Raw genomic sequence first — 461,373 nt, forward strand, 5'->3', positions numbered from 1 at the left:
GCGCATGCCGCGCCTCTGCGATTCCTGCCACGTGGCCACGCGTCACCCCACGCAAGCGCAGCCCCTGGGTTCGATCAAGAATTTCAACCGCGGCTGCACTAACTGCCATTCCGCCATCCACGGGTCGAATCACCCGTCGGGCGACAAGTTCCTACGCTAGGAAGGGAGAGCGCGAAAATGAGAAAATTCACGCCGTTTGCAGTGTTGGCAGCCTGGGCGCTCCTGTTGTTCCCGGCGGGCGTCCTCGGCCAGGAGCAGACCACCGAACATGGGAGCGTCGATTTCGGGGTCCGGTACTCCTGGGGTGACGTCTATGGCCGGCCGGATCTCGCCCTCGATCCATGCCCGGCCTGCAGCCCGAGCGACCCTCTCTATTCCGGCCAGGGGCACGGTAGCCCGTTCGAACCGGCCTTGAAATCCTCGAAATATGGCGAGTACCGCGATTTGCGGGACGGTCTCTATATCCGCCGCTTCGACGTCAAGTTCGAAAACGTGCGGGGCACGAAGAATTACGTGGCCCTGCAATCGCAAAAGTCGTTTTACCGGGACCAGAGTTACCTGGCGACCTTCGGGCGGTACGGCAAGTTCAAGATCCAGTTCCGTTACGATGAGATCCCGCATACCTACAGCAACACCACGCGCACCCTGTTCACCGAAACCGCGCCGGGTGTGTGGAGCTTCCCAACGCTGATCCGGCAAACGCTGCAGGCCACCACCAGCGGCAATCTCCCCTCGGTGATCAACACCCAGGTGGTGCCGCAGTTCAACTTCATCACGCCGTCCATTATCCGCAAGGCGGGAACCGCGCTGCTTTCCTACAATCTGAATGCGAACTGGGACCTGAATATCCTCTTCCGGCGGGAAAGCGAAAAGGGCACGCGGCCCATCGGGCTGATCATGAACTCCAGCCCCAGCGCCAGCGCCACCGGGGGTTATGGCGTCGAGCTCCCGGAACCCATCAACTACTTCTTCAACACGCTGCGCATGGGCACCGAATACGGCAAGCGAAGCTGGGCCGTGCAGGCCGCCTACATGGGGTCTTTCTTCCAAAACAACACCAGCACACTGACATGGGACAATCCGTTCCGGCTCACCGGCGAGAGTGCGGGCAATCCGCTCACCGGGCGCATGGACTTGTACCCCGATAACCATGCGAATTACCTGATGTTTGCCGGGGGGACCGATCTGGGCAAATACCTGCATCTGACGGGCAGCCTGAGTCCCGGCTGGCTGCGGCAGAACGACTTTTTCCTGCCGTACAGCACCAACACGGCGCTAACATGCGGCGACGCACCACAGCCCTGCACCTCGCTCGCTGCTCTGCCCGTGCCGAGTCTCGAGGGGAGCAAGCAGACCCTGGCCATGAATTACACCCTGACAACCACGGCCTGGAAGAACTTCGAGTTGAAGGCGGCCTACCGGCACTACGATTACAACAACAACACTCCGGTGCATGCCTTCACGCCCGCGCAGGGAGATGCCACGCAGACGGCGCGGGACCCAATCACGAACTTTCCCTTAACCGAAACGGAAAACACTCCGTTCGGCTACAACCGGAAGAACCTGGACGTGAGCGGCAACTGGTTCTTCACCAAGCTGAGTTCCTTCAAGATCGGTTACGAGACGGAATGGCTGGACCGCGTGCACCGCGACGTGGGACATACCCTGGAGAACACGTTCGTCACGGCCCTGGACCTGAGCCCCAACAAGGACCTGCTCTTCCGGCTTTCCTACCGGCACGCCAATCGCAAACCGGATTTTTACCTGGATGACGTGTCCGAAGAAATCTCGGGAGGCATTCCGGTGGACAGTCCCTACGCCCGGCGGTTCGACGAAGCAGCCAGAATGCGGAACAGCGCCGATGGCCTGCTGCAGTACAGTCCGCTGGACAAGCTGACGCTGTCGGCCTTTGGGGGCACGCTGCAGGACGATTACAACCGGTCCGGCGGCGTCAACAGCGCCACGCCACTGAACTTCCTCACGGGCGCGGCGGCCACCACCAGTCCTTATTACCTCTACGGAGTGCTGAAGGACATCTCCTACAACTATGGCTTCAATGCGGATTACGCCATAACGCCGGACGTGACCCTGTTTGCCGAGTACTCGCGCGAGAGTTACCACAAGCGGATGATTACCCGCTATCGCGCTCCGGAACAAGGCGCAACGGGGGCCTCGAACGGCTGCGGCCCGGACACCGCGCTGACGGCCAACCGCGGCGCGTGCGACACCGCCAACAACGACTGGGAAAGCACATCCCGCGAACGAGTGGACATCTGGTCCGCGGGTGTTGACACCTATGTGGGCAAGAAGGCCTATATCACCGCCTACTACTCCCTGTCGGCGGCGCGAGGCAATGTCTTCTCGAGCTTTCTAGGCGACCCCATCAACCATCCCAACCTGCCGCTCGCCAATGATCCGGACCGGTTTATGCTGGTGGGCACGAACTCCGCCACGCCCTACCCGGAGACGGTCAACCGCAACCACGAAGTTGTGGTTATCTTAAAGTACAAGCTGACGAAAAACTTGCTGCCGAAAATCGAGTACCGCTACCAGCAATGGGATAACAAGGACTACCAGACTTCGCCCATGACGCAATACATGGGCTGCGTGAGCGCGGCGGGCCCGCCCCCAGGAAGCGTGGTTGGCTGTACCACTCCGCTTCTCACCAGCGCCACGTCGGCAACCCCGGTGGGCGTCGTCAGCCCCTTCTATCCCGGCTTCGTGGTGGGCGATAACTCGTCAGCGCGGTTCCTGTTCCTGGGTGTGGATCAACCCTCGTACCGGGCCCATTACCTGACCGCCACGCTGGAGTATCATTTCTAGGAGTCTTGCAATCCTGGGGACGGGTGGAATAGCCTGTCCCCAGCTTTATCCTTCAGGAGGAAAACAGAATGAACTCAGCACGGAGCAGGAGAGTGGCGGTCGGGGCGATAAGCCTGGTTATGCTTGCGTTGCCGATCACTTCCATCGCCGCCGACGAAGGCGCTGATCTGTTCAAGGGCAAGTGCGCGATGTGCCATGGCCAGGACGCCAGCGGCAAGACGGCCATGGGCGAGAAGATGAAGATCCGCGACCTGCGCTCGGCGGAGGTACAGAAGCAGACGGACGCCGAACTGGAAGGCATCATCAGCAAGGGCAAGGAAAAGATGCCGGCGTACGGCAGCAAACTGAGCAAGGAGCAGATCAGCAGGCTGGTAGGCTTCCTCCGCGAAGCGGGCAAGAAAAAGTAAATCTCTGGCAGCCATTCGCCAGCAAAGAGCAGAGCCATAATGGAGACTCGGGAACCGCTTCAGGTTCAACCAGCACGCCGCCGTGTCGTGGAAATCTTACTGGGCGGCGGGCTGATGGCTTCGATCGTATCGTTTCTCTATCCCGTGCTGCGCTACCTGGTGCCGCCGCCCGTGCCGGATCTGGGCGGGGACGAGGTGGTGGCCGGCAAAGTGGGTGATCTGAAGGCCAACAGTTCGAAGATCTTCCGCTTCGGGAACCGTCCAGCGCTGCTGCTGCTAACCGCGGAGGGCGAGTACCGCGCGCTCTCCGCTACCTGCACGCACCTGAGCTGCACGGTGCAGTACCGCAGCGACCTGCACGAAATCTGGTGCGCCTGCCACAACGGCATGTACGACCTGAACGGGCGGAACATCTCGGGGCCGCCGCCGCGGCCGCTGGAGACCTATCAAGTGCACGTACGCGGCGATGAAGTGGTGGTCAGCCGCAAGCGGGGGGCCTGAGGTGAAGCTGCTGAAGCACGTGCACAGCTGGCTGGACGAGCGCTTCGACTGGGCGGAACTGACCGCGCCGCTGCGGAAGAAGTCGGTGCCGGTGCACGGGCTTTCCTACTGGTATTTCCTGGGCGGGATCACGCTGTTTCTATTCGGGGTGCAGATCTGCACGGGAATCCTGCTGCTGCTGTACTACCGGCCGAGCGCCAACGAAGCGTTCGAAAGCGTGCAGTACATCATGACCCGGGTGCAGTTCGGCTGGCTGGTGCGCTCGATCCATTCCTGGGCGGCGAATCTGATGATCTTCACGGCGTTCGCGCACATGTTCAGCGTGCTGTTCCTGCGCGCCTACCGCAAGCCGCGGGAGCTGACCTGGGTCACGGGGATGATCCTGCTGTTCCTGGCCATGGGCTTCGGGTTCAGCGGCTACCTGCTGCCGTGGAACACGCTGGCGTTTTTCGCGACGAAAGTGGGCACGGACATCGCCGGGCAGCTGCCGGTGGTGGGCAAGTGGGTGATGATCTTCCTGCGCGGCGGGGAAGAGGTGACCGGGGCGACGCTGACGCGTTTCTTCGGCTTCCACGTGGCGGTGCTGCCGGGAATCACCACGGTGCTGGTGCTGGTGCACGTGCTGCTGGTGCAGAAGTTCGGGATCAGCGTGCCGCCAGGGGTGGAAGCGCGCTGGAAGGCCGCGCCGGAGCAGGCGCGGGAGATGAAATTTTTCCCCAGCTTTTTCCTGCGCGAGCTGATGGCCTGGTATATCGCGCTGGCCGTGCTGGGGGCGCTGGCGGCGTGGGCCCCGTGGGGATTGGGCACGAAGGCGGATCCCTTCGCGCCGGCGCCCGTGGGCATCAAGCCGGAGTGGTATTTCCTGTTCATGTTCCAGTCGTTGAAGCTGATTCCGGCGAAGGTGTGGCTGGTGGACGGGGAGTTGCTGGGGATTCTGGTGTTTGGCGCCGCCGGGATGCTCTGGGTGCTGCTGCCGTTCTTCGACGGATGCAAGAACGGGCGCGGGCGGCGGATGATTATGGGAGCAGGCGTGTTTGCGCTGGGGTTCATCGTGGCGATGACCATTTATGGCTATGTGGCGAAATAAGCGGCTGTACCAGGTGCTATGGCTGTTGCTGGGGACGGGATGGCTCGCGGGGGCGGCCTCCGCGCAGACGACGAACACCTGCGCGGACTGCCACGGGGCGCTGGATCCGCCGCTGCAGGTGACCGCGGAACAGTTCGCCGCGGACATCCATGCGCAGAAGGGGCTGACGTGCGCGAGCTGCCACGGCGGCGATCCCAGCAAGGCGGACATGGACGCCATGAGCAAGGCGGCGGGGTTCCGCGGCAAGGTGGAGCGGAAACAGATTCCGGAGCTGTGCGGGCGCTGCCACTCCGATGGCGCGTACATGCGCCAGTACAACCCCTCGCTGCGCACCGACCAGTTGAGCCAGTACAAGACCAGCGTGCACGGCAAGCGGCTGGCGATGGGCGACACCAAGGTGGCGGTGTGCACCGATTGCCACGGCGTGCACGGGCTGCGTCCGGCCAGCGACACGCGCTCCAAGGTGCACCCGCTGAATGTGGCGGAGACGTGCGCGCGCTGCCACGCCGACGCCGCGTACATGAAGAGCTACGCGATTCCCACCGACCAGTTCGCGAAGTACAAGGGCAGCGTGCACTACGAGGCGATGACCGTGCGCGGGGACCTGAGCGCGCCGACGTGCACGACGTGCCATGGCAATCATGGCGCCGCGCCGCCGGGGGTGGGCACGGTGCAGAACGTCTGCTCGAACTGCCACGTTTTCCAGTCGCAACTGTACGAAAAAAGCTCGCACCGAGCGGCCTTTCAGAAAGCCGGGCTGCCGGGGTGCGTGGTGTGTCACGGCAAGCACGACATCAGCCAGCCCTCGGACGCGAAGCTTGGCGGGGGCCCGGAAGCCGTGTGCATGCAGTGCCACAAAGCCGGGGATGTCTGCGATCAGGCGCGGGTAGAAATCCTGGGCAGCCTGACGCGTCTGGACGGAGCCATCAAGAACGCCGACCAGGTTCTCGCGGACGCTGAAGCTTCGGGCATGGAGGTCAGCCAGGCCCGGCTGGAACAGGATCAGGCCCGGGATGCGCTGACCAAGGCGCGGGTTTCGATCCATCGTTTCCGGGTGGAGCCGGTGGAGCAGGATGTGCAAGCGGGGCTGAAAATCGCGGCCAAGAACCTGCAAGCGGGGAAGGACGCGCTGCGCGAGCGCGGCTACCGGCGCATGGGGCTGGGCTTCGCGCTGTTGAGCATCCTCGTGGTGCTCGTGGGGCTGCGCCTGTACATCGGGAAGATCGAACAGAAGGCGCGCTAAGTCCGCGGAGAATGCGCCGCGGCAAGCGCGGGAGTTCCGGGAGGCGTGCAGGTGCGCCACCCCAGGAAGTGCGAAGGGAGAAGATCATGACAATTCGAGGGAACTGGTACGTGAAGGCAGTGGTGGTGATGACGGCGCTGGCGGTGATCTTTCTGCTGAGCGCGCCGGTCCAGGCGCAGGGCGCCGGGGAGAAGGTGTATAAAGCGAAGTGCGCCATGTGCCACGGAGCCGACGGGGCCGGAGCCACGGCGGCGGGCAAGGCCATGAAGGTGACCAGCCTGTGTTCGGACGAAGCCAAGAAAGCCAGCGACGCCGAATGGACGGAACTCATCGTCAAGGGCAAGAACAAGATGCCCGCGTACGACAAGAAGCTTAGCGAGGCCGAAATCAAGGACGTCATCGCCTACATGCGGGGCCTCTGCAAGAAGTAAGGCGGGCCCGGCGGCCCGGGCAAGAAACCCTGCGGTATCCGGCAGTCCCCGGCGGAAGCAGCGCCGGGGACTGCACTCTGCCTGCGTGAAACGGCAAGGGCGAAAAGGCAGCAGCTACCCTCCATGAGACTGCGCGAGAGCATCCGGGACTGGATTCGGCTGGTCTACTTCCTGGGGCAAAATTTTATATCCCTGCTGGGCGTGGTGCTGACCACGAGCAGCGCGCTCACGCTGCTGGCCTTCTGGTTCTACGAAGTCCTGTTGACCGGTCCAGTCCATCCGTACATTGGCATCCTGCTCTTTCTGATCCTGCCGGGCGTTTTTGTGTTCGGGCTGGCGTTGATTCCGGCGGGGATCTGGGTGCGGCAGCGCGGGCTGCGCGGGCGGGAAGCGCTGCCGCTGCGCTACCCGGCGGTGGACTTCAGCGTGCCGTCGGCGCGCCGGGCCTTCTGGCTGGTGAGCGTGGCCACGATGCTGAACCTGCTGATCGTGGGCACGGCGTCGTACCGTGGCGTGGAGTACATGGACACGACGCAATTCTGCGGGCAGACCTGCCACACGGTGATGATGCCGGAATTCACGGCCTATCAGAATTCGCCGCACTCCAGCGTCTCCTGCGTGGAATGCCACATCGGACCCGGGGCGGGCTGGTTCGTGCGCTCGAAGCTCTCCGGAGTGCGCCAGGTCTTTGCGGTGACGCTGCACACGTACTCGCGGCCGATTCCGGCGCCGGTGAAGTTCCTGCGGCCGGCACGGGAGACCTGCGAGCAATGCCACTGGCCGCAGCGGTTTACCGGCGACAAATTCCTGGTGAAGACCAAGTACAAGGACGACGAGAAGAACACGGCGCTGACGACGGTGCTGGTGATGAAGATCGGCGGGCGCACCTGGCAGGGCTCGGTGGGGATCCACGGGCGGCACCTGGACGCCGGGTCGCGCATCCGTTACGTCTCCATCGACGCGCAGCGCCAGGTGATTCCGGTGGTGTATTACACGGACGACGCGGGGAAGACCGTGGAGTACGTCTCCAGCGACGTGAAGGTTACGCCGGAACAACTGGCGCAGGGCGAACACCGCACGATGGACTGCGTGGACTGCCACAACCGGCCGACGCATGCGTTCGAGATGCCCGACGGGGCGGTGGATAAGCGCATGGCGGAAGGGCTGATCAGTCCCGAACTGCCGTACATCAAGAAGAAGGCGGTGGAGCTGCTGAAGGCGGAGTATCCGGACCGCGACGCGGCGCGGCAGCGCATCGTCAGCGAGATCAGCGAGTACTACCGGGCGAACTACCCGCAGATCTACCAGGCGCGGCGCACGATCGTGCAGCAGTCCGCGGAGCAAGTGGCGGCGATCTATGAGCGGAATATTTTTCCGACTATGCGCCTGACCTGGGGCACGCACCCGAACAATCTGGGGCATAACGATTTTCCCGGGTGCTTCCGGTGTCACGACGGCAGCCACACCAGCGCCGACGGGAAAACGATCAACAACGATTGTTCGGCGTGCCACAACCTGCTGGCGGTGGAAGAAGAGAACCCGAAGGTGCTGACCGACCTGGGGATGAAGTAGTCGGCGCGGAAAGTCCAATCGTGCTGGAAACGAAGGCGCAGCGGATTCTGCGGTGGGCGGGCGGGGTCGCCCTCGTCCTCGCCGGATTGTTGTTTTACCCGCCTTTCCCGGCGCGCGCCGCAGACTCCGCGCCGGGCGGGGAATGCCTGACCTGCCACGGCGATAAAGGCGCGACCACGAAACGGGCCGGCAAGACGGTCTCGTTGTACGTGGACGCCAGGATGTTTTCCGCCTCGGTGCACGGCAGCCTGGGGTGCACCGGCTGCCACGCCGACCTGGAAGGCAAGGACCTGCCGCACGGTGTGCCGCTGGCGCGGGTGAACTGCGGCACCTGCCATGCCACCGAGCAGGAGCAGCATGCGCGCTCGCTGCACGGCAAAGCAGTAGCCCGCGGCGACCCGCTGGCGCCGCGCTGCAAAGACTGTCACGGCAACCATGACATTCTTCCAGTGAAAGACCGGCAGTCGGCGGTGGCGCCGCTGAAGGTGCCGTTTGTGTGCGGACGGTGCCACCGCGAAGGTACGCCGGTGCAGCGCAACCGTCCTATCCCGCAGCAGAACATCCTGGAAAACTATTCCGAAAGCATTCACGGGGAAGGCCTGCTCAAGAAGGGACTGGTGGTCGCGCCCAACTGCGCCACCTGCCACACGGCGCACTTGATTCTGCCGCACACGGATCCCGACTCTTCCATCGCCCGGCGAAACATTGCGGCGACCTGCACGCGGTGCCACGCGCAGATCGAGGAGGTGCACCGCAAGACGATCAAGGGAGAGCTGTGGGAGAAGGAAGCGCACGTCCTGCCGGCCTGCGTGGACTGCCACCAGCCGCACAAGATCCGGAAAGTTTTCTACCTGCAGGGCATGGCCGACGCCGACTGTCTGCGCTGCCACGCGAACGAGCGGCTGAAACGCGCGCGGGACGGGTTGTCGCTCTACGTGAGCGTCACGGAGCTGGCGGGCTCGCGGCACGCGACGGTGGCTTGCAGCCAGTGCCACTCGGAGGTGAACGCCTCGCGCGTGCGGCCCTGCGAGACGATCACGCACAAGGTGGACTGCACCGCCTGCCACGACGAAATCGGCAAGCAGTACCAGAGGAGCACCCACGGGCAGCTTCTCGCCAAGAATGATTCCAATGCGCCGACTTGCAAGGAGTGTCACGGGACGCACGGCGTGCTGGGCAAGATTAATCCGCAGTCGCCGACGTTCGCGACCAACATTCCGCGGCTCTGCGGGCAGTGCCACCGCGAGGGGCAGAAGGCCGCCGAGCGCTACACCGGACGCCAGCACGAGATCCTCGAACACTACACGGAGAGCATTCACGGCAAGGGGCTGCTGAAGAGCGGCTTGACGGTGACCGCGACCTGCACCAGCTGCCACACGGCGCATCATGTCCTGCCGCGCTCCGACCCCGAATCGAGCGTCAACGCCGCCAATGTGCCGACCACCTGCGGGCGCTGCCACCACGGCATCGAGGAGGAATTCGAGAAAAGCATTCATGCCCGGGGACCGGGGAAGCCGGGCAAGGATCTGCCGGTCTGCAGCGACTGCCACACCGCGCACTCCATCCGCCGCGCGGATGAGGATGCCTTCAAGCTGGACATCATGGCCAAGTGCGGGCGCTGCCATGAGGCCATTGCCAAGACCTACTTCGACACCTATCACGGAAAAGTGTCGCGGCTCGGCTATACCAAGACGGCGAAGTGCTACGACTGCCACGGCGCGCACGACGTCCTCGCGGTGACCGACCCGCGCTCGCGGCTGAGCCGCGCCAACGTGGTGGCCACCTGCCAGAAGTGCCACCCCGGCGCCACCCGCCGCTTCGCCGGATATCTGACGCACGCCACGCACCACGATCCCCGCAAGTATCCCTTCCTCTTTTTCGCGTTCTGGGGAATGACGGCGCTGCTGGTGGGCACGTTCGTGGTCAGCGGCCTGCATACGCTGCTCTGGCTGCCGCGCGCATTCCAGATGCGCCGCGAATTGCGCGCCGCGCAAGCGGCCAAGGCGCGGTTGGCGGGAGCGGAGGGTGCGGCACCGGCGGGGGGCGAGGCACAAGAGCGGCAGTTCGTGCGCTTCACCCGGCTGCACCGGATCATGCACACGGGCATGATCGTAAGCTTCATGAGCCTGGCGCTGACCGGTCTGACGCTGAAGTTTTCCTACACCGGCTGGGCGGTGGTGCTGTCGCGGCTGCTGGGCGGGTTCCAGACCGCGGGGTACATCCACCGGGCCGCGGCCGTGGTGATGTTCGGGATTTTCGTCACACACTTGGCGGACCTGCTGCGCTTGAAGAGGCGGGAGTACGGCTCGTGGCGCGCGCTGCTGCTGGGACCGAACACCATGCTGCCCACGCGGCGGGATCTCGCCGAATTCGCGGGGACGCTGAAGTGGTTCGTGGGGCTGGGGCCGCGGCCCGCCTACGGCCGCTGGACCTACTGGGAGAAATTCGATTACTTCGCGGTGTTCTGGGGGATCGCCATCATCGGCTTGACGGGCCTCAGCCTGTGGTTCCCGGTGCTCTTCACGCGGCTGCTGCCGGGCTCGTTCATCAACGTCGCCACCATCATTCACAGCGACGAGGCCCTGCTGGCTACGGGCTTCATCTTCACCGTGCACTTCTTCAACACGCACCTGCGGCCGGAGAAGTTCCCCATGGACATCACCATCTTCACGGGGCGCATGCCGCTCGAGGAGTTGCGGCGGGACAAGCCGCGGGACTACGAGGCCCTGGTGGCCAGCGGCAAGCTCGAGGAAAAAATGGACGTGGCGTATCCGCCGATCGTCATTCAGACGATCCGCGCGTTCGCGTGGATGGCGCTGGCGACGGGCTTCAGCATCGTGCTGTGGATCGTTTACGCGATGCTGTTCGCGTACCGCTAGGGGAGGCGGCGATGGGCGGCGGAGGAAGGTGCTGAGATGCGCGCAATGCGAATAGCGGCGCTGGTCGTGAGCGTGCTGATCCTGGCGGCGGGCACGGCGGCCGGGGAAAAAGAGGACCAGGCCTGCCTGGAGTGCCACGGCCAGGCGGGAATGAAGACCGAGGGCGGAAGAAACATTTCCGTCGATCCGGCCAAGCACCGGGCCAGCATGCACGGCATCCTGGCGTGCCGGGACTGCCACACGACGCTGCGCGAGTATCCGCATCCAGCGAAGGTCCCGCGGGTGAAATGCGCGACGTGCCACGCCGAGGAAAGCTCCGACGTGCCCAAAAGCATACACGGCCTGCTGGGCGGGCAGGCCTGCCGATCCTGCCATGGCGATGTGCACGAACTGGCGGCGGGGGCCCAGGTGGCGCCGGGGAAGTGCGCGGAATGTCATCGGCAAGAAGTCCGCGAGCTGCAGGAAAGCGCGCACGGGCGGGCGGCGAAGTCCGGCGATCCGGACGCGCCGGGATGCGCGAGCTGCCACGGAGCGGTCCACCGGATACTGGCTTTCAGCGAAGCGGGCGCGCCAGTGGCGAAGAAGAATCTGCCGGACACCTGCGCCAAGTGCCACAGCAACAAGGAGTTTCTCTCACGGCACCAGATTCCCTTAGCGCATCCCGTGGAAGCCTACCGGCATAGCGTGCACGCGCGCGCGGTGCAGGCCGGGAAGAACGCGGCAAGCTGCTCGGATTGCCACGGCAGCCACGGCATCGCGGCGGGGCGCGAGGCGCGCGCGCCGATCAACCACTGGAACGTGGTGGCTACCTGCGGACGGTGCCACAGCGCCATCGCGAAGAGCTATCTGGCGAGTGTCCACGGGCAGGCCATGCAGGCGGGGGTGCGCGACGCTCCGGTGTGCACGGATTGCCACGGCGAGCACAACATTCTTTCTCCGCTGGATGCGGGGTCGCTGGTGAACGCGGCGCGGGTGTCGATGGATACGTGCGCGCGGTGCCACAGCGACGAGCGCCTGGCCGAGCGCTACAACCTGGCGAGGGACCGCGTGCCGTCGTATGCCGACAGCTTCCACGGGCTGGCCATGCGCCAGGGCTCGCAGACGGTGGCCAACTGCTCGTCGTGCCACGGCGTGCACGATATCTTCCGCTCGAGCGATCCGCGCTCCACGGTGAATCCCGCGAACCTGGCGAAAACTTGCGGCCACTGCCACGCGGGCGCGGGGGAAAAATTCGCGATCGGGCCGGTGCACGTGCAGACGGGAAGCGGGCCGGCACATCCGGTGGTGCAGTGGATCCGTTGGATCTACTGGGTGCTGATCCCGCTGACGCTGGGATTCATGGTGGCGCACAACGGAGTGGACCTGCTGTCGAAACTGGTGCGGCGGCGCCCGCGGCACGAGGGCCCGCAGCAGGCGCTGCGCATGAATTTCTACTTTCGCGTGGCGCACTGGGGAGTGATGCTCAGCTTCCCGACGCTGGTGCTCACGGGGTTCGCACTCAAGTATCCCGGAAAATGGTGGGCGCAGCCGCTGCTGCTGTGGGAGAGCCACGTGGCCTTTCGCGGCACGCTGCACCGGCTGGCGGCGGTGGTGCTGGTGGCGGCGACGCTGTACCACTGCGTGCACCTGGCGGTGAACCGGCGCGACCGCGCCTTCCTGAAGGCCATGCTGCCGCGCTTCCGGGACTTCACCGATCTCGTGGACGTCTTCCGCTACAACCGGGGCCTGACCACGGAAGAGCCGAAATTCACGAAATTCAATTACGCGGAGAAGATGGAATACTGGGCGTTTCTGTGGGGTACGGCGGTGATGACGTTCTCGGGCCTTGTGCTGTGGTTTAACAACTTCACGCTGCGCTATTTCCCGAAGTGGGTGCTGGATGCGGCCACGGCGGTGCACTTCTACGAGGCGCTGCTGGCCACGTTCTCGATTCTGCTGTGGCACTTCTACATGGTCATCTTCGACCCGGTGGTCTATCCCATGGACCTCGCGTGGCTGCACGGCAAGGTTCCCGCGGAGCATTACCGCCACACGCGGCCGGGCTACTACCGCGCGCTGATGGCCGCGGGGCTGGTGCGCAACCCTTCTGGTCCGGCGGAACCCGCAGCGGCTGCGGAGACGGAGCCGGAGGAAGTGAAGAACCCGCCGGAACAGGGATAGGCCGAAGTTTTCGTTTCCGGACATCATGCCCAAGGCGGATGTGCTAGTGTCTGCGGCTGGGAGAGCATCGCCACATGGCCATTCGAACGATCATTGAACCCTTTCGCATCAAGAGCATCGAGGCGATCCACGGCACGACGCGGGAAGAGCGGCGGCGGCTGATCGAAGCGGCGGGTTACAACCTGTTTTTAGTGGCGGCGGACGCGATCCTGATCGATCTGCTGACGGATTCGGGAACGTCGGCGATGTCCACGGAGCAGTGGGCGGCGATGATGCGCGGCGACGAAAGCTATGCAGGCTCTTCGAGCTTCGGGCGCTTCCGCGAATCGGTGCAGGGGATCTTCGGCTTCCGGCATGTGATCCCGACGCACCAGGGGCGCGCGGCGGAACGGATTTTGTTCACGGTGATGTGCAAGAAGGGCGACGTGGTGCCCAATAACACGCATTTCGACACCACGCGGGCGAACTGCGAATACGCCGGAGCGGAGGCGCTGGACCTGCCGATCCCGGAAGCGAAGGAGCCGGCGCGGGTGCTGCCCTTCAAGGGCAACATGGATACGGCCAAGCTCACGGAAACCATCGCGCGCGTGGGCGCGAAGCGCATTCCGCTGGTGATGCTCACGGTGACCAACAATTCCGGCGGCGGGCAACCCGTCTCGATGGCCAACATCCGCGCGGTGAAGGAGATCTGCGCGTGGCACGGCATTCCGCTGTATATCGACGCCTGCCGCTTCGCGGAAAACGCCTACTTCATCAAGCTGCGCGAGCCAGGCTACGCGGAGAAAACGCCGCGGGCGATCGCCCAGGAGATGTTTTCCCTTGCCGACGGCTGCACCATGTCCGCGAAAAAGGACGGCCTGGCGAATATCGGCGGTTTCCTGTGCACCAACGATGACCTCCTGGCGCAGCAGGAGAAAGACCTGCTCATCCTCACGGAAGGCTTTCCCACCTACGGCGGGCTGGCCGGGCGGGACCTGGAAGCGATTGCCGTGGGTTTGAACGAGGCGCTGGAAGAGGTGTACCTGAAATACCGCATCGCGTCCACGGCCTTTCTTGGCAACCACATCGCCAGCGAGGGCGTGCCCATTATGCAGCCGCCGGGCGGCCATGCGATTTACCTGGATGCGCGGGCGTTTCTGCCGCACATTCCGCTGGAGCAGTTTCCGGGCGTGGCCCTGGCGGTGGAGCTGTATCTGGAAGGCGGGATCCGTTCCGTGGAGATCGGGCGGCTGATGTTTGGCGAGCACGCCACGATGGATCTGGTGCGCCTGGCGATTCCGCGGCGCGTGTACACACAGAGCCACATCGAGTACGTGGTGGAAGTGATCCTGGACGTGTGGCGGCGGCGCGGGGAGATCCGCGGCTATGAGGTGACGCAGCAGGCGCCGTTTCTGCGGCACTTCACGGCGCGACTGCGGCCGCTGGCGGGATGACGGACGCGGATAAAACTTTGGGGAAGCTGCGGCAAGGCCGGCCGTTCTGGCCTTCCCCGTGCATTAGAAGAAACTGAGGTGAGTGCTCGTCGCCACCCCCCTGGGATGGGTTGCAGCCTCCCGGACGTCTCGCCGACACTTCCGAGCGGACGCAACCTACTGATGGACAAAGGCTTATCTGAAATTGGGAAAGCCCATTGTCCGGGCGCGGCACTCACCCCAGAAGTGCGGGCAGGGCGAATCGGCGCAAAGGGTGAGTGTTCTCGCCCAATCGGCACAGTTAAGGAGATTTGCACATGAATCCGCTCGAGAAGCACCAAGGGCAGCGCGGACCGCGCTTGAGTGTGCAGGAGTTGCAGGCGGCGGCTGCGGAAATGCGCGCCATGAACCTGGTGAGCATCTATGCCGCGGGATCGGGTCATCCGGGCGGCACGCTCTCGGTGATGGACCTTGCCGCGGCATTATACCTGCGCGTGCTGAATCACGATCCCGGCGATCCCAACTGGGCGGAGCGTGACCGCGTCTTCTGGTCCGCGGGACACAAGGCGCCGGCGCTGTACGTGGCGCTGGGGCGGGCGGGCTATTTCCCGCTGGACGATGTGGTGCTGCTGCGGCAGCTGGGCTCGGGATTCGAAGGCCATCCCAACTGGCTGAAGGTGCCGGGCGTGGAGATTTCCAGCGGGTCGCTGGGGCAGGGGCTGGGCGCGGCGGTGGGCGATGCGCTGGCGGGAAAGCTGCGCGGCAGCGGCTACCGCGTGTATGCGCTAATGGGCGACGGCGAGCAGCAGGAGGGGAGCATCTGGGAAGCGGCCATGGCCGCGGCGCATCACCGACTGGACAATCTCTGCGCCATCGTGGACCGGAACCGGCTGCAAATCGACGGCTGGGTGAAGGATGTGATGAACGTGGAGCCGCTGGCGGAAAAGTATGCGGCGTTCGGCTGGAACGTGATGGAGATCGACGGGCACGACATGGAGGGAATTCTGCGGGCGTTTGAGTCGGCGCGGGCGGTCGAGGGGCGTCCGACGGTGATTCTCGCGAACACGGTGAAGGGCAAAGGCGTCTCGTTCATGGAGAATGAGGCGGGCTGGCACGGCGTGGCGCCGAACAAGGAGCAGTTCGAACGGGCGCTGCCCGAGCTGCTCGCGCCGGAGTTTCCGCGCGCGCGGGTGGAGGCGCTGCTGGCGCGCGCGGCGGAAAATGCGCGCCGCGTGGCGCAGGAGGCCAAGGACAGCGTGCCCAAGTTCAGCCGGGACTACTGGTGGAACGCGGGCCAAGCGATGAAAGCGGAGATGGACCCGACGCGCATGGGATTCGGGCGCGGGCTGGAGCGCGCCGGGGAAGATCCGCGGGTGGTGACGCTGCACGCGGACATCTCCGGATCGATCCGCATCACGGATTTCGAGGCCAAGCATCCGGAGCGCAAGAACCGCGTCTTCAGCGTGGGCATCGCGGAACAGAACATGATGAGCGTGGCCGCGGGGCTGGCGCGGGAAGGGCTGATCCCGGTGACCGGAACCTACGGCGTATTCGCCTCCGGGCGCGCCTGGGATCAGATCCGCACGACCATCTGCTATTCGAATCTGAACGTGAAGATCGCCGGGGCGCACGGCGGGATCTCCGTGGGGCCGGACGGGGCCACGCACCAGTCGCTGGAAGAGATTTCGCTGATGAGCATCCTGCCGAACATGCACGTGGCGGTGCCATGCGATTCCGTGGAGACGGAAAAGGCCACGCGGCATTGCCTGCTAGAAGTGGCGGGGCCGTGCTACCTGCGTTTTGCGCGCGAGGCCACGCCGGTGGTGAGCACGGCGGAAACGCCGTACCGCTTCGGCGTCGCCAACGTCATCCGCTACCGCGGGGCGCAGCCGCGCTTTCTGGACGCCTTCGAAACCATTGCGGGGCCGGAGTACAAGAACGAAGGGGAGGACGCTACGATCGTGGCCTGCGGGCCGATGGTGGCGGAAGCGATGCGCGCCGCCTGGCTGCTGAAGGAAGAGTATGGGATGGAGACGCGGGTGGTGAACGTGCACACGGTGAAGCCGCTGGACGTGGCCACGCTGGCGCGCGCCGCGGAGGAGACGCAGGTGGTGGTGACGGCGGAAGAGCACCAGACGGGCGGCTTCGGGAACCTCGTGGCCGGCGCCATGCTGCGGCACCGCGCGGATTTCCGGCTGCCGCTGCAGCTGGCCATGGTGGGCGTCGCGGACCGTTTCGGGGTATCCGGAAAGCCCTGGGAGCTGGTGCAGAGCTTCGGCCTGACCGGCGAACATCTCGCGCGGCGCGTGACCGAGCTGCTGGAACAGATGCAGGAATCGCTGGACGCCGCGGAGCGCGAGGAAGCAACGTTTCAGTGCGCGCGCTGCGGCGCAGCCATTACCGTGAGCGAGCTGGCGAGTGAATTTCTGCAGCCGGCGGGGGAAGACTGCGCGGACTGCCAGCGGCGCGCGCCGGAGCTGTGCATCCAGTGCCACGTGCAGTGGGCGCGCATCAACGAGAACTACACCTGCTTCTGCCGGGAGTGCCGGGAGAGCACGGTGCTCTGCTGAGGGCGAGGATCATTCGCTGCGTTCCGATTCCTCCATTTCTGTGACCGCGAAGCGGTCAACATAGGCTCGGGCTTCCAGGGCGCGGCGAAAACCGGCTGCGTCCCGGCCGGCGATGCGCGTGAGCACTTCTGCGCCGCCGATGTCCTGCTCCTCCTGAAAAAGCGATTGGAACACTCCGTGGCCGTACGCGGGCGGCTTCCTCCAGCGGAGCCTCCGCCAGAAAACAGAAGGGTCAGACGTAGTCGGAAGAGACGCGAATGGTTAGACTCAGGACGGCTCTCCTTGCGCCGGGAAACGTGCGCTGCAGAGAGAGAGTACAGCGGTTCCGGGGAGTGCAGCATGAGCGCGACGCAAGTGACCATCGATGCCGGATTGAAAACGAAATGCCCGCGGGCGGCGCTGGGGTGCGTGACGGCGCAGGTGACAGCGGGGGAAGCGCCCGCGGCGCTGGCGGAAGAGTTGCAGGCGATCGAGGAGAAGATCGCGAAGCTGCCGGAGCCGCGCGCGGTGCTGGAGGCGGCGCAGATTGCGGCCACGCGCGCGGGGTATAAGGCATTGGGGAAAGATCCGGCGCGGTATCGCGGGTCGGCGGAGGCGCTGCTGCGGCGGGTGATTGCGGGCAAGGGATTGCCGCGGATCAACGCCGTGGTGGACGTGATCAATCTGGTGTCGGTGGAGAGCCGCTACTCGGTCGGATTGTACGATTTGGCGCACATCGCGGGCGAGGTAGTATTTCGCGCGGGCCGCGCCGGGGAGACCTACAAAGGCATCGGCAAGTACGACCTGAACCTGGAGGGGTTGCCGGTGTTCGCCGACGCGCAGGGGCCGCACGGCAGCCCGACGAGCGATTCGGAGCGCACCATGGTTACGGCGGAAACGAAGCAGGTCCTCGCGGTGATCGTTTCCTTTGGCGGGACGGAAGGATTGGACCGCTGGGCGCAGCGAATGACCGAACTGCTGGAAAAGTACGCCGGCGGACGCGAATGTAAGACGCAAATCATCGCTTGAGCAGCCTCCGCTGGAACCCTATGGATGACCGCAGTGGCTGGATGCCGCAGAATCGTTCCAGCGCTTGAAATTGTGGGATAATGCCCGGAGCGAGGCAGTATATGGCCGACCAGGAAGTCATCTTTACTGTGGAAGAAGCCCCTGAAGGCGGCTACACGGCGCGTGCTCTGGGCCATGCGATCTTCACGCAGGCGGAAACGCTGGAAGCATTGCGCACGATGGTGCGCGATGCCGTGGCCTGCCACTTCGACGAGGGAAAGAAGCCGCACGTCATCCGGCTGCACATGGTCAAGGATGAGGTGATTCCGGCTTGAAGCTTCCGCGCGACCTTTCGGGTCAGGAACTCGCGCACCTCTTGCAGAAGTTCGGCTATGAAGTGAGCCGGCAGACCGGAAGCCACCTGCGCCTTACGTCCAACCGCAAAGGTCACCAGCACCACGTCACCGTCCCCGCACATCATCAATTGAAGCTCGGCACGTTGAGTACAATTCTTTCCGAAGTGGCCATCTACCTGGAAAGCACAAAAGAACAAGTCGCGAAAGAGCTCTTTGGCGGCTAGGGCCTAGCCGGTTTCTTGCCGTCGAGGAGGCCGCGGGCGGCGAGGAGCTCGGCGTTGAGCAGGGCGGCACCGGCGGCACCGCGCACGAGGTTGTGCGAGAGCACGGTGAATTTCACGTCGAGCAAGGGGCACGGGCGGACGCGGCCGACGACAGCGGCCATGCCGTTGCCGGCGCCGGAGTCGCGGCGGGGCTGCGGGCGGTCGGGTTCGTCGAGGACGACGATGGGGCGGCGCACGGCACTGGGGAGTGACGCCAGCTCGGCGTCGACTTCGAACGAGCGCAACACGTCGCGCACCTCCTCCACGGAAGCCTTCTTCTTCAGCTGGACCGAGACGCTTTCCATGTGGCCGTCGAGGACCGGGACGCGGTTGCAGTGCGCGCTGAGGCACATGGCGGAATCCACGAAGCGCGCGCCGTTCCACGCACCGAGCAGCTTCTGCGGCTCGGTCTCCATCTTTTCTTCTTCGCCGCTGATGAACGGGACCACATTGCCGAGAATGTCCATCGAGGGCACGCCGGGATAGCCGGCGCCGGAAATGGCTTGCATGGTCACCACGAAAACCTGCTGGAGGCCGAAAGCGGCGGCCAGCGGTTTGAGCGCGAGAACGAGGCCGGCGGTCGAGCAGTTGGGATTGGTGACGAGCAAGCCGCGCTCGAAGCCGCGGTTTTTCTTCTGCACCGGGATGCAGGCGAGATGCGCGGCGTTCACTTCGGGAATGAGCAGCGGAACGTCCGGCTCCATGCGGTAATTCTTGGAATTGCTGACGACGGGATAGCCCGCGCGGGCGAAGGCTGCCTCGATGGGCCCGGCGACGGAGGAATCGAGGCCGGAGAAGACGAAGTCGCAAGCGAGCGGTGGCGCGGCGTCCTTCACAACGAGATCGCGGGCGGCTTCCGGGATCGCCTCGGTAAGATGCCAGCGCACGGCGTCCGCGTAGCGCTTCCCCGAGGAGCGCTCCGAGGCGGCGACTTCCGCCAGCTCGAACCAGGGATGCTGCGCGAGCAGGTGGACGAGGCGCTGGCCGACGATGCCCGTGGCGCCGAGAACTCCGGCGCGCCAGCGGCGCTGTCCCGCGGCCAAGGGTGCGCGGTTCATGCCGCACCTCCGGCCTGCGCCGGGTCATTTGCAACGGAAGGCCCGATGCGCGTGCCGCGGAGTTGCGGATTGAAGGTATTGCGTACCCAGACGGTCATTTCGGTCTCCTCGGCAAGTGGCAGAACGTGCGGATGAAGGACTTTGGCGCCGCTGGCGGCGAGAGCGTGCGCTTCGTCGTAGCTCATCTCGTGCAGCAGCTTCGCTTCGGCGGACTCATGGGGATTGGCGGTGAAGATGCCGTCCACGTCGGTCCAGATGACGAGCTCGCCGGCGTCCAGGGTGTGGGCGATGAGCGCGCCGGAAAAATCGGAGCTGTTGCGGCCGAGCGTGGTGATGCGCCCGTCGGGCGTGGCACCGAGGAAGCCGGTGACCACGGGCACGATGCCGTCTTCGAGCAGCGGAAGAAGGATGGCGCGGCCGCGCTCGCGGGTCTCCTGCAAATGGGGTTTGGCGTCGCGGAAGGTGTCACAGGTCAGCACGAAATCGGAAGAGGCCACGGGCACCGCGGCGATGCCGGCCTTTTCCAGAGCGGCAGCGAAGAGCCGCGCGCTGAAGCGCTCGCCGAAAGAGGCCAGGCGATCGAAGAACTCGGCGCTGGCGGCCAGAGGGCCGCGGAGCGGCACTTCATGAAGCAGGTCGCGGCCGAGCAGGTGGAGCTCGCGGCGGACGCGTGCGTGGCCGGCCTCCGGGAGCTGGAGATCGCGCAGGACGTCGAGATGCAGCTGGAGCACGGCCTCAGCTTCCCGGCGCGCCGCGGCGAAGCTTCCGTCGGCCAGCAATTGCGCGACGGCCAGCAGGCGGTCGGTGACGCCCTTCATCGCAGAGACGACCACGGCGACGCGGGTGGTTCGGGCCGCGTCGCGGACCAGGCCTGCGGCATGGCGGATACGTCCGGCGCCGGCCACCGAGCTACCGCCGAATTTGAAGGCGACCAGCGCGCCGTTCGGGTGTGCGGCGCCCCGCACTGGCACCTCGTCCCGATCCGCCGGGGCGAAGCTGCGGCCGGCAACGAACAGTTCCTCTGCGTTCTCGAGACTCATGACTGCCGCTCCTCTATCTCTGTGACCGCGAAGCGGTCAACGATGGGGTCTGCCGCGGGAGCGATTCTGGAGGGGGCAAAAACGAAAAACCCGCCGCCAGATTCGCTTCTGGCGGCGGGTTCGAAACTTTTGGCTAAGTTGCTAGCTGTTTCTCCACGCGCCCGAAGCGAGAATAGTCGACGTAGTCGTGGTCGACGTAGTCGACATCGACTTCGTGGAGGTAATTCGCTTCGTGAACGTGGTCATCATGCCGGGGAAAAGCGTAGCACGGGCCGCGCTCTGCGGGCAATGGCCAAAAAATGCCAACGGCGGCGGCGCGGCGTGCTGGTTACCCCCCAGGCGGAGCCGCCCGCGCCGGGGGGAGGAACCTGTTCCTGGCGTTCCGCTGCCCCTGTCCTTCCGGACAGTTTCCTTGGAAACACGTAAAAGGCGGAAAAAGCTGGGCTGGCGGCGGCAGCCCGGTATGCTGTGACAAAGAGTAAAGATATCCTCGCTTCGGCCGGTGACGCTGCACCTGCGAGAGTCGCGTGGTCCGAACGCGGAAGCGAAATAGTTGACCGCTCTACGGTCACAGAGAAGAAGGTTGCCGATGAAAGCCCACTTTCAAGCGCGAAGTCTGTTGGTGAAAGCTTCTTTCTTGTTCGCGCTCAGCTTGGCCGGAACCGCTGTTTACGGACAGCAAGCTCGAAAAGCGATCGTCAAGTTCACGCCGGAGTACCCCGAGCTGGCGCGCAGAATGCAGTTGTCCGGCGCGGTGAAAGTGGAAGTGACAATCGCGCCGAACGGCCAGGTCAAAAGCACGAAGGTGATTGGCGGGCATCCGTTGCTGGTGGCCGCGGTGACTTCCGCGGTGCAAAGGTGGAAGTTTTCGCCCGGCAATGCGGAAACCTCGCAAACACTGGAATTCGATTTCCATCCTTGAGGCTGTCCAGGGACCGCGCGCGGAGAAACCGTGCCGCGGCGACCCGGCCTGGCTCTAAAATTCATTCTCTCTTGAGACAGAAGCGCCGTGTGCGTAGCGCGCTGCGGGAGAGCTGCGTCGCGGGAAAGCTCCTGCAGGGCTAAGAAAGCCCTTCCTTCTTCCGATACTCCCGGTAGCACTCCGGACAAAACCCGTGGCTTACCTGGACATTGGAGTGCCGCGCCACGTAATCATCGAGCCGGCCCCAGGTGCCCTTGCCGTGCTCTACGCCGCTATCGTCACGGATTTTGCCGCAGACGCAGCAGACCGGCAGGACTTGCTCGAGCATGTGGAGACGCTCCCGTTCGGTCAGGTCGCGTATTACCACGAGGCCGGCGGGCGCCCCCGCATAAAGGATGCGCTCGGCGGTGACCTCCACGGGAAAGACGGTTCCCTCGCGGCGCCTGGCGCGGGTCTCATGCCACCGGGGTGCTTCTCCACCCCGCTCGCGCTCCTGGGAATATCCGAGGACCTTGTCCCGCTCTTCCTCGGCCACAAAAGCAGAGATCGCGGCTCCGATTTCCTCCTCGGGACTCCCGTAGCCATGCAAATGTGCGTCGGCAGGATTGGCAAAAACGACTTTGCCCGCTTGCACGATGCGCACCGCCACCGGCAGCGCTTCCAGAATCTGCCGCAGCTTCCGCTCACTCTCCCGCGATGCCTCCTCCGCCCGCCGGCGCTCGGTAATGTCGCGGATGACGACGACGAAATGAGGCTGCGTGCTGGCTGTCGTAATGGCGTCCACCGACAACTCGATGAGAAACAGCTCGCCGTTCTTGCGCTTCCCGGGAAACTCCTGTGGGCCTCCCCCGATCACAGGATTCCGGCCTCCGGTTCGCTGGCGTTCCATGTTTTCTCGGAACTCTTTGGCTACGTCGCCGGGCATCAAGGATTCCATATCGGCCCCGAGCAGGGAGCCCGGTGCGTACCCGAACATCTGCTCGACCGCGGGGTTGGCGAAGCGGATCTTGCGCTTGAAGCCGAAAATAAGGATGCCGTCGCGCACCATCCGGGCAATCGAATCAAAGCGCAGTTCGGCGGCAGAGGCCGCCTGCTCGGTAGCCATCACGGTGACGGGGCGAAGGATAACCACGTATAAGACAGGCAAGACAAAAATGGAAAGCAGGGCGCAATCGAGGAGGGCTGCTGCGACACCAATCGGAAGCCCCAGCAAAAAGCGGAGCAGGATCATCACCGCGAACTCGGCAACAAAGACCACCAGCAAGCTGCGCCAGAGGAGAGTGATGGCCAAGTAGACGGCCGCGCGCCGCGCGTTCCCTTCGTTCATCACTGAAAACCGCAAAGGCATCTTCATTGGGCATCTTCCCGCGCAGCAGAGCCCGGTAACCTGCTGGGCCGCTTGCTACAGGAAAATATAACCCAGGGCCGGGATTGCGGCCTTCCGGTTGTCCTGCATGTACTCCGTGACAGTTGCCATTTGGATGGGTCCTGCAACCGGAGGCGAGCGGGAAAGTGCTGGTCACAATGAAGGGGCGTCGAAGAGCAGGCAGGAGCAGGTCAGGCCGGATTCGGCCTTCTGCAGTTCAGCGATGTCCAGCGGGATGACGCGGAACCCCCGAGCCTCGATGCGCGCCTGGGTTTTGGGGAAGGAGGCGGGAAAAATCACTGTTTCGCCGAGGACCAGAGCGTTGGCGGCGTGGGGTTCCTCCGGCGAGACGTCGATCCACTGGTAGCCGGCCAGGGGCGCGGGATCGAACCAGGCGCGATTGGCGAGCAGGGTATTGCGGCCGAGGCAGGTGACCGCGGACTTCAGGTGCAGGCAGCCGGTCACCGGCACGGCGGTGACTTCGTAGCCGTGCGGGGCGAGGATGGCGGCGAGTTGGCGGAGGCCTTCGGTGCTGGTGCGCGTGGAAAGGCCGGCATAGAGTTTGCGGCCGATGCGCAGGATGTCGCCGCCTTCCATGATGCCGGGCAGCCGGACATATTCGAGCTTGCGGAACTTCGCGAGGGCCAGCGCCAGGCTGGCGGCTTCGCGGCGGCGCGACTCCGTGCCCAGGGGCAGGATCACCGCCAGCTCGTCGAGCACGATGGCCGGGTCTTCGACGAACATGGAGTCCGGAAGATCGGGCAGGGCGGGCAGGGAGACGACCCGCGCGCCGAGTTTCTCGAGAAGCTGCTCGTAGGCGCGGTGCTGCGCGCGGGCTTTTTCGAGGTCAATGGGCTGGCGCGAGATGAAGGAGAGCTCGCAGCGGGTGAGCGCGGGGCTGACGGCCCGGGTGATGGCGGTAAGCATGGTTCTGGGTCTCCCAGGGAAGCGGAACAGCCGTACTTTACCAGATTTGCCGGAGGCAATTGCCGAAACGCGGGGGAGGAAACGCAATTGTCGCGCGCGGCAAATGGAGCTAGACTCTGCTTTTTGCAAGTGCGGCCTGGTCCGCACAGAGAGGTTATCGAATGCCGATAAGCCGTGTAGTACCCAAGCTGCTTGCTGTTTCGTGTGCCGTGCTGGGGCTGGCGCCGGCGCCGCCGGCGCGCGCGCAGCAGGAGGCGAATGCCGCGGTGGACGCGGTGTTTGCCGATGTAGCCAAGCCAGGCTCGCCGGGCTGCGCACTGGGCGTCTACCGCGAAGGAAAGATGATTTATGCGCGCGGCTACGGCCTGGCCGACCTCGAGCAGAGCGTGCCCATCACTCCGCAGTCCGTCTTCGACATCGGCTCCACTTCCAAGCAATTCACCGTGACCAGCGTCCTGCTCCTCGAAAAGCAGGGCAAGCTCTCCGTGAACGACGACGTTCGCAAATACATTCCGGAGCTGCCGGAGTATGGCGGGAAAATCACCATCCTGCACCTGATGAATCACACCAGCGGGCTGCGCGATTATCTGACGCTGTTCGAGCTTGCCGGAATCAATACCGACAGCGTGACCACCGACGAGGACGCTCTGGCCATCATCGCGCGGCAGAAGGCGCTGAACTTCGCGCCGGGGAGCGACTGGCTCTACAGCAACACGGGATTTTTCCTGCTTTCGGTGATCGTGAAGCGCGTGAGCGGCCAGCCGCTGGCGGAATTCGCCGCGGAGAATATCTTCACGCCGCTGGGGATGACCCACACGCAGTTCCGCGACGACCACACCTCGCTGATCGCAAAGCGCGCGCTGGCCTACGATCCCACTGGGAAAGGCGGGTACAAGCTCGACGTTTCCTACTTCGAGCAGACCGGCGACGGCGCCGTGCATACCTCGGTCGAGGACCTGCTGCGCTGGGACGAGAATTTCTACTCGGCGCAGATCGGCGGGAAAGCGTATCTCGCGGAGATTCAGGAGCGCGGCAAGCTGGCCAGCGGCAAGGCGCTGGAGTACGCCAAAGGGCTGTTCGTCGGCGACTACCGCGCGCTGCACACCGTGAGCCACGGCGGTTCCTGGGGCGGCTATCGGGCCGAACTGCTGCGCTTTCCGGAGCAGCATTTTTCCGTGGCCTGCCTGTGCAACGTGGGCAACGCCAATCCGGAAAAGCGCGCCCGGCAGGTGGCCGAGGTTTATCTCGGCGGGCTGATGAAGGCGAAAGAGGAAAAGAGGGAAGCCGAGGACTTGGAAAAACAGAAGCCGGAGATCGCGCTGGCTGCGGAGCAGTTGCGGGCCTACACGGGCGATTACTGGAGCGAAGAACTGGGCGTGACCTACCGGCTGGCGCTTGCCGGAGAAAAAATGAAGCTGGCGGCGGTGCTGGACCGCACCGGGCTTCCGCGCACCGGCCATGCTTTGCCGATCGCCTGGCGTGCGACGGCCGCCGATGAATTCGCCGCCAGCGGCGCGCCGCTCATACTGCATTTCCGGCGCGGCGCGAACGGGGCGGTGAGCGGATTTACGCTGGATGCCGGACGTACACGGGATATGATCTTCCTTCGCCGTGAGAGCGCGGCAGAGCGGGAGGCAAAATGACGAAACAAGGCGGAAACGATCCGATGCGGCGGGTGGCGGCGCTGGCCGTGGTGTTGCTGGGCGCGGCGGCGCTGTGGTGGGCGGGCAGCGGCGGGAATTCCTCATCGGCGCAGAGAGACGTGGACGCAGCGGTCGCGGCGGCGCGGCAGCAGGCCGCGGCCAGCGATCCGCGGCTGGCGAAGGCTGCGCGCTTCGAGCAGGACGGCTGGATCTACGTGCATCTGGAGGGCGAACCGGGCGCGGTCGGCTTCCAGCACGGCTACCTGCTGGCGCCGGAGATCGAGGACGCTTTCGCCGCGGTGCAGGCGGGGATGACGCACTCAAGCGAGCGCGACTGGGCCTTCTTCCGCAAGGCGGCGCACGAAATGCTGTGGCCGAAGATCGACGCGGAATACCAGCAGGAGCTCACGGGAATCGTGGAAGGGCTGCGCGCGCGCACCGGCTCGAAGCTGGACGTGGACGACCTTGTGGCTTTCAACGCCTTTGAGGAGCTGCCGGACTACTACGTGCCGTGGCTGAACAAGCGGGAGAAGGCGGCGTCCGCGCCGGCGCTGAAAAGCCCCGGGAACTGCAGCGCGTTCATCGCCACGGGAAGGTGGACCAAGGACCACCAGATCGTCATGGCGCACAACAACTGGACGAGCTACCTGAACGGCGAGCGCTGGCGGATCATTTTCGACATCGCGCCGGCCCGCGGCCACCACCTCCTGATGGACGGCTTTCCGGGAGTGATCGCCAGCGACGACGACTTCGGAATCAACAGCGCCGGACTGCTGGTCACGGAGACGACGATCACGCAGTTCGAGGGCTGGGATCCGGCGGGGAAGGCGGAATTCGTGCGCGCGCGCAAGGCGCTGCAGTACGCCGGGTCGATCGACGAATACGTGAAAATCATGCTGGACGGGAATAACGGGGGCTACGCCAACGACTGGCTGGTAGGGGACCGCAAGACCGGGGAGATCGCGCAATTCGAGCTGGGGCTGAAGGCGTTTCACCTGTGGCGCACGAAGGATGGCGTCTTCGCCGGTTCGAACTGGGCGCGCGACCCCAAGGTGCTCGCTCTGGACGCGCCGCAATTCGATCCCAACAACCCGGAGACTTCGCCCAACGCGCGCCGCGTGCGCTGGGACGAACTGCTGCGCAAGAATTGGGGCAGAATCGACGTGGCCCTGGCGCAGCAGATGCTCGGCGACCACGCCGACAGCTATGAGAAGAAGGAAGAGGCAAACGAGCGCACGCTATGCGGGCACGTGGACGCGTCGCCGCGCGGAATAGCGCTCTGGACGTGGGGGCCGAACTACCCGGGCGGGGCGGTGCAGGGCAAGGCCACCGACGCGGCCATGGCGGCGAAAATGCAGTTCACCGCGCGCGTGGGCCATCCCTGCGGGGAGGATTTTCTGGCCGCGCCGTTTCTCGCGGCGCACCCCGAATACAACTGGCAGGCGCCATATCTGCGGGACATGAAGGCCGGCCCGTGGACCGAATTCCACTCCGGGCAGGCCGCGGCGAAGTAGCCCGGAGCCGTCTTTCGTCTACGGGAAAAAAGCCGCGGGGCTGGCGCCCCGCGCTGCAGGCAATCCTCCGGAAAAAAGTCCTACTGGCTTGCGCCGGCGCGGACGATGGAAATCTCCACGCTCGAGGGGTACTGCTGGGAGCGGAAGATGCGCTGCGTGGCCTTGTGGTAGTCGGCTTCCCTGGCTTCGAAGATGTTGGGCACGAATTTCTGCGGGTTGCGGTCGATGAGCGGGAACCACGTGCTCTGCACCTGCACCTGAATGCGGTGGCCCTTCTTGAAAACGTGGTTGGCGGTGTGCAGGTCGATGGTGAAGGGCGTGACCTCGCCGGGCGTGACGGGCTCAGGCTTTTCGAAAGAGTTGCGGAAGCGCCCGCGGAAGACCTCGTCGGCGATCATCAGCTCGAAGCCGGCGAGCTTCCAGTCCTGCGGATATTTTTCCGGGTAGACGTCGATGAGTTTGACGATCCAATCGGCGTCGCTGCCGGTGGTGGAGGCGAAGAGCTTGGCGGTGACCTGCCCGGCGAGCGCAACGTCTTCCGGCAGCTCCTCAGTGGTCCAGCTCAGGACGTCGGGGCGCTGATCCACGAAGCGCTGGTCCTCGAGCAGCCAGGTGAACCAGCCGCCAGGGTAGTCGGCGGGATAGGTCATCTCGATGGGACGGTGGCGGTAGGGCACGGGATGCGCCGGGTCGGAGAGGTAGCTGTCGGCGGCCTGCGGGTTCGCGCTCCGTGGCGGATCGAACGAGAGTTTTCCCATGCTGCGGAAATAGAGCTTCTTCGTCTGGGCCTGCTTGGGCGGCCAGGAGTCGAACTTCGTCCACTCGTCGCTTCCCGTCTGGAAGAGGATGGCCTCCTGCAGAGGCAGCTGGCCTTTATTCTTCAGCCAGTAGGCGAACCAGGGCGCCTCGATCTTCCGCCGGAAATAGAGCGCGGTGTCGCTGCCGAAGGGAATCGCGCCGAGCGAGCTGCCCGCGCCGTGCGCCCAGCCGCCGTGATTCCAGGGGCCCACGGCGAGATAGTTGAGGTGGTCGGGGTCATCCTTTTCCAGCAGCTCGTAGATCTTCATGGGGCCGTAGAAATCTTCCTGGTCCCACCAGCCGGCGACATTGAGGTTGGGTACCGTCGGGCGCTTCAGGATGTAGGGCATGGCCTGCTTTTTCCAGAAGACGTCGTAGTTGGGATGGGCGACGAAATCGTTCCAGGTGGGCAGCGTGCCGTGCAGGTAGTTCTTGTTGGCGTTGGAGAGCGCGCCGAGCCGCAGGTACCACTCATAGGTGTCGAAGCGGTCGAAGGGGAAAATGTAGTTCTCCTTCGAGGTTTCCATCATGGTGGCGTATTCGAAGCCGTAGCTCAGGCGGAAGGCGCCGTGATGGTGAAAATCGTCGCCGAGGAACATGTCCGCGGGCGAGGCCTGCTCGGAGACGGCTTTGAGCGCGGGATGCGGTGAGAGCATGCCCATGACCGTGAGCCAGCCGCCGTAGGAGATGCCCAGGAGGCCGACGCGGCCGTTGTTGCGCGGGACGTTCTTCACCAGCCAGTCGATGGTGTCGTAGGTGTCCGTGCCCTCATCAATGGCCTTGGCGTCCCGGGGATCGCGCACCGGCCGGTTCATGACGAATTTGCCTTCGGAGCCGAAACGGCCGCGGATGTCCTGGAAGACGAAGATGTAGCCGTCGGGGATCATCTCGGCGTAACGGCCGCGCTTGCGGCTGTAGCCCTTGGCGTCGTCGGCGAGGCCGTAGGGGGTGCGCTCCAGGACGATAGGCAGGGGCTCGGCGGCGTTTTTCGGGCTGTAAATCTCGGTGTGCAGCTTCACGCCGTCGCGCGCGGGGATCAGGACCTCGGTCTTGTCGAAGAGCAGCGCATAGTCGGGCGGCGGGGCCTGCGGGGTCTGGGCCGCCAGCGGGACGACGAGCAGTGCAGCCAGCACCGGCAGAAAGAGGTTGGTCAGGGAAATACGCAGGAAGCGCATGGTTCACTCCAGTACCGCGGCATGGCGCAGGTTTCCGGCAGACCCGGGAGCATACCACAGGAGGAAGCGCGCCGGTGGCCGTAGAGGCGCAGGTCTGTTATAATGATAAGTGTTCGCCTGCAGTAAATCGACAAACAGACGGGAGTTCCTTTCGGGCTGCTCGTTGTTGAAGCAGCCTTTTTTGTTTGGAAACTGAAGATCAAGACATGAACCAGAACATTCGCAATATCGCCATTATCGCGCACGTAGACCACGGCAAAACCACGCTGGTGGACGCCATGCTCAGGCAGAGCGGGATTTTCCGCTCCAACGAGGCGGTCGTCGAGCGCGTGATGGATTCGAACGACTTGGAGCGCGAGCGCGGGATCACGATTCTCGCCAAGAACACGGCGCTGTTCTTCCACGACACGAAAATCAATATCGTAGACACCCCCGGCCACAGCGACTTCGGCGGGGAAGTGGAGCGCGCGCTGCGCATGGTGGACGGCGTGGTATTGCTGGTGGATGCCAGCGAAGGCCCGCTGCCGCAGACCCGCTACGTCCTGCAGAAGGCCCTGGCGGCCAAGCTGCCCCCGGTCATCGTGCTGAACAAGATTGACCGCCCTGACGCGCGGCCCAAAGAAGTACTGGACGAGATCTACGATCTGTTCATCGACCTCGATGCCACCGAAGACCAGCTGGACTTCCCCGTGGTGTACACGAACGCGCGTGCGGGCGTGGCGCACCGCACCCCGGGCGACGATTCCAAGGACCTGCTGCCGCTGTTCGAAACCATCGTGGCCAAGATTGCGCCGCCTCCGGGCGATCCCGCAGGCCAGCTGCAGATCCAGGTGATGAACCTCGACTACAGCGACTTTCTCGGGCGCATCGCCATCGGCCGGGTCTTCAACGGCACGCTGAAGCGCGGCGAAGAAGTGGGTATCAGCAAGCTGGATGGAAAACTCACGCCGACGCGCATCACCAAGCTGTACACCTTCCGGGGGTTGGAGCGCGACGAAGCAGAAAGCGTTGTCGCGGGCGATCTCGTGGCCATTGCCGGCGTCGAGGGCATTCAGATCGGCGAGGGCATCACGGATCTCGCCGCTCCCGCGCCGTTCGAACCGTTGTTGATCGATGAGCCGACGCTGGCCATGATCTTTACGGTGAACAGCAGCCCGCTCTCCGGCAAGGACGGCAGCTACCTCACCTCGCGCGACCTGCGCGATCGCTTGCAGAAAGAGCTGCTGACCAACGTCTCCATCCGCGTGGAAGACACGGACACGCCGGAATCGTTCCGCGTGCTGGGGCGCGGCGAACTGCAGCTGGCCATCCTGATCGAAACCATGCGCCGCGAAGGCTTCGAGCTGATGGTGGGCAAGCCGGAAATCGTGGTGCGCAATGAAGGCGGCAAGAAGCTGGAGCCGCTGGAGCGGCTGGTGATCGACGTGCCGGAGAGCTTCATCGGCATCATTCTCGAGACGCTGGGCAGCCGGCGCGGCGAGATGGTCAAGATGAGCAATCACGGCTCGGGGCGCGTGCGCATGGACTTCAAGATTCCTTCGCGCGGGCTGATCGGGCTGCGCAGCCAGCTGCTTACCGACACGCGGGGCACCGCGCTGATTCATTCCATCTTCGACGGCTGGACGGACTACGCCGGGGAGATGGCGTTGCGGCCCACGGGCGCGCTGGTGGCCGACCGTTCCGGCCCGTCCACGGCGTTTGCGCTGTGGAACATCCAGGAGCGCGGGGAGCTGTTCATCGGCGCGGCGATCGAAGTGTATGAAGGCATGATCGTGGGAGAAAATTCGCGCGAACAGGACATGGACGTCAACGTCACCAAGGAAAAAAAGCAGACGAACATGCGTTCCTCGAGCGCGGACGAAGCCATCCGGCTGATTCCGCACCGCGAGCTGAGCCTGGAACAGGCCATCGAGTTCATCGCCGACGACGAGTTCGTCGAGGTCACCCCGAAATCGATCCGCCTGCGCAAGAAGGTTCTGCAGGCCAACAAGCGCCCGCGCCGCTGGCAGGAAATCCGCGCCAGCAACGTGGCCAAGTAAGCGAGTCCGGGGGGACAGACACTTGTCCTGGCCTGCCCCTTCCGGGACATGGTTCACTGGCTCGCCAGCGCAGGTCAGCCTGTAGGCAGACGAGATGTGGAATCTCCCACAACCCTCCCCCAAGCGTTTGAGTGAGATGGCGCAGGAGACGGAAGCCAGCGGCCCGCAGTCAATTCGAAGTACTTTATAATCTGTAAGTTACATGTTCATTCCCGATGCTGACTTGGTATTTCGCATGCATCTCCCAACGAGGGGGGGCCGAGTCAGGAGTGTCGTATGGAGAAAGCCATGAGCCATGCTCTGGACTATACCGTAGTGACCAACAAATCTTTTGCCGATGCGGTACGCGCGGTCGAGCAGAAAGCCGTGGAAAACGGTTTTCGCGTGCTGCACGTGCATGACTTCGCCGCCATGCTCGGCGAAAAAGGCTTTGCGCGCGAGCCGCTGACCATCGTGGAGATCTGCAACGCGCGTTACGCCAGCGAGGTGTTGAAGAAAGATGTGCGCACCGCGCTGCTGCTTCCCTGTCCGGTGGCCGTGTTCGTGGAAAACGGCAAAACCTGCATCAGCACCATGCTTCCCAGCACCATGGCCGATTTCTTCCCCGAGAAGGGCATTGCGGAAGTGGCTTTCGCGGTGGAAGAAACCGTGCGTAAGATCGTGGACGAAGCGAAAGCCGAGCCCCACGAGCTTGTCTCCCGCGCCCAGCCAGCGCCCTGAGAGGGAACCGCCCGGCCAATTGCCGGGAAAACCCGGGCGCCGCGCTAGAATCGGGCTGCGGAAATCCTGAGAGGAAAGAACTCGCTGTACGGCTTCAGCTCCTGAAGTCTCCAAGTTTGGCGCATTGTTACTTCGAGCAGGTATAGAGGTAACCGTCGCGGACCTGGTGTAGAGTCTTAGGTTCCATGCGGCATCACGCTCCACCTCAGTCGCCCGGTTCGCCCCGCTTCCGCGGGATTGGCACCTATTCCCGCTTGCCGCAGCTGGCCGCGGAGGAGCGCGCGGATTTCGGCATCATCGGCGTGCCCTTCGATCTGGGCGCCAGCTTCCGCAACGGCCAGCGCTTCGGCCCGGTGGCGGTGCGCGAAGCCTCGCGCCTGGTGCGCCTGGCGCATCCCTATCACTGGATCGACATCTACGAATTCCTGAGCGGCGGCGACTACGGTGATGCGCCGGTCTATCCCGCCGATCTGGCGCAGAGCATCGCCGCCATCGAGGAGTACGTGCGGCCGGTCGTGGCGGGCGGCACGGTGCCCATCGCGATCGGCGGAGACCACACCGTCTCCCTGCCGCTGCTGCGCGCAGTGGCCGCGGCTCACGACGAGCTGGCCCTGGTGCATTTCGACGCGCACACCGACACCGATGACGAGCTCTTCGGCTCCAAGGTTTGCCACGGCACGCCCTTCCGCCGCGCCCTCGAGGAAGGCCTGATCGATCCGAAGCATTCCATCCAGGTGGGCATTCGCGGCTCTACGGTGACCGCCGGGGAGATCGACGATTCGCGCGCCCTGGGCTTTGAGGTGATCGAAGCGCCGGAAATGTTTGCGCTAGGCCCGGCTGGCGTGGTCGAGCGCATTCTGGCGCGCGTGGGCAGCCGCAAGGCCTACCTCACCTTCGACGTGGATTTTCTGGACCCCGCCTATGCGCCGGGAACGGGCACACCGGAAGTGGGCGGTCCGGCGTCGCACGAAGCGCTGGCCATGCTGCGCGGCCTGGGGGCCATTCCCTTCGTGGGCTTCGACGTGGTGGAGGTCCTGCCCGCCGCCGACCATGGGCAGATCACCGCGCTCCTTGCCGCCAACGTGATCTTCGAGTTCATCTCGCTCCTGGCGGTGCGCCGCCGCGCCGCCGGGCGCACCACCTGACGGCGAAATTGCCCACGCAGATTGCTCCAGAGCATGTACTTTCCGGCGCGCTTTCACGCGGCTCGCTGTGTTTTCTCACGCAGCGATGCCCGTAGCTAGTACCTGTACTCGCAGAATAGCCCTTACCGTTTCAGTAACTTACACAGCCGGCGCCGGAAAGTATCTTTGGCTGCTCGCCTGCATTATTAAAATAGCTCGCTTGCATTTTTGTGATTATTTTCGGTGCCAGACGCCCGGAAGAAGGAGCGGCCATGCCGGTCAAGGAAGCCTACTTGGAGCGCGTCGTCGGCGAAGTGGAGAAGCTGGCGGCCAAGGTCGCGCACCTGAAGAGCCGGCTGGCGCAGGAAGGCGGGGGTCTGCAACTCCGCTACTACTGGGAGTTGGAGTATCTGCGCAAGCGTTTTGCGGAGTTCAAGCAGCGCGTGGAAGAATTGGAAGAAGCCGATGAGTCGCGGTCCCAGGAACTCTTCGAATCCGCAGAGATAACCTGGAGAGACCTGGAACGCACCATCGAAGGGCTATTGCGCGGGCTTCCCTGACGCGGCGGCGCGTGCGGCGCCTGGCAGAGCCGGGAAGGAGGATGCCATGAAAAAGACAGGAAAGAGCGGTCTGGGGCATCTGCAGAAAATGAAGAAGCAGGAGCGCCAAGTTCTGGCGTCAAAGATTCACATGGAGACGCAGGGCCGTCCGCGTACCGCAAAGCGGCCTCACCGCCGTATGGCGTGACAGAAAACAGAGCGACTCCGAAAGCGGGACCTGCCGGTGCGGGTCCCGCTTCTGCTTTTTGGGACTGCCTGTTTCCGCCGCCGCTCCCCCGCCTCGCAAAAAGTCCGCGCGGACACAGACAGGCCGCGGCGAATGCACTAGAATCACTGTGCCGCCGCGGCGGACGCAACACCGCCGGCCGGCAACTCCCTCGCGAGGCGCACCGTCATGTTCAAAGAAGAGATGCTGAAGGGCAGGGCAGTCTTTCTCACCGGAGGCGGCACGGGCCTCGGAAAGTCCATGGCGCTGCGGCTGGCCGGATTGGGGGCGCGGCTGTTCGTGGTGGGGCGGCGCGAAGAGCCGCTGCGCGAAACCTGCGAAGAGATCCGCCGCGCGGGGGGCGTGGCGAGCTACGCCATCTGCGACGTGCGCGATTACTCCGCGGTGGAAGCCGCCGCCGGCGCCGCGGAGGAGCAGTTCGGCCGCATCGACACGCTCGTCAACGGCGCTGCGGGCAACTTCATCGCCCGCACGGAGAAGCTCACGCCGAACGCCTTCAACGCCGTGGTGGGCATCGTGCTCCACGGCACCTTTCACTGCACGCAGGTCTTCGGCAAGCGCTGGATCGCCGCCAAGCAGCCCGGCAACGTTCTGAATATCGTCACCACCTATGCCGCGGCCAATTGCGGCTCGGGCTTCATCGTGCCGTCGGCGTGCGCCAAGGCCGGGGTGCTGGCGATGACCACTTCGCTGGCGGTGGAATGGGCGAAATACCGCATCCGGGTGAACGCCATCGCCCCGGGACCCTTCCCGACCGAGGGGGCCTGGTCGCGGCTGATGCCCTCGAAACAGTTCGAAGAACACGCCATCGAAAAGCATCCCATGAAGCGCTTCGGGCGCCACGAGGAGCTGGCCAATCTGGCGGCCTTCCTCCTGAGCGACATGGCCGAATACATCAACGGGGAATGCGTGGTGATCGACGGCGCACAGTGGCTGCGCGGCGCCGGGGAATTCAACGACCTGCTCGTGCTCCCCGAAGCCGCCTGGGAAGCCATGGAAGCGGCGCGCGCGAAAAAGTAGGCTGGCCGCGCCTCACAGGTCCACGAAAACCTGGGCGCGCCAGCCTTCCGCGGTCTGCTCCACGAAGAGCTGGTGAAACGTCACGGCTTTGATGTGCGTGTTCATCTCGTGCCGAGCCCGGTCGAAAGGCTCGCCGTAGGCCGTGCCATGCACGCGGGCCGGCTCGAGCGCGGTCACATCGGCGCGGCGAAAGACCAGGCGCTCGGCCTCCGCCACGGCCAGCAGCTCCGCCAGCCAGGCGTACAGCAGCGTCTCGTTGTCGCTGCCCGTGGTTTCGATCTCCCGCGATTCCCGCTCCTCCACCGTGGCCAATTCGCAAGTCAGAGAAAAAAGCGCCAGCGCCGCATTCTCGAACAGCTCCTCGCGCGTCTTCCCGTAGGCGCGGAATCCGATGTCCGCGGGGTGCTCGAGAATCTCGAACGGTGTTTTCACCATACTTCGATTCTAGTCCCTGAAGGGCGCGAGAGATGCGAGTTTTGAGACGCGTGCAGCCACTTCGGTATCAATTACGTTGACTACGCAATCTGTCGATTGAGGTGATATTTTCCACGTCCAACGCGGACAAATAACTCCGTTGTCTGTTTGTTGCCGACGGCATGCTTCCCGAGAAATGTGTGATACGTTCCTTCTGCCCACCCTGGGCAAGCTCGCTTTACCATTGCGGCGTCGAACGGCTGTGCGAGCTTTCCGGAACGAACTGCGGCGTAAATATCGGACCCGAACTTTTTCATAATATCACCCCAACGTGTTTTCTTACGCCATGCTTTCCAGTACGATCCAACGCATCATTTGCAGGGGTAAGCCTCCTGAAGCGCCAGCAAGACCAACAATGCCGCATGGTCACGTAGGTTCTTCGGGTTCTCGCGTAGATACTTCACCACAATTCGAACCACCTGCGGCGTCGGCATGAAACCTTCCTTTGGAAAGCAAATCAACGGCGACGAAAAATGGAGTCGGGCTTTCTCCGCAGCTTCCGTCTCGGCGTATCCATCAACGACGCCGAGAATGTAGCCAGTGCAGTGGGAGGCGTCCACGAATTCCAAGTCGGTTAGCGTTGTGTCCCCGTCGATGGCGCGCATAGCTTGTTTGCAGTCGTGAAGCAATTCATTCCCCGTGGGCATGTCTTGGTCCACTGTGGGTTTCTGGGCGGCTTTCGTTGACCCTAAATTCGCGGATAGAAACAACTGGACGAACAGCACCATCCCAACTATTGCACTTTGTACGTGTCGCATTTAACGCTCCCGTGCTCGCGGTCGTCAGTGATGGTGGACGAACCGATGCCATCGCTCTCGCAACTTCCAATACCAGCTTACTCTCTGAGGGTCGATTGCTAGTTCAAAAAGCAAGTTGGCGTGCTTTCTATCAAAGGTACACTCAGGACCAAAGGACCGTTTTATTAGCGCGTCCAATTCTTTTTTCTCATTGTCATTTTTAACCGTTTTCATTCTTTCAGTGACGGCATCTTTTATACGGGAAAGTGATTCTATTGCCTCTAAGGATTCTAGATTCGTGCGCTTGCCGTCCGGTGAAAGACTATCGGCGTGCATTATCCTAAGTACATTATCAATGTCTTCTGCTGGAATTCTTTCAATGCCCTCGTTCGGCATCCAACGGACTTCCAAGTGCTCCCGCGTGTGATTCAATACAAAGCCGTTCTTCTTAAAACCTAACGTGCAAACGTCGCCGCGCTTCCAAGGGTGCTTGCGTGGGTCAAGCGGTGGCTGCGATATTGTCATCGGACTCCGATCAGTCTACCGTTATGGCACGTAAACACAATTACAAAAAGTCGGGCCATTTGCCATGATAGAATCCGCCCACCGGGGGAAACGAATGACGAAACCAAACAAGCCCACGATCTCCATGATCTTACTTTATCTGGCGATTTTGTTTGGCGGCGTCCTTCTCGTAGCTTGGGTGCTGTCGGAGATTTTAAGTCTGCCCCCCAAGGCCACATACCAACTCACGAAGGCATCTCTCGACGCTGCGGCGGCGGTCGCGGTTCTAGGTTTTGCGTTTGCCCGCCAAAGGCTCAATACGAAGGTAACGTTGATCGCCACAGGATTGCTTTCGCTGGGTCTGACTCTTTGGGTCCTTTCGATTGGGCATCAATCGCCCACAGGTGCGTCCACAATCTCGACCGTCGATCAAGATGCTTACGTCGTGAGCACAGAACGCTTTGACGAAAATGGGAAACCTGTGTGGACGCTCGCTCACGGAAAACAACTTTATACCATCAACTATGACAACACTTGCACTCAGCAAACCGCCGCCGCTGATTGTGACCACGCCCTCGACGTCGGACAATCATTTGGAGGATCGAATGTGTCCTTCCACGGCGACGGCCATGTAATTTCCCTCGTGGAATCCAAGGCCGACAAAGACTTAACGCACTTCTATCAGGTAATGCGAGTTGATGCGGTTCCCTAACATTTGCCAAAAGGAGACGACAACCAACATGCCCAAAGTTTATTTGCATGCCACTGACATCAATAAATTTGAGTGGGTTGACAAGCCGGAAAATGCCACTGCGGATGCTAAGGAATCCATGGAGGTGACTTTGAAGCAATTCAAGGGTGCCGAATTGGAGCGTGCTCCTAAAAAGACCCTACAACACGAATCGGGTTGGATTATCAGCAAGGAGGCGTAAAGAAAAAGATCCGAGGAGAACGGCCTGCCCGAATTTATCGATTAGATACTTCTGGTACTTAAATCCTATTCGGGTAAACCAACCCCACCGCGGGTGGCACATCCTTTGCGAGCGGAAGCGAGAGGGTGGCCCATCTTTTCGCGGTTTTTGCGAAAAGGTGGGGATTTTGACTTTTTGTGCCACAAGGACAACTCTCCTCACATACTTTTCCACAACCCATACCAATACCGCTAATAATTCCTTTGAAAGTAAGTTATTTATAGGCTATCATTCCCCGTGAATCGCGATCTTCACACTCGCCGCCAAGCCCACCATCGCCCTTCTGCCCCGTCTCCCTGCTCCGCCCCGCATAGCCAAATCGCGCTCTTTTCGCTCTTTTGCGTCCAGCACGTTTCTGTAAGTCTTGTGTTTGCCACTCTTACGCACTTCCAAAAACAGGAGCGCGCCGCAACTCTCCTGCAATCAATCCAATACGCACTCTTTGCAAAAACACCGGGGGTGGGCAGGGAGTCCTCCCCATTTCGTCACTCCCCACTCGCCACGATCTCCTTTATATTCTGCAGTTACAAAAATTCCACCTGCAACCCTTGCGGAATCAGCAGTTCCAAAACACACGACTTCATCCCCTTTGGAATCTGCAGTTCCAAGAAAACAGGGGGGTGGGGGTCATTCTGTTTACTTGCCCCGATCATCCCAGTCACGAGTCGCAACTCACGAATCACGAGTCACTTTCCCGGACTCGCCTTGACCCTGCCCGGTCCCGCCGATAAGCTAGTTGTTTCTCGCGCGGCTTGCCGGAGTTCGGCGGGCCGTTCCCAGGCGGACATGACCATGGATCAGATTCGCGTTACCTTGCCGGACGGAAAAGTGCACGAGGTGGCGAAGGGCACGACTGCGGGGGAGATTGCCCGCAAGATCGGGCCGCGCCTGGCGGAAGCCGCGCTGGTCGCGCGGGTGACGCCGGCCACAGCGCCCGCGACGGGCGCCGCGAAAGCTCTGGCCGCGACCGGCACGGACGAGCCGGAGGCCGGCGACCTGGTGGACCTGCGGCGCCCGCTCGAGCAGGACGTCCGCCTGCAGATCCTCACGGAAAAAGATCCCGACGCGCTCTACGTTTTCCGCCACTCCGCGGCGCACCTGCTGGCCGCCGCGGTGATGGATCTCTATCCCGGCGTGAAGCTGGGCATCGGCCCGCCGGTGGAGAACGGCTTCTTCTACGAATTCCTGCGCGAGGAGCCGTTCACCCCGGACGACCTCGTCAAGATCGAAAAGAAAATGCACGAGCTGGCGGAGCAGGACATCCCCAACGAGCGCAAGCTGCTGCCCAAGGCCGAAGCGCTCGAGCTGTATAAGAAGACCAACCAGACCTTCAAGTGCCAGCTGGTCGAGGAAAAGGCCGAAGAGCCGATGGTCTCCTTCTACACCACGGGGAAATTCATCGACTTCTGCCGCGGACCGCACATTCCTTCCACCAAGCGCATCACGGCCTTCAAGCTGATGAGCGTGGCCGGAGCCTACTGGAAGGGCCAGGAAGGCAACGCGCAGTTGCAGCGCATCTACGGCGCGTGCTTTTTCACGCAGAAGGACCTCGACGATTACCTGCACCGCCTGGAAGAGGCCAAGCGCCGCGACCACCGCAAGCTGGGCCCGGAGCTGGACTTCTTCAGCATCCAGGAGGAGGCCGGGCCGGGGCTGATCTTCTGGCACCCCAAGGGCGGCCTGGTGCGCAAGATCATCGAGGACTGGCTGCGCGAGGAGCTGCTGAAGCGCGGCTACGACCTGGTGTTCACGCCGCACATCATGCGCCTGGATCTGTGGAAGACCAGCGGGCACACCAATTTTTACAAAGAGAACATGTTCGGCGCGGTGGAGGTCGAAAAGGCCGAATACCAGCTCAAGCCCATGAACTGCCCGGGCCACATCCTCATTTACAAGACCAAGCTGAAGAGCTATCGCGACCTGCCGGTGCGCCTGGCTGAGCTCGGCACGGTCTACCGCTACGAACGCAGCGGCGTGCTGCACGGCCTGCTGCGCGTGCGCGGCTTTACGCAGGACGATGCGCACATCTTCTGCACGCCCTCGCAGATCGAGGGGGAAGTCGAAGCCTGCGTGGACTTCGCCTTCGCGGTGATGAAAAATTTCGGCTTCGACAAATTCGAGGTCGAGCTCTCCGACTGGGACGCCACACACCCGGAAAACTACGCCGGCAAGCCCGAGGACTGGCACCGCGCTACCGCCGCGCTCGCCGGCACCCTGAAGCGCATGAACATTCCCTTCAAGCGTATGGAGGGCGAAGCCGCGTTCTACGGGCCGAAGATCGACGTCAAGCTGATCGACGCCATCGGGCGGCCCTGGCAGCTCACCACCGTGCAGTTCGATTTCAACCTCCCGGCGCGCTTCGGCCTGGAATACGTCGGCGAAGACGGCGCGCGGCACCAGCCCCTGATGGTGCACCGCGCCCTGCTCGGCTCGGTCGAACGCTTCTTCGGCATCCTCATCGAGCACTACGCCGGGGCGTTTCCGGTGTGGCTCGCGCCGGTGCAGGTGGAAGTCTGCCCGGTGAGCGAAAAGGTCAACGACTACGCCAGGCACGTGACGGAAACCCTGAAGCACCATGGCCTGCGCGTGCATCTCGACGACCGCAACGACAAGCTCCCGGCAAAGATCCGCGACGCGCAGATGCAGAAGATTCCCTACATGCTGGTGGTGGGCGCGAAGGAAGCGGAAGCCGGCACGGTCTCCGTGCGCCACCGCAGCAAGGGCGACCTCGGCCCGCGCCCGCTCGCCGAATTCGTCGCGGCCCTGCAGAAGGAAGCGGAAACCCGCGCCGCGCAATAGTCATGGCGCTTGATTTAACAGGTTCCTTATTGTTATAAGTGCCATCCTGAGGCGAACCGGCGAGGTTCGCAGAAGGATGACAGATTTGGGACTGCACGCCATTTAGGAGGCCGCACATGCCGAAATTTCTGATTGAGCGGGAAATCCCCGGCGCGGGAAAACTCAGCGCGGCGGAGCTGCATGGCGTCGCCCAGAAGTCCTGCAGCGTGATCCGCACTTTGCCGGGCGTGCAGTGGGTCGAGAGCTACGTCACCGACGACAAGGTTTATTGCGTGTACATCGCGCCGAACGAGCAGGCCATCCGCGACCACGCCCAGCAAGGCGGCTTCCCGGCCAACCGCATCTCCGTCATCCGCCGCATGATCGACCCCACGACCTCGGAGGGCTAGCCGGCACCAATAGCGCCGGCTTGTCTACGGCGCGGGAAGCTGCAAGAGCGCTCTCCGCAGAAGCCAGGCGCAGAACAACAGACCCGCGAACTCGAAGGACACTCCCGCGGCGAGCGTGCTGCGTGCGACTCCGGTCTTGGCCAGAAACACAAACCAGCGGTCGAAGCCCAGGCCCATGGGTGCCGGCTTGGGAGAGCGAATGTAGAACAGCAGCCGGCGGCTCATGCTGGGAATCGGCGAATAGCCGGGGCGGTAGGTCCAGTGCTCGTCGAAATACCGGCCGGTGGCCTGGTCCTCCAGAAAGCTGGTGGAAATCCCAATGACCTGGATCAGAAACCCGGCGAGGAACAGGACGATCGCCAGCTTGCGGAGCCGCGGCGCGAAATCGGCCAGCGCCGGACCGAGCCCCAGGCAGAGCAGCACAATTCCCGGAACCTGATAGCGCGGGCCGTAGCTGTAGCTTCCCTCCACGTGCGAAAAGTGCGCGTAGAAGAAGAGGTACGCCAGGGGGAGGAGGGTGGCGATGGTGGCCAGGCCGCGGTCGCGCTTGGCCAGACGGAAAATGCCCGGAATGGCGAGCAGCAGCGGCGGCGCGAACAGCAGCATGGATTTTCCGGGCGAGAAGAGAAAGATGTACAGCCCCTTTAGAATAGGCGTATCGAATGTATTGAGGACCTTGCCATTTTCGGCCACCGCGGGATAGCCGAAATCCTGCCAATGGCCGAAGAGCATGTGGTTGCGCACCAGGCAGGCGACGCCAAACAGGCCGATGACGGTGGCCAGGACGAAGGCGGGCCGCAGGCCGTTCTTTTTTTCGCGCACGAGGACGGCCAGCAGAAAAATCGCCGCCGCGAACACATGTACGGGCCGCACCCACAGGCTGATCCCTAGAAACAGCCCGGCCAGCGCCGCGTTCTTCGCGGAGATGCCCGCGGATTCCCCGCTGGCAAACAGGAACAAGGCGGCCGCCAGGAGCAACGCCGCGGCCAGCGGTTCCGAGTAGAACCAGGCGGAATAGGAGAACACCGGCGTGGCCAGCGCAAACAGCGTGGCGGCGGCCAGCGCGGTGCGCAGCGCAATCCCCAAGCGGCAGAAAATCAGGAAGAGCAGGGCCGCGGCGAGCGCCGAAAAGGCCGCGTTGCTGGCCGTGAGCACGGCCGTCATGACGAATTCTCTGGACCACGGCGGAACCCCGGGAAGGACGCTGAGCAGCGCCGATCCCAGCGCGTACCACGGAACGATGGCGGCGGCTTGGCCCGGGCCGTAGGGCGTCTGCGGCTGTCCGCTGCGATCCAGCTTGCCGAAGAAAAGGCCCGCGGAAACCGCCTGCGGGACCGCCGTACTGGCGTGCTGGGCGAGACTTTGCACCTGAAAGTTCACCGACACTTCATCCATGGTGCGCACGCGGCCGGTCGAGGTCAGCAGAAACAGGAAATGCAGCGTCAGAAAGAACAGGAGGGCGATGCGGTTGGCTGGATGGGTGTCCGTACGCTGCATGCGGTGATTTAATCATGCCGCCGCCGGCGGGTGGCGTGCCGCTCCCCGCCCGTGTATCGTTTCAGGCATGCCCGCAGCGGGTCCTCCGGAAGCTCCGGGACCCTGCCCGGGCAGGCGCTTGCCGGCAAACCGTCTGCGCATGCTATACTTTCCACTCTGCCCCTGGACGCTGGTGCCGTCTGTGCGGGCGGGAATGCGGTGCAATCGGGGCCAGCCCAGGCAAGTCGAGGCGGGTCATGCGCCTATCATTGATAAGGGGGATTTATCGCTGAACGTGGTTTTCGGATGGCCGATCGGGTCCGCGTAAACGAGCGGATTCGGGCGCGAGAGGTTCGGGTGATTGATGAAGAGGGCGCGCAGCTCGGCGTGATGCAGCCGTTTGAAGCCGTGCGCATGGCGCGCGAACGGGGGCTCGACCTGGTGGAAATTTCACCGTCCGCCGATCCGCCGGTATGCAAGATCACCGATTACGGCAAGTACCTCTACCAGCTGAGCAAGAAGGCGCACGAGCAGCGGAAAAGCAGCCGCGGCTCCCAGCTGAAGGAAGTGAAGTTTCGGCCGGCTACCGCGGAACATGACTATCAGGTTCGCAAGAACCAGATCATCCGGTTCCTCGGGGAAGGCCACAAAGTGCGCGCGATGATCTTCCATCGCGGGCGCGAAATGGCGCACCAGGAAGTAGGCCGCGCGAAGATGCAGCGGCTGCTCGGCGAAATCGGCGAGCACGCACTGATCGAAACGCCGCCGCGCATGGAAGGCAACGTCCTGGTGGCGTTGCTGGCGCCGAAAAAGGGCGCCACCAAAGCCGCGGCCGCAGAGAGCTGAGAGCGAAAGGATTCAGGGGCATGGCGAAGAAGAAGGCCAAGAAGCTGAAACTCAAGACGCACCGCGGCGCGGCCAAGCGCTTCAAGGTCACCGCAACGGGCAAGATTCTGCGCATGCATTCGGGCAAGCGCCACCTGCTGGGCACCAAGGCCCCGGGCCGCATGCGCAAGCTGAAGAAGCTGGCCCAGGTGAGCCCGGCCGACGCTAGAAACGTGAAGCTGCTGCTTCCGTACGCCTAGATTTTTTGTCATTCAAAACGTCCCGGCATAGCGGGCGTTCGGAATGACACGCTGTAAGAAGTTGTAGCGCAGGGTGAAAGCCCGGCGCTGTCGCTCAGCTCAATCGCCGAGCGGCTTCGTTCTGTGTAATTGCAGAGCGATTTTGTTCTGCATAATCGCTGAGCGATTATCGTGCCAGGCAGCGCTTCACGGGTGCCTGCCGGCCGAAACGGCCCGCCACGTTGCGGGCTTTGCCGTACACATCGGAGACAAACCCGTTGCGATGCGCCTTTTTTTGCGCCTTCGCGCCCTGTTTGTCTCCCCACTTAAGGAGAAAACCCAATGGCTCGCGTAAAACGCGGCACCAAGCGCCGTGCGCGCCGCAAGAAGTACCTCAAGCGCACAAAAGGCTTCTTCCTCACCAAGAGCAAGCTCTACCAGTCGGCGCAGGAAGCGGCCAACCGCGCGGATCGTTATGCTTTCCGCGACCGCCGCGCCAAGAAGCGCCAGTACCGCCGCCTGTGGATCCAGCGCATCGGAGCCGCCGCACGCCTGAACGGCCTGACCTACGGGCAGCTGATTCACGGCTTGAAGGTGGCGGCCGTCGATCTCGACCGCAAGGTCCTGGCCGATCTCGCGGTGCTCGACGCTGCGGCGTTCGCGCAGCTCGCGGCCAAGGCCAAGGCCGCCGCGCCCCCGGTCAAGAAGAACGCGAAGAAAGCGTAGTTCGGGGTTTCGCCGTATCGCCGGCTTGCAGCCGGCACGCTCGACCGCAGGGGCACGATCGTCCGCGCCCCTGCAGACGATTGGACTTCGATGAGCTCTGTCGAAAGCAAGACCGCGAAGACCCTGGCCGCACTGGACGCCGCGCAGCCGCAACCCGTGGTGGCGCTCTTCGCCGAGGTGCGCGCGCGCTTCGACGCCGAGGCCGCCGCCGCGCACGACGAGGTCTCCTGGAAACTTTTCCGCGACGCCTGGCTCGGGCGCAAATCCGGCGTCCTCACGCAGATCACCGACAACTGGCTGAAGCCCGCCTCGCCGGAGCTGAAGCGCGCCGTCGGCGCCGCGCTCAACGAGCTGCGCGCGCACGTCGAGGCGCAGATCGAGGCCCGCCGCGTGGCGCTGGAAGGCGCCGCCGACGAAACCACCCTGGCCCGCGAGCGCGTGGACCTCTCGCTCCCCGGCGTGGTCCGTCCCGTCGGCTCGCGCCACATCATCCGCCAGGTCTTCGAGGAGATCGAGCGCATCTTCCTGCAGATCGGCTTCTCCGTCGCCGAGGGGCCGGAGATTGAATCGCCCTACTACAATTTCGAAGCGCTCAACATCCCCGAGTTCCATCCCGTGCGCGACGATATGGATACCTTCTACCTGGAGCTGCCGAAAGGCGCTCCCGGGCAGCTCCTCCTGCGCACGCACACTTCCCCCGTGCAGATCCGCACCATGGAGAAGCAGACTCCGCCCGTGCGCGTGATCGTCCCCGGCAAGGTCTATCGCCGCGACAATCCCGACGCCACGCACTCCTTCATGTTCCACCAGGTCGAAGGCCTGGCCGTGGATACGGACATCACCTTCTGCGATTTCACCGGCACGATCGAATATTTCGTGCACGAATTTTTCGGACCCGGCGTGAAGACCCGCTTCCGCCCCAGCTATTTTCCGTTCACCGAACCGTCGGTCGAATTCGACGCCTCGTGTATTTTCTGCGCCGGGCGCGGCACGGCCGCGGGCGGCGGCGCCTGCTCGAAGTGCAAGGGCGCGGGCTGGATCGAGCTTTTCGGCGCGGGCATGGTGGACCCCGCGGTCTATGGCTTCGTCAACTACGACGCGGCCAAAGTCAGCGGCTTCGCCTTCGGCATCGGCATTGACCGCCTGGCCATGCTGAAGTACGGCATCGACGACATTCAGGTGTTTTTCCAGAACGATGTGCGCTTCCTGCGCCAGTTTCCGTGAAGCGCATGTAGCGCCGGCCGGAATTTATCCCGACGGAGCCGGGAGGCCCGCTATCTTCGAGGGTTTATCCGCGGGCAGGGCGTAAGAGGCAGCAAGGATTTCGAGAATGAAGGTCGTATACAACTGGCTGAAGGAGTTCGTGGACCTGACGGCGCCGGCCGAGGACGCCGCCTCGCGCCTGGCGCTTTCCGGCACGAACATCGGCGGCATCGAGCAGGGCGCGCAGGGCGCGGTCATCGAAGCCGAGCTCACCACCAACCGCCCTGATTGCCTCGGGCACTACGGTCTGGCCCGCGAACTCAGCGCCATCTACAGGCTGCCGCTGAAGCCGGTCGCCCCCAAGCCCGCGGAAAGCGCAGCGAAAGCCGTCGGCGCGGTGCGCGTCGAGATTCAGTCGCCGGAGCTCTGCGGCCGCTTCACCGCGCGCGTCATTCGCGGCGTGAAGATCCAGCCCTCGCCGGCCTGGCTGCGCGAGCGCCTGGAAGCCGCGGGCGTGGCCTCCATCAACAACGTCGTGGACGCCACCAACTACGTCATGCTCGAGCTGGGCCACGCGCTGCACGCCTTCGACTACGACCTCGTCCGCGATCACCGCATCGTCGTGCGCCAGGCCAAACCCGGCGAAAAGATGAAGACGCTCGACGGCCTCGAGCGCCAATTGACTCCCGGCATCTGCATGGTCTGCGACGGCGACGGCACGCGCGCCGTGGGCATCGGCGGGATCATGGGCGGTACCGAGACGGAAATCTCCTTCTCCACGAAAAACGTCCTCCTCGAATGCGCCTGGTTCGAGCCCGTCGCCATCCGCCGCGCCACGCGCTTTCTCCGCCTGTACACCGAGGCCTCGACGCGCTTCGGCCGCGGCGCCGATCCCGAACTGGCCGAGCTGGCTTCGCGCCGCTGCGCCGAGCTGATCCTGCAGCTGGCCGGCGGCGAACTGCTCGCCGGCGTGGTGGACGCCTATCCCGGCAAGCGCGCGCCGAAGAAGATCGCCCTGCACCGCAGCGAATTCCTGCGCATCATGGGCGTCGACGTTCCGGACAAGGAGATCGAGGCGATCCTCGCCGCGCTGGGTTTCGCGCCCGTGCGCGTGGATGCCCAGCGCGGAGCCGCGGGCTCCTTGCTCGCCGCGTGGGAGTGCGCGCAGCCCTCCTGGCGCGCCGAAGTGGAGCGCGAGATCGACCTGATCGAGGAAGTCGCGCGCATCTACGGCCTGGACAAGTTTCCTCCGCGCTTTCCCGTGGCCCGCAAGGCCGCGGCGCGCCTGCCGCACGCCGCTGCCGAAGAGCGCCTGCGCGAGCGCCTGATGGGCCTCGGCTACCGCGAGATCGTGACCATTCCGCACGTCGCCGAAGAGCGCAACGAGCTCTTCCGTCCCGCCGAGGCTACACCCGCGCGGCTTGCCAATCCGCTCTCCGAAGAGGCGGGCGTGTTGCGCTCCACCGCGGCGGTGACCATGGCCGCGGCGTTGGAGTGGAATCTCAACCACGGCCAGCGCAGCGCGCGCCTGTTCGAAATCGGCCGCCACTATCGCTTGCAAGGACAGCAGTCGGTCGAGACCCGCGTCCTAGCCCTCGGCGCGACCGGCGAAGCCCGCGAAAAAGGCATCTACGACGCGGCGCGGGCCTTTTCCTTCGCGGATTTGAAGGGCGACCTGGATGCCGCCGGGGCCTTCGCCGGCGGATTCCGCTGGCAACCTGAGGGTGGCGCATGGTTGCATCCGGCGCGCTGTGGCCGCGTGTTTCTCGGGGCCCAGGAGCTGGGCGTCGCCGGCCAGCTGGCGCGCCGCGTGGCCGAACGCCTGAAGCTGCGCCAGGACGTCTTCCTCGCCGAGCTGCTCCTCGATCCGCTCTATGTAGCGATGCGCGCGGCTGGCGACGCCCGGCGCTTTGTGCCCCTGCCGCGCTTTCCCGCTGTCGAGCGCGATTTCTCGCTCCTCCTCGCCGACGGCACATCCTTTGCCGCCGTGGCCCGCGTCATCCAGTCGCTGGGCATCGCGGAAGCCAGCTCGATCGAAGCGGCGGACCTCTTCCGCGGCAAGAACGTGCCCGCCGGAAAATATTCGCTGCTCGTGCGCGTGCTCTTCCAGAGCCCTACGAGCACGCTCACCGAAGCGCAGATCACCGATTTCTCCGGAAAGATCGTCGCCACGCTGGAGAAACAGCTCGGGGCGCAGCTCCGCGCCGGCTGAACCCCTGCGCCGCGGACTGCGGCCCCAGCACAGTGGAAGCGAGGAACACCATGCCGGACACCGGAACACAGAAGCAAAATCCCCTGCAGTACATCACCGACCAGTTGAATGAGCTGCGCGCCCGGGGCGTCGCGCCGAAGCTGCGCGTCCTCGAAGGCGAGCAGAAGACCCTGTGCACCTTCGACGGCAGGGAAGTGATCAACCTGGCCTCGAACAACTATCTCGGCCTGACCACGCACAAGGCCCTGCGCAAGGCCGCGCTCGAAGCCGTCCGCAAATACGGCGCGGGCGCCGGCGCCGTGCGCACCATCGCCGGCACCATGAAGCTGCACATGGACCTCGAAGAGCAGATCGCGCGCTTCAAGAATGTCGAAGCCTGCGTCGTCTTCCAGTCCGGCTTCACCGCCAACGCCGGCACCGTCTCCGCCGTCCTCGGCAAGGAAGATCTGATCGTCTCCGACGAGCTGAACCATGCTTCGATCATCGACGGCGCCCGCCTCTCGAAAGCCACCATCAAGGTCTTCCAGCACAAGGACGTCAAGGACTGCGAGCGCATCCTCCAGGAAACCGCCGCCTGGCCCGGCCACAAGCTCATCATTACCGACGGCGTCTTCTCCATGGACGGCGACATCGCGCCGCTGCCGCAGCTCTGCGACCTCGCCGAAAAGTACAACTGCATCATGATGGTAGACGACGCGCACGCCTCCGGCGTGCTCGGCCGCGGCGGCCGCGGCAGCATCGACCATTTCAATTGCCACGGCCGCGTGCACATCCAGGTGGGCACGCTCAGCAAGGCCGTCGGCGCCATGGGCGGCTACGTCTGCGGCTCGCGCGACCTCATCGACTTCCTCTATCTCCGCGCGCGCCCCTTTCTCTTCTCCACTTCGCATCCGCCGGCCACCGCCGCCGCGTGCCAGGCCGCCTTCACCCTGCTCGATTCGCCCGAAGGCGAGAGGCTGGTGAAGAAGCTGTGGGCCAACACGAAATTCTTCAAGCGCGAGCTGAAGCGCCGCGGCTTTAAATTCGCGGCCAGCGAGACACCCATCATCCCCATCCATGTCGGCGACGCCGCCAAGGCCTTCGAATTTTCCCGCCAGCTCTTCGAAGCCGGCGTCTTCGCTCCGGCCGTGGGCTTTCCCACGGTCGCCGAAGGCAAGGCCCGCCTGCGCGCGATCGTCAGTGCCGCGCACAAACGCGAACATCTTCTCCGCGCCGCCGACATCCTCGCCGAAGTCGCCAAGCCCCTCGGCATCATTTAGAGGACCCTTGGTTTCAGGAATAGGGAATCCATAATTCCCTGTAATTCCTGCTTGGTGGCAGGTTATTTTTAGCCGCTGGTGCGCCTCATTGCGGCCTCAAAAAATTATTAAGTGGTTGAAAACAAGTAAGTTGTAGAATGGAACGCTTCATGCGAACCTTCGCTCCCGGCAACACATATTCTCCAAAAGGCCGAGTTCACGTCATCGGACTGATGGATATTCGAGGAGGTTCACCAGCCATGAAACATGCAGGTCTTGCATTTCTGCTCGGGATTTTTTTTGCCGTGAGCGCCAACGCTCAGTCCGCCGGTGCGCAGGCCGGTGCGCAAGCCAGTGGTCAAGCGTCGGTCCAGGAGGGCAAGAAAGATGTGCAGGCTTCCGGCAGCGCCTCAGCGGCTTCCTCCGCCTCGGCGCATGCCGGCAGGCAAAGCGCCTCACTCGCCAGCGGTACAACGATGAACGCCACGCTCGTCAGCTCTGTGGATTCGAAGAAGGCCAAGGCCGGCAATACCGTCGCAGCCCGGACCACCGAAGCCGTGAAGTCCGACGGGAAAGTGGTTCTGCCGAAGGGCACGAAGCTGGTCGGCCACGTCACGCAGGCCTCCTCCCGGGCAAAGGGCGATTCCGAGTCCGCGCTGGCGATTCAATTCGACAAGGCCGTGCTGAAGAACGGCGAGGAAGTCGCACTGAACGTGTTGATTCAGGCGATCGCCGCGCCACAGCAGATGGCCGCTTCCACAGCGGATGAGGCTGGCTTCGCGGCGGAGGGTGGCGCCAGCGCCGGTAGTTATAGCGGCGGCCGCGGAGGCTTGCTCGGAGGCGCGGGTGGCACGGTCAACACCGCAGTGAACACCGCAGCCAGCACGGCGGGGCAGGTGGCTGGTGCGACCGACGCAACGCTCAACTCGACGGTGAATTCCACCGCGAACGTTGCCGGTGCGTCCCACGGAGCCGTCGGAGGACTGAACGCAGCAGGCCATCTCGCATCGAACAGCAAGGGCGTTTTCGGCTTGAACGGGCTGAACCTGAACACGGCGGCGTCGAACAGCACGCAAGGCTCGGTCATTACGTCGGCCGGCAAGAACGTGCACCTCGACACCGGCACGCGCCTGTTGCTTGTTTCACAAGCCCAGGCCAGCGCTCCACCGAAGCAGTAGCTCAACCACCAACCATTCGTTGTGCAGGGGGCGCGCTCCAACGCCCCCTCTTTTCTTTTGCTTAGCAAAATGCTCGACCGCCCTTTGCTATACTCGCCCGCATGCCCGCTACGCCCAAAAAACTCTTCCTCGTGGACGCCATGGCGCACATCTACCGCGCCTTCTTCGCCCCCATGGACCGCCTGCGCACCGCTTCCGGCATGCCCACCAAAGTGCCCTTTCTTTTCGGCAACATCGTGCGCCGCTTGCTCAAGGACTATCAGCCGGACTACATCGGCATCGTCTTCGACACCAAGGCTCCGACCTTTCGCGACAAGCTGTTCGAAAAATACAAAGCCAAGCGCCCGCCCATGCCCGACGATCTCGCCGTGCAGCTCCCCTACGTGCGCCGCCTGTGCGAAGCCCTGCGCCTGCCCATCCTGGAATTCGACGGTTACGAGGCCGACGACGTGATCGGCGTGCTGGCCCGGCAAGCCGCGAAGAAACACCTCGAGGTCCTGCTGATTACCAACGACAAGGACATGCTGCAGCTCGTCGGCAACAGCATCCGTGTCCTGCGCACCGGCCCGGGCGGCGCCAAGGGCGACGTCGTCGTGGACCAAGCCGGGGTCGAGGAGATCCTCGGCGTCCCGCCGGAGAAGGTCATCGAGGTAATGGCGCTGATGGGCGACACCATCGACAACATTCCCGGAGCCAAGGGCATCGGCGAAAAGGGCGCCACGGAGCTGATCCGCAAATACGGCAGCGTGGAGAGTGCCCTGGAACACGCCGGCGAAGTTTCCAACAAGCGCTACCGTGAAGCCCTGCAGCAGCAGCGCGAACAGGTCCTGCTCTCGAAGCAGCTGGCCACCATCTCTACCGACGTGCCGCTGGAGCTCGATCTGCACCTTCTCGAGCGGCGCGAGCCGGACCTCGCCGCGCTGCGCGAGCTCTACCGCGAGCTGGGCTTCACCTCGCTCCTCAAGGAGCTTGGCGCCGCCGCTACCGCTGCGCCCGCCGCCGGAGAAGCGCCGGCGGACTACGCACAACTTGCCTCCGCCGCCGGCTTCCGCGCCTATCTCGCGCAACTTTCCGCCGCCAGGCCTCTCGCCGTCTGGCTGAATCTCGAAACGGGCGGTCGCGAAAGCGAAGGCTTCGGCACGCGCATCGTCTCCATCGAAGTCTCACCCGGCGTGGGCGAAGGCCGCGCCGTCTGGCTCGACGAAAAAGGGGAAGCCCTGGCGGCGCTCGCTCCGTTTCTCGCCGATGCGCAGCGTCCGAAGATCGTCCACGATCCTAAGCTCTTCCAGCTGCTGGCCGGCCCGGTGGCCGGCATCCGCCACGCCACGCAGCTCTATTCCTATCTGCTGCGCCCCACCACCGCCAATCACAACTTCGCCGACGTCGTCCTCCGCCACCTCAACGCCATGCTCACCAACGCGCCCGGCGAGCGCGCCGAGCTCCTGCACCGCCTGGCTCCGGTGTTGCGCGCGCAGGTCGAAGAGCAGCAGCTCGCCGCGGTCTACGAAACCATCGATCTGCCTCTCGCGCCGGTTCTCGCGGCCATGGAGCGCGCCGGCGTGCGCGTCGATCCCGCGGCGCTCGACGCCATGTCCCAGGCCATGGAGAAGGAAGTACGCCGCCTGGAGAAAGAGATCTGGGCGCTGGCCGGCGCGGAGTTCAACGTCAACTCCCCCGCGCAGCTCGCGGAAATTCTTTTCGACAAGCTCAAGCTGCAGCCGCCCGCGCGCCGCGGCAAGGCCAAAGCCCGCTCCACCGCCGCGGACATCCTCGAAGAGCTGCGCGCGCAGCACGAGTTGCCCGGCAAGATCATCGAGTACCGCGAAATCAGCAAGCTCAAATCCACCTACGTGGACGCGCTGCCCAAGCTCATTCACCCCGAAACCGGCCGCCTGCACACCAGCTTCAGCCAGACCGGCACGGCCACCGGCCGCCTCAGCTCCTCCGACCCCAACTTGCAGAATATTCCCGTGCGCAGCGAGCTCGGCCGGCAGATCCGCGCGGCCTTTGCCGCGGAAAAAGGGAAACTGCTGCTCTCCGCCGACTATTCGCAGATCGAGCTGCGCATCATGGCCCATTTCTCGGACGACCCCGTGCTGATCGAGGCCTTCCGCAACGGCGAGGACATCCATTCGCGTACCGCGCAGGAGGTCTTCGGCGTGGGCCCGCTGGCGCAGACCGCCGAGCACCGCCGCGCCGCCAAGGCCATCAACTTCGGCATCATCTACGGTCTTTCGGCCTTCGGCCTGGCGCAACAGCTGGGCATCGAGCAGAAGGAGGCCGCGCAGTTCATCCACGCCTATTTCCAGCGCTATCGCGGCGTGAAGCAGTACCTCGACCGCATCCTCGAGGAGACCCGCAAGACCACCCTGGTGAGGACGCTGTTCGGGCGCATCCGCCCCATCCCGGAGATCGCCTCGCCGCAGATGCAATTGCGCAACTTCGCCGAGCGCACCGCGCTCAACTCTCCGCTGCAGGGCACCGCCGCCGACCTCATCAAGCTGGCCATGATCGCCATCCACCGGCGCCTCGCCGCGGAAAAGCTGGAGGCGCGCATGATCCTCCAGGTGCACGATGAACTGCTCTTTGAAGCGCCGCACGGCGAGCTCGACCGCCTGCGCGCCCTCGTCCGCGCGGAGATGCAGAACGTTTACGCCCTGAAAGTGCCGCTGCTCGTGGACGTGAAGTCCGGTCCCAACTGGCGCGATATGCAATAGCCGCGGCGCAGCGGCCCGGCCGCCGCCGCGGCCCTTTCCGGAATTTCTTTCTTTTCTTCCCCGGCGGCGCTTCCCGGACGTAGAATGCCCAGCAGGGGGCGTGACCTCGCGTCCGGGTCACCTGCCCGGGGAGGCAATGATGCGTCACATCTTCACCGTTTTCGCGGCCCTGGCACTGGCGGGGTTTGCGGGCTCGCGCATTCCACAGGAAAAACCGCAGGAGGCACCCGCAGCGGATTCGAAGATTCCTCCGGAGTATGCCAGCAAGACCAATCCTGTGAAGCCGACTCCCGCCGGCCTGGAAGAGGCGCGCCGCGTTTTCGGTTACGACTGCGAGATGTGTCATGGCAAGGACGGCAGCGGCAAAGGCGACCTTGCTGGGGAGATGAAGCTGGACATGCACGACTGGCGCAATCCCGCCACCCTCGAGAAGTATTCCGACGGCGATCTCTTCTACATCATCACCAAGGGCAAGGGCAAAATGGTGCCCGAGGGCGATCGCGTCAAGGAAGAGGTGCGCTGGCAGATGGTCAACTTCGTTCGCTCGCTCGCCAAGAAGGGCGGAGCGGAAGCCGCCAAACCGAAGGAGGAAACACCCCAGCCGTCTGCGGAAGCCGCCAAGCCGCCCGCCGCCCTGCGCTAGCTTGAGGCTGAAGACGGTCTGATACTTGCCATCCTGTCCCGGCTATTTCCGAGTGCTGCCGCAACCGCCGCGTTTGTGCTAGGCTTTCCTCTGATTATTCCATCATTACGGAGGTTCCCATGGCCCATGCGCCGCAATTTCTGAAGCTCGTCAATGATGCCAAGACGCGCATCAAGGAAACCAACGTCGCCGACGTCAAGCGCCGCATGGACGCTGGCGAAAAGTTCCACCTCGTGGATGTCCGCGAGGAGAGCGAATGGACCCAGGGGTATCTCCCCGGCGCCGTGTACCTGGGCCGGGGAGTCATCGAGCGCGACATCGAGCTGAAGATCCCCGACACCAGCGCCAAGCTAATCCTCTATTGCGGCGGCGGTTTCCGCTCCGCCCTGGTCGCCGACAATCTCCAGAAAATGGGTTACCACAACATCGAATCCATGGACGGCGGGTGGAAAGGCTGGATCGCCGCCGGTCTGCCCACGGCAAAAGGCTGATCGAGAGGGCAGCCGCGCCGCCAGCGACCGCGTGCGATCTGTTGAGCGCTGCCGAAGTCCAGCAGATACTCGGCACACCCGGTCAGGTGCAGGACGCGAAGCCAGATTCGTGTCTCTGGTTCGCGCCCGTGAGACGAACGCTGTCGGTCCGCATCGACCAGGCGATCATCTCTGATCCCAAAAAGCAGTTGGCCATGCTTCGTTCGCCAGCTCAGAGGATGAGTCCGAAGCATACCTTTCAGGACGAGCCGACCGTAGGACCCCTCTCCTTCTCGGAGACGACCACGATCAGCGAGTGGCTGATCAAATTCGTGAAGGGCAAAAAAGTCGTCGTCATCAAAGTGGACGGCGCGCCCGGCGAGCTCGGCGCGGCCCGGGGGGCGGCCAAGCTGCTCTACGCGAAGATGTGAGCCAACATAGCTGGAAGCGCCTTTGTTTTTTCCCGCCAGGCGCCCCACCGGCCGGACTTGCGGGTGACGGCCAAGCGGATCAGCCGGATTCCCGACGCCGCACGTTTTGTAAAACCCGGGAAATACCAACTGGCTATTTTCAGCGTTTCCCTCTCCCGTGTTTCCCGGGAGCAGACGACGTTTCGAGAGGCACTTGCTCCTCTGCAAGCAGGTGACTACTTGTCTCCGCACGCGTTGATGTCGGGATCCCGAATGGCGAAATCTTTCTTGAACAGCATAACTTCTTTATCTGCAGATTTGCGGCCCAGGATGTAGGCGTCTATATTGGCTTTGTATTCGAGCGTCATGCGGGAGAGCTTGCAGGGAATCATCGAAGCAGCGCCCGCGGCGGTAATCGTCAGGATGGCGACGTTCTGAACACTGGCGGACGCTTCTGTCTTAAACGTGGTCTCCATCTTCTTCTTGGCCCATTTGCCGGCAGCTGTGTTCGAAAGAAAGCCAGAGATGGTATCCGCCAGCGAGGAAGGAAGAGCGCTGGTGAGCAGGTCCACAGTGGATTCCGTGCCAAGGCTGAGTGTGATTTTGGGCGCGGCCATTCCCAATAAGATGGCGTGGGGAGCGATGGAAACACTCAGAGAGTCACCAATGCTTCCGTCGCCGGAGATTGTGCCACTGGCAGAAGCTGCCCCGCTCTTGACCTGCACGCCCTCGTCGCCGTTATAAGAAACTTTGAAGGAACCCTTCATGGTTTCCTTTTTGCCGCCGAATCCGGGCTTCAGAATGAGGTTGGCATTGATGCTGAGGACAAATGGAATACCGGCGACGGGAAATGGAATCTTGGCAATGGTGGGCAGCTTGATATTCGGCTTGTCCATTCCCGCCGTGCTGCCCTCGCCGCGCACCGCCGCGTAATCAATATTCAGCTCGCCGTTCATGCCGGAGTCGGTGTAGTTGAAATTGTCCGTTGAGCCATCCTGAATCTGCATGCTGGCGGAGCTGATGAAATCCTTGAGGAAGCCTTTGGCGGAGAAACTGACGCCGAGACTGTCAATCTCCTTGGCCACAGAAAAGCCCATATCCAGGCGGTTGGGGGAAGGTGTTGCCTGGATGGTGTACTTCCAGTCATCCACCTTGCCGGAAAAATGAATGGCCGTGCCGCTGGCGTAGACCACGCCTTCCGCGCTGAGTCGTGTGGACATGGCAGAGAGACGCCCTGGAGAACCGGCAGCAGGCGCCGAGCTGGACGCATAGAGCGAACTGAACTTTATGGGAACGCTCCACTGAATCGTGCCCTTCTGGATGAGATCGGTAAGGCCGGCGCGCTCCGTGTTGACTACGAAATGATTTTCGTACGTGGTCGTGGCCAAGACCTTGCGCACTGAAAGATTTTCCAGAAAAAGTACCTGGCCGGGCGATAGCGAGGCGATCTTGGCTTCGGGATTATCAAAAACAAAGACTGTGCCATCGGAACTGATACTCTTCAGGCTGCCCTTCCAGGAAGACTCGTCGATGCGGACCGTCTCCGGCGTGTAGGAAACGTCGAAAACCGTTCCCGGAAGATCGCGAAGATCCCGGAAAGGTTTTGTAGCCGCGGCGGAAGAAGAACTCCCCCCGGCTGGGGCGGACGGCGCCTCTTTTTTGGAACAGGCCGAAAGTGACAGAAGAGCAAGAGCGCACAGCGAGACGAACTGCAATCGCATGGGTTTCATCGAGAGCTTCTCCGTGCGGAAACACGCGTGGGAGCCAAGATGCGCACGAAGATAGCAAGCGAGATGGGGGGTGTCAATGAGGGCGGCACGGCGGACGCCGCTACGAGATCCCGCCAACTTTTTCATGACTGGATACGCTCCCGGACAGATTCGGCTTCAGAATGAATCTTGGAGGACGGCAATGAAGTTTCGGAGGGCGAAAAGGCTGGCTCGCCGCCGGCCTGCCAACGGCAAGAGGCTAATCTAAAAGGCACTCTCCAAGAGAAGGGAAGAAGCGGGCCACTGGTCGCAGGCCCTGTGGGCGGGAAATTGGCTGGGGCGGAAGGATTCGAACCTTCACCATCCTCATTAACAGTGAGGTGTCCTACCGGTTGGACCACGCCCCAGCAGCCACTGAAGAAACTTCTTCGAAAACTGCATCGCGAAGAATCCCCCTAATATATCACGACTTGCCCCCTTCAAACGAGCGTTTGCTGCGCGCATCATTGCGCCCGCGCCGTTGTCTGGCGCATTCCGCGCGCTGTTTTTCCGCGCTTTTCCGGGAACGAAACAGATACTTTGCCTCCGGGGTTGCAATCTGGAAAGTTTTATCGGAAACTATCCGGTCTGTGGTCGCCGGGTTTTTGCGCTTCCCGGTCGCATGGGGTGGAGTTACGTATCACGCCCGCTGTTGGTGTGCTCCCCGCGCAAGCGCAACGCAAACATGGCACAGATTTTTCATCGCAGCTCGAACTTTATCGCCCGCGCCACTCTGGTCTTCGCATTGTCTGCGGGCGGCCTGGCCCTGGTGGTCATCGGCGCGATCGCGCGCTCTCCCTATAAGACCAACCAGAACGTGGCGCGCGAGCAGCCCGTGCAGTTCAGCCACAAGCACCACGTCGGCGACGATGGCATTGACTGCCGCTACTGCCACACCTCGGTGGAATCTTCCGCGGTAGCCGGCCTGCCCCCGACCAAGACGTGCATGAACTGCCATTCGGTGCTCTTCAGCAACTCCGGCTATCTCGAGCCGGTGCGCGAGAGCTTCCGCACGGACCAGTCCATTGCCTGGGTCAAGGTGCACCGCCTGCCCGACTTTGTCTATTTCAATCACAGCATTCATATCCGCAAGGGCGTCGGCTGCGCTTCCTGCCACGGCCCGGTCAACCAGATGCCTCTGATGTGGCAGGCTTCGCCGCTGCTGATGAGCTGGTGCCTCGATTGCCACCGCAATCCCGAGCTGAACCTGCGGCCCAAGAGCGAAATCTTCAACATGGATTGGAAAGCGCCTGCGAATCAGGCCGAACTCGGCAAGCAGCTGGCGGCGGAATACAAACTGCGCACGACGGCCGAGCTGATTAGCTGCTCGACCTGTCATCGCTGAGAAAAACGCCCGGAGAGAACGCAAAAGACACGGTATGCACGCGGACGATCACAAAAACGAGCACACAGCCGGGCAGGCGCCGCAGCACGAGCACGACGCCCACGGCCAGCACGCGGAAGAACTCACCCCGCGGGAGTACTCCCTGGATCTCGCGGCCATCCGCGAGCGCCTCGGGAAGACCACCGGCAAGGAATACTGGCGCAGCCTCGAAGAGCTGTCCGACAACCCGCACTTCACGGAGCTGCTGCACCGCGAATTCCCGCGCCAGGCCTCCGAGTGGGATGACTCCGTGGACCGCCGCGATTTCCTCAAGCTCATGGCCGCCTCACTGGCCCTTGCCGGCCTTTCCGGCTGCGGCCGCGCCCCGGAAGAAACCATCGTTCCCTACGTCAAGCAGCCCGCCGGCTTGATCCTCGGCAAGCCCCGGTTTTACGCCACCGCCATGCCCCTCGGCGCGGAGGCCATCGGCCTGCTGGTGGAAAGCCACGAAGGCCGTCCGACCAAGATCGAAGGCAATCCCGATCATCCGGCCAGCCTCGGCGCCACCGACGCATTCGCCCAGGCTTCCGTCCTCGGGCTCTACGATCCCGACCGCTCGCAGGTGCTCACCTATCTCGGGGAAATTCGCGCCTGGGGTGGCTTCCTCGAAGAGGTGGCTGTCACCGCGGCGGGGCTCAAGACCACCGGCGGCGCGGGGCTGCGCATTCTCACCGGCAGCGTCATCTCCCCGACGCTCGGCGCGCAGTTGCGCGCCTTGCTCGCGCAGTTTCCCCAGGCCAGTTGGCACCAGTGGGAGCCTGCCGGCTCCGACGGCGCGCGTGAGGGCGGCAAGCTCGCTTTCGGCCGCTACGTAAATACCGTCCTTCGTCCCGAAAAGGCCGACGTCATCCTCGCTCTGGACTCCGATTTCCTGGGCAGTGGCGCGGGCCACATCCGCTACTCCAAGGAATTTTCCCGCCGCCGCAAGGTGGCCGGCCCGCAGGCGGAGATGAACCGCCTCTACGTGCTCGAGCCTACGCCTTCGGTCACTGGCGCTTCCGCTGATCACCGCATTCCCATGCGCGCCTCTGACATCGCGCTGTTTGCCCGCGCGCTGGCGGCCAAGCTGGGCTTGGGCGGCGCGGTTACGCTGCCTGCGGGCAGCGAGCGCCTGCTCGACGTCGTGGCCGCCGATCTGCAAAAGCATCGCGGCGCGAGCCTAGTCGTCGCCGGCGACTATCAGCCCGCCGAAGTCCATGCCCTGGCCCACGCCATCAATCAGGCGCTTGGCAATACGGGCGCGACGCTTTATTACACCGATCCGGTCGAAGCCCAGCCCGCCAACCAGCTCGAATCGCTGCGTTCTCTCTGCGCCGATCTGGACGCCGGGCGCGTCGATACGCTGCTCATCCTCGGCGGCAATCCCGTGTATGACGCCCCGCACGATTTCGATTTCACGGCCAAGCTCAGGAAAGCCCGCCTGGCTGTGCACCTGAGCGCCTACTTCGACGAGACTTCCGATTATTGCCACTGGCATATTCCCGAGGCCCATTACCTCGAATCCTGGAGCGATGTCCGCGCTTTTGACGGCACCGCCAGCATCGTCCAGCCGCTGATCGCCCCGCTCTATCAGGGCAAGACCGCGCACGACGTCGTCGGCGCCTTCAGCGACAAGCCCGGCCTTTCCAGCTACGAGCGCGTGCGCGCCACCTGGCTCCCCGGCAACACCGAAAAAGACTGGCGCAAGTGGCTGCATGACGGCGTCATCGCCGGGTCGGCGCTGCCCGCCCTCGCGCTCACTTCCAAGTGGAGCGCGGCCAGCCTGCCTGCTGCCACGCCGGCGCCCGCCGATGCCCTCGAATTCCTCTTCCGGCCCGATGCCGGCGTCTACGACGGCCGCTTCGCCAACAACGGCTGGCTGCAGGAGTTGCCCCGCCCGGTGACCAAACTCACCTGGGACAACGCCGCCCTGCTCAGCCCGGCCACCGCCGAAAAGTTCGGCGTCAGCCATCATGCCTCCTTCACCGGCGGCGAGCACGGCCAGATCCGCTCCGACGTCCTGGACATTATGCTCTCCGGCAGCAAAGTCACCGCCGCGGCGTGGACCTTGCCCGGACAGGCCGACGGCGTCGTCACCCTGCCGCTGGGCTACGGCCGCAAGAAGGCCGGCAGCACCGGCAACAACAAGGGATTCAATGCCTATGTCGTCCGCGCCTCTTCCGCGCTGTGGATGGCCACGGGCGGCAGCCTGCGCAAGACCGGCCACGACTACCCGCTGGCCTGCACCCAGTATCACCACAACATGGAAGGCCGCGAACTGGTGCGCTCGGCTTCGCTCGAGGAGTTCAAGCGCAACCCCGCCTTCGCCCACGAAGGGGCCGAAGAGCCGCCCAAGAGCCTCTCGCTCTACAAGGAATTCGCCTACCCCGGCTACGCCTGGGGCATGGCCATCGACCTGGCCTCCTGCAATGGCTGCAACGCCTGCGTCGTCGCTTGCGTCTCGGAGAACAACATCCCCGTGGTGGGCAAGGAACAGGTCATGCGCGGCCGCGAGATGCACTGGATCCGCATCGATCGCTACTACGAGGGCTCGCTGGAGGCCCCGGAGACTTTCTTCCAGCCGGTTCCCTGCCAGCAGTGCGAAAACGCGCCCTGCGAGCAGGTCTGCCCGGTGGGCGCCACAGTGCACAGCGCGGAAGGCCTGAACGACATGGTCTACAACCGCTGCATTGGCACGCGCTACTGCTCCAACAACTGCCCCTACAAGGTGCGCCGCTTCAATTTCCTGCGCTACCAGGATTGGGATACGCCCTCGCTCAAGTTGCTGCGCAATCCGGAAGTGACCGTGCGCAGCCGCGGCGTCATGGAAAAGTGCACCTACTGCGTGCAGCGCATCAACAACGTGCGCATCGATGCCGAAAAGCAGAACCGCCCGATCCGCGACGGCGAAATCGTCACCGCCTGCGAGGCCGCCTGCCCCGCCGAAGCCATCATCTTCGGCAACGCCAACGATCCCACGAGCCGCGTCGCGCAGCTCAAGGCGCAACAGCGCAACTACGCCATTTTGGCCGAACTGAATGCCCGGCCGCGCACCACGTATCTCGCGGCGGTGCGCAATCCGAACCCCGAGCTCGAGAAGGCCGGCAGTGGCTCTCGGAAAATGGACAAGCGATGAGCAGCACGCCCAAGAATCCTTCTTCGCCGCGCCGGCTCGCGCCGGTGCTCGAGCCCGGGCATACCTACGCCTCGGTCACCGACAAGATCAGCGCCATCGTTCTGACCCGGCCCGCGGGCCTCGGCTGGTTTCTCGGTTTCTCTCTGTCCTTCGGCCTGGTCATGATTCTCGGCATGGCCCTGGCCTACCTCATCGCCAAGGGCGTTGGGATCTGGGGCATCAACATCCCCATCGGCTGGGGCTTCGCCATCGTCAATTTCGTCTGGTGGATCGGTATCGGCCACGCCGGCACGCTGATCTCCGCCATTCTCCTGCTCCTCAATCAGAAGTGGCGCACCTCCATCAATCGTTTCGCGGAGGCCATGACCCTGTTTGCCGTGGCTTGCGCGGGGATCTTCCCGCTGATCCACACCGGCCGCCCCTGGTACGCCTTCTGGATGTTCCCCTATCCCAGCACCATGGGCATCTGGCCGCAGTTCCGCAGCCCGCTCATCTGGGACGTTTTCGCCGTCTCCACCTACGGCACGGTCTCTCTGCTCTTCTGGTTCGTCGGCCTGCTGCCGGACCTGGCCACCCTGCGCGACCGCGCCAAATCGCGCGCCGGCCAGATGATTTACGGCATGCTGGCCATGGGCTGGCGCGGCTCGGCCCGCCATTGGCACCGATACCAGAGCGCCTATCTGCTCCTCGCGGGACTGGCGACCCCGCTGGTGGTCTCCGTGCACACGGTGGTGAGCTTCGATTTCGCGGTGGCCATCGTTCCCGGATGGCACACCACCATCTTTCCTCCGTACTTCGTCGCCGGCGCCATCTACTCCGGTTTTGCGATGGTGCTGACCATCGCCATCCCCCTGCGCAAGTTCTACGGCTTGGAAGATTTCATCACCATGCGCCATCTCGAGAACATGGCCAAGGTCATGCTCGCCACCGGCCTGATCGTGGCCTACGGCTACGTGATGGAATTCTTCATGGGCTTTTACGGGGGCAACAAGTACGACACCTTCCTGGCGTGGAACCGCATGCACGGGCCGTACGCCCCGTTTTACTGGTCGCTGATTTTGTGCAACATCGTCATCCCGCAGCTGCTGTGGTTCCACCGCATCCGCACCAACGTCGTCGTGCTCTTCCTGCTTTCGCTGGTGGTCAACGTGGGCATGTGGCTGGAGCGCTTCGTCATTGTGGTCATCAGCCTGCACCGCGATTTCATGCCCTCCGCCTGGGGCCGCTACTCCCCCACGTTCTGGGATTGGGCCACCTACGTCGGCACGATCGGCCTGTTCGTGATGCTGCTCTTCCTGTTCGTGCGCGCGCTGCCGGTCATCTCCATCGCCGAGATGCGCGAACTGGTCGCGCACTCCTCGGAGGAAAAGCCATGAGCGAGCAGCGCTCCAACCTCCATGGCGTGATGGCGGAGTTTGCCACGACGGAACAGCTCCTGGCCGCCGCCGCAAAATCCCGGGAAGCGGGCTACACCTGCCTCGACGCCTATGCGCCCTTTCCCGTGGAAGGCCTGGCCGACGCTCTGGGCCTAGGCCGCCCCCTCGTGCCCCTGCTCACTCTGCTGGGCGGGTTGTTGGGTGGCTGCGCCGGCTTCGGCCTGCAGTACTGGGTTTCCGTCATCAACTACCCCGTTAATGTCGGCGGCCGCCCCCTCAACAGCTGGCCCGCCTTCATTCCCGTGACCTTCGAATTGACGATTCTCGGCGCTTCGCTCTTTGCCGTCTTCGGCATGCTGGCCCTGAACAAGCTGCCCGAGCCGTATCACGCCGTGTTCAACGTCCCGCGTTTTGCTCTGGCCTCGCACGACCGCTTCTTCCTGTGCATCGAGGCCGGCGACCCCCAGTTCGACCGGGTGCGCACGGCGCAGTTCCTGGAGAGTCTCAAGGCCTATGCCGTCAGCGAGGTGTTGGATGAGTAGCGCGGCGCGTTTTTCTTCGCTTCCGCGCCTGGCGGGCACTCTGTGCGCCGCTGCGTGTTTGCTCGTGCTCGGCGGTTGCCAGCAGGACATGGCCCACCAGCCGAAGTACCGGCCTCTGGCTCCTTCGACTTTCTTCGAGGACGGCCGCTCGGAGCGGCCCCCGGTGGAAAACACCGTGGATCGCGGGGCGCTGGCCGATGACGACCTCAACATCCCCAAAGATTCCAACGCCTTCCCGCTGCCCGTCACCCAGCAGTTGCTCGAGCGCGGCCAGGAACGCTACAAAATTTTCTGCAGCCCCTGCCACGGTCTGCAAGGCGACGGCAACGGCATGGTTGCCATCCGCGGCATGAAGCATCCGCCCAGCTATCACCAGGACCGGCTGCGCCAGGCTCCCGTGGGGTATTTCTACGACGTGATCACGCACGGCTTCGGTGCCATGTACGACTATTCCGCGCAGATTCCTCCGCGCGACCGCTGGGCCATCATCGCCTATGTCCGCGCGCTGCAGTTGAGCCGCAACGCGCCGGCCGCCGATCTTCCCGCCGCCCTGCGTCAGAAACTCAGCGCTGGCAGCGCTCCGGCGGCGGCCGCGCACGCAGGAGGCGCTGAGAAATGACGGAGCAGAACTACATGGCGCCCCAAAGCGTCTCCCGCCTTGGGCAGCGCGCCTTGACCGTCGGCCTGCTGGGCTTCGCCGGCTGCGCGGCGGGCCTGTTCATGAATCCTGAGCAGTTCTTCCGCTCTTATTTGGTCGGCTATCTGCTCACGCTAGGCGTGGCTCTCGGCTGTCTCGGCCTGCTCATGGTGCAGCACATGACCGGCGGCAATTGGGGCATCCTCATCCGCCGCCCCCTCGAAGCCGCCACGCGCACCATCCCGCTGTTGGCCCTCCTCTTCGTGCCCATCTACTTCGGCATGCACCGGCTTTACGTCTGGACCGGCCCCATGAAGGAGCCGCTCTCCGATTTCCAGAAGGGCTATCTCACCATTCCGGGATTCCTCAGCCGCGCCGTGTTCTATTTCGGCATCTGGATACTGCTGAGCCTGCTCCTGAATCGCTGGTCTTTGGAGCAGGATACGAACACCGAAGACCGCGCTCTCCGCCGCAGGCTGCAGCTGCTCAGCGGTCCGGGCATCCTTCTCTACGTCTTCACCGTGACCTTTGCCGCGGTGGACTGGGTGATGTCCCTCTCCCCGCACTGGGTCTCCACCATTTACGGCTTTCTCTTTGTGGCCGGCCAGGCCATCTCGGCCATGGCCTTGATGATCATCGTGATCGTCATGCTCTCGCGCTCCGAACCCATGGCCCACGTCCTGCAGCCGCGTCACCTGCACGATCTCGGCAAGCTGCTCTTCGCCTTTATCATGCTCTGGGCCTATTTCTCTTTCTCGCAGCTCCTGATCATCTGGTCCGGCAACTTGCCCGAAGAGATCGTCTTCTACAGCGCCCGCCTGCACGGAGGCTGGGGCGTCGTGGCCGTGCTCCTGCTCCTGTTCCATTTTGCGCTGCCTTTCTCCCTGCTCCTCTCCCGCGACCTCAAGCGCAGCGCCAGGTTCCTGCCCATGATCGCCGCGGCCATCATCTTTATGCGCGCCGTGGACCTGTTCTGGCTGGCCGGGCCGGAGTTTTTCCCGCAGGGCTTTCATCTCAGCTGGCTCGATTTCGCCGCGCCCCTCGGCATTGGTGGTATCTGGCTGGCCGCATTTGCGGCACAATTGAAGCAGCGGCCGCTTCTGCCCCTGGGCGATCCCAAACTGGCGGAGGCCATCGAACACGATGAGCACTGATCTGCATAACACGGGACACGGCGCCGGCCAGGAACCCTCGCACGACGATGTGGCCTTTGAGCCCCGCGACGTCAAGGTTTCCATCGTCATGAAGTTCCTGCTCTACATGGGAATTGCCATCGGCGTGGTCTACCTCATCTGTCTCGGCGTCTACCGCACCATGACCGAGCAGCGCGCCGTATCCGATACGCCGCCCCCTGCCGTGCGCATGGGGCAGCCCGCGCCGATGCCTCCCGAGCCGCGCCTGCAGGGCGTGCCCGGCCACGAGACGGATGCCCAGCAGGACCTCCGCGACGAGCGGGCCGCGGACAACCGGGAACTCGCGGAAACGCGCTGGGTGGATGAAAAGGCCGGCATTGCGCAGATTCCCGTGGAAGACGCGATGAAGATCATCGCCGAGAAAGGTTTGCCGGGCGTTGCTGCTGCGCCGCCTGCACAGAAGAAAAAGTAAGCCGATGAAATTGCTCCGCACCATTGCCGGAATCGTCGCGCTCCTCGCGCTGGCTCTCGCCGCGCAGGCGCAACAGGCCGTGCCCGACGGCGTCACCCTGCCCGGGTTGCCCGCGGCGCTGCGCGGCGTCGGCTTCGATCCGCAGCTCGACGCCCCGATCCCCGCCGATATCCCTTTCCGCGACGAAACCGGACGCACGGTGCGCTTCGGCGACTATTACGGCCAGAGGCCCGTGGTTGTCGCGTTTGTCTATTACGCCTGTCCCATGCTCTGCAACGAAGTCGAGCAGAGCCTCGTGGGCGTCCTCAAGACCCTCTCGTTCAATCCCGGCCGTGAATACGAAGTGGTCTTCGTCAGCTTTGACGCGCGCGAAACCCCGGAGATGGCTGCGGAGAAAAAGAAAGATGCGATGTCCCGCTTCGGCCGCCCGGAAACCGCCGCCGGATGGCATTTCCTGACCGGCTCGCAGGCCTCGATCGACACGCTGACCCACGCCGCCAATTTCCGCTACCGCTTCGACGAAAAGAGCCAGCTCTTCGCGCACACCAGCGGCATCCTCCTGCTCACTCCCGCGGGCCGTATCTCCCGCTATTTCCTCGGCGTCAACTATCCGCCGCGCGACGTCCGCCTCGGCCTCGTGGATGCCTCCTCCGGCAAGATCGGCACGCCCACCGACCATGTGCTGCTGTTCTGTTTCCAGTACGATCCGTCGACCACGCGCTACAGCGCCAGTATTCTGAAAATCATCCGCGCCGGCGGCCTGCTCACCATTTTCGCTATTCTCCTGGGTGTCGTTTTCTTCCGCTGGCGCGAATACCGCGCCGCGCGCCTCGCCAAGCGCGGGGCAGGTCCGAATTTGCAAGGAGCACACTAGAACCGTGCCGTCGCAACTTCCATTGTTTCCGGAACAGGCGTCCAACTTCGCCGGCAGCATTGACGCCTTGATGTTCTACATCCTGGTGACCTCGGTCTTCTTCGCCGTCACGGTCACCCTGGTCGTTCTCTACTTTGCCGTGAAATTCCGGCGCACGAGCGAGAAGCAGATCGGCACACCCATCCATGGTTCCGTGACCCTGGAGATCGCCTGGACCATCATTCCCTTGATCCTCGCCATGGTCATGTTCGCCTGGGGCGCGACCATCTATGTCAACTATCGCCAGGCTCCGCCGGACACCCTGAATATCTACGTCATCGCCAAGCAGTGGATGTGGAAGCTCCAGCAGCCCGACGGCCGCCGCGAAATCAACGAACTGCACATTCCCGTGAACCGCAACGTCAAGCTCATCATGGCCAGCGAGGACGTGATCCACGATTTCTTCGTCCCCGCTTTCCGCGTCAAGATGGACGTGGTCCCGGGCCGCTACACCACCCTGTGGTTCCGCGCCACCAAGCCCGGCCGCTACCACTTCTTCTGCTCCCAGTATTGCGGCACCAACCACGCCGTCATGGGCGGCTGGGTTACCGTTATGGAGCCCGCCGAGTACGCCGCCTGGCTGAGTGGCGAGCACGCGGACATCAATCCCCCCGCCGCCGGCGAAAAACTTTTCGCGCAGTTCGCCTGCAGCTCCTGCCACCTGCTGACCGGCAAGGGGCGCGGGCCGTCTCTCAACGGGGTCTACGGCTCCAAGGTCCTCCTCGCCGACGGCTCCACGGTGATCGCCGACGAAGTCTACATCCGCGAATCCATTCTCAATCCCAAGGCGAAAATCGTGGCCGGCTACCAGCCGCTGATGCCCACGTTTCAGGGCCAGGTCAGCGAGGATCAGATTCTCAGTCTGACCGCCTACATCCAGTCTCTGCAGGTGCAATCGGCTCCGGCAGTTCCTGCCGCGGCGGCGCCGGACACGGGGAAGAGATAGTCTTATGAACGCAACAGCAACAAATCCGGCGGTTTTTCCGGAAAAGCATTATGCGAACGCGGAGTACGGCATCCGCTCGTGGCTGCTCACCACGGACCACAAGCGCATCGCCCTGCTCTATCTCGTCTCCGTCACTGTGTTCTTCTTCATCGGCGGCATCTTTGCCGCCTTGATCCGCATTCACCTGCTCACCCCGGCGGGATATCTGGTCACCCCGGAGACCTACAACAAGCTCTTCACCATGCACGGCGTCGCCATGATCTTCTTCTTCCTGATTCCGGCGATTCCCGCGGTCCTCGGCAATTTCCTGATTCCCCTGATGATCGGCGCGAAGGATCTGGCCTTTCCGAAGATCAATTTGCTCAGCTGGTACCTGTACATGATCGGCGGAGGGATGGTGCTCTACTCCTTCCTCAGTGGCGGCCTGGATACCGGCTGGACCTTCTACACCCCGCTCAGCAGCGTCTATTCCAATTCCGCCGTGGCCCCCGCGGTCCTCGGCATTTTCATCAACGGCTTCTCCTCGATCCTTACCGGGCTGAACTTCCTGGTAACCGTCCATACCATGCGCGCCCCGGGCCTGACCTGGTTCCGCCTGCCCATGTTCGTCTGGGCCCACTACGCCACCAGCATCATCATGATCCTGGGCACGCCCGTGGTGGCCACCACCCTGGCCCTCGCCGGCATGGAGCGCCTCTTTCATCTGGGCTTCTTCAATCCCGCGCTCGGCGGCGATCCCGTTCTCTTCCAGCATCTTTTCTGGTTCTACTCGCACCCCGCCGTATACATCATGATTCTCCCGGCCATGGGCGTGATCAGCGAGATCATCACCACCTTCGCGCGCAAGCCGCTGTTCGGATACAAGGTCATGGCCGCGGCTACCCTGGCCATCGCTGTCATCGGGTTCCTGGTCTGGTCCCATCACATGTTCGTCGCCGGGCAATCCACTTTCGCCGCCCTGGCTTTCTCCCTCCTGACCATGCTGGTGGCCGTTCCCTCGGCGGTCAAAACCTTCAACTGGACCGCCACGATGTACAAGGGTTCGATCTCCTACGATGCGCCGATGCTCTATGCCTTCGGCTTTATCGGTCTCTTTCTCATCGGCGGCCTCACCGGCCTGTTCCTCGGCACCCTGGGCACGGACATCCACATTCACGACACCATGTTCGTCGTCGCCCACTTCCACTACATCATGGTCGGCGGCGCGGTCTTTGGTTACATGGGCGGCCTGCACCTCTGGTGGCCCAAGATCAGCGGGCGCATGTATCCCGAGTTCGTGGCGCGCGTCTCCGCCATTGTCCTCTTTGTCGGCTTCAACATGACCTTCTTCCCGCAGTTCGTCATGGGCTACGTCGGCATGCCTCGCCGCTACCACACCTATCCGCCGGAGTTCCAGGTGCTCAACGTGCTCTCCACCGCCGGCGCTTCCATTTTGGCCATCGGCTACATCGTTCCGATTTTCTATTTCCTCTGGTCCTTGCGCCATGGCGCTGTCGCCGGGCGCAACCCCTGGCCCAGCACCGGCCTCGAATGGCTGACGGATTCGCCGCCGCCCACGGAAAATTTTGCGCAAACGCCGGTGGTCACCTGGGAGGCGTACGATTTCGACAACCGCCCGGACCTCGGCCTGGCGAAGGCCTCGGCCAGCGGCCACAAGTAGTTTGCAGCGCCGGGCTTCCGCCTGGCGTGGTTCTGGTTTGTAGCGGCGGGCTTTAGCCCGCCGCTGTGCCGCCCGCAACGGCGCCACATCTTGTATTCAGAAGGGGAGTGCGGAGTGCATCGCACCGGAGAACTGTACGGACACTTCAAGACGCCCGAGCAGCAGCGCGAAGCTGCTTCGCTGGGCATGTGGATCTTCCTCATCACCGAAATCATGTTCTTCGGTGGCATCTTCCTGACCTACACCATCAACCGCTCCCTGTATCCTGTGGTCTTCGGCGAAGCCAGCCGCGAGCTCAACGTGCGCATGGGCGGCATGAACACCGCCGTGCTCATCGCCAGCAGCTTCACCATGGCCATGGCCGTATGGGCCTCGCAGACCGGCAAGAAGAAGCAGCTCACCCTTTTCCTGATGCTTACGCTCATTCTTGGCGGCGTCTTCCTGGGCGTGAAGTACTTCGAATACGCCGAAAAATTTCACCACCATCTCATCCCCGGCAGGAACTTCCAGTTTCCCGGTGACGTCGGCAACCGCGCCCATGCCCAGCTCTTCTTCTCCCTCTATTTCGGCATGACCGGCCTGCACGCCCTGCACATGATTGTCGGCGCGGGCCTGCTCCTCTGGCTGGTCATGGGATCGCTGCGCGGCCGCTTTACGCCGCAATACAATACCCCGGTGGAATTAGTCGGGCTCTACTGGCATTTCGTCGATATTGTCTGGATCTTTCTGTTCCCGTTGCTCTATCTGATCGATCGTCACTGAAGGCAGGGAGAAGAGGCGTGTCTGAGCACATTGTATCCCGCGGAATCTATGCCGGCATCGGCGCTACGCTGCTGATTTTCACCGGCATCACCTATTACGCCGCCACCGTGGACCTCGGCCCGTTCAACGTTGTTGTCGCCCTCACCATTGCCACCTTCAAGGCCTCTCTCGTCGTCCTCTACTTTATGCACGCGCGCTATAGCCCGCGCCGCACCCAGCTGGTTATCGTCGCCGGCTTCTTCTGGCTGGCCCTGCTCCTGGGCATGACCCTCAGCGATTACCTCACTCGCGCCTGGCAGCACATTTAACCCGTTTTTTCACGCCACGGAAACCCCTGGGGGCGCAGCACTGCCGTGCCCGTCTTTGGTTTTGCTTATTCTGAGAACTCGCGGGAAAGAGGAGCAGGGGCAGTGCAGCGCGAAGCGTTCTTCCGGCGCACCAGAGGTCATGAAAAATGGGGGAGTTTCGAACCGGCCCAGCCCTCAATCCCCTAAAAGGGATCTCGGCTCGCCTCCCCCACAATCACTGGTTGCACGTCAAAAGCCACTGGTAATACCTTTACTGTCAATTAGTTACAGATTAGAAGCCGCGTAAAAACGCGCCACCCCCACGAAAATTTACCCGCTGCCTTTTTCTGGCAGTTATTCCCGCCTTTTCCGCCGCCTTTGCCCTTTCTCGGACTTCCTCCCGCCCCTTGCCGCGTCAGACGCGCTGGGCCGCGGCTTGACCGCGCTCCCCGCGCTTGCTACCGTGAAGAGTTATTCTGGCCGCAGTCTATCCACTGTGCGCCGGAGCTCCTGTGGAGGGGCACACGAGTTCTATGGGCTTGACCAAACTGGTTGTGCGCGGCGCGCGTCAGCACAACCTCAAGAACATCAGCCTCGAAATCCCGCGCAACTCCCTGACGGTCATTACCGGCCTCTCCGGTTCCGGGAAATCCTCGCTGGCCTTTGACACCATCTACGCCGAAGGCCAGCGCCGCTACGTCGAATCCCTCTCTGCCTACGCCCGCCAGTTCCTCGACCAAATGGAGCGCCCCGACGTGGACGTGATCGAGGGTCTCTCTCCGGCCATCGCCATCGAGCAGAAAACCACCTCCCGCTCTCCGCGCTCCACCGTTGGCACCGTCACCGAGATTTACGATTACTTGCGCGTCGTCTACAATTCCATCGGCGTCCCCCATTGTCCCGCCTGCGGCCACCCCATCGCCCGCCAGACCAGCGAGCAGATCGTCCAGGCCATCCTCAGCGGCGACCTCTGCCAGCCCGACGACCGCATCATGATCCTCGCGCCCGTCGTGCGCGGGCGCAAAGGCGCTTACCGCAAGGAGCTGGAAAAACTGGCGCAAGACGGCTACGTGCGCGTGCGCATCGACGGCGAGCTCTATCCCCTCGATGTTCCGCCCAGCCTCGACAAGCGCAAGAACCATACCATCGAAGTCGTCGTGGACCGCCTGCTCATCAAGCCGGGCATTGCCGCGCGCCTCGAGCAATCCATCGCCACGGCCCTCAAGCTCGCCCAGGGCCTGGTCACCGTGGCCATCGTCGCCGGCAAGGAGCACGTCTTCTCCGAAAAGCTGGCCTGCCCCGATTGCGGCATCTCCGTCCCCCAGCCCGAGCCGCGCTTCTTCAGCTTCAATTCACCCTACGGCGCCTGCCCTGCCTGCAACGGTCTCGGCGCGAAGTTCGATTTCGATCCCGCCAAAGTCATCACCGATTGGACGCGCCCGCTCTTCGACGGCGGCCTCGGCCCCGGCGCAGGTTCCGCCATCCTCAAGCGCACCCTCGAGCTCGCCGCCTACGCCCACGGCTTCCATCTCGATACACCCTTCGACAAACTTTCCGCGCGCATCCAGAACCTGCTGCTCTACGGCTACCCGCCCGCCAGGGGCTCCTCCGGCTCCGCAGCCGGCGTCGAGCCGCCGCCGCGCTCCGCAAAGAACGCCAAGACCGAAAAGGGTTTCCGCTTTCAGGGCATCCTTCCGTTCCTCGAGCGCAATTTCGAAGAGTCCGGCTCGGATGCTTACCGCGAGTGGATGACGCACTACATGACCTCCAAGGTGTGCGCCGTCTGCCAGGGCCGCCGCCTGCGCCCGGAGAGCCTGGCCGTGAAACTCGCCGGCTGGTCTATCGCCGATTTCACCGCTTTCTCGCTCGCCGCCGCGCGCCCCGCCGTGGATGCCATCCTCGCGCAGCTCACTCCACGCCAGCGCGAGATCGCCGCGCGCCCCCTCGGCGAAATCGCCGAGCGCATCGACTTTCTTCTCGACGTCGGCCTCGGCTATCTCAGCCTCGACCGCTCCGCTGCCACCCTCTCCGGCGGCGAAGCCCAGCGCATCCGCCTGGCTACGCAGATCGGCTCGCGCCTCCGCGGCGTTCTTTACGTCCTCGACGAGCCCTCCATCGGCCTGCACGCCCGCGACAACGATCGCCTCCTCCATTCTCTCGCCCAGCTCCGCGACCTCGGCAACACCGTTCTCGTCGTCGAGCACGACGAGGAGACCATCCGCCGCGCCGATTTCGTCGTCGACCTTGGCCCCGGCGCAGGCAACGCCGGCGGCTATCTCGTGGCTCAGGGCCAGCCCGCGCAGATCGCCGCCGTCCCGGAATCGCTCACCGGGCGCTATCTTTCCGGCGCGGCGCGCATTCCTGTCCCGCAGAAGCGCCGCAGCCCCAACGGCAAGTCCCTCCAGATCCTCGGCGCCGCCGCCAACAACCTCAAGCATCTCGACGTCACCATTCCCCTGGGCCTCTTCACCGTGGTTACCGGCGTCTCCGGCTCCGGAAAATCCACGCTGGTCAACGACATTCTCTACCGCGCCCTGGCCCAGAAACTCTACCGTTCCCAGGACCCGCCCGGCGCGCACCGCATGATCCTCGGCATCGAGCACCTCGACAAAGTCATCGAGATCGACCAGGCGCCCATCGGCCGCACCCCGCGCTCCAATCCCGCCACTTACACCGGCGTCTTCGCGCCCATCCGCGAGCTTTTCTCCATGCTCCCGGAATCGCGCGAGCGCGGTTACCGCCCCGGCCGCTTCAGCTTCAACGTCAAGGGCGGCCGCTGCGAAGCCTGCCAGGGCGACGGCCTGCGCCGCATCGAGATGAATTTCCTTCCCGACGTCTATGTGCTGTGCGAAGTCTGCCGCGGCCGCCGCTACAATTCCGAGACCCTCGCCGTCCGCTTCAAGAACCACTCCATCTCGGACATCCTCAATCTGCCCATCAACGAAGCCTTGCCGCTCCTTGAAAACATCCCGCAGATCCGCCAGAAGCTCGAAACCCTCGTGGAAGTCGGCCTCGGCTACGTCCAGCTCGGCCAGTCCTCCACCACGCTCTCCGGCGGCGAAGCCCAGCGCATCAAGCTGGCCCGCGAGCTTGCCCGCCGCCAGACCGGCCGCACCCTCTACATCCTCGACGAGCCCACCACCGGCCTGCACTTCGACGACGTGCGCAAGCTCCTCGCCGTCTTGCAGCGCCTCGTGGACCTCGGCAATACCGTCCTCATCATCGAGCACCACCTCGACGTCATCAAACAGGCCGACTGGCTCCTCGACCTCGGCCCCGAAGGCGGCGAAGCCGGCGGCCGCATCGTCGCCCAGGGCACTCCCGAACAGGTTGCCCGCGTCAAAAAATCCCACACCGGCCAGGCCCTCACCCGCTTCCTCGGCCTCGCCCCCGCCTCCAACGGCAACGGCCACCAGGTCATCGGCAAATGACCGCTTTTGCGAAATTGTATTTGGCGGCACCGAACCCCCAACGCTGTCATTCCGAGCGGAGGGCGGATGCCTCTGATCGGCCCGGAGTCGAGGAATCCCTCTTTTCTCTTGATCTGCCGGCGGCTTTCAGATTTTCATCTTCTCCTTGCCTGCTTCCGCTATTCCCCTTACAGTGAACTCTTCCATGAGCCTCTACTCCATTTCGCCGCTCGCCCTCGACGCCATCGCCACCTATCCGCTGGCCTCGCGCAAGAGCAAGGTCAGCGTCCGTGACTTCGCCCGCCCCGTCTCCGGCTCCGCCTCGCTCAAGAATTTTCTCGATTCGCTCCCCAACCTCCTTGCCGCCGGCGATCTCCGCGGCCTCCTTGCCGCCATGCACCGCGCGCGCCAGAAGCGCAAGACCATCCTCTGGGGCCTCGGCGGCCACGTCATCAAGGCCGGCCTCGGCCCCGTTCTCATCGACCTCATCGGCCGCGGCTTCGTCTCCGGCATCGCCATGAACGGCGCTGCCCTCATCCACGATTTCGAAATCGCCCTCGTCGGCAACACTTCCGAAGACGTGGACGCCGCCCTCGGCGCAGGCAAATTCGGCATGGCCGCGGAAACCGGCCAGTACATCAACGACATCGCCCGGGACGCCGCGCGCAGCGGCATCGGCTACGGCGAAGCCGCCGGCAAGCTCCTCACTGGTCGCCGCCTGCGCCCGCGCTACGCCGGCTCGAGCGTTCTCGCCGCCGCCTGCCGCGCCCGCATCCCTGTCACCATCCATCTCGCCATCGGCACGGACATCCCGCACATGCATCCTGCCGCCGACGGCGCCGCCCTCGGCGCCGCCACGCACCACGATTTCCGCCTCTTCTGCGCGCTGGTGAAGCGCATGCACCCCGGCGGCGTCTATCTCAACTGGGGCTCCGCCGTGCTCCTCCCCGAAGTCTTCCTGAAGGCCGTCTCCGTCGTGCGCAATCTGGGCGTGCCCCTCCGCCCCATCACCACCGCCAATTTCGACTTTATCCAGCACTACCGCCCGTTGCAGAATGTCGTGAAGCGCCCGACCGCGCCGGAACGTGGCCGCCGCGGCCTGGAATCCCGCGGCTACGCCGTCACCGGCCACCACGAATTGCTTCTGCCGCTCGTGGCCGCGGCGCTCGCAGCCGGCTGGCCGGCAGGACGTTGACCGCTTGCGGTCACACTTAGCGAAGACCGCTTGCGGTCACACTTAACTATGACCCCTTTCGAAAACGATCCTCTGAATCCGGACATTTCTTCCGGCGGTGCTCCGGCCGCCCCCGGCGGCGCGCCTCCGGCCCCGCCGTTCTCTTCGCTTCCCGAAGATCTGCGCATCTCCTGGTCCTGGTCGCATTTCGCCGTTTTTCTGCTCTTCAGCGTCGGCAACTTTGTGATCACGCAAGTTGCGCTCATGACCTATCTCACCTCTTACCGCCACATGACCATCAAGGAGATTCAGAGCGTGCCCCCGTTTCTGGCTCCCTATCTCGTGGCCTTGCAGGTGGTCTTCTTCGCTCTCGAGCTGCTCTTCCTCTACGTCACGCTCGCTGTCCTTCCGGACGTGCCTTTCTGGCGCTCCGTGGGCTGGCGCCGGCTGCCGCCAGGCCCCTCGCGCGGCCGCGGCTGGCTCTACTTTTTCTCCGGCTGCGGCCTGGCGATCTGTGTGGCGGTGGCCAGCCTGGGCATCCACCCCAAGGAAAAATTGCCCATCCAGGAGCTTTTCAAGGACCGCACCAGCACCGCGCTGCTGATGCTGATGGCCGTCCTCGTCGCCCCGCTGATCGAAGAGACCGTCTTTCGCGGCTATCTCTACCCCCTGTTTGCGCGCAGCTTTGGCGTGCCCGCGGGCATCGGCATCACCGGCGTCCTCTTCGGCATCCTGCACGGCGCGCAACTGGGCTGGACGCGCGAGCTGGTGGTCATCATGAGCCTGGTGGGAATGGTCTTCACCTACGGACGCGCGCGGACCCGTACCGTCCTCGGCAGTTACCTGCTGCACCTCGGCTACAACTCCATGATCAGCGTCACCATGCTGATCGCCACCCGCGGTTTGCAGCACTTTCCCCCGGCCACCTGACGGTTTCCTCATCTGCGCCGCCTCCGCTACAATGTTGGTGTGGGCCCGCGGGGGCCCGGTCTTTTCAGCTCCGGCCTTCCGGGCGCAGCGCGCGCATTCGGATTCCGGCCTTGTCGGAAAGATTCTGACCCGCTCGGATCGCAGATTCCGGCCCGGCCGGAAAGAAATTTCTCTTGGAATTGTCCGTAGGCTGCACAGATCGCGAGGAAACTGCACGCATGTACGTTGCACAGCCCATTGCCTGGACCGACCGCGGTGTGGTCATGCTCGATCAGCGCCGCCTTCCCGCGGAGGAGATCAGCTACACCTACACCGACTACCGCGAAGTCGCCAAAGCCATTCGCGAGATGGTCATTCGCGGCGCACCGGCCATCGGCGTGGCCGCGGCCATGGGCGTGGCCCTCGGCGTCCTCCACTCCCGCGCGGCCTCGCTCGAAGCTCTGCGCGCGGAGTTCTCCGGAATCTGTGACACCCTCGCCCAGACCCGCCCCACCGCCGTGGACCTCTTCTGGGCCCTCGAGCGCATGAAGCGCCGCTTCGCCGAGCTTGCCGCTGGGACCTCGGACCTCGCCAAAATCCGCCAGGCCCTCGTCGAGGAAGCCAAGCAGGTGCATCTCGAGAAGAAAGCTACCGATGAAGCCATCGGCCGCTTCGGCGCGGAATTCATGCCTGCCTCAGGCCAGGTCATGACCCAGTGCAACGCCGGCGCTCTGGCCACCGCCGGCATCGGCACGGCTCTCGGCGTCATCCGCGTCGCCTTTCAGCAGGGGAAGAAGCTGCACGTGCTGGTGCCGGAGACCCGCCCGTATCTGCAGGGAGCGCGCCTCACCGCCTGGGAGCTGCATCGCGGCGGCATCCCGCTCACGCTCATCACCGACAACATGGTCGGCCACTTCCTGAAGTCCGGCAAAGTCGGCGCGATCGTTACCGGCGCGGACCGCATCGCCGCCAACGGCGACACCGCCAATAAGATCGGCACCTACCAGATCGCCGTCCTGGCCAGGGAAAACAACGTGCCCTTCTATATCGCCGCGCCCGTCTCCACCCTCGATCTCTCCATCCCCGACGGCAGCCACATCCCCATCGAAGAGCGCTCGGCCGCCGAAGTCACGCACATCCAGGGCGTGCGCATCGCCCCCGACGTCCACGCCGCGCACCCCGCCTTCGACGTCACTCCCGCACGCTACATCGCCGCCATCTTCACCGAGCGCGGCGTCGCCCGCGCCCCGTACAGCGATTCCCTCCGCGCCCTCGCCGCCTCCTAGCCGCTGACCTTTCAGAGAGTGCGGCGCAGAGCGAAGCACGGGTAGCCATTCGCGGTCTGGGTTTAGTTTCCGTTAGTCAGACTATGCATTCGCTGGTGACGCTTGACATCATGCCTGCCCTTGGGTAGTCTCCGCGAAGGTCCCAGCGTTCTTCATCCCTCCGGCATTCTACGTCCCTTCCAAATCCAGGAGGTTTGCGCCCATGAACAAACTCAGTCGTTTTCTATTGGGATTGGCTCTCGCGGTTACGTGTGTTTGCATGACCGCGGCGCAGGAGATGTCGCAGGGCAGCATGTCCCTGCCGAACGTGTTGCAGATCACGCGTGAATTTACCAAACCAGGGAAGGCGGGCATGGTCCACGATAAGGCCGAGAGCGCCTTTGTCCAAGCCATGGCCCGTGCCAAGTGGCCGACGCGCTACTTGGGCATGACGTCGCTCTCGGGCAAGCAGCGCGCCTTATTCCTGACCATGTATGCTTCCTTCGAAGCCTGGGAAAAAGACACCGCGGCAATCGCGAAGAACACCGCCCTTTCTGCGGCACTGGATCGCGCCAGCATGGCCGATGGCGAGCTGCTCGATTCGATGGACCAGGGCGTTTTCGTTTTCAGCGACGAAATGAGCCTCCGGCCGAAGGCCGACCTCGCGCCTATGCGCTACTTGGAAATCTCGGCGTTCCATGTTCGCCCGGGCCACGGCAGGGAATGGCGCGAGCTGGTCAAGATGGTTAAAGCTGCCTATGAGAAGGCCCTGCCCGAAGCACATTGGGGCACCTTCGAGCAAGTATACGGCGGGGATGGCGGCACGTATCTCGTTCTCACCGCGCGCAAAACCCTGGCGGAAGTCGACCGCGCCCACCAGGACGACAAACAATTCGCAGCGGCCATGGGCGAAGACGGCATGAAGAAGCTCGACGAACTCTTCGGTGCCTCCGTCGAATCGTCCCAGCATCAATTGTTCGCATTCAATCCGCGCATGAGCTATGTCGCCGACGAATGGATCAAAGCCGACCCGGATTTCTGGAAGCCGAAGGCGGCTGCTCCTGCTGCAAAGTCCGCTGCGGAGGATAAGAAAGCCAAGCCATAGCTTTCAGCCCCGCGCTTTGTCAGCGGCAGTTCGGGAGCGGCTCCGATTTTCGGAGCCGCTCCCTTCACTCTTGCGCCCGCGCCGCCGGCATCGCCGCCATTGCCGCTGGCGCCATCCTCCTCGCCCGCTCCCTGTAACGCGGTCTCCGCCTGCCGGTCTGGGTTGCAGTCTCCGCTCTTTTTCTCTGCGCCCTCTGCGTCTCCGCGTTGTCTTTTTCTTTGATCTCTTTCCCCGCGCAGAGCCGGCGGTTCTTGCCGGCGGCAGTCGGGAAATCGTGGCGGAGCGCGACGCTTGCTCAAGCCATTTGAAGGAGCTCACTCCGGCCGGATAGCCATCACGATCCGCTGCCGCCGCCGGAACATCGCGAAAAAATCCAGCAGCTGCTTCCACGGAACATACTTCCGGTTTAGCAGCCGCATCCCCCGCGCCGCTTCCTCGCCGGTGAGAATCTCCGCCCGCGCCGTGACCCACTCTCCCAGCAATCCTCCGCGCATGTCGCACGGCGCTATCCGCACGCGCTCATTGTTCCGGATGCGCTTCACCTTGCCGGACTCCCCGATCGTGTAGACATACAGCTTCTGCGGCCCTGCGCCTTGCGCCGCATCCTCGGCCGCCGCAAACCACACCGGCGTCCGCACCGCCCTGCCGTCCTTCCGATACGTCTCCAGATTCAGATATTTCTTTCCGGCAAACTCCGCGAATTCAGACGTCGTGTTCATGAAGCTTCCGATGCGGATGCCGGTGGCAGGTTCCAGCGCCACGCCGCATAGCCCAGCAGCAGCCCGGTCAAGCTGCCGGGTACCAGGATCTGCACATAATGGGCGTTCTGCAGCAGGGCGATCACCAGCGCCAGCAGAAAACCTATGCACGCGCCGAACAGCACCGCGGAACGCAGCGAACCCGCCTTCCGCGCAAACACCCAAATCACCACTCCGCCCAGCACATCCTTGAACACGGAGCCTGCGATGATCTGGCCCAGCTGCGGGCGCACCTCCGGTGTGAACCAGGCCGTCGCCCCGTCCAGCACCCCCAGCGCCGCCGCCAGCACCGCCACGTAGAGAAAGGTTTTCATTGCGCACCCCCATCCTTGCACCGCGAGTCTAGGCAAGACGCCGCTCCCCCGCAAGCCGCCTTCATTCATGCCGCAGCGCCTCCACCGGATCCAGCCGTGCCGCCTTCCACGCCGGGTACATCCCGAAGCCGATTCCGATCACCGCGCACAGTGTCAGCGCCGTCAGGATCCAGAATACCGAGAGCGTCGCCGGAAACGACAGCACAACGCGCAGGGAAAGCCCCAGCCCCGATCCCGCCAGCACTCCGATCACCCCGCCCACCGCGCACAGCACCACCGACTCCAGCAGAAACTGCAGCAGAATGTTGCTGCGCTTCGCCCCGACCGCCTTGCGCACCCCGATCTCCCGCGTCCGCTCCGTCACGCTCACCAGCATGATGTTCATCACCCCGATCCCTCCGACCAGCAGCGCCACAAACGCCACCGCGAACGTCAGGATGAAGATCAGCCCGCTGATCTTGTTCCACAGCTCCAGAAAATAGTCCGACGTGAACAGCGCGAAATCGTCCGGCTTGTCGCTCGCCAGCCGCCGCTTCCGCCGCAGCAGCTCGCGGATCTCTTCCACCGCCTCGCCCACCTTTTCGGGATCGCGGGCCTTCGCGAAGATCACGTAGTCCTTCTGGTTCGGATAGAGCTTGCGCAGCGTCGTGTCCGGCATCATGGCGATGTTGTCTTCCGGGTTCGTGCCCCCGGAGATCCCCTGCTTGCGCTTCTGCGCCGTCCCGATCACCGTGAACAGTTGCCCGTCCAGCGTGACCTCCTTCCCGATGGGGTCCTCCTGCGGGTCGGGAAAAAGGATGCGCGTCGTATCGTAGCCCAGCTCCACAACCGGCGAACGGTGCTCCATGTCCGTATCCGTCAGCCACCGCCCGCGCTCCAGCTTGATCTCGAAAATCTTGGCCAGCCCCGGCGCATTCCCCTGCAGAATCACGTTCTTCGCCCGGTACCCGCCCCGCCGCACGCTCGCGCTTCCGCTTCCGAACTGCGGCAGGAAAATCCGCAGCGACGGCGACGCCGCCGACACGTGCGGCAGCAGCGCGATCTCCTCCGCCCATTCCGGTTGCAGCTCCTTCCGCGTGAACCATTCGCTCGGCGGCCGCGACAGCGTCGCCCACGGAAAGCGGTAGCAGATGATGGTGTCCGAGCCCAGCTCGCGGATGCCCCCCAGCACGTTTTCGTTCAGGCCGTTGATGACCGTGCTCACGGTGATGACCGTGCTGATCCCGATCACGATGCCCAGCACGGTCAGCGCCGAGCGCAGCGGATTGCGCCGCAGCGAATCCATGGCCAGCAGGAACGTCTCGCGCAGCTCCACCCGCCGCGCCGCGCCCGCCAGCCCGCGCACCCGCCCCGCGGCCGTTCCGCCCAGTGTCCGGCTCATCGTTGCCATCGCTCTTCCGCCCTACTCCGAACGCAGCGCCACCACCGGGTCCAGCCGCGCCGCCTTGGATGCCGGATACGTCCCGAAGAACAGCCCCACGCTCAGCGCCACCAGCAGTCCGCCCGCCACCGACCATAACTGCACCGCGCTCGGCAGCGGCGAGACCCACGACAGCAGCTTCGCCACCAGCACTCCCAGCGCCACTCCCAGCGCCCCGCCAACCAGCGCGATTGTCGACGACTCGATCAGAAACTGCAGCAGAATGTCTCCCCGCCGCGCCCCCACCGATTTCCGCAGCCCGATCTCCCGGGTCCGTTCCGTCACGCTCACCAGCATGATGTTCATGATCACGATCCCGCCCACCACCAGGGAAATCGAGGCGATGGCGATGGTCACGAAGAAAAACGTCGAGCTGATGCTCTTCCACAGCTCCAGAAACGAATCGCTCGTCTCCAGGCTGAAATCGTCCTTCGCCCCGTACGCCAGGTGCCGCCGCCCGCGCATGATCTGCCGCACTTCATCCACCGTCGCCTGAATGCGCGCCGCCGATACCGTCCGCGCCGTCACCCGCAGCGAATCCCGCGGCGATCCGAACTCCTTCCGGTACGTGTTCAGCGGCAGGATGATCCAGTTGTCCTGCGAACTCCCCAGCGTCGACCCCAGCTTCGTCCCCACCCCGATGACCTGGCAGGGCAGATTGTTCCAGCGGATCTCCCTCCCCAGCGGATCCACCCCCGGCAGTAGATTTTCCACCACGTCCCAGCCAATTACGCACACCGGCGCCGCGCTGCGCATATCGGACTCGTTGATGTGCCGCCCCGCCGCCAGCTCCACGTCGTAAAGCTGCGCCATCTGCGGCGTCCATGCCCGCAAATTCGTGTCCTTCACCGAGTTCAGCCCGGACTTCGTCTCCACTCGCCCGCCCAGCGATGCTCCCACTTCCGTGCAGCTCCGGCATAGCTCGCGCACCGCCTCGTAGTCCTCGTACCGGATCGCCTTGCGCTTCTGAAATTCCAGATAGTCGTCCACGTTAGTGACGATGGAGGGCTGCTTGGCCAGCCCGAAGACGTCCGCGCCCAGCCGGAACACCTTCTCCGTCACGTAGCGGTTGGCTCCATTGATCAGGCTCACCACCGCGATCACCGACGTCACCCCGATCACCACTCCCAGCAGCGTCAGCACGCTGCGCAGTTTGTGCGTCCACAAACTGGATGTGGCAATCCCCACCGCCTCCGAAAAATTCATTGTCGATCGTCGCGCCATGGTTTTCCGCCTCATCCTAGCATACGCTCCGCGAGCCCCCGGAATTTCGCCGCCCTGCCTCGGCTGTCGGCCCGCGCGGCCGCGCAATTCTGCGGGGTGGCCGGGCCACGGGCCGCCTGTTTTTTTCTGACTGCCGCGGCGGACTTCAGCCGGCTAGTTGTCTTCTGGGAATTGAAAGAGGAAAAGAACTACTTCGCGTGCCGAATCCGTTCGGCTAGCGCCCGCGCCCGCTGCCGCGCCACCTCGACGAACCGCGCGTCTCCCGCAATCTGCTCCAGCAACCCCAGCGCGCGCTCCGGCTCGGGCAGAAGATTGCGGTTCAAATCCGATTCAAACTGCAGCAGCGCGTCGTTGACCCCCAGCCGGTCGTATTTAATCCGCCGCGTCAGGGTTGTCAGGTGCTCCTGCTGCCGCGCCAGCCCCTCGAAGATCTGCATCATCTCGTTGGCCGCCGCGTTCAGCGTGTAGTTGAACTTCGCCTCGTGCGCTTCCGTCCCGCGCTCCCAGCGCAGCGTCTTCTCGCCCAGGTTGGCGATCTTGCGGTGCACATCCAGGTCCAGGCCCTGAAAATGCTTCAATTCCGCGGCCCGCGCGAAGAGCCTCGCCCGCAGCGCCGCGCCCACTTCGAACGGCGTTGCGCCCGGCTCCTCGTCCAGTTGCCGGATCTCGAAGCTCGCGGCGTCGCTCTCCTGGCGCACCGTAATCTCGATGAACTCCGGCGAGCTGGATTGGAACACCCGCCGGTAAATCAGCTTCGCTCCGGGTGGCGCTGCCGCGCCGTGTACCAGGAGGGGCGCGCAGAGCAGCGCCGCGAGGCAGCAGAGAAATACGGAGCGTCGGATCCGGGGTCTCATTGTCAGGAGAAGGTGCGCGCGGCGCGCGCGAGAAGTTTTTCCGTCGCCGGCGTTGCGGGCATGCCGAATCGCCGCCGCTTCTGCTCGGCCTGCAAATGGCAGAGCGCCACCGCCAGCGCGTCCGCCGCATCCGCAGGCTGCGGCGTCTCGGCGAGCGCCAGCAGCGCGCGTACCATCACCTGCATTTGCTCCTTGGACGCGTTGCCGTGTCCCGCCACGGAAGCCTTGATTTCCCGCGGCGAATAACTGTGTACCGCCAGCCCGTGCTGCTCCGCCGCCAGCAGCACCACCCCGCGCACTTCCGCCAGCCGCAGCGCCGTCTTCATGTTCAGGGCCGTAAACACCGATTCCACCGCCAGCACCTGCGGCCGGTACTCCGCAATCAGCCGCCCCAGCAGCGCATGCACTTCCGCAAGCGCCGCTCCCCCCGATTCGTGCTGCCGCTTCTTGGCCACGCGCAGCGCCCCGTAATGCAGCATCCGGCAGCGCCGCCCGTCGCCTTCCACGATGCCGTAGCCCGTGGGTCCCGCCGCCGCAGGGTCCAGCCCCAGCACGCGGATCACGCTCTCGTTCGCGGAAGCTTTCACGGAGGATAGTTTACGTCTTCGGGGAAACGCGAAACCACCTTTTCTTCGCGCTGGTTACACCGTGGTTTCCTTCGTCAGGACAACCTGGGGATTTGTTGCGCCGCTTGAGATTGGTCCCGGCAGAGTCCCGAGCCCGGCGTCTTTCTGGCAGTTGTTTGGCCGGCCTTCCGCTTTGCGCGGGAGGTCGGCGGAGCTTCTTTGACCGCTCTGGTTAGAAGTGCGGGATGATCATCCGGCGCTGACGGCGGCCTGGATCTCCGATTCGTCGATGTCGAAGTTGGCGTAGACGTGCTGCACATCGTCGTGCTCTTCCAAGGCTTCCACCAGCCGGAGCATCTGCTGGGCTTGGGGCCCGGTGAGCTTGACGAAGTTCTGCGGCACCATCCCGATCTCCGCTGAGTCTGGCGTGATGCCTTCCTTGGTCAGGGCGTCCTTCACGGCATCCAGCGCTTCCGGCGGGGTGGTGATGTACCAGGTCGAGCCGTCGTCCTTCAGGTCGTCGGCGCCCGCGTCCAGCACGATCCCCAGCACCTTGTCCTCGCTGGCCGCTTCCTTGGGCACCACGATCTCTCCCTTGCGGTGGAACATCCAGCCCACGGCCCCGGCTTCCGCCATGTTCCCGCCGTTCTTGCTGATCAGGTGGCGCATCTCCCCGACAATGCGGTTGCGGTTCGTCGTCACGACCTGGATCAGCATGCCCACGCCGCCCGGCCCGTAGCCTTCGAACGTCACTTCCTCGTACTGCTCGCCTTCCAGCTGCCCCGTGCCGCGCAGGATCGCGCGCTCGATGTTGTCGCTCGGCATGTTTTCGTTCTTGGCCGAAGCGATGGCCGTGCGCAAGCGCGGGTTGGTATTCGGATCGCCGCCGCCGCTCCGCGCCGCAATTGTGATTTCGCGGATGTACCGCGTGAACACACGCCCGCGCTTCGCGTCGGTGGCCGCCTTCTTATGTTTAATGGTGGCCCATTTTGAATGCCCGGACATAACATATCCTCTTTGTTGGGAGACGTTTCAGGCGGCCTTGCGCCCGAACGCTCGAATTGGTCGGGGCGCTCGGCCCGTGCGACCCCGCCGAACGGGGTCACGGCGCTTGTCTACGAATCGGCTCGCAAACCCCAGCGCAAACCAACCTAGTCTAGCACAGCGAAGAATGCAGAGAAACCGGGTATACTCCCTTCTTCAGCCATGACCGCGACCCTCTCGCCGCCATCCGGCACGCCCTCGCACACCGCTCCCGCGCCTCGCCGCTACCGTGTTCTAACCATTGCCTCCCATGCCGTCCAGTACGCCGCGCCGGTCGTCCGCGAAATGGCCCGCCACCCCCAACTGGACCTGCAGATGGCCTATTGCAGCTTGCAGGGAGCGCAAGCCGGCGTGGACCCCGAGTTTGGCGTCGCTGTGCAATGGGATGTGCCCCTGCTCGAAGGCTACCCCTGGGTGCTGGTTCCCAACCGCTCCTGGCGCCCGGGCCTCGGCCGCTTTTTCGGTCTTTTCAACCCCGGCTTGTGGCGTCTGCTGCGCCGCGGCTCGTTCGATGCCGTGATTCTCTGGACCGGCTATGCCTGTGCCAGCTTTTGGATCGCCCTCCTGGCGGCGAAACTCCACGGCGTCGCGGTTTTGTTCGGCACCGACGCCACGACCATCGAGCCCCGCAACGGCCGTCCCTGGAAGCGCGCCCTCAAAAAAATTGTTTGGCCGCGCCTGTTCCGCCTCGCCGATCAAGTGATTGTCCCCTCTTCTGGCGCGCGCGATCTCATGCATTCTCTCGGCATCCCGGAGGATCGCGTTACGCTTACGCCCTACTCCGTGGACAACGACTGGTGGATGCAGCAATCCGCGAAGGTCGACCGCCAGGCCGTCCGCGCCGTCTGGGGCGCCACGCCAGCCAATCCCGTCGTCCTCTTCTGCGCCAAGCTCCAGCCCTGGAAACGCCCTTCCGATCTTTTGCGCGCTTTTGCCCGGGCCGCGCTCGCCGATGCCTTCCTCGTCTTCGCCGGAGAAGGGCCGCTGCGCGCGCAGCTCGAGGCCGAAACCGCCGCCCTCGGCCTTCGCGACCGCGTCCGCTTCCTCGGCTTCGTCAACCAGTCGCAGCTCCCCGCCATCTACACCGCCGCCGATATCATGGTTCTCCCGTCCGAGTACGATGCGTTCGCTGTGGTCGTCAATGAAGCTATGTGCTGCGGCTGCCCGGTCATCGCCAGCGACTGCGTCGGCGCCGCCCGCGATCTGGTCTTCCCGGTCTGCCCCGAATTCGTCTATCCCTGCGGCAACTCGGATGCTCTCGCGCATCTGCTGAAAACTGCCTTGGCCGATCGCCCCAGTCTCCAGCGTTTCAGCCAGGCAGCGCTCGCCCGCATGCGCGCCTGGTCGCCCGCACAGAACATCGCCGCTACCGTCGAAGCTGTCCAGCGTGCCGTCGCTCGCTCCCGCCGCTTTCCGCGCCAGCAGCTTTCCCATTCTGCCGCCACGCAGGAGACTCCTGACGCTCCGCAGAAACCCTCCTAATGAAGTTGCTGATCTATTCCCATTTTTTTGCCCCCAGCATCGGCGGCGTGGAGACCATCGTGCTCTCCCTCGCTCGCGGCCTTGCGGAGCGCCGCACATCTTCGGGCGAGTTGGAATTTGACGTGACACTCGTGACCCAGACCCCGGCGGGGACTTACGACGACTGCGCGCTCCCTTTTCGCGTCGTGCGCCGCCCCGGCTTTCTACAACTCTGGCGTCTGCTCCGTGCCGCCGACGTCGTGCACCTCGCTGGCCCCGCCCTCCCTCCGCTTTTTCTCGGCCTCCTCGCGCGCAAGCCCGTGATCCTCGAACATCACGGCTTTCAAGCCATCTGCCCCAACGGCCAGCTTCTCTACGAACCCACGCAGGCTCCTTGCCCCGGACACTTCATGGCCGGACGCCACGCCCAATGCCTCCGCTGCAATTCCGCCCAGGGCCCGCTGGCCAGCTTCAAGCTCTGGCTGCTCACCTTCCTCCGCCGCTTTCTCAGCAAGCGCGCCGCCGCCAATATCACCCCGGTGCAGTGGCTCGTGGATCTCCTGCAGTTGCCGAGCGCGCAGGCCATTCCCCATGGCCTGAATACCTCCCGGATTTTCCCGGAGCGCCAGCCCTCGCCCGGCCCGCCCGTCATCGCCTTCCAGGGACGCTTGGTCACCACCAAAGGCATCCGTGTCCTCTTCGAAGCCGCGCGCCTCCTGCAAGAGCAATCCGTTTCCTTCGTTCTGTACGTCATCGGCGACGGCCCGGAGCGCCGATCGCTCGAATCCCTCGCCGGCGAATGGCAGCTCGCCCCGCGCGTCCGCTTTTTCGGCTCGCTGCCGTCCGCGGAGCTGGACGCTGTCCTGGCGCAGGCCACGGTCGTCGTGGTTCCCTCCCTCGGCGGAGAAGTTTTCGGCCTGGTGCTCGCAGAGAACATGTTGCGCGGTCTGCCGGTAGTCGCTTCCGATCTCGGCGCTTTCGTGGAAGTTCTCGGCGGTGCCGGTGTCACCTTCCGCACCGCCGATGCCGCGGACCTCGCCCGCCGGCTCGCCCTTTTGCTCCACGACGCCTCCGCTGCCGCGAATATCGGCGCACGCGCCCGAGAAAGGGTGCTCGCTTTCTTGGATAGCAACCGTATGATAGAAACGCACGCGCGGGTTTATCGCACTCTATCCCCCGCCGGGACTCGGTGATGCTGCATACAACGACAAATTCCGGCTTGCATGAGTTCGTCTTCGAAAACGTCATCCGGCGCTACGCCCGTTCCGGGGCCCGCGCCGCGGATCTCGGCGCCGGCCCCGGGGCCATGGCCGCGCGCCTCCACTCCCTCGATTTGGATGTCCTCGCCGTCGATCGCGACGCCAGCGGTTTCGCTGCGGAACTCCCGTATCTCTCCCTCGATTTCAACCAGCCGGATTTCGCTGCGCAGCTTGGTCCGGGCTCTTTCGCACTAGTCACCGCCATAGAAGTCATCGAGCACGTGGAAAGCCCCATCGGCTTTCTCCGCAATATCGCCCGCTTGTTGACTCCTGACGGTGTCGCCGTTCTGACCACTCCCAATGTGGATTCCCTCCCGGCGCGCCTTAAATTCCTATTACGCGGGAAAATCCGTACCATGGATGAGCACGGAGAGCCGACCCACATCTCCCCGGTTTTCTGGGATCTCCTCCAGCGCCAGTTCCTGCCGCTGGCCGGTCTGCAGCTCCGCGAACATCTCGTTTTCCCCCCCAACGGCTTCCAGCTCACCCGCAAGCCCCTCGCCTGGCTCCTGCGCATCGCCGCCGCACTTTTTCCCGGCGAAACTCTCCTCGGCGACAATCAGATTCTGGTCCTCGGGCGCCGTCCATGAGTTTTGCTGGTCACGCCGTTCGCGGGGGGCTGCGCTCCGGCCAACTTCTGGTCTCCTTTATTGTTCTCTGCGGGCTGTTGCTGGGCTACTTTTCGGTCACCTCGATTCTCGACGGCAAGTCCAATCAGCTGCTATTCGTGTTGCTGGGCTTTGCCGGCTTGCTCGTGGTCCTGGCCACAGTCAGAAGCTGGAGAAACGGTCTCTACCTCTTCCTGGGTTGGCTGCTGATTGAAGATTTGGTCCGCAAATATCTCGGCAACAACATGGCCGTCTACTTCGGCAAGGATATCCTGGTCGCCCTGGTCTATCTGTCGTTTCTGGCGGCCGTGCGCCGCAAGGAAGTCCAGGTTTTCCGTTTTCCCTTCTTTCGTCCGCTCTCTATTTTTATCTGGTTCGGCGTCCTTCAGGTGTTCAATTTCGCATCGGGAAGCGTGGTCTTCGGTCTGCTGGGTCTGAAGCTGTACTTCTATTATGTGCCCCTGCTCTTTATCGGCTATGCGCTCTTCGAATCGGAAGCCGATCTCCGCCGCTTTTTTTCCTTCAGTGCCCTGCTGGTCCTGGCCATTGGCGGCCTGGGCATTGCCCAATCCATTCTCGGGCCCACCTTCTTGAACCCGGCGATCCTTGGCGAAGACATCCGCGGAGTGAGCACTCTCTACCGTATAGCTCCGCTCTCAGGAGCTCTCGCTTACCGCCCCAATTCGGTCTTTGTCAGCTCTGGTCGCTTTGCCAACTACATGATCCTCTCCGCGATGGTCGGATTCGGATACGCGGCCTATCTTTTGCTGCGTCATCGTAAGGGACGCACACTGGCCTTTGCCGCCCTTACCATGGCCACCGCCGCTGCCATCATGACCACCTCGCGCGGCGCTTTTCTCTGGACCCTGGGCAGCCTCTTTCTGGGAGCCGTGGCCTTCGTATGGGGCGCACCGTGGCGTCAGGGGGAGGTGATCCGTACCCTCCGCGCCCTCCAGAGAACCGTGCTCTTCGCGGGCCTTGCGCTGGTCGGCATCCTGCTCAGTTATCCGGAGGCTTTGCTCTCCCGCCTTGCGATCTATTCCGAGACTCTTTCGCCATCTAGCTCGGCCAGCGAGTTGACGCACCGCGCATGGGATTACCCGCTGCGCAATTTTCTGATGGCCTTTGATTATCCGCGCTGGCCCTATGGCTACGGCATCGGCACCGCCTCCCTCGGCCTGCAATACATCAGTCGCATCCTGCATATCCCGGCCATGGGTATCGGCGTCGAGAGCGGTTATGGCGGTCTCGTTGTCGAGCTGGGTGTTGTCGGCCTGATCCTCTGGCTTGTCTGGACCGCCGCGCTCGTCTTCTCTGCCTGGGGCGTGGTGCGCAAACTCCGCGGCTCCCCTTGGTTTCCCCTGGCCTTTATGATCTTCTGGTATTCGTTCCTGCTCTTGTTTCCCATCACCTTTACCAGCTTTGCGGCCTACCAGGATTTTGTCTTGAATGCCTATCTCTGGCTCCTCGTCGGCATCCTCTTCCGCCTGCCGCAGATGGCCCGCTCCGCGCAGATGCAAACCGCGGTGCCGCCTGCAAACTTTTCACAGGTCCGCTGACTTGCGCCTCGCCGTCGCCACTCCGTTCCTCGACCGCCGCCACGGCACCGAGCGCGCTCTCGCCGAACTTCTCGAGCGCCTGGTCCGCGATTATCGCTGCACCGTCTATCTCTATGCCCAGCGCGTCACGGATTGCTCCCCCGCGCTTCTCGGCCCCCTTTCCGGCGATGCCCCTCGCGTCGTCTGGCGCCGCGTCCCCTCCCTCCCCGGACCGCACCTCCTGCGATTCGCCGCCTGGTTCGTCCTCAACACCTTGCTGCGCAAGTGGGACGCCCTTGTCCGCGGCCTCCGCTTCGATCTCGTTTTTTCCCCCGGCATCAACTGTCCCGACGCCCAGGTCGTCCTCGTCCACGCCGTTTTTCACCGCCTCGCCGCCCTGCAGCATTCCCAGCCCCTGCTCCGCGCGCTCCCCTTGTCCGCCTGGCCCGCCATCCTCCACCGCGGCCTTTACTACCGGTTCATCCGCTTTCTGGAGCGGCGTATCTACGCCAATCCTGCGGTCACGCTTGCCGCTGTCTCCCGTCGCACCGCCCGGCAGCTCGAAGAGTTCTTTACCCGCCGCGAAGTTCCCGTTGTCTGGAATGGCGTCGATACCGCCGTCTTCCACCCCGCGGCGCGCCACTCGCGCCGCCTTTCCGCCCGCCAACGCTGGAACTTCCGCGAGGACGAAACCGTCTTCCTGCTCATTGGCAACGACTGGAAAAACAAAGGCCTCCCCACGCTGCTCCAGGCCGCCGCCCTCTGCAGCGATCTCCCCCTGCGCCTTCTCATTGTCGGCGAAGAAGACCCCGCACGCTTTGCCGCTGCCCTCGCCAGTTGTAACCTCCAGCAACGCGTCTCCTTCTCCTCTCCCGTCGCCGACGTCGTGGATCTCTATGCCGCCGCCGACGCCTACGCCGGCCCTTCCCTCGAGGACTCCTTCAACCTTCCTGCCCTGGAAGCCATGGCCTGCGGCCTTCCCATCATCCTCAGCACGTCTGCCGGATTGAGCGACGCCCTTCACGACGGCGTGGATGCCCTGCTGCTCCAGAATGCCCAGGACCCCGCCGAACTCGCCGCTTTGCTTCGTAAACTCCTCCAGAATCCCGCGCTCCGCGAACGTTTGGGAACGCAAGCAGCCGCCACCGCCCACGGACTTTCCTGGGAAGAGCATGCCCGCCGCATCCACGCACTCCTGGAAACGCGCCTCGCGGCTTCGCGCACGCTCTCTTGACGCTGCTTCTCTAGTGTGTAGAGTAGTGCTGCACCGGACGGATTTTTTGCAGGCTAGAGTAATAGATAGGCAAAGGAACGGAATGACCGAGAAGCTTGATCGCGCGGTGGCCATCCAGCGGCAGTACTACAAGGAAACGGCGGCTCGCTACGATGACATGCATGCCCATGAGGGGGACGATGCCATTGCCAGCAGCAAGCTCCTGCACTCCCTGGTGCGCATGGTTGATGCCCGCACTCTTCTGGATGTCGGCGCCGGCACGGGTCGTGGAATTCGCCACCTGCTGGACGCTATGCCCCATCTTTCCGTTCTCGGCGTTGAGCCGGTGGCCGCTCTTATCGCGCAGGCGGTCGCGAAAAACGGCATTCCCCCGGGAATGATCCTGCAAGGAGTCGGCGAGGCCCTGCCTTTTGCGGATGCCAGTTGCGACGTGGTCTGCTCCTTCGGCATTCTGCATCACATTCAGAGGCCCGATGCCGTCATTCGCGAGATGTTGCGCGTAGCCAAGAAAATGGTGCTCATCGCCGACAGCAACCGCTTCGGCCAGGGGAGTTACGCCACCCGCCTGCTGAAGCTGGCTCTTTACAAAGCCAAGCTCTGGCCCTTTGTGAACTTTCTCAAGACTCGTGGGCGGGGCTATCAGGTGACTCCCGGAGATGGCCTCGCCTATTCCTACAGCGTTTATGATTCCTTCGACTGCATTGCGGAATGGGCCGACCAGTTGATCCTTGTCCCTGCGCCAGGCAGCAAGGCCGGCAGCTGGCTACATCCTCTGCTCACTTCTCCCGGCGTGATCGTTTGCGCCCTGAAGGAAATTCCCTAGTTCACCTTTGCCGCAGCCCGCGCGGCATCTCCGCCCGCAGTCTTGTGCTCCTTCTCTTCCACCGCTTTGCGCGTGGCCTCCAGCGTGAAGGTCAGCGATTCACGCGGGATGCTGGTGATAAACGGGCCGATCAGCCAGCCCAGCGCAACCGGGATGTCCCGGGTGAGCGAAGCCGCCTCGCTCTGCACGTACACGCCGCCGTCGCGCTCCTCCATTCGCCACCACGTCTCCATCCTCCACAGGAAGCCGTCATCGTCGCCCGCGGGTCTCTCCCTCTCATTGCTCTGCCCCGCGTTCTCCACCTGCGCAATGCGGATCGCCGAGCTCCGGCTGTGCGCCCGTACTGCCGAATCCCGGTAATACTGCACATCGTGCTCCGTGTTCAGCACCACGGTGATTACCTGGTGCCGCCGGAAGCGCAGAAATACCCGGAAATGATCGCCGTCCCGCGTCTCCAGCCGCGACCGTTCCACGTCCGGCGAGTAGTAATTCGCGTGGTGATCATAATCCTGCAGCACCTCGAGCACTCCGTCCAGCGTCGCTCCCGGAATGAACACCAGCCCCACCCAGTGATGGATCATCCCTCCGGGGCAGGCAATTTTCCGCCCCGCATCCCACGTCTCCAGCCGCTGCATCTCCACCCCGCCCCGCCGCAACTCCGCGTAAGCTGCCGCGCGTTCCGCCTCCGCCAGGCCGTCCACCCATAGCCACGGCGCGCCCCTGTGCTGCTCCTCCTCGTTCCGCGCCTCCGTCAACTGCACGTAGCGCTTGAACGCCGCGGCTGTCTCGGTACGCGGCCGCTGCGCCTGCGCCACCGCGGCTCCCCCGGCCGCTCCGCAAAGCAGTAGCGCCAGCCAGGCGTAGCCCCACAGGCTTCCCCTGCCGCGTACGGGCAGCAGATGGTGTCCAGGCGTGTCAATCACTCCCAAAGCTTGCTCCCTAAACCCCGCAGGATCATACGCAAGCAGTCCCTTGCCCTTGGCATGCCCCTTCTATGGATGCACGCCCAGGACCATTGGTTTTCAGGGTGTTCTTTCCGCTGCGCAGGCCCACGGAAGGCGCTGTCCTTCCGGCGCTCATTGCGTGGAGCCGTTTCCGGCCTGGGGACGGGAAATAACCGGGTTGGGTAGCTGCACACGGCCCCTCGCGGAGCCGTTGTCCCCGCGCGGCCCCCAACCCGTTCGTGAAAGCTTAAGGGCAGCCCCTCTAGGGCTCAATGGACCAACCGAGCCAGTTTCCACGGTACGCAGGTATTAGTACGTTCTCCTGGACCGTCCGCAGAGATCCCCTAAATCTAAAGTATGTGCTGCGTTTTCAGCTTGTTATGGAATACCACGAGGGGTGCGGATCTAGCCCGTTGTTCCTGGACTTTAGCCATGCCCCAGACTTTAGCGCCTTGCCAGTCAAGATTCACAGGGCAGCGCGATGAAACAGAAAAGGCCAGCCCGCGCTCCTACTGCAACGCATCGATGCTCATTGTCAGCGATGCGGGAGTCTGTTTCGTCTCTTCGTTGACCATATCGGGTGCGGTATCAATCATGAAGCGGTTATCCAGGGCCTGTAGCGTTACATGGACTCTGCCATTCACTCCGATGACATACCATGTTTCGTCGTGAGTCTTTTCGGCGCCTTTGGACCCTTCCTTAAACTGCAGGCCGGCATCGCACGCCTGCAGTTCCGCTTTGATCCGCTCATACTCTGGCTTGATCTCGGCCATCGTCTTCGCGCGCCCCATGTGACAGGCGTACAACGCCCGCGTCATCCTGCCCTTAACCTCTCCATGCGGCCAGACGTTGCAGGTGGCTTGGGCATCCGGCGTGAGCTTGCCCTCATAGTTTCCGAAAAGTTCATCCGCCTTCTCCGTGCGGATCGCTGCGAAATCATCCGTCTGGGCAGCCAGTACCTTCTCGATGAACTCGCAGAGCGCCGGCTTGGCCGTTCTTTCTTTCGCCGCAGCCACATTCTTCGGTTTATCCGGCTCCGCCTTCTGCTGCGCCAGAACTGCTGCGCCCGCCGCCAGAATCATGATCATGAGTGGCCACTTCCGCATCATCGTCTCCTTGATTCTGTATTTGGCGAACGCTACTGCAGGAACTGGATCTGCAGGGCCAGCGACACGGGCGCCTGCTTGGTTTTGGCGTCCACCTTTTCCGGGTCGGTCTTCAGCATGTAACCGTCGTCGCGCGCCTCCACCGTGAGCTGGTAGAGCGCATCCTTTCCCGAAAAGAACCAGATGTCGGCGTGTTCTCCCTCGCTGTCATTTATATTTTCATCGAACCTCAGGTTGGAGTAGCACGCTCGCAGCTCGGTCTTCAGCCGCTCATACTCCGGCTTGATCTCCTCCATCGTCTTCGCCCGGCGCAATTCGCAGAGATAAAACGCCTGTTTGTTGCCGGCCGACTTGGGAGGGTAGACCCTGCACGTGGATTGCGCATCCGGCCGCAGCGTGCCCGCCACGGCCCCCGGGGCTTCCGCCGGCTTGGCCGAGCGGAGCGCTGCGTAATCCTTCGCTTGTGCCGCCCGCACCTTCTCGATGAACTTGCAGAGCGGCAAGTTGGCCGTCATCTCCTGCGCCGCCGCCGTTTTGGGCTTTTCCTTTTCCGGGAGCGTGTCGGTCACTTCCAGGTGCACCATCACGCCCGGCTCGCCGGAGGGTTTTCCGTTGAGCATGTCAGCCAGATTTCCCCAGTCATACAGGTTGAGTTTCACGGTGAAGCCGGCCTGTTCGGCGCTCAATGTCCAGCTTTCTTCCCGCTTCGATTCGTCTCCTTTTCTCTTCTCCTCGAATTTCCAGTTCGGAAATCCGGCGCGCAATTCCGCGGCTGCTTTTTCGTACACCGGCTTGGCGTCCTGGAGCGTTCGCGACGGACCCAGTTGGCAGGAGTAGAGCGGAGGGTTTTCCATTTTATCGCCGCGCCGCGTGTGCAGCGTGCATTTGGAATCGGCGTCCGGCGCCAGCGTGCCTTTAAACATGTTGTGATTATCTTTGCCGAGGGTTGTATCTTCTTCGCCCTTGAGCCCGGCGAACTCGCCCGGCGCGGCGGCGATCACCTTTTTCACGAACGTGATTAACGGCGCGTCCGCCGCCTGCGCCGCTTTGCCTGCGTTCTGCGACGCGCTCGCTCCCGCGTATAAGACTGTGCAAGCACCAGCGACGATCAGGGAAATGGGCAGAGCCGCGTTGCGCAGGCCAATGTTCATGTTCTTGTCCTCGTGCTTTCTCTTGGGGTTTTAGAAGGTCCAGGTCAATTCTTGTATTTCTTGTTCTTCAGCGGGGCGCGGGAATAGACGAGCTGCAGCGTGATGCTCTTCGTTTCGCCGGCCTGCAGCGTTACGTTTTTTACCCACTCCGAAAAGATGCCCTTGGACGACGCCCGCAGGTCATAGTTCTCCGCCTCCAGGTGCGCGATCGAAAAGCGCCCCCGGGCATCGGCGTGTACCGCATGGGGCATCGCCCCGAACGACGACTGGTAGGTAATGCTGGCGTGCGGCACCGGCTTATCGTCCGGCCCGATCACCACCCCGCGCAGGGTCGAGTGGCCCTTGTGCTGCGGCGCGGCATACACCGGCGCTTCGAAGACGAACCCGCTGAACGCCGCAAACGATCCGCTGGCGCACAGCAGGATGATGGCATGCATGGCGATTCGGCTGAGAGTACGCGGCATAGTGGTTGGCTCCGTTCGCTTGGCCTGCACCCATCTTAAGCGGGGAGCGCTGCCGTGCGCGCAATCCCGCTCGCGCATGTGCCGCGCTGCCAACCTGACTCTTCGTACAGGTGCCGAACGTCAGCAGTTTGAATCCGCTGAAGCGCAGTGCGCATGTCATCGGGTGGCGGCGGCAGGCTGCAACTTTTCTTCCTGTGGCTGGGAGTGTTCGGGCAGAGAGAGCGACAGGAGCCAGGCAAAGACGGGGAGAACGGCCAGGAGCAGAAACATCGCGGGAAGCCCGTAGTGGTCGGCCAGGCGGCCGAGAAGCGGGGCGAAGAGTCCGCCGACGGTGATGGCCAGGCCAAAGGTGACCCCGGAAGCGGTGCCCAGGCGCGTGGGCAGATATTCGTGGCTGAGGACGACCATCACGCTGAACGGCGCGAACAGCACCAGGCCCACGGGAATCAGCAGCAGGCTGGCCAGCGGGGTGTGCTGCGCCAGCAGCAGCAGGCCCAGGAGCGGGCCGAGCAGCCCGTAGGTCCAGAGCAGCAGGCGGCGGTGGCCGATGATGTCCGCGGCCCAGCCGCCCGCCAGGGTGCCCACGGCGCCGGCGCCCATGAACAGGGCAAGCGCCAGGCCGCCGGCGGCCTTGGTGGAGCCGAGAACGCGGATCCAATAGAGCGGGACAAAGGTGTTCAAGCCAAAAAAAATGACCGAGCGGAACATCACCGCTCCGGTCAGGCGCAGGAACGGCGGCCACTGGTCCTTGCCGGTGATGGGGTGCGCCGCGATGCGCACCGCGTGGGATTTCGACAGCGCGGCGAAGTCCGCCATGCCGGTTAGCAGCGCAATCCCCCCGAACAGGGGCGCCAGGAGAAGCCATCCCGAACCGTGCAGGCCGAACGCCACGGCCAGCGCGGTGACGGCCAGCGGCCCGACGGCGAATCCCACGTTGCCGCCCACGGTGAAAAGGCTCATGGCCGCGTTGCGGCTGGCTCCGGCGGCGAAGCTCGTCAGCCGCGCGGCCTCCGGATGGAAGATGGCGCTGCCTATGCCCGCGAGGACCAGCGCGAGGAACAGCGCGGGGTAGTGCGTCAAAAAGCCCGATCCGGCAACGCACACGCCCGCCAGGAGCAGCCCGAAGGGCATGAGCCACGGCGCGGAGCGCCGGTCGGCGAGATGCCCGAACGCCGGCTGCAGCACGGACGAGCTGATATTGGCGGCAAAGATCAAGCCGCCCGCCGCGGCGTAGGAGATGTGCAGCTCGCTGACGAAGAAGGGCAGCAGCGCCGGGATGGAACCCTGGCAGAAGTCGATCCACAGATGGCCCGAGGCCAGCAGCGCAACCAGGCGGCGCTGCATCACGAGTTTCTCCGCGCGGCGCGGTGGCGCGGCGCTATGGAAACCATGGAGAGATGGGGCTTCATGTTTCCGGGTACACCCTGAATCCAGGAATCTCTTGCCGCCGCAAACGGCGGCAGAAGAAAAACTGTACAGGAAAAGAGAAGCCGAAGGAAGGAGAGACAGGACGGTGCCGCAACCTCTACCGCAGATCGCCGGGGGAGAGGCCGGCTTTGCGGGCGGCTTCTTCGAGGGTGTCGAGCTGGGCTTGGAGCTGGGTCCTTTTGGCGGCGAGCTGGCGGAGCTGTTCTTCGGAGGAGGTGGAATTTGGGAGGCGGTTGCGCGGGAGGCCAGGGGAAGGCGAAGAGCGAAATTAGGATTTCGAAATTCGAAAAATGAAATTCGAAAAACAAAAGACGAAATTCGAAAAGCGAAAAACGAAATTCGGAAGAAAGAAGAAAGAAGAAAGAAGAAAGAAGGAAAAAGAAAGAAGAAAGAAGGAAAGAGGAAGAAGGAAGAAGTGAGGAAGAAAATGTCAGGGGGTGGGCTTGGGCGCGGCCCCGACTGGTGGCCGGGGAGTGGCGGGTGAGGCGGGGGCGAGTTCGGCGCGGAAGAGGGGGAGGGCTTCGCTGGGGGGGCCGATGCGGCGGTAGCGGGTGGCGAAGGTGCGCTCGTGGATGGCTACGCTGGAGAAAAATTTGCGGCCGTCGAAATCGTACTCGGTGAAGGAGGCCAGCCAGACGCCGGGAGCGACTTCGAAGCGCTCCTGCAGGAAGTGGCTGCCCTTGTAGACCTTGGCGAGGAAGAGGCCGATGGAGATGTCGGAGATGACTTCGCCTTCGACGCGCACTAGCTGGGCGGAAGCCTCGTCAATCCAGAGAGTGCCGCGCACCTTGGCGAACATGGCGGTGGCGCGGGAGACCGGTTTGTAGGCGGGGTTGGGTTCGAGGTGGAATTTGGCGAGGAGGCGGCCGGCGCCGGGTTCGCGGGCGACGAAGGTGAAGAGAAAAGCGGAGCGCGTGGCTTCGATCACGGCGTTGCGGTCTTTCTTCCTGCGGGCGAATTTTTCGAAGGCGTCGCGCTGCGGGCGGCCGGAGCGCGTGGCCCACTCCAGGACCTTGAGGAGGTTTTCGAGGCTGGCGCGGTAGGCGGCGGGATCGGCGGGCTGGCCGTCGGAGCCGAGGGCGATGCGGTAGTTGCCGGTGCCGGAAGGAACGATGCGGAAGACGCGCACTTCGGAGGGCTGGGCGTCGCCGGGGTGGCGGCGGATCTCCAGGCGCTCGATGCGCTCGTAGAGATCCAGCGCGGCGTCATCCTGTTTCAGGTTGGCGACGGCGCGGTCGAGGAGCGCGTTCTGCTCGGCTGCGCTGGGAGCGGCGGCGGGCGCGGGTTCCTGCGCGGGGGCAAAGCCCGCGAGGGTCAGGACGAGCGCTGCAGCCAGGGTTGACCGCTTCGCGGTCACCCGTACTGCTGACCGCTTTGCGGCCACCCCTACAAATGAAGTGCATGCGCGCATAAGTTCACGGAAAAAAGTTCTGCCAGCGTGCTGGGGATTGGATTCCGCGACCGGCGTGGCTGTTGCATGGCCGGGAACGGGAGAGGGCGCGGAGCAGACCCTCTCCCGTCTGGCGGAGCATCCGGCCGGAAAGAAAAACTTACGGCTTGGGCTGCTCGTCGTGCTGGTGCTGCTCTTTTTCTTTCTCTTTCTTCTGCTGATCGGCGGTCCACGGCGGCACCACGCCGTTCATGCGCGCGTAGGCGATGGACTGGCCGAGATGCTCGCCAAGATGCGCGGCGATGTGGAAGAGAACGCCGCGCTGGGTGGTCTTCTGTCCGAAGAAACTGGCGGGCTTGTCGAGGTCGGCGTCGCTCAATGCGGTGACGGATTTTTGCATGAAGGCGAAGGAGTCCTTGAGCGCCTCGACCGTCTTGGCCTTGTCGTGGCCCCCGGCCATGATGGCCTTGGGGTCCACGCCGGCCGGAGGCTGGACGCCGAGCATGCGCAGGAACATGTAGTTGCCTGCCGCGACATGGGCGAAAACTTCGCCTACGGAACGCACGCCCTCGCCGGGACGCCAGGCGTACTTTTCGGCCGGCATGGCCTCGGCCAGGCGGGTGAAGCGCCCTTCGAAATAGGCCACCTGCCCGAGAAATTCGCCGCGGGCCCCAGTGACAGGAGCGGCTGCGGCCGGGGCAGCGGGCTTCTCCTGGGCCCGGGCGGGTGTCACCAGGCCTGGGGTGAGTAGCGCAACTGCTAGACAATACATGAACATACGTCGCATTTGGATCTCCTTGCCTGATTTTTGCCGGGGCCTGACGGAGGCCCGGCAGTGGTCGAAGAGTCTTGGACTGCCAAGGCAGGGGCAAGGTTACACCCAGAAAGGTTGAAAGAAAAGGGACGTTGCAAACGTCTAAGATAAAAGGAACAGGAACGACCGGGGTTTCGTCTTACCATAAAGGTTGGCCGCTTCGCGGTCACAGAGATAAAGGGTGGAGGTCCGTCTGGGTATTGCTCCCATGGAAGGATTGAGCGGGGCACCGCGGGTGGCGGCGCGCGGGAGGAGTTCTGTGCGGACCGCGGGCAGACTGCGCCGCGCCGCGATAACCATGCTGGAGACACTGCTGCAGGCGCTGGATACGCTGCGCGCGCACAAACTCCGCAGCCTGCTGACGCTGCTGGGAGTGATCCTGGCGGTGACCACGCTGGTAACGGTGATGAGCGTGGTCGCGGGGCTGAACTTCTATGTGGCCGACCGCGTGGCCAACCTGGGCGCGAACGTCTATGTGGTGGACCGCTTTGGGATCATCACCAGCTTGGAAGCCTGGACGAAGGCGCAGAAGCGCCCGCTGATCACCATGGACGAGTATGAGCGGCTGAAGGAGGCGATGCGCACGGCCGGCCAGATCGCCGCGACGGAACGGAGCATCAGCGACGTGCGCTCGGGCAACGAGCTGCTGGAAAGCACCGAGGTAGTGGGAGTATCGCCGAACTACGCGGAAATCCGCAGCCTGAATCTGGCCGCGGGGCGCTTTCTGACCGCAGCGGATGAGCTGCACCGCGCGCCGGTCTGTTTTATCGGCGCGGACGTAGTCAAGAAATTTTTTCCGAATGTGGACCCCATCGGGAAGACCATCCGCGCGGGCACGCACAGCTACCAGGTGGTCGGAGTGGCGGAGGCCATCGGGAGCGCGTTCGGGCAGTCGCAGGACAATTTCATGCTGATCCCGCTGGGCACCTACTACAAGGAATGGCACCGCCAGAGCGAGTCCCTGCTGCTGTTCATCCAGGCGCGGAACACGGAGATGATCGCGGCGTCGGAGGACGAAGCGCGCATGCTGCTGCGCGCGCGGCGGCACGTGCCGTGGGACGCCCCGGACAATTTCGGCATCGTGGGCTCGGACTCCATCATGGGATTGTGGAAGGAGCTGACAGGCAACCTGTTTGCGGTGGCGGTGTCGCTGACGTCGGTGTTTCTGGTGGTGGGCGGGATCGTGATCATGAACATCATGCTGGCCAGCGTGACCGAGCGCACCCGGGAGATCGGGATCCGGCGCTCGCTGGGGGCGCGGCGAAAGCACATCCTGGCGCAGTTCGTCACCGAGTCGGCGGTGCTTGCGGCCACCGGCGGGCTGATCGGGATCGCCCTGGCCTACGCGCTGGTGGCCATTGCGCGCGCGGTGACGCCCATCCCGGTGCGCACGCCGCTGAGCGCGGTGCTGCTTTCGCTGGCGGTTTCCACCGGCGTGGGACTTTTCTTCGGCATCTATCCGGCGATGCGCGCGGCCAGGCTGGACCCCATCGAAGCGCTGCGCGCCGAGAATTAGAGAGCAACCATGGCCCAAGCCTACAGCGAAAATCTGAAGCAGGCGCTGGACACCCTGCGCGAGCACAAAATGCGCAGTGCGCTCACGGTTTTCGGCGTGGTGCTGGGCGTGAGCGTGATCATGCTGGTGGCGGCGCTGATCCAGGGGCTGGACGAGCAGATTCAGGAGAACATCAAGCAGTACGGCGCGAACACCGCGTTCATTGCGCGCTTCGACATGGGGCCGAACAACGACCGGCGGCCCAAGGAAGAGCGCGAGCGCAAACCGCTGACGTTGGAGGATGGCCGGGCGATCCTGGAAGGCGCGCCGGCGGTGAAAAACGTGACCGTGTGGATCTCCTGGTGGGAACAGCCGCACACCATCCGCACCAAGGCCGGGGAGGTCACGGGCGTCGACTACCGCGGGGTGCAGGCCAATTTCGGGCAGGTGTATGCCAACGCGGCCACCCTGGAAGGGCGCTTCGTCAGCGAAGGCGACGATCTGCACCGCGAGAAAGTGGTGATGCTCGGGGAGAATGTGGCCCCGGTGCTGTTTCCGGAGGGCGCGCCCATCGGGAAGGACGTGTTCATCGACGGCTCGGCCTTCCAGGTGATCGGCGTGGTGGAAAAGCCCAAGGGCGGCTTCGCCCTGGGCGACGAAGACCGCCGCGTGCTCATTCCCTACAACACTTTCCGCAAAATCTATCCCGGGGCGTACGAAAATTTCATCCGCATCCAGGCGGAGAAGAACCTGCTGGACCAGGCCGTGGACCAGACGCGCGAAGTGCTGCGGCGGCGGCGCAACGTGGCCTACGACCAGAAGGACAGTTTCTCCATTCAGACGGCGCAGCAGCAGGTGCAGGAGTTCCACAACATCGTGGCCATGGTGGCGATCGCCATGGTGGTGCTGAGCTCGATCGGGCTGCTGATCGGCGGCGTGGGGGTGATGAACATTATGCTGGTGAGCGTGACCGAGCGCACGCGGGAGATCGGGGTGCGCAAGGCCATCGGCGCGCGCCGCGGCGACATCACCTGGCAGTTTCTGCTGGAGGCGATGACCCTCACCGGGGCCGGCGGAGTCCTGGCCCTGCTCTTCGTCTACAGCCTGGTGCTGCTGATCCGCGTGGCGACGAGCTGGCCCGCCAGCGTGCCCCTGTGGGCGGTGGCCGCCGGGCTGATCGTCAGCGTCTCGGTCGGCCTGATCTTCGGCGTGTGGCCGGCCAGGAAGGCCGCCAAGCTCGATCCCGTCGAAGCCCTGCGCTACGAGTAGCCGCGCGGGTTACTGTTTGCGAAACCTATTCGAAGTTATCCTTTGTCCGAATGCGCGCAGGAGCCATCATGGCAGTGCGTGTGGCTGGCCTGCATGATGGACAAACAGAAGACAAAACCGCTCCACACCGAAGGACCCGCTGCAAGCGCCGAACAGATTCGGCAGGGGATTCGGTACATCGAACGCCGCCAGCGGTCGCTGTGGTCCTCGGCTATACTGATTACCCTGCTGCTGGCCGTTGGTTTTGCTTCCTTTGCGTTTCCCGGGCTGCTGACCTCCGGCGACGACTTCTATTCCTTCTACCTCAACCAGACGCTCCGGAGCCTCATCGGCATGGTCCTGATTTTCAATGTCTACACGATCTACCAGCAGGTGCAGATCCACCGGCTGCACCGGCAGATCACCGGGCAGATTGATCAGCTGGCCCGCGTGGAATCGCGCACCGAAGAAGTCTACAAATTGGCCGCTCGCGATTCCCTGACGGGCCTCTACAACCGCGGATTTGGCGAACAGCGGCTGGCGGAGGAAATTTCCCGGTCGCAACGGCACGCCCGCCCGCTCAGCGTGATTCTTTTCGACCTGAACGACTTGAAGCAGACCAACGACCAGTTCGGCCACGCCGCCGGCGATGAAATGCTCAAATACTTTGCCTGGCGGCTCAGCCGCGCCATCCGCCATTCGGACCTGGCGGTGCGCCATGGGGGCGATGAGTTTCTGGCGATTCTGCCGGAATGCCGGCTGGAGGAAGTGCAGCACGTCCTGGACCGGCTGAAGGATTTGAGTGTGGACCGCGGCGATCAGAAGCTCGAATTCACGTACTCGGGCGGCTGGACCACCTACATGGAGGGCGAATCGCGCGAGGAGTTGCTGCAGCGCGCGGATGAAGCGCTCTATGCCAACAAACGCTCTCTGAAAGCGGTCCCCCTCCTGACCCCGCAGGACTAGAGCGCTCCCCCGCCGGCTGCCTTCTCCTTCCGTTCCCTTTGTATGTGTGACCGCGAAGCGGTCAACCGACTGCACGCTATTCCCTGCTCAGCAGCTTTCCGTCCTCCGCGTGCGCCACCCTCGTCACGGCCTTCCAGGGCCATGCAATGCCGGTTGGAAATGAGATAGAGTGACGCGGGTATCGCGAACGCCTGGAAGGGTCCGGTGACGACGATGAGAAGAGCGCCGAGAAGAGCCCGAGGGCCAGTGTGAGTCCCCTCGCGGCGTTTGGCTTGTTTGCGGTTACGGCGATGTTGGTGTGCTACGCGCTCGAGAAGCGCAGCCCGTGGTTCATCCTGGGATTCGCTGCCGCCTGTGCCCTGGGGTCGGCCTACGGATTTCTTCAGGGAGCCTGGCCGTTCGGGCTTGTTGAAGCGGTCTGGGCGGTAGTGGCCGCGCGCCGCTGGTGGCTGGCCGCACGGGCGCAGTGATACCTCTTCCGCGGCGGCAACAATCAGTGGAAAGGATAGGAGATAGGGCCGTCTTGAACGGCCCTGTCTCCTTGAGGTGTGACCGCGAAGCGGTCAACTATCCCAACAATCAGTTCAAGGACGCCGGGATAGCGGCGGCGCGGGCGGCGGAACTGGCGTCGGGATAGGCGGCGGCATCCGGCCAGGTCACTTCCAGAGCGTTATCGTGCAGGAGGAAGAAGCGCGAGTGGCGGCGGATCTGGATGGCCAGCTTGTTTTCCGTATCCCCGCGGATTTCCGCCAGGCCTTCTTTTTCGGTCTGCAGGCTCCGGTCGGAGCGATAGATGGCCACGCGGAACTGGTGCGGGCCGAGCGGCACCTTGCGCTCCACGCGCAGCGGGACATCCGGGCCGTCGGCCGAGAGCGTCGTGGTGAAGAGCAGTTCGCGGTCGGCAAAGACGGCCAGGGTGACGCCCGCGACGTGGGCTTGTATCTCGATCTGCAGCGGCGCGCGGTGCGTCTCCGTGATCATCGCTGCGGGAAAGGCCGGGCCCGGCGCCGGGGCGGGTAGCTGGGGCTGCGTCTCGCTGGCGGCCACGGTTTGCAACGCAGCAGGCCGCGGGCGGGCCGCCGCGTTGCTGTGCCGGGGCGCCTTCTTGACCGCGATCTCCGCGGGAACCATGAGCTCCGCCGATGCCGGCACTTCCGCCAGGGGCTCTTCCTTGGCATAGCCAAGAAGGTCCGCCGGGGCCATGGGCAGGTACACGACGGCCGCCGGGGCGGGCGGAATGCGCAGGTGCGCGCGCACCTGCGGCGCGGCCGGAAAATAGCCGGCGGCGATAAGCGCCAGCGCGCCCGCGGCCCAGACGGCGCCGCGCAGGAGGGGCTGCGCGGTCCACAGCCGCCGCCAGGGGGAAGCGGGTTGCGGGACGCTGCGCGCGAAGGGGTAGAGGTCGCGGGCCAGCTCTTCGCCCGTGGCGTAGCGCTTGTCGGGGTCTTTGGCCAGGCAGCGCTGAATTACCCGGTCAAATGCCGGCGGAATTTGCGGGTTGAGGCGGGAAGGCGGCAGCGGCGTGGCGTTAAGGATTTGGGCGCAGACCGCGCCGAGCGAGGTGCCGTCGAAGGGGCGCTGGCCGGTGACCAGTTGGTAGAGCAGGATGCCCAGGGAGAAGAGATCGGAGCGGCCATCCTGCGCCTTGCCTTCGATCTGCTCGGGCGAGAGATAGGCGGGCGTGCCCAGGACCTTGCCGGAGCAGGACATCTGGGTGACGAAGCGGGCGATGCCAAAATCGCCCAGTTTGACGCGGCCTTCTTCGGTGACCAGGATGTTCGCGGGCTTCACGTCGCCGTGGATGATGCCGGCCTGGTGCGCGCGGGAGAGCGCCTTGGCCAGATCGGCGCACCAGATGCAGGCCTTCTGCAGGGAAACCCGGTCGCTGGCCAGGACCGGCTCAAGCGTCTTGCCCTCCACGTATTCCATCACCAGATAGGGGTTGCCCTGCTCTTCGATGCCCACGTCGAAGAGCCCGATAATGGAGGGATGGTTGAGCTGGCCGATGATGCGCGCTTCGTGAAGAAATTTTTCAGGGGAACCGATCTCGGTGAGTTCGCTGAGCAGGATCTTCAGGGCCACGATGCGGCCAATGCGCGTGTCGCGCGCCTTGACGACGCGGCCGGCGGCGCCGCTGCCGATGGTTTCCAGGACCTCGTAACGCCCATTTTCCATATGTGGAAGACCAACCTCTGCCCCTTTCAGCATGGCCGGCAGAGCCGGGAAAGGGAATGCCCCGGAAGTCCCAAAAACACGGAACTTTGGTACCAGCGCCGAAATAGAACGAATCTGCCCTGCGCGGCTCTTTTGGCGGGTGGCGTTTAATAGGAACGGGAGCGGCGCGGTTCGGTCCCAGCAGCGGGCGGTGTGGCCGGGGCGGTCGCGGGCTGGGCCGGCGGCTTGCGGCGCGCCAGGGGAAAGAGCTCCGCGGCCAGGGCTTCGCCAGTGGGATAGCGCTCGTTGGGATTCTTAGCCAGACAGCGCAGGATTACTTTGTCGAGCGCCTCCGGGACCGCCGAATTCACCGCGGAGGGCAGCGGCGGGGGCGTGGACAGAATGTGCCCACAGATGGCCTGCAGGGTATCGCCCTGGAAAGGCGTCTGGCCGGTCACGATCTCGTAGAGGATGACGCCCAGGGAGAAAAAATCGGACCGCGCATCCTGAGGCCGGGCCACGATCTGTTCCGGGCACCAGTAGGCGGGCTTGCCGAGCAGGGGGTTTTCCACCGCTTCGCGGCTGGCCAGCCGGGCCATGCCGAAGTCAGTGACCTTGACGCTGCCCCCTTGGGCGATAAGGATGTTCGAGGGCTTGAGGTCGCCGTGGATGATGCCTTTGCGGTGCGCCACGCCCAGTGCGGTGGCGGCTTGCCCGATCCAGGCGCACGCCTTGGCGGGGGGGATGCTGCCGTTGCTGAGCAGGCGGTCCAGCGGGTGCCCGTCAATGAATTCGAAGACCAGATAGGGCGTGGAAGTGGCTTCGTCGATGCCCACGTCGTGCAGGGCGACGATCCCGGGGTGCGAGAGCTGGCCGGCGACCCGCGCTTCGTCCAGGAACTGCTGGCGCGTATTGGGGCGGGCGAACTCGGGCGCCAGAAGCTTGACGGCCACCAGGCGGTCGATCATGGGATCGTGGGCGCGCGCGACTCGTCCGGAAGCGCCTGCGCCGAGGATGTCGAGAATTTCGTAGCGGCCGACGCGCATGCAGCAAATTCCTTCCCGCAGACAGCGGTCGGCTCGATTATAAAGTTTCCGGCGCGGGGGATGGCGGCAATGTGCGGGGAAGTGCGCACTTGGGCACTACGGCGGAGCGTGCCGCGGAGCGGCGCGGGAGAAAAAGGACCACTACAGATAGACGTGGTACGAAAAAGACACCCACATTTAGCGTTTTCCTCTTGACAACTTTTCCTCCTCCCTCGATACTGCACTCCCAGATTCGGGGGAACGTGGAAGCGCCGGACGGATCGAGTCGGGGGTGTCTTACGGTCCGCGAAGAGGCCACGAAGCCAGCCCGGATTCAAGCAAAAAACTGAGCGAAAAGTGCTGCTTCCCGCCGCGCGCGCGAAGCGAGCGATGCCGTGAGGCCCAGCCTCGGGAAGGCGGGCCGCGGCAGGGCATTCTTTTTTGACTCTTTTTTCGCTGCAGCGCTTCCCGAACCGCTGCAGCGAGCCGTGCCGGCGAATGCCCGGCGTGGTGCTCCTGCTTGCTGCGGGAGGAGTAAACTATAGGGGTTCCCCCGCGAAAGGGTGGGAGCCTGGTACGCGGAGGATAGAGATGGCCACGACGAAACAGGCATTGGAAAAGAAAGCGTTGGAGATGGGCATGACTCCGCGAAGCAATTCAACAAGCAATTCAACAACAGGAACAGGAAAAGGATTGGAGTTTCCGCGGTACTTCACGGACGGCAAGATCGCGCCGTTCGACGCCGTGGAATGGGAGCTGCGCACCGCGCAGATCAGCAACGAAAAGGGCGTGACGATTTTCCGCCAGGAAAATGTCGAGGTGCCCAAGTCCTGGTCGCAGACCGCCACCAACATCGTCGCCAGCAAGTATTTCCACGGCAAGCCCGGCAGCAGCGACCGCGAAGGCTCAGTGCGGCAGCTGATTGGCCGCGTGGTGAGCAGCATCGTGCGCTGGGGCGAAGAGGGCGGCTATTTTGCGTCGGCCGAAGCGCGCGAGATCTACCGCGACGAACTGACGCACCTGCTCGTGGAGCAGAAGATGGCCTTCAACTCCCCGGTGTGGTTCAACGTGGGCGTGCAGGCCAAGCCGCAGTGCTCCGCGTGCTTCATCAACTCCGTGCAGGACAGCATGGATTCGATCATGAACCTAGCCAAGACCGAGGGCATGCTCTTCAAGTGGGGCTCGGGCACGGGCACCAACTTCTCCACCCTGCGCGGCAGCAAGGAACCCCTTTCCGGCGGGGGCATCGCCTCCGGCCCGGTCAGCTTCATGAAGGGCTTTGACGCCTTCGCCGGCGTGATCAAGAGCGGCGGCAAGACGCGCCGCGCCGCGAAGATGGTCATCCTGAACATCGACCACCCGGACATCGTGGACTTCATCGAGTGCAAAATGCGGGAAGAGCACAAGGCCCAGGTGCTGATCGAGCAGGGCTACGACGCCGCGATCGACGGCGCCGCCTACAGCTCGGTCTTTTTCCAGAACGCCAACCACTCGGTGCGCGTCACCGACGAATTCATGCGCGCGGTGGAAGAAGGCCGCGACTGGTGGACCAAGAACGTGGCCGACGGCCAGCCCGTGGAGAAGTACCCGGCGCGCGAGTTGCTGCACAAGATTGCCGAATCCACCTGGCAGTGCGGCGATCCCGGCATGCAGTACGACACCACCATCAACCGCTGGCACACTTCCAAGAACACGGCGCGCATCAACGCCTCCAACCCCTGCTCGGAATACATGTTCCTGGATGACACGGCCTGCAACCTGGCTTCGCTCAACCTCATGAAGTTCATGGGGCCGAACGGGCAGTTCAACGTGGACGCTTTCCAGCACGCGGTGGACGTGACCATTACGGCGCAGGAAATCCTGGTGGACAATGCCAGCTATCCCACGCCGAAGATCGCGCAGAACTCGCACGATTTCCGCCCCCTGGGCCTGGGCTACGCCAACCTCGGCGCCCTGCTGATGTCCCTGGCGCTGCCCTACGACTCCGACAAGGGCCGGGAGATGGCCGCCGCGGTGACCGCGCTGATGTGCGGGGAAGCCTACGCGCAATCCTCGCGCATCGCCGAGCGCCTGGGGCCCTTCGAAGGCTACGCGGTGAACCGTGAGCCGATGCTCGAGGTCATCCGCATGCACCGCGAAGCGCTGCGGGCCATCCGTCCCGAGGACGTGCAGCCGCAACTGATGCTGGCCGCGCAGAACAGCTGGGACACCGCGCTGGCCCACGGCGAGAAATACGGCTACCGCAATTCCCAGGTCACCGTGCTGGCGCCCACGGGCACCATCGGCTTCATGATGGATTGCGACACCACGGGCATCGAGCCGGACCTGGCGCTGGTGAAGCACAAGAAACTGGTGGGCGGCGGGGTGATCAAGATCGTGAACAACACCGTGCCCCAGGCCCTGATGAATCTGGGCTACACGCCGGAGCAGATGAGCGAGATCGTCTCGCACATCGACAAGGAAGGGAAGATCGAAGGCGCGCCCTACCTCAAGGCCGAGCACCTGCCGGTCTTTGATTGCTCGTTGGCCCCGGCGGGCGGCGGGCGCTCCATCGCCTGGACCGGGCACGTGAAAATGATGGCCGCCACGCAGCCGTTCCTCTCCGGGGCCATCAGCAAGACCATCAACATGCCCGCGGAGTCCACCGTCGAGGACATCATGCAGGCCTACGTCGAGGCCTGGAAGCTGGGGCTGAAGTCCGTGGCCATCTACCGCGACAAGAGCAAGGGCTCGCAGCCGCTTTCCGCGGCCGGCAAGAAGGAAGAGAAGATGGCCGCCGTGGCGGCGGTCGAGCCGGAGCAGCACGAACTGTTTGCGCGGGCGCAGCGGGAAAAGCTGCCCACGGAGCGTGCCTCGATCACCCATAAATTTTCGGTGGGCGGCCACGAGGGCTACGTCACCGTCGGCATGTACGAGGACGGGCGGCCGGGCGAAGTGTTCATCAAGATGTCCAAGGAAGGCTCGACGCTTTCCGGAGTGATGGACGGCCTGGCCCTGACACTTTCCATCGGGCTGCAGTACGGCGTGCCCCTGAAGGTGCTGGTGGACAAGCTGCTGAACACGCGCTTTGAGCCCTCGGGCATCACCGCCAACGCCAACATCCGCTTCGCGACCTCGGTGCTGGACTACCTGGCGCGCTGGCTGGGCGGGCGCTTCATCTCCGCGGACTACCTGAAGCTGAACGGCGCGGCGCACGCGGAAGGTTCCGCGGCCGCGGCGCCCATGGGGTTCAAGCCGGTGCTGCCGGCGATGCCCGGAGCCTCGCGCGGGAGCGATGCGGTTTCCGGCGCGCCGCGCAACGTGCACGAAGGCGCGCCGACCTGCTCGGAGTGCGGCATGCTCATGGTGCCGAACGGGGCCTGTTACAAGTGCGAAAACTGCGGGAGCACCTCCGGGTGCAGCTGAGGAGGGAATGGATTGAAGACCGCTGCTGCTCGATCCGCTTTGGTTCTGAAACAGCCGCCTAGCGCCGCCAAGGCGCATGGCTTCCTCCATATCGCCCGGCACGGCGCCGGAGTGTACGCAACCTATATCCTCACCTATCACCGCTTGGACTGCGCCGGCGCGGCGCCCAAACCGGTGCTGGCGCAGGGCGCGGAAGCGCTGATCGACCGGCTGGAACGCTTGGGTGTGGACTTCCGGCACCTTGAAGTGCGCGGCGCGCTGGAGGACATCCTGCGCCTGGGCTCGGCGAATATTCCGGACTTGTGGCTCAGCGACGAGGATTTGCTCGCCAGGGGTCTGGTCGAAAGCTAGCCTTTTGCATTCTGCAAAAACGAAAACTCCGGAGCGCGCGCTCCGGAGTTTTCGTTTTACACCGGCCCAATGCAAAGTTCCGCAAACTGGCAATTCCGGGTGGCGCCACGGCACGGGCCGTGCACAGACGTGCCCGCGCGGGGCTTAGCGCGGTCGCAGCGGCGGGCGCGAGATCGTGAGCGGGCGCGGGCGCAGGCGCAATTGCGGGGCCAGCGGCGGCGGCACGGTGCGCAGGGCTTCGCCGCAGTTGCAGCAGCGATCGTTGCCGAAGGGCGCGTTGCGGCTGGCGTCGGCGCGCAGCCAGTGCCCGCGCGCTTCGCACTGCGGGTTGATGCACTGAACGGTCCAGCCCGGCAGATACTGCATGGCATTTCCCCCTGAAGACCGGCGCGCGGGTCCCGCATGAACCGCAGGGGCGGGCCGCCGCGAAGTCGGGCGCATTCTGCCGCGCCGCGCCTGTGGTGTCAAGCAAGAAACACACAACATCTAGTGGTGGGGTTGCAGCGGCGGGCTCGTGTCCCCCGTCCCGTGAAGCGCCGCCCCCGCTGAGACCGCGGGACTCCCTATGGCAGCACCTCCTTTCGAGCGCAGCGCGTTCTTCGCGCTCCGGATGGGTTTGCGGAGCGATCGAAGATTCCGACCCGGTCGGAAGAAATCTCTCTTCGATTGCGGAGAGTGCCCGCGACTCTGTCCCGAGAGAAAGCATCGGGACTCCGCCGGCGAGGACCGCAAGGTTCTCTGTGGTGCCTGGCGGCAGATAGAGTAAGGTAGGGGACGCAAGCAGGTGCCGCGCGGGTGCTAACGCCGCGCGCTGGAGGATTTCATGGCCAATCCGACGCACACCGGTTTTGATTTTGGCTCGGGCATGCCGGAGTTTCCTGGTCTGGGCGCGCTGCGTTCGCGGCTGTTGCGCCTGGCCGTGGTTGTCGTGGCCCTGATTCTGTTCTTCTCGGCGGTCACCTCGATTCCCACCGGCAACGTGGGCGTGCTCACGCTCTTCGGCCGGGTCACCGGCGAGGTGCTCCCGGAAGGCATCCACATGGTCAACCCGCTGAAATCGGTGCAGAAACTTTCCATCCAGACGCAATCCATCAAGGAGAGCGCCAGCGTGCCCTCCAGCGAAGGGCTGATCCTGGCGCTGGATACTTCGCTGCTCTTCCGCCTGGACCGCAGCATGGCCGCGGAGGTCTACCAGACGGTGGGCGATGACTATGCCGCGAAAATCGTGGAGCCGACCCTGCGCGCGTCCATCCGCGCTTCGACCTCGGCGCACTCCGCCAACGCCCTCTACACCAGCGCGCGCGAACTGGTGCAGAAGCAGATCCAGGAGGAGCTGACGGCGCAGCTCGCCAAGCGCGGGGTCATCGTGGAAAACGTGCTGCTGCGCGACGTGCAGCTCCCAGCCTTGCTCAAAGGCTCCATCGAAGCCAAGCAGCAGGCCGAGCAGGACGCCCTGCGCATGAGCTTCATCCTGCAGAAGGAAAAGCAGGAAGCCGAGCGCAAGCGCATCGAAGCCCAGGGCATCGCCGATTTCCAGAAAATCGTGGCCCAGGGCATCAGCCCGCAGCTGCTGGAGTGGAAGGGCATCGAGGCCACGGAAAAACTGGCGAACAGCCAGAACGCCAAGATCGTAATCATCGGCAACACCAAGAACGGCCTGCCCCTGGTCCTCGAGCCGCGCTGAGCCGCACCGCGCGGGCGGGCGATCTTTCCACGGTGGGATAGCGGGCGGACGGGCGATTAACGCGGCGCGGGCGCGGGCTCTGGTTCAGCGCGGGGACGGGGAGGATTTCTTGGCGCGGTCGATCAGTTCCTGCAGCGCGGCGATCTTGGTCTTGAGTTTTTCGATGTCCTGCTTCTTGTCGCCCAGCTGGTTCTCCCCGGCATCCAGCCGGGCTTTGCCGTCGGAATCGTGCGCGAAGTCCGTCTGCGAATAAAACTGTTCCTTCTGCAGGGCCAGGTCGCGCTGCTGGATCTCGGCGTCTTTCTGGGCCGTGGCCAGCTGCGCTTTCATCTCCTTGAGCTCGGCTTCCTGCTCGGCGAGTTTTTTCGCGGCGGCCGCGGCGGCTTCCGCCTCGGAGGCGGCTTCTTCCGCCGTCTTGGCGGCTGCTGGCTGCGCGGGGGCCGCGGCCTGTTCGGTCGCGGGTTTGGCGGGCGCCGGCTCGCCGCCGGTGATGGGGCCTTCGTGCCGCGCCAGATCGTCATCGGTGAGTTCCTTCACCGGTTTCTGCGATTTCTTCCTGGCTTCGCGTTCTGCGCGGGCCTTGCGGGCGATCTCGGCGACGGATTGCGGGGCCTCGCTCTGCGATTGGGCGCTGGCCACGAGGGCCGCGGCGGGCGAGAGCACGACGGCTAGCGCTGCGAGAAGCGCAAGCGGCGAGGAAAAACGGCGCGGGAATTGGAATTGCATGGGCAGAGTCTCCTCCCGAATGAAACTTCAGCATACCCCGGGGTCCGGCGGCAGGCAATTGCCTTGCGTGGCGCCGCTGTGAATCAGGCAAGGACCGCGCCCCGGGCACGAGGGGAAGCGTTAGGCAGTAGAATGGGCGGGATGCGCTTGGCGGAATGGCTCCGGAAGGGACTGCTCGCCGTGGGCCTGACACTGGCGGCTGCGGCGGGTGTTCGCGCGCAGGGCCGCGTTCCGGCGCTGCCGGCGGGACCTGCGCCGGTTCTGGCGCCCGCCGCTCCGGCGGCCGAAGCCCCCGTGCACCGTTTCGCGGACCGGGAGAACGCCTGGCTGTTTGCGGGTGTGGGAGCGGCGCGCACCCTGGACTATTTCTCCACGCGGAACATGCGCCGGCGCGGCCGCCACGAGATTCTGCTCACCGACAAGGTGGTGGACAACCACGCGGCCTTCGCCGCGATCGAAGCTGCCGCAACCGCGGTTACCATCGGCGCGGCCTATCTCTTTCACCGCCATGGGCATCATCGTCTGGAGCGCTGGACGTCGCGGATTCACATTGGCCTCGCCACCGGCGGGGCCATCCGCAACTACGCGCTGCAATCGGCGCACCCGGCGCCGCTTCCGCCGAAGCCGTAAACCGGCCGCGGCGTTCTGCGGACCAAGCGCGGCGAAACCCGCGTGCTGGCGAGTGCGTCTGAATCAGTGAGGAGCATTGCGGGACGCGTGGCCGCGGAGCATACTCGCGCGGGTGCAGACAGAGGCGAACTGACCGGGAGGCGCGGAGTTTGCGAAAGGAGTTCATGCGCGGAGTTCTTCGATTCCGCCTTCTTTTGTTGCTGCTCTGTGCTGCCGGGCTGACGGCTCTTCCCGCCGCGGCCCAGGCGCGCGCTCCGGAGGCGGCCCCGCGCCCCGCTGCGGCCCAGCAGGCTCCGGGCGCCGCGCCGGCCGCGGAGAAGCCGGCGGCGAAGCCCGAGGAGAACAGACAATCCGGGCAATACACGCTCTCGCACGAGCGCTATGAGAAGGCGGTGGCCTATTCGCGCGCGCGCTACACCCTCTATTTCGTTTCCTTTGCCTGGGGCCTGCTGATCCTGGTGGTGCTGTTGCGGCTGGGGCTGGCCGCAAAATTCCGCGATCTCGCCGAGGCGGCCAGCGATAAACGCTTCCTGCAGGCGCTGGTTTTCGTGCCGCTGCTCCTGGGTACGATCGGGACCCTGGAGCTGCCCACGGAAGTCTACGGCCAGGTGCTTTCGCTGCGCTACGCGCAGTCGGTCCAGGGCTGGGGCTCGTGGCTGTGGGACTGGACCAAGGGCGAATTCGTCGAAATGATTCTGGGCACGCTGCTGGCGCTTATCCTCTTCGCGGTCATCCGCAGCAGCCCGCGCCGCTGCTGGTTCTACTTCTGGGCCGCCGCGCTGCCCATCGCCCTGGCGACGCTCTTCCTCAGCCCGTGGGTGATCGACCCGCTGTTCAACAAGTTCGAGCCGCTGGACGCCACGCATCCGGAGCTGGTCACGGCCATCGAGAAGGTGGTGCAGCGCGCCGGGCTGCAGATTCCGCGGGAGCGCATGTTCTTGATGCAAGCCAGCCTGAAGGAGAACAGCATCAACGCCTATGTCACCGGGTTTGGCGCCTCCAAGCGCGTTGTGGTGTGGGACACCACCATCCAGAAAGCGACCACCGAGGAGACGCTTTTCATTTTCGGCCACGAGATGGGCCACTACGTCCTGAACCACATCCGCAACGCCTTCCTGTTTATCGGAGTGGTGCTGCTGGGCGCCTTCTATCTGGCTTTTCGCGGGCTGCACGCGGCGCTGGACCGCTGGGGCCGCCTCTGGAAAGTGCACGGCGTGGAGGACTGGGCCGCGCTGCCGGTCATGCTGCTGCTGCTCTCGGTCATCCTGTTTCTGCTCTCTCCGGTGTTCAGCGGCTTCAGCCGCATGCAGGAGCACGAGGCCGATGTCTACGGCCTGGAAGTGATTCACGGCCTGGTGCCGGACTCGGCGGAGGTGGCCGCGCATGCCTTCCAGGTCCTCGGCGAAGTGGATCTCTCGGACCCCAACCCCCCGGCGTTCATCACCTTCTGGCTCTATAGCCACCCGCCGCTGGCCGACCGCCTGGTTTTCGCGCACACCTACGATCCGTGGTCCAAGGGCCAGGCCCCGCGCTATGTGAAGTGACGCCGCGCGGAATCACACCCCGCGCCGCGGGCCCTGGCGCCGCGCAAACGCCGCCACTTTGCTGCGATTGCCGCAAGCGGTCATCGAACACCAGCGCCGGCGCCCGGTCCGCGAAGTGTCGTAGAAGAAAAGCACGCACCCCGCGCTGGCGCATTTGCGCAGCGGCGCGGCCGGACCCTCGGCCAGAATCTCCGCGGCGGAACGCGCAATCGCCGTCAGCAGCCACTCCGGCCGCTCCTCGCGCGCGATGAAGCGCAGCCTCCATTCGTGAAGCTCGGAAACCAGTTCGTCGTGGCCTTCGGTTACGCGCAGCAGTTCGTTCAAGGGCTCGATGACCGCGCGCTCCAGGCGCTGCCCGTGCTCCAGGGCCTGGAAACCCTGGCGCAGGCTGCTGCGCAGCGCCAGGGCCTTATATAGCAGCGCATCCACGGCCTGCGGATCGGCCAGTTCCATGTGCAGCAGCTCCGCGGTGCGGCGCGGCGAGATGATGCCCACCTGTTCGAGAAAGGCGACCAGCCCGGGCCAGTCGCCCAGAGCGCCCTGGGGTCCGTGCGCGGAATGGACGGTGTTGGCAAAATCCACGGCCACGCGCCCGCCAACCAGCAAAAAGCGGCCCGGTGGGAGGCTGGAGACCGCAGAGTCGCGGGTTTGCCTAGGCACAGGCGGGTCCCGAAGCGCGCGGGCATGTTTTTCGCATAACCACTAAATACCACTGGAACGGTTATAGGGCAAGCGGAGATCTTCCCCGGCCTCTGCAGGATTTCGTGGCGGAATCTGCCTGCGCAGGGCTAGAATCCTCCTCCGCGTGCCGTTTAACAAGGAGGCGATTTCATGGCCGAACTGCCCACTCTGCCGGCTGCTCCGCTCGGTCCGGAGGCCGCGCCCGCGCCGCCCTTTTGGCAGCGCCTGATGCGCGGCAATTTTTGGCTGGCCGCGGTGGTGCGGGTGATCCTGTACGGCGTGTTATTTGCCGGGATCGCCAGCGGCCTCAGCGCGCTCGCGCATTTTTTTCTCGGTCGGGGACACGCGCTGGGTGCACCGCGCGGTTTGTTTGTAGGCGAGTGCATTGGCGTAGCGGCGGCGCTGGGCGCGGCGCTGCTGATGGCCCTCCTGGAGAAACGCCGGCCCGGCGTCTACGGCCTTCCTCTGCAGGGGGCCTTTGGGAAATTGTTCTGGCAAGGCGCGCTGGCGGGCTTGGCGGAGATCAGCGTGCTCATGGCGCTGATCTCCGCGTGTGGCGGCTACTCCTTTGGCGGGCTCGCGGTGCATGGCCTGGAGCTGGCGCGCTGGGCCGGCTTTTGGGCGCTGCTCTTTGTCCTCGTCGGGTTGTTCGAAGAATTTCTCTTTCGCGGCTACGCGCAGTACACCCTGGGCGCGGGGATCGGTTTCTGGCCGGCGGCGCTGGTTCTTTCGGTGCTGTTTGGCGCCGGGCATCTGCGGAATCCCGGCGAAGGCTGGGTGGGGGCGCTGAGCATCGTGGAGGTGGGCATCGTCTTGTGCCTGACGCTGCGGCGCACCGGAAATCTGTGGTTCGCCGTGGGGCTGCACGCCAGCTTCGATTTCGGCGAGACCTTTCTCTATTCCGTGCCCAATAGCGGTGTCGTCGCCGCGGGGCATCTTTCCAATGCGGCGCTGCATGGCCCCGCCTGGGTCACCGGCGGTACGGTGGGGCCGGAGGGCAGCCTTTTCAGTTTTCTGACCATGGGAATCATGTTCTACGCGATCCACCTGCTCTATCCGGCGCAAGAAGAAGTAACGCATCCCCACTGACAGTTTGTTCTAAGGGCAGGATTTGCTTGGCGGCTCGCTCTCAGTGCACGAGCTCCGAAGCGAAGACCAGGCGCACGCCCTGCGCTTCGAGCTGCGGCAGGAGCTCCCCGAGGGCCTGCAGCGTGGCCGGGTGCGGGTGCCCGATGGCGATCGCCTCGCCTTTGCTCCGCGCCGTGCGAATGGCCAGTTCCAGCTGCGCGCGCACCGCGGAGACCTCCGCGACGTCGTCGAGAAACGGCACGTTGCGAAACGCCGCGGGCAGCCCGGAGCGCTGCGCCGTCTCGTAAGCCACGGTGGCGGCGGTGGTGCGGCTGTCGATGAAGAAGAGGTGGCGCTCGCGCAACACCGGCATCAGTTCGTCCATCAGCGCCGGATCGGCGGTGGCTTGCGAGCCCTGATGGTTGTTCACCCCCGCCACGTTGGGCACGGAGTCCAGCATGCGCGCCACGAGCGCCGCGACTTCGCCGGACGGCAGCCCGGGGCGGAGTTCGGCGGGCTCGGGTCTTTCTTCGCCGAGCGACTGCATGGGCAGGTGCAGCATCACCTGATAGCCGCGGCTGTGCGCCTCTTCGGCGATCTCCGCGGAGTGCGGATGATCGGGCAGGACCGAGAGCGTGAGCGGGTAGGGCAGGGCGAAGATGGCGTCCGCGGCGGCGCGGTCCTGGCCCAGGTCGTCGAGAATGATGGCCAGGCGGGCGTCGCCCAGCGCGGATTTCGGCGCCGCCGCGGAATTTGCCCGCGCGGCGATGGGCCAGATCACGTGGATGGTGTGCGTGAGCGCGCCGCCGCGGCGGTAGTCGAAACGCAGCAGCCCGCCGCTTTCCGCGCGCGGCTCCTGCGTCAGGCCGTGGCGCGTGGCCACCGCGCCGAGCGCCTGCAGCACGCGGGCCAGCGCCGCGCGCCGCGCCGCCTCTGAACCATCCGCGCGCAGCGTGATGTAGAGATGGTCGGGCGTATCGGGGCGGCTCTCGGCGGCGCGCAGGTTGCTGCGGATGTCCGTGCCGCGGGGCGCCGCGGAAGCCGCCGCGGACGCCAGTTCGCGGGTGATGGCGTGAATGCGGGACGCGCGCAGGCGTTCCTCCGGCTTCCGGCAGCCGGCCAAGCAGGCGAGAAAGAGAAGCGCCAGGGCAAAAAAAAGCGGCGCGCCGGAGAACAGGCGCGCCGCGGAAAAAACATCAGGTGCTGCGGAAAGTGGAGGCGCGGTGCGGCGGCCCACAGACGGCTAGGCGGCCTTCTTCGCCGGGGCTTTCAGGAGTTCCAGCGCTTTGCGCAGGATGGGATCTTCAGGAGAGAGCGGACGCGGCTCGGCCGGCGCTTCTTTCGCGGCCGGGGCGGCCGTTTCGTCGTCGCCGAGATCGCCGTCGCCGGCATCCGCGGCGGCGCGCACCACCTCCGTGGGCAGCACGCCTTCCTCGAGAATGGGCTTGCCGTCGCGGTTGGCGTAGTTGGCCACCGTCAGGATGATCGCCGAGCCGTCCTCGAGCGGAATCAGCTTCTGCTCGGAGGCCAGGCCGAAAGTGCGCTCGCCCACGACATCGCCGCGATGATTCGCCGCGATCGCCGATGCGAACACTTCCGCCGCGCCCGCCGTGGTCGTGGAAATCAGCACGGAGACAGGATGCTTCCAGACCACTTTCGCGGGGTCCGCGGCAAAGGTCTGCCGGGAAACGGTCTGGCCTTGCAGCGTGGCCAGCGTGCCGGAGGGCACAAAGAGTTGCGCCAGGGCGATGGCTTCGGAAACCTCGCCGCGCCCGCAGTCGCGCACGTCCAGAATGACCTTGTGCAGGCCCTGCTTCTCCGCCTGCAGCAGGCGTTCGCGCACCTCGGCCGCGCGCCCCGCGTCTAGCGCGGGCAGGCGCAGCACCAGCGTATCCGGCTCGATCCTGGCGGTGACGATTTTCTGCGGCGCGAGCTTCTCGCGGACAATCTCCACGTCCTGCGGGTCGGTGCTCCCGCGGCGGATCACGGAAAGCTTCACGCCCGTGCCCGGCGCGCCGGAGAGCAGGTTGAGCGCCTGGCCCACGGACATGTCCCGGGTGGTGAAGCCGCCGATGGATTCAAAGATGTCCGCACTGTGAATGCCGGCCTTTTGCGCCGCGCTGTCCGGCAGAACCGAAACCACGATGATGTAGCCGTAGCGTTTGCTGAGCGTCAGCCCGCTCTCGCCCACCGCGGAGTTCTGCAGCTTCTGCTTGTACTCGGTATATTCGCGCGGCGTCAGGTAGCCGGACTGCGCGTCCAGGGATTCCAGCAGGCCGTGCAGCGAGCCCGCCGTTACCAGGTGCATGTTCGGAGTATCCACGTAATCCTGCTGGATCTTCTGCAGCACTTCGCTGTAGACGGTGAGCGAGCGGTAGGTCTTCTCGTCGTCGCTCTTGCCGAGCACGTGGCCCAGCCCGGCATAGCCGAAGACCAGGATGGACAGGCACAGCAGCGTAAGTTTCGTGAAACGATTCATGCGATGTCCGTGGACTGCGTCAAAAACGTTGACCGCTGCGCGGTCACAGAAAATAATACTGGACCGCTTTGCGGTCTCACAAAATAAAGTATACCACCTTCACTTGCTTTCGACGCGCGCCCGGTACCCGGGAGAGCCGGAATGGGCCCCGCGCCGCCAGCGCTACAGGAATTCCTGTCGCCTGCGCAGCAGATAAATCCACAGAAGACCGAGCAGCGGAACCCAATGGCGCCTGGAGGAAAGTTGACCGCTTCGCGGTCACAAAAATAGTTGACCGCTTTGCCTCACAGAAGAAGAGGTCAATCAGGTGAGCCTAAGACACAGGGAATCGAGAAAACGTTGCATTTTTACAACACCTGATGGACAATCTCTCCTCGTCCGTCTGTAAGTACAAGAAAACACAGTGGAAATTGTATTCCAAACTGGACCCATAAGTGCTTTATTATCAGGTACCAATGTCCTTTCAGACCACTATCCAGCGGCCCGTGGAGATCTCCGGCATCGGACTACACACCGGCGTTCCGGGTCATGTACGGCTGGTGCCGGCTCCCGCGGATACCGGGATTCTCTTCCGCCGCAGCGACCTGGACAATTTCCCGATCGAAGCCCAGGGGCACAACGTGGCCCGCGTGAGCTACGCGACGAGCCTCATGAAGCAGGGCGTGCTGCTTTCCACCACGGAACACCTGCTGGCCGCTCTCTATTCCAGCGGCATCGACAACATCTATGTGGACATTGACGCTATCGAGGTGCCCATCCTGGACGGCTCGTCCGAACCGTTCATGGAGATGCTCGACAAGGCGGGCACCAGGCAGTTGCGGCGCAAGCGCCGCTACCTCAAGGTGCTCAAGCCGGTGGAGCTGGAAGAGCCGGATCCGCAGGTCGCCGGGCAGGTGCGGCGCATGGGCATCTATCCGGCCCAGGAATTTCGCCTGCGCTGCTACGTGGATTTCGCGCACCCCCTCGTGGGCCAGCAGGAAGTGGAACTGGTCGTGGGCCGGGAAGCTTTCCGGCAGTGGCTGTCGCGGGCCCGCACCTTCTGTTTCGAACGGGACATCGAGCCGCTCAGGGCCATGGGCCTGATCCGCGGAGGTTCCCTGGACAACGCCATCGTGTTGACCGACGATGGGGTGATGAACGGTCCGCTGCGCTTCGCCGATGAGTTCGGCCGCCACAAGGCGCTGGACCTGATCGGCGACCTGGCCCTCATGGGCCTGCCCCTGCTGGGCCGCGTGGTGGCCTACCGCGCCGGCCATGCCATGCATACCCAGCTGGTCAGCCGTCTCCTCGCCGATCCCTCCGCCTGGGCTATCACCACGGAAGCCCCGGCCGCAGCCCCGGCGCGCAGCGGTTTGTCCGCCCTGGCGCCCGCCGCAGCCACGGATTAGCTTCCCGCACCCCGGCCCGCGCAACGCATTGCCAAACCCCTCCCGGGTCACGCAGAATGCGATGTAGTCAGGGAAGTTGACCGCTTCGCGGTCACGGAAATAGTTGACCGCCTCGCGGTCGCAGGGACAAAGGACAACCATGGCCGCTTCCGATCTGGTCGTCGTCATTCTCGCTGCGGGCAAAGGCACGCGGCTGAAATCCAGCCTGGCGAAAGTGCTGCACCGCGCGGGCGGGCGCCCGCTCGTGGAGCACGTGGTGCGCGCCTGCCAGCCGCTCGGCGCAAAGAAAATCTGCGCCGTGGTGGGCCACCAGGCCGGGGAGGTCACTGCGGCGGTCGCCCCGCTGCGGGTGGAGACGGCGTTGCAGCAGCCGCAGCGCGGCACGGGCCACGCCATGCAGGTCGTGCGCCGCGCGCTGGGCCACGCCAAAATCGCTCTGGTGCTGCCGGGGGATGCCCCGTTGGTGCGCACTGAGACGCTGCGCGCCATGATCGCCGCGCACCGCGCCGGCCATGCCGCCGCCACCGTCCTCACCGCCGTGCTCGAGGATCCCTCCGGCTACGGGCGCATCGTCCGCCGCTCGGGGACAACGGTGGCCGCCATCGTCGAGGAATCCAAGCTCACGGAAGAGCAGCGCGCGATCAACGAAATCAATTCCAGCATCTACTGCTTCACCCTGGAGAAGCTGTGGCCGGCGCTGGCCCAGGTCAAGCCGGACAACAAGCACCACGAGCTGTACCTGACCGACGCCATCGCGCTTCTCAGCGCCAAGGGCGAAACAGTCCTCGCGCAGGTGGCCGCCGACGCCCAGGAAGTCCTCGGCTGCAATACCCGCGCAGACCTCGCCGAAGTCGATCGCATCTTCCGCGCCCGCAAGCGCGCCGCCCTGATGGACGCCGGCGTCACCATCCAGTTGCCGGAGACCGTGCTCATCGATCCCGACGTGACCGCCGGCGAGGATACGGTCATCGAGCCCTGCGTGCAACTCCTGGGCCAGACCCGGATCGGCGCGCGCTGCACCATCCGCACCGGCAGCGTGCTGCACGACGCCGCGCTCGGCGAAAACGTGACCGTCGAAGCCCACTGCATGGTCTCCGAGAGCCGCCTGGACACCGGCGCGGTGATCGGGCCGTTCGCGCGGCTGCGCGGCGATACGCACCTCAAGCCCGGCGTGCGCATTGGCAACTTCGTGGAGCTGAAGAAGACTGTGGTCGGCGAAGGCGCCAAGGCCATGCACCTGACCTACCTGGGCGACGCGCACATCGGCGCGAGGACCAACATCGGCGCCGGCACCATCACCTGCAACTACGACGGTTTCCACAAGCACCCCACGACCATCGGCAGCCGCGTCTTCATCGGCAGCAACACCGCGCTGGTGGCCCCGGTGCGCGTGGGCGACGCCGCCTATGTGGCCGCCGGCTCCACCATCACCGAAAACGTCCCGGCCGAAGCCCTGGGCATCGCCCGCGGCCGCCAGGTCAACAAGCCCGGCTGGGCCGCCCAGAAGCGCCGCGAACTCGCCGCCGCGGAGAAACCCATCAAGAAGCCCCCGCGCAAACCCGTCCGCCCCCGCAAGAAGGCCAGGCCCCGCAGGAAATGAGTCGAACACGTGCCCGGGAGCGTCGTGTGTTAAGATAGAGCTTCCCAGAACGCTTCAGGGAGCCACCAGCGCATGAAATTTGGAGTCGTCGTCTTTCCCGGGTCCAATTGCGACCACGACGCGTTTTACGCCATCAGCAACGTCCTGCAGCAGCCTGTCGAATTCATCTGGCACCAATCCGAAAATCTGGCCCATTGCGACGCCGTCATTCTCCCCGGTGGCTTCTCCTACGGCGACTACCTGCGCACCGGCGCCATCGCCCGCTTCTCCCCGGTGATGAAGTCGGTCGAAAAATTCGCCAAAAGCGGCGGCCTGGTCCTGGGCATCTGCAACGGCTTCCAGATCCTGTGCGAAGCGGGCCTCCTGCCCGGCGCCATGCTGCGCAACGCCGGCCTGCGCTTCATCTGCCGCCCCGTGCACGTCCGCGTGGAGCAGACCGACACCCCCTTCACCTGCGCCGCGCAGAAGCGCCAGATCCTGAAAATTCCCATCGCCCATTCCGACGGCAACTACACCTGCGACGCCGCCACGCTCGCCGAACTCGAAACCAACCGCCAGGTGATCTTCCGCTACACGACGCCGGACGGAAAAAACGATGCTGCCGGCAATCCCAACGGCTCGCTGAACAACATCGCCGGCATCTGCAACCGCGAACGCAACGTCGTGGGCCTGATGCCGCACCCCGAGCGCGCCGTTGAATCGGCGCTCGATTCCGCGGACGGCCTGGTGGTCTTCCGCTCCCTGGCCGAAGCGCTGGTCGGCACGGCCAAAGCGTAAGGGAACGTGGCCCGTGTTTCATGACCCGGTAATTTTCGAGTTTTGCAGGAGCACGATGTATCGTGCCCCTGCGGTTTCTAGTCTTGGCAGGCGTTGAGGCGCAATGGCGACGGCGAGCACAGAGATTAAGGTCACACCGGAAATCGCGGCCGAGCACGGCCTGACGCCGCAGGAGTACGCCCGCGTGCAGCAGATCCTCGGGCGCGACCCGAATATCACCGAGCTGGGCATTTTCAGCGTGATGTGGAGCGAGCACTGCTCCTACAAATCGAGCAAGGTGCACCTCAAGCGCCTGCCCACGCGCGGCAAGCTGGTGGTCCAGGGCCCCGGCGAAAACGCCGGCGTGGTGGACATCGGCGACGGCCTGGTCGCCGCCTTCAAGATCGAATCGCACAACCATCCCAGCTTCGTCGAGCCCTTCCAGGGCGCGGCCACCGGCGTGGGCGGCATCCTGCGCGACATCTTCACCATGGGCGCGCGCCCCATCGCCGTCCTGGATTCCCTGCGCTTCGGCCCGCTCACCGCCGGCCACGGCATCAGCGAAGAGGACGCCGCGCGCAACCGCCGCATCCTCGACGGCGTGATCCGCGGCATCGGCCACTACGGTAATTGCTTCGGCGTCCCCACCGTCGGCGGCGAAGTGGGCTTCGAGCCCTGCTACACGGCGAACCCGCTGGTCAACGCCCTGGCTCTGGGCATCGCCAAAAAAGATGAAATTTTCCTCGCCAAGGCCCGCGGCACCGGCAATCCCGTCATCTACGTCGGCGCCAAGACCGGCCGCGACGGCATTCACGGCGCATCCCTGCTGGCCTCTGCCGAATTCACCGAAGAATCGCAGCAGAAGCGCCCCAACGTGCAGGTCGGCGACCCCTTCGTGGAAAAGCTGCTCCTCGAAGCCTGCCTCGAAGCCATGCACACCGGCGCCATCGTCGCCATTCAGGATATGGGCGCCGCCGGGCTGACCTGCTCGACCTGCGAGATGGCCTCGCGCGGCGAAACCGGCATCGAGATCGACCTGGCGCGCGTCCCGCAGCGCGAAACACGCATGACCCCCTACGAAATCATGCTCAGCGAATCGCAGGAGCGCATGCTCCTCGTCGCCGAAAAGGGCCGCGAGGACGAAGTCCTCGGCGTTTTTGCCAAGTGGGGCCTGGACGCGGTGGTGGTCGGCGAAGTCACCGCAGGCGGCCTGCTCCGCGTCCGGGACCACGGCAAACTGGTGGTGGAAATCCCCGCGCACCCCCTCGCCGAAGAGGGCCCCGTCTACCAGCGCCCGCTCGCCGCGCCCGCTGCGCGTCAGGAAACCCCGGCAGACTGGTTCCGCTTTGCTTCCGAAGGCGCGGATCTCACGCCCTATTTTGCGCAGCTCCTGGCCTCGCCGGCCATTGCCTCCAAGCGCTGGATCACCGAGCAGTACGACACCTCCGTGCGCACCAACACCCTCGCCGGCCCCGGCGCCAGCGATGCCGCGGTGGTCCGCGTGAAGGGCACCCGGCGCGCCCTGGCTCTCTCCACCGACGGCAACGGCCGCTGGTGCCAGCTCCATCCGCGCCTCGGCGCCATGCACGCCGTGGCCGAAGCCGCCCGCAACGTCGCCGCCAGCGGCGCGCGGCCTATCGCCGCCACCAATTGCTTGAATTTCGGCAGCCCGGAAAAGCCCGAAGTGATGTGGCAGTTCAGCGAAACCATCGACGGTCTCGGCGCAGCCTGCACCGCTCTTGGTACCCCCATCACCGGCGGCAACGTCAGCTTCTACAACGAGACCCTCGGCAAATCCATCGACCCCACGCCCACCATCGGCGTCCTCGGCGTCCTCGATGACGCCGCGCACGTCCTGAAGATCGCCTTCCGCGACGCGGGCGACGTCATCGTCTTGCTCGACGGCGCAGGGGAGCGGCTCGCCCTGTCCGCCGACGCTGCGCAGCGCGAATTTTCCTCCAGCGAGTATGCGAAGACGATTGCCGGAATCGTCTCCGGCGAACCGCCGGCCATTGACCTCGCCGCGGAGAAGCGCTTGCAGGAGTGCCTGGTGGCGCTGGCCGCGGCCGGCGCGCTGCGCTCCGCGCATGACATCAGCGACGGCGGCATCGCCGTGACCCTCGCCGAATCCTGCTTCGCCGCGGACGGCCTTTCCGCGGACGTGCAGCTGCCCGCCGGCGAGCCCGCCGAAGCGGCCCTCTTCGGCGAACGCGGGGCCCGCGCGGTCGTCTCGGTGGCCGCGACTTCTCTTGCCGCGCTTCTCGAGAGTGCGAGACAATATAAAGTAGAGGCGCGCGCGATTGGCCGGGTCACCCCCGGCGGCGATTTCCGCATTGCGCTCAAGAAAGACGAAGTCGTCCGCGCATCTCTGGAAACGCTGCGCGACGCCTGGGCCCATGCACTGGTGCGCGCTCTGAAGATTCGTTGACCGCTTTGCGGTCACACATAGCAATGACCAACTGGCACGACATTCCCGACGATCATTTCCACGACGAATGCGGCGTGTTCGGCGTCTTCGGCCACCCCGAAGCGTCCAAGGTCGCCTACCTGGGCATCTACGCCCTGCAGCATCGCGGCCAGGAGTCCGCGGGGATCATCACCAGCGACGGTGGCGAGCTGCACGCGCACAAGGCCATGGGCCAGGTCGCGGAGATTTTCCAGCCCGGCGTGCTCGCCAAGCTTCCCGGCAGCTCGGCCATCGGCCACACCCGCTATTCCACCGCCGGCGACAAGGCCCTGATGAACGCCCAGCCCTTCGTCATCGACTGCAACAAGGGCAAGATCGCCGTGGCGCACAACGGCAACCTGACCAACGCCGGCGACTGGCGCCGCAAGCTCGAGCATCGCGGCTCCATCTTCCAGACCAACAGCGACACCGAAGTGATCGTGCACCTGGTGGCCAAATCCGCCTCCCGCAATCTTTCCAGCGCCCTGGGCGACGCCCTCAACCAGGTCGAAGGCGCCTATTCCCTGGTGGTGCTGACCGCGGAAGAGCTCTTCGCCGCGCGCGATCCCCGTGGTTTCCGCCCCTTGGTGCTGGGCCGGCTGGCCGCGCCCGGCGGTGGCGAAGCCTGGCTCATCGCCTCGGAAACCTGCGCGTTCGATCTGCTCAACGCCGAATACGTGCGCGAGATCGAACCCGGCGAGATGGTGCGCATCTCGCGTTCCGGCGTCGAATCCATTCACTTTGCTCCGGAAAAGCCGCGCCAGCAGTGCATCTTCGAGCATGTCTATTTCTCCCGCCCCGACAGCTTGATCTTCGGCCGCTCCGTGAATGATTCCCGCGAAATGCTCGGCCGCCTGCTGGCCCGCGAGCATCCCGTGGCCGCGGACGTGATCGTGCCGGTTCCCGATTCCGGCGTGCCCGCGGCGGTGGGCTTCGCCATGGAGTCCCAGGTGCCCTTCCGCATGGGCCTGATCCGCAACCATTACGTCGGGCGCACTTTCATCGAGCCCTCCCAGGCCATCCGCGACTTCGGCGTGAAGCTCAAGCTGAACCCGGTGCGCGAACTGATGGCCGGCAAGCGCGTCGTCCTCGTGGACGATTCCATCGTGCGCGGCACCACCAGCAAGAAAATCGTGCGCATGGTGCGCGAAGCGGGCGCCCGCGAGGTGCACGTGCGCATCAGCTGTCCGCCCACGATTTCCCCCTGCTACTACGGCGTGGACACCCCCACGCGCGAGGAGCTCATCGCTTCCTCGCACACTCCCGCGGAGATCTGCAAATACCTGGGTGCGGATTCCCTGGGCTACATTTCGCTGGGCGCGCTGAAGCAGGCGGTGCACGACACTGATGCGACGTTCTGCACCTCGTGTTACACCGGAGTTTATCCCACCGACCTCGTACAACTCGAAGTGCGGGAAAACTCGTCCAATGGTAAGGCGGGCGAAAGCCTCCAGGAAAAGACGTCCGTAACGGTGCCCCGTGAAAGCTGAAGCAAAAAACAAAAATTCCGAAGCCTCGCTGTCGATGAGCAAGCGCGTCCAGAGCGAGGTCATCGCCTGGCTGTGGGTTGCCGCCATCTTCCTGCTCATCAACGGCACGGTCGGCCAGGCCCGCGTCATCCCCTCGGGCTCCATGGAGCGCACCCTGCTCGTCGGCGATCACCTGATCATGAGCCGCCTGGGCTACGACGCCGGCGTGCCCTTCACCCACTGGCACGTGCCCCTGTGGCGCAATCCCTACCGCCAGGAAATCGTGATCTTCAAGCCGCCTTTCGCCCCGGACACCCCCGACTACGTCAAGCGCGTCATCGGCCTGCCCGGCGACACTCTGGAGATTCACGGCGGCGCGGTGTGGATCAACGGCAAGAAGCTCAACGAGCCCTATCTCGACGGTCCCATGGATCCCCAGGAGCATTTCGGGCCGCTCACGGTGCCGCCGGACAACTACTTCGTCATGGGCGACAACCGCCAAAACTCCTACGACAGCCGTTACTGGGGCTTCGTGCCGCGCCATGCGATCATCGGGGCGCCGGTGCTGATTTACATGTCCCTGAATGCGCCCCCTTCGGCCTGGGAGCCGGGGCAGTTTCGCGAGCGGATCTTTGCCTACGCCAACGCCGTGATTCATCCGGGCCTGGTGCGCTGGAAGCGCCTGTTCCATACGTTTTAAGCGGCGGAAGCTGCGCCTGTGTTTCGCGGGTGGTGGCCGGCGGCTCTTCCGCGGCCGGTCCTGCGTGGTGACTCGTGACGCCTGACTGCGGGAAGAGATCTCCCGGAACATTCGTCCCGCTGTCGGAAGAAGCCGCACCCAGTTCCAGATCGGAATCGAGACTTGCCGACACCATGAAATACGCAGACGCCGGAGTGGACATCAAGGTCGCGGACGACGCCAAGCAGCGCATCCGCCACCTCGCCAGCCGCACCTTCACCCCCGCAGTGCTCGGCGGGATTGGCGGTTTTGGCGCGCTCTTTGCCCTGGACAAGAAGAAGTGGAAAGAGCCGGTGCTGGTCTCCAGCGCCGACGGGGTGGGCACCAAGCTCAAAGTCGCCATGGCCATGAAGGTGCACTCCACCGTCGGCGGCGATCTCGTCAACCACTGCGTGAACGACATTCTGGTGCAGGGCGCCGAGCCGCTCTTCTTTCTCGACTACCTGGCCATGGGCAAGCTCGATCCCCAGGTGATCGAGCAGCTTGTCGACGGCATGAGCCGCGCCTGCCGCAAGGCTGGCTGCGCCCTGATCGGCGGCGAGACCGCTGAGATGCCCGGCTTCTACCCCCCGGGCGAGTACGACCTCGCGGGTTTCATCGTCGGCGCCGTGGAACGCAAAAAGCTCCTCAACGGAAAGCACGTGCAGCCGGGCGACGTGCTCCTCGCGCTGCCTTCGGCGGGGCTGCACACCAACGGCTATTCCCTGGCGCGCAAGCTGGTTTTCGAAACGGCGGGCCTCAAGCCCGGCACCTACGTCCCCGAAGTGGGCAACAAGATCGGCGCGGAGCTGCTCAAGCCGCACCTCTGCTATGCCCCGGCGCTGCGCACCATCCTCGCGCGCGGCTGGGTTTCCGCTCTCGCGCACATCACCGGCGGCGGCATTCCAGGCAATCTCCCCCGCGTCCTGCCCGCGGGCGTGCGCGCGCAGATCGATCTGAGCTCCTGGCCCGTCCCGGCGATCTTCCGCTACCTCGCCAAGGTTGGGAAAATCGAGCGCGACGAACTGCTGCAGTCCTTCAACATGGGCGTGGGCATGATCCTGGTCGTGCCGCCGGCGCATAGCAAGCAGGCCGAGGCCGACCTCAAACGCCGCCGCGAAAAGTTCTTCCGCATCGGTCGCATCGAACGCGCCGACGCCACCCGCACTCGCGTCGTCTACTCCGGCTCCCTCAACCTTTAATAGGTTGTGCAAAAACTCAATTAAGAATTAAAGGTGTCATCCAGTCTCTGACGAATTTGGCCCTCTCAAGCCACACGTGTCATCCTGAGGCCCCGATGTTTTTATCGGGGCCCGAAGGATCTCAACTGTAAGTGTTTGCAATACGTGAAACTGAGATTCTTCGCCCATCCTCATCGGATGGGCTCAGAACGGCAGATTCTACTTTTTCCGCAGACTGCCAGCAGGGCGGGAACGCCTGTCCCGCCGCCTACCGCGCCACGTCCTTCAGAATGTCTACAATCACGTTGGTATTCCGGTTGACGATCATGATGTGCGCCCCGAGCACGACGCGCCGATAGCCGGCTGGCAGCCGCGGCAACTGCCGCTCCAGTTCCTCCGGGCAGGGCTGCACGCGCTTCTGCAGGCCCGGCGGCAGCGTGCCGTCGCGCTCCAGATGTTTTTCGAGGCCCGGGGGAAGATTGCCGCCGCGCTTGGCCAGGCCTGGCGGGAGATTCGAGTTGCGATGCGTGTAGTAGCGGGAGATCAGTTCCCGGTCGTGCGCGCCGAAAACGATCCGCACGCGCGTCTTTCCTCCGCGCCCGCCCTGGTCGTCTTCATCATCCCGGTCTTTCTTGTGCTTCTGGTGGCCCTTTCCCTGGCCCTGGCTGTTGCCCTGGGAGTAGCACGGGTTGAGGACCAGAGCCAGGGCGGCCAATCCGAAGAAGCAGTACCGCAAAAAACGTGCAGGCATTTTCGTCTCCTTGAGGGCTTGGGGGCTGCTAGAAAGTGTACTTCGCTGCTGTCTGAATTCCTATGCCCTGGTTTTTCGCGGGTGTCGCTTGGAGAACGTGCGGACCGACCGCCTCTCGTCCGCCGATTCTCCGCTGCTCTTCGGGCTGCTGTTCGTCGGACGCGGAGCAGCCTGCGCTTTGCGCTTCCGGCTCCAATACCACCACCAACACTGCTCCGCGGGAAGCCGCGGGTTGCGCGCCTGCGCCACCGCCGCGCAAAAGACATCCAGGCAGCAGATGTCCACACGCTGGCCCGTTGCCCGGCACAGTTTTTCGTACAGGCGTTGCGGATTCTGCCGCGCGAGCTGCGCCACGCTGCGGATGCCGAGCCGTTCGAAATCACGCAGCATCGCCGGGCCGATGGAGAGGAGGCTGGCCAGTTTCCGGGTCCCCGGCATTCTTCGCTTTACTTTCGCTATAGCCATGTCCACAATCTACGCCAAGCGAGTGGCCGAGACAAGGGGGGAGAGCGCCATGCACACACGAACAAGACTTCTGGCGGCGCTGCTGGCGACAGGGTTTCTGTTGGCGGGCGCGCTGCTTTCCGGGAAAAGTCAGGTCCAGCCGGAAGGAGGCAAGGCGATGGATATACCCATGGTCAAAAGAATAACGCCGGTGCTGTTCGCCGCGGAGATCGAGCCCTGCGTGAAGTTCTGGGTGGAGCGCATGGGCTTCGAGAAAACCGTGGAAGTGCCCGAGGGCGACAGGCTGGGCTTCGCCATCGTGCAGCAGGGCGGCGTCGAGCTGATGTACCAGAGCTACGCCAGCGCGGAGAAGGACCTCCATGCCGCCGCCCTGGGCATCCGCAAGGGCCCCACTTTTCTTTATGTCGAGGTCGAAAATCTCGACGCCGTCCTGGCCGCGATGAAGGGTGTGGCCATCGCGCAGCCGCTGCGCACCACCTTCTACGGCGCCAAGGAGTTCGGCGTGCAGGATCCCGCCGGCCACAGCGTGATGTTTGCGCAGATGGTCGCGCCGCCGCAGCACTGAGCCGCGGCGGGCCGCTCCCGTGGCGCCACGCCCCGTTTTGCGCCGCCGCGCGGATATGCTAACGTTTTGCGCTTATGAAGAAGCGCATCGGCGTCCTGCTCAGCGGCCGCGGCTCGAATTTCGAGGCGTTGGCGGATGCCGCTGCGGCGGGGCGCATCCCCAACGCGGAGATCGCCCTGGTCCTCAGCAATCGCGAGGACGCCCCGGGAATCGCCCGCGCCCGCACCCGCGGCATCGCCGCGCAGGTGATCCCCTCGAAGGGCCTGCAGCGCGAGGCCTACGACCGCCTGGCGGTGGCGGCGTTGCGCGAAAAGCAGGTGGACCTGATCTGTCTGGCAGGCTTCATGCGCCTGCTTTCGCCCTATTTCATCCAGGCCTTCCCGAATCGTATCCTGAATATCCATCCCTCGCTGCTGCCGGCGTTTCCCGGCCTCGAAGCGCAGCGCCAGGCCCTGGACTACGGGGTGAAATTTGCCGGCTGCACCGTGCATTTTGTGGACGAGAGTCTCGACGCCGGCCCCATCGTCCTGCAGGCGGTCGTCCCCGTGCAGGACAACGACACCGAGGAGACGCTTTCCGCGCGCATCCTCGCCGAAGAGCATAGAATTTACTCCCAGGCGGTGCGCATCGTTCTCGAGGGCCGCTACACGGTCGCCGGCCGCCGCGTGCTTCGCACGCAATAAGAGAGAAACATCTGCGAGCGCCGGATAAGAATGAAGAGATGACACAGACGAAATTCAAACCCGTGGACGAACAGCTCGCCTGGCTGCGCAAGGGCGCGGCGGAGATCATTCCCGACGATGGCCTGCGCGCCAAGCTCGAGAAGTCCGCGAAGACCGGCAAGCCCCTGCGCGTCAAGCTCGGCGTGGACCCCACCGCCCCGGATATTCACCTCGGCCACACCGTCGTCATCCGCAAGCTCAAACACTTTCAGGAGATGGGCCACACGGCCATCTTCCTCATTGGCGATTTCACGGCCATGGTCGGCGACCCCACCGGGCAATCCGAGACGCGCCCCCCGCTCACCCGCGAGCAGGTCGACGCCAACGCCAGGACCTACCTCGATCAGGTCTACAAGATCCTCGGCCGCGAAAACACCGAGGTCCGCTACAACAGCGAGTGGCTCGGCAAGCTCAGCTCCTACGAAGTCGTCAATCTCTGCGCCCATTACCGCCTGGCGCGCATGCTGGAGCGCGAGGATTTCCGCTCGCGCCTCGCCGGCAATCTGCCCATCGCCGTCCATGAACTGCTCTATCCGCTCTTCCAGGCCTACGATTCCGTCGTCCTGCGGGCCGATGTCGAGCTGGGCGCCACCGAGCAGAAATTCAATCTCCTCATGGGCCGCGACATCCAGCGCGAATACGGCCAGGAATCGCAAGTGGCCCTGACCATGCCCATCCTCGTCGGCCTCGACGGCCAGCGCAAAATGTCCAAGAGCCTCGGCAACTACGTGGGCATCACCGAAGCCCCCGGCGAAATGTTCGGCAAGATGATGTCCATCCCCGACGCTCTGATGTGGCCGTACTACGAACTGCTCACCGACCGCCGCCCCGGGGAGATTGCCGCGCTCCAGCAGCAGCTCGCCGCCGGCGCGCTGCACCCCATGGACGTGAAGATGCAGCTCGCCCAGGAGGTCATCACCGGCTTCCACGGCGCCGATGCCGCGCGCAAAGCCGCCGAGGAATTTCAGCGCGTCTTCCGCGACCGCCAGGCCCCGGAAGAGGCCCCCGAGCGCAAGCTGCCCCGCGGTGCGGCGAAGAAACTCTCCGTCCTGCTGGTGGAGTTGGAATTGGCGGCGTCCAAGAGCGAAGCCGAGCGCCTCATCAAGCAGGGCGGCGTGGAACTGAATGGCGCGCGCGTGGACGATGTGCGCAAGGAAGTGGATCTGGCTCAGCCCGGCGCATTCCTCCTGCGCGCCGGCAAGAAGAAGTTCCTGCGCCTCGTCGTCGAATAAGCCGGCACACCCGCACAAATAAAAAAACCGGCCTCCCTCGGCTGGCCCGGGATTCCTTCCGGGGCAGCGGGGAGGCCGGCAGAGTCTTTTGCGCCCGCTCCGGCTAGAAGTGGAAGACCACGCCGGAGACGATCTGGAAGTTGGACTGCGTTTCGCCGAAATAGCGCGTGCCCACCCAGTCGCCCTGGAAGCGGAAAGAGATGCGCGGGCTGTAGCGGTAGTCGTAGCCGCCCCCGGCCAGAAAGCCGATGGCGTTGCGGCCGCCCATGGAGGTCTGCGGCTGCAGATGCGAGCCGCCGACGATCGCGTGCACCCACGGCTGCCAGTGGTCGCTGCGGTAAGTGAAGCGCGGCCCCCCGCCATACAGCGCAAATTTGACGTGTTCATTGGCGAATATCGTCGAAGCACTCCCCGCCGCGGTGACCGCGCCTTCCAGGCCGAACCATCGGTTGACCGCATAGGTCACGGAGGTGTGGATGCCGTTCAGAGACACCCCGCTGATGGGCGTGGAGCTGAAATGCACATAGACGTAGGAGAAGCCCAGCTGCCAGCGGTAATCATCGTCGCTTCCGTAGGTCACGCGGCGCGGCGGCGCCGGCGCGGCAAACGCCGCGAACGACGAAGCCTCGGCCAGCGGCGCAGAAAAGGAAGTCGCAACCGGCGCCGCGGGCCAGGCATCCGTGGCGGTGGCCGGTAGTGCCGTTTCCGGGGACGTCGCGCTGAGCCGCGCCAGATCGTTCACGGCGGAACTGTGCGCGACGTTTTCCTGCGCCAAGCAGGATGTGGCGCAGGCCAACAAAGCCGCAGCAAAGAGGCGCTTCTTCATGTTGAGTTCCTCACCTGAAGGCGTGAATCGTCCTCGCCGGGAACGCTTGCTCCTCGCAGAGCGCGTTCGCGGCAAGCTGGGCGGCCCCACGCCAGCAATTGCCAACGGCATCTACGGTAGCGAACCGCCCGGAGCCTTGTCCATGCTCTTTCCCGCGGCCTAAGCCGAAGAGTAACTCGGACGCTTCCCAGCGGAAAAAACGATGGCCGGGCGCCACTTGGGCCCGGCCGCGGGTACGCTTCATTCCGCTGCAGACGCCGCGCTTTAGGGCCCGAGGAGGGTGTTGTGCACGCCGCTGCCCAGGGACATCGCCGTGCCCACCGATTGCGGCAGCCACCACATCCGCCGCAGCCAGGGACGCCGGCTGGTCATCATGCGGTGGCCGAGATAATCCATCAGCGCGGGGCTGGCCTGCACGGCCACGTAGAGCACATTGGAATGTGCAAACGGGCGCAGCAGCGGATTGGCCTCCTGGGCATAATTATGCGAGAGCGCGCGCCGCGTCGACCACGCGTCGAAGGCCGCCGCACTGTGCCCGGCAATCGCCAGCGAGTACCACACGCGGTGCCGCACTGGCGATTCCAGCCGCCGCGGGGGTGCAGCGGCCGCCGGCTCCGCGATGGCGCTGCCGGGGAGCGCTTCGATTCCCGCCGCGGATCCGTTCAGAGCGGGTGCATCTCCCACTGTGTGCAGGAGCGGGAGCGGCGTGAGCTGACCGGGGAGATAGGAAATCTCCGTTGGCTGCAGCGCCTCTTGTTTTTCAGGGGGATTCGCCGAGGGTGCGGAGTGATCCGGCGCAACACTGGGCGCCGCGGGAGCCACTGTCGTCGCCACCGCTTGCTCCGGTGCGTCGGGCGGGGCGCTCTGCGGCAGCGGCGAAAGCAAGAGAAGAAGTGCAAAGAGCATGTCCTGGCCTCAATTCTGCGAATAGTTGATGCCGGGTCCTCAGCCAAGTCCTGGGCCACATCCTGACTGCCCCAGGGGAAGCATACTGTCCTTGGGTGCAGGGTGTCACTGGCCCATTGGTCCTGGCCGGGTAGTACTCCTTTTCGGGGCTTTGGCGCTCCCTTCTAAGAGATTGCCGGGGGCGCAGTCCCCGCGATCAGCCTGGTGCCCGTGGTCCGCGGGAAAGCCCTGTTCTGGCGGGACCCCGCGGCAAACCGCTGCGGCTGCCGGGGAGCGCGGCGCTCCGCCGGCGAGTGACTCTGCTATAATCCCGCGCGATGCCGGCCCGCGACTCCACTTCGTCCTCCAAGCCCGGCGCGGGGCAGGCGCCGCGCTTCATTGTCATTGAAGGGCCGCTGCGCGTCGGCAAATCGACGCTGGCGCGGATCCTCGCCGAACGCCTCCATGCGCGGCGCATCTACGACTGCGAGGACAATCCCTTCCTCGCCGATTTCTACCGCGAAACCCCCGGCGCCGCCTTTCACACCCAGATGTATTTCCTGATGGAGCGCCAGCGCCGCCTGCGCGATGCCCTGGCCGTCCAGGCTCCCGGCCCGCTGCTCGCCGATTTCCTGATGGAGAAGGACCGCATCTTCGCCAACCTCAACCTCGACGATGAGGAGCTGAAGCTTTACGAGCGCTATTACGAAGCGCTCACCCGCGATCTCCCCGCGCCGGACCTGCTCATCTATCTGCAGGCCAAGCCGGAGGTGCTGCGCGCGCGCATCGCCAAGAAAGGCGCGCGCGAAGAGACGCGCATCGCCGACGAGTACATCGAAGAGGTCGCCCGCGCCTACGAGCATTTCTTTTTCCGCTACTCGGCCTCCGACTTGCTGGTCATCAACACCTCGGAGATCGATTTCGTCGAGCGCAACGAAGACCTGCGGCAGCTCCTGCGCCGCCTGCAGGACCCGGTCAAGGGCACCCAGTATTTCCTCCCGCTGGGCCCGTCGGGTTAAGCGCCGGCCATTTCGATTCGAAGCCAGTTGGCCGCTTCGCGGTCACACAAAACGTTGGCCGCTTCGCGGTCACAGGAGAACTCGGCTACGCGGCCCGGCTAGATTTACGGAGCGATCGCAGATTCCGGCCCGGCCGGAAAGAATCTCTCTTCGACTCGCGCAAAGGAGAATACCCATGGACAACTGGACACGCAGGCGCTTCTTTCTCACTTCCCTGGCGGGCAGCGTCGTCGCCGGAACCGGAAAGCTCTTCGGGCGCGCCTTGCCGGGCGGCGAAGCGCTGCCCGCAAACGGCGCGGGCGCGGCGCGCGCCGCCGCAGCCGCCGCCCCGGGCAAGCGCCCGGTGATGATCTCCAGCCTCAACGGACTGAAACAACTGCAGCGCGGCATGGATATCCTGCAGAAGGGCGGCGACACCCTCGATGCCGTCCTCGCCACGGTCACCGCCGTCGAGGACGATCCCGAGGACACCTCCGTCGGCCTCGGCGGCCTGCCCAACGAAGACGGCGAAGTCGAGCTCGACGCCAGCGTCATGCACGGGCCCACGCGCCGCGCCGGCGCGGTCGCCTCCGTGCGCCGCATCAAAAACGTCGCGCGCCTCGCCCGCACGGTCATGGAGCGCACCAATCACCTCATGCTCGTGGGCTCCGGCGCCACGCGCTTCGCCGTGGACGAAGGCTTCGAGGAGATGAACCTCCTCACCGAAAAAGCGCGCCTCGCCTGGCTGGCCTGGAAGGCCAAGACCGCGGAAAACTGGCGCCCCGGCCTGGACAGCCCGGAGTGGAAGGAGTTGACCGCTTCGCGGTCACCCATATCGTCTACCGCTTCGCGGTCACACCTGCAGACGATGGCCGCGCTCTTCGACACCCCGGAGAAGCGGGCCTGGCTGCCCTGGGCCGAACAAGTGGTCGCCCATCCGCCGACCGGCACCATCAACTGCCTCGCCGTGAACGAGAAGGGCGAACTCTCCGGCACCACCACCACCTCCGGCCTGGCCTGGAAGATCGCCGGGCGCGTCGGCGATTCCCCCATCATCGGCGCCGGCCTCTACGTGGATGGCGACGTCGGCGGCGCCGGCTCCACCGGCAAGGGCGAGGAGAACATCAAGGTCGCCGGCGGCCACACCGTCGTCGAGATGATGCGCAAGGGCCTCTCCCCCACCGACGCCTGCCTCGAAGCCCTGCACCGCGTCGCCCGCAACTACAACAATGACAAGAAGCGCCTGCGCCACTTCCACCTCTTCTTCTACGCCCTCAACAAGGACGGCGTGCACGGCAGCGCCTCCCTCTGGAACAATCACTACGACAAATCCCCCGCGGCCTATGCCGTCCACGACGGCACGTCCGCCCACACCGCCCTCTGCGCCCCGCTCTTCGATGAATCGGTGATCGAAGACTGAGGTAAGACCGCTGGCAAAATGAAACGGATCGTTCTCATCACCGACGGCGCGTGCATCGGCAATCCCGGCCCGGGCGGCTGGGCCTGTCTCCTCCGTTACAAAGACCGCGTCCGGGAGTTGAGCGGCGCCGCAGCGGCCACCACCAACAACCGCATGGAGCTCCAGGCCGTCATCGAGGGCCTGAAAGCGTTGCACGAATCCTGCGCCGTGGTCATCCGCACCGATTCCCGGTATGTGCGGGACGGCATGACCAGGTGGATTCACAACTGGAAACGCAACGGCTGGGTCCGCAAAGAAAACGGCAAGCCCGGAACGGAACCCATCAAGAATCGCGAACTATGGGAAGAGCTCGACCGCTTGCACCAACGGCATGAAATCCGCTGGCAATGGGTCAAAGGCCACGCCGCCGACCCCGACAACAACCGCTGCGACGCCCTCGCCAACCAAGCCGCCCGCCGCAACCCCTGAAGTTATGTAGGCGCCGGGCTTTGGCCCGGCCAGTCGGAATCCCGCCCAATCGGGACTGTAGCCACCCGGCCCCGATGTTATGTAGATGCCGGGCTTTAGCCCGGCCCGTCCACCCTCCGGTTCATCATCACCTTCACTATAATCGATCCGCTATCCCTCCGAATTTCTCCGTGATAGCCTTCGCCCGTGCCCTTCTATCTCAAACGTCTGCGCCTTCCCCGGGAAGACTATCGTGGCCGCCGCATCTGCTTCGTCACGATATGCTGCGAAAAACGGCGCCCCGTCTTCGCCGATCTTTCCCTGGGCCGCTGCACGCTCTCGTATTTGGCCGAATCCGCCGCCCGGCGCTCTTTTTCGCTCCATTCCTTTTGCCTCATGCCGGACCATCTTCATTTCCTCGCGGAAGGCATGGACGATGCCTGCGACCTCGTGAAATTCATCCACGTATTCAAACAACGCACCGCATTTGCCTGCCGCCGCTCAAACTCCCAGCAACTCTGGCAAACGAGATTCTACGACCATATCTTGCGCAGAGCGGAGGCCATCGAGGATGTGGCCTGCTACATCCGGATGAACCCGGTTCGCCAGGGGCTTTGCACAGACCCGCATCTCTATCCTTTGTCCGGCTCCCAAACAATAGATTGGATGAAGCGCAGCCTTGCCAGTACCGAGTGGCTGCCTCCCTGGAAAAGAAAACCGCCGGGCTAAAGCCCGGCCTCTACATCCGCCGCCCCTATTTGCCCTCTTACTGCGCGGCCAGCCCCGCTGAATTGGTTTCGGATTATGTGGGCTGGATTATGTAGGCGCCGGGCTTTAGCCCGGCCCGGATTCCGGTTCCCCCCGGCGGGTGGTGCCCTTTGTTATGTATTCGCCGGGCGGTATTCATCCCGAGAGATGTTATGTAGGCGCCGGGCTTTAGCCCGGCCTCTTCGCTCCAGATCCTGTACCGCCCCCGCCGCCCTTCCGCCCACCGCCCCCCGCACCACCCCTCACGATCATTCTCTTGACACTCGTACCCCTTCGATCAACGATCCCGATCGCCCGCGCACTTCCCCGTAGCCCGCGGAGAAGACGCCCAAACCACCCCATGACGCCGCCCAAACTCAGCGCGAAGCCCCACGGTTCCCACCCCTCCGTCTCCAACCCTCTGCCTCCTCCCGTCTTCCACGACCCCCGCCACAACATCAAAATCTACCAGGGCGATTGCCTCGACATCCTGGAAAAAATTCCCGAAAACTCCGTGGACCTCGTCTTCGCCGACCCCCCGTACTTCCTTTCCAACGGCGGCATCACCTGCCACGCCGGCCGCATGGTCAGCGTCAACAAAGGCGAATGGGACAAATCCAAAGGCCCCGGCGCCAATCACGAATTCAACCGCTCCTGGCTCGCCGCCTGCCAGCGCGTCCTCAAACCCAACGGCTCCATCTGGGTCAGCGGCACCGCCCACGTCATTCATTCCGTCGGCTTCGCCATGCAGCAGCTCGGTTTCAAGCTCCTCAACGACATTTCCTGGGTCAAACCCAATCCCCCGCCCAATCTCTCCTGCCGCTACTTTACCCACGCCACCGAAACCATCATCTGGGCCGCCAAGGACAAAAAGTCCCGCCACACCTTCAATTACAAGCTCATGAAGGAAACCAACGGCGGCAAGCAGATGAAGTCCGTCTGGACCATCCCTCCTCCCGAGCCCTGGGAGAAGAAGTTCGGCAAGCACCCCACGCAGAAACCAGTGGCCCTGCTCGAACGCATCCTCCTCGCCTCCTCCCACGAAGGCGACCTGGTCCTCGATCCCTTCCTCGGCGGTGGCACCACCTTGCTCACCGCCTTCCGCCTCCGCCGCCACGCCTTCGGCTGCGAACTCTCTCTCGAATCCGTCAGCCTCTCCCTCCGCCGCATCAGTTCCGAATTGGTACAGGTCGATCTTTCTATTTCCTGCCTTCAGTTTTCCCTTGATCCGTTTCCCGATCCTATGGATCGATCCAATAGCGCCGACGTCTCGCCGGCTCGTTTGTCATCCCGAGCGCAGCGAGGGATCTGCTTTTCGCTCGGGTGTAGTGGCCGATCTTCAGATCGGCAAGCGAGCGCCAGCGAGCTCTCTTACATGCCGCCTCAGTTCCAACTCGTCCAGCAGGAGCGCCGCTTCTACTTCATCGGCCGCTCGAAGCGCGAGGTCATCTTCACCGTCCTCGCCGAATCTCTCGACGACGCCTGGCAAAAATTCCGCGCCTCCGGCCGCTCCGACTCCGACGCCCTCTTCATCATCAAAACCGAAACCGAAATCTATCTGGCCTAATCGGCAGTGGTGTTATGTAGCCGCCGGGCTTTAGCCCGGCCTCTTCGCTCTTGTTCTTGCGTAGCGCCGTCCCTTTAGGGCGGCATCTTTCTTCTCGGACGCTACCCGTGATCTAATCCCTGCGTGGACCTGCGTATTCCCACTGCTGGCCTCGACCGCTACAAGAGCGCCTCCCAACGCGCCCGCGTAGGAACGGAAGCATGGGGTGAACTAAATCTTTTCTGTGTGAACTGTACTTCGGATAGTCTGGACCGCACTCGCACGAACACACCCGCCGTCGATTTTACCTGCCCAAAATGCGCCGAGCGTTTCCAACTCAAAAGCCAGAAAAGAAGGTTGGGCAACACTCTCACCGACGGCGCTTACGAGAAAATGCAGGAGGCAATTGAGACCGACAAGACCCCTAACATATTAGCCCTCCACTATGAGCCGGAACGGTGGAGCGTGAGCAACCTCCTTTTGGTTCCACGCTTTAGCTATACGCTTTCTGTAATCAAAAAGCGGAATCCGCTAAGTCCTACTGCTGAGCGGCATGACTGGGTAGGATGTTCGATAATGCTCGGAGATATCCCCGCTGAGGCCAAAATTCCACTCATAACAAATGGCAGCGTCCACCCCGCAACCCAAGTGAGGAGGCAATACAACAAACTACGCGATCTAGGCAAAATGAGCGTTGAAGCAAGGGGATGGACCCTGGACGTTCTCCGAGTCGTGCATTCCTTGGGTAAACGGGATTTTTTCCTGCATGATGTGTATGACTTCGAACACGATCTTTTTCGTCTGCACCCCGCAAACCGACACATTCAGCAGAAGATTCGACAACAACTACAAGAGCTAAGAGACATGGGCATTCTTCAATTCCTTGGCCGCGGCCGCTACCGCCTCCTCTAATTAATTATTCGAATGCCGTTACACAGGCCTCACGCCGTCCATCTCTGCCAGCCGCATATTGGACGTGCCATAAACGACTTTACGAGGCCAGTCGTGGTATAGAATCGTTAAGCAATGGCGAATCCTAAGAAATCAAGAATCCTCGATGAACTCCGCCAGCGCTTTGGAGACGTTCGCAAACTCAAGGGTAGTGAATCGCTGTTCGTCATCGGAGACGAAGCGGCACGTGTCTACTTCCGGTATTCCAAGGTGCATGCAGGAGGCCGCACTTTCTTCGGACTGCGCGAAGTAGACTTGCGTCAACTCGAAGGACATAACTCGTTTCTGTGCTTCCTCCTCAACGACGGTTCACCACCGGTCTTCGTTCCGTATCTGGATTTCGAAGAAGTCTTTGCTAATGCCCAGCCAGCAAAGGACGGACAGTATAAGGTTCAGCTTACTAATCAAGCGAATGCTCTGGAGCTCTACGTGGCCCGGCAAGGAAGATTCAACGTCGAGGCGTATGTCGGATTCGAAACACTTGAGCGCAGCCTGGAGGCCGAAAAACTCCGTGAGGCGAGTTCTCTCTCACATTCCCAGGTTCAAACGCTCCTTGCCGGAATTGGCCATGCAAAAGGGTATGAAGTATTCGTGCCTGAATCCGACATCGGAAAACTTGACTGGTCTCTGACCAAGGACTTTCCACTCCGTCGCCACCTGCCGGAAGGATTTGATCAAGTGCGTGGAATTCTCCGCGAAATTGATGTCGTGTGGGTTGCGAATGGTAGGAACAAGATTGAGGGCCTGTACGAGGTTGAGCACTCAACGCCTGTCTACTCCGGATTGCTGCGATTCAATGACATCTTGTTGACGGACCCAAGGGTTTCACGGTTTTCAATCGTGTCGAACGACGTCAGAAGGGACCTTTTCTCGCGGCAACTTTTCCGGCCAACTTTCAAGAAAAGTGGCCTTGCAGAACTGTGCAGCTTTCTTGAATACGCTAACGTCTTCGCTTGGCACCGGCGCCTCTTGAAAGGAGATTCACATGATGCGGCGAACCCATAACCTGAGACTATACACTGTGGTTGAAGTCTGGCGCGGCATCGCCGCGGGCGCAAAGAACTTCACTCGATTACGGGATGCGGAGAAGTACATGCGGCGTCTTCGTCAAGGGCGTAATTTGGTGGATGACGACGTGCAGCTTTTCCGGAGCTCAGTCCGAGTCTCAGCGTGAATCATGCCCTGCATCGCGGACGCAGCCCTCTGCGCGAAGGATCAGAGTTGCACCGACGATGTTATCGCATTCCCTGAACCCATAGTCCGCCAGCAACTGCAGCTCTTGCGGGACATGGGCTTCCTCGAATTCCTCGGCGGCGGCGACTACCGCCTGAAGTAACCCTGTCCCCGGACACGCCTTTCGTCCCCCAACCCGTCATCCAGTCCGGCTTCCAGCAAACTCCTTTCCCTACTGCTCTCACGCCCTCCGATTCCGAAAAAACGAAGAACCCCTCCTTTATTTTCCTGCGAAGCGCGCCGCGATTGCTTCCCCACCGCGTCCGTGGCGATCTGCGCTTGACACGCGAGGGTGGCCGGCCTATGGTCTTGCCAAAAATAGACTGGCAATCGTCAATTCCGAATCCTTTTTGACCGGCCCACAGGCCCAGTCTTACCACCCACGGGGTGCAAGCGCGTTCGCTGGCCAGGAGGTTCGCCATGAAGAGAATCTGGGCATTGTTCTATGGTGTGCTGTGCTATCTGGTTTTCTTGGCCAGTTTTTTGTGCGCGATCTGGTTTGTCTGGACGCTCGACGCGCCGCACCCGGCCGCGCCGTGGCCGCAAAACTTCCTGATTAACACTGGCCTGCTCGCGCTGTTTGCCGTTCAGCACAGCGTCATGGCCCGCCAATGGTTCAAGCGCATCTGGACGCGGCTTGTTCCGCCGCCGGTGGAACGCAGTACCTACGTCCTGATCGCGAGTCTCCTGCTGCTCTTGCTGGTTCGTACTTGGCAAGCCATGCCCGCGCTGGTCTGGAGCGTGCAGAGCCCTGCCGGCCGGCTCCTTCTTCACGGCCTCTTCGCGGCCGGCTGGCTGATTGTCCTGGTTTCTACCTTTTTGATTGATCACTTTGACCTCTTTGGACTGAAACAAGTGTGGACTTACTGGCGCGGACAAGCCTATCCGCCTCCGGCATTTCGGACCCCCAGCTTCTACAAGTGGGTTCGCCATCCCATCTACCTGGGTTTCATCATCGCCTTCTGGAGCGCGCCGCAAATGACCTTTGGACATCTCTACTTCGCGGCGATGTGCACGGCGTACATCGTGGTGGCCATCCAATTCGAGGAACGCGACTTGATTACCTTCCACGGCGAGGCCTACCGCGTTTACCGGAGCGGCGTGTCCATGCTGACCCCCTGGCCCAAGGGAAAGAAGTGAAAGCGTAGAATTCGCCAGCCTGTCCTCAGCGGTGGCGGATAGCCGGGTGCCGCAAACGCTAGCCCCTCAGACGAATTTGGGTGCCGCATCCTTGCGGTTTTTGCAGGGGTGCGGGTTTTGATTTTGCGTTTCGGTTGCTCGAAGTTCACTCCCGAATGCACTCCCGTAGCGGGTGTCACTCTGAACGGCTGCTTCGGATTTGTTCTTTCCGGTCCATCCCTTTTCGAATACTACTACTAAATAATATTGACGTTCAGTACCGCGTGAATTATACTTCCTGCAGTTTCCGGCGCGGAGGAGACGGAGCCACACTCCTTGTCCGCGCAACCTCCGCCCCATCCATTCTTCCACCCCGCCCGTCCCTCCTCAGAGAACGGCTTCCAGCGAACTCCTTTGTTTTCTGCTCTTACGCCCTCCTGCCTCCCTTGCACGAATCATCGTCTCCACCTATGCGCCGCGGGCCACGAGTCACCAGTCACGAGTCACGAGTCACCAGCTCCTTTTCCTGCCTTCACACCTTCCTTTTTCAAACTTTCAACCTTCAACTTTCAACTTTCGACCTCTTCTCTTCATCCCCCTTTCTTTTCTTCATCTTACACACTCTTTTCTCCCACGAACGAACAACAACTCCCGCGCAATCAATCACTTCCGCACTCTTTTGCCTACAACGGGGGGGTGGGTAGGGGGTGCTCCCCAAAAATTTCCACTCGATTCCCAAACCCGCTGTTATCAGCGATTTTCGCACCCCCTGCTTTCCTGCCTGATCGTTCTCATTTCGTTCCTGCTGTCGTATCCTGCTTGGGCGATGGACCAGGCCAAAATACTGATCATCGGCGGCGGGGTGGTGGGCTGCGCGATTGCCCGCGAATTGTCGCGGCGCTGGGACGACGTCTATCTGGTGGAGGCGCTGCCCAAGCCCGGTATGGCCACCAGCACCCGCAACAGCGGCGTCATCCACTCCGGGCTCTACTACCCCAAGGATTCGCTGAAGGCCCGGCACTGCCTGGCGGGCAACCGCCTGACGTACGAATTCTGCGCCGCGCATGGCGTGCCGCACCGCCGCACCGGCAAGCTCATCGTGGCGGCGAATGCCCACGAGGCGGAGGAGCTGGCGCCGCTGCAGCGGCGTGGCGAGGCCAACGGCGTTGCGGGCTTGCGCCTGCTGGACGCGGCGGGGATCCGCGCGCGCGAGCCGCACGTTGCCGGCGTGGCCGCGCTGGAGGTGCCTTCCACGGGGATCCTCTCGGCGGAGGAGCTGGTGAAGGCCTACGCGCGGGTGGCGGCGGAGCAGGGCGCCAGCATCGTGACCCGCGCGCGGGTGACGGCGCTCGAGCCGCGCGGGGCGGCCATCCGCGCGGAGCTGCGCATCGGCGACGAGGAGTCGAGCCAGCGCGAGACAATCGAGGCGCGCTGCGTGGTCAACGCCGCGGGGCTGTACTCCGACGAAGTGGCGGCGCTGCTCGGCAATCGCTCCTGGAAAATCTATCCGGTGCGCGGCGAGTATTGCGAGATGCGCGGCGCGCAGGCTGGGCTGATCAACGCGCTGGTCTATCCGCTGCCCCACGCCGATATGCTGACGCTTGGCGCGCACTTCACCAAGACACTGTGGGGCACCGTGCTGGTGGGGCCGACGGCGCGCTACATCGCGGACAAGAACGACTATGAGCATGACCGCCTCAAGCCCGCGGACTTTGCCGCCAGCGCCAGGGTTCTGCTGCCGGAGATCGGGGAGAGCGACCTGCACCTGGCCTATTCGGGAATCCGGCCGAAGCTGGTGCCGCCGGGCGAGAAGGGCCCGGCGGATTTCGTGATCGCCCGCGACCCCGGCGTGCCGCAGGCCATTCAGTTGGTGGGGATCGAGTCGCCGGGGCTGACCTCCGCGCCGTCCATCGCCGGGCATGTGGCCGCGCTCGTCGCGGAAGTGCTGGCCTGAGGCCCGCGTTGACAGCCTTGCAAAGGCTTCGCTAGACTGAGCCCGTCAGTGCAGCGAGCCTTTCTGCTTCTGCGGTTCCCCGGTAGCTCAACGGTAGAGCATTCGGCTGTTAACCGAAGGGTTGCAAGTTCGAATCTTGCCCGGGGAGCCATTCTCTTCATCACAAATGAATTGAAGGATTTCCGAGCCGCATTTAGAAGATTTGAGTTGAGGAAAGAAGTTGTGTGGCCTTGCGCGAGACCAGTTCGAAGCCGCGGTCGTGCGTTTCCTTGGCGAGAGCCTGCAGCTGAACGCGGGCGATGCGAGGATTGTAGCGGAGTTCCAGTTCTCCGAGCGCGAGGCGAGCGGCGCACTCCAGGGTGTAATTTCCCTGCTTTCGTGCAGCGGCAATCACGGTTTGCAGATGCGTTCTGGCCACTGCGAAAGCTTTGCTGTGAACCTTTGCTGCGGAATCTGTGGCGACTATCAGACGGGCATCCTGAATCGAGAGGCTCATCTGCAGCGTCCAATCGGAGACGGAGTGACTCAGCTGTTCCGCGCGGAACAGACTCTTGCGCGCGTCATCCAGTTTTCCTTCCCTCTGGAGCGCGCGGCTGAGAAGCAGGAACGCGTTGCTCGCGCCGCCGGAATCTTTCTGTTGTTCAAAACCGGCAGATAGATTTCGCAGAGATTTCTCCGCTTCGGCAGTATGTTCTTCTTCCAGGGCAACCAGCGCCAAATTCATTTTCACGCCCGGGAGCAAATCCTGAGCATCCGCTTTGGTATAGATTTCCAGCGCTTCCTGGTATTTCTCCCGAGCTTCAGAGAGATTGCCTTGCGATTTCAAAATATCGCCCAGCACGCCGATGGCGGAGCCGTTTTGCCGCGCGATCATCTGGGCAGCGCAGGCCTTTAAAGCTGGTTCGATGTGACTGCGTGCAGTTTGCAAATCCCCCATCGTCACCGAGAGAGAGGCGATGTTGTAATGGGCATAGCAGCCGCGGGAGGGAGAAATGGACTCATCGATCCGCAGCGCCTCATCGTACGTCTTATAGGCCGCGCGAAGATCGCCAAGGAATACAAGAACGCCGGCAAGGTTGGCAGCGGTTGCGGAGATGCCGCTCTTGTTGCCGGATTTCTCGTATTTCTTGCGCGAATCTCGAAAACTTTGTGCGGCTTCTTCCAGGCGGCTCATATTTTCATAGGTATTGCCCATGCCGTTCAAAACGCCAGCGATTAATTCACTGCCGCCCAGCTCCCGCGCGAGCTGCAATGCTTGTTTCAATGTCTGGAGAGAAAGCTGGTAGTGGCCCTCATCGGATTGCCGGGCAGCTTGGAGCATGAGCGTTTTTGTAACGCCCGCGCGATCTCCAAGAGTTTCAAAGACGGAGCGTGCTTCATCGCAAGTAGCCATGGCCTCGGCGGGCCGCCCGACGAACAATAGATTGGTGCACTCGGAAACTCTTGCCCTGGCATAGAGCAGTTTTTGCCCACGCGCAGCGGCCTTTCGGGCAGTGCTCTCGAGGAGCGCATACTGCCGCGGGCGGTCATAGGTGGAAACAGCCCATTGTTCGTTGAAGTCTATGCGCGGATCATCGGAGAGGGGGAAAGGCAATCTGCGAAGCGAGTTCAGCGTAGCGATTGCGTCCTGCAGATGGCCAGCTTGAATTTGAGCGGCCGATAGAGAGAGGCCGCACTCCAGACAATCAGGGTAATAAGCATAGAGTGCGCCGTAGTCCGAAGCCGCCTGGTCCATCTGGCCAAGGGTTTCGTAATAGTGGCCTTCGGTCAGTAATTTTTGTGTCGGCGAGAGATTGGCCGACAGATCGAGGGCTTTCCGTGCTTCCTCCTTTGCTCTCTGCCCATAGCCAAGTTGCTGCCAGGCATCCGAGAGCATGGAGTGAGCGAGGGGAAACTTGGGATCTGCCTTGACCGCCTGATCCAGGAGTTCGGCGGCCCCGAACGCGTCGAATTGGCGCAAGCGATCGAGACCCAGGGCATAGAAGCGAGCGGCTTCGCGGTTAGCCGGAAGTGTGGCGAACACGCTTGGTTCGTCCGTTTGCGGAAGATTGGGAACTCCGAGACGGTCACGCATCTTTCCGCCGATGCGGGAGACGAGTTGGAAAAGATCTTGATCGCTGCCGATTTCGGCGACTTCCGTCAGGATTTCACCCGTCTTTGCATCCTGGAGGCGCACGTCCAGCCGCAACTGGCGAGATCCACGGCCGCCTATGCTGGTATAGGCGCCAAGCACCAAGAAATCACTGTTGAGAGACGTGCCGATGCGCGAAGTCGTGAGCTGGCCGAGCGTATCCGCCGGCGACCAGGGAGCAGACAACCGCAAATGGGAGACGTCTTCACCCGGCACGAGACGCAGTTTTCCGCCCGCGGCAAGCTCGGTGTTCATCATTTCGGAAAGAGCCGTGGAGAGCCAGGCGTCCTCCGGCTTGCCGGAGACATTGTAAAAGCCGAGGACGGCGATAGCCCGTCGTGTGAGGACCGGCCTGATCGCTGCTTCGGTGGTACTACCCACAGATCGCCGGCGGCCATGCCGGCGATACGCAGCGATTCCCGCGAGAGCGAGAAGAGATATTCCAAGAAGGATAGCGATCCGCTGGCCGGATTGCCTGATTGCCAGCCGCGGAGCTGGGCCGTGAATTGGAGAATGCCTTACTCCGTTTGCGGGAAGGGAAACGAAATCCAAGTTCTGGCGGGAGGAAGCTGCCTGGGGCGCCTCCCGAGTTACGGGGGCAATGAAACGGTAGCCGCGCTTGGGAATGGTCTCAATGAATTGAGGCTTCTCCGAGGCATCGTTCAGGGCGACCCGCAATTTCTTCATTGCGGCGTTCAATCCGCCATCAAAATCGACGAAGGTGCCGTCCGGCCAGAGAGTCTGACGGATCGTTTCTCGTGTCACCACCTGGCCGGGATGCTCCAGGAGCAGGGCCAGGATTCGGAAAGGCTGTTCTTGAAGCTTGACCCGGATTTCGTTGCGGTGCAGCAGACCATTTTGCAGGTCGGCCTTAAAGGTACCGAACCGCACCGCCGAAGAGGAGAGTACGGGGCCCTGCATCGCCAATTGCTACCTCTGGAGATGACTAGCGCGGGAGTATATCACGAGAACTCAAGCGTGACTCGATCGGTCACGTGTTCCGAACTGCTTGAAATGGCGGCAATTAGCAGGTCAGAAAAGAGTCAGTTTTTGGCCCTTTGACGATTCCTTCTCACGGCGTTAATTACCGTCCTGAGGCGAGGACCCTTTGGATGCCTCAACACCAATGATTTGGCAGACGGCGTGTGATTCGATGAGATGGCGTTTTTTCCGGCGGCGGGAACGTTCGATCGAGGTCTTGCAGGATTCCCTGTCCACCGTGAAATCGGCGGCGCACTTTTGCTCCACTCCCTGGTCGATAGTGCGGGAGATTCTGGAGCTAGCGGAAGTGCGTCCCGAGGATGTCCTCTACGACCTGGGCTCCGGCGACGGACGCATCCCGATTCTGGCGGCCCAGGAATTTGGCTGCCGAGCCGTTGGGATTGAGAATGATCGCGATTTGTTCCTTTATTCCGCGAAGCGGGTCGTCGAACTGAATCTGCAAGATCGCGTTTCCTTCATCTACGGAAACTTCTTCGAGGCCGACCTGAGCTCGGCGAGCGTCGTCGTTCTGTACCTGCTGAGTGCCGTCAACGGACACCTGCGGGCGCGCCTCGCCAGCCAGCTGCGCGCCGGCAGCCGCGTGGTCGCGGTCGATTTCGATGTGCCGGGCTGGCGCGCGGAGCGCACGCTCTCCGTGGTGTCGGATGGAAACGTCGAATACACGCTCTATCTCTACCGGCGTTCCTCCTCCGGAGCGCTGTGGAAGGACGCGCCCGCGGACAGCGCTGCGCTCCCCGCTGGCAATGCAAACATCAGCATTTCGAAAGACGCACCGGGGAAAAAACCAAAAGGAAAAGAAAATGCATAAAGCGCTATGGATCGCCGTGATGGCACTGCTACTGGCGCCGCTCGCATTCGCACAGATACAAACTACCGCGCCCCCGCCGCTGAAGGGTGTGCAGCCGCAACCCCACGCATCGAGTGACTCCAGGCTCCGAGCGCCGGCCATGAAGATCAAGCTGGGCCTGCGGAAAACCAGTCCAAGGATCCTCAATCCGCGTGCCGCGCTGCATGATGCAGCCGTCACCGCTGTGCTGCAGAGGCAAAAGCAGGCGGCGGACATGGAGGCCGCCCAGATGAAAATCGGAATTCGCCCGGCGGGCCCGGCCGGATTGCCAGCGGTCCAATCCCAGCCAAAATTGCGGCCTCCATTGCAGCCCCAGCCACGGCCGATGCCGGCGCCCGGCGCCAATAGCCCCAACAAAGCAAAAGCCCCGGCCCCCGCAAACATCCAAAAAGCCCCGGCAACGGGAAGCCTCGCACCCGGGAAAGTTTCTGACGCTCCGGGAAATAATCCTTCTTTGTACGCGCAAGCGCATCAAATCGATACCACTGCATTAACCTGCGCCCATGACCCGACCATGAGGATTCTCAAGGTAAGCGGGGACGCCGCTCCAGCCACGTTTACTCCGATCGAAAAATATAACCTGTACACCATCTCCGGGTGCTCGTTTGGGGGATCCAACGCGAACAACAAGGTGTACATCTTTGGCAAGGGCAGCTTTCAAGGAAACTTCTTGATTCGATTTTGGAGCGAGAACTCCATCACGATCGCTTTGGATCCGGCTTTAAGCGGAGTTCCGGATCAGGACAATCTGACTCTGGTTGTTCAGCGTGCAGATGGCACGCAAACCAATAAGAATGGCTTCAAATTCTACGCCGCGAGGGGCGACCTTCAGGGGAATCCCGTTCCGGTAGCTGCAATTGCTTCCTCACAGTTCAGCGCGAAGATGCCTGTTGACCTGCAGACATTGATCCTGCCGAACACCTATACGTCCCCTTCGCCGGATTCCACTCCGGCAGACCCAACGACCGAAATAGAGCGGTTGTTTAATACCCCGCCATGGGGGCCGACGACGGATACTTTCCAATTTAGAAATCTGGCCGCAGGCTTCCTCCCCGCGAGCGCGAATTTAGTTTACTGGTACATCGTGCCCCCCGATTGCCCCCAGCTCCTGGAAGCGCCGAAGGTTCCGGTGCGCAAGGTGGGCGATCCCACCCTAGAGGTTCAGGGGAACTGGGATGTGGCGTGGGACGCCGGCAACCTCGTGATCCACACAACTGTGGAAGGATGCCGGCAACGCTATGCGGGTCCAGGGGGCAGCGATGCATCGTACTGGACGTCCTTTTCCCGGTACGCAGTCGAGGTGTGGGTACTTGGCCCGCGCTGCGTGAATCCCTGGACGGGACTTGCAGATCCCCAGTGCGTCAGTGACACCAAGAAACAACTGGGCCAGCTATAGGCGGCTGAAGTCTTAAGCGAAAGGAACAATGACGATGAACTTTCCAGCGAAAATGATTTGCGCGACGCTGTGCGGCGCCGTTCTGCTGGCGCCGCCGGCCCTCTCTCAGATACAAAATACAGCACCGCCGCCCCTGAAAGGGGTGCAGCCGCAAAATGGCCCGACGCGCCAAGGGCAGCCGCAAACCCCCGCTTCGAGCGACCCCAGGCTCCGGGCGTCTGGGATGAGGATCAAGCCGGGCCCGCCAAAGAGCAGCGCGAAGATCAGCAATCCTCATGCGGCCATACGCGACGCGGCGATCATTGCCGTGCTGCAAAGGCAAAAGCAGGCGGCGGACATCGAGGCGGCCCAGATGAAAATCGGGATTCGTCCAGCAGGCCAGGCGGGGCTCCCGGCGGTCCAATCACAACCGATGTCGAGCCCCGGCGCTAATAGCCCCAACAAAGCAAAGCCACCTAACCCGAACATCCAGATTTCTCCGGCGACGGGAAGCATCGGGCCTGGAAGAGTTTCCGGGGCTCCGGGGAATAGTTCCTCTCTGTACACGCAAGCGCAGCAAATCGATACGACGGTTCTAAGCTGCGGCCATGACCCGACCGTGAGGATTCTTAAGGTGAGCGGGGACGCCGCTCCGGCGACGTTTACCCCGGACGTGAAATACAACTTCTACACCGTTACGGGATGTTCCTTCGGCAATTTTGGCCCCAATGCCCAGGTCTATGTCTACAAAGGAGGCACTTTTCACCAGAAATTTCAGATTCAGGAATGGCACGAGAATTGGATCAAGCTCAATCTCGACCCGGCCCTGAGCGGTGTCCTGGATCAGGACAACCTGACCCTGGTCGTTCAGCGCGCCGATGGCATGCAAGCCAGCAAGAGCGGATTCAAATTCTATGCCGCGCGCGAAACGAAGCTGCTGCGCCAAATCCCCCAGCAATATTTCTCGCTCGACAAGTTCCGCCCCGACTATGCGGCCACATCGAATTGGCAGGCTACCTACACCTCTCCCTCGTCGGCCTCGGCAGAGCCTTTCTTTGCTGGTCTGACCGCCGAGGTGAGGTGGCTGTTTGGGGGGCAATCCGAACTGTCCAGCAGCAAGTTTGATCCGTATGTCCTGCGATCGGGGGATGACTTTTACGATTTCGGCCATCTGCAGCCGGGCTTCACGCCCGACTCCGCGTGGATGGAGTGGTCGGATATCGGCTGCGATCCGGGCAATCTGGTCACCGCAACCGGCGGAAAATTTGCGATCGAATGGACGAATGACAACCGGCTGCATGTTTTTTGGACGGGAGAAATTTGCAAAGCCCATCAGGGAGGTTTTGGCGTTCAAAGCGATGATTTTCAAGAGCCGCCAGGGTCGATGTACGGAGTGAACGTCTGGGTGACGGGCCCGCGGGGAGTGGATCCCTGGACAGGAAATCAGGCCCGTCCGTGAGCGTAACGTCCGACTAGCGGCAGCCCACCCTGGAAAGTCAAGGCAGCCAGCGGGCAAGAGCAATGAAATGTGGACGACGCAGACGAGGAGGTGCAGCGTGACAGGAATTAGAAAGACGAAATTGCCGGCGCTTTTGATCCTGGTGCTCGGCGCGGCGCTTTGTCCAGTGATGATCGGCCAGGGATCTCCCAAGCCGCTGAGCAACGCCGATGTGATCAAGATGGTGAAGAACGGCCTGCCGGAATCGGTGATCATCTCCTCCATTCGATCCAGCGCGTCACGATTTGATTTGTCGCCCAACGGACTGATCAGCTTGCACAAGGCAGGCGTCAGCCAAAAGACCATGGATGCGATGATGGCGGCTGGTGAAAGCAAAGCTCCCGCTGAGGCTGCGGCCCCTCCTTCCGGCGCCGCAGCAACAGCCCGCGCACAAGCGCCTCCGCCGCCCCAGACGAAGTCGAAGATCCCCGTGGCGGCTATATTGCAAAATGGGGCCTGGCAGAAATTGACCGTGGAGAAGGCGCAATTGGCGCAAACCAAGACCAAGCCAACCTCCATGGCCAAGCTGGCTGCGGACAGCGCGCTGCTGCAAGGCTTTCAGGCCACGATGAACTCCGCCACGGCGGAAGCGGCCAGCCATATTGGTTCGAGAACCGCGGGTTCCGCGCTGGGACAGGCGGGGGGCGTCTTTTCCGGCGTACTGGCTCAGCGCAAGCCAAAAATAACCTACGTCTGGGCGATCGCCAATCCTGCCTCTTCCAACGTCTTGCAGGAGGACACACCGGAATTCGCGGTGAGCTTCGCGGGCTTGCCGGGCGTAAATGCGGAGGACTTCGAGCCCGCCATCGTCAAACTCACTCCCGCGCAGAATGCGTTCCGGCTTGTCGGCGCAACGCAAGGGAAAGAGGATGCAACCTCCAGTTTCTCCGCTGACTGGGAGATCTATTCCGGATTTCTCGAGGAGCGGGTCAAGATTCAATCCCAGAAAATCGGAGACGGCCAATATCAGATCTCTCCCGCCTCGCCACTGGCACCCGGGGAATACGGGGTGGTGGTACGCCCGACATCGAAATCCAAGAAATTCTCCGGCGGAGATGTGGCGCGGTACCAAGGAGACGGAATGATGTTTGGCTCGGTGTGGTCGTTCCAAGTTTCAGCGGGAGAAAATGCACAATAGGAATTTGGAAAGCAGCGTCACAGGTAATTTCAACAGGCCACGCGGGCTGCGGTTTGAGCCGCGAGAACCAGGGCCAGGCCGGCTAGCTTGATGGTTCGGAGCGAGGGACATGGACACAACGTGTTCAAAATGTGGAGCGCCTTTCGGAAAGGAGCGGAGATCTTGCCCGCTGTACGGCACGCAACGCAGCAGCGCCGCGCCCGGCGCTCGCGCGCCACGGCTTGGATCGAATTCCGGCAGCGCTCAGACGAAACTCGTCGTGGTGATCGCTTTCCTCCTCTGCCTGGCATTGCTAGGAATGGGGAGCCGTATGTACAGGTCATACCGGGCCAAGAAGAAGTCCGAAGGATCCGAAAAGAGCTGGAAGAGCCAGGGAGCTGCGAGCACAGCGCCAGCGCCACAGAAGGGCGCTCCGGCCAATCCCCCCGCAGCCCTTCCGCCCGTCAGCACAAACGCGCCCTCGAAATTCGTTCCGGTCTCGGGGCCAGAAACGGAACGGACGGAAGGAGGGCCGGAGGCCGATCTGGTGGTGCGCACGGGCGACATCAACAATCTCGGATTTGGCTGGCCGCAGGGATTCGATCCATTTTCCGGCGAGTCCACACCGCCGCATCCTTTTCCTTGGACGCCGCCGCCGGGATCGCCCGACGGAACCGACCGCCTGATGATCGGTTCGGCCGTGACGCAAATGGATTACGGCGTCAAGCCGCACGACGGCTACAGCACTATCCTCAGGCCGGCGACCCCGGCGCCCAACGCGCCTCCCTCCCAGGCGCGGCAGGATTCCATGCCCAGGCCGATCACGCTCGACGTGGGGGCTCTGCCCGCGAAGATTGACGCGGTCCTGTTCCAGATTTTCGTGGATGATTTTCAGGCGCCTGTCTGGCATTCGCATTTTCAGGTGACGCTGAACGGCACGCGGATCCCTTCGTTTGAGGAGGCCATCAACGCGCTCGATCAGACGGGGCCCATCGGCAAGCTGGTGAGCCTCCGGCTGCTGCCCGAATACTGGCCCCTCTTGCAATCGGGCACGGTCAAGCTGCTGATCGACGATCCGACCACGCACATCCCGGATGGGTATGCGATCGATTTCGTGCGCATTCTGGTGAACCCGCACAAATTCAAGTACGAAGTCTCGCTGGCGGCCTCTGTTGTGGACGCTGACAAACACTCCCCGATCGCGGGGGCTACCGTGACCGCGGCGCTCGTTTCTACAGCGACCGACCGGCATGGGAAAGGTGCTCTAAAGGAACTGCCCGCAGGCCTGGTGGTTGCGAGCGCAAGCGCTCCAGGCTACGATGCGGACTCCGTGACGGTTGACCTCGTGGCCGGACAGACCGGCAAGGCCGAATTTCAATTGCACCGGCATGAGGAAGGCACGGCTGCGCTGGAGCGCGCCATTGCGCAGACCGGCTCGGCCACTATTTATGGGATACATTTCGACACGGGCTCGGCAAAGCTGAGGCCCGACAGCGCGCCCGCGCTGGCCTCCATCCTCGGACTGATCAATGGCCGCCCCGGATCGCGCTGGATCATCGCGGGACACACCGATAATCAGGGCGGCAGCGACGACAACCGGAAGCTTTCCGAGGCCCGGGCAGGTTCGGTTGTCGCATGGCTGGGCGCGCATGGAGTGGAGGCAAACCGGCTAGCGCCGAAGGGTTTTGGAGCGAGCCGGCCGGTCGCCGACAATGCGAGCGCCAACGGGAGGGCGCTCAATCGGCGCGTGGAAATGGCGCCGGCAAATTAGCAGCGATGGAGACTTTCCGCGGCGATGCAGCAAAAGAACGAGGCGGCGGAGCGACCTTCGGCTTGGTCTGTTTTCTTCCGAGCCGAGCTGAAGCAGAGACGCGGTAAAACGAATCGGCGTGCAATAAATCGGCAATTTCAAGGAGGAATGGATGCGAAAGCTAGTCGTTCTGGGCGTGTTTTTCTCGTGGGTTCTTGTGGCCATGGCGGGTGATAAGGTCCAACCGCTCAACATCAAGACGGGCCTCTGGCAAGTAACCATGACCACCGCGGTCAGCGGGCGTCCCCCGATACCCGCGGATGTCCTGGCCCGGATGAGTCCGGAACAGAGAGCCAGGTACGAGGCGGCGATGAATAAGATGGCCTCTGGAGCGCCAAAGACCAGGACCCGCAATAACTGCGTGACAAAGGAACAATTGAACAAGGACCCGTTCAGTGACGAAAAGAAATCGTGCACCCGGACCGTGCTGAAGTCGACCGGAAGCAAGATGGAGATACGAGAAGTGTGCGAGGGTGACGGCGTAAAAAGTGACATCACCATACAGATTGAGGCCCTCAATTCCGAGAACATCAAAGGGTCGAGCCACGTCACTGCAGCGGGCGGCGATAAGTCCATGAACGTCAGCACAAACTTCACCGGGAAGTGGATCGGCGCGGTGTGCACCGACAAGAAGTGAGAACCAAGCCTGGACGGTAGAGCGGTTGGCTCTCTTGCCGCTCACTCCCGCGGGCTTCGGTGTCCCATGTGATGGGACATCCCCTGACACGCTAGAAGGCCGGGCAGGCAATCACCGCGGCGAACTCGTCCGGCAGTGAACTGTTTTGGAAGGAAGCAATTCCAGCCTTGGGCTGCGGGAGAATGCAAGGATGTTGCGAAGGCAGAGTAACCAAGAAATAGCATTCTTGGTTTAAAAGGGCGATTCGTTTGGGAAGCTTCCGGCTTTCGAGAAAGCCGCACGCCGCACGTTTTCCTGGCGACAAAAATTTCCGCAGCGTGGCGCGAGATTACATCATGCGGTGGTGGCCCCAGACGACGGTCCAGACCAGGGCCAGCACTTCATCCCTGATGTTGGTGTTGCTGATGACGTCCTTGCTCTGGGTGGTGTTGCCCTGGAAGGAGAGGGTGCTGAATTTCAGGTCGCCCGGCATGGTCCAGGAGATGCGCCCGCCGTACTGCGTGGTGGTCAGGTTGTTGGTGAGGATGCCGGTGAGCAGCTCGGTGCGCGTCTGGTTGTAGGAAATGACGGGCTGCACCTGCAGGTGCGTTTTCTGCCAGAGGAAGACCGGCTGCAAGTAACCGCTGAGCGTGCGCGTACCGCCGATGGTGCTCTTTTCCGCGGAGATCCAGTTGACGCTGAAGTTGGTGTTGAGCTGGAAGAAGCTGGCGGCGTTCAGGCTGGCGCCCATGAGCACGGAAGAGGTGATGGTATCGGCGCCGGTCATCAGGTTGTTGCGGAACCAGTCGCGCGCCCCGCCCAGGCTCAGCGTCCAGCGGCCCACCTGGCGGGCCACGGTCAAGTTGCTGCCCAGGTCGCGTTGATCCGCTTCCAGCGCCGCCTGCTGGTCCGGCGGCAGGAGCAGCACCGCCGCGGGAACATTTCCGGTCGTCGTCAGGGTTTCGTGCGCGGCCAGGGTCAGCGTGGTTTTCGGCCCCAAGGCGCGTGACCAGCTCTCCATCAGGCCGTTCATGCGGATGGCCGGAGAGGACGCGGAGCCCACGTTGCTTTCCAGAAAGGAGTAGCTCAGGGAGAAGGTGCCCGCGGCGGTAGGCAGCGCCGCCGTGGAGGTGATGCCGCGGCGCCCCGGATTGCTCATGGCGCTCAGCATGGGATTGGCCGGCGAGGAGAAATTCTCGCCGACGTCGAAATATCCGAAGTTGAGCATGGCCCGGCCGAGCGAGCCGGCGATGCCGGAGCGCCAAGCGCGTCCGAAAGTGTGCTGCGGGGAGCCCGCGAGGTCCAGGGTGTTGTAGCCCCAGGCGTATTCCGAATTCCACAGCCAGCTCTGCGAGAGGTGCACCTGCAGGAGCGCGCCGTAGAGATCGCCGCCGCCGGCGGTCAGCGCCGAACTCATGGAGGACTCTCCGCTTTCCTGGCTGCCCAGCCACATCAGGCGCAGTTCCACGCGCTGCTTAGGCAGGGGCAGATCCCAGCTGGCGCCGAGAATCTGCTGGTGGAAGGCCAGGCCGGAGCCTCCGCCCGGGGCGAGGTCATTGGTGTTGGCGTAGAAGCCGAACGTGCCTCCCGGTGTCTTCAGCTGCGTTTCCACGCCCTGGCGGGGCACCGCGGTGGTGATGAACTGCGAGTTGAGATACAGGGCCGGTGCGACGATGCCGAAGCGCAGGTTGAATCCCCAGTTGCCGCGCTGCAGCCCGGTTTGCATCACGTAGTCACCCACGCGCCCGAGGCTGGTGCGCATCGCATCCGGAGCGAGCGTGCTGTTGAGCAGGCCGCTGCCGTTCATCTGCACGGTCCAGCCGTTTTCCCGGAAGATCAGCTGCTGGCCGAAGGTCAGGGCATTCATGTCCGCGGCGGAGCCGGAGACCCAGTTGGTGTTGGCGCTGAGCTGCGATTGCATCTCCATGGTGGGACCCTGCTGCGCTTCGCCCTGCTGTGCAGCGGTGGCCGCGGCTTTGATTTCGGCGGGGGTCTGCGCGGGAGGCGCTTCGGCGTCGGTGCCGGACTGCACGGGCGTACCCCCGGTGGAAGTGCCCATGTTTTCGGCGGCGACCTGGGCGCCGGCTTTCACCGTGAATTTCCAGCTGGCGGTGTCCGGGCCGAGGGTGACATTCACCTTGTGCTCGCCGTCGCTGAGGGGGATGGCCGGGGTGTAGGAAACCGTGGCTTCGGAGACCTGGGCCATGGAGGTCACGTCCGTGTCGTCCACCATCAGCGCCAGGTCAAAGGCATTCACTGCGGTTTTGAACTCGATCTTCAGCAGGCCTTTCGGATCGCTCAGAGTGCTGTCCGCGGCCGGCGTGCGGTTGACGATCTGCGGGCCGAGGTCGGCGGGCAGCGGCTCCGCGGGCCGCGAAAAATCGCGCTCCGGGCCGCCCGTCCGGTAGGCGGCCAGCACGAAACCCGGAACCCCCGGCTGCTCCGCGCGGCTGGAGCGCGAAGCGGGCGGCGCGGGCGGTTCGAACATGTGCGTGGGTCCGGTCAGAATCGTGCGGCCCTCCGGGGTGACCGCATCCACGCGCCAGTAATAGGTTTTCGCGGGATCCCACTTGCCGGACAGCGCGCGCAGGTCCACGCGGGGATCGGCGGTAAGGTAGCGGCGCAGCGGTTTGCTGCCCTGGGGGTCGCTGCTGATGGTGATGCGGTAGACGTAATGGCCCTGCAAGCCTTCCCATTCGAGAAGGGGATTGCCGGCCGAGGTCAGGCGCGGACGTTCCGCGGTGGCCGCCAGGGCGTTTTCCGGGAAGCGCCGCAGCAGGCGCATGGGCACCGGCTTGCGCGTCTCGCCGGACATCTCCACGGTGCGCACCGACCAGTAGAGGTCGCCCTGCGGCAGATGCTCCCAGACGTTCTGGGGTACGACCCATTCGTTATCGGTGGCGTCGTGCCATTCCGTGATCGTCGAGAGATAGGGCCGCGCGGAAAAGCCGACCTGGTACTTGGCCGCGCCCGGCACGGGCGTCCAGCGCAGCCGCGGCAGCAGATTCATCTTTATCCCCGCGCCGTAGGGCGGAGAGAGCAGGCGCTGCAGCTGCCAGGTGCCGGGATTGACGACCACGGTGACGGGCCTGGAGAGCAGCTGGTTGGGCTGCAGGATGCGCAGCTCGACGGTGTGCGAGCCGAGGAACGAAGTCGGGAAGGGATGCCGGCTGCGGATGGTCACGCTCTGCCCGCCGGCGAAGACCGCCGCGAACTGTTCGGTGATGTTGCCGTCCCACAGCCAGGCGCCGACCACGCTGCCGCTGCCCGTGCCGGCGAGGGTGGCTTCGCCGAAGAGGTCGTCGCCCTGCATGACCAGCGTGCCGTTGCGGGGGTGCAGGATCGAAAGAGTGGTGATGGAAAGCGGCGCGCCCAGGGAGTTGCCGGCAACCACCTGCAGGGGCTGGGTCGTTCCAACGTTAAAACCCGGGGTGGCTATCGTCGAGGTGCCGTCGAGGTTGCGCACGTCCACGGCGCGCAGGCCCAGCAGGGCCCCCGGGCTCACGCTGACGACGGCGACGATGATGTTGCTGTTGAGCACGCTGACGCTGTCGATGGAGATGTCGCCCGCCTGCGTGGCGGCGTTGGACTGCAGCAGGCTGGGGAGTGGCGGCGAGATGACCACCGTGGCCCCGGCACGGAAGTTGCTGCCGATCAGGGTAAGACGCAGCCCCGCGGCGCCCTGTGCCGATATGCCCGGCGCCACACTGGTCAGCGCGGGCGGCGGGAGAGCGGTGACGAGCAGATTGACGGTATTGGAAACGGGACCGGCCGGGAGAAAGACGGTGATGGCCAGCGCCCCGGGCGTGGCGATATCGGAAGCCAGAATCGTGGTTTGGAGCTGGTTTGCGGAAAGGAAGACCGTGGCGCGGCTGACGCCGTTGACCTGCACGAGGGCATTCGCCGCGAAATTGGCGCCGTTGACCGTCAAGGTGAAGGCTGGCCCGCCGGCCGCTACGCTGGGCGGATTGAGCGAGGTGATGGTCTGCGCAGAAAGCTGCGGCGCCGCCAGAAACAAGACGAACAGAGCGAGCCCGATGGGAAGCGAAGGGATGCGGAGTGGTCTGCGCGTCATGAAGAAAGCCTCGTTTCTATGTAACGGGGCCAGCAGCCCCGTAAATTCACAGCCTGCCTCATCCGGCAGGCACCCATCTGTTAACGGTGGAGTGAGGAAAAACCTCCAGAATTATCCTTGCCGGTCGTCCGGTTGCCAATGGGATTTTCCGGAGCCGGCTCTGACTGTGCAACAGCGTTCTCTCCGCGCGAGCAGGGCCGTGCTGCGCCGGTCCCCGCGGTGGCTGCGGGCATCCGGGGCAGGTTGACCAGTGCAACTTGCAGTGTTAAGGTCTTTCGCATTCACCAGACAACTCTACTCACTGGAGGACCACCACGTATGGAACGCGAGGATAAGTGCGTCACGAGTTGGATTGCCGCCGGCGCCAGTTTCGTGTTGCTGCTGAGCGTTTCTTCGGGGTGGGCGGGCCCTGTTCCCCAAGTGCTGAAGGGGTCGAAGCCGAACTCGGCCACAGCGAGCGGGCAACAGATGAAACTGACGCCGCAGCAACTCCGCGAGTACATTGCCAAGAAAGCCGCGGCGGGACAGGCCAGGACCAGCCCGAAGATGACGAACCCGCGCGGCGGGAGCAAGGCTATGAATTCCAGCCTCATTGCCGTGCTTCGCAATCAGAAGCAGGTCGCTGACACCGAACGAAGTGCGATTCTGGCGTCCCCGCGCGGGGCACGAATGGCCCCCAAAGTGGCTGGCGTCAAAGGTCCTGGGCTCTCTCCCACGCATACGATGAGTAATCCGGTTCCCACAGATCCGGCAACGGGAGCGCCGCCGGCAGGAACGCCTGGGGCTACCCCGCCATCCAATCCCGGCACGACCCCGCCCGCAGGAACGCCGCGCGGGGCCCCGACTTCCGTCGGTTCGAGGAGCGCGGCAACGGCTGTAATGCGGATGCCAACGAGTACGGCGGTTCCGCCATCACCCCCCCAGCCGGCCCCGCCCGCTTCCGCCGGACTGGGAGTTGCCACCATGGCCGTTTGCCAGCACCCGAGCATCGGCACGGTGAACGGGCACACGACGGGGGCGGTATTTACGCCCGACCCGCAGTACAACCTGTACACGATCAAAGGCTGCCTGTTCGGCGACACGCAGGGCCAGGCGCATCTGTATGGGGCCTTTGCCGCGGGACAGGTAGGGCTGCAAATCGAATTCTGGAGCGATACGCAGATCGTCGCTAAGGTGGATTCGCAGGTCAGCGGGGAACTGGATCAGGACAATGTGACTTTGGTCCTGGCGCCTTCCGGTGCGCCGCAAGTGCAGAAGTCCGGTTTCAAGTTCTATGCGCTGCGCGAATCCACGCTGCTGACGAGAATTCCCATGAGCACCGTGGCTCTCGCGCAAGTGACCGATACCGGCGGCCACCCGGTCAATTTCGGCCCCCAAGACAACAGCAAGTACCTCTCGCCCACAAGCGGCAGTCAGCAGTTTGCCGGCATGTCCGCGGAAGTCAGCCGTGCCGCTACCTATGTCTTTAACGGCGGGCAGGACCTCTTCGACTTCAGCAAAATGAAGCCGGGATTCACCACCGACAACATGCAGCTGAAGTATTCGGTGTTGCCGAACACGTGTGGGGACAACTACCAGATTCAGGGCACCTGGAACGCGGAATGGGTCGGAGACAACATTCGCGTGAGCTGGCAGATGCAGCATTGCCATGAGGCTTCGTCCGCGGTTTTTGGCGTTGGTTCTGTGGACTACAGCCTTTCGGACTATGGTCTGAGCGTGTGGGTGACCGGCCCCCGGGGAGTGAATCCCTGGCCGAGCAATCTGCAATAGGTCAGGCCGTTTCCGGGATGAGTTGCGGGCGGCAATCCCGCCGGAAGTCTCCTCCGAAACGGAGAGAGGCGGCAACGGGTGACCGTTGCCGCCTCGTTGTTTTTGGATGCGAGTGCCGGGGGGACTGCGCCCTAGCGGATGAGCCGCGACAGCGTCAGGAACTTGATCTTTTGCTGGGCCTCGCTGCTGGCCATCGGCGAATAGTAGTAGGAGAAATTGGCTTCCAGGCGCGCCTGTTTGCCCGGGGGCACCAGGAAGAGGAAGGTCTCCGTGCGCGTCTCCTTGGGAGCGAGGCGCGTGTCCTTCAGGACCCTGGCGGCTTTGAGAAAGGCCACGTGCTCGCGCTGCACGACGGCGCCTCTGGCATCGGCGATGGTCCGCGTGTAGATGCGTTGATCGTGCTGGGGCGGCCCGTCGCCGAAGGGCTCCAGGCGCACGTCCAGGATGAGCTGGCGCAGGGGAGAGCCGGTAGGCACGAAGTGCCCGGCGCCGGCGTTGGTCACTTTCACGGTGACCTGGATGCGGTTGCCCTGGCGCTCCGCGGAGAGCTGCGCGCGAATGGCCTTGTTGAGCTGGTCCACGCTGTGGCTGCCGGGCATCTGGTGCAGGTTGATCCCCTCACTCGTGGCGCGCTGCACGCGCGGATCGACCACGTCTCCCCGCACGTTGTACATGTGGCAGTTCTGACACTCGATTTTTTCCCTGGCGTAGGGGCTCTCATTCCATTCCGAATAGGTGGTCAGCACGGGAAAGCCCTGGGCATTCTTGTATTCATGGCAGGAAACGCAGGCCAGCGAGGAAGTATGCACTTCGGAAAAGGCCGTGCCGTGCGCGGGCGAGACCGCATCCTTCTCCGGGCCGCTCTTCACGTTCGAAAACTCCACGCGGGCTTTGGGATTGGCGGCGGAGAGCGTGACCTCGCGGAGGGAGTGGCAGTAGTCGCAGGTGATTCCTTCCCAGCTCACTTTGCGGATCAGCGCAAAGTCATCCACCATCCCGGCCACCGGGGAATGGCAGCGCAGGCAAACCTTGCGCGCCTCGCTCCCGAACTCGCTGTCGGCCATCTTCAGCGCGTCCTGAAACAGGCGGCTCTCCATGGCCGCGGCATGCGCGGACTGCTTCCAGCCGTCGTAAATGGCGCGGTGGCAATCGCCGCAATACTCCGCGCTGTGCGGGGAAGACGTTTGCTGGGCGAGCGCTCCGGCGGGAACGAGGAGCAGGAGAAGAAGAACGGCTGTGCGCATGGGCCACCTCTCGCGGAAACGAACTACTCCCGAGCGGAATCAGAGAAGGGCGGCATCGCCGCACAGCACCACGGCCATGCCCAGCTGCAGGAGATTTTACCTCAAGCGGAGCGGGCGGGCTCAACTCTTTTCCGCCCCGTGTGCCAGGCGCGCCTAATTGGTATTCGCCGACTGCAGTCCCTTGCGGCGCATGGCCCGCCAGACCAGGTCCCCGCGGAGGTACTGCCACAGGCCCTGCAGCCGCCAGAGCATGTGCAGCTGGCGGTAGGGGAAATGTTCCAGGAAGCAGTAGCTCACCAGGCGCACCATGTCCTGCCAGTCGTTGTAGCGCTTGTAGGTGATCTCTTCCTGCAGCACGGCGCCGATGGAGATGGCCGTGGCAAAGGCGTAGCCGAAAAGCAGGAACTGGAAAAAGAAATGACGGCTGAGCGCCCCGAAGCAGGCGGCCAGGATGATGGTGCTGATGCCGGCCAGCTCGATCACCGGCGCGAAGAGCTCGAACAGCCAGAGATAGGGAAGGGCGAGCGCTCCGATGCGCCCGTAACGCGGGCGAAAGAGCATGTCGCGGTTGGGCCACAGGACGTCCAGCAGGCCCTTCTGCCAGCGCGCCCGCTGGCGCCCCAGCGAGCGCAGGTCCGAAGGCACTTCCGTCCAGCACACCGGGTCGGGCACGAACTGGATGCGGTAGCCGGCCTTCTGCTCGAGCAGGTAGCGATGCAGCCGCGTTACCAGGTCGAAATCCTCGCCGATGGCCCGCGCCCGGTAGCCGCCCACGGCGCGCACCAGGTCCGTGCGGAAGACCCCGAAGGCTCCGGAGATAATCATCAGCATGTTCCCGTTGGCCCATCCTTCTCTTCCGATCAGGAAGGCGCGCAGGTATTCGATGACCTGGATCACCTCGATGGCTTTTTTCGGCAGGCGCACGCGGAGGATGTTGCCGCTGCGGATCTCCGAGCCGTTCAGCACGCGCACGATGCCGCCGACGGAGACCACGCGCTTGGGGTCCGTGAGAATGGGCACCATGATGCGCAGCAGGGCGTCGCGTTCCAGCACCGAATCGGCGTCCACCACGCAGACGTAGGGCGAGCTAGCCGCGTTCAACCCGGCGTTGACCGCATCGGCCTTGTTTCCGGCCGGCTCCTTGTCCACCACCAGCAGCCGGGGTTGCGTGCCGCTGCGGTAGAGCCCGCGCACCCGCGCGCACTGTACATGCGGCACGTAGACCACGTTGACCGGCCGCAGCTGGAATTCCTCCTGCAGCTCCTGCAGCGTGCGGTCCTGCGAGCCGTCATTGACGGCGATGACTTCCAGCTCCGGATAATCCAGGCTCAGCAGGTTGTGCACGGCGATGCGGATCGATTTTTCCTCGTTATGCGCGGGCACCAAAACGGTGATGGGGGGCACCAGGGGCGTTTCCTTGAGCCAGGAGAGGCGCAGGCTTTCCAAGCGGCGCTGGTGCGCGACGCTGGTCTTCAGGGCCACGATCAACAGCAGCAGGTAGGTCAGGTTGCACGCCAGGTAGTAGTAGAAAAAGCCGTGGTTGGCGAGGTCCAGAAAGCGGATCACGGCTGCAGTCCCGTTCCCGGCGGCGGCGTTTTGCGCAGGGGCTCGGCGGGCAGCTTCCCGCCGCGGAGAAAATCGAACAAGCGCTTGCGCAGCGGTTCGCTGACGTGCGGCGACGCGGCCAGTTCGGCTTCGAGCCTGGCGCGCAAGCCGGCGTTTTCCAGGGCCGTGCAGTAGGCGTGCAAGCCGTACTGATCTTCGGACGCGGCAACCTGCGCGAAGACGGGCACCATCTCGATTTCCGGGTTGACCAGCCCTTCCGCGGCCCGCAAACGCACCAGCCGGTTGGGGTCGCTCAGCCCGCGCAACAGCAACGGGACGGCGCCCGGATGGCCGAGCTTGGCGAGACTTACAAAAGCGCGCAGGCGCACAAACCAGACCGGGTCCTGCGCCAGCGCCCCCAGAACCTCCAGCGCCAGGGCCGGCGGCGCGTGCGCCAGGGCCCGCGCCGTGGCCGCGCGCAGTTCGCTCAGTTCATCCTTGGCGAACTCCAGGAGTTCCGTGCCCAGGGCCGGCGTGGCCACTTCGCCGAGGACCCGCCCAAGGACCTCGCGCACCGTGCCCTGCGCCCGCCGCAGGTGGGGCAGCAGCACTTGGGGATTTTCCGCGCAGCACTGCACCAGCGCGTCCTGCAGGGGCAGCGGTGGCACGGTCAGTCCCCCCTCGGCCACCCAGCGCAGAATCTCCTGGGCGGCTTCCGGAGAAGCGGTGCGGCTCAGGCCGCGCAGCGCCGCCAGGCGGGTTTCCAGGTGCCGGTCGCGCAGGCCATCCGCCAGGGTGAGAATCCCTTCGGGAGCGCGCGTGCGCCCCAGCGCCACCAGAGCGCGGCGGCGGCGCCAGCCGTGCAGCTGCTGGGCGTCAAAAATCAGGCGGTCGATCAGCCCGCTGCTGCGCAAGAATTTCAGCAGCTGCGCCGATTCCGCGGACTCCGCCGCTTCGAAGGCGTCCAGGGCGATGCCCTGGATGATGCGGCGGTCGAAGGGCTTGTTGCGCCACGTGGCGTAGGGGATCGTGCCGGAGACGATCGCGGCCCATTGCTGGCGGATTTCGAAGACCCGCGCATCGCGCCGCGCGAAAAACCGCCGGCGATAGCCGCGGCGCAGGAGAATGAAACCCAACAGCAGCCCGTCGAGGATGATGGCCGCGAGGATGGCCTCCAGCACGAATGCCGCCGGCCCCAGCCTTTGGAAGGATTCAAAAGCGGATGCCATATTCAAATCCAAAACTCGTTTGCTGACGGTCCTGCGTGCGCCGCTGATAGGCCGCGAAGCCGGAAAGATACTGGCGGGCGGTGAACTGGAAGCGCAGCCCTCCGCCGTAGGTCTGCGAGGAAAAACTTCCGATCTGGTCCACCTTCGCGAAATTTTCCGTGCCCACGGCAAAAAAGAGATTTCCCGCGAGCCGCCGGTCGCCTCGCGTGCGCAGCGGAAAGCCCAGTTTGGCCACGCCGGAGGGGCGCCATTCCACGCCGGTGCCCGAGAAATGGCTGCGCGCCGCGGTGATCCCCAGGGTCCAGGTCCACTCGCGCGGCAGATAGAGAATCGCCGCACTGTTGAGCGTCAGGATGCGCGCGGTGGTGAACCAGTACCAGTGCTGCCCATAGGTGACTTCGATGCCGCGCAGCACTCCGTGCTTTCCCAGATTCCAGCCGCGGTCATAGTCGAAGAACGCTTCGCGTTTCGGAATGATGCCGTTGTCGTGGGCCGCGGCGCCGCCCAGCGTCAGCGCGCCCCAGTGGGCCCGGCTGGCGGTCGCGCTGGCCACGAATTTTCCGGCGTTCACGCCCGCGCGCTGGAAGAAATTGCCTCCCACATTGGTGCTCCAGTTCGGCGTCCAGCGCGAGGTCAGGCTCGTGCCTTCATCGTGCAGGGCACCGGCATAGCTGAGCAGGTCGGTGTTCATGCCCACATGCAGTTCGTGCCGGGGCTCGCTGCGCACGGAGAGCAGCCCAGCATGAGCCTCTCCGTTCCCGGGTTCGAGCTCCAGCGCCTTCCGAAATTCGCGTTTTGCGGAGCGGGGGTTTCCGGCTGCGCGCCAGGCGCGCCCGCGCGCCGCATGCAAATCCGCGCGTTGGGGATCCAGCGCTACCGCGCGGTCGAAAGCGTGCAGCGCCTCCTGCGCGCGTCCCTGCCGCAGCAGCACGCTCCCCAGTCCGAGCCAGTTGTCCGGATCGTGGGAGTTGACGGCGAGAATCTCGCGGTACTCGCGCTCGGCTTCCGGCAGCCGCCCGGCCCCGGCCAGTACGCGCGCGTGCCAGGCTCGCACATCCATGTCCTGGGGCGCGCGGGCCATCACCTGCTCCACGATGCGCAGCGCCGCTGTCCAATCCTGCGCCGCGGCGGCGCGGCGCACCTCCGCCTGCCAGTCCGGCGCCTGCTGCTGTCCGCGGGCGAACCCCGGGCAGAGCCACGCAGCGGCCAGCAGACAGAGCAGCGCACGGCGCAGCGTCGCGGCCGGCTTCCGTGCAAGGAAAAGTTTGCGAGGTTTCCTACGGAACGGATGGTGCGTCATACCGCCCAATTTCCTTGCAATACAGACGCCAATCGCGGCATCTACATGGCCGGGTATCAGGCACTAACGAGCTGTCGAATCTGCAGATTAGCAGAGTCTTAAAAAAGCGGAAGAGGTCTCTGCACGGCAATTGTTTTTTTGGGATGACTTCCGTGCCGAATTGGCACTCATCTGGTTTTATTGAACCAGCCATGCCCGCGCGGCAACTGAAGTCATCGCGCGGTTCATTCCCGTGCTTCAGGCGAAGCGCAGCGTGCCGAACGATTCCGGCACATGAAAGTTGGGCTGCGGCGTGCCGGTTGGTCGCCAGGCAGAGTAGAAGCGCGGTTCCCGCGGCCCCTCGACGCGGTAGAAATTGGCGCGCCACGTGCCCTGGGGATCGAAGCGCGCGGTGAGCGCCGCCATGGGGATGGCCAGCTCCGCGGTCCACAGGTGGCACGCGTCGTCGCGCTGCACGCGCCGCGCCAGGCCGCTGTGCAGATCGCGTTTGCGCTCCGCGGCCGGATCCAGATTGATGTCCAGATCGATCCACAAGCCGTTGGGGCTGACCTCGAACTCCCGGTAGCGCAGCGGCGCGGCGGGGTCGGGCTGGAGAAAAGCTTCGACGACGTCACGATCCCAGAGCAGGTCGCGGCGGCCACCGGGCTGGGCGTCGGAGAAGACGGTGATCTCCCGGTAGCGCGCGCGAAACTGCAGGTACAGGGTTTGGCGTGACCACAACAGCCGCACCTGCGTCTCCCGCGCGGGGTCCGCGTTCTTCCCCTGCCAGTCCGCGCAGAAGCTCACCGGGGCGGCGCTCTGCCACTCCGCGGCGGCGGGGAAGGCGCCGTGGTGCGGAATGTTTTGCAGAGCTGTGGCGACTGCCATGTCCGTCGTCATGCTTTAAGCCGCTCCGGTCCTCGGTTGCGGTGCTGGGGGGAGAATACAACAGGGGAGCGCCGCGCGGCCGGTTTCCTGCCTCCACCCCCGCCGACCGATTGCACACCGCCGCGGGCCGGCGGGCCGCGGCGGCTTGCGGGGCTGTGTTAGCATCGGGGGAGAGAGCGCAGGCCATGAATCCCGTCTATCTTGTCAGTGCGGTGCGCACGCCCATCGGAAAGTTTGGCGGCGCGCTGGCCGATGTTCCCGCTGCGGACCTCGGCGTACTCACGGTGCGCGCCGCTCTGGAGCGCGCCTTCGGGGAATTGCCGGCGGAGCGCATGCCCATCGAAAAGCCGGACTGGAGCACGATTCCCCGCTTCTCCCGGGACGCCGCCGCGGCCACGCGCACCACGCGCTACCGCGTGGATGAAGTCATCGTCGGCAACGCCCGCCCCGCCGGCGTGGGGCCGAACCTCGCCCGGCAGATCGCCTGGCGTGCCGGGCTGGGCGACGACGTGCCGGCCTTTACCGTGAACATGGCCTGCGCCTCGGGCCTGCGCGCCATCCTGCTCGGCTGGCAGCAGATTCTGCTCGGCGAGGCGGAAATCGTGGTGGCCGCCGGGGCGGAATCGATGAGCCGCGTGCCGTATCTGGCGGAGGCGCGCTGGGGCTTCAAGCTCGGGCACCAGCCGCTGGTGGACTCCATGTACCGCGACGGCCTCTTCTGCCAGATTTCGAAAATGATCATGGGCGAAACCGCCGAAGTCCTGACGCGCCACTACCAGATCAGCCGCGAGGAGCAGGATGCCTACGCTCTGGAAAGCCAGCAGCGCGCCGCGCGGGCCATGGCCGAGGGGCGCTTCGGCGCCGAGCTCATTCCCGTGGTGCGCAGCGACGCCAAGGGGCGAGAGACGCGCTGCGAACAGGACGAGCACGTGCGGCCGGACACTTCCCCGGAAAGCCTGCGCAAGCTGGCGCCGGTCTTCGCCAAGGACGGCAGCATCACCGCCGGGAACGCCAGCGGGATCACCGACGGCGCCGCCGCGGTGGTGCTGGTGAGCGAAGCGAAGCTGCGCGAGCTGAAGCTTGTTCCGCTGGCGCGCATCGTGGACGCCACGGTAGCCGCGGTGGATCCGCGCATTATGGGCGTGGGCCCGGTGCCCGCGGTCGAGAAGCTCGTGCAGCGCACCGGCTGGAAGCTCGCGGACTACGACGCCGTGGAGTTGAACGAAGCATTCGCCGCCCAGGTGCTGGCCTGCGACCGCGAGCTGCACTTCGACCGCGCGCGGATGAATCCCAACGGCGGGGCCATCGCTCTCGGCCATCCCATCGGCTGCACCGGCGTGCGCATCGTCACCACGCTGGTGCACGAACTGCGCGGCACCGCCGCGCGCAAACCCGGCCGCCGCGGGCTGGCCACGCTGTGCGTTTCCGGCGGCTTGGGCGCGGCCCTGGCGCTGGAAACCTGTTAGCGCAAGAGGAGAGGAATTTCATGGTGGAACCGGTCAATCCCGAAGAGTTCGTCACCCGCGCCGAGCGGCGGCGTCCCGAAGAGTTCCAGTTCGTGAAGCTGAGCGCGGCAAACGGCGTGGCCCGCCTGACCCTGGACCGCCCCGAACACAATCTCCTCAACGAGGCCATGCTGCGGGAGATCGCCGACGGCCTCGACTGGGTCGGGCAGCAGCCGGAGCTCAAGCTCATCGTCCTGGATTCCGCGCGCAAGGTCTTCTGCGGGGGCATCGATCTCGGCGAATACACCTCGCAGCGCGTCTATCAGATGATTGACGCCTTCCACACCGCGTTTACCGCCATGTTTGAAGTCGGCAAGCCCGTGCTCTGCGTGGTCAATGGCCCGGCCATCGGCGGCGGCGCGGAACTGGCGGCCTTCGGCGATCTGGTGATAGCCACGCCCAAGGCCCGCTTTGCCCAGCCGGAGATCAGCATCGGCATCTTTCCTCCGCTGGCCTCCACGATTCTCCCGTTCCTGGTGGGGCCCAAGGTCGCGCTGGAGATCGTGCTGACCGGCGAGCCGATTACCGGGGAGCGCGCCCTGGAGCTGGGCCTGGTCAACCGCCTGGTGCCCGAAGAGAAGCTGGAGCAAACGGTGAAGGAGCTGGCGGCGAAAATCTCCGCGCACTCCGGCCCCGTGCTGGCCATGGCCAAGCGCGCCATCCTCGGCGGCATGGGCCTTTCCCTGCAGGAGGGTCTGAAGCAGTCCAAGAATATCTTCCTGAACGAGCTCTACCGCCTGGAGGACTCCCAGGAAGGCGTGCGCGCGCTGGTGGAAAAGCGCAAGCCGCAGTGGAAGAACCGCTGAGGTCCGGCCGCGAAATATTTTCGCGCGGCGGGCTGCGTTGACACGGCCCCGCGCGCGGCTTACACTACGCTTCTAATTTGCAGGCCCGGGAAGCGGGGAAGGCCGTGCGATTCGGCCGCGGTCCCGCCACTGTGATCGGCCGGAAACGGCCGTAAGCCAGGCTACCCTCCCCAGCCCCATCGCCAGCCTACTTCGCGAGAAAGTGCGCGGCGCTGATTCCCCCACGGCATCTCGTGGGGATTTTTTTTCTCCGGAAGGCTGGGCTCCGGATTTTGCATCGAGTCAGGGAGACGATTTGTCCGTTCGTAACGCAAAGCGCATGGCGCGCGCGGGCTCTCCGGCGTTGCTGGCCCTGCTGTTTCTGGCGGCGGCGCCGGCGCTGGCGCAGAACTCCGGCCTGCCCCCTGCCGCTCCGGCCTTCCACGAAGTGACCGATGAAGCGGGGCGCCACGTGCGCGTGCCGCAGGTGGTGCAGCGCATCGTCTCCCTGGCGCCCAGCCTGACGGAAACCGTATATGCCCTCGGCGCGCAGGACCGCCTCGTGGGGGACACCGATTTCTGCGACTATCCCGCCGCGGCGCAGAACAAGCCCAAGGTCGGCGGCGCCATCAATCCCAGCATCGAGCAGATCGTCGCCCTGCGCCCGGACCTGGTGCTGGTCACCAAGGGCCTGAATCGCTTCGACACCGTGCTGGCCCTGGAGCGCATGAATATCCCCGCCTATGCCACCGATCCGCACACCGTGACCGACGTGCTGGCTTCGACCGCGCGCCTCGCCGAAGTCCTGGGTATTCCCGAGGCGGGCCGTGCGCTTACCGAAGATCTGCAGCACCGCCTGGCGGATCTCCAGGCGCGCCTCGCCGGGCGCGCCCCGCGCCGCGTCCTCTTTGTCGTGTGGGCCGAGCCGCTCATCTCCATCGGCCAGAATACATTTATCGCCGACGCCCTGCGCCACGCCGGCGCCGTTTCCGTCGTGGAAGCCGCGCAGGACTGGCCGCAGGTCAATCTCGAGGAAGCCGTGCGCTGGCGTCCGGAGTTTCTGGTCTTCGCGGCGTCGCATTCCGAGAGCGTGGCGCGGAATTTCCAGGCGCTGGCGGAGCGGCCAGGCTGGCGGGACCTGGAAGCGGTGCGCCAGCGCCACATCGCGGTCATCAGCGATGCCGTCAACCGTCCCGCGCCGCGGCTGATCTCCGCGATCGAGGACCTTGCCCGGCAGATTCATCCGGAAGCCTTTTCCGAAAAGGGCAGGACGGAGAACGCCGCGCCGGCGGAAAAACCTTCTCCGCGCCGGGCCGCCTTGCCGCCGCCGGCCGCGCGGCAAGCCGCCGCCATTTCTCTGCGGGGAGGTTGCACATGCGGCCGCTGACCCTGCGACGCCTGCTCGCGCGCTGCGCCATTCTCGCGGCCGTGCTCTTTCTGGTGGTGATCGTGGCGCTGAAGCTCGGCGCCGTGCCCGTCTCGCTCTACGGCCTGGGCATGGACCTCATTCGCGTGGCCCTCGGCAAGAGCAGCGAGCTCTCCAGCGAGTACCGCCTCATCGTCTTCGATATCCGCATGCCCCGCATCATCCTGGGGATTTTCGTGGGCGCGTGCCTCTCCGTGGCGGGCACCAGCTTCCAGGCCCTGCTGCGCAATCCTCTGGCCGATCCCTACGTTCTCGGCGTATCCAGCGGCGCCGCGCTCGGCGCCATCCTCGCGCTGATCGCCACGCCCCATCTGAACCTGCCGCCCGCCGTGGCCGCGTTGTTCACCCCGCTCGGCGCGTTTCTCGGCGCGCTGGCCACCATCGCCGCCGTCTATTTCCTCGGGCGCCGCGAGGGCCAGCTCGACAGCGGCACGCTGCTGCTCGCCGGGATCATCTCCGCTTCCTTTCTTTCCGCGGTGATCATGTTCCTGATGACCACGCTGACCGGGCGCGACCTGCGCGGCATGGCCTTCTGGCTGATGGGCGATCTTTCCACGCCGCTGCTGGCGAGCCTGCGCTGGTGCGTGGGGCTGGGCTTTTTCGCGGCCTCCGGAGCCATCTATACCGTCGCCGGGGACCTCAACCTGCTGCTCTCCGGGGAGCAGGAGGCGATGTACCTCGGCGTGGACATCCGCCGCGTGCGCCTGATCGTGTACATCGCCGCCTCGGTGCTCACCGGGCTGGCCGTTTCCGTCAGCGGCGCGATCGGCTACGTGGGCCTGCTGGTGCCCCACGCCATGCGCCTGCTGTTCGGTTCGGACCATCGCGTACTCCTGCCCACCGCCGCGCTGGGCGGGGCCATCGCCGTGGTTCTCGCGGACACCTTGGCGCGCACCGTGGTGGCTCCCACGGAGCTGCCCGTCGGGGCCATGACCGCGATGGCCGGCGCGCCGCTCTTCATCTATCTCCTGCGGCGGAGGCTGGCATGAACGCGGTCTCGTCTACGGTGGCGCGCATGCCCGGCGACACGGCGCGCAACGCCACGGAAATTCGCCTCAGCGTCGAGCAGGCCAGCTACGCCTATTTGCCCAATGCTTCGCAGGCGCCCCTCTTCACCCTGGAAGCCACCAGCTTCCAGGCGCGTCCCGGCGAAGTGGTGGCCATTCTGGGGCCCAACGCCAGCGGCAAATCCACGCTGCTGAAGCTGGTCTCCGGCGCGCTGGCCCCGCTTTCCGGCCGCGTGCTGCTCAACGGCGTGGCCGTGCACAGCCTCGAGCCGCGCACCCGCGCCCGGCTCATCGCCGTGGTGCAGCAGGAAAGCACCCTGCTCTTTCCCGCACGCGTCTGGGAGTATGTCCTGCAGGGCCGCCACGCCCATGGCCGCGGGCTGCGATTTGAAAGCGAGGAGGATCTGGCTATCGCCCGCGGCGCGCTGGCCCAGGTCGGCGCGGAACATCTCAGCGACCGCTGGATGGACCAGATCTCGGGCGGGGAGAAGCAGCGCGTGATCCTGGCGCGCGCGCTGGCGCAGCAGCCGGTGCTGCTGCTGCTGGATGAGCCCACGCTGCACCTGGATATCGGCGCGCAAGTGGACCTGCTCGACGCCCTGCGCCGTCTGGCGGCGCTACACGGCTACACCGTGGTGGTGGTCACCCACGAGCTGAATTTGGCCGGGGAGTACGCCGACCAGATCGTGCTGCTGCAGCGCGGCCGAACGCTGCGCGTCGGCCCGCCGGCGAACGTGCTGCAGCGCGAGCTGCTCGAACAGGTTTTCCAGACGCCGCTGAGCGTGGAGCTGGGCCCTTCCGGCCGGCCGCGCGTCAGCGTGCTCTCGGGAAGGTAGGAAAAGTTTTTTCGCAGCCGCCGCGCGCATGCGCCGCGGCTTTTTCGGCCACCCCAACCGGGCGCGTGGTTTTCGCCCAGCCAGATCCACCGTGGACCTCGCGCAAGGGAAGACGGGCAACCGCTGTGCGGTTGCACTCGCAAGAGAAGCCGTCGCCGCCGCGCGACTGTAAGGCGGATTCGAGTTTGCGTTGGTCACTGCGGCATCTCCCGCTCGGAGCGGGATGCCGTGGGAAGGCCGCGCGTTCCCGGGCCAATCGGGAAAGCAGTGCCGCCAAGCCAGGAAACCTGCGAGGTCCGCAGCCCGCGCCTCCCTTACCGGAAGCGCCGGCCAGCCTTCACCTCCCGCGCGAGAGGGAGCGGAGGAGACAAAAATGAAGAAAACGTATTTCCATTTGGTCCTGCTGGTTTCCCTGTTGGTGGTTCCGCAGATTCTTCCGGCGTCCAATCCGGCTCAGCTTTCCGGAGTGTTGACCGATCCCAGCGGCGCGGGCATTGCCGGCGTGCGCATCACCGCCGTCAGCGAGGGCGCTTCCCGTTCCGATACTTTTTCCGCGACATCCGCCGCGGCGGGAGAGTTTTCCCTGCGGCTGCCGCCGGGCCGCTATCGCGTGCGTTTTGAGAAGGAGCCATTCACGCCCCGCGAACAGATGCTGGAACTGGCCGCGGGAGAGAGCCGCACCCTCGCTCTGCGTTTCGAACTCGCGCGGCTCTCCTCGCAGGTCCTGGTTACCGCGCAGGCCGAGCCCGTGGAGGCTGCGGCTTCCCCGGCTCCCGCGGATTTCTTCACGCGCCAGGAGATTGCGCAGCGCGGCAGCGTCGCGCTCACCGATCTCCTGCAGTTTCTCCCGGCCCTGAGCATCGGCCGCTCCGGAGCGGAGGGCGGACAAACGTCGGTCTTCACCGGCGGCGGCAATTCCAGCTACACCAAGGTGCTCGTGGACGGCACACCGGTAAACGAGCCCGGCAACGCCGTGGATTTTTCCAACTTCACGCTGGACAACGTGGACAAGGTGGAAGTGGTGCGGGGCGCGGAGAGCGCGCTTTATGGCACGGACGCCGTCGCCGGCGTGATCCAGGTGTTCACGCACCGGGGCACGACGCGTGTTCCGGAGGTGGCCCTGTTCGGCGAAGGCGGCGGCTTGGCCACCGGCCGCGGCGGCGCGCAGCTCAGCGGGCTCCTGGGCAAATTCGATTACTCCACGGCGGCTGCCTATTTTCAGACGGACGGCCAGGGTGTAAACGATGCATTCCGCAACCGCACACTCTCCGGCAACTTCGGCTGGAGCTTCCGCGAAACCAACCAGCTGCGTCTCACCCTGCGCAACAACACCAGCGACGCCGGCATTCCGGGGCAGACGCTCCTCGAGCCGCCCAACCTGGATCAGCACAGCGCCCTGCATTTCTTCAGCGCCGGCTTGCACTGGAATCTCTCCAGCGGCAGGCACTGGCGCCACGAACTCCGCGCCGCCGAATCCTACAACCGCGAATTCATCGACAACCCGGGGCAGGATTTCTACAACCCCGGCGATCCCTACTGCCCGCAGGCTTCGCCCACGGCGGTGGTCTCCGCGTTCTGCGACTACACCTTCACCGCGCGCAATCAGTACAACCGCGCGGGTTTCGCCGCACAGTCCAGTTACACGCTGCCGAAGCTCGGCGTGACCGCCGGTTATCAATACGAGGTCGAGAACGCCTTTCTCAGCGCGCTCTCCGGGGCCCACGTCCGCCGCAACAATCAGGGCGGCTTCCTCGATGCGCGCTGGACGCCGCTTTCCCGCCTGACGCTCTCCGCCGGGCTGCGCGCTGAGGCCAACGCCAATTTCGGCACTCGGGTCGTGCCGCGCGCCGGCGTTTCGCTCGCCCTGCGCTACGGCCAGGGCTTCTTCGGCGACACCCGCGTGCGCTTCTTCTACGGCCAGGGGGTCAAGGAGCCGCGTCTCGACCAGTCCTTCGGCAGCGATCCCTGTTATCCGGGCAACGCCGCGCTGCGTCCCGAACGCAGCCGCACGTGGAGCGCGGGCCTCGAGCAGAAGCTGGCTTCCGACCGCTTGAAGGTCTCCGCGGAATATTTCCAGAATCGCTTCTACGACATCGTCAGCTTCACCTTCTGCTACCCGGGCGGACCGTGTCCCGTGGCGCCCCCCAACGGTTGCGGCTTCGGCTTCGGCACGTTTTTCAACACCGACCTGGCGCGGGCCCGCGGCACCAACATCGCCGTGGAAGCCAAGCCCTTCTCCTGGCTCAGCATCGCCGGAAACTACTCCTACGACGACAGCCTGGTGCTGGCTTCGCCCAACGCCTACGACCCCGCGCAGCTTCCCGGAAACCGTCTGATCCGCCGGCCGCCGCACTCCGGCTCGCTGATCCTGAACGCCGCCTTCCGCCGCATGAACTGGAATTTCGCCGGCTATTTCAGCGGCGCGCGCACGGATAGCGACTTCCTCGGCCTGGGGCTGACGCGCAATCCGGGTTACGCGCGCTTCGATCTGGCCAGCAGCTACGATCTCGGACGCGGCCTCAAGCTCACGGGCCGGGTCGCCAATCTGTTCGGGAAGCAGTATCAGGACGCGCTCGGCTACCCGGCGCTCGGCCGCGACTTCCGCCTGGGCATGAACTACCGCTTCGGCGGCAGGGAGTGACGCACGCGGTGACGGGATTGCCCGAGCCCGTCCTGTTCTGCTGGAGCGGCGGCAAGGACAGCGCCATGGCGCTGCACGCCCTCCAGCAGGACGCCGCCGTGCGCGTGGCGGGGCTGTTGACTACCGTGACCGAAGGCTACGAACGCATCAGCATGCACGGCGTGCGGCGGGAGCTGCTCGCGCGGCAGGCGGCTGCGCTCGGGTTGCCACTGCACGAAGTGCGCATCCCGCCGCAGTGCGCCAATCCCGTGTACGAAGCGCGCATGCAGGAGGCCCTGCACGGGTACTACGAGCAGGGCGTGCGGCGCGTCGCGTTCGGCGACATTTTTCTCGAGGAACTGCGCGCCTACCGCCAGCGCAACCTCGCGCGCATGGAGATGCAGGCGGTTTTCCCCCTCTGGAAGCGTGATACGCGCCGCCTGGCGCGCGAATTTCTGGAACAGGGCTTCCGCGCCGTGGCCGTGTGCGTGGACGGCAAGGTATTGGACCGCAGCTTCGCCGGCCGCGCGCTCGACGCCGCTTTTTTCCGCGATCTGCCGCCGCGCGTGGATCCCTGCGGCGAAAACGGGGAGTTCCACACCTTTGTGTTCGCTGGACCCAATTTCCGCGCGCCTCTCGGCTTCCACACGGGCCAGGTCGTCGAGCGGGAGTCGTTCTATTTCTGTGATCTGCTGCCGGAAGAAAAAGGAGAGAGACAATGAACAGCGAAGAAACAAGAGGCACCAGCACCGTACTCCGCCTGGCCGTCGTGCTCGGGATGATCGCCCTCGCGGCGGTTCTGCGCGTCCTGCCGCATCCCTGGAACCTGGCTCCGGTCGGCGCGATGGCGCTCTTCGGCGGGGCCATGCTGCGGGACCGGCGCGCCGCGTTTTTTTTGCCGCTTGCGGCGCTTTTTGCCGGCGATCTGTTCCTTGGTTTTCACAAGCTGATGCCGGTGGTGTATGCGAGCTTTCTCGTGAGCGTGGCCATCGGCTTCCGGCTGCGCGAACGGCGCACGGCGGCGCGCGTCGCCGGCGCAGTGTTCCTCGGCGCGTCGCAGTTCTTTGTGGTCACCAATTTTGCCGTGTGGGCGGCGGGCGGCCTCTATCCCCGGTCCGGCGCGGGCCTGGCCGCTTGCTACATCGCCGCGATTCCGTTCTTCTGGAACACCCTGGCCGGCGACCTGCTCTATTCCGCGCTGCTCTTTGGGGGTTTCGCGCTGGCCGAGCGCCTGCTGCCGGCCTTGCGGCCGTCGCCCGTGCGGAGCGCCGCCTGACCGCGGGGAAGCCTGGGATGTGCGCCGCCTGATGCTATAATCAGCGCTCGGTCATGGCGAAAACGGCTTCCGAATCGGCACCCCTTGCGCCGGAGATTCTGGCGAAATACGAGCCCGTCATCGGGCTGGAAGTACACGTCCAGCTGCTCACGCGCACCAAGATCTTCTGCGGCTGCTCGACGCGCTTTGGCGCTCCGCCCAACACCAACGTCTGCCCCGTCTGCCTCGGCCTGCCCGGCACGCTCCCGGTGATGAACAAGCGGGCCCTGGAGATGGCCGTGCGCGCCTCGCTCGCGCTGCACTGCACCGTGCACGAGCATTCGCGCTTCGCCCGCAAAAACTATTTCTATCCCGACCTGCCCAAGGGCTACCAGATCTCCATGTACGAGATGCCCCTGGCCACCGGCGGCTGGCTGGAGATCGAACACGAGGGCGTGCGCAAACGCATCGGCATCACGCGCCTTCACCTGGAAGATGACGCCGCCAAGGCACTGCACGAAGGCTTCGGCGCTGCCGACAAGACCTACGTGGACTACAACCGCGGCGGCACGCCGCTCGCCGAAATCGTTTCCGAGCCGGACATCCGCACGCCGGCCGAGGCCTACGCCTATCTCGTCACTCTCAAGCAGCTCATGCTCTACACCGATACCAGCGACTGCAACATGGAGGAGGGTTCGCTGCGCTGCGACGCCAACGTCAGCGTGCGCCGGCGCGGCGCCGAGCGGTTCGGCACCAAGGTCGAAGTGAAAAATCTGAACTCCTTCCGCTACCTGCAGAAGGCCCTGGAGCACGAGATCGAGCGGCACATCGCGGTGATCGAAGGCGGCGGAACGATCGTGCAGGAGACCCGCCTGTGGAACCAGGCCGAGGGCCGCACCATCTCCATGCGCTCCAAGGAAAAGGCCCACGACTACCGCTACTTCCCGGAGCCCGACCTGCTCCCCCTGCACGTCAGCGCGGAGTGGCGCGAAGCCATCCACGCGGCCATGCCCGAGCTGCCGGACGCCAAGCGCGCGCGCTTCATCGCGCAGTACGGCGTGACGCCCTACGACGCCGGCGTGCTCACGGAAACCCGCGCCCGCGCCGCCTATTTCGAAGAGGCCGCGTGCGCCGGGGCCCCCGGCAAGAGCGCCGCCAACTGGATGCAGACCGAGCTGCTGCGGCGCCTCAACGATTCCGGCAAGGAGATCGAAGCCAGCCCGCTCGCGCCCGCCGCCCTGGCCGAGCTCATCCAGCTCATCGAATCCGGGCAGATCACCGCCGCGGTGGGCAAGAAGGTGTTCGGAACGATGTTCGAATCGGGCCGCTCCGCGAAAGAGATCGTCGCCAGCGAGGGCCTGGCGCAGACCATCGACACCGGGGCTATCGAACAGGCCGCCCGCGAAGTGATCGAGAAAAACCCCGAGAACGTGGCGAAATACAAAGCCGGCAACGAGGGCGTCTTCAAGTTTTTCGTGGGCCAGGTGATGCGCGCCACGCGCGGCCAGGCCAATCCCCAGCTCATCAACGACATTCTGAAGCGCCTGCTCTCCTGAGCCCGCGCAACGAGGAGCCCATGGCCAAGAAAACGCTCAAGGAAGGCGACCCGGCCCCGGACATCCGGCTGAAAACCGACTCCGGCAACGAGGTCGCGCTTTCCGGCTACCGCGGCAAGCGTGTGGTCCTCTTCTTTTATCCCAAAGCCAACACTCCCGGTTGAATCATCGAAGCGTCCGAGTTTCGCGACGCCAAGAAAGAGTTCGACAAGCTGGGCGTGGTCCTCCTGGGAGCCAGCGGAGATTCGGTGAAGGCCCAGGCCAGCTTCAAGGCCAAGCAAAAGCTCAATTTCGACCTGCTGAGCGATCCGGAGTTCGCGGCCATCGAAGCCTTCGGCGCGCGCCGCATGAAGAAGTTTCTCGGCAAGTCCTTCCTGGGGATCGTCCGCAGCACCGTGCTCATCGGCCCCGACGGCACCATCGAAAAGATCTGGGACAGCGTCAGCGCCAAAGGCCACGCCGCCGAAGTCCTCGCCGAGATCAAAAAGAGGTAAGGCGCCTCCCGGCGAAACGAAAAAGGGCGGCGCGCTTGGCGCGCGCCGCCCTTTTTTCTTGCTGCAATCCGTGAATCTTCAGTTGATGCTGACGGCCGATTCGGTCTGGAACTCCAGCCGCGTTTCCACCGGGAATTCCACTTCCTTCTTGCCCGTGGCTGCCGCTCCGGCCGTGCCCGCTGCCGCGCCCGCGAGTGCGCCGATGGCCGCGCCCTTGCCGCCGCCGGCCAGTGCGCCGATGATCGCGCCCGCGCCCGCGCCGCCGCCGACCGCGACGGTATCCCGCTTGCCCTTACCGCCCATGGTCTTTCCGGCCGCAGTGGTGACGATCGAGTGGGTCTTGCCGTGCACCGTCACGCTGCTCAGCCGCAAATAGAGCTTGGCTGGCGTGGAAAGCCGCCCGGAACGCTGCACGCTGGTGACCTTGAGCTTCGCAGAGGAGCCCCGCGGGATGACCACGTGCCCTCCTGCCGAAACGTCGTGAGTCACCGAGCCATCCACCAGGTCTCCGGGGCGCGCGGTCTTGGAACTTATGGCCTGTTCCAGCGTCACGGTGATCGTCGTGCCGGAGGGCAGATTGCTGGCGGCAAAGGCCAGCGCCGGCACAATCAAGCTGAGGGCCAGCAGTATCGCTATGTTTCGAAACTTTCTCATCATGGATCTCCTTGCGGGGGAAATTGGGCTGGTATCTAAGTCTAGCAGAAAGCGGCAAAAGGCAAGAATCTGCTGCCAAGGGTTGCGCCTAAAGATCAAACCGCAGTTCTCCGCGGTCCCCGGCGGCCGGCTCGATGCGCATATTGTCCAGCAGCCGCGTCCCTCCGAGAAACACTGCGAGCAGCGCGTAGCAGGCGCGCCCAACGCGGGTGACCGGCTCGAACGTCTCCGCGTCCACGATCTCCGCGTACTCCGTGGCGGCCAGCGGCTCGGCGTCCAGCACCCGGCGCATGATCGCCTGCAACTGCAGCGCGTCGTGCGTCCCCGCGGCCATCCCCTGCCGCGCCGCCTCCAGCGCGCGGTGCAGCACCGCCGCCGCGCGGCGCTCTTCCGGCTTCAGATAGGCGTTGCGCGAGGACATCGCCAGCCCGTCCGCCTCGCGCACGATCGGGCAGAGCACGATTTGCGTGTCCAGATTCAGGTCGCGCACCATCTGCTGGATCAGCCGCGCCTGCTGCGCGTCCTTCCGCCCGAAATAGGCGAAGTGCGGCTGCACGATCTCCAGCAGCTTCAGCACCACGGTGGTCACCCCGCGGAAATGGCCCGGCCGCGAGCGCCCCTCCAGCCGTTCGCTCAGCCCCTCGACGCTGACCCAGGTGCGGAAACCCGCCGGATACATCTCCGCGGATTCCGGCGCGAAGACGCAGTCCGCGCCGAGGACCGCAAGCTTTTCCGTGTCGCTTTCGAGAGTGCGCGGATATCTGGCGAGATCTTCCTGGGGGCCGAATTGCGTGGGATTGACGAAGATGGAGACGACCACCGGGGCGCATTCCTGCTGCGCGCGCCGCACCAGCGAGAGATGCCCCGCGTGCAGCGCGCCCATCGTCGGCACCAGGCCCACGATGCGCCCTTCGCCGCGCGCTTGCCGCGACGCTTCTTTCATCCACGCGATGGTGCGGATGGTTTCCACGGGGGGAGGAGCGCGGCTAGGGAATCAGGCGCCGGCGGCCGCGGCGCGCTCGCGGTAGAAGCGGATCAGGTCCAGCGCGGCGCCCTTCGCGTCCAGTTGCCGGAGAAAGGCGGTCACCTGGCCGCGGTGGTAGCTGCCGTGATTGACCAGGTGCTGCAAAGCCTGCCAGAGCGGGAGAGGCTGGCGATCTCCCTTGAGGTTCGGAAATTCATGGACGCGCGCCAGGTCCGCGGGCGTCAAACCGGCGACGAACTGCAGGAGGTTCGCTTCCACCGCCGACCAGCGGGCGCGCAGATCGGCGAGGGCCGGGAACTGGGCGGCGGGAGGCAGTGTCGCAGGAACGCGCCCGTGGAAACGCTCATACCAGATCGACTCCGCGCCCAGGATGTGCGCCAGCGTGTCGCGCACGGAAGGGAAGCTGGAGTGCAGGTCGCGCGTGAACTGTTCCGGCGTCAGCGCCGCGCAGGCGTCGAGAAGACGATGATTGGCCCAGGAGTTGTATTCATAGAGCAAGCGCATCTCTTCGGGCGTCATGCGTTTTCTCCTTGGGGATTGGGGGCTGGGCGCCGCGCTCAGCTCACCACGCGGATCTTCTTGCGCTCGCTGGCCGCTTTCGGCATGTGGTAGGACTCCGCGTCCGACGGGAAGGCGCCGCCGCGCACGTCCTCGCAGTATTCGCGCACCGCGCCGGAGATGATCTCCCCGACATTGGCGTAGCGCCGCGCGAATTTCGGCGACGCGCCGAAGGTCAGCCCGATCAGGTCGTTCAGCACCAGGATCTGCCCGTCGCAGTCCGGGCCCGCGCCGATCCCGACCGTCGGGATGCGCAGGTCGGCGGTGATCTGTGCGGCGAGTTCCCGCGGCATGCCTTCGAGCACGATGGCGAAGGCCCCGGCGGCTTCCACGGCCCGCGCATCGCGCAGCACCTGCTCGGCCCCGTCCGGCGTTTTGCCCTGTACCCGGAAGCCGCCCATGGCGTGCAGCGACTGCGGCGTCAGCCCCACGTGGCCCATCACCGGAACTTCCGCTTCCACCAGCCGGGCGATCAGCTCCATGCGCCGCTCCCCGCCCTCGATCTTTACCGCTTCCGCGCCGGCTTCCTTCACGAAGCGCATGGCATTGCGCAACGCTTCGGGAAGCTCCGCGTGGTAGGTGCCGTAGGGCATATCGGCCACGATCAGCGCGCGGCGCGTCCCGCGGCGCACGGCCCGCGTGTGGTGCAGCATCTCCTCCAGCGTCACCGGCAGCGTGCTTTCGTAGCCCAGTACGGTCATGGCCAGCGAATCGCCCACCAGCAGCACGTCCACGCCGGCTTCATCGAGCAGGCGCGCCGTGGGATAGTCGTACGCCGTCAAGCAGGTGATCTTGGCGCTGTTGGAAAGGGAATCGGGAGAAACGTGCTTGCGGTTGAGAATTTCGGGAACGGTTACTTTGCCGTTGCCCGCATGCGGACCGACACTCATAAAGGCCTCCGGTGCCATTCCCATACTTCGGGATACAGCCCTGTACCTATCTTCCCAAAACATAACAAACCCCGGCCCGGATTGCCAGCGGAATTCCCGGCGGTACCCCGGGGATTACCCCGGGTGCGGGGCCTGCGCCCGGCCCTTCCACTCGCCGCCCTGCCCGAACCAGTAGCGCGTCGCGGAATCCAGCGTCGCCGCAAGATAGAACAGCGCAATCAGCGGCAGCAGCGGCGCCCACAGCAGCGATTGCCGGTAGAAGCGCAGCGCAGGTGCGAAGCCCGCGGCCATCAGCAGCCACGCACCCAGCCCCAGCCACCGCGCCGGAGCGTGCGCCCCCAGCGCCAGCACCACCGGCGCGACATACGTCACCAGCAGGCCCGCGACGGCCCCGCCCAGCTGCAGCGCGGAGTAGCGCAGTTGCGTGAAGGCCGTGCGCGCGATCATCTGTTCGATTTCGGCGAAGCGGCCGTAGACCCGCACGCTCACGCTCACCCGGCTCAGCCCCATCCAGATCCGCCCGCCGCTCTTCTTCACCGCGCGGGCCAGCGCGCAGTCGTCAATCACTTCCCCGCGGATGGCCTGGAAACCGCCGATGCGCTCGAGCGCTTCGCGGCGCAACAGGATGCAGCCGCCCGCCGCGCCCGCGGTGCGCGCGCGCGGATCGGCGATCCAGCGCGGAGGGTAAAGCTGCAGAAAGAAAAAGAGAAAGGCGGGGATCAGCGCGCGCTCGGGAAACGTCCAGGTCTGCAGGAAAACCATGAGCGAGGCCAGGTCCAGGGCGTCGCGCTCCGCGCGGCAGACCATGCGCCGCAGCGTCTCCGGCGCAGGGGCGACGTCCGCATCCGTGAACCAGTAGAAGCCCGGTGCTGGCTCTGCGCCGCCGGCCACGCCCTGCGCCATGGCCCACACCTTGCCCGCCCAGCCGCCGGGCAGCGCCGCCGCCGCATGCACCCGCACGCGCGCCGCGCCGCCGCACTCTCGCGCGGCCTGCCGGGCAACCTCCGCCGTGCCGTCCTCGCTGTGGTCGTCCACCAGCACGATCGAGAGCCGCCCGGGATAGTCCTGCTGCAGGAGCGCGCGGATCGTCTGCGCTACGTTCTCCGCTTCATTCCGCGCCGGAACAATGGCCACGACCGCGGGCCATTCGCGCGGAGCCTCCGCCGCATCGCCATCCGCAACGAACCTCCGCACGCGCCAGTATCCGCCGCGCCCTGCCAGCAAATACACCCAGATCCCCAGAGAAAGAGTCGCGAGGATGAGCGTGAGCGGCGGCACGGTTTCCAGGAGCTGTAGAAAAAAACAACCACGGTCGTTCTTCAGCCCCGGCCTGTCCAGGGCTGAAGAATCTCAACGTAGAGTATGGCAGACCCCGGCGGTTGAAATCCTTTCCGCCAGGACCGGAATCTTTCCGACAAGGCCGGAATGCAAGATCGAGCGCCCGCGTTCAGCGACCGCAGAATGACCGCCGCGCAAAAATGTCTCCGCTTTCCCGGCCTGTCAGGCCAGGTCCTCGGCCCGGATGGGCAGCCGCCGGATGGGCTTGCCGGTCGCCGCAAAGATCGCGTTGCAGACCGCCGGTGCGATGGGCGGCGTGCCGGGTTCGCCCACGCCGCCGGGCGCTTCGTTGCTCGGGACGATGTGCACTTCGATCTGCGGCATTTCGTTAAGCCGCAGCACCTCGTAGTCGTGGAAATTGCTCTGCTCCACGCGGCCCCCGGCGATGGTGATGGCGCCCTTCAGGGCGGCAGAGAGGCCGAAGACGATGGCGCTTTCCATCTGCGAAGCAATGATGGCCGGATTGATGAAGCGGCCGCAATTCACCGCGCATACCACGCGATGCACGCGCACTTCCCTGGCGCTGCGATGCACATCGACTTCCGCCACCTGCGCGACGCAGCTCCCGAACGATTCCAGAACCGCGATTCCTCGCGTGCGGCCTGCGGGCAGCGCCGCGCCCCAGCCGGCCTTTTCAGCGGCCAGCTCCAGCACGCCGAGGTGGCGCGGCGCTTTTGCCAGCAGCTTGCGCCGGAATTCGAAAGGGTCCTTGCCGCCGGCCCTGGCCAGTTCATCGATGAAGCATTCCGTGAAAAATCCATTGAACGAATTTCCCACCGAGCGCCAGAAGCCCACGGGCACCCCGGCGTCGGTCAGCACGTAATCGGTGTAGAAATTGGGGATGGCGTACTGGATGTCCGCGGCTCCTTCGACCGCCAGCGGGTCGAGCCCGTTCCGCACCGCAGCCGGGTTGAAGCGCAGCATGACCGCGGGGCCCACGATGCGCTGCTTCCATGCCAGCGGCCAGCCTTCGGCGTCGAGTCCCGCCGCAAGCCTGGTGTAGGCCGCGGGGCGGTAGAAGTCATGCCGCATGTCGTCTTCGCGTGTCCAGGTAACCTGTACGGGCGCGCCGGCGGCCTTCGAAAGCTCGACGGCGTCGGCTACGAAATCCACTTCCCCGCGCCGGCCGAACCCCCCGCCGAGAAAAGTCGTGTGAACGCGCACCTGTTCCGGCTTCAGTCCCGTGATGGCCACCCCGGCCCGCTGCGTGCCGGTCTGCAACTGCGTGGGCGCATAGATGTCGCAACCGTCACGGCGCACGTCGGCGGCGCAGTTCATCGGTTCCATGGTGGCATGGGCGAGGTACGGCACTTCGAATACAGCCTCGATCTTTTTTGCCGCGCCCGCGAGTCCGGCTTCGGCGTCTCCATCATTGCGCGCCACCGCTCCCGGCTGCTCCGCGCGCTCGGCGTAAAGCTTGCTGATTGCCTGGCTTGAAATTGCGGCCTTGGGTCCTTCGTCCCAGACGATCTCCAGCGCCCGGCGGCCCTCCAGGGCCGACCAGGTATTGTCCGCGATGACGGCTACGCCGCTGGAAATCTGCACGACCTGGGTCACGCCGCGCACGGCCTTGGCCCTTGTCGCGTCGAAACTTTTCACCTTGCCGTCGAAGACCGGACAGCGCTCCACGGCCGCATGCAGCATCCGGGGCAGGCGCACGTCCATGCCGAACCCGGCGCGGCCGGTCACTTTCGAAAACGTGTCCAGGCGCTTTAACGGCTTGCCGATGAAGCGGTAGCTCCGGGGGTCTTTCAGCGCGGGCTTTTCCGGCACGGGGAGCTTCGCAGCTTCTTCCGCCAATGCGCCGTAACCGATGCGGCGCTTGCTTGCGTGATGCACCACGCCGCCGTTCTCCGCGCTGCAGGCGGAGGCAGCCACGCCCCAGCGCTTGGCCGCGGCGGCGATTAGCATTTCGCGCGCCGCCGCCCCCGCTTTAGCCAGCGGGGCCCAGGATCCGCGGACGCTGGTGCTTCCGCCGGTGCCCTGGACGCCGAAAAGTGGATTGATATATTCCGGCGCGGCGGGCGCAAATTCGGTCCGGACCTCGTTCCAGTCGAGATCCATTTCCTCCGCGAGCACCATGGCCAATGAGGTCATGACGCCCTGGCCCATCTCCGATTTGTCGATCAGTATGGTCGCCGTGCCGTCCGGTGCGATGCGCACCCAGGCATTGACGGCCACGGGTTTGCCGGAAAGCTCCGCGGCGAGCGCTTCGTGCTTGCCGGGCAGGTAAAGTTCCAGCACCAGGCCCGCGCCGACCGCCGTTGTCGTCTGCAAGAACTCGCGGCGGGGCATTTTCCCTGTCTTGGTTTCCCCTCGAGACATCGCTTCCTCCTCGACGATGGGTATCGGGTTGGCTCAGGCCAGCTCCTGCACGCGGATGGGCAGCCGCCGCACGCGCTTGCCCGTCGCCGCGTACAGCGCGTTGCACAGCGCCGGCGCGATCACCGGCACGGCCGGCTCGCCGATCCCCGTCGGCTTCTCGCTGCTGGCCACGATGTGCACCTCGACCGGCGGCGCTTCCTGGATGCGCAGCATCTCGTAATCGTGGAAATTGCTCTGCGCCACCCGCCCGCGCTCGATGGTGATGGCGTCCTTCAGCGCCGCGGTTAGCCCGTAGATCACCGCGCTCTCCACCTGCGCCCGCACGCCCAGCGGATTCACCGCCCGGCCCACGTCCACCGCCGCCACCACCCGCAGCACCCGCACCGCGCCCTTCTGCACCCGGGCTTCGATCACCGCCGCCGCGTAGGAATTGAACGAAAAATACCCGGCAATCCCCCGGCCCGTCCCCTTGGCCGGTGCCTTGCCCCATCCGGCCTTTTCCGCGGCCAGTTTCAGCACGCCCTTCAACCGCGCCGTGTCCAGCGGGTCGCCGGTCGGGGAGGTGAAGTCCGGAATCTTACGGTCGCCGCCTATCAGCCGCAACCGGAACTCCAGCGGGTCCACCTTGGCCGCCGCGGCCAGCTCATCCACGAAGCTCTCTACCACGAAGCCGCAACCCGAATTTTCCACCGAACGCCACCACGCCCGCGGCACGGCCGATTTTCCCAGCGTGTATTCCACGCGGTAACCCGCCGCACGGTAGGGCAGGAACGCCGCCATCGCGAATTCGCTCGCTTCCGGCTTTTCCGCGCCGTCTTTCTCCCACACCACCGCGATCGACGTCGAAGTCTGAAAATGCTTCCACGCCGCGAGGCCTCCTTGGCCGTCCAGCGCCCCGGCCATGCGGTGCAGGGATGCCGGGCGGTAGAAGCAGTGCTGCAAGTCGTCTTCGCGCGTCCACAACACCATCACCGGCTGGCCCACGGCCTTGGACACCTGCGCCGCTTCGGCCGCGAAATCCGCCTGGTAGCGCCGCCCGAAGCCGCCGCCCAGCAGCGTAGTGTGCACCGTGACCGTCTCCGGCTTCAGTCCGGTGACCTGCGCGATGATGTCGCGCGCCCACTGCGGCGCCTGCGAGGGCACCCAGGCTTCCGCGCCGTCGGGGCGCACGTGCACCGTGCAGTTCATCGGCTCCATGCAGGCGTGCGCCGCGAACGGCACTTCGTAGTCCGCCTGCACCGCGCGGCTTCCCGCGGCCGCCAGCGCGGCCTCCGCGTCGCCGTCGTTGCGCACGATCTTTCCGGGCTTTGCCGCGTTCTCCAGGAACTGCTGGCGCAGCGCTGCGCTCGATTCTCCCGCCGCCGCGCCTTCGTCCCAGGAAATCTCCAGCGCCTGGCGCCCCTGGATCGCCGCCCAGGAGGAATCCGCCACCACGGCCACGCCGCCCGCCGTGAACGCGCCCTGGCCGATGGCGTCTATCGCCACGACTTCGCGCACCCCGGCGACGCCCTTGGCCTTCGCCGCGTCGAACTTCGCCACCTTCCCGCCGAAGACCGGGCAGCGCGCGACCACGGCGTAGAGCATTCCCGGCACCCGCACATCCAGCCCGAATCGCGCCGTGCCGCCGCTCTTCGTGCGTGCATCCACGCGGTGCGTGTCGTGGCCGACGATGGTGAACTCGGCCGAATTCTTCAGCGGCACCGTCTTGAAATCCGGGATCGGCAGCATGGCCGCCTCTTCCACCAGCTGGCCGTAGCGGAAAATTTTTTTGCGCGCCCCGTGAATCACCGCACCGTTTTCGGCCTTGCAGGTGTCGCGGTTGACACTCCAGCGCTGCGCCGCCGCCGTCACCAGCATCTCCCGCGCCGCGGCTCCCGCCTGGCGCAGCGGCAGCCAGGACTCCGGCACGCTGCTGCTGCCTCCCGTGCCGTGTTCGTAGATCGCGGGGTCCGTGGGCGCCTGCTCCACACTCACGCTCTTCCAGTTCACGCACAGCTCTTCCGCCAGGATCATCGGCAGCGCCGTCATCACCCCCTGGCCCATCTCCGATTTGGCCAGGATCAGCGTGACCCGGTTGTCCGCCGCGATGCGCACCCAGGCGTTGAAGGGGTTGGGGATTTTCTTTTCCTGCTGCTGCGCTTCGTCGGCAAAGGCGCGGAAAGGCAGGTGGAAGCCGACGACCAAGGCCGCGCCTCCCGTGGCCGTGGTCTTGAGAAACGTACGGCGATTCATAAGAGTTGACCGCTTTGCGGTCCCAGAAGGAGTCGATGTGGTCATGGCGAGAGACCTCCTGAGGAAAGGGCAATGAAGAATTCCGGTGGTTCAGCCCGGCAGCCCGGGTTCGGCGCGCCGCCTGTGGCAGCAGCGCCGGGGGCCCGCCAGGCAGAGGAGCGGCCCTCCCGGGACACCCGCCACGGGCAGACCTCCCGCGGGAACGCTTAGCGCGCCGCGGCTTTTTCCTGGGCCGCGCCGCCGTGCAGCTCCGCCGCGCGGTGAATGGCTTTGCGGATGCGCTGGTAGGTGCCGCAGCGGCAGATGTTGCCCTGCATGGCGTCGTCGATATCCGCATCCGACGGATTGGGTTTCTTGGCCAGCAGCGCCGCCGCGGACATGATCTGCCCGGACTGGCAGTAGCCGCACTGCGGCACGTCGATTTCCACCCACGCCCGCTGCACCGGATGGCTGGCGTCCGCGGCCAGTCCCTCGATGGTCGTCACGTGCTTGCCGGCCACACTGGAGACGGCGGTGATGCAGGAGCGCGTGGCCTCCCCGTTCACGTGCACGGTGCAGGCGCCGCACAGCGCCATGCCGCAGCCGAACTTCGTGCCCGTGAGGTTCAGCGTGTCGCGCAGCACCCAGAGCAACGGCATCTCCGGGCTGACGTCCACCCTCTGCGCTTTTCCGTTCAATGTGAATGTGATGGCCATGGGGACCTCCTCCGTGAGCCCGCCTATCCTACCGCAACTCTCCCAGGGTTGAAAATCAAGGATTCTCCGCGCGCGGGGCCGTTCAGGCGGGCGCCATGTCGCGGGGGGGTTCCGGCTCGACGCCGCGCCAGCCCACCGGCCGCCCGCTCACCGCTTCCTTCACGGAGCGGAACAGCACCACGTACATCAGTTGCCGGTAGTAGAAGCGCTGCAGCAGCACGGGCACCAGCAGCGTCCAATCCTCGCCGCGCTCCAGGGCGAACGCCACCACGCAGGTGAATACGTCAATCAGCAGGAAGCCCAGGAAAAACAGCACCGACTTTTCCACGTCCGCTGCGGTCCAGATCTGCGGCAGCCGCAGCACGTGCAGCTGCGCCATCGCCCACAGCCCCACCGACCCCAGGAACATCAGGTCGATGACCGGGGAGATCAGCGGCAGCACCAGCTGGAAGACGAAAATGTTGGGCAGCGCGATCGACCCCAGGGTTCCGTACTTCGGCCGGAACAGCGTGTCGCGGTGCTTCCAGAATGCTTGCAGCGTCCCGAACGTCCAGCGGAAGCGCTGCCCCACCAGCGCCGATGCCGTCTCCGGAGCGTCGGTCCAGGCGATGGCCTCTTCTTCATATCCGATCCGCCAGCCCAGCCGCCGGATGGCGATGGTCAGGTCGGCGTCCTCGGCCACGGTGTCCGCGGTGATGCCGCCAGCCGCCTCGATCGCCTCTTTGCGCCACGCCCCCAGCGCTCCCGGCACCACCGTGATGCAGTTCAGCAAATCGAAGGCGCGCTTCTCCATGTTCTGGCTGGTGATGTACTCCAGCGCCTGCCAGCGCGTCAGCCAGCGCGTGCGGTTGCCCACCTTCACGTTCCCGGCCATGGCCCCCACCCGCGCATCCGAAAAATGCCGCAGCAGCTTGGGCACCGCGTCCGGCTCCACTTCCGTATCCGCGTCGATGGTGACCACGATCTCCGTGGCCGCCTCGTCCATGGCGCGGTGCAGCGCCGCCGATTTTCCGCGGTTCACCTGGTGGAGGATGCGCACCCGCGGGTTTTTCCCGAAGTGTTCTTCCAGGAGTTCGCCCGTGCGGTCCTTCGAGCCGTCGTTCACCACGATCACCCGCAGATCCGGCACGCGCGAGGCCAGCGCCGCCGTCACCGTCTCCACGATCACGTCCTCTTCGTTATGCGCGGGGATCAGCACGGTCACCGACGGCAGCGGCTCCGCGAGCGCCGCGCGGTCCGGCCGCATCTTCTCCACCAGCGCCAGAAATCCGATAATCAGGGCGCGCCCGCTCACCAGCACAATCCCCGCCACGAACAGGGTGCTCATCCCCAGGCGCAGCCAGTGATACAGCCCGAAGACGAATCCATCGGCGCGGGCGTCCATCTCCTCGCGCGGACTCAGCGGCAGCATCACCTCCGCGCGCGTCTTTCCCAGCAGCTCCGAGACCGAGACCATCTGGTAGCCCCGGGCCCGCAGCCCGTCGATGATCTGCGGCAGCGCCAGCACCGTCTGGCTGCGGTCCCCTCCGCCGTCGTGCAGCAGGATGATGTTTCCCTTCGTCGCCTGCTGCAGGACCCCCGCGACGATCTCCTCCGCCGGAATCTGCCGTCCCTCCGGCTGCCGCCAGTCCTGGGGGTCGATCCGCGAGCCCACCAGCAGATACCCCATCTCCTGCGGGATGGGCAGCTGCTCCACCTCCTCCGCGTATTCCGGCTGGTGGTCGATTCCATACGGCGGGCGGAAAAGCATGGACTTCACACCCAGCCGGCTCTCCAGCAGCCGCTGCGTCAGGTTCAGCTCGATGTGCAGTTGCGCGCGCGAAATCTCGTCGAAGTGCGGATGCGTGTAGGTATGATTGCCGATCTCGTGCCCTTCCGCGTATTCCTGCTGCAGCAGTTGCGGGGCGCGGCTGGCCTCGTCTCCGATCACGAAGAACGTCGCCGGCGCTTTCTTCTCCTTCAGGATCTTCAGAATTTCGGGCGTCCAGCGCGTGTCCGGGCCGTCGTCGAAAGAGATCGCTATCTTCCCCCGTGCCGCTCCGAGTTGCTCGATGTTGTAGGAGAGCGGGTAGGCCGTGTACGTTTCCGTGGTGATCAGGTCCGTTGCCGGGTCGTAGCTGAAGGTCCGCCGCCCTTCCTTCGGCGTGTCCGCGATCCGCCAGATGTCGCCGTCGCCCTGCAGGATCAGGTCCGGCCCCGGCTGCACCGTCTCCAGTTTGGCGCGCGCCGCGTCGTCCGGCCGCGTGGCATCCCAGAGGGCCCACAGCGAAGTATCCACCGAGCCCAGCCGCCACAGCGCCGTCCCCTGCGTCCCCGCGCGCTCGCTCGTCCGCAGTTGGTTGTAGCCGGTCACCGCGTCCAGCATCCACACCTGGTGCACGTGGTCGTGCTCGTCGGAGTAGGAGTAGTGCGGGTTCAGCGATTCCGCGTCGAATTCCACCTGCGATTCCGATTCGTAGGCCCGCAACAGCGCTTCCTGCACGCTCAGGCTTTCCGCCGGCTCATGCGCTTTGGCGGGCGCCTCCGACCAGTCGTAGGCGTAGTTCGCGATGCCCATCACGATCTTCGCGGGCGGCACCACCCGCGCCACCTGCCGCAGGTTCTCCACGAACCAGTCCTGCGCCGCCACCGGCCCCGGCGGCGACGTGAGCCAGTGCTGGTCGTAATTCATCAGGATGATGGCGTCGCACTGCGCCCCGAAGTACGCGTAGTCATAATCCGCATCCCGCGCGGGCAGCGCCACCATCAGCTTCAATCCCACCGCGTGCAGCGCCGGCCCCAGCTCCCCCACGAACTGCCGGAAGTGGTGCTGGCTCGCCTGCGGCACTTCCTCGAAATCCACCACGATCCCGGCCTGCCGCGCGCGCACCGCGTATTCCGCCAGATCCCGCGTCAACCGCTGCCGCGAGGCCGGATTCCCCAGCAGCGCCGCCAGCTCTTTCACCCGCCAGTTCTTCCCGTCGTAGTTGTTCACCAGCCCCATGATCGGCATCTCGACGTTCGCCGAGCGCATCCACTGGTGCAGCTTGTCTCCGCGCAGCAGCCCCAGCGCCTCTTCCGGCGACGCCGCAAAGACCTGGTTGCGTTCGTAATCCACCACCGTCAGCCCGCCGTCCGGCGTCACGGCGTGCAGTTGCTCGGGGATGAGCAGGTCGAGGTCCTTGTAGTGATGCTTCAGCGCCGCCAGGCTCGTGGGGTCCCAGCTCACGAAAAACGCCGCGCGCAAGGGATCGTATTTCTCCGGCACCTTGCCGATGCTCGCCACCCGCCGCTTCCGCCTTTCCCGCACCGCCGTGGTCTTGGCGCTCTTCTTCGCCGGCACCGCGTGGTACACCGGTCTCCCACCCGGCTGCAGCACCGCCGGCAGATACACCGGAATCACGATGGTAATGAAAAAATAGACCAGCAGCACGGTCGCCACGCCCGCGCAAATCTCCAGCACCCGGCTGGTCCGCCGCCAGCGCACTCGCTCGGCGTCATAGAAGATGGGTTTCCGCAGCTTCATCTATTCTTTCAAGCTAGCCGCCCGCGCCGAGCCTGTCAATCTTTCCCCACCTGCGCGATTCCTGCGCGCGCCCGCCATGAGGTACCATGCGCAAGCACCTCATGAAACGCCTTCTCGCCAATCCGTGGCTGGCCCTGGCCGCAGGACTCCTCCTGCGCCTGTTCTTCGTTTTCCGCTTTCCCTCGGATTCCGGCGACACCGTGCTCTACGAGGAGATTGCCGCCAACTGGCTGAAACACGGCGCCTACGCCATGCGGATCGGCGGTCAGGTTATCCCCGTAGATCTGCGCATGCCCGGCTACCCCGGCTTCCTGGCCGCCATTTACGCCCTCTCCGGCCACACCGGCGCGGCCGCCCGCCTCTGGGTCTTCCTCGCCCAGGTTTTTGTCGATCTGCTTTCGTGCCTGCTCATCGCGGCCCTTGCGGCGCTTCTCGCTCTCCTGATGCCCTTCCGGGCGCACAGCCGCCGCATTTTTGTGGCGGCCCTCTGGCTGTCCGTGTTGTGTCCCTTTATCGCCAACTACACGGCGGTGCCGCTCACCGAAGTTTTTGCGGCGTTTCTGACGGCGGCAACCCTTCTCGCGCTGCTCGCGCAAATCGGGCCTGCCTGCGGCGGGCAGATTTCCCTCTTCCAGTCGGAATGGGCGGCCAGAAACGCCGAATCGATCTTCGCCGTTCTCGCCGGCTTCCTCACGGGTCTCGGGACGCTCTTCCGCCCCGAGGCGCCCCTGCTGCTCGCGGAGTCGTGGATCGTTCTGGCTTTCGTCTTGTGGCGCCGCCGCCGCTGGGCCTTCTGGGTGCAGCTCGTGGTGCTCTCGGCCCTCGGATGCTTCCTGCCGCTGGCGCCCTGGGCCGCGCGCAACGCCGTTACGCTACACGAAGCGCAATTCCTCACGCCGCGCTATTCCCAGCTTCCCGGCGAAATCGTGCCCCGCGGCTTCATCGCCTGGGAGCGGACCTGGCTCTGGCGTTTCCGCGACGTCTATCTCGTCTCCTGGAAGCTGGAGGAAGAGCCCATCCGCATGGCGGAGATTCCCCGCGCGGCCTTCGACACCCCGGAGGAAAAGTCGCGCATCGCTGCCGCGCTCGCCATCTACAACCGCACCGTGAACTTTACCGAGGAAGAAGACGCCGTCTTTGCCGTCGTCGCCCGCGAGCGCACCGCCCGCCATCCGCTGCGCACCTTTGTGCGCATCCCGCTCGCTCGCGCCGCGGCCATCTGGTTTACCCCGCGCATCGAGCTCCTGCCCTATTCCGGGAAAATCTTTCCGCTGCGCGAAGCCATTGCCGAGGACTGGATCGATTTTTCCGTCACGGCCGGCTTCTTTCTTCTCAATTGTTTCTACGTCGGACTGGCCGCGTGGGGCGCTCTGCGCCTCTGGCGCGGCAACGCTGCCGCGCGCCCGGCCGTGGCCCTGCTCGCCGGCTACGTCCTCCTGCGTACGGCTTTCCTCACCACCATCGAAACGCCCGAGCCGCGTTACGTCGTCGTCTGCTTTCCGATTCTGCTGGCCCTCGGCGCCCAGCTCTTCGCCCGCCGCCAGGACTCCCCGGCTTTGTAGCGCCGGACGGAATTTATTCCGGCGCAGACGGGAGACGGGCCTCTTGGTTTTGCGACGGCACCGGCGCAAGCCGGTGCTACGGGCGTTCCTCGGCCGGCTCGGGATGAATCGTCACCCGGTAAATTTGCGGAAAGCGCTCCTTCACGCGATCCTCGAGCGCCGCCGTCACGTCGTGCACCTGCGTAATCGGCAGCTCGCTGCGCATCGTGCAGTGACACGACACCAAAATGTGGTGCTCCACCTGCCGCACCCGCACCTCGTGGCAATTCAACAGCCCCTCGAACCCCTTCGGCAGCAGATTCAGAAACTCCTCCACCTCCCGCGAGAGCTGCTTCATCTCTCCCGCGCTGCTGTCGCTCGTCGGAATGCTCTTCCCCAGCGGCTCGATGTGGATGTTCACTTCCGTGCGCGCGGCGCGCAGCGCGCGGATGCCGTCTTCCAGTTCCGTGGCCTGGCGGTGCGCCTCCCCCAGGCTGAGTTGTTCGTCCACTTCCAGGTGCAGCTCCACGAACAATTTTCCGTCCAGCTGCTGCGCCGTCAGGTCGTGGATGGCCAGCCCCTGGCGCTGCGCCAGCGCGCGGATCGCTTCGAAGAGGTGCTCACCCTCGGGAGCCCGCGGCTCCACGTGTACCATCACGTCCGCCGGCACGATCTCCCCGATGCGCGCCTCGATCGCGTCCGTCAGCGCGTGCACCTGCTCCAGGTTGGTGCTCCGCGGCACGCTCACCGTTACATCCACGAAGTGCCGGTTGCCCGCGCGCCGCACGCGCACCCGCTCCGTATCCAGGATCCCGTCCATCTGCGCCACGGCCTGCGCGATACGCCGCTGCAGCCCCACCGGCGCCGTGTCCAGCAGCGCGTCCAGCGTGCGCCGCCCCAGCTGCGAACCCACCCAGATCACCACCCCGGCCACCGCCAGCGCCGCCAGCGCGTCCGCGTACACCAGCGAAGGAATGTTCCAGGCTTCCCCGGCCCACACCAGCGCGATCCCCGTGATCACCACCAGCGTGCTCCACACGTCGGTCGAGAAATGCAGCGCGTCCGCTTCCAGCGCCTCGCTCTGGAATTTCCGCGCCGCCTGCCCCAGCGCCCGCGCCCGCGTCAGGTCCACCAGCAGCGCCACGAAGAGCACCACGAGGGCCGTCACGCTGGGCTGGATGTGCACGCTGCGGAAGAAAAGCCGAACGAACGCCTGGTAGATGATGTACAGCGCGGTGACCAGGAGCAGACCGGTTTCCACGAAGGCCGAAAAATTCTCGAACTTCCCGTGCCCATAGGGATGGTTCTCGTCCGCCGGCGCGTCCGACATGCGCACCGACAGATACGTGATCACCGCCGCCACCAGGTCCAGCCCCGAATGCAGCGCTTCCGAGAGCACGCCGAGGCTTCCCGTGCGCAGCGTCAGAAACGTCTTCAGTCCCAGCAGCACCGCCGCCGAGCCCACGCTCAGCAGTGCCGCGCTCCGTTTCTCCCGCATGTCTTCCAGCAGCCGCGTAACCATGATGGTCCGCCTAGACTACCTCAACTCGGGGGTATTTCGCCCCGGCAAGCTCCTCCGCAAAGCCCTGCTCAGCGTCCTCGGTTCCGGCCGGTCCTAGCCTTGCGCGGCACGTGACGCTGGAGTATCGTCGGCGGGTCCCTCCAGGAGGTTTTCGTGAAATCTTCCCGGCTTCTTTCCTTTTTCTTGATCGCCGTCTGCGTTTCTTCCGTGCGGGCGCAGTCCGCGCCGGGCGCGGCGGACGCCGCCGCGGTGTGGCAAGCGCTTTCCGCACCGGCCATGGACCCCGCGAAATTCGCCCGCGTGGAAAATATCGATCTTGTCCGCGACCGCATTCACATCAAACTCCTGAACGGCACAATCCAGTTTACCCAGCCGGTGAACGGTGTCGTCTTTGGCGCCGTTTTCCACGGGGAGGGCCGCCTGTTGGCGGACCCGCCCAACGGTGTGGAGGCCTATGAGCTGAGCCTGTTCACCAAGCAGGACAAGCTGGACATGGCCTTCAGCGAGGCCACCTTCAGCTTCACCGACGACCTCCTCGAGGGAGTTGCCCGCGAGGTAAAGTGGCTTTCGGGCGGTACGAGCGACGATCTCTACGCCAGCCGCCAGAAGGAACGCGAAGACCTCGGCGCCGCCTACCTCCCGCGCCTCTTCAAGAGCGTGCTTTCCCCTGACCGCAAGCGCACCGCATATTTCCTCGCCGATCTGAAAACCAAAGACAAGGGCTGGGTCGAAGTCCACGACGACGCCATGCAGCCGGAGGAGATCCGCGTCGGGCACTGGGGCGAAATCGACAGGATTAAGGTGCCGGACGTGTGGATGCAGTTCCCTGCCGCAGGCCGCAATCCGCGCCACGCCTATGACGATCCGGCCGCACGCATGGATTATCTGATTCCGTCCTACAAAATTGACGCGAGTGTCGAGGAGAACGCGGATCTCAATGCCACCGCGCACGTCACGATTCAGCCGCGCTATTCCGGCGAGCGCGTCCTTCTCTTCTCCCTCGATTCGAACCTGCGTCTCAGCGCGGTCAAGGATTCGCAAGGCCGCAACCTGGACTTTTTTCAGCCGCAGGAGAAAAAGAACCGCTTCCAGTCCTACGGCGATTACGTCGCCGTCGTATTGAAGGATGCGGCGCAGGCCGCGCAGAAGGAGACTCTCGAATTCCAGTACGGTGGCAAGCGCGTGGTCTACCGCGTCGGCGACAAGAGCTACCTCTGCAAGAGCTATGGCTGGTACCCGGTCGTGTATACCGGCGAACTGGGTGCGGAGGTATTTGCTTTCCGGTCGGATTTCGAACTGAATTTTCGCAGTCCTAAGAAATTCGGTCTTATTGCAACGGGAAATAAGGTCCGCGAGGCCACCGAAGGAAACATCCGCGTGACCACCTGGAAGAGCGAAATTCCGCTGGCCGTGGCGGGCTTCGCCTTCGGCGACTACAAGCTCTACACCGAGAAAGCCGGCGACGTGGATGTGCAGGTCTTCGCCAATCAAGGCCGGGATGATCTGATGACAGCCATCCACAATGCCGACGACAATCCCCTCAAGGACCTGGCGGTTGGACCGGGCGCATCACACATGGGCGAGGACATCATGGGCCAGCTGTCTCCGGCGGACCTCGCCAAGACCGTCGGCGGGGAAACCGCCAACACGCTGCGCGTGTTTCAGAATTACTTCGGGCCCTATCCCTACAAGCAGCTGGCGGTCACCAATATCATTGGCAGCTACGGGCAAGGCTGGCCCGGCCTTCTGTATCTCGGCTGGTTTACCTTCCTCGATTCCACGCAGCGTTATCATCTCGGGGCTACGGGCAGGCAGCAGGTGCAGCTGACGGATTTTTTCCGCGCCCACGAAAGCTCGCACCAGTGGTGGGGCCACCGCGTCGGCTGGAAAAGCTATCATGACCAATGGCTCTCCGAGGGCTTCGCGGAGTTTTCGGGCATGCTCTACGTGCAATTCCGCCGCAGCCCTAAAGAGTTTCTCTTCCAGTTGCATCATGACCGGGACTTGCTGGAATCCGGGGACCTGCATAGTCGCAGGATAGAATCCCTCGGCCCCGTCTGGATGGGCCGGCGCATCATCTCTTCGGAAACGAACAATTCGTCCTATCAGAACCTCATTTATTCGAAGGGCGCCTACGTCCTGCAGATGTTGCGCATGCAACTCTTTGACCCCGGCAATCGCGACCCGGATCACCTCTTCAAGGAGATGATGCAGGACTACTGCCGCACCTATGACAACAAAGCCGCCTCCACCGAGGACTTCAAGGCCATCGTCGAAAAGCACATGACTCCCGACATGAACCTCGATGGAAATCACAAGATGGACTGGTTTTTCAACCAGTACGTCTATGGGGTAGGGATCCCGCAGTACACCCTGCATTACTCGCTGACGCCCATGCCTGACGGCAAGATGGAGCTCAAGGGCAAGCTGACTCGCAGCGGCGTGCCCGACAATTGGAAAGATGCCGTGCCGCTCTACGCCCACGTAGGAGACAAGATGTTCCGCATCGGCTTCATCGGCGCGACGCAGCCCGATACGCCGTTCGACACCATCCTGCCCGTCAAAGTGGACAAGTTCACCCTGAACGATATGGAAGATATGCTCGCCGACGTGAAGTAATGACGCTCCGCCCCGCGGCCTCCGGGAACTACGGCGCCGCGGTCAGCGGCGGCGCCGGGAGCAGCGGCAGACGTTTCGGCTCGCCGCGCGCTCCGCGCACATCCAGTTCGTCGAAGAGCAGCGACGGCGCCACCACCGAGGCCGGCAGCCCGCCCTGCGCCGAGCCGAAAGCTCCCAGCGCCGTCCCCGCAAATCCCGCGATCTGGCTCTGCATGTAGTTATAGACGAACGCATCGTTGCCGATTCCCGCGACGTTGCGCAGCGCCCGCGTGTTTATCCCGATCAGCCGCGCCCCGCGCACCAGCTCTTCGCGCCCGTCCGCCGGGTATACCCGGTAGATGACCAACGGCAAACGGTCGCCCGTCCCCGCGCCGCCCCCAAAGCTCGCCAGCAGCTCGGAAAAATCGTCCTGCCGCTGCAGGCTCAGCGCCGGATTGTCCATCTGCCGCACCACCAGGCAGTAGGGCAGCTTCTCCTCGCGGCACTTGTCCAGGAATTGCTTGCGCAGCTCCGCGGGCGAAACGCTTTCGCTCGAGGTGAACAGCAGATTGCTCATCGTCGGCCGCGGATCGTTCAGAAACGCCGAGCGTCCGTGCCCGTTCGAGCCGTTAAAGTCCGGGCCCGGCCGCCGCGACATCAGCAGGTTCTTGAGCGTGCCCTTTTCCACCAGCGTCACTTTCTGCGCCCGCACTCCCTCTTCGTCCACCGCGTAGCCGCCCAGCAGCGGCTTTCCCTGATACTCCGTCGCGCCCGGATCATCCACCAGCGTTACGCTGGCCGGCAGCACCCGCGCTCCGAGCCGCCCCATCCAGTCGCTCCGTCCGCCCAGCCCGCTGAGCATCTGCTCCACCACCGGCTGAAACGACAGCGGCGGCCGCGACCCGTTCAGCGCCGGCCCCAGCACCTGTGCCACAAGCGCCGCCGCTGCCCGTGCTTCGAACAGCACCGGCCCGGTGTAGTCCTGCGCCGGCGGCGCCGTGCGCATCGCCATCAACTCCGCCGCCGCGACGTTCAGACCCTGGCGCACCGCCTCCACGGCCGGCAGCTCTGCCGGCCGCAGCGCGTACGCCGCATAATAATGATGCAGCGCCATGCCGTCTTCGCCCAGCGTGTCGAAGCCTGCTTCGATCGCCGCCAGGCTGCGGCTGCTGCGGATTTCCGTGCCCTCGCTCGTCAGCAGGTATTCCGTGGCGTACACCAGGTAGTAGGTCACCCGCGAGTTATAGAGCTGCGGATACGCGCGTAGCGCCGCCGAAGTCTCCCGCGCCTCCTGCTCCCAGTTGCGCGCGCTCCAGTCCGGCTCCAGTCGCGGCCCGATCGAGACCAGGACATCCTCGCGCGATAAATCGTCGATCTCCGGCGGCCGCGCCAGGCTGCTCAGATACGCTCGCTTGCGCGAATAGGTTTCCACCGCTTCCTTGAAGGCCTGGTCCGTGGCGATCCACAGGTCCTGGCGCAGGGAATCGTAGTCCCGGTCGATGCCCACCGCCCCGGTGGGGCCGATAAAGCCGCGGAACCCGTCGTCGCTGATGTAATTGGAGCTGTCCAGCTTGTAGGTGCCGATGCGCGCGTCCACATCCATGAAGCGGTTGCGCGTCGTGGTGCTGGACACCAGGGCCCCGAACTCCGCCACCACCTGCTTCACGTCCAGATCCAGCAGCCGGTACTGTAGAAAATACGGCCGCACGGGCTGCTCCGTCCCCGGAATGCGCAGCTCCAGCCGGGTCTTGGCACGCGCCATTTCGTCGCGCATGGCCCGCAGCGTCTGGTCGTTATCCTTGCTCTGCGCGCGCAGCGGCGTGCCGTTCAGCAGCGCAACTCCCGCCAGCAGCAGAACGGCACAACGCATCGCGCGGCTCATCGCCCACCTCCCGTTTTCACCGCGTCGTGCGCTGGCGGCGGCAGGATCGGCGGCTTGTCCGTCGCGCTCTCCTTCTTCTGCACTTCCAGCTCGGAGATCAGAATCGCCGGCGAGGCGGCCGACACCGGCACCGATCCCGATTCCGCTCCGCAATATCCATTGAACACTTCCGGGGTGTCCCCGGTGGCTACGATCTTCGTCAGCGACACCAGCGGCGTCCCCACGATGTCCACCCCGCGCACCAGTTCATCCGGCCGCCCGTCCGTGTACACCTTGTAGACCACCAGCGGCAGCACCTGAAACGCCTGCGGCTGTCCCCGCCCGGTGAACGTGAACCCGCCTTCGATGTCGTCGATCAGCAGCCCGAACGATTTGCCCTGTTCCCTGGCCAGCGCGATCAGCTTCGCGCGCAACTGCGCGTTGGTCATGGTCTTGCTGCTCTGCACGATCAGGTTGCCCTGCCGCGACACCGGCGCATAGCCCACCTGCCGCCGCCCGTGTCCGTTCGAGTGCGGAAATCCCAGCAGCGGCGAGCGCGACATCTCGAAGCCCCGCAGGATGCCGTGCTCCACCAGCGTCACGCGCTGCGCCGGCACGCCCTCGTCGTCGAACTGGTAGTAGCCCAGCAGGTCCGTCTTCCCCAGCCGCCGCAGGGTCGGATCGTCCGTGATGCTCAGAAAATCCGGGAAAATCGCCTCGCCCACCTTGCGCGCAAACGTCTGCCCCTCGCTGATGTCCTTCTGCCTGTGGCCTTCGGCGCGGTGCCCGAACACTTCGTGGAAGAAAACCGCCGCGGCGCGCCCCGTGAGCATCGCCGGACCCGCCGTGGGTTCGATCAGGGGCGCCGCCACCAGGCCCTCCAGCTCCTTGCGCAGCGTGGCCTCCGCCGCATACACGGCCTTGTCGTCCGGAGCCTCCCCTGGGTTCACCCAGTCGAAGTTGTAGTAGCGGTTGATGTCCATTCCATCCGGCGCTTTGCCCTGGATGAACAGCTCCAGGCGGTAGCGCGTCTGCCCGAACTGCAGCTGCGTCCCTTCGCTGGTTACCTGGTACTGCGTCTGCGCCAGCGCCGTGAACGTCACGATGGAGTTGATGATCGCCGGTGACGCGCGAAGCGCTTGCGTGTACGCTCGCACTTTCTGTTCCCACGGCTTGCGGTCCAGCGTGAACGACGCCACCGGCCCGATCGCCGTGTGTGGCTCTTCCCTTGAAAAATCCGGCGCCTGCCCTTCCGCTGTCTCGACCTTTACTTCCTTGCCGGTCTTGATCTTCATCAGCGCTTCCGCCGCCGCGCGGTACTGCCGGTCGGTCTCCAGCCAGATCGTCCGCCGCAGCACCTCGGCGTCGTCATCCAGCGGCACGGGCCCGCCGGGGCCTGCTGTCGGCGATTGCCGCTCGCCCACCTTGCGCGTGTTGTCCAGCGCGTAGCTGCCCGCGCGCACCGCCACTTCCAGCCAGCGGCTCTTGCCCTCGCTGCTGGAGAGCAACGCGCCGTTCGAACCCGACACCTCGGCCCGCTGCGACTCCGTCACCGTGTAGCCGATGTAATAGGCCGGAGGATCGAGCTTTCCCAGGACCCCCAGCGAGCGGTCGAGTTCCGTCTGCATCGCATCCAGCAGCGGCGAACGCGCGGCGGCCTTGACTGGCCCGGCGCCGTCCCGCGGCGCCGCCTGCGCCGCCGGCACGTTCACCGGCCCGCTCACGGCCAGCAAACCTAGACTGAGAAGCAGAGACAGCCGGAAGATGGGCATCAGCGTGTTCAAAGGGATCCTCGTTTTCGCGGACCGCAGAGCGGCCGGTGTTTCCGTTGCCCGCCAGGCGGGCTACTCACGATCTTAGACGCAACCGCCAAAAATTCAGTGTACGCCAGTGCCACGGCGCCGCACAAATTCCCGTTTTTCCGTGCGCTTTCTTCGATGGCAGGGGCGGGCTTCCCGTTGCTTGCCCGTTGCTTGGATGGCGGCGCGCCTCTTCCGGCGCGGCGCCCTCATTTTTCGCAGTGCAGAACGGCCACGGTCATGTCGTCATGTTGCGGCTGCCCGTGGGTGAACTCTCCGACGCCGCGGAAGATGCGCTCCAGAAGCTCCGCCGGGGGCGCGCTTCGGTGCTGCGCGCAGAGTTGTGCCAGCCGCTCAATTCCGTACGATTCGTCTTTCTGGTTCATGGCATCGCTGATTCCGTCGGTGAAGAAGACCACCGAATCGCCCGCTTCCAGCTCCAGCGTCGTAACCTCATAGCCCGCTTCCATCAGCAGCCCCGGCGGAATCCCCGGCAGCAGCAATTCCCGGCAGCCGCGCGCCGTCAGGTGCAGCGGTCCGGGCACTCCCCCGTTCGAGATGTGCAGACGCCGCGTCGGCGGATCATAGAGGGCGTACTGCGTGGCCGCGTAGCGCGAAGGAATCCCGCGCATCGTCAGCCGCTTGTTGAGCAGCTCCAGAACCGTCGTCGGGCACGCTCCCGTCTTCTGCACCCCGCGCAGCGTTCCCACCGCCAGCGCCGCATACAGCGCCGCGGGCAAACCCTTTCCCGAGACGTCGCCGAGATACAGTCCCAGGGTCGCGTCCGAAAGCGCGAAATAGTCCAGGAAATCGCCCCCCACCTCGGTCATGGGCACGACCTTGTGGGCCATTATGACGCTGCCGATGGCCAGCCTCTCGGGCGGAAACATCCCTTGCTGGATGATCCGTGCTTCCTCCAGTTCCTGTTCGTGCCGCCTGTCCATCATGGGCAAATCGGCAGCCGGAAGTATCAGTTCCATAAATGCTTCCAAGAAAAATGGGCGCCGGGAGGGGGGCTCGTACGCTGGCGCCAGTGTAGCAGAAGCCCGGCCCGCCGCTGCAAAACCTTCCCCCCGTGTGCACTAGTACACGCCCCCTGCCCGTGCTTCTTGCGGCGCGGCCAGGGCCGCGGGAGAATTTCCGCATGCGCGGTTTTATCGGCATTCTCGTCGTCGCGGCCGTCAGCGGCCTCGTCTACTATTTCTACATCAAGAACATGCCCTCGGCCGCCCCGGGCACCGTTCCCACCCAGGCCATCTCCATCACCGGCGTGCAGAATGACCTCCTGCAGATCGCCAAGGCTGAACGCAGCTACATTCTCGAGCATGACTCCTGCAGCACCCTGGAGCAGCTCACCTCTTCCGGCTCGCTGGTGATGGCCAAGTACGAGCGCGATGGTTACTCCTACTCGATCGACTGCGCCGGCGCGAACTTTACCGTAAACGCCCAGCATGCCCCCGCCCCCGAGGGCTCCCCCATCCGCTACCCCGCTTTCGTCGCCGACCAGAACATGGAAGTCCGCGAAGCGCAGTAACTCCCCCGGATATCGTGCCGCGGAACTTTCTCCCCCGCGCTTCCGTACCTTCTTCTGACAGCGGTTCTCGCAGCGTCGAAATCCAAGCGCCACCGCCGCTTTCGAGTTGACCGCTTCGCGGTCACAGAAACAAAAGAAGGAGCACACCATGAACGGAGATTTCATCGGCCTCGTTGCCGTGATCATGATTTTCGGGATTCCCCTGGCCGCGCTGTACACCTACTACCGGGTGCGCAAACTGCGCACCGAGGAGAAGCTCGCCGCCATCGCCCGCGGCGTTCCCGTGCCCATGGAGCCGGAACTCTCGCAGGCGGCCCGCTCGCGCCGCGCCGGCATTGTCCTGGTGGCCGGCGCACTCGGCTACATCGCCACGTTTGCGCTCATCGCCCGTTCCGAGCCGGAGGCCCTCGTCGCCGCCAGCTTCGGGGCCATCCCCCTGGCCATCGGCCTCGGCTACTTCCTGGATGCCACGCTCGTCCGCCGCGACGCCCGCTCCTGACAACTCTTGTGGAGGGGCGGGCTGTGTTCCGGCGCAAAGCGAAGGATCAGCCTGCCCCCGGCCCCTTCAACGGAGGCGCGCGCCAGGAACCGGGAGCACGGGTTTCCGTCGGTGCTCCCGCGCGCGGCCTTCCTACGGCGTGCGTTTTTGGTCCGCCACCAGTACGCCCGCTTCGGCGTAGTTCGCCGCCGGGACGTCGTGAAACGCCACGTGAATGTTCTCCCGCTTGGCCTTCCCATCCTCGATCAGCACCTGCGTCACCCGCTCGGCAATCTTCCGCTTCTGCTCCGGCGTGCGCCCCTCCACCCACGTAATCTGAACGTGCGGCATCGCTTCCTCCTCCTTGAACAGCCGCTGCATTCTATCCGCTGCGCGGGTTCCTGGAAAGATGCCCCGGGGCGTGTGCTAAACTTTCACCCCATGCACCCCGCCCTTCCGCGTCTCGTCGAGCTTCAGCGCGTGGACCAGCGCATCGCAGCGCTGCGCGCCGAAATCGACGCCTTTCCTAAGCGTATTCGCGACGCCGACGCCAAACTCTCCGGCGCGCAGAAGGAAGTTGCCGCCGCCAAAGAGGCGCTCACCGCCAGCCTCAAGGAGCGCAAGACGTTCGAGTGGGACGTGGAGCAGTGGAAGGAGCGCGCCCGGAAATACCGCGACCAGAGCGGCCAGGTCAAGACCAACGAAGCCTACAAAGCCCTGCAGCACGAAATCGCCAATGCCGAAGACCAAGTTGCCAAGGCCGAAGACCGCGTCCTCGAGCACCTCATGTCCGCCGAAGCCCTGGAGCGCCGCGCCAAAGACGCCGAGTCCGCGCTGAAGGACGCTCAGCAGGTGATCGCCGCCGAGCGCAAGCAGATTGAAGCGGAGCGGGCCGCGCGCCAGAAGGAACTCGAAGCCTCTCGCGCCGAACATGAAGCCGCACTGGCTCCGGTCCCCGAAGAGCTGCGCGAAAAATACCTGCACGTCGCCAAGCGCCACCATGGCGTGGCCCTCGCCGAAGCCCGCGACAGCCAGTGCCGCGGCTGCGGCATGCGCGTCCTCCCGCACATCTATCAGGAGCTGTCCCGCGCCGGCGACGAAACCATCTTTACCTGCGAAACCTGCGGCCGCATCCTCTACGTCGTCGAGCCTCCTCCCGCACCACCCTCTTCCGCTCCGGCGGCTTCCGCCGGCGACGCTAAGTCATGAGCAAACGGCCCGCTCCACCCTCCGGCGCACGGCTCTTTGACGAGCCCGCCGCACCCGATCCGCCGCGCTCCGGCTCCTACACCTGCAACATCGACGGCGCAGCCCGCGGCAATCCCGGCCCCGCCTCCTACGGCGTGGTTGTGCGCGATTCTTCCGGCGCCATCGTCGCCCGTCTCAAGAAATATATCGGCCGCTTCACCAACAACGTCGCCGAATACTACGCCCTGATCGCCGCCCTCGATTACGCTCAGGCCCACAGCGTGCGCAGCGTGCGCATCCAGAGCGATTCCGAGCTGCTCGTGAAACAGATGCGCGGCCTGTACAAGGTGAAAAGCCCCGATCTGCGCCCGCTCTTCGAGCGCGCCAAGAAGATGTCGCAGTCCTTCGCCTCCTTCGTTATCGAGCACGTCTACCGCGAGCAGAACCGCGAAGCCGACGACCTCGCCAACGAAGCCCTCGACGCCACCGCCCCCGGCGCCGCGCAAACGCCACACGGCGCCGCGCCCGCAAAGGTGCACGCCGCCGCCAAGGCCGCAGCGCGCGCCGGCAAGCTGGAATCCGGGCGCTTGCGCGCGCGCTACTGCCGGGGCGCGCTGGTCCTCGCCGAGCCCCTGAATATTCCCGAAGACAGCGAAGTCGAAATCCAGGTTCGCTTGGTGGATTGACCGTTTGCCGAAAACTGCGTCCGCGGCCGCGATTTATTTCAGGGCGTAGGAGCGGTAGAGGGTGTCGCGCTGGGCGGGGATGAAGCCGGCGTCGGAGATGACGCGGCGGAGCTCGCTTTCGTTGGTGCGGTTCTTCACGCCGGCGGCGAAGACCACGTTTTCTTCGATCAAAATGCTGCCCACGTCGTCGGCGCCGAACTGCAGGCCCACCTGGCAGACCTTGATTCCCGGCGTGAGCCAGCTGGACTGGATGTGGCCGATGTTGTCGAGATACAGGCGGCTGACGGCCAGCGTCTTCAGGTAATCCACGGCGGTGGTTTCCTGCACTTTTTTGCCGAGGGCGGTGTTGTCCGCGGCGAACATCCAGGGAATGAAGGCGGTGAACCCGCCGGTGTCTTCCTGGATGCGGCGCAGGCGCTCGAGGTGATTGACGCGGTGGCGCAGCTCTTCGCCGCAGCCGAACATCATGGTGGCGGTGGTGCGCAGGCCCAGGGCGTGCGCCGTGCGGTGCACCTGTTCCCACTCGTCGCTGGTGCACTTCAGCCGGGCGATCTTGCCGCGGATCTCGTCGTCGAGAATTTCCGCGCCGCCGCCGGGGATGGAGTCCAGCCCGGCGTCCATCAGGCGCTGGATGGTGTCGCGCACGCTCAGCTCGCTCACTTCCGCGATGCACAGAATTTCCGGCGCGGAAAAGCAGTGCAGGTGCACTTGCGGAAAGCGCTGCTTGAGCGAGCGCAGCAGGTTTTCGTAGTAGCCGATCTGCAGGTCGGGGTGCAGCCCGCCTTGCAGGAGAATGCCCGTGCCGCCCAGCTCCAGCATCTCTTCGATCTTCTTGTAGATGGCCTCGAAGGAGAGGATGTAGCCGTCCTTGGCGCCCAGCGGGCGGTAGAAGGCGCAGAAGGAACAGTACTCGGTGCAGAAATTGGTGTAATTGATGTTGCGGTCGATCTGGTAGGTGACGATCCGCGGATCGTTCTTCTTCAGGCGCAGCTGGTGCGCGGCCATCCCGAGGCCCACCAGGTCATCGGAGGCCAGCATCTCGAGCGCTTGTTCTTTGGTCAGTCCCACGGCCATTCCTTTTTTACTTGCGCATCCATTCTAGCGAATGCCGGGCCTAAACTCGAATCCGCGCCCTAGCACGGCGTGCCCGCTGTAAGCGCGGCCAGGACTCACCGGGCGGGCGGGAGGTATCGCGCCTCTACGGCTTTGCCGATGCGCGTGCTCGCGTCACTGCCGCCCAGGCGACGGGCTTGGCGCGCGGGATGAGCCCCAACTCGGCGGCGCAGTCGAAGTACAGGACCAGGCCGCGGCGGTTTTCTTCGCCCAAGGTGAAATCGATGTTTTCGCGCAAATAGCGGTCCAGCTCATCAGCGGGCAGGTGCAACGCACGCGCCGCTTCAGCGGCGATCTCCGCGATGCGCGCCACGCCGTAGTCGCACGAAGCCCGAAAATCGGCGACGACTTCCGGGGTCACGGCCGCGCGGCGCCCCGCCCAGAACGCCAGCACCGTGGGAAGGCCGGTCATGCGCCGCCACTGCTGCACGATGTCGTAGACGAAGAGCGCGCCGCCTTCCGCGAGGCCCGCGGCCTCCGCGCGGCAGCGCATGCTGCCGTCGGGCTGAGGCTCCGCCGTTCCCGCAATGCGCAGCGCCAGGCGCAGCGCCGGGTCGCCGATGAGCAGCGCCGCGTCCGCGTCGCGCAGCATCGCGGCGGCATCCGGCGCCGCCTCGGTGAATTCCGGGGCGATCTTCCAGAGCTTCGCGGAGAGAATCTTCACCAGGGCCTGCGTGCTGCGCGAGCTGCGGTCCAATGCGATGCGCCGGGCCTGGGCGATGGGCTTCCTGGCGATCACCAGCAGGCTGCGCACCTCCTGCTGCGCGGCGATGGCCAGGTCCGGCAGGACCACCAGATCGTCGATGCGCTGGTATTCGATGGCCGGGAGGATGGCGATATCGGCGGCGCCGGTGCGCAGGGCTTCGGCGCACTGCGACGGCACGGTGAAGGACAAGTCGTACTTGCCCTGGAGCGGGCCGTGCGTGAAGCCGCGAACCAGCGGCGCGGTGTTCAGGTATTGCACGATGGAGATGCGGAGTTTAGCCATGTTACCGGTTCTCTCGCGGAAGCCAAAGTATAACAGAGAGAATTTTATACGCGCTTCTTCTGGTATAAAGAATCCGCAGCGTTCCGGAGGCCTTAGCCATGCCGAAGTTTCTCCCGTTTGTTCTGTTTGCCGCCGTTCTGTGCGCGCCGCTGGGTGCGCAACTGCGTCCCGAAGCGGCAACCGCGCCCGCCGAAGAGAAGACGATCGCCGAAAAGACCGCGGGGGCGCAGAAGCTCCCGGGCTACTTCAATCTCTACTGGGACGCCAAGCAGGGGAAGCTGTGGCTGGAAATCGACAAGCTGGGCGCGGAGTTTCTCTACCAGAGCGGGCTGTCCGCCGGCGTCGGCTCGAACGACATCGGGCTGGACCGCGGGCAGCTCGGCGCGACGCGCGTGGTGCGCTTCGAGCGCAGCGGGCCGAAGATTCTGCTGGTGCAGTCCAACTATGACTACCGCGCGGGGAGCAGCGATCCCGACGAGCGGCGCGCCGTGCGCGACTCGTTCGCCGAATCCGCGCTGTGGGGCTTTACCGTGGCCGCCGAAGAGGATGGCCGGATTTTCGTGGACGCCACCGATTTTTTCCTGCGCGACGCCCACGGCGTTCCCGCGGCGCTGCGGCGCACCAAGCAGGGCGCCTATCATCTGGACGCGGCGCGCTCCGCGCTGTACCTCCCGCGAACCAGGAATTTTCCGCTGAACACGGAAGTGGAGGCCACGCTCACGTTCGCCGGCGACGACCCCGGCGAGTGGGTGCGCCAAGTGACGCCCGCTCCGGAATCCATCACCGTGCGCGAGCACCACTCCTTCGTGCAGCTTCCCCCGCCGGGCTACCGGCCGCGGGCCTTCGATCCGCGCTCCAGTTTTATCGGGATGCAGTACCTGGACTACGCCACGCCGGTCAGCGAATCCGTCGTCAAACACTTCATCATCCGGCACCGCCTGGAGAAAAAGGATCCGCGGGCCGCGGTGAGCGAGCCCGTGCAGCCCATCGTCTATTATCTGGACCGCGGCGCGCCCGAGCCCATTCGCTCGGCGCTGCTCGAGGGCGCACGCTGGTGGAACCAGGCGTTTGCAGCCGCGGGCTACAAGGACGCGTTTCGCGTGGAACTGCTGCCGGAAGGCGCCGACCCCATGGACCTGCGTTACAACGTGATTCAGTGGGTGCACCGGGCGACGCGCGGGTGGTCCTACGGCGCTTCGGTGATCGATCCGCGCACGGGGGAGATCCTCAAGGGGCACGTCACGCTGGGCTCGCTGCGCGTGCGCCAGGACTACCTGATCGCGGAAGCGCTGCTCGCGCCGTATGAAAAAGGCCAGGGCATCTCGCCGAAGATGCAGGAGATGGCGCTGGCGCGGCTGCGGCAGCTCGCGGCGCACGAAGTGGGGCACACGCTGGGGCTGATGCACAACTACTCGTCGAGCACGGTGAACCGCTCCTCGGTGATGGATTATCCGCCGCCGCTGGCCAAACTCGCCGCGGACGGCAGCATCGATCTTTCGCAGGCTTACGCCACAGGCATCGGCGAATGGGACAAAGTGTCCATCGCGTACGGCTATCAGGATTTCGCGCCGGGCACGGACGAGCACGCGGCGCTGGGGAAGATTCTGAACGACGCATTTGCACGCGGCCTGCGCTACCTCACCGACCAGGACGCGCGCCCGGCGGGATCTTCCAGCTCGCTCGCACATCTCTGGGATACGGGCGCGAACGCGGTGGACGAGCTGAACCGGCTGATGCAGGTGCGCGCGGCGGCGCTGCGGCGTTTTGGCGAGAACAACATCCGCGAAGGCGCGCCGCTGGCGTCGCAAGAAGAGGCCCTGGTGCCGCTGTACATGCTGCACCGCTACCAGGTGGAGGCGGCGAGCAAGCTGGTGGGCGGGATGGATTACACGTTTGCGCTGCGCGGCGACGGGCAAACGCCCACGCAGATCGTTGCGCCGGCGGAACAGAGACGGGCGCTGGCGGCGGTGCTGGCCACGCTCCAGCCCGCGGCGCTGGCCTTGCCGGAATCGCTGCTGAAGAGCATTCCGCCGCGCGTGCCGGAGTCGGACCGCGGGCGCGAACTCTTCAAGATTCACACCAGCCCGGCGTTCGACGCCCTGGCCCCTGCGGAAGCCGAGGCCAAGCAGACGCTGCAGTTTCTGTTCAATCCGGAGCGGGCGGCGCGGCTGGTGGAGTTCCACGCGCGCGACGCGGGGAATCCCGGGCTCGAGGAGGTTCTCGACGCGGTGCTGGCCGCGACGTGGAAGGCGCCGCGCGGCACGGGTTATCCCGGGGAAATCGGGCGCGTGGTGGACCAGGTCGCGCTGTACGACTTGATGGCGCTGGCCGCCAACGAACGCGCTTCCGGCCAGGTTCGCGCCGTGGCCGCGCTCAAGCTCGAGGAGCTGAAGAGCTGGCTCACGGCCGCGCAGGCGGGCACGAAAGACGAAGCCGAGCGGGCGCATCTTTTCTTCGCGGCGGCGCAGATCGCGGAATTCCAGAAGAATCCCAAGGCCATCCCCGTGGCTGCGCCGGCGGAGCCGCCGGACGGTCCGCCCATCGGGGGCATGGACGAGGAGATCGATCCGTAGGCTGCGCGGAGAGGTGACTCGTGACTGGTGACTCGTGACTCGTGGAAGAATTGAAAACCGGCAGTTGACAGCTAACAGTTGAAAGTTGAGAGCAAGCGGTTCGGAGAGGTCCCTCGGCTCCCGCTGGTCGCTCGGGACAGACATCTCCGGCCGGGCCGGAGTCCAAACACCGGACCTCATCGGATGTGTGGTTAACCGTAAGACCCCCCACCCCCGGGTATTTTTGTAAGTGCGGATTCCAAAGGACTTTAAGTCGTGCAATTCGTATGTGCGGATTCTAAACGGTTTATAGGCGGTTTTTTTGCAAGTGTGGATTACAAAGGAGTTGCTGGAAATTGCGGCTGGGGCCGGGGAGGGAAAGAAATGGGGCGGCAGGTTTCGAACGAGGAATTGGCGCAACACGAAAAAGGATAGCAGAAGAGTAACTTTAATTCAATAGATTACAAAATAGTATTCGAATGAGTTGTGGAAAAGTATTGGAAAAGACCCGCCTTTGTGTGGCCGCGACGTGAGATGGCGCGAGTGGGAGGCGGGAATGGACGCGTGGCAGGTTCGCGGATAAGATTTGGGCATGATTCAGGAAGATCAAGCGGCGGCACCCATCAGCGAACAAGAAGCTGTGCGGCTGGCCCGGGAAATTTACGGGCTGGAGGTGTCGGCGCGGGCGCTGCCGGGGGAGTACGACCACAATTTTCATCTGACGACATTGGAAACCGTGGCCGCAAAGCGGCCAACGGACGGGCGCGGGTTGGTGCTGAAGGTAATGCACCCGGCGCGGGAGCGGGCGCTGATCGATCTGCAGTGCGGGGCGCTGCAGCATCTGGCGCGGCGGGCGCCGCAACTGGCGCTGCCGCGGGTGGTGGCGGCGCGCAACGGGGAGGCCTACCAGAGCCTTACCGTTGCCGATGGCACGCAGCGGCTGGTGTGGATGCTGACGTACGTGCCGGGGACGGTGCTGGCGGAAGCGCGGCCGCACGCGCCGGAACTGCTGGAAAGCCTGGGGCGGCTGCTGGGGGAGATGACGGCGGGCCTCGCGGATTTTGCGCATGCGGCGGCGCAGCGGGAGTGGAAGTGGGACTTGGCGCGGGCGGGATGGATCCGCGGGTATCTGCAGCACATTGCGGATCCGGGGCGGCGGGCGCTGGTCGAGCGGTTTCTCTCCCTGTACGAAAGCGAAGTGGTGCCGGCGCTGGGGCGGCTGCGGCGCAGCGTGATCTACGGGGACGCCAACGACTACAACGTGCTGGTGGGCGAGGCCTGGCCGCAGCCGCGGCAGGCCGTCAGCGTGATCGACTATGGCGACATGCACCACAGCGTGACCGTGGCGGAGCTGGCGGTGGCCGTGGCCTACGCCATCCTGGGGAAGAAGGAGCCGCTGCGGGCGGCGGCAGCGGTGATTGCGGGGTATCACCGGGCGTTTCCGCTGCGCGAGGAGGAAGTGGCGCTGCTGTATGCGCTGGCGGGGGCGCGGCTGGCGGTGAGCGTGGTGAATTCGGCGCATCGCAAGACGCTGAAGCCGGATGATCCGTACGTGACGATCAGCGAGGCGCCGGCCTGGGAGGCGCTGGAGAGTCTGGCGGAGATTCATCCGCGGTTTGCGCACTACATGTTCCGCGCGGCCTGCGGGATGGCGCCGGTGCCGCAGAGCGGTGCGGTGCGGCGGTGGCTCGCGGAGAACGCGGGGACCGCGGCTGCGCTGCTGGATACCGATGTGCGCCGGACGCCGCTGCGCGTGTTTGATCTCAGCGTGGGCAGCACGCTGCTGGGCGCGGACCCGCGCGCGGCGGAGACTGCGGCGCTCACGGAAACGATTTTCCAGGAGATGAAGAAGGCCGGCGCCGCGGTGGGCGTGGGGCGGTACGACGAGGCGCGGCTGCTGTACACGTCGTCCATTTTCGGGGCCGGCGACAATCCCACCGACGAGCGGCGCACGATTCACCTGGGCCTGGACCTTTTCGTGGAGCCGGGAACGCCGATTTATGCGCCGCTCGAGGGCGTGGTGCACACGGTGGCCAACAACACGGCGCTGCTGGACTACGGGCCGCTGGTGATTCTGCGGCATGGGACGAGCGACGGCGTGCCGTTCTTCACGCTCTACGGGCACCTCACCGAGGACACGCTGAGCGGGCTGCATGCCGGGCAGCACGTGGCCCGGGGGCAGCGCATTGGCCGCGTGGGCACGGCGGCGGAAAACGGGGGCTGGGCGCCGCACGTGCATTTCCAGGTGATCGTGGACCTGCTGGACCGCGGCGCGGATTTTCCCGGCGTGGCCTATGCCGCGGAGCGCGCGGTGTGGCGCGATCTTTCGCCCGATCCGAATCTGCTGCTGGGGATTCCCGCGGAGCGGTTTCCCGCACCGGCGCCGGACCCGGAGGCGACGCTGGCGGCGCGGCGGACGCTGCTGGGACCGAGCCTGAGCATCTCGTACCGGAAGCCGCTGAAGATCGTGCGCGGGTGGATGCAGTATCTCTACGACGACACGGGGCGGGCGTACCTGGACGTGTACAACAACGTGCCGCTGGTGGGGCACAGCCATCCGCGGGTGGTGCGCGCGGCGCAGAAGCAGCTGGCGCTGCTCAACACCAACACGCGGTATCTGCATGACAATGTGGTGCGCTACGCGGAGCGGCTGACGCGGCGGATGCCCGCGCCGCTGCGCGTCTGCTACTTCCTGAACTCGGGCAGCGAGGCCAACGAGCTGGCGCTGCGGCTGGCGCGCACGCACACGGGGCGGGAGGACGTGATCGTCCTCGAACACGCCTATCACGGGCACACCAATACGCTGATCGATGTGAGCCCATACAAGTTCGAGGGGCCCGGGGGGCGCGGGCGCAAGCCGTGGGTGCACGTGGCGCCGCTGGCCGATGACTACCGCGGGGCGTACCGGCGCGAGGATAAGGAAGCCGGGGCGAAGTACGCGCGGCACGTGGCGGAGATTCTCGAGCGCGTGCGTGGGGAGGGGCGCGGCGTGGCCGCGTATCTTGCGGAGACGCTGCCGAGCGTGGGCGGGCAGATTGTGTTCCCGCCGGGGTATCTGGCGGAGGCCTACCGGCACGTGCGCGCGGCGGGCGCGGTGTGCATCGCCGACGAAGTGCAGGTGGGCTTCGGGCGGCTGGGCACGCACTTCTGGGGCTTTGAGACGCAGGGCGTGGTGCCGGACATCGTGGTGCTGGGAAAGCCGATCGGGAACGCGTTCCCGCTGGCGGCGGTGGTGACGACGGCGGAGATTGCGGCGTCGTTTGCGAACGGGATGGAGTTTTTCAGCACCTTCGGAGGGAATCCGGTGGCGTGCGCGGCGGGGCTGGCGGTGCTGGATGTGCTGGAGGAGGGACACCTGCAGGAACAGGCGCTGCGCGTGGGCCAGCATTTCATCGCCGGGCTGAAAGCGCTGGCGGGGCGGCACGCGCTGATCGGCGACGTGCGCGGCTCGGGGCTGTTTCTCGGGGTGGACCTGGTGCGCGACCGCACAACGCGCGCGGCGGCGACGGAAGAAGCCGGCTACGTGGTGAACCGCCTGCGCGACTGCGGCATCCTGGCGGGGACGGACGGGCCGCAGCACAACGTGCTGAAGCTGCGGCCGCCGCTGGTGTTTACCGAGGGCGACGCGGATTTCTTTGTGGACACGCTGGACGCGATTCTTGCCGAGGACGCAGTGCAGCCGCGCCACTGAGCGTTCCAGCCGAAACTCGAAATGCGAAATTCGAAACTCGGCCCTTTTCGGCAAGCTGAGCTGCGCTGGCGAATTTCGATTTGCAAACCGCGGATTTCCTTTTTTCAGCATTGACAGGCGCCTTTCACTTCGCACTACTTGACAAGGCGGTTACCCTGCACGTAGGCTCGGCACGCGATGGAGCCTGCTGCTTCCCTCTCCTGGCTCGCGCTGACGCTCACCCATGGGCTGGCGGCGCGTCTTGCGGCGCGCCTGCTGCGCCAGTTCGAATCCCCCGAAGGCGTCTTCCGCGCTTCGCTCACCGAGCTGGAAGGGTGCAACCTGCCCGCGCCGGTGGCCCAGGCGATCTTCAAGAAAGAAGCGTTGGCGCGCGCGGAAAAGGAGCTGGCGGGAGTACAGAAGCTGGGCTGCCGGCTGCTGAACTGGACGGAGCCGGAATATCCGCGGACGCTGCTGGAAATCTACGATCCGCCGGTGCTGCTCTACGTGCGCGGGGATGCGCAGATCCTGAACTGCGCGGCGATCGGGATCGTGGGCACGCGGCGGCCGACGCTATACGGCACGCAGATGGCCGAGCGCATCGGGCGGGACCTGGCGGTGCGCGGACTGGTGATCGTCAGCGGGATGGCGCGGGGGATTGACGCGCTGGCGCACCGCGGGGCGCTGGCTGCGCCGGGCGGGCGGGCGATCGGGGTTCTGGGCACGGGCATCGATGTCTGCTACCCCAAGGAGAACAAGAAGCTGTACGAGAAGGTGCTGGAGCACGGGGCGCTGATCAGCGAATTTGCGCTGGGGACGCATCCGGCGCCGGAGAATTTTCCGATGCGCAACCGCATCGTGGCCGGGATGCCGCTGGGGATCGTGGTGGTGGAAGGGGCGCAGTATTCGGGTTCGTTGATTACCTCGCGGCTGGCCATGGAGTACGGCCGGGAGGTGTTCGGAGTGCCGGGGAACGTGACCCAGCCGGTGAGTTTCGCGCCGAACCAGCTGATCAAGCAGGGGGCCAAGCTGGTGACCGGCGCGGAGGACGTGATCGAGGAGCTGCCCACGCCGGTGCGCGCGGCGCTGGTGCAGGCGATGCAACCGGAAGCGGGGCAGGGGAATCTATTGGTTGCGGAGGGGCTGAGCGCGTCCGAGCGCAAGCTCTACGAGCTGCTGAGTTCCGATGAGCCGCTGCCGATTGACGACCTCGTGGAGCGCTCCGGCTTGAACTCTTCGGAAGTTCTCGCTACGCTTTTTGATCTGGAGATGAAAGGCATCGTCCGGCAGCTCCCCGGCAAGCAGTTCAGCAAGGTCCTTCTCTGACGGTTATCGGGTCTTGTGCCGGGCGCCGGACCAGGCCGCCGTCATACACCGACAGGCAGCGCAAGGTAGCGGAAAAGACACAGCGTTCGCCGCCGAACCTTCCTGAATCACGTTCCGGGGTTACAAACATAAACATGGCACGTTCGCTCGTAATCGTCGAATCGCCCGCAAAGGCGAAGACCATCAACAAATATCTGGGACGGGAGTACACCGTCAAAGCGTCGTATGGGCACGTCATGGACCTGCCGAAGAAGACGCTGGGCATTTTGCTGCCCGGGCAAGAGGCCAAGAAGAAGAAAAAGAAGGCCAAGGCCGGAGCCAAGACGAAGGCCGGCAAGGGGAAAGAAGAGAAGCCGGCGCCGCCGCCGGTGGTGGTGACGGACGAAAACATATTCGAGCCGACGCTGGAAGTGATTCCCGGGAAGATCAAGGTGATCGCGGAGCTGAAGAAAGCCGCCGAGGACGCTCCGAACATCTATCTAGCGACGGACCCTGACCGCGAAGGGGAGGCGATCTCCGCGCATCTGCTGGAGACGCTGGCAGCGCGCAAGTCCGACCGCAAGAAGTTCCGGCGGGTGATGTTCAACGAAATTACGCCGAAGGCGATCAAGGCGGCGTTCGAGAAGGCCGGGGAGATCAACACCAGTCTGGTGGATGCGCAGCAGGCGCGGCGGGTGCTGGACCGGCTGGTGGGCTACAAGATTTCGCCGCTGCTGTGGGACAAAGTACGCCGGGGGTTGTCCGCGGGGCGGGTGCAGACTGTGGCGCTGCGGCTGATCGTGGAACGCGAGCAGGAGATTCGCGCGTTCGTGCCCCAGGAATACTGGACGATCCACGCGCTGCTGGATGGCGGGCAGCCGCCGCTATTCGAGGCGCGGCTCACCAAACAGAACGGCAAGGATATCGAGGTTACCAACCAGGCCGAGGCGGAGAAGATCGTCGCGGCGGTGGAAAAGGCGAAGTGGCAGGTCGCCGCGGTCACGCAAAAGGAAAAGAAGCGCAACCCGGTGCCGCCGTTCACGACGTCGAAGCTGCAGCAGGCGGCGTACAACCGGCTGCGCTACACGGCCAAGCGCACCATGGGCATCGCGCAGCGCCTGTACGAAGGCGTGGAGCTGGGGCAGGAAGGCGCCGTGGCGCTGATCACTTACATGCGCACGGATTCGGTGCGGGTTTCGAACGACGCCCTGGAGCAGGTGCGCGAGCTGATTCCGCAGCGCTTCGGGGCGAACTATCTGCCGGAAAAGCCGAATTTCTACAAGTCCAAGAAGGACGCCCAGGAAGCGCACGAAGCGGTGCGCCCGACGGACGTGACGCGCACGCCGGAGGATGTGCGGCCGTTCCTGGAGGACGACACCTTCAAGCTGTACCAGCTGATCTGGCAGCGCTTTGTGGCCTCGCAGATGCTGCCGGCAGTCTTCGACCAGACCACCATTGACATTTCCGCGGGGGAGTACACCTTCCGGGCCAGCGGTTCGGTGCAGAAGTTCGACGGCTTCCTGCGGGTCTACCAGATGCCGGAATCGGCCACGGACCGCGAGGAAGACGAGAAAGACGAAGAGGGAGCGGGCAAGGCGCTGCCGCGGGTGGAAGAGGGGCAGACCCTGCGCCTGGACAAGATCCGCCCGGACCAGCATTTCACGGAGCCGCCGCCGCGCTACACGGAAGCGACGCTGGTGAAGGATCTGGAAGAGAAGGGCATCGGGCGGCCGTCCACGTATGCGTCGATCATCTCGACAATCGTGGAGCGCGAGTACGTGCTGAAGGATCAGGGGCGGTTCACGCCGACGATGCTGGGGGAGCGCGTGAGCGGGCTGCTGGTGAAGAGCTTCGAGGATATTTTCGACGTGTCGTTCACGGCGCGGCTGGAAGAGGAGCTCGACGAGATCGAAGAGGGCACGCTGCCGTGGCGCAAGTCCGTGCAGGATTTCTGGGATAGATTCGAGCTGGACCTGGACAAGGCCGGCGGGGAGATGCAGTCGTACAAGGCAGGCATTCCCACGGGGCAAAAGTGCCCGAAGTGCGACCAGGGCGAGCTGCTGGAGCGCATCAGCCGGCTGGGCTTCTTCCTGGGCTGTTCGCGCTATCCCGAGTGTGACTTCATCCAGGACCTTTCTCCCGAAATCGGGGGCGAGGAAGTGGAAAGCGAGAACACCGTCGAATATTGCGAGACCTGCGGCAAGGAGATGGCCATCAAGCGCGGGCAGTGGGGGCCGTTCCTGGCCTGCACGGGGTATCCGGATTGCCGGACGACGCGGCGGCTGGTGGCGGGGACGCGCAAGGCGCGCCAGCCGGACGAGCCGCTGGATGAGAAGTGCTCGTTGTGCGGCACTGGCCTGGTGAAGAAGCACGGGCGGTTCGGGGAATTCATCGGCTGTTCGGCGTATCCGAAGTGCAAGTACACGCGGCCGATCACGCTGGGGATCAAGTGCCCGAAGTGCGCGGAAGGGGAATTCGTGCGGCGGGGCAGCGCGGGGAAAGGCGGGCGAGGACGGCCGCGGGTCTTCTACGGCTGCTCGCGGTATCCGGAGTGCGACTTCACGACGCCGCACATGCCGGTGGCCGAGCCCTGCCCGAAGTGCGGCGCGGCGTTCATCGTGGAAAAACGCACCAAGGCCGGCAACTTCCGCTCCTGCATCAAGGAAGGCTGCGACTGGGAGATCGTGCTCGGGGAAGGCCAGCCGCAGCCGGAAACGCCCGAGCCCGTGGCCGCCAAACCTTAAGTAGCGAACGGCTCTGCCGTTATCCGATGGGGCCAGGAGGCCTGGTAGCGCCGGCGGGGCACGGGCGGGGCCTAGGCCCGTGCGAAATGGACCGCCCGCTCTTCCTGCGCCAGGGGCCCTGCGCCATGTGGAACCTCCCCTGCCAATCCGCATACCAGCTGATGCAACTGTGCCTATAATGCAGGGATAAGAGTGAAAGGGCCCTGCCGGGAATGAAACAAGCTGCCAAGAAATATCTGGAGTATCTGCAGTCGGTGCGGAACTCGTCGCCGCACACGATCCTGAATTACGGCAAAGACCTGGCACAGTTCTTGGCCTATCTTTCGCCGCCGGGCGCGCAGCTGCCCGCGCTCCCGGCCATCACCCACCATGTCGTCCGTGAATATGTCGCGCACCTGCACGAGCAGGAGCTGCAGAAGAGCTCGATCGCACGGAAGCTGGCGGCGCTGCGGTCGTTCTTCAAATACTGCGTGCGCGAAGCGCTGCTGAAGGAAAATCCCGCGCGGCTGGTGGCCACGCCGAAGCTGCCTAAGCGCATCCCTTCCGTCCTTTCCGCCGAGGAGATGAACCTGTTTCTGAATCAGCTCGCCGGGATGGGCCCCACGGCCGCTGCTGCAGCGGGTGCGGGAAGGCGCCTGGTGCGTACGGGGCCGGCCACGCCGCGCGCGGAACGCCGCGCCCGGGAAGACGCCACGCTGCTGCTGCGGCGGGACCGCGCGCTGCTGGAGCTGCTCTACGCCGCGGGGCTGCGCGTCAGCGAGCTCACGGGGCTGAACCTGGCGGACATCGAGCGCAAGGAACGCATGCTGCGGGTGTGCGGCAAGGGCGATAAGGAGCGCATCGTGCCTTACGGCACAAAGGCCCAGGAAGCTCTGGAGGCTTACTGGCCGGTGCGCGAGCAGCTCCTGCAGCAGGCGCAGGGGACGCGGCTGCCGCACGCCGAAGCGGTGTTTCTGAATTACGCAGGGCAGCGGCTGACGCAGCGGTCGGTGGGGCGCATCGTGAAGAAATACGTGCGGCTGGCGAACGTGAACTGGGATTTGCACCCGCACTCGATGCGGCACGCGTTTGCGACGCACCTGCTGGCCGACGGGGCGGACTTGCGCGTCATTCAAGAGCTGCTGGGGCACCAGTCGCTCTCCACCACGCAGAAATACACGCACGCCTCGATCCGCCAGTTGATGGATATCTACGACAAAGCGCACCCGCACGCGTGAGGTGCCGGGCGTGGCGTGGTTCCCGTGCGCTCCGCTTCCAGCTTCTTGGCACTTGCAGTACCATTTATTTCTGTGACCGCGAAGCGGTCAACAGGCCCCTACCCACGCATAGATAGGATCGAACTTTGCTTACTCTCTTTTCCCGGATGTCGCTCTGCGCGGTCTGTGTTCTCGGTGGTTTTCTCCTCGTGCCGCGCGGGGCGGCGCAGGACAACTACGAGATCCAGGTGTACGGTTACGACCAGGTGCCGCCGCACCACACCATGGTGGAGCTGCACAGCAACTTCACGATCAACGGATCGAAGAGCAGCGACAACGGACTGCTGCCCACGCACCACGCGCTGCACGAAACGCTGGAGATCACCCACGGCTTCAGCGAGTGGTTCGAGACCGGCTTCTACATCTTCACCTCCTCGCGGAGCGGCAACGGCATCGATTTTGTGGGCACGCACATCCGGCCGCGGGTGCGCGCGCCGGAAATATGGCACTGGCCCGTGGGCGTGAGCCTGTCGAACGAGATCGGCTACCAGCGGCGGACGTTCTCGACCGACACCTGGACGTGGGAGATGCGCCCGGTGGTGGATAAGCAGCTGGGAAAGTGGTATCTGGCATTCAATCCGGCGCTGGAGCGCGCCATCCACGGGGAAAACACCGGGCGCGGCTTCGCTTTTTCTCCGAATTTCAAGGTGGGCTACGACTTCACGAAAAAAATCTCCGGCGGGATCGAATATTACGGGGCCCTGGGGCCGATCACCGGCTTCGATCCGCTGCGCGAGCAGCAGCACCAGATCTTTCCAGTGGTGGACCTGAACGTTTCGCCCAAGTGGGAGATCAATTTCGGGCTGGGCGCCGGACTCACTTCCTCCACCGACCACTTCCTGGCCAAAATGATCCTCGGCTACCGCTTCGATTTCTGATCCCCCCGCGCTCCGGCGGCCAATATGGCCGCGCCGCACGTCCTGCGCAGCGCGAAAACGCGTTGTCTCTTTGCCGCAGATTGCGCAACCTTGTGGCAAATGATTTTCCGCCTCGCCCTGGCGCACGCCCCGGAGCACGTCGAGTCGGCCCGCGGACTCTTCCGCGAATACGCCGCGTCACTGGGACTGGACCTCTCCTTTCAGTATTTCGAGAGCGAGCTGCGCGACCTGCCGGGGGAGTACGCGCCGCCGCGTGGCCGGCTGTTCCTCGCTTTTGAAGCAGAGCGGGAAGCCGGGTGTGGCGCGCTGCGCCCGCTGGACGAAGAGATCTGCGAAATGAAGCGCCTGTATGTGCGGCGCGAATTCCGGGGGCGGGGGCTGGGGCGGCAACTGGCCGAGACGCTCATTCAAGAGGCGCGGGAGATTGGTTACCGCGCCATGCGCCTGGATACCTTGCCGGTGATGCCCCAGGCGCAGGAACTCTACCGCATGCTGGGCTTCGTGGAGATCGCGGCGTACCGCTACAACCCGGTGCCGGACTCGCGATTCCTGGAACTTGACCTGACCGTCTAGCAGCCATCTCCTAAATACGTCAGGAGGATGAAGGTTTCTAGAGACAGCCCTGGAGGAAATCGGCCAGGACGGCGTTGAACTCGCGGAAGGCGGCGTCTTCGCTGTGCGGGCAGTGGCGGCCGTTTTCGATGAAGTGCAGCGCGCTTTGCGGAAGGACTTGCTGCACGCGCTCCATTTCGCCCGGCTCGGTGCGCGGATCGAGGCGCCCGTGGAGGAACAGCGCGGGCACCTGCAAATCGCCCAGCTGCCCGTCATAAAAATCCTCCTCCGGCCCGCTTGCTCCCTCTCCGATGCGTTTCCACACCCGGCTATGGCGCCGGACCACTTCCTGCCAGCGGGGATCTCCGTGTTCTCCCGCCAGAATGCGGTGGGTTTCCTCCCCCAGATCCCCGGGCTGCTCCGCAAAGCGCGCAAAAAATGGCCGCGAGGAGGGTTTGGCCCGCCAATAGTGGAACGCCTCGAGAATCAAACACCGGCAGCGCTCCGGCGCCGCCAGCCCGATCATGGCCGCAATCACTGCTCCGTCGCTGTGGCCCCAGATGATGCATTTGGCGATGCCCAGGGCATCGAGGAACGCCAGGGTTTCCGCGGCGGCGCGGTGGTGGAAATCGAGCGGCATCTCCCCGGTTACATGCGTGGATTGGCCGTAGCTGGAACGGTCCGGCATCAGGAAGCGGTAGCGGCCGCCGAACTCTTGGATCTGGCGGTCGAGGGGATAGTAGCCATAGCCCCAGCCGCCGTGGAGATAGAGGAGGGGAATGCCCTGTCCGGCTTCGCGATAGTGGATGTGCACGGGGCTCAGGCCCGGGGCGTGCGGCGACGCGTGCAGTTTCAAAAAGGGCATAAAGTGGGTCGCGGAAGGGCCGCGCCGCGCAGATGGCCGCACGCTGGCCCGAAGCTCGTTGCCGCTGCCAGGTACGATACGACAGGCGGAGGGCTCTCTCCAAGCGCGGCGCGACGGGGAGGTGCTGCGTTTTGTGCGGGTTCGGGGGATTTGCGCGCGCCGCTGCGGCCAGCGTCCCGGGAGACCGCTGCGCGGGGCGCCCAGCCCGAACTTCCCGCGTTTGTTCACGTTGACGATACCCGCATTGGTCCGTATAATTAACGTTTGTCTCTAGAACTTGGAGGGCAGATGTACGCCGTTATTCAGAGTGGGGGAAAGCAGTATCGCGTGACGCCGGGCGAGACCGTGCGCATCGAGAAGCTCACCGGCAAAGTGGGTTCGAAAATCACGTTTGATAAGGTGCTGGCCGTGCACACCGACGACAAGAAGGTCGTCGCCGGCGCGGAGACCGCCAAGGCCTCGGTGAGCGGAAAGATCGTGGGCCTGGTGAAAGGTCCCAAGCTGACCGTACTCAAGTTCAAGAAGACCAACCAGTACAAGATTCAGCGCGGTCACCGGCAGCATTACACGGCCGTCGAGGTTGGCGAAATCAAGCTGTAGGGCCGGCAGGCCCGGAGCGACGCGCAGGGGCTGCGCGCAGGTTTTCCAAGAAAAGGAACAGGTCATGGCACACAAAAAAGGCGGCGGTTCGTCCGTAAACGGCCGCGATTCACATGGACAAAGGCTGGGCGTGAAGCGCTTCGGCGGGCAGTTGGTCAATGCGGGGACGATTCTGATTCGCCAGCGCGGCACCAAGCACAAGCCCGGCTTGAACGTGGGCAAGGGCAAGGACGACACGCTCTTCGCGCTGGTCACCGGCATCGTGCGCTTCGAAGATAAGGGCCGCGGCGGGCGGTTTATCAGCGTGCTCCCGGCCGCACCGGCGCCGTCCGCTCCCGTCGCGAGCTAACCGCAGGTTCAGGTTTGTGCAGGGGCGGACGGAAGTCCGCTTGCTTCGCTTCCGCGGTCCGGCCCTCCGGACCGTTTTTTTTGTCTACGCGGGATTGGGATTTTGCCCTCCATGCTGAGGCGAACCGATGAGCTTCGCCTCAGAATCGCAACCGGTCCGCCATCGTCCAAATTCAGCGGGGGCATAGACTCGCGAGTTGAGGTCCTTCGACCTCGACCCGGCCGGGTTTCCCGACGACCGGCGCCGTGCGCGTGTGGCATTCCACGCAGCCCTGGCGTATTCTTTGCGTGTTGAAAGGAATTTTCCGTGTTTGTTGACGAAGCAAAAATCTACATCAAAGCCGGCGACGGCGGAGACGGCTGCGTGGCCTTCCGCCGCGAAAAATACGTGCCCCGCGGCGGCCCCTCGGGGGGCGACGGCGGGCACGGCGGCAGCATTTACCTGGAAGCCGACCCCAACGACAACACCCTGCTGCGTTACCGCTACAACCGCGAATTCAAGGCCGAGCGCGGGCGCCACGGCGAAGGTTCCAACTGCAGCGGGCCCTCCGGCGCGGACATGATTCTCAAGGTGCCCGTGGGCACGCTGATTTTCGACGAGCAGACCGGGGAGACGCTGGCGGATCTGGCGGCGCCGGGACAGCGCTTCTTAGTGGCCCAGGGCGGGCGGGGCGGGCGCGGCAACCAGCATTTCGCGAAGCCCTGGCATCAGGCGCCGCGCGAAGCGGAAGACGGCGGGAAAGGCGAAGAGCGCCACCTGCGCCTGGAATTGAAGCTGCTCGCGGACGTCGGCCTGGTGGGATTTCCGAACGCGGGCAAGTCCACGCTGATCTCGGTGATCTCCGCGGCGCGGCCGAAGATCGCCAGCTATCCGTTTACGACACTGCAGCCCAACCTCGGCGTGGTGAACGCCGACGGGGGAGGCGGCAAGGAGCTGGGACGCACATTTGTGGTCGCCGACCTGCCCGGACTGATCGAAGGAGCGCACCTGGGCGCGGGGCTGGGAATCCGCTTCCTGCGCCACGTGGAGCGCACGCGGCTGCTGGTGCACCTGATCGACACCAGCGAGGCCACGGATCAGGACCCCGTGCAGGCGTTCGAAATCATCTGCGGGGAGCTGCGGGCCTTCAGCGAATCGCTGATGGCCAAGCCCATGATCGTGGTGGCCACCAAGCGCGACGCCACCACCGACACCACGCGCCTGGAGCAACTGCGCGACTTTTGCCGCGCGCGCGGCCTGGAATTTCACGCCATTTCCGCGGCCGCCGGGGAAGGGGTGCGCGAACTGGTGCGTGGCATTGCCGACGCCCTGGACAAAATTCCGCGCACCTTCGGGGAAACGCCGCTGGACTTGCCGGGCGACGAGGTCGAAAATAGCCCCGTGCGCGACGCGCTCCCAGATCCGGTCAAAGAGAGTTGATGACACCCTGCACATGTGTGACCGCAGAGCGGTCAACTTCACGTATGACCGCAAAGCGGTCAGCCCGGGAGGCGCGTTGACCACTCCGCAGGCGCAGCGCACTGCCGCTCGACAGCATCCCCGGCGCATCGCCATTTTCGGCGGCTCCTTCGATCCGGTGCACAACGGCCATCTGGCCATCGCGCGAGCGGCCGACCGGCGCTTCACCTTCGACGAACTGCATTTCGTTCCCGCCAGCCGGCCGCCGCACAAGATGAAGGAACACCTGGCGCCGTTTCCCCACCGTTTCGCGATGATCGCGCTGGCCTGCGCCGAGCACCCGCACTTCGTGCCCTCGCTGGCCGAAGCCGGCGACGATTTCAGCGCGCACCAGTTGTACTATTCCGTGGACACCGTGCGCCATTTCAAGCAGCTCTATCACACCCCGGGCGACCGGCTCTTTTTCATTCTGGGCGCCGACGCTTTTCTGGATATCCCCACCTGGCACGAATACGAAACGCTGCTGGGCCTTTGCGATTTCATCGTCGCCAACCGCCCGGGCATCCGCATGGACGCGCTGCGCCTGGTCATTCCCCCGGAGTTGCACGGCCGGCCGGCGGCGCGCTCCGCGGACCCGCCTGCGCCGGAGCAGGAGCAGGAAGCGCCGGTCGTGGCGCGATTGCGCCGCACCAGCGTCTATCTCCTGGACAATGTGTCCAGCGAAGTCTCCGCGACGGACGTGCGCCGGCGCTGCCACCGGCGGCAGTCCATTCATGGACTTGTTTCCGCGCGCGTCGAGGAATACATTCTCAAGCAGGGCCTGTACCGGTGAAACTCGAATCTTTGCCCCAGAGCGTGCGCCTCGCGGTGGAGGCGGCGCAGAACAAGAAAGCCGCGGGCATTGTCGTGCTCGATCTGCGAGGTCTGGGCGCATTCACGGAATTCTTCGTCATCTGCACGGCCTTCAGCACGCCGCAGGTGCAGGCGGTCTGCCAAGAGGTCGAGGAGCAGCTCCACAAAATAGGCCGCTCGCCCGCACACCGAGAAGGGCGCACCTCCTCGGAGTGGGCCCTGCTCGACTTTGGGCGCTTCGTGGTGCACGTTTTTGGCGAGCAGGCCCGCCGCTTTTATGACCTGGAGCGGCTGTGGCGCTCCGCTCCGCGCCTGGAAATTCCCGGTGAGCCGCCGCCGCATCCCGCGCCCGGCTCCGCCTCCGAGGAGCTCCACCCATGACGCTCCTCCGCGCGTTCCGCGGGGGCCTGTAGCATGGCCCTCAGCGAGCGCCTGACCTGGATCGCCGAAGACCCTGCCTCGCAGCGCCTGCTGGAGGTGGCCAAGAAGGTCGCCGAGGCCTCGGCCACGCTGCTGATCAGCGGGGAAAGCGGCACGGGCAAGGATCACTTCGCGCGCTACGTGCACGAACTCGGCCCGCGGCGCGATGCGCCGTTTCTGAAAATCGACTGCGCCAGCCTGCCGCCGCACCTGGTGGAGAGCGAGCTCTTCGGGCACGAGCGCGGGGCCTTCACCGGGGCCGTCGAGCGCAAGCTGGGGCGCCTGGAGATGGCCGGCGCCGGCACCATCGTCCTCGACGAAGTGGCCGCGCTGGATGCCTCGGCCCAGGCCAAGCTCCTGCGGGTCCTGCAGGAACGCAGCTTTGAGCGCCTGGGCGGCACGGAGACGCTGCACATCGCGGCGCGCCTCATCGCCCTGACCAACACCGATCTGCCCGCGGCCGTGGCCGCCGGGCGCTTCCGGGAGGACCTCTATTTCCGGCTCAACGTGCTGAGCATTGTTGTGCCGCCGCTGCGCCAGCGCCCCGCGGACATTCTCCCGCTGGCCGAGCATCTCCTGGCCACGCTGCGCGTGGTCCACGGGCGCCCCGGCGCCACGCTCAGCGAAGCCGCGCGCCGCCTGCTCACCGCCTATGCCTGGCCCGGCAACATCCGCGAACTGCGCAACGTTCTGGAGCGCGCCCTGGTTTTTTCCGACGGCGGCCCCCTGGAACCCGGGAATTTTCCGGAAGCCCTGCGCGCCGCCGCCGGCTCGGCGGCCACTTTGAGCGGGCTGCGCTCGTTGGAGCAGATCGAGCAGGAAGCCATTGCGGCCACGCTGGAGGCCACGCACTACGGCATCTCGCGCGCCGCGGAGATTCTGGGGATCAGCCGGAAGACGCTGCTGGAGAAGCGAAAGAAGTATGGGTTGAAGTAGTTTTTCGCGGTTGTGATTCGAGGAAAGCCACAGCCGACAGTTCACAGTTGAAAGTTAAAAGTTGAAAGCGAAGACAGGACTCCTGGAACGGCCAGGTTACTTTCCACTGTCGACTGTGACCTCCATTCTCCAGCGGTCACGAGTCCCCTGACTGCGCTAAAGTACATCTCATGCGCATCCGCCTGCTTATGCTTGGCAAGACCCGCCGGCCGGAGCTGCGCGCGCTGCTCGAGGACTACACCAAGCGCATCAGCCGGCACGCGTCCATCGAGGCCGTGGAGCTGCGCGACTCCGCCGCGGCGCTGAAGAAGCTCGACGCGGACCGCGCCGCCACCATCGTCTTACTGGACGCCGAGGGAAAGCAGCCCGCCTCGGAAGCCTTTGCCAAATGGATCGGGGAGCTGCGCGACCGCGGCACCCGCGAGCTGGTCTTCCTCTGCGGCGGAGCTGAAGGTTTTCCCGAAGAGCTGCGCCGCCGCGCCCAGCACAAGCTCTCACTCAGCGCCATGACCTTCTCCCACGAGCTGGCCCGGGTCATGCTGGCCGAGCAGCTTTATCGGGCCTTTGCCATCCTCTCCGGGGGTCCGTACCCCAAGTAGGGGCATCCGCAGCGCATCTCCAGGCAGGGGCACGATGCGGCGGGTGCCTACGGTCGAAGCCGGTAGCACAGGCTTCAGCCTGTGCGCCCGGATCGGTGGGCACAGACTGAAGTCTGTGCTACTGCGCTTGACGTTTCGCGCGGGTGCCGCCAAACTCTTATCTTTTCAGCGCCTCCAGGGTTCGCGGAGAGGGAACGCATGCCGGAACAGAAGGGACTGCTGATCGTTTACACCGGGCCGGGGAAGGGCAAGACGACCTGCGCGCTGGGCGCGGCCTTCCGCGCCGTGGGGCAGGGGCTGCGAGTGCTCATGGTGCAGTTCATCAAGGGGTCCTGGCACTACGGGGAGCTGGACGCGGCCAAGATGCTGGGCGACGACAAATTCGAGATCCGGCCCATGGGCCGGGGGTTCATCAAGGTGGGCGGGGCGGAGACCGATCCGGAGGACATCCGGCTGGCGCGGGAGTGCTGGCAGACCGGGCGGGAGGCCATCTACAGCGGGAAATACGACCTGGTGATCCTGGACGAAATCAACTACGTGATCGGCTATAAGATGCTGGAAGCAGAGGAGATCGTGGCGGAGTTGCAAGGGCGGCCGGAGCGCATCCACGTGATCTGCACGGGGCGGAACGCCCATCCCAGGCTGGTGGAGGCGGCCGACCTGGTGACCGAAATGCGCGAGGTGAAACACCCCTACACCAAGGGTATACTGGCGCAGCGGGGAATCGACTATTAGCCGGGGTGCGAGACGGCTGTCGAGGCGGACTTTAGGCCAGCCATCGTCTTCCGGCGGCTTTTAACTGTGAACTATTAACTGTCAACTTTTCTTATGCCCTGGTTCAAACGCGAAAAAAAGTCGATCGATCAGGCCACGCCGCCCGAGGAGCGCCGGGTGCGCACCGAGGGCTTGTGGGTGAAGTGCGAGTCCTGCCGCGGCATCGTCTTCCGCAAGGACCTCGAGGAAAACCTGCACGTCTGCCCGAAGTGCCAGTTCCACTTCAAGATGGGGGCCACGAAGCGCCTGGAGATGCTCCTCGACAGCCGCTGGATCGAACACGACGCCGGAATGACCTCCACCGACCCGCTCAAGTTCGTGGACACCAAGCCGTACGCCGCGCGGCTCAAGGACGCCCGCAAGAAGCTGGGAATGAACGACGCCATTATCACCGCGGAGGGCAAGCTCAACGGGCGGCCGGTGGTGTGCTGCGCCATGGAATTCGCGTTTATCGGGGGTTCGATGGGCGCGGTGGTGGGCGAGAAGGCCACGCGGGCCATTGAACTGGCCATCGAGACGCGCCAGCCGCTCATCATCGTTTCCTGCTCCGGCGGGGCGCGCATGATGGAAGGCACGATCAGCCTGATGCAGCTGGCCAAGGTTTCCGCGGCGCTGGCGCGGCTGGACGAGGCTCGCCTGCCGTATATTTCGATTCTCACCGACCCCACCACCGGAGGCGTCACCGCGAGCTTCGCCATGCTCGGGGACCTGAACATCGGTGAACCCGGCGCGCTCATCGGGTTTGCCGGGCCACGGGTGATCGAGCAGACCATCCGCCAGAAGCTTCCCGAGGGCTTCCAGCGCTCGGAGTTCCTCCTCGAACATGGCTTCCTTGATGCCGTGGTGCACCGCAAAGAGCTGAAGAGCTACGTCAGCACCGCCCTCGAACTGTTGATGGATTAGCCGGAACTCCGTATGAACTACGCCGACGCCGTCCGCTATCTCCTTTCTTTGGGACGGGAGCTGGCCGCGCCGACGCAGGCCGCGGCGGCGAAATTCGACCTGGAGAACATCACCCGCCTCGCCGAGCGCCTGGGGCGCCCCGATCGCGCCTATCCCAGCGCGCACATCGCGGGGACCAACGGCAAGGGTTCGACCGCCGCGTTCCTCGAAGCGATCCTGCGCCGCGCCGGCCTGCGCACCGGACTGTACACCTCGCCGCACCTGGAAAAGATCAACGAGCGCATTCGCCTCTCCGGGGAAGAGCTCTGCGACGAGGCCTTTGCCGCGGCCTTCACGCGCCTCTATCCGCTCATCGAGGAGCTGCTGGCCTCCGGGAGGCTGCGCGCCCACCCCACCTATTTCGAATGCCTCACGGCCATGGCCTTGGAAGTCTTCGCCAGGGAGCACGTGGAGTTCGCAGTCTTCGAAACCGGCCTGGGCGGCCGGCTGGATGCCACCAACATCCTCACGCCGGCGGTGGCGCTCGTCACGCGCATCGATTTCGACCACGAAAACTATCTGGGGCACTCGCTCGCGGAGATCGCCGCGGAAAAAGCGGGCATCCTGAAGGCCGGCGTGCCCGTGGTGGTGGCGCCGCAGCCACCCGAGGCCCGCGCCGTGATCCTGCGCCGCGCCGGGGAGCTGGGCTGTCCGGTAGTGGAGACCGCAGAGGCGTTTCACGTGGAACGGGAATGGCTGGAAAACGGGCGCGCGCGGGCGCTGGTGACGGAGACGGCCTCCGGGGGGAAATTCGAAATGGCGCCGCGCCTGCCCGGACGTTTCCAGTTGCAGAACGCGCTGAGCGCCGTGGCCGCCGCGCGGCTGCTGCAGGCGCGCGGGTTGCGCATTCCGGACGAGGCTCTTGCCGGGGGCATCGCCGCCGCGCAATGGCCCGGGAGGCTGGAGCAACTGCAGTCGCGCCCCGATGTTTACCTGGATGGCGCGCACAATCCGGGCGCGGCGCGCGAGCTGGCCGCCTTCTGGGAGGAGAATTTCGCGGGGCGGCGCATCTGGCTGGTCTACGGGGCGCTGCGCGATAAGGCCGTGGACGAGATTGCCGGGTTGCTCTTTCCCCGCGCCGCGCATGTCCTGCTCACCGAACCGCGCACGGCGCGGGCCCTCTCCGCGCGGCGCCTGGCGGAACTCACCGCGCACCACGCGGCGGAGGTGCAGGTTGTGCCGGATGCCGAGGCGGCGTTGGAGCGCGCGCTGGCCGGCGCCGCGCCGGAGGATGCCGTTTTCCTCACCGGGTCGCTGTATCTCGTCGGGCAGATCCGGCAGTTCTGGAAGAATCGAGCGGATGTCGCGGTGCGCTGAGGGAGTGCGTGCGTTGCGCGGTTGTCTCCGGCAGGGGAGCGATACTTGTCCTGAGCGCAGTCGCAGGATAGCGTGCCCCGGGAGGAAGAGCGCGGGTGCGGAAGCAATCAGAAGGAAAGCGTGAGGAAACCAATGGCTGAAAGCAACAAGCCCCTCGTCGGCATTATCATGGGCTCGCAGTCGGACTGGGAGACGCTCGAGCACACCGTCAAAACTCTTGCCGAATTCGGCGTACCGCACGAGGTCCGTGTCATTTCCGCGCACCGCGCGCCCGACCTGCTCTTCGAATACGCCTCCTCGGCGGAATCGCGGGGCCTCGAACTGATCATCGCGGGGGCCGGCGGTGCCGCGCATCTGCCTGGCATGACTGCGTCCAAGACGGTTCTACCCGTGCTCGGCGTGCCCGTGGAATCCAAGACCCTCAAGGGGCTCGATTCGCTACTGTCCATCGCCCAGATGCCCGCAGGCATCCCTGTCGGCACGCTGTCTATCGGCAAGGCCGGAGCTATCAACGCCGCACTGCTCGCCGCCGCCATTCTCGGCGCAAAGTATCCGGAGATCCGCGAGGCGCTGCGCGCGTTCCGGGCGGCGCAGACGCAGCGCATCCTGGACCATCCCCATCCGGCCGCCGCCGGGCCAGCGCCCAAGACGCCGGGCAGGACACGGCCAGCGGCGAAGGCCGTGGCGCGGCCGCATGCGAAGAGGAAGCCCGCGTGACGATTGGCATCCTCGGCGGCGGACAGCTTGGCTACATGCTCGCTCTCGCGGGTTACCCCCTGGGCCTGCATTTCCGTTTTCTCGATCCCTCGCCGGAAGCCCCGGTGGGGCGCATCGCGCCGCGCGTCACCGCAGACTATACGGACCACCGGGCGCTGGAAAAATTCGCCCACGGCCTGACGCTGGTCACCTACGAATTTGAAAACGTGCCGGTGGAATCGGTGCGCTTCCTTGCCGAACGCGTCCCGGTCTATCCCCCGTCCGCGGCGCTGGAGACCGCGCAGGACCGGCGCAGCGAAAAACAGCTCTTTCAGAAGCTGGAGATTCCCACGGTGGAGTTCGCCGAAGTGAATTCACCCGCGGGGCTCGACGCGGCCGTGGAGCAGATCGGCCTGCCCGCGGTGCTGAAGACCTGCCGCATGGGCTACGACGGGAAAGGGCAGTGGATCTTGCGCGGGCTCGAGGATGTGGCCGGGGCCAAGGCGGAAATTCCCGGCGAGCCGCTGCTGCTGGAAAAGTTCACGCCCTTCACCCGCGAGGTTTCGCTTCTCGCCGTGCGCTCCACGAAGGGCGAGACGGCCTTCTACCCGCTGGTAGAGAATCACCATCGCGGGGGCATCCTGCGGCTTTCGCTGGCGCCCGCGCCGCGCCTGACGGCCGCTCTGCAGCGCGCCGCCGAGGACTATGCGCGGCGCATCCTGGAAGCTCTCGGCTATGCCGGAGTGCTGGCCATCGAGTTTTTCGAATGCGAGGGCCGCCTGCTGGCCAACGAAATGGCTCCGCGCGTGCACAATTCCGGGCACTGGACGATCGAAGGCGCGGCGGCAAGCCAGTTCGAAAATCATGTGCGCGCAATCCTGGGGCTGCCGCTGGGCTCGACCGCCGCGCCGGGCGTTTCGGCCATGCTCAATCTGATCGGCGAGGTGCCGGAGCCCGCCGAGGTCCTCGCCGTGCCCGACGCGCACCTGCATCTCTACGGCAAGACGCCGCGGCCCGGGCGCAAATTGGGGCACGTCACGCTGCGCGCGGCCTCCGCGCCGGAGCTGGCGGCGCGGCTCGCCGCTTTGCCGGCGTTTTTCCACCGGCCGGAGTTCTGCTTGGAGGCCATGCCCCGGCACTCGGCTCCGCGCAGTGCCAGAAGTAATTGATAACAGGTGTTTTAGTATGCGCCTGAAGCATTGGCGCAGGAGGGCAGGGGGCCGGCCTCCGACCGGGTCGGAACGGGTTGCGCTGGTGTCACTAGGCCGCGGTTGCCGCTCTTCCGGCTGGGTGTTAGGATTTGACCTTCCATGTCCCCTGCCGTGACGCAAGAGAACAATAACTTGTGCGACCGCGAAGCGGTCAACCATTTCCGTGACCGCGAAGCGGTCAACACCAACCGGCCGGGCCCTGATTCCTCCCGGCCGCGTGTCGGCGTCCCCTGGCGCACCAGCCAGGAGGAAGCCGCCGGCAATCATCCTAAGATCGCGAATTATCTTCGTGCGGTGCAAGAAGCGGGCGGCGTCCCCGTGCTGCTTTCGCTGCAGGATCCGCAGAAGCTGCAGCGGGAGTTGCCGGGGCTCGATGCGTTCGTGCTTCCCGGCAGTCCCAGCGACGTGGAACCGGCGCGGTACGGGGCGGCGAACCGGGGCCACTCCGCGGAGCCCGACGCCCAGCGCGAAGCCACCGACACGGCCATCCTGCAGCACGCGTTTGCGGCGAAGAAGCCGGTGCTGGCCATCTGTTATGGCTGCCAGCTTCTGAACGTTTATCTCGGAGGCACGCTGATTCAGGACATTTCCAGCGAGCTGGCCACGAGCACGGCGCACCGCAAGACGGACGTTGTTTTGAGCGACCGCAAAGCGGATGTTGTTTTGGGCGACCGCAAAGCGGTCGACGTGCCGCCGCCGGAGGACGACCCGCGCCACGCGGCGGCGTTCGAAGCGGGCAGCCGCCTGGCGGCGCTAGCCGGCGGGGAGCGCGCAGAGATCAACAGTTCGCACCACCAGGCGATCGCCGCGCCGGGGAAGAATCTGCGGGTCACCGCGCGCGCTCCCGACGGGATCATCGAAGGCGTGGAGTGGACGGGCGACAGCAACTGGGTGGTCGGCGTGCAATGGCACCCCGAGCGCATGGCCGGCGATCCGCTGGCCGAGCGGCTGTTTCGTGATTTCGTCGCGGCCGCCGTGAAACGGCCGTGTAGCGCCGGGCATTAGGCCGGCATCTTTGGCGGCAGGCCCGCAGGACGCGGCGCGAGTTTCGTTTTTCGAATTTCGTATTTCGCTCATTCATTTTCGGGGGACGCATGATTTCACTGGCAGGCAAGGCAGCTCTTATCACCGGCGGGTCACGCGGCATCGGCGCCGCCGCCGTCAAGCTCTTCGCGCAGGCGGGCGCGGACGTTCTCTTCAACTATCACCGCAACAAGGAGGCGGCGCTCCAGGTGGAGACCGAGGCGCGCAAGCACGGCACGCGCGTGGAAGCGTTCAAGGCCGACTGCGGCAAGATGCTGGACAATAAAAAGCTGGTGGAGCAGTGCCTGGCGCGGCTGGGGCGCCTGGACATCGTGGTGGCTAACGCCGGCGTCTGGAATCTCGAGGACCTGCCCATCGAGAAGATGACCGAGGCGCAGTGGGACGAGATGATGCGTGTCAACCTCAAGAGCGTGTATTCCATCATCCACTACGCCGTGCCGCACATGATCAAGCAGAAAGGCGGGCGCATCATCCCCATCAGCTCGACGGCCGGGCAGCGCGGGGAGGCGTTCCACACGCATTATGGGGCCTCCAAGGGCGGCATCATCAGCTTCACCAAGGGCCTGTCCACCGAGCTGGCCCGCCACAACATCCTGGTCAATTGCGTGGCCCCGGGCTGGGTGGCCACGGACATGTCCAATCCCGTCCTGGAGACCAAGGCCGGCGCCAAGATGGCGGCCAGCGTTATCCCCCTGGGCCGCCCCGCCACCGCCGAGGAGATTGCCGGACCGATTCTCTTTCTGGCCTCCGACCTGGCCAACTTCATGACCGGAGAGATCATCAATGTAAATGGAGGATCTGTCTTGTGCGGCTGAGAACTCTGGCTCTGGCGGTGTTGATCCCGGCCCTGTGCGGCGCGGCGGCGCCGCGCGCCGCGGCGCAAAATCCGGATATGCTCATGCCGGAGGTGTCCACGGCGAAAGCCAAGCAGCTGCTGCAGCAGATGATCCAGGCGCTGGGCGGGCCGGCCTATCTGCGGGTGCGCGAAAGCGTCTGCGACGGGCGCCTGGCGCAGTTTGGCCACAACGGCGACCTCACCGGCTACCAAAACTTCCGGGACTTCTGGCGCTACCCGGACAAGAACCGCACCGAATACACCAAGAAAGGAAATTTCGTAGAGCTCTTTGCCGGCGATGCCGGGTGGACACTGGACAAGGGCGGCGTCTCCGAAGAGCCCGCCGGGGCCGTCACCGACTTCCAGGAGCAGACCAAGAAGGATATGGACAATCTGCTACGCCTGCGCCTGAACGAAGAAGGCATGAGTTTTCGTTACGGCGGCAGTGATGTGGTGGACCTGAAGCAGGTGGACTGGGTGGAGATCGTGGACCGGGAGCGGCGCACCTTCCGCATCGCCGTGGACCGCGAGTCGCACCTGCCTGTCCGCTGCGTGGTGGTCACGCGCAACGACATGACCCGCGAGCGCACCGAGGAGATAACTTACTATTCCAACTTCCAGACCCTGGACGGCGTGGAAACGCCCATGCAGATAGCGCGCGAGCGCGACGGCCGCCGCTCCTTCCAGGTCTTCTACCTGGAGTGCCACTACAATACCGGCATCCCCGACGAGCTCTTCACCCGCGCCTCGCTGGAAAAGCGCTACTCCGAAACCGCCAGCAAAAAAGACAAAAAGAAGCACGAAACCGAAAAACAGTAACGCGGCCTCCCGCTCCGGCCCGGCCCGGCGCGCGCGCCAGGCATTTTCGCCGCCAGGGCCTGCCGCAATGCCTCCGCCCGCCGAGGGCCTTACGGATTTTGGTTTGCGCGCTCCGGCGGCTGTATAATGGCGGAATGGCAAGAGACGCGAAGAGTGCACCGATGCACGGCACCACAGTGCTGTGTGTGCGCAAGGATGGCAAGGTCGTGCTGGTGGCCGACGGTCAGGTGACCATGGGCGACCACGTGATGAAGCACACGGCGCGCAAGACGCGGCGGCTGTTCAACGACAAAGTGGTAGCCGGCTTCGCCGGATCGACGGCCGACGCCATCTCGCTCTTCGAGCGCTTCGAAGGCAAGCTGCAGGAATATTCCGGGAATCTGCCGAAGGCCGCCGTGGAGCTGGCCAAGGAATGGCGCAAGGACCGCGCGCTGCGCCACCTGGAGGCGCTGCTCATCGTCGCGGACGCCAAGGGCACGTTCCTGCTGTCCGGCAACGGCGACGTGATCGAGCCCGACGACGGGATCTGCGCCATCGGCTCCGGCGGCAGCTACGCGCTGGCCGCGGCGCGGGCCCTTTTCCAGCACACCAAACTGGGGGCGAAGGAGATCGCGCAGGAGGCCATGCGCATCGCCAGCGAGATTTGCATTTTCACCAACGAGAAGTTCACCATCGAAGAGCTGTAAGGGCGGCCGAATTCCGAAGATCGAAGTTCGGAATTCGAAATTCGTGACGAGACCGCATCGAGGACGGACGAATTTCGAGTTTCGTATTTCGAGTTTCCGATCGCGAACTGCGAATTTAGAGAGAAGCGTGTCCAACAGATGCCTAGCAAGTCCGACAAAGATCTGATCCTCCTCCCCGGCGGGAGCGGCGCGCCGCAGAACGCCGACGGGGAAGTCCTGCCCGCGCTGGACGACCTGACGCCGCGGGAGATCGTCGCCGAGCTCGACAAGTACATTGTCGGGCAGGCCGCCGCCAAGCGCGCCATCGCCGTGGCCCTGCGCAACCGCGTGCGCCGGCAGAAGCTGCCGCCCGAAGTGGCCGAGGACATTCTCCCCAAGAACATTCTGATGATCGGCCCCACGGGCGTGGGCAAGACGGAGATCGCGCGGCGCCTGGCGCGGCTGGCGGGATGCCCGTTCGTCAAGGTGGAAGCCTCCAAGTACACCGAAGTGGGCTACGTCGGGCGCGATGTGGAATCCATGGTGCGCGACCTGGTGGAGACCTCGATCGACATGGTGCGCGAGGAAAAGCTCGACGAAGTGGCCGAGCGCTCCGAACAAGCCGCGGAAGAGCGCGTCCTGGATCTCCTGCTGCCGCCCATGCCGCCTGCAGCGGCGGCCGGCGCAGGAACGCGGGAGGCCGCCGAAGCCGAAAGCGAGCAGCGCGAGCAGTCCCAACGCACCCGGGAGAAGCTGCGCGCGCAGCTGCGCGAAGGCAAGCTGGACCAGCGCATGGTGGAAGTGGAAGTCCGCGAGCGCGGCATGCCCGCGTTTGAAATCGTCTCCAACCAGGGCGTCGAGGAGATGGACGTCAACCTCAAGGATATGCTCTCCGGCATCTTCGGCCAGCAGAAGAAGAAGCGCAAGATGAGCGTGGCCGACGCCTTCGAATACCTGATCCAGGAAGAAGAGAACAAGCTGCTGGACATGGAGCAGGTGACGCGCACGGCGGTGGAACGCGCCGAGCAGATGGGCATCATCTTCATCGACGAGATCGACAAGATCGCCGGGCGGGAATCGGGCCACGGCCCGGACGTTTCCCGGGAGGGGGTGCAACGGGATATCCTGCCAATCATCGAGGGCACCACGGTCAACACGCGCTACGGCATGATCCGCACCGACCACATCCTGTTTGTGGCCGCGGGCGCCTTCCACGTCACCAAACCCTCCGACCTGATTCCCGAGCTGCAGGGGCGCCTGCCCATCCGCGTGGAGCTGCAGTCGCTGGGCGAGGAAGATTTCATCCGCATCCTTACGGAGCCGAAGAACGCGCTGGTCAAGCAGTACATTGCGCTGCTGGAGACCGAGGGGCTCAAGCTCAGCTTCACCGATGACGCCATCGCCGCCCTGGCCCGCTTTGCCGCCAGCGTCAACGAGCAGATGGAAAATATCGGGGCCCGCCGCCTGCACACCATTCTGGAAAAGGTGCTGGACGAGATCTCCTTCGAGGCGCCCGACCTCAAGAAAAAGTCCGTCAAGATTGACGCGGCCTACGTCAGCAAACAGCTCGCCGACGTCGTCAAGAACCAGGATTTGAGCCGCTACATTCTGTAAAGGCCGAAATTCGAAACGCGAAATTCGAAACACGGAGAGCGCTACCCGGTGAGCATCCGCGAGACGCAGCCCAACGCCGCCGCCCGTCCGAATTTCGATTTACGAATTTCGCTTTTCCTTCTTTTCCTGCTGGCCGGCTGCGGGGCGCCGGGCGAACCGCAGCCGCCCGCGCCGCCCATTCCCGCGGCGATCAGCGATCTCGCCGCGCAGCAATCCGGCGACGGCGTGACCCTCACCTTTACTCCTCCGCGCGAGGCCGTTGACGGGGAACGGCTGGCCGAGCCTCCGGCGCTGGAGATCTTTCGCGGCACCGCCGATGCCAAGCCCTTCCGCCTGGTCTACACCATTCCCGGCGCGCTCGTGGAAACCTATGTGGTGCAGGAGCGCGTGCAGTTTTTCGATCCCCTCACGCCCGAGGATCTGCGCGCACAGCCCGGCGCGGCGTTCGCCTATCGCGTGCGCGCGCGAGCGTCGAAAAAGAAGGCCTCCGCCGATTCCAACACGGTCACCGTGCGCCTCTTTCCCGTTCCCGAGCGCATCGCGCGCCTCGACGCCCGCGTGACGGAAGCGGCCATCGAGCTTTCCTGGCCTGCGCCCGAACGCACCTCCGGCGGCCAGCCGTTGCCTTCGGTTTCCGGCTACCGGGTCTACCGCGGGGAGTTGGATCCGTCTGCGGGCGAGGCCGCGGCGCAGGACCTCGCACAAGCCAAATGGAAATCGCCGCTGGCGCTGCTGGCGCCCGCGCCGGGCAATACTTTCCGGGATGCGCAGTTCGTCTTCGGCGCGACGTATGTGTATGTGGTGCGCAGCGTGGTGCTCGCGGACGGGAACAGCCTGGAATCCCCGGACTCCGTCCCCGCGGTCGTCACACCCAAGGACACTTTTCCACCGGCGGCGCCGCAGGGTCTGGTGGCCATTTTCATCCCCGGAGGCGCGGCACTGGGGCCGCAAGTGGACCTTTCCTGGTCGCTGAATCTTGAAACCGACCTGGCGGGCTACCGCGTCTATCGAAGTGACACTGCGGAAGGCCGAGGCCGGCTTATGACCCCCAGTCTGTTGCCTGCCCCGGCTTTCCGTGATATGTCCGTAGAGGCGGGTCATCGTTACTGGTACACGGTGACTGCGGTGGACCGCGCCGGGAACGAAAGCCTTTCCGACTCTCCGGTTTCCGTTGACGTGCCGCAATCTTCACCGTAGCTCCGGCTATCTGCGGGGCTCGAATTTCAAACCGGGGGTCAGGCGTACGCTGCATGTCTTCACGTGAAGATCCTTCGGGCCTCCCCGCGCTCCACAAGGAGTGGAAGGTTGCGCTGCTCGTTGGGGTGCGCGCCGGCATAGGGCTTTCTGTGGTGCTGGCCGTCTGGCTTGTGCTGGCCAACCGCATTCCGTTTCTCGAGCGCTTTGCCTGGGAGCGCAATCTCGCCGCGGCCGCGGCCCTGGCGCTGCTCGCGCTGCTTCCCCTGCTGCGCTTTTTCCCTGTGCCCAGGCGCATGCTGATCTGCAGCCTGATGGCCTGGGCGATCTTCAGCCTCGCCTATCGCGGCTTTTGCCTTATCTATCCGGCGCTCACCGCGCGCATCGGGGCCTTCCACCTGTTCATGCTGGGCGGCGTGGTGTATACGATCGTCTCCACGCTCACCTGGATCGGCACGTTCATCTGGAGCGTCCGCGATCATCACGCTTCGCAAACCCGGCACCACCTGAGCTGACACCCGATGAAATTCTGCCGCTTCCTGCCATTGCAAGATGCCAAGCCACAGCCTTCCGCCGGCCTCTATGGCCTGATCGAGGGCGAGGAGATCCGCGAGATCAGCGGGGCGCCATGGGGGCCGTGGTCGCGCGGCGCGCGCAGCTGGCGGCTCGGCGCGGTGCGCCTGCTGGTGCCCGTGGAACCAAGCAAGCTGGTTTGCGTCGGACGCAACTATGCCGCGCACATCGCCGAACTGGGCCACGAAACGCCCAAGGAGCCGCTCATTTTTTTTAAGCCGCCCTCGGCCGTCGTCGGCCCCGACGATGCCGTCGTGCTCACGCGCTTTTCGAAGCAGGTGGAGCACGAAGGAGAGCTGGCCGTAGTCATGGCCCGGCGCTGCGCGCAGCTGCAGGACGACGAAGACGTGCGCCCCTGCATCCTCGGCTACACCTGCCTGAACGACGTCACCGCGCGCGACATCCAGAAGGCCGAGACGCTCTTCGACCGCGCCAAGGGCTTTGACACCTTTTGCCCCATCGGCCCGCACATCGAGACCGAGCTCGATCCCGAGGACGTTCTCGTGGAAACCCGGGTCAACGGGACGCTGCGCCAGTCCGGCCGCACCTCGCTCATGCTCTATCCCGTGTTTTATCTGGTGCGCTGGATCTCGCGCATGATGACGCTCTATCCCGGCGACGTCATCGCCACCGGCACGCCGGCCGGAGTCGGCCCGCTGCGCCCCGGCGATGTCGTGGAGGTCTCCATCGAGGGCGTTGGCACCTTGCGCAACCCGGTGCAAGCTCCGCGCGCGTGAGTTCCCGCTGCCCCTGCGCTTCCGGTAGAATAACGCCCAGGGGTGGCCTCTGCGCTCCGGTGCACCCGCCCCCTGAAGAATCGTCGAGGAACCTTTGCAAGACGTGCTCGACAACTGGAAGATGTTGCTGGCTGCCGCCGGCCTGTGCGTCACCGGGATCGCCGCGGTATCCTACGCTTTCTTGCGGCCCCAGACCAATCCCGGCGAAACCGAGCGCAAGCGCCGCCTGCTCCTCAATCAGATCGGGCGCATCGCCGAAGGACACGTGGTGGAGCTGGTCGAGCAGGATGGCGAGCCCGCGACCCCCGGCGGAGGAATGTTCCGAGGCAAGGACCGCACGCCAGCCGCGCCGGCAGGCCGCAAGCTGATCTGGTATAGCTACGCCATCTCCGGCGTCACGTATCAGACGGCCCAGGACGTCACCGGGCTCGACAGCCAGGTGAGTTTCGAGCGTCTCGTGGCCGGGCAGCCTGCCAGCATCAAATACGATCCCGCCAACCCCACGGATTCCATCATTGCCGCCGATGACTGGTCGGGTTTGCGCTGAGCCTGGAGACGCCTACGCGGAGCATTTGCCTTTCTGATTCTTGCCCGGCTGCGCTATGCTTTTTGCCGGGCGCACCTTGCCGGCCGGCCCAGTCGGTATGAAGACGCTTCTTGCAGCCGTGCTGACCACGATCCTCATCTGTGCGATGACGCTCGGAGCCATGTTCGTGCTGATTCGCGCGACCCTGTACCTCACCTCGCTCGAATCCCCGCTATGGCGCAGCCTGGCCTTCGCCGCGGAGCTGCTGCTTGGCGTGGTGCTGCTGCTCGGCACCGTGTGGCTGGCCACGCATCTCGCGGTGCGCATTTTCGCCCCCCCATTTGACCACTTGGCGGCCACACATACCGTTGACGGCGTCGAGGTCGCGCCTAAAGTTGACCGCTTCGCGGTCACACATACCGTTGACGGCGTCGAGGTCGCGCCTAAAGTTGACCGCTTCGCGGTCACACATGCAAAAGATACGCCGGACGCGGGGCCGACGCGCTGACCGCCCGGAGTTCGCGGGAAAGGACCCACAGAATGACCGTTAAAGGAAAGCAGCACGACCGCCTCGAAGAGCTGCGGCGGCGCTCCGCTGAGGCGGAAGCCGGCGGGGGGCCCGAGCGGCGGGAGCGCGAGCACAAGGCCGGCAAGCTCACGGCGCGGGAGCGCATCCACCTGCTGCTGGACGAAGGCACGTTCGAAGAGCTGGACAAGTTCATGCGTCACCGCTGCACCGATTTCGGCATGGACGAGCAGCGCCCCGCCGGTGACGGTTTTGTCACCGGTTTCGGGCGCATCGGCGGGCGCCTGGCCTACGTTTTTGCCCAGGATTTCACGGTTTTCGGCGGGTCGCTCTCGGAAAGCAACGCCCTGAAGATCTGCAAGGTCATGGACCTGGCCATGCGCAACGGCGCACCGGTCATCGGACTGAACGATTCCGGCGGCGCGCGCATCCAGGAAGGGGTGATGTCGCTGGCCGGCTATGCCGATATTTTTCTGCGCAACACGCTGGCCAGCGGGGTCATCCCACAGATCAGCGCGATCATGGGGCCCTGCGCCGGCGGCGCGGTCTATTCCCCGGCGATCACCGATTTCATCTTCATGACCCGCGAAACTTCCTACATGTTCGTCACCGGACCAGACGTCATCAAAACCGTCACCCACGAGGATGTGAGCAAGCAGGAACTTGGCGGGGCCATGACACACAACGCCACCAGCGGCGTCGCCCATTTTGTCACCGGCGATGACGCCGACTGTTGCGCCATGATCCGCGAGCTCTTCAGCTTCCTGCCGCTCAACAACATGGAGGATCCGCCGCGCCAGGCCCCGAGCGACGCCCCGGACCGCCGCGAGGAAGCGCTCAACTCCATCATTCCCGACGATCCGCAGAAACCATACGACATCAAGGACGTGATCCACGCCATCGTGGACGACGGCTACTTCTTCGAGGTGCACGAGCACTTCGCCAAGAACATCGTCGTGGGTTTGGCCCGGCTCGACGGCCGGCCCGTGGGCCTGGTCGCCAACCAGCCGGCGTTTCTCGCGGGGGTCCTGGACATCAACGCCTCGGTGAAGGGTGCGCGCTTCGTGCGCTTCTGCGACGCCTTCAATATTCCGCTGATTACGTTCGAGGACGTGCCCGGCTTCCTCCCCGGCACGCAGCAGGAATTCGGCGGGATCATCCGCCACGGCGCCAAACTGCTCTTCGCCTATGCCGAGGCCACCGTCCCGAAGATCACGGTGATCACCCGCAAGGCCTACGGCGGCGCCTACTGCGTCATGGCCAGCAAGCACATCCGCACCGACGCCAATTTCGCCTGGCCCACTGCGGAGATCGCGGTGATGGGCCCGGAGGGCGCGGTGAACATCGTCTACCGGCGCGAGTTGGACAAGACCCCAGGAGCGGAGCGCGAAACCCTGCGCCAGGAAAAGATCGAAGAGTTCCGCGAGCGCTTTGCCAACCCGTTCGTGGCCGCCGAGCGCGGCTACATCGACGCCGTGATCGAGCCCGCGGAAACGCGAGCGCGGCTGATCACCTCGCTGCGCGCCCTGGAAAACAAGAAGGACACCAATCCCAGGAAGAAGCACGGCAACATCCCGCTGTAGCGCGAGTGCGTCCAGCGCAGTGTGGCTTGCGGCGCCTGAGTTTCCGCCGGCTGGCGCGGAGTACTCTTCGGCGCTATCCCCCGTTATTTCTCCGGCTCAAGGGATGCCCGCGGCGTGTTAAAATCAGTAGTCTTGCCGGGCCATGTTTCGAAAAATTCTCATCGCCAACCGGGGGGAGATCGCGGTGCGCATCCTGCGCGCCTGCCGCGAGCTGGGCATACGATCCGTGGCGGTATTCAGCGACGCGGACCGCGCGTCGCTGCACGTGCGGCTTGCCGATGAGGCCTATCCCATCGGCCCCGCGCCTTCCCGGGAGAGCTATCTGTGCATCGACAAGCTGATGGACGTGGCGCGCCGCGCCGGCTGTGACGCCCTGCATCCCGGCTACGGTTTCCTCGCGGAAAATGCCGCGCTGGCCCGCGCTTGCGCCGGTGCCGGCGTCACCTTCATCGGCCCGTCCCCCGAGACCATGGAGTCGTTGGGCTCGAAGACCGAGGGCCGCCAACTGGCCCGGCGCTGCGACGTGCCCACGGTTCCTGGCGCGGTGGACCCGATCGAGAAGCCCGAAGACGGGCAACTCCTGGCGCAGAGCATGGGCTACCCCGTGCTGCTCAAGGCCGTGGCCGGAGGCGGCGGGAAGGGCATGCGCCTGGTTTCGAACGACGCGGAGTTCGCCGCGGGCTGGCGCGACGCCAGCTCCGAAGCGCTCAATGCCTTCGGTGACGGGCGCCTATATCTCGAGAAATACCTGGTGCAGCCGCGGCACATCGAGATACAGATCCTGGCCGATGCGCATGGCCGCGTGGTCTCGCTGGGCGAGCGCGAATGCTCGGTGCAGCGCCGCCATCAGAAGGTCGTCGAGGAAGCCCCTTCGCCGATCATGACCCCGGAGCTGCGCCGCAAGATGGGCGAAGCCGCGGTGCGTCTGGCGCGCGCCGGCGGCTACGTCAACGCCGGCACCGTGGAATTCCTCGTGGATGCCGGGCACAACTTCTACTTCCTGGAGGTCAATACCCGCCTGCAGGTCGAGCATCCCGTCACCGAGCAGGTCACCGGCCTGGATCTGGTGAAGCTGCAGATCGCCATTGCCGCCGGGCACCGCCTGCCCTTTGCCTGGGAATCGATCACTCCGCGCGGCCACGCCATGGAAGTGCGGCTCTATGCCGAGGACCCCGACAACAATTTTTTTCCCTCGCCGGGAAAGATTCTTTCACGCCGCATGCCCACCGGCCCGGGCATCCGCCTCGACGACGGCGTCTACCCGGGCTGGACGGTGCCCACCGACTACGACCCGCTGCTGGGCAAGCTCATCGCCTGGGGCAACAGCCGCGAGGAGACCATCGCCCGGCTGCGCCGGGCCCTGGAGGAATTCGCCGTTACCGGCATCAAGACCAACGCCGGCCTCTTCCGGCGCATCCTCAGCGAGCCCGCTTTTCTGCGCGGGGAGATGCACACCCGCTGGCTCGACGAGCTTCTGCAGATACGAGTGGCGGCGAGCGACGACGACCCCGGCGCGGTCCAAGCAGCGCTCATCGCCGCGGCCCTCTGGCAGTTCGCCCAGGAGGGGGCCCACGCGAATTCCAACGCGGCCGCATCGCCGGACGACTCCTCCGCGCGCTGGAAGCTCGAAGGCCGCCGCCAGCTGCTGGACCGCATGCCATGAACTGCGCCACGCTCATCCTCTGTGGTTCGCACACCCCCCGGCGCGTTTGCGCCGAGCGGAAAGTGTGCGCCCGCCGCAAGGTCTGTGCCCGCTGGCGAGTGTGCGCCGCTTCCCCGGACGGTGTGCTGGTCCTTCCGAGTGGAGGTCCGGCGCAGCCGTTCCGGCCGGAAGAGATCTCCCTTCTTACGCTGCCCGCCGGGGAATCCCAGCGCGTACCGGAGCCCGGCGCATGAAATACGAAGTGCACATGGAAGGGAAGACGCGCGTGGTGGAGCTGGAACACCACGGCGCGGCCTGGCGCATCTCCCTCGACGGCCAGAGTGTCGCCGCCGACGCCATCGAGATCTCCCCCGGCGTCTACTCCATCCTGCTCGACAACCGCTCCCATGAGGTCCGCGTCATGACCGCGCCGGACGGCTCGCTCAAGGTGCAGAGCGGTTTGTACGAATTTGCCGCCAAGGTCGTGGACCCGCGCTCCTGGCGCGGCCGCCGCCACGGGGTCCTGGAGGCCGAAGGCCGCCAGCAGATCCTGGCCCCCATGCCCGGCAAGGTCGTGCGCCTTCTGGTCAAGGCAGGGGACAAGGTCGAAGCGGGGCAGGGGCTGCTGGTGGTGGAAGCCATGAAGATGCAGAATGAAATCCGCTCGCCGAAGAGCGGCGTAGTGGAGCGCCTCCAGGCCAAAGAAGGCCAGCCCGTCAACGCCGGCGAAGTTCTTGCCTGGGTCGAATAGCGGCGCGCGCACGCCAGTCCGCAGGCAGGAGTCCTCCAGCGCTCGGCACTCTCCGCTTCATTCTGGATTGTTTAGGGAATCTGCTTGACCGGCATGTTGGACTTCGCCGCGTCCGGGAGCTTGCCCGCCGCTTCGATGACCTGCTGGGCCAGGTAATTGGACACGTGCGCTTCATCACGCGCGATGGCCAGGTAGGCGGCGCGCAACAGCTGTTCCTTGCGATTGCGCAGGGTGTCGCGGATGGTCTGCTGCACATTCGGATCGGTGAGCCCGCGCTGCCCGGGAGCCTCGCGCGCCACCAGCTTCAAGATGTAGTAGGCGTCCTTGGCCGCGATCACCGGGCTGACCTGCCCCGGCTTCATCGACACCACGGCCTTCTTCAGCGCCGGGTCGGAGCGACTCAGGGAGGATTCTGGCACGTAGCCGAGGTCGCCGCCGGTCGTCGCGGAGGCCGGATCCTCGGAATAGTCCATGGCCAGCTGCGTGAAATCGCCGCTGGCATTCAGGCGGTCGAGAATCATCTGGATCTTGCGGCGCGCTTCGGTCTCGTTGGTGGCGTCGTCGTTCTTGCGGTTGCGCACCTGCTGCTCTTTGCGCGGGGTCACCACGATCTGCGCGATGCGGTACTGCGGCTCGGCCACATTGAACTGCATCTTGTTGGCGTTGTAGAAGTCCGTGACATCCTGGTCGGTGATGGTGATCTTGGCCACCACTTCGCGGTTCAGCAGTTTCTGGATGGAGAGCTGGCGGCGCAGATCGCGCTTCAGATCCTCCACGCCGACGCCGCGCTCCTTCAACTGCCGCTGGAATTCATCTTCCGTGTACGGGCTCTTCAACTCGGTGAACTTGTCTTCCACCTCGCCGTCGCTGGCTTCCAGGTTCAGCTTCTTGGCCCGCTCGAGCAGGATCTCGTTGTTGATCAGCTCGTCCAGCACGTTCAGCTTCAGCGACAGGGCCTCTTCCTGGGAGGGCTCCTGGCCTTCCGGGTTCACCCGCGTCCGGTAATACTTGTCCACTTCCTCGCGCTTGATCTCCTTGCCGTTTACCGAGGCCCACACGTCGGGCGCATGCTGCGCCTGTTTGCCGCAGCCGGCTACGGCCACGAGGAGCACGGCGGCCAGCGGGGCCATGGCCGCGGCTTGCGCGGCCTGTTTCCACACGGGAATTCGGCGGGGAGTAGTCAAGGCGGGGCTCAGGCGGCTTTCGTGACGCGGCCGGCGCGGATGCAGGCCGTGCACACCCTGAGATGCTTGCGCACCCCGCCCACCAGCACATGCATGCGCCGCAGGTTGGGATTCCAGCGCCGCCGCCGGGTGTTGTTGGCGTGGCTGATTATGTTGCCGAAGGACGGCCCTTTGTCGCACAATTCACACTTCATTGCCATAACTCACCAGTTCTTCCTGTTCAGGATTTCACAAGATTGACCAGGGTCCTACGCATGCCTGTCCCCGGCTGTAAAGGCCTGAGTTTACCAAACTTTTCCCCGATTTTATAGGGGTAGACCTTGTTCCGTCCTCTCTTGCGGCCTGCCACACCCGCTCCCGGTATTGGCCGCGGAGCACCGACTGCAGCCGGCACCGTTCCGGATGCCGTCTGGCGCGGCCCTATTGCTCAAGCTTCTTGGCGATGGGCTTCCGCACCCGGCGCAGCGAGGCGATGCCCGCGTCGCCCTCCGGCAGGAAGTAGCCGACCATGATGCCCATGGCGCCGTCGGGAATCTCCTGGCCCGTGGGGTTGTCGTAAGTGGCGGTGACTTCCAGCTTGTCGCCTCTGTGCAGGGCGTAGCCGCCGGTCTCGTAGAAGGTCACGATGGGCGTGGAGAGCAGGTGGCCCTGTTCGTCCACCTTGGCGTCCAGTTTGGCGATCTCCTTCCCGGTTGCGGCATCGCGCAGGAGCAGTTGCCGGCCGTAGTCATGCAGATGCCCGCCCACGCCGAGCAGCGCGCCGCTGTAGCGCACGGTGATCACGCCGGTCTTGGTGCTCTGGCCCTCGAGCAGGGTGTAGCCGGAACCGCCGCATTCCTGCACGTCGATCCACGCGGGATAGACGTTGCGCACGGGCGCGGGCTTCTCGCCCGCAGCGGGCAAGGGCAAAAACTGAATGGCCACTTCCAGCCACACGCTGGGATAGTCCTTCGCCGTGGGGTTGTAAACCATCGTTTCGATGCGGATCTGGTCGCCCTTCTGCACGCGGTAGCCGTAGCCGGGAATGGCCGGCCAGACGTTCATCTCGCTGCCCGCGCCGTAGATGTGCTCCTCTTTGTTCTTGCAGAGAAAGTCGGAGCGGTTCACGTTCCAGAACGCGGTGTGGTGCAGCAGCGTTCCGGGCACCGCCGCGCCCGCGGCGTCCACGAGGCGCGGGGTGTAGCCCAGGAGCCAGCCGTCGAAGGGCACCGTCCAGGTCTGGTCGGGGGGCTGTGCGGCCTGGTGATGGCCGGTGTGCGCGGGAAGGTTCATCGGACCCTCGCGCAGGGTGATGACGTGCGCGGTCTGGTCGATCTTCTCCTCGAGCTTCACGTTCTTCTGCAGCTCGTGCGACATCCCCTGATGCATGAAGCCCTCGTGCGCGTCCCCTTCTGGAGAATGTTCCGCCGCATGTTCGTGGTGCATCTTGGCGCAGTGTTCCTGGCACTCCTGCATGTCCTTCATGCCCGCCATGTCGCACTGCATCCCGCCCATCATGTGCGTGCCCTGCTCCGCGCCGTGCGCGTGACGCATCTTGGCGCAGTGTTCCTTGCAGTCCCCCTCGTGCTTCACGCCGCACGGCATCGTGCCCATATCATGCTCCGCCGGTTTCTCCTGCGCCAGAAGAGGGCCGCGCGTCCCGGCGAAGAGTACGGCAAGCAACAGCAGCATTTTGCGCATGGCCAACCCCATTCCGTGGCTCTTCCCGAGCCACCTGCCCATCATAGCGCCCTCTATTTAGACGTGGCAGGGACAAGGTGCGGTTGTTTTGGCAGGCCACTCGGATCGGATATTTTCGGCCGCCCAGGCCTGGAACGGGATGGCTTGACCCTGCTCCACTTTCGACTGACAATTAAATAGTCCGCAGTCCACTCGTGGGCGTGTAGCTCAGCTGGGAGAGCACCTGCTTTGCAAGCAGGGGGTCAGGGGTTCGAGCCCCCTCACGTCCACCAACTTGCTGCCCACAATTCAATCTTCTGAAGTTTCTCCACTCCTTCGACCGTTCGGAGTGGACGTCCTATCCGCGCCACGCCTCGTGCGCGAGGTTGCACACCGGAATCAGACTGGCCGAAGTGCTCAGGCTGGCTCGAGCTTCCCGAGTGCCGCCAGTATTTTTTCAGGGGTGATGGGCAATTCGCGCACCCGCACGCCGATGGCGTTATAGACGGCATTGGCGATGGCCGGGGCGGGCACAATCAGACACGGCTCCGCAAGAGACTTGGCGCCGAAAGGCCCCGTAGGCTCATCCGACTCGACCCACAGGCACTTGATCTCCGGGGGCATTTCCAGGGCGGTGGGCATCTTATAGTTGAGGAAATCGGAGGCCAGGCACGCACCGCTGGAGCGGTCGAAGACCAGATTCTCCATTAGCGCGTAGCCTATGCCCTGCTGCAATCCTCCCTCCACCTGCCCTTCCGCTCCCGAGGGGTTGATGACCTTTCCGATGTCGTGGGCGTAGGCAACGCGAAGAACTTTGACCTCTCCTGTCTCGGTATCCACTTCGACTTCGACGAACTCCACGGCGGAGGGGGAGGGATTGGAGGTGGGAGCCAGACAGGCGATGCCCATAATGGTTCCCTTCTCTTCGAGCGGGGTGCGTTGCATGCCGTCGGGCACCATGTTGACGCAGGGAGATTCGGCGCGCTTCACGACGTCGGCAAGCGACATTCCGTTTGCCGGCGCACCTTTCACCTGCACCCGCCCGTCGACGATCTCCAGATTTTCGGGGGTGGTGTTCAGCAAACCGCTGGCCACCTGGAAAACCCGCACCTTGGCCGACGCGGCTGCGGCCTTCACCGCATTACCCGCCGAATAGGTGACCCGGCTGGCGTGGCTGGGGGCATCGAAGGGGACGGTATCGGTATCCGCATAGGTGACCCGGATGTCCTTGACCGCTACACCGAGCTCTTCGGCGGCGATCTGGCTGAGGACCGTGTTCTGCCCGCAACCCATATCCACCGTAGCGATGGACACGTTCACCGTGCCGTCCGTGTTCAGCTTGAGGACGGCGCCGGAATGCTCATAGATGTCCGGGAAGCCTACGCAGCCGCTGACCCACAGCGGTTGGCAAGCGAATCCGATGCCGCGTTTTTTCGTGCCGTTGCCGGCGCCGGCCGGGAGCCGTTTGGACCAGCCGATCTGCTCCGCACCCTTCTTCAGGCAGTCGGCAAGGCGATAGGTGGAAAGGGTGAAGTTGGGGTCGAAGGGGTGCTGCTCGCCTTCGCTGTGGGCATTCTTCAGCCGAAACTCGATGGGATCGAGCTTCAGCTTGTCGCAGATCTCATCGATCTGCGATTCGACGGCAAACGCGGCCTGCGGCGCGCCGTAGCCGCGGAACCCCCCGCCGATGATGTTGTTGGTGTAAACGGTCATGCCTTCCCATTTCTGATTCGGACAGCGGTAGGGGAGGAGAAAACCGAAGAAGCCATGGACCATGAGAACGACGGCGCCATGCGTGGCATGCGCACCGGTGTCCAGAATGCTCTTGGCGGAGCGGGCGATGAAGGTGCCGTCCTTCTTGACCCCGGTCTTCATGTGCACTTCGAAGGGATTCCGGGCAGTGGTGATGAAGTCCTCATAACGCGAATGCTCGATGCGCACCGGCCGGCCGGTCTTCAGGCTCAGCAGCGCGGCCACCGGTTCCAGGAAACCCATGTCCAGCTTGCCGCCGAAACCACCGCCGATATATTCCGGCTTCACCGCGCGCACCTTGCTGATGGGAATGCCCAGGGCGAAAGCCAGCTTTTCCCGCAGGCCGAAGATGTGCTGGGTGGAAGACCAGATGGTGAGATTGCCGCTGGTGTCGCTGTCCACGACGCAGACCCGGGGCTCCATATAGCAGGTGTGCACCCGCTGCGTGCGGTAGGTGTTCTCGAAAACGTAGTCGGCCTCGTCGAAACCTTTCTGCAGATCGCCGAAGCTGAACGACGGATTCATGACGACGTTGCTCGGCGCGTGCTCATAGATCTGCGGGGCGCCCGGTTTCATGGCCTCGGCCGGATCGAAGACGGCGGGGAGGGGCTCATAATCCACGCGGATCAGCTCGAGCGCTTCCTCGGCAATCTCGGGCCGTGTGGCGGCCACCGCGGCCACCGGCTCACCGGCAAAGCGGACGGTGCTGGCCAGGATCAGCATGTCCCGGACCATGCTCGCGGCATTGCTCGGCGAAAAATAGACGGGGTGATACTTGATCTGCGGCACGTCCGCAGCCGTGAGGACAGCCTTCACGCCCGGAAGCTTCTCCGCGCGCGAAGTGTCGATATGGAGGACGCGGGCGTGCGGATGCGGACTGCGCAGGAGCTTGGCGTGGAGCATGCCCGGCAGCCGGAGATTGACGGTATAGCCCTTGCCCCCGGTGACCTTATCGTAGGCATCCGTCCTGAGAACGCTGTGGCCGACAATCTTCAATCTGGACATGATCCGTCCCCCTAAAAGAATCCCTCAACGGCCGGATGCGGCCATGCGAATCGCATCCACCGTCTTGTGATAGCCGGTGCAACGGCACAGGTTGCCGGAGATGGCCTGGCGGATCTCCGGATCGCTCGGTGCACGCGCACTCGAGAGAAACTCTTTGGCGGCCATAATCATGCCGCTGGTGCAATAGCCGCACTGGACGGCCCCCGCCTGAATAAAGGCTTCCTGGAGCGGATCAAGCTTGCCGGCCTTTGCCAGTCCTTCGATGGTGATGATCTTCTTGTCCTGCGCGGCCATGGCGAACACCATGCAGGAATAGACAGCGCGGCCGTCCAGCAGGACCGTGCAGCAGCCGCAGCCTCCGGAATCGCACCCCTTCTTGGGGCTGAACAGACCGAGCTCTTCCCGCAAAACGTCGAGCAGCGTGGAAGAGGCCTCCACTGCGAGTTCGTGACGTTCCCCGTTCACTTCAAGAATCATCGGATGTTTCATGGTTCGCTCCCCGTCTGCACGCCTTGTTCTTTCCGCGCCGGAAAATCATTGCCGCACCACCGGCAAATTTATTGCCCGTCCGCCGCGCACCGGCCTCAGGCGATCGTCAGGCCCAAGCGTTCCGCAGCCCGCAAAAGTGTCCTGCGCAGATAAACCTTGGCCACCGCCCGCCGGTATTGTCCCGAGGCCCGGTGGTCGGAAACCGGATGAATGTCCGAGGAAACCTTCTGCGCCGCGCTCTCGAACAGGGCCCGCGAGGGGCGCTGCCCGTTCAGCACGGCTTCGCAGGACACCGCGCGCACCGGCACCTTGCCCACGCCGCCGCCCATCACGACGCGGGCATCCCGGCACAGGCCGGACTGGTCCAGCGTGAGGCGCACTCCGGCATTGAGCAGAGCGAGATCGTTCGAATTGGTCTCCAGCTTGAGGAAGGCGCTGGCCGAACGCGCAGCAGGCTTGGGCAAGAGCACGTCGGTGAGGATCTCGCCCTTCTCCAGGGAGTGCTCGAAGTAGTCCACAAAAAACTTTTCCAGGCCGATCTCCCGGGGACCGCGCGGCCCCAGGGACTTCACGGAACCATCGAGAGCCATCAGGGCCACCGGCAGGTCGAACAAGGAGTAGGCGCTGGCCACGCACCCGCCGACCGTGGCCAGATTGCGGATTTGCGCCGGCGGATACTGCAGAGCATCCCGGAGCGCGCCGAACTCCGGCATCTTCTTGACCTGGTCGGTCTCCGCCAATTCCCGGAAAGTGGTCATCGCCCCGAGAGCGATGCCGCCGTTCTCCGCTCGCACATACGAAAGTCCGGCTTTTTGCAGATCCACAAGAAACTCGACCCCGGAGCCCAGCCCGCGGGCGAAGAGGCCATGCAGGAAGGTTCCGCCCGCCAGGAGCACCGCACGGTCGCCATGTCTGGCGAGAAGCTCCACGACATCGCGCGCGCTTTGTGGCCTGCAGAATTCCTTGACTCCCGAGATGCCCATCCTGCCCTCCTCGCGTAGAACACGGCCCAGCCATGCAGCCGGCAGTCCTTCTATCCGGAAGCGGCAGCAGGCATCCGGCCTGCCGCCGCCCCGGCCATCCTCCGCTTTACTTCCTAGAAGCTGAACCGCAGGGCGAACTGGAGTTGGCGCATGTCGCCAACGCTGCGCGGCAGGCCGAAGCCTGGCTGCGCGCCCTGCACGCCATCGCCGTAGTGCTGCGGTATCGGCCCGATGAAATCCGCATTCGCGTAGATGTTGTCCACATCCAGCACATTGACGCGGTTCAGCAGGTTGAATATCTCGCAGCTGAACGTCATCTTCACGGAGTGCTGCGAGACCTCGAAGGGGAAAGCGCGCTGCATCCGGATGTCAAAATCCCGGAACGCGTCGCCCCTGTAGGTATTCCGTCCCAGCAGTCCGACCCGGTCGGAAAAGGGGAAGCCGTCTCCGTTGGAGTCGAATCCGACCAGGACAGACTGATAGCGAGCGCTCTGCACCGTCGCCGTCAGCGCCAGGCTCCAATCTTTCACCGCGGCGTTGTGGAAGGGCGAATCGCCCAGCGCGGTAAGGATGAAGCGATGGGGAACGTGGTTGTCCGAAATCCCGTGCTCCAGGTCTCTCCGCAGGTAATTCTGCGGGCCGGTGGCGAACTGGATCGTGGTCTGGTTGTCGATGGACTTCGACCAGGTGTAATTGGCATTTATGCTGTAGTGGTTCTTGAAACGCTTATTGAACGTCAGGAATCCGGCGTGATACATGGATTTCGCATCCGGGGAATCCAGAAAGGCAAACCCGAAGTTGGGGTCGGCCAGCGTGAGCGCCTGCTTGCCATCGGGCAAGGTACCGTTTGGCGCGGCGTTGGCGTTGCCGAAATAATGGATCCGCAGCGCATGCACGTAGGAGTAGCCAATCGACATCTGCATGTCCGCTCCGAGGCTGCGTTCCACCTGCAGGCTGGCATTTTCCGAATAGGGATTCGGGAAGTGCTTGGTCGTAAATCCGTGCGAGAACCCGATTAACTCGTCCGGCGCAGGATAGGACCCCGTGCTGGTGAAATTCGCGAACGCCGTCGCCGCCGGTATCCCGCCGGGGCCGGGGAACGCCACGCCCACCGGGCCGAACTCGGCCAGGCCGACGAGGCTCTGCGCGGGATTCACGAAGGGCCCCACCAGCGGATTGTGCAGGTAGCCGGTGATCGGTCCGAACGCCGTGGTCGTGCCTGTCAGCTCGCTCCAGTTGAAAGGGCCAAAATAGATGCCAAAGCCCCCGCGCACCACGGTTTTGTCGTTGAAGGCATAGGAGAAACCAACGCGCGGCTGCACGTCGCGCCAATCCTGGTCATACCAGTTGCGATCGTGGAACGGCCGGGTCTCGAAGTCGTAGCGCAGCCCGTAGGTCAGCGTGAGATGCGTGATGGGTTGCCATTTGTCCTGCAGGTAAAAGCCGGCAATCTGCCGTGTAAAGTTCGCCGAGGACGCCTTATCGAACGCGTCCAGCATCGACTGCGGCAGCAGGCTGGCCTGCCAATCCGTGCCCCGCGGCAGCAGTTGCTGTCCCCACAGCGACCTCGGCATGCCGAAGTAGAACACCACCGCGGTCGGCTCGGTGAACGGTGGCAGTCCGAAGTAGCTTTCCGGGGAGAAGACCGACACCGCCGGCGTGAACATCGGCGATTTCGTGGAGTCCCAGATCTCGTGGAATTCCCCGCCGAATTTCACCGTGTGCTTGGAATACGTCCGGGTCATGTTCTGGCCAAACTGCAGCCGCGTCTCGCGATAGAAAGTAAAGCTTCCCACCGGGCCGCCGGATTGCACCAGATTGGGGATGGCCATGAATGGTTCGCGGCCGGCGCCCACCGGATCCAGATGGAAAGTACGGCGAGCGAACTGAAACACAGTATCCCCCGTGAGATTGGGGGAGAAGGTATGAATCAGGTTTGCCGCCAGCGACTGATCCCGGATCGGATTGTCCCGAAAGGTGCTGGGCAAACCCAGCCCCGGAGGCGCGCCGGGACTGTTGGGATTGCGTTCGTCGGAGAACAGATAACGCACCGCCAGCAAAGTACTGCCGGTGAACTGATGGTCCAGCTTGCCGATCAGCTTGTCGTAGTCGTTCACCATCAGGATGGACCCCAAATTCTCCTGCGACAATCCAAAGAACTGCTTGGTGGCGTTGATCCCCCCGATTGCCGATTGAATGAACGAAGAATAGCGCGGCGACTGCGCTCGTCGCTGCCCCTCGTAACCGGTGAAGAAGAAGGTCTTGTCCTTGACGATGGGTCCGCCCAGGGTGCCGCCGAACTGATTGAGGCGCAAAGTGTCCATGCCTGGCACCGAGAGCGGATTGCCGGCATCCAGGGCGTTATTGCGGAAATATTCGTAAACTGTACCGTGCATCACGTTGCTGCCCGAGCGCGTGACCGTGTTCACGATGCCGCCCAGTGTACGGCCCACTTCGGAATCGTAGCTGCTCGTCACCACGCGGAACTCCTGCACCCATTCCTGCGCCGGGGAACTCCGCTGCAGGCCGGAAAGACTGGTCGTGTAGTCCACTCCGTCGAGGGAGATGAACACCGAGTGGGATTCCCGCACGCCGGCAAAGCTCAGCTTGGGCGTTTGCTCGGTGAACGGCGCCTGGCTTCCGACGGAAGTGCTGTTTCCCAGGGTTACCTCGGGGGTCAGCATCACGAAGTCGATGAAGTTGCGGCCCTTGATCGGCAGGTCCACGATCTGGCGCTCGCTGATCACTTCGCTAACCTGCGACTTCGTCGGCTGGATGCCTTCCTCTTCTGTGGCCGTGACGGTCACCGCGGCGGCGGCGGCTTCGACCGCCAGTGTTATCGTCAAGGAAGCGCTCTGCCCCACTTGCATATGCAGCGTCTTCGCCGCCGGCTTGAACCCTCGAAACTCGACGTGCAATTCGTACTCACCCGGCGGAATGTTCGTAATCCGCCCGACCCCGTTCTCATCGCTCTCCGTCTGGCGTTGCAGTCCCGTGCTTGTGCTGGTCAGAATGATCGAGGCTTTCGAGATCGCACCGCCACTCGCATCCTGGACGGACACCGACAGATCCGCGAGAGTTTGGGACTGAACTGCGGGTGCATACAGCGACAAGCACAAAAGCAAAAGACAGGCACCCCAGGTCACATAGCCGGGAAATAGCCAACGATTCATATGCGTCTCCACGTTTCGATTTTTTTGGTGCAGTAATTCTGTGTCAAGCCCCCCAGGTGTTTTCCTTGGCCCACTTGCATTGAGAAACGGCGAAATAGATAAAACAGGATCGGTCAGCCGGCCTTGCCCTGGCTATAAGCGGGCGCGGTTTGCGGAGCAAACAGCCCGGACTTCAGCATCAGCATCATCATCGAAAAGTCGCCGGCCAGTTCGCAGGCGGCGATCAGCAGGACCAGCCAGGAGGTCTGCACGCTGTCGTGCAGCAGCGAAAGAAGCAAGGTCGCCACGATTCCCACCAGCACAACGAGTCCCAAGAACAAACCCGCATAGCGTCCCCGGAGCCACTGCCGCAGCGTTTCGCGCGCCGCCGGAAGCGACCGGTTCATCCGCAACAAATAAATGCCCAGGAGGAAGAAGTTCGCGACGAGCAGGCCATGTTCGAGCGTCGGGAGAATCTCCGGAGGAACCTCTCCCCGAATCTCGTGAATGGTCAGGGACATCGTGATGCCTCCAAGGGTGGCGTACATGAACAACAAAAGCGGCAGAAGCAGCGTCCGCCAAAACGCCACTCCGGCGGAAGATCTCATGAGGAAGCCGTCGTAGCACGCAATGAACAACGCGGAAGCAGCGGCGAGTGCGTAGGTCAAGTTGGCGGCCCATTCCGGGAAGTGAAGCAAGGGCGAGTGCGCACGGAGCAAAACGCTCAAGAAACCGGTCACCGCAAAGACGCCCGTGGCCCAGATTCCGCGGGCAATCCAGGAGCGGTCCGGCCTAGCGGCGGCGCGCAGAAACCGCTCCGGCCGCCCCAGAAAGGCGAGATGCGCGCTGTTCTTGCCGACGACGACGATTAGGACACCCGCCAGCATTCCCACAACGTGCCCCGTCAGCAGCGAGACCAGAAATAATCCCCCGCCCACACCGCCGAGGAAAAAGGCGGTTCCGATCAGCCAGTTCCAGAACGTCTGGCGGTGGTATCCAAAGGCGAACCGGTGTGGCGCAATCAACAACTCTCGTGTCGTCATATCGTTTCTCCGCTTCAATCCCCGGATCGGCACGCTATTCGTCGAGGTAGTACACGTTGGGCTTTGTTTCGTACTCCGGCAGCAAGATCCAGCTTTTTCTTTCCCGGACGAGGCGCTGCAATTTCCCGTTTTCCTCATCCCAGTCTCCGAAAATGCGGGCATCGGTGGGACAGGTCACCACGCAGGCCGGTTCCAGGCCCTCATCCACGCGGTGCGCGCAAAGCGTGCATTTGATGTTGGTGCCCTCATCGAAGTCCGCAAACTTGAGAACTTCGAACGGGCTGATGCCGTCGCTGCTGTACCCGTGTTTCAGCAGTCCGCGCTCCACAAAGTGGCGGTTCATGTACGGGCAGGCCACGTTGCAGGCGCGGCAGCCGATACACTTCTTGTGGTCCACCATGACAATGCCGTCGGGGCGGATGTAGGTGGCGCCGGTGGGGCAGGCCTCGGCGCACGGCGCATCCGAGCAATGGTTGCAGAGCACGGGCAGGAAGGTGCGCTTCGTCCGGGGATAGACGCCGACCTCCTGGGTGACCACGCGGGCGTAGTGAATGCCCTCAGGCGTCCCGTTTTCTTGTTTGCAAGCCAGCGTGCAGGCATTGCAGCCGATGCAACGCTTCAGATCAATCACCATGCCCAATCGGGCCATTGCAGCACCTCACAGAGTGATACCCGTTAACCGCCTGCCAGGCTGCGGATGATCGCCAGGGTCACGATCTCCTCGCCGCCGTGCAGTTGCTTATCCAGTTGATCGGCTTTCAGGCTCAGTCCATCCACCACGATGGCAAAGTCGGTTCGCAGTTTGCCGTCACACACCAGGCTGTCGTAAAGGCTGCCGCCGTCCCGCGTTGGCAACTGGCGCAGCAGGTCGGCGATCGTGGTGCCCTCAAACTCCAGCGTTTGCCGGCTGAATCCCAGCATCTTGCGGGTCGTTCCCAGCGCGGCGATATTGGCAATCGGCATAATGGCCCCTTACGCTCCCAGGCGTTCCACGCGCACGCGCGCCGTGGATTCCAGCCCGCCGGTTGCGCTGTCGGTATAGCGCATGGATCCGGTCAGCAAGCGGTTAAAGTGGCTTCCCTTTGCCCGGACCCGTTTATTGTTGACGACCTGCCGGGTGATGGTATTGCTGACCCCCAAGACCTGGGGATGGATGCCTTCCACGACTTGCGCTGCCCCTTCGATGCTTCCCGCCGGGGAAGTCAACCGCACCCGGTCACCCGTCTGGATGCCCAGTTTGTTGGCGGTGGCGGAATTGATCAGGATCCCGCCGTGAATGGAATCTTTGTCGCTGACTTCCGAAAGCCAGGGCATGACCATGGTGTCCGCGAAGGTATGCAGGCTTTCCTTAAAGGTGATGGCGTAGTACTCGTACCCCGCCTTTCCGTCCTCGATCACCTGCGAGTTCTTCCAGAACGGCAGCGCCTGGTAATTATCGAGCGGCCAGTCTTTCATGCCCACCTCGGAGAGCTTGACCCGCATCTGATCTCCGGTGCGCTTGATGAACTCGAAATAGAAGGGGATGCGCAAGCTGCCGAAGGGCAGGTAGGTTTCCTCCGGGGTGCGGTAGCGCACCGCGTGGCCGTGCACCTTGAACCACTCCAGCCCCTTGTCGTCCCCATAGATGCTGCGCGCGTAGCGGTCCCAAAACTCGTCCACCGTGTGCCGTTTGTCCGGATCCAGCAGATATTTCGGCTTGGCCGCGAAACCGCAAACCATATTCAGGAAATCATTCCAGTCGTCCCGAAAACCCATGCGCTCGGCCAGTTCGGTGAGCATTTCGTAGGCGTCTCGGGTGTCGCCGAGAGGCTCGACCACGGGCTGCCGGAGCGCGTGGCCCGTGACGGCAGGCGGCTCGAGACAATTGAGCAGCGTGGATTCCAGGAAGGTGCGGTCCGGCAGGAAGACGTCGGCCCACTGCGTGGATTCCGTCTCTTGAATATCAATCGCCACGACGAACTTCATGCGCTGGAAGATCTCTTCGATTTTGTCGGTTTCCGGCATGTTCCACCACGGATTGGAGTGGTAGAGCAGCATGACCTCCGGCCGGTAATTCAAGCCGAAGCGCTCCGGATGCAGCAGCGTTTCCGCGTTGAGCTGCCCGGCGTCGAAACCGATGGGGAACCACTCCATCAAGTGCGTGGAATCCGGCGGGTACTTGAATTCCGGCGCAGGATGCAGTTGGTGCGGTTCGGGCTTGAGCATGCCGTCTTCGCCGGGGCTCACGAAGAAGCCGCGGTGATCGAGAGGCACGCCCAGATGGCCCCCCGGCACGTCGATGTTTCCCACCAACATGTTGAAGAGCTTGTACGTCACATTGTCAAAGAGGCCGTTGGCATGGGATTGCGAGCCGCGATAGTAATTGAGCGCGGCGGGCCGATACGGATAGGTCTTGCCCTGGATTTCGACGGTGGCGCCGATCTGCGCCGCGTCCACGAACTCCCGGGCAATCCGGCGGATGGTCGCGGCCGGGACGGTGGTGATCTCGGCCATCTTCTCGGGTGTGTTCTCGAACAGGATGTCCTTCCACATCTGGAAGCCAGTGCGCACGCTCATTCCCTCATGGGAAAAAGTTCCCTCCAGCGCCATGGATTCGCCGGGGACGCCATCCCAGGGACGCGGGGCGTTGACGCGCAGATCCCAGACCTGGGCTTTGCCCTCGCTATCGCGCAGGAAATAGCCGTCGGCCTTCACCAGGTACGGGGCATTCGTGCGGTCGCGCAAAAAGTCGCGGTCATAGCGGTGCAGCTCGTGGACCAGCACATGCGCCATGCCCAGGACGAAGGCACGATCCGTGCCAGGAAGCGCCGGAATCCATTCGTCGGCCTTCGCAGAAGCGACCGAGCAGCGGGGATCGAGCGAAATGACCCGCATCCCGCGCATGCGCGCATCGGCCATGCGCTTGGCGCTTCCGGAAAGATGCAGGTGGGAGGAGAATCCGTCGCCGGAGCCGATCTGAATCCAGTAGTTGCAATGTTCGTAATCGTTGATGGCGGCGAAGGAACCGTCCACGCTCCCGTTCACCGGATGATAGGAGCCGCCGCAGTAGTTCCCCAGGGAGGTAAAGAAGTTGGGCGAGCCAAACACCGCAGGCCAGCCCCAGAAAAGAATTCGCTGGAAATCGCCGATGGCACAGAGCAGCTTCCGCGGATCCTCCTTCCGGATCTTGCCGAATTCCCGTGCGACGATCTCATAGGCCTCGTCCCAGCTGATCTGCACCCAGCCCGGTTTCTCGTGCAGACCTTTCTTGGGGTTCGTGCGCTTCATCGGATAGAGCACGCGGGTGGGATCGTAGAGGCGGGCCAGGCCGGCGTTGCCCTTGGGACACAGCTTGCCGAGATTGTCGGGATTCGTCGGGTCGCCTTCGATTTTGACCGCCACGCCGTCCACCACCTGCACCTTGATGCCGCAGCCATGCAGGCACATGCCGCACGTGCTGAAGATCCAGCGGCCCGTGCTCGGGGGAATCGGAGTGCTATGCATCGTCGCCATGGTCATTCTCCTCGTTCCGTTCGACGAAACGTCTGTGCAGCGCCGGCCGAATTTCCCAAGCTGCCAGCGCTGTCCTCATGCCGGCGCATCCGCACCAGATCGGCTGCGGTCAGCTTTTCGAAGTACTCCAGCAGATGCCCGCGAACTACGGCCCAGGATTCATGAAGTTCGCAGGGATGGGTGCTGGAGCACGGCCGGTCTTCCAGCAGACATTCCTGGAAGGGTTCGCCACCCACCGCGCGGACGACGGTGAGCAAGGAAATCTGTCCCGCGGGGACGGCGAGTTCGTACCCCCCGCGGAGGCCTTTGCGCGAGCGCAGCACATGGTTATGGCACAAAGAAAGAAGGACTTTGCTCAAAAAGGCGGAAGGGATAGACTCGCCTTGGGCGATCTCCTTCTTCCCGGTAAGTTTCCCGATGGGCTGCGCAGCCAGGTAGGTAACCGCGCGCAGAGCGTAGCTGCATGGCCGGGAGAGGAGTGAAGTAAGCATAACTAGAGGACCTTTTAATCCATTACGCGGATTCTCTACACTTTGTCGGCCCAGTCAATCGGCAGTTTGACTCAGTGACCGGGACGAATGTCACGGAGCCGCTCATGTTGGAGAGTGAACTCTTCTCGCTTCTGGAAGGCACCGCCGATGCGGCGTTCACGGTGGACGAGCAGGGCATGATTCGCTCGTGGAATCGCGCGGCGGAGAAACTCTTCGGCTATCCCTCTTCCACGGTTCTCCAAAAGCCTTGCGCCAGTCTGGTCCAGGGCTATGGTTCACAAGGAAACATCGTCTGCAAGGAAGACTGCAACGTGCTGCAATGCGCGGCTGCTGGCCGGGAGACGGAGAACTACGATCTGCAAGTCATCGGCCGGGGCGGACGCCGGCTCTGGGTGAACATTTCCATCATTCTCTTTCGGGATACCCGCTCCGGGCGCCGCTTGCACATCCACTTGGCCCGCGATATCACATCGCGTAAGAGGAAAGATGAACTAGCGCTGAAAGTCCTGGACGCCGCGAAGGAATTAACCGCGCTGCCGGAAAATCCTGGTGCGCTGGCCCCGGTTTCCCCTCTGACCGTGCAGGAGAAACGCGTGCTGAGCTTGTTCTCCGAGGGAAAGAGTCCGCAACAGGTGGCTCGCACGCTGAGAATTACGGACCGCACGCTGCGCAATCACCTGCATCACGCCAACCAGAAGCTGGGGACACGGAACCGTTTGGAAGCCGTGATCCACGCGGCAAAGCGCGGGTTGATCTAACTGCGCGTCTAACCGGGTGGAACCGGCAGACCGCTGGGCAGTGCCATGGACCATTTGCCCTGCTCGTGTGCTGGCCCGCAAGTTCTCGAGAGTACTTTGCGATTGCTTCAGGGGCTAAGCCCCTTTGTTTTCAGCCGTTCCTGCCGGGGCTGTCGCCTTAACCCACACCCTGGAATTGCGCCGAACTTTTGGGACGCAACACTAGGATCCTACGCGGGGACTCTTCTCACCGAAAGCCAGATGGCGCCAAAGATCACGGTAGTCGTAATCCGTGCGCACAGCGAGATTGAGGCGGTTGTAGGAGGCGAAATCGCTGACGAGGTGGACGAGTTGCACGATGCCCTTGTCGGTCAGGCCGATGCGGCGGAGGCCGGCGATGTCCTCTTCGGTGATGTTCGCGGGCGTGGCGTTCACTTTCAGAGCGAAAGTGACGATGCACTTCTGCCGCGGATCGGAGAGCGCGTTTTCCATCTCCATGACGAACCTCTTGACCTGATCTTCCCCGGTATTCAGACCGTAGTTCAGGATCGTGCAGAACGCCGCGGTGCAGTAGGGACATCCGTTGGCCTTGGAAACGGCAATCCCCACGTACTGGATTTCATCCAGCGTCAGTTCGCCCAGCTGCCAGAGTACCTTGGTGGCTCCCAACTTGGCCTTGAAGAACTCCGGGAAGTTCATCTCGACATAGAAGTGATTCGGGACCGCCCCTTCCATTTGCGTGACCCAGTCAAAAATCTCGCGGACAACGGGATCATCGACCATTTCGGGCTTTACGATCTTTACGAAAGCCATGGTGTACCTCCCGCGGCGTCCAGGTGATCTTGAAATTGCCTCCGTGGGACGGGCTAATTGCCCGCCTGCAGGCGCTTGATCAGCTTTTCGGCCTCCGCCGCGTCAAACCACCAGGGGTTGTAGGCGGGCGGGTTGTTGAAGCCGTTGGAAATGAGGCTGGCCAGCTTGGGAATCTGCGAAGCCGCACCCATCAACTGCAGCACCTGGGGCGGCGGAGGGGTTAGCAGCGAGTTCGTCCACTTGGCCACCCACTGCGCATAGCTGTAGAAGGTCTCGAAGGTCTGCTGCATCCAGCCGGCATCGAACGGTTTGCCGCCGCGTTCCAGAATGCAGTCCATATAGACTTTTGCGCACTTGCACGCCGTGTTCGCGCCCTGCCCGGTGATCGGATCGTTGAGCACCACGACGTCGCCCATGCCCAGGATGGTTTTCCCGGAGGGCAGTTTGCAGACCGGCTTGCGGATGGTGGGCGCGAATCTGCCCGCGACAATGCCGTTATCGTCGGTAAGTTCGATCTCCTGGCAGCGCTCCGCTTCCCAAGGCAGAAACTTAGCCAGGATCTCCTTGCTGCGTTGGAGATGCTGCTGCGGCGTCTTTACATCCTGCCAGCAATCCATGGGGCCACCGGGGACTCCCTCGAAGACCATGATCTCGCACGGCCCGTTGACGGTCAGCGCCGGGAAGACGAAATATTCGCCGACGCCGGGGATGAGGCTGAAGGCCACGGCGGTGAAAGGCTTGCGGGGCACCATCTTCTTGACATAGGTCAGCGCCAGGGCACGCATGGGCTGATCGAAGGTGGAGCGTGCGGCGTCGCGTGTGAAGAGTTGGTTGATCTCCCCTTTGCCGGCGGCCACAATCACGAGCTCGTGGCTCTTGGCATACTCCTCGAGGTCCTGAGCGCTGGCTTCCTTGTAGATGACCTGACCGCCGCGCTTGGCAAACTCTTCGAGCCAGCCGGCAAACTTGACGCGTTGGTCGATGGACTGGCCGAAATGGTCCAGCTTCGCCTCCCAGAACAAGGCGCGGCCGCCGTCCGGCCCGGGAATGGAAAAGCCGATCCCCTCGGTCTTCGGGCACTCCTTTTCCCAAAAGTTGATGCCCAGATCCCGTTCGATCTGCAGAGAACTGTCAAACATGAACTGGCTGGAGCTGACGCGGCCGGCGCGGAGCTGCTGGGAAGTGCGGCTGGAGACGACGGTGATGGCATAACCCTTCTGCTGGAGACCCAGAGCCAACTGCAAGCCCGACTGTCCCGCGCCGACGATGGCGATCTTCCTCATGGAATGCTCCTTTTTTCTTAGCGGCCGCTTTCCGCCGATTCCGCGCGCTTCCCCTGCATTTCCTTGTTGCTGCCCAGCGGGCGCACCGCCCGTTCTTTGCAGCGGGGCCATATGATAGTATCTGCGCCGGAAAAAACAAACTCTGGAATAGGCCGGAGAATTCACAGGGGGAGGCCGTCATGGAAGGTCTGAAAGGGAAGGTCGCCATCGTCACGGGCGGCGGAACGATGATTGGCGCCCACGTGGTCCGGGCCTTTCATCGGGAAGGAACGAAAGTGGTTGTGGCGGATATTGACGCGGCGGGCGGCCAGGCCATTGCCGGCGAACTCTCTGAAGGTGTGCGCTTCATCCGGACGGATCTGGGCGACGACAAGCAGATCGCCGCTTGTGTCGAGCAGACCGTCGCGGCGTTCGGCGGTATCGATTTCCTGGTCAACGTGGCCTGCGTCTACGTGGATGGCGGCCTGAGCGCCTCGCGGCAGGATTGGCTGGACAGCTACAACATCAACGTCGTCGGCGGGGTGATGATGCTGAAGGCCGTGCGCCCGCACATGGTCCAGCGGGGCGGCGGCGCGGTGGTGAACTTCGGCAGCATCAGCGCGAAGGTGGCGCAGCATGGCCGCTGGCTCTACCCGGTCAGCAAAGCGGCGACGCTGCAGTTGACGCGCAACGAGGCCATGGATCTGGCCGGGGACAAGATCCGCGTCAACTCCGTCTCTCCTGGCTGGACCTGGTCGAAGGTCATTGCCGAGCTGAGCAAGAACAATCGCGCGAAGGCCGACAGCGTGGGCGCTCCCTTTCATCTGCTGGGGCGCATCGGTAACCCGGAAGAGGTAGCGCAGGCCGTTGTTTTCCTCTGTTCCAGCCATGCCTCGTTCATCACCGGGACGGATCTTGCCGTGGACGGCGGCTACACCGCCATGGGCCCGGAACGCGCCGAAGAGGCGATTCCCAAGCTGGCGGAATAGAGAAGATATGAAGAGCACTTCAGCCGAGGACTTTGACCCGAAGGATTACCGCCGCACGCTCGGGCAGTTCGCCACGGGCGTCACCGTGGTCACCACCCGGGGCCAGGACGGCCGCTTCATCGGCCTGACCGTCAATTCCTTTACTTCCGTTTCGCTCCAGCCGCCGCTGGTCCTCTGGTGTCTCGTCCGGCAATCGCCGAGCCTGGCAGCCTTTCAAGGGGCCAGCCACTTCGCGATCAATATTCTGGCGGCCGGGCAGCACGGCTTGTCCCGGCAGTTTGCTTCGCAGGTTCCCGACCGGTTTGCAGGGGTTGAGCTGGAGGAGGGGAAGGCCGGTGTGCCGCGCTTGAAGGGCGTCGCGGCCCAGTTGGTTTGCCGGAACGCGGGGCAATTCGACGGCGGCGATCACATCATTTTTCTGGGGCAGGTGGAGGAATACCTCCGGTCCGAGGAAAAACCTCTGCTGTTCCACTCCGGGCGCTATCGCAGCGTGACGCCGCATCCCGATTTCCCGGAATGAGGCGCGCCATTCCGCTGTCCGGGAAGCGGCCAGCCGCCACGGCTGCCGCTTTCTGGCCCCCGCAAGAATTCAGCAATGCTCGAACGCGGCTACGATCTCCGGGCCCGCCCGCTCAGTCGGCCGGAACCTCTTCGGTTTTCGGCTGGGCTTTTGTCTTGGTTGGGCGCCGGTAGATTCCCCTCTCCACCATCTCTGCCAGCACGCGGTGCCGTATGGCGTCGTGATCCGCATGCCCGCCGGGATGCTTCTTCAGGCCGAGGTTTTTCGGGTACAAGGGTTTTTCGTAGATGCAGCGGAACTGTTCGGTGCGCAGATCGCGGAGCCAGTTCCCCCACAGCGAGCGCGTGCGGTATTGCCGCAGCGCCTCGATATCGATGATCGCTCCGGCGTAGGAAGGCCCCGCGCCGTACTCGTGCTGCGAAAGCACCCGGCCCTGATAGTCCACGATCATGGATTTGCCGCCGAAAGTATCCAGTGCGTCTTTCGAATCCTGCATGAGGTAGTAGTTGGCGGGGTTCGGCGCCACCACGTAGCAGGTATTGTCCAGGGCGCGGGCGCGGTTCTGCACCTCCCAGAGGCCGTTGGCGACATAGGGTTCGGGATACGCGGGCCGGTAAAGGACTTCGGCGCCGTTCATGGCCATGCCGCGGGCCGTTTCCGGGAAGGATCCGTCCATGCAGATCACGCAGCCGATCCGCCCGATCTCCGTATCGGCCACGGGAAAGAAGGAATCGAGGCCGTCGCCGTAGAGTTCGACCCACTTGTCCCACACGTCGTGGGGCACGGTCGAGTGCTCGCGGGCGAAGACCTGGAGCTTGTGGTATTTATAAATCACCTCGCCGGTCGGCGCGATGATGAAAGCGCCGTTGAAGAACTTCCTGGGAAACTCGGGATGCTTGATCTTGGCCTGGGCGATGATGAAAGCGTTGTGCTGCTTGGCTTTGCGCCCCAGCATCTCCGTCTCTGGGCCGGGGATGTCCAGGGCCATCTCCTCCACGTATTTTTCGTGATCCCAGTCGAAGACCTCGTCGGTGAAACCCTGCAGGCAGCCTTCCGGAATACAGATCAGGCGCACGGGCAGGTCAATGGAACTGAGCCAGATGGAAGCGTCGATCAGGTCCGAAATATGCCGGATGTTGACCTCGACTTCCGAGCGCTTGGTGCAGCCACGCATGGTGGGCTGGAGCGCAAGAGCCATATATTGCTCGATCATGACAATCCTCCTTGGCGGGTCTACAGCATGTGCTGAAACCGGGACGTCGGTGAGTGCGCCTTCCGAGGCGCGCCGGGATGCGCCGGATGAAGAGTATTCAACACCCGAACGCATGCCCCGTCAAGAAGTTGACCGCTTGGCGGTCACAGTAATAATGACGGGCCGCCTGAGGCACACTGCGCGGGCCCTGGGACGCTCCGTTCCGGAGGTTGTCCACGCCAGAACCTTTACGAGCCGGAAGCTTCGGCCACTTCAAATGGGTAGTGCCGGTGCGTGCGCTGCACGGAGATCCACTTCAGAGTGGTGAACTCCTCCAGCGCCCAGCGGCCATTGAGCCGTCCGATGCCCGAAGCTTTTTCGCCTCCAAAGGCAATGGTGGGTTCGTCGCTGATGGTGCCGTCGTTGACGTGGATCATGCCGGAGTCGATCTCTTTGGCCAGCTCCGCGCCGTGCTCCAGGTTGCGCGTATGAATGGCCCCGCTCAACCCGTACGGGCTGTTGTTGGCCACGGCGATGGCTTCTTCTTCGGTATCGAAGGGCATGACGCACACGGCCGGGCCGAATAGCTCATTCTGCGCGACGTACATCTCGGGCTTCACATCGGCAAAGATCGTCGGGGACACCAGGTTGCCTTCCGCTTTGCCGCGCAGTACCGGCTTGGCGCCTTCGTCCACGCCCTTCTGGATCTGCCGGGCGAGGGTATCGGCCTGGGCCTTGTTCATCAGCGGGCCAATATCGGTCTGCGGATCTCGCGGATCGCCCACTTTGAGCCCGGAAACCCGCTGCACATATTTCTCCAGGAATTGCTTGTACAGGCTGCGATGCACCAGGATGCGGTTGGCGGACATGCAGATCTGCCCCTGGTGCGTGAAGCGGCTAAAGACCGCGGCATTGAGGGCATAGTCCAGATCGGCATCCGCAAGAATGATGAAGGCGCTGTTGCCGCCCAGCTCCAGAATCGCTTTCTTCAGGCAGCGGCCGGCGGATTCTCCGATGCGCCGGCCGACGCCTTCCGAGCCGGTGAAGGAGATGACGCGGGGAATGGGGTGCTCGACGAAGTTGTTTCCGATTTCCGCGATGTCTGCGATGACCACGTTCAACAGGCCCTTGGGGATGCCCGCCGCTTCGAAGATCCGGGCAACGAGCGTGCCGCCGGTGATGGCCGTATCATCGTGCGGCTTGAGAACCACGCCATTGCCCGCGCCCAGCGCCGGGGCCACCGAACGCATGCTCAGGAAGAAGGGGAAGTTGAACGGGCTGATAACCCCCACGACCCCGACCGGGATGCGGTAGAGCCTGTTTTCCTTGCCTTCGACTGTGGAGGGCAGGATCTCGCCGGTCATGCGCAGGGGGAAGGTGGCGGATTCCTTGATGATGTTTTTCACCAGGCCGATTTCAAAAAAGGCCTTGAGGCGCGTGCCGCCGAGTTCCTCGATAATCATGTCGGTGATGTCGCCTTCGTTCTGCTCCACGAAGGTGATCGCCTTCTCGAGGATGGCGCGTTTCTCGAAGGGATTGACCGCCGCCCAGACCTTCTGTGCCGCCGCTGCCGCGCGATAGGCCGCATCGAGATCCGCCAGGCTCGCCAGCTTGAACTCGGTAATGGGCTTCCCGTTGTAGGGATTCCTGTCCGTCAGCGTCTTCTGGCTCGCGCCGTCGCGCCATACTCCGCCGATGTACTGCTTATTGAGTGCCGCAAACTGGTTCATGGCCGTCCTCCGGACTTTCGAAAGGTATCGCGAAACTATACAGAATCCGCTTTGAACTTCCAGTAGTTTTCCGCCCCCCGCCGCGCAGGTCCGGGAGGAAAGACTATTGTTGACGCAACACGTGCCGAGTGCTAGTCTCCGTCAAATTTCAACTTCCGGATGGGGGGGAACGTGCGACGCATATCCTTGGGATTGCTTGGGGTTACGATTCTCTTGCTGTTGGTTTCCGCCAATAGCGTGTCTGCGCAGCAGTTCGCGACTTTGAATGTGACGGTGAACGACCAGTCGGGCGGGGCCGTCCCCAACGCCAACTTGACACTGAAGAACACCGCCACGGGTGTCGAACGCACCGCGGTCACGGGGGAGGGCGGACTTGCCGTCATCCCCAGCGTCCCGGCAGGGAGCTATGCCCTGACGGCGACGCATGCCGGGTTTGCGGCGCACACGGTCACAGTTCAGCTTGCCGTCGGTCAGATCGCCTCGGTGACCATCTCCCTGGGAGTTTCCGCGAAGGCGGAGACCGTCGAGGTGACGGAGACCGCGCAGGCCGTGGACCCCGAGAAGGCGGAAGTCAGCCAGGTGATTGACACGCCGAAGATCAAGGACCTGCCGATTTCCGGGCGCGACTTCATCGACTTCGTTCTGCTCACGCCTTCGGTGAGTATCGGGCGCAGCACGGCCGTGGGGGCGCAATCGCCGTTTACGGAGACGGTGCTGAAGCTGAGTTTCGCGGGAGTGCGTGAGAGCCACACGTCCTTTTATTCCTTGGACGGGATCGACTACAACACCAGCATTTCCGGCGTGCAGCGCATCAGCCCCTCGCAGGACTGGGTGCAGGAATTCCGCGTCGTGGACAGCCCTTTCACCGGGGACAACGGCCGCAACCTGGGTTCCGTGGTCAATACGGTCACCAAGTCGGGCACCAATGACGTGCACGGCACGCTCTACGAGTTTTTCCGCAACAACAAGATGGATGCCAAGAACCTGCTCTCCGCCCCGGGTTTCGACACGCTGCGCTTCAACCAGTTCGGCGGCACGGTGGGCGGGCCGATTCGGAAGGACAAGCTGTTCCTCTTCGGCGGCTACGAAGGGCAGCGCCGGGCGGATTCACCCATCTATTCCTCCTTGATCCTGGGCTGCACCGACAACCCAGGATGCTTCGGCCCCGGCAGTCTGAGCATCAACCAGGTGAAACAACTTCTCGGATTGCAGCCCGAGGTGCTGAACTCCTTTCTGAGCATCGATGACTACGACAAGATGATCTTGAAAAGCAACGCCATCGTGAGCAGCAAGACGTTTCTCAACCTGACCTACCTGTTCAACGATTCGCGCAAGCAGAATGTGCGCGGCGCGGCGCCGGGCGAAGGCATGCCTTCTTCCTATCGGGACAACCCCGTGCGCGACCAGACCGCCTACGGCAGCCTGGTCCACCTGTTTTCTCAGGCGCTCACCTCCGAGACGCTTTTCCAGTACGGACGCCGGAAGTTCGACCTGATCCCCAAGGGGGCCGGTCTGGAACCCGCCATTGCCGTTCCGGACATGCTGTCCTCGGGCGGCTTCGTCGGCAGCGTCCGGGCGTATACGGAACAGCGCATTCAGGCGGCCGAGAACCTGACCTATGTGCGCGGGAACCATACCTTCAAGTTTGGCGGCGACATCGAGCCGGTCTGGATCGATACCCAGGTCACCTTGTTCAGCCCGGGGGTGGGCATCTTTTCTCCAGGTTGCTTCTTTGGTGGCCCCTCCGGGTGCGCCGGCGCTCCGCAAGGCGTATTTTCCCCGGGCACGGCGCTGGCTTTCCTCTTCCTCGAGCCTCGCGAACTCTTCGGCCAGCAGATCCCGCAGCGGACACTGCCTTTCTCCACGGGCCTGTACGCCGGCCCTTCGCAGCAGGCCTTCGATGACGCGACCTCTCTAAACTTCGAACACACCCTGTGGTCGATGTATGCCCAGGACCTTTGGAAGGCGCGGCCCAACCTCACCGTTACCCTCGGCCTGCATTACGACGTGGATACCTTTCCGTCCGCGGCGGACGTGAAAATCCAGGGCAAGTTCCATCCCACCAACTATGGCAATATCCAGCCGCGCGCGAGCCTGGCGTATTCCTTCCACAACGGTAAGGGCGTGGTGCGTGCCGGCGCGGGCCTGTTCAACTCGCCGTTTGTCTTCAGTGACGTTTTGGTGAGCTGGATCGGCGCCTCGGAATTCACCTACATGAACCAGCCGCTGTTGTCGGAGTTCAGTGATCCCACCAACCAGTTGATTGGCTTTGGGGCCTCCGGTGCAGTGGGTGCTCCCGGGCCGGTGTTTGGCGGCATCGGGTTCAGCAATTTTACCCACTTCGGCATTTATCCGGATCCGACAGAGAGTCCGGTGTTGCAGTTCCCCTTGGGGTACGCCAAACGCGAATTCAAGAATCCCATCGCCACGCAGGCCAGCCTGGAAATTGAACACCAGGTTGGCAAGGACTTCGTCGTCTCGTTGGGATACCAGTGGATGCACGCCACGCGCCTGCCGGTCTACTACAGCATCAACGGGACGCCGGTAACCAATGGTGCGGGGGTGGAGCAGTGCAATCCGGCTATCACCAGCGGCTGCTCGCCGTACTTTACGCCCACCGATCCCAACTTCGGGTTTGCGCTGTACGTCAAACCCGGAGGATTCTCGATTTACAATGCGGGCACCGTCAGCGTGCGCAAATCCTTCTCGCACCACTATGACTTCCTGGCCAATTACACCTACTCGAAGTCCATTGATATCTCGACAACCGTCAACCTGCCCAACGTGCCGGTAAATTTCGTCCATCCGAGCCTGGACCGGGCCGTCGGGGACAACAACATCCCGCACCGGCTCACCCTGGCGCTGCTTGGGGAGACCCCGGACACCTGGAATGTCGTGCTGCGCCATTTCAAGGCCTCGGTGCTCACCAACCTGCAGAGCGCGCGGCGCTATAGCATCGTTGCCGGCTTCGATACCAACGGCGACCTTTTCCCCTTCCCCGACCGCGTGGGGGTTATCGGCCGGAATACGTATAAAGGGGACCCCAGCCACACGGTGGATCTGCGCATCCAGCGCGTGATTCCCGTCAACGAACGCGTCAATGTGGAGCTCAGCGCGGAGATCTTCAACCTGCTCAACCGTGCCAACGTGCTGGAAATCGACCACGCCTATGGGCTGCCGGATTTCGTGACCGCGGTTCCCCAGCAGTACAAGGACGGCATTGCTCCCCCGCTGTCTTCGGGTGGCAATCCCTCGTTCGGGTCGCCGAAATTTGCCGGCCCGGCGCGGCAAGTCCAATTGTCGCTGCGCTTGAATTTCTAGCGGCTTCCGGAACACTGCAGCAGAACCCGCGCAAGGCCGGCGCATCCGTTTCCGCTGCGCCGGCCGCGCGCGAATCAGCAGGAAAATCCATGATCAAGCCCTATACCGCCGTCGGTCTTGTGCCCACCATCCGCGGGATCCGCTCCCGCAAGGACATCAAGATCAATCTGGACCATCTGAAGCATCTGGTGAAGGCCGCCAACTGGCTCTCCGCCATGGATCTGCCGGTGCGGCTGATGGCCATCCCCGAGGGCGCTTTGCAAGCCTTCAATGACGAAGTGCTCGACATGGACCATGTGCAGTACGCGCGGAAATGCGCCATCGATATTCCGGGCGAGGAGACGGAAGAAATCGGCAAGATCGCTCGCGAATGGGACTGTTTCATCATGGCCCAGGCCAAGGCGCGCCACCCGGACTGGAAAGACCGTTTCTTCAATGTGGGCTTCATTCTCAATCCCAAGGGAGAAGTGATTCTGAAGCATTACAAGGTGTCCCCGCTGTATCCGGTGGAGCATTCCGTCTGCCCGCATGACATTTACGATTGGTGGATCGAGAAGTACGGACGCAACCTGGACGCCTTCTGGCCGGTCGTGGACACCGAGATTGGCCGGATGGGCATCATGATGGCCAACGAAGGATCGTATCCCGAAAATGCGCGGGCCCTGGCGATGAATGGCGCGGAAATCGTTTACCGGGCCTCCTACCCGCATCCCGGCAGCGGCAACGACTTCTTCGAGATCCAGAGCGCGGCCCGCGCGCTGGACAATAATATGTACATTATGGCGCCCAATCTGGGGACCTATTTCCTTTTCCCCGAGGACACCACGCCCATTGATACTTTTGGCGGACGCTCTTATATCTTCAATTACAAGGGCCAGAAGGTCGGCAAGCTCGAGTACAGCGGCGGATCGAGTTACGTCGCCGGCGTGATCGATGTGGAAGCCCTGCGCGACCACCGCGCCCGCGCGCAATGGGACAACTGGATGAAGGACATCCGCTCCGAGCTCTATCAGATCGTCTATGAAAAGCCCATCTATCCCAAGAACCTCTATTTGAACCGCGTCCCGATGAAACACGCTGAATACCGGGAGAAAGTCATCAAACGCCAGATCGCTCTGATGCACGAACGCGGCATCTGGAAGAAGCCGGAACGCTGAGCCTGTTTTCTTGCCGCCAGCCATTGGAGGTTGCCGATGCCCCACCAAGACCGTGCATCCCGGAAAAAATTTTTCACGGTGGACCCCCGGCGTTGCGCCCTACTCGTCATCGACATGCAGAACGCCTTTGTGGCCGAGGGCGAGCCGTTCGAAACGCCGCCGGCGCGCGCGATGGTTCCGCGCCTCGAGCGTCTGATCCGGTTTTGCCGCGAACGCGAGATGCCCATCGTCTGGACCCAGTCGGATCACCGGCCGCCCTATGGCGGCCTGATGCTGCAGAAGTTTCCCGTCATCGGCGAGCAGCGCGTCCTGTGGCAGGGCGAGCCGAGCTTTGAGATGTATCCCCACATGCTCCAGCCGCAGGAAGCGGTCTCCGAGTACCGGCTGGTCAAGCATAAGTTCGACGCTTTTTTCGAAACCGGCCTGGACGCCATTCTGCGCTATCACCACACGGATACCGTAATCATCACCGGAACCGCCACCAACGTCTGCTGCGAATCCACGGCCCGTGCTGCGTTCATGCGTGACTACTATGTGGCATTTCCCAGCGATGCCAATGCGTCATTCGATCCGGCCATGCACGAGGCCACACTGAAGAACATCGACTTATTCTTTGGCAGAGTGATGACCACTGAGGAGCTTCTGGCGGAAATGGAAGCGGCGATTGCGGAGACCTCCACGGCGGCGCAGCGCCGCACTCGGAAGCCGCGGCCCTGAGCCCTGCAGGGGCCCTGGGAGCGTCCGCCCGGCCGCATGCGCGAGATGTGAAAAACTGTTGGCTGATCTCGTAGCCCGGGCGAGCCCCCTCACGTCTACCAATTTTCCCCGCGCAACGGACCGTCCTCCGATTCCGGCCGCAGCGGGCCGGCGGCGCCCCGGCGCACCCGAAAGCGGCGGAAAATTGATAGAATGGATGTGGCTGTAGTCCCCCGCGTTAGAACCAGAAGGAGTTCCGTTCATGTCTACGTCTACGACCACCAAAGCGGCGCGGCCCGTCTGGAAACCTACGACCCGGGTGGGTGTAGGCGGACAGCCGTTCAAGTATCCGCTGGAGCGCGCGTTTGTGGAGCCGGACTGGCGGCGTTTTCCGGGCTGGAAGGACGTGACGCGGGAGCAGTGGGAGACGGCCTTGTGGCAACGGCAGCACACGGTCAAGAACCTCAAAGAACTGAAGGAAGTGATGGGCGCCCTGCTCCCCGAGGACCTCGCGGCCAATGTCGAGCGGGACATGCGCGAGCGCGCCACTATGTCCATGCTCATTCCGCCGCAGATGATCAACACCATGAATGAGCGGGACCTGTGGAACGATCCGGTGCGCCACTACATGCTCCCGGCGTTCGACGACCGCCATCCGGAGTGGCCCAGCCATCCGCACGCCAGCCGCGACAGCCTGCATGAATCCGACATGTGGGCGGTGGAGGGGCTGACGCACCGCTACCCGACCAAGGTGCTGGCGGAGATGGTTTCCACCTGCCCGCAGTACTGCGGGCACTGCACGCGCATGGACCTGGTGGGCAACGATGTGCCGCAGGTGACCAAGCTGCGCTTCCAGATTCCGCAGAAAGAGCGCTTCGAACAGATGCTCGATTATCTGCGGCGCACGCCACAGGTTCGCGACGTGGTGGTTTCCGGCGGGGACATCGGCAACCTGCCCATCCAGCAGCTCGAGCCGTTCGTCAGCGCCTTGCTGGACATCGAAAACATCCGCGACATCCGCTTCGCCTCCAAGGGGCTGATCGGCATCCCGCAGCATTTCCTGCAGGACGAGGTGCTGCACGGCTACGAGCGTCTGGCCAGGAAGGCGCGGGAGCGCGGCGTCAGCCTGGCGTTTCACACCCACGCCAACCATGCCGCGCAGGTCACGCCCCTGGTGGCGCGGGCTTCGCGCAAGCTGCTGGAGCTGGGCTTCCGCGACGTGCGCAACCAGGGCGTGCTGCTGCGCGGCGTCAACGCTTCCTCCCGGGAACTGCTCGAGTTGTGCTTCACGCTTCTCGATCATGCCTCGATCATTCCCTACTACTTCTACATGTGTGACATGATCCCCAACGCCGAGCACTGGCGCGTGGCGGTCTACGAAGCGCAGCAGTTGCAGCACGACATCATGGGCTATCTGCCGGGCTTCGCCACCCCGCGCATCGTCTGCGACGTGCCCTTTGTGGGCAAGCGCTGGGTGCACCAGGTGCGCCAGTACGACCGCGACAAGGGCGTTACCTACTGGACCAAGAACTACAAGACCGGCATCGAGGCCCAGGATCCCGAAGCGCTGACCCGCCAGTACGAATACTACGATCCCATCTACACACTGCCCGAGGCCGGACAGGAATGGTGGCGCCTGCAGCACGAGCATACGGCCAGCTGATCGCCGCCAAGGATTACGACCGCCCGGAAGGCCCCCGCGCGCGCCTTCTGCCCCGCGCGGCGCGCAGTTGCTTCAAAAGAAACACCCTGTAGACAGCTGTGTGGAATGTGCCGCAGGCGTGATAGCGTTTAGTTTATGCAACCCTTTTCTACACAAGTTGCCGAGCGCAGCAATCAGCGCCGCAGCCAGCGCGTGCTGCTGAGCCTCCCCGTGGAGGTCACCGCGCAGCAGGGGGTGGAGAAGAAACCCGTCTCGGAAAAGACCCGCACGATGGTGGTGAATGCGCACGGCGCGCTGGTGCAACTAAATCTGAAAGTGGAAATTGGGCAGCAGCTTACCGTGAAAAATCTGAAGACCAGCGAAGAGGCCCATTGCCGCGTGGTCTTCGTGAATCATGCGCAGCTGAGCAATGTGGAGGTGGGCCTCGAGTTCCTCAAGCCGGCGCCTCTTTTCTGGCGCATTGCCTTTCCCCCGGCGGATTGGACGCCGCGCAGCCCCGACGCCAAGGGCTCCGCATCCAAAGGCGGGGCAGCCCCAGCGCACCAGCGCCCCGTCGCGGCTCCCAGTGCGAAACCCGCGCCAGCTGCCGCTCCGGGTGCAAAACCAGCGACAACGCCGGCGCCGGCTTCCCCTGCCAAACCAAATCCGGCGCCAGTCCCAAAGCCCGCTTCGCCCCTGATCTCAACTCCGAACCCTGGGCTGAAAAAGTAAAGCCAATTACGCCGAGCACTCGCCGCGGAGTGGGGCATAATTCGCATCCCGGACGGAAAATTGCGCCAGGTGCCCCAGGCGAAGAGATCTCCCGCTTCGTTTATGCAACTAAACTCCGTATATAGAATAGGTTAAGTTGCATCTTTCGCTCCTGCTGGTGGCAATCAGAATGCCATAACTATCGCAGAGGCGATTTCCATGGCCCGGGCACCCTTGTTGGAGCCCCCAGTCTTGGGGGTGCGTGTTAGAACTGTTGCTCCGGCAGTCCTTCTTCCTGTACCGATACCGAGACCCGTGCAAGCCACGCGTCCGCGCGTCGAGGCTAATTTCTCGAAATCACTCATCGAGATGAACCGCGTGCCGGCAGGCTCGCGCGCCCTGCAACTCGCCGTTTCCATCGTGGTGCATGTGCTGGTCATCGGCGTGCCCCTGCTGCTTTCGCTGTGGTACACGGACACGCTCAATCTGCGCGCGTACACGGCGACGCTGCTGGTCGGCCCGCCACCTCCACCACCTCCGCCGCCGGCCGCCGCCGCAGTCGTCCGCACGGCGCCGCGCCGCGTCTTCACCAGCGAAGGCAAACTCCTGGCGCCCAGGTTTATTCCCAAACAGGTAGCGGTGCTCAAGGAAGCGCCGCTCCCGGATGTTTCCGGGCTGGAGGGCATCTCGGGCGGCGTTCCCGGCGGCGTGCCGGGCGGGCAGATGGGCGGAGTGCTCGGGGGAGTACTCGGCGGCATCTTGAGCAGCAAGGCGGTTGCGCCGCCGCTCGCGGCAAAGGCCAAGGCTCCGGTGCGCATTGGAGGCCGGGTGCGGCCGCCGCGCGCGCTGCTGAAGGCCGCACCCGACTATCCTGCTCTGGCCCAGAGCGCGCGTATCCAGGGCGACGTGGTGATCGACGCGACGATCGATTCGCAGGGGAATGTGATAGACGCGAGGGTTGTCAGCGGCCACCCGTTGCTCTACGACGCGGCGCTGAATGCCGTGCGCACGTGGAAATACGAGCCGACGTACCTGAATGACGAGCCCGTGCCCATTCAGATGAATGTAATCGTATCGTTCCGGATGCACTGACGCCGGCACAAAGCTCCTCACACCCCCATGTGAGGGAGACCCCGCCTCCGCAAAGCCCTTCGAGGGGACATTGGGCCAGCGGAGACGGGGTCTCTGTTTATTTCCGCTGGGAATCAGGCCAAAGCTTCCGTCAGCGCTTCGCACAGCGCGTCCTGCATTTCCGGGCGGAGCTTTTTTCCCTGTGCGGTGAGGTAGAAGACGTCGATGGCCTTCTGGCCCTCGGTGTCGATGAGCGCGACTTCGATGTTGCACGCGAGACGCGCCAGGGCGGAGCCGATGGCGTAGAGCAGGCCAGGGCGGTCCTGGGTGATCAGCTCGAGCAGGGTGCTCTGTTCCGAGGAGGCGTCGTCGAAGCGGATGGTGGTGCTCACGGCCACCTTCGGCGGGCGGGCGCGGCCCATGCCTAGGCGGCTTTTCAGCAGCGGCTCGAGTGCGGTCTTGCCGCTGAGGATGTCCGCCAAGCTGCGCCGGAATCGTTCTTTCTCGCCCGGGTTCAGCTCCAGGGTGCGGTGCAGATCCTCGAAGTGGAAGGTGTCCAGGGCGATCCCCGCGGCGTTGGCAAAGGCGTCGGCCTTCACGATGTTCATTCCCCAGCCCGCGAGGGCGCCGGCGATGTTCGCGAACAGCCCCGGACGGTCGGGCGTCAGCACGGTAAGCGAGAAGGCGTGCGGCACGGCTTTCAGTTCCGCCTGCACGGGCTCTTCGGAGAGGCGCCGGTAGAGCTCGAAATGCGCGGCCACTTCCGCCGGAGAGTGCACGGCGAGATAGCGCCGGGGGAAGCCTTCAAGGAACCACTCGAGGTCCTCGATCTTGGCTCCGGCAATGCGCCGCGCTTCGTCGAGGAACGGCGTCTCGTGCGCGATGTGCAGACGGTCGCGGTCCACGCTGCGGCTGAGGTGATTGGCGGTGGCCGCGAAGAGCTGCCAGAGCATTTCGGCTTTCCACGGCGTGAGCGCTTCGGGATTCACCGCCTGGATGTCGGCATAGGTGAGCAGGCAGAGCCGGGTGAGGCGCTCCGGGGTCTCCACCGTGCGGGCGAAGGCGGCCACGGTGCCGGGATCGAAAATATCGCGGCGCAGCAGCGTGGCGGACATGTCCAGGTGGTGCTCGATCAGGAAGTGGACCTCGTCCTTTTCCTGGGCGTCGAGGCCCAGGCGCGCCGCCGCGCTCTGCAGCGCTTCGAGGCTTCCAGCCACGTGGTTTTCCGTGGGCATGCCCTTGCCGATGTCGTGCAGAAGCATGGCGAAAATGAGCAGGTCGCGGCGCTCGAGCGATTTCCAGAGATCGCAGAAATGCCGGGCGCGCTCGTCCTGCGGCTCGGCCAAGTCCTGCAGGTGTTCGATGGTGCGCAGGGAGTGCTCGTCCACGGTGTAGCGGTGATAGAAGTCGCGGACCACCAGCGCGTCGATGGCCCGGAACTCGGGGAGCATGTCCGCGAGCAGGCCGATACGGTGCATGGGCCGCAGGGCTGCGGCGGGATGCGGCGTGTCGAGGATTTCGCGCCAGGGCGGCCGGAACCCGGCAGCGTCTTGCTGCGCCGCGGCGGTGCGCCGCCACAGCTCGCCGAGAATGCGCTCGGCTCCGAGCGTGGGTGGGCAGCCGCTGCGCGCCGCTGCGCTCAGAAAGGCGAAAACATCGCTGCGGCTGCGCAGGGCGCCCGGAGCGGCCAGTTCCAGGCGGCCGTCTTCGACGAAGAAAGGGCCACGCTCGCCGCGGGCCAGAAAAGGGAAGCGCCGCCCCCAGAAGGAGCGCCGCTTCGGCGCCTGCTCGATCTTCGGCAGCAACTCGCGGTTGAGCGTGCGCGCGTGCTGGAAATAGAGGCGCATCCATTCCGCGGGATCGCGCGGTACGCCGTCGGCGGCGCCCAGAGCGCGGCGCGCGGCAGTCTCCTGCAGCTCGTAGGTAAGGCCGTTGTCGTTGCGGCCGTTGGCGTAGTGGAGAAAGCAGCGCACGGCGCTGAGGAATTCCAGGGCCTGGGCGGGCGGCGGTTCGAGTGGTGCGGGCGGGCGGGGCTCCGCGCCGGCTTTTTTCGCCAGGGCATCGAGCCAGGCGGCGGCGTGGTGGTCGCGCAGGCCCCCGGGTGCGTCCTTTACGTTGGGCTCGAGATGAAAGATAGTGTCGCCGTAGCGCGCGTGGCGCTCGCGGGTCAGGCGCACGATCTCTGTCGTGAGAAAGCCGCGGGCCCGGCGCTCGGCTTCGCGCAGGATGCGCGTATCCAGGCAGTCGTAGAGTTCGCGGTCCCCGGCGAGGAAGCGGCGGTCGAGAAGCGCCAGGTGGAATTCGGCGTTGTCCTCCTCGAGACGCTTGCACTCCTCGACGGTGCGGCCGGCGGAGCTGACGCGGAAGCCGAGGTCCCAGAGCGTGCGCGAGAGCTCGCCCACCAGCGGCTTGAACTCCTTTTCGGCCGGCGCGTCTTCGAAAAGAAACAGCACGTCGAGATCGGAGTAGGGAAAGAGCATGCGGCGGCCGTAGCCGCCGAGAGCCAGCAAGGAAAAACGCCGTGGGGTGGCGGGGCGCAGCGCGTTCCAGACGCGCAGCAGCGTCTCGTCGGCGAAATCGCAGAGGGCGCACAGGGTGCGCGTGCCGGAGCCTTGCGCCTCGAAGGCCTGGCGAATGACTGCGCGGCGCTCTTCGCAGGCGCCGGTCAGCGAGGTAACCAGGGTCTGCGCCGCAGTTGGGGGAAGATGCGTGCTGCGCTCCATCATCGTTGGGCCGTGCGAGGGCCAGCGCGCCGTCCCGCGAAAAACTTACAGCGCGCTATCGCCGCGTTCCTCATTCCGGATGCGGATGGCGTCTTCGGTGCCCGACAAGAATATCTTACCGTCGCCGATCTTGCCTGTCTTGGCGGTTTTGAGAATGGTCTCCACGGCCTGCTCCACGAGCGCGTCCGGCAGGACCATCTCCAGCTTGATCTTGGGCACCAGGTCCACGGTATATTCGCGGCCGCGGTAGACCTCGGTGTGGCCCTTCTGCCGGCCGTGGCCGCGCACTTCGATCACCGTCATGCCTTCCACGCCGATTTCGCGCAGCGCGTCCTTCACCGATTCAAACCGCGACGGCTGAATAATCGCTTCGATCTTCTTCATGCAATCCCCCTCGATTTGTTCTTCCCTGCGTTTTCCCGGGCTGGCACAACCGCGGCGCGCGTGCAGCGGCCGCGCACGGGCGTATCATGCACGCGCTTGCGCTCCGGGCCAACTCCATAATTTTCATCTCTCCGATTGAAATTTGTAAGCCTGCCGTGAATTTTTCATTTCTCCGATTGAAAATTTCTGTTGGCGTTTTGAAATCACGGTCTGTACAGTCCGCCCTCAAGCGAGATTCTCGAGCGTTGCTCGCCATGTCTAGTCGAAGGAGATCCAGAGTGCGAATGTCCCGAGCGTGTCTGTTCTTATGTCTTTTCGGTTTGACGCTGGCCTCGTCAGCCAGGGGCCAGGCGGCTGCCGCCCCGGTGGACCAGGCTTCCCCCGCCAGTGCTCCGGCAAGTCCGGCCCCGGCAGCAAGCCCGGCTCCGCAGGCAACTCCTTCGGCGCAGGAGCCGGCTTCCGCTCCGGCTTCGTCGCCCGCCTGGTCGGCCGGGCCCATCGACTTCAGCGGCCTGATTGACGGCTATTACAGCTTCAACTTCAACCATCCCGCTTCGCAATTCAATCAACTCTACAACTTCGACGTGCGCGCCAACCAGTTCAGCCTGAACATGGCCAAACTGTCCCTCTCCCACACCGCCGACCCCGTGGGCTTTCAGGTGGATTTCGGCTTTGGGCGGGCCTTTGACATGATCTCCACCAATGAGAAGGCCCCGGAGATCTTCCGCTATATCGAGCAGGCCTATTTGAGCTGGAAGCCGGCGAAGGCCAAGGGCTTCCAGGTGGATTTCGGGAAATTCGTGACCAGCGACGGCGCCGAGGTTATCGAAACCAACAGCAACTGGAACTACTCGCGCTCGCTGCTCTTCGCCTGGGCCATTCCCTACTACCACTTCGGCCTGCGCACCTCTTTTCCCGTGGGCAAGCACTTCACCGGCGGGGTGATGGTGGTCAACGGCTGGAACAACGTCGAGGACAACAACACGGGCAAGACCCTGATGTTCACCGGAACGTACACTGCGAAAAAATTCACGTGGATCAACAATTTCCACACCGGACCGGAAAAGCCCAACACCAATAAGGGCTGGCGCAATCTCTACGACACCACGCTCTTGCTTACGCCCACGCCCAAGTGGAACGCCTACCTCAATTTCGACTACGGCTCGGACAAGAACATCGGCCCGGGATCGCAAGTGTGGTACGGAGCCGCGGTCGCGGTGCACTACCAGGCTACCGGCAAAGTGTCCTTCACCCCGCGCGTCGAGTGGTTCAACGACCGCGACGGCTTTGCCACTGGTACCGGCATCCAGCAGCAACTCAAGGAGGTCACCTTCACCGGCGAATACAAGCTGCCGGAAGGTTTGCTGGCCCGCCTCGAATACCGCCATGACTGGTCCAATCAGCCCTTCTTCCAGCGCGGCGCTTCGGTGAGTGAGCTGGGCGGAGCGACGTATATGGGGCCGGTCGGGACTTCCAAGAGCCAGGACACGCTGACGCTGGGCGTGGTCGCGTTCTTCGGGCCCAAGCGCTAGCTCGGGCGCAGGGGGAAACGATGTCGTACGAGATTTGGAAAAAATTCGCAAGTAAAAGAGGAGGAACTCCATGGGAGCAAATCCCACGCAGGCCGTAGCAGTCACGGCCTTCTTGCTGGCCTTCACGGCGCTGTCCGCCGCCATCTTCAAGGGGAGCGTCGTGCTCTACCTGACGACGGCGGTGCTCTTGGCGATCTCCATCAGTGCCTTTCGTAAATGCAAACCGCTGGAACACGCGGAGAATTGAGGACATCGAACATGATTCTCGTCGGAATTCTCGTGACGCTTCTCGGCTTTGTCATCGCTGTGCTCAGCCTGACCATGCACTCCGTGGGAGTTCAGCTGGCGGTTATTCTATTCGGGCTGGCCGTCAGCCTGTTCGGCATCATGGGCGTGCTCAACCGGGTCTATCTCAAAAATGCCATTTGGAAGAAGGGGTGAGGAGAGGATGAAAACGACAACAAAGAAACTGCTCCTGGTCACCATCGTGGCGCTGTGTCTCGGGCCGTTGGGTTTTGCCCAGGCACCGCCCGCTGCCCCGGCAGCCGCGGCACCGGCGGCCGCGGCGGCGCCGGTTCCCAAGCCGATTACCGACGCCGACCTCGCGAACGCGCCCGTGCCTTCCGCGGACGCCCGCGCCAAAGGCGATCCGGACGGCTCGCTCACCGGCACGGCCAGCGATGTCACCGTCACCGACGCCAAGAAGGGCATTAGCATTGGCGATCTCGCGAATCAGGCCGGGCAGAACAAAATCGCCATCAATTTCATGTGGACGCTGGTCACCGGTTTCCTGGTCATGTTCATGCAAGCCGGCTTTGCCATCGTCGAGACCGGCCTGTGTCGCGCCAAGAACGCCAACCACACCATGATGATGAACTTTATGGTGTACGGCGTCGGGATGTTCGCCTACTGGCTCATCGGCTTCGCCATCCAGATGGGCGGCGTGGGCGCGGTCGCCAACCTCGGTGGTACCCCTCCCTTGAACGCGGAATACGCCATCAATCTTTTCGGCAAGCCCTTCGGCTTGTTCGGGCAGCATGGCCTGTTCCTGATGCACAAGGGCACGTATGACGTTTCCGTGATGGTGCTCTTCCTCTTCCAGATGGTGTTCATGGATACCGCACTGACCATCGTCACCGGCTCCGCCGCGGAACGCTGGAAATACGCGGCCTTCATCATCTCTTCCTTCCTCATGGGGGCGTTCACCTATCCCCTCTTTGCCAACTGGGCCTGGGGCGGCGGCTGGCTCGCCACTCTCGGCGCCAATTTCAATCTCGGCAAGGGCTACTGCGACTTCGCCGGCTCGGGTGTGGTCCACGCGGTCGGCGGCATCACCGCCCTGGCTCTCTCGATGCTCATCGGCCCGCGCATCGGCAAGTACGACCGCACGGGCAAGCCGAACGCCATTCTCGGTCACGACATCGTTCTGGTCCTGACCGGCTGCTTCATCCTGGCCTTCGGCTGGTTCGGCTTCAATCCAGGCTCCACGCTCGGCGCTTCCGGCAACGGCTCGCTGCGCATCGGCTCGGTCGCGGTGAATACCATGCTCGCGGGCATGGCCGGAGGCTTCGGCGCCATGTTCTACATGTGGACGCGCTATGGCAAGCCCGACGCTTCGATGAGCGGCAACGGTCTGCTCGCCGGACTCGTGGCCATCACTGCTCCCTCGGGCTTCGTCAATCCGGTGGGCTCGGTGATCATTGGCCTCGTCGCCGGTGTCCTCGTCTGTCTTTCCGTCGAGTTCGTGGACCGCGTGCTGAAAGTGGACGATCCCGTCGGCGCCATCTCCGTGCACGGCACCAACGGCCTCTGGGGCGTGATCTCCGTCGGCCTCTTCGCCGACGGCAAGAGCAACTACGGCGGCTCCTGGAACGGCGTGAGCGGTTCCGTCACCGGCCTGTTCTACGGCGACAACGGCGGCCAGCTCGTGGCGCAGTTGATCGGCGTCGTCACTCTGCTTGGCTTCATCTTCACGCTCAGCTTCGTCCTCAACCTCCTCGTGGATTGGATCGTCGGTCAGCGCGTGGCTGCCAAAGCCGAGCTCGAAGGCCTGGATCTCCCGGAAATGGGCGCTCTCGGCTATCCCGAGTTCGAGTTGAAGTCCTGATCGTAAGGAGCGTATTCGCATGTCCACCACGACCACAGCACTGCAACCCAGGCCGGGAGCACTCGCTCCCGGCCTGGACTCCTCTCGCCTCCCAGCCATTCCCTGGCGCGACCCGCATTCGGTTTCGCCCGAGAAGCTGGCGGAACTCATCGCGTCGCTCGAAGAGGCCTGCGCGCTCCAGCCCGCTAACGCGGATCTGCGCACCTGTCTCGGCATGGCTCACGCGATGAACTACGATGCCTACCGCTCGATGGACGCTCTGGAAGCCGCGCGCACCCTCGAGCCGCAGAACTTCTTCGCCCAGTTCAAGTACGCGGAACTCTTCTACCGCCTGCGCGCCCTCGAAAAAGCGGAAGCGGAAACTCTCCACGCCCTCCATCTCGCCGCCACCGGCTGGGAGCTCGCCCAGGCGCGCCACCAGCTCTCCGAAATTCGCCGCCTCCGCCGCGAAGGCACGCAGCGGCCCGCTTGGACCAAGTCGCTGAAAGTCCCCGCACTCGGCCTCGGTTTGGTTATGATGGTGGTCACGGTGCTCTTTATGGTGTTCCGATGAAAGCAAAATGGAACTTGTTCTTCGGGGCCTCCCTGCTGGCAGCCTATATGCTGATCTCGCATGGCATCCCCATCGTGCCGGTGTTTGCGGGATGCGGTTTGGCCGCGCTCATAACCTGGCGCAAGCTCGCCCGGCATTCCGCCCCGGGCCGGTAACCGCCGGACATGCACGATCCGCTGCCGCTTCCGCTCGCGATGCTCATCGTCTTCGGCTCGGCCAAGCTTCTGGCCGAGCTGTTCGAGCGTTTTGGCCAGCCCGGCATAGTCGGCGAAATTCTCGCTGGCGCGCTCATCGGTCCGAGCGTCCTCGGCTGGATCACGCCCAACGAAACCCTGAAAGCCCTCTCCGACCTCGGCGTCATGTTTCTCCTCTTCGGCGTGGGCCTCGAAGTCAAAGCCTCCGAACTCCTGAAGGTCGGCGGCAAAGCCACGCTCGTCGCCATTATCGGCGTCATCGTCCCGTTTTTTGCGGGCTGGGGGATTCTTCTCGCCTGGGGCGCGCCGCAGGTCGAAGCCATCTTCGTGGGCGCGGCCATGGTGGCCACCAGCGTCGGCATCACCGCTTCGGTTCTCTCCGCCCGCGGCCTCCTTCACGAGGTCGCCAGCAAGATCATTCTGGCCGCCGCGGTCATTGACGACGTTCTCGGGCTGATCGTGTTGGCCGTCGTGAGCGGCATCGCGCGCGGGCGCGTCAACGTCTGGGAGATCGCCCTGACCGCCGGCCTGGCCACGGGTTTCACGGTGCTCATGGCCGTATGGGGCACCACGGCGCTGAACCGCCTGCTGCCGCACTTCGAATCGCGCGCGCGCGCCGACGAAGCAAAGTTTCACATCGCGCTGGTATTTCTCTTCGCCATGGCCCTGCTGGCCCAGTACACGGGTGTCGCGGCCATTGTCGGCGCATTCCTGGCGGGGCTCGCCCTTTCGGACGGCGCCGACGCGCGCGTGCGCACCCTCACGCGCGGCGTCAGCGAGCTGCTGGTGCCGTTCTTCCTGGTGGGCATCGGCCTGAACTTGAATTTACAGGTCTTTCGCTCGAAGTCCATCGTGGCCCTGGCGCTGGTGATTCTGGCGGCCGCCATCGTGACCAAGCTGGTTGGCTGCGGCATCGGCGCACTCTCGCTCGGCTGGGAGAATGCCCTGAAAGTGGGCCTGGGCATGGTACCGCGCGGGGAGGTGGGCATGGTCGTGGCCCAGATCGGACTCGGGTTGTCCGTGATCAGCTCGGAAGTGTACGGCGTGGTCGTGTTCATGGCCGTGGCCACCACGCTGATCACGCCGCCGCTCTTGAAGGTCGCTTTCCGCGCGCCGCAGCCTCTTCGTGCTTCCTAGAGCGCGCTTTCGCCGCGCTCGTCGTTGCGGATGCGGATGGCTTCCTCGACCCGCGAGAGGAAGATCTTGCCGTCGCCGATTTTCCCGGTCTTGGCCGTTTTCAGAATGGTGTCCACCGCCGTCTGCACCAGCTTGTCCGGCAGGACCATCTCCAGCTTGATCTTGGGCAGCAAATCCACGGTGTACTCGCGGCCGCGATAGACCTCGGTGTGGCCCTTCTGCCGGCCGTGGCCGCGCACTTCGATCACCGTCATGCCTTCCACACCGATCTCGCGCAGCGCGTCCTTCACCGATTCAAACCGCGACGGCTGAATAATCGCTTCGAGTTTCATCATAATTGGCTCGCTCCCGCGATGGCTCGTTCGCTCCGGGCTTCTTACGTTTCCAGGTTATACGCCTCTTCGCCGTGCTGCGTGATGTCCAGGCCTGCGATCTCGTGCTCTTCGCTGACGCGCACGCCGATGAGCACGTCCACAATCTTCAGCAGTACCAGCGTCCCCACGGCCGCCAGGCCCCAGGCGATCAGAACCCCTATGAACTGGTGCCCCACCTGGCGGAAATTGCCTTCGATCCAGCCGACCGCCAGCGCGTTGCCCTGCGCGTCGTGAAAGATGGGATTGATGGCGCGCGAGGCGAATACGCCGGTGAGCAGCGCGCCGATGGTCCCGCCGGCTCCGTGCACGCCGAAGGCGTCCAGCGAGTCATCATAGCCGAAGAGCGTCTTCACGCGCGTCACCATCAGGTAGCAGAAGACGCCGGCCAGCAGCCCGATGAGCAGCGCCGGCATGGGCCCCACAAATCCCGCCGCTGGCGTGATGGCCACCAGGCCGGCGACCGCTCCGGAGATCGCGCCCAGCGCGCTGGCTTTCCCGTTCTTCAGCCATTCCGCCACCATCCAGCCGATGGCCGCCGCAGCGGAGGCGAAGTGCGTGGCCACGAAGGCGCTGGTGGCCAGGCTGCCCGAGGCCAGGGCGCTCCCGGCGTTGAAGCCGAACCAGCCCACCCACAGCAGGCACGCACCGATGAAGCTGAGCACCAGGCTGTGCGGCGGCATGGGCTGGCGCGGATACCCCGTGCGCTTGCCGAGATACAGCGCGCAGACCAGCGCCGATACTCCGGAGCTGATGTGCACCACGGTGCCGCCGGCGAAATCCAGCGTGGGGAAGCGTCCGCCGAAGGCGGCGTTGAGCATGCCGCCCTTGCCCCACACCATGTGCGCCAGCGGCGCGTAGACCACCAGGAACCACAGCGTCATGAACAGCACCGTGGCGCTGAACTTCATCCGTTCGGCGATGGCCCCGGTGATCAGCGCGGGGGTGATGATGGCGAACATGAGCTGGTAGATCATGAAGGTGAGGTGCGGGATGGTGGCCGCGTAATCGGCGTTGGGCGCGGCGCCCACGCCGCGCAGGAAGGCGTGCTGGAAATTGCCCAGGAAGCTGCCGCTCCCGCCGAAGCACAGGCTGTAGCCCACCAGCGCCCACAGCACGGTGATGAGGGCCATGAGCGCGAAGCTCTGCATCATCAGCGCCAGAACGTTCTTCTGGCGCACCAGGCCGCCGTAGAAAAGCGCCAGGCCGGGGCCGGTCATCATCAGCACCAGCGCCGCGCTGACCAGCATCCAGGCGTTGTCGGCGGAGGATTGCGCGGCGGTGACGCGCTGGTCGAGCCTGGCGAGCTGATCGTTCACGGCCGGCGCGGAAGCGGGCGGTGTTTGCGCGGCCAGCGCGCCGGCAAAAAGAACGGCAGCGAGCAGGACGATTCCGATGAGGAGTGCCCGCGAGAAACCGCCTTCCTGGCTGTGCATGCGCTCCTCCTGGGCGGCGTCTGGCCGAGGATTATAGGCAATGCGCCGCGTTCCTGCCCATAATATTTTGTACGTCCGGGATTTCACTTACTTTATGGGCGCTTTCGCGCCAGCCAGGCGCGCTTGCAGGCGCGGACGAAGTGATCGGCGTCGCGCGTCGGGCGGGGAATACGATAGCCGTCGCAGACGGCCAGGGTGAGCCGGATGGCGGTGGCCAGGCTGACGCGGTGGCCCTGCGAAACGTAGATGGGGCGCACGGCCTTGCGCGTGCGCAGGACCGCCCCGAGGATTTCTTCCTCCCCGTCGGCTTCGGCGAGCAGTGGCGTCCAACTTCCGGCTTTCTGCGCCGGCGGGGTCTCCCGCCCGGTCAGCCGCGACTTCGCGCAGCCGATCGTGGGGCGGTCGAGGAGCAGGCCGAGATGGCAGGCCAGGCCGAAGCGGCGCGGGTGCGCGTAACCCTGCCCGTCGCAGAAGACCACGTCCGGGGCGTGCTGCAGTTTGCGGAAGGCGGCCAGCAGGGCCGGGCATTCGCGGAAACTGAGCAGCCCGGGCACGTAGGGAAAGCGCAGCGGCACGGCCGCGGAGACGCGCTCGATTTCCACCATCTCCGGGAAGCGGTAGACGATGACCCCGGCGAGGGCGCGGTTGGCGGCGCGGGCCGCGCCTTGCCGCGAGCGTTTCAGCAGCGCCTGCGGGCCGCTGAGAATGAAGGCGGCGTCGGCGCCCGCTACGTATTCTATTTTTGGCAGGCGGTCGCGCCCCTCCCACTGCCGGCGCAATTCGGTCTGCAGTTCTGCCGCCTGGCGCGGGGTCACGTTCCACGGATGCAAGTTTCGGATGCGCATACTTTGGCCGGGCCGTGCGGTCATCGTATAATGCACGCGGGGCATCTCCAACAGCCTTTTATCCGGCTCCCCAGATCTTTTGCGAAAGGATTGCGCGCGCACATGGAAATCTCCGTCCGGGAAGCAAACGGGATTCACATGGTCGGCGTCACCGGGCGCCTGACTATCGGGACCAGCAGCGAGCGGCTGAATGAAGCGCTGCGCAAGCTCGCGGAGAACGGCGCCAGGAAGATCGTCCTCAATCTCGACGGTGTCGCGCAGATGGACACCACGGGGATCGCCGCCCTGGTGCGCAATTCCCTGGCGCTGGCCCGCGCCGGCGGCGAGTTGCGCCTGGTCTGCGGCGCAGGCCGCGTCCGCGACGCCCTCACCATCACCCGCCTCGTCGAAGCCATCCCCACCTTCCAGACCGAAGCCGCCGCCCTGGCCAACTTTTCGTAAAATTTCCTGAGGTGGAGATTCTCTACTGCGAAGAGGTGTGTTTACCCGCCCTTTTTCAGTTCCGCGAGCACCAGCTTGGCCACTTCCTTGAGCGTTTCGAAGACCCCCACGCCGGTGACGGCCACGCCTTCGATGACCGGCTCGCCCTTCTTCTGCAACTGCCTGGTCAATTCCTCGACGGGCAGGACATTCGGCAAGTCGCGCTTATTGAGCTGTAGCACGTACGGAATGGTCACGAAGTTGAGGTTGTGTTCCTTCAGGTGCTCCAGCAGGTTTTCAAAGGTCTCGAAATTGGCGTCCAGTCGCTCTTCCTGGGAGTCGGCCACGAACACCACCCCGTCCGCGCCCTTGAGGATCAGCTTGCGGCTGGCCTCGTAGAAGACCTGTCCGGGCACCGTATAAAGATGGAAGCGCGTCTTGAAGCCGCGCACCGTGCCTAAATCGAGGGGGAGAAAGTCGAAAAAAAGGGTGCGATCGGTCTCCGTGGCCAGGGAAACCATTTTCCCGCGAGAGTTCTGCCCCGTGTGGTCGTAAACCCACTGCAGGTTGGCGGTCTTTCCGCCCAGACCTGGACCGTAATACACGAGTTTGCAGTTAATTTCGCGAGCAGGAAAGTTGATAAACGGCACTTGTCTTCAGCCCAACCAGGACACAAAATTTATAGCATACGCCGAGCGGGCAGGCTAGTACTCCCCCGCCTGTCACGCCAGTGTGTCACAGACAGTGTCAGGCAGAATGCTCCATTCCGGGACGATATTTTCCGGGAATGTCGCGGAGATGCCACCCGGGGGACCATTCCGGGCTGGGCGCCAGGGTCCCAGGGAGCACCGAAAGGCCAAAAGCGCTGCGTTGACGCTTTTTGGCGTGTCTGTTAGCATGCGCGCATGGCAAAAGCGCGAAAGCCCGCTTCGGGCACAGCAAGCCGGGAAAAGAGCGCTGCGCGCGGCGCAACAAAACCTCAGAAGAAAAAGGCTTTAGCACCTCCGCCTCCGCCTTCCCGCGGCGGTGTCGAGATGGTCGACCCGCGCGTGCAGGCGCAGCTGAAAACCTACGAAGACGCTTCGCTCCTCGTGCATCAGCAGAAGTTTGCCAAGGCCAAGCTGGAGTTCGAGAAAGTGCTTGCCGGCCCGAGCAAGGAGCTGGTGGACCGCGCGCGCATGCATCTGCGCATCGTGGAACAACGCATGAAGCCCAGCAGCGAACAGGGCCCGCGCACCGCGGAAGAGCACTACCAGCGCGGCGTCACGCTGATGAATGTGGCGCGCTGGGACGAAGCCCGTGAGCACCTGCAGAAGGCCAAGAAACTGGCCCCCAAAACCGACTACATCTTTTATGCCCTGGCCGCGCTCGATTGCCTGACCGGCGAAGCGGAATCGGCGATGGACAACCTCAAGACCGCCATTCATCTCCGCCCGGAGAACCGCTACCATGCGCGCAACGACGAAGACTTTGCCTTCCTCCAGGAAGATCCGCGCTTTACCGAGCTGCTCTACCCGGAGAAAGACGGCACGGCGGGCTAGTCTGCGGCGGGACCTTCCTTGACAAAGCAACGGAGACCGGCGAAGAACGCGCCGCGCGGAGCACGCATTGTCGCGCTGGGCGGCGGCACCGGGCTTTCCACGCTGCTGCGCGGCCTGAAGGAATATCTGGCGCCTGGCGCCGGCAAGCCGGGGCCGGGAAGCGCGAACCGCGAATATCCCATCGCGGACCTCGCGGCCATCGTCACCGTCACCGATGACGGCGGCAGCTCCGGGCGCCTGCGCCGCGAATACCGCATCCTGCCCCCCGGCGACATCCGCAACTGCATGGTGGCGCTCTCCGACGACGAGGCGCTGCTCGGCCGGCTTTTCCAGTACCGCTTTCACGCCGGGCGCGGCCTGCGCGGGCACAGTTTCGGCAACCTTTTTCTGACCGCGCTGACGCACGTCACCGGCGATTTCACCGAAGCCGTGCGCGTGAGCAGCAAGGTGTTGGCGATCCGCGGGCGCATCTTCCCCTCGACGCTGGCCAACGTCACCCTGGAGGCCACGCTCGAAAACGGCCGTCGCGAGCAGGGCGAAACGCGCATCTCCGCGAGCCACGCGCGCATCCGGCGCATCGCGCTGGTGCCGCGCCGCGTCCGTCCGCTCCCGGAAGCGCTGGAGGCCATCGCTGCCGCCGACCTGATTCTTCTCGGTCCCGGCTCGCTGTACACCAGCATCCTGCCCAATCTTCTGATTCCGGAGCTGGCATTGGCCATCGCCAAGTCCCACGCTCCGCGCGTGTACATCGCCAATCTCATGACCCAGCCCGGGGAAACCACCGGCTACACCCTTGCCGATCATCTGCGCGCCATCCAGCAGCATTCCCCGCGCCGCGTGGTGGACTGGGTAGTGGCCAATCGCCGCCCGGTTTCGCCCGACGTGGCCCGGCGCTACCGCGCCGAGGGCGCCGAACCCGTGGCGGTAGACCTCCGCGAATTGCAGAAGCTGGGCCTGCGCGTGATTCTCGACGACCTGCTCGAAGAGCACGGCGTCATCCGCCACGACGCCCGGCGGCTGGCGCGCCTGCTGCTCGGCGAATTCGTCCTGCGCCCCCGCGGCCGCGCCTAACGGCCGCGGGTGTTTGCGTCGGAAGGAAAAGGGGGAACTCCCATGGCCTGGAGCAAGCGATTCGGCATCCTCATCCTGGCATTGGCCGTGGCGCTGCCGGCGGCCGCCGAGCGCGTGCCCATTACTTTGCTGCAGATCAACGACGTCTATGAAATCTCCCCGGTGCAGGGCGGCCGGGAAGGCGGGATCGCGCGGCTGGCCACGCTGCGCCGGGAGCTGCAGCGCGAGAACCCGGGCACGTTTCTGCTGCTGGCCGGAGACGCCTTCAGCCCTTCGGCGCTGGGCACGGCGGAGGTGGACGGCGCGCGCATCGACGGCGCGCAGATGGTGGCGGCGCTGAACGCCGCCGGGCTGGACTATGCGACCTTCGGCAATCATGAGTTCGATATTCCCGAGGCGCACTTCCTGGCGCGCATCAGGGAATCGCACGCGGTCTGGTTTTCCGGCAACTGCCGCGACCGCGAGGGCCAGCCCTTTGCGGGCGTGCCGGAATCGGTGATCTTCACGGTGCGCGGCGCGCAGGGCGCCGAGGTGCGCATCGGGCTCATCGGCGTGACGATCGATTCGACGAAGGCCGCCTGGGTGCGCTATCTCGATCCCCGCGAGACCGCGCGCCAGCAGGCCCAAGCGCTGCGGCCAAAGGTGGACATTCTGATCGCGGTGACCCATCTCGCTCTGCCGGACGACCAGAAACTTGCCGAAGCCGTGCCGGAGATTGACCTGATCCTCGGCGGACACGAGCACGAAAACTGGCGGCTGTACCGCGGCGGGCATTTCACGCCGATCCTCAAGGCCGATGCCAATGCGCGCTCGGCGTATGTCCACGAATTGGTTTACGACACGCAGGCGAAAACACTGCAGATTCGCTCCACCCTGCGGCGCATCACTCCGGAGATCGCCGAGGATCCGGCCACTGCCGCCGTTGTGCGCGAATGGACGGAGAAGGCCTTCCGCGCATTCCGCGCGCGCGGGTTCGAGCCGGAGGCCACCGTGGCGCAGGCGCCAATAGCGCTGGACGGCGCAGAGAGCCGTGTGCGCAACGGGAGCACCGCGCTGACCGGCCTGATCGGCGAGGCCATGCTGCGCGAATGGCCGGAAGCGGATGCGGCGGTGTTCAACGCCGGCTCGATCCGCATTGACGACGAGATTCCGCCGGGCCCGGTGACCCAGTACGACATCCTGCGCATCCTGCCGTTTGGCGGAAAGGTGCTGGGCGCGGAGATGACAGGCAGCCTGCTGGCCCGCGTCCTGGAGGCCGGCCGCGCCAACCGCGGCAGCGGCGGTTTCCTGCAGCTCGCCAACATCGCCCCCAGCGCGAACGGGGCTTCCTGGACGGTCGGCGGCAAGCCGCTCGATCCGCAGAAGACTTACCGCATCGCGATCAGCGATTATCTGCTGACCGGCAAAGAGCAGGGGCTGGACTTCCTCACGCGTACCGCGGAGGGCGTGGGCGCGGTGCGCGAATTCCGCGACATCCGCTTCGCCCTGATCGATGAGATGAAGGCGCGGTGGAAGCAGTGACACAGGCTTCAGCCCGAGCCACCGGGTTGCCGGCGGCGCGCGGGGCATCTTCGTTCCTTCTTCGACGGGTTGGTGTTAACGTCGAAGAGCGCGCGAGGTGCGGAAATCTTTCCAGGGAGAGAGGAACATGGCGACATTTGGACTGATCGAATACAAGGATGCGAGCCCGGAGGTGCGGGCCATCTACGACGACATCATGGCCACGCGCAAGACCGACTGGATCAACAATTTCTGGAAGGCCATCGCGCACGATCCGGCGACGCTCAAACGCACCTGGGAAGACATCAAGCAGATCATGGGACCGGGCGCGCTTGATCCGCTGACCAAGGAGATGCTCTACGTGGCCGTGAGCGTGACCAACAATTGCCAGTACTGCATCGCTTCGCACACCGCCTCGGCCAGGAACAAGGGCATGACGGACGCCATGTTCAAAGAGCTGCAGGCAGTTATCGGCATGGCCAACGAGACCAACAAGATGGTCAGTGGCTACCAAGTGGAGATCGACGAGCGGTTCAAGACGCCTTAGCCGCGCTTGTTTTTTTGGCTTTTGCCGCGGCTACCTGCCCTCTGTTCATCAGCCGATGGTCCCAGCCGATATTTTCCCACACCTGTTTCCATGCTAGTACCTAAGTACTATAGCCTCCGTCCTATTCCGCCGATAATCATAGAAGTCCGTGGGGATGTTGACCGCTTCGCGGTCACGGAAATGAATGTCCCGCAGTGGAGCGCTAGCTCGCCGCGCAAGTGAGAAAGCCATGCCGCCGATCCAGAAGGAGTCCGCTATTTCGCAGGATATGCCGGCCGCGGCGCCGCCGCAGCCATCCGCCCGGCCAAACGGCCGCGGCCAGGAGACAGCCAAGCCGCAGCCCGTGTGCCTGGAAATGCCCGTGAGCGTGCATGGGGCCTGCAACGTCGAGGGCAGCGACAAGCGCGAAAAGTTTCACGAGGCCACGCACACCGTCCTGATTTTTGCCAGCGGCGCTGTGCTGCGCCTGGCCGCCAGCGTTTCCCCGGGCCAGCTGCTTTTTCTCACCAACGAGCGCAGCAAGCGCGAGATCGTCTGTCAGGTTGTGAAGTCCAAGAGCTATCGCAACGTTAGCGGCTACGTCGAGCTGGAATTCAGCGAACCCTGCCCCGGTTTCTGGGGCGTCAGCTTTCCAGGGGAGCGAACGGCTGCGGGGAAAACGGCTGCGCAAGGGAGCGCAGCTTTGCCGGTGGCGGTGAACGCGGAGAGTATCGCCGCGCCACCGCTGCCGAGAGTGATGTTGCCTCCCCCCCCGGCCGGCCCGGCCGAGAGCTATTTATCGGCGCCACCGCCCATCGCGGCCTCTGTCGCTGCAGCGGAAATCCCCTTTGCGCCAGCCGAGCCTATGCAGCTTCCCGCGTCCTGGAGCGTTGACCGCTCTGCGGTCACCCAGAACAAGGAAGAAGCGCCGGAACAAGCTGCGCCGGAGCCGCCGGCGATTCCCGCGGTGATCGAAGAAAACCTCGCACCCGGGGAGCGCCCTGCGGTGTTGGAGACCGGACCCGCGTCGCTGACGTTCCTTTCCGCCGCCGCGCCCGTATCTTCGCTTCCGGGGAGCGAACAGGAAGCGCCAGTGGCGGACGGCCTGCCCGCGGTTCCGCAGATGCCCGAAGGGTCTGCCGGCGCGGCGCAGGTTGACCGCTTCGCGGTCACACATGGAGTTGACCGCTTCGCGGTCACACATGGAGTTGACCGCTTCGCGGTCACGCATGCAGAAGTGTCCGTGCCGAATTGGCTGTCGCCCATAGCGCTGGCGCAGCCTTCCGAGCCGCGTACAGAAACAGACCTTGCCGCGAAGAGCGGCGTCAACAGCGTCCCGAAGATCCTGCCGCTCCCGGAATGCCGCACCGAGCCGGAGTTGGCGACCAACGTGGCGGAGCCGATAGGCTACTTGCAGTTGGGCGGCAAACCATTTGTGGCCGGTCCGCGGGCCGTCCGCGAAGCGCCGGCTTTTGGCAGAAACATCCTGCTGGCCGAGGAGAAGAGCATGCCCGCGGCGCGTCCCGGCGCTGGCCGCGGCCTCATCTACCTGGCGGCGGCCGCAGCGATTCTGGTCAGTTTGGCGGGGGCCAAGTGGTATCTGCGCCAGCCGGAGAAACCCCCTGAAGAGGTAGCGGTAGCCGAGACGGCCCCGGCGGCGGTTTCCCCTGTGATGGCCAAGACGGCCACCCAGCCTGAAGTGGCGCAAAGCGCTGTTGCCGGGAATCCGGTTTCGACCTCCGTGAGCCTGGCGACGACACCGGCGGATTCTCTGCCGCCTATTCCCATCGTCATGGATACGCCGGCGGCACCGGCCAAGCAGGCTGCGCCCATGGCCGGCATGGGCGGGAATGCGCGCAAGAACCCAGCAGTGCTCCAATTCGTGGATCCGGAAAAGCAGCCGAAGAAGCTCCCGCCGGGAATTCGCCTGGCTGCGCCGGTGGTCTCGCGCCGCGCTGCGCCGGACGGCGCGGCTGCGGAAGACGTAAACCTGGGTGCCCTGCCTGGTCCTCTCGTGGGCGTTGACCGCTTCGCGGTCACACAAATCGGGGAGGCCGCTGCGGGGCTCCCTGTTTCGCATTCGAAACCCGCGGTGCCGCGCAGTGGCGGGGTGCAACCCGCACGACTGCTCTTCTCCGCGCCGCCAGTCTATCCGCCGCTGGCGCGCGGCGAGGGCATTGCAGGCGACGTGGTCCTCGACGCGCTGATCGGCGCCAACGGGCGGGTCACTGCCATGAAGATCCTTTCCGGCAACCCGCTGCTGCAGCAGGCGGCCAAGGATGCGCTGCGCCGTTGGCGGTATCAGCCGGCCATGCTGGACGGCCAGCCCGCTCCCTCACACCTGACAGTCACCATCCAGTTCCGTCTCCAGCGCTAGACCCCTCCCCGCGCACGCTTTCTTGCCGCTCCGGCCTTCCTGGCGGGGCCGCTTTTCCTGCTGCCGGATACGCAGCACTTCCGCACGCCGCAGCTTGCAGCCCGGAAAAGAGCTTCGTATACTGGCGGCCCGGCCAAACGGGCATGGCGATTACGGGGTAGCCGCCACCTTCGCCCTATGGCCCTGCTACCGGCCTGCGCAAAGAGACAGGCCTGTACGTACGGATCGTTGACCGCTTTGCGGTCACACAGATTGTCGACCGCTTCGTGGTCACGCAGATCAAGGAGAGCCCTTCATGTCGCACCCGCCTGCACCGGAAGAGATGAGCGTTTATCAGAACGCGGAAGCGCGTTTCGAAGTGGCCGCAAGGAAACTGGGGCTCGAAGAAGGGCTCTACCGCTATCTGAAACATCCCAGCAAAGAGATCACTCTGTACATCCCCGTGGGCATGGACAACGGGCAGTTGGAAGTCTTCACCGGTTACCGCGTGCTGCATTCCACGGTGCGCGGCCCGGGCAAGGGCGGCATCCGCTTCGCCCCCGACGTTTCCCTCGACGAGGTGCGCGCCCTGGCCACCTGGATGACCTGGAAGTGCGCCGTGGTCAACATTCCCTTCGGCGGCGCCAAGGGCGGCGTCATCTGCGATCCCCGCAAGATGTCCAAGGGCGAACTGGAGCGCCTGACGCGCCGCTACACCGCGGAACTCGCCGATTGGCTGGGGCCCGAGAAGGACGTGCCCGCCCCGGACGTGGGCACCAACGAGCAGACCATGGCCTGGATCATGGATACCTATTCCATGCACGTGCACCAGGCCACCACCGCCGTGGTGACCGGCAAGCCCATCGAACTGGGCGGGTCGCGCGGGCGCCGGGAAGCCACCGGACGCGGCGTGCTGATGTGCTGCAACAAGGCGCTCACCAAGCTGGGCATGCGCCTTGCGGGCTGCCGTGTCGTGGTGCAGGGTTTCGGCAACGTCGGCTCCATGGCCGCCAAGCTGATGCATGAGGCGGGCTACAAGATCGTCGGCCTTTCGGACATCGGCGGGGGGCTGTACAACGAAAAGGGCTTTGACGTGTCCCAGGTCATCGACTGGGTCTACACGCAGAAAAAGCCGCTGCAGGATTTCCCCGGCGGGGGCGCGAAGATGAGCGCGCGCGACGTGCTCTTCCAGCCCTGCGACATCGTCATCCCCGCGGCCATCGAGAATCAGATTACCGAGAAGAACGCCCACGAGGTGCAGGCCCGGATTCTCTGCGAGGGCGCCAACGGGCCCACCACCTCCAAGGCCGACGCCATCATCGACGGCAAGGGCATCTTCATCGTGCCCGATATTCTCGGCAACGCCGGCGGCGTCACCGTCAGCTATTTCGAATGGGTGCAGGACCGCCAGGGCTTCTTCTGGCGCGAGAGCGAAGTCAACGAGCGCCTCCAGGACGTCATGGACTACTCCTTCGACGCCGTGGTGCGCTACGCCGAAACCCACAAGGTCAATAACCGCATCGCCGCCTATATCCTGGCGATCGACCGCGTGGCCAATGCCCTCCGCCTGCGCGGCATCTACGCCTGACCCCGCGCCCGGTTCCGTTTAGCGCCGGGCTCCCGGCTCGTCCCGATTCCATCGGGACCCCGCCGGGAGCCCGGCCTTTCTCTTTTTGCTTTTCCCCTAGCGCCCGCCCCCTGGCCCCGCCGTGAGGCGGGCTTCTTTCTCCCTCTCGGCAACCGCTGACCACGCTCTTTCCGGCTTCGTGGGCAGCCATCTTCGCTTTTTTCTTGAGGGTAGCCCGCACCTCCCGATTTTTCTCTCTTTGACGCCTGCACACGGCGCGCGCATACCGCTTCCTCACTTCACTGCAGAGACCGCTCTGCGCCTTCTGCGTCTCCGCGTTATCTTTTTCTCTCCCTCCTTCCATTCTTTCTCGAATCCCATTCGGTCGGTCGCCCATACGTGGATTTTGCGTGTAAGGTTTTTGACTCTTGCGATGAATAGCAGCGAGAAGCTGTCTCATAAATATCCGGATGACTAACCACACACCGTCATTCCGAACGGAGTCCGCGGAGTGAGGAATCTCTCTTCGCCTTTGTATCGGAAAGACCTCACGTGTAAATCCGGCACGTGGGGCACCCATATGACCCCACTTTAACGCTCGAGTGACCTACAATAATGATATTCTCCCGTCGTGTATCCCTTATCGAGACAAGAAAGAAAATCATCGGCGCCCTCTGGGCCACCCGCCCATGTCCGGCGGGCCATACACCTATGTATATGATGGCAGCGGTCTGCGCGTGAAGAAGTCAAACGGCACGGCTGGCACGCTCTATTGGCGAAATCTGAGCGGAGAGACTATTGCGGAAACCGATCTGAGCGGGAACATAACCAGCGAGTATGTATTCTTTGCCGGCCGGCGCATCGCTCGTCGCGACGCCTCCGGCAACATCTTCTTCTACGACGCTGACCATCTTGGGACTACGCGCACGATAACCGATTCGAGCGGAAACATTTGCTACGACGCGGACTTGACGCCCTACGGCCAGGAGATTACGGTCCACTCCAACTCCTGCCCGCAGAACTACAAATTCACTGGGTACGAGCGCGACCAGGAGACGGGCCTGGATTACGCCATGTTCCGCTACTACAATCCGCGCCTCGGCCGCTTCATGTCCCCCGACCCGCTGGGAGGCGACGTTGGGAATCCACAGACACTGAACCGCTATGCGTATGTGCTGAACAACCCGCTGGCTCTTATTGATCCATTGGGACTCGACCCAACTGCCGACCCTTGCGCGAAAAGCACTGCACCCGGAGGCTGCGGCTCTGTAACTGCAACCCCGACTGATGGACCACACGTCACAGACGTCCCAGGAATTTGCATGACGGTAATGAGGAACAATATCGTGGTCAGTTCCTCTAACGGCTGCTCGCCCTACCCGCTCAGCGATCGCAGTGGCACAATCGCTGGCGCAAGCGGTGGCGCGGGCGGTGGCAGCGGCAGTGGCCCCGCAAACAACGGACCGAAGCAGACCTTCTCGCAATGTATGGCCGCAAACAGCTCAACCTTCAGCCTAGCTGGACTGGCACAAGGAGCGCTCAACGGCGTATTGAGTGAGTTCGGAACGTCTGTCAACTTTAAGGACACGTTCCTCGCGCAATTGATCGGTGGCAATTCCATCAGCGGCATCTTGTTTGGATCGGCGACAGATGCTGCGGTGTCCGCAGGCACTAATACGCCAGGGCTACTGCATTTGGCAATGGGGACGGTCACCACATACGGCAGGAGATCATCCACAATCATGTCGCTGAATATTGCAGGCCAAGGCGGTCTTCCCCAAGCTCTCAGCTCGGCATCAGGCGGACTGAAAAGCGTGCTAGGTGCCGCTGATAGCGTTCTTAGTCTAGGCATGAGTTTTGCTACTAGGCTTGAAATTGACGCGGCATTTGCAGGGGCGGAAGCGGCTTATTGCGCGCACAAAACCAAATGAGTGAGAAGCAGCGATCGCGGTTTATTACACACCTCTTCCGGGTTGGCGCCTATGTTGCGGCGGTCTTTTGGTTGGCGTTTGTTTGGGGAGGACTGAAAGTCCTTTCTACACCGGACACCGGAAGGCATTCTCACTTGGCCGGGTGGACGATTCTGGTTGTCGCCGCTGCAGTAATGATTGCGACCATGAATCACTGGGTGAAGTACCTCCAGGTGATCTTTGGCGGCGGGATCCTTGGCGGCTTACTTGCGACTGGTGAGGGCCATCTCCTAAACGGCAGTCCCTTTCCTCGTCCGGTTGCCGCTGCTATGACAGCACTATTTGTTGGCTGCAGCCTTATCTCAGGGACACTCGCCAGACATAGGCTTAGGATGCTCGATCGTTTGGCGCTGATAGCTTTCCTGGCCGCGTTTGCGGGCGGGCTGGTCAAAGGTACGCCCAATTCGTGTCTCATCGGCCTCGGCATAGGATTCAGCTGCCTTCTTGCTGCATGGGTGCACAATCAGTTGTCATCTACTCCAAACCGGGACGCGGGGGGTACGGCCCGGCATTTGTAAGCGGGAGTGGTTACGGACGCCGCCGTAAATGCTCTAACGAAGTCCGAACCAATTCTCTCCATGACAGGAACAGGGACCCAACTCGCTGCGGAGGGACTGGCAGGCCCCATCGGCTTGGCCAAGGTTGGCGTGGACTTCGTAATATTTGCAGGCTCTGCGATATCTTGTGCTTCTAGACACTGAGGGAATAGCGTTGAGCGACTATAATCAGACTACACTCGCGCTCGTAATCATTTTCTTGGGAATGGGAGTAGTCGGTTCCCTTATTGGAATTCTGTGGTATCGGATAGTTGCTCGCTCCCAGCTCGACAGAGATACCATTTTCTTCGTCATCAAGATGTTCATGGGCTTGGCCGCAGCCCTTATGGTCGTCATGCTGATTTTTCGATACATGTAGAAATCTCAATCCCCGGAGTTGCAACCGGAGAAGTTGTCCCGCCTTCAGTTGAAACATGAGAAAGGAAGTAGCAGTTCTCGGGCGGGTGCCAGCCCCTTGATGAGTTGCCAAGGACTGGGTGCCGCATCCCCTTTCGTCCGCGAAAATGGTGCGGTTTTGCCTTTCACCGGGCAGCGCGTCGAATTCACCGCTTGCCTTGAGAAGAGCCGAAAGACGGGCAATCATGCCGCTTCGCCCACACTCAATTTCGTGTTAGATCGCCAGCGAGATGATGAGATCCTGGTGTCGCCGCGCAGGCGGGTGGCCCAGGTTTAATGACCGAGTAGGTTCGGGGTGCCCCATTCTTGCGCAGCAAGAGTGGGGCTTTTCTCTTTCTCTTTCTCTTTCCACGCTCTATCTCAGAATCTCTACTCTTCAGCCGATGCCATCCATATCCAATAAACACGGCGCGTCGTTGTAGTAAAACGCCCAACTGCTCCAAGGCCAGTCTCTGGGGTGTGCCACCAGTTTCCGGGTCACTGGATTCCTGTGCATATACTCCAATTTCTCGCGAACCTTTTTCGCACTCCACACATTGAAATCGTAAAACCGGCGTTGCCAGAATCGCGGTAGCGTCCCAGCGCCCTCCCGGAATGGCAGTTGCAGTTGATTGGCGGCAGCGCTATTTTCTCTTCGCTTGGCCCGCGCCCTCCGCGAAACTCCCAGTTTTAGCGCCTTGAGAACCGTGGACGGCGTCCCTTTCTTCGGTTCTCCGATCAGCAGGTGCACATGCTCCGGCATTACCACAAAGCCCACCAGCGCGAATCCATACCGTGCGCGCACTGCACTCAGCACTTTGACAAACAGGTTCCGTGTGCGGGCCTTGCCGAGAAGCGGCAGTCTGCGGTAACAACTGAACGTCAGGAAATGCAGATCTCCCCGCCCGTAATAGCGCTTCAACCCTTTCGGCATCGAAGAAGAACCAAAAACCCCACTCTTGCTGCGCAAGAATGGGGCACCCTCATCTCTCTACTCCACGCTGACTTGCCGAAGTGGTATCCTCTCACCGTGCGCCGCCAGGAAGAAGGGAAAATCTGGAGGAGTGGGCCACCCGCCTGGTGCGACCGCTGGCGGGGCCACAGCCGCCAGCGGCGTGGCCACTGGAGCGTTCGGGGTCTATTTCTTAAAGAACTATACGCTTCCCGCATTTAAGGACTGGGGCTGCCATGAATAGCAATCCAATTAACAGCGATGGGGAGAAGACGCAAGGGCTACTAGGCTCGGTAAACTTTGCAATCTGGACGGCTGTGATTTTCTTCGGCCACGCTGTCGGAGCCGCCATTTTCATCGGACTTGCCGGTTTCGCCCTGAACTTACCCGCTCGCAGACTGTTGGTACCTTATACGACGCTTCTCTACTGCGGGCTAGTGCTCTCGCCCTTGCTCTATTGGGCGCGCTTATCGCGCGAGCGACCCAAGTCCTGTGCAGTTCGATTCGGCATAGCCATGTTTTTGTACTTACAGATTCTTATGCTCGCACTCGGATTCAGCGCGATTAGGCTGGGTATTCTATCGCAGACAGCAGCCCTCAATGATTATGCCCCTTTCATGGTGCCCTTTTCTGCGCTCGCCTCCATCGTTATATACGTAGTCACGCGCCAGATGCTCAAAGGCAGGTAGCCCGGACGTAAAGTAAGTAGATGAACTGGGGTGGCCCTCGATAAGAGCGAAGGCGTTGTCAAGAGACACTTCTTCGCCGCATCTCTTTTTGTCCACGAAAGGGTGCGTTTTTTTCTGCGCCTGGCAATGTCGCGCACAACCTCATTCGAATGCGCCGCCTCCCCCGCCCCCCGCCAATTCCTCCCAATAACTCCTTGAACCGCATGTACTACTGTGCTAACATGTGCCGTGAGTACGCAGCAGCCACCCCGTGCGCCGCACCCCTCCCCCGCTAATCCTTGCAGAATCTGCAGTTCCGCAAAACCCGCCCGCAAACCTCGTAGAATCTGCACTTACAAATCATTGGACTTAAAGTCCCGCAGAATCTGCAGTTCCAGAAAAGTGGTGGGGGGGGGGGGGTGGGGGTCGTTATGTTTACTTCTCACCTGCCAGCTTTTGCGGAATCACTCTTCGCACTTTACGTTTGGCCACCCGTCCCCGGGAGGCCAGCGCCACTTTCCGCAAAAGGCCGCAGGCCGGGCTTTCCGCCCAGGACCAAGGTCCCGAAAAGGTTGGTACTGGCGCGAGGGGCCGGAAATGTGTAATCTTCGCTCCAAGCGTGGTGTCTGCCAGGGGTTCCCTGGACCGCGGAGCGTGTCCCCACTCCGTGACGGGTCGAGCCGAAGGGTCGAGATTCGGCGCAGGCCTCTTTCCCTGCGCTTGCGGGTTGACCGCTTCGCGGTCACACGTGCAGTTGAATGCTGCGCGGTCACCCATGCAGTTGACCGCTCCGCGGTCACAGAAATAAAGGTGCGCAACATGTTTCCGGAGTCCTCTTCACAGCGCCAGCCCAAGACGGAAGAGCAGCACCGTCAAGACATCTGCCAGACGGGCCGCTGGATGTACGAGCGCGGCTTCATCGTGGCCTGTGAAGGCAACCTCTCCGTGCGCCTCGACGCCAAGCGCATCCTGACCACCCCGACCGGCATGAACAAGGGCATGCTCACACCCGGCGATCTGGTTATCACCGATCTCGAGGGGCGGCAGCTCGACGGCACGCGCAAGGTCTCTTCCGAGCTGGGCATGCATCTGCTCATCTACCGCTTGCGCCCGGACGTGCTGGCCATCTGCCACGCGCATCCCCCGACGGCCACGGGTTTCGCCGCCGCCGGCCGCGCCCTGGACCAGGCCCTGCTTCCCGAAGTGGTGATCTCCCTGGGACTGGTGCCCCTGGCGCGCTACGGCACGCCGGGCACGCCCGAACTCAGCGACACCCTCGAGCCCTACGTGCCGCACTACGACGCCATTCTCCTCGCCAATCACGGCGTGGTGACCTTCGGGCCGGAGCTGCTCACCGCTTTTTACCGCATGGAAACCGTCGAGCAGTTCGCCAAGATCGCTCTGGTCTCCGGCCTGCTAGGCAACTACAAGCTGCTTTCCGGGCGCGAGGTGGCCAAGCTGATCGCCGCGCGTTCGCGCTATGGCTGCGCGCCGCCCCCGGGCGCCAGCCCGGAACTCCCGGTCACCGCTGAAGTCGCCGAATCCGGAGAAGGCGAACGCATCAACTTCACTCCCAAAGAACTGGAAGCGCTGATTGACGAAGCTGTGCGCAAGGACCGCTCCCGCCGCTGACGCCGATTTTCTTTCGCACAGTCCAGCGGCTGCGCGGAGGCTGCCATGAGCAACACCGCACAATTTTTTCAGGCCCTTCAGGCCGGCGACGAAACCGCCGTGCAGTCGCTGCTTGCTGCAGACCCCTCGCTGGCCGGCGCCAAGAATGAACGCGGCCAGTCGGCGATTCTCTCGGCGGTCTACAGCGGAAGGACGGCGATCCGCGATCTGCTGCTGGCGCGTGGCGCGACTCTCGAGCTGCACGAAGCCGCGGCGGCGGGCCAGCTCGGACGCGTGCAGGAACTGGTGGAGGGGAATCCCGGGCTGGCGAAGAGTTATTCGCAGGACGGCTTTCCGATATGCGCGCTGGCGGCGTTTTTCGGACACCGCGCTGTCACGGAATATCTCGTGGCGCAAGGCGCGGACGTGAATGCGGTGGCGACCAACGGCACGGGCTACACCGCGCTCACCGGTGCCGTGATCAGCGGGCACACGGAGATCGTGGCGTGGCTTCTGGCCCAGGGCGCCGGCGCGAATTACCGCTACGGCCCGGGCTATTCGCCGCTGCTGGCGGCCGCCGCGAATGGCCACCTGCACATCGTCAAGCTGCTGCTGGAGCATGGCGCCGACCTGCACGCCTGCACGGACGACGGCCAGACAGCGCTGCTTCTCGCCGAAGCCCGCGGCCATCAATCCGTGGCGGAGTTCCTGCGCGGGCGCGCGGCTTCGGCCTGAGCTCCCAGTGGTTTTTGTTTTTTTCTCGTCACCCGGTGGCATTTCGGCCGGGCCGGATAAATGCCGCGGCCTCGACGCGCTTGCGTTCGCGTGGCGGTGGCGAGAGAATGCGAGTCGCTCCGCACCGAGAGCAGATGAGGGCAATCAAGAGGCCCGGGTTGCGGCACAGGGGACTTGATGAACGCGATTACCAACGTCAGCCGGCGCGGATTTCTGCAGGGGATGCTCTCGACGGGGGCCTTTGTGCTGAGCGTGCAGGTTTTTCCGGAATCGCTGGTGGCGGCGGCGACCGCCGGGAGCGATGGGATGACCGGCGCGGCTTTTCAGTCCGGGGTGTATCTGGCGATCGAGACCGACGGAACGGTGTACATCATTGCGCACCGCTCGGAGATGGGCAATGGGAGCAGGACGGCGCTGCCACGGGTGCTGGCGGACGAGCTGGAAGCAGACTGGAAGCGCGTGAAGCTGGAGCAGGCCATCGGCGATGAGAAATACGGTTCGCAGGATACGGACGGCTCGCATTCGGTGCGCGATTTCTATGAACCGATGCGCCAGGCGGGAGCGACGGCGCGGCTGATGCTGGTACGCGCGGCGGCCCAGAAATGGAACGTGCCGGAGAAAGAGTGCAAGGCGGAGCTGCATGAAGTCGTGCACGCGGCGAGCGGAAAAAAGCTGGGCTATGGCGCGCTGGCCGCCGCGGCGGCCAAGTTGCCGGTACCCAAGAAAGAAGAGCTGACGCTGAAGCCGAAGAGCGCGTGGCGCTACATCGGAAAGGACGCCAAAAGCTACGACATCGAGGATCTCGTATCCGGGAAGGCCATTTACGGGCAGGATGCGCGCATCGCAGGCATGCTCTACGCCGCGGTGGCGCATCCGCCGGTGCTTGGCGGCAAGGTCAAGTCCCTGGACGACCAGGAAGCGCTGCGCGTCGCGGGCGTGAAGCAGACGCTGGCGATCGATCCGTTCAAGCCGCCCCACGGTTTCCAGGCGCTTGGCGGAGTGGCAGTCCTGGCGGAAAGCACCTGGGCTGCCTTCCAGGGGCGGAAGAAGCTGAAGATCGACTGGGAGAACGGGGCGCACAGCGTATTCAATTCCGACACCTATAAGAAGGAGTTACTGGAAACGGCCAAAAAGCCCGGCAAGATTTTCCGGAACATCGGCGACGTGGATGCGGTATTTGCAAAGGGCGGGAAGGTTGTCGAGGCCGAATACTACGCGCCGCTGCTCGCGCACGCGCCGATGGAGCCGCCGGCCGCGGTGGCGGATTACCGCGACGGGAAGGTCACGGTCTGGGCCTGCACGCAGAATCCGCAGGGGGTGCAGGAAGCGATCGCCGGAGCCCTGGGCCTGAAGAAGGAAGATGTGACCTGCCACGTCACGCTGCTGGGCGGGGCCTTCGGGCGGAAATCGTTCCCGGATTTCGCGGTGGAAGCCGCGGTGCTTTCCAAGAAGGCCGGGCGCCCGGTGAAGGTGGTGTGGAGCCGCGAGGACGACATCAAGTTTGACACCTATCATTCGGTCGCGGCGATGTACATGAAGGCTACGCTGGGGAGCGACGGCAATCCGGAGGCCTGGCTGCAGCGCTCGGTCTTTCCGCCGATCAATTCCACGTTCGAGCCGAATACCGTGAACAGCGAGCCCTTCGAGATGAGCCTGGGCTTCACCGACGTGCCGTTTGCATTGCCGAACCACCGCGTGGAGAACGGAGCCGCCGAGGCGCACGTGCGCATCGGCTGGCTGCGCTCGGTGGCCAACGTGTATCACGCCTTCGCGGTCCATTCCTTCGTGGACGAGCTGGCGCACGCCGCAGGCAAGGACCCGTTCGAGTACGTGCGCGCGCTGCTGGGGCCGGGCGGGATTCTCGACCGGAAACTTCTGCCCGCGGACTATCCGAATCAAGAGGCCGACTACAAGGACTATCCGATCGATCTAGGACGGATGCGGCACGTGCTGGAGCTGGCCGCGGAGAAAGCCGGGTGGGGGAAGAAGCTGCCCAAGGGCCACGGGATGGGGCTGGCGGTGCACCGCAGCTTCCTGACTTACGTGGCCACCGTGATTCACGCGGAAGTGACCAGCGGCGGCGAGGTGATCATCCACCGCGTGGACACGGCGGTGGACGCGGGGCTGGTGGTCAACCCGGAGATGGTGCGGCAGCAGATGGAAGGCGCGGCGGTGTTTGCGACGAGCCTGGCGCGCAACGGCGAGATCACGGCGACCAACGGCGTGATCGACCAGTCCAACTTCAACGATTATCCAGTGGCGCGCATCAGCGAAGCGCCGCGCGCCACGCACGTGCATATCGTGCCGAGTGATGCGCCGCCCGCGGGCATCGGCGAGCCGGGCGTGCCGCCGTTCGCGCCGGCGCTGTACAACGCGATTTTTGCCGCCACGGGCAAGCGGCTGCGCGAGCTGCCGCTCACCCGCGCAAACCTTGCCTAAGGGTTTGCCGGCGAGTTTTTTCAATACCGCCAATAGCGCCGCGCACCGGGGCTAGTTGGACTGTGTCACGGGAAATGGTCCCAGTTTTTTCACCGCTACGGTTCGCTCTTTTTTGCGCGGCGTTCGTGGTCTGTGCAGGAGGTGCTGCCATGCCGGGCTCTCCGAAACCCGCTCCGGCCGCGAAGCTAACGCTTTCCAGCGGCGCGTTCGCTTCCGGCGCAACGATTCCCTCGCAATATACCTGTACCGGCGCGGACGTCTCTCCACCGCTGCGGTGGGACACGCCGCCCGCGGGCACGCGCAGCCTCGCGCTCATCGCCGACGATCCCGACGCCCCGGCGGGCACCTGGGTGCACTGGGTGCTCTTCGATCTGCCGGGGGATACGCGCGCGCTGGAGGCCGGCGTCGAGAAGCAGCTGGAACTCGAAAACGGCGCGCGGCAGGGCCGCAACGATTTCGGCAAGATCGGCTACGGCGGCCCGTGTCCGCCGCCGGGAAAGCCCCACCACTACTTCTTCAAGCTCTATGCGCTGGATGCCAAGCTGGCGCTGAAGTCTGGCTCCACCAAAGCCGCCGTGGAGAAGGCCATGCAGGGACACATCCTCGCCCAGGGCGAATTGCTGGGCCGCTTCGGGCGCTAAATGCCGCGAACCGCTCGGATGCGCCGCGCGTTGACGGGGAGAGGTACGCATTCCCCTGTTTCTACACTCTTACCCCTGGACGCGAATTTGAAGATGGTACCTGTCCGGTAACCCGACTATACGTCCAAGTGGTCTGAGTCAGCCGCGTCTGCCTTCACACATTTTCATGGCTTCACTAGTGAACTGGTGGAAATGTAAGTCGGAACACGATTTCAGGGCACCCTTGACCATCTTTCACCGCTCGATAAGTTTTCCTTGGGACTTCCACCGTAAGCGTTAGGGCTACCTTGTTGCTGGCCTCGTCAATCTTGGCGCAGGGGCGGACAACGTCAGCCTCAGTCTTCGAGTGCTGCGCCCACGGTGCACCTAGGACCTCGTCGAACGCAAATTTATCGACATAAGCTTGGTCAAACGGGTCGCCAGGTTTGAGCTTCCACCTTGATAGCAGGTCCGCTGCATGTTCCTTGGCCAGCCCCTCAAACTTGACGGAGTCAAAGGTGAAAAGGGGCCCGACGAAATAGGGAGAATGACATGCACGGGATATGTACCGTCTTTTTCGCCCAAACACTGAACAATTGGTTCTCCCACGACAGGGCGCAAATAGCCACGGGGCTTGTATAAATCACGAATGACCCACTGAATAACCCAGGTCAGTCTAGGGGCGGAAAAATCCTCCTTTGTGTAGAATTGCGACCATTTCCGAAGCACCTCCGTGCCCGGAGAGTTTTCTCCCTGGATTTGCAGAGAGGTGACCGGCGTCGAAATCCAGTCAATCAAAAACACGTTCATGCCTTTATCGGTCCAAAAATGGTCGTCGTATATTACATGAGCCTTGACCCCGTGCTCCGCCACGACCTGCTCCAGCACGCGGATGATGTCCTTTGTGAGGCCGCTGGATTCAGGTAGCTCCGGCATGAAAAGAGGAATCTCCTTTTTCAGTCGCGCCAGCAGTTCCGCTCTGGTTGTCCAAACGAAGTTTTGGAACACGACAGGCCAGCCAGTCCATTTTTCTTCTACGAATATAGTCAGGGAGATGATGTGTCTCTGAACGCGATAGCGACAGTGCGAAGACTCAAAGAGCTGCAATCGCTGAAAGCGATTGCAGGCACGGAGAAGACTCTGCCGAGTCGTTGCCTTGCCAAGCTTTAAGTCCAGTCCCCGGACTGCATCGTCCGTACTAAGACGTTTTGTACCGACGAGATTGACTTCGGAAAGAGTCAGCGAGCTGGTCTCGGCGGCAAGGCTAGGGATAGAAAGCGCAAATCCAATGAGGAAAATGTGAACTAAAAGTCCTGCACGCAATTTTGGCACTGACTCCGGCCTCTTCTACTTGTATTAGACACCGGAAGCTTTGCATTTGCCAGACGGCGCGCGTTGACAGGCGAAGAAAAAGCGGCAATACTGACTGGCGATGATCGGCCAGTTGCGCGGTAGCCTTGCCGACAAGCGCCCGAATCAGGTTCTCGTGGACGTCGGGGGTGTCGGCTATCTCGTCCACGTGCCGCTTTCCACTTACGCCGCGCTCGGGGAATTGCACACCGAAGTCACGCTGCTGATCCACATGCACGTGCGCGAAGACGCGCTGGCGCTCTACGGCTTTCTCTCCTCGCGCGAAAAACACCTCTTTGAGATGCTGCTGTCGGCCTCCGGCGTGGGGCCGACGCTGGCGCTGAAGATTCTCTCGGGGATGAGCGTCGAAGAATTGATCCCGGCGATCCGCACCGGGGATTTGGCGCGGCTGACGCGGATTCCCGGCGTGGGGCGCAAGACGGCCGAGCGCATGGTGGTGGAGTTGAAGGACCGGCTGGAAGCCGTGACCATCGAGCAGGAGCGTCCGGCGGCGTCGCCCGCGGGCACCGAGGCCGACGTGGTTTCCGCGCTGGTGAACCTCGGCTACGAAGGGCGCGCCGCGGAAAAGGCCGTGGAAGAGGCCAAGCGCGAGGCCGGAACGGCGAATTTCGAGAAGCTGCTGCGCGCGGCGCTGCAGGGGCTGAGCCAGACGAAGGGGCGCGCGGCGCGGGGAACGTAAGACGAGAGAAGAAGGTAACGCAGAGACGCAGAGAGCGCTGAGGAAACGCAGAGAAGAAGAATGCCGGACGGAACAGCAAAACGGTTGCAGGCGCAGCGCGAGGCGGGGCGGATCGTCTCCGGCCAGGCGTTTGACGAGGACGCGCGCATCGAGGCCAGCGTGCGCCCGAAGCGCCTCGCCGAATACATCGGGCAGAAGCGCGTGAAGGAGAACATCCAGATCGCCATCGAAGCGGCGCGCACCCGCGGCGAGGCGCTGGACCACGTGCTGCTCTACGGCCCGCCAGGACTGGGCAAGACCACGCTGGCGCAGATCATCGCCAACGAGCTGAACGTGCCGATCAAGACCAGCGCCGGGCCGCTGCTGGAGCGCAAGGGCGACCTGACGGCGATCCTGACGTCGCTCGAAGGCAAGGAAGTTTTCTTTCTGGACGAGATTCACCGCCTGCAGCCCGCCGTGGAGGAAGTTCTCTACCCGGCGATGGAAGATTTTCGCGTGGACCTGATCATCGGGCAGGGGCCGGGGGCGCGGATTCATCCCTTCCCGCTGGGCCACTTCACGCTCATCGGAGCCACGACGCGCGCGGGGCTGATCACCGCGCCGCTGCGCTCGCGCTTCGGCATCGTGCACCGCCTGGATTTCTACGAGCCGGAGGATCTGCTGATCATCCTACACCGCTCGGCGCAGATCCTGAACATTCAGATGGACGAGGGCGGCGCGGAAGAGATCGCGCGGCGCTGCCGGGGAACGCCGCGGGTGGCCAACCGGCTGCTGCGCCGCGCGCGGGACTTCGCCGAGGTGCGCGCCGCGGGGCGCATCACGCGCGAGGTGGCGCAGGAATCGCTGCGCATGCTGGGCGTGGACGAGAACGGGCTGGACGAAGTGGACCGCAACCTGATGCTGGCGCTGCTGGACAAGTACGGAGGCGGGCCGGTCGGCGTGGGCACGCTGGCCGCGGCGCTCAGCGAGGAAGAAGACGCCATCGAGGAGATGTACGAGCCTTACCTGATGCAGATCGGGATGATCGACCGCACGCCGCGCGGGCGCGTGGCCACGGCGCGGGCGTACGAGTATTTCGGGCGGGAGCTGCCGAAGCGCCAGCCGCGATTGTTCTGAGGATATTGATTTTCCAAGAGAACCTGACTCCTGCGGCCCGTTTCGGCCGGGTTCGTGTAACATCTCCCGCTCTCTCGTGCTTAAGCGGGCCAAAGCGACTCCACTAGATTCGATCTCCCGCCCTGGTACTCAGAGGGGTGCACCGGCAACCGAGCTCCCTGGCACCGAACTCAAGAGATGTTTCCGAGATTGTCAGATGCAGGGGCGTACGCTATACTCCCGCGCGTTTTGACAGCGCCGCGTGAAGTTGCAGCACGAAAGGGAGGGACTATGGCCACCGCTGCTCCGGGATCCATGACTCGTGGTAGCTCAATCCAGGCCAAGCATGTCGTGTGGGTGGTGTTCGGGCTGATGACGCTGTTCGTCCTGCTCACGCGCGACCGGACGCTCCTGGACGCCCAGTCGTTCCTGCGCCAGCGCTACGCGCCGATTCCCTGGCTGATGCTGGCGCACGGCGTTCCCGGGGCGCTGGCGCTTTTCCTCGGCGTGTTCCAGTTTTCGAGCCGTCTGCGCCAGCGCTATTTGGCGCTGCATCGCGCGATGGGGCTGGTCTACGTCGGGTGCGCCGTAATCTCCGCGCCGGTGGCCGTTGCGGTTGCCGTCGCTCTGCCCTTGCCGACCCTGCTCGCGGCCACAACGATTCAGGCCTTTGGCTGGCTGGTGACCATCGCCACCGCCCTCTACTGCGTTCGCACGGGAAGAATCCAGCAGCACCGCGAGTGGATGATGCGCAGCTATCCCTTCGCGGCCATGTTTGTTGTCGTCCGCGTCATTCTTGCCATCCCCGCGATCGAACGAACTGGGCCGCTCGGCATTGCCACGGTGGTTTGGAGCGTTCTGGCCTTCGCGTGTTTTCTGCCCTCGTTCGTGATTGCGTGGCAGGCGCTGGCTGCGAGCCGGCGTGCGGCAAGAGTGCGGCCGATGGCCACGGCAGGTTGACGGTAAATCCCGAACTAGATCTTTATGCCGGCGGCAGCCATGCGGGCCTGCATCTCGCGCGTCATATGCGGCACGATGCCGAACAACCGCTCGAGCAGCATCAACTGTCCCCGGTGGTGCATTTCGTGTTCCTTGACGGAAAGGATCATTTCGAAGCGGCTCCGGGCGGGCGGGGTCGAGCCGGGGGGCATCTGCACTTGCTCCGCAAGGAAATTCTCGCTGAGCCCCTCGATAAATCCGGCCCATTTCTCTCCGGAGCTGCGCAGCATCTCCACAATCTGATCCTTGCTCCGCGCCTGCTTTTCCTCCGCCATCGCACGCTGGATGAACGACGCAAGGTCGAATCCCGCAAAGGAAGACCTGCGTTCGACGGCGTGGAGCTGATACTGCAAGCTGCAGGAGGATGCGATATGGGCCAGCAGCTCGCCCACGCTGCGGGCCTCCGGAAACGCCCGAAAGGCGTACTTCGCTTCCGGAACGTCCTGCGCAATGAGGATCGTATTCTTGCGCACCGTGCGGAAACTTTCGGCCAGCTCTTGCGCGGCGTAGTAATTCATAAGGCCCCCCTTCTGCAAGCTATCTCATGAATACCCAAAAACTAACCATACACCGTCATCCCGAGCCAAGCACGTTCTTTACAATCAAAGCGAAGGTCAGAGGCTACAATGGCTCGGCCATGGGGAAGAAGGAAATTTATCTGTCGCTGGGATCGAACGTGGGGAACCGCGGGGAGAATCTTGCGCGGGCCATAGCCTTGCTGGGAGAGCGCAGCGTACGCGTGCTGCGGATGTCGGCGATCTACGAGACCGAGCCGGTGGATTTTCTCGACCAAGCGTGGTTTCTGAACTGCGTGGTGGAAGCGGAGACGGAGCTGCCGCCGCTCGAACTGCTGCGCGCACTGCGCGGGATCGAAGCGGAGATGGGCAGCCGCAAGCTGGTGGCGCGCGGGCCGCGGCTGATTGATCTGGACATTCTTCTCTACAGCCAGGAAACCATCGACGAGCCCGAGTTGCAGGTGCCCCATCCGCGCATGCACCTGCGGCGGTTTGTGCTGGAGCCGCTCGCGGAGATCGCGCCGGATGCGGTGCACCCCGTGCTGGGGAAGACGGCGGCGGAGCTGCTGGCGCAGGTGGCCGACCGCAGCCGGGTTCGCCGCGTCGAGATCCGGGAATAGCGGCGGAACGGCTGCGTCCGGCTGTCCCACGGGACAGGATTAACTCATTCGTTGGGGAAGGCCCCGCCGTCATTGACCTGCCTTGCGTGCAAATCCATCATCGGAATAAGCCGAATCTAGCTCGTGAAAGGTCATTTATGAGGCGCTCCCCTTTTGTGGTTCTGCTTCTCCTGGTATCGGTTTTTGTGGCGCAGGCGCGGCCCAATGCCGTGCGCGTCAAGGTCCGGGTCATTCTCGTGGACAAAGACCTGAACCAGAAGCCCGTGCCTTTTTTCGTGGTTGTGCTGACGAGCACAGCCGGAACGAGCAAGGCGGCGGAGATCAAGACAGGCCTGGACGGAAGCGCGGAAACGCACCTTTCGCCGGGGCATTACACGCTCTCGACGCCGAAAGCGGTGGAGTTGGACGGCAAACGCTTCGCCTGGAGCCTGCCGATAGCGTTGAAGGGTGATGAGCAAACGATTGATCTGACGAACGACAACGCGAAAATAGAAGAGAGCGCCGCTCCGGCCTCACCCGCGGGAGGAGCAGGCAATGATCTCACCGAGCAGTTCAAGCGGTTGAAAAACACGGTCGTGACGGTGAAGAGCGAATCGGGCCACGGCACGGGCTTCTTCGTGGACAACAAAGGCCTGGTCCTGACCAATCAGCACGTCGTAGGCAATTCGGAATATCTTGCCGTGCAGTTTGACCGCGAGCACAAGATCGCGGCCAAACTGATCGCCGCCGATGCCCAGAAAGACGTGGCGCTGCTGTGGGTGAACATGGCTGCGTTTCCGAGCGCCGCACCCGCGCCGCTCTACCGCGCGGCGGCCGGCAGGGCCCCGGTGCAGGAAGGCGAGCGTGTTTTCACCATTGGCAGCCCGCTCACCCTCGACAAGATCCTCACCACCGGCATTGTCAGCAAGGTCGAGCCGCACACGATCATGTCGGACATCAACATCAACCCGGGAAATTCCGGCGGGCCGCTTTTCAACGGCGCGGGCCAGGTGATTGGCCTGACCACGTTCGGCACACGCGGCGCAGGGGGCCCCGGCGTTTCGGGCATTGTGCGCATCGAAGAGGCGCTGGCGCTGCTCGAGCAGAACCGCGCGAAGGCCGCGGGAACGCCGCCGCCCGGCGCGCTTCTTCCGGTCGAGCCTCCGACCTCGTATCCGATTGAAGGCCTCAAGGATGCTCTGAAGGCGGAAAAATTCGATCCCCGCCCCTACTACCTCACGGCTGGAGACTTCAACATCGCCCTTTCCACGCCGCCCTTCGATTACCGCGAACAGGAAGAGCAGCGGCTGCAAGCGGAGCGCGCTCACAAGAAACGCAACAGGAAAAACGAAGAGGCGGCGGAAAACTCCGGCGATTCGGATGCGCCCAAGGAGTGGGAAGAGGAGGCCGGCGCGCACCCGGCGGTCTTTGGAATCTATGCGATGCCCAAGGCCAAGGAAGGTTTCGGTTCGGCGCTTGGCCGTTCGTTCAGCTCCTACGCGTCCGCAAAACTCAAGTTCAAGACCGATTTTCAGAAGATGAAGCTGTTCTGCGGAGGCAAGGAAGTGCAGCCCATCCATCCGGGGCGGTTTCCGGTGACGGTGTCGGTCCGCAACCGCGCCGTCAAGATGGACGATTCCACCTACAAAGGCGTGTATCTGTACGCGCCGGACGCAATCAGCCCGGAATGCGGCGAGGTGAAGCTGGCGATCTATTCCTCGAAGAACGATGAGCCGGTGATCAAGGCCCTTGACGAGAAGAGCGTGCAGCACATCTGGGCGGATTTCGAAGCTTTCCGCCGGGCCGAGAAAGCGGCTGGTGCTTCGAAAGATCAGAAGCACTAAATTCGTCTGCGCCGCTCTGCCAGCCACGCGCGGCGGGGAAAAAAAACCGTCTGCGCAGGGCCCCGGTCCGGCCGGGGCCCTTCTTTTTCTGTAAGTTGCCGCACCGCAGGCGCACTTCCTCAGGACGTGCGGCGCAGAAGGAGACGGTGCAGCGCGAGCTGCCGGGGTTGCAGCGCTTCCAGTTCGAGGAGCACGAGCCGGCCTGCGGTGATTTCGCGCAAGCGGTAAACGCCCGGCTCGCTCTCCTCCCGTTCGTGGCCCGCCGGACGGCGCAGGAATTCGCGGGCGTCTTGGAGCGAAACGCGCTCGCGCAGCGAAGGCCGCGCCAGAGCTTCGACGGCGTAGCTGCGCAGTAGTTTGCCCCAGTACTGCTCGAAGAGCGGGCCGGAGGCGAAGATGTCGCTCCAGGCCACTTCGCCGCCGTAGGCCACGACGACGCCGACGACGCGCTCGCCCTTCAAGCCGGAGGTGTCGCGCGCGAAGCGCTTCTGCACCTCTTCGACGAACCCCTCGACCGAAGCGCCCACTTTGCTTTCCTGATAGATCTTGGCGTAGGACTGCGTGGGCGCGTTGGAAGAGATTGCCTCTCCGATGGCGCGTGCGTTCAGGCGGGCTGCGGGCGCCGCTTGCGGAGCGGCGGCCATGGTGCCGGAGCTCACCGCCGCCCATACTTCCCGCTGATCCTGCTTGACCGCGGCCTGTTCGCGGACGCTGGGATGGACCATCGTCTGCGCGGCGGAAAACTGCGAGCCGGAGGACCAGCGGCCGTGCTCCACGCAGAAGACGTCCAGCGGCAGCGGGTCGCCGCCGGGCGGCACGATGCGGTCCTTGGCAATAATGCGGTCTTGCTTGCCGCCACTCACCAGCTCGCCAGCCAGGAGCAGCAGGAGGCGTTTGCTGCGATTGATCAGCACCAGCCCGTTCACCGACGGCCCGGCCGCATCCTCCCGAACGGAAACCGGCCGGGAATCGCGCCTGCGGATCATCGCTTCGCCGCCCTGCTCGCGGATGATGACCTCGCCGCTCGCGAGGCCTTCGTCCAGCGTGAGGAAAGTCTTCGTATCCTGCTCGACGGCACTGACGACGGGAAAAATGGTGATGTTTTCATAGCGGACCGGTTCAAGGAGCCTCCAGCCGCTCTCCGGCTTGGGCGGCTGCCCCGGAAATGAGTTTGCGGAAAATGGGGTGGTCGAAGCCCATGCGCAGGCCAGGCCTCCGACCGCACAGAGAGCCAGCAGATGGCGTGCCCGGGTACCCCGCAGGATGCGTTTCATGGAATCCTCCTCAGGATAGGAATTGCGTTTTCCGAACAATGCGGAAGGCCCGGGAAGCAGTCCGGGGCGCCGCCTGCAGGTAGAACGTTCCCGGCGCGATTTCTTGCAGGCTTTTTTCGCGTGTGCCAGACTGCGTCTTTTGGGAGAAGACCATGCGCATGCGAATTGCTGGAACGATCCTTTTGGGGACCTGCCTGCTGCTGGCTGCGGCGGTGCCCGGGCGGCCGCAGGATGCGAAAACAGCGGCCCCCACCCGGCACGTGCAACAGGAGCGGCTGTGGAGGACGCTCGAGAAACTGGGCGAATTCGGAAGGAACCCGGAAGGCGGCGTGAGCCGGGTCGGATTTACGGAGGCGGATCTTGCGGGGCGGGCCTATGTGATGGGGCTGATGCGCGAGGCGGGGCTGGAGGTGCGCGTAGACCCCGCGGGGAACATCCTCGGGCGGCGCGCGGGCGCGGAGAATCTGCCGGTGCTGCTGCTGGGATCACACATCGATTCCGTGCCGCACGGGGGAAATTTCGACGGGGATGTGGGGAGCCTGGGCGCCATCGAAGTGATTCGCGCGCTGAGCGAGCACAAGGTGAAGACGCGGCACCCGCTCGAGGTGGTCATCTGGAGCAACGAAGAGGGGGGACGGTTTTATTCGGGGCTGTTCGGCTCTTCGGCGGCGGCGGGACTCCTGCCGGGGGAGATTGCGGAGCGGCGGGACGACCAGGGCGGCGCGCTGCGCGAATGGCTGGCGCGCATGGGCGGCGATGCGGCGCGCCTCGCAGACGCGAAGATCGCGCCGGGGCGCGTGGCCGGCTACCTGGAGCTGCACATCGAGCAGGGCGCGGTGCTGGACGAAGCGCAGGTGCCGATTGGCGTGGTGCAGGGGATTGTGGGCATCAGCCTGCGGACGTGCACGGCGACGGGCTTTGCGAATCATGCCGGGACGACCCCGATGAACCGGCGCAAGGACGCGCTGGCGGCGGCGTCGCGTGCGGTGCTGGCGCTGCGCGAGGAGGTGCGCGGGGAGCCGGGGCGGCAGGTGGGCACGGTGGGCGAAATGAAGGTGGAGCCGGGGGCCAGCAACGTGATTCCCGGGAAAGTGACGTTCTCGGTGGAACTACGCGATCTCGACGCGGAGAAGATCGCGCGCATCGGCGCGCGAATTCTGCAGCGCTTTGCCGCGATCGCTCGGGAAGAAAACGTGCAGATTACCTGCACTCCGCCGGACCTGGACGAGCCGGCGCTGACCGCGCCGGGATTTCAAGAGGCGATCCGGGCGGCGGCGCGGGAGGCGGGGCTGGCGACGCTGGACCTGCCGAGCGGCGCAGGCCACGACGCGCAGAACGTGGCGCGTTTCGCCCCCGTGGGAATGATCTTCGTGCCCAGCCGCGGAGGGATCAGCCATTCGCCGCTGGAGTACAGCTCGCCCGAACAGGTGGCTAACGGCGCGGAAGTGCTCTACCGGGCGCTGCTGCGGCTGGATGCACAAGCGGAGCCGGGAGTGGCGAGCCGCTAGCAGCGGGGAAGAACCAATACCGGTCATTCTCCGGCTCCGGACGGGGCGGCCCTTCGCAGGACAAAGACCACCTTTCTTCCGGGATTCCACTGGAAAATCGTCAGCGCTGCGGCCGGCCGAGGTCGTCTCGAGGGTTCTGGCGCTTTTTGCGCAAGCTGGCGTTTTCCTGTTCCTTGCGCTCGAATTCGGCGAGTTCTTCCTCGGTATAGGTGTAGGAATCGCGCGTGGCAAACATGGAATTGTTGCGGCTCGCGACCTCCTTCTTTTTTCGCGGGCCTCCGAATTCCCGGCGCACCTGGCGGATGGGGGCTTCGATGGCTCCGGTTTCGACAAGAAGGTCGCTGACCTTTTCGAGGAAATCGTGCAAGTGGAAGGGGCGCAGGGCGAAGGGCAGCCGGGCCTGCTCGATGGCGGGGACAAACGCCGCGCCGCCGGACGCCGGAATCAGATAGAGGACGCGGACGCGGCCGCCCTGGTCCGCGGGGACGCCGGCCACCTCGCGCAAGGTGTGGAAGGCCGGGCTGTCGGTTCCCGTCAAGGCGATATCGGCGATGACCAGGGACCATTCGCCGGTGGCCAGTTCGCTGAGCAGCGCACGCGCGTCAGGGACGTGGCGTACGCGCCAGCCCTCGGCGTCGAGGATCTGGCGCAGCGCACTCTGGCTGGCCGGGTCGTCATCCAGGATCAGGATGCTGACCTTGCGCGGCGGAAGAGGAGGCGTGGTTGCCATTGTTACCCCGGGTTCAGGTTGCGCGCCTGCGCCTTGCGCCTGAGCTGGCGGTGAAGCGGCGCGCGGAATGCCGATCAGCGCGGACGCCAGACCTCGAAGTCGGCGCGGCACCCGCGATCCACCCAGATGCCCTGCTGGTCGTAACCCCAGCTCTGTCCGAAAATGCACTTGGCTTCGCTGTGCTGGCGGGTGAGCCGCACGCCCCGGCGCGTATCGGCGGCACAGGCGTGACGCTTCATGTCGTCGGAAGCGCAGGACACAGAGGTGGTGTTTCCGCCGGACTTCCAATCGCTGTGCAGCTGAAAATCGGCGCGGCAGCCGCGGTCCACCCAGACGCCATGGTCGTCGTAGCCCCAGGTGCGGCCGAAGAAACACTCGGCTTCGCTGCGCTGCCGGAGGAGTTCCACGCCCTGGCGCGTGCTGGCGGCGCAGGCGTGGCGCCGCTGGTCGTCGGAGGCGCAGTAGACGGAAGTGACGGCGCTGTCGTCCCCGCCGCCAATCTCGAAATCGGCTTTGCAGCCGTTGCCGACCCACACGCCGCGGGCATCGTAGCCCCAGCTATCCCACTGCACGCAGGGCTTCTTGCTGCGCTGGTTGACGAGGCGGACTCCGCCGGTGGTATCGGCGGGGCAATTGTGCAGACCCTTGTCATCGGAGGCGCAGTACAGGGTCGTGACCCGGCCGTGCGGGGCCGGCTCGTTGCCGCCGATCTGGAAGTCGGCGCGGCAGCCGCGGTCCACCCAGATGTTGCGGTCGTCGTAGCCCCAGGTCTGGTTGTAGATGCATTGTGCTTCGCTGCGTTGTTGCAGCAGGCGCACGCCACCGCGGGCATCGACGGGGCAGGCGTGCCACTTCATGTCCTCGGAGCCGCAGTAGAACGAAGCCGCCGGAGTGGCGGTGACGCTTGGGGCAGGCGCGGCGTTGGCGCGGCCGGCGATCTGGAAGTCGGCACGGCAGCCGCGGTCGACCCAGATGTTGCGGTCGTCGTAGCCCCAGGTCTGGTTGTAGATGCATTGCGCTTCGCTGCGCTGCTGCAGGAGCCGCACGCCGCCGCGGGTATCGGCGGGGCAGGCGTGCCAGCCCATGTCATCCGAGGCGCAGTAGAGCGTGGAGGAAGCGGTGGTTTCCACCGGGGCCTGGGCCCCGGCGCCAACGCGGAAATCGGCGCGGCAGCCGCGGTCCACCCAGATGCCGCGCTGGTCGTAGCCCCAGGTGCGGTTGTAGTCGCAGGGCGCTTCGCTGATTTGGCGGAGCAGGCGCACGCCGTTGCGCGTGTTGGCCCAGCAACGATGGCGGCCCATGTCGTCGGAGGCGCAGTAGATGGACTGTACGTCCGGAACGGCGCTCGCGTCATCCTCGTCGCCATCGCCATCGCCGGCAGCGATCTGGAAATCGCCCCGGCAGCCATGTTCTACCCAGATGCCGCGTTCATCGTAGCCCCAGGTGCGGCCGTAGACGCAGTCGGTATCGCTGCGCTGGCGGATCAGGCGCGCCCCACGGCTGGTGTCGGCCTCGCAGTAATGGCGGCCCAGCACCGGGGAAGCGCAATAGATGGACTGCGAGTCACCGCCGGCCGTCCAGCCGGCATTGCCGATTTCGAAATCGGCGCGGCAGCCGTGGTCCACCCAGATGCCGCGGGGGGTGTAGCCCCAGGTGCGGCCGTAGAGGCAGTCGGTTTCGCTGCGCTGGCGCGCCAGGCGCACCCCATGATGCGTGTCGGTGGGGCAGAAATTGCGCTCCATGTCCTCGGAGGAGCAGTAGATGGTGAAGGTTTGTCCCCAGCCGCTCCAGCGGGCTGTGCCGGTCTGAAAGTCGGCGCGGCAGCCGCGATCCACCCAGATGCCGCGGTCGTCATAGCCCCAGGTCTGGTTGAAGACACAGGCGGCTTCGCTGCGCTGGCGGAGGAGCTGCACGCCGTCGCGCGTATCCGCGGGACACTGATTGCGGTGCATGTCGTCGGAGGCGCAATACAAGCTCGCCTGCTCCTGCGGCGCAGCCGGAACCGGTCGCGGGCTGGCCAAGCTGGTGCGCGCAAAACTGCCGCCGGTGAGAACCACGGCCGCGAGTGCTGCCAGTAAAACACGGAAGAATGCCTTCATGGGAATTCGCCTCCAACGCACAGGGATGCTCGCTGCGAACCTTGCCGGAGGTCCGGGGCCGGCCGCCGGGCACCACTGAGGGTTTCTCCTGTGATTAGAGCAAAGACCCCGGGGAGGAACAAGGCGCGGGAGCGGGTGTTTTACCCGGAAGTGCACTGCCAGGAAGTACAGGCAAAGAAAAGGCGAATCCCGCGAAGCGGCGCGGTCCGCCACGGCGCGAGCGGAACTACGGCATGATGATGCGCGGTTCGGCGCGCTGCAGCTCGGGGGACTGCGAGAACTGGCTGCGCAGGAACTCGACAAAGCGCCGGGAGCGCGGGCGGCCGTTGCTGCGCAGCAGGCCCATGCGGTAGAGGAAGACGAGCAGGGCGAAGATCTCGCCGTCCTTTATTTCGGTGACTGCGAAGCGGTCAACAGCGGGCGGGAGACCGGGTTGCCCGGCTTCGTGCTGTCTGGCTTCGCGGAGGAATTGCGTGAGCTCGCTGTAGAGAGCGCGCGCCGCGGAGGCCTCGGGCGGTCTTTCGTAATGGATGCCGCTGGCCAGAGTTTTCCAGGTTTCCGCGAGGGCCTGCAGGGCGGCGAGGACATCGGGATCGTTGGCGGCAGGCTGCGCGGCGGCAAACTTGGCGATGCTGAAGGCCAGGCCCTCGAGCAGGGACTGGCGGGTGTGGATGACGTCGCGGGGGAGGTCCACGCCGAGGAACGGAGTGTCCGCGGGAACGGGGCGCTGATGCGCGTCCTCGTAGCGGTGCGCGGCGACGAGATAGGCGCAGCCGGGCGGGCAGTCAATGGTCACTTCGCGCGCCGTGCCGCAGCAGACCGGGCAGATCGTTTCGCCCTTGGCCGGGCAGAAGCGCACGGATTTTCTCTTTTCGCAGAGGGGACAAGACACGGCGGCTCCCTTCGCAGTGGCGGCGAAAAGAATACCCGGCGCGCGGGGAAAAGACAAAGCGCGCCGGGTGTTCCGCGATCCATTTTTCCGGAAGCTACTTCAGGGATTCCGGATCCGAGAGATTCTTGGGCGACTTCTTGTTGAGCAGCGCAACGAGTTGCTGGCCGCTAGGGGGAGTGCGCGCGGCGCCCTTGCGGATAATGTCCTCGGCTCCGATCTTGCGCCCGTAGATTTTTTCGTTGGAGCGGTTGTCCTGGCGCAGCGTCGAGCCCTCGAGAGAGATGCCGGCGAAAAGGCCGCGCGAGCGCGAGTAGGTGAGCATTTCGGCGCGCATGGTGACATCGCTGGCGGCCGCGGCGTCGCGGCCCTTGGGACCGGCGGCTGCGGCGGCATCGGCGCCGAGCTTCACTTTGCTTTTCAGCAGCGCCTTGGCGCCGCGCGGGTTCATCACCAGGATCACGAAGTCGGTGGCCTGGCCGCCGAGCTGGAAGCCCACGCCCACGCCTTCCAGACGCATCATGGCCGGAGCGCTCCACGGCCCGGTGTAGTGTTCACCGGTGCGGCAGGTCATGGCGCCCTTGCCGTAGTTGCCGCTGAAGCCGAAGGCGATCTTGACCACCGAGGGAATCACGATGACGCACTCGGCCTTGTCCAGCAAGTCGCTGGGAATGTCATCGGGAACATCCAGGATTTCCTTGAGAACGGTGCCGCAGTTGTCCAGCCGATCGGTTTCCTTCTTGTCCTCGGCCGAAAGCGGAAGGACGGTGAGTGCCAGGATTGTCAGTAGAGATAGGATGCGCTTGCTCACAATTCACCTCGTCGGTTTTCTCTGGGCTGGTTCATCATAGGGGTTCTGCGAAGCGGGTGCAACGATGCTTTGCAGCGCCAGCCTTGCGGCTGGACCTGAAGCGGTAAGATGCCGGGGACGGGGGTACGGTTGGCCCGCGGCCTGCTAGACTAGCCCTTGTCCCGGTGGCCTGGAAGGAGTGCGGCGTGTACGTTTTGCGAAGCGGGAGAGGCAGGGGAGTTGCGCTGGCGCTGGGCATGTGGCTTGGCGGAGCCGCGGCGGGGTTTGCGCAGCAGCCGCCCGCCGTGGCGAAAGACGCGGCGCAGCCTGTCTGCTGCGCGGTGCTTGGCGGCGCGGGCGAAGCCGCGCTCTCCCCGGAAGGGAAGAAGCGTTTCGCGGACGACGCCGAAAAACTGCTGGGCGCTGCGCCGGCCGGCAAAGCCGAGTGGGGAATCCTCGTCGTGGACGCGCAGTCCGGGGAGACGGTTTACCAGCGCGACGCGGAGAACTATTTCGTGCCGGCTTCCAACATGAAGCTGTTCACCACGGCCCTGGCGCTGGCGCGCCTCGGCCCGGACTACCGCTTCCGCACCACGCTGGAGACGCGCGGCGCGCTCTCCAGGAAGGGCCGGCTGGCGGGTGACCTGGTGCTGGTGGGACGCGGCGATCCGAATCTTTCCAGCCGCAAGTTCCCTTTCGTGAAAGAAGCGGAGTTCGACGGCGCGCCGGAGAGAGCGCTGGCGGAGCTGGTGGATCAGGCCGTGGCGCGGGGCCTGCGCGAGATCCGCGGCGACGTGGTGGCCGACGACAGCTACTTTCCGCGCGAACGCTATCCCAGCGGCTGGGAAGTGGACGACATGGTGTGGTCGTACGGCGCGGCGGTCTCCGCCATCGTGGTAAATGACAACACGGTGACGCTGACGCTGGTGCCGGGCGCGGCACCGGGAAAGCCCGCGGCGGTGACTCTCGAGCCGTGGACGCGCGATTTCACCCTGCGCAACGAAGTGCTCACGTCGCCGCCGGGCGCGAAGCCGGACCTGACGCTGACCCGCGAGCCCGGAGCGCCGCTGGTGGTCCTGCGCGGCACCTATCCGCTGAAGGGCGAGCCGCGCAAGATGCTCCTGGCGATCGAGGAGCCCGCCGAACACGCCGCGGCGCTGCTGAAGCGCTTGCTGGAGGAGCGCGGGGTGCGTGTGCGCGGCACGGCGCGGGCGCAGCACGAGCCGCCGGCGTCCCATGGCCTCGTGGGTCCGGCGCGCGAATCTCAGGTGCTGGCCGAACATCTCTCGGTGCCGCTGGCGGACGCCGTGCAGACGGTGAACAAAATGAGCGAGAACCTGCACACGGAGCTGCTGCTGCGCGCGGCGGCGCGGCAGAGAGGTCCGTGGAGCACGGCGGAGGACCTGGCGAAGTTTGCCGCGGAGTTTTACGCCGAGGCGGGCATCGCGGCCGGGGACGTCATCCAGACGGACGGCTCGGGGCTGTCGCGGCACGACTTGGTGACGCCGCGGGCGGTGGTCACGCTGCTGCAGTATGCCGCGCGCCAGACGTGGTTCCCCGCGTACTACGCGTCGCTGCCGGTGGCCGGCGCGGACGGCACGCTGCTCGACCGCCTGAAGAATACGCCGGCGGCGGGGCGCATCCACGCCAAGACCGGCTCGGTCGAGCACGTGCGCTCACTCTCCGGGTTCGCGGAGCTGCCCGGGGGGCGGCAAGTGATCTTTGCGATTTTGTCGAACAATCAGGGTGCGACGAATCACGAAGCCACGGCGGCGCTCGATGCGTTGTGCGTCGCCCTGGTGGAAGACCTGGGCCAGGCCCCGGCCGCGCCCTAGACGAGTTACGCGTTTCAAATTTCGAGTTTCGGATTCCTTCGGTTTCAGCGAAAGAGAAGATGTCGAGGACAGCGGTCGAGGTGCTGGAATTTGACGGGCTGCGCGAGCTGCTGCGGCGGAGGACGACGTGCGCGCCGGGGTGCCGCGCGGTGGACGCGCTGGCCCCGGACGCGGAGCGCGCCGCGCTGGACGCGGCCTTCGCGCTGATCCGCGAGGCGCGGGAGTGGCTGCGCGCCGGCCAGGAGCTGGGCTTCGGCGCGCTGGCCGATCCGCAGCCGTGGCTGGCGCTGCTGGCGCCGGAAGAAGCCGCCGCGGACGCCGCGGTAGGCGCGATCCTCGATCCCGCGCAGCTGCTCGATGCGGCGTCGCTGCTGGAGACGGCGGGCTGGCTGCAGCAGCAATTTCGCGGGGAGACCGCGGAGAAATTCCCGGAGCTGGCGTCGCGCGCGGCTGCGCTCGCCGATTTCCGCGCCCCGCTCACGGCCATCCGCCGCTGCATCCTCCCGAACGGCGAAATCAGCGACGACGCCTCGCCGGCGCTGCGCCGCATCCGCGCCAGCGCGGTGCAGACGCGCGACTCCATCCAGAAATTGCTGAAGCAGATCCTGCGCGCGCGCGGGGCCGGGGCCGGCGAGGACTACGTCACGCTGCGCAACGACCGCTTCGTGATTCCGGTGCGCGCGGAACACCGCCGCGCCGTGCCCGGCGTGGTGCACGGCGCGAGCGCCACCGGGCAGACGCTCTTCCTCGAGCCGCTCGAAGCGCTCGACGCCAACAACCAGCTGGTGCAGCTGGCCGAAGAAGAGGCCGCGGAAATCACGCGCATCCTGCAGGAGCTTACCCGGCGGCTGCAGATGCAGCTTCCCGAGCTGCAGCGCGCGGCGCAGACCATCGCCGAGGTAGACAGCGTGTTTGCGCGGGCGCGCTTTGCCCGCGAATTCGACGCCGCGATTCCGGAGTTCAGCGATACGCCCGCGCTGCGGCTGGTGGATGCGCGGCATCCGGTGCTGGAGGACAAGCTGCGGCGCGAGGGCCGCGCCATCGTGCCCATGACGCTGGCGCTCGGCGGCGAAGAGCGCGTGCTGGTGATCAGCGGGCCGAACACCGGCGGCAAGACCGTGGCGCTGAAGACCACGGGCATGGCCGCCCTGGCCGCGCAGTCCGGGATTCCGGTGACGGCGCAGCGCGCGGTCCTGCCGCTCTTCGACCGCGTGCTCGTGGATATCGGCGACGAGCAGTCGATTGCCGCGGACCTCTCCACGTTTTCCGCGCACATGTTCAACTTGAAAGCGATGCTCGAGGCCGCGACGCCGCGCTCGCTGGTGCTGGTGGACGAAATGGGCACAGGCACGGCGCCGGAAGAGGGCGCTGCGCTGGCCGTGGCGCTGCTCGACGAGTTTCGCGCGAAGAACTGCATCGTGCTGGCGACCACACACCACGACCGGCTGAAGAGTTACGCTTCGACGACGCCGGGCGTGGTCAACGCCGCGGTGGAGTTCGACGACGTGAACCTGCGGCCGACCTACCGCCTGATGGTGGGCGTGCCGGGCGGCTCGAGCGGCATCGCCATCGCGCAGCGGCTGGGCATCGGCGCGCCGATCATCGCGCGGGCCCGGGCGCTGCTGGCGCCGGAGACGCGCGAGGCCGCCGACCTGATCGCCTACCTGCACCGCAGCCGCGACGAGCTGGACCGCATGCGCCAGCAGATGACCGACGAGCGCCACGCGCTTGAGCAGGAACGGAAAAAGCTGCGCACCGAGTGGGTCGAGCGCCAGCAGAAGCGCATCGCCGAGCTGGAAGTGAAATTCGCGGAGATGCAGAAGCGCTTCGACCACAACGTCGCGGGCGTTGTGGAAGCTGTGAAGGAACGCGAGCTGCGCGCGCAGATGGAGAAGAGCGCGCGGCGCAAGATGCAGGAGGTGCGCGGCGAGGCCAAGGAAGAGCTGAACGCCGCCGTGGTGCAAACGCTTTCGGAATCGCAGGCCGACCTCGGCCCGGGCGTGGCCCCGGCCGAAGCGGTCAGCGCGGAGCGGCTGGTGCCCGGCGCGCGCCTCATCGTGAAAGGATTTCGCCAGCCGGTCGTGCTGCGCCGCCTCGATGGCTCCTCCGCCGAAGTGGAAGCCGGCCCGCTGCGCATGAAAGTGGCCGTCGAGGAGATCACCGGCGTCGAGGCGCCGCGCGCCCCCGGCAAGGCCGCCGCGCCGGGGAAGCCGCGCGGCGTCACGGTCCACGCCGCACCCGGCGAAGGCGCGGCCACTGGCGAGATCAACGTGATCGGCTTGACCGTGGAGGAAGCCACGCGCCGCGTGGACAAATTCCTCGACGAGGCCACGCTCGCCAACCTGGTGCGCGTGCGCATCATCCACGGCCACGGCACCGGCGCGCTGCGCAAAGGCCTGGCGGAATTTCTTTCCAGCCATCCACTGGTCGAGCGCTTTGCCTTCGAAGCCGAAGAGCGCGGCGGCAAAGCCATTACAGTTGTAGAATTACGGGCATGAAGATGGCTGATCCGAAACTCGAAATGCGAAATTCGAAAATCGGCCTTTCCGCGGTGCACGGCGATGCACGAATCCGGGATTTCACAGACTTGGCCGTGTGGAAACTGGCCAGGGAGCTGCGTAAGAACATCTACTCGCTGACTCGAAAGTTTCCTCCCGATGAGAAATATTCTCTTGCTTCCCAGGTGCGGCGCGCTGCGATCTCCATCACGGCAAACATTGCCGAAGGATTTGGACGGTATTCGTATCAGGAAAATATCCAGTTTTGCCGCCAGGCACGCGGTTCGGCCTTTGAAGTGCGCGACCATCTGGTCACAGCCCAGGATGAAGGCTATTTCACCGCCGCGGAACATCGCCTCATGGATGATCTAGCCCAACGTGTCATCCAAACCTTGAACGGGTATATTCGTTCCACGCAGGCCAGGCAGAGTGCCAAGGCGCAGGCGAAGAGTTAGGAGCAATTTCGAGTTTCGAATTTCGTACTTCGAACCATGGCGGAAGCGGGATCATTCGCGGACAAGGTGAAGCAGCAGGCGGACATCGTCCGCGTGGTGGGCGAATACGTGCGGCTGAAGAAGAGCGGGCAGAACTTCACCGGGCTGTGCCCCTTCCACTCCGAGAAGTCGCCGTCGTTCGCGGTGCATCCGGTGAAGCAGATCTATCACTGCTTCGGCTGCGGCGTCGGCGGCGACGTCTTCCAGTTCGTCATGGAGATGGAGAAATGCGGCTTTCCGGAAGCCGTGCGCACGGTCGCGGAGAAATGCGGCATCGCGGTTCCCGCGCCGCGGGAGCGTTCGCCGGAAGAGCGCAAGGAGAACCAGCAGCGCGCGCAGCTCGTGGAGATGCACCGCGAGGCCCAGGCGTTCTTCGTGAAGTGCCTGGAGGGCACGGCGGAGGGCAAGGCGGCGCGCGCGTATCTGGAAGACCGCGGCCTGGATAAGGAAGCGATGGCGCGCTTCGGTCTGGGCTACGCGCCCAGCGGCGGCGACGTCCTGCTGCGCCATCTGAAACAGCGCTATCCCGACAAACTCCTCCTGGAGTCCGGGCTCATCTCCCGCGATCAGAGCGGCCGGCTCTTCGACCGCTTTCGACGCCGCGTCATTTTCCCCATCGCCAACGAAGCGGGAAAGATCGTGGCCTTCGGCGGGCGGGCACTCGGCGACGACATGCCCAAGTACCTGAATTCGCCGGAGACGCCCATCTATTCGAAGAGCAACGTGCTCTACCACATGGACCGCGCCAAGGAAGCGCTGCGCCGCCAGGATTTCGCGGTGCTGGTCGAAGGCTACATGGACGCCATCGCGGTGGCCCGCGCGGGGGTGAGCAACGTGGTGGCCAGTTGCGGCACGAGCCTCGCCGAGCCGCAGATCAAGCTCCTGGGCCGCTTTACCAGGCGCGTGGTGGTGAACTACGACCCGGACACCGCGGGACAGGCGGCCACGGAGCGCTCGCTGGCGCTGCTGCTGGAGCAGGATTTCGAAGTGCGTGTCCTGGCGCTGCCGCCGATTGGCGATAAGAAAGCCGACCCGGACCTGTTCATCCGCGAGAAGGGCGCCGGGGCCTATCTCCAGCAGCTGAAGGAGGCGCCGCCGTACGTGGATTACCTGATCGCGCGGGCCCGGCAAATGGATCTGACCACCGGTGAGGGCAAGCTGCGCGCGGTGAACTACCTGATGCCCTACCTGCAGAAAATTCCCAACAAGCTGCTGCGCTCGGAATGGGCCACGCGCGTTTCCCAGCAATTGCGCGTGGATGAACCGGTGCTGCGCGAATCGCTGCGCAAGGCCGCGGCGGAGCGGCGCAGCGAAGTGAAGGCCAAACCCGAGCTGGTCGGCCGTCCGGCGCGTCCCGTGGAGCGGCGGCTGATCCGCATGCTGGCCGAGGCCGAGGAATTCCGCGTGGTCCTGGCGCAGCACCTGCAGGAGAGCCAGCTCTATCTAGGCCTGGAAACGGAGAAGATCATCGCCGCGCTGATTCTGGCCAATCTTTCCGGGGAGCCGGTGCAGGTGACGGAACTGGCGGGGATGCTCGAGGAGCGCGAGCGGCGGCTGCTATTCGAGATTCTCTTCGAAGGACCGATCGAGGCCCGCTGGGAAGAGGCGGAGAGCTGCCTGGAGGCCCTGCGCAAGCGCCGGATGGAGCGCGAACTGGCGGAATTGCAGCGGCAGATCGAAGCCAGCCCTTCGGGGCCGCAGATGCGCGCTCTGCTGGAGCGCAAGCAGACGCTGATGCGCCAGATGCTGCCGTCGCCCGAGTCCCCGGAACGCCCGCAATAGCCTCCTGATAAGTCTTGCGCACACTGGCAGTTACGTTACGCCTCTGCACGCGGCTCGGCCCCAGCCTCCGGAGGACAAACGCAGGCCCCCGACGCCACGGATAGCGGGAATCGTAGGCGCGGGGGGTGGAAGAAGGACGTTGACGGGATGGGACTCAAGTGTGTAACGTACTAGGGTTTAGCGGGTAACGGAACTGCCCCGTTTTGCATCTATACGGTAAGGATGTTCTCAGGGCTGAGGGACATCTTCTCCCCTGGCGCAAGAAGGACAGCGCGGGGAAGCCGGTGAGCGGGCAGCGGTGCGGAAGGAATCTCACGACAAATGATCGTCGAACAGGGAGATTTCGCCTGTTCCTTGTGCGGCGGATAGCGCGCCTCCGGGGAGCATCTGGCTGCTCCTGACGGATGACGGCCCCGCGCGGCATGGGCGTTTTATGGGCATTGCGGAAGTGATGCGCGCAGCAGGCGCGCGGCAGCCGGACGGAAAATTTGCGGTAAAGGCGGAGGAGTTTCGTGGCGCTGGCTCTTGAAGAAAAATATGATGCCGTACGGCAGCTCATTGCCATGGGCAAGGAGCGCGGGTATCTGCTGTACGACGAGGTCAACGACACCCTTCCGGCCGAGGTGCATTCCTCCGAAGAGATCGACGACCTGCTCTCGACCTTCGAGCGCTACGGCATCGACATCTACGAAGACGCCGCGACGGCCAAGGCCGCGCGCGCGGCGCTGGAGCTGGCCGAGCCCGGCGCGGAAGCCGAAACCCGGGAAGAGCCGCACGCCGAAGAGTCCGAGCTGGACCTGACCCCCGGGGCGCTGGAGAAGACCAACGACCCGGTGCGCATGTACCTGCGCGAGATGGGCACGGTGCCGCTGCTGACCCGCGAGGGCGAAGTGGCCATCGCCAAGCGCATCGAGCGCGGGCAGCTGGTGGTGATGAAGACCATCACCCGCTCGCCGATCGTCATCAAGGAGCTGATCGCCGTGGGCGAGGACTTGCGCAAGGGCGCGCGCTCCATCAAAGAGATCGTGCAGTTCGACGATGAAGAGCTCACCGAAGAGAAGATCGCCAACAAGACCAAGCAGACCCTGAAGAAGATCGAAAAGATCGAGAAGCTCTACGAGACGGCGCTGAAGCTCGCCGCGAAGCTCGAAAAGATCCAGAAATCCAAGAAGAGGCAGTATGTCCGCGCGAAGTGGGAGCTTTCGCGCACGCGCATCGAGATCTCCCTGGGCATGCGCGATTTCGAGTTCAACCCCTTCGAGAAGAAGCGCCTGATCGACAAGATGCGCGGCACCATCGAGCGCCTGCAGTCGCTGGAGCGCGAAGCGGGCCGCCTGGAGCGCCGAGTGGACGCCTCCAAGGGCGAGACGGCCTCGGAGGCGCGCAAGGAGCTGCGCTCGCGGCGCTCCGAGCTGAAGGACATCGCCGAGCGGAGCGAAGTCGGCGTGACCGACCTGAAGCGCACCCTGGTGGTCATCCACCGCGGCGAAGCCGAAGCCGAACAGGCCAAGAAGGAACTGATCGAGGCCAACCTCCGCCTGGTTGTTTCCATCGCCAAGAAATATACCAACCGCGGCCTGCAGTTCCTGGACCTCATCCAGGAAGGCAACATCGGCCTGATGAAGGCCGTGGACAAGTTCGAATGGCGCCGCGGCTACAAGTTTTCCACCTACGCGACGTGGTGGATCCGCCAGGCCATCACCCGCGCCATCGCCGATCAGGCGCGCACCATCCGCATCCCGGTGCACATGATCGAGACCATCAACAAGCTCGTGCGCACCAGCCGCCAACTGGTGCAGGAACTGGGCCGCGAGCCCACCAGCGAAGAGATCGCCAAGCGCATGGACATCCCGGTGGGAAAGGTGCGCAAGATCCTGAAGATCGCGCAGGAACCGATTTCCCTGGAGACGCCCATCGGCGAGGAAGAAGATTCGCATCTCGGGGACTTCATCGAGGACAAGGCCGTGGTCTCGCCCTCCGATGCGGTCATCAACCTGAACCTCAAGGAACAGACCTCCTCGGTGCTGAAGACGCTGACGCCGCGCGAGGAGAAGGTCATCAAGATGCGTTTCGGCCTGGACGACGGCTCGGAGCACACCCTCGAGGAAGTCGGCCAGTCGTTTGCGGTGACGCGCGAGCGCATCCGGCAGATCGAAGCCAAGGCTCTGCGCAAGCTGCGCCACCCCTCGCGTTCGCGCAAGCTGCGCGCGTTCCTCGAGGGCCCCTCGCGGGATTACCTCTAAAAAGAGGCGAGCGGCCGAAACACGAAACTCGAAATACGAAACACGAAACAAAAAAACGCCTCCGAGACGCTCGGAGGCGTTTTTGTTATTCCTGCCGGTGCGTGTTGCCTTATTCGCAGTTGAGATCTTTCCGGCACCGGGTCTTCTTCGACGGCTGGGTGTGCGGCGCGCGCAACTTCAGGGAGCGGTGCTGCGCGCGCGCACTTCCTCCGAGGTCAGTCCGTAGAGCGGCGGCGTGGGAACGCCGAGAATGCCGAGATAAATGTAGATCTGCCCGCGGTGATGGATTTCGTGTTCGACCATCGCGCGCAGCCATTTCCACACCGGAATTTCCACCCCGCCCGGCGTCTTGCACTTGCCCTGCAGCTCCTCGCCGCTCAGCCGCGCAAAAATCTCCCGCGATTCCGCGTGCAGCCGCTCCAGGAAAGCCAGCACGGCTTCCCGGCCTGCGGCCAGCTCCTGGCCGTGGCTGGTGTAGCGGCTCGGCCGGCCTTGGATGGTTTCCGCGAACATGTGACGCTCGGCCACGGCGATGTGCCGCACCAGATCGCCGAGCGTAAATTTCCCCGGCGCGCAGCTCCATTCGATCTTGTCCGGCGGAATGCAGCGCGCCACGCGCAACGTGCGCTCGCGCACGTTTTCGAAGTACTGCAGAAACGGCTGGATGGTGCGGATTTCCATGGGCGGCTTCTCCCCTGTGCCGGCGGCTTCCTGAGATTATCGCAAAAGCTGGCGGGCGCGCGTGGCCGAGAAGGTGGCGGCGGCGTAGAGCAGGGCCAGCAGCACGAAGCCGGCGGCGATCCCCGCGCTCTGCGCGATCCAGCCCAGGGCCACGCTCATGGATACTTGCAGCGAAGTCGTGAGGATGGCGATGGCCGATTGCGTCCGCCCCATGAAGTGCCGCGGCACGATGCCCAGCAGCGCCGACTGCGCCACCACTCCGCCCACCGCGCGGCACAGCCCCGAAGCCGCCTGCAGGGCCACCGCTCCCGCGAGAAAGGCCACGAAGGGAATGGCCAGGTGCGCCGCCGCGAGGCTGGCCATGGCCAGGACGTAAACGTTCAGGCGCAGCTTCCGCGGCAGCTGGCTGGCGATGAGCCCGCCGGCAACGGCGCCCAGCGCCCAGCCCGCTTCCAGAAAGCCCAGCCCGCGCGCCCCGGCGCGCAGGACGTCGTTGGCCAGCGCCACCAGCACCACGTTGGCGCTGACCACGCTGGCCATCATTACCGCGTGCGTCACCCCCAGCGCGCGCACCACCGGCTGCTGCTTCAGGTACGCGAAGCCTTCCTTCAGGTCGGCGTAGATGGCCAGCGACAGCCCCGCTTCGGCGACGGCGGGCATTTCGCCGCTCTCCAGCGCTTCCGCGGTGGCTTCCGTGGCTTCGGAATATTCGCGCGGGTAATTCTGCTTCTGCCGCGGGGAGATGTAGCCGCGCCGCACGCGGTACAGGCAGAACGCGGAAACGAAGTAGGTCAGGCCGTCGATGGCCAGGATCCCGGCGATGCCCGCGCTGTCGTAGACGAAGCCCACGAACGACCCGGCAATGAGCATGCCGCTCTGCACCCCGATGAGCGTGGCCGCGCTGGCTCCGGTGTACTGGCTCGGCGGGATCACCTCCTGCACCAGCGCGTTGACCGTGGCCCAGTACATTGCCGAGCCCATGCCGTTCACCAGGGTCATGGCGTAGAGGTGCCACAGCTCGAGGTGGCCCCAGTGCGCCAACGCTGCCGTGCCCAGCACCGTGCAGCCGCGCACCAGGTCCAGTGCCACGCCCAGGTAGCGGCGGTCGAAGCGGTCGATCAGCACCCCGCCGAGAAACGGCACCAGCATCCCCGGCAGCGTCACCACGATCACCTGCAGGCTCACCTTCACCGTCGAATGCGTGGTGGAAAGGATGTACCAGCTCACTCCGGTAAAGTTCATCCCGCTGCCGAACAGGGAGACGAACATGGCCACGAAGAAATAGCGGAATCCGCGCTGCGCGAAGATCAGCTTCCAGTCCACCCGGGTTGTCGTCGCGGCAGTCATCGCAGGAAACGAGCTACGCACATTGTACCGGGCCGGCGCGGGCGGGCAGAGGATTCGCTTGGCTCGCTGCGCAGCATCAGGCAACGGCACCAGGGGAAAGGCCGCGAATTTCGTATTTCGACTTTTGCCTTTCGTGTCTATGATGGCCGCGTGGACAAGCTGCTCGAGGTGCGAGACCTGACGGTGGAGCTGGCGACCCCGGCGGGCTGGGTGCGCCCGGTGAACGGCGTGTCGCTGCAGATCGGCGCGGGGGAAGCGCTGGGCCTCGTGGGCGAATCGGGCAGCGGCAAGACGATGCTGGCGCTGGCGTTGATGGGCTTGCTGCCGGAGGGCGCGCGGGTGAGCGGCGAAGCCCTGCTGGACGGGCAATCCTGTGGGAAAAATCTCGCGGCGTTCAGCGAGCGCGAATGGCGCGCCGTGCGCGGGCGTGAAATCGCCATGGTCTTCCAGGAGCCGATGACTTCGCTGAACCCGGTAATGCGCGTCGGCGCGCAGATCGCGGAGGCCATTCGCGCTCACGAGCCACAACTGAACACTGCGGAAGTGCAGCGGCGCGTTCTGGCCGCTCTCGAACGCGCGGCGGTGCCGGAGCCGGCCGCCCGCGCGGCGCAGTTTCCCCACCAGCTCTCCGGCGGCCTGCGCCAGCGCGCGATGATCGCCATGGCCCTTGCGGGCGGCCCGCGCCTGCTAATCGCCGACGAACCAACCACCGCGCTCGACGTTACCGTGCAGAAGCAGATCCTCGACTTGCTGGACAATCTGCGCCGCGAGTTGCGCCTGGGGCTGCTCTTCATCACCCACGATCTCGGCGTGGTTGCGCAGGTAGCCGGCCGCGTGGCGGTGATGTACGCGGGGCGGATCGTGGAAGAAGGCCCGGCGCACGAGGTGCTGGCGCGGCCCCGGCATCCCTACACCGAAGGCTTGCTCGCCGCGTCGCCGCGCCTGCGCCGCAGCCAGCTGGTGCCGATTCCCGGCGCGGTCCCGCAGCTTACGGCGCTGCCCCCGGGCTGCGCCTTCGAGCCGCGCTGTGCCCAGCGCCGCCCCGAATGCGCCGCCGCGCTGCCGGAACTGCGCGCCGTGACGCCGGATCACGCCGCGCGCTGCGTCCTTTTGTCAAGGCAGGATGGATGACAGCCGGCGAAATGCTCCTCGAAGCGCGCGATCTGCGGAAAAGCTACCGCCGCGGCGGCGGTGTCTTCGCCGGGCGCGCTGCGGTGACGGCCGCTACGCCACAATTTACCGCCGTGGATGGCGTGAGTTTCGCGCTGGCGCCCGGCGAGACACTCGCGGTCGTCGGCGAATCCGGCTGCGGCAAGACCACGCTGGCGCGCATGGTGTTGCGCCTCATCGAGCCGGACGCGGGCGAACTCCGCTTTGCGGGCCAAGACCTGCGCGCGGCGCACGGCGAAAAACTGCGCGCGCTGCGCCGGCAGATGCAGATGGTTTTCCAAGACCCTTACGCCTCGCTGAATCCGCGCATGCGCGTGGGCGAGATTGTCGCCGAGCCGCTGGCCATCCACGAGCCCAAGCAGCCGCGCGCGGAGCGGCGCGAACGCGTCGCTGAGATCCTCCGCCGCGTGGGCCTGGGCGCCGACGCCCTCACGCGCTACCCGCACGAATTTTCCGGCGGCCAGCGCCAGCGCATCGGCATCGCCCGGGCGCTGATCCTGCGCCCCAGGCTGGTAGTGGCCGACGAGCCCGTCTCCGCGCTGGACGTTTCCGTGGGCGCGCAGGTGCTCCTGCTCCTTCAGGAGCTGCAGAGCGAGTTCGGCCTCACCTACCTGTTCATTTCGCACAGCCTGCCGGTGGTGGCGCAGATCGCCACGCGCATCGCCGTGATGCGCGCCGGCCGGTTTGTCGAGTTGGGTGCAGCCGAGCAGGTGCTGGAGCGGCCGCAACATGTCTACACGCGAGAGCTGCTGGCCGCGGTTCCGGGGCAAGTGGAGAGTTAAAAATTAAAAAGTGGGAGAGGACCTGCTGTTCCGTTACGCGTCCGGGGCCGGAAGCTTCCGGCTCTAGGTGGACTGGCCAGGTTTAACCGCCGTCTTGCAACTCGTCGCCGGTCACGAGTCACACCTCCGGCCTGCTACACTTGTCACGTGGGCATTTCCTTCACCGTAGAAAAAACCGATCCGACGGGCGCGCGCCGCGGGCGCCTGAAGACTCCGCACGGAGTCATCGAGACCCCCGTGTTTATGCCTGTGGGCACGCAGGCTACGGTGAAGAGCCTGCGGCAGGAGACCCTGGAAGAGCTCGGCGCCGGGATCATCCTCGCCAATACTTATCACCTCTATCTGCGGCCGGGGCACGAACTCGTCCGCAAGCTGGGCGGGCTGCACCAGTTCATGTCCTGGAAAGGCGCGATCCTCACCGATTCGGGCGGCTATCAGGTTTTCAGCCTGGCCGATTTGCGCAAGATGAGCGACGAAGGCGTGCGCTTCCGCTCGCATCTGGACGGCTCCGAGCATCTGCTCACGCCGGAGAAGGCCGCGGAAATCCAGCTCGCGCTGGGTTCGGACATCGCCATGGTACTGGACGAATGTATCGAAACGCCCGCGCCGCGCGACGCGGCGCAAGCGGCGCTCCAGCGCACCACGGCCTGGGCCCGCCGCGCCCGCGACTTTTTCCGGGACTACGCCAGCCGCAACGGCGAAGTGCAGCAGGTACAGTTCGGCATCGTGCAGGGCGCCACCTTCTCCGACCTGCGCCGCGAGAGCGCGCGGCAGCTTCTGGATCTCGATTTTCCCGGCTACGCGGTGGGCGGCCTGGCCGTGGGCGAGCCGCACGCCATGACCTGCGAGATGGCCGCGGAGGTGACCGCGCTCTTGCCCCCAGACCGCCCGCGCTACCTGATGGGCGTGGGCCGCCCGGAACAACTCGCCGATTATGTGGCCCTGGGCATCGACATGATGGACTGCGTGCTGCCCACGCGCGCGGCGCGCCACGCCTGCCTGTACACCAGCCAGGGGCGCATGATCATCCGCAACGCGCAATACGCCCATGACCAGCGGCCCATCGACGAAAGTTGCACCTGCACGGTGTGTGCGCGCTACACCCGGGCCTACGTGCGGCACCTGTTTGCCTCTGGGGAACTCCTGGCGGCCATTCTGGCCACCCACCACAACGTCCACTTTTACCTTGACATAATGCGTCAAATCCGCGAGGCTATCGCGTTTGGGACACTCGCGTCTTTCTCCTCGGAGATGCACGCGCGCTATGCGGGGGGCCTCGCGTGTTGACCGCTCTGCGGTCACACTTGCAAAGGGCGGGGGCCGGCAAGCGCACGCCGTCCGCAAGTCCACTCGAGTAGAGGATCGGGCAAGTTCAACCGGCAGAGGAACTTCCTGCCGCTTTGCCGCTTCTCTTGGTGGCCGGACTATACAGCCAAAATCCGCGGCGGGAGACGCCGCAAGGGAACGGGCAGACACGTGACAATGTTCGGGGCAATATGGTTGCAGGCGCAGGGCAACTCGGGACTTCTGGGCAGCCCGATCTTTTTGATTGTCATCCCGGTAGCCATCTTTTATTTTCTGGTGATCCTGCCGCAGAGCCGCCAGCGCAAGAAGGTCCAGGCGATGCTGGCGGCGCTGAAAAGCGGCGACAAAGTCGTCACCAGCGGCGGCATTTACGGCACGGTCGCCGGCATTGACGGCGAAGCGGTGATTCTGCGCATTGCCGATCAGGTTAAAATTCGCATCGCGCGGTCCGCGATTGCACAGGTTGAAGGCTCGGAAAATGAAAAATAAGGCCTGTATGCGTGACCGCAAAGCGGTCAACCTGCACCGCGAACGCGCGCATCTTAGCTTCTGAATATGAACTCCAATCTGAAGTGGAAAGCGCTGTTTATTGCTGGAGTCATCCTGGCCTGCGTTTACGGGCTGGTGGGGCTGCCGTCGTTCCCCACCTCGTGGTCCAAGGTGCGGGACAACTTCGGCCACCAGATCAAGCTGGGCCTGGACCTGCAGGGCGGCACACACCTCATCCTTCAAGTGCAGGTGCAGGAAGCGATCAGCCAGGAGACGGACCAGACGGTGGACCGTCTAACCGCGCAGCTGCGCAGCAAGAACATCCGTTACGAAGAGATCCGCCGCGTCGACGACACCCATATCCTGGTGCGCAACGTCGCTCCCGACAGCACCAAGGATTTCCGCGATTACGTCAGCGAGCAGCTGGCCAGTCTGTGGGACATGTCTTATGCCGCGGGCGAAAATGCCGGCTTCCAGCTGGCCATGCGCCCCAGCGCCATCGCCGCCATCCAGCAGCGCACCATGGAGCAGTCCCTGGAGACCATTGAGCGCCGCATCAACGCCCTGGGCCTCACCGAGCCGACTATTCAGCTCCACGGCCGCAGCGACAACGAGATTCTCGTGCAGCTCCCGGGCGAAGGCGATCCCTCTCGCGCCAAGGCCGTGATCCAGGCCGGGGGGCAGCTGGAACTGAAGCTGGTGGAGGATCCCACCCCATATCCCTCGGAGATCGCCGCGCTCAGCGCCCACAACGGCGTGCTCCCGGCGGGTACCGAATTGGTCCGCGGGCGCAGCGAAGGCCGTGCGGGCAGCGCCGCGGGCGGGGAAAACTGGTACGTGCTGGATCGCGCCGCGGTGGTCACCGGGCGCGACCTGCGCAGCGCCCAGGAAAACCGTGGGCAGGTCCCCGGGCAATACCAGGTCAATTTCAGCTTGTCCACGGAAGCCGCGCGCCGCTTCGGGCCCTTTACCGAGCAAAACGTCGGCCGCCAGATGGCCATTGTCCTCGAGCACAAGGTTTACTCCGCGCCGCGCATCAACAGCCGCATCGACGATTCCGGCGTGATCGAAGGAACCTTTTCCCAGGAAGAAGCGCACGACCTGGCCCTGGTGCTGCGCGCCGGAGCCCTGCCGGCCTCCATCAAGTATCTGGAAGAGCGTACGGTGGGGCCGTCCCTCGGCGCGGATTCCATCCGCCACGGTCTGCAAGCCTCCGTCCTCAGCCTGCTCGTGGTGATGCTCTTCATGCTCATCTACTACCGGCTGTCGGGCGCCAACGCGGTGATCGCGCTAATCCTCAACCTGGTCATTCTGCTGGCCGCGCTGGCCTACTTTGGCGCAGTGCTGACCCTGCCGGGCATCGCCGGCGTCATCCTGACCATCGGCATGGGCGTGGATTCCAACGTCCTGGTTTTCGAACGCATCCGTGAGGAGCTGCGCAACGGAAAACCGGCCGTGTCGGCCGTGGATGCCGGATTCAGCAAGGCCTTTCTGACGATCATCGACACCCACGTGACCACCGTGGTTTCCGCGGTCTTCCTCTTCCTGTTCGGGACGGGGCCGATCAAGGGTTTCGCCGTCTCCCTGACCATCGGTTTGCTCGCCAATCTGTTTACGGCGATCTATGTGTCGAGGACCATTTTCGGCTATCACCTGTCGAAGATGGAGCGGCAGGCGGAATTGAGTATTTAGCAGGGTTTTTAGCGGGCAGTCCTAGTACTTTTTTGGCGGTTCACGGGACCAGCGTTTTCGGCGCCGGCAGATTTCCGAAATCGGGAACAATCTGAAGTCGGCTGGAGTCTAAGGAAGGGAAGCAAAAGAAGAGATGGAGTTCTTCAAACAGCCCAATATCGACTGGATGGGCAAGGCAAAGTACTTCTTTGCCTTGTCCGGCTTTCTTTTGCTCCTTGGCGGAATCTCCTGGGCCAGCAAGGGCGGCCTCCGCTATGGCATTGATTTTAAAGGTGGTACGCTCGTGTACGTGCGCTTCGCGCAGCCTCCGGACGTGGACAAGCTTCGCATAGCCTTGACCGCGCAGGGGATCGGATCGAGCGAGATTCAGAAGATCAGCAACATCGCCAACCCCAACTCCAACGAAGTGGTGATCGGTCTGGAGCAAAAGGGGCGAGGCGACGAGGCCCTGGACGCCGGCAAGGCGCAGATCCTGAAGGCGCTGAGCGTTACCTATGGGGCGAGCGCCTCCGGGAAGGCGGATTTCAATGCCGCCACCCCGGCTACGCTGGCTCAGTTCCTGACGCAGCGTGACCCGCTGGCCGCGGGTACCGCGGCCGCTGAGCGCTACGCGCTGCTGGCGAAGAAACTGACGGACTATCGCGATAAGGAAGCGAACGGCGTGTTGACCTCTCTCGCCGACCTGAACAAGGTCGAGGGCATGACCCCGGCAGTGCTCTCTGCACTCCAGGAAAATTATTCCCTGGGCACCTTCGCCATCCGCAATGTGGAGATCGTCGGACCCAAAGTCGGCGCGGAGTTGCGCCTCCAGGCGATTTGGGTGACGCTCACTGCGCTGGCGGGCATGTTGGTGTATATTGCTTTTCGTTTCGAGCTGGTTTACGGAGCTGCCGCTGTCCTGGCCGTATTCCACGACGTGCTGATCACTCTGGGTTTTTTCTCGCTCTTGCATTTTGAGATTTCGCTGACGGTTATAGCCGCGCTGCTGACACTGGTTGGGTATTCGATGAACGATACCATCGTCATTTTCGACCGCATCCGGGAAAACAACCGGTTGTTGCGCAAGGAATCGTTCGCCGATGTGGTCAATACCTCGATCAACCAGACTCTTTCGCGGACCATTTTGACCAGCGGCCTGACTTTTCTCACCGTGCTGGTGTTGTTTCTGATGGGCGGGCAGGTGCTGCGCGCATTCTCCTTTGCCCTGACAGTGGGGATTGTGGTAGGAACGTATTCCAGCTTTGGTATTGCTGCTCCCCTGGTGGTCGCCTGGAATCGCTGGCGCGGCCACAAGGCGGGCGCAGGAACCGGACCCGCAGCCGGCACTAAATCCCGGGGCGGTGAGACGGCCAATGGGCGTCTTGCTGCAGCCGGCAGGAGGTAGGACCCATGTTTGAAGATCTGGTCGAATGTGGTGCAAGCGCGAAAAAGACCAACAAGAAGTGGACGGTTATCGTGTCCATGATCTTCCAGTTGGCCGTGTTGGGCATCCTCATTCTCATTCCGCTGATCTACACGGAAGCGCTGCCCAAGACCATGATGGCGACACTGCTGGTGGCCCCGCCACCGCCGCCACCGCCACCGCCGCCTCCCGCGGCAGCGGCAGTCGTCAAGGTCCGGCCGGTGCAGCACATGATTCAGGCCGGTAAACTGATGCAGCCCAAGGCCATCCCGAAAGAGGTCAAGATCATCAAGGAAGAAGAGATGCCGGATATTGGCGCGGGCGTCACGGGTGGCGTGCCCGGTGGCGTCCCCGGCGGGCAGATGGGCGGGGTGATCGGCGGGGTGATCGGCGGCGTGGGTGGTCCTCCTCCGCCGAAGCCGGTGCAGCAGCGCATCCGCCAGGGCGGCAACGTGACTGCCGCGATGATCCTGAATCGAGTGCAGCCTCTCTATCCTCCGCTGGCGCGCCAGACGCGCATCCAGGGGACGGTCAAGCTGCACGCGATTATTGCCAAAGACGGTTCCGTGCAGCAGTTGGAAGTGGTTTCCGGGCATCCGCTGCTGGTGCAGGCGGCGCTGGATGCTGTGCGGCAGTGGCGGTATAAGCCTACCCTGCTCAACGGTGAGCCGGTCGAAGTAGACACGACGGTGGATGTGATTTTCTCTCTGAACCAGTAGTCGGGGCGGGCGTGCCGAGGGTGGACCTGAGCGCGCCTGTTCGCAATACGGATATTGTAAACACACTTAAGGAGCAAACGAATGGTAGCCACTTTGTATGTATATGGGTTCATGTTGCTGCAGACCGCATCAACATGGGACCTGCGCACGATGTTGTCCACGATGGGGACTTTGGCGCGTATCGTCGTGCTGATTCTCTTCATCCTTTCCATTTACTCGTTCGGCGTGATGATTGACCGCGCGCTGATGTACAGCGCCGCGCGCAAGCAGTCGCGCGTGTTCGTTCAGCAGGTTGCCGGCGCGCTGCGCGAGGGCAAGCTGGATGAAGCGATCTCCATCGCCGAGCGCAACAAGAAGAGCCACATCGCCAAGGTAGTGGCGACGGGCCTTTCGGAATTTCAGTCCGCTTCCCAGCAGGTCTCGGACGCCGAAGTGATCGACGCGGCCAAGCGCGGCTTGGAGCGTTCGGTGGCCATCGTGCACGCCGAGATGAAGCGGGGCCTTTCCGCACTGGCCACCATCGGTTCGACGGCTCCCTTCGTCGGCCTGTTCGGCACGGTCGCCGGCATCATCAACGCCTTCAAGGGCATTCAGGCTGAAAAGGCCACCGGTCTGTCGGCCGTCGCCGGCGGTATCGCGGAAGCCCTGGTGACCACGGCCTTCGGTCTGCTCGTCGCCGTTCCGGCCGTCTGGGCCTACAACTACTTCACCAACAAAGTCGAAGCCTTCGACGTGGAGATGGACAACTCCTCGATGGAGTTGATCAACTACTTCATCCTGCGGCGGGGCGGAAAGAAGTAACTCATGGCTTACAAGCCCAAGGCAGGGCCGCAGATGTCCACGCCCAACGTGATTCCCATGGCGGACATCATGCTGGTGCTGTTGATCATCTTCATGGTGGTTACGCCCATGCTCCAGAAGGGTATGTCCGTGGATATGGCCAAGACCCGCACTTCCAAGGACATGCCCGATGCGGACAAGGACGATGCCATCATCGTGGCCGTCACCAAGAACGGAGATCTCTTCCTGGGCACCACGAAAATCGCCAAGGAAGACCTCGCCGGGCAGATCAAGGATCGCATCGCCAACCGTCTGGACAAGACGGTCTTCGTTAAGAGCGATGCCCGGGCCAAGTACAAAAACGTGGTCGCGGCGGTGGATGAGATCCGTTCCGCCGGCGTGGACACGCTGGGCCTGCTGACCGAAAAGATCACCGCTCCGGAACGGCCCGGAACTCCCCCCGCCAGCTGAGGGGGCGCTGTACGACAGTTCGTGGGAAGGTCCATTCGTTTGCAAGTGTGCAACAGGCCGCGCCGGAGAGTGGCTCCGGCGCGGCTGAACAGCCGGGTTCCGCAAAGACGCGCCGGCTGACAGGAGACCCGCAATGGGAATGCAGGTAGGAGAAAGCAAAGGCGCATTAGCGGACATGAACGTTGTCCCGCTCATCGACATCCTCCTGGTGCTGATCATCATCTTCATGGTGATCACGCCGTTGACGCCGAAGGGCATGGACACGCTCGTGCCGCAGCCGCCGCCGAAAGATCAGGTGGTGAACCCGGATATAGAGCAAAAGACCGTCGTGGTCCAGGTCGAGCTCAACAACAAGCTGAAGATCAACAACGAAGACACCAACTGGGAGGGCCTGGAGCCGCGCCTGGAAACGATCTTCAAGGAGCGCGCCGAGAAGGTGGCCTTCGTCAAGGGCGATGACGACGTCATGTTTGAGCAGGTAGCGCGTGCCATCGACCTCATGCGCAGCGCCGGCATTGACAAGGTTGGACTGATCACGGCCAAGATCGAAGCCGGCCAGTAGAAGTTCCGTTACGGACGACTCCGGATGGACCGCTTTTGCGATCACTACCGGATGAAAACGCGCCGCCCGCTGGGGCGCCAAAAAAAATTACGCAGGGATGGTTGCTCCGATGAAGCTCACTGAATGGGTTCGGATAGGCCGCCGCGCAACGGTGCTTGCAGCTCTGGTGTTTTTCGCCATGGGCACGGCGGGTTGCAACAAATTGAAGGCTCGCGACCTCCTCAACAAGGGCGTCGCCTCCTTCAAGGCCGGCCAGTACGATGCGGCCATCGAGCAGTTCAAGCAGGCCAAGGAAGCGGACCCCACGCTGTTGAACGCCCGCCTGTACCTGGCCACCGCCTATGCCAGCACCTATATTCCCGGCGCTCCCTCGGATGAGAACGTCAACCGAGGCAAGCAGGCGATCTCCGAATATCAGCAGGTCCTGGATATCAACCCGAACAATCTCAGCGCCATCGACGGCATCGGCTCGATCCTCTTCCAGATGGCCGGCCAGCCCTACGACCCCAAGAAATTCGAGGAGTCCAAGAGCTTTCATCAGAAGCACATCCAGATCAAGCCCGACGATCCCGAGCCGTACTACTGGGTCGGCGTGATCGACTGGACCTTGGCCTTCCGCGCCAACGCCGAGATGCGCGCCACCTACAACCGCGACAACGTCCGGAAGCAGATCAAGGATACCGATCCCCTGCCCCCAGCCATCCGCCAGGATTACGCCAGCAAGTATGCCACCATGATCGACGAGGGAATCAAGAGCCTGCAACAGGCCAGCACGCTGCGCGCCGACTATGACGACGCATTGGCCTATCTCAACCTGCTCTATCGCCGCAAGGCGGACGTGGTGGAGACCGAACAGGAGCGCGACGACCTGCTCAAGCAGGCCGACGATCTGGTGGACAAGGTCAAGGAAATCAAACAGAGGAAGCTGGACCAGCAGTCGCAGCAGTCGCCTGCTTCCTGAGGCACGTCCAGAAACGCAGTCTTGCCGGGGCGCGGTAACTCGCGCCCCGGTTTGTTTTTCAGCACAGCTTTGCGTTTCCCCGCCTTCGCTTCGACTCTCCTGTCTTCTCGGCGTAGAATAAAAGGAGATGCCTGGCCTTCACAATCCGCTGGTCAACTTCACCCGGGACCGCACCGCCCGGCAGCTTGAATTGCGTTTTGAAGAGTTGCTCCAGAAGCTGCGCAGAAACCGTCCGGGAGAGGACGCCGAGCTGGTGCGCCGCGCCTACGAGCTGGCCAGCCGCCAGCACAAGTCCCAGACTCGCCAGTCGGGCGAGCCCTACCTCTCGCATCCTCTTGAGGTGGCGCACATTCTGGCCGACCTGCGCATGGACGCCACCACCCTGGCGGCGGCTCTGCTGCACGACGTCGTCGAAGACACGAAGTTGCCCCTGGCCAAACTCGCCGAACTCTTCGGGGAAGAGACGGCGCGGCTCGTCGAGGGCGTCACTAAGATCGGCCGTCTCGATCTGCTGGCCCCGGAAGCCCGCCAGGCCGAAAACGTCCGCAAGATGCTCCTGGCCATGGTCAACGACGTGCGCGTGGTCCTGGTCAAGCTGGCCGACCGCCTGCACAACATGCGCACCCTCGAGTATCTCGATCCCGAGAAGCAGAAGCGCATCGCCCGCGAGACCCTGGAGCTCTACGCCCCTATCGCCCACCGCCTGGGCATGAGCGTGCTCCGCGGTGAGCTGGAGGACCTGGCCTTTCCGCACCTTGAGCCGGACGCCTATCTGGAGCTGCAGAAGGAAGTGGCGGAGAAGAGCAAGGCGCACCAGAAATTTCTGGACGAAGTGCAGGACACCATTCGCAAGAAGCTGGTTGCCAACGGCATCCCCGCGGAGGTCGAGGGGCGGGTGAAGGGCCTCTACTCGCTGCATCGCAAGAGCCTGCGCCAGCAGCGGCCCCTCGAGCAGATCTACGACTGGCTGGCAGTCCGCGTCCTCACCGACACCGAGCGCAACTGCTATGCGGCACTCGGCGTCGTCCACCAGATCTGGCGGCCGGTGCCCGGGCGCTTCAAGGACTACATCGCCATGCCGCGCCCCAATCTCTACCAGTCCCTGCATACCACCTTGATCCATGGCGGGCAGCCCTTCGAGGTGCAGATCCGCACGCAGGAAATGCACCGCATCGCCGAGGAAGGCGTCGCCGCGCACTGGAAATACAAGGACGGCAAGAGCGTCTCCGACGCCGACGATCGGCGCATCGGCTGGATGCGCCAATTGCTGGAGTGGACGCAGGAGATGCAGGAACCCGGCGAATTTCTCTCCACGCTGAAGATGGATCTTTCCCCGGTCGAGGTCTACGCCTTTACCCCCAAGGGGCGTGTGCTGGAGTTGCCGCGTGGGGCCACGCCGGTGGACTTCGCCTACACCGTGCACACCGAGATCGGCCACCAGTGCGTGGGCGCCAAGGTCAATGGGCAGATGGTCTCCCTGCGCCACGAGATCGCCAACGGCGACGTCATTGAGGTCCTCACCCAGAAGGGGCACACCCCCAGCCGCGACTGGCTCAGCTTCGTCAAGACCTCGCGCGCCAAGAGCAAGATCCGCCACTGGGTGAGCGTGCAGGAGCGTGCCGAAGCCATGGACATCGGCCGGCGCCTGCTCGAGAAGGAGGCGCGCCAGTTTGGACGCAGCCTGAGGAAAATCAGCGCGGAGGATCTGGCGCGCGCGGCGTCGGACTGCGGAGCCGGCGGCCGCCCCGAGGATCTCTTCGCCGCCGTCGGCTTCGGAAGATTTTCCGCGCGTCATGTGATCGCGCGGATTCTCGGCGAACCGCCTCCGGCCGCGGTGCCCGCTCTGGAAGACACCGCGGCGCCGCTGGTCAAGACCGTCAAGCGCATGCTCGGCATGGACGAGTCCCCGTTGGTCGTGCGCGGCCAGGACGACCTGCTGGTCTTTCGCGCCAAGTGCTGCAACCCGATTCCCGGCGACGAGATCAGCGGTTACATCACCCGCGGCCGCGGCGTGGCCGTGCATAACCGCGCCTGTCCCAACGTGCAGAACCTGCTCTACCAGTCCGAGCGGCGCATCGCCGTGGAGTGGGGCGGCGCCGGGAAAACCACCTTCCCGGTGCAGTTGCTGATCCGCACCAAGGACCGCCCCGGCGTGCTGGCCGAAGTCACCTCGGTCATCAGCGGCACGGGCACCAACATCCGCAACCTGGAGAGCCGGCCCGACGGCGCCAATGCGCGCATCGAGGCCAACCTGGACATTTCCGACCGCCGGCAGCTCGAGGGGATCCTGGCGAACATCAAGAAAATCGCCGGCGTGTTCCGTGTCGAGCGCGTCTACCGCGGCTGACTTCTTCCAGGTATCCCACACAGCACACGGGAATCGTCTCCCGCTTCCAGCGGTTACAATGAGCTCATGGGGCCACGCCTTCTTCTCTGCGCACTCTTACTCGCTTTTGCGGGGGGCTGCGGCCGTCATCCCCTCACCGATTACCGTGCTCTGGATCAGGCCGGAATGTTTTTCGGAAAGGTGCAGGAGCTGAAGGCTCTGAACACCGACGACGAAGAAGTCGCGCAACTCGTGAAGCTCAAACGAGCCGGATTTTCCGACGACACCTGCGTCAGCGTGATCAGCGCGGCCCATGCCCACCAGCACACCTTCACCAGCTCCGATGCCATGATCAGTCTTGTCCGCGGCGGCTTCAGCGAACCGGAGATTTTGGAGATGGCGCAAACCGATCACATCGACACTCTGAGCCTCGATGCGGTCACCCTGCGCCTTACCGGCCTCTCCACCTCCTTCGTGCTGAACATTCTGCATCGCCGGGCCCAGGGTCTTCCGACGTTGTCCGGCGCGGCCATCGGCCACCTGAAAAACACGGGCCTCACCGAGAGCCAGATCCTCCAGCGCGTCAACGAAGGGATGACGGACGAGCAAGCCGAGCGCGAGAGCGTGGCGCGCGAGCGGGCCCGCAACCAGACCGGCTTTGTGCGCCACTACCGCCGCCGCCGCTGAGCTCCCCCTGCTCCATGCGCACGCCCTCGCGACTTTTGCTTCCGCTGTCCGTCCGGGCTCGCTACAATCGTCCTAACGTGCCCCCTTCGTGCCATCGCCGCCTGGCCATTTCCGCCGTGCTGCTTCTTGTGGCGCTGGGTGCCGGCGCTTGCGCCGTGCCCCTCGGCCCGGGCTATACCGTCGAAAAGCAGACCGTGCACGTTCATTTCGTTCCCGGCGCGCCGCGCATCGAAATCACCGCAGAGTTTTATCTCCTCAATACAGGCACGCGGCCCCTGGAGACCCTGGAAGTGCTCCTCCCCGAGCAACGCTACTTTCACGCGAGCGAATTGCGCTTTGCCCTGGACGGCGCGGCGTTGCCAGGCGCGGTCCGCATGGAAAACGGCAGCCGCATTGCGCAGTTGACGCTGCCCTCCGCCTGGGGTCTCCGCCAGCGCCACGCCCTGCAGTTCGCCTGTGACCTTCTGCGCCCCGATGCGTATCCCGCGCAGCTCGATTTTGCCTCCGATGCCTTCTATCTGCCCGCGGAAGACTGGGTCCCGCAGTTGCTCCCGTCCCCGGGACTTTTCGCCACCGGTGGCGACCCCCCGGCGCAGTGGGATCTGTTCGTGGGCGTGCCGCAGGGGTTCCTCGTGCATGCCAGCGGCCAGGAAGTGGGAAGAGTGCAGGCGGGTGAGGAAGTGCGCGTGCGTTTTGCGCAGCACGCGCGCGATCGCCACCCCTTTGTGGCCGCCGGCGCGTACCGCGAGAGCCAGATGAAGTCTGGCTCGCATCGCGTGCATTTCTGGACCCGGGAAGCGCAGGACCCAGCCCGGCTGCAGAGCGTGGCGGACTCCCTCGCGCGCGCTCTCGACGCTTATGACGAGATGTTCGGCGAGCGCAAGGGCGGGCGGCACGTGTGGATCGTGGAGTGCCCCGGAATTTCGGGCTGCGCCCGCGCTACTGCGGAATATTTGCAGGCCGTGCATGGTCCCGGCGGCATCGCGGAGACCGCCTTTCTGGATAGCGCCGTTCTCGGCCTCGCGCAGGAGCCGGCGGCGTTGGCCGCAGCCGCGGCGCCCCTGCTGGCCGTGAACTGGCTGGGCTATGGGCAGGATCCCGCCCCTGAGAAGCAGCAGGCTCCGCTTTCCGAGCTGCCCGCTTTCGCGGCGAACCTCGGCCGCGAAGCGGTGCAAGGGCCGCAGGCCCGGCAGGAGATAATTCGTTCCGTCCTGGCGGTCCTGCCGCGGCCACTCGCGGGGCGGCAAGTGCGGGAACACGAGCCGCGGCCGGAAAAAAGCCTGCTTTTCTTCTACGCCTTGCAGGATGAATTCGGTAAGGCCGCCCTCAACCGTGCCCTGCGTCACATGGTCCAGGCGCGGCGAGGCCGCGGCTTCGACCTGAACGATCTGATCGCGGCCCTCGAGCAGGAGACGCATCACAACGTCGCGGAGTTTGTGCGTCTGTGGATGAAGCACCCGGGCGTACCCGCCGGATTTCGCGCGCGCTATGAAAGCCAGCCCGCGTCTGCAGCCACTTTTTCCAAGGAGAGCACACTATGAAAGATGTCGTTCTGACGGATCGCGGACCGAAGCCCATCGGACCTTATTCGCAGGCCAACAAGGCGAACGGATTCATCTTCGTTTCCGGCCAGGTGGCGCTGGACCCCAAAACCGGGGAGATGCTGGCTGGAGATATCAAGCAGCAGACCCAACGCGTGATGGAAAACCTCAAGGGGATCGTGGAGGCGGCGGGCACGAAGATGCAGCACATCGTCAAAATCACGGTCTATCTGAAGGACCTGAATGATTTTGAGGCGATGAACGAAGTTTACGGCCAGTACTTTCCGCTGGCCCCGCCAGCGCGTTCGACCGTCCAGGTGGTGCGGCTGCCCAAGGACGCGCTCGTCGAAATCGACGCGATCGCCACGACCTAGCCAGGCGGCCGGGAACCGCTGAAGAGAAGCCGCCTGCCGGAAGCAACGTGGGGATGCGCACCGCTGCGGATCTTGCAAAAAAGCCCACGCGGGCAATCCCCGCGTGGGCTTTTTTTAAGATGCTGAAAGGAATTTCAAAAACGTTACGGCCGGCTCGGACTTTCGAAGACTTCGTGCAGGGCGAAGACAGTCATCCCCGCGCTCGCGGCAATCAGCACGATCAGGATGCGGTCTCTGGACCGGCCAGACCTCTGCGGCGAGCCGGAGCCCGACCCGCGCGGTCCCTGCGCTTCCGGCATGGCCGGAGCGTCCAGAAGCACCCGGTAGGAGCCGGCTTCGGGAATCAACTTCGTCTCTTCTCCGATGGTGATGGAGAGCGGCCCACGACGGCTGGTTACGATCATTTCCTTCGGGCCAATCAGGGTCACTTGCGCCACGGTGGGGCCGTTGCTCTGCGGGCGAATCTGGGCATCGCCGGCGCGCAATTCGAAACTGTTGGCGCTGGCTGCGGAGAAGGTCAGTGTGCCAGCAGTCAGCGTTGCGGACGGAACCTCCGCATCGTTCGCCAGCGTGGCGGAACTCGTTGCGCCGAGGTAGATGCGGGCATTGCCGATACGCGCCTGCATTGCGCCTTGCGCTTCCGTGGATATGCGTTCGCCCCCAAACAGCGTGGTACCCGCGGAAAGGGCAGATTTACTGGCATGCGCGCGTTCAGCAGCTACAACCATACCCAGCGCTGTCGGCGGCGCAGCTGGTATGGAGGGGACGGCCAAACTCACGCAGACAAATGCAGTCGCCAGCCCGCGCGAAAAAACCACTCTAGCACCTCCGGAGGACTAGAAAACAAACTACGAGATTTCTTATGCCAAGTCAATTACTTGTTTGTGGAAATCTTTTGCATACTATTAGGAGGAGTAATACCTTCGTACTAGGACTGTCCTGGAGGGGTTGCCCAATGCCATGTTTCTGGCCTCCTTGGCCCTACACTGTTACAATGCAGAAGCAGCATGGCTGATTGGAAGCAGATCCAGGCACGTATCCGCCGCGCCCGCACGGGTGCCGACCCCGCTGGCCAACTCGAGAAACTCTACGAGAAGACGCGCGACGCCATGGCTGCGTTCGAACTGGCGCGGCATTTCGAGGCTGCGGGACAGATGGCGCAAGCCGCGCGCTGGTACCGCACGGCTTCCGAAGGCTTCCGCCGGGCTGACTGGAAGAAAAAGGCGGAAGAGGCCGCGGCGCGCCTCGCAGGCGGCGCCGTCACAGAACCACCGCACGAAGCGGAACTGAGCAGCACGGCCGGAGAGGCCGGAGGAAAAGTGTTCGAATCTGAAACGAATTTCTCGATCGAAGAACCATCTCAAGCCGGCACAGCAGAAGCAGCGCCGGCAGCCACATTGAGTGCAGCGAGCGCCGCAGAGGAGGGTGGCTCCGTCGAGGGCAGTGCTCCCGCAGACCGCAAGCGCCGCCGGCGCGGACGCCGCGGTGGACGCAAGCACCGCCGCGGAAGAGAAGCGGCGGCGGCGACGCCGGCAGCGGCGGAAACGCTTGTGCGCCCGGCTCGCCCGGAAGCACGGGAACCACGCATGGAACTCCCTGCGGCTGCCCCGGTGATCCGCCGCGTCGAGCATGAGCCTACATACATCTCCAGTGGTGAGGCCACTGGGCCCGGGCCGCGTGCGCGTTCCGGAGATCCTGCGCTCTCCTCGCGTTTGGCGCACCTGGAGATGCAGTTACGCCGCCTGCTGGCCAGCCCGCTCTCGCTCATGGAGCATGCCGACCGGGCCCCGGCGGGACCCGGCGTGTTTCTGATCACCGACGCCGACCAGACCACCTATTACTACGCGGAGAACTGCGCCACCCTGCGCATCGGCATCGCCAATTTCCTGCGCAGCAGCGGCACTTCCCGCCGCGGCGAGGAATCCATCAAAGAGCGCTTCGCCGATCATCTGGGCATTCCCGAAGCCCGCGTCAGCAAATACGTCAACGACCACTGCGTAGTGCGCTGGCTGCAGCTCGACGAAGGCGCTTCCACCTTCGCCCATTTCGTCATTGCTTTGCTGCGTCCCGTGCTCAACGACTAGCCGCCGCAGCTGTGCCTCGTGCCCCGTGGAATACAAAACTCTTCCATGGGGCAATTTTCTTATGGATGCGAATTTTCTCTTCCGGCGCGACGAAATTGCCGGAGCGGCCTCTGGAGAAAGAGGAAAAATAGCCGGAAGGACCTGAAAGTAACCCGGTTAGCACCTCGCGGCTTTCCCCGTTGACTGCCGCAGATGACCGTTCGACCCCCGAATTCGACCATTCACCGCAAGGGGCTGGATTTGCCCCGGTCGAAGAGGCAAGCTACGCTGGCTCAAAGACTTAGAACTGCCAGGTTGGGCATGGTAGCCTGACAGTACCCGTGGGGATTCATCCGGACGATTCTGGGGGTTGCCTATCCGCAGGGGTTGTAGCGAGATCGATGTTTCGAAAGAAAAGAGAGGGCAAAGAAGTATGTCTAAGATCGGCACACAGGTCATGAGGGCTGTGGACGCGGCCGTCTGCAAGGTGGCGGGCCTCACTTTCAACACTGTCCAAATCTTCAACAAGCGCAATCCGAACCCTTCCTTCACTCCCCAGTGGTCGGATAAGCCGCTACTCAAGTCCTGGGAAAAAACTAAGCCGACGCTCGGCTGGCCCCGGCAAACCGATTCGCTCTGCCCCGACTGCGTGAAAGAAGCGCGCGACGCCATCATCAACGGCAAGAAGGACTGGCGCGACCTGATGAACGAGAAGGTCGGCGAGATCAAGGCTCAGATTATCGAGCGCGACGGTCAGATCTGGATGGTCAAGGAATGCCCCATCCACGGCCACTATGAAGACATGATGGCCTACGACTCCAAGTTTCTGGATTGGATCGAGAAGAACTTCCCCGGCCGCGACATCCCCGCGCACAACGACGAAGACCTGCACAAACACGGTTCCAGCAATGTGCGCTACGGCCGCGGCTCGGTCCTCACCGTGGACCTCACCAACCGCTGCAATATGATGTGCGACCCTTGCTTCATGGACGCCAACCAGGTCGGCTACGTCCACGAACTTTCCTGGGAAGAGGTCCAGGAAGTCCTGGACAACGCCGTCAAGATCAAGCCGCGCCGCCAGATGTCCGTGCAGTTCTCCGGCGGCGAGCCCACCATGAGCCCGTACTTCCTGGACGCCATCCGCTACTCCCGCAAGGTCGGCTACAACAGCGTGCAGGCCGCCACCAACGGCATCGAGTTCGCCAAGAGCAAGGAGTTCTGCCGCCAGGCCTTCGAAGCCGGGCTGCGCTACGCCTATCTGCAGTTTGACGGCATCGGCAACGACGCCAACAGCCACCGCCAGGTCGGCAACCTCTTCGACGTCAAGCTGCGCGCCATCGAGAACATGCACGAGGCGGGCATCGAGATCGTCCTGGTCGTGACCATCGTCAACAACGTCAACAACGACCAGGTCGGCGCCATCGTCAAGTTCGCCATGGAGAACCCCAAGAAAATCGCCTTCGTCAGCTTCCAGCCGGTCTCTTTCACCGGCCGCGACGAGGACATCACTCCGGAGCGCCGTCTCCGCCAGCGCTACACCCTCTCGCACCTGGCCAATGACGTCAGCGCCCAGGTGGGCAAGGTCGAGCCCACCCGCGATTGGTTCCCTATTTCTTTCATCTCCACCTTCGCCGGCTTCTCCGACCTGGTGCACGGCCCGGAATCGCAGTGGGGCGCGCTTTCCTGCGGCTGCCACCCCAACTGCGGCGTGGGCACGGCCATCATGATCAACAAGGAGACCAAGGAGTGGGCGCCCGTGCCGCGCTTCCTGGATGCTCCGCAGCTGGTCAAGGACGTCACCGCTATCACCGACGCCGCCCGTGGCAAGAGCCTCTCGAACTTCATGATGGGCCTCGCCCTGCTCAAGAACTACAAGCCCTTCCAGGCCCCCAAGGGCCTCACGCTCATGGATCTTTTCAAGAAGTTCGACAAGACCTGGGCGCTTACCAAGAAGTCCGAGTTCAAGTACGGCAAGACTTCCCCGGATCGTACTTACGAAGACGCTATCAAGCGCCGCCAGAGCGACCCCTGGAATTTCCTGTTCATCGCCGGAATGTGGTTCCAGGATCTCTTCAACTACGACTTCCGCCGCACCGAAATGTGCATCATTCCCTACGGCACGCAGCAGGGCGAAATCTCCTTCTGCGCCTACAACACCGGCATCGGCTGGCGCAAGATCATCGAGAACATGCACAAGAACGCCACCGTGGCCCAGTGGTACAAGGAACACGGCAAGCACGAGATCTACGCCAAGGGCAAGAGCGTCAACCTCGAAACCTACGAGCACTCGCTCGTGATTGACGCCAACGACGCCGCCCGCGTCCGCCATCTGGAGCACGACATTCCGCTCACCGCGGCCGAAGAAGACCGCATTCGCCGCAAGCGCGCCCTTGAGGAGCAGGCCAAGGTTCGCGCCATCTATGAAGAGCTGGTGCTCAAGAAGCCCCAGCCCACCGTCGTGCAGATCGGCTCCGTCCAGGACATCGCCAAGGCCGTTCCGGCAGACTTCGGCAAGGCCAATGGCAACGGCAATGGCGCCGCAGCCGCCAAGGCCAAGGAAGCCGAAGCCGTTGCCGGCGACTAACCATCGTGTCCCATTCCGCAGGTTCTTCCGACGGCCCCGGCTTCGCCGGGGCCGTCGTGTTTTTGGGGATGTGCACCCGGCGCGGAAAAGGGCTGGTATAATTATTTATTGGTTGAAATCGAGGGAAGACGATGCCGATCTACGAATATGTCTGTGATAAGTGCCAGACCCACTTCGAGAAGCTGGTCCTGAAGAAGTCCGAAGAGATTGCCTGCCCGAAGTGCGCCAGCAAGAAGAACACCCTGCAGCTTTCGGTCTTCAGTGCCAACACCGGCGCTGGCAAGGCCGCCGCGGACCGCGCCAATGCGATCGCCTGCACGCCTTCCGGTGGCGGTGGCTGCTGCGGCGGCAGTTGCGGCTGGAAGAATTAGGCTTTTTACTGTTCTGCAGACGCTGAAAGGGCGGACCTTGGTCCGCCCTTTCCATTTGTGGGAAGGGATTCGGGGCGCACTCGAGCGCGCCTCGACACGCGTTCAGCGCTTGGTGACCGCTTCGCGGTCACGCCTGCGATAGTTGCGGAGGTAGTCCGGCAGGGGAATCGTGGCTTTGCCGTGCAGGGCGGGCACCGCTTCCCCCGGAGCCAGCTTCAACGGTAGGACGCCTGTCCACGGTTCCCACCCGGCATCCTCGTCAAGGAAAAGGGGCGGCCCCGTGCGCACTTTGGCCGAAACCTCCGTCAGCGGCAGGGCCAGCACCATCGTCCCCTTCAACTCTTGCTCGCTGGGAGGCCGCACACTCTCCCAGCGCCCCGGGATCACGCGCTCCACAAATGCGCGCATGGCTTCGAATTTTTCCTGCGCGTCCTCGATCGCCTCGGCCTTCCCCAGCACCACCACCGAGCGGTAATTGATCGAATGACCTGTCGCCGAAGGCGCCAGCACCAACCCGTCGATCAGTGTCACGCTCAAGCACAGCGCCGCGCCCCCCGCCAGCGCGCGGAACATCCGGCTGGCCGTCGACCCGTGCAGAAACAGCCGGTCCCCCACGCGCACATAATTCGTCGGGATGACGTACGGCTGTCCGTCCAGCACAAAGCCGATCTGGCAGACAAACGCCTCGTCCAGAATGCTCTCGATCACCGCGCGGTCGTACACCCCGCGCTGCGGCTTCTGGCGGACCTTCGTCCGTGCTGTGGGAGTAAAGTCGCTCATGTCCGCAGCCTATGCCGCCCCCGGCCCCCGCGGCAAGTGCCAATCTGGCCGGGCAACTCGCATTCAACCGCGGCATTCCTGGTCGCGCGCCGCGGCGCTCCTCGGCACGACCAAGCAGCGGCACCTCACGGCGCCCACAGGCGCAGCCCGATCAGGTGCCAGGCGCCGAAGAAAAACGTCAGCACGCAGCACGCCACCGACACCAGCAGCGAATGCATGCGCACCCCCGGCCGGATCTCGCTCTTCGGCACGCGAAGCGCCAGCAGCAGGCCCCACACCGAAAACACTCCGAAGAAAAGCGTTCCCACACAGGTCAGCAGGGACCCCGCGTTGAACTCCCCCAGGCGCTCGAACGACCCCAGGAAACCCGCGATCCCCGCGGCCAGCGCGACGATCGCCAGCAGCGGCACGCCGCGCACGGCGAGATGCGCCACGCCTTCCAGCTGCCCGAAGAGCCAGCGCGGGACCCACACCAAGGCAAAGAGCAGCGCGCTGAGCATGAGCAGCCCGCTCAGCACCAGCAGGGCCAGCCGGATGCGGGGCCACAGCGGGCTGCCGCGCTCGCCGTAGGAGATACCGGAAAGTCCGGCGTCCACGTACGCCGCTTTCCCGGCGCCGTCGTTGAAGAACACCACGCTGGCTTCCGGCTCCTTCTCCGTGCGGAAGAGATTGCGCGCCACGGGAAAGAGTCTCTCCGGCTTCCCGCCGAGCAGCCCGGAGCGCGTGAGCTGCCCGTTTTCGAAACGCACCATTACCCCGCCGGCCAGCTCGTCGAGAAAGGAAAGCAGCTGGTTGCGCGGCGCGCGCGGCGCGTAGTAGCCGGCGTATCTCTGCAGCTCGGCCGCTGCCAGCGGGACGACCGGCTGCTGCGCCTTCGCAAAATCTTGCGCAAGAAAATCGATGGCCAGCTCATTCATTTGGCGCATGGCTTTCCCGGAGTCGCTGCTGTTGAGCAGCACGGCGTAGCCCCAGTTCTGTTCCGGCATGTAGCGGTAGCTGGAGAGGAAGCCGTCGATCCCCCCGTCGTGCCCGTGCAGGACCACGCCGCCCTCCAGCGTGCTGTAATTCCCCAGCCCGTAGCCGGCGCGCAGACCGTGCCGCGCCGCCGCCGTCGTCTCCGGATACTCCATGCGCCCGATCGTTTCCGGCTTGAGCAGTTGCATCTCGCCCGTCTTTCCCCGCTGCAGAAAAAACTGCACCAGCCGGGCCAGCTCGCCCGGCGAGGCCTTCATCTCCCCGGCCGGGCGCAGGTAGATGTTCTGGTAGGGCACGGCCCTGGGCGGATTGCCGTTGTAGCCCTGCGCCAGGAACTCGCGATTGCCGTCGGTCAGCCGGAAATCGCCGCGCGTGATTCCCAGGGGGTCGAGGATGTTGCGCTGGATGTAGGTCTCGAAGGGCTCCCCGCTGACCTTCTCGATGAGATAACCGGCGATGCCGTAGCCGGGATTCGAATACGAGAAGCGCGTGCCCGGCGCCCAGCGCACCGTCTGCGGGCCGGGATGCTCCTGCAGCACTTTCAAAAGGGGATAGTCGGCGGGTCCGCGCCGGTCGTAGCTCTCGCTGAAGCGCATGTCGTCGAAACCAGCGGTGTGCTCCAGCAGGTTCACGATGCGCACCGGCCGCTGCGCCTCCCAGGCGTTTTTCATAGGGATCTCGGGAGCGACGTCCTCGAGCCGCGCGTAGAAGTTGATCCGGCCTTCCTCCTGCAGCTTGAGCAGGGCCAGGGCTACGAAGCTCTTACTGATGGACCCGGCGCGGAACTCGGTATCGCAGGTGACCTCGCGGCGGGTGGCCAGGTCCGCCTTGCCGATCCCTCCGCACCACAGCAGTTCGCCCTTGGAGACCAGCGCCACTCCCGCGCCCGGCACGTGGTTCTTCTCCAAAACGTCCCGCATCGCTTTCTGCAGCTCTTCCAGCGTCTTCGGGTGCGGCAGTCCATCCTTGGGTGGCTTCTGCTGCGCGCAGGCGGGGAGCAGCAGCACGGCGGAGGCGGCGCACAGCGACAACGCACGGCGAAGACGGGCTGGGAGCATCGCAGATTCCTCGCACCCGTTGCTTCCGGGCGCAGGCCGATTCTACCCCCAATGTCTTCTGTCGCGAGCGCATTCCCCGTTTCCGCACATTCCCGCCCGTTGCACCCATTGTGCCCATTGTGATTGACGCATGCTGCCGACTCGCATACGATTTGCGCCATATCCTTCTGGAGAATGTGACCTTATGAGCCGCATGCATCGCAGCGCACTACTCGCAATCGCACTCTGCTTCGCAGGACTCGCCGCGCGCGCGCAACAGCCCCCGCCGCAGCCCGCTCCGGAAAAGCCCAAGGAAGAGAAGAAGACTCCCCCTCCGCCAGAGGAAAAAGCCGTCCCCACCAAGCACTCCATCCGCATCGCCGGCCAGGAAATCAAGTACACGGCCACCGCGGGCACCATGCTCCTGAAGCTCGAGGACGGCACGCCCAAGGCCAGCGTCTTCTACATCGCCTACACCAAGGACGACGTGAGCGACGCCGCGCAGCGCCCCGTCACCTTCGCCTTCAACGGCGGCCCGGGCTCCTCCTCCGTCTGGCTGCACCTCGGCGCCTTCGGCCCGCGCCGCGTGCAGATGGGCGACGCCGGCGCGCTGCTGCCTCCGCCCTACAAGCTCGTGGACAACGAATCCTCGCTCCTGGATGTAACCGACCTCGTCTTCATCGACCCGGTTTCCACCGGCTACAGCCGTGCCGTGCCTGGCGAGCCGCCCAGGCAGTTCCACGGCATCGAGGAAGACGTGCAGTCGGTCGGCGATTTCATCCGCCTCTACACCACCCGCAACAAGCGCTGGTCCTCCCCGAAATTCCTGGCCGGCGAAAGCTATGGCACCACCCGCGCCGCCGGTCTTTCCGGATACCTCCAGCAGCGCTACGGCATGTACCTCAACGGCATCGTGCTCATCTCCTCGATCCTTAATTTCGAGACGGCCGAGTTCGATTCCGGCAACGACCTGCCTTACATTCTCCATCTGCCGACTTACACCGCCATCGCCTGGTACCACAAGCGCCTGTCCGCGGATCTGCAGGTGAACCTCGAGAAAGCCGTTGCCGAATCGCGGCGCTTTGCCGCCAGCGAATACGCCGATGCCCTGATGGCCGGCGACCTGCTCCCCGCGCCGCGCCGCGCGGAGATCGCGCAGAAGCTCGCGCGGCTCACCGGCCTTTCCCAGGACTACGTCGAGCGCAGCCACCTGCGCGTGCCCATCTTCCGATTCACCAAGGAATTGTTGCGCGCCGAGGGCCGCACCGTCGGCCGCATTGACGGGCGCTTCACCGGCATCGACGCCGACGAGGCTGGGGCCACCCCCGATTACGACCCGAGCATCGCGGCGATCATGGGGCCCTACACGGCCGTGCTCAACGACTACGTCCGCGGCGACCTGAAATTCGAAAGCGACCTGCCCTACGAAATTCTCACCGGACGCGTTCGTCCCTGGAGTTACGCCCCCTACGAAAACCGTTACGTCAATGTCGCCGAAACCCTGCGCGCCGCCATGACCCAGAATCCCTTCCTGCACGTCTTCGTTGCCAAGGGCTACTACGATCTGGCCACCCCTTTCTTTGCCGCCGAATATACCTTCGACCATCTGGGCCTCGATCCTTCCCTCCGCAGCCACCTCTCCGGCGCCTACTACGAAGCCGGCCACATGATGTACGTGCATCCCGCGTCCCTGCAGAAGCTGAAGCAGGACGTGGCGCAGTTCATGCGCGCGAGCATTGCGAAGTGAAGCGTCTCTTCTCCATCGCCCTCTGGACCGCCATCGCTCTCCTGGGCGCCGGCGCCCTGGCTACCATTGCTTTGCACCGCGGCGAGCCGCTCAACGCCACTTGGTTCGTCCTGGCCGCGGCCTGCTCCTATCTGGTGGCCTTCCGCTTCTATTCCGCCTTTCTCGCCGCGCGCGTCCTGGCTCTCGATGACACCCGCGCCACTCCCGCTGAGCGCTTCGATGACGGCCGCGACTACGTCCCCACCAACAAATGGGTTCTTCTGGGCCACCATTTCGCCGCCATCGCCGGCCCCGGCCCGCTTGTCGGGCCCACCCTCGCCGCGCAGTTCGGCTATCTTCCCGGCACGCTCTGGCTCATCGCCGGCGCCGTCCTCGGCGGCTGCGTCCAGGACTTCGTGATCCTCTTCTGCTCCATCCGCCGCGACGGCAAATCCCTCGGCCAGATGGCCCGCGAAGAGGTCGGCCGCCGCGGCGGCTTCCTCGCGCAGCTGGCCATCCTGGCCATCATGGTCATTCTTCTCGCGGTCATCGGCCTGGTGGTCGTCAACGCCCTGAAGTCTTCGCCCTGGGCCACCTTCACCCTGGCCATGACTGTTCCCATCGCCCTGCTCATGGGCCTCTACCTGCGCTTCTGGCGCCCCGGCCGCGTCCTGGAGGCCTCGCTGCTCGGTGTCGTGCTGGTCGTCTTCGTGGTCGTGGCGGGGCAGTGGGTCGCTGACGCGCCCTCCTGGGCCCGGGTCTTCACTCTCTCTGGCACCGCGCTGGCCACTGCCATCATCGTTTACGGCTTTGCGGCTTCGGCGCTGCCCGTCTGGCTGCTGCTTGCTCCGCGCGACTATCTCAGCGCCTTTATCAAGGCTGGCGCGATCTTCGCTCTCGCCGCCGGCATTCTCCTCGTGCGCCCCACCGTGCAGATGCCCGCCTTCACCCGCTTCGTTGACGGCACCGGGCCGATCTTCGCCGGGAAAATCTTCCCCTTCTGCTTCATCACCATCGCCTGCGGCGCCGTCAGCGGCTTCCATTCCCTGATTTCCAGCGGCACCACCCCGAAGATGATCCTCCGCGAAAGCCACGCGCGCCTGATCGGCTACGGGGCCATGCTCATGGAATCCTTCGTCGGCGTGATGGCCATGGTCGCGGCCTGCGCCATGCCCCCCGGCGTCTATTTCGCCATCAACAGTCCCGCCAGCATCGTCGGCGGCACCGCCGAGACCGCCGCCACCACCATCAGCTCCTGGGGGTACGCGCTTAATCCCCAGACCATGCACGACCTCGCCCGCACCGTCGGCGAACAAACCCTTCTCAACCGCGCCGGCGGCGCTCCTTCCCTCGCTGTGGGCATGGCCCAGATCTTTTCCAGCACCATCGGCGGGCCGCGCCTGCTCAGCATCTGGTATCACTTCGCCATCATGTTCGAGGCTCTCTTCATCCTCACCGTCCTCGACGCCGGCACCCGCGTCGGCCGCTTCATGATTCAGGAGCTCGGCGGGCACGTCTGGAAGCCCTTCGCGCGCACCTCCTGGATGCCCGGCATTCTTCTTTCCAGCGGCATGATCGTCGGCCTGTGGGGCTATTTCCTCTACCAGGGCGTGCTCGATCCGCTCGGCGGCATCAATTCCCTGTGGCCGCTCTTCGGCATTTCCAATCAGCTCCTCGCGGCCGTGGCTCTCGTCGTGGCCACCACCATCCTGATGAAGATGGGCCGCTGGCGCTGGCTGTGGGTCACTCTTCTGCCCATGGCCGCGCTCGTCACCGTCACCATGACCGCCAGCTACCAGAAAATCTTTCATCCCGACCCGCGCATCGGCTTCCTTTCCTATGCCTCCGCGCTTTCCGCGCAGATGGCCGCCGGAAAAATTCCCGCCGCCCAAATCGCCGAAACCCAGCGCCTCATTTTCAACCAGCGCCTGGACGCGGCCGTCACCGCGGTCCTCGCCCTGATGATCCTGGCCCTCCTCGCCGACGCCCTGCGCCACTGGTACGCCCTCATCTCCAAGAGCAAGGCTCCCGTCCTCCACGAAGCCCCGTACATCCCCACCGAGTGGGCGGAGGGCGACTGATGCACAGGGCGGAGAAACGAGTGTCTGTCATCCCGGGCGGAAGACCGGCGGTTTTTGCCTGCCCGGAGCGCAGTCCAGGGACCGGCCCGGAGTCGAAGGATCTCTCTTCGATTTTCGTATTTCGAATTTCGCCTTTTTCTCTTTCTCGCCTCGCCCATGCCGCCTGGCGCGCCCTTCGCGAATGGAGCGGCGACGCCGCCTACGACCGCTACCTGCGCGTCGCCGCCGCCAAACCCGGCGCCGCTCCCTTGCTCACCCCCGCCGAGTTCTACGTCGAGCAGCTCAACCGCCGCTACTCCCGTCCCAACCGCTGCTGCTGACGGCAGCAGGCGTCCCGAGCTGGAAGTCCCGGGAACATGGATGTATTCACGCAGGGGGTCGGAGCGGCGCCTGTCGCGACCCGGTCGGGAGCTTCGGCATCCAACGGCCAAGCGGGTGGGGGCTAGCGCTCCGGCACGCGCGCAAACACCTTTTGCACCACCGCCTCCCGGTCCAGGGGCGTTGAGAAAAAGTATCCCTGGGCATATTCGCAGCCCAGTGTTTTGAGGTAGTTCACCTCTTCGGCTTTTTCCGTGCCTTCCGCCACGACTTCCATGCCCAGGTTGCGCGCCAGAGTCATGATCGTCTCCACGATTTGGCGGCTGGCCCGGTTGGTGTCCATGCCGGTGATGAAGGAACGGTCGATTTTGAGGGTGTCCAGCGGGAAGCGCCGCAAGTAACTCAAGGACGAATATCCTGTGCCGAAGTCGTCGATGCTCAGACAGATTCCGAGCGCTTTGAGTTCGTCGAAAAGTCGGGACGTCCTTTGCGCATCACTCATGATTACACTTTCGGTGATTTCCAGTTTCAAGGCCGGCGGAGCAAGACCCGTCTCGCGCAGAACCTGCCTCACTTGGCTCACCAGATCCGGCTGGGCGAACTGCTTGGCAGAGATGTTCACGGCCATGGTCAGCGGGGGGGTGGATGGAAATTGCAGATTCCAGGCGTGCATCTGCCGGCAGGCCTCTCGCAGCACCCATTTCCCGATCAATACAATTAGCCCGGTTTCCTCCGCCACCGCGATGAACTCCCCCGGTGCGAGCAGCCCGGACTCCGGCCGCTGCCAGCGCACCAAGGCCTCGAAGCCGGCGATGCGGCCATCCTGCAGCGAGACGATGGGCTGATAGTGCACCCGGAATTCCTCGCGCTCGATCGCCCGGCGCAGGTCCGTTTCCAGCTTCAAGCGGCGCACCGCGCTGACATGCATGGCCGGATCAAATATTTCGCACCGCGCCTTGCCCTGGATCTTGGCGCGGTGCATGGCCGTGTCGGCGTCGCGCAGCATATCTTCGGCCACGCTGTAGCCGGTGGTGCTTAACGCAATTCCAATACTGACCGTGATGAACACCTCCTGCTTATTGATCACGAAGGGAGACGCAAGCGTCTGTTGGATTCGTTCGGCCACGCGAACGCTGTCGCTGGAATCCCGGATGTCTTCGAGCAGGATGGTGAACTCGTCGCCTCCCATCCGCGCCAGCGTGTCCTCACCGCCCTGCCGGGCTTTCGCCTTGTTGCGTGCCGGACGCGCAATCAGATCCTCGCGCCGGATCGAGCGCCGCAGTCGCTGGGCAATCTCCACAATCAGCCGGTCGCCGGCGTCGTGGCCCAGGCTGTCATTCACGTTCTTAAGGCTATCGATGTCTATGAACAGAACGGCGAATTTGTAGTCCGGACGCCGCTTGGACCGTCCGCCGCACTGCGTCAGCCGGTCCAGAAACAGGGCGCGATTCGGCAGTTGGGTGAGCGGGTCGTGGAAGGCATCGTAGAGCAGTTTGTCTTCGTATCGCCTGCGCTCCAGGACGCGTCCCATCTGGGTGCCAACCTGCCGCATGACCCGCAACAGCGGCGCATCCGGCTCGACCGTCACCGGCGAGAAGAATTCCAGCACTGCGGCGATGTCTTTCCCCGCCAGCACCGGGAAAGCCAGAACCGCTTGCATTCCGCACTCCCGTGCCGCGTCCACTCCGGGGCAGTCTTGCTCCTGGGTGACGTTGCTGATCCAGGCTGGTTCTCCGCTGGCCGCCACCTGTCCTGGCAGTCCGCTTCCCGGGAGGACGAAGGTCTCCTTGGAGAGAGGGCCCAGTCGTTCCCATAAAGCGGGATCGGAGACGTGCCACACGGCGGCGGGCACGGCTGTTTTTCCGGCTCCGTCTTCCTTGCAGAAAGATACCCGTCCGGCCGGCCAGCCCGTGTACGCGCACACGCATTTCAGCGCGAAACGCAGCGCGTCTTCGAGGGAAGATTGTTCGTTGGCCGCGAAGGCAATCTCTTGCAGCAGCTGGACTTCTTTTTGCGCCGTATGCAGGGCGTGCAGCATTTCTTTCGCGAGGCTCTCCGCATCCAGGCGTGACTGCTGCTCCCGGCTCAGCAGCTTCTTGAGCCGGTCAAGCTCGCTGTTCGAAGATGCCGTGGAGTATGTCATTCCATCAAGCCTTCTTTCTGAACGCCAGCTTGCATGCCCGTCTGTCCTGGCTCTGGTGCAGGCACGGCCTTTGCGCAAATGGCACGCTCTCGCCGCACTGCTTTGCAACAGCTCCTCGCCGGGATGGCTGCCCGGGGAAGTGCCGGCGCCGCTCAGCCCGGAGGCTTCGCGCCAGGCGTCCCGGGCGTTTCGCTATCCTCGTGGATGACGGCTTCTGCCCGTAAATTTAGAGCAGTGCTTTTCATGGCGCTCCTCCCGGAATCGGAGTGCGGCGTCCGCCGTACTTACACTGTTTTGGACTCAGCAGGATCACGCAGAAGAGAGAATTCCTGATCGCCTGCAGGGAAGGGGCGAGTAGCTCGAAACGGAAAGAATGTTCCGGCTACCCACCTTTTATCACACCCCTGGAGCGGGTGTCGACGGATTCTTGCGTACGGACCGCAGCCGCTGCGTTCTTTTCTCTCTTGATATGGGAAAAGCTTCAGAACTCTTCTTCGTCGTCGTTGGGCTTGAGCGCCGTGGTCTTGGCGGTGAGCTTCACGCCGTGCGTCCGCGCGCCGGAGAGGATGGCCCGGCGCGTCTCCGCCGGCAGCATCTCCGGGGCGAAGACGCCCGCGAGTTCCCGCGGAAAATTTTTTACGAACAGCGAAGCCATGTGCGCCGTGATGTACGCTACCGGCGTGGTGAACAGTCCCCGCTGGCGGATTTGCAGCAGCGTGGGGAACGCGCAATCCGTCCGCATCAGCAGCGGCTTTTCTTTTTTCTCCCCGCGCACGAGCACGGTTGCGGCGAAGCGCGCGTTCTGCAGCAGGCCCTTGCGAATCAGCCTGGCCACCAGCCGCGGCGTGGGCGTCTGCGGAAAGCGGTGCCGCGCCATGCCCCGCGAGCGGCTCAGCTTGCCCTGCCGGTGCCAGCGCCGCAGGCGCTCGATCTCGTTTCCCCCGATCTTCACGTCCAGCTCGCGCATGGGAATGAAGTGCGGCAGCGTGGCCACTTCGTCCTGCGCCGCCAGCACCACCCGCGCGCTCCCTACCGGCGCAAGGAACCGGAACGTTTCCGCCTCCGCGAAGCGCTTCCCGTAAACAAATTTCCCGTTGCGGTACACCCGCGGGTGCGACACCGCCTCGTCAAAGGAAACTTCCGGCGACCATTGCGAGATCGGGTCGTCACTCTCCATGCTCTCATACAGCCGGATGTGCACCGCATCCACGCGGTCCAGCGCGTCCGCGGCGCGCCGCACCAGCAAATTAGTCAGCCCCGGCGCCGCTCCGGCGTTGATCAGCGCCGCGCGGTTTTTCTTCTCGAATTTCCTGGCGTAGCGGAACTGCTCCGCCCGGAACGGGTGCCGCGTGAGGTGCGAGCTGAGGTCCAGGTAGTGCGCGCGCAGGCGCAGCGCCGCGCGCAGCACGATCTCATTGAACAGGGAAGCCGAGGCGTTGATGATCAGCTGGCAGCCGCGTCCCGCGCGCACCACCCCGCGCAGGTTCCGCGCATTCACCGCCACCACCGGGATGCGGCTCTTCTTGCCGAGAAATCGCCGCGCCCGCTCAGGGTCGCGATCGCCGCACCAGACGGTATGCCCCTGTCGCTCGAGCAGCTGTGCCAGAAGAGAGCCGGTGGCTCCCGCTCCCAGGACGAAGATGCGCATCTGGCCGAAACTCTATCACATTCCTTCCTCCAGCCGGTCCGCTCGGCCTGCCTCCATTGCTCTCAATGGTGAACAGGGGTAGAATACGGTCGAACTCCGACCTCCGGCGCCTACAGGGGAAACAACCCAGGGTACCGGGGGCGACGCTCCGGCGGTTCTTGCCCGCGTTGACCGCTTCGCGGTCACCCATACAAAGGGCAGGACGGCCGGCGCCGAGGGCCCGGGTGGAAACGCCCGCGCCTCCCGTGCTTGGAAAGGAGAGCCGCCGAGGGGAAGTTGCCCCTCGGGGCGTAGCGCCCGATCCCAAGCCGGATTCGGGCGTTCTTGTTTTCAGCAGAGCTCCTGGCGTGCTACGCCAGGGAAGGAAATCTAGCCGGCATCACCCGAGCATGATTCTTCAGGACAAATTCGGCCGTCCCATCACCGACCTGCGCATCTCGGTGACCGACCGCTGCAACTTCCGCTGCGTCTACTGCCGCTCCGCGAATCCCGAGAACTGCCGCCCCGAAAACGAAATCCTCTCCTGGGACGAATTGCTGCGCCTGGCGCGCGTCTTCTTTGGTCTGGGCATCCGCAAGATCCGCGTGACCGGCGGCGAACCCCTGGTCCGCCCGGGCGTCGAGGAATTCATCGCCCGCCTGCGCGCCCTGGGCTTCGAGGACCTCTCCATGACCACCAATGGCCACCTCCTCGCCGAGCGCTGCGACTCCCTGTTGCGCGCCGGCCTGCGCCGCGTAAACGTCAGCCTCGATTCCCTCGACCCGCTGGCCTTCGAACGCATTACTCGCACCCGTTCCTGCGCCTCGGTCATCGCCGGGATCGACGCCGTGCAGAGCTCCGGCCTGGCCCCCGCCAAAGTCAACGCCGTCCTCGTTCGCGGTATCAACGACGGCGAGGTGGAGGCCTTCGCGGCCTTCGCCCGCGACCGCGGCGTCATCATGCGCTTCATCGAATTCATGCCCCTGGACGCCGACCGCCACTGGACCCGCGACCTCATGGTTTCCGCCGCCGAAGTCCACCGCCGCATCGACGCCCAATGGAAGCTCGTGCCCATTCCCCACGCCCCCAGCGAAACCGCCCGCAAATACCGCTTCGCCGACGGCGCTCCCGGCGAGATCGGCCTCATCGCCCCGGTCACCCAGCCCTTCTGCGGCTACTGCTCGCGCATTCGCCTGACCGCCGACGGCAAGCTGCGCACCTGTCTGTTCAGCAAGGACGACCGCGACCTCCGCGGCCTGCTGCGCGGCGGGGCCTCCGGCGACGACCTGGCCTTCTACATCCGCTCCGTGGTGCACGAAAAGGAAGAGGGGCACCGCATCAACGCCCCGGACTTCGCGCCCCCTTCGCGGACCATGGTGTTCATCGGCGGGTAGGTGGCAAATACCACCAAAAAGCGGCAGAATTCATCTAACTGGCAGAGGTTAACCGGTCGCCCGAAACAGCCTGGACCATGGCCACTCTGATCAATCTTTCGAAAATGCCTTCGCTGGCGGGCATCCAGCAGCCCGCCACCCTGCGTCCCCCGGAGATCGAGCCGGGGGTGGCCTGTGGTTTTGACAGCTACCTCCTCACCCCAGACACCTCCTGCAACGAGCGCATCGCCGCGGCCAAGGCCCGCCTCGGCAAGGACGTAGTCATCCTCGGCCATCACTACCAGCGCGACGAAGTCATCCAGTTCGCCGATTTTCGCGGCGATTCCCTCAAGCTTTCCCAGCAGGCTGCCGAGGCCCAGGGCCGCTATATCATTTTCTGCGGCGTGCACTTCATGGCCGAAAGCGCCGATATCCTCCGCCGCTCGCACCAGGAGGTCATCCTCCCGGACCTCAGCGCCGGCTGCTCCATGGCCGACATGGCCGATATCGGCCAGGTAGAGACCTGCTGGAATGAGATCCAGGCCCTCGGCGAACTAAAAGTCGTGCCTGTCACCTACATGAACTCCACCGCGGCCATCAAGGCCTTTACCGGCGAGCACGGCGGTTCGGTATGCACCAGTTCCAATGCCGCGGCGGTGATGCGCTGGGCTTTCGAGCGCGGCGAACGCGTCCTCTTTCTCCCTGACGAGCATCTCGGCCGCAACACCGCTTTCCGTATGGGTATTCCCCTCGATCGCATGATCGTCTGGGATCCCTACCAGGAGCTCGGTGGCAACTCTCCTGAGGCTGTGCGCAACGCCAAAGTGATTCTCTGGAAGGGCTACTGCTCCGTGCACCAGCGCTTCCTGCCCGAGCACGTGGCCAAGGTGCGCCGCGAACATCCCGGCATCCGTGTCATTGTGCACCCGGAGTGCCGCTTCGAGGTGGTGCAAGCCGCCGACGAAATCGGCTCGACCGAAGGCATCGTCAAGGCCGTGCAGGCGTCGCCACCGGGCTCGCAGTGGGCCGTGGGCACGGAAATCCATCTGGTCCACCGGCTGGGCGAGGAGCTGAAAGACCGCTCTGTGATGTCCCTGGATCCCAACGTCTGCGTCTGTTCCACCATGTTCCGTATCACGCCGCAGCACCTGCTCTGGGCCCTGGAAAACTTGGTCGCCGGCAATGTGGTCAACCGCATTGCCGTGGACGACCGCACGCGCCACTATGCTCGCATCGCTCTGGAGCGCATGCTGAGCCTGCGCTGAAGCCGCCCTCCAGCGCATTGCGCACAAGGGACGAGACTATGCCCGACCAAGACAACGACGCCCCCGAACAGCCCCAGCATTTCTTCACCCTCGGCGAGGCGGAGCGTGCCCGCAAGGAGCTCGAGCCGGTCCTCGTCGAGGCCATGGACTGCCGCAAACGCCTCTCCGGCCTGGATGAGAACCTCTCCGCGGTGTCTACGCGCATCATGATGATGGGTGGCGTCCTTGTGCCCTACCAGAAGCTTACGGAGCTACGCGTCGAGCAGCGCCAGCTCGCGGAAGCTCTGCAGGCCGCCCTCGAGCGCATCGGTTCCTCCGGCTGCGTGGTGAAGGATCTGGACGCCGGCCTGCTCGATTTTCCCGCCATCATCGGCAACGAAGAGGTCTATCTCTGCTGGAAGATCGGCGAGGACCGCATTCGCTATTATCACCGCCGGGACGAAGGCTTCGCGGGACGCAAGCCGCTCGATCCCCGCGACCGCGGTCCTGGCGACGACGTACAGTAATAGCTTCTGAATTTTTGCGCAGTGGGCGGGCTGCAGCCCGCCCTTCTTTTCGAGAGGATAGTCCGTGTCCCTACTTCCCCAAAACCGCTTGAAGGATTCTTCCAGCCCCTATCTGCGCTCTGCCGCGCACCAGCCCATCGGCTGGCACGAATGGGGCGAAGACGCCTTTGCCCGCGCCCGCGCCGAAGACAAGCCCATCCTCCTCGACATCGGCGCCGTCTGGTGCCACTGGTGCCACGTCATCGACCGCGAAAGCTACGAGAACGCCGGCATCGCCGCCCTCATCAACGAACACTACGTCGCCGTCAAAGTGGACCGCGACGAGCGCCCCGACGTCGATTCCCGCTACCAGTCCGCCATCAGCGCTCTTTCCGGACAAGGCGGCTGGCCCCTCACCGGCTTTCTCCTCCCGGACGGCAAGCCCTTCTTTGGCGGCACCTATTTCCCGCCCGAGGATCGCATGGGCCGCCCGGGCTTCCGCCGCATCCTCCTTGCCGTCGCCGACGCCTACCGCACCAAGCGCGCGGAGCTGGAGGGCGCGGCCCAGTCGCTGGCCGCAGCCGTGGCCCAGGCGGAAATCTTCACCGGGGCGCGCGCCGGCTTTGATCCCGCCGTCGTCGATGCCCAAATCCGCTCCATCTTGCAGCTCTTCGACAGCAAGAACGGCGGCTTCGGCAATGCCCCGAAGTTTCCCCATTCCTCGGCGCTGGACCTCGTCCTCGAGCGCTACCAGCAGTCCAAGGAAGAGCACCTGCGGGCGCTGGCTGCCACCACCCTCGAAAAAATGGCCCGCGGCGGCGTCTACGACCAGCTCGCCGGCGGCTTCCACCGCTACTCCGTGGATGAGCGCTGGCTCGTGCCGCACTTCGAGAAGATGAGCTATGACAATTCCGAGCTGTTGCGCAATTACCTGCACGGCTGGCAGATGACCCGGAAGCCGCTTCTCCGCGAAGCCGCCGAGGGCATCATCGACTGGGTCAACGAAGTGCTCTCCGATCAGAGCAACGGTGGCTTCTACGCCAGCCAGGACGCCGACGTTTCTCTGGACGACGACGGCGACTACTTCACCTGGACTCAGGAAGAGTTGCGCGCCGTGCTCTCGCCCGAGGAAGCGCGCGTGATGGAGCTGCACTACGATGTCGAGCCGCACGGCGAGATGCACCACAACCCGGCCAAGAACGTTCTGTGGATCGCGCGCGACGCCGCGGAGATCGCCGCAACGCTGGCGAAGCACGAGGCGGAAATCGAAATGACCATCGTCCACGCCAACGGCAAGCTGCTCGCCGCGCGCCTGGAGCGCCCCACGCCCTACGTGGACCAGACTCTGTACACTGCCTGGAACGCCATGTTCGTCTCCGCGTATCTGGAAGCAGCGCGCGTGCTTGGCGGCGCTCTCGGCGAGCGCTGCCGAGCCTTCGCCCTGCAAACGCTCGAGCGCATGCTCCGCGAAGTCTGGAGCGAGTCCCGGGGCTTCGGCCACCGCATCGGCGGTTCCGCGCTCGCGGGCTCGCTGGACGACCAGGTCTTCGGCGTCCTGGCGCTGCTGGATGCCTACGAATTCACGCTGGATCCGCGCTGGTTCCGCGCGGCCCAGCGCACTCTCGACCTGACCATCGCCCGCTACGGCGACGCCGAAGCCGGCGGCTTCTTCGATCGCGCCTCCGATGCCGCGCCCCTGGGCGGCCTCGACGTGCGCCGCAAGCCTTTCCAGGATTCGCCCACGCCCAGCGCCAATTCCGTGGCTGCCATCGCTCTCGTGCGCATGCACAGCTACACCGGGGAAGAACGCTACTCCGCCTTCGCCCAGAAAACCCTGGAAGCTTTTGCCGGCGTGGCTCCGCAATACGGCATGTTCGCGGCCACTTACGGCCTCGCCGCCACGCTCTTTGCGCGCCATCCCCTGCAGGTCGTCGTCACCGGTCCCGCCGGCGACGTTGCGGCAGACAAACTCCAGGATGCCGCGCACAGTGTCTACCGTTTTGGAAAAGCCGTCTTGCGCCTTACCCCCGGCGCATCCCTCGAAAATCTCGCCGGCGCCCTGCAACAGACCCTGCCGCACCTCCCGGCGGATAAGCCTCTGGCCATCGTCTGCGCCGGCCAGACCTGCCTGCCGCCCACCAGCGATCCCGAGCAGCTTCGCGCGCTGCTCGAAGGCCCCGCCGCCGGCGTCACCGCGGACTGACCCTATGGTATTCCGCCAGCCGTCTGCTTCTCCCGCACGAATTCATATCGGTCCGAGAACGCTTCCGCATCTTCCGCATGGGTCAATGCAAAGTTCCGCAGCTCCTCGGTTGTAGCGGTGATCAATAAGCCGTCATCCGTATCCAGCGTTGCAAGAGCGAGTTTGCCGGCTTTGACCTGTTTCTTTACCCAGGGGTTGTTCAGAAATTCAATACGCAGAGTTTTCTCGTCTGCGTGGATCCGGGCGATCATGTGTGCCGTCACCACGGGATAGGGGTAGAAGGTAAAGTCGCGGTCCTCCGTGTCGGGCCCTTCAAAATCCATGAATAGAAAATTGCCCAACTTAACGATGCGCGCGGTACTGACGAGGCCGCCCTGATCCTTCCGCTTCGTGTCGGACGCTGTCACGTTGTAACTCAGACCATCCTTCCCCCGGGCGAAGATCCAGAGCGGCTCGTCGCTTTTCGCTTCTTCCTTTGTCGGCTCCGCGTGCCGCCATTCTCCCAGCATCTGCTCGTCAAAAATCTTGTCTTCCCGGATATAAAGCGAAAACAGAGCCATCGCTGGCCCGCAACTCACCAATGCCGATGCGAGGCCAATCACAGCAAAAAAGAGAAGAGTCTGTTTCATCTTGTCCTCCTGCGGAAAAATCGGCCGGAGCCTGCTTGCGCGGTTTGCCGCCGGCCGGTTTCAGGCTGGAAATAACTTGTGGAACAGGCTTACTTGCGGGGTCGCGATTCGGGCGGCACGAGCTTGTTCAGCCGGTAGTAGACCACCAGCTGGCCGTAATGCTCCTGCGCGTGCGTCGAGAGCATGTCGGCGAGGTCGTCCACCCGGGTCATGGCGTTGGCGAAGGGATGCTTGACCTCGGCGGCAAGACCCGCGTCGCCCTTGGCTTTGATCACTTCGGCGCCGTCCGTGAACGACTTCTTCACCGCGGCGACGACGTCGGCCTTGGTCTTGTACTTGTCCCGCGGCAGCTCTTCCCCTCCATCCTTCGTGCCCTTGACCGCGTCCGCCAGGAAGTAGTTCACCGCCGAGACGTGCAGCAGCTGCTCGGCAAACGTGCGCACTTCCGGCGTCGGTTTGTATTCTAGTTTGTCTTCGGGGAAGTCCTCGGCCATGGCGATGAGCTTGCGGCCGGCCTCGTTCCACCGTGCTAGCACCGCCTCGGAAGCGCTGGGCGCAGCCTTCGGCGTGTCTTGCTTCTTCGCGGCTTCCTGCGCGAACGCCGGCAGCGCCGCGAGGCTCACCAATACGGCCAGAGCCAGGATCGAAATACTCTTTTTCATGTGGTTTTGTCCTCCATCGAATTTGCGTTCCGGAAATTCCATTTCCAGCAGGCCACTCGCCTGGTTTCGTGCTATGCCCGAATCCGCCCCCGGCGGAGTCGAAGGACCCCCATCATACTTAGGAAAACGCGGGCGGTCAGCGGAATTGCACGGGCACTAATCATGCTAGACTTAAGGTTCCAAATGGAGACGAAGCAACGGTGAATTGGGGCTGGTTGTTCATTCGCATCGCGGTCATGCTGAGCGTGCTGACGCTGCTGGTGTTGTCGCAGCGCTTTTGGCACCGCGCGCTGTGGCGCGTCACCTCGAACTGGGGACGCGTGTGGCTGCGCGTGGCACTGCGCCTGGCCTATATCCTCGTCCTGCTGCTGGTGATTGCCGCCGCGGCCGATGCCATCCGCATGAACCACCGGCATCTCATCCGCACATCGTCTCTGGTCTCCGGTCTGGCCGGCCTGTGGTTTTCGAGCGCCCTGTTCGCCTATCTCGGGGTGAAGTCCATCCACGGACTGGATCGCGGCTGGCACTGGCTCGGCCGGCGCCACGCGGCACAGTCCGGTGAAAAAACGGCGGACGCGGGAAGCGCTGCGCCGCCGGCCGTCGAAATCCTAGCGAGTCCGGGGCGGCGCTATTTTTTCCAGACGGCCACAGCCGTGGCCGGCGCGGCTCCATTTTTCGGCGTCATGTACGGCTTCGCCGCGGAGCGCCTGAAATATCAGGTGCGGCGCATCGAAGTGCCGCTGGCCCATCTGCCGCCAGCGCTGGACGGCATGAAGATCGCGCAGATCAGCGACATTCACCTGAGCGGATATATGACCCGCGAGCAGGTGCGCCGCGCCGTGGACATGGCCAACGAGCTGGCCGCGGACCTGGCCGTGGTCACCGGAGACTTCATCACCGGGGCAAACGACCCGCTGGCGGACTGCATCGAGGAGTTGCGCGCGCTGCGTGCGCCGCTGGGCGTCTGGGGCTGCAACGGCAATCACGAAATCTATGCCAAGGCCGAGGATGCGGCGCAGCTCCTCTTCGCCCAGGCGGGAATGAAGCTGCTGCGGCAGGAGAGCGCGCAGCTCAGTTGGCGAGGCGCGCAGTTCAACCTGATCGGCATGGATTACCAGCGCGAGCGCACGCCCAGCGGGCGGCGCCTGCCCATGCTGGTGCATGCCGAGCCGTTGGTGCGCCGCGACATGCCCAATATCCTGCTTTCGCACAATCCCAACTCGTTCCATCGCGCAGCGGAATTGGGCATCGAGCTTACCCTTTCCGGGCACACACACGGAGGGCAGGTACAGGTCGAAATCCTGGATCACCGCTTCAGTCCCGCGCGTTTTATCACCGACTACATCGCCGGCCTCTACCAGCGCCCGCTCTTTGCTCCCGCGGGCACCGGCCGCGCCGCGGCGACCTTGCTGCCCGCAGCCGAAATGCGTCTCACGGATCCTAGCCCGCTCGGCGCCGCACTGTACGTCAATCGCGGCCTGGGGACCGTCGGGGCTCCCGTACGTCTCGGCGTCCCGCCGGAGATCACGCTCCTCGTTCTGCGTCGCGCCTAGCCAGCTCATTTTTAGCGGGCTGCGGCCCGCTCTTGTCTTCGCGGTAGAGTGGCCTTGCGAGGAGAAAATCCGATGAAACCGCTGCGCTCCTGCCTGCTTCTTTTCACTCTGACGGGGCTGCTCGCCGCCGCTCCTGCGGGCGCTCAAATTCAGATCGGGGAGGCGGCCAAACAGCTCGGGCTGGGGAAATCCGCCACGCTGCCGGAGGGCAAGGTGGCCTCCGGACTGAAGGAGGCGCTGCGCGTGGGCGCGGACAACGCCGTGAAATACACGGGGCGCAAGGACGGGTATTTCGCAAACGCGGCGATCAAGATCCTGATGCCCAGGAATTTGCGGCCGATCGAAAAAGGGCTGCGCGCGGTGGGCTACGGTCCGAAGGTGGACGAATTCATCCTGAGCATGAACCGCGCAGCGGAGCAGGCCGCTCCTGAGGCCCGGTTGATCTTCCGCGACGCCATCCTGGAGATGACCTTCGAGGATGCCCGGAAGATCCTGAACGGCAGCGATACCGCGGCCACCGAATATTTCCAGGCGCATACCACCAGCCGGCTCACCGCGGCCTTCCGGCCCGTGGTGAAGCAAGCCATGCGCGAAAACGGCGTCACCGTGCAGTACGAAGCGCTCATCGGCAAGTATGAATCGCTGCCGTTCATGAAAGGCCCCACGTTCGACATCAACGATTACGTGGTGAGCCAGGCGCTGAACGGGCTGTTCTACATGCTCGGGGAAGAAGAAAAGAAAATCCGCAAGAACCCGGCCGCGCGCGTCACCAGCCTGCTCAAGGAAGTCTTCGCCAAGCATTGAGCCCCCTTCTGGACGCGTTACAAAAGTTGTGGAAAAATGTGGATATCTGCCTCCCCACCCCCGGTGTTTTTCGTAAGCGAGGCAAATGCAGGACTTACAGAGAAGGGGTGCGTAAGAATGGCAAATAGAGGACTTAAAAGTGTGTGTTTGCATAGTGATGCGCAGTAGTGCGTAAGAGGGTGAAAAGAAGTGAAGAGGTAATGAAGAATGAGGGCAGAGGGGGCGCGGGGAAGCAGGGAGTGAAGTAGCGAGGAGGTTTCGAACGACGATCGGCGATAACACGGAAAATGATAACAGATATGTAACGGTAATGCAATGTAATAGCTAGCAGTTTTCGAATGGGTTGTGGAAAAGGGTGCAAGATCTCGACCCTGTGGAATGCAACGCAGGCGGCGGGCGCTCGGCGCCGAGGGGCCGGCGGCATCCCGCGCTTTCTTCCGTTTCCGTGTGCACAGGCGGAAGCCTGTGCTACCCGAATGAGGCAGCGGTTGCGGCACCCCCTCGCCGGTGCGATAATTTGCATTCCACGCGGGGGCATGGCGGATGCGCCGACGTGTAGCGTTTTAGCGATTTAGGGGGCTCTATGGCACTGCGTGATGGCTGGATCGAGAAGCGGGAAGCGGCGGCGGCGAAGGCGAGCGGCAATGGCAACGGCCAGCATGCCTCCGATGGACGCAATATGACGCAGATGCATCTGGCGCGGCAGGGCGTGATCACGGAAGAGATGACGTACGTGGCGACGCGGGAAAAGCTGGAGCCGGAGCTGGTGCGCAGCGAAGTGGCGCGCGGGCGGGCGATCATCCCCGCGAACATTCACCACCGCAACCTGGAGCCGATGGGGATCGGCATCGCCTTCGGGTGCAAGATCAACGCCAATATCGGAAACTCCTCGACCACATCGAATGTGGAGGAAGAGTTGAAGAAGCTGCACCACGCGGTGCACTACGGCTCGGACACGGTGATGGATCTTTCGACCGGCGGAGATATCGCGACGATCCGCAAGGCGATCATCGCGGCTTCGCCCGTGCCGGTGGGCACGGTGCCGGTGTATGAAGCGCTGTCACGGGTGCGGCGTCCGGAAGACCTGACGTTCGAGCTGATGAGGGAAGTGATCGAAGAGCAGGCCGAGCAGGGCGTGGACTACATGACGATTCACGCCGGGGTACTTCGCGAGCATGTGCCGCTGGTGCGCAAGCGGATCACGGGGATCGTGAGCCGCGGCGGGTCACTCATGGCGCATTGGATGGAGCATCATAAGAAGCAGAATTTTCTTTACGAGCGGTTCGATGAGCTGTGCCAGGTCTTCCAGAAGCACGACGTGAACTTCTCGCTGGGGGATGGATTGCGGCCGGGGTGCATCGCGGACGCCAGCGACGCGGCGCAGTTCGCGGAGCTGAAGGTGCTCGGGGAGCTGACCACCAAGGCCTGGGAGCACGATGTACAGGTGATGATCGAAGGCCCGGGGCACGTGCCGCTGGACAAGATCAAGGAGCAGGTGGACAAGGAGATGGAATGGTGCCACGAAGCGCCGTTCTATACGCTCGGCCCGCTGGTGATTGACATCGCACCGGGCTATGACCACATCACCAGCGCGATCGGGGCGGCGATGATCGGATGGCATGGGGCGTCGATGCTGTGCTACGTGACGCCGAAGGAACACCTGGGGCTGCCGAACCCGGAGGACGTAAAGCAGGGAGTGATCGCATACAAGATCGCAGCGCACGCGGCGGACGTGGCGCGGCACCGGCCGGGCGCGCGGGATCGCGACGACGCGCTGAGCTATGCGCGGTTCCTGTTCGACTGGAACAAGCAGTTCGAGCTATCGCTGGACCCGGAAACGGCGCGGGCCATGCACGATGAATCGCTGCCGGACGATTTTTACAAGGACGCGAAGTTCTGCTCGATGTGCGGGCCGAAGTTCTGCTCGATGAACATTACGCAGATGGCCGATAGCGAAGGCGGGCACGACCAGACGGAGCGGAAGCTAAAGTTCGTGGAGTTGCTGACGAAGGTGCAGAAAGCGTAGAGCTTTGCCGGGCTGCTGACGAAGCGCGAACGCAGGCTGCTGTAGCCAAAGCCTTGTCCAGACTATTCGCGTATGCGCGAGCGGATCGAGAAAGCCCGGCCTCCGAAGATGCCGGCTAAAGTTTTACCCCCAATGCCGGAAGCCAAACCGAACGACAATTGTATGCGTGACCGCGAAGCGGTCAACCTGCGCGAAGAGTTCAATCGCTGGGCCGAGGATGGGCGCGGCGAAGGCATGGAGCAGGACCATCTGCCGATCACGCTGCCGGTGCTGGAGAAGATGCGCCTCAGGGCGGCGGAAAACGTCCTGGATGTGGGCTGCGGGGCGGGGTGGCTGGCGCGGCGGCTGGCCAAGCTGGTTCCGGAAGGGCGCGTAGTAGGCATGGATATTTCGGATGAGATGGTGCGGCGGGCGCGGCGTGGTTCGCTGGAATACGAGAATCTGCTGTACGTGGTGGGGGAAGTGGGGGAGATTCCCTGGGAAGTGAATTTCTTTGCGCACGCGATTTCGGTGGAGTCGGCGTACTACTGGCCGGACCCTGCGGCGGGGCTGGGGGAGATCTTCCGGGTGCTGCAAGACGGGGGCGCGGCGTGGGTGCTCATCAACTACTACCGCGAAAACCCGCACTGTCATCAGTGGGCGAAGCATTATGAGGTGGCGACGCATCTGCTTTCGGGCGAGGAGTGGACGGAACATTTCCGGAATGCAGGCTTTGAGAATGTTGCGCATTCGCGGGTGGTGGATCCTTCGCCGACGCCGGAGGTGTATGGGGGGCGGTGGTTCCGGGATGCGGCGCAGTTGCGGGCGTTCAAGGCGGAAGGGGCGCTGCTGGTGCATGGGGTGAAGAAGGGCTGAGCGGTCGCTAAGAAAATTGCGCATTGCACACAGGGGCAGGTGAGATCCTCTCCGGCGGGAACCGGAATCTCCGATCGTCCCGGTAAACGGCACCGGGACTCAGGATGACAGGTGTAGCGGAGTTCTTCAGTGGTTAGCTAGGATTTTTCCTCGCGGGATTTCCAATTTTCCCAATCAGTGAGGACGGCGCCGAGCATGGCGTGGCCGGCTTTGTGCGGCCAATGGGCGGGCTGTTTGCGCAGGTTGCGCTGGGAGAGCAGAGCGGGAAAGTACAGTAACCAGTTGTCGCAAGCCCGAAAAGGGAGGCTTTTATCCGCATTCGAGCGCGTGCTAGGTTGGGGGAACGTTGCCCAAGTCTTCTTGACGCAGCCGGATGGAAAGACGAAAGCCGGGCCACAGGGCCAAGGCCGGGAGAGATCCATGAGTGATCCTGGGCAAGGTTTCCAGGTGCTGGTGGTGGATGATTCGGTGGTCAGCCGCAAGCTGGTGGAGAATACGCTTTCGAACGGGCCGTATACGCTGCTGTTCGCGAAGGACGGCCGCGAAGCGCTGGAGCTGTTCGCGCAGCATCTGCCGCACCTGGTGATCACGGACTGGATGATGCCCGACATCTCCGGGGTGGAGCTGTGCCGGAAGATCCGCGAGGAGTATCAGGGTTCCTACACTTACATCATCCTGCTCACCAGCGTGACGGAAAAAGAGAGCGTGGTACAGGGACTGAGCGCCGGGGCGGATGATTATCTCACCAAGCCATTTCATTCCGACGAATTGCTGGCACGCATCGGGGTGGGGCGGCGGATTACGCAACTGAACCGGGAGATCGCCGCGAAGAACATGCTGCTGGAAGAGATCGCGCATACCGATCCGTTGACGGGATTGCCGAACCGGCGGGCCATTGAAATGTGGGCGGACCGGCAATTGAAAGGGGCAGAACGGCACGGCTATCCGATGTGGGTGGTGCTGGCGGACCTGGATGCGTTCAAGCCGGTGAACGACACCTATGGGCATGAAGCCGGGGACCGGGTATTGCGGCGGTTTGCGGAAGTTCTGAGGGCCAACACGCGTGCGGCGGACATCTGCGGGCGAATGGGCGGAGACGAATTCATTCACGTGGCGAGCCATGCGGAGAAGGAGAATGTGGAGCGCGTGGTGGGGCGGCTGCGCGAGCAGATTGCGGCGCAAGAGTTCGTGTTCGGCGGAAAGAGCGTGTCGGTGACGGCGAGTTTTGGCGCGGCGGTGTGCCAGGGGAATCCTACGCCGGAGTTCGGCGCGCTGGTGGCGGCGGCGGATGAAGCGCTGTATGCGGCCAAACGCGCGGGCGGAAACCAGATGAAGCTGGTTACCCTGGAAGGCTCCTGAAACGCTGCGGCGCGCCAGCACCGGTGAAAAGCGATACGGGCGTATCTGCGTAGTCCTTTCCATGCGTGACCGGGAAGCGGTCAACTTGCATTGATTTTTTCCACGAATAGATCCCGTCCGCGAGGACTGGACTGGGTCCGGAGGGGGCGATATACTCGGCGCGCCGGGGCGCGCATTCCGGGGGAAAATATCCGATGGGCCTCATCGATCAACGGTTCGAGAAGAATTTCATGATCACGTCGGTGGACTACGTCTTCAACTGGGCGCGAAAGAGCGCGATCTGGCCGCTGACGTTCGGGCTGGCGTGCTGCGCGATCGAGATGATTGCGGCGACGACGTCGCGGTTCGACATGGCGCGGTTCGGGGCGGAAGTGTTCCGGCCGTCGCCGCGGCAGGCGGACCTGATGATCGTGGCAGGGACGGTGACGCTGAAGATGGCGCCGGTGCTGAAGCGCGTGTGGGAGCAGATGCCGGACCCCAAGTGGTGCATCTCGATGGGGGCGTGCTCGAGCGTGGGCGGGCCGTTCAATGCCTATCCGGTGCTGCAGGGCGTGGACCGGATCGTGCCGGTAGATGTGTACGTGGTGGGTTGTCCGCCGCGGCCGGAGGGGCTGTTCTACGCGCTGCTGAAGCTGCAGGACAAGATCGATCAGATGTCTCTGGCGAAGAGGCCGACGGAAGTGCGCTTGCAACCAGGGATGGTGGAGGAGTTCAAGCGCGGGGTGATGGTGGCGCAGACGATGGAGCCGCGGTAAGCGAAATTCGAAGCGCGAAAATCGAAATACGAAAATCGGGAAGAATCTGCGCCTGGGAAGAGGGGATTGAGGCGAGGGGCGAGAAACCGGACTGAGGAGCGGGAATGGGATTGCAGCGGGTGGCGAAGGTAGCGGAGATTCCGGCGGGGACGATCCGGGAGTTTCAGGTGGAGGGGAAGGCCATCGCCCTGGCGAATGTGGGCGGGAAATTCCACGCCATTAACAATTCGTGCCTGCACCGTGGGGGACCGCTGGGCGGGGGCGTACTGGAGGGGCAGGTGGTAACTTGCCCATGGCACGGGTGGCAGTTTGACGTGACCAGCGGGAAAGTCATGCAGAACCCCGCGGTGGGGGTGGACTGCTACTCCCTGGAGGTGCATGGGGAAGATATTTTCGTGAATGTGGGATAAAAAGGGTCTCCGCAGCTACCCGCCATTGAATTTTCTATCTATCTTAATATCAATAAGATGCGTTTAGTTAAGAGCAGTGTTTCAGGTTCCCAGTGGAGGCGCTTACCATTGCCGGTGGAGCGGCTGGGGAGGGACCAGACGGCCTGTGGGGGAGGGGCGATGTGTCAGATGGGGTGGGGCCGGGACTGAATTTTCGGTCTAAACTGCACATTTCATTTCGCTTTTTTCGCTATCGCGTGTATATTGCGGCGGGAAAAAATCTGCGATGGCTATGCCGACCGCGCAACGACACTATTGGATCTTCAGCGCTGATCCCCATTATTATCATTGGGATACGCTGTTCGTGAAGGGTAAGGAGATGTGGCATGGGGCGGGGTCCAAGGCCGACGCCAATCGCGCGCTGAAACAAGTGCGCAAGGGCGACCGCGTCCTGTGCTACCACGCGGCTCCGGAGCGCTCGATCTATTCGATCGCGGAAGTAACGCGGGACCCGTATCCCGATCCGCACGACAGTAAGGGCAAGAACCTGGTGGCTGACCTGCGGGCGTTTGAGAGGCTGCCGCGGCAGGTGGCGCTGGCGGAGTTGCGGGCGAACCGGACGCTGCGCAAGGTGAAACTGCTGAAAAACGTGCGGCTGATCGTCTCTGCGATTACAGAAGAGGAGTACGTGGAAATCCTACGGATGGCGGGAGTGGTGGCGATGCCGGGGATCTCCATCTCCTGAGGCGTTCTGCGCTGGGCTTCGCCGCGGCATTCGTGCGGGAGCGCCCCGCGTCCTGGAAGAGCACTTTACGTTCCCCGCCAAGCCTTGACCTGCGCAAGCGCGTATGCGCGATTCCGGGGTGAGCCGGGAATTCACGAGAACATTTTCAGTGCGGGGTACGTCCAATCAACAGACAGGATTCCGGGCAGAGGTGTGGGCATGAAGAAAAGCAGGGTGAGCAGGGCGCTATTGTTTCTGGTGGCGGTGGCGACGCTATGTGGAGCGGCGCGGGCACAGGAATTTCCGGTGGCCACGCGCACGCTGAAAAACGGAATGAAAGTGCTGGTGCAGCCGGACCACAGCATTCCCAATGTCTCGCTGTATATCTTCTACCGCATTGGGTCGCGCAACGAGCGGCCGGGGACGACGGGGCTGTCACATTTCTTCGAGCACATGATGTTCAACGGAGCGAAGAAATACGGGCCGGGCGAGCTGGACAAGGTGATGGAAGCGAACGGCGGGTCGAACAACGCGTACACGACGCGAGACGTGACCGTGTATCAGGACTGGTTTCCGCGCTCGGCGCTGGGGCTGATTTTTGATATTGAAGCGGACCGCATCCGGGACTTGAACTTCGATCCGGCAAAGATCAAGTCGGAGCGCGGGGTGGTGGCGTCGGAGCGGCGCACGTCGGTGGACGCCAATAATTTCGGGGTGTTGGACGAGCAATTGTGGGCGACGGCGTTTCTGGCGCATCCCTACCAGTGGCCGGTGGTGGGGTGGATGTCCGACATCGAGCACTGGACGATGGAGGATCTGAAACACCATTTCGCGATGGGCTATTCGCCGAGCAACGCCACGATGGTGGTGACGGGGGATGTGACGCCGGAGGAGATTTTCGGGCTGTGCGAGAAAACGATCGAGCCGATTCCGGCACACGCGCCGCCGCCGCCGGTGACGACCACCGAGCCGGAGCAACTGGGGGAACGGCGCGTGCTAGTACATAAATACGCGCAGCTACCAGTGGTGATGATCGGGTATCACGTGCCGCAGACGAGCAGCGCGGATTACTACGCGCTGACGGTGCTGCGCACGGTGCTGGCTTCGGGAGAGAGTTCGCGGCTGTACCAGCGGCTGGTGGACAAGGACCAGCTTGCGCTGGACGTGGCCATGATGCAGGAGCCGGCATTCGATCCGACGCTGGCGGTGATCGTGGCGCAGCCGAAGCAGGGCGTGGACCCGGCAGCGGTGGAGAAGGCGGTCTACGAGGAGCTGGAGCGGACAAAGAGCGGGCTGATCAGCGACCAGGAGCTGGAGAAGGCCAAGAACATCCAGCTAGTGCGCTTTTACCAGCAGATGCGGACGATCAACGGGCGCGCGAACACCATCGGAACGTATGAAGTATTCTTCGGGGACTACAAGAAGCTGTTTGACGCGGCGAAGAACTTTGCCGCGGTGACGAAAGAGGACGTGCAGCGCGCGGCGCGGACATATTTCGGGGAGAACAACCGGACGGTGGCGACGCTGATTCCGGAATCCGAGGAGAAGGCCAAGCCATGAGCCGCTCATCCATTTTCACGCGCTTTCTGGTCTCGACCGCACTGGCTCTGACGTTCGCCGCCGCCGCTCCGGCACAGTCGCTGCGCCTGCCGCCGCACGAGAAGGTGGTGCTGAAAAACGGACTGACCGTGCTGCTGCTGGAGAAGCGCGGGGTGCCGATCGTGAGCTTCGTGGCGCTGGTGAAATCGGGGGCGACGGCGGACCCCGCGGGGCAGGAGGGACTGGCTGCGATCACCGCGGGGCTGCTGCGCAAGGGCACGAAGAGCCGCACGGCGCAGCAGTTTTCCGCGGACCTGGATTTCATCGGCGGGGAGTTCAGCGCGGACGCCGGCGAGGACTACACGAGGGTCTCCGCGGAATTTCTGACCAAGGACCTGGGGCGCGGGCTGGAGCTTTTCAGCGACGCGCTGCTGCATCCGGTTTTCCCGCAGGAGGAAGCGGACAAGCTGCTGCGGCAAAGCCTGGACGGGATCAAGGCGGCGAAGGACGATGCGCAGTCGGTGCTGACGGCGTATTACGACGGGTATTTGTTCGGGGCACATCCGTATGCGCGGCCGGCGGGCGGGGACGAAGTGTCGCTGGAGCGGATCCGGCGCGAGGCGATCCTGCGTTTCTACGAGACGCAGTACGCGCCGGGGAACACGATCCTGGCGGTGGCGGGAGATTTTTCGGCGGCGGAGATGCGCAAGCGCATCGAAGAGTCGCTGGGCGGGTGGGCGGCGAAGGCCGTGCCGGCGGCGGCGTTGCCCGCGGCGGCGCCGGCGAAGGGCAAGCGGCTGCTGCTGGTGGACAAGCCGGATTCGACGCAAACGTTTTTCGCCGTGGGGAACGTGGGGATTGCGCGGACGGATCCCGACCGCACGGCGATCCGGCTGGTCAATGCGATCTTCGGGGGGCGCTTCACGTCGCTGCTGAACGAGGAGCTGCGCGTGGAGTCCGGGCTGACCTACGGGGCGGTTTCGTATTTCGATTCGCGAAAGGCGCCCGGGCCGTTCCTGCTGTTCAGCTACACGCAGAACGCGACAACGGTGCCGGCGCTGGACAAGGCGCTGGAGGTGCTGCGCAAGCTGCACCAGGACGGGGTGACGAAGGAACAGCTGGATTCGGCGCGGACGTACATCAAGGGGCAGTTTCCGCCGACGATCGAGACCTCCATGCAACTGGCCAGCCTGATTGCCTCGAACGAATTTTACGGGCTCACGGACAGCGAGGTGAACGAACTGGAGGCGCGGCTGGATGCGGTGACGCCGGAAGTGGCGCGGCAGGTGATCGCGAAGCATTTTCCGCTGGAGAATCTGGTGTTTGTGCTGATCGGGAAGGCGGCGGAGATTCGCCCGGCGGTGGAGAAATACGCGGGGCAGCGGGATGCGCGGGAGATTGCCGAGCCGGGGTTCTGGCCGCCGCCAGTGGGCGTCCCCGCGCCGGCGCCAAAGTAAGCGGATTCTTTTCGGGCAGAAACAAATTTCGGGCAGACAAATTCAACGAGAAAAATCTGACGGAGGACCTATGCGCGTTCGAGCCGGGAAATATGGACTGGCGCTGTGCCTGACGGTGCTGCTCCTGGCGGCCGCGGCGGGCGCTGCGGAGGAAGCGCCGCTGCTGGTGCAGTCGCCCACGCTCAGCAGGACCCAGATCGTTTTCGTCTTCGGCGGATATTTGTGGAGCGTGCCGCGGGAGGGCGGCGAGGCGCGGCAACTGACCACCGGCGGTCACGAGCGCCTGCCGGTCTTTTCCCCCGACGGCCGGTGGATCGCCTTCAGCGGGGACTACGACGGAAACACGGACGTTTATGTGATGCCCGCGGAGGGCGGCGAGCCGCGCCGGCTGACCTGGCATCCGCAGGCGGACCTGGTGGCGGGCTGGACGCCCGACAGCAAGCGAATCCTGTTCCGCTCGGAGCGCGAAGCCTACGCCGATTTCAGCCGCTTGTACACTGTACCAGTGGGGGGCGGCCTGCCGGAGGTGCTGCCCATGTGGCGCGGGGAAGAGGCCTGGTATTCGCCGGACGGCTCGCGCCTGGCCTACGTGCCGAACATGCAGTGGCAGAAGGCATGGAAGCGCTACCGCGGCGGGCAGACAACGCCTGTTCATATCGTGCGGCTCAGCGATCTGGCGCTGGAAAAAATTCCGCGCGAGAACTCCAACGATAGCCATCCGGTGTGGATGGGCGATACGGTCTATTTTCTCTCCGACCGCGACGGTCCCGTGACGCTCTACGCCTACAACACGAAGCGCCGGGAAGTGAAGCAGCTCATCCTCAACAACGGCTACGATTTCAAATCGCTCTCGGGAGGGCCGGACGCGCTGGTCTATGAGCAGTTTGGCGGAATCCATCTCTACGATCCGGCCAGCGGGAAATCACGGAAGGTGATGATCCGGATTTCCGGCGATCTTCCGGCCACGCGCCCGCAGTACCGGAAAGTGGTGGAAAAGATTGCCGCCGCGGGGATCTCGCCGACGGGCGCGCGGGCGGTCTTCGAAGCCAACGGGGAGATCCTGACGGCGCCCGCCGAGAAGGGCGACGTGCGCAACCTTACGCGGACCACGGGCATTGCCGAACGCGACCCGGCGTGGTCGCCGGACGGTAAATGGATCGCCTATTTCTCCGATGAATCGGGCGAATACGCGCTGCACCTGGCCGATCCGGGCGGACTCGGGCCGGTCCGCAAGATCGAACTGGGCCGTCCGCCGTCGTTCTTCTACAGCCCGCTGTGGTCGCCGGACAGCAAGAAGATCGCCGTGCAGGACAAGCGCCTGAATCTGTGGATCGTGGACGTGGAAAAAGGAAGCCTGAGCAAGGCGGACACGGACCGCTACGAGGAGCCCGAGCGCGGCCTGGATCCCTCCTGGTCGCCGGACAGCAAATGGCTGGCCTACACCAAGCTCCTGATGAATCACCTGCGGGCGGTCTTCGTTTATTCGCTGGAGAGCGGGAAGAGCGTGCAGGTGACGGACGGGCTGAGCGACGCGCGATTCGCGGTTTTCGACAAGGGAGGGAAGTACCTGTTCTTCACGGCCAGCACGGATGTGGGGCTGTCGGCGGGCTGGCTGGACCTGTCGAGCTACCAGCACCCCATCAGCCGAAACGTTTATGCCGTGGTGCTGAAGAAGGGCGATCCCTCTCCCGTCGAGCCGCAGAGCGACGAGGAAAAGGCCAAGGGAACGGAGAAGAAAGACGAGAAGAAGGACGAGAAGAAGGACGAGAAGACGGAAGAAGCGGTGAAAGTCGTGATGGACCTCGAGGGCCTCGGGCAGCGCATCGTGGCGCTGCCGGTCCGTGCGGCGAACTACACGGGCCTGGAGGCCGGCAAGGCGGGGGTTCTGTTTCTTGGCGAGGTGCCTTCGGTGCCCAGCTTCGAGGCTCTGAACGGCCCGGCGAGCATCACCGTGTCGAAGTTCGACTTGAGTACGCGCAAGACGGAGCCGTTCCTGAGCGGTGCGGCGGCCTTCCACGTTTCCGCGAACGGCGAAAAGGCGCTCTTCCGGCAGGGGAAGGGATGGTTCATCGCGGGCACGGCGGCGGCGCCCAAGGCGGGTGAAGGAGCGTTGAACCTGGCGGAGATGGAAGTCTACGTGGACCCCCGCGCGGAGTGGAGCCAGATGTATCACGAGGTGTGGCGCATCCAGCGCGATTTTCTCTACGACCCCAATTATCACGGGCTGAACCTGATCGCCGCGGAAAAGATATACGCTCCCTTCCTGCAGGGAGCCGGCGGGCGCGCGGACCTCAATTATCTCTTCGAGGAAATGCTCGGGGAGCTCACGATCGGACACATGTTCATCCGCGGCGGAGCAATGCCGGAAGCGAAGAAAGTGAAAGGCGGCCTACTGGGAGCGGACTACCGGGTCGAGAACGGGCGCTTCCGCTTGGTGCGCATCTACAACGGGGAGAACTGGAACCCGGACCTGCGCGCGCCTCTGACGCAGCCCGGAGTGGACGTGCGGACCGGCGAGTACCTGCTGGAAGTGAACGGCGTGGACGTGCGCCCCACCGCGGAGGTGCACCGCTACTTTGAAAATACCGCGGGGAAGCAGATCCGCATCAAGGTCGGGCCGTCTCCCGATGGCAAGGACGCGCGCGAGATGACTGTCGTACCGGTGGAGGACGAGTTTGGCCTGCGCAACCGCGCCTGGGAGGAAGACAACCGCCGGAAGGTGGAGGAGATGAGCGGGGGCAAGGTGGCCTATGTGCACGTGCCGGATACGGCGGAGGGGGGGTACCTGAACTTCAACCGCTTCTACTTCTCCCAGGTTGGCAAGCAGGCAGTGGTGATTGACGAGCGCTACAACCACGGCGGAGAGATCGCCGATTACATCATAGACCTGCTCAAGCGCTCGCTGCGCAACTGCAGCGTGACGCGCGAGGGGGAGAACTTCTGCTCGCCCCTCGAACAGATTTACGGCCCCAAGACCATGATCATCAACGAAATGTCCGGCTCCGGCGGCGACGCTCTCCCCTGGATGTTTCGCCAGGAGCGCATTGGCCCGCTGGTGGGGACGCGCACCTGGGGCGGTCTCGTGGGCATCTACAGCTACCCGGCGCTCATGGACGGCGGGCGGGTGACCGCGCCGCGCGTGGCAATCTTCGGGCTACACGGGGACTGGGTAGTCGAGAATCGGGGCATCGCGCCGGATATTGAAGTGGAAAACGATCCGGCGTCGGTGGCCGCGGGGCGCGATCCGCAACTCGAACGCGCCGTGCAGGTGACCCTCGAGGCCCTGCGCAAGAATCCGGTGGTCCTTCCGGAACGTCCGCCCTATCCCGATTACCACAAGAGGTAAGCAGGAGGCCCCCGTGGAGCGAATTCCACCGGGGGCCTTTTCAGTTCGTCGCGGATTTGCGCAGAGATTTGGACAGCAGCCAGGGGAGAAGTTTGGCTTCGGCGTAAGCCTTGTCCCAGGAGTTGTGGGCCACGCCGGGATACTCCGTATAGTGCACCTCGGCGCCCACGGCCTGCATGGCCTCCGCCATATGGCGCGATTCCGCCACGTCAATCACGTCATCCGCGTCACCATGAAAAAGCCAGACGGGCGTGTGGCCGATCTTCCTCGCCACGTCGGCGAACGGGTCGGGCGCGGTTGAGACCGCCGGAAGCGGCACGGTTTTCGGTGCGCGCACGCCGCCGCAGACCGGCGCGATAGCGGCAAAGAGGCCCGGGTTGCGAGAGGCCAGATACCAAGTGCCATAGCCGCCCATCGAAAGCCCCGTCAAGTACACGCGATCCGGATCACCGCGGAACTGCTGCATGGACTGGCGGAGAGCGGTGAGGGCCAGCTTTTCCATGCGCGGCTCGATCCAGGTGGCGTCTTCGGGGCAGCGGGGGAAAACGATGATGGCCTGCGGCGGCATCTGATAGCCGAGAAATAGGCGGGCCAGGACGGATTCGCTGCTCCCTGCAGGGTATTGCCCGCGATGCCCGATGCCATGCAGAAAGAGGATGACCGGCCACTTCTTCTGTTTCGTCCAGGTCTCTGGAACGTAGACTTCGTAGCGGTAGGAGAGGCCCTCGACAACGGCGCTGCGAAAGAGGATTCCGGTTTGCGGCTTGGCGGCGCGAAACGATGCGGCGCAAGAAAACGCCAGAAGAAGAGCGCTGAAGAGAAAAAATCGGCGTGTCGTGAGCCGTAGCATGGCTTTTGCCGGGGTGTAGTATATGCGATGCGGTGGAGAAGATTCAGATTTCGTGTGCAGAGAAGCTGTTGTGAGTATGGCGCCGGGGGCTGTGGTACTTTGAGGGGCTTGGAGGGCTATGCCGGAGCTTCCGGAAGTCGAGACGGTGGCGCGGGGGTTGCGCCCGGTGATTGTGGGGCGGCGGATCGTGTCCGTGGCGCTGGGGAAGACGGATTTCATGGACGATCCGGCGGCGATCGAGGAGCAATTGCCGGGGCGGCGGATCGAGGCGGTGGAGCGGTACGGAAAATTCCTGCTGCTGCGGCTTTCGGCGCGAAACGTGGATGGGGCGCCGGCGGCGCTGATGGTGCATCTGGGGATGACCGGGCATTTGGCGGCGCTGGCGGCGGCGCAGCCGTGGGGGAAGCATACGCACGCGTGTTTCGTGCTGGATGACGGACGGGAACTGCGCTACACGGACCCGCGGCGGTTCGGGCGGATGGCGCTCTTCACGGAGGCGGCGCTGGCCGTGGAGGTGGCGCCGCTGGGTGCGGATCCTCTGGAGGTTGGAGAGGCGGAATTCTGCGAGCGGATCCGCTCGCGGGGGGCGCGGATCAAGGCGCTGCTGCTGGATCAGCACGTGCTGCGCGGGGTGGGGAATATCTACGCGGATGAGAGCTTGTGGCGGGCGCGGATTCATCCGGCACAGACGGGCGCTCGGCTGACGCGGGCGCAAGCGGCGGAGTTGCGGCGGACGCTGCAGGAGATTCTGCGGCGGGCGATTGCGCTGCGTGGATCGTCGATTTCCGATTATCTGGACGCGGAGGGTCGGCAGGGAGAATATCAGCGGCGCCACCGCGCGTACGGGCGGGAGGGGAAGCCGTGCCCGCGCTGCAAGGCGGCGATCCGGAGGATGGTGGTGGCGGGGCGGAGTAGTTTTTTTTGCCCGCGCTGCCAGCGGGCGCCAAGAAGACGGCGGCGGGGCCGTGCGAAGCGGGCCGGTTGAGATCCTTTCCGACAGGAGTCGGAATCTTCGATCGGTCTGCAAAGAACGCAGCCCTCAGGATGACAAGATAAGAAGAAGGGCAGCGGGTAGCTAGCAGGGGATGGCTGGCGCGATTTCCGAGAAGACGGTTTGCGCGATTTCGGGGAGGAAGAATGAATTCACGGCGAGCAGCGGGAGTGTGTTTAGCGGTGGCGATGGTGCTGCTGGGGGTGCGCTCGGGAGCGGCGCGGCCGGCGGGGGAGGAGGCCAGCGCGTTCGCCGCGGCCGATGCGAAGATCCTCGCGGAAATTGGTGAGCACAGCCAGGTGATGGAAAACCTGGAATATCTCTCCGACCGGATCGGGCCGCGGCTGACGGGGTCGGCGCAGTTGCAGCAGGCCAACGAGTGGACGGCGGAGATGTTCCGGGGCTACGGGCTGACGAACGTGCACCAGGAGCCGTGGACGATCGCGCGCGGGTGGACGCGGGGCACGGCGCGGGCGCGCGTGGTGAGCCCGACGGAGCACCCGCTGACGATCGCGGCGGCGGGCTGGTCGCCGAGCACGAACGGGGCGGTGCGCGGGCCGGTGGTGTACGTGGACGCCGCGAAGAAGGAAGATTTCGATAAATTCCGGGGCAAGCTGAAAGGCGCGGTGGTGATTTATCAGGAGCCGAGGAGCCTTTCGCCGGCGGCGCCGGCCGACCCGTACGGCGAGCTGGTGCATCCGATGCAAAAGCCGCCGGCGCGGCCCGGGGAGCCGGCGCTGGCTTCGCCCTACGCGGTGTATTTGGAGATGGCGCGGGCGCGGACGCAGTTTTTCAAGCAGGAAGGCGTGGCGGTGGTGCTGCGGGATTCGAGCAAGCCGCACGGGCTGCTGAACATGGGCGGGATCGGCGGGGAGAACTACGAGGTGGGGGCGATACCCACGGCGTTCGTTACCGGGGAAGGCTACCGGCTGCTCTGGCGGATGGTGAAGCACGGCGCGGTGGAAGCGGAGATCGAAATCAGCAATTCGTTCAGCGAGAAGCCGGTGGAAGTGTACAACACGGTGGCGGAGATCCGCGGGACGGTGAAGCCGGACGAGGTGGTGATTCTGGGAGCGCATCTGGATTCGTGGGACCTGGGGACGGGTGCGACGGACGATGGAACGGGGGCGATGGCGGTGCTGGAAGCGGCGCGGGCGCTGGCGAAGACGGGGCTGAGGCCGAAACGGACGATCCGATTTGTGTTGTTCAGCGGAGAAGAGCAGGGGCTGGTGGGGTCGAAGAAATATGTGGAAGCGCACCAGAACGAGCTGGGGAAAATCTCCGGCGTGCTGGTGCACGACACGGGAACGGGGCATGTATTGACGCTGGGGTTGCACGACAACTACCAGGACCGGGAGATCGTGGACCAGGTGCTGGAGCCGCTGGGGGCGTTGAAACTGCAGGAGCCCAGCATGGCGCGACAGTTCGGAACGGACCACGCGTCGTTTAACGAAGCGGGCGTGCCGGGATTCTGGGTGGTGCAGAACGAAGCGGAATATCGGAACACGCATCACAGCCAGTCGGATACGTTCGATAAGGCGTGGAAGGACGATTTGATCGAGGGCGCACAGGTGCTGGCGACGTGGGCCTACAACACGGCGGAGCTGCCGGGGATGCTGCCGCGGCGGGCTGTGGCGAGGAGCGCGCCGAACGAGGCCAAGAGCGTGGCGGCGGCGCCGGATGCGGTGGCCGCGGTGGACACGAAGATCCTGGCGCAGGTGAAGGCGGACCAGGGGGAGCTGCGCGCGAACCTGCAGTACTTGACAGACCGCATCGGGCCGCGGCTGACGGGTTCCGCGAAGCTGGATGCGGCGAGCCACTGGACCGAGGAGAAGTTCAAGAGTTACGGGCTGGAGAACGTGCACCTGGAGCCATGGACGGTGGGCGCGGCGTGGAAGCGGGGAACGGCGCGGGGGCGGGTCGTGGAGCCGGTGGAGCAGGAGCTGACGGTGGAGTCCTACGGCTGGTCGCCGAGCACCAAGGGCGTGGTGCGCGGGAACGTGATCGGGATCAAGGCGCTGAAGCCGGAGGAGCTGGAGCAGTACCGGGGCAAGTTGAAGGGCGCGATCGTGTTGGTGGGGACGCCGACGGATCTGAAGATGCCGGAAAACCCGCTGCTGACGCCGTTTGACGAGATGTCCATTCCGATCGCGACGCCGCGCGTGGCGGGGGAGAAATTCAACCTGGAGACATATATCCGGATGCGGAACGCGTTGCTCAAGATGCTGCAGGAGGAAGGAGCGGCGGTGGCGTTGCTGCCCTCTGACAAGTGGTACGCGCTGCCCAACATTTCCACGGCCTCGCGGGAGTACGCTCCGGGTCCGGTGCCGATGGCTTCGCTCACGCTGGAGAATCATCATTTGCTGTGGCGGCTGCTGGAGAGCGGGCCGGTGCAGGCGGAGGTGGAGATCAAGAACAGGTTCAGCAAGAAGCCGGTGGAGGTGTACAACACGGTGGCGGAAATCCGGGGGAGCGAGAAGCCGGACGAGGTGGTAATCATCGGAGCGCACCTGGATTCCTGGGATTTGGGCACGGGAGCGACGGACAACGGCACAGGGTCGATGGCCGTGCTGGAGGCGGCACGGGCGCTGCAGCGCGCGGGGGTGAAGCCGAAACGGACGATCCGGTTCGTGCTGTTCAGCGGGGAAGAGCAGGGGCTGAACGGGTCAAAGGCCTACGTGGCGGCGCACAAGGAGGAGCTGGGGAAGATCTCCGGGGTGCTGGTGCACGACAGCGGGACAGGGCGGGTGCTGACAATCGGGCTGATGCACAACTACGGCGTGCGCGAAACGATGGACCGCGTGCTGTATCCGCTAGCGCAGAGCGATGGTCTGGTCGAGCCCAGCCTGCGCAACGAAGGCGGCAGCGACCACGTGCCGTTCGACGCGGCGGGGGTGCCGGGGTTCTGGTGCGTGCAGGAGAACGGGGATTACGACCGCACCCACCACTCGGCGGCGGACACGCTGGACCGCGTGGACTTTGACGCGTTGAGCGAGGGCGCGCAGGTGCTGGCGGTGTGGGCGTACAACGTGGCGGAGCTGCCGGAGATGCTGGCGCGCAAGGCGGCGCCGGCGGCGGAGAATAAGAAGCACTGAGGGAGAGAGCGTGCGAGCTGTGGTGCAGCGTGTAAGCCGGGCGAGCGTCCGCGTGGAGAGCCGCGTGACCGGGGAGACCGGGGCGGGGCTGCTGATTCTCCTGGGCGTGGGGCGGGAGGACACGCCGGCGGTGGCGGCGGCGTTTGCGGAGAAGATCGCGAACCTGCGGATCTTCGAGGACGAGCAGGGGAAGATGAACCGTTCGCTGTTGGAGACGGGTGGCGGGGCCCTGGTGGTTTCGCAGTTCACTTTGTACGGGGACGCGCGGGGGCAGCGGCGGCCGAGTTTTCTCAACGCGGCGCCTCCGGAGCTGGCGCGCAGTTTGTACGAGGAATTTGCGGGGAAGCTGCGGGCGCTGGGCGTGACGGTGGGCACGGGCGTGTTTCAGGCGATGATGTCGGTGGAGCTGGTGAATGAAGGGCCGGTCACGATCCTTCTCGATTCGGACAAGACGTTCTAACGGGCGCGGCATGCCAAAGGCTGCCGAACCGTGGACGAAGGCGGGCGTCTTGCGCGAACTGGAGAGGCTGGCGAATCCCCGGATACGCGCGAAGATGGCGTACTTCGACGTGCATATTCCAAAGGCGCACGGCATCTCTGCACCGGTGCTGCACCGGTTAGCGCGCCGCATCGGCAAGAATCACAAGCTGGCCGAGCAGCTCTGGGCCTCCGGCATCCATGAAGCCCGAATTCTCGCGGCGCTCATCGGGGAACCTGCAAGAGTCACTGCAACGCAGATGGAGCGCTGGGCGCGCGGCTTTGACGCCTGGGATGTTGTGGACTCAGCATGCTGCTATCTCTATGCGTATGCCACTCCGGCGTGGAGCAAGGTATACGCCTGGAGCCATCGCCGCGAAGAATTCGTGAAGCGCGCTGCTTTTTCGCTAATGGCCTATCTTAGTTACAAAGACAAAGTGGCTGTCGAAGCGCGTTTCGAACGGTGTCTACCGATCATTGAGAGGGAAGCGGGCGACGGGCGGAATTTCGTGAAGAAAGCGGTCAACTGGGCGCTGCGCGCTATCGGTAAACGCAACCTGCGGCTGAACCGGGCAGCCATCGGCACGGCTGAACGCATCTCCAAGCAGGACTCTTCCTCGGCCCGGTGGATTGCCGCCGATGCGCTGCGGGAATTACAAAGCGAGGCAGTGCAACGCCGTCTGCGGGCGAAGAAAGCAAAGAGGAAACGCGATGCAGGCGAAACCTGAAGCACGGGACATGGGGATCCGCGCGGCACATGCGGGCGACGCGGCGGCGATTGCGACGCTTGCGGGGCAGCTGGGCTATCCAGCGACGCGGGAAGAGATCGCGCGGCGGCTGGGGGAGATGAACGGGCGGGAAGTGCAGGTGGTGCTGGTGGCGGAGGCGCAGGGCCAGGTGATCGGCTGGGCGCACGTGGCGGTGGAGGGGCATGTGGTGACGGATGTGCGCGCGGAGCTGCGGGCGCTGGTGGTGGCGGAGGAGCAGCGCAGCGGTGGGGCGGGGCGGCGGCTGCTGGAAGCGGCGGAAAACTGGGCGCGGGAGCAGGGCTGCGGGGAGATCGGGCTGCGGTCCAACGTGCTGCGCGAGCGGGCCCACCCGTTCTATCTGCGGCACGGCTACGAGCACTACAAGACGCAGAAGACCTTCCGGAAGAAGCTGTGACGCGGGCCCAGCGGCGGAGAGGAACCAACCGCCGGAAAATGTCCTCCCGCTGGTGCATTATATCGTTTCACGATATAATAATTGTATGTTAGATCCTATACGTGATGCGCAGTATCGCGCGCTGGCCGAATTCCGCTATCTCATTCGCCGCTTTCTGAGAAGCAGTGATGCCGCCGCGCGCGCCGCGGGCCTGAAACCCCAACAGTATCAGATGCTCCTGGCGATCCGCGGACTCCCTCCGGGACAAGAGGCTACCATCCGCACGCTTGCGGACCGGCTCTTATTGCAGCACCACAGCACCGTAGAATTGATTGACCGGCTGGAAGAGCACGGGTATGTCCTACGTTCTCGCAGTCAAGTTGATCGCCGTAGCGTGTTGGTGTCGCTGCGTCCAGCCGGGGAGCGTGCGCTGGGGCAGGTGGCGCGGCAGCGCCTGGAAGAACTGCGCATGACCGGATCGGCTTTGGTCGAAGCGCTCGGCGCCCTCCTGGAAGGGGGCAAAAGAGGCCGGCGGGGGCGGAAACACACGATGCACCCGGCAGCCGGCAAGAAGCGGAGCCCCAGGCCATCGTGAACGCCTCCAACACCTCAGCCTTGCCCGAAGACGCGTTTTCGACCTCCCAGGCGCTCGGACCCCACGAACGAGGCGACTTTACGCTTGCGCCGCGCGCGCTGTGGATCGCGGCGCTGGCCATTCCCATCGGTGCGGTGTCGGCTGTTTTTGCGCTTATCCTTTTGCGGCTGATCAGTTTTTTCACAAACGTCTTTTATTACGGCCGATTCACGACCGCAGGGGTTTCGCCCGCTGGTCATCATCTGGGCTGGCTGGCGGTTTTCATTCCCGTTCTCGGAATGACGATTGTCGGGGTGATCGCGCGCTACGGCTCCCACCGCATTCGCGGCCATGGCATTCCCGAAGCGATCGAGTCCATTTTGCTGAACGGCAGCAAGATCGAACCGAAAGTCGCCATCCTGAAACCCATTGCGACAGCGATCTCCATTGGCTGCGGTGGACCGTTTGGTGCGGAAGGCCCGATCATCATGACGGGCGGGGCCTTCGGCTCGATGGTGGCGCAGTTGTTTCATCTGACGAGTGCCGAGCGGAAGACGCTCCTTGTCGCAGGTGCCGCCGGCGGGATGTCGGCAACCTTTGCGGCGCCTGTGTCTTCGGTGCTGCTCGCGATCGAGCTGCTTCTCTTCGAGCGCAAGCCGCGCAGCATCATTCCCGTGGCGATGGCAAGCGCCACGGCCGCGCTCTTACGCAGATATCTGCTCGGCGAAGGTCCGATCTTTCCGGCGATTCCGCACCCCGCCGCGTTCTCGCCCCTGGTGTTGTTTGGTTGCGTCCTCGCGGGCCTGATCGGTGGTCTGGTCTCCATCCCGCTGAGCCGATCGATCTACGCCAGTGAAGACCTTTTCGAACGGCTGCCCATCCACTGGATGTGGTGGCCGGCGATTGGCGGATTGTTTGTCGGCATTGGCGGCCTATTTTTTCCGCAGGCACTTGGCGTGGGCTATGACGTGATCGGACAACTGGTGCAGGGCAACCACGCGCTGCATCTCGTTCTGGGAGTGCTCCTGGTGAAATGGGCGATCTGGTCAGTTTCTCTCGGCTCGGGAACATCGGGTGGCGTCCTGGCGCCGCTGATGATGATCGGTGCGGCGCTCGGGGGTCTCGAGTCGTACGTCTTTCCGGATGGGGGCGCAGGCTTTTGGGCGTTGATCGGCATCGGAGCGGTGCTGAGCGGAGCGATGCGCGTGCCGATGACGGCAATCGTCTTCACCGTCGAACAGACACACGACTGGAACATGCTCCTGCCGCTGCTGATCGGTTGTGTGGCGTCCTACTCGGTTTCGGTGCTGGTCCTGCGGCGTTCGATTCTCACGGAAAAGGTCGCGCGGCGGGGTTACCATCTGAGCTGCGAGTATGCGATGGATCCCCTGGAACTGCTCCACGTGCGAGAGGTGATGCGCACAAACATCGTGGTCCTGCCCGCGGCAGGCACGCTGAGAGAAACCGCCCAGGCCTTGCGAACCGACCATCGCCGGAGCCAGAGGCTTCTGCCCGTTGTAGATGGGCAGGGCCGGCTTGCCGGTGTTCTTACGCGAAGCGACATTCGGAAGCGAGTCGAGGAGGGTAACGGAGCGGCGCTGGCACAGCCTCTTGCGGCAATTGTCCGCGCGAATCCGGTTGCTGCTTATCCGGATGAGCCGTTGCGATCCGTGGTCTACCGCATGGCCGAAAAAGGTGTCACACGCCTGCCCGTCATCGAGCGCGGAGCGGAAGAAAAACTCCTCGGCCTCGTCTCGCTTGATGATTTGCTCAAGGCGCGCACCCGCAGCCTCGAAGACGAGCGCCGCCGGGAACGCATCCTGCGGCTGCAATTTCTGCTCCCGCGCAGGCGAGCACGCAGTGACACGCCAGCGGTGCCCTGATCTACGCCGGGCGTGGGGTGTCTGCTAGAAGCCGCCGAATCGGGAATTGCATGAACGGCGCTGCCGCATGCGGAAGTGTGTGCGCAAGGGAGACGGGGAGGCCATGCCGCGGAGACTGGGCATTTTGTTAGAGTTTGAGCTCCCATGTTTCCGCGACAAGATCGCGGCCAAAACTGTGGTGTGGCTTCCTGCCAAGCAAACGGAAGCCGGATTGTCTGTAGATATGTCTGGCGGCGTAGAGGTCGCTCTGGGTCCAAAGCGTGATTTTTCGATAGCCCACTTGCCGGGCGAAACGCACGCATTCGCCGACGAGGCGGGCACCAATGCCCAGGCCGCGTGCGGCAGGTTCCACCAGGAGGAGGCGCAGCTTGGCTACCGTCTTCGATTTCCTGACGAGGAAGACGGAACCAGCGAATTCACCATTTCTCTCCGCGATCCAGCAGCGCTCGTGTTTCGGGTTGTAGTGGTGAAGGAACTCCGCGACGATGCTGGCGACCAAGCCCTCGAACTGTTGGTCATAGCCATATTCCTGAGCGTAGAGCGTGCCGTGGCGATGGACGACCCAGCCCATATCCCCCGGCTGGTGAGGCCGGAGAAGGTAAGGAACCCGCTCCTTCGAGGGGCTGCTGAGCAGGTTTTCGATGACACGCATGGCTGCGATCAGGCGCGTTTGCTCAGGGACAGGGAGAGTTCTCAACATCGCGCCGACTTCGTCCTGCGAGTGAGTATCCAGGGAGAGGAAAGTTTTTCGCCCCAGAGAAGTGAGCGATAACAGGCTTTGCCGGGCATCCGCTTGGGAGGCTTTCCTGGCGAGCAGGCCGCGCCTTTCAAAGCCGCGCAAGATGCGGCTGAGGTACCCGCCATCCAATCCCATCTCTTTGCCAAGTTCGCTGGCCGTTGGATTCTGGCGGTGAGCCAGCTCATAGAGCACGCGCGCCTTGGTCAAGGAGAATGGGCTGCTCAACAGCCTTTCCCGAAGCACGCCGATTTTGCGCGTATAGAAGCGGTTGAACTGCCGCACGGCGTCAATGCGCTGGCCGAATCCGGCATTTGCGGTCATCCTCGCCTCCCGGGAGAAGCACGAAGAAGGACACTATCAGTTAAATAGTTGCCGCAGTCAAGTATTGGCGCGCCCGGGCCTGGGCCGGGTGAGCGCGCGAAGGAGAACGCAGCAGGCTGCGGGAAAAAACCGGCCAGGGAACGGCCACATTCCACCGCCTGTGCGCAAGGAGTTGCTTCGGCGGCGCCAGCATCTGGCGCGCACAGGATAAAGCCTGCGCCACTGCATGTTTCCGCGGCGGGCTAGAAGCCGCCGCCGCCCCCGCCGCCGAAGCCGCCGCCGGAGCTGCCGCCGCCGCCGAAGCCGGAACCGCCGGAGCTGCGCGGGGCGGAAGCCATGACGCTGCTGGCGCGGGCGGACATGGCGCTCAGGTCGTTGGTGAAGTTCATGGGATAGAAGGTGGGGCCGTAGCTGCCGCGATACCACTGCGGCGGCTGCGTGCAGATGCCCTGGAAGGCCTTGCTCCAGTTTTTGTCCACGCCGAGAGCCATGGCGAAGGGCAGGAACTTTTCGAACATCTCCGGGGTCTTGATCATGCGGTTGAAGCGGTCGGACTCGACGTGATTGAGGAAGTCCTCGAAGCCCAGGACGTGTTCCAAGGCGCGGGCGCCCTCGCTGGTGTGCGCGGGCATGAACCAGCCGAAGGCGAAGATGACGCCGCCGGTCAAAGCTCCAGAAAAGATAAACGTCAGCGGGGCCATGCCCAGGAGGCGTCCCACCCAGGAGCCGCCCCAGGCCAGCAGAATGCCGGTGACCAAGGCGATGCCGGTGTAGGAACTGCGGGTGCTGTCCGGGCGCTGGCGGTAATAGCCGTGGGTGACCAGGGAATCGAATAGACCGTTCTTCATTTGCGGGAGGCTGGTGTAGAAACGGTTCTCCAGGCTGCTCATGGAGACGCTTTCGCCGGCGGTGCCGGCGGAGAAGAAGCCGTTGAGGAGGACCTGCTCGTGGGGCTTGAGACTGGCCCAGGTGGAGCGGTCTTTTTGGAGGATGAAGTTGTAGTCCTTATCGGACCACAAGCCGCCCAGATGCTCTTTTTTCTTCTCTTCGATGACCAGGAAGCCACGCACGGCGAGGTCCACGATGGTGGCGGTGATGTCGCGCATGTTGGCGTCATCGTCCACGAGGGTGCCGACTTCGCCGGGGGTGAGCTGGTCGGGAGGATCGTACTGCGGGGAGATGGGGCGCAGGCGGGGATCCCGGCCGCGTGTCCACCAGGAGTAGAACATCAGGGCGAAAGCGAACAGGGGAAGGCAGAGCGGCCAGTTGCTGCGCAGGAACAACGCGGCTTTTTCGGCACTGGTGGGCTCGTGCACGAAGCCCTTGTCGAAGGCCACGGCGACGGTCAGGCCCTGGTGGTAGCCGAGGGCGCCCTGGGTGCGGACTTCCACGCCATTGCCGGCGATGTCCACGTCGGCCTCCTGGGCGCGGGAGCCGTAGGCGCCGGTAAAGCGGTTGGCGCGGATGCCGGTGGTGCCGGCGGGGAGGATGATGCGCGCGGAGGCGGACTGGATGGGGACGTCCCACTCATCGCCGGTGACGTTCCAGTAGAACTCGTCGTGGTCTTCGAAGAAGCGCAGGGCGTCAGCGACGGTGTATTCGATGACGATGGTTTTGCGGGCGTCTTGCGCGCCGGGAACGTAGATCTTGAGCTTGCGGTAGTGGCGCTCGCGGCTGCTCTCGAATTTCAGGGCGTTGCCGGACTCGTCGGTGACGGAGCGCACGTCGAGGAAGAGCGAATAGTTGAGGCCCTGTGGGGTGACGTATTCAACGGGGATTTCGCGGTAAAGGCCGCGCCAGGAGCCGATGAACTGGACGTCGATGGTTTCGGTGACGTCGATGGAGCCGTTGGGGGAGACGATGATCTTGGAATCGAATTTTTCGATGCGCAGCTCGCGCGCGGAGGCGGCGGGAGCGAAGAGAAGAGAGACCGCCAGAAAGATGGCGGCGAGGAGCGACGGGGTGGCGGAGGACCGAGACAGGCGCTTCATGCGATCCGCAGGCTCCCTCTCACGCCGAAGGCGCGCCGAAGCTGACCTTGGGGGCTTCGCGCTCCGCGGTGGCGGAAACTTCGAAAAATTCGCGAAGCTTGAAGCCGAGGATGCCGGCGAAGAGGTTGGTGGGAAACTGCTGGATCTTGGTGTTGAGATCGCGCACGACGGCGTTGTAATAGCGGCGGGCGTTCTGCACGGTGTCCTCAATCTGCGAGAGGGAATTCTGCAGGGAGGTGAAGCTTTCGATGGCGCGCAGCTGCGGGTAAGCCTCGGAGAGGGCGAAGAGGCTTTTCAGCGTGCCGGAGAGCATGTTTTCCGCCTGGGCCTTGTCGGCGGGGCCGGTGGCGCTCATGGCTTTGTTGCGGGCGGAGATGACAGCTTCGAGGGTGCCCTTTTCGTGGGCGGCGTAGCCCTTCACGGTTTCGACGAGGTTGGGGATGAGGTCGTAGCGGCGCTTGAGCTGCACGTCGATGTCGGCCCAGGCGTCGTCGCACTGCACTTTGAGGCGCACCAAGCTGTTGTACATGCCGACCGCGGCGAAAAGCAGGAGAACGAGAACTCCGAGGACGATCCATCCCATCGGCAAACCTCACACAAAGCAGAATTGGGTAGCGCCAGCTGACGCCGCCACTATACGTGGCGCAGGCGCGGCTGTAAAGACAGCAGCGCGGGGACGAGGCGCGCGCGAAGGGCGCTCCCGGTGCGGTTGGATTGACGCTAGCATACCTTGGTATTTTCGTATAATCTGCGCAACGCGGGCAACGAGCTTCCCTCTGCGATGCTCTTTAAAACTATCAGCGCATCGGTGTACGGAATCGACGCGTACCTTGTCGAGGTCGAGGTGGACGTGGGCTCGGCGCGGCTGCAGGATTTTAACGTGGTGGGCCTGCCGGACAACGCGGTGAAGGAAAGCCGCGAGCGGATCAAATCCGCGCTGCGCAACTGCGGCTTCGAATTTCCCTACGGGCAGGGCGTGACCATCAATCTGGCGCCGGCGGACGTGCGCAAGGAAGGCTCGGGGTTCGATCTGCCGATGGCGCTGGGGCTGGTGGGGTGCATGGGCGGATTTTTCGGCAAGCCGCTGAACCAGTGCATGTTTCTGGGCGAGCTGTCGCTGGACGGCACGGTGCGTCCGGTGCGCGGGGCGCTTTCCGCGGCGCTGGCGGCGCGGGAAGCGGGGCTGCGGGCGCTGGCGGTGCCGGAGGCCAACGCGAAGGAGGCGGCGGTGGTGGAGGGCGTGCAGGTGTTCGCGGTGCGCTCGCTGCCGCAGGCCGTGGACCTGGTGAACGCGCCGGAATCGTTCCAGCCGGTGCGGGTGGATGCGCGGCAGATGCTCTCCGAGGCGGCGCAGTACGCGGTGGACCTGCGCGACGTGCACGGACAGCAGGCCGCGAAGCGCGCGCTGGAGGTGGCTTGCGCGGGCGGCCACAACATCCTGTTTCTCGGGCCCCCGGGCGCGGGCAAGACCATGCTGGCCAAGCGCATCCCGACGATACTGCCGCCAATGTCGCTGGAGGAGGCGATCGAGACGACGCGCATCCATAGCGTGGCGGGGACGCTGGACGACGGGCGGGGGCTGGTGGGCACGCGGCCGTTCCGCTCGCCGCACCACACGATCAGTGACGCGGGGCTGATCGGAGGTGGTGCGGTGCCGCGTCCCGGAGAAGTTTCGCTGGGGCACAACGGGGTATTGTTTCTGGACGAACTGCCGGAGTTTCAGCGCAACGTGCTGGAAGTGCTGCGGCAGCCGCTGGAAGACGGCAATGTGACGATCGCCCGCGCGGCCGTTTCGGTGACGTTTCCCTCGCGGTTCATGCTGGCGGCGGCGATGAATCCCTGCCCGTGCGGGTATTTCGGGGACCCGACGCGGGAATGCCACTGCACGCCGCCGCTGATCCAGCGCTACGTCTCGAAGATTTCGGGGCCGCTGCTGGACCGCATTGACATTCACATCGAGGTGCCCGCGGTGAAATACAAGGAGCTGCGCGCGCCGTCTTCGGCGGAAGATTCGGCCACGGTGGGCCAGCGGGTGCTGGAGGCGCGCGGGAGGCAGCTGGCCCGCTATGCGGCGGAGAAGAAAACCTACGCCAACGCGCAGATGTCGCCGAAGATGATCCGCAAGTTCTGCGCGATCACGGCGGAGGGGGAGAAGCTGCTGGAGAACGCGATCACGCGGCTGGGGCTTTCCGCGCGGGCGCACGACCGGATCCTAAAGGTGGCGCGGACGATTGCCGACTTGGACGCGGCGGAGTCGATCGAGCCGCGGCACCTGAGCGAAGCGATCCAGTACCGCACGCTGGACCGGACGTATTGGGCGTAGGGGTGGATTTACGGGAAAAGCACAGCCAGGATTGGCTGGGCCACGAAGGCATTGTGCGGTACAATTAAGAGGTAATTTCACGAGACTCGAGAAGCAGAAGTAAGGCAGAGACCCAGAGGACACCGAGCGAAGCAAAAGAAGTGGCGGCTTTTCGCGCGCTGGCGTTTTATCTGGGCCGGCAGACGGCAGTTCCCACTGCATCGCAAACTCCCCCGGAAGTGGAAACGCGGATAGGCACAGGGAATTTGCGCTCAAATCTTGCACGAAGGACAGGTTAAGCAGCTTGCTATACGTTAACGACATATCCATGCGCTTCGGCGGACGAATTCTGTTCGAGGACGTCACCTGTACGTTCATGGCCGGACGGCGCTACGCCGTCAGCGGGCCGAACGGCGCGGGCAAGTCCACGTTCATGAAGATCCTGACGGGGGAGATCGAGCCCAGCAAGGGATCGATCACGCGGCCGAAGAAACTGGGCGTGCTGCGGCAGGACCAGTTTGCCTTCGACGAGTTTCGCGTCCTGGATACGGTGATCATGGGCAACGCGCCGCTGTGGAAGGCGCTGGAGGAACGGGACAAACTGTATGCCAAGCCGCACGACCAGCTGACGGACGCGGACGGGATGCGCCTGGGGGAGCTGGAAGGCGTCGTCGGGGAAGAGGGAGGGTACACGGCGGAGGCCGACGCCGCGGTGCTGCTGGACGGCCTGGGCGTGGAAGCGGCGCTGCACGAGCGCAAGATGGGCGAGCTGCAGGGCGGACAGAAGGTGCGCGTGCTGCTGGCGCAGGCGCTATTTGGCAGCCCGCCGGCGCTGCTGCTGGACGAGCCGACGAACAACCTGGACCTGGATTCGGTGCACTGGCTGAAGGAATATTTGTGCAACTACGAGGGCGTGCTGATCGTGATCTCGCACGACCGGCACTTCCTGAACAGCGTGTGCACGCACACGGCGGACATCGACTACCAGACGATCATCATGTACAACGGCGGGTACGACGACATGGTGCTGGCCAAGACGCAGATCCGTTCGCGGATCGAGGCGGACAACGCGGTGCGCGAAAAGAAGATCGCGCAATTGAACGATTTCATCGCGCGGTTTTCCGCGGGCACGCGGTCCGCGCAAGCCACCTCGCGCAAGAAGGAAGTGGAGCGGCTGCAGACCTCGGAGCTGGCCCGGTCCAACATCCAGCGGCCGTACATCCGCTTTGCGATCAACCGGCAATCGGGACGGCTGCCGCTGGAATCCAAGAGGCTCGCCAAGTCGTACGACGATCTGAAGGTGATCCAGGGATTTTCGGCCAGCGTGACGCGCGGGGAGAAGATTGCGCTGACGGGGCGCAACGGTGCGGGCAAGACCACCCTGTTGAAATCGCTGATCCGCAATGCCAACGGATTCCTCTCCGAGGCGGAGCGGCAGTTTCCGATCGACAGCGGCAACGTGGTGTGGGGCCACGAAGTTTCGGTGGGCTACTTCCCGCAGGACTTCGGCGATGCCCTCGACAAGAGCAAGGGCATGACGGCCATCGAATGGCTGTGGCAGTTCGAGCCGCAAGCGTCGCAGGAGGAGCTTCGGGGCCTGTTGGGACAGATGCTCTTCAGCGGGGAAGACGCCCTGAAGCCCACGAAGGCGCTTTCCGGGGGAGAGACGGCGCGCATGATTTTCTGCCGGCTGATGCTGCAGAAGCCGAATTTCCTGGTGCTGGACGAGCCGACCAACAACCTGGACTTGGAATCGATCAACGCGCTGAACATCGCTCTGCAGAAGTACGAGGGCACGGTGCTGCTGGTGACGCACGACGAAGATGTTCTCGACGAAGTGGCCACGCGCATCTGGCATTTTGAAGACGGAAAGATCGAGGACTTCAAGGGCCCCTACGCGGAGTACCTGGCATACGCGGAAGAAAAGGCCTCCTAGGTTTAGAAGCCGCGACTGGCGCCACCCGGGCCGGGGTGGCGCTCCTCCGAAACACCCACTCCAATCTCCTTTCTTACAGGCAAAGAGAAAAAACATAGCCAGGATGGGCTGTGCCACGGGCAATTTCTCGCGCAGCGGAGCTGCGGGCGCGCCGGGGGCGGCGAGGAACGCCGGGCGCAAGCGGGTGTGCCGGCGCGGCACGAGTGATCGCATCTGGAACAGTTCGAAAAATTTCGTCGCAAGCCCCCGATTTGGCAGGCTGCCGCATTGTGCGGAAAGGTCTGTGCCGGACGCGAGGTTTTTTGCCCCGGGCCTTCCATTGACTCCGGCTCTCACGCTATGCTAGCCATAAGAATTTGAAGTCAAGGGGTAGCGCTTTCGGTAACAGGCCAGGGATGGAGCCAGAGAGCAAGCATCTCGAACTGACGCTGCAGACCAAGGTGGAGAGCGTGAGCCTCGCCGAGGAGGCGTGTCTGCGCGTGGCGGAGGCTGCGGGGTTCGGGGAAGACGAGTGCTACCGAATCGGGATGTCGGTGCGGGAAGGCGTGATCAACGCGTTTCATTACGGGAATGAGGAGCGCCCGGAGAAGAAGATTTATCTGTCCGTGGAGATGACGCCGGAAAAGATGGTCATTCGCGTGCTGGATGAAGGGGCGGGGTTCGACGTAAAAAATGTGCCGGACCCGCTGGCTGAAGAGAACCTTCTAAGCACCTCGGGACGCGGCATTTTTCTGATGCGCGCCTTCATGGATGAGTTTGAAGTGGCGCAGGGCCGCACGGGCGGGGCCGAAGTGATCATGAGCAAGCGACTGCCGGGGCCGGCCGCTGCGTCGCCGAACGGCGATGGCGCTGCGCCGCATCGCGAATCGTAGCCGGTCGAAAACGGTATGAACATGCGGGCCACAGCGCGCGAGGCGGGAGGGGTCCTGGTGGTGGACCTGAGCGGGCGCATCCTGCTGGGCGATGACAGCGCCTACCTGCGCAAAATGATCCGCAGTTTGCTGGACGAGGGCCGCACGCGCATTGTCCTCAATCTCGCCGACGTGGACTACATTGACAGTTCGGGCATCGGGGAACTGGTGAACGGCTATTCCACGGTGCGCAGCCGGGGCGGGGAGCTGAAGCTGCTGAACCTGAACCAGCGCGTGCGCGATCTCCTGCAGCTCACCAAGCTGTACACGGTCTTCGACGTGCACACCGAAGAAGCCATGGCTCTGCGCAGTTTCCTCTAGCCCGGCGCTCTCCGCATCTGAATCTGGACAGACGGCTGGGTTTTGTGCCAAGATGCGCCCGCGTTTTCGAGCTGTGGAGTTCCGTGGTCCCTCGAGGAGCTGCGCGAGCGGTTCTTCCCGGTGTGCGGTGCGCCTGGCACGACGCTATTCTACCCGCAGAGGAGTACCGAAGTTGAGCAGAGAGCAAGGTGTGGTGAAGTGGTTTAACGCATCCAAAGGCTACGGCTTCATCCAACGTCAGTCGGGCGAGGACGTCTTTGTCCACTTTTCGGCAATCCAGATGGACGGATACAAGACGCTTTCCGAGGGACAGCAGGTTGAATTCGAGGTCAAGCAGGGTCCCAAGGGCTACCAGGCCGAAAACGTAACCGGCGTCAGCTGACGCTCCTTCCGATAGAGGCCCCGCCGTCAGCGGCAGGGCCTTTTTCTTTTCCGCGGCTCGCCCCCGGCGCGCTTCTGTTGCAGAATCGTAGCCGTGCCGAATCTTCCGGATACCGCGTGGATCAACGAGCGCGCCCGCGCTCTGGGCTTCGCGCTGTGCGGGGTAACGCCGGCGGCGGCCTTGCCTGAGTTGGAACGGCTTGCGGAGTGGCTGGGGCGCGGCTACGCGGGAGAGATGGGCTATCTCGCGGATGCGCGGCGCGGCGATCCGGCGCGCGTGCTGCCCGGAGTGCGGAGCATCATCGTCTGCGCGCTCCCCTACAACACCGGAAAGCCATTCTCCACGCACGTCCCCGCAGAAAGCACAGGCGAAGGGCCGCGCGGGTGGATCTCCCGCTACGCCTGGGGCGAGGACTATCACGGGGTGGTGGGCGGGAAGCTCGAGGAACTGGCCGCGGCGCTGCGCGAGCGCTTTGCGAAACCGTTCGAAGCCCGCTGGTACGTGGATACCGGCGCGATCCACGAGCGGGCCTACGCGCGGCACGCCGGGCTGGGCTGGCTGGGCAAGAATACGCTGCTGCTCAACGAACAGCTCGGATCACTTTTTTTCCTGGGAGTCATCCTGACGACGCTGGAGCTGGCGCCGTCGCTGGGCGCCGCAGAGGCGCCGCCGCCGGACTTGTGCGGAAACTGCCGGCTGTGCCTGGACGCCTGCCCGACGGATGCCTTCTCCGAGCCGTACGTGCTGGACGCGCGGCGCTGCATCTCCTATCTGACAATCGAGTTGCGCGGGGCTATTCCGGAGGAGTTGCGCGAATCGCTGGGACGGCACGTCTTCGGTTGCGACATCTGCCAGGAGGTGTGCCCCTGGAACGCGCGCGCGCCGGTGAGCGAACTAAACGCGTTTCAGCCGCGCGTGAGCGGCGGGGAATCGCTGTTTCACCCGCGGCTGGAATGGCTGGCCGCGCTCGGCGAAGAAGAGTTCCGGGAGTTGTTTCGCGGCAGCCCGCTGAAGCGCGCGAAATGGCGCGGGCTGGTGCGCAACGCGTGCGTGGCGCTGGGCAACGCGGACCTGCATGGCGATGCTGCGGCACAGGCGCGGGTTCGCGCGCTGCTCGAGAGGTTGGCGGCTTCGCCGGAGGCGCAGGTGGCGGAAAATGCGCGGTGGGCGCTGGCGCGCATGGAAGAGAAAGCGAGCCGGAATTCCTGAGCGGCGGGCGGAAACGCGGCCCGGGCCAGCGGACTGCGCTATAATGCGGTGTCGTACCGCACCCGGCCCCCATTCGCATCCGAGGAGCCCCGCATGAATCGCCGCGGATTTCTTGTCGGCTCAAGCATTCTCGGCGCAGGAATTCTGGGAGCGGGAAGCTCCGCCGCCGGGTTGCTGCGCGCCGGAAGTTCGAAAGGTTTTCGAGAAAATCCAAATCTCAGTTGGGAGGAAAAGACCGTGGCATTCACTCTGCCCGCACTGCCGTACGCGTTCGACGCACTGGAACCGTACATTGACGCCAAGACCATGGAAATTCATCACGGCAAGCACCATGCCGCCTACATCAACAATGTGAACAAGGCGCTGGAGGGCCACCCCGATCTGCAGGCCAAGTCCTTGGACGACCTGCTCAAGGGCCTGGATGCCGTGCCCGAAGGCATTCGCACCGCCGTGCGGAACAACGGCGGCGGGCACTGGAACCACTCGCTATTCTGGAGGTTGATGAAGAAGGGCGGCGGCGGAGAGCCCAAGGGCGATCTGGGCGCGGCCATCAACGCGGCGTTCGGCTCGTTCGCAGGGTTTCAGGAGAAGTTCGCGGCCGCGGGTTTGGGGCGCTTCGGCTCGGGCTGGGCCTGGCTGCTGGTGAAAGACGGCAAGCTGGCGGTGGACTCGACGGCGAACCAGGACACACCGTACCTGCTGGGAGCCAAGGCGGTGCTGGGCCTGGACGTTTGGGAGCATGCCTACTACCTGAAATACCAGAACCTGCGCGGGGACTACATCAAGGCGTGGTGGAACGTCGTGAACTGGGACGCTGCCGCCGACCTGTACGCCGCGGCTAAGAAGTAACGCCGCCCCCGGGCAGCGCTGGAAAGCAGACGGCCCTCCGTTCCTCAGGAACGGAGGGCCGCTGTTTTTCCGGAAGAGTTGGGGGCCACGAAACTCTACGCCGTGAGCTGGCGCTTCAGCAGTGTGGCCACCCGGGCACCCGGGTTTGCAGCAAGGCGGCAGGCCGGGAGCGCCGAATGGCTGCGCAGTTCGCGGTTCACCGCCGGGATGGGAGTGGGTTCGACCGAGGCCGTGGGGTGAAGCGAAACAGACACCCGCGATGCCTCGCGCACCAGCTCCATGCGGCCCCGCACGCGGAATTTCGCCAGCAGCGAAGAAACATGGAATTTGATGGTGCGTTCGGAGAGGTTCAATGCAGAAGCGATTTCCTTGTTGGCCTGACTGCGCAGAATTCCGCGCAGGACTTCTTCCTCGCGGCGGGTGAGCTTCACGCCTGCGTTCACGGCGCGGCCCGCGTGGAGCAATTGCTCGGCTTTTTCGGTGATGCCGCCGAGCAGATTGCTGCGCACTTCGACCATCACCGCATAATCGCCGGGGGTCTGCCCGCGTACCAGGCAGTGCATGGCCAGCAGCGCGGCGGCATGCTCGGAGGGCAATTGCCCGTCGGGACCCGCCTGAACGTGGAATTGCGGCATGCCGGTGCGTTTTTCGTAGAAGAAGAATGTTTCCCGGGTCATGCGATTTTCGGAATGCAAAGAGGACCGCTGCGTTGCTCTTCTGCGAATAACCCTCACGTGCACCTCGTTGTCGGCGGCAAAGGGAGCAACCCCGACATTTCGCTTGGATTGTGTGATCGCCTCTTGTGGAGGCTGGTTGCAACAGTCAGGGTGGTCAGAAAGCTGCTGAGCCGCCCCATGGAAGGCCTGGCGTGCCAGGCCGCGATCCGCAGGCTGCAGGCGAGGGTGATGAAGAGGAGGTGCCTGGTCCCGCATTTCGCACTTAATACCCCTACGCCCATTACGGAGCAATTTGCCTTCCTTTCCACAATATGAACATCTATCTGAAACTGAGCGAGTTAGAAGCGAGGAAGAGCTCCTATTGGCGTAATAAATGGGTAGGATTTGCATAGTCCCCGGAAAATTTCTCCTGTGCAAATCGAACTTGCTTCGAAAATCCCCACATCTCCAGTACAATCAGCGCTCTGCGCAATCTGCCCGCTCTTCAGACCGAATATGCAGGAGGTTTGCGATGCACATCGAGGTTATGGCCCTGGCACTCGCCGGCTCCCTGAAAGTACAGTTTCCAGCGCAGGGGGCGGATTTCGAACAGATATTGCTGCGGTGGATTCATTTGGGGGCGGGCATCACCTGGCTCGGGTTACTCTATTTTTTCAATCTGGTGAACGGACCATTTCAGAAAGATTTGGACGAGGCCACGCGGGGCAAAGTGGTGCCGTTATTAATGCCGCGAGCGCTGTGGTGGTTCCGCTGGTCGGCCGTGGTGACGGTGCTGGCGGGTTTCCGCTACTACATGATACTGGCGAAGACGGACGCCCAGAACGCCGGGGTGCCGGGCCTGTTGGGGCGCTGGCTGGGGACGTGGTTTCTAGTGTGGACGCTGGCGTGGCTGGTGGTCTACCTGTTGCTGAAGTTCGCGAAGGGGCCGCTGGCCAACGGCTGGGTGCTGGCGATAGCTGTGACGCTGGTGCTGGCAGCGGCGTCGTGGGGCATTTTGGAGCTAGTAGCGGATCCGGCCGCGGGCAACCGCACGCTGGCTATCTCCGTGGGCGGGGGCATGGGCTACTTCATGATGCTGAATGTGTGGGGCGTGATCTGGCGCTGCCAGAAGCGGCTGATCGCCTGGACCAAAGCGAGCACCGAGCAGGGCACGCCCATGCCGGCGGAGGCCGCAGCCCTGGCGCGGCTGGCGTTCCTGACTTCGCGCACCAATTTCTGGCTCTCCTTCCCGATGCTCTTCTTCATGGCCGCTGCGGCGCACTTTCCGTTCCTCAGCGGGCAATAGCGTGGAGCCGGTGCCGTGGCGGGTCAGCCCGGGAGGATTTTCGTCTGGTTGGGGGAGATCAGGCGGTAGCGGATGCCGCGCCAGCGCAGGGTACGGGTGAAGGCGGTAGCTGCAAAGTTTAGGAGATACAGGAAGGGCACGACAAGGGCCAGCAGCGTCCAGACCCAGGCCAAATCCATGATCTGCGCTTTCCAGGCGGGCAGGAGTTCGCTGACGCCCGTGGTGCGCTGTACGCCGCGGATGGTCGCCAGGACCAGGGGGAAGAGCGTCAGCATGGCCAGATGCAGGGCGGGGCGCGCGGCGATCAGGTTGCTGAGGACGAGGCCGGCGCCGAGCAGGAGCGTGGCGCAGTAGAGCAGGTGCGTGGCCACGGCGCGCCACCACATATTCGGGGCGTAGACGCGGGTGATGAGCATCTGGCGGTTGGTGAATTCCAGCAGCCCGGCGAAGTCCGTGGCCGGGAAGGAAGGCGTGAGGCACTCGGGCACGAAAAGAATGGGCTTGCCGGCGTGCTGCAGCATGCGGGTCATCGAATAATCGTCGCTCAGCGAAGTGCGCCATTCCTCGTAGATGCGGGCCTGCAGGAAGACGTCTCGGCGGATGGCCGTGCCGCCGCCCCAGCAGAAATTGCGGTGGGGGTTGCCGAGCAGGGTAACGACCGGGGCGTTCCAGGCGGCCAGGAGGGCCGTGGCCAGGTTGTCGCGCGCGGGGAGAAACCAGCGCATGGTGGTGGCCGCACCAAGCTTGGGATCGTTCAGCGGAGCCACCAGCTGCTGCAGCCAGTGGCGGCCCGGGCGGCCGTCGGAATCCGCGAAGACGAAGACCTCGAACTCCTCGGGAAGCTGCTCGAGCGCCACGCGCAGGTTGTTCACCTTCTCGCCGCAATCCACAGGCGCGCCGGCAATGACCATGTGCGCTTTGTTTTTGGCGCCCTCGATGACGCGCTGCAGGATGCCGTGCGCGGGATCCGCCGCCGCGGCCAGGATGAAGAAGACCTCGTAGTTGGGATAATCGAATTCGCACAGGGCGCGGAGGTTCTGCTCCAGGCCGGCTTCCAGGCCCTTGCAGGGACAGAGCACGGCGACGCGCGGGGCGTAGAAGCCGGAGTGCGAGCGCATCCGCTGGCGGAGATAGGCGAGCCAGCGCACGCCATCGGCGGCCAGGTAAAGGCCGGCGAGGATCTGCAGTCCCGCCAAGAGATAGAAAAGTTCCAACATTACCGCGAGCATAACAGAGCCGCGGGGGTCGCGCACAGCCCGCAAGACAGATAGAATCGCAGCGGTAAACGCCCCGCGAGGAGGGGGAGTGCATGTCCGGACGAGTGGATTCGAGTATGGTGACGACGGCGAACGAACTGCCGGGCTACCGCATCGTGCACAATTTCGGGATCGTGCGCGGCATCGTGGTGCGTTCGCGCAGCGTGATCGGGACGCTGGGCGCCGCGCTGCAGACCTTTTTCGGGGGCAACATCACAATCCTGACCAACCTCTGCGAACAGACCCGCGAGGATGCCTACGAACTGCTGCTGCAGCATGCGGCGCAGCACGGCGCCAACGCCGTGGTGGCCATGCGCTATGACGCCACGGACGTGATGCAGGGCGTCACCGAGGTGCTGGCCTACGGCACGGCGGTGCAGGTCGAACGCCTCCCCTGAGGGATCGCCGCGCGAAAATTCGGCGCTCAGGGTGCGGGCGTTTTGCCGGGTGGATGGAGGATGGATTCGGCGACCTGCGCGGTGAGGCGCTCGATGTCGTTGAGCGCGCGGGTGGCGGCCACGCGGGCCTTCTCGAGGAAAGATGTGTCAAGGAGGAAGGCGCAGCGGTCGACGAAGGGGTGGTTGGTAGTGTCGAAGGGCTTGCGGTTGCGCCGCGCAGGAGCCGCCGCGGCCACCAGATCCTCGTACATGCGCAGGCCGTTCTGAAACTCCAGGGCGTCTCCCGCGGTCCATTTCTGGCGGTGCGCTAGGGCGCTGAGGAATGTGCGGCGGAAGCCGGCATCCCGCGCGGCGGCGCGTTTTTTCGATTTTTGCGCAGCGGGTCTTTGGACGGCGACGATCTCGAGGGCCCGCACGGTCATGGCCAGCAGGGCCTCGCGTTGCAGCAGGTAGAGCAGGTCGCGGTAGAGCGCGGCGTGTACCTGCAGGCCGAAGCGGCCGTGCTCGACGACGTAGGAGTCCACGAAGCGCGGCACGATGCGCTCGCGGTGCAGGGCTTCGGCCAGGCGCTCGGCGAGTTCCGCGGGAAGATCGCGTCCGGGCCGAGCGGCCCGTGCGGGTTGTTTTCGGGCAGGCATCGGACGTGTCCATGGTAGCAGGAGAGCGGACAGGCGGAAGAGCGAAGCCGTGAGGGCGGCCCGTAGTCAATTGGGCTGAGGGATCGCGGCTTGGTGGCCCAGGCTGAATATTGTGCCACGGGCGGTGCAAAAGAAAAGGCCCCGCGATTCGCGCGGGGCCTTTTCTTTGCGATCGTAGAAACGCTGGTTAGTGGATAGCGCGGGGGCTTTCTCCGCTGAGGCGCTTTTCCTTAGGGGCCGGGGCCGGTTGCGGAGAGATCGGCGGAGCCGCAGCCTCTTTCTCCAGCGCGTGTTCTAGCACTTCATCGAGTGTACGCACGTAGGTGATCTTCATGTCGCCGAGGATTTCCGGCGTGAGGTCCTGCGTGGCGTTGGGTTCGTTGTCCGCGGGCAGCAGCACTTCCGTGATTCCGGCGCGCTTGGCGCCGAGAACCTTTTCCTTGATGCCGCCGACTGGCAGCACCACGCCGGAGAGGGTCAGCTCGCCAGTCATGGCCACGCGGCTGCGCACCTGGCGCCCGCTCAGCAGGCTGACCAGGGCCGTGACCATGGCCGCGCCGGCCGAGGGGCCGTCCTTGGGCACCGCGCCGGAGGGCACGTGGATGTGGATGTCCTGCTTGCGGAAGAAGTCCGGCTCGATGCCGTAGCGTTCGCCGTTGGAACGCACCCAAGTGAGCGCGGCGGTCATGGACTCCTGCATGACTTCGCCGAGATGCCCGGTCATGGTGAACTGCTTGCCGCCGCGCATGCGGCTGGCTTCGATAAAGATGATGTCGCCACCCACCGGCGTCCAGACGAGGCCCACGGCGACGCCGGGCTGCTTGACGCGCTCGTCGATCTCCTTTTCGGTGCGGTACCTCTGCACTCCGAGGTATTCGCGGACGGTGTTCGGCGTCACCGTCAGCTTGTCCGTCTTGCCTTCGGCGATGCGCCGCGCCTGCTTGCGGGTGAGCGTGGCGATCTCGCGCTCGAGATTGCGCACCCCGGCTTCCCGGGTGTAGCTGTGGATGATCTCCTGGAGCGCTTCCTCGGTAAAGTCCAGCTGCTCGCCGATGGTCAGGCCGTGTTCGCTGGCCTGCTTGGGGATCAGGTATTTGCGGGCGATGTGAATCTTCTCCTCGCCCGTGTAGCCCGGCAGTTCGATGATCTCCATGCGGTCGCGCAGCGGCTCGGGGATGGGATCCATCCAGTTGGCGGTGGCGATGAAGAGCACCTTGGAGAGATCGAAGGGCACGTCGAGATAGTGGTCGCGGAAGGCCACGTTCTGCTCGGGATCGAGCACCTCCATGAGCGCCGAGGAGGGATCGCCACGGAAGTCGCGCCCCAGCTTGTCCACTTCGTCGAGCATGCACACGGGGTCGTTGGTCTCCGCGCGTTTGATGCCCTGGATGATCTGGCCGGGCAGCGCGCCGATATAGGTGCGGCGATGGCCGCGGATTTCGGCTTCGTCATGCATGCCGCCGAGGGCGATGCGCACGAACTTGCGTCCCAGCGAGCGGGCAATGGATTTGCCGAGCGAGGTTTTGCCCACGCCGGGAGGCCCGATGAAGCAGAGGATCGGTCCCTTCATTCCCGGCTGCAGCTTTTTCACGGCCAGGAAGTCGAGGATGCGCTCCTTTACTTTTTCCAGGTCGTAGTGGTCTTCGTCGAGGATTTCACGGGCCTTGGCGATGTCGATGTCTCCGGCGGCCGCGAACTTGTTCCATGGCAGCGACGTCATCCACTCGAGGTAGGTGCGAGAAACCATGTATTCGGCCGAGGCCGGGGTCATTTTCGCCAGGCGCTTTACCTCGCGGTCGCATTCCTTCCTGGCTTCCGCCGACATCCCGGCCTCTTCCACTTTCTTGCGCAGTTCGTCGATCTCCTGCAGGGTGTCGTCGCCGTCGCCGAGCTCCTTCTGGATGGCCTTCATCTGCTCGCGCAGGAGGTATTCGCGCTGGTTCTGGCTGACCTGCTCCTGCACCTGCTCCTGAATCTTGGAGCGCAGTTCGAGGACTTCCAGCTCCTTGGAGAGCTCGCGGATGAGGGTTTCCAGACGCTTGCGCACGTTGATGGTTTCCAGCAGTTCCTGGCGCAGCAGGGTGGAGAGGGACGGCAGCGTCCCGGCGATGAAGTCGGCCAGGCGGCCGGGATCGTCAATGTTCAGCGCCACGGATTGCAGTTCGTCGGAAAGCTGCGAGGAGTGGCTGACCACCTCGCGGAAAAGATCCTGAGCCTGACGCTGCAAAGCTTCCAGCTCCGCGTCCGGCTCGCCGAAGAAGTCCGGCTGGGCCTCAGCGCGGGCGCGCAGGAAAGGGCGGAAGCTGATCAGCTCGATGATCTGAATGCGCTGGACGCCTTCGAGAAAGACAACGACATTGCCGTTGGGCATCTTGACCGTCTTGTGGACCTTGGCCAGGGTGCCGACCTTGTGCAGATCCGCGGCGGTGGGGTCCTCGATGCGCGGATCGAGCTGGGCGACCACCCCCAAGAGTTTTTCTTCGCCGCTGAGGGAATTCACCAGGGACAAGGAGGTCTCGCGGCCTACGGTCAAAGGCAGGACGGCGCCCGGGAAGAGAACCGTATCGCGAACGGGAAGGATGGGAAGCGTTTCGGGCACTGCAGTTTTCTTATCAGCCATGGTGTCTCCCGCAAAGCTCAAACCGCTGAAGGCCTGAGCCGAACAAAAAAATTAGATGCGCCGTAGAGGTAAAAGGTTCGGCGACATGTGCTTGCAATCATCAATAAATATGAGTATGCACGACTAAAGTATATACAGCGTGCCGTAAAATGTCTATAATTTTCTATATCATAATCATTCTGCACGCTTTACATTGATAATCCTACAAAACTGTGCCTACTTTTTATCCGCCAAAAGTGTTTTATCGGACAGAGGCTCTTACGCCTTAGCCTTTGCCCGGCCATACTCCCGGAGCACCAACGCCAGAGCCTCCTCCCGGTTGCGCACCTGCCCATCCAGCTGCGCATCTTCAACAACGCGCAGGATGGTGGAAAAGACCGGCCCGGGAGCAAAACCCAACTCCTTGAGGTCTTCCCCGGTGAGCAGGCGTTCCGGGCGGACCTGGCTGGGCGGGGTTTCGGCCAGAAAACGCTGCACAAAGTCGTAGGCGTCGAGCTTGCGGTGGCTGGAGAGGCAGTCCAGGCGGTGCAACTCGAGATGCTCGTCGAAGCGAGGCAGGCGCAGGAAGCGCTTGAGTGTGGCCACGCGCATCTGCTCGACGTCCTTGAAGCGCAGGTGGTTGGCCACCAGGGCCACGATCTGTTGGGTATCGTCATGGGAAAAGCGCAAACGCTTACAGATCTCCTCGGTCATCCGCGAGCCCACTTCCACGTGGCCGTCGAATCGGATGCGGTCGCCGGTCTCGGCGGCGGAACGGAAAGTGGGCGGCTTTCCCACGTCATGCAGGAGCACGCCCCATGCCAAAGTGGGCGGCGTTCCGGCCGGGAGCTGTTCCAGCATCATCCGGGTGTGAATCCAGACATCGCCTTCCGGGTGGTACTGCGGAGGCTGCGCCACGCCCTGCATCCGGGCGACCTCCGGCAGGACCGCCTCCAGCAGGCGGCCCTCGTCCAGCAGTTCGAAGCCGCGGCGCGCAGCGCCTTCGATGAGCAGCTTGGTCAGCTCCTCGCGAATGCGCTCGGCGGAAACCTGCACGATCTCCGGGGCGTGCTGCTGCACGGCGGCGAAGGTGGCCGGATCGATGGCGTAGGCGAACCGCGCGGCGAAGCGCACGGCGCGCAGCAAACGCAGCTTGTCCTCGGCGAAGCGCCGGGCCGGCTCGCCGATGGCGCGGAGGATTCCCGCGCGCAGGTCGGCCTGCCCGCCGACGTGGTCCAGTATCTCGCCGGTTTCCGGACGCATGAGCAGGCCGTTGATGGTGAAGTCGCGGCGCTGCACATCCTCCTCCGGGGTGCGCGCATAGACGACGCGGTCGGGATGGCGGCCGTCGGAATAACCGACGTCGGAGCGGAAGGTGGCGACTTCGACCTTCGCGCCCTCTTGCTGCACGAGGACCACGCCGAACTGCGCGCCCACGGCAATGCTCTCGGGAAACAGCTCCAGCACGGCGCTGGGCGGCGCGTCGGTGGTGACGTCGTAGTCGGCTGGCTCGCGGCCCAGCAGCAGGTCGCGCACACACCCGCCCACCAGCAGCGCTTGAAAACCGTTGCGGCGGAGAAGTTCGCAGATCGATTGGGCCAGCTGGCGCGAGTTCACGCCCCGATTATGCTCCACGCGCCCCACGGGAGAAACGCCTGCTTTGTGGAAAGTTCCTTGTGGGGGTCCGGCACTGCGGGCGCGGCGGTCGCCGGACAAATTCCGCACCAGGAGGCTGGGTTCAGGGCTTGCGGCGGAAGACGAGGCAGGTGATATCGTCGGACTGGCGCGTGGTGCCGACGAATTCGTCGACGCGCTGCATCAGCGACTGCAGCATCTCCGCGGCGGACGCTTGCGGCAGGGCGCGGATGGCCGCGAACCAGCGCTCGTTGCCGAATTCGCTGCCGCTGGCGTCGAAGGCCTCGACGACGCCGTCGGTGTAGAACACGGCCACATCGTCCTTTTCCAGGACCAGGCTGCCGGTTTCGTATTTTGCGCCGGGCTGGATGCCGAAGGGGAGGCCGCCTTGGGAGAGAAATTCCAGGCTGCCGTTGGCGCGGCGCAGGACAGGCGCGTTGTGGCCGGCGTTGACGTAGACGAACGCGCCCGTGGCGGGGTCGTATTCGGCGAGCACGGCGGTGGTGAAGCGGCGGCCGTCGAGGCTGTGCGCGCAGGCGTAGCGGTTTAAGCGCGTGACCAGCGCCTGCAGCGGAACCCTTTCGCTGGCAATGGTGTGCAGGCTGGCCTGCAGGGTGGCCATCAGCAGCGCGGCGGGAACGCTTTTCCCGGCGACGTCGGCGATCACCACAAGCAGCGGGCCGTTTGCAGCGGCGGCGTCCGCGCCGGGATAGAAGGCGTCGTAGTAGTCGCCGGCGACGGTGTTCTGCGGGCGCGCGGCAAAGGCGATCTCCGCGCCGGGAACTTCCGGAGGCGCGGCGGGCACGAGCCAGCTCTGGATCTCGCGGGCGATCTCCAGGTCGCGCTTCATGGTGATTTTGTCGGTCAGCTCCAGCGCCAGGAGCACAAAGAGCGTTGCGGCAGCGAGAAACTTGAAATCCAGGCTGAAACCGCTGCTGCCGGAGCGGAAGTCGATGCCGGAAAGCGCCAGCATGACGAGCGCCGCCAGCAGGAGGACGCGGCGCGCCGCGGACAGTTTCATGAGCATGGCCTGGAATAGGGCCCAGGCGACGTGGAAGGGGCGGCGCCAGCGCGAGGCAGCTTTGAATTCGTCCCAGTCCACTTCGCGGGAGTAGAAGCCGTAGCTTTCCCGGGCGTCGGCGGCAAACTGCGCCCACAGGTCATCGACCTGGCGGCCTTCGCTCACGCGCTGCCAGAAGTGGCGCGAGCGGGCGCGCAGGCCGGGGCGGCGCGAAGCTTTGGGATGGGGCGTGCTGCTCATCAGCGTGAAGTATAGAGCATCAGCGGGCCTTCGCGGGCGCGGCGGCGGGCTCAGGAGCCGTCGCGGGGGAGCGAGCCGCCAAAGCGCACGGAGCCGAAGCCGAAGCGGTCGCGCAGGCGGTCGGCGGCGCGTGTGAGCTTCTCCAGTTTTTCCTGGCCTTCGGTGTCCAGCAGATTGAGCTGCTGGACGCCGTGTTCCAGGCCGCTGAGCGAGACGCCGAGGAGGCGGATTTTTCTCCGGCGGTCCCAATTGGCGCGGAACAGCTCCAGGAAGACGCGGAAGATGCCGGCATCGAGGCGGGCCGCCGCGGGCAGGGTGCGCGAGCGCGTGTGCGTTTCGAAGCCGGCGTAGCGGATGGTCAGGGTGAGCGTGCGCGCGTCGAGGCCCGCCTCGCGCAGGCGCTTGCAGGCCTTCTGCGAGAGGTGGCTGAGCATTCCTTCGAGCGCCTGGGCGTCGCCGGTGTCTTCACCGAAAGTGTGGTTCTGGGAGATGGACTTGGGCTCGGCGTCGATCACGAATTCGTAGGCGTCGCCGCCGCGGGCCTTGCGGTGCAGGGCCGTGCCCCACTGCCCGAAAACTTTTTCCAGTTTTTCCTGCGGAAGGGCGGCGAGCTGCGCCACCGTCTCAATGCTCAGGGCGCGCAGGGCGCGCTCGGTGACTTCGCCGATTCCGGGAATCTTGCGCACCGGCAGCGGCGCCAGGAAGCGCTCTTCGCTGCCCGCCGGGACCCACAGCAGACCGCGGGGCTTGGCCTGGTCGGAGGCGACTTTCGCCACCAGGCGCGTCGCGGCCAGTCCGCCGGAGCACGGCAGATGGGTGGTGCGCGTGATTTCGGTGAGCAGCTTGTGCGCGGCGGCCAGCGGCGGGCCGTGCAGGCGCTGCGTTCCGGCGAGGTCCAGATAGGCTTCGTCGATCGAGGCCATCTCGACGACCGGAGAAAATTTCGCGAGGATGGCGGCCACGCGGTCGCTCCACAGTCCGTACTTGGCGTGGTCGCCGTCGAGAAAGACGGCGTGGGGGCAGAGCCGCGCGGCGGTGCGCAGCGGCAGCGCGGAGTGAATGCCGAATTTGCGGGCCTCGTAACTGGCCGCGGAGACCACGCCGCGGGCGTCGGGCCGGCCGCCCACCACCACCGGCTTGCCGCGCAGCTCGGGGCGCTCGAGCAATTCGACGGAGACGAAAAAGGCGTCCATGTCCACGTGCAGGATGGCGGCTTCGGCGGGGAGCGCCGCTTCGGTCTGTAATCCGCGGAGTCGGGCGAGTTGGGTCATGGCGTTGCTACAGGGAAGAGTACGCCGGTCGCGGCGCGGCGACAATAACCTGCGTGCCCGTAGCACGGGCAACATGCTGCGGGGGGTGAAGAGCGGACTATCGGTGCGTGCGCTCGGCGGAGATGACGCGGGGGATGCCGGCGAGATCGTTGGTCACGGCGACGTTGGCCCATGCCGGGAAGTCGAAGAGCGGGCGCACGGCGGGCAGGCTGTCATGGCCCAGCTCGAGGACGAGCAGGCCGCCGGGCTTGAGGCGCGCCGCGGCCTGGGAGATGAGATCGGCGTAAAACTCGTAGCCCTCTTCGCCGCCGAAGAGCGCCAGTTCGGGTTCATGCTCGCGCACCTCGCGGGGCAGCGCCGGCGCTTCGCGGCGTCCGATATAGGGGGGATTGCTGATGATGAGATCGAGAAAACGTGACTCGTGCTCTGCATCCTGCGGTTGTAGGGGCACGGCTCGCCGTGCCCGTCCAGCAGTGGCAACACCTTCCAGAAGATTACACCGAAGGAAGTGGATGCGGGCGGCGACGCCGTGGCGTTTGGCATTGCGACGGGCGACGGCGAGGGCCGCTGCGGAAACGTCCGTGGCGAAGATTGTCGCGCCGGGGAGCTCCTTGGCCAGCGTGACGGCGAGGCAGCCGGAGCCGGTGCCCACGTCGGCGATGAGCAGCCCCGCGCCCTGCGTCTTCTGCGGGCGGGAGGCGCGGAGTTCGCGGACGGCGAGGCGGTCGAGGGCCACTTCGATGAGATGTTCGGTTTCCGGGCGGGGGATCAGGACGTCCGGGGTGACCTCGAACTCCAGGCCCCAGAACTCCTGCTTGCCGGTGAGATGCTGCGTGGGTTCGCCAGCGGCGCGGCGCGTGAGGAACGCGGCGAAGCGCTGGGCATCGGCCGGCGCGAGCTCCGCTTCGGGATGCGCGTAGAGCCAGGCGCGGTCGCGCCCCAGCACGTGCAGGAGCAGCAGCTCCGCGGCTAGCGTATAGGAAGGCACATGCGCCTCGCGCAGTTGGGCGATGCCCTGCTTCAGTGCGGTGCGTACATCCATACGATTCGTGTTTCCGCCGAAGTATCAGGCCTCGGCCAGCTCCTGCTGCAGGCGCTCCGATTCGTAGTGCGTGACCAGGCCGTCCACCAGCGCGCCGAGTTTGCCCTCCATCACGTCCGTGAGCTGGTGCAGGGTCAGGCCGATGCGGTGGTCGGTCACGCGGTTCTGCGGGAAATTGTAGGTACGGATTTTCTCGGAGCGGTCCCCGGTCTTTATCTGCCCGCGGCGCTCGGCGGCAATCGCGGCGTGCTGCTTTTCCAGCTCCATCTCGTAGAGGCGCGCGCGGAGGACGCGCATGGCCTTGGCGCGGTTCTTGATCTGCGACTTTTCGTCCTGCTGGGAGACGACCAGGCCGGTGGGGAGGTGCGTGATGCGTACGGCGGAGTAGGTGGTGTTCACCGACTGCCCGCCCGGCCCGGAGGAGCAGAAGGTATCGATGCGCAGGTCCTTGGGCTCGATCTTGATGTCGATTTCGTCGGCTTCCGGGAGCACGGCCACGGTCGCGGCGGAAGTATGGATGCGCCCCTGCTGTTCGGTGGCGGGCACGCGCTGCACGCGGTGCACGCCGCTTTCATACTTGAGCTTGGAATAGACCATCTTGCCCTGAATGGCCGCGACGATGTCCTTCAGCCCGCCGAGCGAGGAGGGCGAGCTTTCCAGCACCTCGACGCGCCAGCCCTGGCTTTCCGCGTAGCGCGCATACATGCGGTAGAGCTCTCCGGCGAAGAGCGCGGCCTCGTCGCCGCCGGTGCCCGCGCGGATCTCCAGGATCACGTTCTTGTCGTCGTTGGGGTCTTTCGGCAGCAGCAGGAATTTCAATTCGCGCTCGACGTTTTCCTTCTTGGCCAGGAGCTGCTTTTCCTCGTCGTAGGCCATCTGCTTCATCTCGGCGTCTTCGGCCTCGAGGATCATCAGCTGCGCCCCGGCGAGGTCTTTTTCGATCTGCTTGTACGCGCGGTGCTTCTCGACGATGGCCTGCAGGTCGGAGTGCGACTTGGCGAGCTTCTGGAAGCGCGCGGAGTCCCCGATCACCTGGGGATCGGAGAGCTGCTGGGTCATCTCCTCGTAGCGCGTCTCGATCTGGTCCAATTTTTCCGACAATGTCAAAGCAGCCATGGCAAATCCTTCTGAGTAAAGAAACTCAAAAAACGAAATTCGAAAACCGCGGGAACAAACGAATGAGATGGCTCCGGGAGCCGGAGTCCGTGGCGGGCGCTAATAGAAGGCGGCGTACATCGAATTCATCTGTATTAATAATAGCGTGGATTGGCGTTCCGCGCAAACCGTGCGGCGCGGTTGCTCCGGCGCGCCGCGATGTACTAGGATGCGGCCTGCATGAGCGAAACCGCACAAGAGATCCTGGCGGGCGGCAGCGCACCCGTAAACGAAGGCGATCCCGGATTTCTGTGGGATTTCTGGTATCCGGCGCTGCGCAGCGAAGCGATTCGCGGGCGGAAGCTGGCCACGGCGATGCTGTTGGAAGTGCCGCTGGTGCTGGGCCGCACCAGCGAGGGGCGCGCCTTTGCCATGCGCGATTCCTGCCCGCACCGCGGCATCCCCCTCTCCTACGGGCGCTTCGACGGGCAGACCGTGGAGTGCAGCTATCACGGCTGGAAGTTTGACGGCTGCAGCGCGCGCTGCACGGCGATTCCTTCACTCACCAGCCAGGACAAGCTCAAGGTCGAGCGCATCTCCGCCGGGCACTATCCCTGCGAGGAGCGCGATGGCTACGTCTGGGTGTACATGAGCGCGCCGCGGCAAGCCGGAGCGGGGCCAGGGACGCGGCTGCCGGAAACGCTGCCGCCGGCGCCCGAACTGCCGAAGTTCAGCGATAAATACAAGATCACGCATCTGGAGTGCGATCTCCCCGCGCATATCGATCACGGCATCATCGGGCTGATGGACCCGGCGCACGGGCCGTTCGTGCACCAATCCTGGTACTGGCGGAGCCGGCGCAGCATTCACGAGAAGACCAAGAAGTTCGAACCCATTCCCAACGGCTTTCGGATGAGCCGGCACGAACCTTCCTCGAACAGCGCGCCGTACAAAATCCTGCGTTATTTTTCGGGCGCAGCGACGACGACGATGATCGATTTCCTGCTGCCAAACATGCGCTTCGAAGAGATCCGCAGCGGGCACCTGTGGTTCTCCAGCCGCGCCACGGTGACGCCGGTGCGGCGCGATCTCTGCCGCATCGATTTCGTGGCCGCGTGGAACGTGTTACTGCCGGTGACGGTGTTCCGCATGTTTGCCAAGCCGTTTCTGCGCCAGGACCAGGTGACCATGATCCAGCAGGCCGAGGGCCTGAAGCACAATCCAAACCTGATGCTGATTGACGACGCGGACCGCCCGGCCAAGTGGTATTTTGCGCTGAAAGCCAACCTGCTAGACTCGCGGCGCACCGGCGCGCCCATGGTGCATCCGATGAGCGAACCGGTCACGCTGCACTGGCGCAGTTGACGACCCGCCGGGGGCCGTCGAGGGCTCTCTCTTTCTAGCGCAGCTTCCCCAGGTCGAATTTGGCGGTGACGTGCTGGCCGTCAGGCGTGACCACTTCCATCTCCACCATTTCAGAGGCCACCTCGGCCGCGTCGTATTCCAGCCATACCTGCGCGCCGGCCAGTCCGCCCGAACCGCGTGCGTCGTGCTGATAGACCGGCGCGCCGTGCACGTCGAGCGGCGTGAGTGTGCCGTCTCTCTGGCGCAACTGGAACTGGAAGTCCTGCCAGAAATCATCGGGGCGCAGCTCGAGCCCCTGGCGGTCCGCGGCATCCTGCGCGGATTTGCGGGCCATGGCGAAGGAGTAGGTGGGGGTGAGGTTGAGGACGATGTGGATGCGGACGGTATCCCCGCGCTCCTGGTAGTCCGCTTCGGCCTGCTGCGCGCTGTAGCCGATGCTTCGTGCGCGGGAGAGCTCCACGACTTGGGCGTAGGGCGTGAGCAGCGCAATTTCGGCGACGTGCGGGCCGCTCGGGGGCAAGGGCAGCCGCTTCTGGTAGGGCGCGAAAAACTCCGCGGTCTTCTGATCGTTGCGCTGTCCGAGGAAATAGGCTTCGCGCACCGCGTGCGCGGAGAGCGGCACCTCGTAGGCGAAGAGGGCCTGCGCCGCGAGCAGCAACGTGGCCAGGGCCAGGGCGTTCCGGCGGACGGCGGGTTTGCGATTCATGATCATCGTTAAAGCCGGGCCGCTGGGGGTCAGATGCGGCGCTGGATGTTCGGGAAGTCGAGCCACACTTTTACTCCGCAGAAGTGCGAGCCTTCGGTGCAAATGGGCGTGGTAATGCCTGCGCGCACGTGGCACGGCGGGCCGATGAAGCGCGTCAGCTCCGGGTGCACCTCGCGCAGTTGCGCGATCTCCTCCATGGAGGCCTGGTAGATCTCCTCCTGGGCGTTGAAGCAGGTGCGCATGGTCCACTTGTGCAGCAGATGCAGGAGCGAGCCGCTTTCGACGAGGCGGATGGCCTTGGCGTTGGGCAGGAGGTACAGGGCAATCTCCTGGGACACGCCGCGGTCGATGAGAGCGTTCTTCGCGGCCCAGGCCTCGGCCATGGCGCGCTCGTAGACCTCTTTGGCGCGGGCGTTGCCCTGGATGAGCGAGGGGGTAATGTAATCCGGCTCGCGGGTATCGGTCAGGGTGAGCAGAGGGCGCGAGCCGGGCACCATGCGGTGGCGCTGGTCCTGGCTGTCGGCGGTATGGCTGATTTTCTTGGCGAAGGTGTACGTGGCGTGCTGCAGCGCGCGGAGCATGGGGGCGTGCACGCCGATATTCAAAGTTTCCAGACGGTAGAGGTTGCGCGCGGGATTAAACAGGCGATCGATGGCCTCGGCGTCGCTGCACTGCGCTTCGGTGAGGCCCAGGACGGCGCGGTAGGAGTCGGCCATGACGCGCACCGCGTTCGCGGAATAGTCCACGAGGCGCGAGGTCCTGCCGGCGAGACGCGCGTCGAATTCGCGGGTGAAGGCCTCGCCGGCGCTTGCGTCTTTGGGCGCGTCGCGCCATTCCGGGCGCTCCTCGAGCGGCTCGATGGCGAAGCGATCGAAGAACTCGGGATCCACTTCCCGTGCGCGCGCCACCATCTCGGCGATGACCTGGCGCGCTTCGCTGGGCGTGTCCGAGGCCGCATGCATGCGCCACAGGCGGTGCAGGACGATGCCGGAAACGGTGTGTACCATGGTGGTGAAGGCGGCGACCGGGAGGACGTAGCGCGCCACCTCGATGGCCCGCTTTTCCGCGGCGCGCTCAACTTTGTGCACGCGCTTGGGGTGGGACATCGCGCTGATATTCCAGATTTCGCCGAGGATGCCGCGCGCGTCGTTCACCAACAGGGCCGCGAGCTGGCGGTAGTAGTCCCAGGCGCGGGCGATGGCCCGCTCGTAGATGCCACGCGCCGCCTGGTCAAAGAAAAGCGAGGCTGGCGGCACGTAGGCCTGTGGGCGGTCCAGACGCACGTAGCGCTGGCTCTGCTGCTCGGAGTTGTAGAAGGGATGGGCGTGCAGAAAGGACCAGACGAACTGGCGGCTGACGTTCTCCAGGCCGAATTCGAAATGGGCGTGCTGGAAGACGGTGTGGTGGCCGCTGTAGAAGGTGGCCGCGCCGATGTTCACGCGGTGCTTTTCGGTGGTCTCTTCGGGGCCGATCAGGCGCGAGGCGTAGCAGGTGCGCGCGGCGGCGATGGCCGAGTCATAGGGATGGGCGAAGGCGTTGCGCAGAGTGACGCGCGGCGGCGCCGTCTCCACCAGAGCGCCGGCGCGCATTCCGTCGAACATGGGGGATTGAGTAGCCACGATGCGCCGTCATTCTACACCGAGCACGCTCGCGGAGCACACGGCTCCTCGCTGGCCGGACAAGAGCCGGCCAGGTGCGGTGGTGAAGTGCGCGCAAACGGAAACGTTTCGGACGGTTACTTCTTGTTGCCGGCCTGGATGGCGGCCTGTGCGGCCTGGGCGCTGGCGTACTTCTTCTGGAAGCGCTCGACGCGGCCCGCGGTGTCCACCAACTTCTGTTTGCCGGTGAAGAAGGGGTGACAGTTCGAGCAGATTTCCACCTTCAGCAGCTCGCCCTTCATGGTCGAGCGTGTCGGAAAGGTGTGGCCGCAAGCGCAGTGCACGGTCACGGGATGGTAGTCGGGGTGAATGCCGGGCTTCATGGATGCTCCCTTTCGTCGCGGCCGGTCTGCACGGCTCCCCAAGGGGACTCCAGCCGCGTCGCTAGGCCACAAGACAATTCCTAATTGTACGCGAATTCCTGGGATTCCGCCAATCCCCTGCCGTACAGTGCCCTCCGGCGAAAGCAACGGCGGGGAGTCCCGCGGCCTGGAAGCAGGCCACGGATTTCCGCTTGTCGCACGCGGATTCTTCGCGTAATTTCGCGGATATGCGAGTGGAAATCCTGCCCCATGTCGTTGTTCCGGACGCTTCGCGGCCGGCCGCGGATAACCGCGCACTGCAGGTCTTTCTGGCATCACTCAAGAGCGAAGACTCGCTGTTCCGTGCCACGCCGTGTACGTTGCAGCCGGGGGCTTCAGCCCCGGCCGAGACGCCGTCGTTTTCGGGGGGCGTGGTTCTTTCCTTCGCCAATGAGGCCCACAACAGGGATCGCGGCCTGTACTACGTGCTCATCGAAAAACTGACCGAACTGCTGAAAGAAGCCGGATCCGCCGATGCGCTGGAAGTCCGCCTGGGATTGTGCAACCAGGCCGAGCCCGGCGCACTTGCGGCCCGGAATTCCCTGGTGCTGGAGCTCATCGCCCGGGGGAATTCGCGGGAGCAGGCGGAGTTGCGCTGGGGGCTGGGTGTCGCGCATCTCCAGCAGGCGCTGCTGTTCACCTCCCGCCTTCTTCGCCAGCAACTCTCCGCGCGCAGCGAGTAGATCGAAGGGCGTTGCGCAGCGATAACCGGAAAAAGAACGAAGGGAAGTGCAGCGCAGGGCTGGGGTCAGGAGACGAAGCAGCAGCCAACGCGAACGTTGCCTTCGGGACTGCGCGCGGACCAAACGGCTCGCAGATTCACGCGCACCGGGGGCAGAATCGGCACATGCAGGATGGCGAAGACGTTCGGGGGCAGCTCTTCGGGGGAATCGAGCTCGAGGGCGACGCCGCCAAAACCCAGGTCGAGAACGCGTGCGCGGCGCCCGCCTTGTTCGCCCAGTACGGCGTAGGCATTGGTGCCGGCCATGGTCACGCGCTCGCCTTTGCGCTGCATGCTGTAACTGAGCGCCGGGGCCGCAGCTCCGGGGCCTGCGGCCGGAATGCCCGCCGCCGAAATGTCTGGAATTGGAAGTTCTGTGACGAACGGCGCTTCCGTCTTTTCCGCCGCTTTCTTCGATTCGATGGAAATGGTTTTCGGCGCGGGCGCAGCGCGTTCCGGTGCGGGCCGCTCGTGGACCGCCGCTGCGGGTTGCGCCTCGGCGGTTGCGCCGCGCAAATGGTTGGCGTGCTTCAGCTGGTAGAGCCGTTCATCGGCCACGCGAATCAGGACGTCGCCCTGATCGCCGTCCTGCGGACAGGTGGAGATGCCGTGATCCATGCTCACGCGCACGCTCAACTGCAGAGGGCGGACAGCCTCCGCGAAAACGGTCTCGATGCGGCGGCTCAGCGCCAGCGCCTGAGCTGCGTCCGTCTGCGGAAGAATCAGGGCGAATTCATCGCCGCCGATGCGGAAGGCGGAGTCCGACGAGCGCATGGCTTTGCGCAGGGTGGCGGCCGCGGCGCGCAGCACCTCATCCCCCTTGGGATGGCCGTGCATATCGTTCACTTCCTTGAAGCGATGCAGATCCAGGATCACCAGCGTCACGGGATGCTCGTAGCGCTTGGCCCGGGTCATCTCTTTTTCCAGCGATTCGCTGAACAGCCGGCGGTTGTAAAGTCCGGTGAGGGGATCGGTCACGGCGTTGAGCTGCAGTTTTTTCAGCTCGTCGTATTCGATGACCACCGGCACGCGGATCAGTCCGGCCGTGGAGAGCGCTTCCATGAGCGCGGTCTTCAGAGAAACGGGCCGTCCGAGATGTTCGGAGAACTGGCGGCGGCTCTTGAGCGCTTCTTCCCAGAGCTGCAGGCACTGGCTTTCGCGAAGTTCGAGGTGCGTAGTCGTGCGGAAGTAGCGCTGCAGAAACTGCCCGCGTGCGGGCAGATCGAGCGACTCCAGTGTATCGGCGAGGAGCTCGAGGTACGAGTCCTCAATGGTCAGGCGCGGGGCGACCGCGCCACCTGGGCTGGGCATTAAAGTTTTCCACCTGACGTCCGCCATTCCCTGCGGGGACAGGGGGAGGGCACATCACCTACTGCTTGGAAGCTGCAAACCAGAGTCCAATCCTACCAGTTTTCCGAGTAGCCTATAGGGTTCTTCAATTTTATGCCAATCTGCAAATATCTTGCTAGTTATGATGCAGATAGAGCGGGCAAAGTCAGATGACCCTGCCGCGCAGACCTCCTGAGCTTTCGCATTTTGAGAACAAAGTTTCCTCTCCAACCGCACCGACGAGAAATATTTTCTATCCCAGGGGGCGCAAGAATTCCAGTCCAAAAAGACGAACATCGCCTGCCGCTTCCTGACGGAGTACGCGTGCTGAAATCGGGGGAGTTTCGCTGGGGACCATGCTGGATGAGATAGGCGAGGGCGCAGGGAAAGTTAGCTGTACAGGATGATCCATCTGCAGAGCCCGCGTGCAAGCAATACACGCGCCAGTACCGCTGATATTGAGTGTCTTCGTGAGTTCGATGAACTCCATCCCCGCCGCATCCGTGCCGCGCAACAAGACGGGAACTTGAAGACGAATTCGCTCTGCTCGACGTCGCTCGGCAGGATTCAAAGGATGCCTTTCGCAATAGAAATCTAAATATAGAATGACATTCTAGTACTCGGGCACTAGTACCAACTCTTGCAGATTTCGTGCCAGAATCGCGCTTCCGGAGTCATTTATAAACATTGTATTTTCAGTGCATTATCCTATGCCAAGCATCGGGAATGCTAGATGCATGATACTAACCACCCCGGGAACTGCATTTCCTTTCCCATATTGTGCAAATGGAACGTATTTACCATTGACGTTTGTTGCGGGCGTCTGCGACGATGTGCATCCAGAGACGGGAAAAGATTTACCACTTGAAGCGCAAAGCGCAAAAATCTCTGTTTTCGTGACGGTGAAGCGGTCAAGACTGCAATGACCTCTCTCCCTACATTACCGGTTGAGCGTGTTTCGCAAGGCCTGCCGTTAGGCCTGGTCACATCGCTTCTGGATACGCTGGAGAAGCCCCTGCTGGTCATCGAGCGGAGCGGGCGCTTCGTGTTGGCGACCCTGCAGGCACGCCAATGCTTGGAAGCGCGGGGGATTGTGGATCTCGCGAGCAAGGATCTTTTTTCACAAATGCTGGGCATCGAACCCAAGGTAATTTTCGAGCAGTTCGAAAGCGGTGAGCGGGAAGTGAACCTGCATGTGGTAGGCGGGGGAAAAAAGGCCCGCGCGCGCATCCAGTGGCTGCCGGAGCCGGACTGGCTGCTCGTGCAGTTCGACCCGCAACCCGAAGCCGCGGAGGTGGAGGAAGGGTCCTCCGTGCTGACCATCCAGGACCTGCTGCAGGAACGCGAAGTGACGTACCGCAACCTGCTGGCGGCCTATCTGCGGCTGCAGGATGTAAACCGGCAGAAAACGGTGTTCTTGGGTTCAGCGGCGCACGAATTGAAGACGCCCCTGGCAGTCATCAAGGGCTACTACGATCTGCTGCTCACCGGCTCTCTGGGGCGGCTGAACGACAAGCAGCGCGAGATTCTCGAGGAATCGAAAGAGAGCTGCGAGCGGCTGGTGCGGCTGGTTTCCATGTTCCTCAATTATTCCGCGCTGGAAAGCGGCCGGCTGGTGCTGCAGCTGCGGGAGAACGACCTGAAGGATTGTTTGGAAGAGCTGGGCAAGCGCTGGCAGGAAGCCTTTCAACGCAAGGGCGTGCGCCTGGAAACACAGATCGATTCCGCGCTGCCGGTGTTCCGCTTTGACTATCAGAAGGTGCAACAGGCGGCGGGCAACTTGCTGGATAATGCGCTCAAGCACACGCCGCCGGGCGGCTGCGTTACGCTGCTGGCCGCGCCGCATTTCTGGGAAAGGCGTCTGGCGGCCAACAAGCCGCTTCAGGAGCGCCGCGGCGGGCGCGCGCCGCGGGCCAACAGCGTACAAGTTTCTGTCTCGGATACCGGGCCAGGGCTGGCCGCCGAATTTCATCAGGAAATATTCGAAGATTTCATGCGCGTGGATCGCAACACGTCGGGCATGGGCCTGGGTCTGGCCATCGCCAAACGGCTGGTGCAGGCGCATCGGGGAAAGATCTGGGTCGATAGTGAAGCACGGCAGGGCAGTACATTCACCTTTCTCCTGCCCATAGAGCAGGGCCAGTAGCGCGGTCCCGAGGGAGTAATTATGAGCATAGCGGAAAGAATTCTGGTGGTGGACGACGAGCCGAGCATCCGCAAATACTTGCAGACGCTGCTCGAGGTGGACGGCTTCCATGTCGAGACGGTGTGCTCGGGCAGGGAAGCGCTCGAGAAAGTCAGCACGGGCGAACGGCCGGACTTCATCATTCTCGACGTGCTCATGCCCGAGATGAACGGGATCGAGACGCTCAAGGAACTGATGCAAGTGGACCGTTCCTTGAACGTTATCATGCTCTCCTGCTCCAACGAAGTGGGCACCGTCGTGGACGCGATCCGCCTGGGAGCTCACGATTACCTGACCAAGCCCTTCGAAAAGGGCGAACTCGATGCGGCCATGCTCAAGTGCCGCAAGAAGAAGCAGCTGCACGAGGAGAACCAAGCGCTGCGCGAATATTGCGAACAGCTCACCGAGGACCTCAGCTTCCTGGCCGCCAGCCCGCAGATGGTGCGTATCCGCCAGCAGATCCTGCAGATTGCTCCGGTGGACGTGCCAGTGTTCATCTGCGGGGAGAGTGGTGTCGGCAAGGAAGTGGTGGCGCGCATGATCCACCTGCGCTCCAAGCGGCGCAATCAGGCCTTCGTCAAAGTAAATTGCGCGGCGCTGCCGGGGGAGCTCCTGGAATCGGAACTGTTCGGCTATGAGCAGGGCGCGTTTACCGGAGCGGTGCGCGCCAAGCCCGGCAAGTTCGAGCTGGCCAACAAGGGCACCATCTTCCTCGACGAAATTGCGGAGATGAGCACGCACCTGCAGGCCAAGCTTCTGCACGTTCTGCAGGATCACCAGTATTCGCGGCTGGGCGGCCGTCAGGTGGTGGACATGGACGTGCGCGTTCTGGCCGCGACCAATGTGGACGTCCAAGAAGCCATGAAGGACGGGCGCTTCCGCGAGGATCTCTATTACCGCCTCAACGTGCTGTCCATCAACGTGCCGCCGTTGCGCGAACGCCAGACGGAAATTCCCCTGCTCTTCCGCCACTTTCTCCAGAAATACGCCGAGAAATTCGGCAAGACCGCGATCGAGCCGTCGCACTATCTGCTGGAAGCGGCCGCGCGCTATCCGTGGCCGGGCAATCTGCGGGAGCTGGAAAATTTCGTGAAACGTTACGTCATTCTCGATGATGAGGAAGGCAGCCTGCGCGAGCTGGTCGAGATGTCCACGGCGCGGCAGCGCACCGCGCCGCGCGTGGAAGCACCGCCCCCCCGCGAGCAGGGGCTTAAGGCGCTGGTCCGGGGCTTGAAAGACGAAGCGGAGATGGAAGCGATTGCCAACGCCCTGGAAAAGACGCGCTGGTGCCGCAAGGATGCGGCGAAAATGCTGGGAATCAGTTACAAGGCATTGCTCTACAAGATGCGGCAATTCAATCTGGACACACCGCGGAACCGTCGTGGCGCCGCGACGGAAGAGACACGGCGCGAGCCGGCGATTCGGAACGTCTAGCCTTCCCAGTCCGCCGGGTATTGCTCCTTTTAGGCACACGGCGACACTTTATTTCTTTCCAGCTCGCTTGGGATTACGCTACTGTTCCGTCCCGGTATGGGAAATTTGAGGGTGCCTGCTTGCAAGGAATTTCCCTTCGCTCGCCAGTAATCTTGCTTGGAGTTCCATGAAAAGAGATTGCGGCGCTGCTTGCGAAAGATAAACACCTTAAGAATTAGTGAGTTAAATTGGATGCGATACTTGAAAATTGGAAGATTGCGGAATTGGTCTGAAACGTGCACCTCTCTTTGTAAGTTTTGTGATCTGCGATCCATCCACGGTGACGCCGAAGGCAGGACCTTATAGTGCGGAAAGTGCACGACGCGAGAGACCGGGGGATAGGCCTCTCGTAGCAGAAGCAATTTGCCAAATGCGGGTAACGCTGATAGAACCTTCGGACAGCGGATGCCACGCTTAGAGGCGGGGGGATGGACTGGGGATGGGCCTGATGACTGAACGTCGTACGGCACGACGCTATGATTTGACTTTGCCGGTCGTCATACGCATTCCGACCGAGCGCAAGGCGGAGACGCAGCGCGGCAAAACGCGGGATATTTCCACGCGCGGCCTCTATTTCGTGATTGATCAGGACCTCCAAGCCGGTTCCGAACTCGACATTACGCTCACGCTCCCGGCTGAGGTTACCCAGGGCTCGGAAGTGCTTGTGCGCGCAATCGGGAAGGTCATCCGCGTCGAGCAACGTCTGGAAGACGGCAATACACGCATGGGCGTGGCGGCCGTGATCGAACGCTACGACATCATCCGCGGGGAAACTTCCAAGAACTGAACTCCGTTTTATAGCCGGCAGCTCTCTGCTGGCGTCTGCAGTTCTCTCTTTGCTTCGAGACAACACAAGCAAGGGCTTCCCCTTTCTGCACACTTGCTGTTTGGGGAGTCCGCTCGATTTGGGGATATCTCAGGCCTTATCACGGGAATGGCCAGGCTGTCCTGGCAAGGGGAAAGAGAAAAAGCTTCCCAAATCAGGAGCAAATATTTTCTCTGCTGTACCCACAACTCGTTCAATTTTTCCGGGATTAGTACTGGGACCACCTTGTCCATTGCACCTGTAACATATAGATAATGCATTCGTTAGCCGATTACGGATCTTGTCTTCAGTTTTCGAACATGTCCCTCCGGTTGGCCGAATATGTGCATCTTCTCTGGATCAGGCAGATGCCTGTGTATGCCTACGGAACCCACAACTAGAAGCTGCAGGGCGGAGCCGATCAGCCAGATCCCTCCGGATGAGGTCCTTTTTGGCTGTTCGGCGGCGATGGCCGAAGTACGGCAGCGCGCCGAAAAGATCTGCAATACCAATATCCCCGTGCTGCTCAATGGCGATGGCGGGACGGGCAAGGAAGCGCTGGCGCGGTGGATTCACGCGCGCTCTTCCTACCGCAACGGTCAGTTCATCAAGGTCAACTGCGCGGCCATCCCCGGAACGCTGCTCGAGAGCGAGCTTTTCGGTTACGAGCGGGGCGCGTTCACCGGGGCGCAGGTCAGCAAGTGCGGGCGCGTAGAACTGGCGCATAACGGCACGCTATTTCTGGATGAGATCGCAGACCTGGATCTGAGTCTGCAAGGCAAGCTTCTGCATTTTCTCCAGGACGGCAGGTTCACGCGAATCGGCGACAACGAAGAGAGAACCGTAGAGACGCGCATCTTGTGCGCGACGAACAAGGATCTGGAGCGGGAGATAGCCGCGGGCATATTCCGCGCCGATCTGTTCTACCGCATCAATGGGATGCGGTTGTGGTTGCCGCGGCTGCGCGAGCGCAAGGACGACATTCCGGCGCTTGCGAATTATCTCCGCGCATTTTACGAGAAACAGTTCGCCAAAGAATCCCCTCCGTTGAGTGCGGAATTTCTCGCCTATCTGCGGGAGTTGGATTGGCCGGGGAACGTGCGGGAATTGTCCAACGGAATGGCACGCTATGTCTTGATCGGTCCCGAAGAGGTGATTGCCGAAGAGCCGCCGCGCAAGCGCAGTTTGCGGATGTCCGGCGCGTCTTCCGAGGCTGCCCCTGTTCCGCTGAAGCACCTTGCGAGGGAAGCGACCCGGGAGATGGAGCGCAATATCATCCTGGAAACGCTGCAAGCCAACCGCTGGAATCGCCGGAAGACGGCGGAGGCGCTGCAAATCAGTTACCGCGCACTCATCTACAAGATCCGCGATGCCGGGTTGCTGGCGCGGAGCACGGAAGTCCTGGCGGACGTACCCGAAAAAAAATCTCCCGCTTCGCAGTCCTCCCGCGACTAACTGTCCCTGAGGACAGTTCCGTTTTCTCCCTCTTCGGCAACTCTCTCACGGCTGTCTTGCGCCATTTTTCTGCGTGAAAAGCCTTGCAAATGCGAACATCCGGGAGTTGCGGAAATTTTCCGAAGTTCAGGAAAAGCGCCGCGCGCCACGCATTGGAAAATCCTAAGAATTAGGCCGGTACAGCTTCCAGTTCATGCGGACAGGCAGTGTGGCTGTCCCTTAATTGGACGTCTCACCAGTATTTTTCGCAGCTCGCGGTCCCTTACTCTGCTCACGGCGAGCAGTGGGAGGGAAAGCGATGACGAACCGGGGGCGGTTCAGTCCTGAGAAACGGGACAGAGATCTACGCGCTGGGAACACCCGTCAACTGCAAGGGCTCGCGCTACTGGGACTGGCTGTATTGCTGCCACTGGTGGTTCTGAGCGGTTGCGTCGGCGTGGCCGGCCAGGGGGTGAATCCAGCGGGGGGGCAGGCCGTGATTCAGGCCAGTCCTGCAACTGTAAATTTTGGAAATGTGACCGTGGGGACGAAAAGCAGTTTGCCAGTTACGCTGAGCAATACAGGCGGTAGCGACCTTACGATTTCGGTGCTCACGCTGAGCGGCGCGTCCTTCAGCGTCTCGGGAATTGCGGCGCCCAAGACCATTTCTGCCGGGCAGTCGGCCACGATGAACGTGACCTACGCGCCATCGAGTGCGGGGAGCAACTCCGGGTCCATTGTGATCACCAGCAATGATTCGAAGTCTCCTGCGACAATTGCGCTTTCGGGAACGGCAACGACCGCGTCTGTGGGGCAACTTACGCTGAGCCCGGCCAGCCTGAATTTCGGGAACGTGAACGTGGGCGGCAGCAGCACGCTCACCTCGACATTGACCAATTCCGGGCAGGCTGCCGCCAACATTTCGCAGGTGAACGTTACGGGGACCGGTTTTACGGTAAGCGGCCTGACAGTTCCGGCGACTTTGAATCCGGGGAATTCCGTGACGTTGCAGGTGAAGTACGCGCCGGGGTCGGCAGGAGCGGCGAGCGGCAGCGTGTCCATCATCAGCGATGCACAGGGCTCGCCGACGACCCTCGCGCTATCCGGCACCGGCCTGCAGCCCGGGCTGAGTCTGTTGCCGGCGAGCATCAGTTTTGGCAATGTCGTCGTGGGCATGATCAATTCCCAGACGGTAAAGATCACGAACAGCGGGAACGCCAGTCTGACGATTTCCCAGGCCACCCTGACGGGCAGTGGTTTCAGCACCAGCGGGCTGACCACGCCGCTCACGCTGGCGGCAGGACAGGCCAGCACGTTTACGGTGCTGTTCGCACCGGCGGCGGCAGGCAGCGTGAGCGGAAGCCTTGCGCTGACCAGCAACGCGCCGAACTCTCCGGCTTCGATTCCGCTGAGCGGCAGCGGCGTTGCCGCCACCTATACGCTATCGGTCAGTCCGACCAGCTTGAGCTTCGGCAACGTCAACACGGGCAGCTCGGCTTCGCAGAGCGTCAGCATCGCGAACACCGGGAACTCGAACGTGACCATTTCGCAGATCAGCGTGTCCGGCGCAGGCTTTTCTGCAACCGGCGTGGGCGTCCCGGTTACGCTTTCGCCGTCGCAGAAGGTAACGCTGACCATACAATTCAGCCCGTCCGTGGCCGGAAGCGTAAGCGGGACGATCTCCGTGGTGAGCAATGCCAGCGGATCGCCGGCGGTGATTTCCGCGAGCGGAACGGGTGTGACTCCGACGGTGGCCCATTCCGTGGCCCTGACGTGGAATGCCAGCAGCTCGACGATCTCCGGCTATAACGTGTACCGCAGCACGGTGAGCGGAAGTTCTTACGCCAAGGTCAGCTCGACGCTAGTCACCGGATTGACCTACACGGATGGGACCGTTCAGAGCGCCCTGACCTACTACTATGTGACGACGGCGGTAGATGCCAGCGGCAACGAGAGCGCCTATTCCAACGAAGCACAGGCCGTCATTCCGTAGCCTTTAATGGTCTACGCTTCTTCCCGCGCTGCGTCTGCCGGTGCTGCGGGAGGGGCTGGGGAGCGCCACTTGCGCAGGGCGTAGAGCCAGACCAGGACTTGTGCAAGCAGGGCCCCGGTGGCATCGATGGCCACGTCGCGCGGCCGGGCTCCGCGCAGCGGCACGAACGACTGGTGCCACTCGTCGAGACCGGCGTAGGCGACGGCGATGGTCAGAGTCGCGAGAGCCCAGTTCAGGCGCCAGCCCGTCCGGCCTGCGCGCACCCCGCGAAACACCAGAATGCTGAACAATCCGAATTCGCTTACGTGCGCCAGCTTGCGGATGCCGACATGCATCAGGTGCAGGGTGTGCCGCGTGGCCCACGGAAAGAGCCAGTGCAGGAAGGGAATCAGGATGCTCCCTGTCTCCTCCGCGCTGAAATAGTGCGTGGAGAAAACAGAAATCAGGATGGCGGCGAGAATCGCTGGGATCCAATAGGTGAAGCGAGATTGTCTCTCAGAGTAATCAATCATCGGTCGTGTCCCGGCTATGGCACCCAGTCTTCCCGGCGCAGATTACTGGCAGCGCGCTGTGTTGCGTTCGGCAAATCCTGGAATGGCGAACCAGGGGAAGCCGATCCCTCAAGTTAGCTTACCCTGTTCCCGCAATTCTTTCAGGTAAGCGGCCAGGGCGTCACGCCAGTGGCGCAAGCGCAGGCCGCGGGCATGCAAGCTGGCCGGGGAAAGCACGGAGTAGGCCGGCCGTCTTGCCGGGCGCGCAGTTTCCGCCGTCGTAGTGGGCAGCACGGAGACCGAGGCGCGGCCGGCTTGGCGGAGAATTTCGCGGGCAAATTCGAACCAGGAGCAGGATCCTTCGTTGGTCACGTGCAAGGTTCCGCGGGCATCGCTGCGCACGAGGTCGCGGATGGCCTGCGCCAAATCGCGGGTAAAGGTCGGCGAACCTACCTGATCGGCGACGACGGTCAATTCCGGCCGGGAATCCGCGGCGCGCAGGATCTTTTCCGGAAAGCACACACCCGATGCGCCGAACAGCCAGGAAGTGCGGGCGATGCACCAATTGATGTGGTTCTCGCGCACGGCCTTTTCCCCCGCGGCCTTGGATTGTCCGTAGACGTTGAGAGGCGCAATCGGATCCTCCGGTTCGTAGGGGCGCGTCGCGGTGCCGTCAAAGAGATAGTCGGTGCTGACGAAGAACAGGCGCGAGCCGCATGCCTGCGCGGCGCGGGCCACGTTTTCGGCGCCGGCGGCGTTCACCGCAAAGGCCTGCTCCGGATTGCGCTCGCTCCCGTCGACATCGGTATAGGCCGCTGTCAGGACGGTCCAGTCCGGGCGTGTGCGGGCAAGCAGGCTGCGCACCTGCTGCGGATCGCGGATATCGGCGTCTTGCGAGGTCGCGGGAATCACCTCGTCCGTCTTCCATTCCTGCAGAAGATCGGTTCCGAGCATCCCCCGCGCACCAATGATGAGAATGCGCATTGGATTTACTTGTGCTGGGTTTCCCAGTCATAGGCGATGTCCGGATGATTGTAGGGCAAGCGGAGCTCGTCCGCGGGATTGTAGTGGCGGTCGGTCATATAGAGAAGCTGGATGGCGTCCATGCCCAGCGCCTTGTAGCCATGTCCGACCCCCGGGGGAATCAGGATTTGCCAAGGGCGAAAGCGTCCGACATAGAGCGTATTAATCAAGCCAAAGGTTTTCGACTGGCGGCGCAAGTCGTAGAGGAAGACCTGGAGCATGCCGATGACAGGGGCCCACAGATCGGTCTGTTCGCAATGATAGTGAATGGCTTTGATGGTGCCGGGGTAGGTCAGCGTGAACGACACCTGAATCTTGCGCGTGGCGTCCGGCACCATATTCGTGGCGAGCCCTTTGCCGAGCCGCGCGATTTCGGTAAAAAAGCCGCGGTCGTCGGGAAAAATCTGGAGCGGCTCGATGCGCACGCCGTCAATCAGATCCGCCGAGTCGTGCTTGGCGATCACCTTGCCGAGCGTCTTTTCGGAACGCTTGAGAATCGCCAGCTCGATACCATTGCGGGTGCCGAGCGAGACGATGCCCTCTGCACTCTTCTGTGTTGCGGATGGTTCAGCCGCCATGTGCGTGCCTCTCTCGAAAGGATTCTGAAAGTCTTCCCGGAATCACTCGCCGGGCCAAGTTATCTGCCGGAGCTCTGTCCTAGGGCTCGGCGGGCGTTCTCGGCGATGAAAGAATTTGGATCGAGGCTGACGGCCATCTCGAATTCCGCGCGCGCCCGCCCGGGCTTGTTCAGTTTCTGATAGATCAACCCGAGATGGTAGCGGTAGGCCGCATTGGCGGGGGCCTGCCTAACGGCTTCTTCGAGCAGCTGCGCAGCCAGCGAAAAAGCGCCGTTGTGGTAGTAGGCCCAGCCCAGGGTGTCGGCGGAATTCGGCAGGCTGGGCAGGCCGCGGCGCGCGATTTGCGCGAGCGACAGGGCGACGTTGACGTTGCCGCCGTGTTCCAGCAACAGGTAGGCCAGATTGTTGGCCGCAAATGCGTCGTCTGGCTGGATCGAAAGCGCCTTTTGGTAAAGCGACTGCGCCTGCTGCCAGTTGCCCTTGGCTTCGAAGAGACTGCCTTGCGCGACATAGAGTCGCACATTGGATGGTGCCAGCTTGAGGGCCCGCTGGTAGCTGGAGATGGCCTGCTCGGCCTCGCCGCGGGACGCCTGGACGTCTGCGAGGAGAATTGCTGCATTCGAATTGCTGGAATCGAGCTGCACAGAGCGGGCCAGCGCCTGTTCGGCTTCCGCAGGCATTTTGTTCGTGAATTGCGCCTGGCCGAGCAGAAAATACAGGGCCGCATTTTCCGGCCTGCGCGCGATCTGCGCTTGGATCTTCTGAATGGCATCCGCAGGCCGTTTCCGGCGGAGATCGAGGTCCACGAGGCCGCGCAGCGCTTCCAGGGAGTCCGGTTCGTGAGTCAGCGCTTGGCGGTAAAACGATTCCGCTTCGTTCCAGCGTTTTTGCCGGGCGCGCAGCAGGCCGAGCTGTACATAGCCGAGGGCGCCCTGCGGGGCAAGCTCGACCAGGCGGTGGAAGTCGGCTTCTGCCGCAGCGGCGTCCCCTTCGTTGAATCTTGCGGTGGCATGAAACAGATACCCCTCGGCGGCCGCTGGTGCAATCTTCCTGAGCTGATCGCCGGCCGATTCGAGCGCATTCCAATCCTGGCGCTGCATGGCGCTATAGCCCAGCGCGCGCCAGGCTTCGGAAAGGTCAGGGCGCAAGCGCACGGCTTCGTGCCATTCGCTTTCTGCCTGGCTGGAATTCCCCTGGCCTTGAAATGCAAGACCCAGCTGATAGTGGCCTGCCGCATTGTCCGGAGCGTACTTGACGGCCTGCTGCAGCGTGGCGACGGCCTCGGCAAAGTTTTTCTGCTGCACCTGAATCTGCCCCCGCAGAACGAGCGCGGTCGCGTCCTGCGGCTCCTTTTTGAGGATATCGTCATTGAGTTGCGCGGCTTCGGCGATGCGCTGGGTCAAAATGAGGAGCTCGATGTACGTTTTCTTGAGCGGAAGGTCCTTCGGATGCGCTGCGGACAAGGCAGCAAATTCGGCGAGGGCCTTGGCCTGATCATTCCGGCGAAGATAGTAGTCGCCGAGCATGCGGTATGCAGCAGGATCGTCCGGCAATTGCTGTTTGGCATCGGCCAGAACTTTCTCCGCGAGATCGTTCTTTCCCTGCATGGCGTACAAGCCCGCCAGGGCCGCGCGGGGAAGAGCATTCTTTGGAGCGAGAGTGATAGCGGATTGCACTTGTTCTTCCGCCTCCGCCCAGCGCTGCTGCCGCTCGTACAAATTCCCCAGGGCCATGAGGGGAGCAAGTGAGCCTGGCTCCAGTGTATGTGCTTTTTGAAGATGTGTTTCGGCGTCCGGAAGTGCGCCGGCCCTCTCCTCGATCAGGGCCAGATTGAGGTAGGGGAGGGAACGCTCGGGAGCCATGCGCACCGCGTCGTTGGCTTCCTGCAGCGCGTCCTGCAAATTTCCAAGCGCGGCATCCGCATTGGAAAGGAGAATTTGCGCTTCGAAGTGCGCAGGATTGCTGCGCAGGATCAGTACGGCCTGCTCTTTGGCCTCCTGCTTCTTCCCGCCCGTGAGGAGGAGTTGGCCGAGATCGAGTTGTGCGGCCCAGTTATCCGGCTGAAAATGAACGGTGCGCAGAAGTTCCTGGTATGCCCCTGCCGCGTTGCCTTGCTGGAGAAAGCACTGTGCCATCTTGTAGTGCGCTTCGGCGTAACGCGGGTCGAGCTGCAAGGCCCGGGAGAAAGAGATGATGGCTTCCGGGTATCTGCCGCGATCAAAATCCTGGCTTCCCTGGTGGAAGTACCTCTGCTTGCGTGTATTGACGTCCCGCGAGCAACCACCACCCAGTGCGCCGGCGAGAAGAAACAGCCCTAAGAACAGACCTAGCTTTGTCGTACGCTGCATATGCCTCAGGAAGAGTGCTACGCAAACTTTTCCTCTTCAAAATACTGAGAGATGCAATTTTGCACCCTGAAACCAAGGAATTGCCAGCTCGTTCTCAAAACAGACGTATATAACAGATAATAAAGGCATTAAATGCTGGTCACCGGACTTTCTGCCATGATTCAGGGAGGCTTTGGAATTCTAGATACCGATCAAATGCCAGGAAAAGGCAAATTCAATGGACAATGTGGATAGAATAGTTCCACTTCATGGCCGGATTATAGCTGCAGGATAGGCAAGAATTTGACTATGCCGATCACGTTTGCGCCGATTACTTCATGATAATAAAAGACATGGATTGATTTTCAGAGTCTAGGCAAGCTTTGCTTTCTTGGCAAGGCCCGTGCTTTAGTCTCTCTCGTAGCGACCTGTGTCTCGGTAGTAGAATGTCCAGAGGCACTGGAAGCGGGAATTCATCCCGCTCTTTGAAGAGCGGCGTTCGGGAAGGGCAGGAGCGAGGTAACGATGGTCCGGAACGGCGAAATCAGCATTGGCGATGCGAAGAGGGTCCTCCGGGGCTACTGGTGGATTTTGCCTATCACCTCCGTGGGCTGCGCGGTTCTTGCGCTGGCGGCCGCGCTGATGCTGCCGAAGCGCTATACCTCGGGGACGATGGTCCTGGTCGAACAACCGACAGTGTCGTCAGATTATGTGAAACCCGTGGTTACCGAAGACCTCAATCATCGTCTGGCATCGATGAAGGAACAGATTCTCAGCCGCACACGTCTAGAGCCGATTATCGAAAAGTTCGATCTGTATGCCGTGGACCGCGACCGTGTGCACATGGACGATCTTGTGGAGCGCTTGCGCTCAGCGGTGACGATTCCCCCGATGGAGCCTATGCCAGGAACGCAGAACCGCCAATTGCCGGGTTTCTACGTCAACGTCACCTTTGATAATCCCCAGATCGCGCAACAGATTTGCACGGAAATCACCTCGATGTTTCTGGAGCAGAACTCCCGGGAGCGCGAACAGCAGGCTTCGCGGACCACTTCCTTCCTCAGCCGGCAATTGGACGAAGCCAAGGCCAAGCTGGACGCACAGGATGCCAAGCTGGCCCAGTTCAAGCGGCAATATCTGGGCTCGCTTCCTGACGAAGAACAGACCAATCTCAGCCTACTCCTGGGAATGAACTCCCAACTCGAAGCCAACACCCAGGCGTTGAGCCGGGCACAACAGGACAAGGTCTTCAATGAGTCCTTGCTTGGTCAGCAGGAAGCTATCTGGAAGGCCGCGCAGTCCGGACAGAGTCCAGAGACGACCGAACAGCAGCTCAACGCGCTGCAGGAACAGCTGACCGCTCTGCAGGCACGCTACACGCCGGAGCATCCGGATGTCATCAAGATCCAAAGCCAGATCGATGAATTGAAGAAGCGCATGGCCCAGACTCCCAAGACGAAAGATGTGGAGAATAAGGCCGCGCAGCTAGCCCCCAGCGAGCCGCCCCAGCTGCAGCAACTCCGCGCCAAACGGCGGCAGGATGAATTGAACATCGCCGATCTCACCCGCCGGCAGGGACAGATCCAGGAGCAGATCCGCATCCTGCAGGGACGCGTGCAGGCCAGCCCGATGGTGGAGCAGCAGTATAAGGAATTGACGCGGAACTATCAGAGCGCACTGGATTTCTACAATGATCTTCTGAAAAAGCGTGAACAATCCGCAATGGCCACGGATCTCGAACACCAGCAGGAGAGCGAGCAATTTCGCGTGTACGATCCGCCCAGCCTGCCGGATAAACCTTCCTTTCCGAAGAAGACCTATTTTGCGGGTGGCGGGTTGGGGGCGGGGCTAGCCCTGGGGTTGGGCATCCTGTTCGTAATCGCGGTGAGCGACAAGGCGATGTATACCGGGCAGGATGTGGAGCTCTGCTTGAAGGTTCCGGTTCTCGCGCTGGTTCCGAGATTGGAGACAGCTTCTGCCCCGGGAGGCATAACCGGAACGGTCGGAAGTACCTATCCGGCGGGCAAGAAGATCTGAACGGGACATGCAGGGGAGCAGTTCTTTGAGGAAACGATGAGCCGGATTCACGAAGCACTGAAGAAGGCAGCACAAGAAAGATCGTCGCAGTTGGCGACCGGCGTGGTGCCGGATCTTTCCGGGCTTGGGGCCGATATACAGCGGCCGGTGGTTCCCCCGGCCGCGGTGTCGGAGGCGGCGGCCGCGGATCTCCGCGCGGCCGCGGATTTGCCGTTCCTGCGTTTCGAGGAACTCACTAGGCGTTGTGCTCGCCCCACGTGGCACTTCGATCCGCGGATGAGCGTTTTTCATGGCGCGACCGTTGAAAAGATCGCTGCAGAGCATTTCCGCACGCTGCGCTCCCGCCTCTATCAGATTGCAGGTATTCAGCCGCTGCGCCGGGTCCTGGTAACGAGCAGCGTGGCCGGGGAAGGAAAGACATTTGTGGCTGCGAATCTTGCGCAGTCCATTGTGCGGCAGCCTGAACGGCGAGTACTGCTGATCGATGCTGATTTGCGGGTACCCACTCTGCATCAGGCGTTAGGTGCGCCCAGCACTCCGGGATTAACCGAATTTCTCCGCGGCGAAGCGGATGAATACGCGGTGATCCAGAAAGGCACGGAGGGGAATCTCTGCTTCATTCCCGGTGGCAGCCTGGTGTCCAACCCCAGTGAATTGCTTCTGAGCGATCGCATGGCGCAACTGCTGGACCTGGTAACCCCTGTTTTTGACTGGATCATTCTCGATTCGCCGCCGACATTGCCCGTACACGATGCCAGCATGCTGGCTGATCGTTGCGATGGCGTGCTGTTTGTGGTGGGCGCGGGGAGCACGGATTACGAGGTAGCGGAAAAGGCCATCGCGGAATTTCGCGAAAAGAACCTGCTGGGCGCGATCCTCAACCGCACCTCCGATAGAGATTCCTACGGCGGGTATTACGGCTATAGGCGAAGAGAGAACAAATAGCCCGATTCCCGGTCTGGATTGCAGCGCGAAGAACTGTCCTGACTTAAGCTCTGGAACTATCCTCCAAGCGGCATGCCGGGGATGCAGGAGTGGGTGTGCGCCAGGCGCGCGCGGCTGTCTCTCCCATATCTAATACAACTCTCTGAAAATAAAAGCCTTGTTCTAAATTTAAGCTGACGGAATTTCCGCCGTTTTCCTCCTGGGTTTCTCTCCGCGCTGCAGTAGCCACAGCACCGGAACAAGAAGGAGCAGGCCCAGCAGGAAAAACACGACGCCGCCTTCGCGGTGCAGATTGCCATAGAGGAATCCCGGATTCACGTAGTTGGCGAGAAGGGTCAGAGTCACGATTCGAACGCCATTTTTCACGATCATCACGAAGACACCGCAGAGGACAAAAACGAGCTGCTTCCAGAAGGGGCGAAGAAGGAAATGGCCCACGAGCACCGCCAGGATGAGAAGAGCCATGCTCGAGCGGATACCGCTGCACTCGCTGGCTACCTCGATGTTCACCCGCGAAAGATGAAAGACAAATCCCTCGCGCAGGACGGGCACGCCCGTCAGGTCAAAGAGGGTCCCCGCAATCTCGGCCGATCCTTTCTGCAGGAAAAAAACGGTTCGTGCGAGCAAGGCATCCGGCAAGGGCACGGATAGAAACAGAAAGAGCATCGCAAAGCGGTTAGCTTGGAGCGCTTCTCTTCCGAAGACGAGCGCAAATCCCGCGATCCAGAAGAAGACGAGCGCGACGGCATAACTCGCCAGGGAGTTGCCCAGACTCCATTGCGCAGCGGAGTGCAGCGTCCAGCTATAGACGGTGGCGGCCACAGCGAAGAGACCCGCCGTAACTCCCCAATCGCAGGACTTCCGCTCCAAGATCTGGCGGCGCTTCTGAAAGATCAGCCATGCGCTGATGAAGGGAATCAGCAGGATGTGCGAGGCGTTGTCGTTGGCGAGCGCATGACGGACGAGCAGCATGCCAGGCCGCCAAAAAATCGCAAGCGACAGGACTACCCACAAACCGTAAAACAGCCAGCGCTGGTTGCTTCCTTGTGGTGTATCCGTCAATTCCACATTACCCCTGCCCGGCGAGGTCTTGCCAGCGTAGCGCGGGTGGACGGCGGCACGCTGCCGCCGCTACCGGAGTGTACCAAAGAAAGGAGTGTAACGAGGGCCGGACCAAACAAGGACTGCAAGCGTTGTGCTGGAAATTCCTAGAGGGGCGCGAATCCGAGATGCAGAATCAAGGAGCCTGTTGCACTGGGAGACTCAAGGGTTGGGGATGATGGCGGAGGTCGCGTTCGAGGGCGCACTCTCTTGCCCGGCACCGTTCACAGCGGTGACGTAGTAGGTGTAGCTATTCCCGGAGACCACCGTCGAATCTGTATAGGAGAGGCCGGCCAGAAGGGACGCTGTGAGACGCGTAAAAGGGCCGTTCAAGGAACCACCACGATAGACATAGTAACCATTGACTGTGCTTGCACTGGCGTTCCAGCTGAGCTTGACCGAATGCGACGTGGCGGAAGCTGTGATACCAGCACCCGTGAGAGCCATGCTCAAAGAGGGCGAAATGCTGGAGCTAGCCAGCGTCAGGGTACCCTTCAGGGTGCCTACGACTGGCGGTTGAAACGTAACCTGAAACGTGATCTGTTGCTGTGGCGCCAGCTTAAGGCCCGGCGTGAGGCCCGCATAACCGAACCCCGTACCAGTCACGGAGATACCGCTTACCGTGACATCGATGTTGCCGGTGTTGGACAGTGTGACGTTTTGCAAAGTCGAGTTTTGGACGACTTCGTTTCCGAAATTCAGCGAGGATGGACTTAGTTGCAGATGAGCCGAGGCTTGCTGTGCGCTTCCCTGCAAGGGAACTGTTTCCGGAGAGGGTAGGTCGGCACTGCTGATCGTGAGCGTAGCGGATACTCCTCCCGGGGTCTGCGGAGCAAACGCCACGGTGATATTCAGGGCAGCGCCCGCTGCCAGGGAAGCCGGCAATGCCGGCGCAGAGACAGTGAAGCTGGCGTTGGAAACCTGTATTTGACTAATTGTAATCGTGGTTTTACCCGCATTGGCGATCTGAAGGGTCTGCGTGTTGCGCTGCCCGACGACGACATTCGCGAAATTCACGGTCCCGGGAGTGATCACCAACTGCGGCACCAGTCCGGACTGCGAAGCCATTCCACTACAACCCGAAAGGGCGACTGCGATAATCACGGCGGAGGCAGCAACACAGAAGACCGTCCACGGTCGGAAGTGACCGGGAAATCTCTCCCCCAGGTTTGCACGCCCCTCAGCACGCATACATCGTACGGTACGCGCTGACTCCCGAATGAGACAACCTGTCCGCCGTACAGTTGTGGGACAGTCTGTTAACTGTACTTTCGGGCAGGAAAAATAGCGTCTTCAGATGGCTTGTGCGCTCCCGAAAAGCATACTGATTGGGTGAGATTCTAGATCAGATACATGATGGATTTTCAATCTGCAAAAATGACAAAATAGGCTATTTTTCTCCTCTTTACGAGGCCGGGAATTGTCAATAAACTCTTATAATTCTGTTATTTACGACAAATTCTTTGCGACAAAAGCAAAAGAATTGCCTCTCCCCAGGAATCTGTTTACAACAATCGGGCAGGTGTTTTCTCTAGTTTCCGGATATGTCTAAAAGTCGAGGCTAGCAGCCATTTTCTTAGTTGACCATTGTTGCTGTAATGCAATGTAAATAAAAGACTTAACCATGGACATGAAAATTGTTCAAAATTGGGACGAGTCTTTGGTTCTGGCAGATGAATTGCCCCGTTCTATCTGCAACAGGCTGTCGACTGGGACTTTTATGGCGGTAGCCTATCAAGAGCAATTAGGTCCATTGCAGTGCATTCCTGGAGAGGCCCCTTGAACGGACTCGCAGTGCACCCAGAACCAAAAGTAGTGAGGTTTCCTTGGTTTGCCTTGCAAGTGCGCTCGCGGAAGGAAGACTGGGTCGCCTCCCAGCTGGCAGGGCAAGGCTTCGAGTGTTTTCTCCCGAAATACAAGACAATTCGGCGGTGGTCCGATCGTATGAAGGAGCTGGAGCAGCCACTCTTCCCGGGCTACCTGTTTTGCCGGTTCGATTATCAGAATCGCCGGCCCCTCGTGATGACACCTGGCGTGATGCAAGTCATCGGCGTTGGTCGCACCCCAATACCGATCGAAGAGCGGGAAATAGAGGCGATTCAGCTGGCCGTTTCTTCCGGTTTGCCAAGCCAGCCCTGGCCGTACCTCGAAGTCGGTGAACGAGTGCGGGTCAATTACGGGAACCTCGATGGCCTGGAAGGTATCCTGGTCAACTTTAAGGGCAATCATCGGGTCGTTCTTTCGGTAACCCTGCTTCAGCGTTCGGTTGCCATGGAAGTCGATCTCAGCTGGATTACTGCGGTGCAAGAACAGCGGAGTGCGCAGGCAGCAAGACATGCAGTGCGCCCGGCGGTCAGTGTCCCCGTCGCGGGCTGAGATTCAAGTGCAACGTATTGATATCGAGAGATAAAGACCATGAGCCCACTGAACACCGATCTACGAAAAGAAGAGCGACGGGAGAAACGGAGAATCACCACGCACGTGCCAGTCCGGAACGCACGTCGTGTGCCGGCGCGGGTGTTGCTGGCGGAGGAGCCGTTTGTCTCTATGCTCTACCTCGAACGGCGGCGCGCAGAACGGGCCCCAAAACGCTTCGTCCTGATGTTGATGGACGTGAAGCAGGTTCTTGCAGATCATCAGAAAAAATCCACGATCGCCAACATCAGCGCCGCGTTGATGGAATCGATTCGCGAAACCGATATCATCGGCTGGTACCTTGAAGATCATCTGATTGGCGTAATTGGGACGGAGATAGGAGAAACCACTCCGAAGATGGTCCAGACACGGATGCTGGACAAAGTACGCCAGGCATTGCACAAGTCACTAGGCGCGGACAAGACCCGGCTGATCCCCTTCTCCTTCCACTTTTTTCCGGAGGAAAACGACGAAAACAATACGGATCATTCCGCCAACATCACACTGTATCCGGATCTTTCCCGGCAGGATGCATCGAGAAAATTTGCGTTGAGCGTCAAGCGCGTCATGGACGTCGCCGGCAGTGCGGCCGCTCTTGTGATCCTGTCCCCCATCTATGCAGCGATTGCCCTGGCGATCAAGATGAATTCAAAGGGGCCTGTGCTTTTCCGGCAGGAGAGACTCGGGCAGTACGGCAAGCCATTCACGGTTTTGAAGTTCCGTTCGATGCGCACCGACTGTGACCCCCGAATTCACCAGGAGTACGTGAATCAATTCATCGCGGGGCAGGTGGAGGGAAAAGCGAGCGATGGCAGCGCGCCAGTATTCAAGATTCAAAAAGATCCGCGCGTGACACCCATTGGGCGCTTCCTGCGCAAGACCAGCCTGGACGAATTGCCGCAGTTCTGGAATGTGCTGCGCGGGGACATGTCCCTGGTGGGGCCGCGCCCCCCGATCGCCTACGAATTCAAGGTTTACGACGTGTGGCATCGCCGCCGCGTCTTGGAGATCAAGCCGGGAATCACTGGCCTCTGGCAGGTGCATGGCCGGAGCAGGACGCGTTTTGACGACATGGTGCGGCTGGATCTGAAGTATGCGCGCGTATGGTCCATCTGGCTGGACCTCAAGATTCTCGTGCAAACGCCGGCTGCGGTATTCAACGGTGAAGGCGCTCATTAGAAACTGAAAAAGTTCCTCAGCGGGCCTGTCCGAGAAGCGTAACGCGCTCGCTCCACACCCGGACGCGCAGGTGCAGTTCCGATACATGCGATGCATCTCCACGAGCCATAGCTTTGAACGTCCCTACAGTATCTCGCTGAAAGGCGGCGCAGTGTCCCCCTGCGCCAGTTGAATTGCGAGTCACGCAAACCGCGTGCTGTTCTAAGGAGCACCATGATCCGAGTTGGCATAATCGGTTACGGGTATTGGGGTCCGAACATCGTCAGGAATTTTCATGCCCATGATTCCTCCGAAGTCGTGATGGTCTGCGACAAAAGCACAAAATGCCGGGAACGGCTGGAGAAGACCTATCCTTTGATACCGTTCACAACGGACGAGAACGAAATTCTGAAATCACGGAATGTCGACGTGGTCGCCGTGGTGACGCCCGTCTGGACGCACTTCGAACTGGCCAAAAAGGCCCTGGAGAACGGCAAGCATGTCTTTGTCGAGAAGCCTTTCACCAGCAGTGTGGCCCAGGCAGAAGAACTGATCGAGCTTGCGGACCGCAAGAATCTGAAGATCATGGTGGATCACACCTTTCTGTTTACGGGCGCAGTCAAGAAGATCCGGCAGCTGGTGGACGAGAAAGCGCTCGGAGATCTCTATTACTATGACTCGCTGCGTGTGAACTTGGGCCTGTTTCAACATGACGTGAACGTCATTTGGGATCTTGCGCCGCATGACCTCTCCATCATGGACTACGTGATTCGCGAGAAGCCCGAAGCCGTGGTCGCTACCGGGGAGAAGCATTTGAACGGCGTGGAGGACGTGGCGTTCATCACGGTCTACTTCCCGAAGCGCATCATCGCGCACGTGAACGTCAACTGGCTCTCCCCCGTAAAGGTCCGCACCACGCTGATCGGCGGAGAAAAGAAAATGCTCGTGTGGAACGATCTCGAGGCCGACGAAAAAATCAAGCTTTACGACAAGGGCGTAAGTATGTCCACGAACCCGAGTAACCTGCACCAACTCCTGGTGAGCTACCGTTCCGGAGATATGTGGGCGCCGCAAGTGGAGCAGATTGAAGCGCTGCGTGCGGAAACTGCGTACTTCCTGGAATGCATCGAGAAGAGCAAGACACCGTTCAACGACGGGGCAGCCGGACTGCGCGTCGTGCGAATTCTGGAAGCCGCGGACAAGTCGGTGCGCAAGCGCGGCGAGGCGGTGTCCCTGTGAATGAATTCGTCTGCATTGCTCCCGACGTCAAGCTCGGCAAGGGCGTCAAGCTGTCCAAGTTTATTAATCTGTACGGGTGCGAAATCGGCGACGATACAAAGATTGGGGCCTTTGTCGAGGTCCAGAAGAACGCGCGCGTCGGCCGCCGCTGCAAGATCTCCAGCCACACCTTCATCTGCGAGGGAGTGGACATTGAAGACAACGTGTTCATCGGCCACAGCGTGGTGTTCATCAATGACTCCTATCCCCGTGCCACCACGGCCGACGGCGGGCTTCAGACGGAAGCCGACTGGAAGGTCGAGAAGACAGTCGTGAAGAAGGGGGCATCGATCGGCTCCGGCTCGACCATCCTGAGCAACGTGACCATCGGGGAAAACGCGATCGTCGGAGCGGGCAGCGTAGTAACGAAAGACGTTCCGGCCAACGCGATTGTCGTCGGCAATCCGGCAAAGTTTCGGCGGTTTATTTCTGAAGAGAAGAGAGCAGCGCAATGACGAGCACAGCGAAAATCCCATTCCTCGATCTCATTACTCCCCATCAAGAGCTGCATGCGGAACTCCTCGGGGTTGTCGAGAAGGTGCTGAGCACGGCCGGCTTCATTGGCGGTCCGATGCTCGACGCATTTGAACGCGAGTTTGCGCTCTTTTGCGGCGCGAAACATTGCGTCGGCGTGAACAGCGGTACGGATGCGTTGCGTTTTGCCTTCCTGGCGGCGGGCATTGAGCCCGGCGGCATCATTGTCACCGTGCCGCATACGTTCATCGCCACGACCGAGGCGATTTCGCAAGCCGGCGCGCACGTCGCCTTCGTGGATATCAGCGAGTCCACCTACACGATGGATCCGGAAAGACTGCGCGAATATCTGGAGACGCAGTGCGAATTTGACAGCAAGCGCGGAAAGTTGAACGAGCGGGCGTCGAAACGTCCGGTTTCTGCGATTGTTCCGGTGCACCTCTACGGACAGACCGCCGACATGGATCCGATCCTGGAGCTGGCGGCGCGCTACAACCTCATCGTGGTCGAGGATGCCTGTCAGGCGCACGGTGCGGAGTATTTTTCGAAACGCGATAACGTCTGGAAGAAAGCCGGTTCGATGGGACAGGCCGCGGCGTTCAGTTTTTATCCAGGCAAGAACCTCGGGGCCTGTGGCGAAGCGGGCGCAACCATAACCAACGACGAAGCCATGGCGCAGCGCATGAAGATGATCCGCGACCACGGTCAGGCCAAAAAGTACTACCACGACGTGGAGGGCTATAACGGGCGTCTCGATGCGCTGCAGGCCGGGATCCTGTCGGTGAAATTGCGCCACCTGACAAAGTGGAATGAAGCGCGCCGTGACCTGGCGCACCGTTATCACGAGCTCTTCGCGGAAGCCAAAGGCGCGGTCGTTGTGCCGCGCGAAGCGCCGTGGACCAAGGGGATTTATCACCTCTACGTCGTGCGCGTGCAGGATCGCGAAGCGCTGCAGGCCCATCTTGCCGCTGCCGGGATCGGCACCGGCATCCACTATCCGATCCCGCTGCACCTGCAAAAGGCGTATCAGCACCTCGGCTACAAGAAGGGCGACTTCCCCGTGACCGAGCGTGTTGCGGCGGAGATTGTTTCGCTCCCCATGTTCCCGCAGCTCACGGCCGACCAGCAGAGGGAAGTCGCCGGCAAGGTGACCGAATTCGTTACGTCGAAGGTCGGCGCCTCCCACTAAGCTTGCAGAGCGCATGCAAGGGTTTCGGGTCTGTCTCGATATCCGTCGCGGACGATGCCCTCGGCCCGCCCGCCTAGCGCGCTCACGGGGCCGCATCACGCGGTCTGAATCGGCCAACCGCCGCAACATTTCAGGTTGAAACGTATATGCCTCGCTTAGATCGCTTGGCCACACTTTATCTCTGTCATCCGTTCATGCGACTCTTTGGACGGAATGCGGGGAGGTGCGTGCCGATTTTGATGTATCACAGCATCTCGGACAACCTTTTCGCCAAATCCCATCCGTACTATCAAATCAATACGTCGCCGAAGGTCTTTGCGCGCCAAATGAGATGGTTGAAACAGGCTGGCTATCGCACGATGGATCTGACGGAAATGCTTACCGCATTGGAAGCAGGCAAAGATCTTTCCCGGACTGTGGTTATCACGTTTGACGATGGCTACCGGGATTTCTATACAGACGGTCTTCCCGTGATGAAGCAGTGCGGTTTTACCGCAACGATTTTCCTGGCAACAGACCGGATCCAAAACACTTCGGCCCGAATAGAGGGCGCGGATTATCTGACGTGGCGCGATGTCCGAGAATTGCATGCCGAGGGCGTCCGGTTCGGCTCGCACACGGTGACTCATCCAGACCTGCGCTCGCTCGGCCCGGAGCAGATTGATTACGAACTGGGCTATTCGAAAGAAACGATCGAACAGAAACTTGGCACCCCTGTGGATTCCTTCTCCTATCCGTCTGCTTTTCCGGAAGAAGATCGTGACTTTACACGTTTTCTGTTTGATGCCCTGGAAAACCAGGGTTTCGAGAGCGGCGTATCAACGATCATCGGCCGCACCAGCCTCGGCAACAACCGTTTCTTTTTGCCACGCCTCCCGGTGAACTCCTGGGACGATCCGCGACTGCTCCGGGCGAAACTGGAAGGCGGTTATGACTGGCTGCATCTGCCGCAGTGGTTTGCCAAGGTCGTGTACCATAATGTTTCACTGATGCAACGTTCGAGCTGGATTGAGTCGGAAGAGGCGAAATGAAGACGGGGCACGAATACTGTCGTATTGTTTGATGCCAATCCACAACGAGACCAACAAGCGTTCTTGCCTCTATACGTGAGTTGAAAGATCATGAAAAAGAAAAAACAAACACCATCACCTGATGCCGGCAAAGTCTGGATTGATCTGGAGAATTCGCCTCACGTACCGTTTTTTGCGCCCATCATCGACGAATTGGAGAAGCGCGGCTACTCGGTTTTAGTGACTGGGCGCGACTGTTTCCAGGTTGCTGATTTGACTAAGCTTTTTAACATCGATTGCAAACTCGTGGGACATCACAGCGGCAAGAACAAGATCGCCAAGTTGCTGGGGCTCTGCCAGCGATCCCTCCAACTAGATCTGGCTGTGCTGGGGAAAAAGCCCAGGCTGGCTTTGTCTCACGGTTCCCGGTCCCACTTGCTTGCTTCTGCGATCCTGGGTATCCCCCACTTGATGCTATTTGACTACGAGCACGCCAAGCCGATGCCCTTGGTACAGCCAGATTGGGCAATGGTTCCCGAAGTGATCTCGACCGAGGCCGTACCATTTAATGCAGACCGTGTTCTCAAATACCCTGGGATCAAAGAGGACGTCTATGTTCCCCGATTCAAACCCGATCCGAGTCTTCGAGCCCACTTGGAAATCAAGGCTGAAGATTTGCTGGTCACCATCCGGCCGCCCGCCAATGAGGCTCATTACCACAACCCGCAGAGCGACGAACTCTATCATGCCGTGATCGACTTTCTGGGGGCGAAACCCAATACCAAAGTTGTGCTTCTGCCTCGAAATGACAAGCAGGCGGTTGCAGCGCGAAATAGGTGGCCCGGGCTGTTCGCTGCCGGGAAGGTCCAAATCCCGAATGAGGTTTTGGATGGCTTGAATCTGATCTGGCATTCGGATCTTGTGATCAGCGGCGGCGGGACGATGAATCGCGAGGCGGCTGCCCTGGGAGTCCCGGTCTATAGCATTTTTCGCGGTAAGACAGGAGCCGTGGATCGCTACCTCTCCGAGAACGGCCGTATGGTCCTTCTCGAAAGCGTGGAGGATGTGCGGACCAAAATTGTCTTGGCTCGCCGGTCCCTTCCCAAATCCAAGACGGCAAGTTCCGAGACATTGGAATTCATCGTGAACACTGTGGTTTCGCTCATGGAGTCGCCGCACCGGCGTCCATCGCCCAGAATTCAATAACGAGCATCGGGATCCCCGGCTGCGGCAAGATAGTAGAGGCCATCGAGCGTCGCGGGGATCGCTCCCAACCATTGCGCCCGTTAGACACCGCGGTTACTCATGCCCCCATGGCTTTCTTGGTTGGAAAGAAGAGCAAAAGTCAGTGTAGGCAATTTAGTTCTGGGAAGAGCTGAAAACATGCTACATCATATGCTAGCAGTGTTTGAGGACCACCCAGCGCCCTCTGAACCGAATTCCGATATGGAGTTTTCCGTGAGAGGATCAGAAGGCCACGTAAATCCAGGGACTCAAAAAAAGATCTGGATTGATCTGGATAACTCTCCTCACGTTCCTTTTTTTATTCCCATCATTGAGGAGCTTCAGAAGCGGGGTCACCAAATCCTGCTTACGGCTCGAGATTCTTATCAAGTTTGCGAGCTTCTGGAGTTTCATCATCTCGCCTGCAAAGTCATTGGGGGTCACTGGGGCAAGAACCGGGCTTTGAAAGCGCTGGGAACCTTATTGCGCGCCGCGCTGCTCATGCCCTTGGCGATCAAAGCGAAGCCGGACCTGGCCATCTCGCTCGTGTCGCGGGGCCAGCTTTTGACATGCAGCGCCCTGGCTATCCCAACGATTGTGCTGTTTGATTATGAGTTCGTAATGAAGATGCAGTTTTTGCATCCGGATTGGATCTTTGTACCGGAAGTGATACCGGAATCGGGGGCTGGTACACCCAAAAGAGAAATCTTGCGCTACCCGGGGCTAAAAGAAGATGTATATGTGCCGAAGTTCAAGCCGGATTCGACCATAAAAAAGCAGCTCGGAATCAACGAGACAGACTTGCTCGTTACAGTGCGCCCTCCAGCCACGGAAGCTCATTATCACAATCCAGAAAGCGAGAAGCTGATGAGTGCGGCGCTCGATTTTCTCACTCAGCTGCCCGATGTTCGCGTGGTCTTACTCCCTCGTAACGACAGGCAGGCCATAGCATTGCGGAAAGACTGGGGCGATTGGATTGCGAAGGGCAAGATTGTCATTCCGGCGCGTGTAATGGACGGATTGAACCTGATCTGGTTTTCCGATCTGGTGATTAGCGGGGGCGGGACGATGAATCGCGAAGCGGCGGCCCTGGGCGTCCCGGTCTACAGCATCTTTCGCGGCAAAATCGGAGCCGTGGACCGGTACCTTGCCGAAAAAGGCCGTCTCGTGCTTCTGGAGCGAGTTGCGGATATCCATACCAAAATTGTCCTCGAACGGAGGGAGCAGGCTCGTTGTGATTTTTCGACAGACAGCATCGCTCTTCGCTGTATATCGGAAGCAATTATCTCGATCGCGGAGCACCAGTGCCTACCAGCGCAACGCCAAAAGTGAGTTCTTCTCAAAAACAAAATCGCTCTAAACTTCCGGGAGCCATGAATCCCGACGTCTGCGAACTGAATCGCATGGCTTTGCGGGGACTCGTCCCCATGTTCGTTGCGGAGAAGCAACTCTTTTGCCACCGCTTGATCCGCACGAGCCTGGGAATGGTGTGCGAGGGACTTTCTCCGCGATACACGATCATGACTCTTCTGGGACTCCGCGAGCTCGAGCGCACAGGTGCACGTTCTCCTTTTGACGTGCATGCGCTCTATGCATCGTTCATCCGAGACACAACGTGGGTTCATGGTGCTGGCGATTTAGGTTTGTTAATTTGGTTGACCGCGGCATGCGCTCCTGATCAGGTCGACGGTCTTTTCCGCCATTTCGACTTGGCGACGGCGCTCGATCGTTATGGGGACGCCCGCGAAGCGAGGACGATGGAATTGGCTTGGTTCCTGGCAGGACTGTCTCATGCGGGGCTGGCATGCCCGGAAAAACTTCCAGGTCTCCGGGATTTGGCACTCGAAGCATTTCGCCGGCTGGAAAAGAACAAAGGCAAGAGCGGTCTTTTCGGCCACCAAAGCACGACAAAGTCGGTGGCAGGATTCCTCCGAGGACATATTGGCAGCTTCGCCGATCAAATCTATCCCATCTATGCGATGTCGAAATTTGCGGTCGCGTTTCATCTGGAGGCTCCGTCGAGTTCAGCCCTTGACTGCGCAGCAGCCATTTGTGGCGCACAGGGTGAGTTGGGTCAATGGTGGTGGCTGTATGACTCTCAAACGGGCCGGGTATCGAGCCGGTTTCCTGTCTATTCTGTTCATCAGCAGGGCATGGCACCAATGGGCCTGATCGCTGTCGAAGAAGCTACGGGTCGCAGCTTTCAAGAACCGATTTACAAGGGTCTGCGCTGGATCACCGGGGCGAATGAGCTCGGAGAGGACATGAGAGACACGTCGCAGAACTTGATCTGGAGATGCATCTATCCACGGCGAAAATACAGTAAGTATCTGAATGTTGTTCGGAGCCTTGTTCGAACGCCGAGTGACAGATCGTCAGAAGGAGAGCTCAGGATTCTGTATGAGGACCGGCCCTATGAATTGGGCTGGTTGCTCTATGCCTTCGGAAGGTTTGGAGTAGCAGGAAATTGAGTCTGAAACAGAAGCTATTTGGTCGCTCCGTCAAGTGGGACGCACGTTCGAAGTGACAGACGGGTTCCGTGAGCAAGTTTGGAAAGCAAGCCACAATCACAGGGTTTTTCGGAAGCCGGTAAACACCTCCATGCAAATTAAAATTGTCACGGTTGTTGGCGCTCGGCCCAATTTCATGAAAGCCGCACCGGTCCTTCAAGCCATCCACGAGCGCAACGAGAAAAAAGGTGCGCGGGGACTAAAGATTCAGCATCTGCTTGTGCACACGGGGCAGCATTACGACGCACTGATGTCCGACCGGTTCTTCTCCGACCTGAACCTGCCCAAGCCGGACGTGTACCTTGGCGTTGGTTCCGGTTCGCAGGGATCACAAACAGCTGAGATTCTGAGGAAATTCGAGGACGTAGCAGCCCAGGAATGGCCAGACGTCGTGGTTGTCGTGGGTGACGTCAACTCAACGGTCGCCTGTGCCCTGGCGACCGCGAAGCTTCCAGTAAGCGCAAACAGACGCAGGCCCTTGATCGCCCACATCGAAGCGGGCCTCCGCTCCTTCGATCGCATGATGCCGGAAGAAATCAATCGAATTGTGACGGATCACCTCTCCGATCTCCTTTTTGTAACGGAAAAGAGTGGATTGGTGAACCTGCGGCGGGAAGGAATCCCCAACAAGAAAATATTCTTTGTCGGCAACACAATGATCGACTCGCTTCTGGCGTTCCAAGAGCGCGCCGATGAGTCCCCCATTCTTGATTCATTCGGGTTGCGCGCGGGAACCAGCCGGAACGGCAGTCGCGGGGCGATCCAACCTTATGCCCTGCTCACCCTGCACCGCCCCTCGAACGTTGACGAAAAGGCAGCGTTCCTGAAAATCTTAAAAGGCCTTGAATATCTGTCATCCCAGTTGCCGATTATTTTTCCAGTCCATCCGCGGACCCGGAAACGCATCGAGGAATTTGGCCTTCAGCAATATTTCGAGATTTCGGAAGCCGCCGGTCTTTCACCCATAACCGCGCCGGTTGCGCCAACGGGTGCCAAGGGGATTCATCTGGCCGATCCTCTCGGATACATCGATTTCCTTTGCGTGATGAAGCACGCCCGCCTGGTCCTCACCGATTCAGGAGGAATCCAGGAAGAAACAACCTGTCTGGGTGTTCCGTGCGTCACCATCCGCGAGAATACGGAGCGCCCCGTGACCGTAGAACGAGGAACAAACGTTGTCGCGGGAACGTCGATTCAAGGAATCCGAAGAGCAATCCGGCAGCAGATTGGCCGCAAGATCCAGCCTCGGGTCCCGGAGAAGTGGGATGGCAAGACAGCCCAGCGCATTGTGGAAATCCTGGCTCGTGTCGCCAGTAGGCGCCATTCCGGCGCTGCAATCGAAGAACAACACGCAGTTGTGGGTGAGGTTCGGACTTGACAAGTAAAGCGCTTACTCGGGTTCGGACAAACAAAAGGCGAAAGCCCTCGTGGAAGATTCAGAGCGTTCGTCGTTTCTGGTTTTCCCACCGGCAGGGGTCGAATTCGTTCCGCGAGGACCTGAGCAGGACAGGGTGGCTATCCTGTACTCATTCTGGTCTGGTTGCCAGTTGTCCGGCTTTCGCAAGGGCTGTTACGGTGCCCATGGGGCAGACCAATGGGAGGAACAGGCAGGCTCGCTGTCCTCAATCTGTTCTCACGACCAGTGGCGACCCAGCCGCCCGATGGAATAGCATTCGGATTGGCGGTAATCGAGGCGGGGGAGACACAAATGCGGAATCTAGGTTTCATCGCGGTTTTCCTGGGCTTTTTCCTTTGCGCTGGCAGTGCCTCGGCGACAACGTATTACGTGGACTACGCGAGCGGAGCGGATACCAACAACGGGACCGCGAAGAGCACGCCGTGGAAGCGTGCCCCAGGAATGGTGGGCTGTGCGAATACTTGCTCCTCTACGACCATCGTGGCGGGGGATCATATCGTCCTAAAGGGCGGTGTGGTCTGGCCCAACGCCGTTATGACCTGGGCATTCGGTAAAAGCGGCTCTGCCGGGAACTACATCGTCATCGGCGGAACGGACCAGACTTGGTATGACGCTACAGCATGTTCGGCCAAGGGCTATCCCGGATGGTGCCGCCCGGTCTTGGACGCGGGGGGATTAACAGCTGGAACCAACAACTGGATGGTAAGCGCCCCCCAGTATACCGACTGGGAAAGCATTGAGTTCGCTCGCTTTGCCAACAATGCCGCTGACGGTGCCTATGGCCACAATGGAATGTTTTATATAGGCGGAACGCCGAATGTGACCATGAATGACTTGTATTTCCACAACTGGATTCACGCTGCCGGGCAGGATGGTGGCTGGGCCATCATGGCAGATTCGCACTACCCGTCAGGAAATGCTGGTTCCATTCTATCCAATTCCGTCTTCGACAATTCCGATAGTGCCGATGCCGGCTATATGAATTGTGGACCTGGGAACAACCAGCAATGCTCAACGGGTTCGGGTATTTGGGGCAGCATTCCTGATGTTCACAACTCCGTTTTCCGCTGGCTATCGAACGGGATCATCGGTCAAACCGAACTTTACTACAACAATCTCGTTGAATACTTCTATTTTTCCCCGGACACGGGCACGCACTCGAACGGATTTGAAACGAACGGCAGTACATCGCTCATCTATAACAACCTGTTCCGGCATTATCCCAACTACAGCGGATTTCCGCTGGCGACCAATCCGTGCTGCGACAGCTCCAGACCAAACGGAATCACCTACGTTTTCAACAACGTGTTTTATGATATGTCGAACTCGAATAACATTTTTGTCACGTCCCACTCTGGGACACAGAGTACGACCACGAACTATCAAAAAGTTTTCAACAATACACTGGAGTGCGGGCCAGATAGTGGTAGTCCTGGCAACACTTGCGGGAATTGTGACAACTACTATGCTGGGTGCGATTGGCAAAACAATCATTGGATTACCAGTCTCGCCACTCCTATCGTGCAGAACGGTGCTCCATCGAATTGCCTTTGGAACCAGAGCGGATGCGGGAACATCGTCCAGACGAAGGCCCAGGCGAACGCGCAAGGCTACAACTCCGGGCAGACCTATGGGTTTTCTCCGACCAGTTCGGGGAATGCCACCGTTAATGCCGGGGCCAATCTCACGAGTGCCTGCTCTGCTACTTTCACCTACACGAACGGAACCGTGAACTTGGCCCCACTGTGCTCTGACACTGGCTATGCCTGCACCTACAGTAGCGTGACACACACGGTAAGCTGCCCGGCGAGGAAGACGAACACGAGACCTGCGGCCCCAACATTGTGGGATGTGGGAGCCTATTATATCAGTTCAATGGCAAGCGCTCCGGCGGCTCCAATAGGGCTCACAGCCTTAGTTCAATAGGCCCAGGCGTGATCCGGCTTGTGCCCAAAAGACCTTTCAAATCGTCATTCCAGTAGTTAGTCGCTCAACGCAAGCGTCGGGTCGATGGGGGAACTAGAGTCTCCCGTGGATGAGCACGACGCGGGTAAAGCAGAATCTCAAGCGTAAATCGATTGACCTGCTTGATCCCTGCATCACTGATTCGAGCGATCGATCCACTCCATTCATATAGTGTCCCGACTACCTTCTGGTTGCCAACGCATAGAGTGGCAGCCCACAGGAGAAGTGATGGAATCAGGTGTCCATGTCAGAATTCTGAGGACCCTGGCCGAGGTTGAAGACATCCGCCAAACTTGGGAATCCTGGCCAGGCAATCGGGATTCTGACATAGATTTCTATCTGACAGTTCTACGCTCCTGTCCAGAAACTGTGCGCCCTCACATCGTCATGATCGGCCGTGGGGGCCAGCCCGATGCCATGCTCGTCGGACGGATAGACGACAGGCAGATTGATTTCAGAGTCGGCTATCTCCATTTGAAGTCTAAGGCCCGCATCCTGTATTTTGTTTACGGCGCCTTGCGAGGAAATCCGACAGCCGAAAACAGCGAACTATTGGTCCGCGAGGTTTGCAAATCGTTGTCTCAGGGAGAGGCAGACGTCGCATACCTCAATTTCCTCCGGACAGACTCTCATGTTTACGGGTTCGGGAGAAAAATCCCTGGAATTTTGACCCGCGACTACGTCCCCGCTACCCAACTGCACTTCAGCAGGACCATCCCGAAGAGTGCAGATGAGTTCTATCAGAGCCTTTCGTCCAATGCCCGATGGCAAGCAAAAAGCAAGCAGAAAAAGCTTGTGAAAGCGTTTTCTGGTGCAGTAAACGTGCGCTGTTTTCGGGAGGTCGGAGAACTCGACAACCTGATTCAAGATGTAGAGCGGGTCGCGAAGAGTTCTTACCAGCGTGGTTTAGGAGTCGGGTTCGTTGACAGTCCGGAGATGCGAGAGCGGTTGCGACTGAAGGCCCACAAGGGGTGGCTCCGTGCTTATGTCCTTTATGTTGCACAACGCCCATGTGCATTCTGGATAGGAGATCTCAATGGGGAGACCTTCGGCAGCGATTATCTAGCCTACGATGCAGATCTCGCAAAGTACTCACCGGGAATGTATTTAATCCTGAAAGTAATCGAGAGCTTTTGCAGTGGCAATGAGGACCGAGTGACCGAGGTGGACTTTGCGACGGGGCATGCTCAGTACAAGGAAGTGCTGGGAAACCGGCGATGGACGGAATCTGCGGTTTATATATTCGCGCCATCCCTCAGGGGATTTAAATTGAACGCTTTCAAGTGCTTCACGGGCGGAATCGAGCAAGTGCTGAGGCGAACCCTGGATGAAACCGGCCTGCTGCAGATGATCAAAAAGAGGTGGCGTGACCGCCTGAGGCAGAAAACATCAGGCGAGGATTAAGTGTACTGCCTTCCTGCAGAGAAGGCTGTGCTTGATGGATCGTTGCATGTACGGAGCTAAGATAATGTCGACTACGATGCCAATCACGTTCGCGATCGCGGTGAATAACAGAGCGGTATTGGAGCGCAACTTCTTGGCATCCCCTTGCCTCCGCGGGACTCACCCTCATCAGATACTTATTCAAGAGGGCTTCAGCTCTGCCGCGAAGGCCTATAATGACGCGATTGACAGATCCCATAACGACCTCATCGTATTCTGTCATCAGGATATTATTTTCCCTGAGTACTGGCTATTACAACTGGGACGCGCGCTTGATTATTTGGAGTCGGAGGACCCCCCGTGGGGAGTGTTGGGATGCTACGGCGAAACGAGCGATTATAAAGGGAGAGGACACATCTACTCCTCCGGCCGAGGTGTATTGGGAATGCCTTTTGACCGTCCCGTTCCGATTCAGACTCTCGACGAAATCGTCTTGATCTTGAGAAAATCGTCAGGTTTGAGATTCGATGAACGCTTACCCCACTTTCATCTCTACGGCGCCGACATTTGTATGGCCGCGATGAAAAAAGGAATGAAGAATTATGCGATTTCCGCCTTTTGCATACATAACACTCATCAGTATCTAGTCCTTCCCAAGGAGTTCTACGAGTGCTACAGAAGCCTCAAGCGAAGCTGGAAGAAAAACCTGCCGATCCAGACTACCTGCATTAAAGTCACTAAATTTGATCTCCCGATGTACAAGAGAAGACTTCAAGAGGTTTATCTGCGATATATCCGTCGAAAGGAAGTCGGGGCAACCCGTGAAGATAACGTGCAGCGACTGCTGGAGGAATTTAGAACTTCGTCCAACTAGCTTGTGCGCTATCGCTTCTGCTTGATTTTTGGCATGAGCTTCGTTTGCGCTAATCTGAAGGTCCAGACCGCAAGTGAAAAGCCTTCCCCATTAATTAGTTTGTCCGTCCCACACGCAAGGACATTCCAGGAACGGACTTCTACAGTACGATAGAAGCTGCACGCAAACTCAGACATGATGATAAATCAAAGACAAGAAAATATGGTTACGCGGGTGTATGGGCGAATCAAGCAGTCCGCGTCTTCTGTTTTTCAGGGGGAAAATCTCAAAGCCAAGGTTTTTCGCGGCGGAGCATGGCTGGGGGGCGCAAGCTTCGCGGAGCAGATGGCCCGGTTTGCAAGGAACATGATCCTGACTCGGGTGCTGGCTCCCGAGGCCTTTGGAATGATGGCAATTGTTATGTCCGCAGGCTCCCTGATTGACACATTCACAGACATAGGAATCAAGGACGCGATCATCCAAAACCCCCGCGGAGGAGAAGACAGATATCTGAACGCGGGCTGGTGGATGGTCGTGGCACGCGGGATTGTTATTTATTCTCTGATTTTTTCGCTCGCGCCCTGGCTCGCGCGGTTCTATGGAAATCCAGAACTGGCTCCCCTGATCCGGGTCGCGCTGCTCAGCGTTCTGTTCTATAGCTTTATGAGCGCCGGGGCGTACCTCGGGCTCAAACAGATGAAGTTTGGGAAGTGGGCGACGCTTTATCACGGCGGCGGGATTTTCGGCGTCGTGACTACCGTCATTTTGAGCTTTTATATCCCGAATGTCTGGGCGCTGGTGATTGGGTACTGTGCGGAAGCCGCTGGCCGCTGCCTCCTGTCCTATTTACTCTGTCCGTACCTTCCGCGATTCAGGTGGAACAACGATGCTGGCCGGGACCTGTTTAAGTTTTCAAGGGGCCTGTTCGGCCTGTCCCTCTTGAATCTCATCTTTGCCCGCGCCGACATTTTCGTGCTGGCAAAATTGTACTCCGCTGCGGAGCTTGGGCTGTACTCGATGGCCGTCTACTTGATTCAGACTCCCATAGGTTTCCTCATGGGTTTACTCGGACAAACTCTCCTGCCAACGCTCTCCCAAATACAGGGAGACGAAGGCCGTGTAAATCGGATATTTCTTCAAGTAACGTCGCTCCTCGTGATGCTCGGGATGCCTGCCTTCGTTTTTGTGTTCTTTTGTGGGCGTTCCGTCCTCACCCTCATGTACGGACACCCCTATAGTGCGGCTGCGGCGCCATTGATCGCTGCTTCGGCGGTTGCTCTCTTCAATACATTAAATGGACAGATAACCAGCGTCTTCTATGCACGGGGACTTCCGCAGCTCCATCGGACCTGTGTCCTGATTATGGCGATCGCGATGATTGCGTTGATCTATCCATTCGCGAAATGGTTCGGGTTTGTAGGCGCCCAACTGGCATGTCTCGTATCAGTTCTTCTTGGCTTTCTATTTCAAATGGCTCGCTTGCGTGCGCTCACTCGATTTGACCTATCACAATTTGGGAAACCCCTTCTTCTTTCCGGTGTCATATCCGTCAGTGCAGTCGCAGTCTGTCTTTGTGCCCGGCCCTTCTCCATATTTGCCAGCCCCGTTCCAAACATTCTGATCGGGACCTTGGGTTGCCTTGTCGCCTATGGGCTCGGCGGTGCGCTCTTCTTTCGGAGTGAAAAGGGAACCGCGTAGGTTACTTCGTCGTCAATGCAAGAGAATTGCAAAGGCCGATTGGGAGGCCACTAGGCCTTGAAACTTCTTCGAGAGGGATTCAGTGCAAGCTGACAATTTGAAATTCGGTGGTGGCGCCAGCGAAACGGCGCTCAACCCCCTCGTGGCGGTCGCAATGGTCATCACGATCGCACTGATCTGCGTCCTGCGGCGGAAATACGTGATCGCACCGTTACTTGCAGCGGCCTTTCTGATCCCCATGGACCAGGTGATTGTGGTCGGTCCCTTCCATTTCATGATGCTCCGCGTGTTGATCCTGGCCGGTTGGATCCGTCTCATCTGGACAAAGCTCTCCTCAAAGACGGAGATCTTCAGCGGGGGCATGAATGGGATTGACAAGGCCATGATTCTCTCCACTCTCATCGGCGGCGCGGATATCGTTCTGCTGTGGGGGAGTTCAGGAGCCTTAATCAATCAATTGGGGAATCTTTACACGGTCTTCGGCATGTACTTCCTGTTGCGCTTTCTGATCCGGGACGAGGAAGACATCGAGCGTGCCATACGAGTGTTTGCCTACGTAGCAGCCGTGATTGCCGTCGTGATGATGACTGAACAAGCGACTGGCAGAAATCCGTATAGCTTCCTCGGCGGACCACGTGAAGCGGTGCGCCAGCAGTTGATGGAACGAGATGACCGCTTTCGCGCGATGGCCGCCTTCGCACACCCGATTCTGGCAGGGGCATTTGGAGCAATTCTATTGCCGATTTTCATCGGCTTGTGGTCCCGAGGCAGGAAATTTCGAATCAGTGCGTTGGTGGGAATTTTTGCCGCCACGATCATTACCATCGCCTCCGTTTCCAGCACCCCTGCGTTGACTTATCTGGCGGGCATCGGCGCTCTCTGTCTGTGGCCCTTGCGCAAGCGGATGCGCCTCCTGCGGTGGGGCATGGTTACAACGTTGGTGTCGCTTCACTTGGTGATGAAAGCCCCGGTTTGGGCCCTGATCGCCCGAGTGGATGTGATCGGAGGGTCTTCCGGATATCATCGGTATTTCCTTGTGGACCAGTTCATCCGGCACTTTTGGGACTGGTGGCTTCTGGGCGTGAAGAGCTACGCGGAGTGGGGCTGGGACTCGTGGGATCTTGCCAACCAATACGTGGCCGTCGGTGAAGGTTCGGGTCTCATACCGTTCATCTTTTTTCTTGCCGTCATCGTGTACGGTTTCAAGTATGTGGGCTTGGCAAGAAAGGCAGTGGAGGGAGACAAAAGGAAGGAATTTTTCTTTTGGGCGTTGGGTGCGGCTCTTTTTTCCAATGTGATCGCCTTCTTTGGAATCTCTTACTTCGACCAAACAGTGGTCGCCTGGTACGCTTTCTTGGCCATGATCTCCACGGCAACCGCTCCCTTTCTTGTGTCGTTTGCCCGACCCAAGGATGATGCTGCCATCCAATCTTCACCTGCCGGTTTATTTCACACCTTTCCTTCGATGTCGCGTTCTAGGGAGAGGGGATCACCTTACGGAGGCGAGAGGCGACTGAAGGCAATCGATACCGCTAAGGAGCGAATTGGATGAAGATCATGCTCATCTGCAACGAGTACCCCCCGCGGCCCCATGGCGGCATCGGCACTTTCGTTCAAACTCTCGCGAGGGGCTTACATCGGAGGGGACACGAAGTGACCGTGGTCGGTATGGGCCTCGAAAGCGAGGAGAGCACAGACGAAGGGATCCCGGTAATTATTCTCCGCAAATGCAAAATACGATATGTAGGGAATCTTATATCCCGTCTCCGCATGCGCAGGTGGATATTCTCGCGTGTGAAGGCTGGCCAGGTTGATGTAATCGAATCGCCCGACTACTCAGGAATGTTGCCTTTCGGAGTCAACGGATGTCCAGTTGTAGTACGCTTGCATCAAACGGGAACCGCCCTCCGCTTAGATCGAGGGCAGAAGAAAGCCCGCGGTATCGCCTTCTATGAACGACGAGCACTTATGGCAAATCCCAACTGGATTGGTGTGTCTCACTACATAGTGGACTTGACCCAGCGGGTTTTCGGCGTTTTTCCCGGACGATCCACAGTAATTTACAATCCAGTTTCCATGCCACCCTCCGATCTCCCCGAGGTGGCTGGGTTGCCTGCCAACTACGTGCTCTACGCCGCTCAGGTTTCGCGGAGAAAAGGGGCGCTAATGCTAGCGGAAGCCGCTCGCGAGTTTCTGAGTCGCCACCCAGGCTTGCATTTGGTGTACGCCGGAGGCGAAATTTCCGAAGGAAGAAACCGCCCCATTTCAGAGGACATCCGGGAAATCGTGGGGCCCGATCTGTCTAAGCGTATCCACTTTCTCGGTCATGTGGATCGCGGAGTCGTTCTGGCTTGCATGAAGCGGGCCAGAGTTTTTGCGTTTCCCAGCCGGCTTGAGGCTTTTGGGCTCGTAGTCTTGGAGGCGATGAGCTGTGGTCTCCCCGTTGTGTTTTCAAAGAACCCGCCTGGTCCTGAAGTCATCGAGGATGGCATAACCGGGCTGCTTGCCGATCCAAATTCTCCGAAGGACTTCAGCGAAAAAATCAGCCGGATACTCGACGACCCTGAGCTTGCGCGCCGCCTCGTCGAAAACGCCCGCAGGTCGCTTGCAGAACGTTTTTCCGTGGGAAAGTGCATTGAGGAAACAGAGCGGTTTTACGGGGAGTGTCTGGACGCGGTGAAAAGCCCCGCACAAACATCGGCACCGGAGCTGCAGTCCGCGAGGACAAGAATCCGTAACTGAGAGGCAGGCTAGAGCGAAAAGAGATGCGGGCCGCTCGCGAAAACAGCTCTATCCTAGGCAAGCGGAGCGCAATGACTGTAATGGATCCCTGAAGGCTATAGCTCCGAAGACGGACACGGGGGTCTCGATGAGAGGTACCGAACACCGAGAGCAACCGGATTGAAGATTTTTCAGAAGTCCAATTATCCCATGGACATAAAATACGTAGTCATCACACCGGTGCGGGATGAAGAAGCTCATCTGAGATACACGATGGAGAGTATGGTTGCGCAAACCGTCCGTCCTCGAGAATGGGTGCTCGTGAATGACGGTTCGCGGGACCAGACAGGGAATATCATTGATGAATATGCGCGGCGCTATCCGTGGATTCGCGCTGTACACCGAGGGAACCGCGGTCATCGAAAGGCGGGCGGCGGGGTGGTCGAGGCATTCAACGACGGATACCACAGTTTAACTTACCCAGATTGGGAATTCATCGTCAAGTTAGATGGGGATTTGTCCTTCGAGTCCGGTTATTTCGAAAAATGTATCGACTATTTTCAGCGGGAACCCCGGCTGGGCGTGGGGGGAGGGGCCATTTATCACATTTTTAACGGAAAACAAGTGCTGGAAGAGTGCCCCGCATTTCACGTTCGGGGTGCTACAAAAATCTACCGGAGGACCTGTTGGGAAGCCATTGGTGGGTATTGGCCAGCACCGGGATGGGACACGATCGATGAGATAAAGGCCAACATGCTTGGCTGGACTACAAGGAGCTTCCCGGATCTGCATCTTATTCATCATCGATACACTGGGTCGGCTGACGGCCGGTGGGGTGGAATGGTTAAGAATGGGAGATCGGACTACGTTTGTGGATACCATCCGCTGTATATGCTACTAAAATGCATTTATCGCCTTACTCGCAGGCCTTACGTCATCGGCTCCATTGCGTTGCTGTATGGGTTCGTTACGGGTTACCTGAAACGGATTCCACGGGTAAATGACGCGGAACTAATCAAATATCTTCGGCGTCAACAACTCGGTCGGCTTACCGGAAGAGAGACTATTTGGAGATGACGAGAGGCCTCTCCAAGCATCCCATGACCGGGTAAGTTTCTTGGAAAGAGTCATGGTCCGTATGTTCTCGCAGCCGCTCCTTTTCGGAGCTATCGCAAGGACAATTGACCATGCCGATTTGCATCCGATGATGTTCGGTGATTTGCCGCGCACGTGGAGAGGCTGGCCGGCTCGGGATTTATAAGACTGGGATTAGTGGTTTTGAGCTCCCCCTGCGATGCGGACTTATTCGGGACGGGGCTTGGAGAGATCACCAAGGCTGTAGCACCCACTGAATCAGGGACGCAGAGCAGGCCATTCAAACCTCACATGGACCTTTCAATCATTTGCGTGAACTGGAACTCATTGGGCTACCTCCGAGAATGCATCGTCAGTATCTACGAATACACGCACGGGATCTCGTTTGAAGTCATCGTTGTCGATAATGCGTCATCAGAGGTGGGGGTGGAAACGCTCAAGGATTTCTTCCCGAATATCTCCATCGTACAGAGCAGCGAAAATCTTGGATTTTCACGCGCCAATAATCTTGGATTCGCTCATTCTTCCGGCCGATACGTGCTTTTTCTCAATCCCGACACGCAGCTAATCAGTCCGGCGATCAATATCCTGCTGGGATCTCTCCAATCGTTACCGGATGCGGGCGTCCTAGGAGCCAAGCTATTAAATAGCGATCTCACCATCCAGACGAGTTGCATCCAGAAATTTCCCGGGATTCTGAATCAGATCCTGGAGATCGAGTATCTGCGGCTGCGCTGGCCAGAATGTCCCTTGTGGGGAATTGCTCCGCTCTTCTCCAACGATGAGAAACCAATTCGTGTGGAAGTGATTTCTGGTGCGTGCATGATGTTGAAACGCGAAGTATTCGAGCAAGTGGGGATGTTTAGCGATGAATATTTCATGTACGCTGATGATTTGGATCTTTGCTACAAGGTCGAACGGGCCGGATGGACGAATTACTATGTGGGTGGGGCAGTGGTGATCCACCATGGAGGAAAGAGCACGAGTCAGCGCACGGCCAACCAGTGGGCGACAATCATGAAGTTCAAATCAATTATACAATTCTGTACAAAGACCCGGGGACGAGCGTACGGATTGCTCTATCGTGCCGCGATGGGTTGCGCTGCCTTAGGGCGCCTGACGATTCTCGGACTCATGTACCCTCTTGGCAGCATTGTGTGGAATAAGGAAACCCTCCAAGCGGCCTCGTCGAAGTGGAGTGCTGTACTGAAATGCGCCGTCGGATTGCAGGGTTGAGAGCCGGAGGACCGATCAAGATCTCTCGGCGCATGTGAGGTGTTTGTGTGCGGCTTCTGCGGAAAATTGATGTTTGATCGTGGAGCGACTGTATCGCCGATTTTGCTGAAGACGATGGCGGATACTATTCGTCATCGAGGACCGGATGACGAAGGATTCTATTCCTCCGGGCCGATTGGTTTGGGCTTTCGTCGGCTTTCCATTATTGACTTGCAGACGGGTCACCAGCCGATTCCGAATGAAGATGGCAGTGTGTGGATAGTCTTTAACGGCGAAATCTACAATTATCAGGAACTCAGAAATGACTTGTTGTCGAAGGGTCATGTTTTCAAGACGCGGACAGATACTGAGGTAATCGTCCACCTCTACGAGGAGCTGGGTGAAGACTGCGTAAAGAAACTCCGAGGCATGTTTGCGATCGCGATCTGGGACGACCGCCAGAAGACCCTCTTTCTCGCAAGAGACCGTGTCGGAATTAAACCTCTTTATTACTGGCTGGGAAAAGACTCTCTGGTCTTTGCTTCGGAGATCAAGGCCATCTTGGCCGATCCAGAAGTAAAAGCGGAAGTCCAGCCCGCTTTGATCGACAGATTTTTGACTTTCTATTATGTTCCCGGCGAAGAAACATTGTTTCGAAATGTTTACAAACTGGCGCCGGGATCCAGCATGGTGGTCCGAAAAGGCGAACCACGCGTCCGGCAGTATTGGGATCTGGACTTTCAGCCGGCCGCTCAGGCCCGCGACCTGCGCCAAGCGCAGAAGCAATTGCTGGATCTGCTTGATGAAACCGTGCAATTGCACATGATCAGCGATGTGCCCGTAGGATTTCTCTTGAGCGGTGGCGTGGACTCTACTGCGATGCTCAGTTTCGCCACTGGAAAGACGAACCGCCCGATCAGTTCTTACACCGTCGGTTTTGCGGATCCGGGAATCATCGATGAACGCCCTTATGCCCGGCTGGCCGCCAAGAAGTTCGGCACGAGACATCATGAGATTTCGATATCAAGTAAGGAATTTACGGAGTTTTTGCCAAACTATATCTGGCACATGGAAGAGCCCGTCTGCGAACCACCCGCCATCGCCCTGTATTATGTTTCTCGACTGGCCCGCAACGACGTCAAAGTGCTGATCTCGGGGGAGGGCGGCGATGAAGCGTTCGCCGGGTACAGCAATTACCGAAACCTCGTCTGGTTGGAGCGAATCAAGCGCGCGTTCGGTCCGTTGCGGGAGCCTGCAGGCAAATGTCTGTTGGCGGTAAATCATTTGGTCCAGTCCAAGACGGTCGCAAAATTTGCGCCCTTAATGTGCATTCCCCTGGACAGTTATTACTACAGCCGTACATCTTCGCCGTTCAATTTTTTCAATCGCCGTACCCGAGATCTTTATTCAGCAGAGTTTGCCCATCAAGTGACAAAGGAGTGGTCTGTGGGTGCCGTTCGGAAGTATCTCGGACCCGAGGTGCCCCGAGGGACTTTGGAAAAGATGCTCTATGTGGATACGAAGACTTGGCTACCCGATGACCTGCTGCTGAAAGCGGACAAGATGACGATGGCCAACTCCGTGGAGCTCCGGGTGCCATTCCTTGATCACAAGGTTCTTGAATTTGCTGCGGCCCTTCCGAGTCGATACAAAATTCGAGGATGGACCACCAAATACGTGGCGAAGAAAGCTCTGGAGACTCGAGTGCCGAGAGCGATTCTAGAGCGCCGGAAGGCGGGTTTCCCGGTTCCATACGAATCCTGGCTCAGAACTGACTTGCGGGATTGGTTGCACGGCATCCTGCTTGATCGAGAGACTTTGGCCAGAGGCTATTTCGAGAAGAGGTGCATCGAAGATCTTATCTCGATCGATCTCCGCGATGGCGGGTACTCCAAAGAACTTTTCTCTCTTGCGGTGCTGGAGTTATGGCATCGCGTCTTCCTTGAAGGGACTAAAACTCACCTGTCCCCATCCGCATCGGCGCCGCCTTATCGTCTTGTGACTCAGAGCCGAAGCGAATCTACGTAACTTTTTTCGCGGGCCTACGATTGAACTGGTTTGATGCCCAAAAGCCCGAAACTACTTTCATACGGCTCTTGCCAAGCCGGAGAAAGGAAAGAGAGTACATGAGCCAAGAAAGCAATCGTGTTCGGGTGTTGTACAGTTTCCCGCACAAGCTGGGCGCGGAC

Annotated in this window: 394 protein-coding genes, 3 tRNA genes and 3 riboswitches (2 of these 400 running past the window's edge); of the genes, 272 read left to right on the plus strand and 125 right to left on the minus strand. The window is 63.5% G+C overall.

The window, feature by feature from the left end:
• From LAN61_01230 to LAN61_01285, 12 genes are all read left to right on the plus strand, one after another.
• Positions 1–160, plus strand: the 3' portion of a protein-coding gene (locus LAN61_01230) for a DmsE family decaheme c-type cytochrome (protein MBZ5539118.1). 797 nt of this gene lie to the left of the window's left edge; the window shows 160 of its 957 coding nt (coding positions 798–957); the start codon falls outside the window, past its left edge; the stop codon is at positions 158–160.
• A gap of 17 nt (positions 161–177) precedes the next feature.
• Positions 178–2,823, plus strand: a complete 2,646-nt coding sequence (locus tag LAN61_01235) for an MtrB/PioB family outer membrane beta-barrel protein (GenBank protein MBZ5539119.1) — start codon at positions 178–180, stop codon at positions 2,821–2,823.
• Positions 2,824–2,891: 68 nt separating this feature from the next.
• Positions 2,892–3,230: a cytochrome c gene (locus LAN61_01240; protein ID MBZ5539120.1), complete on the plus strand. Its 339-nt coding sequence runs from the start codon at positions 2,892–2,894 to the stop codon at positions 3,228–3,230.
• A 36-nt stretch (positions 3,231–3,266) separates the two neighbouring features.
• Positions 3,267–3,731 carry a Rieske 2Fe-2S domain-containing protein gene (locus LAN61_01245; GenBank protein ID MBZ5539121.1) on the plus strand — a complete coding sequence of 155 codons (465 nt, stop codon included), beginning with the start codon at positions 3,267–3,269 and terminating at the stop codon, positions 3,729–3,731.
• Positions 3,697–4,818, plus strand: coding sequence for a cytochrome bc complex cytochrome b subunit (locus LAN61_01250; protein MBZ5539122.1), 1,122 nt, complete (start codon positions 3,697–3,699; stop codon positions 4,816–4,818). Before LAN61_01245 ends, LAN61_01250 begins: the two co-directional genes overlap by 35 nt.
• Positions 4,799–6,061, plus strand: a complete 1,263-nt coding sequence (locus tag LAN61_01255) for a cytochrome c3 family protein (protein ID MBZ5539123.1) — start codon at positions 4,799–4,801, stop codon at positions 6,059–6,061. Before LAN61_01250 ends, LAN61_01255 begins: the two co-directional genes overlap by 20 nt.
• A gap of 86 nt (positions 6,062–6,147) precedes the next feature.
• Positions 6,148–6,492 carry a cytochrome c gene (locus LAN61_01260; protein ID MBZ5539124.1) on the plus strand — a complete coding sequence of 115 codons (345 nt, stop codon included), beginning with the start codon at positions 6,148–6,150 and terminating at the stop codon, positions 6,490–6,492.
• A gap of 123 nt (positions 6,493–6,615) precedes the next feature.
• A complete protein-coding gene (locus tag LAN61_01265; protein ID MBZ5539125.1) occupies positions 6,616–8,064 on the plus strand; it encodes a NapC/NirT family cytochrome c in 1,449 nt (482 codons plus the stop codon).
• 20 nt (positions 8,065–8,084) lie between these two features.
• Complete coding sequence (locus LAN61_01270; GenBank protein MBZ5539126.1) at positions 8,085–10,943, plus strand: hypothetical protein; 2,859 nt, start codon at positions 8,085–8,087, stop codon at positions 10,941–10,943.
• Positions 10,944–10,979: 36 nt separating this feature from the next.
• Positions 10,980–13,103, plus strand: a complete 2,124-nt coding sequence (locus LAN61_01275; GenBank protein ID MBZ5539127.1) for a cytochrome b/b6 domain-containing protein — start codon at positions 10,980–10,982, stop codon at positions 13,101–13,103.
• A 74-nt stretch (positions 13,104–13,177) separates the two neighbouring features.
• Positions 13,178–14,536 carry a tryptophanase gene (locus LAN61_01280; protein ID MBZ5539128.1) on the plus strand — a complete coding sequence of 453 codons (1,359 nt, stop codon included), beginning with the start codon at positions 13,178–13,180 and terminating at the stop codon, positions 14,534–14,536.
• A gap of 296 nt (positions 14,537–14,832) precedes the next feature.
• Positions 14,833–17,085: a transketolase gene (locus tag LAN61_01285; protein ID MBZ5539129.1), complete on the plus strand. Its 2,253-nt coding sequence runs from the start codon at positions 14,833–14,835 to the stop codon at positions 17,083–17,085.
• Positions 17,086–17,094: 9 nt separating this feature from the next.
• Here LAN61_01285 and LAN61_01290 read toward each other — a convergent pair whose 3' ends face one another.
• Complete coding sequence (locus tag LAN61_01290) at positions 17,095–17,259, minus strand: hypothetical protein (GenBank protein ID MBZ5539130.1); 165 nt, start codon at positions 17,257–17,259, stop codon at positions 17,095–17,097.
• 165 nt (positions 17,260–17,424) lie between these two features.
• Between LAN61_01290 and LAN61_01295 the strand changes: the two genes are divergently transcribed.
• The 3 genes from LAN61_01295 to LAN61_01305 all read left to right on the plus strand — a co-directional run bounded on the left by LAN61_01295 (position 17,425) and on the right by LAN61_01305 (position 18,652).
• The gene (locus tag LAN61_01295; GenBank protein ID MBZ5539131.1) at positions 17,425–18,093 is read left to right on the plus strand and encodes a hypothetical protein; all 669 of its coding nucleotides are present in this window, start codon (positions 17,425–17,427) and stop codon (positions 18,091–18,093) included.
• Positions 18,094–18,194: 101 nt separating this feature from the next.
• Positions 18,195–18,407, plus strand: a complete 213-nt coding sequence (locus tag LAN61_01300; protein ID MBZ5539132.1) for a 2-oxoisovalerate dehydrogenase — start codon at positions 18,195–18,197, stop codon at positions 18,405–18,407.
• A complete protein-coding gene (locus tag LAN61_01305) occupies positions 18,404–18,652 on the plus strand; it encodes a type II toxin-antitoxin system HicA family toxin (GenBank protein MBZ5539133.1) in 249 nt (82 codons plus the stop codon). The genes LAN61_01300 and LAN61_01305 overlap by 4 nt, the downstream gene beginning before the upstream one ends.
• Here LAN61_01305 and asd read toward each other — a convergent pair.
• Both asd and LAN61_01315 read right to left on the minus strand, forming a co-directional pair.
• Complete coding sequence (gene asd, locus LAN61_01310) at positions 18,649–19,749, minus strand: aspartate-semialdehyde dehydrogenase (protein ID MBZ5539134.1); 1,101 nt, start codon at positions 19,747–19,749, stop codon at positions 18,649–18,651. The genes LAN61_01305 and asd overlap by 4 nt on opposite strands.
• Positions 19,746–20,789, minus strand: a complete 1,044-nt coding sequence (locus LAN61_01315; protein MBZ5539135.1) for an aspartate kinase — start codon at positions 20,787–20,789, stop codon at positions 19,746–19,748. The genes asd and LAN61_01315 overlap by 4 nt, the downstream gene beginning before the upstream one ends.
• Before the next feature lie 583 nt (positions 20,790–21,372).
• On the opposite strand from LAN61_01315, the gene LAN61_01320 reads away from it, so the two are divergent.
• Entirely contained in the window at positions 21,373–21,711 is a 339-nt protein-coding gene (locus LAN61_01320) for an energy transducer TonB (GenBank protein ID MBZ5539136.1), read from the plus strand.
• 139 nt (positions 21,712–21,850) lie between these two features.
• Here LAN61_01320 and LAN61_01325 read toward each other — a convergent pair whose 3' ends face one another.
• Both LAN61_01325 and LAN61_01330 read right to left on the minus strand, forming a co-directional pair.
• Positions 21,851–23,065: a PAS domain S-box protein gene (locus tag LAN61_01325; protein ID MBZ5539137.1), complete on the minus strand. Its 1,215-nt coding sequence runs from the start codon at positions 23,063–23,065 to the stop codon at positions 21,851–21,853.
• A gap of 165 nt (positions 23,066–23,230) precedes the next feature.
• The gene (locus LAN61_01330; protein ID MBZ5539138.1) at positions 23,231–24,004 is read right to left on the minus strand and encodes a dimethylargininase; all 774 of its coding nucleotides are present in this window, start codon (positions 24,002–24,004) and stop codon (positions 23,231–23,233) included.
• A gap of 161 nt (positions 24,005–24,165) precedes the next feature.
• Here LAN61_01330 and LAN61_01335 point away from each other — a divergent pair, with 161 nt between their 5' ends.
• Positions 24,166–25,647 carry a serine hydrolase gene (locus tag LAN61_01335; protein MBZ5539139.1) on the plus strand — a complete coding sequence of 494 codons (1,482 nt, stop codon included), beginning with the start codon at positions 24,166–24,168 and terminating at the stop codon, positions 25,645–25,647.
• Between the two features lie 23 nt (positions 25,648–25,670).
• Positions 25,671–27,161: a peptidase C45 gene (locus LAN61_01340; GenBank protein MBZ5539140.1), complete on the plus strand. Its 1,491-nt coding sequence runs from the start codon at positions 25,671–25,673 to the stop codon at positions 27,159–27,161.
• Between the two features lie 80 nt (positions 27,162–27,241).
• Here the strand turns inward: LAN61_01340 and LAN61_01345 are convergent, their stop codons facing one another.
• The gene (locus tag LAN61_01345) at positions 27,242–29,134 is read right to left on the minus strand and encodes a CocE/NonD family hydrolase (protein ID MBZ5539141.1); all 1,893 of its coding nucleotides are present in this window, start codon (positions 29,132–29,134) and stop codon (positions 27,242–27,244) included.
• A gap of 206 nt (positions 29,135–29,340) precedes the next feature.
• On the opposite strand from LAN61_01345, the gene typA reads away from it, so the two are divergent.
• From typA to LAN61_01375, 6 genes are all read left to right on the plus strand, one after another.
• Positions 29,341–31,173 (plus strand): translational GTPase TypA, encoded by a 1,833-nt coding sequence (gene typA, locus LAN61_01350; GenBank protein ID MBZ5539142.1) that lies wholly within the window; start codon positions 29,341–29,343, stop codon positions 31,171–31,173.
• A 288-nt stretch (positions 31,174–31,461) separates the two neighbouring features.
• Entirely contained in the window at positions 31,462–31,893 is a 432-nt protein-coding gene (locus LAN61_01355) for a DUF302 domain-containing protein (protein ID MBZ5539143.1), read from the plus strand.
• A 185-nt stretch (positions 31,894–32,078) separates the two neighbouring features.
• Positions 32,079–33,038, plus strand: a complete 960-nt coding sequence (gene speB, locus LAN61_01360) for an agmatinase (GenBank protein MBZ5539144.1) — start codon at positions 32,079–32,081, stop codon at positions 33,036–33,038.
• A 251-nt stretch (positions 33,039–33,289) separates the two neighbouring features.
• Positions 33,290–33,577, plus strand: coding sequence for a hypothetical protein (locus LAN61_01365; GenBank protein MBZ5539145.1), 288 nt, complete (start codon positions 33,290–33,292; stop codon positions 33,575–33,577).
• Positions 33,578–33,623: 46 nt separating this feature from the next.
• Positions 33,624–33,764 (plus strand): hypothetical protein, encoded by a 141-nt coding sequence (locus LAN61_01370; protein ID MBZ5539146.1) that lies wholly within the window; start codon positions 33,624–33,626, stop codon positions 33,762–33,764.
• 207 nt (positions 33,765–33,971) lie between these two features.
• Complete coding sequence (locus LAN61_01375) at positions 33,972–34,823, plus strand: SDR family oxidoreductase (GenBank protein MBZ5539147.1); 852 nt, start codon at positions 33,972–33,974, stop codon at positions 34,821–34,823.
• A gap of 12 nt (positions 34,824–34,835) precedes the next feature.
• On the opposite strand, the gene LAN61_01380 is transcribed toward LAN61_01375, so the two are convergent.
• The 3 genes from LAN61_01380 to LAN61_01390 all read right to left on the minus strand — a co-directional run bounded on the left by LAN61_01380 (position 34,836) and on the right by LAN61_01390 (position 36,430).
• Positions 34,836–35,258, minus strand: coding sequence for an archease (locus LAN61_01380; GenBank protein ID MBZ5539148.1), 423 nt, complete (start codon positions 35,256–35,258; stop codon positions 34,836–34,838).
• A gap of 350 nt (positions 35,259–35,608) precedes the next feature.
• Entirely contained in the window at positions 35,609–36,055 is a 447-nt protein-coding gene (locus tag LAN61_01385) for a hypothetical protein (protein MBZ5539149.1), read from the minus strand.
• 24 nt (positions 36,056–36,079) lie between these two features.
• Positions 36,080–36,430: a hypothetical protein gene (locus LAN61_01390; protein ID MBZ5539150.1), complete on the minus strand. Its 351-nt coding sequence runs from the start codon at positions 36,428–36,430 to the stop codon at positions 36,080–36,082.
• A 223-nt stretch (positions 36,431–36,653) separates the two neighbouring features.
• On the opposite strand from LAN61_01390, the gene LAN61_01395 reads away from it, so the two are divergent.
• The 4 genes from LAN61_01395 (at position 36,654) to LAN61_01410 (ending at position 40,697) form a co-directional block, all read left to right on the plus strand.
• Positions 36,654–37,250, plus strand: coding sequence for a hypothetical protein (locus tag LAN61_01395; GenBank protein MBZ5539151.1), 597 nt, complete (start codon positions 36,654–36,656; stop codon positions 37,248–37,250).
• Between the two features lie 28 nt (positions 37,251–37,278).
• On the plus strand, positions 37,279–37,470 hold the full coding sequence (locus tag LAN61_01400; GenBank protein MBZ5539152.1) for a hypothetical protein: 192 nt from the start codon (positions 37,279–37,281) through the stop codon (positions 37,468–37,470).
• Positions 37,471–38,301: 831 nt separating this feature from the next.
• Positions 38,302–40,308, plus strand: coding sequence for a threonine--tRNA ligase (thrS, locus tag LAN61_01405; GenBank protein ID MBZ5539153.1), 2,007 nt, complete (start codon positions 38,302–38,304; stop codon positions 40,306–40,308).
• 116 nt (positions 40,309–40,424) lie between these two features.
• Positions 40,425–40,697, plus strand: a complete 273-nt coding sequence (locus LAN61_01410; protein MBZ5539154.1) for a DUF4242 domain-containing protein — start codon at positions 40,425–40,427, stop codon at positions 40,695–40,697.
• 24 nt (positions 40,698–40,721) lie between these two features.
• Here the strand turns inward: LAN61_01410 and LAN61_01415 are convergent, their stop codons facing one another.
• The gene (locus tag LAN61_01415; protein MBZ5539155.1) at positions 40,722–42,194 is read right to left on the minus strand and encodes a hypothetical protein; all 1,473 of its coding nucleotides are present in this window, start codon (positions 42,192–42,194) and stop codon (positions 40,722–40,724) included.
• 285 nt (positions 42,195–42,479) lie between these two features.
• Here LAN61_01415 and infC point away from each other — a divergent pair, with 285 nt between their 5' ends.
• The 11 genes from infC (at position 42,480) to LAN61_01470 (ending at position 54,055) form a co-directional block, all read left to right on the plus strand.
• Positions 42,480–43,019, plus strand: coding sequence for a translation initiation factor IF-3 (gene infC / locus LAN61_01420; GenBank protein ID MBZ5539156.1), 540 nt, complete (start codon positions 42,480–42,482; stop codon positions 43,017–43,019).
• 20 nt (positions 43,020–43,039) lie between these two features.
• On the plus strand, positions 43,040–43,258 hold the full coding sequence (rpmI, locus tag LAN61_01425) for a 50S ribosomal protein L35 (protein ID MBZ5539157.1): 219 nt from the start codon (positions 43,040–43,042) through the stop codon (positions 43,256–43,258).
• A 321-nt stretch (positions 43,259–43,579) separates the two neighbouring features.
• On the plus strand, positions 43,580–43,963 hold the full coding sequence (gene rplT / locus LAN61_01430; GenBank protein MBZ5539158.1) for a 50S ribosomal protein L20: 384 nt from the start codon (positions 43,580–43,582) through the stop codon (positions 43,961–43,963).
• 90 nt (positions 43,964–44,053) lie between these two features.
• On the plus strand, positions 44,054–45,187 hold the full coding sequence (pheS, locus tag LAN61_01435; protein MBZ5539159.1) for a phenylalanine--tRNA ligase subunit alpha: 1,134 nt from the start codon (positions 44,054–44,056) through the stop codon (positions 45,185–45,187).
• Between the two features lie 106 nt (positions 45,188–45,293).
• The gene (gene pheT, locus LAN61_01440; GenBank protein ID MBZ5539160.1) at positions 45,294–47,378 is read left to right on the plus strand and encodes a phenylalanine--tRNA ligase subunit beta; all 2,085 of its coding nucleotides are present in this window, start codon (positions 45,294–45,296) and stop codon (positions 47,376–47,378) included.
• A 50-nt stretch (positions 47,379–47,428) separates the two neighbouring features.
• Positions 47,429–48,637 carry a glycine C-acetyltransferase gene (locus tag LAN61_01445; GenBank protein MBZ5539161.1) on the plus strand — a complete coding sequence of 403 codons (1,209 nt, stop codon included), beginning with the start codon at positions 47,429–47,431 and terminating at the stop codon, positions 48,635–48,637.
• A gap of 137 nt (positions 48,638–48,774) precedes the next feature.
• Positions 48,775–49,794 carry a hypothetical protein gene (locus LAN61_01450; GenBank protein ID MBZ5539162.1) on the plus strand — a complete coding sequence of 340 codons (1,020 nt, stop codon included), beginning with the start codon at positions 48,775–48,777 and terminating at the stop codon, positions 49,792–49,794.
• A 101-nt stretch (positions 49,795–49,895) separates the two neighbouring features.
• Positions 49,896–52,511: a DNA polymerase I gene (polA, locus tag LAN61_01455; protein MBZ5539163.1), complete on the plus strand. Its 2,616-nt coding sequence runs from the start codon at positions 49,896–49,898 to the stop codon at positions 52,509–52,511.
• A gap of 136 nt (positions 52,512–52,647) precedes the next feature.
• A complete protein-coding gene (locus LAN61_01460; GenBank protein MBZ5539164.1) occupies positions 52,648–53,154 on the plus strand; it encodes a cytochrome c in 507 nt (168 codons plus the stop codon).
• 119 nt (positions 53,155–53,273) lie between these two features.
• Positions 53,274–53,645 (plus strand): sulfurtransferase, encoded by a 372-nt coding sequence (locus tag LAN61_01465; protein MBZ5539165.1) that lies wholly within the window; start codon positions 53,274–53,276, stop codon positions 53,643–53,645.
• Positions 53,646–53,773: 128 nt separating this feature from the next.
• Positions 53,774–54,055 (plus strand): hypothetical protein, encoded by a 282-nt coding sequence (locus LAN61_01470; protein MBZ5539166.1) that lies wholly within the window; start codon positions 53,774–53,776, stop codon positions 54,053–54,055.
• A gap of 215 nt (positions 54,056–54,270) precedes the next feature.
• Here the strand turns inward: LAN61_01470 and LAN61_01475 are convergent, their stop codons facing one another.
• Together LAN61_01475 and LAN61_01480 are read right to left on the minus strand one after the other, a co-directional pair.
• Entirely contained in the window at positions 54,271–55,890 is a 1,620-nt protein-coding gene (locus LAN61_01475; GenBank protein ID MBZ5539167.1) for a hypothetical protein, read from the minus strand.
• Positions 55,891–56,074: 184 nt separating this feature from the next.
• Positions 56,075–56,150: transfer RNA gene (locus tag LAN61_01480), tRNA-Asn, on the minus strand.
• A 317-nt stretch (positions 56,151–56,467) separates the two neighbouring features.
• Between LAN61_01480 and LAN61_01485 the strand changes: the two genes are divergently transcribed.
• From LAN61_01485 to LAN61_01565, 17 genes are all read left to right on the plus strand, one after another.
• On the plus strand, positions 56,468–57,127 hold the full coding sequence (locus LAN61_01485) for a cytochrome c family protein (GenBank protein MBZ5539168.1): 660 nt from the start codon (positions 56,468–56,470) through the stop codon (positions 57,125–57,127).
• 34 nt (positions 57,128–57,161) lie between these two features.
• A complete protein-coding gene (locus tag LAN61_01490) occupies positions 57,162–60,281 on the plus strand; it encodes a TAT-variant-translocated molybdopterin oxidoreductase (protein MBZ5539169.1) in 3,120 nt (1,039 codons plus the stop codon).
• Positions 60,278–61,657 carry a polysulfide reductase NrfD gene (gene nrfD / locus LAN61_01495; protein ID MBZ5539170.1) on the plus strand — a complete coding sequence of 460 codons (1,380 nt, stop codon included), beginning with the start codon at positions 60,278–60,280 and terminating at the stop codon, positions 61,655–61,657. The genes LAN61_01490 and nrfD (LAN61_01495) overlap by 4 nt, the downstream gene beginning before the upstream one ends.
• Positions 61,658–61,686: 29 nt before the next feature.
• On the plus strand, positions 61,687–62,199 hold the full coding sequence (locus LAN61_01500) for a DUF3341 domain-containing protein (protein ID MBZ5539171.1): 513 nt from the start codon (positions 61,687–61,689) through the stop codon (positions 62,197–62,199).
• Complete coding sequence (locus LAN61_01505; protein MBZ5539172.1) at positions 62,192–62,818, plus strand: cytochrome c; 627 nt, start codon at positions 62,192–62,194, stop codon at positions 62,816–62,818. The genes LAN61_01500 and LAN61_01505 overlap by 8 nt, the downstream gene beginning before the upstream one ends.
• Positions 62,815–63,990, plus strand: coding sequence for a hypothetical protein (locus LAN61_01510; GenBank protein ID MBZ5539173.1), 1,176 nt, complete (start codon positions 62,815–62,817; stop codon positions 63,988–63,990). Before LAN61_01505 ends, LAN61_01510 begins: the two co-directional genes overlap by 4 nt.
• Complete coding sequence (locus LAN61_01515; GenBank protein ID MBZ5539174.1) at positions 63,980–64,441, plus strand: hypothetical protein; 462 nt, start codon at positions 63,980–63,982, stop codon at positions 64,439–64,441. The genes LAN61_01510 and LAN61_01515 overlap by 11 nt, the downstream gene beginning before the upstream one ends.
• A gap of 4 nt (positions 64,442–64,445) precedes the next feature.
• Positions 64,446–65,315, plus strand: a complete 870-nt coding sequence (locus LAN61_01520) for an SCO family protein (GenBank protein MBZ5539175.1) — start codon at positions 64,446–64,448, stop codon at positions 65,313–65,315.
• Between the two features lie 70 nt (positions 65,316–65,385).
• On the plus strand, positions 65,386–66,300 hold the full coding sequence (coxB, locus tag LAN61_01525; GenBank protein MBZ5539176.1) for a cytochrome c oxidase subunit II: 915 nt from the start codon (positions 65,386–65,388) through the stop codon (positions 66,298–66,300).
• A 4-nt stretch (positions 66,301–66,304) separates the two neighbouring features.
• A complete protein-coding gene (locus LAN61_01530) occupies positions 66,305–67,960 on the plus strand; it encodes a cbb3-type cytochrome c oxidase subunit I (protein MBZ5539177.1) in 1,656 nt (551 codons plus the stop codon).
• Positions 67,961–68,146: 186 nt separating this feature from the next.
• Positions 68,147–68,722, plus strand: coding sequence for a cytochrome c oxidase subunit 3 family protein (locus LAN61_01535; protein ID MBZ5539178.1), 576 nt, complete (start codon positions 68,147–68,149; stop codon positions 68,720–68,722).
• On the plus strand, positions 68,719–69,030 hold the full coding sequence (locus LAN61_01540) for a cytochrome C oxidase subunit IV family protein (protein MBZ5539179.1): 312 nt from the start codon (positions 68,719–68,721) through the stop codon (positions 69,028–69,030). The genes LAN61_01535 and LAN61_01540 overlap by 4 nt, the downstream gene beginning before the upstream one ends.
• Positions 69,031–69,542: 512 nt before the next feature.
• On the plus strand, positions 69,543–72,440 hold the full coding sequence (gene uvrA / locus LAN61_01545; protein ID MBZ5539180.1) for an excinuclease ABC subunit UvrA: 2,898 nt from the start codon (positions 69,543–69,545) through the stop codon (positions 72,438–72,440).
• A 184-nt stretch (positions 72,441–72,624) separates the two neighbouring features.
• Positions 72,625–73,614 (plus strand): hypothetical protein, encoded by a 990-nt coding sequence (locus LAN61_01550; GenBank protein MBZ5539181.1) that lies wholly within the window; start codon positions 72,625–72,627, stop codon positions 73,612–73,614.
• A gap of 48 nt (positions 73,615–73,662) precedes the next feature.
• Positions 73,663–74,523 carry a CPBP family intramembrane metalloprotease gene (locus tag LAN61_01555; GenBank protein ID MBZ5539182.1) on the plus strand — a complete coding sequence of 287 codons (861 nt, stop codon included), beginning with the start codon at positions 73,663–73,665 and terminating at the stop codon, positions 74,521–74,523.
• A 218-nt stretch (positions 74,524–74,741) separates the two neighbouring features.
• Complete coding sequence (mtnA, locus tag LAN61_01560) at positions 74,742–75,788, plus strand: S-methyl-5-thioribose-1-phosphate isomerase (protein MBZ5539183.1); 1,047 nt, start codon at positions 74,742–74,744, stop codon at positions 75,786–75,788.
• Positions 75,789–75,990: 202 nt separating this feature from the next.
• Positions 75,991–76,872 carry a hypothetical protein gene (locus LAN61_01565; protein MBZ5539184.1) on the plus strand — a complete coding sequence of 294 codons (882 nt, stop codon included), beginning with the start codon at positions 75,991–75,993 and terminating at the stop codon, positions 76,870–76,872.
• A 314-nt stretch (positions 76,873–77,186) separates the two neighbouring features.
• Here the strand turns inward: LAN61_01565 and LAN61_01570 are convergent, their stop codons facing one another.
• The 7 genes from LAN61_01570 to LAN61_01600 form a co-directional block, all read right to left on the minus strand.
• Positions 77,187–77,591 carry a PPOX class F420-dependent oxidoreductase gene (locus tag LAN61_01570; GenBank protein MBZ5539185.1) on the minus strand — a complete coding sequence of 135 codons (405 nt, stop codon included), beginning with the start codon at positions 77,589–77,591 and terminating at the stop codon, positions 77,187–77,189.
• Positions 77,588–77,944: a hypothetical protein gene (locus LAN61_01575; protein ID MBZ5539186.1), complete on the minus strand. Its 357-nt coding sequence runs from the start codon at positions 77,942–77,944 to the stop codon at positions 77,588–77,590. Before LAN61_01575 ends, LAN61_01570 begins: the two co-directional genes overlap by 4 nt.
• Before the next feature lie 61 nt (positions 77,945–78,005).
• Complete coding sequence (locus LAN61_01580) at positions 78,006–79,325, minus strand: ABC transporter permease (protein ID MBZ5539187.1); 1,320 nt, start codon at positions 79,323–79,325, stop codon at positions 78,006–78,008.
• Between the two features lie 21 nt (positions 79,326–79,346).
• The gene (locus LAN61_01585; protein ID MBZ5539188.1) at positions 79,347–80,570 is read right to left on the minus strand and encodes an ABC transporter permease; all 1,224 of its coding nucleotides are present in this window, start codon (positions 80,568–80,570) and stop codon (positions 79,347–79,349) included.
• A gap of 206 nt (positions 80,571–80,776) precedes the next feature.
• Complete coding sequence (locus LAN61_01590; GenBank protein ID MBZ5539189.1) at positions 80,777–81,442, minus strand: hypothetical protein; 666 nt, start codon at positions 81,440–81,442, stop codon at positions 80,777–80,779.
• Between the two features lie 2 nt (positions 81,443–81,444).
• Complete coding sequence (gene ruvC, locus LAN61_01595) at positions 81,445–82,002, minus strand: crossover junction endodeoxyribonuclease RuvC (GenBank protein MBZ5539190.1); 558 nt, start codon at positions 82,000–82,002, stop codon at positions 81,445–81,447.
• 255 nt (positions 82,003–82,257) lie between these two features.
• A complete protein-coding gene (locus tag LAN61_01600) occupies positions 82,258–83,013 on the minus strand; it encodes a YebC/PmpR family DNA-binding transcriptional regulator (protein ID MBZ5539191.1) in 756 nt (251 codons plus the stop codon).
• 201 nt (positions 83,014–83,214) lie between these two features.
• On the opposite strand from LAN61_01600, the gene LAN61_01605 reads away from it, so the two are divergent.
• The 6 genes from LAN61_01605 to LAN61_01630 all read left to right on the plus strand — a co-directional run bounded on the left by LAN61_01605 (position 83,215) and on the right by LAN61_01630 (position 89,975).
• On the plus strand, positions 83,215–84,534 hold the full coding sequence (locus LAN61_01605) for a glycosyltransferase family 4 protein (GenBank protein MBZ5539192.1): 1,320 nt from the start codon (positions 83,215–83,217) through the stop codon (positions 84,532–84,534).
• The gene (locus LAN61_01610) at positions 84,534–85,706 is read left to right on the plus strand and encodes a glycosyltransferase family 4 protein (GenBank protein ID MBZ5539193.1); all 1,173 of its coding nucleotides are present in this window, start codon (positions 84,534–84,536) and stop codon (positions 85,704–85,706) included. The genes LAN61_01605 and LAN61_01610 overlap by 1 nt, the downstream gene beginning before the upstream one ends.
• On the plus strand, positions 85,706–86,362 hold the full coding sequence (locus LAN61_01615) for a methyltransferase domain-containing protein (protein MBZ5539194.1): 657 nt from the start codon (positions 85,706–85,708) through the stop codon (positions 86,360–86,362). Before LAN61_01610 ends, LAN61_01615 begins: the two co-directional genes overlap by 1 nt.
• Positions 86,359–87,939 carry a hypothetical protein gene (locus LAN61_01620; GenBank protein MBZ5539195.1) on the plus strand — a complete coding sequence of 527 codons (1,581 nt, stop codon included), beginning with the start codon at positions 86,359–86,361 and terminating at the stop codon, positions 87,937–87,939. The genes LAN61_01615 and LAN61_01620 overlap by 4 nt, the downstream gene beginning before the upstream one ends.
• A 1-nt stretch (position 87,940) precedes the next feature.
• The gene (locus tag LAN61_01625; GenBank protein MBZ5539196.1) at positions 87,941–89,152 is read left to right on the plus strand and encodes a glycosyltransferase family 4 protein; all 1,212 of its coding nucleotides are present in this window, start codon (positions 87,941–87,943) and stop codon (positions 89,150–89,152) included.
• Between the two features lie 82 nt (positions 89,153–89,234).
• Positions 89,235–89,975, plus strand: a complete 741-nt coding sequence (locus LAN61_01630) for a class I SAM-dependent methyltransferase (protein MBZ5539197.1) — start codon at positions 89,235–89,237, stop codon at positions 89,973–89,975.
• Here the strand turns inward: LAN61_01630 and LAN61_01635 are convergent.
• From LAN61_01635 to LAN61_01655, 5 genes are all read right to left on the minus strand, one after another.
• Positions 89,972–90,898 (minus strand): hypothetical protein, encoded by a 927-nt coding sequence (locus tag LAN61_01635; GenBank protein ID MBZ5539198.1) that lies wholly within the window; start codon positions 90,896–90,898, stop codon positions 89,972–89,974. The genes LAN61_01630 and LAN61_01635 overlap by 4 nt on opposite strands.
• Before the next feature lie 530 nt (positions 90,899–91,428).
• On the minus strand, positions 91,429–92,007 hold the full coding sequence (locus LAN61_01640) for a hypothetical protein (protein ID MBZ5539199.1): 579 nt from the start codon (positions 92,005–92,007) through the stop codon (positions 91,429–91,431).
• A 50-nt stretch (positions 92,008–92,057) separates the two neighbouring features.
• Positions 92,058–93,176 carry a hypothetical protein gene (locus tag LAN61_01645; GenBank protein ID MBZ5539200.1) on the minus strand — a complete coding sequence of 373 codons (1,119 nt, stop codon included), beginning with the start codon at positions 93,174–93,176 and terminating at the stop codon, positions 92,058–92,060.
• Between the two features lie 44 nt (positions 93,177–93,220).
• The gene (locus tag LAN61_01650; protein ID MBZ5539201.1) at positions 93,221–93,640 is read right to left on the minus strand and encodes a carboxypeptidase-like regulatory domain-containing protein; all 420 of its coding nucleotides are present in this window, start codon (positions 93,638–93,640) and stop codon (positions 93,221–93,223) included.
• Between the two features lie 156 nt (positions 93,641–93,796).
• Positions 93,797–94,987 carry an MFS transporter gene (locus LAN61_01655; protein ID MBZ5539202.1) on the minus strand — a complete coding sequence of 397 codons (1,191 nt, stop codon included), beginning with the start codon at positions 94,985–94,987 and terminating at the stop codon, positions 93,797–93,799.
• A 94-nt stretch (positions 94,988–95,081) separates the two neighbouring features.
• On the opposite strand from LAN61_01655, the gene LAN61_01660 reads away from it, so the two are divergent.
• The gene (locus LAN61_01660) at positions 95,082–95,552 is read left to right on the plus strand and encodes a hypothetical protein (GenBank protein MBZ5539203.1); all 471 of its coding nucleotides are present in this window, start codon (positions 95,082–95,084) and stop codon (positions 95,550–95,552) included.
• Here the strand turns inward: LAN61_01660 and LAN61_01665 are convergent.
• Complete coding sequence (locus tag LAN61_01665; GenBank protein ID MBZ5539204.1) at positions 95,499–96,425, minus strand: hypothetical protein; 927 nt, start codon at positions 96,423–96,425, stop codon at positions 95,499–95,501. The two genes, LAN61_01660 and LAN61_01665, sit on opposite strands and share 54 nt — an antisense overlap.
• Positions 96,426–96,618: 193 nt before the next feature.
• A complete protein-coding gene (locus LAN61_01670) occupies positions 96,619–97,245 on the minus strand; it encodes a DinB family protein (GenBank protein MBZ5539205.1) in 627 nt (208 codons plus the stop codon).
• 325 nt (positions 97,246–97,570) lie between these two features.
• On the opposite strand from LAN61_01670, the gene LAN61_01675 reads away from it, so the two are divergent.
• From LAN61_01675 to LAN61_01690, 4 genes are all read left to right on the plus strand, one after another.
• Positions 97,571–98,788 (plus strand): ABC transporter permease, encoded by a 1,218-nt coding sequence (locus LAN61_01675; protein ID MBZ5539206.1) that lies wholly within the window; start codon positions 97,571–97,573, stop codon positions 98,786–98,788.
• A gap of 9 nt (positions 98,789–98,797) precedes the next feature.
• Positions 98,798–100,036, plus strand: coding sequence for an ABC transporter permease (locus LAN61_01680; GenBank protein ID MBZ5539207.1), 1,239 nt, complete (start codon positions 98,798–98,800; stop codon positions 100,034–100,036).
• 93 nt (positions 100,037–100,129) lie between these two features.
• The gene (locus tag LAN61_01685) at positions 100,130–100,981 is read left to right on the plus strand and encodes a GGDEF domain-containing protein (GenBank protein ID MBZ5539208.1); all 852 of its coding nucleotides are present in this window, start codon (positions 100,130–100,132) and stop codon (positions 100,979–100,981) included.
• A 290-nt stretch (positions 100,982–101,271) separates the two neighbouring features.
• Positions 101,272–101,451: a hypothetical protein gene (locus LAN61_01690; protein MBZ5539209.1), complete on the plus strand. Its 180-nt coding sequence runs from the start codon at positions 101,272–101,274 to the stop codon at positions 101,449–101,451.
• 109 nt (positions 101,452–101,560) lie between these two features.
• Here the strand turns inward: LAN61_01690 and LAN61_01695 are convergent, their stop codons facing one another.
• The gene (locus tag LAN61_01695) at positions 101,561–103,156 is read right to left on the minus strand and encodes a serine/threonine protein kinase (protein MBZ5539210.1); all 1,596 of its coding nucleotides are present in this window, start codon (positions 103,154–103,156) and stop codon (positions 101,561–101,563) included.
• 146 nt (positions 103,157–103,302) lie between these two features.
• Entirely contained in the window at positions 103,303–104,181 is an 879-nt protein-coding gene (locus tag LAN61_01700; protein ID MBZ5539211.1) for a serine/threonine protein kinase, read from the minus strand.
• A 612-nt stretch (positions 104,182–104,793) separates the two neighbouring features.
• Here LAN61_01700 and LAN61_01705 point away from each other — a divergent pair.
• Together LAN61_01705 and LAN61_01710 are read left to right on the plus strand one after the other, a co-directional pair.
• Positions 104,794–107,565, plus strand: a complete 2,772-nt coding sequence (locus LAN61_01705; protein ID MBZ5539212.1) for a vitamin B12-dependent ribonucleotide reductase — start codon at positions 104,794–104,796, stop codon at positions 107,563–107,565.
• A 12-nt stretch (positions 107,566–107,577) separates the two neighbouring features.
• The gene (locus tag LAN61_01710; GenBank protein ID MBZ5539213.1) at positions 107,578–107,916 is read left to right on the plus strand and encodes a hypothetical protein; all 339 of its coding nucleotides are present in this window, start codon (positions 107,578–107,580) and stop codon (positions 107,914–107,916) included.
• Positions 107,917–108,060: 144 nt separating this feature from the next.
• Here LAN61_01710 and LAN61_01715 read toward each other — a convergent pair whose 3' ends face one another.
• Entirely contained in the window at positions 108,061–108,282 is a 222-nt protein-coding gene (locus LAN61_01715; protein MBZ5539214.1) for a hypothetical protein, read from the minus strand.
• A 457-nt stretch (positions 108,283–108,739) separates the two neighbouring features.
• On the opposite strand from LAN61_01715, the gene LAN61_01720 reads away from it, so the two are divergent.
• Positions 108,740–109,600 (plus strand): prohibitin family protein, encoded by an 861-nt coding sequence (locus LAN61_01720; GenBank protein ID MBZ5539215.1) that lies wholly within the window; start codon positions 108,740–108,742, stop codon positions 109,598–109,600.
• A gap of 84 nt (positions 109,601–109,684) precedes the next feature.
• Here the strand turns inward: LAN61_01720 and LAN61_01725 are convergent, their stop codons facing one another.
• Complete coding sequence (locus tag LAN61_01725; GenBank protein MBZ5539216.1) at positions 109,685–110,326, minus strand: hypothetical protein; 642 nt, start codon at positions 110,324–110,326, stop codon at positions 109,685–109,687.
• A gap of 147 nt (positions 110,327–110,473) precedes the next feature.
• Here LAN61_01725 and LAN61_01730 point away from each other — a divergent pair, with 147 nt between their 5' ends.
• On the plus strand, positions 110,474–110,956 hold the full coding sequence (locus LAN61_01730) for a hypothetical protein (protein MBZ5539217.1): 483 nt from the start codon (positions 110,474–110,476) through the stop codon (positions 110,954–110,956).
• A 164-nt stretch (positions 110,957–111,120) separates the two neighbouring features.
• Positions 111,121–112,500, plus strand: coding sequence for a M48 family metallopeptidase (locus LAN61_01735; GenBank protein ID MBZ5539218.1), 1,380 nt, complete (start codon positions 111,121–111,123; stop codon positions 112,498–112,500).
• Between the two features lie 12 nt (positions 112,501–112,512).
• Here LAN61_01735 and LAN61_01740 read toward each other — a convergent pair whose 3' ends face one another.
• Entirely contained in the window at positions 112,513–112,953 is a 441-nt protein-coding gene (locus tag LAN61_01740; GenBank protein ID MBZ5539219.1) for a CGNR zinc finger domain-containing protein, read from the minus strand.
• 378 nt (positions 112,954–113,331) lie between these two features.
• On the opposite strand from LAN61_01740, the gene LAN61_01745 reads away from it, so the two are divergent.
• Complete coding sequence (locus LAN61_01745) at positions 113,332–114,270, plus strand: CPBP family intramembrane metalloprotease (protein MBZ5539220.1); 939 nt, start codon at positions 113,332–113,334, stop codon at positions 114,268–114,270.
• A gap of 40 nt (positions 114,271–114,310) precedes the next feature.
• Here the strand turns inward: LAN61_01745 and LAN61_01750 are convergent, their stop codons facing one another.
• Both LAN61_01750 and LAN61_01755 read right to left on the minus strand, forming a co-directional pair.
• Complete coding sequence (locus LAN61_01750; GenBank protein MBZ5539221.1) at positions 114,311–115,486, minus strand: divergent polysaccharide deacetylase family protein; 1,176 nt, start codon at positions 115,484–115,486, stop codon at positions 114,311–114,313.
• A 6-nt stretch (positions 115,487–115,492) separates the two neighbouring features.
• The gene (locus tag LAN61_01755; protein MBZ5539222.1) at positions 115,493–116,728 is read right to left on the minus strand and encodes a PDZ domain-containing protein; all 1,236 of its coding nucleotides are present in this window, start codon (positions 116,726–116,728) and stop codon (positions 115,493–115,495) included.
• 455 nt (positions 116,729–117,183) lie between these two features.
• On the opposite strand from LAN61_01755, the gene lpxC reads away from it, so the two are divergent.
• The 7 genes from lpxC (at position 117,184) to purM (ending at position 126,307) form a co-directional block, all read left to right on the plus strand.
• Entirely contained in the window at positions 117,184–118,116 is a 933-nt protein-coding gene (gene lpxC / locus LAN61_01760) for a UDP-3-O-acyl-N-acetylglucosamine deacetylase (GenBank protein MBZ5539223.1), read from the plus strand.
• 139 nt (positions 118,117–118,255) lie between these two features.
• Positions 118,256–119,716, plus strand: coding sequence for a bifunctional UDP-N-acetylglucosamine diphosphorylase/glucosamine-1-phosphate N-acetyltransferase GlmU (gene glmU, locus LAN61_01765; GenBank protein ID MBZ5539224.1), 1,461 nt, complete (start codon positions 118,256–118,258; stop codon positions 119,714–119,716).
• Between the two features lie 72 nt (positions 119,717–119,788).
• The gene (gene purQ / locus LAN61_01770; GenBank protein MBZ5539225.1) at positions 119,789–120,493 is read left to right on the plus strand and encodes a phosphoribosylformylglycinamidine synthase subunit PurQ; all 705 of its coding nucleotides are present in this window, start codon (positions 119,789–119,791) and stop codon (positions 120,491–120,493) included.
• A gap of 103 nt (positions 120,494–120,596) precedes the next feature.
• The gene (purL, locus tag LAN61_01775; GenBank protein ID MBZ5539226.1) at positions 120,597–122,900 is read left to right on the plus strand and encodes a phosphoribosylformylglycinamidine synthase subunit PurL; all 2,304 of its coding nucleotides are present in this window, start codon (positions 120,597–120,599) and stop codon (positions 122,898–122,900) included.
• 23 nt (positions 122,901–122,923) lie between these two features.
• A complete protein-coding gene (purF, locus tag LAN61_01780) occupies positions 122,924–124,408 on the plus strand; it encodes an amidophosphoribosyltransferase (GenBank protein MBZ5539227.1) in 1,485 nt (494 codons plus the stop codon).
• Between the two features lie 34 nt (positions 124,409–124,442).
• On the plus strand, positions 124,443–125,087 hold the full coding sequence (gene lepB / locus LAN61_01785; protein ID MBZ5539228.1) for a signal peptidase I: 645 nt from the start codon (positions 124,443–124,445) through the stop codon (positions 125,085–125,087).
• 173 nt (positions 125,088–125,260) lie between these two features.
• Positions 125,261–126,307, plus strand: a complete 1,047-nt coding sequence (gene purM, locus LAN61_01790) for a phosphoribosylformylglycinamidine cyclo-ligase (protein MBZ5539229.1) — start codon at positions 125,261–125,263, stop codon at positions 126,305–126,307.
• A 247-nt stretch (positions 126,308–126,554) separates the two neighbouring features.
• Here purM and LAN61_01795 read toward each other — a convergent pair whose 3' ends face one another.
• Positions 126,555–127,037, minus strand: a complete 483-nt coding sequence (locus LAN61_01795; GenBank protein ID MBZ5539230.1) for a hypothetical protein — start codon at positions 127,035–127,037, stop codon at positions 126,555–126,557.
• Positions 127,038–127,097: 60 nt separating this feature from the next.
• A complete protein-coding gene (locus LAN61_01800; protein MBZ5539231.1) occupies positions 127,098–127,475 on the minus strand; it encodes a helix-hairpin-helix domain-containing protein in 378 nt (125 codons plus the stop codon).
• A 76-nt stretch (positions 127,476–127,551) separates the two neighbouring features.
• Between LAN61_01800 and LAN61_01805 the strand changes: the two genes are divergently transcribed.
• From LAN61_01805 to tyrS, 3 genes are all read left to right on the plus strand, one after another.
• On the plus strand, positions 127,552–128,067 hold the full coding sequence (locus tag LAN61_01805) for a hypothetical protein (GenBank protein ID MBZ5539232.1): 516 nt from the start codon (positions 127,552–127,554) through the stop codon (positions 128,065–128,067).
• A gap of 74 nt (positions 128,068–128,141) precedes the next feature.
• Positions 128,142–128,750, plus strand: coding sequence for a phosphoribosylglycinamide formyltransferase (purN, locus tag LAN61_01810; protein ID MBZ5539233.1), 609 nt, complete (start codon positions 128,142–128,144; stop codon positions 128,748–128,750).
• A gap of 38 nt (positions 128,751–128,788) precedes the next feature.
• Positions 128,789–130,021: a tyrosine--tRNA ligase gene (gene tyrS, locus LAN61_01815; GenBank protein MBZ5539234.1), complete on the plus strand. Its 1,233-nt coding sequence runs from the start codon at positions 128,789–128,791 to the stop codon at positions 130,019–130,021.
• Between the two features lie 103 nt (positions 130,022–130,124).
• On the opposite strand, the gene LAN61_01820 is transcribed toward tyrS, so the two are convergent.
• Positions 130,125–130,847 carry a hypothetical protein gene (locus tag LAN61_01820; GenBank protein ID MBZ5539235.1) on the minus strand — a complete coding sequence of 241 codons (723 nt, stop codon included), beginning with the start codon at positions 130,845–130,847 and terminating at the stop codon, positions 130,125–130,127.
• A gap of 264 nt (positions 130,848–131,111) precedes the next feature.
• On the minus strand, positions 131,112–131,753 hold the full coding sequence (locus LAN61_01825; GenBank protein MBZ5539236.1) for a hypothetical protein: 642 nt from the start codon (positions 131,751–131,753) through the stop codon (positions 131,112–131,114).
• A gap of 317 nt (positions 131,754–132,070) precedes the next feature.
• On the opposite strand from LAN61_01825, the gene LAN61_01830 reads away from it, so the two are divergent.
• The 11 genes from LAN61_01830 to LAN61_01880 all read left to right on the plus strand — a co-directional run bounded on the left by LAN61_01830 (position 132,071) and on the right by LAN61_01880 (position 142,298).
• Positions 132,071–132,751 carry a deoxynucleoside kinase gene (locus tag LAN61_01830; GenBank protein MBZ5539237.1) on the plus strand — a complete coding sequence of 227 codons (681 nt, stop codon included), beginning with the start codon at positions 132,071–132,073 and terminating at the stop codon, positions 132,749–132,751.
• 175 nt (positions 132,752–132,926) lie between these two features.
• Positions 132,927–134,150: a N(4)-(beta-N-acetylglucosaminyl)-L-asparaginase gene (locus LAN61_01835; protein ID MBZ5539238.1), complete on the plus strand. Its 1,224-nt coding sequence runs from the start codon at positions 132,927–132,929 to the stop codon at positions 134,148–134,150.
• Between the two features lie 18 nt (positions 134,151–134,168).
• Positions 134,169–134,618 (plus strand): ribonuclease HI, encoded by a 450-nt coding sequence (gene rnhA / locus LAN61_01840; protein MBZ5539239.1) that lies wholly within the window; start codon positions 134,169–134,171, stop codon positions 134,616–134,618.
• 186 nt (positions 134,619–134,804) lie between these two features.
• Positions 134,805–135,326, plus strand: a complete 522-nt coding sequence (locus tag LAN61_01845; GenBank protein MBZ5539240.1) for a transposase — start codon at positions 134,805–134,807, stop codon at positions 135,324–135,326.
• Between the two features lie 379 nt (positions 135,327–135,705).
• Positions 135,706–136,911 (plus strand): site-specific DNA-methyltransferase, encoded by a 1,206-nt coding sequence (locus tag LAN61_01850; GenBank protein ID MBZ5539241.1) that lies wholly within the window; start codon positions 135,706–135,708, stop codon positions 136,909–136,911.
• A gap of 123 nt (positions 136,912–137,034) precedes the next feature.
• Positions 137,035–137,802 carry a restriction endonuclease gene (locus tag LAN61_01855; protein ID MBZ5539242.1) on the plus strand — a complete coding sequence of 256 codons (768 nt, stop codon included), beginning with the start codon at positions 137,035–137,037 and terminating at the stop codon, positions 137,800–137,802.
• Positions 137,803–137,916: 114 nt separating this feature from the next.
• A complete protein-coding gene (locus LAN61_01860; GenBank protein MBZ5539243.1) occupies positions 137,917–138,846 on the plus strand; it encodes a hypothetical protein in 930 nt (309 codons plus the stop codon).
• 172 nt (positions 138,847–139,018) lie between these two features.
• Entirely contained in the window at positions 139,019–139,177 is a 159-nt protein-coding gene (locus LAN61_01865; GenBank protein ID MBZ5539244.1) for a hypothetical protein, read from the plus strand.
• A gap of 317 nt (positions 139,178–139,494) precedes the next feature.
• On the plus strand, positions 139,495–140,214 hold the full coding sequence (locus LAN61_01870) for an isoprenylcysteine carboxylmethyltransferase family protein (protein ID MBZ5539245.1): 720 nt from the start codon (positions 139,495–139,497) through the stop codon (positions 140,212–140,214).
• Positions 140,215–141,019: 805 nt separating this feature from the next.
• Positions 141,020–142,147 (plus strand): NAD(P)/FAD-dependent oxidoreductase, encoded by a 1,128-nt coding sequence (locus tag LAN61_01875; GenBank protein MBZ5539246.1) that lies wholly within the window; start codon positions 141,020–141,022, stop codon positions 142,145–142,147.
• Between the two features lie 76 nt (positions 142,148–142,223).
• Positions 142,224–142,298, plus strand: a tRNA-Asn gene (locus LAN61_01880).
• A 42-nt stretch (positions 142,299–142,340) separates the two neighbouring features.
• Here LAN61_01880 and LAN61_01885 read toward each other — a convergent pair.
• Positions 142,341–145,205, minus strand: coding sequence for a winged helix-turn-helix domain-containing protein (locus tag LAN61_01885; protein MBZ5539247.1), 2,865 nt, complete (start codon positions 145,203–145,205; stop codon positions 142,341–142,343).
• 226 nt (positions 145,206–145,431) lie between these two features.
• On the opposite strand from LAN61_01885, the gene LAN61_01890 reads away from it, so the two are divergent.
• The 6 genes from LAN61_01890 (at position 145,432) to LAN61_01915 (ending at position 152,564) form a co-directional block, all read left to right on the plus strand.
• Positions 145,432–146,088 carry a hypothetical protein gene (locus LAN61_01890; protein MBZ5539248.1) on the plus strand — a complete coding sequence of 219 codons (657 nt, stop codon included), beginning with the start codon at positions 145,432–145,434 and terminating at the stop codon, positions 146,086–146,088.
• A 139-nt stretch (positions 146,089–146,227) separates the two neighbouring features.
• A complete protein-coding gene (locus tag LAN61_01895; GenBank protein MBZ5539249.1) occupies positions 146,228–147,523 on the plus strand; it encodes a hypothetical protein in 1,296 nt (431 codons plus the stop codon).
• Positions 147,524–147,551: 28 nt separating this feature from the next.
• The gene (locus LAN61_01900) at positions 147,552–148,961 is read left to right on the plus strand and encodes a hypothetical protein (protein MBZ5539250.1); all 1,410 of its coding nucleotides are present in this window, start codon (positions 147,552–147,554) and stop codon (positions 148,959–148,961) included.
• Between the two features lie 67 nt (positions 148,962–149,028).
• Positions 149,029–150,138, plus strand: coding sequence for a hypothetical protein (locus LAN61_01905; protein MBZ5539251.1), 1,110 nt, complete (start codon positions 149,029–149,031; stop codon positions 150,136–150,138).
• A 526-nt stretch (positions 150,139–150,664) separates the two neighbouring features.
• Positions 150,665–151,888 carry an OmpA family protein gene (locus LAN61_01910; protein MBZ5539252.1) on the plus strand — a complete coding sequence of 408 codons (1,224 nt, stop codon included), beginning with the start codon at positions 150,665–150,667 and terminating at the stop codon, positions 151,886–151,888.
• Between the two features lie 151 nt (positions 151,889–152,039).
• Positions 152,040–152,564 carry a DUF3617 domain-containing protein gene (locus LAN61_01915; protein MBZ5539253.1) on the plus strand — a complete coding sequence of 175 codons (525 nt, stop codon included), beginning with the start codon at positions 152,040–152,042 and terminating at the stop codon, positions 152,562–152,564.
• Positions 152,565–152,892: 328 nt separating this feature from the next.
• Here LAN61_01915 and LAN61_01920 read toward each other — a convergent pair whose 3' ends face one another.
• A complete protein-coding gene (locus LAN61_01920; GenBank protein ID MBZ5539254.1) occupies positions 152,893–156,618 on the minus strand; it encodes a hypothetical protein in 3,726 nt (1,241 codons plus the stop codon).
• Positions 156,619–157,581: 963 nt separating this feature from the next.
• Here LAN61_01920 and LAN61_01925 point away from each other — a divergent pair.
• The gene (locus tag LAN61_01925; GenBank protein MBZ5539255.1) at positions 157,582–158,388 is read left to right on the plus strand and encodes a hypothetical protein; all 807 of its coding nucleotides are present in this window, start codon (positions 157,582–157,584) and stop codon (positions 158,386–158,388) included.
• Between the two features lie 131 nt (positions 158,389–158,519).
• Here the strand turns inward: LAN61_01925 and LAN61_01930 are convergent, their stop codons facing one another.
• The 5 genes from LAN61_01930 to LAN61_01950 form a co-directional block, all read right to left on the minus strand.
• A complete protein-coding gene (locus tag LAN61_01930; GenBank protein ID MBZ5539256.1) occupies positions 158,520–159,632 on the minus strand; it encodes a cytochrome c family protein in 1,113 nt (370 codons plus the stop codon).
• Between the two features lie 153 nt (positions 159,633–159,785).
• Positions 159,786–161,198, minus strand: a complete 1,413-nt coding sequence (locus LAN61_01935; GenBank protein MBZ5539257.1) for a glycosyltransferase family 2 protein — start codon at positions 161,196–161,198, stop codon at positions 159,786–159,788.
• Positions 161,195–162,406 carry a HEAT repeat domain-containing protein gene (locus LAN61_01940; GenBank protein ID MBZ5539258.1) on the minus strand — a complete coding sequence of 404 codons (1,212 nt, stop codon included), beginning with the start codon at positions 162,404–162,406 and terminating at the stop codon, positions 161,195–161,197. The genes LAN61_01935 and LAN61_01940 overlap by 4 nt, the downstream gene beginning before the upstream one ends.
• Positions 162,390–163,706 (minus strand): tetratricopeptide repeat protein, encoded by a 1,317-nt coding sequence (locus tag LAN61_01945; protein ID MBZ5539259.1) that lies wholly within the window; start codon positions 163,704–163,706, stop codon positions 162,390–162,392. The genes LAN61_01940 and LAN61_01945 overlap by 17 nt, the downstream gene beginning before the upstream one ends.
• A gap of 237 nt (positions 163,707–163,943) precedes the next feature.
• Positions 163,944–164,585, minus strand: coding sequence for a carbohydrate-binding family 9-like protein (locus LAN61_01950; GenBank protein ID MBZ5539260.1), 642 nt, complete (start codon positions 164,583–164,585; stop codon positions 163,944–163,946).
• Between the two features lie 173 nt (positions 164,586–164,758).
• Between LAN61_01950 and LAN61_01955 the strand changes: the two genes are divergently transcribed.
• From LAN61_01955 to LAN61_02005, 11 genes are all read left to right on the plus strand, one after another.
• Positions 164,759–166,039, plus strand: a complete 1,281-nt coding sequence (locus LAN61_01955; protein MBZ5539261.1) for a thiolase family protein — start codon at positions 164,759–164,761, stop codon at positions 166,037–166,039.
• Between the two features lie 20 nt (positions 166,040–166,059).
• The gene (locus LAN61_01960; GenBank protein MBZ5539262.1) at positions 166,060–166,884 is read left to right on the plus strand and encodes an enoyl-CoA hydratase/isomerase family protein; all 825 of its coding nucleotides are present in this window, start codon (positions 166,060–166,062) and stop codon (positions 166,882–166,884) included.
• Between the two features lie 63 nt (positions 166,885–166,947).
• Positions 166,948–167,072, plus strand: a riboswitch (cobalamin riboswitch).
• A 107-nt stretch (positions 167,073–167,179) separates the two neighbouring features.
• Positions 167,180–168,250: a cobalamin-binding protein gene (locus LAN61_01965; protein MBZ5539263.1), complete on the plus strand. Its 1,071-nt coding sequence runs from the start codon at positions 167,180–167,182 to the stop codon at positions 168,248–168,250.
• Positions 168,238–169,278 (plus strand): iron ABC transporter permease, encoded by a 1,041-nt coding sequence (locus LAN61_01970; protein ID MBZ5539264.1) that lies wholly within the window; start codon positions 168,238–168,240, stop codon positions 169,276–169,278. The genes LAN61_01965 and LAN61_01970 overlap by 13 nt, the downstream gene beginning before the upstream one ends.
• A complete protein-coding gene (locus LAN61_01975; GenBank protein MBZ5539265.1) occupies positions 169,275–170,132 on the plus strand; it encodes an ABC transporter ATP-binding protein in 858 nt (285 codons plus the stop codon). The genes LAN61_01970 and LAN61_01975 overlap by 4 nt, the downstream gene beginning before the upstream one ends.
• Before the next feature lie 104 nt (positions 170,133–170,236).
• Positions 170,237–170,421: riboswitch (cobalamin riboswitch) on the plus strand.
• A gap of 84 nt (positions 170,422–170,505) precedes the next feature.
• Positions 170,506–172,773 carry a TonB-dependent receptor gene (locus LAN61_01980; GenBank protein MBZ5539266.1) on the plus strand — a complete coding sequence of 756 codons (2,268 nt, stop codon included), beginning with the start codon at positions 170,506–170,508 and terminating at the stop codon, positions 172,771–172,773.
• Positions 172,774–172,838: 65 nt separating this feature from the next.
• On the plus strand, positions 172,839–173,474 hold the full coding sequence (locus LAN61_01985) for an adenine nucleotide alpha hydrolase (protein ID MBZ5539267.1): 636 nt from the start codon (positions 172,839–172,841) through the stop codon (positions 173,472–173,474).
• Positions 173,471–174,028 (plus strand): hypothetical protein, encoded by a 558-nt coding sequence (locus LAN61_01990; GenBank protein MBZ5539268.1) that lies wholly within the window; start codon positions 173,471–173,473, stop codon positions 174,026–174,028. Before LAN61_01985 ends, LAN61_01990 begins: the two co-directional genes overlap by 4 nt.
• A 53-nt stretch (positions 174,029–174,081) precedes the next feature.
• Positions 174,082–175,563: an Asp-tRNA(Asn)/Glu-tRNA(Gln) amidotransferase subunit GatB gene (gene gatB / locus LAN61_01995; protein ID MBZ5539269.1), complete on the plus strand. Its 1,482-nt coding sequence runs from the start codon at positions 174,082–174,084 to the stop codon at positions 175,561–175,563.
• 20 nt (positions 175,564–175,583) lie between these two features.
• The gene (locus LAN61_02000) at positions 175,584–175,727 is read left to right on the plus strand and encodes a redoxin domain-containing protein (GenBank protein MBZ5539270.1); all 144 of its coding nucleotides are present in this window, start codon (positions 175,584–175,586) and stop codon (positions 175,725–175,727) included.
• Positions 175,728–176,057: a peroxiredoxin gene (locus tag LAN61_02005; protein ID MBZ5539271.1), complete on the plus strand. Its 330-nt coding sequence runs from the start codon at positions 175,728–175,730 to the stop codon at positions 176,055–176,057. It begins immediately after the preceding gene.
• 78 nt (positions 176,058–176,135) lie between these two features.
• Here the strand turns inward: LAN61_02005 and LAN61_02010 are convergent, their stop codons facing one another.
• The 9 genes from LAN61_02010 to LAN61_02050 form a co-directional block, all read right to left on the minus strand.
• Positions 176,136–176,711, minus strand: a complete 576-nt coding sequence (locus LAN61_02010) for a hypothetical protein (protein MBZ5539272.1) — start codon at positions 176,709–176,711, stop codon at positions 176,136–176,138.
• A gap of 88 nt (positions 176,712–176,799) precedes the next feature.
• The gene (panC, locus tag LAN61_02015; GenBank protein MBZ5539273.1) at positions 176,800–177,681 is read right to left on the minus strand and encodes a pantoate--beta-alanine ligase; all 882 of its coding nucleotides are present in this window, start codon (positions 177,679–177,681) and stop codon (positions 176,800–176,802) included.
• A 24-nt stretch (positions 177,682–177,705) separates the two neighbouring features.
• Entirely contained in the window at positions 177,706–178,215 is a 510-nt protein-coding gene (locus LAN61_02020; protein MBZ5539274.1) for a DinB family protein, read from the minus strand.
• A gap of 38 nt (positions 178,216–178,253) precedes the next feature.
• Positions 178,254–179,144, minus strand: a complete 891-nt coding sequence (gene panB / locus LAN61_02025; protein MBZ5539275.1) for a 3-methyl-2-oxobutanoate hydroxymethyltransferase — start codon at positions 179,142–179,144, stop codon at positions 178,254–178,256.
• Positions 179,145–179,258: 114 nt separating this feature from the next.
• Positions 179,259–180,422 carry a glycosyltransferase gene (locus LAN61_02030; GenBank protein ID MBZ5539276.1) on the minus strand — a complete coding sequence of 388 codons (1,164 nt, stop codon included), beginning with the start codon at positions 180,420–180,422 and terminating at the stop codon, positions 179,259–179,261.
• A 222-nt stretch (positions 180,423–180,644) separates the two neighbouring features.
• Positions 180,645–182,807 carry a xanthine dehydrogenase family protein molybdopterin-binding subunit gene (locus LAN61_02035; protein ID MBZ5539277.1) on the minus strand — a complete coding sequence of 721 codons (2,163 nt, stop codon included), beginning with the start codon at positions 182,805–182,807 and terminating at the stop codon, positions 180,645–180,647.
• A gap of 33 nt (positions 182,808–182,840) precedes the next feature.
• Positions 182,841–185,084: a xanthine dehydrogenase family protein molybdopterin-binding subunit gene (locus tag LAN61_02040; protein MBZ5539278.1), complete on the minus strand. Its 2,244-nt coding sequence runs from the start codon at positions 185,082–185,084 to the stop codon at positions 182,841–182,843.
• A gap of 161 nt (positions 185,085–185,245) precedes the next feature.
• Positions 185,246–185,734 carry a (2Fe-2S)-binding protein gene (locus LAN61_02045; GenBank protein MBZ5539279.1) on the minus strand — a complete coding sequence of 163 codons (489 nt, stop codon included), beginning with the start codon at positions 185,732–185,734 and terminating at the stop codon, positions 185,246–185,248.
• A gap of 82 nt (positions 185,735–185,816) precedes the next feature.
• Positions 185,817–189,239 (minus strand): glycosyltransferase, encoded by a 3,423-nt coding sequence (locus LAN61_02050; GenBank protein ID MBZ5539280.1) that lies wholly within the window; start codon positions 189,237–189,239, stop codon positions 185,817–185,819.
• Between the two features lie 86 nt (positions 189,240–189,325).
• Here LAN61_02050 and LAN61_02055 point away from each other — a divergent pair, with 86 nt between their 5' ends.
• Positions 189,326–190,801 (plus strand): hypothetical protein, encoded by a 1,476-nt coding sequence (locus LAN61_02055; GenBank protein ID MBZ5539281.1) that lies wholly within the window; start codon positions 189,326–189,328, stop codon positions 190,799–190,801.
• A 76-nt stretch (positions 190,802–190,877) separates the two neighbouring features.
• Here LAN61_02055 and LAN61_02060 read toward each other — a convergent pair whose 3' ends face one another.
• Complete coding sequence (locus LAN61_02060; GenBank protein MBZ5539282.1) at positions 190,878–192,302, minus strand: cation-efflux pump; 1,425 nt, start codon at positions 192,300–192,302, stop codon at positions 190,878–190,880.
• 153 nt (positions 192,303–192,455) lie between these two features.
• Here LAN61_02060 and LAN61_02065 point away from each other — a divergent pair, with 153 nt between their 5' ends.
• Positions 192,456–194,921, plus strand: a complete 2,466-nt coding sequence (locus tag LAN61_02065) for a hypothetical protein (GenBank protein ID MBZ5539283.1) — start codon at positions 192,456–192,458, stop codon at positions 194,919–194,921.
• A 28-nt stretch (positions 194,922–194,949) separates the two neighbouring features.
• Here LAN61_02065 and LAN61_02070 read toward each other — a convergent pair whose 3' ends face one another.
• The 3 genes from LAN61_02070 to LAN61_02080 all read right to left on the minus strand — a co-directional run bounded on the left by LAN61_02070 (position 194,950) and on the right by LAN61_02080 (position 199,540).
• Positions 194,950–196,782: a hypothetical protein gene (locus LAN61_02070; GenBank protein MBZ5539284.1), complete on the minus strand. Its 1,833-nt coding sequence runs from the start codon at positions 196,780–196,782 to the stop codon at positions 194,950–194,952.
• The gene (locus LAN61_02075; GenBank protein MBZ5539285.1) at positions 196,779–198,545 is read right to left on the minus strand and encodes a peptidase U62; all 1,767 of its coding nucleotides are present in this window, start codon (positions 198,543–198,545) and stop codon (positions 196,779–196,781) included. Before LAN61_02075 ends, LAN61_02070 begins: the two co-directional genes overlap by 4 nt.
• Before the next feature lie 224 nt (positions 198,546–198,769).
• Positions 198,770–199,540: a serine/threonine-protein phosphatase gene (locus tag LAN61_02080; GenBank protein ID MBZ5539286.1), complete on the minus strand. Its 771-nt coding sequence runs from the start codon at positions 199,538–199,540 to the stop codon at positions 198,770–198,772.
• A gap of 164 nt (positions 199,541–199,704) precedes the next feature.
• On the opposite strand from LAN61_02080, the gene LAN61_02085 reads away from it, so the two are divergent.
• Together LAN61_02085 and LAN61_02090 are read left to right on the plus strand one after the other, a co-directional pair.
• Positions 199,705–200,094: a hypothetical protein gene (locus LAN61_02085; GenBank protein ID MBZ5539287.1), complete on the plus strand. Its 390-nt coding sequence runs from the start codon at positions 199,705–199,707 to the stop codon at positions 200,092–200,094.
• Positions 200,095–200,242: 148 nt separating this feature from the next.
• A complete protein-coding gene (locus LAN61_02090) occupies positions 200,243–200,593 on the plus strand; it encodes a DUF6249 domain-containing protein (protein ID MBZ5539288.1) in 351 nt (116 codons plus the stop codon).
• 132 nt (positions 200,594–200,725) lie between these two features.
• Here LAN61_02090 and LAN61_02095 read toward each other — a convergent pair whose 3' ends face one another.
• Positions 200,726–200,923, minus strand: coding sequence for a 4-oxalocrotonate tautomerase family protein (locus LAN61_02095; GenBank protein MBZ5539289.1), 198 nt, complete (start codon positions 200,921–200,923; stop codon positions 200,726–200,728).
• Positions 200,924–200,995: 72 nt separating this feature from the next.
• Between LAN61_02095 and LAN61_02100 the strand changes: the two genes are divergently transcribed.
• Positions 200,996–201,781, plus strand: coding sequence for a hypothetical protein (locus LAN61_02100; protein ID MBZ5539290.1), 786 nt, complete (start codon positions 200,996–200,998; stop codon positions 201,779–201,781).
• Positions 201,778–202,446 carry a ribonuclease HI family protein gene (locus LAN61_02105; GenBank protein ID MBZ5539291.1) on the plus strand — a complete coding sequence of 223 codons (669 nt, stop codon included), beginning with the start codon at positions 201,778–201,780 and terminating at the stop codon, positions 202,444–202,446. Before LAN61_02100 ends, LAN61_02105 begins: the two co-directional genes overlap by 4 nt.
• A 33-nt stretch (positions 202,447–202,479) precedes the next feature.
• Here LAN61_02105 and mqnC read toward each other — a convergent pair whose 3' ends face one another.
• Together mqnC and LAN61_02115 are read right to left on the minus strand one after the other, a co-directional pair.
• Positions 202,480–203,514: a dehypoxanthine futalosine cyclase gene (gene mqnC, locus LAN61_02110; GenBank protein MBZ5539292.1), complete on the minus strand. Its 1,035-nt coding sequence runs from the start codon at positions 203,512–203,514 to the stop codon at positions 202,480–202,482.
• A gap of 130 nt (positions 203,515–203,644) precedes the next feature.
• Positions 203,645–204,547 carry a menaquinone biosynthesis protein gene (locus LAN61_02115; protein ID MBZ5539293.1) on the minus strand — a complete coding sequence of 301 codons (903 nt, stop codon included), beginning with the start codon at positions 204,545–204,547 and terminating at the stop codon, positions 203,645–203,647.
• A 98-nt stretch (positions 204,548–204,645) separates the two neighbouring features.
• Here LAN61_02115 and LAN61_02120 point away from each other — a divergent pair, with 98 nt between their 5' ends.
• From LAN61_02120 to LAN61_02150, 7 genes are all read left to right on the plus strand, one after another.
• Complete coding sequence (locus LAN61_02120; GenBank protein MBZ5539294.1) at positions 204,646–207,120, plus strand: zinc-dependent metalloprotease; 2,475 nt, start codon at positions 204,646–204,648, stop codon at positions 207,118–207,120.
• Between the two features lie 571 nt (positions 207,121–207,691).
• The gene (locus LAN61_02125) at positions 207,692–210,790 is read left to right on the plus strand and encodes an aminotransferase class III-fold pyridoxal phosphate-dependent enzyme (protein ID MBZ5539295.1); all 3,099 of its coding nucleotides are present in this window, start codon (positions 207,692–207,694) and stop codon (positions 210,788–210,790) included.
• A 177-nt stretch (positions 210,791–210,967) separates the two neighbouring features.
• A complete protein-coding gene (gene dprA, locus LAN61_02130) occupies positions 210,968–212,095 on the plus strand; it encodes a DNA-processing protein DprA (protein MBZ5539296.1) in 1,128 nt (375 codons plus the stop codon).
• 134 nt (positions 212,096–212,229) lie between these two features.
• Positions 212,230–214,818: a type I DNA topoisomerase gene (topA, locus tag LAN61_02135; GenBank protein MBZ5539297.1), complete on the plus strand. Its 2,589-nt coding sequence runs from the start codon at positions 212,230–212,232 to the stop codon at positions 214,816–214,818.
• Between the two features lie 212 nt (positions 214,819–215,030).
• The gene (locus tag LAN61_02140) at positions 215,031–216,035 is read left to right on the plus strand and encodes a tyrosine recombinase XerC (GenBank protein MBZ5539298.1); all 1,005 of its coding nucleotides are present in this window, start codon (positions 215,031–215,033) and stop codon (positions 216,033–216,035) included.
• Between the two features lie 146 nt (positions 216,036–216,181).
• Entirely contained in the window at positions 216,182–216,952 is a 771-nt protein-coding gene (locus LAN61_02145; protein ID MBZ5539299.1) for a transporter, read from the plus strand.
• 99 nt (positions 216,953–217,051) lie between these two features.
• Positions 217,052–217,525, plus strand: a complete 474-nt coding sequence (locus tag LAN61_02150; protein ID MBZ5539300.1) for a GNAT family N-acetyltransferase — start codon at positions 217,052–217,054, stop codon at positions 217,523–217,525.
• Positions 217,526–217,562: 37 nt separating this feature from the next.
• Here the strand turns inward: LAN61_02150 and LAN61_02155 are convergent, their stop codons facing one another.
• A complete protein-coding gene (locus LAN61_02155) occupies positions 217,563–218,369 on the minus strand; it encodes an alpha/beta hydrolase (protein ID MBZ5539301.1) in 807 nt (268 codons plus the stop codon).
• Positions 218,370–218,657: 288 nt separating this feature from the next.
• On the opposite strand from LAN61_02155, the gene rplU reads away from it, so the two are divergent.
• From rplU to LAN61_02280, 25 genes are all read left to right on the plus strand, one after another.
• Complete coding sequence (rplU, locus tag LAN61_02160; GenBank protein MBZ5539302.1) at positions 218,658–218,969, plus strand: 50S ribosomal protein L21; 312 nt, start codon at positions 218,658–218,660, stop codon at positions 218,967–218,969.
• 64 nt (positions 218,970–219,033) lie between these two features.
• Entirely contained in the window at positions 219,034–219,318 is a 285-nt protein-coding gene (rpmA, locus tag LAN61_02165; protein ID MBZ5539303.1) for a 50S ribosomal protein L27, read from the plus strand.
• A 306-nt stretch (positions 219,319–219,624) separates the two neighbouring features.
• Entirely contained in the window at positions 219,625–220,737 is a 1,113-nt protein-coding gene (gene obgE, locus LAN61_02170; GenBank protein ID MBZ5539304.1) for a GTPase ObgE, read from the plus strand.
• 13 nt (positions 220,738–220,750) lie between these two features.
• Positions 220,751–221,548 (plus strand): nicotinate-nucleotide adenylyltransferase, encoded by a 798-nt coding sequence (gene nadD / locus LAN61_02175; protein ID MBZ5539305.1) that lies wholly within the window; start codon positions 220,751–220,753, stop codon positions 221,546–221,548.
• A complete protein-coding gene (gene rsfS, locus LAN61_02180; GenBank protein MBZ5539306.1) occupies positions 221,545–221,949 on the plus strand; it encodes a ribosome silencing factor in 405 nt (134 codons plus the stop codon). The genes nadD and rsfS overlap by 4 nt, the downstream gene beginning before the upstream one ends.
• 33 nt (positions 221,950–221,982) lie before the next feature.
• Positions 221,983–222,924 (plus strand): sigma-54 dependent transcriptional regulator, encoded by a 942-nt coding sequence (locus LAN61_02185; GenBank protein ID MBZ5539307.1) that lies wholly within the window; start codon positions 221,983–221,985, stop codon positions 222,922–222,924.
• A gap of 170 nt (positions 222,925–223,094) precedes the next feature.
• Positions 223,095–223,523, plus strand: a complete 429-nt coding sequence (locus LAN61_02190; GenBank protein ID MBZ5539308.1) for a 23S rRNA (pseudouridine(1915)-N(3))-methyltransferase RlmH — start codon at positions 223,095–223,097, stop codon at positions 223,521–223,523.
• A gap of 198 nt (positions 223,524–223,721) precedes the next feature.
• Entirely contained in the window at positions 223,722–224,258 is a 537-nt protein-coding gene (gene cobO, locus LAN61_02195) for a cob(I)yrinic acid a,c-diamide adenosyltransferase (protein ID MBZ5539309.1), read from the plus strand.
• Positions 224,259–224,351: 93 nt separating this feature from the next.
• Positions 224,352–225,200 (plus strand): acetyl-CoA carboxylase, carboxyltransferase subunit beta, encoded by an 849-nt coding sequence (gene accD / locus LAN61_02200; protein ID MBZ5539310.1) that lies wholly within the window; start codon positions 224,352–224,354, stop codon positions 225,198–225,200.
• A gap of 12 nt (positions 225,201–225,212) precedes the next feature.
• Positions 225,213–226,556: a bifunctional folylpolyglutamate synthase/dihydrofolate synthase gene (locus LAN61_02205; GenBank protein ID MBZ5539311.1), complete on the plus strand. Its 1,344-nt coding sequence runs from the start codon at positions 225,213–225,215 to the stop codon at positions 226,554–226,556.
• A 132-nt stretch (positions 226,557–226,688) separates the two neighbouring features.
• The gene (purE, locus tag LAN61_02210; GenBank protein MBZ5539312.1) at positions 226,689–227,273 is read left to right on the plus strand and encodes a 5-(carboxyamino)imidazole ribonucleotide mutase; all 585 of its coding nucleotides are present in this window, start codon (positions 226,689–226,691) and stop codon (positions 227,271–227,273) included.
• Positions 227,270–228,421: a 5-(carboxyamino)imidazole ribonucleotide synthase gene (locus LAN61_02215; GenBank protein MBZ5539313.1), complete on the plus strand. Its 1,152-nt coding sequence runs from the start codon at positions 227,270–227,272 to the stop codon at positions 228,419–228,421. The genes purE and LAN61_02215 overlap by 4 nt, the downstream gene beginning before the upstream one ends.
• A 141-nt stretch (positions 228,422–228,562) precedes the next feature.
• On the plus strand, positions 228,563–229,468 hold the full coding sequence (locus LAN61_02220; protein ID MBZ5539314.1) for a gamma-glutamyl-gamma-aminobutyrate hydrolase family protein: 906 nt from the start codon (positions 228,563–228,565) through the stop codon (positions 229,466–229,468).
• An 89-nt stretch (positions 229,469–229,557) separates the two neighbouring features.
• The gene (locus LAN61_02225; GenBank protein ID MBZ5539315.1) at positions 229,558–230,322 is read left to right on the plus strand and encodes an SDR family oxidoreductase; all 765 of its coding nucleotides are present in this window, start codon (positions 229,558–229,560) and stop codon (positions 230,320–230,322) included.
• On the plus strand, positions 230,313–231,161 hold the full coding sequence (locus tag LAN61_02230; protein ID MBZ5539316.1) for an outer membrane lipoprotein-sorting protein: 849 nt from the start codon (positions 230,313–230,315) through the stop codon (positions 231,159–231,161). Before LAN61_02225 ends, LAN61_02230 begins: the two co-directional genes overlap by 10 nt.
• Positions 231,162–231,322: 161 nt before the next feature.
• On the plus strand, positions 231,323–231,847 hold the full coding sequence (gene hslV, locus LAN61_02235; GenBank protein MBZ5539317.1) for an ATP-dependent protease subunit HslV: 525 nt from the start codon (positions 231,323–231,325) through the stop codon (positions 231,845–231,847).
• 138 nt (positions 231,848–231,985) lie between these two features.
• Complete coding sequence (gene hslU, locus LAN61_02240) at positions 231,986–233,440, plus strand: ATP-dependent protease ATPase subunit HslU (GenBank protein ID MBZ5539318.1); 1,455 nt, start codon at positions 231,986–231,988, stop codon at positions 233,438–233,440.
• 48 nt (positions 233,441–233,488) lie between these two features.
• Positions 233,489–234,637: a hypothetical protein gene (locus LAN61_02245; protein ID MBZ5539319.1), complete on the plus strand. Its 1,149-nt coding sequence runs from the start codon at positions 233,489–233,491 to the stop codon at positions 234,635–234,637.
• A 53-nt stretch (positions 234,638–234,690) separates the two neighbouring features.
• The gene (locus LAN61_02250; protein ID MBZ5539320.1) at positions 234,691–235,149 is read left to right on the plus strand and encodes a hypothetical protein; all 459 of its coding nucleotides are present in this window, start codon (positions 234,691–234,693) and stop codon (positions 235,147–235,149) included.
• Positions 235,150–235,155: 6 nt separating this feature from the next.
• Complete coding sequence (locus LAN61_02255; protein MBZ5539321.1) at positions 235,156–235,944, plus strand: fumarylacetoacetate hydrolase family protein; 789 nt, start codon at positions 235,156–235,158, stop codon at positions 235,942–235,944.
• A 94-nt stretch (positions 235,945–236,038) separates the two neighbouring features.
• A complete protein-coding gene (locus LAN61_02260; protein MBZ5539322.1) occupies positions 236,039–236,491 on the plus strand; it encodes a hypothetical protein in 453 nt (150 codons plus the stop codon).
• Between the two features lie 97 nt (positions 236,492–236,588).
• Entirely contained in the window at positions 236,589–236,978 is a 390-nt protein-coding gene (locus LAN61_02265) for a hypothetical protein (GenBank protein ID MBZ5539323.1), read from the plus strand.
• Positions 236,979–237,010: 32 nt separating this feature from the next.
• Positions 237,011–238,579: an acyl-CoA carboxylase subunit beta gene (locus LAN61_02270; GenBank protein MBZ5539324.1), complete on the plus strand. Its 1,569-nt coding sequence runs from the start codon at positions 237,011–237,013 to the stop codon at positions 238,577–238,579.
• Between the two features lie 142 nt (positions 238,580–238,721).
• On the plus strand, positions 238,722–240,242 hold the full coding sequence (locus LAN61_02275) for an acetyl-CoA carboxylase biotin carboxylase subunit (protein ID MBZ5539325.1): 1,521 nt from the start codon (positions 238,722–238,724) through the stop codon (positions 240,240–240,242).
• Between the two features lie 229 nt (positions 240,243–240,471).
• Positions 240,472–240,972, plus strand: coding sequence for a biotin/lipoyl-binding protein (locus LAN61_02280; protein MBZ5539326.1), 501 nt, complete (start codon positions 240,472–240,474; stop codon positions 240,970–240,972).
• Positions 240,973–241,043: 71 nt separating this feature from the next.
• Here the strand turns inward: LAN61_02280 and LAN61_02285 are convergent, their stop codons facing one another.
• The 3 genes from LAN61_02285 to LAN61_02295 all read right to left on the minus strand — a co-directional run bounded on the left by LAN61_02285 (position 241,044) and on the right by LAN61_02295 (position 243,836).
• Positions 241,044–242,156: a SurA N-terminal domain-containing protein gene (locus LAN61_02285; protein ID MBZ5539327.1), complete on the minus strand. Its 1,113-nt coding sequence runs from the start codon at positions 242,154–242,156 to the stop codon at positions 241,044–241,046.
• A gap of 8 nt (positions 242,157–242,164) precedes the next feature.
• Positions 242,165–242,356 (minus strand): 50S ribosomal protein L28, encoded by a 192-nt coding sequence (gene rpmB / locus LAN61_02290; protein MBZ5539328.1) that lies wholly within the window; start codon positions 242,354–242,356, stop codon positions 242,165–242,167.
• Between the two features lie 220 nt (positions 242,357–242,576).
• Complete coding sequence (locus tag LAN61_02295; GenBank protein ID MBZ5539329.1) at positions 242,577–243,836, minus strand: hypothetical protein; 1,260 nt, start codon at positions 243,834–243,836, stop codon at positions 242,577–242,579.
• A gap of 196 nt (positions 243,837–244,032) precedes the next feature.
• On the opposite strand from LAN61_02295, the gene LAN61_02300 reads away from it, so the two are divergent.
• Positions 244,033–244,108, plus strand: a tRNA-Ala gene (locus tag LAN61_02300).
• 124 nt (positions 244,109–244,232) lie between these two features.
• Here LAN61_02300 and LAN61_02305 read toward each other — a convergent pair.
• The 9 genes from LAN61_02305 to LAN61_02345 form a co-directional block, all read right to left on the minus strand.
• Complete coding sequence (locus LAN61_02305) at positions 244,233–246,572, minus strand: molybdopterin-dependent oxidoreductase (protein MBZ5539330.1); 2,340 nt, start codon at positions 246,570–246,572, stop codon at positions 244,233–244,235.
• 24 nt (positions 246,573–246,596) lie between these two features.
• Positions 246,597–247,061: a (2Fe-2S)-binding protein gene (locus LAN61_02310; GenBank protein ID MBZ5539331.1), complete on the minus strand. Its 465-nt coding sequence runs from the start codon at positions 247,059–247,061 to the stop codon at positions 246,597–246,599.
• 95 nt (positions 247,062–247,156) lie between these two features.
• Positions 247,157–248,044, minus strand: a complete 888-nt coding sequence (locus tag LAN61_02315; protein ID MBZ5539332.1) for an FAD binding domain-containing protein — start codon at positions 248,042–248,044, stop codon at positions 247,157–247,159.
• A gap of 113 nt (positions 248,045–248,157) precedes the next feature.
• Positions 248,158–251,217, minus strand: a complete 3,060-nt coding sequence (locus LAN61_02320; protein MBZ5539333.1) for a TonB-dependent receptor — start codon at positions 251,215–251,217, stop codon at positions 248,158–248,160.
• 113 nt (positions 251,218–251,330) lie between these two features.
• Positions 251,331–252,239: a polysulfide reductase NrfD gene (gene nrfD, locus LAN61_02325; protein MBZ5539334.1), complete on the minus strand. Its 909-nt coding sequence runs from the start codon at positions 252,237–252,239 to the stop codon at positions 251,331–251,333.
• A 34-nt stretch (positions 252,240–252,273) separates the two neighbouring features.
• Entirely contained in the window at positions 252,274–252,888 is a 615-nt protein-coding gene (locus tag LAN61_02330; GenBank protein ID MBZ5539335.1) for a 4Fe-4S dicluster domain-containing protein, read from the minus strand.
• Positions 252,889–252,914: 26 nt separating this feature from the next.
• Positions 252,915–253,202, minus strand: coding sequence for a MoaD/ThiS family protein (locus LAN61_02335; GenBank protein ID MBZ5539336.1), 288 nt, complete (start codon positions 253,200–253,202; stop codon positions 252,915–252,917).
• Between the two features lie 9 nt (positions 253,203–253,211).
• Positions 253,212–255,731, minus strand: coding sequence for a molybdopterin-dependent oxidoreductase (locus LAN61_02340; protein ID MBZ5539337.1), 2,520 nt, complete (start codon positions 255,729–255,731; stop codon positions 253,212–253,214).
• 2 nt (positions 255,732–255,733) lie between these two features.
• A complete protein-coding gene (locus tag LAN61_02345; protein MBZ5539338.1) occupies positions 255,734–256,222 on the minus strand; it encodes an Rrf2 family transcriptional regulator in 489 nt (162 codons plus the stop codon).
• Between the two features lie 104 nt (positions 256,223–256,326).
• On the opposite strand from LAN61_02345, the gene LAN61_02350 reads away from it, so the two are divergent.
• Complete coding sequence (locus LAN61_02350) at positions 256,327–256,980, plus strand: PAS domain S-box protein (protein MBZ5539339.1); 654 nt, start codon at positions 256,327–256,329, stop codon at positions 256,978–256,980.
• Positions 256,981–257,181: 201 nt separating this feature from the next.
• On the opposite strand, the gene LAN61_02355 is transcribed toward LAN61_02350, so the two are convergent.
• Together LAN61_02355 and LAN61_02360 are read right to left on the minus strand one after the other, a co-directional pair.
• Positions 257,182–257,772 (minus strand): carboxymuconolactone decarboxylase family protein, encoded by a 591-nt coding sequence (locus tag LAN61_02355; protein ID MBZ5539340.1) that lies wholly within the window; start codon positions 257,770–257,772, stop codon positions 257,182–257,184.
• Positions 257,773–257,825: 53 nt separating this feature from the next.
• Positions 257,826–259,055 carry an FAD-binding oxidoreductase gene (locus LAN61_02360; GenBank protein ID MBZ5539341.1) on the minus strand — a complete coding sequence of 410 codons (1,230 nt, stop codon included), beginning with the start codon at positions 259,053–259,055 and terminating at the stop codon, positions 257,826–257,828.
• A 179-nt stretch (positions 259,056–259,234) separates the two neighbouring features.
• Between LAN61_02360 and LAN61_02365 the strand changes: the two genes are divergently transcribed.
• Together LAN61_02365 and LAN61_02370 are read left to right on the plus strand one after the other, a co-directional pair.
• Positions 259,235–260,023 carry an SDR family oxidoreductase gene (locus LAN61_02365; GenBank protein ID MBZ5539342.1) on the plus strand — a complete coding sequence of 263 codons (789 nt, stop codon included), beginning with the start codon at positions 259,235–259,237 and terminating at the stop codon, positions 260,021–260,023.
• 7 nt (positions 260,024–260,030) lie between these two features.
• The gene (locus tag LAN61_02370; protein MBZ5539343.1) at positions 260,031–260,543 is read left to right on the plus strand and encodes a flavin reductase family protein; all 513 of its coding nucleotides are present in this window, start codon (positions 260,031–260,033) and stop codon (positions 260,541–260,543) included.
• 112 nt (positions 260,544–260,655) lie between these two features.
• On the opposite strand, the gene LAN61_02375 is transcribed toward LAN61_02370, so the two are convergent.
• Complete coding sequence (locus tag LAN61_02375; protein ID MBZ5539344.1) at positions 260,656–261,756, minus strand: hydrolase; 1,101 nt, start codon at positions 261,754–261,756, stop codon at positions 260,656–260,658.
• A 227-nt stretch (positions 261,757–261,983) separates the two neighbouring features.
• Positions 261,984–263,465 carry an aldehyde dehydrogenase family protein gene (locus LAN61_02380; GenBank protein MBZ5539345.1) on the minus strand — a complete coding sequence of 494 codons (1,482 nt, stop codon included), beginning with the start codon at positions 263,463–263,465 and terminating at the stop codon, positions 261,984–261,986.
• A gap of 171 nt (positions 263,466–263,636) precedes the next feature.
• Here LAN61_02380 and LAN61_02385 point away from each other — a divergent pair, with 171 nt between their 5' ends.
• From LAN61_02385 to LAN61_02410, 6 genes are all read left to right on the plus strand, one after another.
• Positions 263,637–266,786: a TonB-dependent receptor gene (locus tag LAN61_02385; protein MBZ5539346.1), complete on the plus strand. Its 3,150-nt coding sequence runs from the start codon at positions 263,637–263,639 to the stop codon at positions 266,784–266,786.
• Between the two features lie 89 nt (positions 266,787–266,875).
• A complete protein-coding gene (locus LAN61_02390) occupies positions 266,876–267,943 on the plus strand; it encodes a hydrolase (GenBank protein MBZ5539347.1) in 1,068 nt (355 codons plus the stop codon).
• Between the two features lie 36 nt (positions 267,944–267,979).
• Positions 267,980–268,660, plus strand: coding sequence for a cysteine hydrolase (locus tag LAN61_02395; GenBank protein ID MBZ5539348.1), 681 nt, complete (start codon positions 267,980–267,982; stop codon positions 268,658–268,660).
• Between the two features lie 298 nt (positions 268,661–268,958).
• A complete protein-coding gene (locus tag LAN61_02400) occupies positions 268,959–270,302 on the plus strand; it encodes a lysine 2,3-aminomutase (GenBank protein MBZ5539349.1) in 1,344 nt (447 codons plus the stop codon).
• Positions 270,303–270,437: 135 nt separating this feature from the next.
• On the plus strand, positions 270,438–271,013 hold the full coding sequence (locus LAN61_02405; GenBank protein MBZ5539350.1) for a hypothetical protein: 576 nt from the start codon (positions 270,438–270,440) through the stop codon (positions 271,011–271,013).
• Positions 271,014–271,307: 294 nt separating this feature from the next.
• The gene (locus LAN61_02410; GenBank protein MBZ5539351.1) at positions 271,308–272,084 is read left to right on the plus strand and encodes an energy transducer TonB; all 777 of its coding nucleotides are present in this window, start codon (positions 271,308–271,310) and stop codon (positions 272,082–272,084) included.
• 113 nt (positions 272,085–272,197) lie between these two features.
• On the opposite strand, the gene glnD is transcribed toward LAN61_02410, so the two are convergent.
• Together glnD and LAN61_02420 are read right to left on the minus strand one after the other, a co-directional pair.
• Positions 272,198–274,789: a [protein-PII] uridylyltransferase gene (glnD, locus tag LAN61_02415; protein ID MBZ5539352.1), complete on the minus strand. Its 2,592-nt coding sequence runs from the start codon at positions 274,787–274,789 to the stop codon at positions 272,198–272,200.
• A 42-nt stretch (positions 274,790–274,831) separates the two neighbouring features.
• Positions 274,832–275,170, minus strand: coding sequence for a P-II family nitrogen regulator (locus LAN61_02420; protein ID MBZ5539353.1), 339 nt, complete (start codon positions 275,168–275,170; stop codon positions 274,832–274,834).
• Positions 275,171–275,454: 284 nt separating this feature from the next.
• Here LAN61_02420 and LAN61_02425 point away from each other — a divergent pair, with 284 nt between their 5' ends.
• The 7 genes from LAN61_02425 (at position 275,455) to LAN61_02455 (ending at position 280,693) form a co-directional block, all read left to right on the plus strand.
• On the plus strand, positions 275,455–276,702 hold the full coding sequence (locus LAN61_02425; protein ID MBZ5539354.1) for a porin: 1,248 nt from the start codon (positions 275,455–275,457) through the stop codon (positions 276,700–276,702).
• Positions 276,703–276,772: 70 nt separating this feature from the next.
• Complete coding sequence (locus LAN61_02430) at positions 276,773–276,949, plus strand: hypothetical protein (GenBank protein ID MBZ5539355.1); 177 nt, start codon at positions 276,773–276,775, stop codon at positions 276,947–276,949.
• 11 nt (positions 276,950–276,960) lie between these two features.
• Complete coding sequence (locus LAN61_02435; protein MBZ5539356.1) at positions 276,961–277,143, plus strand: hypothetical protein; 183 nt, start codon at positions 276,961–276,963, stop codon at positions 277,141–277,143.
• A 7-nt stretch (positions 277,144–277,150) separates the two neighbouring features.
• Positions 277,151–278,809: an ammonium transporter gene (locus LAN61_02440; protein ID MBZ5539357.1), complete on the plus strand. Its 1,659-nt coding sequence runs from the start codon at positions 277,151–277,153 to the stop codon at positions 278,807–278,809.
• Between the two features lie 19 nt (positions 278,810–278,828).
• Entirely contained in the window at positions 278,829–279,362 is a 534-nt protein-coding gene (locus LAN61_02445; GenBank protein MBZ5539358.1) for a hypothetical protein, read from the plus strand.
• Positions 279,359–279,517 (plus strand): hypothetical protein, encoded by a 159-nt coding sequence (locus LAN61_02450; protein MBZ5539359.1) that lies wholly within the window; start codon positions 279,359–279,361, stop codon positions 279,515–279,517. Before LAN61_02445 ends, LAN61_02450 begins: the two co-directional genes overlap by 4 nt.
• Before the next feature lie 9 nt (positions 279,518–279,526).
• Positions 279,527–280,693 carry a cation:proton antiporter gene (locus tag LAN61_02455; GenBank protein MBZ5539360.1) on the plus strand — a complete coding sequence of 389 codons (1,167 nt, stop codon included), beginning with the start codon at positions 279,527–279,529 and terminating at the stop codon, positions 280,691–280,693.
• Here the strand turns inward: LAN61_02455 and LAN61_02460 are convergent.
• From LAN61_02460 to LAN61_02470, 3 genes are all read right to left on the minus strand, one after another.
• A complete protein-coding gene (locus tag LAN61_02460; GenBank protein ID MBZ5539361.1) occupies positions 280,690–281,028 on the minus strand; it encodes a P-II family nitrogen regulator in 339 nt (112 codons plus the stop codon). The genes LAN61_02455 and LAN61_02460 overlap by 4 nt on opposite strands.
• 41 nt (positions 281,029–281,069) lie before the next feature.
• Positions 281,070–282,500 (minus strand): ammonium transporter, encoded by a 1,431-nt coding sequence (locus tag LAN61_02465; GenBank protein ID MBZ5539362.1) that lies wholly within the window; start codon positions 282,498–282,500, stop codon positions 281,070–281,072.
• Positions 282,501–282,592: 92 nt separating this feature from the next.
• Positions 282,593–283,345 carry an endonuclease V gene (locus LAN61_02470; protein MBZ5539363.1) on the minus strand — a complete coding sequence of 251 codons (753 nt, stop codon included), beginning with the start codon at positions 283,343–283,345 and terminating at the stop codon, positions 282,593–282,595.
• A gap of 102 nt (positions 283,346–283,447) precedes the next feature.
• Here LAN61_02470 and LAN61_02475 point away from each other — a divergent pair, with 102 nt between their 5' ends.
• Positions 283,448–283,786: an STAS domain-containing protein gene (locus LAN61_02475; protein ID MBZ5539364.1), complete on the plus strand. Its 339-nt coding sequence runs from the start codon at positions 283,448–283,450 to the stop codon at positions 283,784–283,786.
• A 41-nt stretch (positions 283,787–283,827) separates the two neighbouring features.
• On the opposite strand, the gene LAN61_02480 is transcribed toward LAN61_02475, so the two are convergent.
• A complete protein-coding gene (locus LAN61_02480) occupies positions 283,828–284,415 on the minus strand; it encodes a GTPase domain-containing protein (GenBank protein MBZ5539365.1) in 588 nt (195 codons plus the stop codon).
• Between the two features lie 384 nt (positions 284,416–284,799).
• Between LAN61_02480 and LAN61_02485 the strand changes: the two genes are divergently transcribed.
• From LAN61_02485 to LAN61_02515, 7 genes are all read left to right on the plus strand, one after another.
• The gene (locus LAN61_02485; protein ID MBZ5539366.1) at positions 284,800–285,306 is read left to right on the plus strand and encodes a tetratricopeptide repeat protein; all 507 of its coding nucleotides are present in this window, start codon (positions 284,800–284,802) and stop codon (positions 285,304–285,306) included.
• A 66-nt stretch (positions 285,307–285,372) separates the two neighbouring features.
• On the plus strand, positions 285,373–286,377 hold the full coding sequence (locus tag LAN61_02490; protein ID MBZ5539367.1) for a YvcK family protein: 1,005 nt from the start codon (positions 285,373–285,375) through the stop codon (positions 286,375–286,377).
• A gap of 42 nt (positions 286,378–286,419) precedes the next feature.
• The gene (locus LAN61_02495) at positions 286,420–287,898 is read left to right on the plus strand and encodes a bifunctional metallophosphatase/5'-nucleotidase (GenBank protein ID MBZ5539368.1); all 1,479 of its coding nucleotides are present in this window, start codon (positions 286,420–286,422) and stop codon (positions 287,896–287,898) included.
• A 127-nt stretch (positions 287,899–288,025) separates the two neighbouring features.
• Positions 288,026–288,424: a carboxymuconolactone decarboxylase family protein gene (locus LAN61_02500; protein ID MBZ5539369.1), complete on the plus strand. Its 399-nt coding sequence runs from the start codon at positions 288,026–288,028 to the stop codon at positions 288,422–288,424.
• Between the two features lie 229 nt (positions 288,425–288,653).
• Positions 288,654–290,780, plus strand: coding sequence for a TonB family protein (locus LAN61_02505; protein ID MBZ5539370.1), 2,127 nt, complete (start codon positions 288,654–288,656; stop codon positions 290,778–290,780).
• 295 nt (positions 290,781–291,075) lie between these two features.
• On the plus strand, positions 291,076–292,347 hold the full coding sequence (locus LAN61_02510) for a Glu/Leu/Phe/Val dehydrogenase (GenBank protein ID MBZ5539371.1): 1,272 nt from the start codon (positions 291,076–291,078) through the stop codon (positions 292,345–292,347).
• Positions 292,348–293,063: 716 nt separating this feature from the next.
• A complete protein-coding gene (locus LAN61_02515; protein MBZ5539372.1) occupies positions 293,064–294,257 on the plus strand; it encodes a hypothetical protein in 1,194 nt (397 codons plus the stop codon).
• 729 nt (positions 294,258–294,986) lie between these two features.
• Here the strand turns inward: LAN61_02515 and LAN61_02520 are convergent.
• On the minus strand, positions 294,987–295,436 hold the full coding sequence (locus tag LAN61_02520) for a hypothetical protein (protein ID MBZ5539373.1): 450 nt from the start codon (positions 295,434–295,436) through the stop codon (positions 294,987–294,989).
• A gap of 189 nt (positions 295,437–295,625) precedes the next feature.
• Positions 295,626–296,162 (minus strand): transposase, encoded by a 537-nt coding sequence (locus tag LAN61_02525; GenBank protein MBZ5539374.1) that lies wholly within the window; start codon positions 296,160–296,162, stop codon positions 295,626–295,628.
• A gap of 254 nt (positions 296,163–296,416) precedes the next feature.
• Here LAN61_02525 and LAN61_02530 point away from each other — a divergent pair, with 254 nt between their 5' ends.
• The 5 genes from LAN61_02530 (at position 296,417) to LAN61_02550 (ending at position 302,274) form a co-directional block, all read left to right on the plus strand.
• On the plus strand, positions 296,417–296,869 hold the full coding sequence (locus LAN61_02530; GenBank protein MBZ5539375.1) for a hypothetical protein: 453 nt from the start codon (positions 296,417–296,419) through the stop codon (positions 296,867–296,869).
• Between the two features lie 798 nt (positions 296,870–297,667).
• The gene (locus LAN61_02535) at positions 297,668–298,480 is read left to right on the plus strand and encodes a class II aldolase/adducin family protein (protein MBZ5539376.1); all 813 of its coding nucleotides are present in this window, start codon (positions 297,668–297,670) and stop codon (positions 298,478–298,480) included.
• A 45-nt stretch (positions 298,481–298,525) separates the two neighbouring features.
• Positions 298,526–299,194, plus strand: a complete 669-nt coding sequence (locus LAN61_02540; GenBank protein ID MBZ5539377.1) for an ankyrin repeat domain-containing protein — start codon at positions 298,526–298,528, stop codon at positions 299,192–299,194.
• Positions 299,195–299,371: 177 nt separating this feature from the next.
• Positions 299,372–301,633 (plus strand): molybdopterin-dependent oxidoreductase, encoded by a 2,262-nt coding sequence (locus tag LAN61_02545; GenBank protein MBZ5539378.1) that lies wholly within the window; start codon positions 299,372–299,374, stop codon positions 301,631–301,633.
• 149 nt (positions 301,634–301,782) lie between these two features.
• Entirely contained in the window at positions 301,783–302,274 is a 492-nt protein-coding gene (locus LAN61_02550) for a YbhB/YbcL family Raf kinase inhibitor-like protein (protein ID MBZ5539379.1), read from the plus strand.
• Positions 302,275–302,640: 366 nt separating this feature from the next.
• Here the strand turns inward: LAN61_02550 and LAN61_02555 are convergent, their stop codons facing one another.
• Entirely contained in the window at positions 302,641–303,585 is a 945-nt protein-coding gene (locus LAN61_02555; protein MBZ5539380.1) for a hypothetical protein, read from the minus strand.
• Positions 303,586–303,685: 100 nt separating this feature from the next.
• Between LAN61_02555 and ruvA the strand changes: the two genes are divergently transcribed.
• The 3 genes from ruvA (at position 303,686) to LAN61_02570 (ending at position 306,358) form a co-directional block, all read left to right on the plus strand.
• Complete coding sequence (ruvA, locus tag LAN61_02560) at positions 303,686–304,303, plus strand: Holliday junction branch migration protein RuvA (GenBank protein ID MBZ5539381.1); 618 nt, start codon at positions 303,686–303,688, stop codon at positions 304,301–304,303.
• Positions 304,304–304,363: 60 nt separating this feature from the next.
• The gene (gene ruvB, locus LAN61_02565) at positions 304,364–305,419 is read left to right on the plus strand and encodes a Holliday junction branch migration DNA helicase RuvB (GenBank protein ID MBZ5539382.1); all 1,056 of its coding nucleotides are present in this window, start codon (positions 304,364–304,366) and stop codon (positions 305,417–305,419) included.
• Between the two features lie 270 nt (positions 305,420–305,689).
• The gene (locus LAN61_02570) at positions 305,690–306,358 is read left to right on the plus strand and encodes a DUF2306 domain-containing protein (protein ID MBZ5539383.1); all 669 of its coding nucleotides are present in this window, start codon (positions 305,690–305,692) and stop codon (positions 306,356–306,358) included.
• A gap of 14 nt (positions 306,359–306,372) precedes the next feature.
• Here LAN61_02570 and LAN61_02575 read toward each other — a convergent pair whose 3' ends face one another.
• Complete coding sequence (locus LAN61_02575) at positions 306,373–306,915, minus strand: DinB family protein (protein MBZ5539384.1); 543 nt, start codon at positions 306,913–306,915, stop codon at positions 306,373–306,375.
• 119 nt (positions 306,916–307,034) lie between these two features.
• Here LAN61_02575 and folK point away from each other — a divergent pair, with 119 nt between their 5' ends.
• A complete protein-coding gene (gene folK / locus LAN61_02580) occupies positions 307,035–307,532 on the plus strand; it encodes a 2-amino-4-hydroxy-6-hydroxymethyldihydropteridine diphosphokinase (GenBank protein ID MBZ5539385.1) in 498 nt (165 codons plus the stop codon).
• 155 nt (positions 307,533–307,687) lie between these two features.
• A complete protein-coding gene (locus LAN61_02585; GenBank protein ID MBZ5539386.1) occupies positions 307,688–309,355 on the plus strand; it encodes a serine protease in 1,668 nt (555 codons plus the stop codon).
• A 119-nt stretch (positions 309,356–309,474) separates the two neighbouring features.
• Here the strand turns inward: LAN61_02585 and LAN61_02590 are convergent, their stop codons facing one another.
• A complete protein-coding gene (locus LAN61_02590; protein ID MBZ5539387.1) occupies positions 309,475–310,629 on the minus strand; it encodes a hypothetical protein in 1,155 nt (384 codons plus the stop codon).
• A gap of 158 nt (positions 310,630–310,787) precedes the next feature.
• On the opposite strand from LAN61_02590, the gene LAN61_02595 reads away from it, so the two are divergent.
• A complete protein-coding gene (locus LAN61_02595) occupies positions 310,788–312,137 on the plus strand; it encodes a Zn-dependent hydrolase (GenBank protein MBZ5539388.1) in 1,350 nt (449 codons plus the stop codon).
• Between the two features lie 100 nt (positions 312,138–312,237).
• Here the strand turns inward: LAN61_02595 and LAN61_02600 are convergent, their stop codons facing one another.
• The 4 genes from LAN61_02600 to LAN61_02615 all read right to left on the minus strand — a co-directional run bounded on the left by LAN61_02600 (position 312,238) and on the right by LAN61_02615 (position 316,666).
• Positions 312,238–312,867, minus strand: coding sequence for a hypothetical protein (locus tag LAN61_02600; protein ID MBZ5539389.1), 630 nt, complete (start codon positions 312,865–312,867; stop codon positions 312,238–312,240).
• Positions 312,868–312,941: 74 nt separating this feature from the next.
• A complete protein-coding gene (locus tag LAN61_02605) occupies positions 312,942–314,966 on the minus strand; it encodes a DUF3011 domain-containing protein (protein ID MBZ5539390.1) in 2,025 nt (674 codons plus the stop codon).
• 226 nt (positions 314,967–315,192) lie between these two features.
• Positions 315,193–315,825, minus strand: a complete 633-nt coding sequence (locus LAN61_02610) for a hypothetical protein (protein ID MBZ5539391.1) — start codon at positions 315,823–315,825, stop codon at positions 315,193–315,195.
• Between the two features lie 127 nt (positions 315,826–315,952).
• Positions 315,953–316,666, minus strand: a complete 714-nt coding sequence (locus tag LAN61_02615) for a lipid-binding SYLF domain-containing protein (GenBank protein MBZ5539392.1) — start codon at positions 316,664–316,666, stop codon at positions 315,953–315,955.
• Between the two features lie 185 nt (positions 316,667–316,851).
• Between LAN61_02615 and dacB the strand changes: the two genes are divergently transcribed.
• The 5 genes from dacB to rpoD all read left to right on the plus strand — a co-directional run bounded on the left by dacB (position 316,852) and on the right by rpoD (position 325,497).
• Positions 316,852–318,480: a D-alanyl-D-alanine carboxypeptidase/D-alanyl-D-alanine-endopeptidase gene (gene dacB / locus LAN61_02620; GenBank protein ID MBZ5539393.1), complete on the plus strand. Its 1,629-nt coding sequence runs from the start codon at positions 316,852–316,854 to the stop codon at positions 318,478–318,480.
• A 59-nt stretch (positions 318,481–318,539) separates the two neighbouring features.
• Positions 318,540–320,978 carry a Smr/MutS family protein gene (locus tag LAN61_02625; protein ID MBZ5539394.1) on the plus strand — a complete coding sequence of 813 codons (2,439 nt, stop codon included), beginning with the start codon at positions 318,540–318,542 and terminating at the stop codon, positions 320,976–320,978.
• Complete coding sequence (locus tag LAN61_02630; protein MBZ5539395.1) at positions 320,975–321,433, plus strand: four helix bundle protein; 459 nt, start codon at positions 320,975–320,977, stop codon at positions 321,431–321,433. The genes LAN61_02625 and LAN61_02630 overlap by 4 nt, the downstream gene beginning before the upstream one ends.
• Before the next feature lie 36 nt (positions 321,434–321,469).
• Entirely contained in the window at positions 321,470–323,254 is a 1,785-nt protein-coding gene (gene dnaG / locus LAN61_02635) for a DNA primase (protein MBZ5539396.1), read from the plus strand.
• Positions 323,255–323,772: 518 nt separating this feature from the next.
• Positions 323,773–325,497 (plus strand): RNA polymerase sigma factor RpoD, encoded by a 1,725-nt coding sequence (rpoD, locus tag LAN61_02640; protein MBZ5539397.1) that lies wholly within the window; start codon positions 323,773–323,775, stop codon positions 325,495–325,497.
• Positions 325,498–325,674: 177 nt separating this feature from the next.
• Here the strand turns inward: rpoD and LAN61_02645 are convergent, their stop codons facing one another.
• Both LAN61_02645 and LAN61_02650 read right to left on the minus strand, forming a co-directional pair.
• Complete coding sequence (locus LAN61_02645; GenBank protein ID MBZ5539398.1) at positions 325,675–326,178, minus strand: DinB family protein; 504 nt, start codon at positions 326,176–326,178, stop codon at positions 325,675–325,677.
• Positions 326,179–326,214: 36 nt separating this feature from the next.
• A complete protein-coding gene (locus tag LAN61_02650; protein MBZ5539399.1) occupies positions 326,215–327,420 on the minus strand; it encodes an MFS transporter in 1,206 nt (401 codons plus the stop codon).
• Between LAN61_02650 and LAN61_02655 the strand changes: the two genes are divergently transcribed.
• From LAN61_02655 to LAN61_02725, 15 genes are all read left to right on the plus strand, one after another.
• The gene (locus LAN61_02655; protein MBZ5539400.1) at positions 327,376–328,656 is read left to right on the plus strand and encodes an ABC transporter ATP-binding protein; all 1,281 of its coding nucleotides are present in this window, start codon (positions 327,376–327,378) and stop codon (positions 328,654–328,656) included. The genes LAN61_02650 and LAN61_02655 overlap by 45 nt on opposite strands.
• Positions 328,653–329,477, plus strand: a complete 825-nt coding sequence (locus LAN61_02660; protein MBZ5539401.1) for an ATP-binding cassette domain-containing protein — start codon at positions 328,653–328,655, stop codon at positions 329,475–329,477. The genes LAN61_02655 and LAN61_02660 overlap by 4 nt, the downstream gene beginning before the upstream one ends.
• A gap of 147 nt (positions 329,478–329,624) precedes the next feature.
• Complete coding sequence (gene tgt, locus LAN61_02665; protein ID MBZ5539402.1) at positions 329,625–330,764, plus strand: tRNA guanosine(34) transglycosylase Tgt; 1,140 nt, start codon at positions 329,625–329,627, stop codon at positions 330,762–330,764.
• Between the two features lie 189 nt (positions 330,765–330,953).
• Positions 330,954–331,271 carry a preprotein translocase subunit YajC gene (gene yajC, locus LAN61_02670; protein ID MBZ5539403.1) on the plus strand — a complete coding sequence of 106 codons (318 nt, stop codon included), beginning with the start codon at positions 330,954–330,956 and terminating at the stop codon, positions 331,269–331,271.
• 66 nt (positions 331,272–331,337) lie between these two features.
• Positions 331,338–332,963, plus strand: coding sequence for a protein translocase subunit SecD (secD, locus tag LAN61_02675; GenBank protein ID MBZ5539404.1), 1,626 nt, complete (start codon positions 331,338–331,340; stop codon positions 332,961–332,963).
• 133 nt (positions 332,964–333,096) lie between these two features.
• Positions 333,097–334,347 (plus strand): protein translocase subunit SecF, encoded by a 1,251-nt coding sequence (secF, locus tag LAN61_02680; protein ID MBZ5539405.1) that lies wholly within the window; start codon positions 333,097–333,099, stop codon positions 334,345–334,347.
• 5 nt (positions 334,348–334,352) lie between these two features.
• Positions 334,353–335,084 carry an energy transducer TonB gene (locus tag LAN61_02685; GenBank protein ID MBZ5539406.1) on the plus strand — a complete coding sequence of 244 codons (732 nt, stop codon included), beginning with the start codon at positions 334,353–334,355 and terminating at the stop codon, positions 335,082–335,084.
• An 81-nt stretch (positions 335,085–335,165) separates the two neighbouring features.
• Positions 335,166–335,885, plus strand: coding sequence for a MotA/TolQ/ExbB proton channel family protein (locus tag LAN61_02690; protein MBZ5539407.1), 720 nt, complete (start codon positions 335,166–335,168; stop codon positions 335,883–335,885).
• A gap of 3 nt (positions 335,886–335,888) precedes the next feature.
• Positions 335,889–336,335, plus strand: coding sequence for a biopolymer transporter ExbD (locus LAN61_02695; GenBank protein MBZ5539408.1), 447 nt, complete (start codon positions 335,889–335,891; stop codon positions 336,333–336,335).
• A 133-nt stretch (positions 336,336–336,468) separates the two neighbouring features.
• Positions 336,469–336,897 (plus strand): biopolymer transporter ExbD, encoded by a 429-nt coding sequence (locus LAN61_02700; GenBank protein MBZ5539409.1) that lies wholly within the window; start codon positions 336,469–336,471, stop codon positions 336,895–336,897.
• Positions 336,898–337,006: 109 nt separating this feature from the next.
• On the plus strand, positions 337,007–337,858 hold the full coding sequence (locus LAN61_02705; GenBank protein ID MBZ5539410.1) for a hypothetical protein: 852 nt from the start codon (positions 337,007–337,009) through the stop codon (positions 337,856–337,858).
• A gap of 127 nt (positions 337,859–337,985) precedes the next feature.
• Positions 337,986–340,205 carry a bifunctional (p)ppGpp synthetase/guanosine-3',5'-bis(diphosphate) 3'-pyrophosphohydrolase gene (locus tag LAN61_02710; GenBank protein ID MBZ5539411.1) on the plus strand — a complete coding sequence of 740 codons (2,220 nt, stop codon included), beginning with the start codon at positions 337,986–337,988 and terminating at the stop codon, positions 340,203–340,205.
• A 165-nt stretch (positions 340,206–340,370) separates the two neighbouring features.
• A complete protein-coding gene (locus LAN61_02715) occupies positions 340,371–340,871 on the plus strand; it encodes a hypothetical protein (protein MBZ5539412.1) in 501 nt (166 codons plus the stop codon).
• 77 nt (positions 340,872–340,948) lie between these two features.
• Entirely contained in the window at positions 340,949–342,412 is a 1,464-nt protein-coding gene (locus LAN61_02720) for a hypothetical protein (protein MBZ5539413.1), read from the plus strand.
• A complete protein-coding gene (locus tag LAN61_02725; protein MBZ5539414.1) occupies positions 342,409–342,786 on the plus strand; it encodes a RidA family protein in 378 nt (125 codons plus the stop codon). The genes LAN61_02720 and LAN61_02725 overlap by 4 nt, the downstream gene beginning before the upstream one ends.
• Before the next feature lie 143 nt (positions 342,787–342,929).
• Here the strand turns inward: LAN61_02725 and LAN61_02730 are convergent, their stop codons facing one another.
• Positions 342,930–343,412 (minus strand): hypothetical protein, encoded by a 483-nt coding sequence (locus tag LAN61_02730; protein ID MBZ5539415.1) that lies wholly within the window; start codon positions 343,410–343,412, stop codon positions 342,930–342,932.
• Positions 343,413–343,793: 381 nt separating this feature from the next.
• Here LAN61_02730 and LAN61_02735 point away from each other — a divergent pair, with 381 nt between their 5' ends.
• The 3 genes from LAN61_02735 (at position 343,794) to LAN61_02745 (ending at position 347,804) form a co-directional block, all read left to right on the plus strand.
• The gene (locus LAN61_02735) at positions 343,794–344,870 is read left to right on the plus strand and encodes a hypothetical protein (protein ID MBZ5539416.1); all 1,077 of its coding nucleotides are present in this window, start codon (positions 343,794–343,796) and stop codon (positions 344,868–344,870) included.
• Positions 344,871–345,306: 436 nt separating this feature from the next.
• The gene (locus tag LAN61_02740) at positions 345,307–347,433 is read left to right on the plus strand and encodes a radical SAM protein (protein MBZ5539417.1); all 2,127 of its coding nucleotides are present in this window, start codon (positions 345,307–345,309) and stop codon (positions 347,431–347,433) included.
• Positions 347,434–347,564: 131 nt separating this feature from the next.
• Positions 347,565–347,804, plus strand: coding sequence for a zinc ribbon domain-containing protein (locus LAN61_02745; protein ID MBZ5539418.1), 240 nt, complete (start codon positions 347,565–347,567; stop codon positions 347,802–347,804).
• Positions 347,805–347,906: 102 nt separating this feature from the next.
• Here LAN61_02745 and LAN61_02750 read toward each other — a convergent pair whose 3' ends face one another.
• Together LAN61_02750 and LAN61_02755 are read right to left on the minus strand one after the other, a co-directional pair.
• Entirely contained in the window at positions 347,907–348,584 is a 678-nt protein-coding gene (locus tag LAN61_02750) for a pyridoxamine 5'-phosphate oxidase family protein (protein MBZ5539419.1), read from the minus strand.
• Between the two features lie 125 nt (positions 348,585–348,709).
• Positions 348,710–350,617 carry a beta-lactamase family protein gene (locus tag LAN61_02755; protein MBZ5539420.1) on the minus strand — a complete coding sequence of 636 codons (1,908 nt, stop codon included), beginning with the start codon at positions 350,615–350,617 and terminating at the stop codon, positions 348,710–348,712.
• Positions 350,618–350,810: 193 nt separating this feature from the next.
• Here LAN61_02755 and LAN61_02760 point away from each other — a divergent pair, with 193 nt between their 5' ends.
• Genes LAN61_02760 through LAN61_02770 form a run of 3 tightly spaced genes read left to right on the plus strand, consistent with a single transcriptional unit; the run spans position 350,811 to position 354,723 of the window.
• Positions 350,811–352,343, plus strand: coding sequence for a peptidase S10 (locus LAN61_02760; protein MBZ5539421.1), 1,533 nt, complete (start codon positions 350,811–350,813; stop codon positions 352,341–352,343).
• Entirely contained in the window at positions 352,340–354,403 is a 2,064-nt protein-coding gene (locus tag LAN61_02765; protein MBZ5539422.1) for a carbon starvation protein A, read from the plus strand. Before LAN61_02760 ends, LAN61_02765 begins: the two co-directional genes overlap by 4 nt.
• Positions 354,403–354,723 carry a YbdD/YjiX family protein gene (locus LAN61_02770; protein ID MBZ5539423.1) on the plus strand — a complete coding sequence of 107 codons (321 nt, stop codon included), beginning with the start codon at positions 354,403–354,405 and terminating at the stop codon, positions 354,721–354,723. Before LAN61_02765 ends, LAN61_02770 begins: the two co-directional genes overlap by 1 nt.
• Positions 354,724–354,845: 122 nt before the next feature.
• Here the strand turns inward: LAN61_02770 and LAN61_02775 are convergent, their stop codons facing one another.
• Together LAN61_02775 and LAN61_02780 are read right to left on the minus strand one after the other, a co-directional pair.
• A complete protein-coding gene (locus tag LAN61_02775; GenBank protein ID MBZ5539424.1) occupies positions 354,846–356,864 on the minus strand; it encodes an EAL domain-containing protein in 2,019 nt (672 codons plus the stop codon).
• 481 nt (positions 356,865–357,345) lie between these two features.
• Positions 357,346–358,512: a saccharopine dehydrogenase NADP-binding domain-containing protein gene (locus tag LAN61_02780; protein MBZ5539425.1), complete on the minus strand. Its 1,167-nt coding sequence runs from the start codon at positions 358,510–358,512 to the stop codon at positions 357,346–357,348.
• 82 nt (positions 358,513–358,594) lie between these two features.
• Positions 358,595–358,788, plus strand: a riboswitch (molybdenum cofactor riboswitch).
• A gap of 113 nt (positions 358,789–358,901) precedes the next feature.
• On the opposite strand from LAN61_02780, the gene moaA reads away from it, so the two are divergent.
• The 4 genes from moaA (at position 358,902) to LAN61_02800 (ending at position 363,817) form a co-directional block, all read left to right on the plus strand.
• The gene (gene moaA / locus LAN61_02785) at positions 358,902–359,885 is read left to right on the plus strand and encodes a GTP 3',8-cyclase MoaA (GenBank protein ID MBZ5539426.1); all 984 of its coding nucleotides are present in this window, start codon (positions 358,902–358,904) and stop codon (positions 359,883–359,885) included.
• Positions 359,886–359,989: 104 nt separating this feature from the next.
• Positions 359,990–361,129 (plus strand): quinolinate synthase NadA, encoded by a 1,140-nt coding sequence (nadA, locus tag LAN61_02790; protein MBZ5539427.1) that lies wholly within the window; start codon positions 359,990–359,992, stop codon positions 361,127–361,129.
• A 38-nt stretch (positions 361,130–361,167) separates the two neighbouring features.
• Positions 361,168–361,635, plus strand: coding sequence for a DUF2203 domain-containing protein (locus LAN61_02795; protein MBZ5539428.1), 468 nt, complete (start codon positions 361,168–361,170; stop codon positions 361,633–361,635).
• 64 nt (positions 361,636–361,699) lie between these two features.
• The gene (locus tag LAN61_02800) at positions 361,700–363,817 is read left to right on the plus strand and encodes a thioredoxin domain-containing protein (GenBank protein ID MBZ5539429.1); all 2,118 of its coding nucleotides are present in this window, start codon (positions 361,700–361,702) and stop codon (positions 363,815–363,817) included.
• A gap of 2 nt (positions 363,818–363,819) precedes the next feature.
• On the opposite strand, the gene LAN61_02805 is transcribed toward LAN61_02800, so the two are convergent.
• Complete coding sequence (locus LAN61_02805; GenBank protein ID MBZ5539430.1) at positions 363,820–364,446, minus strand: hypothetical protein; 627 nt, start codon at positions 364,444–364,446, stop codon at positions 363,820–363,822.
• 89 nt (positions 364,447–364,535) lie between these two features.
• The gene (locus LAN61_02810) at positions 364,536–365,108 is read right to left on the minus strand and encodes a DinB family protein (protein MBZ5539431.1); all 573 of its coding nucleotides are present in this window, start codon (positions 365,106–365,108) and stop codon (positions 364,536–364,538) included.
• Between the two features lie 200 nt (positions 365,109–365,308).
• On the opposite strand from LAN61_02810, the gene LAN61_02815 reads away from it, so the two are divergent.
• From LAN61_02815 to LAN61_02865, 11 genes are all read left to right on the plus strand, one after another.
• On the plus strand, positions 365,309–366,661 hold the full coding sequence (locus LAN61_02815) for a metallophosphoesterase (GenBank protein ID MBZ5539432.1): 1,353 nt from the start codon (positions 365,309–365,311) through the stop codon (positions 366,659–366,661).
• 72 nt (positions 366,662–366,733) lie between these two features.
• Positions 366,734–367,465: a DUF4197 domain-containing protein gene (locus LAN61_02820; GenBank protein ID MBZ5539433.1), complete on the plus strand. Its 732-nt coding sequence runs from the start codon at positions 366,734–366,736 to the stop codon at positions 367,463–367,465.
• A gap of 583 nt (positions 367,466–368,048) precedes the next feature.
• Positions 368,049–369,491 carry a phosphomethylpyrimidine synthase ThiC gene (thiC, locus tag LAN61_02825; protein MBZ5539434.1) on the plus strand — a complete coding sequence of 481 codons (1,443 nt, stop codon included), beginning with the start codon at positions 368,049–368,051 and terminating at the stop codon, positions 369,489–369,491.
• Between the two features lie 162 nt (positions 369,492–369,653).
• Positions 369,654–370,346, plus strand: a complete 693-nt coding sequence (locus tag LAN61_02830) for a methyltransferase domain-containing protein (protein MBZ5539435.1) — start codon at positions 369,654–369,656, stop codon at positions 370,344–370,346.
• A 420-nt stretch (positions 370,347–370,766) separates the two neighbouring features.
• Positions 370,767–371,705: a diguanylate cyclase gene (locus tag LAN61_02835; protein ID MBZ5539436.1), complete on the plus strand. Its 939-nt coding sequence runs from the start codon at positions 370,767–370,769 to the stop codon at positions 371,703–371,705.
• A 194-nt stretch (positions 371,706–371,899) separates the two neighbouring features.
• On the plus strand, positions 371,900–372,460 hold the full coding sequence (locus LAN61_02840; protein MBZ5539437.1) for an NADH-quinone oxidoreductase subunit B: 561 nt from the start codon (positions 371,900–371,902) through the stop codon (positions 372,458–372,460).
• A gap of 104 nt (positions 372,461–372,564) precedes the next feature.
• A complete protein-coding gene (locus LAN61_02845; GenBank protein ID MBZ5539438.1) occupies positions 372,565–372,870 on the plus strand; it encodes a Rieske 2Fe-2S domain-containing protein in 306 nt (101 codons plus the stop codon).
• A 265-nt stretch (positions 372,871–373,135) separates the two neighbouring features.
• Complete coding sequence (locus LAN61_02850; GenBank protein MBZ5539439.1) at positions 373,136–373,594, plus strand: EVE domain-containing protein; 459 nt, start codon at positions 373,136–373,138, stop codon at positions 373,592–373,594.
• 198 nt (positions 373,595–373,792) lie between these two features.
• Positions 373,793–375,133 (plus strand): insulinase family protein, encoded by a 1,341-nt coding sequence (locus LAN61_02855; GenBank protein MBZ5539440.1) that lies wholly within the window; start codon positions 373,793–373,795, stop codon positions 375,131–375,133.
• A complete protein-coding gene (locus tag LAN61_02860) occupies positions 375,130–376,569 on the plus strand; it encodes an insulinase family protein (GenBank protein MBZ5539441.1) in 1,440 nt (479 codons plus the stop codon). The genes LAN61_02855 and LAN61_02860 overlap by 4 nt, the downstream gene beginning before the upstream one ends.
• 70 nt (positions 376,570–376,639) lie before the next feature.
• Positions 376,640–379,915, plus strand: a complete 3,276-nt coding sequence (locus tag LAN61_02865) for a PDZ domain-containing protein (GenBank protein ID MBZ5539442.1) — start codon at positions 376,640–376,642, stop codon at positions 379,913–379,915.
• Positions 379,916–379,955: 40 nt separating this feature from the next.
• Here LAN61_02865 and LAN61_02870 read toward each other — a convergent pair whose 3' ends face one another.
• Complete coding sequence (locus LAN61_02870) at positions 379,956–380,765, minus strand: dienelactone hydrolase family protein (GenBank protein MBZ5539443.1); 810 nt, start codon at positions 380,763–380,765, stop codon at positions 379,956–379,958.
• 118 nt (positions 380,766–380,883) lie between these two features.
• Between LAN61_02870 and mutM the strand changes: the two genes are divergently transcribed.
• The 7 genes from mutM (at position 380,884) to LAN61_02905 (ending at position 388,928) form a co-directional block, all read left to right on the plus strand.
• Positions 380,884–381,750: a bifunctional DNA-formamidopyrimidine glycosylase/DNA-(apurinic or apyrimidinic site) lyase gene (gene mutM, locus LAN61_02875; protein MBZ5539444.1), complete on the plus strand. Its 867-nt coding sequence runs from the start codon at positions 380,884–380,886 to the stop codon at positions 381,748–381,750.
• Positions 381,751–381,902: 152 nt separating this feature from the next.
• Positions 381,903–384,851, plus strand: a complete 2,949-nt coding sequence (locus tag LAN61_02880) for a M20/M25/M40 family metallo-hydrolase (protein MBZ5539445.1) — start codon at positions 381,903–381,905, stop codon at positions 384,849–384,851.
• Positions 384,852–384,861: 10 nt separating this feature from the next.
• Entirely contained in the window at positions 384,862–385,311 is a 450-nt protein-coding gene (gene dtd, locus LAN61_02885) for a D-tyrosyl-tRNA(Tyr) deacylase (protein MBZ5539446.1), read from the plus strand.
• Between the two features lie 10 nt (positions 385,312–385,321).
• A complete protein-coding gene (locus LAN61_02890; GenBank protein MBZ5539447.1) occupies positions 385,322–386,056 on the plus strand; it encodes a DNA alkylation repair protein in 735 nt (244 codons plus the stop codon).
• A complete protein-coding gene (locus tag LAN61_02895) occupies positions 386,040–386,492 on the plus strand; it encodes a GNAT family N-acetyltransferase (protein MBZ5539448.1) in 453 nt (150 codons plus the stop codon). The genes LAN61_02890 and LAN61_02895 overlap by 17 nt, the downstream gene beginning before the upstream one ends.
• An 85-nt stretch (positions 386,493–386,577) precedes the next feature.
• Complete coding sequence (locus tag LAN61_02900) at positions 386,578–387,066, plus strand: MarR family transcriptional regulator (protein ID MBZ5539449.1); 489 nt, start codon at positions 386,578–386,580, stop codon at positions 387,064–387,066.
• On the plus strand, positions 387,063–388,928 hold the full coding sequence (locus LAN61_02905; protein ID MBZ5539450.1) for a chloride channel protein: 1,866 nt from the start codon (positions 387,063–387,065) through the stop codon (positions 388,926–388,928). Before LAN61_02900 ends, LAN61_02905 begins: the two co-directional genes overlap by 4 nt.
• A 127-nt stretch (positions 388,929–389,055) precedes the next feature.
• Here LAN61_02905 and LAN61_02910 read toward each other — a convergent pair whose 3' ends face one another.
• From LAN61_02910 to LAN61_02920, 3 genes are all read right to left on the minus strand, one after another.
• The gene (locus LAN61_02910) at positions 389,056–389,988 is read right to left on the minus strand and encodes a helix-turn-helix domain-containing GNAT family N-acetyltransferase (GenBank protein MBZ5539451.1); all 933 of its coding nucleotides are present in this window, start codon (positions 389,986–389,988) and stop codon (positions 389,056–389,058) included.
• Positions 389,989–390,230: 242 nt separating this feature from the next.
• Positions 390,231–391,979 (minus strand): DUF2207 domain-containing protein, encoded by a 1,749-nt coding sequence (locus tag LAN61_02915; GenBank protein ID MBZ5539452.1) that lies wholly within the window; start codon positions 391,977–391,979, stop codon positions 390,231–390,233.
• Between the two features lie 19 nt (positions 391,980–391,998).
• A complete protein-coding gene (locus LAN61_02920; GenBank protein MBZ5539453.1) occupies positions 391,999–392,568 on the minus strand; it encodes a LemA family protein in 570 nt (189 codons plus the stop codon).
• 192 nt (positions 392,569–392,760) lie between these two features.
• On the opposite strand from LAN61_02920, the gene LAN61_02925 reads away from it, so the two are divergent.
• The 7 genes from LAN61_02925 (at position 392,761) to LAN61_02955 (ending at position 399,889) form a co-directional block, all read left to right on the plus strand.
• Positions 392,761–394,302, plus strand: a complete 1,542-nt coding sequence (locus tag LAN61_02925) for a YifB family Mg chelatase-like AAA ATPase (GenBank protein MBZ5539454.1) — start codon at positions 392,761–392,763, stop codon at positions 394,300–394,302.
• Between the two features lie 283 nt (positions 394,303–394,585).
• Positions 394,586–396,217: an ATP-binding cassette domain-containing protein gene (locus LAN61_02930; GenBank protein MBZ5539455.1), complete on the plus strand. Its 1,632-nt coding sequence runs from the start codon at positions 394,586–394,588 to the stop codon at positions 396,215–396,217.
• Positions 396,218–396,612: 395 nt separating this feature from the next.
• Positions 396,613–397,089 carry an ATP-binding protein gene (locus tag LAN61_02935; GenBank protein MBZ5539456.1) on the plus strand — a complete coding sequence of 159 codons (477 nt, stop codon included), beginning with the start codon at positions 396,613–396,615 and terminating at the stop codon, positions 397,087–397,089.
• 15 nt (positions 397,090–397,104) lie between these two features.
• Positions 397,105–397,449 carry an STAS domain-containing protein gene (locus tag LAN61_02940; GenBank protein ID MBZ5539457.1) on the plus strand — a complete coding sequence of 115 codons (345 nt, stop codon included), beginning with the start codon at positions 397,105–397,107 and terminating at the stop codon, positions 397,447–397,449.
• A gap of 52 nt (positions 397,450–397,501) precedes the next feature.
• Positions 397,502–397,831: a cold shock domain-containing protein gene (locus tag LAN61_02945; protein ID MBZ5539458.1), complete on the plus strand. Its 330-nt coding sequence runs from the start codon at positions 397,502–397,504 to the stop codon at positions 397,829–397,831.
• A 93-nt stretch (positions 397,832–397,924) separates the two neighbouring features.
• Positions 397,925–399,040: a tRNA epoxyqueuosine(34) reductase QueG gene (queG, locus tag LAN61_02950; protein MBZ5539459.1), complete on the plus strand. Its 1,116-nt coding sequence runs from the start codon at positions 397,925–397,927 to the stop codon at positions 399,038–399,040.
• A 237-nt stretch (positions 399,041–399,277) separates the two neighbouring features.
• Positions 399,278–399,889: a superoxide dismutase gene (locus LAN61_02955; protein ID MBZ5539460.1), complete on the plus strand. Its 612-nt coding sequence runs from the start codon at positions 399,278–399,280 to the stop codon at positions 399,887–399,889.
• Positions 399,890–399,984: 95 nt separating this feature from the next.
• Here the strand turns inward: LAN61_02955 and LAN61_02960 are convergent, their stop codons facing one another.
• On the minus strand, positions 399,985–400,566 hold the full coding sequence (locus tag LAN61_02960) for a LuxR C-terminal-related transcriptional regulator (GenBank protein MBZ5539461.1): 582 nt from the start codon (positions 400,564–400,566) through the stop codon (positions 399,985–399,987).
• A 511-nt stretch (positions 400,567–401,077) separates the two neighbouring features.
• On the opposite strand from LAN61_02960, the gene LAN61_02965 reads away from it, so the two are divergent.
• Positions 401,078–401,851, plus strand: coding sequence for a urate hydroxylase PuuD (locus tag LAN61_02965; protein MBZ5539462.1), 774 nt, complete (start codon positions 401,078–401,080; stop codon positions 401,849–401,851).
• A 23-nt stretch (positions 401,852–401,874) separates the two neighbouring features.
• On the opposite strand, the gene LAN61_02970 is transcribed toward LAN61_02965, so the two are convergent.
• Positions 401,875–403,080 (minus strand): glycosyltransferase, encoded by a 1,206-nt coding sequence (locus LAN61_02970; protein ID MBZ5539463.1) that lies wholly within the window; start codon positions 403,078–403,080, stop codon positions 401,875–401,877.
• Between the two features lie 80 nt (positions 403,081–403,160).
• On the opposite strand from LAN61_02970, the gene LAN61_02975 reads away from it, so the two are divergent.
• Positions 403,161–403,505, plus strand: a complete 345-nt coding sequence (locus tag LAN61_02975; protein ID MBZ5539464.1) for a YbjQ family protein — start codon at positions 403,161–403,163, stop codon at positions 403,503–403,505.
• 26 nt (positions 403,506–403,531) lie between these two features.
• On the opposite strand, the gene LAN61_02980 is transcribed toward LAN61_02975, so the two are convergent.
• The 7 genes from LAN61_02980 to prfA all read right to left on the minus strand — a co-directional run bounded on the left by LAN61_02980 (position 403,532) and on the right by prfA (position 413,052).
• Positions 403,532–404,143 carry a hypothetical protein gene (locus LAN61_02980; protein MBZ5539465.1) on the minus strand — a complete coding sequence of 204 codons (612 nt, stop codon included), beginning with the start codon at positions 404,141–404,143 and terminating at the stop codon, positions 403,532–403,534.
• A gap of 187 nt (positions 404,144–404,330) precedes the next feature.
• Positions 404,331–406,763 (minus strand): endopeptidase La, encoded by a 2,433-nt coding sequence (gene lon / locus LAN61_02985; protein MBZ5539466.1) that lies wholly within the window; start codon positions 406,761–406,763, stop codon positions 404,331–404,333.
• A gap of 258 nt (positions 406,764–407,021) precedes the next feature.
• The gene (locus LAN61_02990) at positions 407,022–408,359 is read right to left on the minus strand and encodes a CCA tRNA nucleotidyltransferase (protein MBZ5539467.1); all 1,338 of its coding nucleotides are present in this window, start codon (positions 408,357–408,359) and stop codon (positions 407,022–407,024) included.
• Positions 408,360–408,480: 121 nt separating this feature from the next.
• Positions 408,481–409,596 carry a serine/threonine-protein phosphatase gene (locus LAN61_02995; GenBank protein ID MBZ5539468.1) on the minus strand — a complete coding sequence of 372 codons (1,116 nt, stop codon included), beginning with the start codon at positions 409,594–409,596 and terminating at the stop codon, positions 408,481–408,483.
• Positions 409,597–409,688: 92 nt separating this feature from the next.
• A complete protein-coding gene (gene dinB, locus LAN61_03000) occupies positions 409,689–410,909 on the minus strand; it encodes a DNA polymerase IV (protein ID MBZ5539469.1) in 1,221 nt (406 codons plus the stop codon).
• Between the two features lie 97 nt (positions 410,910–411,006).
• On the minus strand, positions 411,007–411,951 hold the full coding sequence (prmC, locus tag LAN61_03005; protein MBZ5539470.1) for a peptide chain release factor N(5)-glutamine methyltransferase: 945 nt from the start codon (positions 411,949–411,951) through the stop codon (positions 411,007–411,009).
• A gap of 24 nt (positions 411,952–411,975) precedes the next feature.
• Positions 411,976–413,052: a peptide chain release factor 1 gene (gene prfA / locus LAN61_03010; GenBank protein ID MBZ5539471.1), complete on the minus strand. Its 1,077-nt coding sequence runs from the start codon at positions 413,050–413,052 to the stop codon at positions 411,976–411,978.
• A gap of 234 nt (positions 413,053–413,286) precedes the next feature.
• On the opposite strand from prfA, the gene LAN61_03015 reads away from it, so the two are divergent.
• Positions 413,287–414,411, plus strand: coding sequence for a Rieske 2Fe-2S domain-containing protein (locus LAN61_03015; protein MBZ5539472.1), 1,125 nt, complete (start codon positions 413,287–413,289; stop codon positions 414,409–414,411).
• A 34-nt stretch (positions 414,412–414,445) separates the two neighbouring features.
• Here the strand turns inward: LAN61_03015 and LAN61_03020 are convergent, their stop codons facing one another.
• The 3 genes from LAN61_03020 to rpmE form a co-directional block, all read right to left on the minus strand.
• Positions 414,446–415,117 carry a hypothetical protein gene (locus LAN61_03020; GenBank protein ID MBZ5539473.1) on the minus strand — a complete coding sequence of 224 codons (672 nt, stop codon included), beginning with the start codon at positions 415,115–415,117 and terminating at the stop codon, positions 414,446–414,448.
• Positions 415,118–415,146: 29 nt separating this feature from the next.
• Complete coding sequence (locus tag LAN61_03025; GenBank protein ID MBZ5539474.1) at positions 415,147–416,736, minus strand: FAD-dependent thymidylate synthase; 1,590 nt, start codon at positions 416,734–416,736, stop codon at positions 415,147–415,149.
• A gap of 116 nt (positions 416,737–416,852) precedes the next feature.
• The gene (rpmE, locus tag LAN61_03030) at positions 416,853–417,098 is read right to left on the minus strand and encodes a 50S ribosomal protein L31 (GenBank protein ID MBZ5539475.1); all 246 of its coding nucleotides are present in this window, start codon (positions 417,096–417,098) and stop codon (positions 416,853–416,855) included.
• Between the two features lie 233 nt (positions 417,099–417,331).
• Between rpmE and LAN61_03035 the strand changes: the two genes are divergently transcribed.
• Entirely contained in the window at positions 417,332–417,820 is a 489-nt protein-coding gene (locus LAN61_03035) for a hypothetical protein (GenBank protein ID MBZ5539476.1), read from the plus strand.
• A 65-nt stretch (positions 417,821–417,885) separates the two neighbouring features.
• Here the strand turns inward: LAN61_03035 and LAN61_03040 are convergent, their stop codons facing one another.
• Positions 417,886–419,169, minus strand: coding sequence for a GGDEF domain-containing protein (locus LAN61_03040; GenBank protein MBZ5539477.1), 1,284 nt, complete (start codon positions 419,167–419,169; stop codon positions 417,886–417,888).
• 271 nt (positions 419,170–419,440) lie between these two features.
• Positions 419,441–419,758, minus strand: coding sequence for a PilZ domain-containing protein (locus LAN61_03045; GenBank protein MBZ5539478.1), 318 nt, complete (start codon positions 419,756–419,758; stop codon positions 419,441–419,443).
• Positions 419,759–420,109: 351 nt separating this feature from the next.
• Between LAN61_03045 and LAN61_03050 the strand changes: the two genes are divergently transcribed.
• From LAN61_03050 to LAN61_03070, 5 genes are all read left to right on the plus strand, one after another.
• Positions 420,110–421,333 (plus strand): HAMP domain-containing histidine kinase, encoded by a 1,224-nt coding sequence (locus LAN61_03050; protein MBZ5539479.1) that lies wholly within the window; start codon positions 420,110–420,112, stop codon positions 421,331–421,333.
• A gap of 21 nt (positions 421,334–421,354) precedes the next feature.
• On the plus strand, positions 421,355–422,806 hold the full coding sequence (locus LAN61_03055) for a sigma-54 dependent transcriptional regulator (protein MBZ5539480.1): 1,452 nt from the start codon (positions 421,355–421,357) through the stop codon (positions 422,804–422,806).
• A 487-nt stretch (positions 422,807–423,293) separates the two neighbouring features.
• Positions 423,294–423,632 carry a PilZ domain-containing protein gene (locus LAN61_03060; GenBank protein MBZ5539481.1) on the plus strand — a complete coding sequence of 113 codons (339 nt, stop codon included), beginning with the start codon at positions 423,294–423,296 and terminating at the stop codon, positions 423,630–423,632.
• A gap of 486 nt (positions 423,633–424,118) precedes the next feature.
• Positions 424,119–425,105 carry a sigma-54 dependent transcriptional regulator gene (locus tag LAN61_03065; GenBank protein MBZ5539482.1) on the plus strand — a complete coding sequence of 329 codons (987 nt, stop codon included), beginning with the start codon at positions 424,119–424,121 and terminating at the stop codon, positions 425,103–425,105.
• Positions 425,106–425,505: 400 nt separating this feature from the next.
• Entirely contained in the window at positions 425,506–427,077 is a 1,572-nt protein-coding gene (locus LAN61_03070) for a choice-of-anchor D domain-containing protein (protein ID MBZ5539483.1), read from the plus strand.
• Between the two features lie 11 nt (positions 427,078–427,088).
• On the opposite strand, the gene LAN61_03075 is transcribed toward LAN61_03070, so the two are convergent.
• The 4 genes from LAN61_03075 to LAN61_03090 all read right to left on the minus strand — a co-directional run bounded on the left by LAN61_03075 (position 427,089) and on the right by LAN61_03090 (position 431,517).
• Positions 427,089–427,589, minus strand: coding sequence for a VanZ family protein (locus LAN61_03075; GenBank protein MBZ5539484.1), 501 nt, complete (start codon positions 427,587–427,589; stop codon positions 427,089–427,091).
• Positions 427,590–427,697: 108 nt separating this feature from the next.
• Positions 427,698–428,552: a dTDP-4-dehydrorhamnose reductase gene (rfbD, locus tag LAN61_03080; GenBank protein ID MBZ5539485.1), complete on the minus strand. Its 855-nt coding sequence runs from the start codon at positions 428,550–428,552 to the stop codon at positions 427,698–427,700.
• A 5-nt stretch (positions 428,553–428,557) separates the two neighbouring features.
• Positions 428,558–429,169, minus strand: coding sequence for a dTDP-4-dehydrorhamnose 3,5-epimerase family protein (locus LAN61_03085; protein MBZ5539486.1), 612 nt, complete (start codon positions 429,167–429,169; stop codon positions 428,558–428,560).
• A 59-nt stretch (positions 429,170–429,228) separates the two neighbouring features.
• On the minus strand, positions 429,229–431,517 hold the full coding sequence (locus tag LAN61_03090) for a tetratricopeptide repeat protein (GenBank protein ID MBZ5539487.1): 2,289 nt from the start codon (positions 431,515–431,517) through the stop codon (positions 429,229–429,231).
• Positions 431,518–432,021: 504 nt separating this feature from the next.
• Here LAN61_03090 and LAN61_03095 point away from each other — a divergent pair.
• Together LAN61_03095 and LAN61_03100 are read left to right on the plus strand one after the other, a co-directional pair.
• Positions 432,022–433,533 carry a lipopolysaccharide biosynthesis protein gene (locus LAN61_03095; protein ID MBZ5539488.1) on the plus strand — a complete coding sequence of 504 codons (1,512 nt, stop codon included), beginning with the start codon at positions 432,022–432,024 and terminating at the stop codon, positions 433,531–433,533.
• A 36-nt stretch (positions 433,534–433,569) separates the two neighbouring features.
• A complete protein-coding gene (locus LAN61_03100) occupies positions 433,570–434,478 on the plus strand; it encodes a CpsD/CapB family tyrosine-protein kinase (GenBank protein ID MBZ5539489.1) in 909 nt (302 codons plus the stop codon).
• A gap of 168 nt (positions 434,479–434,646) precedes the next feature.
• Here LAN61_03100 and LAN61_03105 read toward each other — a convergent pair whose 3' ends face one another.
• A complete protein-coding gene (locus tag LAN61_03105) occupies positions 434,647–435,450 on the minus strand; it encodes an exosortase/archaeosortase family protein (protein ID MBZ5539490.1) in 804 nt (267 codons plus the stop codon).
• Positions 435,451–435,741: 291 nt separating this feature from the next.
• Positions 435,742–436,647 carry a choice-of-anchor D domain-containing protein gene (locus LAN61_03110; GenBank protein MBZ5539491.1) on the minus strand — a complete coding sequence of 302 codons (906 nt, stop codon included), beginning with the start codon at positions 436,645–436,647 and terminating at the stop codon, positions 435,742–435,744.
• A 711-nt stretch (positions 436,648–437,358) separates the two neighbouring features.
• Between LAN61_03110 and LAN61_03115 the strand changes: the two genes are divergently transcribed.
• From LAN61_03115 to LAN61_03210, 20 genes are all read left to right on the plus strand, one after another.
• On the plus strand, positions 437,359–437,955 hold the full coding sequence (locus LAN61_03115) for a UpxY family transcription antiterminator (protein MBZ5539492.1): 597 nt from the start codon (positions 437,359–437,361) through the stop codon (positions 437,953–437,955).
• Between the two features lie 411 nt (positions 437,956–438,366).
• Positions 438,367–439,173 (plus strand): sugar transferase, encoded by an 807-nt coding sequence (locus LAN61_03120; protein MBZ5539493.1) that lies wholly within the window; start codon positions 438,367–438,369, stop codon positions 439,171–439,173.
• Positions 439,174–439,386: 213 nt separating this feature from the next.
• Positions 439,387–440,391, plus strand: coding sequence for a Gfo/Idh/MocA family oxidoreductase (locus tag LAN61_03125; protein ID MBZ5539494.1), 1,005 nt, complete (start codon positions 439,387–439,389; stop codon positions 440,389–440,391).
• The gene (locus LAN61_03130) at positions 440,274–440,885 is read left to right on the plus strand and encodes an N-acetyltransferase (protein ID MBZ5539495.1); all 612 of its coding nucleotides are present in this window, start codon (positions 440,274–440,276) and stop codon (positions 440,883–440,885) included. The genes LAN61_03125 and LAN61_03130 overlap by 118 nt, the downstream gene beginning before the upstream one ends.
• Complete coding sequence (locus LAN61_03135) at positions 440,882–442,093, plus strand: DegT/DnrJ/EryC1/StrS family aminotransferase (GenBank protein ID MBZ5539496.1); 1,212 nt, start codon at positions 440,882–440,884, stop codon at positions 442,091–442,093. The genes LAN61_03130 and LAN61_03135 overlap by 4 nt, the downstream gene beginning before the upstream one ends.
• A 227-nt stretch (positions 442,094–442,320) precedes the next feature.
• A complete protein-coding gene (locus LAN61_03140) occupies positions 442,321–443,124 on the plus strand; it encodes a polysaccharide deacetylase family protein (GenBank protein MBZ5539497.1) in 804 nt (267 codons plus the stop codon).
• A 90-nt stretch (positions 443,125–443,214) separates the two neighbouring features.
• The gene (locus LAN61_03145) at positions 443,215–444,309 is read left to right on the plus strand and encodes a DUF354 domain-containing protein (GenBank protein MBZ5539498.1); all 1,095 of its coding nucleotides are present in this window, start codon (positions 443,215–443,217) and stop codon (positions 444,307–444,309) included.
• A gap of 240 nt (positions 444,310–444,549) precedes the next feature.
• Positions 444,550–445,659, plus strand: coding sequence for a DUF354 domain-containing protein (locus LAN61_03150; protein MBZ5539499.1), 1,110 nt, complete (start codon positions 444,550–444,552; stop codon positions 445,657–445,659).
• 41 nt (positions 445,660–445,700) lie between these two features.
• The gene (locus LAN61_03155) at positions 445,701–446,798 is read left to right on the plus strand and encodes a hypothetical protein (GenBank protein ID MBZ5539500.1); all 1,098 of its coding nucleotides are present in this window, start codon (positions 445,701–445,703) and stop codon (positions 446,796–446,798) included.
• 130 nt (positions 446,799–446,928) lie between these two features.
• The gene (gene wecB / locus LAN61_03160) at positions 446,929–448,215 is read left to right on the plus strand and encodes a UDP-N-acetylglucosamine 2-epimerase (non-hydrolyzing) (GenBank protein MBZ5539501.1); all 1,287 of its coding nucleotides are present in this window, start codon (positions 446,929–446,931) and stop codon (positions 448,213–448,215) included.
• Between the two features lie 330 nt (positions 448,216–448,545).
• Positions 448,546–450,180, plus strand: a complete 1,635-nt coding sequence (locus LAN61_03165) for a hypothetical protein (protein ID MBZ5539502.1) — start codon at positions 448,546–448,548, stop codon at positions 450,178–450,180.
• A 267-nt stretch (positions 450,181–450,447) separates the two neighbouring features.
• Positions 450,448–451,623, plus strand: a complete 1,176-nt coding sequence (locus LAN61_03170) for a GNAT family N-acetyltransferase (GenBank protein MBZ5539503.1) — start codon at positions 450,448–450,450, stop codon at positions 451,621–451,623.
• A 64-nt stretch (positions 451,624–451,687) separates the two neighbouring features.
• Positions 451,688–452,476 (plus strand): glycosyltransferase family protein, encoded by a 789-nt coding sequence (locus LAN61_03175; protein ID MBZ5539504.1) that lies wholly within the window; start codon positions 451,688–451,690, stop codon positions 452,474–452,476.
• Positions 452,477–452,650: 174 nt separating this feature from the next.
• Positions 452,651–454,153 (plus strand): oligosaccharide flippase family protein, encoded by a 1,503-nt coding sequence (locus LAN61_03180; GenBank protein MBZ5539505.1) that lies wholly within the window; start codon positions 452,651–452,653, stop codon positions 454,151–454,153.
• Between the two features lie 82 nt (positions 454,154–454,235).
• Positions 454,236–455,705, plus strand: a complete 1,470-nt coding sequence (locus LAN61_03185; protein MBZ5539506.1) for a hypothetical protein — start codon at positions 454,236–454,238, stop codon at positions 455,703–455,705.
• On the plus strand, positions 455,702–456,895 hold the full coding sequence (locus LAN61_03190; GenBank protein ID MBZ5539507.1) for a glycosyltransferase family 4 protein: 1,194 nt from the start codon (positions 455,702–455,704) through the stop codon (positions 456,893–456,895). The genes LAN61_03185 and LAN61_03190 overlap by 4 nt, the downstream gene beginning before the upstream one ends.
• Before the next feature lie 189 nt (positions 456,896–457,084).
• Positions 457,085–457,951 carry a glycosyltransferase family 2 protein gene (locus LAN61_03195; protein ID MBZ5539508.1) on the plus strand — a complete coding sequence of 289 codons (867 nt, stop codon included), beginning with the start codon at positions 457,085–457,087 and terminating at the stop codon, positions 457,949–457,951.
• Between the two features lie 309 nt (positions 457,952–458,260).
• Positions 458,261–459,205, plus strand: a complete 945-nt coding sequence (locus LAN61_03200; GenBank protein ID MBZ5539509.1) for a glycosyltransferase — start codon at positions 458,261–458,263, stop codon at positions 459,203–459,205.
• 45 nt (positions 459,206–459,250) lie between these two features.
• Entirely contained in the window at positions 459,251–461,212 is a 1,962-nt protein-coding gene (asnB, locus tag LAN61_03205; protein ID MBZ5539510.1) for an asparagine synthase (glutamine-hydrolyzing), read from the plus strand.
• A gap of 98 nt (positions 461,213–461,310) precedes the next feature.
• Positions 461,311–461,373: the beginning of a glycosyltransferase family 4 protein gene (locus tag LAN61_03210; protein MBZ5539511.1), read on the plus strand. It continues 1,167 nt past the right edge of the window; the window shows 63 of its 1,230 coding nt (coding positions 1–63); its start codon is at positions 461,311–461,313; its stop codon lies off the right edge, out of view.

This window comes from Terriglobia bacterium (genome assembly GCA_020072785.1).
Classification (GTDB): Bacteria; Acidobacteriota; Terriglobia; order Acidiferrales; family UBA7541; genus Acidiferrum.

Excerpts from the sequence above, each read along its gene's own strand:
- LAN61_02740 (MBZ5539417.1), top strand. The coding sequence starts at position 345,307 with ATGAGGGCTGTGGACGCGGCCGTCTGCAAGGTGGCGGGCCTCACTTTC.
- LAN61_01875 (MBZ5539246.1), top strand. The coding sequence starts at position 141,020 with ATGGACCAGGCCAAAATACTGATCATCGGCGGCGGGGTGGTGGGCTGC.
- nrfD (MBZ5539170.1), top strand. The coding sequence starts at position 60,278 with ATGAGCAGCACGCCCAAGAATCCTTCTTCGCCGCGCCGGCTCGCGCCG.
- LAN61_02435 (MBZ5539356.1), top strand. The coding sequence starts at position 276,961 with ATGATTCTCGTCGGAATTCTCGTGACGCTTCTCGGCTTTGTCATCGCT.
- LAN61_02155 (MBZ5539301.1), bottom strand. The coding sequence starts at position 218,369 with ATGCCCTTTTTGAAACTGCACGCGTCGCCGCACGCCCCGGGCCTGAGC.
- LAN61_03105 (MBZ5539490.1), bottom strand. The coding sequence starts at position 435,450 with ATGCTGCTCGTCCGTCATGCGCTCGCCAACGACAACGCCTCGCACATC.
- LAN61_02715 (MBZ5539412.1), top strand. The coding sequence starts at position 340,371 with ATGTTTTTCGGAAAGGTGCAGGAGCTGAAGGCTCTGAACACCGACGAC.
- LAN61_02630 (MBZ5539395.1), top strand. The coding sequence starts at position 320,975 with ATGAAGATGGCTGATCCGAAACTCGAAATGCGAAATTCGAAAATCGGC.
- LAN61_02390 (MBZ5539347.1), top strand. The coding sequence starts at position 266,876 with ATGATCAAGCCCTATACCGCCGTCGGTCTTGTGCCCACCATCCGCGGG.
- dnaG (MBZ5539396.1), top strand. The coding sequence starts at position 321,470 with ATGGCGGAAGCGGGATCATTCGCGGACAAGGTGAAGCAGCAGGCGGAC.
- LAN61_02900 (MBZ5539449.1), top strand. The coding sequence starts at position 386,578 with ATGTTAGATCCTATACGTGATGCGCAGTATCGCGCGCTGGCCGAATTC.
- infC (MBZ5539156.1), top strand. The coding sequence starts at position 42,480 with ATGGCCGATCGGGTCCGCGTAAACGAGCGGATTCGGGCGCGAGAGGTT.
- LAN61_01315 (MBZ5539135.1), bottom strand. The coding sequence starts at position 20,789 with ATGAGTCTCGAGAACGCAGAGGAACTGTTCGTTGCCGGCCGCAGCTTC.
- LAN61_02850 (MBZ5539439.1), top strand. The coding sequence starts at position 373,136 with ATGGCTATGCCGACCGCGCAACGACACTATTGGATCTTCAGCGCTGAT.
- LAN61_02725 (MBZ5539414.1), top strand. The coding sequence starts at position 342,409 with ATGAAAGATGTCGTTCTGACGGATCGCGGACCGAAGCCCATCGGACCT.
- LAN61_02855 (MBZ5539440.1), top strand. The coding sequence starts at position 373,793 with ATGAAGAAAAGCAGGGTGAGCAGGGCGCTATTGTTTCTGGTGGCGGTG.
- polA (MBZ5539163.1), top strand. The coding sequence starts at position 49,896 with ATGCCCGCTACGCCCAAAAAACTCTTCCTCGTGGACGCCATGGCGCAC.
- LAN61_01585 (MBZ5539188.1), bottom strand. The coding sequence starts at position 80,570 with ATGAATTTTTCGGAGGCGGTGGGGATTGCCACATCCAGTTTGTGGACG.
- LAN61_01255 (MBZ5539123.1), top strand. The coding sequence starts at position 4,799 with ATGGCTATGTGGCGAAATAAGCGGCTGTACCAGGTGCTATGGCTGTTG.
- LAN61_02880 (MBZ5539445.1), top strand. The coding sequence starts at position 381,903 with ATGAATTCACGGCGAGCAGCGGGAGTGTGTTTAGCGGTGGCGATGGTG.
- LAN61_02970 (MBZ5539463.1), bottom strand. The coding sequence starts at position 403,080 with ATGCTCGCGGTAATGTTGGAACTTTTCTATCTCTTGGCGGGACTGCAG.
- LAN61_01670 (MBZ5539205.1), bottom strand. The coding sequence starts at position 97,245 with ATGCGACGTATGTTCATGTATTGTCTAGCAGTTGCGCTACTCACCCCA.
- LAN61_01375 (MBZ5539147.1), top strand. The coding sequence starts at position 33,972 with ATGTTCAAAGAAGAGATGCTGAAGGGCAGGGCAGTCTTTCTCACCGGA.
- LAN61_01345 (MBZ5539141.1), bottom strand. The coding sequence starts at position 29,134 with ATGCGCTTCCTGCGTATTTCCCTGACCAACCTCTTTCTGCCGGTGCTG.
- LAN61_02035 (MBZ5539277.1), bottom strand. The coding sequence starts at position 182,807 with ATGTCTCGAGGGGAAACCAAGACAGGGAAAATGCCCCGCCGCGAGTTC.
- LAN61_01990 (MBZ5539268.1), top strand. The coding sequence starts at position 173,471 with ATGAACAGCGAAGAAACAAGAGGCACCAGCACCGTACTCCGCCTGGCC.
- LAN61_03050 (MBZ5539479.1), top strand. The coding sequence starts at position 420,110 with ATGACCTCTCTCCCTACATTACCGGTTGAGCGTGTTTCGCAAGGCCTG.
- LAN61_03180 (MBZ5539505.1), top strand. The coding sequence starts at position 452,651 with ATGATGATAAATCAAAGACAAGAAAATATGGTTACGCGGGTGTATGGG.
- hslV (MBZ5539317.1), top strand. The coding sequence starts at position 231,323 with ATGCACGGCACCACAGTGCTGTGTGTGCGCAAGGATGGCAAGGTCGTG.
- pheS (MBZ5539159.1), top strand. The coding sequence starts at position 44,054 with ATGAGCTCTGTCGAAAGCAAGACCGCGAAGACCCTGGCCGCACTGGAC.
- LAN61_01490 (MBZ5539169.1), top strand. The coding sequence starts at position 57,162 with ATGCACGCGGACGATCACAAAAACGAGCACACAGCCGGGCAGGCGCCG.
- LAN61_01890 (MBZ5539248.1), top strand. The coding sequence starts at position 145,432 with ATGAGATGGCGTTTTTTCCGGCGGCGGGAACGTTCGATCGAGGTCTTG.
- LAN61_01970 (MBZ5539264.1), top strand. The coding sequence starts at position 168,238 with ATGCGGCCGCTGACCCTGCGACGCCTGCTCGCGCGCTGCGCCATTCTC.
- LAN61_02545 (MBZ5539378.1), top strand. The coding sequence starts at position 299,372 with ATGAACGCGATTACCAACGTCAGCCGGCGCGGATTTCTGCAGGGGATG.
- LAN61_02780 (MBZ5539425.1), bottom strand. The coding sequence starts at position 358,512 with ATGCGCATCTTCGTCCTGGGAGCGGGAGCCACCGGCTCTCTTCTGGCA.
- LAN61_01895 (MBZ5539249.1), top strand. The coding sequence starts at position 146,228 with ATGAAGATCAAGCTGGGCCTGCGGAAAACCAGTCCAAGGATCCTCAAT.
- LAN61_03195 (MBZ5539508.1), top strand. The coding sequence starts at position 457,085 with ATGGACATAAAATACGTAGTCATCACACCGGTGCGGGATGAAGAAGCT.
- LAN61_02625 (MBZ5539394.1), top strand. The coding sequence starts at position 318,540 with ATGTCGAGGACAGCGGTCGAGGTGCTGGAATTTGACGGGCTGCGCGAG.
- LAN61_01530 (MBZ5539177.1), top strand. The coding sequence starts at position 66,305 with ATGAACGCAACAGCAACAAATCCGGCGGTTTTTCCGGAAAAGCATTAT.
- accD (MBZ5539310.1), top strand. The coding sequence starts at position 224,352 with ATGCCCTGGTTCAAACGCGAAAAAAAGTCGATCGATCAGGCCACGCCG.
- LAN61_02705 (MBZ5539410.1), top strand. The coding sequence starts at position 337,007 with ATGAAGCTCACTGAATGGGTTCGGATAGGCCGCCGCGCAACGGTGCTT.
- LAN61_01985 (MBZ5539267.1), top strand. The coding sequence starts at position 172,839 with ATGGCGCTGCACGCCCTCCAGCAGGACGCCGCCGTGCGCGTGGCGGGG.
- LAN61_01445 (MBZ5539161.1), top strand. The coding sequence starts at position 47,429 with ATGCCGGACACCGGAACACAGAAGCAAAATCCCCTGCAGTACATCACC.
- LAN61_01960 (MBZ5539262.1), top strand. The coding sequence starts at position 166,060 with ATGGTGGAACCGGTCAATCCCGAAGAGTTCGTCACCCGCGCCGAGCGG.
- LAN61_02770 (MBZ5539423.1), top strand. The coding sequence starts at position 354,403 with ATGCACAGGGCGGAGAAACGAGTGTCTGTCATCCCGGGCGGAAGACCG.
- LAN61_02070 (MBZ5539284.1), bottom strand. The coding sequence starts at position 196,782 with ATGAGCCGCGCGATGCGTTGTGCCGTTCTGCTGCTGGCGGGAGTTGCG.
- LAN61_02805 (MBZ5539430.1), bottom strand. The coding sequence starts at position 364,446 with ATGAAACAGACTCTTCTCTTTTTTGCTGTGATTGGCCTCGCATCGGCA.
- LAN61_01800 (MBZ5539231.1), bottom strand. The coding sequence starts at position 127,475 with ATGCCGGGGACCCGGAAACTGGCCAGCCTCCTCTCCATCGGCCCGGCG.
- dprA (MBZ5539296.1), top strand. The coding sequence starts at position 210,968 with ATGGAGCCTGCTGCTTCCCTCTCCTGGCTCGCGCTGACGCTCACCCAT.
- LAN61_03040 (MBZ5539477.1), bottom strand. The coding sequence starts at position 419,169 with ATGCCCAGCCCAGGTGGCGCGGTCGCCCCGCGCCTGACCATTGAGGAC.
- LAN61_01325 (MBZ5539137.1), bottom strand. The coding sequence starts at position 23,065 with ATGAAGATGCCTTTGCGGTTTTCAGTGATGAACGAAGGGAACGCGCGG.
- LAN61_02225 (MBZ5539315.1), top strand. The coding sequence starts at position 229,558 with ATGATTTCACTGGCAGGCAAGGCAGCTCTTATCACCGGCGGGTCACGC.
- LAN61_02550 (MBZ5539379.1), top strand. The coding sequence starts at position 301,783 with ATGCCGGGCTCTCCGAAACCCGCTCCGGCCGCGAAGCTAACGCTTTCC.
- LAN61_01850 (MBZ5539241.1), top strand. The coding sequence starts at position 135,706 with ATGACGCCGCCCAAACTCAGCGCGAAGCCCCACGGTTCCCACCCCTCC.
- LAN61_03165 (MBZ5539502.1), top strand. The coding sequence starts at position 448,546 with ATGCGGAATCTAGGTTTCATCGCGGTTTTCCTGGGCTTTTTCCTTTGC.
- secD (MBZ5539404.1), top strand. The coding sequence starts at position 331,338 with ATGAACTCCAATCTGAAGTGGAAAGCGCTGTTTATTGCTGGAGTCATC.
- LAN61_03090 (MBZ5539487.1), bottom strand. The coding sequence starts at position 431,517 with ATGCAGCGTACGACAAAGCTAGGTCTGTTCTTAGGGCTGTTTCTTCTC.
- LAN61_01915 (MBZ5539253.1), top strand. The coding sequence starts at position 152,040 with ATGCGAAAGCTAGTCGTTCTGGGCGTGTTTTTCTCGTGGGTTCTTGTG.
- LAN61_02315 (MBZ5539332.1), bottom strand. The coding sequence starts at position 248,044 with ATGGGCATCTCGGGAGTCAAGGAATTCTGCAGGCCACAAAGCGCGCGC.
- LAN61_02505 (MBZ5539370.1), top strand. The coding sequence starts at position 288,654 with ATGCCGCCGATCCAGAAGGAGTCCGCTATTTCGCAGGATATGCCGGCC.
- rpmI (MBZ5539157.1), top strand. The coding sequence starts at position 43,040 with ATGGCGAAGAAGAAGGCCAAGAAGCTGAAACTCAAGACGCACCGCGGC.
- LAN61_02870 (MBZ5539443.1), bottom strand. The coding sequence starts at position 380,765 with ATGCTACGGCTCACGACACGCCGATTTTTTCTCTTCAGCGCTCTTCTT.
- LAN61_01605 (MBZ5539192.1), top strand. The coding sequence starts at position 83,215 with ATGACCGCGACCCTCTCGCCGCCATCCGGCACGCCCTCGCACACCGCT.
- rfbD (MBZ5539485.1), bottom strand. The coding sequence starts at position 428,552 with ATGCGCATTCTCATCATTGGTGCGCGGGGGATGCTCGGAACCGATCTT.
- LAN61_01700 (MBZ5539211.1), bottom strand. The coding sequence starts at position 104,181 with ATGCGCGTCGGCCGCTACGAAATTCTCGACATCCTCGGCGCAGGCGCT.
- LAN61_01265 (MBZ5539125.1), top strand. The coding sequence starts at position 6,616 with ATGAGACTGCGCGAGAGCATCCGGGACTGGATTCGGCTGGTCTACTTC.
- LAN61_02495 (MBZ5539368.1), top strand. The coding sequence starts at position 286,420 with ATGGCCTGGAGCAAGCGATTCGGCATCCTCATCCTGGCATTGGCCGTG.
- LAN61_01335 (MBZ5539139.1), top strand. The coding sequence starts at position 24,166 with ATGCCGATAAGCCGTGTAGTACCCAAGCTGCTTGCTGTTTCGTGTGCC.
- LAN61_01715 (MBZ5539214.1), bottom strand. The coding sequence starts at position 108,282 with ATGCAGTATCTGCCGGGCTGGACCGTTCAGTGCATCAACCCGCAGTGC.
- topA (MBZ5539297.1), top strand. The coding sequence starts at position 212,230 with ATGGCACGTTCGCTCGTAATCGTCGAATCGCCCGCAAAGGCGAAGACC.
- LAN61_01945 (MBZ5539259.1), bottom strand. The coding sequence starts at position 163,706 with ATGACGCACCATCCGTTCCGTAGGAAACCTCGCAAACTTTTCCTTGCA.
- LAN61_01920 (MBZ5539254.1), bottom strand. The coding sequence starts at position 156,618 with ATGACGCGCAGACCACTCCGCATCCCTTCGCTTCCCATCGGGCTCGCT.
- LAN61_02370 (MBZ5539343.1), top strand. The coding sequence starts at position 260,031 with ATGAAGAGCACTTCAGCCGAGGACTTTGACCCGAAGGATTACCGCCGC.
- LAN61_02890 (MBZ5539447.1), top strand. The coding sequence starts at position 385,322 with ATGCCAAAGGCTGCCGAACCGTGGACGAAGGCGGGCGTCTTGCGCGAA.
- LAN61_02915 (MBZ5539452.1), bottom strand. The coding sequence starts at position 391,979 with ATGAAGCGCCTGTCTCGGTCCTCCGCCACCCCGTCGCTCCTCGCCGCC.
- LAN61_01650 (MBZ5539201.1), bottom strand. The coding sequence starts at position 93,640 with ATGCCGCGTACTCTCAGCCGAATCGCCATGCATGCCATCATCCTGCTG.
- purE (MBZ5539312.1), top strand. The coding sequence starts at position 226,689 with ATGGCTGAAAGCAACAAGCCCCTCGTCGGCATTATCATGGGCTCGCAG.
- LAN61_02250 (MBZ5539320.1), top strand. The coding sequence starts at position 234,691 with ATGTCTTCACGTGAAGATCCTTCGGGCCTCCCCGCGCTCCACAAGGAG.
- LAN61_02440 (MBZ5539357.1), top strand. The coding sequence starts at position 277,151 with ATGAAAACGACAACAAAGAAACTGCTCCTGGTCACCATCGTGGCGCTG.
- coxB (MBZ5539176.1), top strand. The coding sequence starts at position 65,386 with ATGTTCTACATCCTGGTGACCTCGGTCTTCTTCGCCGTCACGGTCACC.
- rnhA (MBZ5539239.1), top strand. The coding sequence starts at position 134,169 with ATGAAACGGATCGTTCTCATCACCGACGGCGCGTGCATCGGCAATCCC.
- LAN61_01745 (MBZ5539220.1), top strand. The coding sequence starts at position 113,332 with ATGGCCGAACTGCCCACTCTGCCGGCTGCTCCGCTCGGTCCGGAGGCC.
- LAN61_03100 (MBZ5539489.1), top strand. The coding sequence starts at position 433,570 with ATGAGCCGGATTCACGAAGCACTGAAGAAGGCAGCACAAGAAAGATCG.
- LAN61_02760 (MBZ5539421.1), top strand. The coding sequence starts at position 350,811 with ATGCATCGCAGCGCACTACTCGCAATCGCACTCTGCTTCGCAGGACTC.
- LAN61_02405 (MBZ5539350.1), top strand. The coding sequence starts at position 270,438 with ATGCAACCCTTTTCTACACAAGTTGCCGAGCGCAGCAATCAGCGCCGC.
- LAN61_01695 (MBZ5539210.1), bottom strand. The coding sequence starts at position 103,156 with ATGGAAAATGGGCGTTACGAGGTCCTGGAAACCATCGGCAGCGGCGCC.
- LAN61_01600 (MBZ5539191.1), bottom strand. The coding sequence starts at position 83,013 with ATGTCCGGGCATTCAAAATGGGCCACCATTAAACATAAGAAGGCGGCC.
- LAN61_02975 (MBZ5539464.1), top strand. The coding sequence starts at position 403,161 with ATGTCCGGACGAGTGGATTCGAGTATGGTGACGACGGCGAACGAACTG.
- LAN61_03085 (MBZ5539486.1), bottom strand. The coding sequence starts at position 429,169 with ATGGCGGCTGAACCATCCGCAACACAGAAGAGTGCAGAGGGCATCGTC.
- LAN61_01900 (MBZ5539250.1), top strand. The coding sequence starts at position 147,552 with ATGACGATGAACTTTCCAGCGAAAATGATTTGCGCGACGCTGTGCGGC.
- LAN61_02500 (MBZ5539369.1), top strand. The coding sequence starts at position 288,026 with ATGGCGACATTTGGACTGATCGAATACAAGGATGCGAGCCCGGAGGTG.
- LAN61_02450 (MBZ5539359.1), top strand. The coding sequence starts at position 279,359 with ATGAAAGCAAAATGGAACTTGTTCTTCGGGGCCTCCCTGCTGGCAGCC.
- LAN61_01940 (MBZ5539258.1), bottom strand. The coding sequence starts at position 162,406 with ATGGCATCCGCTTTTGAATCCTTCCAAAGGCTGGGGCCGGCGGCATTC.
- LAN61_02575 (MBZ5539384.1), bottom strand. The coding sequence starts at position 306,915 with ATGAATTACTACGCCGCGCAAGAGCTGGCCGAAAGTTTCCGCACGGTG.
- LAN61_01640 (MBZ5539199.1), bottom strand. The coding sequence starts at position 92,007 with ATGATCATGATTCTGGCGGCGGGCGCAGCAGTTCTGGCGCAGCAGAAG.
- LAN61_02535 (MBZ5539376.1), top strand. The coding sequence starts at position 297,668 with ATGTTTCCGGAGTCCTCTTCACAGCGCCAGCCCAAGACGGAAGAGCAG.
- LAN61_02115 (MBZ5539293.1), bottom strand. The coding sequence starts at position 204,547 with ATGGCTAAACTCCGCATCTCCATCGTGCAATACCTGAACACCGCGCCG.
- hslU (MBZ5539318.1), top strand. The coding sequence starts at position 231,986 with ATGCCTAGCAAGTCCGACAAAGATCTGATCCTCCTCCCCGGCGGGAGC.
- LAN61_02275 (MBZ5539325.1), top strand. The coding sequence starts at position 238,722 with ATGTTTCGAAAAATTCTCATCGCCAACCGGGGGGAGATCGCGGTGCGC.
- LAN61_02645 (MBZ5539398.1), bottom strand. The coding sequence starts at position 326,178 with ATGGAAATCCGCACCATCCAGCCGTTTCTGCAGTACTTCGAAAACGTG.
- LAN61_01580 (MBZ5539187.1), bottom strand. The coding sequence starts at position 79,325 with ATGAGCCGGACACTGGGCGGAACGGCCGCGGGGCGGGTGCGCGGGCTG.
- LAN61_02685 (MBZ5539406.1), top strand. The coding sequence starts at position 334,353 with ATGTTTGAAGATCTGGTCGAATGTGGTGCAAGCGCGAAAAAGACCAAC.
- ruvB (MBZ5539382.1), top strand. The coding sequence starts at position 304,364 with ATGCCGGACGGAACAGCAAAACGGTTGCAGGCGCAGCGCGAGGCGGGG.
- LAN61_01865 (MBZ5539244.1), top strand. The coding sequence starts at position 139,019 with ATGCCCTGCATCGCGGACGCAGCCCTCTGCGCGAAGGATCAGAGTTGC.
- LAN61_01720 (MBZ5539215.1), top strand. The coding sequence starts at position 108,740 with ATGGCCAATCCGACGCACACCGGTTTTGATTTTGGCTCGGGCATGCCG.
- purN (MBZ5539233.1), top strand. The coding sequence starts at position 128,142 with ATGAAGAAGCGCATCGGCGTCCTGCTCAGCGGCCGCGGCTCGAATTTC.
- LAN61_02330 (MBZ5539335.1), bottom strand. The coding sequence starts at position 252,888 with ATGGCCCGATTGGGCATGGTGATTGATCTGAAGCGTTGCATCGGCTGC.
- LAN61_01295 (MBZ5539131.1), top strand. The coding sequence starts at position 17,425 with ATGAGCGCGACGCAAGTGACCATCGATGCCGGATTGAAAACGAAATGC.
- LAN61_01755 (MBZ5539222.1), bottom strand. The coding sequence starts at position 116,728 with ATGAATCGTTTCACGAAACTTACGCTGCTGTGCCTGTCCATCCTGGTC.
- LAN61_01460 (MBZ5539164.1), top strand. The coding sequence starts at position 52,648 with ATGATGCGTCACATCTTCACCGTTTTCGCGGCCCTGGCACTGGCGGGG.
- LAN61_02355 (MBZ5539340.1), bottom strand. The coding sequence starts at position 257,772 with ATGGCTTTCGTAAAGATCGTAAAGCCCGAAATGGTCGATGATCCCGTT.
- asd (MBZ5539134.1), bottom strand. The coding sequence starts at position 19,749 with ATGAACCGCGCACCCTTGGCCGCGGGACAGCGCCGCTGGCGCGCCGGA.
- LAN61_02750 (MBZ5539419.1), bottom strand. The coding sequence starts at position 348,584 with ATGAGCGACTTTACTCCCACAGCACGGACGAAGGTCCGCCAGAAGCCG.
- lepB (MBZ5539228.1), top strand. The coding sequence starts at position 124,443 with ATGAGCAAGCGCGTCCAGAGCGAGGTCATCGCCTGGCTGTGGGTTGCC.
- LAN61_02700 (MBZ5539409.1), top strand. The coding sequence starts at position 336,469 with ATGGGAATGCAGGTAGGAGAAAGCAAAGGCGCATTAGCGGACATGAAC.
- LAN61_02365 (MBZ5539342.1), top strand. The coding sequence starts at position 259,235 with ATGGAAGGTCTGAAAGGGAAGGTCGCCATCGTCACGGGCGGCGGAACG.
- LAN61_02485 (MBZ5539366.1), top strand. The coding sequence starts at position 284,800 with ATGGTCGACCCGCGCGTGCAGGCGCAGCTGAAAACCTACGAAGACGCT.
- LAN61_01645 (MBZ5539200.1), bottom strand. The coding sequence starts at position 93,176 with ATGAACATTGGCCTGCGCAACGCGGCTCTGCCCATTTCCCTGATCGTC.
- LAN61_03175 (MBZ5539504.1), top strand. The coding sequence starts at position 451,688 with ATGTCGACTACGATGCCAATCACGTTCGCGATCGCGGTGAATAACAGA.
- LAN61_03065 (MBZ5539482.1), top strand. The coding sequence starts at position 424,119 with ATGGCCGAAGTACGGCAGCGCGCCGAAAAGATCTGCAATACCAATATC.
- LAN61_02745 (MBZ5539418.1), top strand. The coding sequence starts at position 347,565 with ATGCCGATCTACGAATATGTCTGTGATAAGTGCCAGACCCACTTCGAG.
- LAN61_01355 (MBZ5539143.1), top strand. The coding sequence starts at position 31,462 with ATGAGCCATGCTCTGGACTATACCGTAGTGACCAACAAATCTTTTGCC.
- LAN61_02085 (MBZ5539287.1), top strand. The coding sequence starts at position 199,705 with ATGCGCGGTTTTATCGGCATTCTCGTCGTCGCGGCCGTCAGCGGCCTC.
- LAN61_01510 (MBZ5539173.1), top strand. The coding sequence starts at position 62,815 with ATGACGGAGCAGAACTACATGGCGCCCCAAAGCGTCTCCCGCCTTGGG.
- LAN61_03015 (MBZ5539472.1), top strand. The coding sequence starts at position 413,287 with ATGAGCGAAACCGCACAAGAGATCCTGGCGGGCGGCAGCGCACCCGTA.
- LAN61_03130 (MBZ5539495.1), top strand. The coding sequence starts at position 440,274 with ATGCATCGAGAAGAGCAAGACACCGTTCAACGACGGGGCAGCCGGACT.
- lon (MBZ5539466.1), bottom strand. The coding sequence starts at position 406,763 with ATGGCTGATAAGAAAACTGCAGTGCCCGAAACGCTTCCCATCCTTCCC.
- LAN61_01905 (MBZ5539251.1), top strand. The coding sequence starts at position 149,029 with ATGTGGACGACGCAGACGAGGAGGTGCAGCGTGACAGGAATTAGAAAG.
- LAN61_02600 (MBZ5539389.1), bottom strand. The coding sequence starts at position 312,867 with ATGGCAACCACGCCTCCTCTTCCGCCGCGCAAGGTCAGCATCCTGATC.
- LAN61_02000 (MBZ5539270.1), top strand. The coding sequence starts at position 175,584 with ATGGCCAAGAAAACGCTCAAGGAAGGCGACCCGGCCCCGGACATCCGG.
- LAN61_01575 (MBZ5539186.1), bottom strand. The coding sequence starts at position 77,944 with ATGAAAACCTTTCTCTACGTGGCGGTGCTGGCGGCGGCGCTGGGGGTG.
- rpmB (MBZ5539328.1), bottom strand. The coding sequence starts at position 242,356 with ATGGCAATGAAGTGTGAATTGTGCGACAAAGGGCCGTCCTTCGGCAAC.
- LAN61_02655 (MBZ5539400.1), top strand. The coding sequence starts at position 327,376 with ATGCGTGGTGGAAAGGATGTACCAGCTCACTCCGGTAAAGTTCATCCC.
- LAN61_02660 (MBZ5539401.1), top strand. The coding sequence starts at position 328,653 with ATGACAGCCGGCGAAATGCTCCTCGAAGCGCGCGATCTGCGGAAAAGC.
- LAN61_03170 (MBZ5539503.1), top strand. The coding sequence starts at position 450,448 with ATGGAATCAGGTGTCCATGTCAGAATTCTGAGGACCCTGGCCGAGGTT.
- LAN61_02270 (MBZ5539324.1), top strand. The coding sequence starts at position 237,011 with ATGACCGTTAAAGGAAAGCAGCACGACCGCCTCGAAGAGCTGCGGCGG.
- LAN61_01820 (MBZ5539235.1), bottom strand. The coding sequence starts at position 130,847 with ATGAAGAAGCGCCTCTTTGCTGCGGCTTTGTTGGCCTGCGCCACATCC.
- LAN61_02080 (MBZ5539286.1), bottom strand. The coding sequence starts at position 199,540 with ATGGAACTGATACTTCCGGCTGCCGATTTGCCCATGATGGACAGGCGG.
- LAN61_02865 (MBZ5539442.1), top strand. The coding sequence starts at position 376,640 with ATGCGCGTTCGAGCCGGGAAATATGGACTGGCGCTGTGCCTGACGGTG.
- LAN61_02755 (MBZ5539420.1), bottom strand. The coding sequence starts at position 350,617 with ATGCTCCCAGCCCGTCTTCGCCGTGCGTTGTCGCTGTGCGCCGCCTCC.
- LAN61_01590 (MBZ5539189.1), bottom strand. The coding sequence starts at position 81,442 with ATGAGACCCCGGATCCGACGCTCCGTATTTCTCTGCTGCCTCGCGGCG.
- LAN61_02120 (MBZ5539294.1), top strand. The coding sequence starts at position 204,646 with ATGCCGAAGTTTCTCCCGTTTGTTCTGTTTGCCGCCGTTCTGTGCGCG.
- LAN61_02345 (MBZ5539338.1), bottom strand. The coding sequence starts at position 256,222 with ATGCTTACTTCACTCCTCTCCCGGCCATGCAGCTACGCTCTGCGCGCG.
- LAN61_01615 (MBZ5539194.1), top strand. The coding sequence starts at position 85,706 with ATGCTGCATACAACGACAAATTCCGGCTTGCATGAGTTCGTCTTCGAA.
- nadA (MBZ5539427.1), top strand. The coding sequence starts at position 359,990 with ATGCCTTCGCTGGCGGGCATCCAGCAGCCCGCCACCCTGCGTCCCCCG.
- LAN61_01280 (MBZ5539128.1), top strand. The coding sequence starts at position 13,178 with ATGGCCATTCGAACGATCATTGAACCCTTTCGCATCAAGAGCATCGAG.
- LAN61_02050 (MBZ5539280.1), bottom strand. The coding sequence starts at position 189,239 with ATGAAGCTGCGGAAACCCATCTTCTATGACGCCGAGCGAGTGCGCTGG.
- purQ (MBZ5539225.1), top strand. The coding sequence starts at position 119,789 with ATGAAATTTGGAGTCGTCGTCTTTCCCGGGTCCAATTGCGACCACGAC.
- LAN61_01690 (MBZ5539209.1), top strand. The coding sequence starts at position 101,272 with ATGTTGGTGTGCTACGCGCTCGAGAAGCGCAGCCCGTGGTTCATCCTG.
- nrfD (MBZ5539334.1), bottom strand. The coding sequence starts at position 252,239 with ATGACGACACGAGAGTTGTTGATTGCGCCACACCGGTTCGCCTTTGGA.
- LAN61_02150 (MBZ5539300.1), top strand. The coding sequence starts at position 217,052 with ATGATTTTCCGCCTCGCCCTGGCGCACGCCCCGGAGCACGTCGAGTCG.
- LAN61_02935 (MBZ5539456.1), top strand. The coding sequence starts at position 396,613 with ATGGAGCCAGAGAGCAAGCATCTCGAACTGACGCTGCAGACCAAGGTG.
- LAN61_02295 (MBZ5539329.1), bottom strand. The coding sequence starts at position 243,836 with ATGCGCAAAATGCTGCTGTTGCTTGCCGTACTCTTCGCCGGGACGCGC.
- rpmE (MBZ5539475.1), bottom strand. The coding sequence starts at position 417,098 with ATGAAGCCCGGCATTCACCCCGACTACCATCCCGTGACCGTGCACTGC.
- LAN61_02380 (MBZ5539345.1), bottom strand. The coding sequence starts at position 263,465 with ATGAACCAGTTTGCGGCACTCAATAAGCAGTACATCGGCGGAGTATGG.
- LAN61_01450 (MBZ5539162.1), top strand. The coding sequence starts at position 48,775 with ATGGAACGCTTCATGCGAACCTTCGCTCCCGGCAACACATATTCTCCA.
- LAN61_02730 (MBZ5539415.1), bottom strand. The coding sequence starts at position 343,412 with ATGCAGGCGCGTATCGGCAATGCCCGCATCTACCTCGGCGCAACGAGT.
- LAN61_02960 (MBZ5539461.1), bottom strand. The coding sequence starts at position 400,566 with ATGACCCGGGAAACATTCTTCTTCTACGAAAAACGCACCGGCATGCCG.
- LAN61_01725 (MBZ5539216.1), bottom strand. The coding sequence starts at position 110,326 with ATGCAATTCCAATTCCCGCGCCGTTTTTCCTCGCCGCTTGCGCTTCTC.
- LAN61_01555 (MBZ5539182.1), top strand. The coding sequence starts at position 73,663 with ATGACCCCTTTCGAAAACGATCCTCTGAATCCGGACATTTCTTCCGGC.
- LAN61_03020 (MBZ5539473.1), bottom strand. The coding sequence starts at position 415,117 with ATGAATCGCAAACCCGCCGTCCGCCGGAACGCCCTGGCCCTGGCCACG.
- LAN61_02305 (MBZ5539330.1), bottom strand. The coding sequence starts at position 246,572 with ATGTCCAGATTGAAGATTGTCGGCCACAGCGTTCTCAGGACGGATGCC.
- LAN61_02350 (MBZ5539339.1), top strand. The coding sequence starts at position 256,327 with ATGTTGGAGAGTGAACTCTTCTCGCTTCTGGAAGGCACCGCCGATGCG.
- dinB (MBZ5539469.1), bottom strand. The coding sequence starts at position 410,909 with ATGACCCAACTCGCCCGACTCCGCGGATTACAGACCGAAGCGGCGCTC.
- LAN61_01465 (MBZ5539165.1), top strand. The coding sequence starts at position 53,274 with ATGGCCCATGCGCCGCAATTTCTGAAGCTCGTCAATGATGCCAAGACG.
- LAN61_02650 (MBZ5539399.1), bottom strand. The coding sequence starts at position 327,420 with ATGAACTTTACCGGAGTGAGCTGGTACATCCTTTCCACCACGCATTCG.
- LAN61_03135 (MBZ5539496.1), top strand. The coding sequence starts at position 440,882 with ATGACGAGCACAGCGAAAATCCCATTCCTCGATCTCATTACTCCCCAT.
- LAN61_02020 (MBZ5539274.1), bottom strand. The coding sequence starts at position 178,215 with ATGACGCCCGAAGAGATGCGCTTGCTCTATGAATACAACTCCTGGGCC.
- LAN61_01500 (MBZ5539171.1), top strand. The coding sequence starts at position 61,687 with ATGGCGGAGTTTGCCACGACGGAACAGCTCCTGGCCGCCGCCGCAAAA.
- ruvA (MBZ5539381.1), top strand. The coding sequence starts at position 303,686 with ATGATCGGCCAGTTGCGCGGTAGCCTTGCCGACAAGCGCCCGAATCAG.
- LAN61_02445 (MBZ5539358.1), top strand. The coding sequence starts at position 278,829 with ATGTCCACCACGACCACAGCACTGCAACCCAGGCCGGGAGCACTCGCT.
- LAN61_01515 (MBZ5539174.1), top strand. The coding sequence starts at position 63,980 with ATGAGCACTGATCTGCATAACACGGGACACGGCGCCGGCCAGGAACCC.
- LAN61_01385 (MBZ5539149.1), bottom strand. The coding sequence starts at position 36,055 with ATGCGACACGTACAAAGTGCAATAGTTGGGATGGTGCTGTTCGTCCAG.
- LAN61_02095 (MBZ5539289.1), bottom strand. The coding sequence starts at position 200,923 with ATGCCGCACGTTCAGATTACGTGGGTGGAGGGGCGCACGCCGGAGCAG.
- LAN61_02425 (MBZ5539354.1), top strand. The coding sequence starts at position 275,455 with ATGTCCCGAGCGTGTCTGTTCTTATGTCTTTTCGGTTTGACGCTGGCC.
- LAN61_02185 (MBZ5539307.1), top strand. The coding sequence starts at position 221,983 with ATGGCCCTCAGCGAGCGCCTGACCTGGATCGCCGAAGACCCTGCCTCG.
- glmU (MBZ5539224.1), top strand. The coding sequence starts at position 118,256 with ATGGCCGCTTCCGATCTGGTCGTCGTCATTCTCGCTGCGGGCAAAGGC.
- LAN61_01610 (MBZ5539193.1), top strand. The coding sequence starts at position 84,534 with ATGAAGTTGCTGATCTATTCCCATTTTTTTGCCCCCAGCATCGGCGGC.
- LAN61_02895 (MBZ5539448.1), top strand. The coding sequence starts at position 386,040 with ATGCAGGCGAAACCTGAAGCACGGGACATGGGGATCCGCGCGGCACAT.
- panB (MBZ5539275.1), bottom strand. The coding sequence starts at position 179,144 with ATGAGTGTCGGTCCGCATGCGGGCAACGGCAAAGTAACCGTTCCCGAA.
- LAN61_02340 (MBZ5539337.1), bottom strand. The coding sequence starts at position 255,731 with ATGGCGACGATGCATAGCACTCCGATTCCCCCGAGCACGGGCCGCTGG.
- LAN61_02420 (MBZ5539353.1), bottom strand. The coding sequence starts at position 275,170 with ATGAAGAAGATCGAAGCGATTATTCAGCCGTCGCGGTTTGAATCGGTG.
- LAN61_02595 (MBZ5539388.1), top strand. The coding sequence starts at position 310,788 with ATGCGAATTGCTGGAACGATCCTTTTGGGGACCTGCCTGCTGCTGGCT.
- LAN61_01870 (MBZ5539245.1), top strand. The coding sequence starts at position 139,495 with ATGAAGAGAATCTGGGCATTGTTCTATGGTGTGCTGTGCTATCTGGTT.
- LAN61_02360 (MBZ5539341.1), bottom strand. The coding sequence starts at position 259,055 with ATGAGGAAGATCGCCATCGTCGGCGCGGGACAGTCGGGCTTGCAGTTG.
- secF (MBZ5539405.1), top strand. The coding sequence starts at position 333,097 with ATGGAGTTCTTCAAACAGCCCAATATCGACTGGATGGGCAAGGCAAAG.
- LAN61_02775 (MBZ5539424.1), bottom strand. The coding sequence starts at position 356,864 with ATGACATACTCCACGGCATCTTCGAACAGCGAGCTTGACCGGCTCAAG.
- LAN61_02475 (MBZ5539364.1), top strand. The coding sequence starts at position 283,448 with ATGGAAATCTCCGTCCGGGAAGCAAACGGGATTCACATGGTCGGCGTC.
- folK (MBZ5539385.1), top strand. The coding sequence starts at position 307,035 with ATGGGGAAGAAGGAAATTTATCTGTCGCTGGGATCGAACGTGGGGAAC.
- LAN61_01565 (MBZ5539184.1), top strand. The coding sequence starts at position 75,991 with ATGAACAAACTCAGTCGTTTTCTATTGGGATTGGCTCTCGCGGTTACG.
- LAN61_01980 (MBZ5539266.1), top strand. The coding sequence starts at position 170,506 with ATGAAGAAAACGTATTTCCATTTGGTCCTGCTGGTTTCCCTGTTGGTG.
- LAN61_02965 (MBZ5539462.1), top strand. The coding sequence starts at position 401,078 with ATGCACATCGAGGTTATGGCCCTGGCACTCGCCGGCTCCCTGAAAGTA.
- thiC (MBZ5539434.1), top strand. The coding sequence starts at position 368,049 with ATGGCACTGCGTGATGGCTGGATCGAGAAGCGGGAAGCGGCGGCGGCG.
- gatB (MBZ5539269.1), top strand. The coding sequence starts at position 174,082 with ATGGCGAAAACGGCTTCCGAATCGGCACCCCTTGCGCCGGAGATTCTG.
- LAN61_02455 (MBZ5539360.1), top strand. The coding sequence starts at position 279,527 with ATGCACGATCCGCTGCCGCTTCCGCTCGCGATGCTCATCGTCTTCGGC.
- uvrA (MBZ5539180.1), top strand. The coding sequence starts at position 69,543 with ATGGGCTTGACCAAACTGGTTGTGCGCGGCGCGCGTCAGCACAACCTC.
- LAN61_02520 (MBZ5539373.1), bottom strand. The coding sequence starts at position 295,436 with ATGATTGCCCGTCTTTCGGCTCTTCTCAAGGCAAGCGGTGAATTCGAC.
- LAN61_02335 (MBZ5539336.1), bottom strand. The coding sequence starts at position 253,202 with ATGCCGATTGCCAATATCGCCGCGCTGGGAACGACCCGCAAGATGCTG.
- LAN61_02430 (MBZ5539355.1), top strand. The coding sequence starts at position 276,773 with ATGGGAGCAAATCCCACGCAGGCCGTAGCAGTCACGGCCTTCTTGCTG.
- LAN61_02320 (MBZ5539333.1), bottom strand. The coding sequence starts at position 251,217 with ATGAATCGTTGGCTATTTCCCGGCTATGTGACCTGGGGTGCCTGTCTT.
- LAN61_01835 (MBZ5539238.1), top strand. The coding sequence starts at position 132,927 with ATGGACAACTGGACACGCAGGCGCTTCTTTCTCACTTCCCTGGCGGGC.
- LAN61_02060 (MBZ5539282.1), bottom strand. The coding sequence starts at position 192,302 with ATGGTTACGCGGCTGCTGGAAGACATGCGGGAGAAACGGAGCGCGGCA.
- LAN61_01395 (MBZ5539151.1), top strand. The coding sequence starts at position 36,654 with ATGACGAAACCAAACAAGCCCACGATCTCCATGATCTTACTTTATCTG.
- LAN61_01675 (MBZ5539206.1), top strand. The coding sequence starts at position 97,571 with ATGCTGGAGACACTGCTGCAGGCGCTGGATACGCTGCGCGCGCACAAA.
- LAN61_01930 (MBZ5539256.1), bottom strand. The coding sequence starts at position 159,632 with ATGCGCACAGCCGTTCTTCTTCTCCTGCTCCTCGTTCCCGCCGGAGCG.
- LAN61_01505 (MBZ5539172.1), top strand. The coding sequence starts at position 62,192 with ATGAGTAGCGCGGCGCGTTTTTCTTCGCTTCCGCGCCTGGCGGGCACT.
- LAN61_02940 (MBZ5539457.1), top strand. The coding sequence starts at position 397,105 with ATGAACATGCGGGCCACAGCGCGCGAGGCGGGAGGGGTCCTGGTGGTG.
- LAN61_02570 (MBZ5539383.1), top strand. The coding sequence starts at position 305,690 with ATGGCCACCGCTGCTCCGGGATCCATGACTCGTGGTAGCTCAATCCAG.
- LAN61_02205 (MBZ5539311.1), top strand. The coding sequence starts at position 225,213 with ATGAACTACGCCGACGCCGTCCGCTATCTCCTTTCTTTGGGACGGGAG.
- LAN61_02590 (MBZ5539387.1), bottom strand. The coding sequence starts at position 310,629 with ATGAAACGCATCCTGCGGGGTACCCGGGCACGCCATCTGCTGGCTCTC.
- LAN61_02045 (MBZ5539279.1), bottom strand. The coding sequence starts at position 185,734 with ATGGCCATCACATTCACATTGAACGGAAAAGCGCAGAGGGTGGACGTC.
- LAN61_03055 (MBZ5539480.1), top strand. The coding sequence starts at position 421,355 with ATGAGCATAGCGGAAAGAATTCTGGTGGTGGACGACGAGCCGAGCATC.
- LAN61_02220 (MBZ5539314.1), top strand. The coding sequence starts at position 228,563 with ATGTCCCCTGCCGTGACGCAAGAGAACAATAACTTGTGCGACCGCGAA.
- LAN61_01235 (MBZ5539119.1), top strand. The coding sequence starts at position 178 with ATGAGAAAATTCACGCCGTTTGCAGTGTTGGCAGCCTGGGCGCTCCTG.
- LAN61_02690 (MBZ5539407.1), top strand. The coding sequence starts at position 335,166 with ATGGTAGCCACTTTGTATGTATATGGGTTCATGTTGCTGCAGACCGCA.
- mutM (MBZ5539444.1), top strand. The coding sequence starts at position 380,884 with ATGCCGGAGCTTCCGGAAGTCGAGACGGTGGCGCGGGGGTTGCGCCCG.
- LAN61_02860 (MBZ5539441.1), top strand. The coding sequence starts at position 375,130 with ATGAGCCGCTCATCCATTTTCACGCGCTTTCTGGTCTCGACCGCACTG.
- LAN61_01535 (MBZ5539178.1), top strand. The coding sequence starts at position 68,147 with ATGTGGATCTTCCTCATCACCGAAATCATGTTCTTCGGTGGCATCTTC.
- LAN61_02910 (MBZ5539451.1), bottom strand. The coding sequence starts at position 389,988 with ATGACCGCAAATGCCGGATTCGGCCAGCGCATTGACGCCGTGCGGCAG.
- LAN61_02835 (MBZ5539436.1), top strand. The coding sequence starts at position 370,767 with ATGAGTGATCCTGGGCAAGGTTTCCAGGTGCTGGTGGTGGATGATTCG.
- LAN61_01570 (MBZ5539185.1), bottom strand. The coding sequence starts at position 77,591 with ATGAACACGACGTCTGAATTCGCGGAGTTTGCCGGAAAGAAATATCTG.
- cobO (MBZ5539309.1), top strand. The coding sequence starts at position 223,722 with ATGCCGGAACAGAAGGGACTGCTGATCGTTTACACCGGGCCGGGGAAG.
- LAN61_01285 (MBZ5539129.1), top strand. The coding sequence starts at position 14,833 with ATGAATCCGCTCGAGAAGCACCAAGGGCAGCGCGGACCGCGCTTGAGT.
- LAN61_01830 (MBZ5539237.1), top strand. The coding sequence starts at position 132,071 with ATGCCGGCCCGCGACTCCACTTCGTCCTCCAAGCCCGGCGCGGGGCAG.
- LAN61_03060 (MBZ5539481.1), top strand. The coding sequence starts at position 423,294 with ATGACTGAACGTCGTACGGCACGACGCTATGATTTGACTTTGCCGGTC.
- LAN61_02395 (MBZ5539348.1), top strand. The coding sequence starts at position 267,980 with ATGCCCCACCAAGACCGTGCATCCCGGAAAAAATTTTTCACGGTGGAC.
- LAN61_02140 (MBZ5539298.1), top strand. The coding sequence starts at position 215,031 with ATGAAACAAGCTGCCAAGAAATATCTGGAGTATCTGCAGTCGGTGCGG.
- LAN61_03145 (MBZ5539498.1), top strand. The coding sequence starts at position 443,215 with ATGAAAAAGAAAAAACAAACACCATCACCTGATGCCGGCAAAGTCTGG.
- LAN61_01370 (MBZ5539146.1), top strand. The coding sequence starts at position 33,624 with ATGAAAAAGACAGGAAAGAGCGGTCTGGGGCATCTGCAGAAAATGAAG.
- LAN61_03110 (MBZ5539491.1), bottom strand. The coding sequence starts at position 436,647 with ATGGCTTCGCAGTCCGGACTGGTGCCGCAGTTGGTGATCACTCCCGGG.
- LAN61_01950 (MBZ5539260.1), bottom strand. The coding sequence starts at position 164,585 with ATGACGACGGACATGGCAGTCGCCACAGCTCTGCAAAACATTCCGCAC.
- LAN61_02795 (MBZ5539428.1), top strand. The coding sequence starts at position 361,168 with ATGCCCGACCAAGACAACGACGCCCCCGAACAGCCCCAGCATTTCTTC.
- glnD (MBZ5539352.1), bottom strand. The coding sequence starts at position 274,789 with ATGATGGAGCGCAGCACGCATCTTCCCCCAACTGCGGCGCAGACCCTG.
- mtnA (MBZ5539183.1), top strand. The coding sequence starts at position 74,742 with ATGTACGTTGCACAGCCCATTGCCTGGACCGACCGCGGTGTGGTCATG.
- tyrS (MBZ5539234.1), top strand. The coding sequence starts at position 128,789 with ATGACACAGACGAAATTCAAACCCGTGGACGAACAGCTCGCCTGGCTG.
- LAN61_01275 (MBZ5539127.1), top strand. The coding sequence starts at position 10,980 with ATGCGCGCAATGCGAATAGCGGCGCTGGTCGTGAGCGTGCTGATCCTG.
- LAN61_02105 (MBZ5539291.1), top strand. The coding sequence starts at position 201,778 with ATGAGCAAACGGCCCGCTCCACCCTCCGGCGCACGGCTCTTTGACGAG.
- LAN61_02125 (MBZ5539295.1), top strand. The coding sequence starts at position 207,692 with ATGATTCAGGAAGATCAAGCGGCGGCACCCATCAGCGAACAAGAAGCT.
- LAN61_02830 (MBZ5539435.1), top strand. The coding sequence starts at position 369,654 with ATGCGTGACCGCGAAGCGGTCAACCTGCGCGAAGAGTTCAATCGCTGG.
- speB (MBZ5539144.1), top strand. The coding sequence starts at position 32,079 with ATGCGGCATCACGCTCCACCTCAGTCGCCCGGTTCGCCCCGCTTCCGC.
- LAN61_01250 (MBZ5539122.1), top strand. The coding sequence starts at position 3,697 with ATGAAGTGGTGGTCAGCCGCAAGCGGGGGGCCTGAGGTGAAGCTGCTG.
- LAN61_01705 (MBZ5539212.1), top strand. The coding sequence starts at position 104,794 with ATGGGCATGACTCCGCGAAGCAATTCAACAAGCAATTCAACAACAGGA.
- LAN61_02265 (MBZ5539323.1), top strand. The coding sequence starts at position 236,589 with ATGAAGACGCTTCTTGCAGCCGTGCTGACCACGATCCTCATCTGTGCG.
- LAN61_03095 (MBZ5539488.1), top strand. The coding sequence starts at position 432,022 with ATGGTCCGGAACGGCGAAATCAGCATTGGCGATGCGAAGAGGGTCCTC.
- LAN61_02055 (MBZ5539281.1), top strand. The coding sequence starts at position 189,326 with ATGCGCAAGCACCTCATGAAACGCCTTCTCGCCAATCCGTGGCTGGCC.
- purM (MBZ5539229.1), top strand. The coding sequence starts at position 125,261 with ATGAAATACGCAGACGCCGGAGTGGACATCAAGGTCGCGGACGACGCC.
- lpxC (MBZ5539223.1), top strand. The coding sequence starts at position 117,184 with ATGTCCTTTCAGACCACTATCCAGCGGCCCGTGGAGATCTCCGGCATC.
- rplU (MBZ5539302.1), top strand. The coding sequence starts at position 218,658 with ATGTACGCCGTTATTCAGAGTGGGGGAAAGCAGTATCGCGTGACGCCG.
- LAN61_02540 (MBZ5539377.1), top strand. The coding sequence starts at position 298,526 with ATGAGCAACACCGCACAATTTTTTCAGGCCCTTCAGGCCGGCGACGAA.
- purF (MBZ5539227.1), top strand. The coding sequence starts at position 122,924 with ATGACCAACTGGCACGACATTCCCGACGATCATTTCCACGACGAATGC.
- LAN61_02925 (MBZ5539454.1), top strand. The coding sequence starts at position 392,761 with ATGCTCTTTAAAACTATCAGCGCATCGGTGTACGGAATCGACGCGTAC.
- LAN61_01550 (MBZ5539181.1), top strand. The coding sequence starts at position 72,625 with ATGAGCCTCTACTCCATTTCGCCGCTCGCCCTCGACGCCATCGCCACC.
- LAN61_02820 (MBZ5539433.1), top strand. The coding sequence starts at position 366,734 with ATGAAACCGCTGCGCTCCTGCCTGCTTCTTTTCACTCTGACGGGGCTG.
- LAN61_02945 (MBZ5539458.1), top strand. The coding sequence starts at position 397,502 with ATGCGCCCGCGTTTTCGAGCTGTGGAGTTCCGTGGTCCCTCGAGGAGC.
- LAN61_02735 (MBZ5539416.1), top strand. The coding sequence starts at position 343,794 with ATGGCTGATTGGAAGCAGATCCAGGCACGTATCCGCCGCGCCCGCACG.
- LAN61_01365 (MBZ5539145.1), top strand. The coding sequence starts at position 33,290 with ATGCCGGTCAAGGAAGCCTACTTGGAGCGCGTCGTCGGCGAAGTGGAG.
- LAN61_02530 (MBZ5539375.1), top strand. The coding sequence starts at position 296,417 with ATGAATAGCAATCCAATTAACAGCGATGGGGAGAAGACGCAAGGGCTA.
- LAN61_01475 (MBZ5539167.1), bottom strand. The coding sequence starts at position 55,890 with ATGAAAAAGTTGGCGGGATCTCGTAGCGGCGTCCGCCGTGCCGCCCTC.
- LAN61_01955 (MBZ5539261.1), top strand. The coding sequence starts at position 164,759 with ATGAATCCCGTCTATCTTGTCAGTGCGGTGCGCACGCCCATCGGAAAG.
- LAN61_02145 (MBZ5539299.1), top strand. The coding sequence starts at position 216,182 with ATGTCGCTCTGCGCGGTCTGTGTTCTCGGTGGTTTTCTCCTCGTGCCG.
- LAN61_01240 (MBZ5539120.1), top strand. The coding sequence starts at position 2,892 with ATGAACTCAGCACGGAGCAGGAGAGTGGCGGTCGGGGCGATAAGCCTG.
- LAN61_01330 (MBZ5539138.1), bottom strand. The coding sequence starts at position 24,004 with ATGCTTACCGCCATCACCCGGGCCGTCAGCCCCGCGCTCACCCGCTGC.
- nadD (MBZ5539305.1), top strand. The coding sequence starts at position 220,751 with ATGTGTGACCGCAGAGCGGTCAACTTCACGTATGACCGCAAAGCGGTC.
- LAN61_01300 (MBZ5539132.1), top strand. The coding sequence starts at position 18,195 with ATGGCCGACCAGGAAGTCATCTTTACTGTGGAAGAAGCCCCTGAAGGC.
- LAN61_02710 (MBZ5539411.1), top strand. The coding sequence starts at position 337,986 with ATGCCTGGCCTTCACAATCCGCTGGTCAACTTCACCCGGGACCGCACC.
- LAN61_01925 (MBZ5539255.1), top strand. The coding sequence starts at position 157,582 with ATGGCCGTTTGCCAGCACCCGAGCATCGGCACGGTGAACGGGCACACG.
- LAN61_03125 (MBZ5539494.1), top strand. The coding sequence starts at position 439,387 with ATGATCCGAGTTGGCATAATCGGTTACGGGTATTGGGGTCCGAACATC.
- LAN61_02375 (MBZ5539344.1), bottom strand. The coding sequence starts at position 261,756 with ATGATCGAGCAATATATGGCTCTTGCGCTCCAGCCCACCATGCGTGGC.
- LAN61_01485 (MBZ5539168.1), top strand. The coding sequence starts at position 56,468 with ATGGCACAGATTTTTCATCGCAGCTCGAACTTTATCGCCCGCGCCACT.
- pheT (MBZ5539160.1), top strand. The coding sequence starts at position 45,294 with ATGAAGGTCGTATACAACTGGCTGAAGGAGTTCGTGGACCTGACGGCG.
- LAN61_02845 (MBZ5539438.1), top strand. The coding sequence starts at position 372,565 with ATGGGATTGCAGCGGGTGGCGAAGGTAGCGGAGATTCCGGCGGGGACG.
- LAN61_01860 (MBZ5539243.1), top strand. The coding sequence starts at position 137,917 with ATGGCGAATCCTAAGAAATCAAGAATCCTCGATGAACTCCGCCAGCGC.
- LAN61_02980 (MBZ5539465.1), bottom strand. The coding sequence starts at position 404,143 with ATGCCTGCCCGAAAACAACCCGCACGGGCCGCTCGGCCCGGACGCGAT.
- LAN61_02465 (MBZ5539362.1), bottom strand. The coding sequence starts at position 282,500 with ATGCACAGCCAGGAAGGCGGTTTCTCGCGGGCACTCCTCATCGGAATC.
- LAN61_01735 (MBZ5539218.1), top strand. The coding sequence starts at position 111,121 with ATGCGCGGAGTTCTTCGATTCCGCCTTCTTTTGTTGCTGCTCTGTGCT.
- rpmA (MBZ5539303.1), top strand. The coding sequence starts at position 219,034 with ATGGCACACAAAAAAGGCGGCGGTTCGTCCGTAAACGGCCGCGATTCA.
- LAN61_01825 (MBZ5539236.1), bottom strand. The coding sequence starts at position 131,753 with ATGCTCTTTGCACTTCTTCTCTTGCTTTCGCCGCTGCCGCAGAGCGCC.
- LAN61_01260 (MBZ5539124.1), top strand. The coding sequence starts at position 6,148 with ATGACAATTCGAGGGAACTGGTACGTGAAGGCAGTGGTGGTGATGACG.
- prmC (MBZ5539470.1), bottom strand. The coding sequence starts at position 411,951 with ATGGATGTACGCACCGCACTGAAGCAGGGCATCGCCCAACTGCGCGAG.
- LAN61_02040 (MBZ5539278.1), bottom strand. The coding sequence starts at position 185,084 with ATGACCACATCGACTCCTTCTGGGACCGCAAAGCGGTCAACTCTTATG.
- LAN61_01975 (MBZ5539265.1), top strand. The coding sequence starts at position 169,275 with ATGAACGCGGTCTCGTCTACGGTGGCGCGCATGCCCGGCGACACGGCG.
- LAN61_03200 (MBZ5539509.1), top strand. The coding sequence starts at position 458,261 with ATGGACCTTTCAATCATTTGCGTGAACTGGAACTCATTGGGCTACCTC.
- LAN61_02840 (MBZ5539437.1), top strand. The coding sequence starts at position 371,900 with ATGGGCCTCATCGATCAACGGTTCGAGAAGAATTTCATGATCACGTCG.
- LAN61_01520 (MBZ5539175.1), top strand. The coding sequence starts at position 64,446 with ATGAAATTGCTCCGCACCATTGCCGGAATCGTCGCGCTCCTCGCGCTG.
- LAN61_02255 (MBZ5539321.1), top strand. The coding sequence starts at position 235,156 with ATGAAATTCTGCCGCTTCCTGCCATTGCAAGATGCCAAGCCACAGCCT.
- LAN61_02470 (MBZ5539363.1), bottom strand. The coding sequence starts at position 283,345 with ATGCGCATCCGAAACTTGCATCCGTGGAACGTGACCCCGCGCCAGGCG.
- LAN61_03190 (MBZ5539507.1), top strand. The coding sequence starts at position 455,702 with ATGAAGATCATGCTCATCTGCAACGAGTACCCCCCGCGGCCCCATGGC.
- LAN61_03155 (MBZ5539500.1), top strand. The coding sequence starts at position 445,701 with ATGAATCCCGACGTCTGCGAACTGAATCGCATGGCTTTGCGGGGACTC.
- typA (MBZ5539142.1), top strand. The coding sequence starts at position 29,341 with ATGAACCAGAACATTCGCAATATCGCCATTATCGCGCACGTAGACCAC.
- LAN61_01805 (MBZ5539232.1), top strand. The coding sequence starts at position 127,552 with ATGCACACACGAACAAGACTTCTGGCGGCGCTGCTGGCGACAGGGTTT.
- LAN61_01410 (MBZ5539154.1), top strand. The coding sequence starts at position 40,425 with ATGCCGAAATTTCTGATTGAGCGGGAAATCCCCGGCGCGGGAAAACTC.
- LAN61_01740 (MBZ5539219.1), bottom strand. The coding sequence starts at position 112,953 with ATGGAACTGGCCGATCCGCAGGCCGTGGATGCGCTGCTATATAAGGCC.
- LAN61_03120 (MBZ5539493.1), top strand. The coding sequence starts at position 438,367 with ATGCTGGACAAAGTACGCCAGGCATTGCACAAGTCACTAGGCGCGGAC.
- LAN61_02695 (MBZ5539408.1), top strand. The coding sequence starts at position 335,889 with ATGGCTTACAAGCCCAAGGCAGGGCCGCAGATGTCCACGCCCAACGTG.
- LAN61_02310 (MBZ5539331.1), bottom strand. The coding sequence starts at position 247,061 with ATGAAACATCCGATGATTCTTGAAGTGAACGGGGAACGTCACGAACTC.
- LAN61_01380 (MBZ5539148.1), bottom strand. The coding sequence starts at position 35,258 with ATGGTGAAAACACCGTTCGAGATTCTCGAGCACCCCGCGGACATCGGA.
- LAN61_01620 (MBZ5539195.1), top strand. The coding sequence starts at position 86,359 with ATGAGTTTTGCTGGTCACGCCGTTCGCGGGGGGCTGCGCTCCGGCCAA.
- LAN61_02190 (MBZ5539308.1), top strand. The coding sequence starts at position 223,095 with ATGCGCATCCGCCTGCTTATGCTTGGCAAGACCCGCCGGCCGGAGCTG.
- LAN61_01685 (MBZ5539208.1), top strand. The coding sequence starts at position 100,130 with ATGATGGACAAACAGAAGACAAAACCGCTCCACACCGAAGGACCCGCT.
- LAN61_02460 (MBZ5539361.1), bottom strand. The coding sequence starts at position 281,028 with ATGATGAAACTCGAAGCGATTATTCAGCCGTCGCGGTTTGAATCGGTG.
- LAN61_02280 (MBZ5539326.1), top strand. The coding sequence starts at position 240,472 with ATGAAATACGAAGTGCACATGGAAGGGAAGACGCGCGTGGTGGAGCTG.
- LAN61_02605 (MBZ5539390.1), bottom strand. The coding sequence starts at position 314,966 with ATGAAGGCATTCTTCCGTGTTTTACTGGCAGCACTCGCGGCCGTGGTT.
- LAN61_02810 (MBZ5539431.1), bottom strand. The coding sequence starts at position 365,108 with ATGAAAAAGAGTATTTCGATCCTGGCTCTGGCCGTATTGGTGAGCCTC.
- LAN61_01680 (MBZ5539207.1), top strand. The coding sequence starts at position 98,798 with ATGGCCCAAGCCTACAGCGAAAATCTGAAGCAGGCGCTGGACACCCTG.
- rplT (MBZ5539158.1), top strand. The coding sequence starts at position 43,580 with ATGGCTCGCGTAAAACGCGGCACCAAGCGCCGTGCGCGCCGCAAGAAG.
- LAN61_02510 (MBZ5539371.1), top strand. The coding sequence starts at position 291,076 with ATGTCGCACCCGCCTGCACCGGAAGAGATGAGCGTTTATCAGAACGCG.
- LAN61_01390 (MBZ5539150.1), bottom strand. The coding sequence starts at position 36,430 with ATGCCGAACGAGGGCATTGAAAGAATTCCAGCAGAAGACATTGATAAT.
- LAN61_01630 (MBZ5539197.1), top strand. The coding sequence starts at position 89,235 with ATGACCGAGAAGCTTGATCGCGCGGTGGCCATCCAGCGGCAGTACTAC.
- moaA (MBZ5539426.1), top strand. The coding sequence starts at position 358,902 with ATGATTCTTCAGGACAAATTCGGCCGTCCCATCACCGACCTGCGCATC.
- LAN61_02090 (MBZ5539288.1), top strand. The coding sequence starts at position 200,243 with ATGAACGGAGATTTCATCGGCCTCGTTGCCGTGATCATGATTTTCGGG.
- LAN61_01415 (MBZ5539155.1), bottom strand. The coding sequence starts at position 42,194 with ATGCAGCGTACGGACACCCATCCAGCCAACCGCATCGCCCTCCTGTTC.
- LAN61_03150 (MBZ5539499.1), top strand. The coding sequence starts at position 444,550 with ATGGAGTTTTCCGTGAGAGGATCAGAAGGCCACGTAAATCCAGGGACT.
- purL (MBZ5539226.1), top strand. The coding sequence starts at position 120,597 with ATGGCGACGGCGAGCACAGAGATTAAGGTCACACCGGAAATCGCGGCC.
- LAN61_02525 (MBZ5539374.1), bottom strand. The coding sequence starts at position 296,162 with ATGCCGAAAGGGTTGAAGCGCTATTACGGGCGGGGAGATCTGCATTTC.
- LAN61_02010 (MBZ5539272.1), bottom strand. The coding sequence starts at position 176,711 with ATGAGAAAGTTTCGAAACATAGCGATACTGCTGGCCCTCAGCTTGATT.
- thrS (MBZ5539153.1), top strand. The coding sequence starts at position 38,302 with ATGGATCAGATTCGCGTTACCTTGCCGGACGGAAAAGTGCACGAGGTG.
- LAN61_01400 (MBZ5539152.1), top strand. The coding sequence starts at position 37,279 with ATGCCCAAAGTTTATTTGCATGCCACTGACATCAATAAATTTGAGTGG.
- LAN61_01795 (MBZ5539230.1), bottom strand. The coding sequence starts at position 127,037 with ATGCCTGCACGTTTTTTGCGGTACTGCTTCTTCGGATTGGCCGCCCTG.
- LAN61_03075 (MBZ5539484.1), bottom strand. The coding sequence starts at position 427,589 with ATGATTGATTACTCTGAGAGACAATCTCGCTTCACCTATTGGATCCCA.
- wecB (MBZ5539501.1), top strand. The coding sequence starts at position 446,929 with ATGCAAATTAAAATTGTCACGGTTGTTGGCGCTCGGCCCAATTTCATG.
- LAN61_01340 (MBZ5539140.1), top strand. The coding sequence starts at position 25,671 with ATGCGGCGGGTGGCGGCGCTGGCCGTGGTGTTGCTGGGCGCGGCGGCG.